Here is a 461,373-nt window from a genome sequence, read left to right as displayed (position 1 = left end):
CGCGGAGGGTGCGGCGGGAGACGTCAATCCGTGACGGACGACAACGAAACCGCGATCGTACCGAACCGGCATTCGCCCCACCGGCCCCGCACGATCGCGCGAAGAAACTCAGTCGACCTCGACCTGTTCCGTCAACCAGCGACGCCGGTCGCGCAGCGGCGGCGCGCCGAACAGCCGTCCATATTCGCGCGTGAACTGCGATGCGCTTTCGTACCCGACGAGCCGCGCGGTCAACGCGACATCCGTATCGCGCTCGAAGATGATGCGCCGCGCTTCATGCAGCCGCAGCTGCTTCTGGTACTGCAGCGGACTCATCGTCGTGACGGCCTTGAAGTGCTGATGAAACGACGACACGCTCATGTGGACATCGCGTGCGAGATCGTTCACGCGCAGCGATTGCGCGAAGTCGCGGCGCATCACCTGGATCGCGCGCGAGATGCGCTGTGTGTGCGTGTCCTGCAGCGCGATCTGACGCAGCCGTGCGCCCTGCCCGTTGGCGAGCAGACGGTAGAGGATTTCACGCTGGATCATCGGCGCGAGTACCGGAATATCCCGCGGCGTTTCAAGCAGCCGCAGCAGACGCAACACCGGATCGAGAACATTCTCCGAGAGCTGCGTCACCGACAGCGCGACCGGCGCGTCGCTGTGATCCGTCGGCCGCACCATCTCCTCGCGGATCAGTTCGCGCACCGCGTCCATATCGATGTCGAGCCGCATGCCGAGGTACGGCTCCGACTCGTTCGCGACGACCACCTGCCCCGCGACCGGCAGCTCGACCGTCGACACGAAATAGTTGAAGCGGTCGTACTCGTACACCTCGTCGCCGACGAACATCCGCTTCGCGCCCTGCGCAATCACCGCGAACAGCGGCACCTGCAGGTGATACTGCGGCGGTCCCGGATGCGCGATCCGGTGAATCCACACGCCGGGGATCGGCGTTTGCGTCGTGCCTTCGAGGTACGGACCGGTCAGACGGTCCAGCAGCTCGACCAGCTTTGCCTGCATCGCCTCGAGTTCGCCCGTGCTGTCGGCGGGCCGGGGAGGTTGCACAATGTCCGAGAGAAAATCGTCGATTCGCATGCTCGTTCCTTGGTTCAGTGCCGCCACGTCGGACCGTACGGCGGCGCAACGGGGCGTTGCACAGGATAAATCCTTCCCGGCGGGGCCGGATCCGCCGCTGTGATGTTTCGAAGAATCCTGCACGAATTCTGGAGAATCGGGCAAGTTTTGTGTGGGTGCGGCGGGGGTTGGGGGTTGTCGAGCGATGCGGACGGTGAAATACGGTAATTAGGCGCTTTCGGCCATGAATGGACATTCGACCGCGCGCCTGGAATCGGTGACAATTTTGGGAAGCAGGTAAAAGCCGCCTAATCAAACCGCGATGTTCAGGAAGCCGCTCGCTGAAGCAATACAAGGAAGGTTTTGTCGCCGGGCGGCTACGGCGCAGTGGTGCAGGCTAGAGTCGGTCCGCATCCAGCCCGCAATATTGCCGCACCCTTCACATTGCAAATTTCACCAGGGGCACTCATGACAAACAAAGTCTTGCTGATTCCCACGCCGGCGGCGGCAATTAGTGCGTCAGGATTGTCGCGCATCGATTTCGCCGACGGTTATTCCGCTCAGGCAGATCGAACCTACGTCAACGCCGAACAGGCCGCGCGCGCCGTGTTCGCCGATCCGCCGCACATGGTCCGAAGTCTGATGGCCTTGCGTAACGAAATCGTGGCACCGTTCGGACTAAAGGCAGGCGTGGACTTCAAAGATCGCGGGCTGGGGAAAATCGACGTGTTCCCGATTATCTCCAGTACAAACACTGAAGTCGTCGTCGGTGGTGACGACAGGCATCTGGATTTCCGCGTCTGGATAGGCATTCAACCGGGTGTGAGGGGATCGGAAGTGACGATTTCAACGCTGGTCAAAATCAACCATCCGCTTGGAAGAATCTATTTGTTTGCGATCATGCCGTTTCATAAGCTGCTGTCGCGCTCGCTGCTCGAGCAGGCGGTCAATCGGCACGACAACGTGTCTGCGCAAGCCGGTTAAGTGAAATACTGCAACTCCAGGAGGAGATATGTCTGAGCACAACAGCAAGCTCCATGGTTGCTGGCAGCTGGTTTCTTTTGAGACTGAGCGTCAGGATTCAGGGGAGCGCACCCAACCGTGGGGCACCCACCCCAACGGGCACCTGATTTTCCATCCCGATGGGCGAATGATGGTGCTGGTCACCGCACAGGCGCGGGAGCCAGGAAATACCGACGAGAAACTGGTCGCGCTTTTCCGTACTCTGATGACCTATACGGGACGGTATCGGATAGAGGAGGACCGATTCATCACAAAGATTGACTCATGCGGGCATGAGGCCTGGAACGGCACTGAGCAGGAACGCTTCTACACACTAGAAGGAGACACGCTCGACGTCAGGACGGCCTGGATGCCTAATCTGCTCATACCCGGTAATCCAATGGGACGAGGTATTCTCAGTTTTAGACGCGAGTAACGTATAGCAGCATCGGCCGCAGCAGAGGCAAAAGATCATGTCGAGTGAGTGGAAGCGCCGCTTCAGGCTGTTTATCCAGCGTTTCTGGCAACCAACCAGCGCATGCATGACCTGCATGCAGGGAAGCTGGGGCAATGTCATGAGCCTTGTCCACTGGTCGATTGCATTCAGGACAGGTCTGTTCACCGGGCTCCTCGCCGTGCTGCTGACTTTCACACCCGCGTCGAAACTCTACGGAAATCGATACGGCAACGCGCTGGTCGTCGGTGTCCTGACAATGTTGGGCGACGCCTACTCGCATGCGAGTCGCTACCGCATTCCTTATATCGAGCACATCGTGACGGGTATTACTTCGGGTCTTCTCGCGCTGGTTGCGTCGTATCTCTTCGAAGACCGTGCGCGTCGTGTTCGCGCGGCATGGGCGTGGGCTTTTGGGTGAAGTCATCCCTGCAATCAGTCGATCCTGCTCCAACGACCCGACTCCGGGCACACGTAAACCCGTTCGCCATTTAACCGGACGCCTTCGTCGTTCGGTTGCAATGAGGTCGAAGGCGCGATGTCGAAGGCAACCTTCAGTGCATGCGCGACATGAGGATCTTCAATGGGAAGTTCCCAGGTCAGGAAGATCTGGACGTCATCCTGGTCCATCGAGAAGTCGGCAAGATCGAAGCCGCTGCGGCCGCGTCGAATGACGCCATGAGGCTGGCCGGTATCGAAGATCAGAACCGTTCCCCGGCTTAGCGGAATGCGCTGGCCCAAAGCGGGAAAATGCACATCCAGCCCCCTGTCCTCACTCAGGAAAAGATTGCAAAAGGCCGAGCCGCCATATTGCTCGCCGTCATGGTGGTAGCGCGCACCGCGGCAGGCCATGAGGGCGACGTCGCTGGAGGCCAGTACGCCAGGCAGTCCAAGCTCACGCGTCCAGTCGGACACGGCCTGCACGCAGCACGTGTAGTCCGGCCAGCGCGCCTGCGCTCGCGCGAGAGGCATCGGCTCGACGTCACCGGGCTCCAGCACCATGCGTGTCGATATCTCTCTTTCCCAGTCCGCAAGCAGACGTGCAGACGGTGCAGGCACGTCGACCGTGCCGGATAGCACGATGTCGCTCACGCGTCGGCTGCGCATCGCGTCGCCGCTCCAGAAGCAGGAGGTCAGCATGGGTTGCGCTCGACATCGACTGTCGGCAGATCGGTCGCGCGGACACGGCGGATCGAACAAAGGTTTTGCATCGGCAAACTGAATTCATATCGACGGGAGGCGTCTGAGCATAGCATCGCCTGTCGAGTCGACACACGAAAGGTCTACCGCCGCAGCATCGCACCCGACCGCCCTTGAAAAACCCCTCCCCAGCCCCGCATCTCCGATCCCGTTTATCGGAGCTTCGCCATGGGAAGCCGTCCCCGTTTCATTGACGATTTATCGGGTGCCGAAGCGGCGGGCGCCGCGCCCGACACCCTCACCTCGAATCCGCTCGCCGATGCCGCCCTGCTCGACCAGTACTCCCGCACCGTCATCGGCGCGCTGGAGCGCGTGCGGCAGGCGGTCGCCTACATTTCTGTCGAGCGCCGCACGCCCGGCGACTCGAACGGCCGTGGCGCACGCGGCGGCACCGGTTCGGGCTTCCTGTTCACACCCGACGGCTATCTGCTGACCAATAGCCACGTCGTGCACGGCGCGACGCACATCCGCGTGACGCTCGCCGAAGGCGCGACCTACGACGCCGATCTGGTCGGCGACGATCCGGACAGTGACCTCGCGGTGCTGCGGATCGGCTCGGCGGAGCCGCTGCCGCACGTCGAGCTTGGCGAATCGGGCAAATTGCAGGTCGGTCAGATCGCGATCGCGGTCGGCAATCCGCTCGGCCTCGCGCAGACCGTGACGACCGGCGTGATCTCCGCGCTCGGCCGGTCGCTGCGCTCGACGTCGGGCCGCATGATCTACGACGTGATCCAGACCGACGCCGCGCTGAACCCCGGCAACTCGGGCGGCCCGCTGATCAATTCGGCGGGTCAGGTGATCGGCGTGAACACCGCTATCATTCCGGGCGCGCAGGCGATCTGCTTCGCCACCGCGATCGATACCGCGAAGTGGGTGATCATGCAGCTGTTCACGTATGGTCGCGTGCGGCGCGCGTACATCGGCGTCGCGGGCACGACGACGCCGATCTCGCGACGCGTGCAGCGCTACTTCGGGCTCACGGCGTCGAGCGGCGTGCATGTGATGGAAGTCGTCAAGGGCAGCCCGGCCGCGGCCGGTGGCCTGCAGACCGGCGACCGCATCGTCGCGCTCGATGAGCAGCCGATCGACGGCGTGGACAGTCTGCAACGCACACTCGACGCGTCGAGGATCGATCGTCCGGTAGCCGTGTCGGTGCTGCGTGGGGCGCAGCGGGTTGAGCTGACGGTGACGCCGAGCGCGCAGGCTTGAAGTGATGGGGGTGCTGGGTGGGGCGAGGTGCTTGCTGCTGTGAAAAAAAGTGGCGCAGCTATCAACTCACGATTTGAGTCGATTAGACAGTCAATCGACTCATCGTGAGCTATACTTATTCGACTCACAATCCGAGTCGAATAGCACCCACAATCGCCTCAGCGCTCACCCAAGACCATGTCATCGCCCCCTTCGCTCATCTGGCAAGCCCCCACGTGGCCCGGGATGCACTACGACGCGGTTCGCGTCGGCGGTGAGCTGGCCCGCGCGCATCGAGCTCAAGGCGTCGTCGAAGGCAAACTGGCGAGCCTTGGCTTCGAACAGCGCCTCGAACTCGCCGCCGAAGCCTGGAGCCAGGACGCGGTTGCGACGGCCGCCATCGAGGGCGAACGTATCGACCTCACTGCCGTGCGCTCGTCCGTGGCGCGGCGCTTAGGTGTCGGGAATCAGGATGGGCCCAACGCGCCCCGCAACGTCGAAGGCCTGCTCGACATCATGGACGACGCGGTGCGGCAAAGAGAAGCGCCGCTCACGCACGAACGTCTGTACGCGTGGCAGGCTGCACTCTTTCCGACCGGCTACTCGGGCATGACCCGCATTCTTGTCGGCGCCTACCGCCAGCATGCGGAGCCGATGCAGATCGTCAGCGGGCATCTCGGGCGCGAAAAAATCCACTACGAGGCCCCGTCGTCGGACCGCGTTCCGGCCGACATGCAGACGCTCCTCGACTGGTTCAACGCGACGACCGAACACGACAGTCTGGTCAAGGCGGCGCTCGCTCATCTCTGGTTCGAAACGATCCACCCGTTCGAGGATGGCAATGGCCGCATCGGCCGGGTCCTCATCGACCTTGTGCTGGCACGCGACAGCGGCGAAGTCAGCCGCCTGATCCGAACCTCGCAGCGCCTGCTCGACCGGCGACGGGACTACTACGAGCAGCTCGAACGCGCGCAGCACGGCGATCTGGACGTGACCGAATGGGTTCTATGGTTCGTCGAACAGGTGCGCGTGTCCTGCGAAGAGGCGTCCACGGCCGTAGATGCCGCGCTCGGCAAAGCCGTCTTCTGGATGAACCATCAGGACAAGGTACTCACGACCCGACAACGCAAAGTCGTCAACCTGCTCCTCGACGCCGGACCCAACGGGTTCGAAGGCGGCATGAGCACAAAAAAATACGAGAGTATCGGCGGCACGTCGCGAGCCACGGCCTCGCGTGAACTCATCGAACTCGAGGACATGGGGCTGTTGTCCCAGGTCGGTGCCGGGCGCTCGACCCGCTACTACCTGAACATCCCGGGATGGGGACCGGCGGACACGGCCCTCGCCGAAACGCCGTCTCGCGACGGCGTCAAATAAACCCGTCCAAAGTCATCAGATCAAGAAAAAGGCGTCCCGCAGGACGCCTTCCTCACTACAGCACCACCTCGTCAAACTAGCATCACCGAATCAACCGCGTCACCCCACGCCCACGCGGATCCGCTGCCGGCTCCGGCGTATCGCCGTTGATCTTGATCGCCTGGATGTCGCCGCTGAAATCCTGCCCCTTCAGCACGTAGCCCTTCGCTTCGATCTGCTTCGCGAGTTCGCCGTCGATCGGATGGTACGGCTCCCAGAAGATCGTGTTCGGCGGCAACAACTGGTGATGGAAGCGCATCGCGGCGACCGCATCCTTCAGCGGCATGTTGAAGTCGTAGATGTTGTTGATCACCTGGAAGATCGACGTGAAGATCCGCGAGCCGCCCGGCGTGCCGATCACGAGCGACACCTTGCCGTCCTTCGTCATGATGGTCGGGCTCATCGACGACAGCGGACGCTTCTTCGGTTCAATCGAGTTCGCGTCGCTGCCCACCACGCCGAACATGTTCGCGACGCCCGGCTTCGCGGAGAAGTCGTCCATCTCGTCGTTCAGCAGGATGCCCGTGCCTTCCGCGACGACGCCCGAACCGAACCAGCCGTTCAGCGTGTACGTGTTCGACACCGCGTTACCCCACTTGTCGACCACCGAGAAGTGCGTCGTTTCCGCCTTCTCCGGCATCGACGTGCCGAGGCCCGGCTGCACGCTCTTCGTGTCGGACGGTTTGTCCGGATTCACTTCGGCCGCGCGCTTCGCGATGTACGCGGGGTCGGTCAGCTGTGCAATCGGCACCTTATAGAAATCCGGGTCGCCGAGGTATTGCGCGCGGTCCGCGAACACGCGCTTCTCGATTTCCGCGATCAGGTGCACGTATTGCGGCGAATTCAGCGTGACGTCCTTGAAGTCCGGCGCAAGGTCGGCCTTCATCTGCAGCAGTTGCAGCAAGCCGATACCGCCCGAACTCGGAGGCGGCGCGGTGATCACGTCATAGCCGTTCCACTTGCCCTGGATCGGCTGACGCCACACGGCCTTGTACTGCTGCAAGTCCTGCTTCGTGATGAGCCCGTGACCGCGCATCGCGGCCGCGATCAGGTCGGCCGTCTTGCCGTCGTAGAACTCCTTCGCGCCATTGTTCGAGATGCGCGCGAGTACCGCGGCAAGATCGGGCTGCTTGAACGTCGCGCCCTGCTTCATCCCGCCGAAGTACGTGTCGAAGTTCGTCCTGCCGGCGATATCCTTCGACGCGTCCTCGCGTCGCTTCTCGAGCTGCTCGTCGACGACGAAACCATCGCGTGCGTACTTCAGCGCGGGCGCGAGCACCTGCTTCCACGTCAGCTTGCCGAAGCGATGCTGCGCTTCCCACATGCCGGCCACCGTGCCCGGCACGCCGACCGCGTAGTAACCGATCAGGCTCTTGTCCTTGACGACATTGCCCTGGTCGTCGAGGTACATGTTCTTGGTTGCCGCGAGCGGCGCGCGTTCGCGATAGTCGATGAAGTACGGCTTGCCGTTGACGTACAGCGTCATGAAGCCGCCGCCGCCGAGGTTGCCTGCTTCGGGATACGTGACGGCGAGCGTGAACGCAATCGCGACGGCAGCATCGACCGCGTTGCCGCCTTCCTTGAAAATCTGTTCGGCGGCATCTGCGCCGTACTTGTCCGAGACCGCGACGGCCGACGCATCGAGTACGGTCGGCTGTGCCTTCGACGGGGCTTTCGCGTACGCCGGTGCGGTTTCGATAAAGCCTGCAGAAACGGAAACGAGCGCGACAGTTGCGAGAGCGGCAGCGGACAACTTGCTTTTTTCGATTAATTTCATTGGGTGTCCCCCATGACAGTTCCTCTGTTGGCACAAAAAGTCTGTCTTGGGCTTATAACACGCCAATTGCCCGTTTGCGAAGCCGCTGCATGCCCTGATGGCATGCAGCGGCGCGGCTGTGCGCGTGTTTGCGCGTGCGTTGTTTACGCGTGTTTCGCGTTATGCGGAGGCCGGCTGCGCAAGCACCTGGCCCGCGACTTCATCGACTGCTTCGCGCGCGAGCCGCACGATCTCGTCGACGTCCGCACGCGTCGTGACGAGCGGCGGCGCAAAGCCGAGGATGTCGCCGTGCGGCATCGCGCGCGCAATCAAACCGCGTTGCAGCGCAGCAGCCGACACGCGCGGCCCGACCTTCAGCGTCGCATCGAATGGCCGGCGTTCGTCGCGATCCGCCATGAACTCGAGCGCCGCGAGCATCCCCGCGCCGCGCACTTCGCCGACGAGCGGATGCGCATCGAACGCGGCATGCAGTTGCTGCAGCAGATAGCCGCCGGTATCGGCTGCGTTCTGCGTGAGGTTCTCGCGTTCGAGAATGTCGAGATTCGCGAGCGCGGCCGCCGCGCAAATCGGGTGGCCCGAATAGGTCCAGCCGTGTCCCATCGGTCCGAGTTCGCGCGAGCCGCGATCGATCACGTCCCACACACGCTCACCGACGATCACGCCCGACAGCGGCGCATACGCACTCGTCAGCCCCTTCGCGACCGTGATGAGATCGGGCTCGATGCCGTAGTGCTGCGCGCCCATCTTCGAGCCGAGCCGGCCGAAGCCGCACACCACTTCATCGCTGATCAGCAGGATGTCGTGGCGCTTCAGCACCTGCTGGATCGCGGCCCAGTAGCCGGCCGGCGGCGGCAGGATGCCACCCGTGCCCATCACCGGTTCGGCGATGAACGCGGCGATCGTGTCGGCGCCTTCCTGAGCGATCAGCTTCTCGAGTTCTTCGACGCAGTACGCGACGAACTGCGCTTCGTTCATGCCGGCCGGTGCATGCCGATACCAATGCGGACACACCGTGTGCTTCACGCGATCGATCGGTAGATCGAAGCATTGATGAAAACTCGCGAGTCCCGTGAGGCTACCGGTGACGATGCCCGAGCCGTGATAGCCGCGTTGCCGCGAAATGATCTTCTTCTTGTTCGGACGGCCCAGCACATTGTTGTAATACCAGACGAGCTTGATCTGCGTTTCGTTCGCGTCCGAGCCGGACATGCCGTAGTAAACCTTCTTCATGCCGGCGGGCGCCCAGTCGATGATCCGCGACGACAGTTCGATGATCGTATCGGTCGAGTGGCCGACGTACGTGTGGTAGTACGCGAGCTGCTTCGCCTGTTCGTAGATCGCTTCGGCGACTTCAGTGCGGCCGTAGCCGATATTCACGCAGTACAGTCCCGCGAACGCGTCGATGTACGACTTTCCCTGATGGTCCTCGATGCGGATGCCCTTCGCGCCGGTGACGATGCGGCCCGGCAGTGCGCCGCTCGCGTGATCGTGCGCGTGCGTCGACGGATGCATGAAGTGCGCGCGGTCGGCGGCGAATAGCTGGTCGAGTTGAGTCATGATGGTCCTCTCTTTGAGACGTGACGTTGAATTGGGCTGACGTTAAAGCTTATGCAGCAAGTTCATTTGCCAGGATCATGCCGGTTCAGGCAGCTTGGCCTGGAAGGCCAAGCTGGCCGAGGCAGAAGTAACGCGTCTCGACGAACGGCTCGAAGCCTTCGGCCCCGCCTTCGCGACCGAGCCCCGACGCCTTCATCCCGCCGAACGGCACCGGCGCGCCGGTGAACTTCGCGCCGTTCACCGACACCATCGCGAACGCGAGCCGGCGGATCGTCTGGAACACAGTGTTCAGGTCGCGCGCGCACAGGTACGCGGCGAGGCCGTGCTCGGTGTCGTTCGCGCGATCGATCGCTTCGTCGAGCGTGTCGAACGGCGACACCGCCGAAATCGGCGCGAAATTTTCTTCGTCGTAGACACGCATGCCGGGCGTTGCGTCGGCGATCACGGTCGGCTCGAAGAACCAGCCGCCTCGTGGATGCGGCGCACCGCCCGTCGTGATACGCGCGCCCTTGCGACGCGCATCGTCGACACGCGCGACAGTCGCATCGAACGCGCCTTGATGCATCAGCGGGCCGACGTCGGCCGCGCTTTCGAACGCCGCGCCGACACGCAGCGCACGCACCGCATCGCTGTAGCGCTCGACGAACTGTTCGTACAGCGGCCGCGCCACGAGAATGCGATTCGCCGCGCAGCAGTCCTGCCCCGACGTCTGAAACTTCGCCGCGACCGCGACGCGCACCGCTTCGTCGAGATCGGCGTCCGCCGCGACGATGAAGGGCGCATTGCCGCCGAGTTCGAGTGCGGTCTTCTTGATGCCCGCCTGCGCGGCGGTTTGCATCACGAGTGCGCCGACGCGCGTCGAACCGGTGAAGCTCACCGTGCGCACGCGCGGATCGCGGACCAGTGTTTCCATCGCCATCTGCGGTTCGCCGAGCACGACGTTGAACACGCCCGGCGGAAAGCCCGCTTCTTCGGCGAGCTGCGCGAGTGCGAGCGCCGAGAACGGTGTTTCGTGTGCCGGCTTCACGACGACGGTGCAGCCCGCCGCGAGTGCGGCGGCCGCTTTGCGCGTGATCATCGCCGACGGAAAATTCCACGGCGTGATCAGCGCGGCGACGCCGGCCGGTTCGATCACGGTGCCGAGATGCGCGCCGTCGATATGCGTGGGAATCGTGCGGCCGTACAGACGCCGGCCTTCGTGCGCGAACCATTCGATGAAGCTCGCGCCATACGCGATCTCGCCGCGCGCTTCGGCAAGCGGCTTGCCCTGTTCGAGCGACAGGATGCCCGCGAGATCGTTCTGGTGACGCAGCACGAGCTCGTGCCAGCGCAGCAGCAATGCCGCACGCTTCGCGACCGGCACCCAGCGCCACGTATCGAACGCGCGCTGCGCGGCGGCGACCGCTTCCTCGATCTGCGGCGCTTCGAGCATCGGCACGTGGCCGATCACTTCCTGGTCGGCGGGATTCTGCACCGCGACTGTCGACGCGCTGTCGCTATGCACCCAGCGTCCGTCGACATAGCACAGCGATTTGAACAGCACCGGATGGCCCAGCAACATGACTCTCTCCTGAATTCGTCAGCACTGGTTGTGACTGTACGGGCCAGGGTCATGTGGAATTTTTGGTTCGGGCTGCTGTGGCTTTCGGTTTTTTCTGAATTGAGTGTTGGCGGGATGGGGTTTTTCGCACGTGCGTTTGCCGTGCGTTTGCCGTTAGCGCTCCGACGACGGCATCGCCGTGTGCGCGACGAAGCGCGGTTCTCTGCGCCATTGCGTCGCCTGCTCGAACGCGTAGCCCATCGCGAGCAGCCGCGCTTCGCTCCACGGCGCGCCGACAAACGACAGGCCGACCGGCAACCCGCGCACCATGCCGGCGGGCACGGTCAGATGCGGATAGCCTGCGACCGCGGCCGGCGTCGAGAATCCATCGTCGCCGCCACCGTCGCCTCGGAGCATATCCGTCAGCCACGCGGTGCCGCCCGTCGGCGCGACGATCGCATCGAGACGGTTGTCGCGCAGCACGCGTTCGAGCCCGTCATCGCGCGCGCCTTTACGGCACGCAGCGAGCGCTTTCAGATAAGCGTCGCTGTCGAGATCGCCGAGCCCCTGTGCTTCGATGAACTGCTCCTGGCCGAAGTACGGCATCTCCTGCGTGCGATGCGCGTCGTTGAACGCGATCACATCGGCGAGCGTATGTACCGGCGCGTGAGGCGCGAACGTCGCGAGCCAGAGCGGCAGGTCGTGCCTGAACTCGTACAACAGCACCGCTTGCTCGGCGGCTTCGTAGTGCACCTTCGGCAGATCGACCGGATCGACGAGTTCGGCACCGAGCACGACCAGTTGCGCGAGCGCTCGCTCGATCTGTTTGTCGACGTCGTCGCGGCCCGTGAAGAAATTGCGCGCCACGCCGATGCGTGCGCCGCGCAGTGCGTTCGGGTCGAGTGCGGCGACGTAGTCGTCGGGAGGGGGGGCATCCTGTGTTGCAGGGTCGCGCGGGTCCGAGCCTGCGATGACGCGCAGCAGTCGCGCGGCGTCAGTCACCGTACGCGCGATAGGACCGGCAGTGTCCTGCGTGTGCGAGATCGGCACGATGCCGTCGCGGCTCACGCAACCGACCGTCGGCTTCAGTCCGACCACGCCGTTGATCGACGCCGGCGATACGATCGATCCGTCGGTCTCCGTACCGATCGCCATGTCCGCGAGACCCGCAGCCACCGCAACCGCCGAGCCCGCACTCGAGCCGCTCGTGTTGCGGTCGAGCGCATACGGATTGCGCGTGAGGCCACCGCGTGCGCTCCATCCGCTCGTCGGATGCGTCGAGCGGATGTTTGCCCATTCGCTGAGGTTCGTCTTGCCCGCGATCACGACGCCCGCATCGCGCAGCTTGCCGATCAATGCTGCATCGCGCGTCGCGCGCACGCCGTCGAGTGCCAGTGAACCCGCGGTCGTCGACATGCGGTCGCCGGTCGCAATGTTGTCCTTCACGACGACGATCGCGCCGTGCAGCGGTCCGCGTGTCTGTCCTGTGCGGCGCTCCGCGTCGAGCGTATGTGCGATCGTCGCTGCGTCGGGATTCAGTTCGATGATGCTGTTCAGGCGCGGGCCGTTGCGATCGAGCGCGGCGATGCGGGTCAGGTAATGGCGTAACGCACCGGCCGCTGTGGTCGCTGTCGTCGTCGAATCGCGCACACGCTGCGCAGCGAAGGCCGGCGTATTTTTCGTGGACACAGCGGCCGCCAGCAGGCCAAGCGAAGCAAAGAAACGACGTCGTTGCATGAAGGCTCCTGGGGCGCACGGTAAGGCACGAAGGGCACGATTATCGGCTGTCAAAATCCAGCCGCGCGAGCGCTGCCCGCGTTCGAACTTCCGCTTCATGGGCGGTAGGCTAAGATATGCCGATACCGCCGGTATTCACAAGACAACAGAAGCCGGTTCGCCATCCACCTTACGATGGCTTTCATCTGCATTGCTCAAGCTCCGGGGGGAGACCTTGCGCCATTTGCCGAAGCCGACCCATGCGGCACTGTTCGCCCTGTGTTTTGTGGGCGCGCACGCGATATGCGTCGCGACGTTTCGCTCGTCGGCGAGTCGGGTCACCTACTTCTTCATGATTCTTGCGCCGATGCTGGCGCTCGCGAGCTGCGTCCGGCGCGCCCGTGCGGAAGAACCTGCAGCGCGCGCGCCGTGGGTACTGCTCAGCCTGGGCATGCTGCTGTGGACCTGCGGCATCACGATCAGCGGGTGGGAAACCCAGATCCAGCTGTTGCCCAACATCACGTGGTTCTCCGACTTCAGTTTCTTCCTCTACGGCGTGCCGATTCTCCTCGCCATTTCGTTCGCGCCGAATGAGCGACAGATTCCGTTCTTTGTGTGGATCGACGCGGCCCAGGCCGTCCTGACCGGCTACCTCGTGTACATCGCGCTGTTTTCGGTGGTGCCTTTTTCGGAGCACGCGCTCGAACCGATTCCGGTCTCCGCGCTGGCGCAGACCTACAACGCCGAGAACGCGTTGCTCGCGATCGCGGCGACGCTGCGTCTGGTGATCCAGCCGCGCGGAAAAGAGCGCAGGTTCTACGAGATCCTGTGCGGCTACCTGTGGATCTATGCGGTCGTCGCCGCCGTGTACAACTATTGGGCCGTGACTTCCAGCGGAAGCCTCCTGCTGGACACGATCGTCGACGTGCCGTTCCTTTTGCTGGCCATCGCGTGCCTGATGCAGCCGCCGCTACGCATCGACGTCGACGCGGCGGAAGACCGGCGACCGCTCGCCGTCGTCATCGAAAACGGCAGCTCGGTCTTTTATACGGTCGCATTGCTCGTGTTGAGCCTCGTGCTGATACGCGAGCATTTCGTGATCGGTACGATCGGCACGCTGACCGCGCTGCTCGTGTACATGCTGCGAACAACCGCTCTGCAGAGCCGGCTCGTCGAAACGCAGCGGGCGTTGAGCATGGCCCGGGACATCCTGGAGGAAATGGCGCTCACCGATGCATTGACGCAGACGGCGAACCGTCGCTGCTTCGATCAGACGCTGGCGATCGAATGGCGACGTGCGGTTCGCGACGGCGTGCCACTCAGCCTGCTGCTGATCGACATCGATCACTTCAAGCAGCTCAACGACCGCTACGGTCATCCCGCAGGCGACCGGTGTCTCGCAGCAGTAGCAGCCGCCTTGCAGTCGATCCTGCCACGCGGCAACCTGCTCGCGCGCTACGGCGGCGAGGAATTCGCGGCGATCATGCCGACCGCCTACGCGGACTACGCGCAGGTCGTCGCCGACAACATGCTCGAAGCGGTCGGCGCGCTGCGCATCCGCAATGAAACGTCGTTGGGCAACTACGTGTCGGTGAGCATCGGGATCGCGGTGTCGGGACCACCCGACATGGACGCGCCGCATCGGATCGTCGAAACCGCGGACCGCGCGCTTTATCACGCGAAAGAGCATGGGCGGAATCGTGTCGAGTCGATCGTGCAGCATGAATCGCTGAATTCGCTGGAGGACTGACGTTATCGCGTTGTTATGCGATGGTCAGTGTGCAGCGCTGCCGCTCCCTCGCCCACCGCGTGCGAGTTCATCGCCGCTGCCATGTGGCAAACGCGCAGTCACCGGAATCGACGCAACCGCGAACAGACCCACGACAAGGAACGCCGGCCAGAAATCCGACTGCACGACGGTCGTGTGCCCATGCAGATCGCGCGACAGTTGCAGCACGATGCCCGCGATCGTCACGCCGAGGCCGAGCGAGAGCTGCTGGATCACGCTCGACACGCTGGTCGCACGTCCCACATCCGCGCTGGGAATATCCGCATACGCGAGCGAATTCAAGCTCGTGAACTGCAGCGACGGAAAGAACCCGCCGAGCAGCACGACACACCAGATCAGCCAGTGCGGCGTGCCCGGAAAGAACAGCCCATACACCGCGATCGCCGCGCCCGCGAATACCGCATTGACCATCAACACCGAACGGAAACCATAGCGACGCAGCACGCGCTGCGCGAGCGTCTTCATGAACATCGAACCGAACGCCGACGCGCACGTAATCGACCCGGACGCGAACGCGGTCATCCCGAGCCCTTCCTGCAGCGCGAGCGGCAACAGAAACGGCACTGCACCGAGGCCGATGCGAAACAGCGAACCACCGGCGACGCTCGCATGAAAACTCGGAATGCGTAGCAGCCGCAGATCGAGCACCGGCCGTTCGACCTGCTGCGCGTACCACCAGTACAGCACGAGCAGCACGCCGCCGACCACGCACATCCCGATCGCCCACGTATTCGAAATCAGCTCGCCGCCGACCAGCGACAACCCGAGCATGAACAGCGATGCGCCACCGGCTGACAGCACGAAGCCGATCCAGTCGAGCGGGCCAGGATGCGCTTCGCGCACGTTCGCGATGTACTTGTTCGCGAGCCAGATGCCGAACAGGCCGATCGGAATGTTGATGAAAAAAATCAGGCGCCAGTGCAGATAGGTCGTGATGAAGCCGCCGAGCGGCGGCCCCACGACCGGCCCGAGCAACGCGGGCACCGTCAGGTAATTCACCGCGCGGATGAAGTCCGACTTCGGCACCGAGCGGAAGATGATGATGCGGCCCACCGGCACCATCAGCGCACCGCCGATGCCCTGCACGAAGCGCGCGAAGATGAACATGCCGAGCGACCCCGACGCCGCGCACAGCATCGAGCCGGCGACGAAGATGCCGATCGCGGTGCGGAACACGGTGCGAGAACCGAAGCGGTCGGCGACCCAGCCGCACACCGGAATGAACACGCCGAGCCCGATGACGTACGCGGTGACCGCGAGTTTCAAGGTGATCGGATCGTGGCCGAGATCGCGGGCGAGGACCGGAAGCGACGTGACGAGGACAGTGGAATCGACGTTCTCCATGAACATCGCACACGCGACGATCAGGGGAACGATGAAAGCGCCAAGGGCAAGCGGCATCGGAGCGTGGAAGATGGCCCGATCAGGCCATCAGCAGGAGAGAATCAGGCGCCGCCGCGAGGAATGCTAAGAAGCGGCGCCGGACAGTCGGAACGGATCAGAACAACCCAGACAACTTCAACTTCAACGACAGGGACATGCACACGTTCAACGCGATGCGCTGACGATCGGTTGCAGTTGCGGCAGGATTTCGCGGGTCGCGCGTTCGACGTCGTTCGGGAAGTCGATCTCGATCCACGGTGCGCCGGTCACATCGGCGGTATCGAACACCTGGGTGCGTTCGAGCAGCAGGTCGCGCACCGCTTCTTCGTGCGGCAGGTTCGCGCGGTTGCTGTCGATGTAGCCCGCGACGATCTGCGCGAAGCGGCGTGCGGTTTCCTCGCGGAAGCGGAAGAAGCCGACCGATTCGCCGATCGTGTCGTACTCGAGATTCACCGCCAGCTGCTTGCGCAGTTCGACCGGCACGTTGTCCTTCAGGCACAGCTTGACGGGTTCGTCGCCGGTTTCGAAATCGCGGTCGATCAGCAGACGGTTCGTCGTGTCACCGGCCACGAGCGCGGCGAGGATGCGCTCGTCGTACAGCACGTCGGCGTCCATCAGCAGCACGTCGCCGCCGCGCGTCAGCGCATCGGCGACGGTGTGCACGGTCAGCACGCTGCCGAGGTCGAAGCGCGGGTTCAGCACGATCTCGACCTTGTGCGGCCAGTTGATCCGTTGCAGTTCCTTCTCGACCGTTTCCGGCTGGAAACCGAGCGCGAGCACGACGTCGGTCACGCCGGCGGCTTCGAGCATCTGCAGATGGCGTTCGAGCAGCGTCATGCCGTCGAAGCGCAGCAGGCATTTCGGAAACTGATCGCCCGCCGGCTGCTGGAGACGCAGGCCGAGACCCGCTGCAAGAATGATGGCGCGCATGGGCGGTCCTTTAAAAAGTATCAGTCGACAGCCGGCACGCTTGTCGCGCGCCGCCGCTGCCAGCTTCGTTCGCTGAAATGGAGATAGAGCAGACCCGGCAAGCCGAGTATCAGTTCGCGTGCGCGCTTTGCGAGAGACAGCGCGAGCGCCGCATCCGGCGGCAGACCGACGAGCGGAGCGAGCAACAGATAGCCGCCCTCCTGCACGCCGAGCGAACCGGGAATCGCGAACGCGGCACCCCGGATCGCCTGACCGACGCTTTCGAGCAGCAACGCATCGATCCAGTCGACCGGGTGGCCGAGAAAGCGCAGCGCGAGCCACACTTCCACAGTTCCGACGATCCAGCCCGCGAGGCTCAACGCAAAACTCGCGGCCACGCGTGCGCGATTGCGGTACAGGTCGTGCACGGCTGCATCGACGGCATCGGCGCGCGTCATCAGCGACGACCAGTCGCGCTTGCCGAACACCTTCGACACGACCCGCAGCAACCGGCCGAACAGCCCGCGCCGCTGCGCGACGTAGAACATCACGATCATCCCGCCGAGCACCGCCGTCGCGACGATCGCCGCGGTGCGCAGATCCTGCAGCGCGCCGTGCGCCGCGTACGCGCCGAACAGGCCGAGGCCGAGCAGCGCGAAGAGTATTTGTGCGAGCGCTTGCGCCGTCGTGCTGACGGTGATCGCGGCTGCCGCGTCGCGCATCCGCATGCCGCGCTGCGCGAGCTGCCGCACCATCACGACCGGCCCGCCGATCTGTCCGGCCGGCAGCAGACTGTTCACCGATTCGCCGATCCAGCGCGAGACCAATGCATCGCGCTCAGTCACGCCGTCGCGACGGCGGTCGAACAGCACGGAGATCGCCGTCGCATCGAGCACCAGCGGCACCACGTGGAATGCGGCGACGAGCGCGAGGCCCCAGCCGGCTGCAAACAGCGTCGACGTGACCGAGCCGAGTCCCTGCCAGGCGAGCAGCGCAACGAACAGCGCTGCCCCGATCGACAGCAGGACCATGGCCGCGCGGGTCATGCGGAATCCCCGCCGCGCTTCATCAACTGACGGAACACCTGACGGAAGCCGAAGTACGCAATCGCGTCCTTCATGTTCGACATGAAACGGCGCCACGGCCGCATGTTCGGATTCGTGACGTATTCGAACGTCAGCGACACGCGCATTTCGTTCTCGCCGGCCGGCGAGATGCGATGGCGCAGCTTGTCGCCGTCGAAGAACACGAGACCGCCCGGCGGAATCTGCACGGAGCCCGGCACGTCGGCGACGTCCTCGTTGCGCGTGTGCAGTTCGTAATCGAGCCGGCACGACGATTCGTCGATCACACCGAGCAGCAGCGTGTAGCGGCGACCGTCGTAGTAGGACGTGTCGTAATGCCAGCCGATGTGATCGCCCGGCTTCGTGTAGTAGTACAGCGCGTACGCGTGCGGGTCGTCGACGGGCGACACCTGCAGACGATCGCCGGACAGTTGCTCGAGCCAGCCGATCAGTTCCTTCGAGCGATACAGCTGCGCGATGAACGGCGCGAGCCGGTCGATCGTATGGCGGCTGACGCTGCCGCCCTGCTTGTGACCCGGCAGGTAATTGCGGTTGACTTCGCCGAGCAGCGCGCGGGCGCTGTGCGCCAGTTGCGCGGTGACCTCGGGCGCGAGGAAGTCGTCGAGATACAGGAACGCGCCCTGATCGACGAACGCCTTGCGCAGCTTCGGGTTATCGAAGTGGCGTGTGCGGCCGGCGACTGCGCGGTCGGGATCGGGAGTGGTGGCGGAAGTGTTGGACTGCGGCGGGAGGCCGGTCGGCGTTGCGCGGGTCGTATCTGCGGACGCGACGTGTGCGTCGACGGGTGTACTCATCGGCTCACCCACATCTGGCTGGCTTCGGCCGCAGGTTGTGCAACCGGCTGTGCAACGAGCAGCGCACGACGCATCACGCGGCGATAGTCGAACACGACCCACAGCAGGAACAGCGGTGCGCCGATTGCAGCAGCGACGAGGAACGGCACGATGCCGCCGGTCAGCGTGACGATCGGCAGCAGATACAGCACGTCTTCCGTCTCGAAGCCCGCAGCGAACGCCTGCTTCGTACTGGCCTTGCCTTCCTTGTCTTCGATGCGCATCCGCAGGAAGAAAATCAGCGCGACCGCGATGCCCGAGACGGCGCCCATCAGCACCGGCGACACGATGAAGCCCCCTGCTCCGGCCGTTGCAGCAGCCGCGAAACCGAAGCCCAGGAACAGCAGCACGGTGACGATCGCGTCGCACGCGAGATCGTAAAAATGACCGATACGGCTCGACTTCCCGCTGATGCGCGCGAGCTCACCGTCGGTGTGGTCGACAAAATTGGAGAGAACGATCAGCAGCGCGCCGGCATTGGTCCACGCGAAGCCGCCGCGCGCGAGACACAGCGCGCCGGCGAGTCCGATTGCGAGGCGGACGGTCGTCAGGTGGTTGGGGGTGATCCGGGTGTCGACCAGCGGCGTAACCAGCCGCCGGGCGAGGCGTGCATCCCAGGTTCTGGGCGCGGGAACGTTCTGCGGGGATTGCGGTCGTGAAGTCATAACCCGGAAATATATACGGGATCGTAAAAGCTTGCTATTTTGCGGGCGTGTTTTTTTGTAGAAACTCTGTTGCAAAACGGGCACCGGCCTTTCGGGTGAAGCAGAAAGTCCCGAACGCAGGTACAGTGCCGTTTTTCCGCTGCACCGTTGCGGCGAACGTGTCGCCTGCCTGCCATGAAAAGCGTTCTTCTCCCGTTATTCGCCGCGCTGCTTGCCGCAGCGCCGTTCGCCGCCCATGCCGCCCCGCTGGACGACGCGCTCGCGTGCAACGAGTCCGCGCATCGCTTTATTTCCGACCTCACGACGCAGCAGTTGATCGACCCTAAACCGAGCCGGGTCGAGAGTAATTCGATCAACGCATTCAGTCCCGCGAAAGGGGTCGATCTGACCGCGTACGGATTCCGCGTCATCGCGATTGTCGGGTACGAGAAAGACGACCCGATGTTCCGCACCGGCGACGGCGAGCCGGTCGCGCAATCCGCTTACGGCGCGGTCGTCTTTGGTGGGACAGAGAAAGTGCAGACCGCCGTCACCCAGGGCGGCAGCACGGCAATCGTTCATCACGTCGCGCCGTTCGTCACGGCGATTTTCTGCAAGCGCAGTTAGGCTGCGTGCCAGCGGTTATTTCGCGGCGACTTCACGAAAACGACAAATAAAAAAAACCCCTCCGAAGAGGGGCGACGGCAGGGGCACCCGCCTAAAGTCCCACGCGATGAATCCACCCATCACACGGTTACACGCACTGCTCCATCACAGCTTGAGCGCGGAAGGGTCGGCCGTCAGATAACCGACCGACGAACCGAAGCGGTCCTTGTAGTTGGCCCGCACGAGCGGATCGAGCGTTGCCTTCACCTTGTCGTGCAGCGGGCTTTCCCAGTCGCCGACGTGCTGGAAGTTGCTCATCACGTACGTCCAGCCGTTGATTTCGTCGACCGCGTGCAGCCCCGTCGATTCCGCGCCGGCCGGGCACGACAGCACACGCGCGAGCGTCTTCGTGTCGACGTGATACGCCCACAGGAAGTTGTTCACGTGCAGGCCGCTGTCCTCGCCGATGAACAGCGTGCGCAGCTTCTCCGAATACTTGAGGTTGTCGGGGTTCGCGATCTTCTCTGCATTCGCGAGATTGCCGAGCGCATCCGCCGTGGCCAGGTCTTCGCCGACGAGTGCCGCCGGCGCGCTCATGTCCACCGGCACCCAGTCGCTCGCGATCGCCGCGCCCGCACGGTCGCGCTGGCCGCCCGTCAGGTTCAGCGCGTACACGGCGCCCGCGTTGATCGTCTTGTCGACGGCGACGTCGGTCGATGCGGCATTGCCACGCACCATCGATTTCTCGATCCGCGACATCGCCGAATACAGCACCTTGTCCTTCGCGTTGACCGTCGTGCCTTCGAGCTTCGTGAAGCCCATGCTGCCGCCCGCGAGCGCCGCGTAGCGATGCGTCTCGAGGAACGCGGCGGCCTTCGTCATGCCGGGCTTGATGCGAATCCAGTTGAATGTGCCGTTGAAGTTGATCTTCGTGTAGCTCGCATCGGCCGGGTCTTTGGTCGCGACGTCGAGGATGTCGGCGGCGGTAAGGCTGTTCGCGAGCGCTTCGATCTCGTCGCTGGTCGCGTGGCCGAGGTTGATCCACGACAGCGTCGCGGCACCCGCGCCCGCCGACGACGTCTGCGTCCACTTCGCGACGTACAGCGTGCCCGCCGACAGATCCGCCTCGCGATCCGCGATGAACATGAAGAGGCCGCCGTTGGTCGCGTCGTCGCCCATCAGCACGGTGCGCCGGTCGGGCATCACCTGCACGAGTTCATGCGAGATACGGCCGAGGCAGTAGTGCTTGCGGATCGAGCCGGTGCCATCGGGATTCACGGTCACTTCGGGCAGATGGCCGTAGTGATACGGGTTCGCCTTCGTCTCGTCGCCGTAGAGGTTGCGGCTGAAGCCCTTGAACTGGCTGTTAGTTGCGATCGTTGCCGCATCCGGCTCGTACTCCTCGCTCGACAGATGCGTGTTCCACGGCGACAGACTCGCGCCGCACGTGATCCACAACCCATGCGCACTCGACGTATCGACGTTCGAATAGCTGACGAGCGTCAGCTTGCCGGTTGTCGGATCCTGATCGAGCGTGAGCACCGCGATCGGCGACGGCAGCTGGCCGTACATCGACACGAGGCTCTGATCGCGCGTCGCGTATTCGAACTGCACGACCGCGAACACCGGGTTGCCCTTCACGCCTTTCACCGTCGGCTTGTCGAGGCGGATCAGCGAGCTGCCGTCCGGACAGTCGGAGAAGAACTGGCGCTCTTTACCCGCGACCGAGCGATCGATGATGGGTTGATTCGAGATATCGAAATAGCCGCCCGCGAGGATCGTGCCGCCCTTCGTGTCCGGCACCGTGTCGCCGGTCGTGAAGAAAGGCTGGTACGCGAGCTTCCACGTGCGGCTGCTGCCGTCGCTGAACTGCGCGGTCAGCGACGAAGCCACCGACGTCCGCGCCATCGCGGCCGGGTCGGCGAGCGTCGGCGCGGCCATCGCGGCGAACGCGGCCGTCGTGAAGTTCGCGATCGGCTTGACCGGTGTTGCAGGGTTCAGATCGTCGCTGCCGCCGCAGCCGGCCAGCAGCGCCGTGGACGCGAAGCCGAGCGGCAGCATCGGCGCGCCGGCGAGAATTTTGAGGGCCTTGCGGCGGGAAGGGTCGAGCTGCTCTGCCATGTGTCGAAGTCCGGTGTAGGTAGCGTGTGGGGTACGCGCATAGCCGGCCCGGGCCGGAGACGACATGACTCTTCGCTCGCGCCGCTATGACGCGAGGATTCTATGAAGTGAATATGAAAGTATATTGACAGGCGTTGTTAATGTTTGAGTCGGGATTTCGTTGGCAACCCGTCATCCGCCCATCATCAACCTCGGCGGCACCATCAACCTCAACGCGGCCGGCCGAAACCGCCCTCGACCCACGCCTCGGCATTGCCACGCGCCAGCCTGAAGCCCGCCGACACCTTCGCCTGCGCGAGCTGTTCGCCCAGCGCGTCGAACGCGGTCAGCATCGCGTAGGGATCGTCCTCGTCGGGCACGATGTCGAGCGTGACGAGGATCTCGCCGTCGGGGGAATCGACGGTCACGCGCTTGTGCAGCTGCGCATGCAGTTGCTGCTCGTGACGGCGCAGCACTTCCGATGCGGTCTTGACCAGCGTGTTGAACGCCGACGTATCGAGCGGCTTTGGATTCTTCTTGTCGCGGCCCATCGTCCACGGTCCAACGAGCGCGGGTTCGGCTTCGCCGTCCTTGATCATCTCGACGGCCCAGCCGTCGTCGTCTTCGTTCTTGATCACGCGCGCGGTCCAGCCGTTCGTGCGCCACAGGCGTGGGTCGAACTGTTCGTCGGGTGTGTCAGAGGCGTGGGAGGTGTCGGGGGTGTCGGTCATCCGGCTTGCTCGTGTGATGAGTGAGGCACGCAGTGCAAACCAGGCATTCTACCCGCGCGGCGACACCCGCCCGCTCCCTCCGACGATCGGCCAGGACCTCGCCACCAGCCCAGCCGTTCATTTCATTTTAAGAAAAAATCTATTGCGATCTGACCGGCGGATTTAAATTGAACTTATCGAGATAATTTAATCGCGCATAAAAAAACGCGGCCCGAAAGCCGCGTATAAAAGATGAAAAAAGACCACCCTTGGTCAAAGGGGCAAGACGAATTGTAGTGTGTCGGCGGCCCGTCTTCGACCCCGCAAACAGGAACAGTGACTTGCTTAAAATGTGCTGAATTCAGGCGCTTGATCGCGATCGGCGTTGCATTTCAACGCAATCGATCAGCATTGCCGTCGCAATGCCGCAACACCCCTTTCATTGACAGCCTCAATTCGTTCCACGAAGCATTCACGAAATCTCTTTATTCATATGGGTTTACCAATTTCAGGATGGCCATTCCCCATAACGGAATGCTTTGTTGTGCAATTCGAGATTAAAGCTTGCACTGTTAAGAATAAACTTCGCTGCGAATCGTCAGACCGCCGGTAGCACCCGCGGCGCGCGCTGAAGTGCGATTCCCCATGCACTGTTCTCGGAGTTGGAAATATGAAAAAAACCCTTATCGTTGCGGGCATTCTGGGTAGCTTCGCCGCCGCTGCGCATGCGCAGAGCAGCGTGACGCTGTACGGCACGCTCGATGCCGGCCTGATCTACTCGAACAACCAGGGCGGCCACAGCAACTGGCAGCAAGGCAGCGGCTCGGTGTCGAACACGTACTTCGGCCTGCGCGGCAGCGAAGATCTCGGTGGCGGTCTGCACGCGATCTTCACGTTGGAAAGCGGCTTCAACCTGAACAACGGCAAGTTCTCGGAAGACAACACGATCTTCAATCGTCAGGCGTTCGTCGGTCTGCAAAGCGACCGCTACGGCACGCTGACGCTCGGCCGTCAGTACGATTCGGTCGTCGATTATCTGGCACCGCTGTCGGCAGCCGGCGCGGGCTACGGCAACAACCTCGCCGCTCACCCGTTCGACAACGACAACCTCGACAACTCGTTCTCGATCAAGAACTCGGTCAAGTACACGAGCACGAACTATGCGGGTCTGCGTTTCGGCGGCCTGTATGGCTTCAGCAACGCGGCGGGTCAGTTCTCGAACAACCGTGCGTGGAGCGCGGGCGCATCGTATGACAACGGTCCGTTCAGCGTCGCGGCTGCCTACCTGCAACTGAACAACTCGGGCAGCAACAACACGGGCGGCGCAGTGTCGTCGGGCGACGGCAGCGCGCAGATCGCGGCGCAACTGCAACGTACGTACGGCGTCGGCGCGAACTACACGTACGGCCCGGCGACGGTCGGCCTCGTGTACACGCACACGCAGCTCGACAACATGCAGAGCGCGAACGTCGGTGGCACGTTCATCGGCGGCCTGTCGGGCACCAACCTGCACATGGACAACTACGAAGTGAACGGTCGTTATGCACTGACGCCGGCACTGAGCCTCGCGGCTGCGTACACGTTCACGGACGGCAAGGTGTCGGGTTCGAACGGCACGGGCGATCCGAAGTGGCACACGGTGTCGCTGCAAGGCGACTACTCGCTGAGCAAGCGTACCGACGTGTACCTCGAAGGCGTGTACCAGCACGCATCGGGCGAACTCGGCAACTTCGGTGCGAACGTGGCGGCGATCAACACGCTGTCGCCTTCGTCGACCGCGAACCAGACCGCCGTGGCTGTCGGCCTGCGTCACCGCTTCTGATCGACGTTGCGAACCGGGCCCGCATGCGGGGCCGGTTCGCAACTTGCAGGAAGCTGCGCGCGCACGACCTTGTGTCGTGCGCGCGTTTTTTTGTTGCTAAAGTTTTCCGCGCAAAACGGCTGCGGATCGCGCGGGTATACTGCCCGTCAGCCGTCCTGCCATCGCGCACGCATCGTCTGCCGTGCGCGCGCAAGCCGGCCTCTTCGCCGCGATGTGCCCCTGTGCGCATCGTTCGCCCGACAGCATTCGCGCCGCACGCGGCGTTCGGAATCCGGCGGCTTCGCGAGGTGCGCATGCGTTGATCGTTCGATCGCTTTGCGCCGCACGCATGCGCCGTCGCACCGAACGTCACGCGCGACCATCAGCCGATCTTCGACGATGAAACGACTCCTCCTGCTTGTTCCCGCTGTTGTTCTCGCCGCTTGCGGTTCTTCACCCGTTGTGCCGCCGCAGGAAGCGGTCTCGCTTCCGCCGCTGGTGTATGTGTCGTCGGCACGCCAGCCCGACGACATCGCGCGCTGTCTCGACGATCGTCTGTCGCGCGTGCAGAAGTCGAGTGAAAACGGCGTGATCACGCTGTCGGTCGGTTCGCGCTCGCACGCCGCGTATTACGTGTGGCTGACGCCGTCGCGCGGCGGCACGGTGATCAAGGTCGTGCATCCGGACGGCGCACCGGACGATCCGGCCGAAGAAGAAATGCGCTTCGACATCGCTCGCTGCACGACGTAAGCGCATCTAACTTTCACTCTCTGCGATATGGCCTCCAGCCACGCGCATCACGCGACCGGCTGGGCCGCCGGCGTGATCGCCGCCGCCCTCGTGCAGCAGGCGGGCGCGGGTGGCCCATTTCATCTGTGGACCCTGCTGACATTCGTGGCCGGCGTCGCGGGTGCGACCGCGCCCGACTGGCTCGAGGTCGCATGGTGGTCTCGCTCGCGACGCCTGTGGATCACGCATCGCACCGTCACGCACTGGGGCATCGGCTGGGTCGTGCTGCTCATCGTGTCGTGGCACTTCGCTGTGACCTCGCATCGTCCGCTCGCTGCCGCAGCGTTCGGCTTCGCGTGCGGCGGCCTGATGCACCTGCTCGCCGACTGGCCGAATCCACTCGGCGTGCCGTGGATCGCCGGACGTCATTCGTTGAACTGGTGGAATAGCGGGCGGTGCGATCTGTTGATCGTGGGGGCGTCGTGGGGTGCTGCCTGGGTGGTTGCCGCGCATGTGTGGCTGCATCGTGCGTATGCGTGGCCTTGGGCTGTGCATTGGCGGATCGGTTAGCGCGGCAACCCGCACCGCGCCAACCGACGATCGACGTGCCCGCCATGACTCAACCACCTCCGACGACTGGCCCGCGATCATGAACACCTGCCTGCAACGTCGACATCCACGCGCTAGAACCGGTAACCCATCGACAGAAAGGTAACGATCGGGTTAACCGCCAACTTCGCTTCGCTATGAACCTGCGCACCCGTCGGCAATGTCGTCGTGATATGGGCTTTCGTGCTGAACGGCAGATAGGAAACGGACGCCGAAACAGACCAGTGTTTGTCGAAGTTGTACATCAACCCGGCTTCGAATACCGGCGCCCATGTGCTGTCCACCGTCGCGTTCGATGGTGCAGCCGTCGTCGCACCGGACGTGACGAGTCCGCTGAGCGATCGCTCGAATGCGGGGTTCACGTGCACATGATTGAACCAGATATAACTCACGCCGACGCCAAGCGACGGGCGAAACTTCGAGTCCGCATCCGTGAAGTAATACTTCATCAGTAACGCGGGACTCCATTGCCGCGCGTTTGCAACCGGATTGATGCTGGGGGAAGCAAGTACCCCCGTTCCCGACACATCGACCCGTGGAGGGATGCCCACGACACCTTCCACAGCGATATGGTCTGTAAAGAGATGCGTCAATGCGATGCCCGCCGTGTCCTGATTGTTGACACTGGCACCGCTGTTCCGCAAGGTGTTGCCCTGTATTTTCAGAGGATCGCTCGAGTCTTGCGGCGCGAGGTGCATCCATCCGAACTGAACGACGTTGCTGCCTGCTGATTGTGCGAAAGCACCGCTACTGACGACGAAAGCGAGCGGCACCAAAGCAAGGTTTCTGAATTTCACGAGCGTGTGTCTCCGATACGATTTTTACTGGCGGGGTGGCCCATGGGGCCTTCGAGGGATCTACAACGGCCAGGCCGGCGGCGATACTTCAGGCGATGGCAGTTTTGCTAGTGATTGACGGCATCGCGCATGCGGGTCGGCGTTTTCTCGTCGCGCAATTCGCGGCGCAGAATCTTGCCCACGTTTGATTTGGGCAATGCCTCACGAAATTCGATGTGGCGCGGCCTCTTGTAGGCGGTCAGTTGCTGACGGCAGTGATCCATCAGTTGCTCGACGTTAAGCGAATGATTCCTTCGAACGACGAATAGCTTGACTGCCTCACCTGATTTCTCATCGGGAATGCCGACGCATGCACACTCGAGAACGTCAGGATGGGAAGACACCACGGCCTCGATTTCGCTCGGATACACGTTGAAGCCGGAGACGAGAATCATGTCCTTCTTGCGGTCCACGATCCTGACGAAGCCGCGTTCGTCCATCACGCCGATATCGCCGGACTTGAGGAAGCCGTCGTCGGTCATCACGCGCGCGGTTTCTTCGGGGCGATTCCAGTAACCCATCATGACCTGCGGCCCGCGAATCGCAATTTCGCCTTGCTCGCCGATCGGTAGAGGCTGGCCGGCGTCGTCCAGAATCGCGATGTCGGTCGATGAAACCGGCAGACCGATCGTCCCGGTGAACGCGTCGATCGTGGCCAGGTTCATGGTTGCAGTGGGAGACGTCTCAGAGAGACCGTAACCTTCGAGGATCGGGCAACCGGTGACCTGCATCCATTTTTCGCTGACGGCTCGCTGTATGGCCATGCCGCCGCCAATCGTGATCCGCAGTCCGGAAAAATCGATACGCGAAAAATTTGCGTCGCTCAACAGAGCGTTGAACAACGTGTTGACGCCGGGAAAGAAGTGAATGCGATGCTTCGACAGTTCCCGCACGAGGCTTGGGATATCGCGAGGATTCGGAATCAGGATATTCATCGCACCCCGGCGTGCACCGAACAGCATGCATGCGCCGAGCGCGAGGACGTGATACAGCGGCAGCGCGCATACGGTCACCATCGCGTCGAGCGGCGGATTCCGGTCCAGCACCGGGCGAGTCCACGCATCGTTCTGCAGGATGTTCGCTATGACATTCCGGTGGCTCAGGATCGCGCCTTTAGATACACCGGTCGTACCTCCCGTGTATTGCAGGAACGCAACATCGTGATGACCGAGCGCGACGGACTTGAGCGACAGCTCGCCACCTTCATGAAGCACGCATCGAAACTGTGTGGAACCCGGTAACCGGTAGCGCGGCACCAGCTTCTTTTGCTTTCTGATAACGAAGTTGGTCAAGGCCCCCTTCATCGAGCCCAGCAGATCGCCCATCGCGGCGACCACGACATGCTGGATTCCGGTACGTGCGACCACCTGCTGCAGCGTCGCCGCAAAGTTCTCCAGAATGACAATAGCCTCGGCGCCCGAGTCTCTGAGCTGATGCTCCAGCTCGCGCGGCGTATATAGCGGGTTGACGTTCACGACGACCAGCCCGGCCCGCAGAATGGCCGCGACGGCCACCGGGTACTGAAGCACGTTCGGCATCATCACCGCTACCCGCGCGCCTTTCACCAACCCTTTGCCTTGCAGCCATGCACCCAGACTGCGCGAGTGCGCATCGAGTTCCGCGTACGTCATGGTTTTACCCATGCAGACGTACGCGTTGCGGCTGGCGAACATCCGGAAAGACTCGCTTAGCAAATGAGCCAAAGACGGATATTGCGTCGGGTCGATTCGTTCCGGTACGTCATCCGGATAGGAATCCAGCCAGGGTTTGTTCATGGTCGTCTTGCTCAAGCAATATTCATGGAGCGCTCTTTCGGCGTGCCATGACCTCATTCGTTAAATTCAGCGTTAAGGGGAATCGGGTAGGCTGCGGCTAAGGCGCGAACTGTGACTGGTGCGTTAGCGACGCGCAGCGCTAGAGAGCAGATCGCGCAAGTGAAGCAAGCAGAATAAATTTCCACGCATGTCCCTACCTCCAATGTATTTTTCGGCTACACCTCTTTTGCCGGGGCGCCACTACATCGATCGGGTAGTGGGTCGGTCTGCCACGAAGATTCGCTTTACTAAGCGCTCCCTGTCTTGACAGCGTTTGCCAATCCATTGTGAAATCCCGCCACAAGAAACAACAGGAAGCGCGAGGATCTATGGACGTGATCGATCACAAGCGGGCCGGCACGGTGGCAGGACACTATGTCGGCCTGTTGCTGGATTACCTGCGTTCCTGTGGACATTCTCCCGAGGCGCTTTTCGGCGCGGCACGGGTTGCCGGGATCGAATCGGTGGACGTGCCGTTACGTCTGACACATGACGAGTATTTCGGCATTCTTGAACGGGCCGTGGCCGTTACCGCCGACCCCGATCTGGGCTTCAAAGCGGGCCTTCTCATCGCGCCACGCCATCTGGGCGTAGTGGGCTATGTGGTGATGTGTTGTGCCAATTTCGCAGAGGCACTTGCGCAATTCGACCGCTATGTGCGGCTGCTGCATGGCATTGGCCGGCCGTTGCTGGTCCAGCACGGCGATCGCGTTGAAATGCCGCTCGACTGGTCGGGAACATCGGTGCCCTCGCCTGTGTTCGCGCAATTGATCATGACGACCCGTGTGAGAATGTGCCGTCTGCTAACCGGTCAGGAAACCACGCCGGTGGACGTCGATTTCCAGTTCGCCACGCCGCGCGACCCCGGCCCGTATCAGCGCTTCTTCGGTGGCAAGGTCAATTTCGGTGCGGCTCAGACCCGACTGTCGTTTCCCGCAGAGTGTCTCGATGCGCCGGTTATCACGGCCAGCGCAGGAATGGCTCGCATCATCCGCGCCCAAGCCGATGCGCAGATGAGGCAACTGGCCGATGAGCCGGAATTCATCCGCGAGCTGAAGGTCATGCTGACTCAGGGCCTCACGATAGGCCGCATAGGCATGGCCGATATCGCACAACGCATGGGAATCTCCTCGCGTACGCTTCACCGGCGCCTGTCCGACTGTGCGTATGCTTTCCGCGATGTCCTGGACGACGTACGCCGTGAACGTGCCGAGTCTTATCTCGCGCTGTCGCAGCACTCGCTGGCCGATATCGCATTCATGCTCGGATACACCGAGCAAAGCGCTTTCCAGCACGCGTTCAAACGTTGGACGGGAACGACGCCGCAACAGTATCGCGTGGTTGCCGTGAAATGATTGGACACACCCCTTAAGCGGTTGACGCGGTACCTCACTGCGGGTGAAGCGCGCTCCCGCGCCTAAGCAGGCTACCCCCCCTTCTCCAGGCTAAACGTGCAAGTAGTATCAGCGTCGTGACGAATCCCCTTGACCTTCAACATAGCTTTAACCCTAGCATCTGATCGGAATCGCTCCATGTTGCTGCTTGCATAGCTTGCGCTAGCCGGCAGATCAACGGCATGGCGAGCGCAGAAAGAGATTCGATCAAGAAGATGTGAGGAAGAAAATATGTTTAAGCGTCATTTTTTTCGGAGCTGGCTTGTAGCCATCGCTGCAACTCTGTTCGCAGGGGCATACGCCCATGCAGCCGATACAGCCCAAAGCGAGGCGACACCACACCTAAGCGGAAAGATCCTTGTCGTCATGACGAACCATGCGAAGTTTCCCTCGCGGTCGGACACGACAGGTGTCTGGTTGACGGAGCTCACGCACTTCTACGACGTTGCCCAGGCAGCGGGGCTGCAAATGGATTTTGTGAGCCCGCTGGGTGGAGAGGTTCCAATTGATCAGCGCAGCCTGGGATCCTTCTATCTCGACGACGCAGCCCGGGCGCATCTGGCCGATCCTGCCTTCATGGCGAGATTGAAAACGACGCTGCCGGCCGGCGCCGTCGATCCTGCGAACTACAACGCGATTTATTTCACGGGTGGTCATGGAACGTTATGGGACTTCCGTGACGACAAGAATCTGAAGCGCGTGACCGAGCAGATCTATCGCCAGGGCGGCATCGTCGCGGCGGTGTGCCATGGCGTATCGGGATTACTGTCGCTGCAGGATGAAAACGGCAAGCCGTTGATCGACGGCAAAACCATTACGGGATTCTCCAATTTCGAAGAGACCCTGTCGAGGATGAAGTCTCAGGTGCCGTTTCTGCTGCAGGACGCGCTCACAAGTCAAGGTGCTCACTACACGAAGGCATTTTTCCCGTTCACGTCTTATGTCGTGACTGACGGTCGCATCATCACGGGACAAAATCCGCAATCCAGCAAGGAAATCGGCGAGGTCGTGGTTAAGCGGTTAGCTGCCGGAAATTGACGATCCGGTCGCATAGACAGCGTGACCGTTGCCTTTAACGTGTGTTTTCAAAAGCGCAATGAGCGGACTTCTTTGAGGAGGATTCAAGTTGAATGATCTGAGGCAAGCTGCTCTTGCCATACCCGTCTCCGCAAAAGCGGAAAGCGGCTGTGTCCGGGTAAATGGCATCGACGTAACCTACTACGACTCCGGCGAGCCCACTGCCGACGTCAATCAGCGTGCCCCAGTGGTGCTGGTGCATGGCACCGGCGGAACCGCTGCGAGTCACTACGGATTCCTGTTTCCCATTCTCGAATCGGGACAACGCGTAGTGGCGCTGGACTTCGCCCCTCCTGCCGAAGGCGTGACGCTAGCTTTGAGCGATCTTGAGGATCAGGTAAAGGCGGTCATCGAACACGTATTGCCTGGCCGCGCGGTAACGCTGGTCGGCTATTCGCTGGGTGCCGTGGTCGCGGCAAGCATCGCATCGACGCGCCCAGACCTGGTGAGCAACCTGGTTCTGATCGCAGGCTGGCTTAAGACCGATGCCCAGCAGTTGATCCGCAATAAGGTCTGGCAGGAACTCTATCAATCGGGAAGCCGGGCGATTGCCGACTTCACGGTTTTCTGTGCCTTCAGTCACGGCTTCTTCCACTTCCTTTCGCCCGAACGCCTGCATGCGATCACCGAGATGATTCGGCCGGGACCGTTCGACGCGCAGCAAATGGCGCTTAACCAGAAGGTCGATCTCTCCAGTCAGGTCTCGAGTATTCGGGCAAAGACCTTGATCGTCGGTTGCAGCCATGACCAGATGGTGCCCATCGAGCACAGCAAGCTGTTGTTCGGTGCGATCTCCGATGCTCGCTTTGCCGAAATAGCCAGCGGACACGGCGTGGTATTCGAGCGCCCAGGGCAGCTCAGTCAAGTGATCGATCAGTTTAACGAGAACCCCGAACGCTATCCGGCAGGCACGATCATTCCTGCCGATCATCCTTAAGGATTTTTCAATGACTGATTCGCTCAGGAATACGTTTGAAATAGCCATCATCGGTACGGGCTTTGCCGGGCTCGGCATGGGAGCGCGCCTGAAACGGGCGGGGAAAGACGACCTCGTCATCCTGGAGCGCGCCGACGAGATTGGCGGTACCTGGCGCGACAATACTTATCCCGGCGCGGCCTGTGACGTCCCCTCGCCGCTTTACTCGTTTTCGTTCCGGCTCAATCCAGAGTGGACACGTTTGTTCTCGCCTGGCCCCGAGATTCATGCCTACATGAAAACGGTGGCTCGCGAAGAGGGTTTGATTCCTCATGTGCGCTTCAATTCACCGGTCGCAAACGCAGCCTGGGATGTAGAGGCCAAGGTATGGAGACTCGATACGCCAGACGGTGAAGTGCAGGCGAAAATCCTCATTACCGGTACCGGTCATCTGGCCGACGAAAGCCTCCCATCCATCCCGGGTCTGGATAGATTCTCCGGTCAGGTGTTTCATTCGGCGCGCTGGCGTCATGACGCATCACTGGAAGGCAAGCGAATCGGTATCGTGGGGTCCGGTGCATCGGCGATCCAGATCGTTCCGGAAGTCGCCAGGCTGGCTGGACAAGTGGTCGTGTTTCAGCGCAGCGCCCCATACATTATTCCGCGCCCGGATCGCGCTTTTACCGAAGCCGAGAGGCAGATGTTCCGTCGGGATCCGTCGACGATGCGGAAGCTACGTGACGATATTTTCTGGATGCTTGAGAACACGTTTGCTTCCCGGCGTAGCGTGCCGCGTTATCTGGCGGAGAACAAGCGCGACGCCCTCGCGCATCTGGCGCGACAGATCTCCGACCCAGCGCTGCGTGCAAAGCTGACTCCCGATTACGAAATCGGCTGCAAGCGGGTATTGCTGTCGAACGATTACTACCCGACGTTCCTGCGCGATAACGTTACGCTGGAAAACGCGGCTTTGGAGCGCGTCGAAGGAGGGACTGCGGTTGCGGCCAGCGGTGCGCGATTCGACGTGGACGTGTTGATCTTCTGCACGGGGTTCGAGGCGGCGATACCGCCTTATGCGGGGCTCGTATGTGGCGCTGACGGACGTAGCCTGGCAGAGCACTGGCAGTCCGGTATGGAGGCCTATGCATCGACGACGGTGAACGGCTTTCCGAATCTCTTTGTGCTCAACGGACCGAATACCAGTCTGGGGCACAACTCCACCATTTATATTATCGAGAGTCAGATCGAATACGTGATGGACGCACTGGAATGGATCGATCGCACTGGGGGCGAACCTCTGGAGCCGCTGGCCACCGAGCAGGCACGCTATTCGGACCAGCTGCAAGCGAGCGCTGCCGATACGGTATGGCTCAGTCAGGGATGCAAGAGCTGGTACCTCGATCCACGCAGTCGAAAGTTGACGCTCATCTGGCCCAGCTTCGCGCATGACTATCGTCATCGCAACGGGCACTTCGACCCCACGGGCTATGTTGCCGAATCGGCGCAGGCATAGCGTTACGCTAGACATACTCCGGGGCAGAGAGGTTTCGATGGGATTGCGACAGGTTCAGGTAGCAGACCCAAAAGGAGCGGCAACATGACCAAACGCATACTGCACGTCGTCAGCAACGTCGCCAGCTATGCCGACCAGGCCGAGCCGACCGGCTTGTGGCTATCCGAGCTGACGCATGCCTGGCACGTCTTCGCCGAAAAAGGATATGACCAGCGCCTCGTCAGCCCGAAAGGCGGCGTCTCGCCGCTGGAACCACGCTCGCTCAGATGGCCGATGTCCGATGCGTCCGTGAAAGCGTGGCTGACCGACAAGGACCGCCAGGCACTTCTGGCGACGACGGCGCGCCCGGACCAGATTGATCCGGCGGACTTCGATACGATCTATTTCACGGGCGGGCACGCCGTCATGTGGGACTTCCCCGATCATGTCGGCCTGCAGCGAATTACGCGGGATATTTACGAGCGAGGCGGGATCGTCTCGTCCGTCTGTCATGGCTACTGCGGACTGCTCAATACGACACTCTCGGACGGCACCCTGCTCGTTGCAGGGCGCCGGGTCACCGGGTATTCGTGGGTGGAAGAAGTGCTGGCAGGCGTCGCGAAAAAAGTGCCCTACAACGCCGAAGAGGAGATGAAGCGGCGCGGAGCACGCTACGAAAAAGGCCTGCTCCCCTTCGTCTCGAAGGTCGTCACCGACGGTCGGCTGGTGACAGGGCAAAACCCGCAGTCCGCCAGGGCGACGGCCGAGCAGGTCGCGTCACTATTGTGACGATCGGCACGGAGGCCGCGCGGCAGGTGTTGAAGCGCCCTTAACCGCGCTTGACCTGCCGCTGCTGTTTCGCGTTGCGAAGCGGCGTGAGATTTTCGGCCGCCCGTGCCGGCGTTTTCATTTCCCCCGATTGCATCCGGGACAGCACTCTCTTCGTATTGTCCCCGCAGTCCATGTCGTCGGGTTTGGCTTCTATCTCCGCCACGAGCGCGACGAGGCGCGCCTTGCGTTGCGCCAGTTGCGTTTGCAGGGATTCGATGTCCTGCACCTTGCCGCGCAGTGCTTCGAGCAGTGAGTCGTGCTCCCATTGCGTCAGATCGGGCGGCACCAACGTACGAATCTCGTCCAGCGTGAAGCCGTCCCGCTGTGCGGCCGCAATCAGATTGAGCATCAGCACGGCTTGTGATGAATACGTCCGATAGCCGTTCGACTCACGTTCGACCTTCAGCAGCCCGATACCTTCATAAAAGCGAATACGTGAAGCGGAAAGGCCCGTGCGCTCCGCAAGTTCACCGATTTTCATGTTTCCAGCACTCCCTGGTCAGACCAAGACTCATCGCTGGCTTAATGTTGCCCGGTAACGGGAGCGTTGTCGACGAGTGCGCGATGGCGGCGCCGCGCATATGCGCCAGCTCGACCCGCACGTCGGCGAATCGGCCAGCGCTCCAACCTCTACCTGCATCAAATCCCCGCCAACCCCTGCAAACTGATCTTCGACTGCGTGTTCGCCGGCTGCTCGCCGAGCTTCGTCAACGCACCGCTGCTGGCGATCGAATAGACGACGATCTTGTCGTCGCCGGCGTAGTCCTGATACAGGAACTTGCCATCCGGGCTGATCCACGAATCGTTCGCGAAACTCGACGTCGATGCAGTCGACGTCGCCGGTTCACTCGCCGCCGTTGCATTGACGAGCGCGAGCTTGCCGCTGCCGTCGATCGAGAACAGCGACACCGCGCCGCTGCCGTTGCCGATGTACGCGAACCGGTTGTCCGGTGTCAACGAGACCCAGCACGGCGCCGCCTGCCCCGTCACCGCGAGCGGTCCGCTCAACGCCGTGAAGCTGCCGCTCGACGCGAGCGAATACGAACTCGCAGTCACGCCCGCCGCATCCGATACCACGAAGGTCGCCGCCATCGCGCCGGTCCCGAAGCGTCCGCCGAACGGCCCCGTGCCCACCGACGTCGTCGCGACCGACGTGCCGAGCGTCCCGTCCGCATTGATCGGAAACGCGAGCAGCGTGTTGGCGGGCTGGACCGGCGTCAGCGTACGCAGGAACCCGTTCACGACGACGAACTTGCCGTCCGGGCTCACGGCCACCTGGGTCGGCAGCGCGTCCTGCTGCACGACAGCGTACTGACCGATCTGCGTGAGCTTGCCATCGTCGCCGACGCGATACGCGCCGAGTTCCGTCGCGCCCTGCTGATGCGTCACGTACAGCACGCCGTTGTGAAACGCGAGCGACGTCGGACGCGTGCCGCCCGTCGGCGACACCGCGAGCAGGGTCGGGTTGCCCGACGCCTTGTCGATCGACAGCACGCTGACCGTGTTGTCACCGGCATTCGCAACGAAGAGGCGCGCGCCGTCCGGCGACACGATCACGCTGTTGTTGCTGGTCAGCGCATCGGGCGCGACTGCGTTGCCCATGAAGTAGTTGACGCCGTTAGTACCCTTGCCGCCCGTCGGCACGGTCGCCTTCGCGGTCAGCGTGCCGTCCGCGTTGCGCATGAAGTGCAGCAGTTCGTTGGTCGTGTCGTTGGTTTGCGCGAACAGTTGCGGAACGGGCGCCGACGTATCGTGGACATCGCCGCCACAGGCCGCGAGCAAAGCGGACAACAGGACGGTGGCGGACACGTACGTCGCGGTGGACGCCCGGAAGCGGAGAGGATTGGAAGGTTGCATGCTGGCTCCGGCAGAAAGAGAAAGGACAGGCCGAACCGCGACCCTCGCGTAGCGGGTCGACCGATGGGGTATCGGAGGGGTAGTTCGGCGGAGCCGGCCGGGCGGTTACAGCGGAGGAGAAATTTTTTGTGCGGCTTCGTCGGAGGGCGACGAGGATGAGGCTGGCCGCATGGGGCGCGTGCGGCCAGGCGCGAGGTTCAGCGCAGCCGCGTCATCAATCGATCAATGCACCGCCGCCGCATCGCTGGCGGCCTGCGCGGCTTCGCCGCCGGCAGCCGCGCGCTCGATTGCATCGGGCGTATAGGACGGCACAGCCGGCTGCTTCGATGTGGCAGGCGCAGCGAGTGTCGGAATCGCTACAGCCGGAGTTGCGGCAACTGCGGAGGCTGCAGCAGCTGTTGCGGGCGCGACGGCTGGCAACGACAGTTTGGGAGCAGAAGCCGCAGCGGGAGCAACAGCAGGGGTTACCGCCGGAGTCGTAGCCGGGCTCACCGTAAGAGGCACAGCCAGCCCCACACCCGGCACCGGCGCCACCGGCACATCCCCACCCGGCAACGGCCGCGCATCGACCTTCTCCGCCGACACCGGCCCTGCCCGCACGACCGTCTGCAGATAATGATCGACGAGCGCGAAGAAGCGCTCGTAGAACTTGCCCGACGGAATGGTTTCGCTCGACACCTTGACCATCGCGTCGTTGTTCGAGCGGATCGGCAGCGACAGCGACCCAAGGATGCTCAGCCCGACGCTCGCCGACGTATCGCTCTTCTTCATCGCGTAGCCGTTCTGCACCGCGTTCACGTAGACGACGCTCGAGTTGGTCTGCTCGATGCCCGGCGTACACACCACGTGGAATTCGACGACGACGTGCGAGTCGCTGGTCGGCTGGAAGTTCTTCGTGCCGTCAACGGTGTCGCTGCGCGTCATCGTCGTCATGTAGCCCTGGCTCAGCAGCGCGCGGCGCGCGCCTTCGCAGGTGTCCGCGGTGCTCGCGTTGAAGCCGCGCGCGAATGGGCTCGCGCCGGTGTCGAACAGTTCCTGCTGGAAGGTCGGCGGCTTCGTGCCGGCGCAGGCGCCGAGCAGCAGCAGCGCGGCGCAGGCAGCGACGCGACGCACGGTCGACGGAATGAAAAACGCGGGAAACGTGGAAAGCGAGACGGACATGATTCGGATACGGCTTAACAGACTATCGGGCTATCGGGCAAACGGACTGCGCGTCGAATTTCGCGACGCGCTTCGACGCGGAGTGCGAGCATTGTAGCGGTTGCGGGAGGCCGCAGACGGTTTGCCGAAAACCGCCACCGCGCCGCCGAGGTCGCGAGCAAGTTATCAACAGATTTTGTTCGTAAGCCTGTGGATATCCTGCGCGTGGCACCGCCAACTCCATGATCTTGCGAAGTTTCGTCTGCCTGACCCCGACACGCATCAACCTCGGCAGCGGCAAGCCCAACGATCACTTCGCCTTCGCGCACATCGCCCGCACCGCCGCCCACTGCTCGGGCGTCAGCGCACTGTCGCCCAGCGACGAGCCGCGGTTCTGTGCCTCCCGATCCGCCGTGCGCGGATGGTCGGACAGGAACGCGTCGCGATTTTCGCCGCCGCGCTGCTCGAGCTTCGCGAAGAACCCCGCGAGTCCGTCGCTGCGCAAGCCGCTGCCCTGCAGATACGCGACGCCGTCCGCGTCGGCCGCGCGTTCCATGTCGCGGCTGAACGACAGCCGCGCGAGATGCCCGGCCCACGACGATACATCGCCGAACCCGACGTTCACGCCGACCGCCGCGCTGACGAGCCCGATGCCCGCGCTGCGAAACAGCGCACGCAGCGGATCGCGATGCGCGATATGCGCCGTTTCATGCGCCATCACGCCGGCCAGTTGATCCGCGTTGTCCACATGATCGATCAGCCCGCGCATCACGATCATCCGCGCGCCCGGCAGCGTCAGCGCATTGACGCGCGCGTCGTCGATCACGACGAGTTGCACCGGCTGCCTGATGCCCGCCGTTCGTGCGAGACGCGCTTCGAGCGTGTCGAGTGCCTGCTGTCCCGCACTGCCCGTACAAACGCGCTTGCCATGCAGCAACGGCGCTTCGACGGCGCTGCCCAGCCGGCTCTCGAGCTTCATGGGCACCAGTGCGGCAGCGAACGCGGGCACACGTTCGATCAAAACGAACGCGACCGTCAACGCGACGAGCGCGCACGCGGTCCACGCGAGCCAGCCGAACGTACGGTTGCCGCGCGAGCGCTCCATCATGTCGGGCGGCAGCTTCGTGTAGTCCGTCAGCACGCGGCCCGCTTCGCCGTCGCACGACAACATCACCCCGCCGTCCGGGTCGCGCTCGCCGACCGCGACGCGTGCGAGCGGCCAGCGGGCGAGTTCGTGCGCATCGCCGGACTCCGCAACGACGATCAGCGTGTCGTCGTTCCATACGAGCGTCGCGGCGTGAGCCGCGGCGCTCAGGCCGTCGTAGTAGCGCGTCGGGCGCACGGGTTCAGAGCACGCCGCCGTGATCGAGCAGGTTCAGCATGCCTTCACCGGTACGCGGCGGCAGCTGGTCGCTCTGACCGAGCGACTGCGGATCGACCTGCCCTTCCACCAGCAGCGTGTTCGACACGAACTGCAGCGCGCGATGCAGCGCCAGCGGAAAACCCAGGCCGAGCGTGAACACGACGATCGCGAGATTGCTCGCCGAAATCGCGAGCAGGCGCCTGCCGGTGATGCTGGTCCCGAAGCGCAGCTGCGAACCGAGCGTCGTATTCCCCAGAATGTGCTGACTGACCTGCGCGAAGTAATAGCAGCGCAGCAGCAACGCCCCGACGATAAACAGCACGTAGAACGCGACCAGCGAAACCATCGCATGCGGCGAGGCCGGCTCGGCGTGCGGGAATCCGCCACGGTGAGCCGCCATCTGCATGATCGCCGGACGCAGGAACAGCCAGCCGGTCACGGCGAACCACGCAACCATCCCGATGAAGCTCACCACGAACACCGCGTACACGGTTCCCGCGCGGCCCTGGAAGCGGAACGTCTCGCTGCCGAAGCTGCTCGCGTTGATGCGGCGCTCCGCAAGCCGCACCGTGGTCCACGGAATCAGCTGGCCAAGCGTGACGATGCAGCCGAGACCGTACAGCAGCGCACGCACGCCGTACGCGAGCATCGAGCCGGTCATGCCGCCGCGAATCCCGCACCACGACGTGCGGCTCAGGCGATAGCGCTGCGCGCTGAAATACGCGCCGGCCGCGAACACGATGATCAGCACATAGACGGCGATCACCGGGATAAACGCCACGACGAAGCTGCCCGTAATCAAATGCAGCACGTACGCGAGAATCTCCGAGGCGATTATCAGACCGAACAGCACGCCGACCGCGATCAGGAACCCCTTGAAGAGCTCGCCACCCGTGCCGGTGTATTCGAAGCGTTCGTCCTGAAAGCGCATCCGCGACCACACGTAGCGCCGCATCGCGGTCGTCGCCCAGAAGCGATAGATGCCGACGGTGATGATCGTCAGCAACAGGTTCCTCAGGAAGATGCCGTACAGCTCGCCGACGTTGCCGTCGTAAGTGAGCAACGGTCGTTGCCCGACGTTCTGGTCCATGGTGTTTCCCCTGTTCGATTGCCGTTCTTCTGCGTGCGGAGTGCGCGCGTCTTTTCAACGTTTTCAGTTGCTGCCTGCCGCATCGCTGGCCGCGCGATGCCCTTCATCGACTACGATGCGCTGCGCTGAAGTCCGTCGCGTCGCCGCTCTCGCTCTTCTTCAAGGCAGCACGAATTTCTTCACAAGCGTTAGTTCACCCGCGGCGCGCATCGGCACGCGGATCGTTTCGCTCTTTTCGTCCGGCGTGTTCTCGTTGGTGATGATCGTGATCTGCGCGACGGTCATGTCGCTGCCGCTGTTGCCGCTGCCGTAGTAGTTCACGTAGACGAGGTACGTGCCGTGCAGCGGTGCCGGCGACGAATAGATTTCCGGACCGTAGCCCGTCGTCACGTCGACGTCGAGCGCACCGCCGTTCGGCGCGACACGGTTGCCGTAAAACGTGTGGACGCCGTCGGGCGACACGACGTGCAGGTCGAGATCGGTGCCGTCGGTGTCCCATGCGAGCACGACGCGCAGCCGCGTCTGCGTCTTGCCGGAATACGAGTCGTAAAACTGCACGCGACGGCTCGCACCGTCCTTCGTGCGCACCTCGACGCTGTTGCTGCCGCCGCCGAATGCATACGGCCGCGAGAAACTGCCGTCTTCCTCGACGCGTTGCGGCAGCGGCGTCCCGTTGACGATCATCGTCGCCACCGACGTCTTGCCCGGCTTCTTCGGCGCGTTGCGAATGTGCCCCGCGATCATCGCGTTGACCGACTGCCCTTCGGGCGTCGTCACCGCGACGGCCGGATAGTGGACGTCTTGCGTGTAGCGCGCGTTGGTGTCGCCGGCGGTGTTGCGCCAGCCGTTCACCGGCGCGCTGAATTCGATGTCGGTCGCGTGCGCGGTCTGCATGCCCGCGGTCAACGCGCACAGCACGCACGACGCGAGCGACATCGTCAACGTGGCGAGTGAAGAAGCCGCGAGCCGTCGCGTGGTGCTGAAATTCGTGCTGACGTTCATCGTCGCTGGTCCCGGTCGCGGTTCATCGCAGTTAAGCGTGGTTAAAGTCGTTCGCTCTTGACGAGCTGCAGGTCGCCGATCTTGCGCAACGGCACGACCATCGTTTCGCGTCGCTCGTTCGGCGTATTTTCGTTGAACACGAGCGTGAGGCGCGCGGTGATGACGTCGCGATCGTGCGCGGCGGCATCGAAGTTATAGCCGGTCGAATCGAAGTTGCCCCAGTAGTTCAGGAAGAACAACCACGTGCCGTGTTCCGGTGCCGCCGACGAAAAGATCCCCGGCCCCGCACCGTCGACTGAGTCGACGTCGAACCCGCTGCCATCCTCCAGCGTCGGGTTCGCGAAGAACGCATGCAGACCGTCCGGCGTGATCACATGCAGATCGACCTGCGCATGCGGATCGTCCCACGTGACGATCGCGCGCAGCTTCGCCTGCGGCTTGCTCGTATCGGCTTCGTAAAACTGCATCCGCTGATGTTTGCTGCCGTCCGCCGAGATGATCTCGATGCTGTTCGAGCCCGAGCCGAACGCCCACGGCCGCGCGAAGCGGCCATCGTCGTCGGTATAGAGCGGCGTCGGGTTGCCGTTGACGACGAGCGTCGGCGGCTTGCGCGCGTGCTTGTCGACGTGCTTCAACTGCCCTTCGATCAGCGTGCGAAACCGCTGCGACCCGCGATCGACCGGCGGACGCGGATAAGCCGCGACGAAGCGCTCGCCTTCGTTCGTGAGACCGCTGTGCCGCCAGCCGTTGAACGCGCCGGTCATGTCGGCTAGCGGGGCTTGTGCGGCGTCCTGTGCGAACACAGCGAGCGGCACGAGCAGCACACCGCTCAACGCAAGCCCGGCAGCAACACGCGACGAATAAAGAAGACGTTTCATTGAATCGAAGCCTCCGAGCGGATCAGCTCGCGCGCCGTGTGCTCGACGAACGCTTCGTCGAGTCCGCGCGGATGATGCTGAAACGCGAGGTGAATGTATTCGTGCGCGAGCGCGATCCGGTCGTCCTCGGTGCGCAGCTGATGGATGTACACGCGGTTGCGCTGCGCGTCCGCATACGGACGCCCGTCGCGCACCGCACACACCGCCGGCAAGTCGGGCGTCTCGTAGCCCGCCGCGCGATCGAGCCGGCGCGCCCAGTCAGGCGCATTTCGTTGCAGCCATTCGCGCGCGCCGGCCACCGGTTCGCAGTCGCCGGCGAGCGGGCTCTCGAATGAGGTGAGCGTCGCCTGCGGCCAAGTGCGCGCGAGAATCGCGTCGAAGCCGAGACCGCGCTGCGCGGCGGCCTTCGCATCGAGCCAGCTCATCTGGCCAGGCGCGGCCTTGTCGTGATGGTATTGAACCGGCACGCCGGTCAGCACGAGTGCATCGGTCAGATCGGCAGCGCGGCGCGCATTCGCGCCCGGCGGTCGCGCGAGCACGCGCTGCGTGCTGCTGCTGTCATCGATCCGGAAGCAGCCGCGCTCGCGGCTAGCATGCTGGACGACGTAGCTGCGCGCCGCGACGGCCAGTGCCTTCGCGGCCTCGGGCGCCTGCGCATCGCCCTCGCGCTCGACCACGCGCGCGATGTAGTCGTTCATTCCGAAGCGCCCGACGATATGCGGCGCCTTGCCTGCATCGCGCTCGAGCAGCAGTTCGCCCCGGCTCTCGATGCGCAGCCAGTTGCCGTTCGCAAACCCGACGCGAAAGATGCCGCTCAACGGCCCGTCGGCCGTCGGTTCGCTGCCCTTGTCGGGCAGCACGTCGTGGATCGGATAACGCGTGAAGAAATCGACGACGACGCACGCGCCGTCATCAGGCACGACCGTCTGCGCGAGCAGCGGCGCGATGCGCGGTGCCGCTGCGGCCAGCACACGCACGCTACCGCCGGGTCCGCCGAGCCAGACCGGCGTGCCATCCGCGAGCCAGCCCGCCGCACCGCCGATCGACGCGCCCGGCCGCGCCGGGTCCGGCATCGTCCATGTCTTCGCGCGCAGCAGACTGCCGTACAGCGCGACGGTGCCTTCGCCGCGTCCGCTCGTGAGGACAGATACCAATGTGCTCGACGCGGCCTCGCGCGGACGCGAGGGCACCGCCTTCAGCGCGGCCAGCAGATCGGCGACGGCAACGCGATGCGTGGGGGTCATCGAATGCAGATCGCGCAGCCACGCAGGAGCGCCGGCAGCAGTCCAGTACTGACGCCAGCCGTTTGCATCGAGCCGAAGACGGGCAGGATCGAAAAACAATCCACACGACTGCACGAGCGCATGCTCGCGATCGATATGACCGCCCGTCATGCAGCAGTAGACCTCTTCGCGATCGCCGCCGGTGCACGTGTAATCCGGCGTCTCGATCCCACGATCGACGACGTACGCGTACACGAACAGTTTCCATACGCTGCCGAGCGGTGTCTCCACGGTCTGCGGCAACGGTTGCGCGGCTTGCGGATCGAGCGCGCTGTCGGCTGCGGCCTGGCTGTCAGCGCGCCAGTATTGCGCGCGACCGTCGCGCAGCCACGCGAATTGCAACGGCTCGGTGGGCTCGCGGGTTGCGGAACGCGGCGCAGCGTTCGCCGTGTTGACGTGCTGCGTAACAGGTGTGTTCGCGTACGCAGCAGTCACCAGCGTTGCGCAGACGAACGCAGCGACGCGCTTCGCCCACCCCAAACAGGTGACCGAAGAAAAACGTGCGTCGCGCAGGGCCGGTTTCATCGCCGTTCCGCTCAGTTGATCCGCAGCGTGACGAGCCGATCGCTACGCCCGCCCTGGAACGCCTTCGCGTCCGGCTGATACATGCGGAAGTAGCGCGCGGGCGGCACGACGAACGTACCCGGCAAGCCGAAGCGCACCAGTTGCCGCAACGCGACGCGTCGATCGAGCAACGGCACCGGCTGGTGATAGTTCAGCTCGCCCATCTCATAGGTCACCGCGCGCTGGAACGGCTGCGGACCGCTACCGCCTTCCGTCGTGCCTGGCAATCCGTCGATGCTGATACCCCAGCTCGTCGCCTCCACTTCGCCGCCCGGCGGCAGCGGCACTTCGAGCAAACCGTACTGGTACGCGGCGTTCTCGGGCGGCGTCAGCGTCACTTCGTCTACGTAGAGCGCATTGCTGTCGATCGCGTCGCCTGGCTTCACAGCCTCGGCCTTGAACGTGAAGCGGGCTGCTGCGTCCTGCTGGTCTGCCGGCTTGCCGGTCTTCTTGTCGGCGGCAACGTCGGCTGCATCCGACGGCACCAGCTTGTACAGCTTGCGCTCGACGGTGACCGGCAGACGGCTCGTGTCCGCCGCGCGGCTGCGATACGACACGAGCGCGGTGACGTCCGGCCGCACTGCGCCGATATCGACCGATTGCGGCAGACCGGTGCCGGTCCACTTCCATACCGGTGCGCCGGTCGGCGTCGTGCCGCGCTTCCATCCCGCGCCCTGCAGTTCGGGCAACGGCCCCGTGTCGCTGTCGCCGCCGAGTGCCTTGCGCAGCCACAGCAGCGTCAATGCGCGATCGAAGGTCGGGTACGACGCGCTGCTCTTCGCGAGCAACGCGGGGACGTCGACTGGCGCGCCGCCTTCGTTGCCCGCTGTGCCTCCCGTCATCAACAGCAGACTCTGCACGAGCGGTGCAGGATCGCCTGCGAGCGCGCCGCGTGCGGTCGCGACCGCTGCATCGAAACCGTCCGGCAACGACACGCCCGTACCGCGTGCCATCGATGCGACCAGCACCAGCGCAACCTGATTGCCGCGCGTGGTATCGGCCTGTGCAAAGACGACGCTGTCCGATGCACCAAACGATTCCTTCCCTGCGTCAGCCGGCGCTTTCATCAACTGCTGCGCGACACCGGACAGCGGCGTCGTCACCGGCAGCCCCATCTGCTGCATGAACCACAGCGCGAGCGCACGATGCAGCAGCGGTTCCTTTGCGCCGGCGTCGCGATAGACGTCCATCGCGTGCTGCCAGTTGTCGGCGGGTAGCGAGATCGACAGGCTGCGGCTCGCGAGCCAGTCCGCGTAGTACGCGTACGCGGTGATCAACGCGTTGCCGCCGGTCGTGTCGCCCCACCAGCCGAACGTCCCGCCGACGCCCGCAAGCAACGCCAGCCGCTGACGCTGGTTGCGCAGCAGCGCTTCGATACCTTGTGTCGCGCTGGCGTTGGTATTGCTGCCGCGAGCGATCGCATCGTGCGCGAGCGACAGCGGAATCAGCCGGCTCGACGTCTGCTCGGCGCAGCCGTACGGGTAGTCGATCAGATCGTCGGCGACGCGCGTGAACTGGCTTGCCGCGCTCGTCATCAGACGGACGTTGATGTCCTGCGCGTCGGCGGCGAGATTCAGCGGCTTGCCGGCGGCATCGAGCGCGACCGGCGTCTGATGCAGATCGAGCCAGCCGGTTGCATCGAGCGCGATCGACGTCTGCAGACTGTCGACGTCCTTGCCGTTCTGCCGCAGCGTCGCACTGACCACGCCGGGCTTCAGCGCCGAAGCCGGCAGCTTCAGATAGTTCGCGCCGCGCTTCAACGTGACCTTCTGGTTCACCGACAGCCCGCCGCCATCGACGATCCAGTCCGCCTGCACGTCCGCATCGGTCTGGTTGAACGCGAGCATGTCGAGCGTCGGCTTGTCGTTCGCGCGGAAATGCGCGGGGCCGCTCCACTTCAGATACAGCGCCTTGTCGGAACGCACGTACGCGGTGCGCTGACCGACCATGCCGTCGGCCGACACGGCGCGCACGGTGATGCGCCAGCGCGCGAGCGCATCGGGCATCTTGAACGTCATCCGCACGTGGCCGCTTGCGTCGGTCTTCAGTTCCGGCTCCCACGCGGCCGTGTCCTGATCGTCACGACGCGGCCGTTCGAGCACCTTCACGCCGCGCTCGTTGTAGGTGCCGCGTTGCGGTCCGCCGGGCGCCCCGCGCAGCGACGACAGCGCGAGATCGTATGTGATGAACGACAGGCTCGACGACGTGCGCACGTTATTGCGGCGCGGATGATAGAAAAAGTCGACGATGCTCGGCGCGATTTCCGGTTGGAGTACGTAGACCATTTCGTCGACGACGCTGACCGTCAGATCGGCGGGCATCGGTTTTCCGTTCATCGCGCTGGTGAGGTCGAGCGTCACGGTGTCGCCTGGGCCGTACACCGGCTTGTCGCTTTTCACATCGAGATCGATGGTCGGTTGCGCGACGACGATGCCCGCGTTCTGGAACACGTACTCGCCGTTCTGCACGTACAGCACCGAGAACGTCATGTTCGGCGCGAAGTCCGGGCCGACCTTGATGCGTGCCTTCCATTGCGACGGCGCGACGCGCTGCAGTTGCAGCCAGTCGCCGCCCGCCGTCAGCAGCGCACGCCGCTCGACCTTGTCGCGCTCGAGCGTCAGCAGCGCATCGCCGACCGGCTGCGGGAACGTGATCAGCGCTTCGGCCGTATCGCCGATCTTGTAGCGGTCGCGATCGAACACGATCTCGACGCTGCCCGGAATCGCCTTCACGCCTTCGCCCGCGACCCAGTGGCTCGTCGCGCCGAGCAGATTGCCCGCGTCGTCCTTCACGGACAGCATGTACGAACCCGGCTCGTCGAACTGCACCGGCACGGTCTGCGCACCGCCGGCCTTCGCGTTCGTGATCTTGCCGTTGCCGTGCGTCTGCGATTCGAGGCGCACCCATTCCCACGTCGCCGGCGCGTGCGCGTTCTGATCCACTGCACCGAGGGCCTGCAGCGTGAAATCGACGCGCTCCTTCGGCTGCGAGAACGACTTCGCCGCGAACAACCGATACGGCGTCACGCCGCGCGCGATCAGCACTTCACGCGTGACGCGCACGCGGTACGCAGCGCCGTCGCGAGCGAACAGCGTCAGCGCGTAGCGGCTCGGCTCTTTCGCGGCGGGCAGCGTGAGGCTCGCGTTACCGTCGCTGTCGGTGGTCAGTTCCTGCTGTTCGAGCTTCACCGGGAACAGGCCTGCGTAACGCAGTTCGCCGTCGACGATCGTCACCTGCTGCGCGCGCAGCGTCACCGAAATCTTGCTGTCCTTCACCGGCTTGCCGTCCGGATAGCGCAACTGGATCTTGCCGTGCAGCGCTTCACCGGTCGCGTAGTCGGTCTTGTCCATCGACAGGTTGACATCGAAGTGCGGCTTCACGTATTCGGCGACGCGGAACGCGCTGCCGTACGTGTCGCCGTTGTAGTCGAAGCGCAACGTGTAGCCGCCGGCCTGGGCATCGGCGGGAATCGTGAACGTCGCCTGGCCGCCGGTATCGGATGCGAAATGCGTGGTCGACGTCGAGATCGGCGAGCCACTCGGATCGATCACGTCGAGCTTGATGTCGGCTGCAGCGGGCGCGGACGACTGCGTCGCGTTCTGGAACGTGCGGCCGATGAACTTCACGTACACGCGATCGCCGGGGCGATACATCGGACGGTCGGTGACCGCGTAGATCTTCGTGTTGTAGATCTCGCTGTCGTAGTAGAAATTCTCCGATACGAACACGCCGCCTGCCGGATCGCTGCCGATCACATAGCTGCGCTCAGGACTCACGTGTTCGAGCGACAGCGCGCCGTCACTACCGGTAGTGCCGCTTTGCAGGACACCGACGCCATCGGTCCAGCTGATCGCCGTATTCGGCACCGGCTTGCCGTCGGCGCGCTGTGCGGTCCACACGAGCAAGCCGCTCGACGACGCCTTCACCACGGCCACCGTGTCCGATACGAACAGCAGCGTATGCGCACGGTAGTTGCCGATGATCGCTTCGACGAGATAGAGCCCCGGCTGCAATTTGCCGACCGGAATCATCACGTTGCCCGAACTCGCCTCGATGAAGTTGCTGCTGCTGCCCGCGAGTTCGACGCCCTTCGGCGGCTGGATCGTCTTCGCGTCCCAGATCGGATAACGGAAGCGCGCGACGAGGTCGTAGCCCTTCAACGGCGCGAACTGGCTGTTCTGCGCGAAGTGCGTCGGCTGCCCGAGCTGATCGCCGAGCTTGAACTGCGGCGCCGCTTCGGTCGCCTTGCTGCGCGTCGCGAACGACAGCACCCGCTGCCACGCGCGCCGCGCTTCGGTGAACCAGCGATCCCACAGATACGCGAGCGTGTTTGCGAGTCCTTCGCCCTGATAGTTCGGCGCGATGTTCAGCCGGTGCAGGTTCTTCTGCGCCTTGAGGAAGTCGAGCGGCTTCGGCACGCGGTACACGACGATGTCCGCGCCGCCGTAGCCCGCCAGTTGGTCCTTGAACTCGCGACCCGGCGCTTCCAGCCGCACCTGCGCGATCTGGTCGCTGCCGAAGCTCGCATCGGACAGCAGGAAGAACGGCTGGCCGTCGATCTTCTGCGTCTCGAAGCCGCTCGGCGCGGCCGGTTGCAGTGTCGGGTTCTGCGCGACGTTGGTGTCGTCGCTGGATGCGGCGTCGTCGGCGAATGCTGGCGCAGTGCCGATCGTCAACGTGAGCGCGAGAACGGAAATAAGCAGTGCGCCGAATGCGCGCGTACGCGAAACGAGCGATAGACGTTGCACGCGCGGACGCTGGAGATCGACGGAAGTGTGATGACGGGTCATGGTGTCAGAAAGGCCAGGCGGAACACACCCACGAAATTCGGATTGCCGTCGAGCGGCTGCCAGCGGGAGTCTTTCCATTGCATCAGATCGGAAACGGCGACGGCGCGCAGACCGGTATCGGTCGGCGTGACGGTGCCTGTGTGATAAGCGATGTAGCGATCCAGCCAGATCATCAGATGCTGGTCGTCGCCCTGGTCGAAGAACAACAGGTCGCCGGGCAGCGCCTGGTTCACGTCTTTCGAAATAAAACGACTGTTGCGCTGGATCAGTGCGATCGCCGACGCGTACGCGCCAGTGCTGCCGTCGATCCGCGTCCAGCGATGGGCAAGCGAGCGCTGCTGCGGCGACAGTTGCAGCTCCGGCGGCAACGTACCCGCGTCGATGCTGTCGCTCATCCCGTTCGCGCGCAGCCAGCGCGCGTCGTGCGGTTTGAGCGCCTCGCCGGCCGCGAAGCGCACGAGGCCCGCGCAATCGCGCTGGGTCCAGCGCGGTGTCGGACCGCGACGCAACTGCTGATCGACGATGCGAGCGAACCAGGCGCGAAACGCGTTCGACTGCGCAGCCGATAGCGCATCGGGTTCCGGCGCGACGGTGGTGGGCATCAGCGCGAACGCGTGCGGTGTGACGCACATGGCGATCGCGGCGACGAGCCACGCACGGCGACCGTTCGTTGCGGTATCAGTGAGGCTGCGCGAAGCGCAACGCGGGCGCATCTCAGTCGCTCCCGACGCCGGGCTGATCCCATGCCGCGCGGGCGGCCGCGGTGCCGTCCGCTGCAGCAGCCGCAGCCGCGCCGCTGCGATCGAACCACCAGTCGACCGGCACCCAGCCCGGCGACGTCGGCAGTGTCTGCGGCAACGTCAGCGAGACCGGAGGATAAGCGGCAAGCGCGTGCAGCTTCGGCACGAGGTGCGTGCGCGCGGCGTTGCGGAAGATGGATTCCTGATCGGCAGGCAGCGCCGACGCGGACTCGCGTTCGATCAGCGAGGCAGCGGCGGCCGGCGTCAGCGTGACGACGGTGCGCGGCACGCGCGGCGCGGCGAGCGTATCGGAAAGTGCCGGATAACGCTTGTCGAGCACCGCGAGCGTATCGTCAACAAGCCGTGCATCCGGCGAGAAAATCACATAGCCATGTGCGAGCGCGAGCGTGACCGGGAAGTAGCGTTGCGCGGACAGTTGCGCGGCGAACGGCGCCTTCGCTGCCGATGCGGTGCCCGAGCGCGCGCTGACCGGCCGCTGCCACACGGTAACGTCGGCGGATGGTGTGCGCGTCGTGACCGGCAGACGGCGGTAAGGATCGGCATCGCCGGCAGTTTTCGCCGCGTGCGCTTCGTATGCACCGATCACGTCGCTAAACGTCTTGCCGAGCGTCGCCTTCAGCGCATCGCCGGCGCCCGCTTTCACGTGCGCGACGAACACTGGTGCGACCAGCGTCGACTTTGCGTACCAGCAGATCGCGGCCGGGCCGTCGAGTGCGGCGCCGATCTGCGTCGCGCCGTCCGTGGCGTCCTTGCCTTGCGCGACGACCTTGCCGAGCAGATCCGAAGCGCCCTTCCAGTCGGCCGGCAGGCTCGCGCATGCGGCCGGACCGGCGGGCAGCGCGTGCCACAGGTTCGTGCCGTCCCATTGCTCCGGCAGACGCGCTGGATCGACCAGCGCGGCGGTCTGCCAGGTGGCCGATGCATTGCCTGCGGCCGCGCCAGTCGCGAAGTCGAAACGCAGCGCTTCGATGCCGGAGAAAAACGTCTGATAGCCGAACGACAGATAGTTCGCCGACACGACGAGACGATGTCCCTTGGGCTGATCGGAAACATCGTCGAGGCGGAATGCGTGCGCCGCGTCGTCGTGGCCCGACGACAGCAGATCGTCGATCACGTCCGCGCGCTCGCGCACCGGCGAGCCGTCGGAGCCGAGCAGCACGCCGGGCGCCGACAGCACGACGAGCCGGTCGTCCTTCGCCGCGAACAGCAGCGTGCGCCCGACCGCGAGCTTCAGCGCGTACACCGGCACGCCGCCCGACAGCTTCGCGACCTGGCTCAACTGCGTATCGCTTGCGGCCACGTTACCGATGCCTTGCAGCAGTTTCGCGAGGCCGTTCCGGCGCATCGACATGACCCAGTAGCCGAGCCGCCCGTCCGGCGAGCGCCACAGCAGCACGTGCGCGGGCTCGTCGAAAATACGGCGGATCATTTCGTCGCGGAAATCGAGTTGGTGCTCGAACGCGAGACGGCGCAATGCGCCTTCGGCGGAAAGACGGGTATCGGTGGACTCGTAATAATCGACGAAATCCTGAGTGAGAACGTCGCGCAGCAACGGCACGCGCAACATATCGCGCGGCAGACGCGATAATGCTTCGCTGTCGATCAACGCATCGGGATGGTGAATGTCGAGAACGATCTCGCTGGCATTGACTTTTCCATGACCGCCGAATGGCCGCCATACCGCCTGAATGACGATACCGGCAACGATCAGAAGCCCCAGAAGACCCACGCCGATAACGGCGATTTTCTTTCGCGACATCTTCATCTGATTTTGGCTGTTATTTCTTTTGCGGTGTGCCGTATGGCACGGCGCCTGCGGCATGCGTGGCAATATGCCGGCCGGCGGTGAATGTCCCGATCGCAGCGATGATAACCGTAATGTTTTGTACAAACCAGCATCGCGCGTTATTCGGCCGTGGCTTCGTGGAAACACGCTTTTAGCGTAAAACGAAAAACGGTCACATAAATTCAATAACGGCAGAATTCGGGGTGTGGGTTTCGATGTGCGGGTTTGATGTGCGCACGCACAGTAAACCAGAAACCGCTATGTGGCTGGTTTAACGAAAATGTCGAATGGCCGTGTGTGAGGATTGACTGGATTGGTCGACCACGACATTAACCACTGCGCTGCGCGTCACGTGCAGTGCGCGAGTAAACGACAGAACGGGAGAATGAATAGCGCACGAGCCGGCATAGAACCGGCCGTGCGTTTGGGAATGGTTTTAGAAAACCGCTCAGCCGCGCTCGAATGCACGCAACGCGGTGCCGAGCCGTTCGACGCCGGTCTCGATGTCCGCGATGCCGGGCGCCGCGAACGACAGCCGTAGCGACGCGCGGTCCACCGCATCGTGATAGAACGCGACGCCCGGCACGAACAGCACGTTCTGCGCGATGCACGCCTGCAGCCAGGCGGATGCATCGTGACCGTTACGCAGCCGCGCCCACACGAACATGCCGCCGTCCGGCCGATGCAACGCGATGTCCTGCGCGAGTTGCGCGTCGAGCGCATCGCACAGCGCCGCGCATTTGCGCGCGTACGCGGCGGCGATGTGCGGCAGATGCCGTTCGAGCGCGCCGTCCGCGAGATATGCGGCGGCAATCGCCTGGGTCCACGGCGAGCTGCACAGATCGACGGTCTGCTTCGCGACGACGCAACGCCGCACGATCTCCGCAGGCGCGATCGTCCAGCCGACGCGCAGCCCAGGAGCCACGATCTTCGAAAGACTCGAAAAATGCACGACCCAGTCGCGCACGCCTTCGATGTCGGCGGCTAGCGCGAGCAGCGACGGTACCGGGTCGCCTGCGAAACGAAGATCGCCATAAGGATCGTCTTCTACGATCAGAAACCGGTGACGTGCCGCGAGTTTCAATAAGGAAACGCGGCGTTCGCGTGTGAGCGTTGCGCCGGTCGGGTTCGCGAATGTCGGCACGGTGTAGAGCAGCTTAGGCTGCATCGACGGGTTCGCCGCGAGCATCGCCTCGAGCGCCGCGACGTCGAGGCCGTCGCGATCCACCGGCAGCGTGACGATGTTCGCCTGCTGCAAGCGCAGCGCCTGCAACGTCGCGGGATACGCGGGCTGTTCGACCAGCACCGTATCGCCGGGCGCGACGAGCACGCGCAGCAGCAGATCGAAACCCTGTTGCGAGCCCGTCGTCACCAGCAAATCCTGCGGTGCACATGGCGTGCCGCGTCGGGTCATCAGTTGCGCGAGTTCTTCTTTCAATGCGGGCAGACCGTCGGTCGGACCGTACTGCAGACACAGCGACGGCTGCGTTGCCGCGCGCGCGGCAGCCGCTTCGAGTCCCGCCACGTCGAACAGATCGCTCGCCGGATAGCCGCCCGCGAACGAGATCATGCCGGGCTGCGACAGGTACTTGAACAATTCGCGGATCGGCGAACCGGCCGGCGCTTCGAAGGGGCGGGTGAACGCGTACATGGTGTAGGCAAGGATGGGTTCGGATGCGCGTCGATTGTCGGCCCGTGCTTTTGCTGCGGCAAACGATATCTAGTCAATACGTGGTGAGTTTTTGGAACTATTCGAATCGGCGGCACCATCGCTGCACGCTGCACGCTGCACGCTGCACGCTGCACGCTGCACGCTGCACGCTGCACGCTGCACGCTGCACGCTGCACGCTGCACGCTGCACGCTGCACGCTGCACGCTGCACGCTGCACGCTGCACGCTGCACGCTGCACGCTGCACGCTGCACGCTGCACGCTGCACGCTGCACGCTGCACGCTGCACGCTGCACGCTGCACGCTGCACGCTGCACGCTGCACGCTGCACGCTGCACGCTGCACGCTGCACGTCACCTGATGCCTGATGTCGCAAAAGAAAACGGCCGCACCGGCACGACCACGATAAGGTCGGCAAGGGCGGCCTGCTTCCAGTCTCTTCGCGGCACGCAAACGCCACCACATCACACCACGTTCTTCTCCACGAACGGCCGGTTCTCCAGCACCCGCGCGAAATTCAGCGCAGATAGATCGAGCGTCGTATAGCGCCCATGCAGGATCAGCTCGCTGACACCGCGCCCGGTCGCCGGGCCTTGTTGCAGACCATGTCCGCTGAAGCCATTCGCGAACACGCAGTTATCGACGTCGGGGTGGTAGCCGATGATCGCGTTGTGATCGAACACGTTGTACTCGTAGTAGCCCGACCAGCAGTTCTGCACGCGCAGCGCTTCGAACTGCGGCACGCGATGCGCGAGCGTCGGCCAGATCACGTCGTCGAACAGCGCGTGATCGACTTCGTCGAGCGGCAGATCGTCCGGATCGTTGTCCGCGGCCGGCGACGTGCCGCAGATAAACGACTTGCCCTCGGGACGGAAGTACACACCGGTCGGATCGATCAGCAGCGGACACTGTTCGAGCTGCGCGGGCGAACTCACGTTGAAGATGCTGCGACGGCGCGCAAATACGGGCAACTCGATGCCGATCATCTGCGCAACGCGGCGCGACCATGCACCTGCTGCATTCACGACGACATCGCACGCATGACGTTCGCCGCTCGCGGTGACGACGTGCGTGACGCGCCGGCCATCGCGCTGCAATTCGGTCACGTCCTCGGCGATATAGCGCGCGCCGAGTGCCTGCGCTTTCTTGCGCAGCGCCTGCACGAGTCCGTAGCCGTCGAACCAGCCTTCGCCGCTTTCGCCGAATGCGCCCGCCGCGAGGTCTTCAGTATTGAGCCACGGGAAGCGCGTTTCCAATCCGCTCGTATCGAGCAGGCTGATGTCCGCGCCGAGTTGCCGTTGCAACGCGTGATTTTCCTGCAGCGTCGCGACACCAGCGGGCGTCGCGAGAAACAGGTAGCCGCCTTCATGCAGATCGATCGACGGTGCGCTGCCGTCGACTGCAAGCCGCTCGCCGATCGAGCGCAGAAACTCGATACCGAATAGCGACATCTGCACCGACAGCGGCGTCGAAAACTGCTGACGGATCGACGCGGCCGACAGCGCCGACGATGAACGCGCATAGGTCGGATCGCGCTCGATCACGGTCACGCTGACCGTCGGGTCCGACGCACGCAGGAAATACGCAATCGAACTGCCGATCACGCCCCCGCCGACGATGACGACTCTGGAACTCACGTGTCACTCCACGAATGCACGAATCGATAAACGATGGGGCGCATCACGCGCCCCATCATTGAACCTTGCTCTCGATCAACCGATGTTGAAATCGATACCCTGCGCGAGCGGCAGCGCCGACGAATAGTTGACCGTGTTCGTCGCGCGGCGCATGTAAGCGCGCCACGCATCCGAGCCGGACTCGCGTCCGCCGCCGGTTTCCTTTTCGCCACCGAATGCACCGCCGATTTCCGCTCCACTCGGTCCGATGTTCACGTTCGCGATCCCGCAGTCGCTACCTGCCGCCGACAGGAAACGTTCGGCTTCGCGCAGATCGTTCGTGAACACGCACGACGACAACCCGTGATGCGCCGCGTTGTTCGCGTCGACTGCATCGGCGAAATCCGAGTAGCGCAGCACGTACAGGATCGGCGCGAAAGTTTCCTTCAGTACGACAGCGGTTTGCGACGGCATTTCCACCAGCGCCGGCCGCACGTAGAACCCGTCTTCGTGTCCCTTCACTTCGACGCGTTCGCCGCCTGTCACCTTGCCGCCCTCGGCCTGCGCCTGCTGCAGCGCTTCCTGCATCCGCGCGAACGATTGACGGTCGATCAGCGGACCCATCAGCGTGCCCTTCTCGAGCGGGTTGCCGATCGGCACCTTCGCGTACAGCTGTTTCAGACGCGCGACGGTGTCGTCGTACACGCTGTCGTGCACGAACAGACGACGCAGCGACGTGCAGCGCTGGCCTGCGGTGCCGACTGCGGAAAACAGGATGCCGCGCAGCGCGAGTTCGCGATCGGCCGTCGGTGCGACGATGCCCGCGTTGTTGCCGCCGAGTTCGAGCAGCGAGCGGCCGAAGCGCTTCGCCACTTCGACGCCGACGGTGCGGCCCATTTCCGTGCTGCCCGTCGCGCTGACGAGCGAAGCGCGCGGATCGGCAACCAGCTTCGCGCCGACGTCGCGGCCGCCGATGACCAGCGCGGTCAGGCCGGCCGGCGCGTCGCCGAACGCTTTCAGCGCGTCTTCAAGAATGCGGTTGACCGCGAGCGCGGTAAGCGGCGTCTTCTCGGACGGTTTCCAGATCACCGCATTGCCGCACACCAGCGCGAGCGCCGCGTTCCACGACCACACGGCCGCCGGGAAATTGAACGCGGAGATCACGACGCAGGTGCCGAGCGGATGCCACGATTCGGCCATCCGGTGGCCGGGGCGCTCCGATGCGATCGTCAGGCCGTACAGCTGACGCGACAAACCAACCGCGAAATCGCAGATGTCGATCATTTCCTGCACTTCGCCGAGCCCTTCCTGGAGGATCTTGCCGGTCTCGAGCGTGATCAGGCTGCCGAGCGCCTGCTTCTTCTCGCGCAGACGTTCGCCGAGCAGTCGCACCAGTTCGCCGCGGCGCGGCGCCGGGACGTTGCGCCACGTTTCGAATGCCTGCGTCGCGGCGGCGAGCGTCGCGTCGACGTCGGTGGCGCTGTGGCTCGCCACGCGGCCGACGAGTGCACTGGTGATCGGCGAATGCACGGCGATGTCGCCCGCTTCCGCCGCTTGGGTAATGCCGAGATCGGCGAGGATGGTCGAAGCGTTCATGAGCTTTTCCTTAATTTCCGATACGAAACAAAGTCGATTCGCAGACTATACACGCCGCACAATGCCCTTACAAGCAGGCTGATTTATCAGTCAAGACAATACCGATGCATCGTTTCCCATCGGAAAAATCAATCGCAAAGCGGTAAGCGGGACTGCACCGGCGCCACTTGTTCATCATAGACGTGGCACAGGCTAAATGCGTCAGATGCCCGCCTTCGTCGTGACCGCCACCCACGCGCCTCCCTTCACCTGATACAGCGTCGAACTCGGGCTCTTCAGGTCGCCGTTCGGGCGAAACGCGATGCGTCCGGTGATGCTGTTCGAGTCCGTCGATTTCAGCGCGGCGTTGAACGTCGCGGGCTGCACCGAGCCGGCCTGCTGCATCGCGTGGATCGCGACCCACGCGGCGTCGTAGGCGAACGGCGCGTACGCGAGCATGTCGGTGCCGTACTTCGCCTTGAACTTCGTCTCGAACGCGCGGCCCTGCGGCAGCGTGTCGAGCGGCTGGCCGTACTCCCACACCATCGCGCCTTCGGCGGCGTCGCCGGCAAGCTTGATGAAGGTCGCGTCCTTCACGCCGCCGCCCGCGAGAAACTGAGTCTTCATGCCGAGCTGCCGCATCCGTTTGACGAACATCGCCCCCTGCGCGTCGAGCCCGCCGAAGAACACCAGGTCCGCGTTCATCCCCTTGATCTTCGTCAGCTGCGCGCTGAAATCGACGGCCTTGTCGTTCGTGTACTCGCGCCCGACCACCGTACCGTTCGCCGCTTTCACCGCCTTCTCGAATTCGTCGGCCTCGCCCTGGCCGAACGCGGTGCGGTCGTCGATGATCGCGATGCGTTTCGCGTTCGCAACTTTCGCCGCGTATGCGCCCGCGTTGCCCGCGTTCTGCGAATCGGTGGCGATCACGCGGTACACGGTCTGCAAACCGCCCTCGGTAATCTGCGGATTCGTCGCGGACGGCGTGATCATCGGAATGCCGGCCTTCGCGTAGATCTGCGATGCGGGCAGCGTGGTGCCGGAATTGAAGTGGCCGATCACGACCGCGACGCCGCCGTCGACCAGGTTCTGTGCCGCCTGCACGCCGACGCGCGGATCCGCCTGGTCGTCCTGCGACACGACGGCGAACGTCACCGGCTTGCCGCCGATGCGCATCTGCTGCGCATTCGCCTCGTCGACCGCGAGCCGCACGCCATTGTCGATGTCCTTGCCGTACGCGGCCGCACCGCCCGTCAGCGGCACCGCGACGCCAATCTTCACGACCGTCTGCTGCGCGAGCGCCGCGACGCTAGACAACGACACGACGCCGACCACCGCGACGTGCAGGAAAAAGCCGGAACGTACTGCCATGCCAGACCTCCTTCGATAAATGCGTTGAACCGTGCGACAGAACAGAAGCCAGTCGCGCGACCGAATTTCTTATCGTCGACAAAATTTCCTATCGGAACTTGAATCGATTATATCGACGGCTCCGTGGCGAAAAACAATAAAACCGCGCTGTGCCCGATCAGGACTTACCCCGATACGGAACCGCGCCACACGGGACACGCACGACACCCTGGCCGAACGGCCAGCAGACGACCGGCAGCCGCTTCGCCAATGCTATGATCGGAAACATCGCGTGCCGGGAGGGCACGCCCGAGGTCACCCCATGGATACCCACATCACCAAACCCAACGAGCCGTCCACCGCCGATCTCGGCCGCCGCGTGCGTGCCGCGCGGCTCGCGCACGACCTCACGCTGGAAACCGCGAGCCGCCTGTGCGGCGTGTCGCGCTCCACGCTGTCGAAAGTGGAAAACGGCCTGATGTCCCCCACTTTTGATGTGCTGCAGAAAATCGTGCTCGGCCTGAAGATCGATCTCGGCGAGCTGTTCGGCTCGACGCCGAAGGTCAGTGCCGGCGGCCGCCGTGCGTTGACGCGCAAGGACGCGGGTCAACGGCACGCGTATCGCGGCTACCAGATGGAACTGCTCGCAACCGACCTCGCGCACAAGGCGATGCTGCCGTTTCGCATCCGCATCTCGGCGCACACGCTCGATGCATTCGACGACTGGGGCCGTCATGAAGGCGAAGAATTTCTCTACGTGATCAGCGGCACCGTGTGCCTGTATTCGGAGCTGTACGCGCCCACGCATCTGAACGCGGGCGACAGCATCTATTTCGACAGCCGCACCGGTCATGCCGCCGTCTCCACCAGCGACGAAGACGCCGAAGTGCTGTGGATGGCGACGAGCGCGGACCTGCCGCAACCCGGCAACGAACCGGCGAAGAAGTAGCCGCTCGCAGTCGAAACACTCATGCTTTGGCTCCTTCGAGCGCGCGCTGCGCCAGCTGCGCGATGTGCAGCGCGTGGCGTCCTGTGCCCTGCTCGATCTGCTCGCGGCAACTGAAACCGTTGGTCAGCACGACGACGTCGCGACCCGCTTCGCGCAGCGCAGGAAACAGCGCGTCCTCGCCGATCCGATCGGAAAGCTCGCGATGCCGTGCATCGAAGCCGAACGACCCGGCCATTCCGCAGCAGCCGGTATCGAGTAATCGCCACTTCACACCGAGCCGCGTGAGCAACGCGGTATCGCCCTGCATGCCGAACAGCGCCTTCTGGTGACAGTGCCCGTGCACGACCACGTCGGCGTCAAGCGTCGGCCAGTCGAACGGCTCGCGCGCGACGAAATCGGAGAACAGAAAAGTTTGCGCTGCGAGCTGCTGCGCGAGCGGATGCGTCGGCATCTGCTTCAGCAATTCGTCCTTGAAGACCGACAGGCAACCGGGTTCGAGCCCGACGAGCGGCACGCCTGCGGCGATGTCATCGGCGAGATCATCGAGGATGGTCGCGAGCAGTTCGCGCGCGCGGTCGAGCAGGCCGAAGTCGTACAGCGGTCGACCACAACACAGCCGGCGCTTCGGCAATACGACCTGCCAGCCGAGTCGCGTCAACACATCGGCGGCGGCCTCGGCGATCTCCGGCGAGAAGTGGTCGTTGAACGTGTCGACCCACAGGATCGCTTTGCGCATTTCAGCTTCGTTGCCGGTTCGCGTCGAAGTTGACGATACGTCGCGCACGCTGCGCCGGTAAGTCCGAGGTGCGAACTTCGGCAATGCACGCGTCTGCGCGACACCGGCAACCCACTTGCCGAGCGACGAAAACCCTGGTGCCGATGAGAGAAAATTCGTCGCGCGTGGAAACCGCGCTGCGACCGGCGCCCATTCGCCGATGCGCCCCATGAACCACGCCTGGCGCGGCCGACGATGCGACGTGTAGTAATGCGCGAGAAACTCCGATTTGTACGACGCCATGTCGGTATGCGTCGGGCAATCGGAACGGCAGCCCTTGCACGCGAGACACGTGTCGAGCGCGTCCTTCACTTCGCGGCTCTGCCAGCCGTCCTCGATCACATCGCCTTGCAGCATCTCCCACAGCAGATGCGCGCGGCCGCGCGTCGAATGCGCTTCTTCGCGCGTGCCGCGATAACTTGGGCACATCGTGCCGCCTTCGAGCGACCGGCACTTGCCCATCCCGATGCAACGCTCGACCGCGCGCTGAAATCCGTCGCCCTCAGGGCTCGCAAACGTGAGCTTCGTCTGCCACGTCACCGGACGGTACGCCGGCCCCATCCGCAGATTGTCGTCGACGCGATACGCGTTCACGACCTTGCCCGGATTCAGTCGATTCGAAGGGTCCCAGATCGCCTTGAACGCCTGCATCGCGCGCATCAATTCCGGCCCGTACATGATCGGCAGGAATTCGGCTTTCGCCTGGCCGTCGCCGTGTTCGCCCGACAGCGAGCCACCGAATTCGACCACCAGTTCCGCCGCTTCGCGCAGGAAGCGGCGCCACGTCGCGACGCCTTCAGTCGAGCGCAGATCGAACGTGATGCGCGCGTGCACGCAGCCGTCGCCGAAATGGCCGTACAGACAGGTCTCGTAGCCGTAGCGGTCGACCAGCGCCTGGAACGCGCGCAGATAATCACCGAGCCGCAGTGGATCGACCGCCGCATCCTCCCAGCCGACGACCGGATCGGGCCGTGCCGGATCGACCGACAACGAAACCGCCGACGCACCTGTCTCGCGGATCGACCAGACCTTCGCTTGCTGCGCGCGTTCGTCGACGAGCTTCGTCGAAACGCCCGAACCCGCTGCGCCGGACGCGAAATAAGCCGACGCGTCGCGAGCCTGACGCAGCGCATCTTCGTGCGTGTCAGCGCCGAACTCAAGCACGACCCACGCATCGCCCGCAGGCAGCAGCGCAATCTCTTCGCGCTTCAACCCACGCGCCTGCAAACCGCGAATGATCGCGCGATCGAGTCCTTCGATCGCGATCGGCGAGCAGCGCATGAAATGCGGCACGGCATCGGCCGCGGTGTAGATGTCCTTGAATCCAACGACAACGAGCACGCGCTGCGCCGGGCTATGCACGAGCCGCACCTTCGCCTGCAGCGTCACAGCACACGTGCCCTCGGTTCCGACGAGCGCACGCGCGACGTTAAAGCCGTTCTCGGGCAACAGTTGATCGAGATTGAAACCGGACACGCGACGCTTGATCTGCGGAAACTTCGCGCGAATCAGGTCGGCGTATCGATCGCGCAATGCCTTCAATGCCGCGTAGATTTCGCCCTGCCGGCCACCGGCTGCGATGATCCGTTCGAGTTCGTCGTCGGACGTGGGGCCGGTCCAGAAGCGGGCACCATCGTAGGTCAGTACTTCGAGCGCTTCGACGTTTTCGACGGTCTTGCCCGCCATCACCGAATGCGCGCCGCACGAGTTGTTGGCAATCATGCCGCCGAGCGTGCAGCGACTGTGCGTCGCGGGATCGGGGGCGAACGTGAGGCCGTGTTTTTCGGCGGCGTCGCGCAGCGTGTCGCAGACCACACCAGGCTCGACGATCGCGGTCCGCTCGACCAGGTCCACGACGACGACGCGGTTCACATACTTGCTCGCATCCGCGACGACCGCGACGTTCACGCATTGTCCGTTCTGCGACGTGCCGCCGCCGCGCGGCAAGAATGGCACGTCGTGTCGTCGGCAGGCGGCGAGCGCCGCAACCAGATCGTCGACGTCGGCGGGCACGACGACGCCGACCGGCACCTGTCGATAGTTCGATGCATCGGATGCGTACAACGCTTTCGCCGACGCATCGAAACGCACTTCGCCGCGTAACGTGCCGCGCAGATCCGCTTCAAGCGCGCGCAGCACGGCCTCGGTGCCGTTATAAGGCACCGCGCGGGCGGGTAGTTGCTCAGCCGGTGCGTCGTTCACGTCGACGATGTCCTCATCGCGCAGCGTCAGGCCGCTGCGCTTGCCGTCATTCTGAAAATACCCTGCGCGTTACCCGCGTCGAAACGCAAGTCCGTTTCCCAGCGGCGCGTGTCCTGATCGAATGTGCGCTTGCGCGTGATGAATTCGTAGAACGAGCCCGGCACGTCGCGTGTCACGCGCGAACCATCCGCCGCACGAAACTCGCGCCGCACGATGTCCGCGCGATACGCGGTCTGAAACACGCGACCCGAACGCGAACGTTCGACTTCCGGTTTCATCGGACGACCTTTCGCTTTCTCCTCATCGGCGAGCGCGAACACATCGGAAACGCGATCGGTCGCGTGGTTGAACGCGTTGCCTTCTGTCGCGATCCACGCCATTTCCGCCGATTCGGCGAGCAGCACCGCGTAGTCCGCTTCCGACGGCACGTCGTGCTGACGCGCAAATGCACCGACGATCACCGGCAGCAATGCGTGTGCCGCATCGAGCGACAACACGCCGTCACGTTCGAGTTCCCACAGTTGCGTAACGGCGGCGGACGTCAGCGGATCGCGCGACGTGCCGACCACGTTCGTCACTGCGCTCTGGAACGCATCGGAGAAGCGCTCCGGATGCAGTTCGCTGACGAAGAACTGCGCGATCTCATCGGGGGCGTCGTCATGCGCCCACGCGCGACCGGTCATGCCGAGCCGATCGAGCGGATAGCGTCCGTTGATCCGGAAGCCGAGCGGTCGAAGGATGCGTGCAAACGCCGCTTCGCCAGGCGGCAACGCGCCGCTGTGCGCCCAACGCACGGTACGTAACGCACCATGATCGAAATAGACACCGCCGCCCACCGCAATCGCGTCCTGCGTATACGCGCGGCCGTTCGGCGAGCGCGCGAGCAGGTCTTCGAACAGCGCCATGTTCATCGCCTGCGCGAGTTCCGCACGCGTCACGACGCCGTCCTCCCATTCGTTCAGCACTGACGGATGATTCAGCGTCGCAAAGAGCGTTGCCGTTTTGTCCGCGCCGATCAGCGTCGACAGCAGGCATTCGACGTTCGCATTTCGCACAGTTCGCATGAGGGGATTCCGGATGATGTGATTCGTTCGACTGCGATTATTCAAAACGCAAACGCACCCGTAAAGCGAGATAAAATCCAGACTTGATGCGGTTTAGGAATTAACCAGGAATCACGCAGGAAGCACCCGTGCGCAAATTCAAGATCCCCAACATGGGCGCGCTGCTCGCGTTCGAAGCAGCCGCGCGGCACGAGAGCTTCACGCTCGCCGCACGCGAACTGTTCCTCACCGAGAGCGCGGTGTCGCGGCAGATCAATACGCTGGAGAGCAATCTCGGCGTGCGACTCTTCGTGCGGGTCAAGCAGCGTGTTGTGCTGACGAAGGCGGGCAAGGTGTACGGCGCGCAGGTTCGGCGTGCGCTCGAAGGTCTCGACCGCGACACGCTGTCGATCATCGCGCACGGCAGCGGCGGCGGTTATCTGGAGCTCGCGGTGCTGCCGACGTTCGCGTCGCAATGGCTGATTCCACGGATCGGCGATTTCAATGCGCGTTATCCGGACGTGCGCGTGAACATGGGCGCGCGCGCCGATACGTTCCCGTTCGCGGACTCGCATTTCGAAGCGGCGATTCACTACGGCAAGCCGACGTGGCCCGGTACATCGGCGGATTTTCTGTTTCGCGAGGAAGTCGTGCCCGTGTGCGCGGCGAGCATGCTGAAGCGTCGCGTGAAGAACCCGGCCGATCTGCTCGCATGGCCGCTGCTGCATTCCACGACGCGCCCCGATGGTTGGGCCGCGTGGTTCGCGAATCTCGGCATCGAAGATAAGCGCACGATGCAGGGCGTGCGCTACGAATTGCACACGATGCTGATCAGCGCGGCAGCGGCTGGTCTCGGCATTGCGCTCGTGCCGCGCTTTTTCGTCGAGACGCAGCTGGAGCGGCTGGGGCTCGTCGTGCCGTTCGATGCGCCGGTCATTTCGGATTCGGCGTACTACCTCGTTTATCCGACCGAGTTGAGCCACGGCAAACCGCTCGCGAGTTTTCGCGAATGGTTGCTGCAGGAGGCACAGGGGTACGCCGAAGCGAATCCGCGGCTTGCGCAGACTGCTGCGGATTAAAGCAGATCAGTTCGAGCGTAGCGGCGCAGGCACGTCGAGACTCAGCAACGCAGAACCAAGCGATTTACCGTGCGCATCGAGCGCAAGCGAACGCGTCACGCCGCCACCCAGTGCGTGACGCAACACGAAATTCAGCGCACCGATCGCGGGCATCTCGAAGCGCGTCACGTCGCCGCGCACGACTTCGCGCAAATGCGCTTTCACGCGTTCAGCCGTCACGTGCTCGCAAAGATGCGCGTAGTCGCGCGGATCGCGGCAAATCACCGATACGTTCAGCGTATCGCCCTTGTCGCCGGTTCTCGAATGAGCCAGTTCGCGCAGCAGCATGTCAGCCCTCCACCAGTTCGAACGTCGGATGCACCAACTCGCGCGGCAACAGCACCGACTGCACGGCGATCACCTCGCGTGCCGATTTCGTCGCACCACCTCCACCGGCCGGTCCGTTCGTGTACAGCGTCTCGACCTCGTTGCCGATCCGCACCGCTTCGTTAAGCGTCCCGGTACGTCCCGCGACGCGCACGCGCACCTCGTACGGTTCGGCCTCGCGTGCGGCAAGCGTCGCGCCGTGCAGCGCATCGACGCCGATCAGATCGAAGCGCAGTTCGCTCGCGTGTACGCCGGTCAGACGTAGCCGCTCGCGGACGACATCAAGCGCAAGCCGTGCACGCGCGAGCGCGCCCGGTCCCGCATACGAAATCTGCCCTTCGCCGATAAAACCGTCGACATACGCGACCGACGTCTTCAACGTCGCCGTGCGCGGCGTGCCGCGTCCGCCGCTCACGCGCACACGGTCGCGTGCTTCCTGTTCGATGCGCACGCCGGTGAAATCCGCGACCACGTCTGGCTGCAGATAGCGACTGCAATCGTGGACTTCGTACAGCAGTTGCTCCTTGCAGGTCGCTTCGGTCACGCAGCCGCCCGCGTGCGGCACCTTCGTCACGATCAGTGAACCGTCGGCGCTCACTTCTCCGATCGGAAAACCCAGTCGCGCGAGATCGGGCACATCCTTGAAGCCTGGGTCCGCGAAATAGCCGCCGGTCACCTGTCCCGCGCATTCGAGCAGATGACCGACCACGGTCGCCTGACCGAGCGTGTTCCAGTCGTCCATCGACCAGCCGTATTCGTGGATCAGCGGCGCGATGAACAGCGACGGATCGGCGACGCGGCCGGTCAGCACGATATCGGCACCGGCCGCGAGCGCATCGACGATCGGCGCGGCGCCAAGGTACGCATTCGCCGACACGATCCGTCCATCGAACTCAGCGACACGTTCGCCCGACTCTTCGAATTTGTAATCGCCTTGACGTACTGCATCGAGCACATCGTCGCCGGTCACCGCCGCGATTTTCAGCGGCGGCAGGCCAAGCTCGCGCGCGAGTTCGGCGGTGCGGCGCGCAGCAGCAAGCGGATTCGCCGCGCCCATGTTCGACACGATCCGCACGCGATTGCGGACCGCTATCGGCAGCACCGCGCGCATCCGTGCGTCGAGCAGCGGATCGTAGCCGAGCGCCGGGTTGCTGCGGCGCGTCTGCTGCGCGAGCGCGATCGTGCGCTCAGCGAGGCATTCGAACACCAGGTAATCGAGCGCGCCGTGTTCGGCCAGCTCGACGGCCGGTTCGATCCGGTCGCCCGAATAGCCCGCGCCGGTGCCGATGCGCACGGGGCTTTTGCGTGTCGTCGTCGATGTCATGTGTTGCTGCCTGATTGAATCAAAGCGGAAAGATCCCCAGCACCACGCACGCGGCGGTCATCACCAGCGATGCGCCGAACAGCAGCGGGAACGTGAATTTCTGGTGATCGGCGAGTTCGATGCCGGTCAACCCGACGACGAGAAACGTCGCGGGCGTCAGCGGGCTCACCGGGAAGCCCGTCGTCATCTGGCCGAGCAGCGCAGCCTGGCCGACGTGCACGGCGGGCACGCCAAGCTGACCCGCGACTTCAGCGATGACCGGCAGCACGCCGAAATAGAACGAGTCGGGATCGAACAGCATGCTGAGCGGCATCGAGAGCACGCCGAGCACGACCGGAATGTGACCGGCCATGCCCGGCGGCACGAGACCGACTGCGGCTTGCGCCATCGCTTTCAGCATGCCGCTGCCCTGCAGCACGCCGGTGAACACACCGGCCGCGAGCAGGATGCCGGCCATCATCAGCGCGGCGCGTGCATGCGCGTCGATGCGTTGCCGCTGCATGTTCACGTCCGGGTAGTTGACCATCAGCGCGATGCAGAAGCCGACCATGAACATCACCGCCGGCGGAATTTTCTCGCCCATCACGACCATCGTGCCGAGCACGATCACGGTGAGCACGATGTTGAACCAGAAGTTACGCGGCCGGCGCAGCGCTTTCTGTTCGTCGGTGAGTTCGCGTTGCGGCAGCGGTATCGAACCCGACGCGGACGTATAGCCAAGCCTTCGTTCTTCGCGACGTCCGAGCCACCATGCGGTGCCGAACACGAACACGAGACCCACGGCCTGCACCGGAATCAGCGGATTGAACAGCGCCGACACCGGCAGCCCGAGCGATGCGGACGCGCGGATCATCGGCCCGGTCCACGGCAGAAAGTTGATACCCGCCGCCAGCGACGCCGCAGCAGCCAGCACGCGCCGGTCCATCTTCAGGCGATCGTAGAGCGGCAGCATCGCGGGGATCGTCACGAGGAAACACACGGCCCCGGAGCCATCGAGATGAATCAGCAGCGCGAGCAGCGTCGTGCCCATCACGATGCGCGTCGGCTTCGTGCCGACCGCGCGCAGGATGCGATCGATGATCGGATCGAGCGTGCCGGCGTCGGTGATCGTCCCGAAGTAGAGGATCGCGAACACGAACATGCCGACCACAGGCGCGAGACTGCGCAATCCGTCGAGGATGAATTTGCTCGTCTGCAGCCCGAAGCCGCCGATCAGCGACGCCGCGATCGGCACGACGATCAGCGCGACTAGCGGTGACATTCGTTTCGAGAGGATCGCGGCTAGCAGGACGGCTATGGTGGCTAGACCTAGTAGGGGCAATGGCACGTACGTATCTCCGTCTATTGTTTTTTGAATCGCCCAAGCGTAATTTCCACCCAGCAATAGAACAATTGAAATGATTTGATCGCAGCCATCACCATCTGTAATGGATCTAAGCCTTCGAGATATCCGCGCTTTTATCGCCGTCGCGCAGACCGGCAGCTTCACGCGCGCGGCTACGCGGCTGCATCTGTCGCAACCCGCGCTGACCGTGCAGATCCGTCGCCTGGAAGAAACCCTCGGTACGCGTCTGTTCGACCGCAATAGCCGCAACGTCGCGCTGACCCCAGTCGGACGCGACCTGCTGCCGCTGCTGCAAAAATCGCTGCACGACATGGAGCACGTGCTCGCCGACGCCCGCGCGTTGAGCGGCGGCGCCTCGGGGACCGTGCGCATCGCGTGTCTGCCGTCGTTCGCGGCAAGCGCGCTGCCCGACCTGATCCGCGATTTCCGCGCGGAATTGCCCGACGTGTCGTTCCAGATCCGCGACGTAGTCGCGAGCGTCGTCGATGCGCTGGTTCGCAACGAGGACGTCGACATCGGTCTGACCGGCGGCACGGAGGCAGCAGGCCAGACCGGTGCCGCCGATACCGCGCTCGACGTGCTGTATGAAGGTGAGGACCGGCTCGTTGCGGTCTGTCCAAAGCGTCATCCGCTCGCCAGGCGGCGTACGGTACGCCTCGCGGACCTGCTGCGTACGCCGCTCGTGCTCACGGCACGCGGCACGAGCGTGCGCGCGGTGGTCGACGCGGCGCTCGCCGATGCAGACACATCGCCGACGATCGCGTGCGAACCCACCTATATGATGACCGCCGTCGCGATGGTGCGCGGCGGTCTCGGCGTAACGATCCTGCCCGCTTCGGCGCGCGAAATGCGTGCGGAAGCGGACCTCGTCGCACGGCCCGTCGACGATCCACGCTTCGTGCGCCCGATCGCGCTCGTGAAGAAACGTGGCCGGACGCTGCCGCCGGTCACCGAAGCGTTCGTCGAGCGATTGGTGCAGCGCATGAAACAGGACCGCTAACGGTCGCGGACAAAGACAGAATGAGCGCTGCAGCATGCCGTTTATGCATTCACGTCTCATATTGCCAACGGCCTGCTACAGACCTATCGTTGACGCCAATTTCCTAAAGCCGCGGGTAAGAGGGCTGTTTTACTTAAGAAAGGCGCCTCCAGCGCCGATAACACGAGCACCCCAAACGGAGACCGACCATGAGCAGCATGACTGAACCGAACACCACCGGTTCGCCCCCTTTCTTTTCGAAGCAGGCCACTGTCGCCGGACCGGGATTTTCGCGCTGGATGGTGCCGCCCGCGGCACTGGCCGTGCACCTGTGTATCGGCCAGGCCTACGCCTTCTCGGTATTCAACGGACCGCTCACGAAAGTGATCGGTATCACGCAATCCGCACCCGACGACTGGACGCTCACGACGCTCGGCTGGATCTTCTCGCTCGCGATCGTCTTCCTCGGGTTGTCCGCCGCATTCGCCGGTAAGTGGCTCGAGAAAGTCGGCCCGCGCCGCACGATGTTCACCGCAGCGTGCTGCTTCGGCGGCGGCTTCGTCGTCTCGGCGATCGGTGTGTGGCTGCATCAGATCGCGCTGCTGTATATCGGCTACGGCGTGATCGGCGGCATCGGGCTCGGGCTCGGCTACGTGTCGCCGGTATCGACGCTGATCCGCTGGTTCCCGGACCGCCGCGGCATGGCAACGGGCCTCGCGATCATGGGCTTCGGTGGCGGCGCGATGATCGCCGCGCCGCTGTCGGTTGCGTTGATGAACCACTTCAAGAGCGCGACGAGCATCGGTGTCGCCGAGACCTTCATCGTGCTCGGCATCGCGTACTTCATCTCGATGTCGATCGGCGCACTCGCGATCCGCGTGCCGCCCGCCGACTGGAAGCCGGCCGGCTGGACGCCGCCCGCGACCACGACGAACAAGATGATCACGCGCAACCACGTGCACATCGACGAAGCGTTGAAGACGCCGCAGTTCTACCTGATCTGGCTCGTGCTGTTCCTCAACGTGACGGCCGGCATCGGCATTCTCGGCCAGGCCTCGGTGATGATTCAGGAGAGCTTCAAGAACACGGTGACTGCTGCTGCGGCCGCGGGCTTCGTCGGCCTGCTGTCGCTGTTCAACATGGGCGGTCGTTTCGTGTGGGCGTCGGCGTCCGACTGGGTCGGCCGCAAGAACACGTACTACATTTTCTTCGTGCTCGGCGCCGTGCTGTACTTCTTCGTACCGACCTTCGCATCGACCGGCAACATCGCACTGTTCGTGCTGTCGTACTGCGTGATCCTGTCGATGTACGGCGGCGGCTTCTCGACCGTGCCCGCGTATCTCGCGGACATGTTCGGTACGGCATTCGTCGGCGGCATTCACGGCCGTCTGCTGACCGCGTGGGCCGCGGCCGGCGTCGCGGGCCCGGTGCTCGTCAACTACATCCGTGCGTACCAGGTGGGCCACGGCGTCGCGAAGGCCGATGCGTACACGATGACCGTGCACATCATGGCCGTGCTGCTCGTGGTCGGGTTCATCTGCAACCTGCTCGTGCGCCGCGTGAACGAAAAGCACCATATGACCGACACGCAACTCGCGTCGGGCAACTAAGGAGACCGTCATGACCGATCAGACCGCCGTTCATCCGACCAACAAGGGCATGCTCGTCGTCTTCTGGGCGTATGTGCTGATTCCGCTTGTGTGGGGTGTTGTGAATACGTTGACGCAGGCGATGAAGTTGTTTCATTGAGTGCAGCCGCGTCGCCTTGTAGACAAGGCGGCGCGCGGATACAACAAAAGCCGGGCATGCGCTTCGTCGCATGCCCGGCTTTTTTCTACGCATGTCCATCAAGGAACATCACGCGCCGGATCATCCCCACGCCCTTCCCGCTCCTCATGCGCCAGATCCTTCGCGGCCTTGTTCGCCTGCTCCTTCGCATCGCCATAGGCCTTGCGCGCTTCGCCCGCGCCCTGCTGCAGATCGCCCTTCATCTCGCGCGACTTGTCGCCGGTCGCCTTGCCGACTGCCTCGTTGACCTTGCCCTTGAGGTTTTCCGCCGTGCCCTTTACCTGGTCCTTGTTCATGGTTCGCTCCCGTGAAGATGCCGGCACGCCGTCGTGCCGGTCACCCTGAACATCGAGCAACGCACGTGCCCGGGCACAACGGACGCAACGTGTGCGCAACAGACGCTACTTGCCGTCCGTCTCTCGCATCTTTTCAGCAACGGCCTTGTAATCGTAGGTAGGATAAAACTCAGTGCGATAACCGCCCCACGCGGTCGTTTCGATCGCCCGGTTGACTTCGCGCAGACGGCTCGCCGGTACGCGCAGCGTAACGACCTGGCCCACGCCCATCATCACGTACCACGACACGACTTCGATGCCCGGCGGCGGAAACGTCTTGAAGTAGCCCTGCGCGCGCAGCTGGTCGTTGATCTTCGGCAGCGGTTTGGACTCGTCGTGTCGCAGGAAGATGGTCAGCAGGAAGGTGTCGTCGGCGGGCTGTGCGGAAGCAGAAGACGGCTGTTGCGCGACGGCATTCGCAACGAACCCCGGGCTACAGACGATCCCCGCCGCAAACGCGACGAACGCGGCGGACATAACAACACGACGGAGGCTACGGCGAATCGGCGATGTCGACATCGATGGCTCCACGTTGAGAAAGGACGCGCTGCGCGACGTCGTCGCATCGCAGCGGCACGAGCCGCACACGGCTCTCGCGCAGCCATTCTGCCGCGGTCATGACGACCGCGTCGTGAAGCTCGCAACGTATCGATCGATGGAAATCAGGCGGTCTTGAGCGGACGAACCTGAGCAGAAGTCTGCCTGGGAAGCTGGACCGAAGAAACCGGCCCCGGCATGTCGAGAATCATCTGACCGAATGCGCGGACCGCGGGCGTCTCGCCATTGCAGATCAGCACGAATTCGGCGGCGGGCAGCGGCGGCAAACCGTACAGCCCATCGACGCGCTTCATGCCCGGCTCGAGATCGTCGAGCGTCAGCACGGTAACTGCGAGCCCCGCCAGCACCGCCGCGCGCAAACCCTGCTGACTCGGCGACGTGAACATGACGTGCCACTTCACGTCGGTACGATCGAGCGCGGCGACACCGGCCTGCCGGTTGATACACGGCGACGGAAAGAACGCGAGCGGCAGCGATTCGCCTGCACGTGCGTCGAAGTAATCGGCGGCGATCCACGCGAACTGCGCTTCGCGCAGCACCGTGCCGACCTCGCTGCCCGCCTTCACCATCACGACCGCGAGATCGAGTTCGTCCGCATCGAGCATCGCGCGCAGATCCTGATTCATGCTGACGCTCACGTCGAGCCGCACGTCGGGGTACACGCGCGCGAACTGACACAACAGCGACGGCAACCGATCGCCCATGAAATTTTCCGGCACGCCGAAACGCACGCACCCACAAACCGGAGAAGACTGAAAACGCCGGCTCAATGCATCGAGCGAATCGAGAATCTGCGTCGCGTGACGCAGAAAATCCTCACCGTCTTCGGTGAGCGTCATGCTGCGCGTGGTGCGGTATAGAAGCGGCCGCCCGACCTGCTCTTCGAGACGACGGATCTGATGACTGACAGCAGATTGCGTGAGATGCAGCCGTTCGGCGGCACGTGTGAAGCCGCCCGTTTCCTTCACGGCGACGAATGCGCGCAGAAGCGTGGGATCGAAATCCATGGCGGCCAATAGATGATGAGCGTTAATGGATTCTACAAAATTAAATCATTTCCATCATGAAGACAGCACGCAGAGAATGGTTTCCATCCTGACTCGCAGACGCCCGGCGCCGATCCTGCTGACAGTACGCCGTCAGTAGCAGCGGATCACGCTGGGCGACCGGCCACCGCTTACTACGAAAGAACGACATGACGCTCTCTCACTCCGGCAGAAACTACGTTGCGCTCGCGGCGGTCTGTCTCACCGCGATGATGTTCGGCCTCGAAATCTCCAGCGTGCCCGTCATTCTCCCGACGCTCGAACGCGTCCTGCACGGCAGCTTCAGGGACGTGCAGTGGATCATGAACGCGTACACCATCGCGTGCACGACGGTGCTGATGGCGATCGGCACGCTCGCCGACCGTTACGGCCGGCGCCGCGTGCTGGTCATCGCGCTGATCGCATTCGGCATCACGTCGTTCGTCTGCGGGATTGCGCAGAGCGCGTCGGTGCTGATCGTCAGCCGGTTTTTGCAGGGCATGGGCGGCGGCGCGATGCTGATCTGCCAGATCGCCGTGCTGTCGCATCAGTTTCAGGAAGGCCGCGAACGCAGCAATGCATTCGCGATCTGGGGCATCGTGTTCGGCATCGGTCTCGGCTTCGGGCCGATCATCGGCGGTGCGATCGTCGCGCTGTCGAACTGGCACTGGGTGTTCCTCGTTCACGTGCCGCTGTCGGTGCTGACGCTCGCGCTCGTGTTCACGGGTGTCGAAGAATCGCGCGATCCGCAGGCGAAGCGTCTGGATATCGCGGGCATCGTTACGCTGTCGCTGGCGGTGTTCGGCTTCACGTATTTCATCACGCAGGGGCCGGACCTCGGATTCACGAGCGGTACGGCACTCGCGATCGTCGGCGGCGCCGTGCTGTGCTTCATCGCGTTCCTGTTCGCAGAACGGATGAACCCGCATCCGATGTTCGACTTCTCCGTGTTCCGCATCCGCAATTTCTCGGGCGCAATCATCGGTTCGATGGGGATGAACTTCAGCTTCTGGCCGTTCATGATCTATCTGCCGATCTATTATCAGAGCGGCCTCGGTTACGACGCGGTCACGGCCGGGCTGTCGCTGCTTGCGTACACGTTGCCGACGCTCGTCATTCCGCCGCTCGGCGAGCGGCTCGCGTTGCGTTATCGCGCGGGCGCCGTGATTCCGGTGGGACTGTTCACGATCGGCCTCGGCTTCATCCTGATGCGCTATGGCAGTGCCGCTGCACACGCAAGCTGGACGACCATGCTGCCGGGCGCATTGATCGCCGGCATCGGCCTCGGTCTGACGAACACGCCGGTGACCAACACGACGACCGGCTCGGTGCCGGTCACGCGTGCCGGCATGGCATCGGGCATCGACATGAGCGCACGATTGATCACGCTCGCGATCAACATCGCGCTGATGGGCTTTATCCTCGTCGAGGGCATCCAGTCGTATCTGAAGCACGCGCTGCCCAACTCGGCCGATCCGCTGCGGCTGCGTGTGATTGCCGAGCAGATCGCCGCCGGCAATTTCGGCTCGCTGCAACACACGTTCCCCGAACTCGCGACACTCGATGCATCCGGCAGCGCCGTGCATGCCGCGCTCGTGCACGGCTTCGGTACGGTGATGCTGTATGGCGGAATCGGCGTGTGGGTGCTCGCGGCGCTCAGCTTCGCGATCTTCGGGACGGCGGATGCGGATGCAACGCGGCGTCCGGCAAAAGCGAATGTGGATGCGACGGGGAATGCGTGCTCCTGACGATGAATCGATGCGCGGGTAGCGGTATGCTTTCGGTTCAACGGCACAACGTCATCCCGCCCATCGAAACGGAACCGCTTCGACATGACCCAGAACATCTACGACGACGACACGTTCTTCGAAGGCTATAGCCGCCTCGATCGCTCGCTCGAGGGACTTGTGCGCGCGCCCGAATGGCCCGCATTGCAGGCGATGCTGCCACCCGTGACGGGCAGCAGCATCGTGGACCTCGGCTGCGGTTACGGCTGGTTCTGCCGCTGGGCGCGCGACGCAGGCGCAAGCAGTGTGCTCGGGATCGACGTATCGGAAAGGATGCTGGAAAGAGCGCAGACATTCGATAAGGATCGAATCGATCCCGCGATCCGCTATGAACGCGCGGACCTCGAAACGCTCGCGCTGCCGCATGCATCGTTCGACCTCGCTTACAGCTCACTCGCGTTTCACTATGTCGAAAACCTGGTCACGTTGCTGCGCACGATTCATCGTGCACTGGTGCCAGACGGCATGCTCGTGTTTTCGGTCGAGCATCCGGTCTACATGGCCTCGCGCCATCCCGGCTGGATCGTCGATGCACATGGCCACAAGACGTGGCCGCTCGACAGCTACCAGTTCGAGGGGCCACGCGTGACGAACTGGTTTACCGACGGCGTGATCAAGCAGCATCGAACGCTGGGCACGCTGCTGAACACGCTGATCGAAACCGGCTTCGCGATCGCGCACGTCGACGAATGGGGACCGACGGATGCGCAGATCGCGGCGCTACCCGCGCTCGCCGAAGAGCGCGAACGTCCGATGATGCTGCTGGTCGCCGCGCGGCGCGAGAGCAATACTCCATCATCTCACCGCTCGACATGCTCAAGAAGGTAGCCGCATTCGTCTCACGGCCCTTCACGCAATGGCGCAATCCCGGACGGTTCTGCCGAGCAGTCAGCTAACCTCTTCGCGCACTTCCTGGCCGCGCGCTACGGAGTCCGAGAAACCTGATGACGCGAGCATGCTGGACTGGTTTGTCGATAACCCGGCCGCGCTCTATTCATTCGAATAGCCGCGTTATGGGTTCTGTCGCAAGAACATCTAAATGCGCCGCGGTATGGCCTCTGCGAAAAAATCGGTGACTTGTCGCACACGCGCCGGTACAAACCGGCGTCTCGGCCAGACGAGACTTATGTCTCGGGCGTCGCCTATAAATTCGTCGAGAACGGTGATGACGTCCGGATGCCGGAGATCATCGGCAAGAGAGACCTTGGCAAACCGGCCGATTCCCACGCCGGCTAAAACACCAGCCCGGATCGTTTCGACGCTGTTGGACGTGAGATTTCCACGGACGGACACGCTAAATTGACCTTCTGGTCCTGCAAAAGGCCAATGCGTTGACTCCGCCAAGCCGCGATATAAAAGGCAATTGTGATCAACGAGCTCGGCGGGGGTCTTTGGCATTCCGCGTTGCTCGAAGTAGCGACGGGATCCGACGCATACAAGGGGAGTGCTGGCCACGCGCCTGACGATCGCGTCAGGATCGTTCACGGGCCCCACCCGGATCGCCAGATCAATCCCGTCCTCCACCATATCTCGCACGAAGTCAGAGAGAATGAGATCGACCTGAAGGCCAGGATTGAGTGATAACAGATCGGGAATCAGCGGCAAGACATGAAGACGGCCGAAAGTACCTGATGCAGCGATCCTGATCAGACCTGAGACATCGTGCGTGCTGCTGGTCAGTTCGCTGTCGGCGTCATCCATCTCGTCAAGCAGCGGTTTTGTCCGATCGTAGTATCTCTGCCCTTGATCCGTCAGGATCACACGGCGCGTACTTCGGTTAAATAACGCCACGCCGACGCGTCTCTCGAGCGCGCCGATAGCCTTGCTGATAGCTGACTGTGAGTCGCCGGTTCGACGCGCGGCAGCTGTAAAACCGCCTGCTTCAACCACGGCTATGAAGGCGTTTAATTCGTTGAATCGATCCATATTAATTCCCTTTTGGAATTTATATTATGGCAATTCAAGCTATTATCATCGGTTCCGGCATCACTCACAATGCAGCTCTCTCCACAGCTACAGGACTGGTGTCATGAATATCGATCTCACTGGCCGCAAGGCCGTCGTTACCGGGTCAACGGCGGGTATCGGCCGAGCCATTGCAGAAGGGTTGGGGCGCGCAGGCGCCGCGGTCGTGATCAACGGCCGCACAGAGAAGCGCGTCTCCACGGCGCTTCGAGAGCTTCGCGAACTCTTGCCAAAGACTGAGTTTACCGGCGTCATCGCAGATCTTGCGACCCCGGAGGGCACGGCGAAGTTGTTCGCTCAGGCGCCGGATGCGGACATTCTCGTCAACAATGTGGGTACCGGGCGTCCGAAGTCCTTCTTCGAAATTGAGGATAGCGAATGGATCAATCTCTTCGAACTTAACGTCATGAGCGGCATTCGCGCCTCCCGCCACTATGTGCCGAACATGACGAAGCGTGGGTGGGGGCGCGTCGTCTTCATCAGCAGCGAGTCCGCGCTTGCCATCCCTAAGGACATGATCGACTACGCCACGACCAAGACCGCTCAGCTCGCCATTGCGAGGGGCTTGGCCGAGGTGGTCGGCGGAACAGGCGTCACCGTCAATTCGGTTCTCCCGGGTCCGACGAATTCGGAGATCATGGGTGGTTGGGCGCAGGCGAACGCAGATGCGCAAGGCATCACGCGTGAGGAAGCCGAGCAGCAGTTCCTGAAAACGAATCGCCCGACCACGCTCCTCAATCGCTTCGCGACAACCGAAGAAGTCGCCAACCTGGTCGTCTATGTCTGCTCGGAGCAGGCGTCGGCGACAACAGGTACTTCCTTGCGTGTCGACGGCGGTGTCGTTCGGACAATTGCATAAGCGCCCGCTTTTTCACTCGTTCAACGCGGCTTCGGGAAGGGCCAAACCATCGGTTCCTTCTCGAGGTAGACGACAGCCCGATTCAAATTGGGAACGTGCTCTCGGGAACCTGCGATCGGCTGGAGTAGCTGAATCTCGTACCGCCGCGGCGACCGAATGCGCGCCGCCGTCGACGAGCGAACGAGAAAACCGCGCTGACCGTATTGGGCGTTATGCGCGCACCGTGCTGGACGAAGACTTGCCTGCGCGCGCACGCGTGGCTTTGGTGAGTTGCACCGCCTCATGCCGCCGAAAAGTCTCCGCAGCGATATCGCCCAGCAGATCGATCGCGCGCTTCAGATTCCCGAGGTGCAGCGCATGCACCAGCCACGCATCGAGCTTCAACGCGAAGTCGCTCACGTTCACGATATCCAGATCGCGAGCCATCGCGCTGCGCGACAGCACGCTACGCGGCACGAGCCCCAACCCGAGCCCGGCCGCGACGAGCCGCAACTGCATCTCGGTGCCGTACGTATCGACACCGACGCGCAGGCTGCGGCCCGCGTCGTCCATCGCCTGCTCGAGTGCCGCGCGGTAACCGCAGCCGTCTGGATTCAGCACCCATGTGTGCGCCGAAAGCGAACGGATCGTCGGACGCCTCTTGCCGGTGACGAGCGGTTGCGTGCGGCTCTGCACGACCAGCACGTCGAGCGTCGTGAGTCGGCGGCCCTCGATACCGTCGGCGGGCTGCGCGCGCGACGGCAGCACGAGCACAGCGGCGTCGAGCGTGCCCGACAACATCTGCTGCTGCAGCGTACTGCTGTGCTCGGTGTGCAGCCGCACGTCGAGTGCGGGAAACACTGCCTTTAGCTGCATCACCGCGTCGAACAGCACGATTTCCTCAACCACCTGCGTCATGCCGAGCCGGAACGTGCCGCTCGGCGCGGCGTTTTCGACGGGCACTTCGAGCAGACGATCCAGATCGCGCAGCAGCGGAATCGCGTACGCATAGATGCGCTGCGCGAGCGCCGTCGGCTTCGGCGGCTTGCTGTTGCGGTCGAACAGTTCGGCACCGAGCGACTCCTCGAGCCGCTGGATCCGGCGCGACACCGCGGACTGCGTCACGCACAACATATCGGCCGCGCGCGTCAGCGAAGCCTCGTCGATCACGACGACGAACGAGCGAAGGTCTTCGGTAATCATGCTCAATCCTCATGGTAATGATGAAAATCATGCGCTTGTGGTAAGTCCTCACCGAGTCTAACCTGATGCTTCAGAGGTTGCCACCACCGTGTCAGCCGACTAAACCGTTTCGCTATCGCACAGGAGTTCGACATGCCGCTCGCCCGCATCAATCTTTCGAAAGACGCTTCACCCGAAGCCGTTCGCGCCATCGGCGACGTGATCTACGACGCGATGGTCGAGTTCGCGAACGTGCCGAAAGACGACCGCTTCCAGATCGTCACCCGTCACGCCGCCGACGAGCTGATCTATCCGGCGGACGGCTATCTCGGCATCTCGTACACGCCGGGCATCGTGATGATCCAGGTCACGTGGAACGCGGGGCGCAGCACGGATGTGAAGAAAGCGTTCTATCGCGCGGTCGCGGACGGTATCCACGCGAAAACGGGTATTCGTAAGGAAGACGTCTGGATCAATCTCGTCGAGGTCGATCGCGAGAACTGGTCGTTCGGCAACGGCGAGATGCAGTACGGGCCGAAGTGACGCGCTGCGGGGCACGCGGCGGCCCTGTCACGTCGGGCCGCCGTGTCGTCGGCACTTGAATTGGGCACCGTCACACGCAATCTGCGTTTTTCGCGGAAAATAGCGGTCTTGCCCGCCCGTTTTCAGTGTCGGGCAGCCAATTTCGACATCGCAGCCCCATTCCAAGGAGAGACGCACGATGAGCACCTCACAAACGAGCTATCCGGACACCCAGCTATACATCGATGGCGCGTGGCACGCCGGTTCGCGGCAGACCGACGTAATCAATCCGGCGAACGAAATCGCGATCGGCCGTCTGTCGCTCGCGGGCGAAGCCGAACTCGAACGCGCCGCGCAGGCCGTGCAGCGCGCGTTCGGCGAATGGCGCAAGGTGTCGGCATTCGAACGCAGCAAGCTGATGCGTCGCGCCGCCGACAATCTCCGCGCGCGTGCCGAAACGGTCGCCGCGATCATGACGATGGAACAGGGCAAGCCGCTCGCCGAAGCGCGCGTCGAAACGCTGTCCGCCGCCGATACGATCGAGTGGTTCGCCGAAGAAGCGCGCCGCACGTATGGCCGCGTCGTGCCGTCGCGTAGCGGTGCCGTTCAGCAGATCGTCACGCGCGAACCGGTCGGTCCGGTCGCCGCGTTCACGCCGTGGAACTTCCCGCTCAACCAGGCCGTGCGCAAGGTCTCGGCCGCGCTCGCCGCCGGCTGCTCGATCGTGCTGAAGGGACCGGAAGAAACGCCGGCCAGCTGCGCCGCGCTCGTCGCCGCGTTCCATGACGCCGGGTTGCCCGCAGGCGTGCTTAACCTCGTGTTCGGTGTGCCGGCCGACATCTCGCGCTTCTTCATCGAACATCCGGTGATCCGCAAGATCTCGTTCACGGGGTCGACCGCGGTCGGCAAGCAGCTCGCCGCAATGGCGGGTCTGCACATGAAGCGCGCAACGATGGAACTGGGTGGTCACGCTCCCGCTATCGTGTTCGCCGACGCCGACATTCCGCGCGCCGCCAAGCTGCTCGGCATGGCGAAGATCCGCAACGCGGGCCAGGTGTGCATCTCGCCGACGCGCTTCATCGTCCAGGACGCTGCTTACGACGAGTTCGTCGAACACTTCGTCGCGACGATCAAGTCGGTGAAGGTCGGCAACGGTCTCGACGACGGCGTGCAGATGGGACCGCTCGCGAACGTGCGCCGCGTCGAAGCGATGGAACGTCTCGTCGCCGATGCACGCGAACAGGGTGCGAAGGTTCAGACCGGCGGCGAACGCATCGGTCGCGAAGGCTACTTCTTCCAGCCGACCGTTCTCACCGACGTGCCGCTGTCGGCCCGCATCATGACCGAAGAGCCGTTCGGCCCGGTCGCGCCTGTCACGCGCTTCAGCAGCTACGACGACGTGATCCGCGAAGCGAATCGCCTGCCGTACGGGCTCGCCGCCTACGCATACACGCGTTCGACATCGACGGCCGCAGCACTCGCCGACGATATCGAAAGCGGCATGATCTCGGTGAACCACCACGGCCTCGGCCTGCCGGAGACGCCGTTCGGCGGCGTGAAGGACTCGGGCTACGGCTCGGAAGGCGGCACCGAAGCGATGGAAGCGTATCTCGTCACGAAGTTCGTCAGCCAGCATCGTTAAGCCGGCCAGGCGATAGCGTGCTGCGACGATATGAGGTCTTGCGGCTTCGGCCCTGGGCCCACGCATCGTCGCAGCGCGTGCAGCAATCACGGGGAACATCGGTATGACTCGATCGAGTGCGATCGTCGTTGGTGTCGGCGCGGAAGTGGGTCTCGGCGCGGCGCTATGCAAACGCTTTGCCCGCGAGGGCTATCACGTGTACGTGTCGGGCCGCTCGGCGACGAAGCTCGCGCATGTCGTCGAATCGATCGTGGCCGCGGGCGGCAGTGCGGAAGCCGTCGTCGGCGACACGACGGTCGAAGCCGACGTGCTCGCGCTGTTCGACAAGGCGATGGCGCCGGCCACGGGCATCGCACAGCCTGACCTCGTCGTCTATAACGCGGGCAACAACAAGCGCATCCCGTTTGCGGAACTGAGTGCGGACGATTTCGAAAGCTTCTGGCGTGTCGGTCCGCTCGGCGCGTTTCTCGTCGGGCGCGAAGTAGCGCGGCGTATTGCGCCGCTCGGACGCGGCACGCTGATTTTCACCGGTGCGTCGGCCAGTCTGCGCGGCAAGGCGGGCTATGCGCAGTTCTCCGCGTCGAAAGCCGGCGTGCGCATGATTTCGCAGAGCATGGCGCGCGAGTTCGGGCCGCAGGGGCTGCATGTCGCGCATGTGATCGTCGATGGCGGCATCGACGGTGCGCGGCTGCACCGGTTGCGTCCGGGCGTCGCTGAAGAGCGCGGCGAAAACGGTCTGCTGAACATCGATGCGATCGCGGACGCGTACTGGTATCTGCATCGACAGCATCCGTCCGCATGGACGCAGGAAATCGATGTGCGTCCGTTTAAGGAACCGTTCTGATGCGCGGTGAAATGCACGCGTCGATACGTCGAATGTCCCCTGTCGTCCGCCTCTAACGGCGACGTAAACCCATCGCACGTATACACTGAAACAAGCCTGTCAAAACAGCGCGATAAGTTAACACAGCCGCGCGAAAGTTAACAGTGAATAACCATGCCGGGTGAGAAATCGCAACAAGGTCCTGGCACTTCGCCCGAGTTCCTGGCAAGCTACGCAGATCGAGCGCATACACCGCTCTTTCGGTATCAGAGGAATGGAGGTTCAGACATGTCGGTCATCGCCCGTTCACGTGAAGGTAACGCCGCGGAACGATTCGTTCGCGCATCGCGCAAGGTCGATCTCGCGTTTCGCGCAGTGCGTGGCGAAGCGACGCCCGAAAGCCTGGAAATCGAGCATGCGCTCGCTGTGCTGCAACTCGAACAGGCACTCGACGAACTCGCCGAAGCCGAAGCGCTGTTCGACATGACAGTCAGCGGCAGCGTGCCGAAACGCATCACCAACTAGGCGACATAACGTCGCATCCATGCGCGGGGCCTGTGCAACGCAGGCCCGCCGGGCACCCATCCGGCCTGTCGTTCCGCGCGATTGTTCACGTTCTGCAAGCAGTCTTTTCACTTTCCGCGTCTTTATCCGGCCGGCCGTCGCGTCTAACGTGTAGACATGCGCCGATTGTCGTTTGCATTCGTGTTTCGCCATCAAGTCCATGAGGCATCAACGCACGCACAGGCATCGGCTTAACCTGATCGAAGTCGAGAGGTTTGTATGTCACGCACGCATCGTCAATGGATGTCGGGCATCGCCGCAGCGTTGCTCGCCAGTTTCGTCGTCGCCGGTCACGCTCAGGAAGTGAATCCCGCAGCGTCGGACGGTTATTCGGATCGCGGTTCGGATCCCTCACAACATACGCAGGCCGGCGCACCGTCCGTGCGTCGTTCGATCTTCTCGCGCAGTTCCGCCGATTCGATCGCAGCCGAACAGCGTAACCGCGACATCGTGCGTTCGGTTACGGGGCTGCCTGGCGGATCGAACGGCGGCGAAGGCCGCTAATTCATCGCGCTCACCGCACTCACCGCGTACGCAAAGAGGATTGAAACCGTATGGCAGCAGTCGTCGCCCTTGTCGTGTTCGTCGCCGCATTGGTGGGCGGCCCATCGCTCGTGGGGAAACTCTCCACGCAGGCGCCGGCTGCGGAACACGTCGCTGGAACGCAAGACGGATCGCAGTAACGCAACGCCGTCACGAACAGGAACTCAACGTATGACACGCCCGTTGTCGCCGGAAAACGCCGCGCTGCTCGCCCGCGCGAGTGAATCGAGTCTCAGCCATCTGCTCGCACAGCGCGGGATGCGGGAAATCGCGCGGCTTCTGAACGACGCACTGCGTTCGCTGAACATCAGCTCCGCGCAGTTCTGTCTGCTCGCGTTACTGCATCGGGATGAACCGCCGACGGTCAGCGAACTCGCGTACGAGATGAATCTGGATACGTCGCATGTGTCCGCGCAACTGAGCATCCTCACGCGTCGCGCGCTGGTCACCGCCGCTGCGGGACCACGCGATCGCGGGCGCCGGCGTCTGATGTTGACGCCGTTCGGTCAGTCGGTGCTGGTGGATGCGTTGCCGTTGTGGATCGCGGCGTCGGCGGAGGCGTCGAATTTTCTTGGTCGCGCGGATCTCGAGAGATTATCCGCGCTAGCGAAAGCACACGATCACGTGCATGACGAAGCAGACACCGACGAAGAAACGCTCGCAGAAAACAAAAGCACGCGGTGCGCGTGTCGGCACGATCGCGAGATCTCGGTGGAAATCGAACCGGCGCATTGAACGCGTAGCGATTCGTTCAACGCGCCGTTAGCGTTATCGGTCGAACACCAGCAACGTCGACGTCGCCGATGCATACAACTTGCCCGCCTCATCGGTCAACGTCGCTTCGGAAAACCCCGCGCGTCGGCCGACGCTCAGCACGCGCCCTTCCGCCCGCAGCTTGCCCGTATTGACAGTGATCGCCTTGTGATACGCGACCTTCAATTCAAGCGTCGTATAAGCCTGGGTTGCACTGAGCCGCGAATGAACCGCGCAGCCACACGCAGAATCGAGCAGCGTCGCGATATAGCCGCCGTGTACGGTGCCGATCGGGTTGTAGAGGCGCAGCGTCGGCACGCTCTCGAACACCACACGCCCTTCCTCGACTTCCGTCAGATAGAAATCGAGCGTGTCGCCGATCGGCGGTCGCGATTCCGCGCCCAGCAAGCGTCGCAACTGTTCGAGCCCGGTCAGACCGGCCGGCATGTCGGCAACCTGATTCATACTGCGCCTCCTCGATCGAAGATGGGATGATGTTTGATTGATGGATGCCGCGAAGTCACGGGCAGTGGTTCACCGTGTTTGCGAATGGCAGCATGCAGTAAAGACGATGTATGGATGCAGCGTTTACGATTCCGCGTCGGCTACACCACGCGGCAACGCCACTTCGATCAGAAACCCGCGATCGGTCCGGCGCATCGCCACTGTGCCGCGATGCTTCTGCGCCGCGACGTTGACGAATGCGAGGCCGAGCCCCCAGCCCTCCACCTTGTTCGCGATCTGCGAATCGAGTCGCGCAAAGCGTTGCTGCGCTTTCTCGTGCTCGTGTTCGGCGATACCCTGTCCCGCATCTTCGACACCGATCAGCCACGCATCGTCGGTCGACGACAGCATGCAGCGCACTTCCGACTGCGGCGGTCCGTACTTCAATGCATTGTCGAGCAGGTTCGAGATGAGCCGCGTCAGCATCAGCCGGTCGCAGCGGCACAGCGATTCTGTCGTCGGCGTACTGACCTCGATGTTGCAGCCCTTCGCGCGCGCTTTCTCCCACAGTTGATCGGCGGCGACGATCAACAGGTCGTTGAGATTGACCGTGTCGAGATGCAGCCATTCGGACTGCGCGCGCGCGAGATGCGTGAAGCCGTCGGCAAGCGTGAGCGCCGCACTCGCATGCGTCGCGATGCGTTCGAGAATCGGCGGCAACGTACCGTGTTGCGTGCGATGGCCCTCGATCAACGCGAGAATCGACGCTTGCGGCGAACGCATGTCGTGCGACAGAAAATCGAGCGCTTCCTTGCGTTGCAGTGCGCCGACATACGAGTTCGAGTGATAGCGAATGCGCGCGATCAACTCGATCGCATCGGGCAGCTTGACGAGATAGTCGCTCGCGCCCGCGACAAACGCGGCGCTCTTCACGATCGGCTGTTCGCGCGACGACAGCACGATCACCGGAATCCCCGCCGTGGCAGGGTCCGCGCGATAGCTGCGCACCACGTCCAGACCATCGACACCCGGCATCACCAGATCCTGCAGGATCACCGTGGGCTTGAGCGCGGTAGCCGTCGCAACGGCTTCGCGACCGTCGAGGCAAACCTCAAGCGCAATGTCTTTCTCACTGGCGAGCATGCGTCGCACCAGCTCGCCGATCATCGGTTGATCGTCGACCAGCAGGACCGATGCAGCAGCCGACATCAAGGGCGAAGTGGCATCCATCTCACGTCGTGTCTCCGGTCAGATTCACGTCGAAATTGTTAAATACGGCTCTATTGGGGCAACAACCCGCAATCGATGCGCACTGCTATGTTAGCCGTAGTGTCCCCAGATGTCCCCTATTCAACGGAAGATTGTGCGTCAGGCTACCCGAATGAGGAGGCATGCACAGAGGTCGAAGCACACGCATGCACTCGCGCATGCGAACGCTGCGCCGCTCTGCAACGGTTGCGCCGCGTCGATCGACGCTGGCATGATGGCATTCGATCGCTCTCTGTCATCACGTCACATCTCATCGCAAAGGAACACGCATGAAGCCGCTGCCGCCCGACGCCGCCCTGATCGTCATCGACGTGCAACAGGCCTTCGACGATCCGAGCTGGGGCCCACGCAACAACCCTGGCGCCGAAGCCAACGTCGCGACGCTGCTCGCCGCGTGGCGCAATACACGGCGCCCGATATTTCACGTGCAGCACCGCTCACCGCGGCCGCAGAGCCTGTTTCACCCGGAGCGTCCCGGCTTCGCGGTCAAGCCCGAAGCCGTGCCGTTGGCTGACGAGCCCGTGATCTACAAGGACGTCAACAGCGCATTCATCGGCACCGATCTCGAACAACGCTTGCGGGAGGACGGCATCGAGACGCTGGTGATCGTCGGCATCACGACCGACCACTGTGTGTCGACGACAACACGCATGGCGGGCAACTTCGGCTTCGATACGTACCTCGTCTCCGATGCGACCGCGACATTCGCGCGGCGTGGCCCCGATGGCAAAACGTTTACCGCGGAGCAAATGCACGAGACTGCGCTCGCGAGTCTGCATGACGAGTTCGCGACAGTGGTCGCGACGGCTGCGGTGCTCGAAAGCGTTTAGCGGATTTGTTTAGCTGTTTAGCTTGCAGCTTGATTTTTCAGGTACCGCGCGGTCCGCAGATACGCGCGTACCACGACCGCAGCCACGTATCGACAGCAAGCGGCCCGCTGCCGCCAAACACAAGCGTCAGCAATCCCACCGCATAGAGCAGATCCGTCTCGTACCCCGGCGGCCCGAACTGCGGCACGCCGCTCACGACGTCCATCAGCTTGATCGACGTGAACCCGTACGGCAGATGGACCGTGAGCGTCGCGACCAGCAGCACGACGAGCATCGGCACCGTCGCGATGGGCACGAACGCCCCCACGAAAATCGCGAGCCCGCCAAGCAACTCGATCGCGATCGTCGCCCATGCCATGAAATGCGCAGCCGGCACGCCGAGCGCATGAAGGATCGCAGCGAAATGCTCGGGGTTTTTCGCAATCTTCGCGAGCCCGTGCGCGATGAAGCCATAGCCGATCGCAAAGCGTATCGGCAGCGGCGCGTAACGGTGGAGTTTTGAGGCGAGCCACGATGGATCGGCGAGGCGGAACAGCGAAGCAAACGGCGTCATGTGCAATATCCGTAAAGGCATAGGCACGCCGGCAGAACAATTCGACGCGGAAGAACTGCACCGGCGCGATCAGGATGTACGCGTCATACAGTCATTCGGTGCAGCGCGCCGTTCGGTTACATGAAGGCCGATTATTTTTTTAGATCACGTTGTGCTACATCATGTCGATGTTCAATCGAACAGCGCGACCACGCCCTGCAGGCCGTTCACCTCATGATCGGGTCGTTGCCCCATCTCTTCGAAAACGTTACCACTGCGGTTGATCCAGCAAACCGGGAAGCCGAACGAGCGCGCGCCCGTCGCGTCCCACGCATTCGACGAAACAAACAGAATCTCCTTTCGATCCAGTTGCAACGTCCGCACTGCGATCTCATACACACGATGATCTGGCTTGTAGACCTGTGCCTCGTCGGCGCTCAGCAGGTGATCGAATGCGTCGCGCAACCCCGCATGACTCACCACTGCACCAATCGATTTCGGCGAGCCGTTCGACAGGATCGCGAGTGTCAGTCCGCGTCGTTTGAGTTCGCGCAGTGCATCGGGCACTTCGGGAAACGGTGCGAGCTGCAGGTATGCATTGCACAGCGCGTCGTGCGTCGTTGCATCAAGTGTGAGTCCGAGTTGACGGCACGTGTAGCGCAACGCATCGGCGGTTGCCTGCTCGAAATCGACATAGCGGTTCATCAGGCTGCGCAGCCACGTGTATTCGAGCTGTTTTTGCCGCCACAGCGCGCTGATCTCGCGGCCGCGTCCGGGATACGCGTCGTCGCAACGTGCGGCCACCGAATGCACGTCGAATAGCGTGCCGTACAGATCGAAAGCAATGCCCTTGATGCCGTTCATTTCGCGTTCTCCCGATTAAACAAGCCGTAGCGCCAACGCTCAACCGCCTGCCTGTTCCTTCTGGCGTTTACGATGCGCCGCGACTTTCGCGCGATTGCCGCACATCGCCATGCTGCACCACCGGCGTCCGTGACCACGCGTGTGATCGGCGAACAGCAACGTGCACGTCGGTCCCTCGCAGGCTTTCACCAGCGAGAAATCTTCTTCGCACACGAGTTTCGCGAGCGCTTCGGCGATCGGCAGCAACAGCGATTCCGGCGAGCGCCAGCGACGCGCAGCGCGCAATTCCAGCGGCGTCGACGAGCCGCGCTCGGCGGCAACGATCTCGCCGTAACCCTCGTCGCGTTCCAGTAACCGGTTGAGCGGCTCGAGTTCGCGCAGATCTTTCGCGGCAAGTTGCCGCCCCTTGGTCTTCTTCACGAACGCCCGAAACCACTCGCGCAGATCGCGCGCCTGCAACGCGACGTTATCCAGTTCGCCGGGCGTCGCGTGCGCGCGCAGCGTGTCGATCGTGTTGCGCGACACGAAGCCCGCCTGCTCCAGCCATGACAGAAACCCTTCTCCGTCGCCGATCCAGTCGACCGGCTCGTTCGACGGCGTCGCAATCGAATTCAGGAAATCGAGGCCCGGTGCGTCAGCCACGAGGATGGCAGGAAGGTGTCGGTAGTCCATATCGAGCCCCAGCTCTCAGTTGGTCATTGGTAAGGAGTGTAACCGTCAAAAAAGCACTTGACAAGTTACATCACCGATAAGTAACCTTCATTCAACGAATTTAGAGGTTACTTCTGTGTTTCGACCAAAGGAGCGGGAAATGTCTTCAGGCAATGTGAAAGTGGTACTGGCGCACGGCGCATGGGCGGACGGTTCGAGCTGGAGCAAGGTGATCAGCGGGCTGGCCGCGCAAGGTATCGAAGCGGTCGCGGCGCCGCTGCCGCTGACCACGCTCGACGACGACGTCGCCGCACTCGATCGCACGCTGGAACGTGTCGACGGGCCGGTCGTGGTCGTCGGGCATGCGTATGCGGGCGCCGTGATCGGCGCGACCCGCAGCGACAAGGTAGCGGCACTGGTGTACATCGCGGCGCTCGCACCGGACGAAGGCGAAACGGTCGCCGACGTGTTCTATCGCGGCACCGCGCATCCGCAGGCCCCTGCGCTCGCACCGGACGCGCACGGCCTGATCTGGCTGCCGCACGACGCGTTTGCCACCGCGTTCGCGCAACACGCGACGCCGGAAGAACTCACGGTGCTCGCCGCGACTCAACGGCCGATCGCCGCGGCATGCATCGGCATCGCGCTCGGTCGTCCGCTGTGGAAAGACCTGCCGAGCTGGTACCTCGTCGCCGGCCAGGACCGGATGATCAATCCCGACACGCAGCATTTCATGGCCCAGCGGATGAACGCACACGTGCGCTCGCACGACGTCGATCACACGCCCAGCGTGACCGCACCGGATCAGGTCATCGACATCGTGCTCGAAGCAGTACGCGCCGTTTCGGCACATTAAGGTTTCAGCACGTTAAGCATTCGCCATCACCCAACGTCATCGAATCCTCCAGGAGAACTCACATGTCCACCATTCACTATCGCCAGACCGACGTCGACGGCTTCAACGTTGCTTACCGCGAAGCCGGCAACGCCGGTGCACCAAAGCTACTGCTGTTGCACGGCTTCCCGAGTTCGGGCCACATGTACCGCGATCTGATTCCGCTGCTCGCCGACCGCTTTCATATCGTCGCGCCGGATCTGCCGGGCTTCGGCCGCTCGGATATGCCGTCGCGCGACACGTTCAAGTACACGTTCGACAACCTCGCGAGCGTGATCGACCGCTTCACCGAAGTGATCGGCTTCGATCGTTACGCGGTCTACGTGTTCGACTACGGCGCACCGACGGGTTTCCGTCTCGCGGTCAAGCATCCGGAGCGGATCACCGCGATCATTTCGCAGAACGGCAACGCATACGAAGAGGGTTTGAGCGACGGCTGGAATCCGATCCAGGCGTACTGGCGCGATCCGTCGCAGGCGAACCGCGATGCGCTGCGCGGCTTCCTCGCGCCGGAAGCGGTGCAATGGCAATACACGCACGGCGTGCCCGACACGACGGCGATATCGCCCGACGGTTATTCGCTCGATAACTTCTATATGGCCCGTCCCGGTGCCGACGAAATCCAGCTCGACCTGTTCGGCGACTACAAGAGCAACGTCGCGCTGTACCCCGAGTTTCAGGACTATTTCCGCACGCACCGGCCGCCGCTGCTCGCCGTGTGGGGAAAACACGATCCGTTCTTCCTGCCGCCCGGCGCCGAAGCGTATAAGCGTGATATCCCCGATGCGGTCGTGCGTTTCCTCGACACCGGACACTTCGCGCTCGAAACGCATGCGGTTGAAATCGCCGCTGCGATCAAAGAGTTTCTGCCCCGTTAAACATATGGATGCGCGGGCTCGACAGGCCCGCACAACACCAGGAGAGTTTTCATGCGAGCCATCGTGATCGATAAGTTCGGCGGCCTCGACAGCCTCGTCTATACCGATCTGCCGGAACCGGAACCGCTGGTCGGTCACGTCGTGATCGAAATCAAGGCGTTCGGCATCAATCACGCCGAAATGCACATGCGTCGCGGCGAATGGGCCGAGGCCGCGAAAGTGAGCGGCATCGAGTGCGTGGGCATCGTGAAGTCGTGTCCCGGCGGCGAATTTCCGGTCGGCGCGAAAGTGGCTGCGTTGATGGGCGGTCTGGGCCGGACGATCAATGGCAGCTATGCGGAGTACACGCGCGCACCGGTGTCGAACGTCGCGCTGATCGAATCGGATCTGTCGTGGGCGCAACTCGCGGCACTGCCGGAAACGTACGCGACCGCGTGGACCTGCCTGTTCCGCAATCTTGAACTGACGAGCGGACAGACCATCGTGATTCGCGGCGCGACGTCGTCGCTCGGACAGGCAGCGGTTAATCTCGCAGTGAATGCCGGCGCGACTGTGATCGCGACGACGCGCAGCGAAAAACGCTTCGCGATGCTGCGCGATCTCGGCGCGGCCCGAGTCGAACTGGAAGGCCCCGACCTGTCGAAGCGTCTCGCCGAAACGAAGCAGCTCGATGCGGTGCTCGATCTCGTCGGCAACAGCACGATTCTCGATTCGCTCGCGATGCTGCGGCGTGGCGGTCGTGCATGCCTCGCGGGCTGGCTCGGCGGCCTCGCGCCGATCGCCGATTTCAATCCGCTGCTGCAAATGGCGAGCGGCGTTTATCTGACGTTCTTCGGCAGCTTCGTGTTCGGTACGCCGGGCTTTCCGGTGTCGGACATACCGCTGCAGCAGATCGCCGCCGACATCGCAGCAGGCCGCTTCAACGCGAAACCGTCGCGTGTGTTCGGCTTCGACGAGATTCGCGAAGCGCATCGCGTGATGGAAGCCAACGAAGCGGGCGGCAAGATGGTAGTCGTCCACTGAGCGCTCCATTCATTTAACTCATTCGAATTCATTCAAGGAGCAACGTCATGTCGAAGAAAGTGGCCATCGTGACCGGTGCAAGCCAGGGCATCGGACGCGCAACGGCAATCCGCCTCGCAAAAGATTTCTCCGCGATCGTCGTTGTCGCGCGCAACCGCGAAAACCTTGAGCAGACCGCTGCCGATGTGAAAAAAGCCGGCGCCGAAGTGCTCGTGCTCGATCTCGATCTGTCGCAGCCTGAAGCGGCGCAGCAGGTAGTCGACCAGACACTCGCGGCATTCGGACAGATCGACGCGCTGCTGAACATCGCCGGTGCAGTACCGCAGATCGACGTGCTCGAAATGACCGACGAACAATGGGACGCCGGCCTCGCGTTGAAGCTGCACGGCGCGCGTCGTCTGACGATCGCGGCGTGGCCCGCGTTGAAGGAAACGTCTGGATCGGTCGTGCTGATGTCGGGCAATTCCGCGCTGTTTCCGAAGGCGCCGTATGCGGCGGTCGGCACGATCAACGCGGCGATCGTCGCGCTCGCGAAAGCGTTTTCGGATCGCGGTATCGGTGACGGCGTGCAGGTCAACAGCGTGCTGCCCGGTCCGGTGATGACGGGTCGACGTCAGTCGTACCTCGAACACTGGGCGCCGCTGCACAACATGAGCGTCGAGGAAGCGACCGAGAAGTTTCCGCGTGAAGCGGGTATTTCCCGTTACGGTCAGCCGGAAGAAATCGCCGAGCTGATCGCGTTCGTCGTGTCGCCGGCTGCGAAGTGGATGACGGGTTCGACGTTGCGGATGGATGGCGGCGAGGTTAAATCGATCTGACCGCGTCGCGCTGAATGCGTGCGGGTTGTTGCTGCTGTACGTTGCGAGACTCGCGGTGCAGCAGCTTCAAACCCGGCGACAACCCGACTCAACAAAGATCGGGTTGCCCCCTTCGCCACTACTTGTTTCAATCCACGTTCGACGCAATGCCGCGCGCGTTGATTGCCGCGCCGGCCTCACGAGGCGCGCCGAGCGCATGAATGACGGCGGCGGCGATCCCCAGCGCGATACCAAAGAAGACGATCCCCATCCAGCCGAAGTGCGCCATCAGCCAGCCACTGACCACGGTCCCCGCCGCACCGCCGAAGAACGTGGCGGTCATGTAGAGGCTGTTGATACGCCCCTGCGCTTTCGGATCGACTGCGAACGCGCGCGTCTGATTTGACACCAGTCCGGCCTGCACGCCGATATCGAGCACGATGACGCCGATCACGAGGAAAGCGATCGACGCGTTCGCGCCGGCAAGCAGCACGTACGCAAGCGTGACGATGCCGATGCTCACGCCGATGACCGCGCGCGTGCCGAGCCGGTCGGATGCGCGGCCGCCCAGTGACGCGGCAAACGCACCGGCTGCGCCGATGATGCCGAAGCCGCCCGCCCACGCGCTGCCGAGATGCCACGGTCCGCTCGCGAGCAGCGCCGCCAGATTGACCCAGAACGCGTTGAAACAGGCCCACAGCAGCGCCTGAACGATCATCGACTGGCGAATCGGCGCGTTGTCCCGCGCCAGTGGCCACAGCGAAGCGAGCAGCCGGCCATACGAAAGATTCGTCGACGGCACGCCGCGCGGCAGCAGCACAGCGGCGCCGATAAACACCGGCACCATGAATGCCGCTTCAAGGCCGTAGACCGCACGCCAGCCATACGTCGCACCGACCACGCCGGCAATCGTGCGACCCAGCAGGATGCCGACCATGATGCCGCTGACGACGGTCCCGACGTTGCGCCCTCGCTCCGTCGGCCGCGACATGACGGCGGCAAACGGCACGAGTTGCTGCGGCACGCAGCTGACCGCGCCCAGCCCGAACGAAGCCGCGATCAGTGTCCAGATGCCGGGCGAGACCACCGCTGCGACGCCGAAAACGAACGCGAGTGCGATCTGGCCGAGCACGAGCTTGCGCCGGTCGAAGCGGTCGCCGAGCGGCAACAGCAACCCCAGTCCGGTAGAGAAGCCGAGCAACGCTGCAGCTGCGATCAGATCGACTGTCGCCAGATCGACGCCGAGGCCCGTCTTGATCAACGGCAGAATCGGCTGGATGCAATAGACGTTGGTGATCACCGCTCCGGCGATGATGGCCATCATGACGATCTTGCCGCGTGATGCGACGGCGGGTGCGGCGGGATTATCGGGCGGGTTAGCTGAGGTGGGTAGAGCGCTCACGGCATTCTCCTTGGGCTTGAATGTCCCCGGATCGGTAGCGACACGCTGCGATCCGGGAGTCGATGCCCAAGGTTATGCGCTTGCATTTATAAAGAGAATCCCGCACGATCAAGAATCATTCTTTCATTATCTGGTAGGCCCATGAACCTTGTCGAATCCATGTCCATCTTCGTGACGGTGGTCGATTCGGGCAGTCTGTCGGCTGCCGCGCGCCGGCTCGGTGTGCCACTGCCGACGGTCAGCCGCAAGGTCAGCGAACTGGAGTCCCATCTGAAGACCCGTCTGCTGCATCGGACGACGCGACTGCTTTCGCTGACGGAAGCCGGGACGTCCTACGTGGCCGCCTGCCGACGCATTCTTGAAGAAATCGGCGAAGCCGAGCGTGCCGCGACCGGCGAGTACACCACGCCGAAAGGCGAACTCGTCGTCACGGCACCGATCGTGTTCGGACGCCTGCACGTGGTGCCGGTGATCACGGAATTTCTCGCGCAGTATCCGGAGATCAACGTGCGCCTCGTGCTGACGGATCGCGTCGTGCATCTGATGGAAGAGCAGGCCGACGTCGCGGTCCGCATCGGCGAGTTGCCCGACAGCACGCTCGTGGCGGCGGGCGTCGGGACGGTTCGTCGTGTCGTGTGTGCGAGTCCGGACTATCTGGACGCGCATGGCGTGCCGGCCAAACCGCGTGATCTCGCCGCGCACGAGTGCATCACCTTCGAGGTCCTTGCGTCAAAGCGTGCTTGGGTTTTCGGGTCCGGCAAGGCAGAGGTGTCCGTGCCCGTGCGTTCGCGGCTCGAAGTCAATACGGCAGAGGCCGCGATTACAGCCGCGCTTCTGGGAGCGGGATTGATCCGCGTGCTGTCCTACCAGGTCGCAGACGCGGTACGCGACAACGCGCTTCGCATCGTGCTCGATGCGTTCGAATCGGCGCCGCTGCCAATCAGTCTCGTGCACAAGGGGCAAGCGCCGCTGCCGTTGAAGCTGCGTGCGTTCATCAACTTCGTGGTGCCTCTGCTGCGTGCGCGGATAGCGGCACTCACCGGTGCCACGGCGGGTTGACCGGCGGGTTGATATAGCATCACGCGGCTAATTTCGTTGACCGAGGTTGCGCAACGTCTGCATCAGTTGCGCGAACGCCTGCTGCATATCGACGCGCAGCGGCGCATCCTGCTGCCACGTCGCATGCGCGGTATCGAGTGCGCGTTGCGCGGCGGCAGTTTGCTGCGCGAGTCCGGTGTCGAGGTGCGTGAGCAACGCGTCGCCGCTGCGCTGCGCGTCGCCCACATTCCTGCCGATTGCTTCGAACGGAATCCGGTGGCTACTTCGGCGAAGAGCACGATGGCTGGGGCGAAACCGAAAGCTCAAGCGAAAGCGAAGAAGCCTTCGCGGTAATTGGCCTTTTTTTTGTCGAGGCTGCGTAGCCGCATAAACCGCGCGATGCGGCGGCAGCCATGCCGATCTGCAGCGTCGAGAAAACCCTACAACGTCCCGACCCACTTTAGCGCATCGTCTGCAAATCTGCGCAGTAGATGCGCAAGCGTGCGCACGTCGTCGGGCTCCCAATCGACGAGCATTTTTTCGATCAGCTTCTGGCGCGCAGCATCCAGCGACCGCGTCATCGTGCGTCCCTGCTCCGTGATGATTGCCGCCTTCACGCGCCCGTCTTCGGGACTCGGACAACGCGCAACCAGCCCCAGGCTTTCCAGTTTCGCGACCTGCCGACTGACCGTGCTGTAATCGCGCCCCGCCAGTTCGGCAAGTTCGACGATACCCAGCGGCCCCAGCCGCGCAATTCGGGCCAGCAGCGGAAACAGCGCGCGGTCCAGGTCGACACCTGCCGCCTCGATCAGCGCTGCGTCGGGCTGCGGCCGATTGATGACGCCGGTCAGATCCAGCATCGCTTCGCGTAACTCGCGGATCTCCTTCCTCATCGCAATTCGACTCCTGGGGCAATTTCATTATATGTGTATAATACACGCATATTCGGTGAGCCGTGCGGTACGCTTCAGCATCTTGTCCTGGCTGCATCGCCATCCCTGCCTCGCAAAGGAGAGCACGCATGAAAGCAGCACTCGTTAAGGAATCCGGTGCAACGCCGGTCTATGAAGATTTCGCCGAGCCGTCCGCGGCCGAAGGCACCACACGCATCGCCGTCGCTGCGTCCGCACTGAGCCACGTCACGAAGAGTCGCGCATCGGGCAAGCACTATAGCGCGTCAGGCAAGCTTCCTTTCGTGCCTGGTGTCGACGGCACGGGTACGCGCGAGGACGGCACGCGCGTCTATTTCGTTCTACCGGAAGCACCGTATGGCGGGATGGCCGAATACTGCGTCGTCAAGAGCACACACTGCGTTCCGTTGCCGGCGGAACTCGACGACGTGACGGCGGCAGCCATCGCGATCCCGGGTATGTCGTCATGGGCCGCGCTGGTCGAGCGAGCCAAACTGGTGAAAGGCGAGACGGTGCTGATCAACGGCGCGACGGGCGTATCGGGTCGGCTCGCAGTCCAGGTCGCGAAACACCTGGGCGCGAGCAAAGTCATTGCCACCGGCCGGAATGCGGAAGCGCTGGCCGCTCTGCGAACGATCGGCGCCGACGCGACGATCGACCTCACGCAAGACGGGAAAAGGCTCGCAAGCGAATGCGAGGCCCATTTCCATGCGGGTGTCGGCGTCGTACTCGATTACCTGTGGGGACCCAGCGCGGAGGTGTTGCTGGCGTCTGCCGCGAAAGCAGCAGCAGAGGCAGTGGCGGTCCGCTTCGTTCAGATCGGCGCCATCAGTGCACCCGCCATCACGCTGCCGAGCGCCGTACTGCGTTCATCGCCGATCGAACTCATGGGCAGCGGGATCGGCAGCATTCCGCTACCGCGCATCGTGAAAGCAATCGGGGAATTGCTCCGCGCAACGGTTCCATCCGGCTTCAGGATCGCGACGAAAGCGGTGCCGCTATCGCAGGTCGAACAGCACTGGGCCGATAACGAAAGTTCAGCGCGGACCGTGTTCACGACCGGTGTGCGGCCGTGATACACGTCATGCGAACATACAGCGCGGCACGCGCACGTCTGTCACTCCACGACAGCGGCGCGCGACGGATGTGCGGCCGCTCGTTGCCTCGCGCCGCACACACGACGTGTCTGCTTACTCGCCCGTGGAACCAGCGGCACCTTTGGCATCCTTCCGCGGCCGGCGAATCGCCCGCACCTTCCCGCTACTTCCGCCGCCGCAGTAAAACCGCTCGCCGCCATCGGACTCGAGCCCCGACACCATGGTGCCGTCCGGCATGTCCAGACTCTCCAGCACGTTGCCCGAACGCGGATCGACGTGCCGCAGATCGCTTTGATCACCCTCCCACGTGCCGTGCCACAGTTCGCCGTCGACCCACGTGACGCCGGTCACGAAGCGGTTCGATTCGATCGTGCGCAGGATCTTGCCAGTCGCGGGATCGATCTGATGAATCTTCCGCTCGCGATACTGCCCGACCCACAACGTCCCTTCGGCCCATGCGAGCCCCGAGTCGCCGCCTCCTCCAGGTGATGGAATCGTCGCGAGCACGTCGCCGGTCTGCGGATCGATTTTCTCGATGCGATTCTCGACGATCTGGAACAGGTGCTGGCCGTCGAATGCAGTGCCCGCATGTGCGGCGACGTCGAGCGAACGCTGCGTCTCGCCGCTCGCGGGATCGAGCGCGCTCAACGTGCCGCCGGTCGCGATCCACATCTGCCGGCCGTCGTAGCTGACGCCGTGCACGAAGTCGACGCCCGGAAAAGGCCCATATTCACGGATGATTTCTGCTGGCGATCGTTTCATGTCCCGGTCCTCTTCGATGGTGGATGATGAATGATTCCATCCTAATCGCCCGGCAGCGGAGCGGGGAGTAACAAGGTCGTCGCGAATCCCGGCACCGGCGGCGTAGTCCAGCGACGCGCCCGTCCGCGACCGAACGACTGCACCTTGTCCGTGGCCGCCAGCGCGTCGAGCGCACGCTGCGCGGTGCGCTGGCTCGTGCCGAGCGCCAGCGCGAGCGCCGAACTCGACCACGAACCGCCATCGGAGAGAAACGCGAGCACCGTCGCATGCGCTTCTTCTACGGGCCGCGCCAATACGGCGACTTCCTGCGCATCGGCGGGCAGCAGCACAAAGCCACGCGGCGTCGCATTCACGCGTGCGAGCGGCCGCAGCATCGCACGCAACCGGCCGATCTCGACACGCAGCCGCGCACGATGCGACTCGTCGGCATGCTTCGTCCTGAATGCACGCGCGATCAGCGTGTCGCGCGACACATCGTGAGGCCACGCTTGCGCCAGCTCGCGGGCAAGCGTGAACAACACTGGCCGCCGTGCGAGCGACACCGTATGGTGCGCATCGCGCACCGTGTAACGGCATGCGTCTACGACCAGTACCGTCGACTCGAGCAGCGCTTCGACTTCGTCGAGCAACAGCAGCCGTTCGTGACCTTGCGAGATCAGACGTGCGGCGGGCGTATTCAGAATGTGCGATACGTCGTCGACTTCCGCGCACAACGCCGCGATGCCCGCGCGGCGAGCCGCGTGTGCGGCACGTTCGAGCGCGGCGCGTGCGGACTGCGTACGCAGACGCCGCATCGCGATCCCCGCGACGACCAGTTCGTGCGCAGCGCTCAACGCATGCGGCAGAGGGCCGGCGGACGCAAGACCGTCGAGCATCAGTTCGGCGTCGTCGAGACGTCCGATCAGCAATAGACGCCTGACTTCCAGATATCGCGCATGCGCAGCATTCACGCGATCGCCGTGCGCTTCGAGCGTCGTGCGTGCAGTATCGAGCGCTTTGACAGGCCAGTTCAGATCGCGCGATACGAGCGCGACTTCGGCCTCGGCGACAACGCAGCGTGCGCGGGCCACCGCCTCTTTCGGACCGAATGCACGCGCGGCGCGGCGCAGCAATGTCTTCGCGCGATCCAGATCGCCCAGTTGCGCCATCGCGATGCCGCGCAGCGCGAGCGCCGGCGCATCGTCGCGCAACGCCACGCGATTCAGCGCGCCGAGCGGATCACCCGACGCAAGCGCATGCGCTGCAGCGTTGATCAGCGAGTCCATCGGAATCCCGCCACACTTGTCACTCCCACCGTTCGAGGTCGAGAACTAATCTAACACACGACCCCTCAACGTCCGTCGCCTTGCAAACCATGCGAATGACGACTTAACCGAACGGAGCAACACATGACGACCACGCATCCCACCACCACGCGCGAAGCATGGCTGACCGCACGGCTCGACCTGCTCGAAGCAGAAAAGGAATTCACGCGACGCAGCGACGCACTCGCTCAACAACGCCAGGCGTTGCCGTGGGTTCGCGTCGACAAGACCTATCGATTCGAGACCGGCACGGGCAACGTATCGCTGAAGGATCTGTTCGCGGGACGCTCACAGCTGCTCGTCTATCACTTCATGTTCGGCCCCGACTACAAGGCGGGATGTCCGTCGTGCTCGGCGATCGCGGACGGCTTCGACGGCATTGCCGTGCATCTCGCGAATCACGACGTAATGCTCACGGCCGTATCGCGTGCGCCGTTCGCGAAGCTGCACGAATACCGGCAGAGAATGGGCTGGACGTTTCCGTGGGCATCGTCGGTCGGCAGCGATTTCAATTTCGACTTCAACGTGTCGTTCACCGAGCAGCAGCAACGCGACGGCTCGATCGATTACAACTACCAGCGCGGCGGTCACGCGATGGATGCGACGCCGGTACCGCCGCCCGTCGTCGAGTTCGCGGCCACGTGCGGCACCGACGCATCGACGTATTCGCGCGATCGCCCGGGCTTGAGCGCGTTCGTGCTCGAAAACGGTGTCGTGTATCACACGTATTCGACTTTCGCGCGCGGACTCGATGGGTTGTGGGGGATGTATCAGTGGCTCGATCACGCGCCGAAGGGACGCAACGAGACGGGTGTGTGGTGGCGTCGGCATGACGAATACGCGAAGCGGTAAGGCGTGCGATGAACCGCGTCGGATTCGTGCGCGTAGGGTCAGGTCGTGGCTTCGTCGTCGCAATGGCGCTGCTGCTTCTTGCAGCGCTGGTCGCGACGTTCGCAGCACACACGTCGATGTCCACGATGAGCGACATGCCGATGCCTAGCGGCTGGACAATGTCGCCGATGTGGACACGCATGTGCGGGCGAACGTGGATCGACGCTGCGGTGTCGTTCGTGCGGATGTGGATCGCGATGATGACGGCGATGATGTTGCCCGTCATCGCGCCGACGTTGTGGCGATACCGAGCGACCTGCGAGACGCACGCGAACCGGAGGACCGTCTACGTCGGCATGGCGTACCTCACGGTGTGGGCCGCGTTCGGCATCGCGGTGTTTCCGCTGGGCGTCGCGTTGGCCGCGCTCGTCATGCATGCGCCGAGGCTCGCGCACGTCGTGCCGATTGGGGCCGCTGGCGTCGTGCTGATCGCTGGCGCGGGTCAGTTCACTGCGTGGAAGGCGCGGCGGCTCGCGTGTTGCCGCCATGCGTGGCGAGACGATCAGCGCACGACCACGGACGCCCGCAGCGCATGGCAATACGGTTTGCGCATGGGGCTACATTGCGTCTGTTGCTGTGCGGGACCCACGGCAGTCCTGCTTGCCGTCGGGATGATGGATCTACGCGCAATGGCTTTGGTCACCGCGGCCATCGCAGCCGAACGTCTCCTGCCGGCGGGCGAGCGTGTCGCGCACGCGACCGGTATCGTCGCGATCGGCGTAGGCTTCTTCATGATCGCGCGATTGATCGGTGTCGTATGATGCTTCTCACAGTGGTGACCGAACCGCCGCAACCTTTTCTCCAACGGCCTGCACCCATGTCTTTAGCAACGCCGACGCTGCATACCTCTCGCCTGCTACTGCGCGCCTTCACGGAAGCCGATACGGACGCCATTTTCGCGCTGCAAAGCAACGCCCGCGTATTGCGCTACTGGGACACGCCGCCCTGGAAGACGCGCGCGCAGGCAGAACGCTTCATCGCGATGTGCGGGCAGATCGAACAGGAAGGCACGGGCGCGAGGCTCGCTATCGAGCGTGTCGCGGACGGTGCTTTCATCGGCTGGTGCAGTCTGGGCCAATGGAATCCGGACTATCGCAGCGCGAAGCTCGGCTACTGTCTCGACGACGCCGCATGGGGCCATGGCTTCGCGACCGAAGCGGCACACGCCGTGCTGCAATGGGCTTTCGATACACTGGACCTGAACCGTGTCCAGTCCGAAGCCGATACGCGCAACAGCGCATCGGCCCGCGTGCTGGAGAAGCTCGGATTTGTCCACGAAGGTACGCTGCGAGAGGATTGCATCGTGGATGGCGACGTATCGGATACGTGGGTGTACGGGCTACTCAGAAAAGAGTGGCAGCGGTCGCGCATCTGACCCGGAAGGACAGACACGCATCGTCGCGCGACCTAACTCCCAAACCGCTCACGCACCGCAGCAAGCCAGCGACACACCACCTCAAGCTCACGATCGTCGAACCCATCGGTCAGCTTTGCATTGAGCGGCCCAAGTTGCTTCGTCGCCGACACCGCCGCCGCGCGACCCGCCTTCGTCAGCCACAAACGACTGTTGCGCCCATCGTCCTCGTCCGCGCGCCGTTCGATTAGCCCGCCCTTCACCATCCGGTCCGCGAGTCCCGTCATCGCCGACGGCGCGATATCCAGCGCGACCGCGACCTCGCCGCTCAACGCGCCGTCCTGGCGCTGCAGCACGAACAGCGCCGCCGCCTGCGCGACGCTCGCTCCGGACTGCTCGCTGACCTGCCGCTCCAGATAGCGCTGCAACGCCTTCTGCGCGGTGTTCAACAGAAACACATATCTACGGTCTTGCGCCATGTCGCTCACTCGGGATGTGTCGTTCAAGCCATTGCGTAATGACGGGCCACAACGTGTCCGCATGATGCCGACGGAAAAAACCGAGATGCCCAACCGTCTGACCGCGGCTATCCGCCGGCCCTAACTGCTTGCGGTCGACTGCGCAGCCCGATAGCTCGCGTGCCAGCAGATCGATTGCTTCCGGCGGCGCCCACGGATCGTCGTCGATACCCAGCGACAGCACCGGCAACCGCTGCCCGCGAAAACGTTCGAGCGCGCGCGTACGCGGATCGTCGAAGAAGTAACGCGGCAAGCTCGTCCAGCGGGACCACTCCAGCATAACCTGCCCCGGCAGATTTTCGCCGAAGCCGAGTTTGCGTCCCGGCAGGAAACCGATCGTCCGCGCGCATAGCGGTCCGATGATCTTCAGAAAAAGCGCGCCGCGCAGCCGTTCGCCGAACGGCCGGATGAACCGCAGGCACCCCGCGTGCGCACAGATCATCACGGCAGCGGACAGCAGACGGCTGCTGTCGCACAGGCCGATCGCATGGCCGCCGAAACTATGGCCGACCGCGAGACGCGGAATGTCCGGGTAGCGTTCGGCAACCCAGTGCGTCATGGCGTCGACGTCCTGATCGGCCCACGTCATAAAGCCAGCGTCGACCGACTTCGGATGCGGGCCGCCTGCGCGCATGCCGCGATAGTTGTACGTGACGACGTCGAAACCCTGCGCGGCCAGATACTCGGCGAACGGGAAGTACATCCGCTCGGTGACGGCCGTGGCCGGATTGATCTGCACGACCGCTTTCGCCGGCTGCCCAGCGGCATGGACGGTGGCTTCGAGCATGAAGCCGTCGGAACAGTGAACGGAGTGGGTTGTCGAGGTCATGATCGTTATTTCGCATGCGAAGTATATTATTTAGCATGCGAAATAACGAATCGCAATCATTCGAACCGAGGATAGATTCGAACGACTGCAGTGGAATGTGCGGGCTTAACCGCCGCGCCGGTTGCGGCGGATCTGGTCGAACAGCACCGCGAGCAGCAGGATGCCGCCGCGAATCAGGTATTGATAGAACGTCGGCACGTTGAGCAGGCTCATCGCGTCCTGCACCGAACCCATGATCAGCACGCCGACGATCACGCCGGAGATCGTCGCGACGCCGCCTGTCAGCGACACGCCGCCGAGCACGCACGCGGAAATCACGCCGAGTTCGAGACCGACCGATGTCTTCGGATCGCCGAGACTCATCCGCGATGCGAGCATCACGCCGGCAAAACCGGTGACAAGCCCCTGCAGCACGAACACGGTGATCTTGATCCGTTTCACAGGCAGCCCGGCGAGCAGCGCAGCCTCGCTGTTACCACCGACCGCGAGCACGTTCTTGCCGAATACGGTCCGGTTCAGAATGAAGCCGAACACGACGAAGCCGATGATGTTGCTCCAGATCGGATAGGACACGCCGAGAAACGACCCGCCGCCCAGACCGAAGAAGCGTTCCTCGGAGATCATCACCGCATCGCCGTTCGACGTGATGAACGCGAGCCCGCGCACCACTTCCATCATTGCGAGCGTGACGATCAGCGAATTGATCCGGTAGCCGGCGACCAGCACGCCGTTCACGAGCCCGACCAGGCCGCCCGCGAGCACGCCGCCGGCCACGCCGAGCAGCACGCTATGCGTCGCGGTGATCAGCGTCGACGCGACGACGCCGGAGAACGCGACGATCGATGCGACCGACAGGTCCACTTCGCCGAGCGCAAGCACGAACATCATCGTGACGGAGATCGAGCCGATCAGCGTGACCGACAGCAGCAGCCCCTGGATGTTGCGCGCGCTCGTGAAGTCCGGCACCGTGAACGACAGCACCGCGAACAGAATGATGAACACCATCACGATGCCCGAGCGGTTGATCAGGTTCCACGTTCGCGACGCGCGTGTGCTGCTCCCAGTCGCGACCGTAGAGGAAGTGGAGGCCGTACCGTTGCGGCCTGTCGATTGCGTTTGCATGTGTCTGTTCCTGTTGCTATTGCTCTTGCGGCCGGTCAGCGCGGCAGCGCGAGCTTGATCAATGCATCGGGGGTGGCTTGCGCGCGCGGCAGATCGCCGACGATGCGGCCTTCGCGCATCACCAGCACGCGGTCGGCGATGCCGATCACCTCGGCCATGTCGCTCGATACGACGATCACGGTGCGGCCTTCGTCGGCGAGTCCGTACAGCAGGCCGTAGATTTCGCTGCGCGCGCCGACGTCGATGCCCCGTGTCGGCTCGTCCATCAGAAACACGTCGATTTTTTCGGCGAGCCAGCGCGACAGGATCACCTTCTGCTGGTTGCCGCCCGACAGCGTGCCGATTTTCGTGTCGCCGTCGCGTGTCTTGATCGCGAGGCGGTTCACGTAGTCCGTCGTCACGCGTGCTTCGCGGCGCCGGTTCAGCACGTTGAAGCGGCTGAAGTGTCGGCGGCAACTGATGTTCAGATTGTCGGAGACCGACGCGATCGCGACGATCCCATCCTGCTTGCGATCTTCCGGACACAACGCAATGCCCGCGCGTACTGCGTCGCGCGGCGAATGAAAGCGGCGCTTCTCGCTCTTCAGTACGATCTCGCCGGCGGTCGGTTTGACCGCGCCGTAGATCAGCTTCATCAGTTCCGAACGACCCGCGCCGACGAGCCCGAAGAACCCGACGATCTCGCCCTTGCGCGCGACGAACGACGCCGGCTCCGCGAGCCCCGGTCCCATCAGTCCGGTCACTTCGAGCTGTACATCGCCGGTTTCGCGCGGCCGGTAGCCGTACACGTCGTTAATCGAGCGACCGACCATGCAGCTGATCAATCGGTCGCGATCGAGTCCGCCCTGCGCATCGAGCGTGTCGATCCGCCGGCCGTCGCGGAACACCGTCACGCGATCGCAGAGTTCGTACACTTCTTCCATACGATGCGTGACGTAGACGATCGCGTGGCCCTCCGCCTTCAGCGCACGGATGATCTTGAACAGCTGCGTGGTCTCACGCGACGACAGCGAGCTGGTCGGTTCGTCGAACGCGATCACGCGCGCGTTGCGCATCAGCGCCTTGCCGATCTCGATCATCTGCCGCTGACCGATCGGCAGTTCCTTGACCTTGCGGCCCGGATCGATCGTCTCGCCGAGCCGGTCGAGTGCATCGACTGCGCGCCGCACCAGCGCTTTTTCGTCGAGCACGCCGAGACGATGCGGCAACGCGCCGAGCAGCAGATTCTCTGCGACTGTCAGTTCCGGTACGAGATGCAGTTCCTGATAGATGATCGCGATGCCCGCATCGATCGCGTCTTTCGGCGCCGCGAATTTTCGCTCGACACCGTTCAGCACCAACGTCCCTTCGTCGGGATGATTCACACCCGACAACACCTTCAGCAGCGTCGACTTGCCCGCGCCGTTCTCGCCCATCAAGCCGTGCACTTCGCCGCCGCGCACGTCGAGCGCGACCTTGTCGAGCGCCAGCACGCCGGGGAAACGCACCGTAATGCCGTCGAGCGCGATGTGCGTCTGCTCGTTGCGCAACGTGTCGCTGCCCGTCTGTTCCTCGCTTGCCGGAACGTTCATCTTTCACCCATCGATTGCAACGACGCCGCGCATCGGCTGCGCGGCGTCGTCTGGTTCGCGGGAAAACGGACGCATGCGCCCGCCCCCATCATGCTTCAGCCCACTTAAATACCCAGTTCTTTACGCACGTCCTGCCAGTTGCTGCGGACCATCAGCTTGCCGGTGGTCTGCGTGTCGGCGGGCGGTTGCTTGCCCGTCTTGATCCAGTCGACGAGGTTCTGTGCGCTCTCCTTGCCGTGGTTCGTCGAGCTGACCGCGATCGTGCCGTAGAAGCCCGTCGGTTCCTTCTTCTGGAACTCGGCGAACGCTTCGCCCGCACCGTTGATGCCGACGCCGATCACGTCGGCCGACGGAATGTGCAGCTGTTCGGTTGCGCGCACGGCGCCCAGCACGGTTTCCTCGTTGATTGCGTAGACGACCCACAGCTTGATGTTCGGATGCTGTGCGAGCACCGGCGATGCCGCGTTGAAACCGCCTTCGTCATCGGTCGTCTTCTGCGGCGCATCGAAGATGTTCTCTTTCTTGAAGCCGTTCGCGAGCAGCGATTGCGTCGCGCCGTCGGTGCGTGCCTTCGCGGTCGGCAGTTCGTAGTCGGTGATGCGCAGCGCGCCGACCTCTTCGGGCTTCCAGCCGCGCTTCTTCATCTCGTCGGAGATCGCCTGGCCGACCTGATTGCCGATCTTGAACGCGGACATGCCGAGGTGCGGCACATCGGCAAGCGCCTTGCCCGACGAATCGACGAGCTGGTCGTCGACGGTCACGAACTTCATGTTGTAGCTCTTCGCACGCGCGCGGATGGCCGGTCCGAGACGCACGTCGGGTGCGCAGATCACGAAGCCTTTCGCGCCTTGCGCCGCGAGATTGTCGATTGCGCCGAGCACCTTCTCGCCGTCCGGCGTGCCGATGTTGATCACCGTGAAGTTGTCCTGCTTGCCGAGCGCCGTCGCGGCTTTCTGCTCGTTGATGAACCATGCCTGCTCCGGCATCTTCACGAGGAAGCCGATCTTCAGCGGCTCGTCGGCGTGCACGGACAGCGACGTGCCCAGCGGAATCGCGAGCGTCGCGGCGGCCAGCACCGACAGGGTCAGGCGGCGAAGCGCGGGGTTCATCTTTTTCTTTGACTGCATCTGAGTCTCCTTGAATCGAGGTTGTTTTAGTGCGTCCTTCGGTACGTCATCGGGCGGTGCATTTACATCGTGCTACTTGCCCCATCGCAGCACGAGCGGGTCGAGCCGCCGCGCGATATCGATCAGTTCGCGGCGCGTGTCCGGGTGCATCGCGGGCAGCGGATGACGCGGCAACTCGCACGCGATCACCCCGCCCTCCTTCATCAGCGACTTGCACGCGAGCAGGCCCGCCTGGCGGTTCTCGTGATTGATCAGCGGCAACCACTTCTGGTAGTGCGCGTACGCATCGTCGTGACGGCCTTCGCGATGCGCCACGATGATCGGGCGAATGCCGTCGGGAAAACCGCCGCCCGTCATCGAGCCGGTTGCACCGGCGTTCAGATCGGCCAGCAGCGTGATGCCTTCTTCGCCGTCCCACGGTCCTTCGGCAGCGTCGCCCGCGAGACGGATCAGCTCGCGCAGCTTGTTCGCGGCGCCCGGCGTTTCGATCTTGAAGTACGCGACGTGTTCGATCTCGCGTGCCATGCGTGCGAGGAATGCCGCCGACAGCACGGTGCCGCTCGCGGGCGCGTCCTGGATCATCACGGGAATGTCGACCGCATCCGACACGCGCGCATAGAACTCATAGATCAGCGGTTCGGGCACGCGGAACGTCGCGCCGTGATACGGCGGCATCACCATCACCATCGACGCGCCCGTCTCCTGCGCACGCTTGCTGCGCGCCGCGCAGACGCTCGTGCCGTAGTGCGTGGTGGTCACGATCACAGGTACGCGGCCCGCGACGTGTTCGAGCACGGTGCGCGTGATGGTTTCGCGCTCGTCGTCGGAGATCGAGAATTGCTCGGAAAAATTCGCGAGGATGCACAGGCCGTCGGAACCGGCGTCGATCATGAAATCGACCGCGCGCTTCTGGCTGTCCAGATCGAGCGCGCCGGATTCCGCGAAGGTCGTGGGCACGACCGGAAAGATGCCCTGATAGCGGGGAGAAGTCATAAGCGGATCAATGAGAATGACGCGGCACAGCGGCGCCCCGCATGCCGACGAGGAAGTCGAGATCGCAGCCTTCGTCGGCCTGCAGTACATGGTCGACGTATAGCTGGCGATAGCCGCCCTGTCCTTGCGGCGGCGGTGCAAGCGACTTCATCCGGCGTTCGACTTCGTCCGCATCGACGTCCAGATGCAGCACGCCGTTCTCGCAGTCCAGTTCGATCCAGTCGCCGTCCTGCACAGCCGCGAGCGGGCCACCGGCTGCCGCTTCGGGTGCGACATGCAGCACGACGGTGCCGTACGCGGTGCCGCTCATCCGCGCGTCGGAGATCCGCACCATGTCCTTCACGCCCTGACGCAGCAGCTTCGGCGGCAAGCCCATGTTGCCGACTTCGGCCATGCCGGGGTAACCCTTCGGGCCGCAGTTCTTCATCACGAGCACCGAATTCGCGTCGACGTCGAGCGACTCGTCGACGATGCGTTCCTTGTAGTGCTCGAGGTTCTCGAACACGACCGCGCGACCGCGATGCTTGAGCAGTTCGGGCGTCGCCGCCGACGGCTTCAGCACTGCACCGCGCGGCGCGAGATTGCCGCGCAGCACGCGGATGCCACCGTCGGCGATCAGCGGTTGGTCGAGTGGCCGGATCACTTCGTCGTTGAAATTGGGCGCGTCCTTCACGTTGTCCCACAGCGTCCTGCCGTTCACCGTGAGCGCGTCCGGATGCGGCAGCAGTTGCGCTTCGCCGAGCCGGCGCAGCACTGCCGGCAGACCGCCCGCGTAATAGAACTCTTCCATCAGGAAGCGGCCCGACGGCATCAGGTCGACGATCGTCGGCGTATCGCGGCCGAGGCGCGTCCAGTCTTCGAGTTCGAGCGGCACGCCGATGCGCCCCGCAATCGCCTTCAGATGGATCACCGCATTAGTCGAGCCACCGATCGCCGCATTCGTGCGAATCGCGTTCTCGAACGCTTCGCGGGTCAGCACCTTCGACAGCGTGAGCCCGTCCTTCGCCATGTCGACGATGCGTATGCCCGACATGTGCGCGAGCACGTAGCGCCGCGCATCAACCGCCGGAATCGCTGCGTTGTGCGGCAGCGTGACGCCGAGCGCTTCGGCCATGCACGCCATCGTCGATGCGGTGCCCATCGTGTTGCAGGTGCCCGCCGAGCGCGACATGCCGGCCTCAGCCGACAGGAAGCGATGCAGATCGATCTCGCCGGCCTTCAGCGACTCGTGCAGTTGCCATACGGCCGTACCCGAACCGATGTCTTTACCGTCGAGCTTGCCGTTGAGCATCGGACCGCCGCTCACGACGATCGCCGGCACGTCGCAGCTCGCCGCGCCCATCAGCAGCGCGGGCGTCGTCTTGTCGCAGCCCGCGAGCAACACGACCGCATCGATGGGATTGCCGCGAATCGCTTCCTCGACGTCCATCGACGCGAGGTTGCGCGTGAGCATCGCGGTCGGCCGCAGATTGGATTCGCCGTTGGAGAACACCGGGAATTCCACCGGAAAACCGCCGGCTTCGAAGATGCCGCGCTTCACGTGTTCGGCGAGCTTGCGGAAGTGCGCGTTGCACGGCGTCAGCTCGGACCACGTATTGCAGATTCCGATGATCGGGCGCCCGTCGAATTCGTGATCGGGGATGCCCTGATTTTTCATCCAGCTTCGATACATGAAGCCGTTTTTATCCGCGGTTCCGAACCATTGGGTGGACCGCAGTTTGGGTTTCGATTCCGGCATGGTTTCTTTTTGAAGGAAGTCTGCGGCGTCGTGACGGTGTCGGGTCGGCAGCGACGACGCACAGCTCTGGGCGGCGGGCCGTTACGCGAAGCCGCATGGGCGTCTTGTCGTGACGGCAGGGACGCAGAGAGTGTAGGAGTAGGCCCAATACCAATCCAATGAAAATTCCGGCAGTATCGATATCCATTCCAGCATTGATATAAACCCTATGAGCACCGCGCCCCCCTGGTACATCCGCACGAGGCTCAAGCCGCGTCAACTGCTGCTGCTCGTCGAGATCGCCGAGCTGGGCAACATCCATCGCGCCGCCGATGCGCTGAACATGACGCAGCCCGCCGCGTCGAAACTGCTGCGCGAACTCGAGGAAACGCTGGGCGTGGATCTGTTCGAGCGGCTGCCGCGCAATATGCGACCGACCGTCTACGGCGAGGTGATGATCCGGCACGCGCGCGCGGTGCTGGGCAGTCTCGACCAGGCGCACAAGGAAGTGCTCGCGGTACGGACCGGCGATCTGGGTCACGTTGCGGTCGGCGCGATCACGTCGCCGGCGACGCGCGTGCTGCCGTCGGCGGTCGCGCAGTTGAAGCGCAAGCATCCGGGACTGCGGATCGCGCTGGAAGTCGAGAACAGCAACGTGATGCTCGAACGGCTCTCGCAGGACAAGCTCGATCTGGTGGTGGGGAGACTGTCGGCCGAGCACGACAAGCTGCAGCTGCATTACGAACCGCTATCGAGCGAACCGGTGTGTGCGGTTGCGCGGCCGGATCATCCTTTGATCGGTGCTTCAGACCTAAGTCTGCGCGATGTGCGCGACGCTGCGTGGATCGTGCCGCAGGCCGGCACTGTGTTGCGGCACCGGTTCGAGCTGATGTTTCAGCGCGATAGTCTCGTGCCGCCGACGAACATCGTCGAGACGAGTGCGCTGCTCGTGCTTACGCGACTGCTTGCGGAAACCGACATGTTTGCGGTGCTGGCGACGGAGGTCGCGCGGTATTACGCGTCGTTCGGGATGGTCGCGATACTGCCGCTCGCGTTGCCGTGTCACATGGATGACTTTGGGATCATCACGCGTACGGATCGTGCGCTGTCGCCTGCGGGGCTGTTGATGATCGAGGCGTTGCGGACGGCGGCGGGGATGGCTTATGGGGATGGGCCGCAGAGGTGAGGGGGTGCTTGTGACGTTCGTCGTTCGCCGATCTGTTTACGTAGGGCGACGCCGTCACACGCTGCCGAACTTCTCCTCATACAACCCCCGCAACCAGTCCACAAACACACGAACGCGCGGCGACACCTGCCGTCGATACGGATAAAGTGCGGTAATCGGTAGCGCCGGGCTCGCCCATTCCGACAGCACCTCGACGAGCCGGCCGTCGCGCAACTCATCTTCGATGTGAAAACGCGGAATCTGGATCAGACCGCAACCACGCAGCGCGCACACAACGTTGTTCTCCGCATCGTTCACCGCCATCCAGCCGCCAATCTCGTACTTACGAAGCTCGCCGTCGATAACGAATTCGAACGGATAATCGACGCCGCCCGCGCTCGAAAAGAAACGCACTGCCTGGTGCGACGGCAATTCATCGGGATGACGCGGCACGCCAAAGTACGCGAGATATTCGGGGCTCGCGCACATCACCTGCGGGATCATCGCGAGCCTTCTTGCGACCAAAGTCGAGTCGCGCGGATTGCCGCCGCGAATCACGCAGTCGACGCCCTCGCGCACCAGATCGACCAACCGGTCGCCACTGCTGACCACCAGATCGATGCCCGGATACCGACTGCGGAAATCGTCGATGCGCGGCAACACGATCCGCGTCGCATGCGTGCCGTGCATGTCAACGCGCAACACGCCGCGCGGATTCGATGCGACGTGCTGCAACGATGCTTCGGCATCGTCGAGTTCGCTGAGCACGTGCACGCAGCGTTCATAGAATGCCTGGCCGTCGAGCGTCGCGCGCACCTGCCGCGTCGAGCGTTCGAGCAGCGTGGTGCCGAGTCGCGCTTCCAGTTGCTTGATCGCGTGGGTCGCGGTCGCGCGCGGAATGTCGAGCATGTCGGCAGCGCGGCTGAAGCTGCCTGTTTCGACGATGCGAGTGAAGAGTTGGAGCGCGTCGAGACGGTCCATGGCGCGGTGTCGGAAGTATGGGGTGCGGCTGACTCTATCACCATTTATCGCCGCCGTAGCACGCGAACCCCCACGTATGCGCACGTCGATTATTGAGCCCCGTTGAATTGAATTCGCAATCCTCCGGTATTTATCTACGCGGCCCGCACGACAACAATAGGTTCCTGTCAGCCACCTACTGAAGGACACAACCATGCCGTTCGCCAACTTCAAGTTTCCCGAAGGAACCATCGATGCCGCCCGCAAGGAAGAGATCATCCATCGCACGACCGCGATGTTCGTCGAGTATTTCGGCGAACGTGCGCGTCCGTATTCGATGGTGCTGGTCGAGGAAGTCGCCGACGGCGGCTGGGGACGCGCCGACGAAACACTAACGCTCGAAAAAATGGGGCTTCCGCCGAAGTCGAGGTAAGCGGAGAAACCACGCCGTGAACCCGAACGACAGTCACCGTTTCCGCATCCGTGTCGAACCGCTCGATGATCCTGAGCATGCGTCGTTGATGTTCGAAGTCCGGCATCCCGACGATCTGCTCGCGATCGTCGAGCGCATCGGTGCCGGCACCGGGTTCACGGCGGACGACGCAAACGCGCTCGCGCTCGGCATCAAGCTGTTGAGCCACGTTGCGCAGGCACACCGGAACGATCCGTTGTTCGCCGACATTCAGCCGGCAATACGCATATTGCTCGGCAACCTGAGATCGCGCGCTGCGGCTGCGGCCGCTACTTCGAAACGACAACGGACACCGCAATGAACGACGACACACGCCCCACGCTACGCCGCTTGATCGAGCGTGGCGAACCTGCGTTCTACGCGCTGCTGCGCGTCGCGTTCGGCGTGATCCTGTTCACGCACGGCTTGCCGAAGCTGCTCCGGGTATCGCATGGGTCGATGGCCGATCCGATGGCCGGGTCGATTGCGTTGATCCGCAACGGCATGGGTCTGCCGTTCGCACCGCAGGCGGCGTTCCTCGTGATGCTGCTCGAAACGGTCGGCGCATTGATGCTCGTGGTGGGCTTTCGCACGCGTGCGGTTGCGCTGCTCTTCTGCGCGGAAATGATCGGCATCAGCTACGTGCTCGGACCGACGTGGCCGTGGATCGATCGCGGCATCGAGTATCCGGTGCTGATGGGATTCGTCGCGCTGTATTTTGCGGTCAAGGGCAGCGGGCGTTACGCGCTGGACGGGCCAGCGCGGACGGCTGCGTGAATACACGCCACCGGGCTATGATCACGATTTATCTCGAAAAGCGACGACACCGCCGATGACCTCTCCCGATCGACTGATTTCTCACGAAGACCAATCCGACCGTTCGTACGAACAGGCCGCCGAGGCCGCGAAGGCGCGACTGCGCGCCGGTGGCGATCTGCCCGGCGCGACGGTCGAGCAGCAGCTTGCCGTTGTCGACCAGCTCGCATCGTTCGAACTAGGCCGTTTTCTGCTCGTCAATCGCGGGCTCGATGCGTACTGGACGCATCGTCTGGTGACCTACGTACCGGGCACGCTGAAACGCGGTGAAGTGTCGGACCTCGAATATCAGGTCTTCGAACAGATGCCTGCGGTGCTTGCGACGCGCGAGCGCTTCGGCATCTTCCGTCGCGAAGTGCAGGCGATGCTGAAGCCGGGCATCGCGCTCGCGTCGGTGCCGGGCGGATTGATGGGCGATCTGCTGCTGCTCGATCACACAGCATGTCCCGATGCCACGCTGCTGGGTGTCGATCTCGATCAGCGCGCGCTCGACGGCGCACGTTCGCTCGCGACCGAACGCGGCCTCGCGCAGCAACTGACGCTGCGTCATGCGGATGCATGGGAGATGGATCTGAACGGCGCGGCGGACGTATTGACCAGCAACGGCCTGAACATCTACGAACCCGACGACGAACGCGTGACCGCGCTGTATCGCAAGTTCTTCGATGCGCTGAAGCCGGGTGGCCGGCTCGTGACGAGCTTCCTGACGCCGCCGCCGATGTTGTCGCCGGAGTCGCCGTGGGACATGAGCGCTGTGACGCCCGCGCTGCTCGGGTTGCAGCACCTGCTGTTCGTGAAGATCATCGAGGCGAAGTGGAGCGCGTTCCGCACGCAGGCGCAAACGCGTGCGCAACTTGAAGCCGCGGGTTTCACCGAGATGACGTTCATCGACGATCGCGCGCGCATGTTCCCGACAGTCGTCGCGCGCAAACCTGCTTAAGCCGTTTGCATTGCTCGCATCGGGCGGCGGATCAGTGCGATCACGCCGCCTTTCTCACTGTTGCAGACACTGGCTTCGCATTCGACGTGCGATAGAGACGTCGCGCCATCTCCAGAAACTCCGACATCGCACTCGACACATACGCATCGCGGCGGCGGATAAACAGCGTCTGCACGCGCGCGACTTCGCGCGGCAACTTGTGGATCGATATCTTGCCCGCGTCGCGAGCAGGTTCGACGATCGGCAGCGGCAACAGCGTCACGCCGACACCCGCCGACACGCAGCTGACGATCGCATCGAGCGAGCCGAATTCGAGCGGTCGCACCGCGACGATGCCCATCCCCGACAGAAACGTTTCGAGCCGCTGACGATACGAACAGCCGGACTGGAACACGACCGTCTTCAGGTCGGGGATTTTCGTCAAGTCTTTCAGCGTGCGCACGCCGGGGTTCGCGACCAGCACCAGTTCTTCTGTGTAGATCGCTTCCTGATGCAGATCGGGATGATCAATCGGACCGGCAACGAACGCGCCCTCGAGCCGGTACTCGGCGACGTCCTGCACGAGCCTGCGCGTCGTGCCCGCACTGACCACGAGCCTGACGTCGGGCCATGCCTTCGCGAACTCGGTCAGCAGCGGCGACAGACGCAATGCGGTCGTGGTTTCGAGCGCGCCCAGCGTCAGCGAACCGGACGGTGCGCCATCGTCCTGCACGGCCGCATGCACCTCGGCAAGCAGCCGCGTGATACGTCCGACGAACGGCAGCATGCGCTGCCCCGCCGGCGTGACGATCACGCCGCGCGCGTGGCGGCGGAATAGCGGCAAGCCCAGCTCATCTTCGAGCGCGCGAATGCGCGCAGTCACGTTCGATTGAACGGTATGCAGTTCGGAAGCCGCCTTGTTCATGCTGCCATGCCGGGCGACGGCTTCGAATGTCTTCAGGTCGGCGACGTCCATATGCAATAAGTGCGCGTAAGGTGAAGGTTTTCGGGAGCTTTGTCGGAAGCCACGGTTCGATTCTAGTCGCCGTGGAAGCGATTCAGGCGCGGAATTTCAGCATAGCACCTATCTGCAAATAAGATAGCTGCTATCAAATCAATTCAGTTCTTCGGATTAGTGATAGCGCGTAGCCTTCAGTTATCGAATTGAGTGAAGTGAAGGATCGGACCATGAACACGATCGCGACATCTCGCCGCACATCCGGAAAGCCTGGAACGCATGCAACGCCCGTCAATACGCGCTGGGCGACCGTGGCCGGCTTTTGCGCCAGCCTCGTCGGCATTGGGCTTGCGCGTTTTGCGTACACGCCGTTGCTGCCCGCGATCATCGGCGCGCACTGGTTCGATGCGTCGATGGCCGCGTATCTCGGCGCGGCCAATCTGGCCGGTTATCTGGCGGGCGCATTACTCGGCCGACCGATCGCCGCCCGCACGAGCGTCGTCGCCACGCTGCGCGCGATGATGGTGCTCGCGACGCTTGCGTTCATCGCGTGTGCGTACCCGGTTTCGTTTTCGTGGTTCTTCGTGTGGCGCTTTCTGTCCGGCATGGCAGGCGGTGCGCTGATGGTGCTCGCCGCACCGGCCGTGCTGCCGCACATCGCGCCGTCGCGGCGCGGTCTCGCCGGCGGTGTGATCTTCATGGGCGTGGGCGTTGGGGTCGCGGCGTCGGGCACGCTGGTCCCGCTGCTGCTGCAGAACGGTTTGCGTGCCGCGTGGATCGGGCTCGGCGTGCTGTCGCTGATTCTGACCGCGATCGCGTGGAAGGGCTGGCCGACGCAGGCTGCTGCGCCGACGGCCTCCGCTCATGCTCACGCTGACACGCATGCCCATGCACGTCATGCGCCGCGCTCCAGTTCGCTGTACGCGCTGTACGTCGAGTACGCGTTGAATGCGGCCGGCTGGGTACCGCACATGATCTTTCTGGTCGACTTCGTCGCGCGTGGGCTCGGCAAGGGGTTGCAGGTCGGTGCCGAGTACTGGGTACTGTTCGGTATCGGCGCGACCGTCGGACCGGTTCTCGCGGGCGTGCTCGCGGATCGCGTCGGCTTCGGCCGCGCGCTGCGGATCGCGTTCACGCTGCAGATCGCCGGCGTCGCGATCCCTGCGCTCGGACTCGGCAGTGGGTGGCTGATCGTGTCGAGCGTCGTCGTCGGCGCCTTTGTGACGGGCACCGTTCCGCTCGTGCTGGGACGAGTACACGAACTGCTCGCGCATCATCCGTCACAACAGGATCCGGCGTGGCGCACGGCGACTGTCGCGTTCGCGTTGTTCCAGGCCGTGGCCGCGTACGGATTGTCCTTCGTCTTCTCGCACGGTAGCGGCGACTACCGGCTGCTGTTCTCGATCGGCGCTGCGGCGATGGTGCTCGCACTGGCGATCGATCTTGTCGTCGCTGTGAGTAACCGTAATCGCTCTCTCACCGAACAACCTTGAAAGGATCATGAACATGAAACCCGATCAGATCACCGGCAACGAAGTGCGCGCTGATGACGGCAGTCCGCTCGATGCACTCATCGGCTTCTACCACGCGTTCAATCATGGCGATCTCGATGCGCTCGCCGCGAACTGGGCCGATGGCGAACGTCCGAGCATGGACAACCCGATCGGCGGCATTCGTCGTGGCTGGCCGTCGATTCGCGACGGGTATCAGAAACTGTTCAACGGACCGGCGAGCGTTCACGTGACGTTCCATGATTTCACGAGCGACGGTGGCGACGACTGGCATATCTTCGTGGGGCGCGAGAAAGGCACCAGCACGGTGGGCGACACGACGATCGATCTGCGCATCCGCACGACGCGCTGGTTTGTGAAGATCGATGGGGTGTGGCGTCAGGTGCATCATCATGGGTCGATCGAAGAGCCTGCGTTGCTGGCGGAGTATCAGCGGATGATTTTTGGGGCGCCGGTGGATTTGTCTGCGGGTGCGGGTGCGTGAGCCGATCATGAACCGCTCATTGGATATGCCTGCCGATGCGGCCGCAGCGCCGCTTGTTCGGCCCAGTTACGTCGAGCGTAATCAGCCGTACTGGAAACGCAACCTCGCCGTGTGCGTGTTCGGATCGTTCACGACGCTGGTGAGCCTGAGCATGCTGCTGCCGTTTCTGCCGCTGTATGTCGAGCAGCTCGGCGTGACGTCGTCGGCCGCGATCGTGCAATGGTCGGGCGTCGCGTTCGGCGCGACGTTCCTGGGTACTGCGGTTACCGCGCCGCTGTGGGGACGACTCGCCGATCGCTATGGCCGCAAGCCGATGCTCATTCGCGCGGCGATCGGGATGGCGGTCGTGATGTCGTTGATCGGCGTTGCGCACAGCGTCGCGATGCTTGTTGGGCTTCGGCTGGTGGCGGGCCTGGTCGGTGGTTATGCGTCGGCGTCGATCGTGATGGTCGGCACGCAGGCGCCGCGCGAACGGGCTGGATGGGCGCTCGGTGTGCTCTCGACGGGCGCGCTGGCGGGTAATCTGATTGGTCCGCTGGTGGGGGGATTTTTGCCTGCATGGGTCGGCATTCGCGGGACGTTCTTCGTCGGCGGCGCGATGATCGCGGTCGCTGCGGTCGCGACGATTTTTCTGGTCCGCGAAGATTTCGACCCGCATGTGGACGTGCGTGCGCGCGTGGCCGCGCCGGGTAATCGCGAGACCGCGTCGCGGCGCGCGGTTCTCGTCGCACTGCTGCTGACCGCGATGATGGTGCTGCTCGCCAACATGTCGATCGAGCCGATCATCACCGTGTACATCGGACAACTCGGCGTGCCGCACGATCATCTGACGCGCGTGGCCGGCATCGTGATGGCGTCGTCCGCGTTCGGCAGCATGCTGACCGCGCCGAGGCTCGGCGCACTCGCCGACCGGGTCGGCAGCTGGAACGTGATCATCGGTTGCCTCGTCGTGACGGGACTCGTGATGCTGCCGCAGGCGTTCGTCACGCACTGGTGGCAACTCGCCGCGCTACGCGGCGTGATGGGGATGACGATTGCGGGTCTGCTGCCGTCGATCGCGAAGCTGGTGCGCCAATCGGTCGATGAAAATCATTCGGGGAAAACGCTGGGGTATCTGCAGTCGGCGCAGTTCACGGGGCAGGTTGTGGGGCCGTTGATTGGTGGGCAGATCGGGGCGCTTGTGGGGTTGCGGGAGGTGTTTTTTGTGACGGGGGGGTTGTTGGTGGTTTGTGCTGCGGTGAATTGGTGGGTGCGGGGGCGGGGACTTCGTCACAGGCTCATGCGTGATAGCGCCGTGTGACGTTTGCTCCTGGAAGCACTTGACGCGAAGAGATCGGACAGAGACTGCAAGAGGAAGGGTTTAGACGAGGGTGACGCGAACCACTGGTGGGTGGGACGGGATTCGAGCGGACTACGAGCCCATACAAGGTCACCTCTCGATGCTTTTAGATGCATTAAAGCCCAAGAACACGAGGTTCATGCGGTCCGAAACAGCAACGATGATTGCTGTGTGACCCAACACTCCACTAATAGTGAAAAGGTCGACGCCTGCGTTGATCTTTTCAGACGCAGTGGCATGTCTGAAATCGTGGAAGAGCGCCGATGAATAATGTGAGCCCGCACACGCCGGAACGCGTGATCGAACACCTTGTCTGTTTGCGTGAATTTGATTCGTCGTGCGAGGACGGCGATTTTCGGGTGGATCGGCACAATGCGCGGATGGCCAGTTAGACCATCATTTGCACCGGAAACCTCGGGGGTAGCAGTGGATGTTGAGAAGCGGCTAGATCGATGATCGTTCTAGCCTCTGACACCCTTTATCTCAGGGTGTCGATTGAACAGATCGAGAAAGTGAAGTAACCATTTTCTGACCCATTTCGACAAACCCTCTTCGAATAGTTTATTAGCTACATAGGCTACGGCGACGGCAAACAGGATTATCGACAATGAGCCCCACCATGTATGTATGAAGCCCGCGTGTCCGGCCGTCAATATCGCCATTTCCAGGCCGTCGGCCGCGATTGGATGGAACAGGTAGAGCGAATAAGACACTCCGCCAAGCCATACCAGCATTCTCGGTACTTTCAATTCGATGCGCTTGCTGGCAAGCGCCATCACGATCAGCATGAATGGCAGCGGCACTCCCCACTGGTCAAGGCCGTTGAAAGTTCCATGCCATGAAAAGTCGTACCACAGCGCAAAGGTGATCGATGCGGCAAGCAATGCGTATGTCGCGACGGATTTTGGAAGCGCTATGTCGCTGTTGTATAAAAGGCCGATTGCGGCCCCAATGGCGAACTCCCAAATAATAGGGTTTGTGACCATCACGAAATATGCCCGCGAGAATCCGTTAGTCACCTGGATATTCAATCCTGCATGGCCTGTCATATGAATCGGCAGGATGATGAGGGTAAAAATAAACCACACAGCCAACGCTACCCATCTCAGTTTGCCGAACAGGAGAGATACGGCAAAGACAAGATAGAAGTAAATCTCGAAATTGAGAGTCCATCCGACAGCGTATGGCATGTCGAAGAATGGCGGCTTCGTTGCATCGTTCGGCAGGAACATCAAGCTCTTCAGATAGAGGCGCGAAAGATCCCACGACGAAAGCACGATTCCGAAGTGCGTCGGAGAAAGCATCAGATTCGCAATGACGGCCGCGACGTATACAGGCCAGATCCTCGCCAGCCGCTTTATCAGGAATGCGGCTGTGTAGCGAATGGAGCCATCGTTATGTGCTGTCGTGTAAGTCATGATGAATCCGGAGATCATGAAGAACAGATCGACACCTAGTGCTCCGGGAGTCATTGCCCGTTCTGCAAAAGCTTCATACGGCGTACCTCGTAGCACGACGCGGGCATGGCAGATGACAACAAGCAGCGCAGCGATACCGCGCAATGCCTGAATCCAGTCAAGTTCACGTTTCATTGTGGAGTGCGCCCGTCTGGTCGGGAAGATTTTGTATCTGAAGACCAACAATATACCAGCCAGCCCCAAGCGGGCTTTTCATTTCCGGGGCTTGCATGGATAACACGGCAGTCGTTGAGATCCATTGCGCCGGTGATCGTTTGGAGGATGGACAGCGCGTTATCAAGCCTATGCACTATCATTGTGACCCCGCTGGCAAATCGAAGTTTACGATACGAAGTTTCCAGGCGCCTGTATCGCTCGTCAATAGTCTCGAACGCTTCTGGAAGGGGCAACTCGGGTATTCACATGGCCTCGCGCTGGTCGACGGTTTCTATGAGAACGTGAAACGGCACTGCATGGAAGGCAGGGAATTGGAGCCCGGCGAAGAGAAAGAGAACATCATCATCGAATTTCGGCGCGAACACAGGCGAGCCGATGCTCATTGCCTGCTTGTGGTTGCACTGAACTGGTGCCGATGAGCCAGATCTACTTTCGTTCGCCGCAATCACCGACGAGCCGCCGCCCGAGGTTGCTGCGGCCGATCACGATCGTTGCATCAACCCTATCAAGGCCGAGCATATCGATGCGTGGCTCAACCCGACCCGTCGAATCTCGATGCACTGTACTCGACCTCCACGATCGCGAGCGGCCGCACTGTGAACATCGCTTGGCTGCACAGGGTGTGATGTAAGGCGACAAGACAATTGGGATGGGCAGAAAAACCCACACCTCGAAAATCGTCGGTAACGTCTCGATTTTTTCGGGCCAATGCTGGCTTGGTGGGCCGGGTGGGATTCGAACCCACGATGTCCTTTCGGAGGCGGATTATGAGTCCGCTGCCTGCAACCAGCACGGCGTCCGGCCCGAAACGAAAAGACCCGGCGGAGTCCGGGTCTGCGTTTATAGACTGCGCGCCATGGTACACGAAAAAGGGGCCTCCGTGGACCGCCTCGCTTGCGCGAAACGACCGGGAGGCCCCTATGCCGCGACGTCAGTCGCAGCGTGCGATCAATTGCCTTCGAGGAACGATTTCAGCTTGTCCGAACGGCTCGGGTGACGCAGCTTGCGCAGCGCCTTCGCCTCGATCTGACGGATCCGTTCACGCGTCACGTCGAACTGCTTACCGACTTCTTCGAGCGTGTGATCGGTGCTCATCTCGATACCGAAACGCATCCGCAACACCTTCGCTTCGCGCGGCGTCAACGAGTCGAGCACGTCCTTCACGACGTCGCGCATGCTCGCATGCAGCGCTGCATCGGCCGGTGCGACGGTGTTCGTGTCCTCGATGAAGTCGCCGAGATGCGAATCGTCGTCGTCGCCGATCGGCGTTTCCATCGAGATCGGTTCCTTCGCGATCTTCATGATCTTGCGGATCTTGTCTTCCGGCATCTCCATCTTCTCGGCGAGCGTTGCCGGATCCGGCTCGAGACCGGTTTCCTGCAGGATCTGCCGCGAGATGCGGTTCATCTTGTTGATCGTTTCGATCATGTGAACCGGAATCCGGATCGTGCGCGCCTGGTCGGCGATCGAACGCGTGATGGCCTGGCGGATCCACCACGTCGCGTACGTCGAGAACTTGTAGCCGCGCCGGTATTCGAACTTGTCCACCGCCTTCATCAGGCCAATGTTGCCTTCCTGGATCAGATCCAGGAACTGCAGGCCGCGGTTCGTATACTTCTTCGCGATCGAGATCACGAGACGCAGGTTCGCTTCGGTCATCTCGCGCTTCGCCTGACGCGCCTTCAGTTCACCCGCCGCCATCTGACGATTGGTTTCCTTCAGGTCCTTCAGCGGCAGCACGACACGCGCCTGCAGATCCAGCAGACGTTGCTGCTGTTCGCGGATCGCCGGGATGTTACGCGTGAGAATCGCGCTGTACGCATGCCCCTCGGCAACGATCTTCTCGGACCATTCGAGATCCGTTTCGCTGCCCGGGAAACGCGCGATGAATTCCGCGCGCGGCATGCCGCACTTGTCGACGACCGTATGCAGGATCTGCCGTTCGACCTGACGCACTTCGTCCACCTGCGCACGCAGCGTGTCGCACAGACGCTCGACGGTACGCGCGGTGAAGCGGATGCTCATCAGTTCGTTCTGGATCGTTTCCTGCGCCTTCAGGTACGACTTCGACTTGTAGCCTTCCTTCTCGAACGCGCGGCGCATCTTGTCGAACCATTCGCTGATCGACGCGAATTTTTCGAGCGACGCGCGCTTGAGGGCTTCGAGCTGCGCCGCATTGGCCGTGGCCTGCGCGGTGCCGTCGTCGTCTTCCTCTTCTTCCTCGTCGGCTTCCTCTTCTTCGGTCTCGTTCTCGATCTCTTCCGCTTCCTGCGCGGAGAAGCCGTCGGCGTCAGCCGCGTCGGCATCGATCAGACCGTCGACGAGTTCGTCGATGCGGATCTCTTCGTTCGCGACGCGCTCGGCATTCGCAAGAATTTCCGCGATCGTCGTCGGGCACGCGGAGATTGCCATCACCATGTGCTTGAGGCCGTCTTCGATACGCTTCGCGATTTCGATTTCGCCTTCGCGCGTCAACAGCTCGACCGTGCCCATTTCGCGCATGTACATGCGGACGGGATCGGTCGTGCGGCCGAATTCGGAATCGACGGTGGACAGCGCGACTTCCGCTTCCTCTTCGACTTCATCGTCCGACGAAGCCGCCGGCGCGTTGTCGTTCAGCAGCAGCGTTTCGGCATCGGGCGCCTGCTCGTACACAGCCACGCCCATGTCGTTGAACGTGCTGATGATGCCTTCGATCGCTTCGGTCTCGGCAAAGTTGTCCGGCAGGTGATCGTTGATTTCGGCGTGCGTGAGGAAGCCACGCTCCTTGCCGAGCTTGATCAGCGCGCGCAGTTTCGCACGGCGCTCTTCCAGTTCTTCGACCGTGCCCGGCTGCGCGGACGCGAACGCGTCCTTCAGCAGCGCCTTTTCCTTCGCGCGACGATCACGTGCCTTGGCCTTTTCGACCTTGCCGGGAACGGCAACGGCAACGGGTTCTTCGCTCGGGGTTGCTTCGTCATCGACGGATACTTCGTTCAGCTTTTTCGTCATGGAGTTCGCCGTACTGGCTGTAGTCTCGACTCGCGGCTGCTGGACAACAGCCGGTTGAACCGTGGATACTGGAGTCTCGCGCGCTGCCGCATCGTCCTGCGCGGCAGCCGCTTCCCTTGCGCTTCTGGAACTCGGCCGCTTCGCAGCCGGTTGCACAGCTTTCGCCGAGGCCTTGGCCACGGGTTTTGCCACGCTTTCCGGTGCCGCTCGCGCGGCGGATACGGTCGAGGGTTTCTTCCTTGATGCAACAGGCGCTGTACTTTCGGCTGACGTTTTTTTCACGGAAGTAGCAGATCTGGCCTGTGTGACCGTTCTGGTCGGCTCCTCAGAGCCCTTGCCTGTCGCTTTCTTTCCGCCTGTAGTCTTTGCCATTGCAATTCGCCTTTTGCCTTGGAAAACAAACCGCTGAAAACCTTTAATTATAGCACCTCGGTTTCAGCCCCTCCCTGCTTACAGCCCGAGCTGACGTTTCATGTCAGCCCGCTTCTGATTCAAGTCCGTCAGTTCCGCGAAATCCTCGGGGGTATGCTTCGACTGCCGCGAGAGCTGTTCGAGCCGGTCGCAGCATGTGTCGTAACGCATCTTCAGGATCGCCGCCTTCAGTTCCTCGCCCGCCAGCCGTTCGTGTTCGCGGCGCTCCTCGATGACGGCGGCGTCTTCCGGATTCTTCAGTAACAAATCCCGGACGTTTTCATCATAGTCCAGAATTTCGCGAAAGATTTCCTCGAAGGTGGGGGCGTTTGCCCCGTTTCGCAACAGGTCCGACAGCAGCTGGAACTCGGCGGATTCACCGAGTGCGCGCGCATGCGTCGCGACCTCTTCGAACAATTCTCCGTGGCGCGTGATCGTCACCAGCGCCTGCTCCGCGTCGTCATCGAGCGCAATCACGATACGCGGATGCATGACAAGGTTGCGCAATGCGCGCTGCTCGATACCCGTGACGCTGCGACGATCCTTGCGCGCCGGTGCCGTACGCGCCGCAGCCGCGATCCGCGCATCGACCTCGCACAGCGCCGCGACTTCCTCGAACGGTATGTCGAGCCGGTCCGCGAACATATGCATGATCTGCGCCCGCAATGCATTGGCGGGCAACGCCTGCAGCAGCGGCTTCGCGTCGAACAACGCGCGAGCACGCCCTTCGGGCTGATCGAGTTCCTTACCGGTCAGCACTTCGTTTAGCAGGAACTGCGACAGCGGCATCGCGCGCTTGACCTGCTCTGCAAATCCTTCCGTACCGAACTCGCGCACATAGCTGTCCGGATCGTGCTCGGACGGCAAAAACAGGAAGCGGATCGTCCGGTTGTCGGCCGCGTGCGGCAGACACGCGTCGAGCGCGCGCCGCGCCGCGCGACGCCCGGCCGAATCGCCGTCGAAGCTGAAAATCACCGTATCGGTCTGACGCATCAGCTTCTGCACGTGAATCGGCGTGCACGCGGTACCGAGTGTCGCCACCGCGTTCTGGAACCCCAGTTGCGCCAGCGCGACCACATCCATGTACCCTTCGACCACCAGCACGTACTGCTGTTCGCGAATAGCCAGCCGGGCCTCGAACAGCCCGTACAGTTCGCTACCCTTGTTAAATAGCGGCGTTTCCGGCGAATTCAAATACTTGGGCTCGCCCCCATCCAGCACCCGTCCGCCGAAGCCGATCACCTGCCCCTTCACGTTGCGGATCGGGAACATGATCCGTTCGCGAAAGCGGTCGTAGCGGCGCGACTGACCTTGCGCGTCGGACTTTTCGCTGACGATCACAAGCCCCGCTTCGACCAGCGCGTCGTCCCGATAGTTGGGGAACGTAGCCTCGAGGTTCTGCCAGCCGTCCGGCGCATAGCCGAGCCCGAAGCGCGCCGCGATTTCACCGGTCAAGCCCCGCTTTTTCAGATACTCGATCGCGTTCGGCGCACCGCGCAACTGCTTGCGATAAAAGTCGCACGACGTCTGCATGAGATCCGACAACGCCGTCGTCACCGCCTTCGATGCCGCCGGCGCATAGCCTTCGCCGCCCCCACCGCCACGCATCGGCGACGGCTCGCGCGGCACCGTCAAACCTACCGACTGCGCAAGCTCGTCCACCGCTTCCGGAAACGTGAGCCCGGCATGCTCCATCAGAAAACCGATCGCGGTACCGTGCGCGCCACACCCGAAGCAGTGATAGAACTGCTTAGTCGGACTAACGGTGAACGAAGGGCTCTTCTCGTTATGAAACGGGCACAGCCCCATGAAATTCGCGCCGCCCTTTTTCAACTGCACATACCGTCCGACCACGTCGACGATATCGACGCGGGTCAGCAGGTCCTGCAGGAACGAGGGTGGAATCACGGTGTACGACGATGTCCCGAAATACACGGGCCACGCGGCTCCGACGAGCCGCGTGGCCTCAAAAAGGTTTACTTGCTGAGCGCTGCCTTGACCTTGGCGGACACGGCGGTCATGTCGGCACGGCCTGCGAGCTTCGGCTTCAGAACGCCCATGACCTTGCCCATGTCCTGCGGACCGGCGGCACCGGTCTGCGCGACGGCAGCGTCGACCTCGGCGGCGATTTCCGCGTCCGACATCTGCGCCGGCATGTACGCACTCAGCACCGCCAGTTCGCCCTGCTCCTTGCTGACCAGGTCGTCGCGACCGGCCGCTTCGAACTGGCTGATCGAGTCCTTGCGCTGCTTGATCATCTTGTCGATCACGACGGTGATCGCTGCGTCGTCGAGCGTCACGCGATCGTCGACTTCACGCTGCTTGATTGCCGCGAGCAGCAGACGGATCGTGCCGAGACGTTCGGTCTCGCGCGCCCGCATCGCGGTTTTCATATCGTCGCTGATCTGATCCTTGAGGCTCATTCGTCACCTGGTGCGTTGGAGGGTTGCAGCAATCTCGAAAAGCCAGGCGCATCAACACAAAAACCCGCTTGAGAACACCTCCAAGCGGGTCGGCGCAATTGCGCGTAGTGGATGCGGCCTTACCATGACGGCCTCACAGGCCTGGCTGTTCCGCTTGCGGTGCCGAGGGCACCGCCGGTTGCCGGTTTGTGGATACGTCGCCGGTAGCCGGAGCCGCGGCAACGCCAGAATCAGTAAAACTTCTTTGGCAGCATCTGGCTGCGCAGCCGCTTGAAATGACGCTTTACCGCCGCCGCCTTCTTGCGCTTACGTTCGGCCGTTGGCTTCTCGTAAAATTCGCGCGCCCGGAGTTCAGTCAACAAGCCGTTTTTCTCGATCGTGCGCTTGAACCGGCGCATCGCGACCTCGAAAGGCTCGTTTTCTTTTAAGCGGATCGTCGTCATTTTTCAATAACGGAGCTTGGCAAAGATTGACGATTATAGCAGACGTTCTGCACAAAGACACGGTCGAGTCAAGCCCCCAGCGTATAGTCCGCTGCCGCCTGTCCGGCAGCCACGCCGGATGCCCATGCCCATTGGAAGTTGTAGCCCCCCAGCCAGCCGGTGACGTCCACGGCCTCGCCGATAAAGTACAGCCCGGGCACGCGAGCACTCATCATCGTCGCGGACGACAGCTCCCGCGTATCGACCCCGCCCTTCGTCACCTCCGCCTTCCGGTAGCCTTCGGTGCCGTTCGGCGTCAGCGTCCAGCGCGACAACGCATCGCCGATGCCGCGCAACGTCCGGTCGGGCAGATCGGCGACCCGCGCGTCGGCGGCGATCCGGTGCGTTTCCAGCCAGACCTGCGCGAGCCGCGCGGGCACCCATTCGGCGAGCAGGTTCGCAATCTGGCGCTTCGAGCCGGCCTTCGCCTCCAGCAGCGATGCGACGGCATCCTGCTCGGGCAGCAGATTCACGTGAATCGGCTCGCCGGGCTGCCAGAAGCTCGATAGCTGCAGCACGCCTGGACCCGACAGGCCGCGGTGGGTCAGCAGCAGATCCTCAACGAACTCGCCGCCCGTCTTCTTTGCACCGGTATTGAGCCGCACCTCGAGCGATACGCCGGACAGCGCCGCAAAAGGCGCCCAGTCGGCTGCGGCGAAGGTCAACGGAACGAGCGCCGGGCGTGTGTCGATCAGCTTGTGCCCGAACTGTTTCGCCAGACGATAGGCGAAGTCGGTTGCACCGATCTTCGGAATCGACAGGCCGCCCGTTGCAACGATCAGCGCGCGGGCGCCGATCGGGCCTGAACCGGTATCGAGCGTAAAACCGCCGTCCGCGTTTTGCCGCACCTGCTCGACGGCGAGCGGCCGGCGCCACGCGATACCGCCTGCGTCGCACTCGCTCTTGAGCACGTCGATCACCGCATCGCTCGACTGGTCGCAGAACAGCTGGCCCTTGTGCTTCTCGTGCCATGTCACGCGATAGCGCTTGAGTAGCGTCATGAAATCGCGCGGCGTATAGCGGGCCAGCGCGGAACGGCAGAAGTGCGGATTAGCCGACAGATAGTTCGCAGGCCCGGCGTGCAGATTCGTGAAGTTGCAGCGGCCGCCGCCCGAGATGCGGATTTTCTCGGCAAGTCGCGGCGAATGGTCGATCAACACGACGCGCCGGCCAAGCTGGCCGGCCACCGCCGCGCACATCATGCCGGCCGCCCCCGCGCCGATCACGGCAATATCGAAAGATTCCATGGCGCGCATTGTACCTGCGGCCCCACCCCCTCACTGCTATACTTTCAGGCTTCCCTCAGACCTTGCGGCACGCGCTCCTCGCAGCCGCCCAGCCCACGAATCATGCTCGTTCTCGGTATCGAAAGCTCCTGCGACGAAACCGGTCTCGCGCTCTACGACACGGAGCGGGGCCTGCTCGCTCACGCGCTGCATTCGCAGATCGCGATGCACCGGGAGTACGGCGGCGTGGTGCCGGAACTCGCGTCGCGCGATCACATTCGCCGTGCGCTGCCGCTGCTCGAAGACGTGCTCGCGCGCTCGGGCTGCGCACGCGAAGCGATCGACGCGATCGCGTTCACGCAAGGGCCAGGACTGGCCGGCGCGCTGCTGGTCGGCGCGAGCATCGCCAACGCGCTCGCGATGGCCTGGAACAAACCGACGATCGGCATTCACCACCTCGAAGGGCATCTGCTGTCGCCGCTGCTGGTCGACGAGCCGCCGCCGTTCCCGTTCGTCGCGCTGCTGGTGTCCGGCGGCCATACGCAGCTGATGCGCGTTACCGATGTCGGCGAATACGAAACGCTCGGCGAAACGCTCGACGACGCAGCCGGTGAAGCCTTCGACAAAACAGCCAAACTGCTCGGCCTCGGTTACCCGGGCGGCCCGGAAGTCTCGCGACTCGCCGAGTTCGGCACGCCAGGCGCCGTCGCGTTGCCGCGCCCGATGCTGCATTCGGGCGACCTCGATTTCAGCTTCAGCGGTCTCAAGACCGCGGTGCTGACCCAAGTGAAGAAGCTCGGCTCCAATCTCTGCGAGCAGCCCAAGGCCGACATTGCGCGTGGTTTCGTCGATGCAGCCGTCGACGTGCTCGCGGCGAAGTCGCTGGCGGCGCTCAAGCGCACGCAGTTGAAGCGGCTGGTGGTGGCGGGTGGTGTCGGTGCGAACCGGCAACTGCGCGAGGCGCTGTCGGCGGCCGCGAAGAAACGCGGGTTCGACGTGCATTACCCGGACCTGTCGCTGTGCACGGACAACGGCGCGATGATCGCGCTGGCCGGCGCGCTGCGTCTGCAGCGCTGGCCCGCGCAGGCAAGCAACGACTACGCGTTCACGGTGAAGCCGCGCTGGGATCTGGCATCGCTCGCGCGCTAGCCGCGTCACAGCGAACGCCCTTCAAAAAAATGGCCGCTCATCGAGCGGCCATTTCTTCATCACGACAACCGTATAACCAACGCCCAGATCAACGCACGCGCTTGTCGTGTTCGATCAGCGCATACGCGCTGTGGTTGTGGATCGATTCGAAGTTCTCGGCTTCGAGCACATACGCGACGACCCGCTCATCCGCATTCAATCGCTGCGCGACATCGCGCACCAGATCTTCGACGAACTTCGGATTTTCATACGCACGCTCGGTGACGAACTTCTCGTCGGGGCGCTTCAGCAGACCCCACAGTTCGCACGATGCCTCTTCTTCCGCGATCCGGATCAACGCTTCCACCGGAACGTCGCCGGCCAGTTCGGCGTCGATCGTCACGTGCGAGCGCTGGTTGTGCGCGCCGTACTGCGAGATCTTTTTCGAGCACGGGCACAGGCTCGTCACCGGCACCAGCACCTTCAGAAACACCCGCGTCGTCCCGTTGCGGGTTTCGCCGGTCAGCGTGACTTCGTAATCGAGCAGGCTCTGCACGCCCGATACCGGCGCCACCTTGCTGACGAAATACGGAAACGACACTTCGATACGACCCGCTTCGGCTTCGAGCTTCTCGAGCATCGACGCGAGCATCGAGCGGAACGCAGCGACGTCGAGCGGCGTGCGGTTCTCTTCGAGCAGCGCGACGAAGCGCGACATGTGCGTGCCCTTCTGGTCGGCGGGCAGATGGACATCGAGGTTCCACATACCGACCGTGTGCTGCACGTCGCCGGCTTGCGTACGCACGGTCACCGGATGCCGCACCGCCTTGACGCCGACCCGCTGGATCGGAATCTGGCGTGTGTCGAGCGTGCTTTGCACGTCGGGCATCACGAAGGCGGGATTCATCTGGTTCATCTTCTTGTCCTCATTGGTCGCACGGCGATGTGAATATAACGTCGCACGCGGCAATCTATTCCATTACGCGGGCAAAGGCGAAACGGCAAACGCCGGCAGATGCCGGCGATGCATGACGGGCCGTCAGGCCCATCGACTCAAGCGGGGATTGTTATGTCAGCGAAGACCGGGCGAAGCCGGCCATCTCACTTGTGCAATCAGGCGACGCGCTTCACCGACTTGCCGGCCGCATGATCCACGAAACGCTCGCGAATCGACTTCGCGATGCCGGCACCGTCGAGGCCGCATTCCGCCAGCAGCTTCGCGGGGTCGCCGTGATCGATGAACCGGTCGGGCAGGCCCAACTGTAGCACCGGCCGCATAACCCCACTCTCCAGCAGGGCTTCGACGCAGGCCGAACCCGCGCCGCCCATCACACAGCCTTCTTCGACCGTGACGATTGCGTCGTGGGTTTCTGCGAGCTGGCGGACCAGTTCGGCGTCGAGCGGCTTAACGAAGCGCATGTTCGCGACGGTCGCGTCCAGTTGCTCCGCGGCGGCGAGCGCCGGCGCGACCATCGTGCCGAACGCGAGGATCGCGATGCGTTTGCCGGCGGCTTGCGACGTCTCGCGACGCACTTCGCCCTTGCCGAGCGGCAGCGCCACCATCTGCTTGACCGTCGCGACACCCGTGCCGGCGCCGCGCGGATAACGCACGGCCGTCGGATTCGGCTGCTGCAATGCCGTGTAGAGCATCTGACGGCATTCGTTTTCGTCGGACGCGGCCATCACCGTCATGTTCGGGATGCAGCGCAGGAACGCGAGGTCGTATGCGCCCGCGTGCGTCGCGCCATCGGCGCCGACGAGACCCGCACGATCGATCGCGAATACCACCGGCAGGTTCTGCAACGCGACGTCGTGAATCAGTTGATCGTATGCACGCTGCAGGAACGTCGAATAGATCGCGACCACCGGCTTCATGCCGTCGGCAGCGAGGCCGCCCGCGAACGTCACGGCGTGCTGCTCGGCGATGCCGACGTCGAAATAGCGATCCGGGAAGCGCTTCTCGAACTCGACCATGCCGGAGCCTTCACGCATCGCCGGCGTGATGCCGACCACGCGTGCGTCGAGCTCGGCCGCGTCGCACAGCCATTCGCCGAACACGTGCGTGTAGGTCTTCTTGCTGGGCGCGGTGGACGGCTTGATGCCTTCGGCCGGATTGAACTTGCCGGGACCGTGATACAGCACCGGATCGGCCTCGGCGAGCTTGTAGCCCTGGCCTTTCTTCGTCACGACGTGCAGGAACTGCGGACCGCGCAGTTCCTTGATGTTCTGCAGCGTCGGGATCAGCGAATCGAGATCGTGACCGTCGATCGGCCCGATGTAGTTGAAGCCGAACTCTTCGAACAGCGTAGCCGGCACGATCATGCCCTTCGCGTGTTCTTCGAGCTTGCGTGCGAGGTCGAGCATCGGCGGCGCGACGCGCAGCACGCGCTCGACGCCAGCGCGAGCCGCTGCGTAGAAACGGCCGGACATCAAACGTGCGAGATGGCGATTCAACGCGCCGACCGGCGGCGAGATCGACATGTCGTTGTCGTTGAGGATCACGAGCAGCGGGACGTCGTCGGCCACGCCCGCATTGTTCAGTGCCTCGAAGGCCATGCCCGCGGTCATCGCGCCGTCGCCGATCACGGCGATCGAATAGCGCCCTGCGTTCTGCAGCTTCGACGCGACGGCCATGCCGAACGCGGCCGAGATCGACGTGCTCGAATGCGCGGTGCCGAACGTGTCGTATTCGGACTCGCTGCGACGCGGAAAACCGGAGATGCCGTCGAGTTGACGCAGCGTGTGCATCTGTTCGCGACGGCCCGTGAGAATCTTGTGCGGATACGTTTGATGACCCACATCCCAGACGATCCGGTCGCGCGGTGTTTCGAACACGTAATGCAGCGCGATCGTCAGTTCGACCGTACCGAGATTCGACGACAGGTGGCCGCCCGTTTGCGAAACGCTGTCGAGCACGAAGGCACGCAACTCGTCTGCGAGCGGTTGCAGCTGGCGACGATCGAGGCGGCGCAAGGCCGCCGGGTCGTCAATGGTTTTCAGCAAGTCGTACATCGTCGTTCCATTGTAGGAAAACTGCGTGCCCGCACTTCGTTCACACACCGTAGCGTCGTATGTGTGGCGGCAGGCTTCCGCGTTGATACTGCGTCAGCTCACCCGGTTGACGACCAGGTCGGCCAGCTCGGCGAGGCGCTGTGCGCGCGCGCCGAACGGTACGAGCGCCGCATGCGCGTCCGCCCGCAATTGCGTGGCGAGCGCGCGCGAAGCGTCGAGCCCGATAATCGATACATAGGTCGGCTTACCGTCCTTCGCATCCTTGCCGGCCGTCTTGCCGAGCGTCGCGGAATCGGTCGTGACGTCGAGAATGTCGTCGACCACCTGAAACGCCAGACCGACCGCGGCCGCGTACGCATCGAGCGAACGCATCGCAGCCGCATCGGGCGTCTCGCCCGCGAGGGCGCCCATCCGGACCGCTGCACGCAGCAGCGCGCCCGTCTTCATCCGATGCATCGTTTCCAGCTGCGGCCGCGTGAGCGTATGACCGACGCTCGCGAGGTCGATTGCCTGACCGCCCGCCATCCCGACCGAGCCGCTGGCCAGCGCCAGTTCGCGCACCAGCGCCGCCTGCTGGGGCGCCGCGAGCACGTTGGCGGTCAGCGCGACGAAAGCCTGCGACTGCAGCGCATCGCCGACGAGCAGTGCCGTCGCTTCGTCATATTTGACGTGTACCGTCGGTTTGCCGCGACGCAGTGCATCGTCGTCCATACACGGCATATCGTCATGCACGAGCGAGTACACGTGAATCATTTCGAGCGCCGCCGAAGCCGCCTCGACACAGCCGGCCTGAGCACCGGTCAATTCGCCGGCAGCATGACACAACAGCGGGCGCACCCGCTTGCCGCCGCCCATGACCGCGTAGCGCATCGCCTCGTGCAACTGGGCGGGCTCGACCGTCGTGGCCGGCAAATAGTGATCCAGCGCCGTCTCGACACGGTCGAGCACGGAACGCATCCATTCGTCGAAAGTCATAAATCGTCTCCGCTCTCGGCGGCGGTTGGTCCTGCAGGGTTCGTGGGCAGCGGCTTCAGCGTCTCGCCATCGAGGACGCGCACTTGCTGTTCCACCTTCTCCAGCTGTTGCTGGCAAAACGCGACGAGGGCCGCGCCGCGCCGGTACGCGGCGAGCGATTCCTCGAGGCTCAGGCTGCCGCCTTCCATCCGCGCGACCAGCCCTTCCAGTTCCGCGAGCGCTGCCTCGTAACTCTCGGGCAGCGGCACACCGTCGACGCCTTGCACAGACCCGCCGGCAGCGTCCTTTGTTGCGGTCTTCGCCATGAGTCGTCGCAAAATTAAAACAAGTCGGACATTCTACGGCAAAAGCGACAATTCCGATCCGCTGGAGCGCCCGCAGCCGCGTGGCGGGGCTCTGCGAGCCGCGCCACGCCGTCGGAACAATATTCTCGCGACCCTGAAAATACCGCGAACTTCCCCGACAATTTTGACCCAAATCAGGGACTTAAGTGTCCCCCGGGAAGGGGAAACCGGTATAATCGCGGGCTCCCTAAATCGAATTTTCGATGGTTGGGTTGTTCACTGCTTTCACGTCTTCACGGGAGTGGGAATGTCCAATCTGAGCAATGCATTGCAGTTGCGGTCTGTCCACAGCCAGCTGCCAGTCACGGCTTACTTTGACGAAGCGCTTCTCAAGCGCGAAATCGACACCCTTTTCAAGAAAGGTCCTCGCTACGTCGGGCACGAACTCATGGTGCCGGACGCGGGGAGTTATTTTGCTCTGCCCAGCGAGAAAGAGGGCCGGGTGCTCGTGCGCAACCAGCAGTCGCAGGTCGAACTGCTGTCGAACGTGTGCCGCCATCGCCAGGCGATCATGCTCAACGGCCGCGGCCAGACGGAGAACATCGTCTGTCCCCTGCATCGCTGGACGTACGATCTGAACGGCCAGCTTCTCGGCGCACCGCATTTCGCGGACAACCCGTGTCTGAATCTCGGCGGCACGCCGCTGCAGAACTGGCAGGGGCTGCTGTTCGAAGCGCAGGGTCGCGATGTCGCGAAAGATCTGTCGCGCCTCGGCACGAAGCGGCATTTCGATTTCTCGAACTTCATGTTCGATCACGTCGAAGTCCACGAGTGCAACTACAACTGGAAGTCCTTCATCGAGGTCTACCTGGAGGACTACCACGTCGCGCCGTTCCATCCGGGCCTCGGTAGCTTCGTCAATTGCGACGATCTGACGTGGGAATTCGGCGACTGGTACAGCGTGCAGACAGTCGGCGTGCACAAGGATCTCGAGCAGCCGGGTAGCCCGACGTACCGCAAGTGGCACGACGAGGTGCTGCGCTTCCGCGGCGGCGAACCGCCGGAATTCGGCGCGATCTGGATGGTGTACTACCCGGGCATCATGATCGAGTGGTATCCGCACGTGCTGGTCGTGTCATGGCTGATTCCGCGCGGACCGCAGAAAACGACCAACGTCGTCGAGTTCTATTATCCCGAGGAAATCGCGCTGTTCGAGCGCGAGTTCGTCGAGGCCGAGCGCGGCGCCTATATGGAAACCGCGCGCGAGGACGACGAGATCGCCGAACGCATGGATGCGGGCCGCCGCGCGCTGATGGAGCGCGGCGAGTCGCAGGTTGGGCCGTATCAGAGCCCGATGGAAGACGGCATGCAGCACTTCCACGAATTCCTGCGGCGCGAACTCGGCACGATCTGAACGCAGGCGGCAACTCACCAGGAAAGACGGGCTTCGAGCCCGTCTTTTTTGTTTAGACTACAGACATCGTTCGGTGCAACCGAACCTGCTGTCAGGAGCCGTCATGTCCCACACCCACTACACCACACTGATCTCCGCCGCGAACCTGGCGGAACGGTTAGCCGCCGCCCCCGACAGTGTCTTCGTCGCCGATTGCCGCTTCGATCTCGCCGCCCCGACCGCCGGCGAAGCCGCGTATGCGGCGGGCCATGTGCCTCACGCGCATTACCTGCATCTCGACCGCGATCTGTCCGGCGCGAAGACCGGTTCCAACGGACGTCATCCGTTGCCGGACCGTGCACAGCTCGTCGATACGCTCGCAGCGCTTGGGCTCAAGCAGGGCCAGCAGGTCGTCGCGTACGACGCGCAAGGCGGCATGTACGCCGCACGGCTATGGTGGTTGCTGCGCTGGCTCGGTCACGATGCGGTCGCGCTGCTCGACGGCGGTCTGCCTGCCTGGCAGGCCGACGGCCAGCCGCTGACTCAGGACACACCGCCACACGCACGCGGCGATTTCCAGGCCGGCAAGCCGCTCGTCGCGACGATCGATGCGCAGGGCGTCGAGCGCAATCTCGCGACGCGCGAACGCACGCTCGTCGATGCGCGCGCTGCCGACCGCTATCGCGGCGAAAACGAAACGCTCGATCCGGTGGGCGGCCACATCCCCGGCGCGCTGAACCGCTTCTTCAAAGACAACCTCACCGCCGACGGTCGCTTCAAATCCGCCCACACGCTGCGTGAGGAAATCGGCGCGTTGCTCCCCGGCATTGCACCGGAGAAGGTCGTCCTGCAATGCGGCTCCGGCGTGACCGCATGCCACAACGCACTCGCGATGGAAGTCGCCGGGCTGCACGGCGCTGTGCTGTACCCAGGATCGTGGAGCGAGTGGAGCACGGATGCGTCGCGCCCGGTAGCGACCGGCGCGACGCCCTGAGCGCGGGCGGGCGACGCTCGCCCGTCTCTCGCCGTGTTACGCGACGCCGTGCTGCCTGAACCAGGTTAGCGTGCGTCGCCAGCCGTCTTCCGCATCCGCCTTGCGATAGCTCGGCCGATAGTCGGCGAAGAACGCGTGGCCCGCATCGTCGTACACGACGAACTGCGAGCCGCGTGCCTCGCGCGGTCCTTCAGCGATCGCCTGCTTCATCTGCGCAAGCGTGTCCTGCGGAATGCTCGGATCCTGTCGACCGTACAGGCCCAGCACCGGCACGCGCAGGCTGCTGGCGAGATCGAGCGGATTGGCCGGCGTATTCGCGGTGTGGTCGCCGGCGACGCGCCCGTACCACGCGACCGCCGCCTTCACGTGCGGATTGTGCTCCGCGTAAAGCCACGCGATCCGACCGCCCCAACAAAACCCGTTGACCCCCACGCGCTTCAGATCCCCACCGTGTTCGCCGGCCCACGCGACAGTCGCGTCGAGATCGGCGAGCACCTGACTGTCGGGCACCTTGCTGACCAGTTGTGCGCTGAGTTGCTGGATCGTCGGGTAGATCGACGGATCGCCTTCGCGCGTGTAGAGGTTCGGCGCGATCGCCAGATAACCGGCCTTCGCGAAGCGCCGGCACACGTCGGCGATGTGCTCGTGCACGCCGAAGATCTCATGGACGACGATGATCACCGGCAGATGCGTCTTACCCGACGGCTGCGCGCGATACGCCGGCACGATGGTGCCGCCCGACATGACGGCGACCTCGCCGGCTTCGAGCCCTTCGCTATCGGTGTGAATGGTTTGTGCGGAGACCGGCAGTACGGCAGCGGCGAAACCGCTGCCGAGTGCGGCCTTGATGAACGTTCGACGATCGAACGGAACGTGCGGAACCAGACTGTCGACTTCGGGTTTCAGCATGCGGCGCTCCTCGGATGGACGGCAACGAGGCAACAGCATACCTCTTGCCGGCCAGCCGCTGCATCGACGCTGCCGGTTTGACTCGCTCGCCTGATGCAGCTTCGCACGCGTCGAGAACCATCAACGCCGATGCGTCACTCACTCGCCTAACGCAGCTTCACACGCGGCAACGTGGTCCGGCGCAACCAGCGCGCGAACGCATCGAGCGCCATCACTGCGTCACCCACCCGCCTAATGCAGCTTCACCCTCGGCAGCGTAGTTCGCCGCAGCCAGTGCGCGAACGTATCGAGCACCATCCGCGCATATCCATGCAGCGCGGCGATATGCAACCGATACAACGACATGTACATGAAACGCGCAAAGAGCCCTTCGATCAGCATGTTCCCGCCGATCACGCCGCCCATCAGATTGCCGACTGCACTGAAATGCCCGAGCGACACCAGCGATCCGAAATCGCGATACGTGAAGTCCGGCAGCGGCCGGTTGTCGAGCCGTGCGGCGAGCGCTTTCAACAAAAAGCTCGCCTGCTGATGCGCAGCCTGCGCGCGCGGCGGCACGTTACGATCGGTGCCAGGCCACGGACACGCCGCACAATCGCCAAGCGCGAAGATGTTGTCGTCGATCTCGGTCTGCAACGTGTTGCGCACGAGCAGCTGGCCGAGGCGATTCACCGCGAGCCCGTCGAGTTTGCCGAGCACGGCCGGCGCCTTGATGCCTGCAGCCCACACGGTCAGATCCGCGCGCACGGTCTTGCCGCTCGCGGTGCGCACGAGGCCCGGTGCGACTTCCGCAACGGTCTCGCCGGTCATCAGCTTCACGCCGAGTTTCACGAGCAGTTCGGACGTCGCGGTCGATACACGCTCGGGCAGCGCCGGCAAAATCCGCGTACCCGATTCGATCAGCACGATGCCAACATCGTGCCGCGGATCGAGCTTGTGCAGACCATACGCGGACAGCACCTGCGCGGTATTGCGCAGTTCGGCCGACAACTCGACGCCCGTTGCACCACCGCCGACGATCGCCACCTGAACGCGCGGCTCGCCCGACTCGGTTTCGACGCGCTCATGCACCTGATGTTCGGCGCGAATGCACGCGGCGATCAGACGCTTGCGGAAACGCTCGGCCTGGCCGACGGTATCGAGTGCGATCGAATACTCGGACGCGCCCTGCACGCCGAAGAAATGCGTCGTGCTGCCGATCGCGATGACGAGCGTGTCGTATTCCAGTTCGCGTTGCGGCAGCATGTCGGCGCCGTCTTCATCCGCGACCGCCGCGAGCGTGATGCGTCGCGCCGCGCGATCGAGTCCGAGCAGATCGCCCTGCTGAAACTCGAAGCCGTGCCAGCGCGCCTGCGCTGCGTATTCGAGTTCCTGCGTGAACGGGTCCATGCTGCCCGCAGCCACTTCGTGCAGCAGCGGCTTCCAGATGTGCGTCGGATAGCGGTCGACCAGCGTGACCTGCGCGCTTGATCCGCCCTTGTTCTTGTGTGGAGCGTAGCGGTCGCCGAGACGCGTCGCCAGTTCCAGTCCCCCCGCGCCCCCGCCAACGACGATAAAACGATGCATCGCGATCCTCCGTGTGTCGATGGGTTGTGGGTCGAGCGGCACGCATACGCATGCCGTCGTTATCGATTGTCAGCGCGCATACGGCTTCTCACAAGCCACAGGGCGGCATGTGTGACATGCACACGACGATATACGAACACGGGGTTGCGCAACGGCTCATTCAGCGCATGCTTAAGCGGACCAGACAGCCGCGTACACGCGTATAAGCGCGACGCGGCCGCGCAACGATCAATGCGCCTCTTCCCAGTTATCACCGGCGCCGACTTCCGCGACGAGCGGCACCTTCAGCGAAGCGACGCCGCACATCAGCTCGGGCAAGCGCTTGCGGACATTGGCGAGTTCGCTGTCCGGCACTTCGAGAATCAGTTCATCGTGGACCTGCATGATCATCCGCGTGCCGACACCCACGCGCGAGTCGTCGAGCCACTTCTGCACGGCGATCATCGACAGCTTGATCAGATCCGCCGCGGTGCCCTGCATCGGCGCGTTGATCGCCGCGCGCTCGGCGGCCTGGCGACGCGGGCCGTTGCCGCCGTTGATCTCCGGCAGCCACAGGCGCCGGCCGAACACGGTCTCGACGTAGCCCTTCTCTTTCGCGCTCGCCCGCGTGTCGTCCATGTAGCGTGCGACGCCAGGATAACGCGCGAAGTAGCGGTCGATATAAAGCTTCGCCGCATCGCGCGTGATGCCGAGATTCGACGCGAGCCCGAACGAACTCATCCCGTAGATCAGCCCGAAGTTGATCACCTTCGCGATGCGCCGCTGATCCGAATTCACTTCGAGCGGCGTCACGCTGAACACTTCGGCAGCCGTCGCGCGGTGAATGTCTTCGCCGCCGGCAAACGCGCGCAGCAGCGCTTCATCGCCGGAGATGTGCGCCATGATGCGCAACTCGATCTGCGAATAATCAGCCGATACGAGCTTGTGTCCCGGCGACGCGATGAACGCTTCGCGAATGCGTCGGCCTTCCGCCGTGCGCACCGGAATGTTCTGCAGATTCGGATCGTTCGACGCGAGCCGCCCGGTGACCGCAACCGCCTGCGCGTAATTCGTATGCACGCGGCCGGTCTGCGCGTTGACCATGCGTGGCAGCTTGTCGGTATAAGTCGATTTCAGCTTCGACAGACCGCGATGCTCGAGCAGCAGCTTCGGCAGCGGATAGTCTTCCGCGAGCTTCTGCAGCACTTCTTCATCGGTGGACGGTGCGCCGCTCGGCGTCTTCTTCACGACCGGCAGTTGCAGCTTCTCGAAGAAGATCTGGCCGATCTGCTTCGGCGAGCCGAGATTGAATTCGCCGCCCGCCAGTTCGTACGCTTCGCCTTCGAGCTGCACGAGGCGCGTCGCGATTTCGCTGCTCTGGCGCCGCAGTTTCTCGGCGTCGATCAGCACGCCCGCGCGCTCCATCTTGCGCAGCACGCGCGCAGTGGGAAGCTCGATCTGTCGATACACATGTTCGAGACCGGCCTCGGCCGCGACCTGCGGATACAGCGCTTCGTGCAAACGCAGCGTGATGTCCGCGTCTTCCGCCGCGTACTCGGCGGCCTGCTCGAGCGCGACTTCGTCGAAGCCGATCTGCTGCGCGCCCTTGCCCGCCACCTCTTCGTACTTGATCGTCTTGATGCCGAGATGGCGCAGCGCGAGGCTGTCCATGTCGTGCGTGCGATGCGATTCGAGCACATACGATTCGAGCAGCGTATCGTGCTCGACGCCGTCCATCTCGATGCCGTAGTTGGCGAGCACCTGCTCGTCGTACTTCAGATGCTGGCCGACCTTTTTCTTCGCGGGATTCTCGAGCCACGGCTTCAGCTTCGCGAGCACTTCGTCGCGCGGCAGTTGCTCCGGCGCGTCCGGTCCGCGATGCGCGACCGGAACGTACGCGGCATGGCCCACTTCGACCGAGAACGACAGGCCGACCAGCTGCGCGGTCATCGGATCGAGCGACGTGGTCTCGGTATCGAATGCGGTGAGCGGCGCGGCGTCGATCTTCGCGAGCCACGCGTCGAACTGCTCCCACGTCTGCACGGTGTCGTAATGCCGCTCGACGTCGACGGTCTGCGCGGGAGCCACGTCGGTCTGCGGACCTTCGACCACCTCGGCGATCTCGACTTCGCGCAGCCACGTCTTGAAGCCGTGCCGCGCGAAGATGTCGCGCAACTCGGTACGCGCCTCAGGCCGGCTCGCGAGCGACGCTTCGATCGACACGATGTGTTCCGTCAGATCGCATGCGGTATCGACCGTGACGAGCTTCCTCGCCATCGGCAGGAAGTCGAGCGCGCGGCGCAGGTTGTCGCCGACTGCGCCCTTGATCTCGTCCGCATGCGCGACGATGCCGTCGAGCGAGTTGTACTGCGCGAGCCACTTGAGCGCGGTTTTCGGGCCGCACTTGTCGACGCCCGGCACGTTGTCGACGGTATCGCCGATCAGCGACAGGTAATCGACGATCCGCTCCGGCGGCACGCCGAACTTCGCGAGCACGCCGGCGCGGTCGAGCGTCTCGTTCGTCATCGTGTTGATCAGCGTGACGTGATCGGTGACGAGCTGTGCGAGATCCTTGTCGCCGGTCGACACGATCACCTTCATCCCGCGCTTTTCGGCCTGCACGGCGAGCGTGCCGATCACGTCGTCGGCTTCGACGCCGTCGATCATCAGCAGCGGCCAGCCGAGCGAACGCACGGCCACGTGAATCGGTTCGATCTGCCGCACGAGATCTTCGGGCATCGACGGACGGTTCGCCTTGTACTCGGGGTACCAGTCGTCGCGAAACGTCTTGCCCTTCGCATCGAACACGCACGCGCTATACTCTGCCGTGACTTCCTTGCGCATGCGCCGCAGCATGTTGACGATGCCATACAGCGCGCCGGTCGGTCCGCCATCGGGACTGCGCAGATCGGGCAGCGCATGGTAGGCCCGGTACAGGTAACTCGAACCGTCGACCAATAGCAGGGTCTTCCCTTCCAGCTTAGCTTCCAGGTACTGTTCTTCAGGCATTATGACTAAGAGAAAAGTGATTCCGAGTCTGCGATCACTCGCAGATCAAGAGCGCGCGACGGCCAAGAAAGCCCGCGCATCGTGGCAGATGTTCACGATTATGGCAGAGTTTATTGAGGCGACCGAGTACCTCTCGGAGATCCGCCCGGCTGTCAGCATCTACGGTTCGGCGCGTCTCAAACCGAACTCGCCGTACTACAAACTCGCCACGCAGATCGCACGCAAACTGTCCGATGCGGGCTTCGCCGTGATCTCCGGCGGTGGTCCCGGCATCATGGAAGCGGCGAACAAGGGCGCGCACGCGGGCAAGGCGCCGTCGGTCGGTCTGAACATCGAACTGCCGCACGAGCAATCGGGCAACCAGTGGCAGGACATCTCGCTGCGCTTCCGGCATTTCTTCACGCGCAAGGTCACGTTCGTGAAGAATTCGGATGCGGTGATCGTGATGCCCGGCGGCTTCGGCACGCTCGACGAACTCGCCGAAGTGCTCACGCTGATCCAGACCAAGAAGTCGCGTCACGTGCCGATCATTCTGGTGGGTGCGGAATTCTGGAAGGGTCTGCTCGGCTGGTTCAAGGACCAGCTGATTCCGATGGGCCTCATCAATCCGAACGACATCGATCTGATGCAGGTCATCGACGATCCCGACCAGGTGCTCGAAGCCGTGCTCGCGTTCTACGAGGATCGCGAAGAAGGTGAAGCGCATCCGGCGAAGTCGGACGAAGACCGGATGTTCTATCTGTAACGTTCTTGTCTAACGCGCAAGCCGGTGCTCAAGTGGCATCGGCCTGCGCTTCCAGCCAGCGGCAAAACTGCACGACGAGCGGCGCATCGGCCACCTCGCGTCGTGCGACCCACCAGTAGCCGCGCGCATCCAGATGCGGACCGGGCAGCGGCGTCACCAGACGCCCGGACGCGAGTTCGTCCGCAATCATCGGCAACGGCCCGAGCGCCACGCCCAGACCATCCACCGCCGCCTGCAACGCCAGATAGAAGTGATCGAACGACTGCTTCTTGCGGCACTTCGCTTTCACGCCTGCTGCCGTGAGCCAGTTGCGCCACGCGTCGGGTCGCGTGTCCGAATACAGCAGCGTGTGCCGTGCGAGATCGTCGGCGACGACGATCGGTGCGCGCTGCAATAGCGCGGGGCTGCAGACCGGGATCTCGTGCTCGTCGAGAAAATGGCCGCTCACGCAATGCGGCCAGTGCGCGGGACCGCGCCGCACGGCGACGTCGAAGCCATCGAGCGTTTCGACCGGTGCGTTCGACGTCGACAACCGCAGTTCGACGTTCGGCGCCATCCGCTGAAACTGCGAGAGTCGCGGCAGCAGCCACTTCATTGCAAACGTCGAGAGCGCATTCACGCGCAGCACGTGCACGACCGAGGTGTCACGCAACTGGTCGGTCGCGACCGCAATGCTGTCGAACGCGACCTGCACCGTCGCGAGATAGCGGCGGCCGTCATCGGTGAGGCGCACGCGCTTGCCGATCCGATGAAATACCTGCACGCCGACCCACGCTTCGAACGCAGCGACCTGACGGCTGATTGCACCGTGAGTCACATGCAGTTCGTCGGCGGCAGCGGTGAAACTGTCGCATCGGGCCGCAGCTTCGAACGCGCGGAGTGCCGGAAAGGGAGGGAGATTTCGAGCCATGCTTGTGATTCTAAGTCACAAGGCCGCGTCCGAAAAATCGTTTTGCCGGGCTGCGCATCGGCGTTAACCTCGGCGGTACATACCGGACGTTCGACAACATGATCACAACGACACCTTCCCCTGCCGCTTCTTCTCCCGCAGAGACCCCCACCGCGCCACCCACCTTGCGCGCGCTGTTCAGCGGCTTTCTCGGCCTCGGTCTGATCTCGTTCGGCGGCGCGCTGCCGCTCGCGCGACGCGCGATCGTCGAACGGCGCGGCTGGCTCACGTCCGCCGAGTTCACCGATCTGCTCGGCCTGTGCCAGTTCCTGCCGGGCGGCAACGTGATCAATCTGTCGGTGGCGATCGGCATGCGCTTTCGTGGCCTGGCCGGTGCGCTCGCGTGTCTGCTTGGGTTGATCGCGGGGCCGTCGCTGGTTGTGATCGGTCTCGGCGTGCTGTATGAGCACACGCAGAACGACCCACACGTCCGGCATCTGTTCGCCGGCCTCGCGGCGTCGGCGGCTGGTCTGCTGGTCGCGATGGCGATCAAGATTCTCGCGCCGCTGCGGCGCGACCCGGGCGGTGCGACGATCGCCGCGCTCGGCTTCGTCGCGATCGCGATCCTGCGTGTCCCGCTGCTGCCGACGATGCTCGTGCTGACGCCGCTCAGCATGCTCGTCGCCGCACGCGCCCACAAACTCGCCGCAGCAGAAAAGGCCGCACGATGAACGACACACTGGTTTCACTCGCGATCATTTTCAGTCAGCTGTCGCTGCTCGCATTCGGCGGCGGCAATACGATCCTGCCGGAGATGCAGCGGCAGGTGGTCGACGTGCATCACTGGATGCCGGCCAGCGAATTCAGCGCGCTGTTCGCGCTTGCTCAAGCCGCGCCCGGTCCGAACCTGATGATCGTCACGCTGGTTGGCTGGCACGTGGCCGGCTGGTCAGGGATGCTGGTGACGTCGATCGCGAAGTTCGGACCGTCGTCGATCGTGACGATCCTCGCGCTGCATGCGTGGGATCGCTTCAAGGACCGTCCGTGGCGAGGCATCGCGCAGAAGGGACTGGTGCCGGTCACGGCCGGGCTGGTCGCGGCGAGCGCCGCGTTGATCGCAGATGCGTCGGACACGACGGCGATCGCGTGGGCGATCACCGCCGTGTGCGCGACGCTTGCGTGGAAGACGCGCATTCATCCGCTGTGGTTGCTGGCCGCCGGCAGCCTGGTCGGGCTGACGGGGCTGGGGCAGTTCTGATCCTTACTGAAACGCCACTTCCGCAAAGCTGCGCAGCTTCCGGCTATGCAGCCGGTGCAGCCCGTTCGTCCGCAGAATTTCCATCGCCTTCACGCCGATCTGCAGATGCTGATCGACCTGCGCGCGATAAAACTGATCGGCCATGCCCGGCAGCTTCAGCTCGCCATGCAGCGGTTTGTCGGACACGCACAGCAACGTGCCGTACGGCACGCGGAAGCGGAAACCGTTCGCGGCGATCGTCGCGCTCTCCATGTCGAGCGCGACCGCGCGGCTTTGCGATAAACGCTGCACCGGCTCGCGATGATCGCGCAGCTCCCAGTTGCGGTTGTCGACGCTCGCCACCGTTCCCGTACGCATCACGCGTTTCAGTTCGGCGCCGTCCAGTTGCGTGACCTGTGCGACCGCTCGCTCGAGCGCGACCTGTACTTCGGCGAGCGCCGGGATCGGCACCCACAGCGGCAGATCGTCGTCGAGCACGTGATCCTCGCGCACATAGCCGTGCGCCAGCACGTAGTCGCCGAGACGCTGCGTGTTGCGCAGCCCCGCGCAGTGACCGAGCATGATCCACGCATGCGGACGCAGCACCGCGATGTGATCGGTGATCGTCTTCGCGTTCGATGGCCCGACGCCGATGTTGACCATCGTGATGCCGCTGCCGTCCGCGCGCTTCAGGTGATACGCGGGCATTTGCGGTAGACGCGGCGGCTGCGTGCCCTCGTCGGCCTGCTCGCCGAGGTTCGCGTTGTACGTGATCACGTCGCCCGGCTCGACGAACGACGTGTACTCGCTGCGGTACGCGCGTAGTTCTTCGTCGTCGGTGGAGGCCATCATCGTGCGGCCGAGCTTGACGAATTCGTCGATGTAGAACTGGTAGTTCGTGTACAGCACGTAGTTCTGAAAATGCGTCGGCGACGTAGCGGTGTAGTGCCGCAGCCGATGCAGCGAAAAATCGACCCGCGCCGCCGTAAAAAGCGCCAGCGGATGCGGCTCGCCCGGCGGCGGTTCGTACGTGCCGTTGACGATGCGATCGTCGAGCAACGCGAGATCCGGCGTATCGAAGATATCGCGCATCGCAAACAGACGTTCGCGATCGAGATCGCCTTCCAGGTGAATGCCCTCGGCGAACGCGAAGTGGATCGGCACCGGTTGCTCCGACACGCCGACTTCGATCGACACATGATGGTTCTTCGCGAGCAACCGCAACTGCTCGCGATAGTAATTGCCGAACAGGTCCGGCCGCGTCACGGTGGTTTCGAATACGCCCGGGCCGGCGACGAAGCCGTACGAGCGGCGCGAATCGATATGTGTGTTGACCTCGGTGCGCACGCGCACGAACGGATAGCACGCCCGCACGCGGCGTTCGAACGGCTCGTTGCGCCGGTAGCGCGCGAACGCATCGCGCAGGTAGGACGTGTTCGCTTCGTAGATCGCGGAGAGTCGCGTGACGGCATCGGCGGCGTCGGCGAACGCCTCGGTCGGAAAGTTGCTGGCGGGTGTCTGCACCGCGCGTCGGTTGAGTTCGCTGTTCATTTTTTTTGCCTCGGTTGATGCGACGACATTACCATGAACCGGTGTCCGCGACGCCTGCCGGGAGCGTCGAACGGTCGCGTGGCGCGGGGTTCGCGGCCGCCTCCGTGCGTGACCTTGCACGAACCGCAACGATGCTGTGACAAACGGTATTCAAGCGGTATTCAAACCATATTCAAACGACCGGCGAACGACGTGCCAGCTGCGCGCAGACCGCGCGAAAGCGGCGCAAAATAAGGGGCATCGACCGTGCCGGACGCACGGATTTGCTAGAATCTGGGCACCCAATCGGAGAATCACCATGAAGCCGCTCCTTACCGTCGCCGTTGCGGTGACGCTCGCCTTCGGCGGCGTCGCACTGGCCGCCCAGCCCGCCGACGACGCCCAGGCCACTGCCGAAGCGCAGTCCGCCAACGAGCGCGCCGGTCTGCCGGACCTGAAGGCGATCAATCGCCCGGCTGCCGAAGTCAGTTCGAAAGTCGAGATCGACGTGCCGCGCACGCCGAGCTTCTACGAACGCAGCGGCAGCGGCACTGAAATCACCGAGTACCGCGACAAGGGCAAGCCCGTCGAAATCGACGTGCACTCGAACTTCGGCACGCGCTACCAGATGAGCGCGCCGCTCGACACGTCGCCGACCGTGCGCGACAACGGCCGGGCCAGCACGCGCCTGCCGTCGATCAACCTGCACTACTGATCTGCTGCAATACCGAAGGTTCGCGCGGCACGACGCTTGCCGCCGCGCGCGATGCACCCTGCCCGCGTGCACCTTCGGTTCAGTACCGGGCGACGTTTGCCCCGCTTGACCCGCTCCACCCGCCGGCCGCCGTGAGGCGCCCCGACCAACCCGACCCGACGTTTCCCGCATGGCTGTCTTCACTGCTGTCACCGACTCCCAACTCGCGCAATGGATGCGCCACTACGACCTCGGCGATGTCGTCGGGTTTCGCGGCATTCCGTCCGGTATCGAGAACAGCAACTTCTTTCTGACGACGACGCGCGGCGAATACGTGCTGACGATCTTCGAGAAACTGACCGCAGAGCAACTGCCGTTCTATCTGGATCTGATGCGGCATCTCGCTGCGCACGGCGTGCCGGTGCCCGACCCGGTGCCGCTCGAGGACGGCAAGCTGTTCGGTCTGCTGCACGGCAAGCCGGCGGCGATCGTCAGCAAGCTCGAAGGCGCGCCGGAACTTGCACCGGGAGAAGAGCACTGCATCGAAGTCGGTCAGATGCTCGCGCGCATGCACCTGGCCGGCCGCGGCTTCGCGTCGCAGCAGCCGAACCTGCGCAGTCTCGCGTGGTGGGAAGAGTCGGTGCCGGCAATCCTGCCGTTCATCGACGGTGCGCAGCGCGATCTGCTGACCGCCGAACTCGCGCATCAGCAGGCGTTCTTCGCATCGGACGACTACGCGGCAATGCCCGCAGGCCCGTGCCATTGCGACCTGTTCCGCGATAACGTGCTGTTCGCACACGCGGCGCCGGAAACCGGTCATACGGTGCGGCTCGGCGGCTTCTTCGATTTCTATTTCGCCGGCTGCGACAAGTGGCTGTTCGATGTCGCGGTGACCGTCAACGACTGGTGTACCGACCTCGCCACCGGCGTGCTCGACACGAACCGCGCGGACGCATTGCTGCGCGCGTATCAGACTGTGCGACCATTCACGCCGGAAGAAATCCGCCACTGGCCAGACATGCTGCGCGCAGGCGCGTATCGTTTCTGGGTATCGCGTCTGTACGATTTTCATTTGCCGCGCGCGGCCGAGCTGTTGAAGCCGCACGATCCCGGTCATTTCGAACGCATTCTGCGCGAGCGCCAGCCCGGCGTCGCGCTTCCAGGCATCCCTCACTCATGCAATTGATCGAAGTCCCCGCGAAGACCGGCTATGTGTGGTTCCGCCAGGGCATCTGGCTGTTTCGCAAGAACCCGCTCGCGTTCCTGACGCTGTTCTTCGCGTATCTGCTCGTGATGACGCTGATCGCACAGATCCCGCTGATCGGCGCCGCGCTGCCGCTCGTGTTCGTGCCGGGCGTCGCGGTCGGCTTCATGGCCGCGTGCCGCGACACGATCGCCGGCAAGCCGGTGTTCCCGACCATTCTCATCGACGGCTTCCGTTCGTACGGGAACATCGCCGCGCGGCGACTGTTCCTGCTCGGGGCGCTGTATATCGTCGCGATGACGCTCGTGCTGCTCGCGTCGACGTTCGCCGACGGTGGCGTGCTGCTGCATCTGATGCTCGGCACCGGCGATCTCGACGAGAAAACGATCATGAACAGCAACCTGTCGCTTGCTGCACTGACCGCGTTCGCGATCTACGTGCCGGTCGCGATGCTGTTCTGGTTCTCGCCGATTCTGTGTGCGTGGCACGACGTGCCGCCGATGAAAGCGATGTTCTTCAGCGTCGTCAGCTGCTGGCGCAATCGCACCGCGTTCATCGTGTATGGCGCGCTGTGGTTCGCGGTGACCATCACCGTATCGCTTGGACTGTCTTTCCTGATGCAGGCGCTCGGCATGCTCGGATTCGCACCCGCCGTGCTGTTGCCCGCGTCGATCGTCGTGATGACGATGATCTACTGCTCGTTCTATGCGACGTATCGCGGCTGCTTCGGCGTGCCGCCGCCTGCCGCCGATGCGCCCGACCTGCCCACCACGCCGCCGGCGTAAGCGTTGTATCGCGCGTCATCCTCGATAAAAACCCGACCAACGATGACGCGTACTCCCCACGTCGCTAACGATTTCGACACCGGCCTCGTGTGGTTTCGCCGCGACCTGCGCGGCAGCGATCACGCCGCGCTGTACTACGCGCTCAAGCATTGCCGCAAGGTGTGGTGCGCATTCGTGTTCGACACGACGATCCTGCAACCGCTCGTCGACGAATGGCAACGCACGACGCCCGAACGGCCTGCAGAAGACCGGCGCGTCGAATTCATTCTGGCATCGCTCGCCGAACTCGACGACTGGCTGCGGCAACACGGCGGCGGTCTGATCGTGTTGCACGACGACCCGCGCGAAGCCATTCCCGCGCTGGCGGAGAAGCTCAGCGTCGATGCGGTGTTCGCGAACCACGACTATGAGCCTGCGGCCATCGCACGCGATGAGCACGTGCGCGAATCGCTCGCCGAGGCCGACCGCGCACTGCTGACGTTCAAGGATCAGGTGGTCTTCGAGCGGGATGAGATTCTCACAGGTCAGCAGAAGCCGTTCAGCGTGTTCACGCCGTACCGGAACGCGTGGCTGAAAGCGGTCACCGCATTCGACCTGAAGCCCTACCCGGTCGACGCTTATGTTGGCTCACTCGCCGCACCGCCTCGCGGGGTCGCTCGTAGACTACCGACGCTCGCATCGCTGGGCTTTTCTCCGAGCAATTTCGCCGACCTGAAACTACCGGCCGGCATGAGCGGCGCGCAGCAACTCTTCGAGGATTTTCAGTCGCGGATCGACAGCTACGACGAGCGCCGCGATTTTCCCGCAGCGAAGGGACCGAGTTATCTGTCCGTGCATCTGCGCTTCGGCACGGTGTCGATCCGCACGCTCGCGCGTGCCGCCTACGAACAGTCGTTGCAGCCCGACGGGCGCGGCGCCGCGACGTGGCTGTCGGAACTCATCTGGCGGGACTTTTACTTCATGGTGCTCGCGCATCATCCGCGACTCGCGGAGGGCGCGTCGTTCAAGACGGAATACGATGACTTGCGATGGGAGACGGGCGCGGCAGCCGATGCCGCGTTCGCGGCGTGGTGCGAGGGACGCACCGGCTATCCGCTCATCGATGCAGCGATGCTGCAGATCAACCAGACCGGCTACATGCATAACCGTCTACGGATGGTGACGGCGAGCTTTCTCGTGAAGGATCTGGGTATCGACTGGCGGCGCGGGGAACGTTACTTCGCCGCGCGACTGAACGACTTCGACTTCGCGGCGAACAACGGCGGCTGGCAATGGGCGGCATCGACGGGATGCGATGCGCAGCCGTGGTTCCGGATTTTCAACCCGGTCACGCAGTCGGAAAAGTTCGACCCGCAAGGGCGCTTCATCAAGCGCTATCTGCCGCAGCTCGAGAACGTGCCACCGAAGTGGGTGCACGCGCCGTGGCAGGCAGACGCGGAACAGCTTGCTGAATGGGGCGTGGTGCTCGGCGAGCACTACCCGCAGCCTGTCATCGACCATGCCGACGCGCGGCAGCGAACACTCGCGCGCTTCGGCAAATAAATTTAGAACTGGTTCATCCAGGACGGATGACGCGTCACCGCTTCGCGATCCAGCTTGCGCATGCGGAACTCGAGGTCGTAGAGATCGGTGGCTTCGGCCAGATATGCGTCGTTACGCTCTTTGGCCATCACATCGGACGACTTCGTCAGGAACAGGAACAGGCGGCTCAGCAGGTACATGATTGGCTCTCAGGGAGTTAGGTGTTTACACCTAGGCAATAACCCGTATTATAGGGAAAACCCTAGTTTATTGCCAGCCCCTTCTTTCGAGTGCCTCTTCTACCGATTCCGGGCGCCCTCACGCGCCGGACGGCAAAGCCCCGGCGCCCGCGAATTCCGCTGCGGCACCCACCCGACGCTGATGCTTGAAGAACTCCCAGATCAGTCCGGTCGCATCCGGCCCCTTCGACGAGTGGAACGGCACCGCATCGTCGCCGCCGCTCCACGCATGCGACAAACCCGTCACCCGGCACAACCGGACGATACGCCGGCCGCCCTTCAGATAATCCCGTGTCAGGACGCCGGCCTTGCGGTCCTCGCGCACTTCGCCGGCTTTCGGCTGACCTTGCGCATCGATGAGGCCGTTCAGCCGCGCGAACTGCATCGCGAGCTGGTCCGCGTTGACCGGCGCGACGACGCGGTCGGTGTCGCCCTGAAAGATGATGGCCGGCATGCCGGGGTACGCGGCGACGTCGACGGCCTGGTCGATCAGTTCGACCGGATCCTGGCGCGTCCCGCGCCGCATCACGTCCATGCCGGCGATACCGGAATGCGCTTCGCCGAACGCGGTCCCGGAATGCAGCGCGACCGCCGCGAAGCGCTGCGGAAAATGCACCGCGAGCAGTGCCGCCAGCCCCGCGCCCGCCGACAGCCCCGCGACATAGACCCGTTCGCCGTCGAACTCATGCTCGGCGACGAGTGCGTCGACCAGCGACACGACCGCGCGCATCTCCGCACCGCCCGCGTGATCGCTTGCGTCGTACCAGTGCCAGCAGCGATGGGCGTGCGCGTGTTTCGATTGCTCGGGATAGACGACCGCGAAGCCGAACCGGTCGGCGAGCAGGTTCATCCGCGTGCCTTCGGCGAATTCGTCGATGGATTGTTTGCAGCCGTGCAGCATCACGACCAGCGGCATGTGCGCGAGCGGATGGCCCGCAGGAATGTAGAGCCCGTACTGCAGATGATTGACCAGCCGCCCGGCTGCAACCGGCGCCGAATGGAACGATCGGGTCCACGTGCCGCTCGCCCAGGCCGCCGCGCGCGGGCGAACCCGCGATTCACGCGCAGCCGGCGGCGCCTTCGCGCGTGCGGACGGTGTCCGCACCTTCGCCGACGGCTTCGCGACCGGTTTCGGCCGGGCCGGGCGCCTCGGTTTGCGCTTTTTCGTGGCCGCCTCGGCGTACTCGGTCTGCACCGCCAGCAGGCGCTTGAGCCCGCCCAGCCAGAGCTTCGTCAGACTTTTTGCCATCGTGTACCTCGCAAAAAGGGACCGAGACCCAATGGGTTCGCTCCGGAACATCGATGTGTTTGTGCAATGCACAATAGCATCATTTTCCGTGCGATGGTGGTCGCTTGCCACACCGGTTTATGTCCGGTTCGGCACGTCGGCGCATAGTCGGGTGCGTTGCGCCGTTTATACTTGCGATAGATATTTGACGTGTTGTCTGCCCGACTGCCGGCTCGCGCGTTGATCCTGTTACCCGGTTGATTTTACGCGGCCCCTGTCGCATCGCATCCATGCCTGATTTGCCCACCCATCTTTGGTACTCAATCACGAGCTTCGGCGGCGCCGGTCTCACGTTGCCGCTCGCCGTCGCAATCGCCCTGTGGCTCGCGTTCGGCTACTCGTGGCGGATGGCGGCCGCCTGGCTGCTGCTGCTCGGCGTCGCGGTCGCGCTCGTCACGGTGACCAAGCTGGCGTTTCTCGGCTGGGGCGTCGGCGTGCGGGTATGGGACTTCACGGGTTTGAGCGGCCACGCGATGCTGTCGACCGCCGTCTACCCGGTCGCGTTCTTCCTCGTGCTGCTGCCTGCGCGGCCGGCCATCCGGATGGCCGGTGTGCTGTGCGGTCTCGGCGTAGGCGTCGCGGTCGCGTTCTCGCGGGTCGTGCTCGACGCGCATTCACCGTCCGAAGCGATCACCGGTTGTCTGGTGGGTGCGTTGACCGCGCTCGTGTTCATCCGCGGATCGTGGCATGCGGCGCCGGGCCGGCTGTCCGCGGCAGCAGTCACGATCAGTCTCGCGATCCTCGCGTTCGCACTGCATAACGTGCAGGTGCCGACGCATCGCTGGGTCACGCATCTCGCGCTGAAGGTGTCCGGACATGACCGTCCGTTCGTCCGCGCACGCTGGAAGGCGGGCCATGACGCGCGGCCCACCGGCGCGCCCGTCTCGCAGACGCTCAACATGCTGTCGCCGCCGGTCTCGTCGAAAGCTTAACCATCGAGTTTGGGCTTGCCCAGCTGACGCAGCAGCCGTTCACCTTCCCGCGCGGTATAGCGCTTCGCCGCTTCGCACCAGCCGCGCGCAAAACCCAGTTGATACGCGTCCACGTGGAGCTGCTCGAGAAAGCCCAGCGCGACCGCCGCATCGTTGCCGTCGCCGAGCACGCCCTGCATCCGCGACAACGTCTTCGCCACTTCGACACGCGTTTTCTTCGTCGCGAGCGGCGCGAGAAATTCGAGCGTGTAGCGCAGCCGTTTCGCGCGAATCCGTTCGCGATGTCGCGATGCATCGTCGAGCGTCGTGAGCTTCGGTGCCGCCGCGAGTTTTTCGTATGCCTTGCGCACGCTTTTCTTCGCGTGTTTGCGTAGTGTCTGTCCGGCCGACTCGGGCAGCACGCGCGCGTTGTCTTTCATCAACGCGCCCTGCCACTCGAGCCATTCAAGCACGAGCCATGCATAGCGCGGCGACGCGAGCGCCTGCTGCACGCCGGCGCGTAACGCGAGCCGGCGCGCATTCGCCACTTCGCGTGTCGCGGACCAGCGGGCCGCATCGCCATCGGCGGCGCTCAGATCGGGCAGCGTCGAATCGACGAACACATCCCAGTCGCGCGCATCGCCGAGCAGATCGCCGAGCCACTTGAGCCCCGGCGCGATCCGCGTCGTCCACGCGTCGTCCTGCCAGTCGCGGAACAACCGCATCGCGGTCTTCAGGCGACGCTGCGCGACGCGCATCTGATGCACGAAGTCGACGCTCGCCGCATCGCGCACACCGGCTTCGTTGCCGAGCCAGTGGTGCGCGAGATTCCAGCCGATCGCGAGCAACGCGGCGCGCTGCGTCGCGTTGCCGTCCAGATCGACAGGCAATGCATACACCGGCACATGTTTGCTCACGACTTCGCCGCGGCTCGCACGTTCGACGGCGCCGTCGAGCACCGCGAACGCAGGCAATGCGGCGGCGATATCGCGTGCGAGTTCGAAGAGCACGCGTTGCGCGTCGGTGTCGTGACCTGCCGGTGGATCGACGGGGATCGGTGTAGTCAGATGAATTTCGCGGACCGACGCCGGGTCGTCACCCAGTGCATCGATTCGTACGAATACGACGTCGACGGGAACCGCGTATTGCGTCGGCAGCGACCAGCGTGTGCGCGTGCATCCGAACGATACGGTGCGTTCGAGCGCGCCCGCTTCGTCGAGTATCGATGCGAGTGCGGAAGGAGCGGAATCGAAGAGCGCAACAGGCAATGCGTTGAGCGCATCGCCGGCATCGACGTCGACATCGAGCGCCGCCTGAAACGCCGCATCGCGAATCGTGATCGCAGGCGCGTGCAGTTTGCCGTGCACGGCAACGGCGCGTCGCCCCACGTCAGATGTTTCGATCGCGAGCCGCCAGCCCGCTACGCCGAGCACGCCCTTCGCATCGAAGCCATGCACCGCGAGCCGCGCTTCGCTGCGGCGCCGGCGCTTCATTGCAGGCAATGCGGCGAGCGCCGCGACGATCGACGCATCGGGTTGCGCCGCCGTTTCGTCGCGGCGACGATGGACGCGCGCGGCGGCCCAGTCATGTGCAGCAGCAGCTGGGATATCGAGCACGAGTTCAAAAACGCGGGTCATGAACGCTCCGTGTGCGGTGGACGGCCCGGCGCAAGCGCCGCGAGCCGGCCATCCGCGAGACACGTTTTATCGTACACGAACCACGCCTAACGGCGCCTTTCAGACCCGACAGTCTAGGTCGCGTACTGCGCGATGCCGTTGCCGAACGACCAGTTCTCCTTCACTACCTCGACAAGGTTGATGAAGACATCCTCCTGACGCACGCCGGGACTTTCCGCGAGTTCGTCGGCGATGCGCCGGAACAGCGCCTTCTTCTGCTCGAGCGTGCGCGTGTTGCTCACGGTGATCTGGATCAGCACGAAGTCGTCGCTGCGCGCGATGCCCGGATAGTTGCGGTCGAACGAGAGGCCGGCTTCGTCGTGCTCGGACACGATCATGAAGCGGTCGTCTTCCGGCACGTTGAAGGTGGCGACCAGTGCGCGCTGAATGCCGTCCATCAGCGCCTGACGATAAGGGGCCGGCTTGCCGGCACGTAATGCGATACGGGAAAAGGGCACGGCATTCTCCGAGGCATCGAAACGGTTTCGGGCCGCCCGGTCGGGCGGGTCCTCCATAATAGAGGGTCGCTCATGAAGCGTTCAACGCAAGGCATTCAGTGGACCTCGATCCCCGTCAGACTGCGGCGGTTCGCGCCGTCATCGAAACCGGCAGCTTCGAGCAGGCCGGTGCGCGTCTCAATGTCACGTCGTCGGCGATTTCGCAGCGCGTGCGTGCGCTCGAAACGCGGCTCGGCACGCCGCTCGTCGTGCGCACGCGGCCATGCCGCGCGACGCCGATGGGCCAGCGGCTGCTGCAGTATCTGCGGCGCACTGCATTGCTGGAAGACGATTTCGCGAGCGATCTAGCCGGCGCGAACGACGCACTGCTGAACGTCGCAGCGGCAGTCAACGCGGACACGCTGTCGACGTGGTTCTTCCCCGCGCTCGCCGACGTGCTGCTGAAAGAGAACGTGCTGCTCGACCTCACCGTCGACGATCAGGACCACACGCATGCGTTGCTCGCATCGGGACTCGCGATCGGCTGCATCACGACCGAACCCGCGCCGATGCGCGGCTGCGTCGCCGAGCGGCTCGGCGCGATGCGTTACCGGCTCGTCGCGTCGGCAGCGTTTGTCGAGCACTGGTTCTCGGGTGGCTTCACACGCGACGCGGCACGACACGCGCCGGTGATCCTGTCGTCACGCAAGGACGCGTTGCAGGCGCGTTTTCTGGAGACCCGCTTCGGCCTGCCGCCGGATGCGTATCCCTGCCATTACGTGCCCGCACCGGGGCCGCGCTACATGGCGATCCAGCGTGGCCTCGCATATGGGATGGTGCCGGAGCTGGAGTTCGGCGCGGCGGTGGAGCGCGGCGAACTCGTCGATCTCGCGCCGCGTCAGCCGACCGACGTCGAGTTGTACTGGCATGCGTGGAAGGTGCAGTCGCCGAGGCTGGAGAAGTTGTCGGCAAGGATTGTCGAACTGGGGCGGGCTGCGCTCGGAACACAGACGGGGGCGACGGGCGCTCGCAGGCACAAGCGTACGAGGTAGCACGCTGTGTGTCTGCGTTATGCGTCTGCGTTGCGCGGCGAATCGTTCGATGCCGGGCGGTGACGCAACGCGCTACGAGATCGGCGGCTCGGCCTTTGCATGTGCGGGGAGTGCCTTCGCGAGTGTCTGCGTTGTGCGGCGAATGGTCTGATGCTGGGCGCGGTCCCGCAACGCGCTACAGGATCGGCGGTTCGGCCCCCGCACGATGCGGAGCATTCTTCGCGAGCGTCGGCTGAGGGCGCGGCGCGGATGGGGTTTGCTTCGCGATGCGCGTCGTCGTCACATGCGACGCGTGCGTCGAGGTCGACACCGGATGCTTCTTGCTGCCGGCTCTATTCGCGACCACGGTTTTCGTTTTCGACGGCGCCCGGGTAACGCTCGCGGTATGTATAGCGTGCTTGACGTGCGCGGCGTGCTTGATCTGCGAAGGATGCGCGGCCGATGCCACAACATGCCCCTCCGTGGCCCTGGCAGTTTTCGTCACCTTCACCGCCCGCTTCGACGCCCGCGGAGCCGCATGCTTCGCCGCACTCGCCTCCGGTGGATTCCATACTTCGATGTACTGCCGTTGCACCGCCATCGCTCCGCATGACACACACGTCGCGACGATCGCCGCCACTGCTGCTGCTCGTGCTCCCATCTGCTGCCACTCCTCGTGTCGATCGTTTAGCGGGCCGCGATTATAACCGGGCGGTCCCCGCAAAAACGTCAACCATGGTGAGCTTTGCAGCAGACGTCCACTACGCCTTGCTCGGCCATCGCTCGCCGCGCACCATCGAGTTGAACACCACCGCGATCAGCAGCAGCGACAGCACGCCGACCAGAACCGGAAACAGCAGGAACCCGAACGAAGCGCCGCCGCTTAGCATGATGACCAGCGGATCGGCGCCGGCGGGCGGATGCACGGTGCGCGTGAGCTGCATCAACGCGATCGCCGCGCCGACTCCGAGCGCCATCTGCCACAACCCGCTACCGGCCAGCGCGAAGATCGCGAGACCGACCGTCGATGCGATCAGATGCCCCCACACGAGATTGCGCGGCTGTGCGAACGCGCTGTCGGGCGCGCCGAACAACAACACGCTCGACGCACCGAATGGCGCGATCAACAGCGGCGCATCGAGCAGCTTGCCGAGCAGACCGGTCAAGGCAATCGCCAGCGCGCCGCCAGCGAATCCGCACACCGTCTGCATGACGAACGCACGCGACACGGAGCGCGCCGGGCGCTCCGCGAGTCCGGAAGATGGCTTCATAAAATGGAAGAGGAAAGAAAGAGAGAGGAGCAGGCATGTGCCCGCTCCGTGTGTGTCACTCAAGCGCGATTCACACTCGAATCACACTCGAATCACACCCATCACGCCGTCTTGAATCGCGCCGCTTCTTCGGTACCCTCGGTCGCGTTGCCGGCCGAGTACGAATGCGCACCGACGCCCGCGAGCTGCCCGCCATCGACGACCAGATACTGCTCGCGGATCGTCTTCTTGCCGAACCAGCATTCGAGGATCTCGCGCGTGCCCGCCGCGTAGCGCGCCTGCGCGGACAGCGTCGTGCCCGACGTGTGCGGCGTCATGCCTTGATGCGGCATCGTGCGCCACGGATGGTCGCGCGGCGCGGGCTGCGGGAACCACACGTCGCCTGCATAACCGGCGAGCTGTCCGCTTTCGAGCGCGCGCGCAATCGCTTCGCGATCGCAGATCTTGCCGCGCGCCGTGTTCACGATATACGCGCCGCGCTTCATCTTCGAGATCATCCGCTCGTCGAACAGATGCTCGGTTTCCGGATGCAGCGGGCAGTTGATCGTCACAACGTCGCACACCTTCGCCATCGATTCGACATCCGGATGCCACGTCGCGCCGAGTTCGCGTTCGACGCTTTCCGGCAAGCGATGACGATCCGTGTAATGCAGCTTCACGTCGAACGGTTTCAGACGACGCAGCACGGCGGCACCGATGCGTCCGGCAGCCACCGTACCCACGTGCATGCCTTCGAGGTCGTACGCGCGCTCGACGCAGTCCGCGATGTTCCAGCCGCCCTTGCGCACCCATTCGTGCGACGGCAGATAGTTACGCACGAGCGACAGGATCATCATCATCACGTGCTCGGCGACGCTGATGCTGTTGGAGTACGTGACTTCCGCGACGGTGATCTTGCGTTCGATCGCGGCCTGCAGATCGACGTGATCGGAACCGATGCCCGCGGTCAGCGCGAGCTTCAGCTTCGGCGCCTTCGCGATGCGCTCGGCGGTCAGATACGCCGGCCAGAACGGCTGAGAAATCACGACCTCGGCATCGGCGAGTTCGCGCTCGAACACGGAATTCGGACCATCCTTGTCGGACGTGACGACCAGCGTATGGCCTTGCGATTCGAGGAACGCGCGCAGTCCGAGTTCACCCGACACGCTGCCGAGCATTTCGCCCGGCTTGAAATCGATTGCCTGCGGCGTCGGGGCCGTCTGGCCGTCGTGATAACGGTCGATGGTCGGGATATCGTCGCGCGCATATTTTTTCGGCATGCCGTTGACGGGATCGTCGTACAGAACACAAAGAACCTTGGCCACTTGTCTCACTCCGCTCTGACGCAGTCGCATGCCGGCAGACCCCGCCGACCGGTCGCGCGACTGCGAAGACGACCGGCACGCAAAGTGTCGGCGAGCGTGATGTGGACGGTCCAATCGTTTGAACGGATGCGGTGATAAGCGGTTGTTATCAACGTGGCGATATGGCACGCAGCGAAGAGCGATTACGCGACTGGCAACAGCGCATCGAACTCACGCTGCAGATCAAGCAGCCCAGCCGCACGCCACATCGCCGACGCAAGCGCCGACATCGACGGCTGGTTACGCGCGATCAAACCGATCTCGCGCGTGAGTTCAGGCAGCAACAGCGTCGCGGTCACGCCGTCCTTCGCTTCGAGCGCACTCAGCAGACTATGCGGCAGCACGCTATGCAACCCCGCGTGCTGCACATGCGAGTACAGCACCAGCAGCGAATCCGCTTCGAGCACGACGTCGGGCTGCACGCCGCCGCGCCGGAACGCCGCGTTGATCACCTGACGGTTCTGCATCGTGTTGCCGAGCAGGCAGAACGGCAGCGCACCGACCTCGTCCCAGCGATTCACGCCTGCACACGCACCATCGCGCGACGACGACGGCGACAACAGCACATAGCGCTCGCGATACAGCGGCAGCACTTCGAAGCCGGCCTGCACGCGCTCGTCGAGATAGGTGAAGCCGATGTCGAGTTCGTAGTCGTCGAGTTCGCGCAGGATCGCGTCGGAACTCAACGAACGCAGCGAATAGCGGATCGCCGGATGCGCCGCGCGACACGCGGCGAGCAGCAGACTCACGACCGGCATCGTCGTCGGAATCGCGCCGATCCGCAGCGTCCCGGAGAGACGCACCTGCGCCGCCGACGCATCCTGTCGCATCCGCCCAAGCGCATCGAGCGTCTGCCGCGCCCAGCCGAGCACGCGCTCGCCCTCCTCGGTGAAGCCAAGAAAACGCCGGCCCCGGCGGACGATCACAAGCCCCAGCTCCTCCTCGAGATTGCGGATTGCCGACGACAGCGCCGGCTGCGACACATGACACAGCTCGGCGGCGCGCGCGAAATGCTGCTCGCGCGCAAGCGTCACCAGATAGTCGAGCTGGCGGATGAACATTGACGGGTGCTCCGAAGATGGGCGGGTTCGGCCGGCATGCGAACGTGTGGACGTGCGGATCGCACGGCGGTTTGCCGGTACGCATAGGCACGCGTTATATTCGAACGTATACTACGCTACGCTCGATGCGGCGAACCGCCGGTTGCCGTCGTGCTGGGCGCTGGGGAAAAGAAAGCATGTTCATCGACAAGGGCCGCCGTCAGGCCGGACTGGCGGGCAAGATCACACCGCTGCGGCCGCCCGCCGATCGCCGCCGCGCCGAATCGATCCGCGATGTGGTCGACGCGTTCATGCGTCTGCACGGCAGCGTGTCGCGTTTCGTGGAAACGCTCGCGCGCAGCCGCGGCCTGCCGTTGTCGGTCAGCGCGGCCGCGCCGCAGCCGTTTGCGATGCTGCTGTCCGCGCTGCAAAGCCACGCGGAGCAGGCGGGCTTTCCGCGTCTGCCGGAACTGAATGCGTTCATCGAGCGCGCCGCGCTCGCCGAATCGCTGCGCGACGTGATTTTCCAGTCGCCCGCCGCCGACCAGACCGTCCTCCGCGACGCCGCCGCCGCGCTCGACCGACTGGACGCTGCGCTGATCTCGCTGTGCGTCGGGCAGGTACTCGAACGCCAGGCGCGTGTCGACGCGCTGGCCGCCCACGCCGTCTAACGCTCCCTCCCACGCCGTTTCCCATGCCGTTGCGCCATTGTTCGTGCGCAACCGGTATACTTCGCTTGCATTAATCCACAAATGGACTAATATCAGTTAAGAGTTCAATTCAGGACTAAATCATGTCATCTGCCGCTCGAGCTTCCGCCTCCCGGGAGCCGCATCGCCGGCCAGCCGGGGAACCCACCGTCGCGGAAATGTCGGCGGCGGGCCTACGCGCGTTCTTCAACATTGCCCGCGACTGGGATCTGAGCGCCGACGACCAGATCGTGCTGCTAGGCTCGCCCGGCCGTTCGACGTTCTTCAAATGGAAAGCCACGCCGCAAGCCGCGCGACTCGGCCGCGACACGCTCGAACGGCTGTCGCTGGTACTCGGCATCTATAAGGCGCTGCAGATTCTGCTGCCGCAACCCACCGCCGCCGATTCCTGGGTCAAGCAGCCCAACAGCGCGGCACCGTTCGGCGGCCGCCGCGCGCTCGACCGCATGCTGGCCGGCAACATCAGCGATCTGATCGCGGTGCGCCAGTACCTCGACGCAATGAGAGGCGGCTGGGCGTGACTGAACCGCACTGGCAGGACCGCTGGCGCTCGGCGCCGCTCGCCTGGTCGCCCGCGTATCGCGTGATTCCGACGCGTTTTCCCGCGGTCAACCTGTTCGATCGCGTCGCGTCGCCCGAAGACTTCGATGCGCTCTACGCGCTCGAAGCACTCACCAACGACCACATCCGCACCGAGGTCGGCGATCTCAATCTAGTGCCGCCGGACGAGCGCCGCTTCGGCGAGGGCTCGGGGCCGATCATGGCCGCGCTGACGCATCTGAATCCTGGCGGTAGCCGTTTTTCGGACGGCACGTATGGCGTGTTCTATTGCGCGCGCTCGCGTAACACCGCGATCGCCGAGACGCGCTTTCACACCGGTCAGTTTCTCGCCGCGACTCAACAACCGCCGTTGCGGCAGCAGATGCGTCTCTATACGGTGATCGCGCAGGGCAACGTCGTCGATCTGCGCGACGACCCGTCGCTTGACCCGGGCGTGCTGTCGCCGGTCGACTATCTGCCGGGCCAGACGCTCGGTCGTGCTGCGCGCGAAGCGGGAGCGCCGGGTATCGCGTATCCATCGGTGCGCGATCCTGGCGGCGAATGTCTCGCCGCGTTCCGCACGATGCTGCTACGCGACTGCTATCACGCTGCGTATCTCGAATACAACTGGAACGGCAACGCGGTCGATGTGGTGTTCGAACTGAATCAGGTGGGGTAAGCGCACAGCGCTCAAAACAGCATCAAGGCAACACCAACGCCGCCGCCCCTTCCGCTTGCGCAGCCGCGACGCTCACCGACCACCGATGCGGCTTGCGCGCCTCCACGATGGTCAGCTTGCCGCCCGGCCCGAACGCGCCGGTATCGATGAACACCTGCGCGCCGATCTGCTGCAGTTCGCGCATCGGTGTGTGGCCGCAGTACGTGAGCGAGAGCCCCGCCTGCCGGTACGGATCGCCGTTGCCCATTGCGAGCTGACGGCCCCACAGCAGTTGCTGCCGTTCGTCGTCGGAGAAGCGGGCGGTATCGAGTTCCTCGTCGGAACCGAAGTACTCCGCATGCAGCACGTTGTAGCGCGTGCTGCCGTGGCCGATCACGCGCACCAGCGGCAGCGTGCGCAACTTGCGCGCGTAGTGCTGCAACCGTTCGTCGGGCAGCGCCGCCGCCCACGCGCCGCCGATCCCATACCACCACTGCCGCTTCAGGCGTCCTTCGGCGACCGCGCACAACGCGTCCTCGTGATTGCCGAGCACCGCGTAGAACCATGGCTTGTCGAGCAGCGCGAGCGCGTCTTCCGACTGCGTGCCACGATCGACCAGATCACCGACCGAGAACAACCGGTCGCGTGCAGGATCGAATGCGATTTCGCGCAGCAGATAACGCAGCGCATCGACGCAGCCATGCAGATCGCCGACGACGAAATCGCGACCGGCGGTGTTGGCGTCATGATGCTGGACGACGGGATGGGCAGAGCTGAAGTGCATGGCACCCATGATAGTCCGCTACGCGTTGCGCGTATGCGCGCTGCCTCGCTTTTGTGTGGCCTGCGAGACACACGAACCACACGCGTTCGCGAACCTCAAGCACAACGGCCGATGAAACGACCACGCGCCCGGCAATCGCTACCGGACGCGCGCCGTCCGCACGGTCATTGTTGCTGCGCGCGCAGCTTCGCGATCTGATCGACCGTCACGACCGACTGCGGATTGCCGAACTGCTTCGTCACGTAGTTGGTGATCGCCGCAATCTGATCGTCGGTGAGCTGGTCGCCGAACGACGGCATCAGCACGTCGGCCTGCTTCGTCGTGCGGCTCACGCCGTGCAGGATCACCATCGCGAGATTGTTCGCGTCACTGGCACCGACCACGCTGTTATGAATCAGCGATGGATACGCGCCCGGCGCGCTCGCGCCGACACCTTGCCCGGTCCAGTTATGGCAGGTCGCGCAGTTCGCGACGAACAGTTGCGCGCCGTTCACCGAGTTGATCGTCTGGCCGCGCAGCGCGGTGACGTCGTCGGCGGGCTTGCCCCAGTCGTCGCGCGACCGCGTGACGCCGCCGCTGACCGGCGGCACGGTCCGCAGATAGATCGAGATCGAGCGCAGGTCTTCGTTGCTCAGATACTGCGTGCTGTCGGCGACCACTTCGGCCATCGGTCCCGCTGCGTTCGCGCGGCCCGGTGCCACGCCGGTCGACAGATAGCTGACCAGTTCGTCGTCGCTCCAGTTGCCGATGCCGCCGTTCTTGTCGGGCGTGATGTTGAACGCGTGCCAGCCGGCCTGCGTCGCGCCGGAGAATCGATCGCTCGATTTGAGCCCCTGCATGAAGTTACGCGGCGTATGGCACTCCTCGCAGTGCGCGAGCCCTTCGACCAGATACGCGCCGCGATTCCACTCGGCGCTCTGCTTCGGGTCGGGTACGAAGCGCCCTTCGGTGAAGTTGAACAGATTCCAGAACATCATCGCCCAGCGTTGATTGAACGGGAACTTGAGACTGTTGCGCGGCGGCGTGTAGTGCACCGGCGTGACCGTGTTCAGATACGCGCGGATCGCGAGCACGTCCTGATCGGTGACGCGCGTGTACTCCGCATACGGGAACGCCGGATAAAGCCGCTCGCCGCTCTTGCCGATCCCTTCGTGCATCGCGCGCAAAAATTCCGCGTCGCTCCACTGACCGATGCCGGTGTCCGGATCCGGCGTGATGTTCGGCGTATAGATCGTGCCGAACGGCGTGTTGATCGGCAGGCCGCCGGCGAACGGACGGCTCTTCTCGACGGTATGACACGCGATGCAATCGCCCGCGCGTGCGAGATACTCGCCGCGCTTCACGAGGTCGGGACTGGCCGCGACGGCAACCGGCTGATCCGACGACGCATCCTGCGCGAGCGCCTGGCCGATCGGCGATTCGTCCGGATGCAGCGCCTGCGGATCGTGCCACGCATGCCACGCGAGGTACAACGCGAACAGCGAGAAGATTGCCGCGAACGTCGCGACGCGCATGCGGCGCTTGCCCTGATCTTCCGACCGGGCGCGAGACGTAAATTTCGTCATGATGTCTCTCCGTCGGTCGGGTCAGATTTCGCGCTTCAGTTTGTCGGCCAGCTTCAACGCCAGCGCGGCAATCGTCAGCGTGCAGTTCACCGAAGCGGCGGTCGGCATCACACTGCTGCTCGCGATAAACAGGTTCGAGTGATCGTGCGTGCGGCAATCCGTATCGACGACCGAATCGGCCGCGTCGGCACCCATGATCGTCGTGCCCATGATGTGATTGTTCGGCGCGAACGTATCGTCGAACGTTACTTCTGTGCCGCCGAACAGCCCCGCGATCTGCGCATACAGTTCGTGCGTGTTCGCGGCGCTCTTCTTCACATAGTCGTTGATCGAGTAGTAGATCTCGGGCTGCGGAATGCCGAGCGCGTCCTTGTGATCCGCCGACGGAATGATACGGTTCTGCGGCTCCGCCAGATGCTCGTGGAAGCTGTTGATGTTCAGCGTGCGCGCAGCGCGATCGCGGATCTGCCGGTCGAGTTCGGCGCCTGTCACGCCGTTCTTCAGCAGTGCGGCGGTGACGCTCATCGTGGGCACGCCGTTCGACAGATGCAGCTTCTTCGCCGCGTAGTCGGAGCGGAACGCGCCGTCGCGGAAATTGACGATCGACGTCATCTCCATCGGCCCGCGTCCCGGCCACAGCGGTTCGTTCGCGAGGAAGGTCACGCCGGTGCCCGGATGATCCATCAGATTGCGGCCGACCTGATCGGAACTGTTGCCGATGCCGTGCGGGAATTTATCGGAAGTCGACATCAGCATCAGCTTCGGCGTCTCGATACCGTTCGCGGCGAGCACGAACAGCTTGCCGGTCACGCGTGTGCTGTTGCCGTTCGGATCCTTGTAGTGGACCGCGGTAATGAGCCCTTTGTTGTCGGCCTCGACCTTGTACACGACCGCCTGCGGAATCAATTTCGCGCCGGCCTGCTCCGCTTTCTCCGCGTGCACGACGCCGTTGTACATCGCGGCGATCGGACAGATCGGCATGCAGTTGTTGTTGCCGCAGCAGGTGGGCCGCGCATCGTACGGCCGGCTGTTGCGCGCGACCGGTTCGGGCACGACCTTGAAGCCCTGCGGGTTCAGCGTGTCCATGAAGCGCTGGTCCATGTACGACAGCGGCAACCCGCTCATCGGATACGGCTTCGAGCGCGGCGAGCCGAGATCCACCGATGCATCGGGACCGGACACGCCCAGTTGCACTTCAGCGGCGTAGTACCACGGCTCGAGCGTTTCATACGGATACGGCCAGTCGCGACCCACGCCGTACAGCTTCTTCAGCTGGAAGTCGGACGGCAGCAGGCGCCACGTCGCCGCAGCCCAATGCCACGTCGTCCCGCCGACGAGCCGCACATACTGCGAGTTGTACGGATACTCGCCTTTCTGGATCAGGTAGTTGTTCTCGGGCGAATACTCGGGATGCGGCGCATACGGCGTCGATGGATACGGCGTCGCGAAATCGTTTTTAGCAGGCGAGTTGCGGAAGTTCTCGACGATCTGCCAGCGCGGAATGCGCGGCCCTGCTTCGAGCAGGATCACCGATGCGCCGGCGAGCGCCATCTGATGCGCGACGAGACCGCCTGCCACGCCCGAACCGACTACGACGACGTCGGCGGAATTCGAATTTGCCATTGTTGCCCTCTCTTGCTGGCTTGTTTCTGCTTGCTTTCTGTTTGCTCGATGGATTGCCGTGCTGTCTGGACGACGCGTGCGCTCACACGCTCGCGGGCTTCTGCGTCCAGTAGAACGGCACGTCGCGGCAATACGACGGAATCGTCAGCACGTCTTTCACGGGCTCGAACATCAGCGCGCGCTCGTACGCGACGACCTGCACGTGCGGCATGTCGCCGACGAGGCCGAGGTACCACGCGCGCATGATCGCGCCGACGGTTTTCGCGAGCGCCGGTTGATCGGCTTGCAGTGCCTGCGTGACGGTATCGGAGGGCACGCCGCCGTGGCCCTGCAGCCAGGTGTTGAGGGCGGCGACGTTTTGCGTGAACTGGCTGTCGGCTTTCGACAGCGCTTCGTAGATGCGCTTGCCGAGCACCGGGTCGAAGGCCGGATGGCTGGTGAGACGCTGCGACAGCGCGACGAAGGCGTCGAGGCCGCCGCCTGCGGATGCGTCGGCGGGAGTGGCACCAAACGCGGGAGAAATTCCGAACAACCCGGCCGGCATGCCGAACCGCCCAGCCGCTGCAAAAGCAAGTGCGGCAGCCGACGCGCACGCACCCAGCATCCACGCCCTGCGCCCTGCGGAATGCGTCACCGCAGAGGGGTGCGCATCGTTCTCAGTTACATCTGTCATGGGGGCTCCAGATGATATGTATTGTGTCGGCCGGTGTAGCAGTCGCGGTTCTATCCCGCGAACCCTATTGCCGGCAGTCCGCCCCAAAACCTGGTCTAACGTGCCGCTTCGAGCGGTCTCTTGTGCTTCGGTGTTTCGGATGCTGCTGTATTGCGTCCACCACGCGCGCTACCTATGCCGTATAACCCGTCGATCGCAAGCGTTCGACATCCCAACGAAAGCTGCGCGCAAGGCGGCGTGCGAAAACTATAGCCTCCGCGCGACGATTCGACAAATCACACCGGACCGGCGGGTAGAATCGCCGCAGCGGATTCAATCACGGTTGATCTACTTTCAAGCGCGTCTTTTCACACTCACGCCCATGACTCTCTACCCGCAAGTCCTCCGCAACCGGCCGCGCATGATGATCGGGTTCGCGATCGGTGTCGCCGCGATGCTGCTCCTTCCGTGGTCGCTGCGACCGACCATGCGTGTGCTGATCGCGTGGGACGTCGCAGTATGGACGTATCTCGTCCTCATCTGGTTCCACATGGCCGGCGCGCATCACGACGAGGTGCGCGAGTTCGCGGTCCGCGAGGACGAGAACGCGGGTGTCGTGCTCGTCGTGATCTGCGTCGCGACGGTCGCGAGCCTCGCGGCGATCGTGCTCGAACTTGCGTCGGCGAAAGGCGGCGGCGCGTCGAGCGTGCTGCATTCGCTGCTCACCGGCGTCACGCTGATCGGCGCGTGGTTCCTGATTCCGACGATCTTCACGCTGCACTACGCACGGCTGTATTACAGCTCCGGCGAAGAAACGGCATTGCAGTTTCCGGACAGCAAGCTCGATCCGAACTACTGGGACTTCCTGTACTACTCGTTCACGATCGCGGTCGCATCGCAGACATCGGACGTCGTGCTGCGTTCGCGCTCGATCCGCCGCGCGACGCTCGCGCAGTCGGTGCTGTCGTTTTACTTCAACGTGGCGGTGCTCGGGCTGTGTGTGAATATCGCGGCGGGGTTGCTGGGGTCGTAGGGCAGCCCGGCACCGGCGGCGTCAGCGGTTCGTCTCAGAAATCTCGCGGTTGCCTCTTACCTTGCAGCCACGACACACACGCACAAGCAGAACCACAACCCGACCTCGATGACGCTCCGATGACCGCCGTGTGACCACGCTCCGACACGGCTCGCATCCATCGCTCGCATACCTGCTCACACCTCCGGTAAAACACGCGCCGCGTTAGCGCGTTTTACCTGCAACCCGCATCGCCCGATGCGGAACGCACCGGCCACCCAACCCGTCGAACACCATGACAGGCATCGCCGCACGCGATCGCGACCGCCTCGCTGGCACAACGCTTGCTGCACTGCATTCACGGCCCGGTCGCGACGGCACAAGCGCAGAATGAGGTCGACACCTCGCTCGTCCACGCGATGGTCACGATAAAACGCTGCGACAGAACGCACACGCGCACCGCAGCGTCACGATCTTTGCACTACATTGACCATAGGCGCCCGCGTTTCGACGCACGCCGCGTGTCATCCGGCTCTGGAAGCCCAATGGGCGGCTGTGATCGCACCTAGCGTGCATCCACACCGCAGCAGGACGAACTGGAAACGACCGATGGAAGCTCCACACGCGTATGCGCCGCGGATCTACTTTGTCCACGCTCCTCTCATCGGGCCGCTCGATGCATGGCCCACGCAGTTCGCCCATGCGGCGGCACTCGGCTTCGATCATCTGCTGATCGGCGGGTTGTTCCAGCCGGGACGGGCCGACCATGCGCTCGTCGTCGGCGATCACGCGCGGTTGCATCCGGCGCTCGGCGCGTCCGATGCGCACGCCGCAGACACGCTACGCAAACTCGTCGCACAGGCCAGCGAACACGGCCTGACGCTGCTCGCCGATCTCGCGGTCGATCGCGTCGCCGCCGACGGCGCATTGTTTAACGCGCATCCCGACTGGTTCCATCCATTCGAATCCGAAACCGCGCGGCTCGACCCACGTCATGCGCATCGCGACGACCACGTCGCGTATCTCAATTTTGCGAGCGACGTTGCACCGCTGATCGACTGGTGGTCGCAGACCTTGCTCTCGCTCGCCGACGCGGGCCTCGGCGGCTTTCGTGTCGACTCGCCGCATCGCGTGCCGGCTGCGGCGTGGCGCTCGCTGTGCGCGGCGGTGCGTGCGCGGCATCCGTCGATACGTTTTCTCGCGGCGACGCCGGGACTCGCGCGCGCGGATCTCACCGCGCTTGAAAGCGCAGGCTTCGATGCGGTGTTCTCGTCGGTGCGCTGGTGGGACTATCGCGCGTCATGGATGACCGAAGAGCACGAAGTACTCTCGCGCATCGGTTCGCCGGTTGCGTTCCCCGAAGCGCCGTACGGCGTGCGCCTCGCCGCCGAGTTCGCGAGCGCGCATGACGTGGCGCTCGTCGAGCGCGCGTATCGCCGCGCGCTGGCCATCGCGACATCGACCGGCACCGGCTGGCTGATGCCGATGGGCTTCGAATACGGCGCAACCGAACCGGTTTCGCTAACCGCTTCTACCCATCGCGTTGAATCAGCCCAAGACGCGCGCTTCGATCTATCCGACGCGATCGCCACAGCCAACGCCGTGCAACGCGATACGTGGACGCTCAACACGATCGGCGAACTGCGCACGCTGAGCGGCCCGGGCGCACCGGTCGCGGCGCTGCTGCGCGGCGCGACACGCGACCTGCGCAATGCAGACGAAGCGGTGCTGATCGTCGTCAATCCCGATCTGCACGCGGCAGCACAAGTCGACCCCGCGCGTTTCCTCGACGGCGTACCGGGCAACTTCACGCGCTTTAGCGAACTCGATGCGTCGTCGGGCGATGTGCCGCGCGCGCTGCCCGCGTTCACGCTCGCACCCGGCGCGTGCCGTCTGTTCGCCGCAGTGGCGCAACCGCCCGTGCAACTCGCGCCGCCTGTCGATAAAGGACGCGGCAAGGAGAGCGGCCGCAAGACCGTCGTCGAGGCACTCGACGCGCCGCGTATCGCCATCGAAGACGTCTCGCCCGCCGTCGACGGGGGACGCTTCCCGGTCAAGCGGATCGTCGGCGAGCGTGTCGAGGTTCGCGCGGCGATCTTCGCCGAAGGCCATGACAAGATCGCGGCCGCGGTGATCTGGCGCGCGGCCGGCGAAACCGCGTGGTACGAAGCGCGAATGCTCCCGATGCAACCCGCGGGCACCGACCTGTGGCACGCGCACATTCCGCTCGAACGGCTCGGCCGCCACGAGTTCACGCTGTGCGTATGGCGCGACGATTTCGCGTCGCTCACCGATCACATCCAGAAGAAGCTCAACGCGGGTCAAACGGTAGAACTCGAACTCGACGAAGCCGAGCAGCTGTTCGCACGGGTACTCGCGCATCTCGACACGCTACGCACGGCCAGCTTCAAAGGCCCGCATGCCCGCCCGTTCGCCGAGTTCATCGAGCGCTTCGCAAAAAGCGATACGGCGACGCGGATCGAAATGGTCCAGTCTCCCGAAACCGCACGCGCGATTGCGCAGTCGGGCTACCGCCCGTTCCTCTCCTACGACTCGACCGTCTACAAGATCGACGCCGAACGCGCGGCCGCGCGCTTCGCGAGCTGGTACGAGATCTTTCCGCGCTCGATGAGCGACGACGAGAACCGTCACGGCACGTTCGGCGATGTGATCGCGAAGATGCCGCGCATCCGCGACATGGGTTTCGACGTGCTGTACTTCCCGCCGATCCATCCGATCGGCGTCGCGAACCGCAAAGGCCGCAACAACACGCTGACAGCGCAGCCGGGCGACGTCGGCAGCCCGTATGCGATCGGCGGCGCCGAGGGCGGCCATACCGCCGTGCATCCGCAGCTCGGCACGCTCGACGATTTCCGCGCGATGCTCGCCGCCGCGCACGAACATGGCCTCGAAATCGCGCTCGATTTCGCGATCCAGTGCGCGCCCGATCATCCGTGGCTGAAGGAACATCCGACGTGGTTCGCGTGGCGCCCCGACGGCACGCTGCGCTACGCAGAAAATCCGCCGAAGAAGTATCAGGACATCGTCAATCCCGACTTCTATGCGCACGACGCGAAACCCGCGCTGTGGCTCGCGCTGCGCGACGTGATCCTGTTCTGGATCGACGCGGGCGTGCACATCTTCCGCGTCGACAATCCGCACACCAAGCCGCTGCCGTTCTGGGAATGGATGATCGCCGACATCCGCTCGCGTCATCCCGACACGATCTTTCTGTCCGAAGCGTTCACGCGGCCGCGCTTGATGTATCGGCTCGCGAAGGTCGGTTACTCGCAGTCGTACACGTACTTCACGTGGCGCGAATCGAAGCGCGATTTCACCGAGTACCTGACCGAACTCACGCAGACACCAGTGCGCGAATTCTTCCGGCCGAACTTCTTCGTCAATACGCCGGACATCAACCCGCGTCATCTGCAGTCGTCGGGGCGCGCGGGCTTTCTCATTCGTGCCGCGCTGGCCGCGACGCTGTCGGGACTGTGGGGCGTGTATAGCGGTTTCGAGCTGTGCGAAGCGAGCGCGCTGCCGAACAGCGAGGAATATCTCGACTCCGAGAAGTATCAGTTGCGTGCATGGGACTGGCATCGGCCGGGCAACATCGTCGCGGAGATCGCGGCGCTGAACCGCATCCGTCGCGCGAACCCCGCGCTGCATTCGCATCTCGGCATCACGTTCCTGCCGGCGCACAACGACCACATCCTGTTCTTCGAGAAAGCTACCGACGCACGCGACAACGTGATCGTCGTCGCGATCAATCTCGATCCGTTCAACGAACAGGGCGCGGACGTCGAGCTGTCGCGGGCCACGTTCGACCGCTGGCATCTGCACGATCACGCGGCACTCGAAGTGACCGACGAAATGAGCGGCGCACGCTTCGAGTGGCACGGCCGCTGGCAGCACGTGCGGCTCGATCCGGGCGCGCGGCCGTTCGCGATCTGGCGCATTGCGCCGGTCGGCGGCCTGCCGCCCGGCGAACCAGTCGACGAAGACACCGACGCGCGCGCCGATGCGGCGCCCTTCGACCATCCGAACGAGGGTGAATAAATGGCAAACGAGTCACACGAAACACCCGAAACGCACGACGAGGACGTCCGCGCTCACGACGATGAACACGCATCGACGTCGTCGCATCGCGCGCATCCGGACGACGCGTCCGCGCACGGCGCAAAACCGCGCACCGGCCGTCGCAGCAAACCGTCGCTGCTCGGCGACGATCCGCTCTGGTACAAGGACGCGATCATCTATCAGGTTCACATCAAGTCTTTCTTCGATGCGAACAACGACGGTATCGGCGATTTCCCCGGCCTGCTCGCGAAGCTCGATTACATCGCCGAACTCGGCGTCAACGTAATCTGGCTGCTGCCGTTCTATCCGTCGCCGCGCCGCGACGACGGCTACGACATCGCCGACTATCGCGGCGTGCATCCGGACTACGGCCAGCTCTCCGACGTGCGCCATTTCATCCAGGAAGCGCACGCGCGCGGCATCCGCGTGATCACCGAACTCGTCATCAATCACACGTCGGATCAGCACCCGTGGTTCCAGCGCGCGCGTCGCGCGAAGCCCGGCTCGAATCATCGCAACTACTACGTGTGGTCCGACACGGACAAGAAGTATCAGGACACGCGCATCATCTTCATCGACAGCGAGCCGTCGAACTGGACGCACGACCCGGTCGCGGGCGCGTACTACTGGCATCGCTTCTATTCGCACCAGCCGGATCTGAACTTCGACAACCCGTCGGTGCTGCGCGAAGTGCTGCAGGTGATGCGCTTCTGGCTCGACATGGGTATCGACGGGCTGCGGCTCGACGCGGTGCCGTACCTCGTCGAACGCGAAGGCACGAACAACGAGAATCTGCCGGAAACGCACGCGATCCTGAAGAAAATCCGCGCGACGATCGACGCCGAGTACCCGAACCGGATGCTGCTCGCCGAAGCGAACCAGTGGCCGGAAGACGTGCAGGAATACTTCGGCAACGAAGACGAATGCCACATGGCGTTCCACTTCCCGCTGATGCCGCGCATCTACATGGCGATCGCGAGCGAGGACCGCTTCCCGATCATCGACATCATGAAGCAGACGCCGGACTTGCTGCCGAGTTGTCAGTGGGCGATCTTCCTGCGCAATCACGACGAACTGACGCTGGAGATGGTCACCGATTCCGAGCGCGACTATCTGTGGAACACCTATGCGAGCGACCGTCGCGCGCGGCTGAATCTCGGCATTCGTCGCCGTCTCGCGCCGTTGATGGAACGCGACCGCCGCCGCATCGAGTTGATCAATTCGCTGCTGCTGTCGATGCCCGGCACGCCGGTGATCTACTACGGCGACGAACTCGGCATGGGCGACAACATCCATCTCGGCGATCGCGACGGCGTGCGCACGCCGATGCAATGGTCGTCGGATCGGAACGGCGGTTTCTCGCGCGCCGATCCCGAGCAACTCGTGCTGCCGCCGGTGATGGGTTCGCTGTACGGCTTCGACGCGGTGAACGTCGAAGCGCAGAGCCGCGATCCGCATTCGCTGCTGAACTGGACGCGCCGCATGCTCGCGACGCGTCGCGCGAAGCATTCGTTCGGACGCGGCAGCATCCGCTTCCTGCGGCCGGACAATCGCAAGATTCTCGCGTACCTGCGCGAAATGCCCGGCGAGCCGCCGATTCTGTGCGTCGCGAATCTGTCGCGCGCGCCGCAGGCAGTCGAACTCGATCTGTCGGAATTCGCGGGCTCGGTGCCGATCGAGATGACCGCCGATTCCGTGTTTCCGCCGATCGGCCAGCTCACCTATCTGCTGACGTTCCCGCCGTACGGCTTCCTGTGGTTCCTGCTGTGCGAAGGCGGCGCGCGACCGACGTGGAGCCAGCCGGCGTCCGAACCGCTGCCCGAGTTCGTCACGATCGTGATCCGCGAAGGCCAGGCCGGACCGACGCCGGAAAATGTCCGGTTGCTCGAATCCGAAGTGCTGCCGTCGTGGCTGAAACGGCGTCGCTGGTTCGCATCGAAGGATCAGAAACTGAACGCGGTGCGCCTCGCCGCGCTGACGACGATCCCGAACGGCGGCTTCGCGTTCACCGAGATCGAAGCCGATGTCGGCGATCACACCGAGCGCTACGTGGTGCCGATCGCGATCTCGTGGGGCGCCGACACGACCACACCGCTCTTCATGCAGCTCGCGCTGGCACGCGTGCGCCGCAACCGCAACATCGGTCACCTGACGGATGCGTTCTCGCTGCCGCTGTTCGCGCACGGCGTGCTGCGCAAGCTGCGCGAACGCGCGGTCGTGCCGACCGTGCAGAAGAGCGAGATCCGCTTCGTACCGACCGGCCGTTTCGACGAACTCGAACTCGGCGAGCAGCCGGAAATCCGCTGGCTCGCGGCGGAGCAAAGCAACAGCTCGCTCGTGATCGAGGATGCTGTCGTGCTGAAGCTGGTGCGGCGTCTGCTCGACGGCGTGCATCCGGAAGCCGAAATGAGCCGCTATCTGACGCAGTTGGGCTACGCGAACACCGCGCCGCTGTATGGCGAAGTGGTGCGTGTCGATCCGGCCGGCGTGCCGCACACGCTCGCGATCCTGCAAGGCTTCATCGACAACCAGGGCGACGCGTGGAACTGGGCGCTCGATACGCTGCGCCGCTCGATCGACGAACTCGCGCTCGCAGTCGAATCGACCAACGGCGACATCGAACGTGCTCGCGCGAACGAGGAAGAAGCGATCGAAGGCTATGCGGCGCTCGCCGGTACGATCGGCAAGCGCCTGGGCGAACTGCACGTCGCGCTCGCATCGCCGTCCGACGATCCCGCGTTCGCCCCCGAACCCGCCGACGCGAAGCAGATCCGCGCATGGATCGACGGCACGCAGACGATGCTCGCCGCGTCGCTCGACGTGCTCGCGCGACAACTCGACCAGTTGAGCGGCGACACACTCGATCTCGCGCGCAGCGTGCTAGGCCGGCGCGCGCTGTTGACCGAAGCCGTCGAGCATCTGGTCACGCCCGATGCGGTTGCGCTGCGCACGCGGATTCATGGCGACTTCCATTTAGGTCAGGTGCTCGTTGCGCAAGGCGACGCGTTCCTGATCGACTTCGAAGGCGAGCCTGCGCGTTCGCTCGAAGAACGTCGTCTCAAGTCGAGTCCGCTGCGCGACGTCGCGGGGCTGTTGCGCTCGCTGTCGTATGCAAGCGCCGCCGCGCAATCGACCACCGAGAACGCTCCGCAGCAGACCGCCGATCGCAAGCGCGCGCTGTTCGAGCGCTTCCGTGTCGGCGCGGCCGAACGTTTTCTCGACGAGTATCGAAGTGCGGCCGCAGCCGCGTCGCAACCGCTCGTCGCCGAGAACAGCGAACAGGCGCTGCTCGATCTGTTCCTGATCGAGAAGGCCGCGTATGAAATCCGCTATGAAGCGGCTAACCGGCCGACGTGGCTCGGCCTGCCGGTGCGCGGCCTTGCAGCGCTCGCAAGCAGACTGCTAGGCGACACGGGCGCACCGCCCTCCGACACAACCGGCACAGAAGACGACCATGACTGAGTACGCTGCCGACAACAACGCAGGCCTGCATCCGCTCGAAATCGACGCGCTCGTCGAAGCGCGTCATCCCGATCCGTTCTCGCTGCTCGGGCCGCATCGCACGGACGCGGGTGTCGTCGTGCGCGTGCTGCTGCCGAACGCGTCGCATGTCGCGGTCGTCGCGCGCGCGGACGGCAAGCTGCTCGGCAACCTGTCACAGATTCATCCGGCCGGTCTGTTCGCCGGCCCGATCACTGACGACGTACCGTATCGCCTGAAAATCGACTGGCATGGCACGTCGCAGGAAATCGAGGACACGTACGCGTTTCCGCCGGCACTGCCCGACGAGCCGCTGATCCGTGTCGCACACGGCGACCCATACGCGGTACTCGAATGCCTCGGCTCGCGGCCGACGATCGTCGACGGCGTGCCCGGCGTGCGCTTCGCTGTGTGGGCACCGAACGCGCGGCGCGTGTCGGTGGTCGGCGACTTCAATGCATGGGACGGCCGGCGCCATCCGATGCGTATCCGTCACGAAGCCGGCGTGTGGGAGCTGTTCGTCCCGCGTCTCGAAGCGGGTGCGCGCTACAAGTACGAGATCGTCGCGCGCGACGGTCACACGCTGCCGTTGAAAGCGGACCCCTGCGCGATGCAGACCGAGCGGCCGCCCGCGACCGCCTCGGTCGTCGCGGATGTCGAAGCGGTCGAACGCTTCGCGTGGAGCGACGCCGAGTGGATGCATTCGCGCGGCGACCGTCACACCGAACGCCAGCCGCTGTCGATCTACGAAGTCCACCCCGAATCGTGGCTGCGCATCGACGAAGAAGGCCGCCGCAATCTGAGCTGGGACGAACTCGCCGACCGGCTGATTCCGTACGTGAAGGAAATGGGCTTCACGCACGTCGAATTCCTGCCGATCGCCGAGCATCCGTTCGGCGGCTCGTGGGGTTATCAGCCGTTGGGGCAGTTCGCGCCGTCCGCGCGTTTCGGCACGCCGCAGCAGTTCGCCGCGTTCGTCGACCGTGCGCATGCGGCGGGGCTCGGCGTGATTCTCGACTGGGTGCCCGCGCATTTTCCGAACGACGCGCATGGGTTGATCGAATTCGACGGCACGCCGCTGTACGAGCATGCGGATCCGCGCGAAGGCTATCACCAGGACTGGAACACGATGATCTACAACCTCGGCCGCAACGAGGTCAGCGCGTTCCTGATCGCGTCGGCGCTCGCGTGGCTGATGCGCTATCACGTCGACGGGCTGCGCGTCGATGCGGTCGCGTCGATGCTGTACCGCGACTATTCGCGCGCGGCCGGCGAGTGGGTGCCGAACATCTATGGCGGCCGCGAAAATCTCGAATCGATTGCGTTCCTGAAGCGCCTGAATCACGAAGTCGCGTACGTGCCGGATGCGCGCGGCGCCGTGATGATCGCGGAGGAATCGACTGCATGGCCTGGCGTTACTGCGCGCGTCGAGGACGGCGGGCTCGGCTTCCACTTCAAGTGGAACATGGGCTGGATGCACGACACGCTGCACTACATGCACGAAGACGCGATCCATCGCCGCTACCACCATCACAACATGACGTTCGGGATGGTTTACGCGTACTCCGAGCGCTTCGTGCTGCCGCTGTCGCACGACGAGGTCGTCCACGGCAAAGGCTCGCTACTCGGCAAGATGCCCGGCGACCGTTGGCAACGCTTCGCGAACCTGCGCGCGTACTTCGGTTTCATGTGGACGCATCCCGGCAAGAAGCTGCTGTTCATGGGCGGCGAATTCGGCCAGATGGCGGAGTTCGATCACGACGGTTCGCCGCACTGGCATCTGCTCGACGATCCGCTGCATCACGGCGCGCAGCGTCTCGTGCGCGACCTGAACCGGCTGTACGCGGAAGAGCCTGCGCTGCATGCGCTCGACAGCGAGCCCGGCGGGTTCGAATGGCTGATCGGCGACGACAGCGACAACAGCGTGTTCGCGTTCCGTCGTGTGGACGGCAATGGACGCGAAGTCGTCGTGATCTGCAATTTCACGCCGGTGCCACGCCACGGCTACCGGCTCGGGATGCCGCGCGCGGGTCGCTGGGTCGAGGTGCTGAATACGGATGCGGGGCTGTATGGCGGATCGAATGTCGGCAACGGCGGCCTGATCCATACCGAGGACATCGCGAGTCATGGCAAGCCGCAATCCGCGGCGCTGATTTTGCCGCCGCTCGCGACGATCGTGCTGCGCGCGGATTGACCGGCGCCTGTTCGATAGCAAACGCGGCAGATCCAGCCGCGTGATGGAGCAACACCGCGTGCCACGAGGCGCGTGCAATACCTAAGGTACCAAAGGGCGGACATCACATCCATGAGAAAAACAGGAACGGGATTCATGTCGCACGTACTGCCCGACCGACTGGCGCCGGGCCTGCCCTACCCGCTCGGCGCGAGCTGGGACGGGCTCGGTGTGAACTTCGCGGTGTTCTCGGCGAACGCGCAGAAAATCGAACTATGTCTGTTCGATCCAACCGGCCGCAAGGAACTCGCGCGTCTGCCGCTGCCCGAATGCACCGACGAAATCTGGCACGGCTATCTGCCGTACGCGCATCCGGGCACTGTGTACGGTTTTCGCGCACATGGGCCGTATCAGCCGCAGCACGGGCATCGCTTCAATCCGCACAAACTGCTGATCGATCCGTACGCGCGCAAGCTGGTCGGACAGTTCCGCTGGTCCGATGCGCTGTTCGGGTATCGCGTGCATTCGAACCGCGTCGATCTGTCGATCGACCGGCGCGATTCCGCGCCCGCGATGCCGAAGTGCGTGGTCGTCGACGAAGCATTCGACTGGTCGCATGACACGCGACCGAACGTGCCGTGGGGCGAAACGGTGATCTACGAAACCCACGTGCGCGGCGCGTCGATGCTGCGGCGCGATCTGCGCGCGCACGAACGCGGCACGTTCTCGGCGCTCGCGTCGCCGGAATTCATCGATCATTTATGCACGCTTGGCGTCACCGCCGTCGAGTTGCTGCCGGTGCATGCGTTTCTGAACGACCGCTTTCTCGTCGAGCGCGATCTGCGCAACTACTGGGGGTACAACACCGCTGCGTTCTTCGCGCCGGACCCGATGTACCTGTCGACGCACCGTCTCGACGAAATGCGCATCGCGGTGCGCCAGCTTCACGCGGCGGGCATCGAGGTGATTCTCGACGTCGTCTACAACCACACCTGCGAAGGCAACGAGATGGGGCCGACGGTATCGTGGCGCGGTCTCGACAACGCCAGCTACTACCGCCTGATTCCCGGCGACGAGCGTCATCACATCAACGACACCGGCTGCGGCAACACGCTGAACCTCACGCATCCGCGCGTGCTGCAGATGGTCACCGATTCGCTGCGCTACTGGTCGACCGCGTTCAACATCGACGGCTTCCGGTTCGATCTCGGTGTGACGCTCGGACGCGAGCAAGGCGGCTTCGATCCGGGTTCAGGCTTCTTCGATGCGTTGCGTCAGGACCCCGTGCTGTCGCAGCGCAAGCTGATCTCCGAACCGTGGGACATCGGGCCGGGCGGCTATCAGCTCGGCAATCATCCGCCGGGCTTCGGCGAATGGAACGACCGCTTCCGCGACACGGTGCGCCGTTTCTGGCGCGGCGACGCGGGACTGCGGCCGGACCTCGCCGCGCGCCTGACCGGCTCGGCGGATCTGTTCAATCGACGGCATCGGCGGCCGTGGGCGTCGGTGAACTACGTCGCGTCGCATGACGGCTTCACGCTCGCCGATCTCGTCGCGTACGAGCAGAAGCACAACGAGGTCAACGGCGAAGGCAACAACGACGGCCACAACGAAAACTGCAGTTCGAACTGGGGCGCGGAAGGACCGACCGACGACGCCGCCATTCTCGCGACACGCGAACGCGTCGCGCGCTCCCTGCTCGCGACGCTGTTCGTCGCGCTCGGCACGCCGATGCTGCTCGCCGGCGACGAAGGCGGCCGCACGCAGCGCGGCAACAACAACGCGTACTGCCAGGACAACGAGATTTCGTGGATCGACTGGATGCACACGTCGAGCGAAGACGGCCGGAAGATGACCGCGTTCGTCGCGCAGTTGATCGCGCTGCGCAAACAGCATCCGCTGCTGCGCGAAACGCGCTTCCTGTTCGGCGATCGCGAAGCGATGGAGGGCGTACCCGACGTCGGCTGGTTCGACGAACGCGGCGAGCCGCTGTCGACCGAGGCCTGGGGCAACCCCGAAGGCCGCGCGTTGACGTTACGGCGCGCGGGGCCCGGACCGGATGGCGAAACCGAAGTATTGTTGATGATGCTGAACGCGTCCGGCGACGCGTTGCCGTTCACGCCGCCGCCGCAACCGCAGCAGCTGGAATGGCACGTGCTGCTCGATACGGCGCAGCCCGATGCGGCACCGCATGCACTCGAGGCCGCGCAGATCGACGTCGCCGCGCATGGCTTCGTACTGCTGGCCGCGCAGCCGACCGGTAACGCCGACTGGCATGCGGGCTGGCGCGCACACGAACGGGTGCTGTCATCGCCCCCGCCGCTCGCCGCCGACGATATGGGTCCGCCGGAAGCCATACCCGAGCCGGTGCCCGAACCCGTCGATGCCGGCCCCGACGACGATCAGGACGACGGTGCAGCACAGGAATGACGTGCGATGCACCCAACCGAAGGGTAACGAATCATGTCCGACCATCCGATCGATCCACACGCGCATCACTACGCGCATTGCCTGCCGTTCGGCGCGCAGCTGATCGGCGCGTCGTGCGCGAAGCCGCGCACACGCTTCCGCTTCTGGGCGCCGTCGTGCGACGCGGTGCAGGTGCTGCTCGAAGGCCCCGGGCAACCGGAAGCGATCGACATGACGCCGACCGGCAACGGCTGGTTCGAAGCCGAGGCGCCGTGCACGGCCGGCACGCTGTACCGGTTCCGGCTCGACAGCGGACTCACCGTGCCCGATCCTGCGTCGCGCTTTCAGCCGCACGACGTGCACGGTCCGAGCGAAGTGATCGATCCGCGCGCGTACACGTGGCAGCACACGCGCTGGCATGGCCGGCCGTGGGAAGAAGCGGTGCTGTACGAAGTGCACGTGGGCGCGCTCGGCGGGTATGAAGGTGTTGCGAAGCGGCTGCCCGCGCTGGCCGCGCTCGGCGTCACCGCGATCGAGTTGATGCCGCTCAACGATTTCCCCGGCACGCGCAACTGGGGCTACGACGGCGTGCTGCCGTACGCACCCGATTCTAGCTACGGCCGCCCCGACGCTCTTAAAGCGCTGATCGACACCGCGCATGGCCTCGGGCTCGCGGTGCTGCTCGACGTCGTGTACAACCACTTCGGACCGGACGGCAACTATCTGCATCAGTACGCGAAGACGTTCTTCCGCGAAGGTACGCATACGCCGTGGGGACCCGCGATCGATTTCGAACGCACCGAAGTGCGCGAATTCTTCACCGACAACGCGATCTACTGGCTCAACGAATATCGCTTCGACGGGCTGCGTCTCGACGCCGTGCATGCGATCGCGAACGATCGCTGGCTGCGCGATCTGTCCGACACGATCCGCGCGAAGATGCAGCACGGCCGCTACGTGTATCTCGTCCTCGAGAACGAGCACAACACCGCGAGTCTGCTCGACGAGCATTTCGACGCGCAATGGAACGACGACGCGCACAACACGCTGCACGTGCTGCTGACCGGCGAAACCGAAGGCTACTATCGCGCGTTTTCCGAGCAGCCGATTCGCAAGCTCGCGCGCGTGCTCGGCGAAGGGTTTGCGTATCAGGGCGAAGCGTCGCCGAATCATGATGGCGAGCCGCGTGGCGAAGCGAGCACGCAATTGCCGCCGACGTCGTTCGTGATGTTCCTGCAGAACCACGATCAGATCGGCAATCGTGCGCTCGGCGAGCGGTTGCGCTCGCTGTGTTCGCCCGATGCGTTGCGCGCAGCGACCGCGTTGCTGCTGCTGTCGCCGCAGATTCCACTGCTTTTCATGGATGAAGAGTATGGCTCGCAGCAGCCGTTCCTGTTCTTCACCGACTACACCGGCGATCTCGCGGATGCGGTCCGTGAAGGACGGCGTCGCGAGTTCGCGCGTTTTTCTGCGTTCAGCGATGAGCAGCGGCGCGCACTCATTCCTGATCCGAACGATCCGCGGACGTTTGCGGCTTCATCTCTCACGGTCGGCGCACCTGATGACATCGATCGCCGCGAATGGATGCACTTCTATCAGTCCGCGCTGGCCGTCCGCGCAAAGCTGATCGCGCCACGGCTCGCGCATTCGAAGGCACTCGGCGCTGACGTACTCGCGAAGGCTACGGGCGGCGATGCGGATGCGCTCGTCGCCTGCTGGGGTCTCGGCGATGGGCAGACGCTGTCGATTGCGTTGAATCTATCGAGCGACGCAGTGCCGTTGCCCACGCTACCCTCGGGCAAGGTCATATTCGAAACGCCGCCACGTGCACGCGAACGCGCGGATGCGCACGAGTTGCCTGCATACGCGTGCATCGCGTGGCTTACGGGTGATGTGTCGGAGTACGCGTTGCATCACGATGCGCGTGTCGCCGTGAATCCGAGGCAACACACATGACCACAACGCGACGCTCCGGCAACACGATCGACCACCTCGCTTCGCGCGCGGGCTTCGAAGTCGACTGGTCCGACGCGCACGGCTCGACGCAGCGCGTGCCCGACGCGACGCTCGCGGTGCTGCTCGAACGGATGGGTCTGCCGTGCGGCAACGCGACGCAGATCCGTCAAAGCGCAGCGGCGATCGACAGTGAAACATCGGGACGTCGTTTGCCGCCGTTGATGACTGCCGCATGCGAACGCGCGATCGCACTGCCCGCGTCGTCGATCCGCTCGGGCAGTCGTTACCGGATCGAACTGGAAAGCGGAGCGCTGATCGATGGTCGTTTCACTGCGCCGAAGGGCGAGCCGGCACTGCTGTCACCGATCGGCGAAGCGGGTTATCACACGCTGGTGATCAACGAGCAGCGCGTGACGCTCGCGGTCGCACCGCCGCGTTGCTACACCGTCGCGGATGCGTGGCGAACGCTGCACAACGCAGACTCGAAGCCGCCGCCGCTCTGGGGCATCGGCGCGCAGCTGTATGGCCTGCGGCGCACAGGCGACGGTGGCATCGGCGACTACTCGGCGCTTGCGGCGCTCGCGGTGGATAGCGCGAAGCACGGCGCGCATGCACTCGCCGTCAGTCCGACGCACGCGATGTTCAGCGCGGCGCCGAACACGTTCAGTCCGTACTCGCCGTCGTCGCGGTTGTGGCTGAACGTTGCGCATATCGATCCGGCCGCCGTGTTCGGTCACGATGCAGCGCGTGCTGCCATCGACGCAGCCGGTCTCGCCGATACGTGGCAACAACTGGAACAACTACCGCTGATCGACTGGCCGCATGCGGTGCGCGCGAAGCTCGCGGTGCTGCGCGTGCTGTTCGACCGGTTCCGCGCACACGACATCGCACAGCAGTCGCCGCGCGCACTCGAATTTCACGGCTTCTGCGAACGCGGCGGCCGCGCGCTCGAAGACCACGCGCGCTTCGAAGCGCTGCACGCGCAGCACGGCGACGGCTACTGGCGCAACTGGCCCGACGCGTTGCGCGATCCGCGCAGCCCGGAAGTCGACGCGTTCGCCGACGCGCATCGCGACGAAATCGCGTTCCATCTGTTCCTGCAATGGCTCGCCGCGAAGGGGCTGTCGCACGCACAGCACGTCGCGCGCGACGCCGGCATGGCGATCGGCCTGATCGCCGATCTCGCGGTGGGTTGCGACAGCGGCGGCAGTCACGCGTGGTCGTATCGCGACGACATGCTGCAAGGCGTGTCGGTGGGCGCGCCGCCGGACCTGTTCAATCAGGCCGGCCAGGCGTGGGGGCTCACGACGTTCTCGCCGCGCGCGATGCGCAACCAGGGCTTCACCGCGTTCATCGACATGCTGCGCGCCGCGTTCGCGCACGCGGGCGGCATCCGCATCGATCACATCCTCGGGCTGCGGCGTCTGTGGCTCGTGCCCGAAGGCGCGCAGGCGAAGGACGGCGCGTATCTGCGCTATCCGCTCGACGATCTGCTGCGGCTGATCGCGCTCGAATCGTGGCGGCATCGTGCGATCGTGATCGGCGAAGATCTCGGCACCGTGCCGCCGGGTTTTCGGGAACGGCTCGACGAGCATGGGCTCGCCGGCATCCGCGTGCTGTGGTTCGAGCAAATGAAACAAAGTAAAGGCTTCAAGGCGCCGCGCGCCTGGGACGCGAACGTGCTCGCGACGACGACCACGCACGATCTGCCGACCGTCACCGGATGGTGGCGCGGCGAAGACATCGCGTGGCGCAACCGGATCGGTCAGACGCTGCCGCGCGCCGATGGACGCGATCCGGTGCAGCTCGCGCTGGCCGAGCGCGCAACGCAACGCGATGCGCTGTGGAGTGCGTTCCAGCAAGCCGGCGTCGCTGCGCGCGACGTGCCCGCGCCGCCGCAAAGCGAAGCGCCGGTCGACGAAGCGCTCGCGTTCGTCGCCGCGACGCCCGCGCCGCTCGTCGCGTATCCGCTCGAAGATCTGCTGGCGCTCGTCGATCAGCCGAACCTGCCGGGCTCGATCGACGAGCATCCGAACTGGCGCCGCCGTCTCGCACTACCGGTCGATGCGCTGTTCGACGACACCGCGTTCGTTGACCGGTTGCTGGCTGTCGATCGTGCGCGTAGCGCTTCTTCCACCGCGCCGTTGCCGTCGGATACGCCATGAACGGCCCCCGCTCGACGTACCGGTTGCAGTTCCACAAGGACTTCACGTTCGACGACGCGCTCGCGCAACTCGACTACTTCGCGGCGCTCGACGTGAGCCATCTGTACGCGTCGCCGGTGACGACCGCGCGACCCGGTTCGACGCACGGCTACGACACCGTCGATTACTCGACGGTCAGCGTCGAATGCGGCGGCGAAGCGGCGCTCAAGCGGCTCGCGGACGCGCTGCATGCGCGCGGGATGGGACTGATCGTCGACGTGGTGCCGAATCATATGGGCGTCGGCGGTGCGCACAACGCGTGGTGGCTCGACATCCTCGAATGGGGACGGCATAGCGCGTACGCGCGTCATTTCGACGTCGACTGGCATTCGCCGGACCCGGCATTGCGCGGCAAGGTGCTGGTGCCGTTTCTCGGCGCGCCGTACGGCGACGAGCTGAACGCCGGGCGCATTACGCTGCGCTTCGCGACCGACACAGGGCGCTTCGAGATCGCGTACGGCGAGCACGTGTGCCCCGTGTGCCCGGTCGATTACGCGAGCATCCTGCAGGCCGCCGATCGCACCGATCTCAATGCACTCGCCGATCTGTTCGCGAGCCTGACGACGCAGCCCGCCGATCATCCGCGCGCCGCCGCCGCGCGCGACGCACTGCGCGAATTCGCCGCGCAGAATGGCGCGGCCGCATTCGACGTCGCGCTCGCCGCGTATTCCGCCGACACGCCTGTTGCGCGCGACCGTCTGCATCGGCTACTCGAACGTCAGCACTTTCGGCTCGCGTGGTGGCGCGCCGCCGCGGACGAGGTGAACTGGCGGCGCTTCTTCGATATCAGCGCGCTTGCAGGTGTGCGCGTCGAGCGGCCTGATGTGTTCGATGCGGTGCACGCGCTGGTGTTCCGGCTGTACGCGGAAGGCACGATCGATGGTCTGCGTATCGATCACGTCGACGGGCTCGCGGAGCCGCGTGAATATTGCCAGCGTGTGCGTCAACGGTTGAGCGAGTTGCGTGAGTCGGGTGAGGACACGCCGTATCTGGTGGTCGAAAAAATTCTCGCGCGTGGTGAGGCGCTGCGCGACGACTGGCCCATCGACGGTACGACCGGTTACGACTTCATGAACGACGTCGGCGCGTTGCTGCACGATGCGGCAGGCGCGGAACCGCTCGCTGAGACGTGGGCAGAGATCAGCGGCCGCAGCGCAGTGTTCGCCGATGAAGCACTCGCGGCGCGTCGTCAGATGCTCGCGGAAAATCTTGCGGCGGAACTGGATCGCTGTGCGCGTGCGTTGCACCGGATCGCGCGCGAAACGGTCGCGACACGCGACTTCACGTACACCGCGATTCGTCGCGTGCTCGCGGAACTGGTCGTTCATTTTCCGGTATATCGCGTGTACCCGCTGAACGGCCTGCGCAGCGACGACGACAACGTGTACTTCGACGCAGCGCTCGATGCGGCGAAACGCACGTTGCCGTTGTCGGATCATGCGGTGCTCGAACAGGTCGATGCGTGGCTCGGGCGCAATGGGCCCGATGAAGTCGCGGAGAGCACACCACCCGCGCAGCCCAACCCGCACGCAGGCGTTTCGCGTCGCACCGCGCAGACTGTGTTCTCGCAACTCACGGCGCCGGTCGCCGCGAAGTCGATCGAAGACACCGCGTTCTATCGCTATGGACGACTGCTGTCGCGCAACGAGGTGGGCGCCGATCCCGGTGAATTCGCGTTGAGTGTCGAGCAGTTCCACGCGACGAATCTCGAACGCGCGCGCCGTTTCCCGAATGCGATGCTCGCGACCGCGACGCACGATCACAAGCGCGGCGAAGACGTGCGTGCGCGGCTCGCGGTGCTGAGCGAAATCGCCGATGACTGGAGCGCGACACTGCGCGGCTGGTCGACGTTGAACACGCCGCATCGACGTTCGGCCGGCGATGACTGGGCACCCGGTGCTGCTGCGGAGGCAATGCTTTATCAGACGCTCGTCGGTTGCTGGCCGCTCGATCTTTCGCCCGACGACGAAGCCGGCGTGAAAGCGCTCGCCGAACGCGTCGCGCAATGGCAACTGAAAGCGCTGCGCGAAGCGAAGTTGCGCACGTCGTGGCTCGCACCCGACGAAACGTACGAACAGGCTTGCCACGATTTCCTGTTCGACATCGTCGCGCCGCAACGGCGCGACGGCTTTCTGCACGAACTGTCGGCGTTCGTCGCGCGGATCGCGTGCGCAGGCGCGATCAACGGCTTGCAGCAGACGGTGCTGCGGCTCGCGTCGCCTGGTGTGCCCGATCTGTATCAGGGCACGGAGCTGTGGGACTTCAGTCTCGTCGATCCGGACAATCGACGGCCAGTCGATTTCGCGCAGCGGCATGCGTGGCTGGTTGAAGCTGCCGGCGCTCAGCCACCTGGTGCGCCACCGTCGACGCAACTCGACCACTGGCGCGATGGACGCGTGAAACTCGCAGTCGTGCAGCGTGGTCTTGCACTGCGCGCGCATCTGCCGGCGCTGCTCGGTGCGGGTGCGTATCTGCCGCTGGAAATCGAAGGCGAACACGCGGCGCATGCGATTGCGTTCGCGCGGCGGCATGGCAATGCGTGGGCAGTGATCATTGCGACTCGGCTTGCGATGCCGTTGCTTGATCTTCACAGCGACGTGCCGTGCGTCGAAGCGGAAACATGGGGCGACACCGCCGTCGTCGTGCCGAACGATCTCGCGTCGCGTGCGCTGTTCGACTGGTTCAGTCCGGCGGCACCGAAGGTCGACGAGAACGGCCGGCTTTATCTGCGCGATGCGCTCGCCGCGCTGCCGGTTGCGTTGCTCGTCGAGGATGGCGTGCCCCGCGCTTGACGGGCGTTTTGCGCATGCACTGACGACAGCGGTATGCTTGCGCGTGTCGTCGCGCATGCGGTCGATTCCGCACCACTTGTTGCGCCGCAAGCTTCGAAAGGTACGCGCTACGCGATCGCTATGTGGCCGCCGTCTCTCCGTCCGGAATCCGACATGAAGAACGAACCGAAACGCGTCGCGTGGCCGACCTTCCACAGCGGCGCGGCCGATGCGCTCGACGGCGAGACCGTCGAGCTATCCGGCTGGATGATGGCGTTCGACGTGCAGCGCGCTACCGTCGACTACTGCCTGCTGCTTCCCGATGCGCCGTGCTGCGGCACGCACGTCCCCGCCGATCCGTTCGCGTGCGTCGAAGTTTTCGCTGCAAAGCCGATGCCGTTCGTCGCCACCGATGCCGTCGTGCTGCGCGGCCGTCTGCGTCGTCTGATCGATGATCCGACCGGCTGGCGCTATCAACTCGTCGATGCGGAGCCGGTCGCGACGCCACGCGGCGGTATCAGTCGACGTGCGTTTCTCGCGTCGGGTGCGGCGCTCGGTCTTGCGGCGTGCGCACCGGGGCGCTTCGCGAACTACACCGGCGATGCGCCCGAAGAAACTCACTACACTGCATGGCGCACGCCGTCGACGATCACGATCGACATGCACAGCCACGGCGGCCGCATCATCGTGTCGCACGATCCGAAGATCGGCGCGAACCGCCCGTTCGTTCCGCTCGCCGCGCCGATGCGCGAGGGCGGCATGAACATCATCTGCCTCGCGATCGTCACCGATACCGTCGTCACGCACGTCAACGCGGACCGTCATCGCATCGAAGCGTGGCGCACGCCCGAGCCGGGCGAACTGTATGCGCTCGGCCAGGCGGAATTCAGACGCGTCGACGAACTGGTCGAGCGAGAGCAGTTGCACGTGATCACCGATCGGGCGTCGCTTGCCGCACTCGGCAATGCGGGACCGAGTGTGATCGTCGCGTCCGAAGGTTCGGATTTTCTCGAGGGTCGTCTGGAGCGAGTCGACGAGGCTTATAGCGCGCATCGGCTGCGTCATCTGCAGCTGACGCACTATCGCGTCAACGAACTCGGCGACATCCAGACCGAGCCGCCGGTGCATGGCGGCCTCACGGATTTCGGCGCGGACGTCGTGCGACGTTGCAACACGCTCGGCATCGTGGTCGACGTCGCGCACGGCACCTACGATCTGGTCAAGCGCGCGGCCGCGACGACGACGAAACCGCTGGTGCTGTCGCACACCGCGCTCGCGACGCATCCGTCGCCGCGCAGCCGGCTGATCACGCCCGATCACGCGCGCGCGGTCGCGGACACCGGCGGCGTGATCGGCGTGTGGCCGAACGCGGGCAACTTCCGCGATCTGCAGGCGATGGCCGAAGGGATGAAACGGATGGTGGACGTGGTCGGCATCGAGCACGTGGGGCTCGGCACCGATATGTACGGCTTCGTCACGCCGCCGGTGTTCAAGCGGTATCAGCAGTTGCCGGCGCTTGCGGGTGCGCTGCTTGCGACGGGGTTTGATGCTGACGAAACCCGGATGATTCTGGGGGGGAATTATCGAAGGGTGTTTGAGGCTAGTGTGGGGTAGCCGACGCGCACGTTAGATCGCGTCAACCCCCCTCATCATCCAGCTCCTTCGGATACACCCTAACCAACACAATCCGCGGCCCGCGCATCTTCTTCACCACCACATCAAATCGATCGAACGCCACACGCTGCCCTTCCTCCGGCAGATCGCTGAGCGCCTGAATCACCAGACCGCCAACCGATTCCGCACGCCCTTCATCGATATCGATGCCGAGCGCGCGCTCCAGCGACACGACCGGCAAACTGCCCTTGCCCATCAGTGTGCCGTCGTCCATTCGCGTCCAGTCGGCGTCGCCCTGGCGAAACTCGTCGTGAATCTGACCGACCAGCGCGCCGAGCAGGTTATCGAGCGTGAGGAAGCCGATCGGCTGCGCGTTCTTCTCGCCGACCAGCGCGAGATGTGGCGCGCCTTTGCGAAAGCGGCGGAACAGTTCGAGCGCGGGCATCGTCGGCTTCACGTACTGCACGGGCCGCGCGTATTTCGCGAGATCTTCGAGCGTGCTACCCGCATGACGCGCGAGCAGCAGATCCTTCAAATGGATCATCCCGTCGACCCGTTCGCCCGACGCATCGTCGAACAACGGATAGCGGCTAAAGCGATGCCGCGCAACCACCTGCATGTTTTCGCGCAACGGCAGATCGCGCCGCAGCCCGACCATCTCGTGCGCGGGGCGCATCAAGTCGGAGACGGTCATCCGCGAAAAATCGAGCGAATGCGCGATCGTGTTCCATTCGTCCTGGTTGTACGCGTCGTCGCCGAGCGTGACCGGTTGCGGCGACGTATCGCGTGACTGCTTCGCCCTGTCCTGCGCATCAGCGCGATGCTGGACGCCCGCGCGACGGCCGCGCAGGATCAGCTTCAGTTCGTCGGTGGAGTAATGCGAATCGGAGCTGTGTTCCGACGACAACCCTGCGATCCGCAGCACCGCGTTCGCGCTGCTGTTCAACACCCAGATCGCCGGATACATCGCCCAGTAGAACGCGTACAGCGGCATCGCGGTCCACAGCGAAATGCGTTCGGCCTGGCGGATCGCAAGCGACTTCGGCGCGAGTTCGCCGACGACGATGTGCAGGAACGAAATACAGGTGAACGCGAAGAACAGCGAGATCGCATGCGCGATCGGCAGCGAGTGGATGCCGAACAGTTCGAACAGCGGCGACAGCAGTTCGGCAAAGGCAGGCTCGCCAATCCAGCCGAGTCCCAGCGAAGCCAGCGTGATGCCCAGTTGACACGCGGACAGATACGCATCGAGCTGACTATGAACCTTCGCGAGCAACCGGCCGCGCATGCCGAATTTTTTCGCGAGCGCCTGAACGCGGGTCTGCCGCAGTTTGACGAGGCCGAACTCGGCCGCCACGAAGAAGCCGTTAAGCACGACCAGCAACAGCGCACCGATGAGGGCGACAACCTGGATCAAGAGAGAAAACTCCGGAAGCAAAAGTTGTCAGTATAGAGGTGCAAGCCCGATGAAAGCCTTTTGCGCGCAAAACGGCGCGTGGCGCGAGCGAACCGCGCCGTTCGCCCCAATACGTTAAGCCGACGCGAGCGGCACGCGCAACACGAGCGATGCCGTGTCGTTACCCTCGGCGGCGTCGTGCTGTTCGAACGCACCGCCATGCGCTTCCGCGACCCGCTTGCACAGCGCGAGCACCCACGCGATACGTCCGGCTTCGCGCGGCGCCTGGGCCTGCTGTAGCGCGAACGCTTCGAGCAGATGCAGCACGTCGGGATCTTCGCGCGACGCAGGCGTCACGACGAAACGCACGGCGACGTGCCATGCGTTCGTATCGACGGACGTCGCGAGCGTGACCGGCGAACCCGCCGCGCTCGACTCGACCGCGAACGCGAGCATCAGCCACACCGTCGCCGCGAGACGCTCGCGATCGCCGGCGAGTTGCTCGGTCGCGAGCGCGGTGTCGACGTCGATCTGCACGTCGCGCGACATCGCGAGCGCGCTGCGCACTTCGCCGATCGTTTCATCGACGAGCGGCCACAACGGGAACGACGTGCGCTCGAGCGCGAGCGTGCGGGTTTCGGCACGCGTCGCATCGACGATCTCTTCGAGCAGCTTCACCTGCTGCTCGACACCCGTGCGAATGCCGCCAAGCGCGCGTTGTGCGGCCGCATCGGCTGCATCGAACTTGCGTTCGAGCACGTAGGCCCAGCTATGGATAGCGTTCAACGGGCCGCGCAGATCGTGCGACACAAGCGACAGCACATGGTCGCGCATGAACAGCGCCACTTCGGCGCGGCGACGCGCGGTGCGCTCATAGGCGACGGAATCGGGACGGCCGGGCTGGGCGACGCCGGCGCCCGCAGGAGACGTACTCACTTCGATGCCCTCTCGTACCAGGGATGTTCGTCGAGTCGACAGGAGTCGACATTATAGGCAGGCCGGTTCGTCACCCTGTGCGACGAACGGTCCGTCGGATGGTGTAGCACGTAGCGGGCCCGGTCTGCTACCGCGCGTACGAAAACGTGTTGGGCGTGGCGAACGCGCCGTGGGACGGGCTGCCGTTGCTGCGATGACCGGATCGACCTCGGCATCGCGTGTCGGCGGTGTCATCGGGCGACCGGTCAAACGCGCCTACAATACCGGTTTTAATCGATTTGTCCGAAGGAGTTTCGTATGTCCATCGTCACCACCGACTCGGGTCTCAAGTATGAAGATCTGACCGAAGGCAGCGGCGCAGAAGCGGTTGCAGGCAAGAGCGTCAGCGTGCATTACACGGGCTGGCTGACCGACGGTCAGAAGTTCGATTCGAGCAAGGACCGCAACGATCCGTTCGCGTTCGTGCTCGGCGGCGGCATGGTCATCAAGGGCTGGGACGAAGGCGTGCAGGGGATGAAAGTGGGCGGCGTGCGTCGTCTGACGATTCCGCCGCAACTCGGCTACGGCCCGCGCGGCGCAGGCGGCGTGATTCCGCCGAATGCGACGCTCGTGTTCGAAGTCGAACTGCTCGACGTCTGAGCGGATTTTTCTTCAGTTCTGTCTGAATCACCGTGCACGCCGCCGTCCTCTCCCCCAGCGTATCGCTGCGCCGCTTCGGCGCAATTGAGGCGTCGGACGTGCACGCGTTCCATCAGGTCGTGCTCGGTCTCGACGGCTCGATGACGATGGCGGTGGACGGCATCGGCCAGCGGATCGAGAGCGGCTTTGCGTGGCTCGTGCCGGCGGGCGCGCGGCACGACTACGCAGGACTCGGCGAGAACCGTCAGCTGGTGCTGGATCTGCCGGCGGCATCGCTCGCGGTGCCGCAGCGGCTGTTCGACCGGGCGCGTGCCGTTACCGTCGATGCATCGACGACCCAGCTCGTGCGCCGGCTCGCCGCGGGCGCGACACCCGGCGATCCCGCCGATCTGCCGACGCTCACGCCGCACGCGCGACGCTTCAACTGGAATGCGTCCGCACAACTGTGCGCGGCGATTCTCGCGCACACGGGCACCGTGGTGCGCGGCAGCGACGAGCCAGCCGGTGCGGGGCTGGACTTCGTGAGAATCGATCGATGGCTGCGGGCGCGGCTCGCGGAGCCGCTGCGTGTCGCTGACCTCGCCGTGCATTGCGGCTTCGGCATGCGACGCTTTCATCAGCTGTTTATCGAGGCGTTCGGCGAGACGCCGAATCGCTACGTGCAGCGATTGCGGCTCGATACGTCGGTGACGCTGCTCGCCGATCCGCGCCGCTCGCTGACCGACATCGCACTCGATGTCGGCTTCGGCGATCAGAGCGCTTTCACGCATGCGTTCACGCGACGCTTCGGCATCGCGCCCGGGCAATGGCGCGCGGTGCCGCAGTAGTTTCTCAATCGCGCGGGCCGAGAAGCGCCACGCGACACTCCATCAAGCCTGTCCCAACCCGTGCGCGAGATCGTTACGGATATCGCCGGCATTCTCCAGACCGACCGCCAGTCGCAGCAGCCCTTCGGTAATACCCGCCGCCACGCGCGCTTCGGGCGTGATGCGGCTGTGCGTCGTCGTCGCCGGATGGGTGATCGTCGTGCGCGTGTCGCCGAGATTCGCGGTGATCGAGCAGACCTTCACGCCGTCGACCACGCGCCACGCGTTCTCGCGCTGCGCTTCCGGCGTGTCGCCCTTCACCTCGAACGACACGACAGCGCCGCCCGACTTCTGCTGACGCTTCGCGATCTCGTACTGCGGATGCGACGGGAGCCCCGGATAGAACACGCGCTTCACGGCCGGATGCGTGTCGAGCCAGCTGGCAATTTCGAGCGCATTCGCCGACTGCTTGTCGACGCGCAGCGACAGTGTCTCCATGCCCTTCAGCAGCACCCACGCGTTGAACGCGGACAGCGTCGGACCGGCGCTGCGCACGAACGGGAACACCTTCTCCATGATGAACTGGCGCGACCCGACGAGCGCGCCGCCGAGCACGCGGCCCTGGCCGTCGAGGAATTTCGTCGCCGAATGCATCACGACGTCGGCGCCGAGTTTCAGCGGCTGCTGCAACGCCGGGCTACAGAAACAGTTATCGACGACGAACAGCGCGTTCGCGGCCTTCGCGATCTTGCCGATCGCTTCGATGTCGGCGATTTCGGTCAGCGGATTCGACGGCGTTTCGAGGAAGAACATTTTCGTCTCGGGACGCACGGCGTTCTTCCATGCGTCGAGATCGGTGGGATCGACGAACGTGGTCGTGATGCCGAAGCGGCTGAAAATCTGCGAGAACATGCCGAGCGTCGAACCGAACAGACTGCGCGAGCTAAGCAGATGATCGCCTGCCTGCAACGCCGACATCACCACCGACATGATCGCGCTCATCCCCGACGCGGTCGCCATGCACGCTTCGCCGCCTTCGAGTGCCGCGAGGCGGTCCTGGAACATCGTGACCGTGGGATTGGTGAAGCGCGAGTACGTGTAATAGTCCTCGGAGTGCTTGAAGCGGTCGGCGGCTTCGGCCGCGCTCGAGAAGCAGAAGCTCGACGTGAGGTAGATCGCTTCCGAGTGCTCGTTGAACTCGCTGCGCACCGTACCGGCGCGTACCGACAGGGTGTCGAAGTTGAGAGAGTCGTCCATGTTCGTTCGGTTCCGTTATACGACCATACGACCGGCGCACGCGGTTCGCGTTTCGCGCCGGCAACAAAAAGCCCGCTTTGCGTCGGCATAAGCGGGCTTGTGTGCGGGGAAGCTGGAGCGTGGCGGCAATGACACTGCCCACCATTCGCTTTAGCTGTTTTGGGTTGCCCCGCGTCCGCAAGCTGAGTTCAAATCGACGCAAGCCCTGATCGTAGCACAGGCAGATGCACGGCGGCGACACGCATCGTACGTGCCGCTACCGTGCTGTGTGTCACTCCACCGAGAGTTGCAAGTGCAGCTGCGAACGTGCCGCGCCACCGCCGTCGATCGCGTCGCTTGCAGCGTCACGGTCCGACAGCGCGTCCGGTGCGAGACGGGCAAGCTCGACACGGTCGAGGTACTCGGTCGTGATGTCGCCGGTGATGTAGTTGCCGTCGAAGCACGACGCGTCGAACTCCTTCAGCGCCGGGTTGATGTCGCGTATCGCCTGCTTCAGCGCGTCGACGTCCTGGTACACGAGATGATCAGCACCGATCATCCGTGCAACTTCTTCGTCCGTGTGACCGTGTGCGACGAGTTCGCCGCGCGTCGGCATGTCGATGCCGTACACGTTCGGGAATTTCACCGGCGGCGCCGCCGAAGCGAAGATCACCTTGTTCGCGCCGGCGCTGCGCGCCATCTGCACGATCTCGTGCGACGTCGTGCCGCGCACGATCGAATCGTCGACGATCAGCACATTCTTGCCCTTGAACTCGATGCCCATCGCGTTCAGCTTCTGCCGCACCGACTTCTTGCGTACCGCCTGGCCCGGCATGATGAAGGTCCGGCCGACATAGCGGTTCTTGAAGAAGCCTTCGCGATACTCGACGCCGAGCTTCGCCGCGACCTGCATCGCGGCGGGCCGCGACGAATCGGGAATCGGCATCACGACGTCGATCTTCACGTCCTTCGGCAGCACGCGCATAATTTTTTCGGCGAGGTAATCGCCCATCCGCAGACGCGCGTTGTAGACCGGCACGCCATCAAGCACCGAGTCGGGCCGCGCGAGATACACGAGTTCGAAGATGCACGGGTTCAGGCTCGGATTCGTCGCGCACTGCTGCGAGTACAGGTTGCCTTCGAGATCGATGAAGATCGCTTCGCCCGGCGCCACGTCGCGCACGAACTCGAAGCCGATCCCTTCGATCGCCACCGACTCCGACGCCACGATCCACTCGACGCCTTCTGCCGTCTCGAGCTTGCCGAGGCACAGCGGCCGGATCCCGAACGGATCGCGGAATGCGAGCAGCCCGTAGCCCGCGATCAGCGACACGATCGCGTACGACCCCTTCACGCGCTTGTGCACACCGCTCACGGCCTTGAAGACCGCATCCGGATCGAGCTGCAGACCCGAGCTGGACAGCTGCAGTTCGTGCGCGAGCACGTTGAGCAGCACCTCGGTGTCGGAATTGGTGTTGATGTGCCGCCGGTCGACGCGGAACATCTCTTCCTTCAGCTGCGGCCAGTTGGTCAGGTTGCCGTTGTGCGCGAGGATGATGCCGAACGGCGCGTTCACGTAGAACGGCTGGGCCTCTTCTTCGCTCGACGCGGAACCTGCGGTCGGGTAGCGCACCTGGCCGATGCCGGTGGTACCCGGCAGGCTGCGCATGTTGCGCGTGCGGAACACGTCGCGCACCATGCCGTTGGCCTTGTGCATGTGGAAATTGCTGCCGTTCGCCGTCGCGATGCCGGCTGCGTCCTGGCCGCGATGCTGCAGAAGCAGCAGGCTGTCATAGATCAGCTGGTTGACGGGGGAGCGGGAAACTACGCCTACGATGCCGCACATGGCATGTCCTTCAAAGGTACGAAATCCGTAACGGCGGCCGGTGCCTGGCGGCACCCGGATCGCGCCGGGGTTCTGCGTGTCTGCCCGGCGGGCCGCACCGGTTTCATTCGCGTGACCGACGGGTCAAACGCGGACGTAGGCGGCTAGCGGCGCCGGAAGCAGTGGTCTCAGTTCGCGCACGCCCTGCTCGGCGTAGGGCCGCAGCAGCGCATTGCGCCAGAATTCCTGCTGGGGCAGCTCGGTCAAGCCCGAGAGGGCGACCAGCAGCAGCACCAGCACGACCCCGCGTACGAGGCCGAACAACAGGCCGAGCGAGCGGTCCACGCCGCTCAGGCCGCTTGCCTGCACGATACGGCTCAGCAGCGCATTCAACACCCCGGCCACCAGCACAACCCCGACGACGATCGCGGCAAACGCGATCAGCCACTGGGTCAGCGCACCGCCCGGCCACGTGGCCGGAATCCACGGCACGACATAACCGACGAAACGGCACGCGATAAAAAACGCCGCCACCCAGCCGATCAGTCCGAAAATCTCGGACAGGAAGCCGCGCCACGTGCCCCGCAGCGCCGACAACCCGATCACCGCCATTACAGCGTAGTCGAATGCGGTGAACATCGCCGGATTACTGTGCGCCGCCGTTGGCGCCCGACGTCAGCCCCGCGCCGCGCACCTTCGCGATCGCCGCCGACGCCGCCGCGCGATCCGGGAACGGACCCGCGAGCAGCATGGTCCGGCTCGTGCCGTCTGCCAGCTTGCGACGTTCGGTATATGCGGACACTCCCGCCGCTTTCAATTTGGTGGCCCAACTCTTTGCGCTCGCTTCGTCCCGGAACGAGCCGAGCTGCACCTGGAAGCGGCCGCCGGGCGGCGACGCGGGCGTGCCCGAATCGGCGTCGGCGCCTGCGGCCGGTGTGTTGTCGGCGGTCTGCTGTGCGGGCTTCGGTTTCGTGCTGGTTTGAGCGTTGTTCGTAGCGCTGTGCGTGGTGTTCGCTGTCGCGGCCGGCGTGTCCGGCTTTGCGCTCGCGTGCACTTGTGATCGTGTGGTCGTGGCCGGCGCAGTGGGCGTCGTATCGGCCGTGCTTTGCGATGCGCCGCCTGCCGATGCGAGGCCGGATGCGGCGAGGCCTGCATCGGTGGTTGCCGGATTGTCGGGGGCGACACCTGCCTGGGTATCGTCAGGCGCGGTGCTGGCCTTCGGGACCGGGCGATTCGGGATGTCGATTGAGATGTCGTCGGTGACGGGCTTCGGGTGCGAGTCGAGCACCATCGGCAGGATCACGACCGCCGCGACGACCAGCGCGATTGCACCGACGAGGCGCCGACGGGCGCGCTGCTTTTCGGGCAAGGTCGGGTCGAGCAACATCGCGTCGGCGTCGCCGGACCGCTCCGTGCGGCGGGTGCGCCGTTCGGTTCCCCGCGGAGATTCGCTGCGGGTGCTCCGGCCGGAACCGGATGGTGCGCTGCGCCGGGTGGGCGCATCGTCTTTCTTGCCGAACGAGAAAATTCCCATGAATGGCTTGGTCTAGGCTTCCGCGCGTTCAGTGGTGCTGCGATTTACGATAGGCCATCACACCCGCTACCGTATAGAAACTTCCGAAAACCACGATTCTATCATTGTCGGACGCGCGTTTTAGTGCGTCCTGGAACGCTTCCGCAGGCGATAGATGACGCGTCACGCCGCCATCCGGCCCATCGACCACACCGGCATCGCGCAGCGCGGCTTCGAGATCGTCTGCGGAGGCCGCACGGGGCGTCGGCAGATCGGTCACGCACCAGTGATCGATTTCGCCCTTCACGTGCTCCAGCACACCGGCGATGTCCTTGTCGCGCATCGAACCGAACACTGCATACGTGTACGGAAAAAAGCCCATGTTGCCGAGATTCTGCGCGAGCACGGCCGCTGCGTGCGGATTGTGGCCGACGTCGAGCACGATCGCCGGCTTGCCCGGCAACACCTGGAAACGGCCGGCCAGTTCGACGTTCGCGAGCCCGAGGCGAATGTCCTGCGCGGACACCGGCAGACGGTCGCGCAGCGCCTCCAGGCCGGCCAGCGCCGCCGACGTATTGATCAGCTGATTCGCGCCGCGCAGCGCCGGGTACGCGAGCGCGGAGCGCCGCATCGTCGGTCCGACATAGCTCCATTGCTGGCGCTCGCTGCCGGCCTGCCCTTCGTAGCGGAAATCGCGGCCGAACAGCCACAGTTCGGCGCCGATCTGCTCCGCGTGATCGATCAGCGTTTGCGGCGGCAGCGGGTCCGCGCAGATCGCGGGCTTGCCGGCGCGGAAGATGCCCGCTTTCTCGAACGCGATTTTCTCGCGCGTATCGCCGAGATACTCGGTGTGATCGATGTCGATGCTGGTGATGATCGCGCAATCGGTATCGAGGATATTGACTGCATCGAGCCGGCCGCCGAGGCCCACTTCGAAGATCACCGCGTCGAGTCCGCGCGCGGCGAACAGATGCATGATCGCGAGCGTCGTGAACTCGAAGTAGGTCAGGGAAACCGGCTCGGCGAAGCTGCTGCGCGCGGCTTCGACGGCTTCGAAATGCGGCAGTAGTTCGGCATCGGTCGCATCCACGCCGTTGATGCGCGCGCGCTCGTTGAACTCGAGCAGATGCGGCGACGTATGGCAGCCGACGGTATAGCCCGCGCGCAGCAGGATCGATTCGAGGATCGCGCAGGTCGAGCCTTTACCGTTCGTGCCGCCCACCGTGAAGATCGGACACGCGAACTGGAGTTGCAGCGCGTCGCGCACCTTGCTGATGCGCTCGAGGCCCATGTCGATACCGACCGGATGCGCGGATTCGAGATGCGTGAGCCACGCGTCGAGACTGGGATAGGAAGTGCTCATCGGACGGATCGCTTGAAACGGGGTGAAGCGGAACAACGGCAGCGCATTATCGTGGAAACGCGTTGAAACCGCATTCGTGACAGCATGAAAGCGGCACCGCAACGCCCTCGCGAAAAACACACGAGGCGACCCGTGGGCCGCCTCGCTGGTTACTACGCCGACATCAACGCAGAACAGCCGCTCAGGCGACCGCGTCGGCGGGCTGACGCGTCAGCAGCGCCATCAATTGTGCGATTTCTTCGCGCAGCTTGCGCCGGTCGACGATCATGTCGACCGCGCCCTTCTGCAGCAGGAATTCGGCGCGCTGGAAGCCTTCCGGCAATTTCTCGCGGACCGTCTGTTCGATCACGCGCGGGCCGGCAAAGCCGATCAGCGCCTTCGGTTCGGCGATCACGACGTCGCCGAGGAACGCGAAGCTCGCCGACACGCCGCCCATCGTCGGATCGGTCAGCACGGAGATAAACGGCAGCTTCGCTTCCGACAGCTTCGTGAGCATCGCGGTGGTCTTCGCCATCTGCATCAGCGACAGCAGGCTCTCCTGCATCCGCGCGCCGCCCGACGCCGTGAAGCAGATGAACGGCACCTGCTGTTCGAGCGCGTTCTGTGCACCGCGCGCAAAGCGCTCGCCGACGACCGACCCCATCGAGCCGCCCATGAACGAAAACTCGAAGCACGCGACGACGACCGGCAGCGTATGGATCGCGCCGCCCATGATGACCATCGCGTCGGTTTCGTCGGTTTCGTCCATCGCCTCTTTCAGGCGGTCCGGGTACTTGCGGCTGTCCTTGAACTTGAGCGCATCGACCGGCAGGATTTCCTGGCCGATTTCATAACGGCCTTCCGGATCGAGCAACCCGTCGAGCCGTTCGCGCGCGCCGATCCGCATGTGGTGATCGCATTTCGGGCACACGTGCAGATTGGCCTCGACGTCGTTGCGATACAGCACCGCCTCGCACGACGGGCATTTGATCCACAGCCCTTCCGGAATGCCCTTGCGGTTCTTCGGGTCGGTTTGCTTGATTTTCGGCGGCAGCAGTTTGTCGAGCCAGCTCATGATGATTCCTTCTTCGGTCGTTCGGGCCGGCAGCGGGATCTGCGCTGCTGCCGGCCTGAACTACGATGTAAAACGACGATGATGGTTACCGGGTTATCGAGGCGTCGCGCCGACGCTGTCGATCGCTGCGCGCACTTCGGCGATGAAGCGCGTCAGCGTGTCGGCGGCGGTCTCGGGCGGTGCCGTTTCCAGCAACTGCACGATACGGCTACCGATCACGACGGCATCCGACACCTCGGCCACCGCACGCGCGGTCTGCGCATCGCGGATACCGAAACCGACACCCACCGGCAGCGGCACACGCGACTTGATGGCCGGGATTTTACCCGCGATGCTGGAAACGTCCAGATTTGCGGAGCCGGTCACCCCTTTTAGCGACACATAGTAGACGTACCCGCTCGCCACCCGGCCGACTGCGGCGATGCGTTCGTCGGTCGACGTCGGCGCGAGCAGAAAGATCGGATCGATCTCGGCGGCACGCATCCTTTGCGCGAATTCGATCGATTCTTCCGGCGGATAGTCGACCACCAGCACGCCGTCGACGCCCGCATCCTGCGCGGCCGCCGCGAACGCATCGGCGCCCATCCGTTCGATCGGATTCGCGTAGCCCATCAGCACGACGGGCGTCGTCGTGTTGTGTTCGCGGAAGCGTTTCACGTCGGCGAGCACGTGACGCAGCGAGACGCCGTGCGCCAGTGCGCGCTCCGACGATTGCTGGATCACCGGGCCGTCGGCCATCGGGTCCGAGAACGGCACGCCGAGTTCGATCACGTCGGCGCCGCCGGCGGCGAGCGCATGCATGAATTCGACGGTACGTTTCGGATCGGGATCGCCCGCCGTCATGAACGGGATCAACCCTTTTTTGCGTTGTGCGGCCAGTGCCGCGAAAGTTTTTTCGATACGGGACATGGATTTTCTCTTGAAGAAGACTGCGCGCCGACCGCTCAGGTCGTGGCAGCGACCGGACCGGCAGCAACGCCGGTCGCGGCCGGCCCAGCCGAGGCTTGCGCTGCGACCGCGATCACGCGTTCGCGCGCTATCGCGCAGTAACTCTCGTTGATTTCATAGCCGACGAATTCGCGTCGCTGGCGGGCACAGGCCACGGCCGTGGTGCCGCTCCCCATGAACGGGTCGAGCACACGGCCGCCCGGCGGACAACTCGCGAGCACCATCCGCTCGACGATTTCCAGAGGCTTCTGGGTCGGGTGATCGACCCGCTCCGCGTGCTGCCGGTGCAGGCGCGATACCGACCAGACGTCCTTGGGGTTGTAGCCGATTTCCAGCCATTTGCTGCCAGCGAACAACTTGCGCGAACGCGCCTTCTTCGTAACGGCATCGTACGGGATGCGGACGGGATCGAGATCGAAGTAATACTCCTTCGATACCGCGAAAAAGCCGATGTTGTCGTGCACGGACGTAAAGCGGCGGGTCGTGCCGCCCATGCTGGGGACGCGCCGGTCCCAGATGATCTCGTTGACCATCGTGAGCCGGGTCTTCAGAAAGCAGAAGATCTCCGGCGCGTATTGCCAGGTGCAGAACACGTACAGCGAACCGGTCGGCTTGAGTTTCGGAATCGCCAGAGCGAGCCACTCTCGCGTCCACGCGAGAAAGTCTTCGCCCGAGCGCATATCCGAATCGTTGCCGTAGTCCTTGCCGAGCCCGTACGGCGGATCGGCGAGGATCAGGTCGATCGACCCGTCCGGAAGGCTGGCCACATCGGTCAGAAAATCGCGGTTGTGCAGTTCGATGCCGGGCGGCAGCGGCGGCAGTTCCGCGGGACGTACGCCAACCGGCGCGTCCGCCCGCTCCTGGGTCGCTGCAGCCGGACCGGCAAGCGCCGTTTCGGCGGCGTCTGCCGGCTGCGGCTCGTCGAACTCGTCGCGCATCGTCGCGGCGCTCAGAACTGGATGCCCGATCGCTCAGCGACCGTATGCATGTCCTTGTCGCCGCGGCCCGACAGGTTGACCAGCAGGAGCTTGTCCTTTGGCAACGTCGGCGCGAGCCTCGCGGCGTACGCGAGCGCATGACTCGATTCGAGCGCGGGAATGATGCCCTCGATCCGGCAGCAGTCGTGGAACGCTTTCAGCGCTTCGTCGTCCGTCGCGCAGACGTACTGCGCGCGTCCGCTGTCCTTCAGCCATGCGTGCTCGGGTCCGACGCCCGGATAGTCGAGTCCGGCCGACACCGAATGCGCCTCGATGATCTGGCCGTTTTCGTCCTGCAGCAGATAGGTGCGGTTGCCGTGCAGTACGCCCGGCGTACCGCACGTCAGCGACGCAGCATGGCGGCCGGTTTCAAGGCCGTCGCCGGCAGGTTCGACGCCGATCAGTTGCACGGACTTGTCTTCGATGTACGGGTAAAAAATCCCCATCGCATTCGATCCGCCGCCCACGCACGCGATCACCGCATCGGGCTGACGACCGGTCAGCTCAGGCATCTGCACCTTGCATTCGTCGCCGATCACGCGCTGGAAGTCGCGCACCATCATCGGGTACGGATGCGGGCCGGCCACGGTGCCGATGATGTAGAACGTGTTCTCGACATTGGTGACCCAGTCGCGCATCGCTTCGTTGAGCGAGTCCTTCAACGTCCGCGAACCCGATTCGACCGGCACGACCGTCGCGCCGAGCAGCTTCATCCGGTAGACGTTGGCCGCTTGCCGGCGCACGTCCTCGGAGCCCATGTAGACCACGCACTCCAGCCCGAAGCGCGCGGCGATCGTCGCGGTCGCGACGCCGTGCTGGCCGGCGCCCGTTTCGGCGATCACGCGCGGCTTGCCCATGCGCTTCGCGAGCAGCGCCTGGCCGATCACGTTGTTTATCTTGTGCGCGCCGGTGTGGTTCAGATCCTCGCGTTTGAGGAACACCTGCGCGCCGCCGAGCATTTCGCTCCAGCGTTTTGCGTGATAGATAGGGGACGGACGACCGACGAAGTACTTCAGTTCGTGCTCGTATTCGGCGACGAACTCGGGGTCGTGTTGATATCGGGCGTAGGCCGCACGCAGCTCGTCGAGCGCATGGACCAGCGTTTCGGCGACGAACACGCCGCCATACTGGCCAAAGTGGCCTCTTTCGTCAGGCAAGTTGTACATTGCGTCACTCTTCTCAGTGGGCGGAGCCGGGTGCATGACACACCGGCGCCACCGGAATCATCCGGCGTCCGCGTCGCGCACTGCGCGTACGAACGCCGCCATCCGGGCGTGATCCTTCACGCCCTTTGCGCCCGCTACCTCGATGCCGCTGGAGACATCGACCGCGTACGGACGCACGCGATGGATCGCGTCACTGACGTTTTGCGCGTTCAACCCACCACTCAAAACGGCCCGACGCGCGAGCTCTGCTGGAATAAGTGACCAATCGAAGACCTTCCCGCCGCCGCCATAGCCCTCGACATGCGTGTCGAGCAGAAGGCCACTGGCAGCCGAATAGTTAAGTGCCGATTCTACCAAATCGGCTCGCTGAGTATCCGCCGCGACGCGTAACGCGCGCAACCAAGGCAAACCCGCAATGGCGGCGAGCGAGTTGCATTGCGCGGGCGTTTCGTCGCCGTGAAACTGCAGCAGGGTCAGCGGCACGTTGCACGTGACTTCCTGGATCCATTCCGGCGACGCGTTGACGAACAGTCCCACCACCGACACGAACGGCGGAATGTCGCGCGCCATCTCGAGCGCCTGCACGATGCCGACCGAACGCGGGCTCGGCGGATAGAACACGAAGCCAATCGCGTCGGCGCCGAGGTCGATCGCGTGCTCGACGTCGGCGGGGGTTGAAAGACCGCACAGCTTGATTCGCGTCCGGTGCGGTACGGTAGCGGCGGCGCGGGTCTGCTGTGTGGTGTCTGCGTCTGCGGCGGGCGCGGTCTGGTCTCGGTTCATGGCGGAAATCAGTCGGTCCATAAAGTGCTCCACGGTACGCTGCCGGATTGCGGCGGCGGTACCGTGAATATGTCAGGATAGCCGACCTTTGCGAGGTATAACCCGTCTGGCATGAAGGTCGGCGCGGCGCGCGAACGGTCGCGGCCCGCCAGCACGTCGGCCAGCCATTCGACCGGATAGCGGCCACGGCCGACCGCGACGAGGCAGCCCATCAGGTTGCGCACCATGTGATGCAGGAACGCATTCGCACGGAAGCGGAAGTGGATGAAGTCGCCCTGCTGGCGCACGTCGATCTGGTGCAGATGCTTGACCGGCGTCTTCGACTGACATTCCGACGAGCGGAACGCCGAAAAATCATGCTCGCCGATCAGACACGCGGCGGCCGCACGCATCGCGTCGACGTCGAGGGGCGTATGCACCCAGCCCGCACGACCCACGAGCATCGGCGAACGCACCGGATGCACGTAGAGCGCGTAGTAATAAGTCCGCTCGAACGCGGCAAAGCGTGCATGAAACGCGTCCGGCATCGGCTTCGCCCACTGCACGGCGACGCTCTGCGGCAGGAACGCGTTCGTGCCGCGTACCCACGAAAAATCGTCGCGTTGCAGATCAGTGTCGAAATGCGCGACCTGGCCGAGACCGTGCACGCCCGTATCGGTCCGTCCCGCGACGACCGTCTGCAGCGGCGTCTGCGCGAATTCGCGCAGCGCGCGTTCGAGCGCATCCTGGACGGTCTTGCCATGCGACTGCGACTGCCAGCCGTTGAACGCAGCGCCGTCGTACTGGATGCCGAGCGCGATCCGCATCACGACAACGGCGCGAGCGTCGACAGCAACGCGCGCGCTTCGTCGCGCGTGCCGGTGTCGTTCGCGGCGATCACTTCGTTGATCAATGTGCGTGCGCCGTTCAGGTCGCCGAGCGCGATGTATTCCGACGCGAGATCGAGCTTGTTGCGCGCGATCCGGGCGAGTTCTTCCGCCGTGAACGCGGGAATCGGTTGCGCGGGGCTTGGCGGGAGTTCGAGATCGAAGTCGAGGTTTAGGGCGCCGAAGCGGGCTGCGCCGAGGCCGGCGATGGCTGCGGTGGTGGTTGTGGCTGCGGCTGTCTCGGCGGCGGCGTGGGTGGGCTCGGGCGTAGGCGTGAGCTGCTCGGGTGCAGGCGACTCAGTTGAAGCTGTCAGTGGGGGCTGTTCACCTACGTGCGATTCGGTCGAAGCTGTCGGCGCGGGCTGCTCAGTTGCGTGCAACTCGGTCGAAGCTGTCGGCGCGGACTGCTCGTCAATGTGCGATTCGCTTGAGGCTGCCGGCGTCAGCTGCTCAGCTGTATGCGATTCGGTCGACGCCCCAAACACCGGGTGTTCGGCTGCGTGCGGCTCGACCGGGGGAGGCGTCGTCGGAGTGTCTACCAGCGGAGCGGGTTCATCCGGCGTCGGCTCGGGTTCTGCGTGCGTTGTTGCAGGCAGCGGAGGCACATCGACTGCGGGGCCACTGCGCGGCGGCAAAGACAGGTCGAGACTGCCGAACGCGACCATTGCGTCGCGCGGGAACGGTACGGGTACATGGGCCGGTGTCGGCTCGACGGCAGGCGACGGCGTGTCGCGTTCCTCGTCCGCTTCGAGCGAAGCAGGCGGCAACGCGTCGGCGCCAAGTTCGGTCGCCGCGCCAAGACTCGCCGTGGTCGTTGCGTCGTTCAGCGACGGAGCTGCGTCTTCCTTCGCACCATCGACAGGCTGTGGCTCATCAACATGCGGCTGGTTTGCATCGACGGGCTGGATGGTCTGCGTCGGCAATGCCTCGGCACCCAGTGCAGCGGCGGCTGCAAGACTCGCGGCGGTCGTTGCGCCATCGAGCGTCGGATGTTCGGCGACGGCAGTGAGCGTTTCGGCGGGTTTCCCATGCTCGCCATCGTCGTGAACCGTCGAGGCGGGCTCGTCGGCCTCAGGCTCTTGCTCCTTGAGTCGCGCGGCGTAGGCAGCCGCGTCCTTCTCGAGCAGCGTCGCCGGACGCGCAGGAGCGTCGGTCTGCTTCGCGGCATCCGCTGCCGGCTTCGCCGGGCGACGCTTGCGCATCGACAGACCCGTCAGCAACACGACGAGCGCAGCGCCGATCACTGCGCCGATACCCAGTTGAGTCTGCGTGAAGCCGAACTGACCGTCAGTCAACGATGACCCGCTACCAGCCTGCGTCGCCGGAACGGTCGACGCACCAGTCGCAGCGCCCCCACTCGCGGATGTCGAAGCCGCGGATGCGACCGCAGCCGTCGACGCGCCATTGGCACCCGCCTTCGATTGCCCTGTCGATCCGATCCCGTGCTTCTGCAGTTCCATCAGCACGCGGTTCTTCAACGCGAGCAACTGCTGGAGACTCGACACCTGCGCGCGCGGCTGCGACGCCGCCGGAACCGAAGCCGCCCCGGCCGACGCCGCTTCGGGCGCACTCGCGGACTGCTGGATGGTGCCGCTCCACACATGTGCGCCGCTCGCGTGCGCATCCTGCGGCGCGACGGACGGCTGGGACCCGGCTTGCGTCGTATCGGCAGCGGAAGAGGAAGAGGAAGAAGGCGTCGACGAGGCTTGAGCAACCGAAGCGGACGCCGACTGAGCAGCAGTCGCGCCCGCAGCAGAGGAAGCCGCCACCGAAGCCGCGCTCGCCGACGCATTCCCCGTCGGCGCACTTGCTGCCGCACTCTGGCTCGCAGACGTCGACGATGCCCCAGCCGCCGATGCCCCCGCAGCACCCGACGCCCCCACAACCGCCCCCGACGCATCGAGCGTCGGCACATTCATCACCGCACCGATTTTCATCCGGCTCGGGTCGTGCCCCATGAACGCGGCGGGATTCGCGTCGAACAGCGCGCGTGCCGCGCGAGCCAGCGTCGCGCGATCGTGCGACTGCGTCACAGCGATAGCGACGTCGTTCAGCGACTCTCCCGCGCGCACGGTGTACTGCGCAGCCGGCAGACCGATCGCAGAAACAGGCTCGGACGCACCGACAGCGCTGGTCGCACTTACAGCGCTCGAAACGCTCGCCGCACTCGCAGCCGAAGCCGGCGCCCCCTGCGCAACGCAGGTGCCGGTAACAATCAGAAAAGCCGCCGTCGCGGCCGCCGGCCAGCGATACAGGCGACTACGCAACGCAGGTCGCAAAAGACCGGGTTGTCGAACGATCATCGGGACTCCTGGCGCGTCGTCGCGCGGCCTTGTTTGCGATGGATTGAGAACAGGATTCGGAGCACACAATGAAAAAAGCGCCGCGGAATACGCGACGCTTGCAGACTGTCTACGCGTCGTGAGCGCGTAGTTTACTTTACTTGTCGAGCAGAATGCGCAGCATGCGGCGCAGCGGTTCCGCGGCGCCCCACAGCAGCTGGTCACCGACCGTGAATGCGGACAGATATTCGCCGCCCATCGCGAGCTTGCGCAGCCGGCCAACCGGCACCGTCAGCGTGCCCGTCACCACGGCAGGCGACAGATCACGCATCGACGCTTCGCGCTCGTTCGGCACGACCTTCACCCAGTCGTTCGCCGACGCGAGAATGCTGTTCACTTCGTCGAGCGGCACGTCTTTCTTCAGCTTGATCGTCAGCGCCTGCGAGTGGCAGCGCATTGCGCCGATCCGCACGCACAGGCCGTCGACCGGAATCGAACCCGGCGTGCCCATCGCAGGCTTGCCGAGAATCTTGTTGGTTTCGGCGCCGCCCTTCCATTCTTCCTTCGACATGCCGTTGCCGAGATCCTTGTCGATCCACGGAATCAGCGAGCCCGCGAGCGGCACGCCAAAATGGTCGGTCGGCATGCTGTCGCCGTTCATCGCGGCGAGCACGCGGCGGTCGATATCGAGAATCGCCGACGAAGGATCAGCGAGTTCGTTTTGTACCGCGCCGTGCAGCGTGCCCATCTGCGACAGCAGCTCGCGCATGTTCTGCGCGCCCGCGCCCGATGCGGCCTGGTACGTCATCGCCGTCATCCAGTCGATCAGGTTTTCACGGAACAGGCCGCCCAGCGCCATCAGCATCAGGCTGACCGTGCAGTTGCCGCCGATGAAATTCTTCTGGCCCTTCACAAGCGCGTTCTTGATCACGTCGAGGTTGACCGGATCGAGGATGATGACGGCATCGTCCTTCATCCGCAGCGACGATGCCGCGTCGATCCAGTAGCCGTTCCAGCCCGCCGCGCGCAGCTTCGGGAAAATTTCGTTGGTGTAGTCGCCGCCCTGGCACGTGATGACGATGTCGCACTTCTTCAGGTCGTCGATGCTCGACGCGTCCTTGAGCTTTGTCTCGTTTTTGGCGAACGACGGCGCGTTGCCGCCCGCATTGCTGGTGCTGAAAAACACCGGTTCGATAAGGTCGAAATCGCCTTCCTGCTGCATACGTTGCATCAGGACGCTGCCGACCATGCCGCGCCAACCTACGAGACCTACGTTCATGACTTACCCTTCGAGTGGAAACTTCCCCGCTACCTTGCCCGGCGTGACCGCGCGGGGAAGACGGGCGGGCACGACGGACGATCAGCGCTTCGTGATCGTTTTCGGGGTAATCGTTTTGATCGACGTCTTGACGACGATGGCGAACTCAACCGCACGGGCCGTTTTGCCGTGGAGGTTAGAAATCGAGGAGATTTGAGTCATCTTCGCCATGCGGAGAGTCTACACGAAAACCCGAAAACAGCGGTACAGGCCGCCCAAACATGCCATTTTTAGCGCAACGGACCGCGAAAGCGGTCCATTGCGAACTTCACAACCTGAACCCTGCAACAACAACAGACTGCCCAGGATCAGAGCGCTGCCAGCACCGCGTCGCCCATCGCGACCGTACCGATCTGTTTGCAACCCGGCGTCCGGATATCGCCGGTGCGATAGCCCTGCTCCAGCACCGTCTTCACCGCGCGCTCGATGCGATCGGCCTGCTCCACCTTGTTCAACGAGTAGCGCAGCATCATCGCGGCCGACAGGATCGTGGCGAGCGGATTGGCGATGCCCTTGCCCGCGATGTCCGGTGCCGAACCGTGCGACGGTTCGTAGAGACCCTTGTTGTTCTTGTCGAGCGAAGCCGAAGGCAGCATGCCGATCGAGCCCGTCAGCATCGCGGCCTCGTCCGACAGGATGTCGCCGAACATGTTGCCGGTCACGATCACGTCGAATGATTTCGGCGCCTTCACAAGCTGCATCGCCGCGTTGTCGACGTACATGTGCGACAGCTCGACGTCCGCGTATTCCTTCGCGACGTCGATCATCACGTCCCGCCAGAACTGCGACGTTTCAAGCACGTTCGCCTTGTCGACGGAGGTCAGCTGCTTGCCGCGCTTCTGCGCTGCCTGGAACGCGACGTGCGCGATGCGGCGCACTTCGGGCTCCGAATAACGCATCGTGTCGAAGCCTTCCTTCGCGCCGGCGAACGGACCGTCCGGTGCGTCACGCAAACCGCGCGGTGCACCGAAATAAATATCGCCGTTCAGTTCGCGCACGATCAGGATGTCGAGGCCCGAAACGATTTCTTCCTTCAGCGACGACGCACCCGTCAACTGCGGATAGCAGATCGCCGGACGGAAATTCGCGAACAGCTGCAGATGCTTGCGCAGCCCGAGGATGGCCTGCTCCGGACGCAGCGCGCGTTCGAGGTTGTCGTACTTCCAGTCGCCGACCGCGCCGAACAGGATTGCGTCGGCTTCCTTCGCGAGCGCGAGCGTCGAGTCGGGCAGCGGATGGCCCTTCGCCTCGTAACCCGCGCCGCCCACCGGCGCTTCTTCGAGCTCGAACTTTTCGCCGAGTGCATTCAGAACCTTCACGGCCTCGGTGACAATCTCGGGGCCAATGCCGTCGCCCGGCAATACTGCGATTTTCATGCGGAATTCCTTGCTGGTTGCTCTTGGAAGAAACGCTTCAATGAAACGGCCGTGTCAGCCGACGATGCGGTGATTCAGCCACGGCTGCTTCGCGAGACGCTCGGTTTCGAACTGACGAATCAGATCCGAGTGACGTAGCGTAAGGCCGATGTCGTCGAAGCCGTTCAGCAGACAGTACTTGCGGAAACCCGCGACGTCGAACGGATATTCGGCGCCGCCGTCGGTCGTGCGCACGACTTGCGCTTCGAGATCGATCGTCAGCTGGAAGCCGTTGAACGCGTAGGTTTCGTTGAACAGATGATCGACCTGCTGTTCGGTCAGCACGATCGGCAGCACGCCGTTCTTGAAGCAGTTGTTGTAGAAAATATCGGCGAAGCTCGGCGCGATCAGCGCGCGAAAACCGTACTGCTCGAGCGCCCACGGCGCATGTTCGCGCGAGCTGCCGCAGCCGAAGTTCTTGCGCGCGATCAGCACGGACGCGCCTTGATAGCGCGGCTGGTTCAGCACGAAATCGGGATTCAGCGGACGCTTCGAATTGTCCTGCCCAGGTTCGCCGTGATCGAGGTAACGCCATTCGTCGAACGCATTCGGCCCGAAGCCGGTGCGCTTGATCGACTTCAGGAACTGCTTCGGAATGATCGCGTCGGTATCGACGTTCTCGCGATCGAGCGGCGCCACGACGCCCGTGTGTACGATGAATTTATCCATGGCCCATCACCCACCAGAGTTGAGACCGGCACGCGCAACGTGCGATTGAATGCACGATGGCGCGGCCGGTGAAATCGAAAAGCACCGTGCGGCAGCGGATACGCCCCGCACGGCATGGCGACGTATCAATCCGCCGCCTTCTTGATCGCGTGTCCGGCATCGCTCATGTCCTGACCGAAGCCCGAGACTGTGTTGCAACCGGCTAGCCCGACCAGCATGCCGGTCAGCATCAGCAGCGCGGCACGGCGCCAGAACGTGGAGGTCTTCATGGCATTCACCCCAGCTTGCGAATATCGACGAAATGCCCTTCGATGGCCGCAGCCGCCGCCATCGCCGGACTGACCAGATGGGTGCGCCCGCCCGCGCCCTGACGTCCTTCGAAGTTGCGGTTCGACGTCGACGCGCAACGCTCGCCCGGATCGAGCCGGTCGGCATTCATCGCGAGGCACATCGAGCAGCCCGGCGCACGCCATTCGAAACCGGCGTCGGTGAACACCTTGTCGAGCCCTTCGCGTTCGGCCTGCGCCTTCACGAGACCGGAGCCCGGCACCACCATTGCGAGCCGGATGGTCGGCGCAACGCGCCGACCGAGCTTCTTCACGACGTACGCGGCCGCGCGCAGATCTTCGATACGTGCGTTCGTGCACGAGCCGATGAACACCTTGTCCGGCTTGATCGATTCGATCGGCAGGTTCGGTTCGAGCGCCATGTATTGCAGCGCGCGTTCGATCGCACCGCGCTTCACCGGATCTTTTTCACGCTCGGGATCGGGCACGCGACCGTCGATCGACGTGACCATTTCCGGCGATGTGCCCCACGTGACCTGCGGCACGATTTCAGCCGCGTTCAGTTCGACCACGCGATCGAAATGCGCACCCGCATCCGAATTGAACTGCTTCCAGTATTCGACGGCCTGATTCCATTCGACGCCCTGCGGCGAGAACGGACGGCCCTTCAGGTATTCGATGGTTGTATCGTCGACGGCGACCATGCCGGCGCGCGCGCCCGCTTCGATCGCCATGTTGCAGACGGTCATGCGGCCTTCCATCGTCAGCGAACGGATGGTCGAGCCGCCGAATTCGATTGCGTAGCCGGTGCCGCCCGCGGTGCCGATCTTGCCGATGATCGCGAGCACGATGTCCTTCGCGGTGCAGCCGCGCGGCAGCGCGCCTTCCACCTTGACGAGCATGTTCTTGCTCTTCTTTTGCAGCAGCGTCTGCGTGGCCAGCACGTGCTCGACTTCCGACGTGCCGATGCCGTGCGCGAGCGCACCGAACGCGCCGTGCGTGGACGTGTGTGAATCGCCGCACACGATCGTCATGCCCGGCAGCGTCGCGCCCTGCTCCGGCCCGATGATGTGCACGATGCCCTGACGCATGTCGTTCATCTTGAACTGCGTGATGCCGTACGCGTCGCAGTTCGAATCGAGCGTATCGACCTGCAGCTTCGAGACGGGATCGGTGATGCCGTGCGAACGGTCGGTGGTCGGCACGTTGTGATCGGACACGGCCAGGTTTGCGCTGATGCGCCACACCGGGCGCTCGTTCAGCTTCAGACCTTCGAACGCCTGCGGGCTCGTGACTTCGTGCAGCAGGTGCCGGTCGATATAGAGAATCGTGGTGCCGTCTTCTTCCGTGTGGACCACATGCGTGTTCCACAATTTGTCGTAGAGAGTCTGTGCCATGGTATGCGGGTAGTAATGACGGAAGCGCGGACTACAAGCGGTCCGTGTGCGGTCGATTATGCCACGCAGCTCACGCGTTTTGCTGGCAGCCCGAGCAGAAAACCGATAAAAAACATGGGGTTGGCTGGTAGTGGCGATACCTGTATCGGAGGCACCCGGCATATCCTCCGTGTACCTCGCCCATGCACGCGTTCGCCGCTTAAGCTCGGGCAGCGAACCCCAGTTGCGCGCGACCCGACTCCGTCAGATCGCTCTCTCCAGCACGCCCGACAAAATCCGTCTCGAAGTGATCGCCCGGAAAATCCGGCGGACTCTCGCCGCTCAGAAAAGCCGGCAACTGACGCTTCAGATACGCGTCGTTCTTCGCGCACGATGGCGCCGCCGCGATGTACATCACGTTGCTGTCGCCGGCGCCACGATGCACGTCTTCGACCGAATGCACGACGTCCGCGTGCCAGAACACCGCGTCGCCGGGTTGCATCTGAGGAATCGGCACAACTGCATCGAGTAGCGGTGCGTGCCACTCGGGCTTGATCGACAGCGCGCGCGCCGGTTGCGCGCCGCACAGTGCGTCGTCGGGCACGTCGTCCTGCAGCGCGCGCAGGATCACCCAGGCCATCGCATTCGCAACGGGGATCAATTGCAGCGTGCCGTCGCCGGGGCCTTGCGGTGTCAGCGCGGTCCAGCCCTGGAACGTGCGGAACATCGAGCACACTGCCGGCGACGCAATCTCCTGCACGTCAGGTCGCCATGCGGCATCGAACGGATCGTACGCACGCCAGTTGCCCGACAACACGTGCCGATAGACGCGCTGAAAATTCGGATCGAGCCAGCGTTCGACCGAGCCGCCATCGACATGCGGCGACAGGCCCAGCGATTCCGAACCCGGCGGACGCCGGCGAATCCGGTCGGCGTAGGCCGGCACGTGGTCCGGATCGAAATGCTGCCGCCCTTCGCTATGCGCGCGCCACAGACGATTCAGGAACACACGTGTGCGCGTGAGTGCCACCGACTGCCGCGCGGCGACCTGCGGCTTCGACCAGTACACGCCATAGATTTGCGGCTTGCTCGACGACAACGTGCCGAAGTATTTATCCTCGGCGCGATGCGCGAGACGCTCGTCGAGCCGGTTGCTTGCGACGTATTCGCCGATCTCGTCGTTCCAGTCGCTCGCCTGGCGCGCGTCGAACACGCCGCGCACGACGCACGCGCCGCGCGTGCGCAGTTGCGCGACCGTCGCTGGATCGACATCGTCCGCAGCGATCGACGCGTAGTTGAAGACCGGAATCGTATCCACGCCACGCGCGTGGTCGCGGCGAATCGCATCGACCTGCCGCACGATCTCACCTTCGAGTTCGCGAAACACGCGGGCGTAGTCGGGCAGCGCGGCGCGTAGCGCGCGTTTCGTCGAGCGGATCGCGTCGGGCAGGTTGTCGATGACGAGCGGCATGGGAGGTCTCCTCGTGAGTCGGTTGTAGGTGCGCGGTTGCGTCGAAACGTGCAGCCAAGATTAGGCGCGTTCGACAACCGGAAGCCATGCTTTCCTGCCAACTATCGATACAATCCAGACATTCGCCGCTTTCCAGTTTTCATCCTAACGACTGGACGATTCTCATGAAGCCCCAGTACGAACGCGTGACGATCCCCGACGGCTGTTCGGTGCGCGTCTATCACCGGCAGCTCGCGCAGATTCCGTTCGAGTGGCATCACCATCCCGAATACGAACTCACGCTGACGATGAACAGCCGGGGTCGTCGTTTCGTCGGCGATCACGTCGGCGACTATGCGGGCGACGATCTCGTGCTCGTGCCGCCGGACATGCCGCACACGTGGGCGTCGAGCGCGCCGCTGAAAGCGCGCGAGCCGCAGGTGGCGATCGTCGTGTGGTTCAGCGGGGATTGGGTGCGGCGCATCGCCGACTGCTGTCCCGAGTTCGCCGCGCTACGCTCGCTGTTGCGTCGCGCTGCGCCGGGGCTCCAGTTCACAGCGGAGACGGCCGCCGCGATGCGGGCACGCGTGCCCGACCTGCTGGATGCTGAGCCCCGTCGTCGACTCGCGGCGGTGCTCGACGTGCTCGCGCTCGTCGCGGAAGACGACGCGCAGCCGCTCGCAGCACCTGGCGCGCATGCAAGCACGAGAGCAGGCAGCGCGCCCGAGGCCGAGCGGTTGAACCGCGTACTCGATCTACTCGACCGGCGTTTCGCGGAGCCGCTGCGAATGGCCGACCTGTGCGCCGTCGCGAATCTGTCGGAACGCTCGCTGCATCGTCATTTCGTCCGGCATGTCGGCGAGAGTGTCGGGCGTTATCTGAGCCGTGTGCGCATCGCGTATGCGACGCGGCAACTCACCGATACGACCTGGCCGATCGCAGTCATCGCGGCGAAGGCGGGCTTCCCGAATCTCGCCAATTTCAACCGGCAGTTTCTCGCGGCGCGTGGAATGACGCCGGGCACGTGGCGGCGTTTTTTCGAAACCCATGGGCACACGCCGCCGGCTGCTTCGGACACGCCGGCGCTCGATGCACGACCGCCTTCGCTTGAACACGCGCCCGCTGCACGGCAACGGTTGAAAACGGCTCAGCATTCGCGTTGATTGCGCCGCGTACTAAACTGGCCAGCAAAAACAAGGAGGCGATCGTGACCGACCTTTCCTCAGATCAACTCGACGAGCACGCGGCAACCTTCGAACGCGACGGCATGGTCGTCCTGAAGCACCATTTCCCGAAGGCGACCTTGATCGCGTGGCGCGCAGCGTTCGAGCCGCTACTGCGTGAGCGCATCGCATCGGGCACGACGGCCGTTCGCGGCGATCACCGGCACTACATCACGTTGCCGTTCGCGGGCGTGTTCGCCGACGAAAGCATCTTCTGCGACCCGACGATTCTCGGCATCGTCGAGCGCGTCGCGGGCGACGATCCGGTGATGTGCCAGCTCGCAACCGACACGCCGCTGAACGGGTCGACCTATCAGGACGTTCATCGCGACACGCCGCCGCTCTTCGACGTGCTTCCGGAAACGCCGTCGTTCCAGCTTGCGGTCAACTTTCCGCTCTGCGACGTCACGCTCGAAAACGGCCCGTTCGAAACAACGCTCGGCACGCATCGGATGCGTCCGGACGAAGCACAGCGAGCATGGCAAGAAAAGCGCGTCGACTTGCACGCGATCGAAATGGAACTCGGCGACGTGATGATCCGCGACGTCCGCGCGTTGCATCGAGGCACGCCGAATCGAACCGACGAGCCGCGGCCGATGGTCGTGATCGGCTACAGCCGAAGCTGGTACTTCCGGCCCGAGGTTCATATCGATGTGCCGGTCGACATCGACCGGCGCCTCAGCCCACGCGCGAAACGGCTGCTGCGCCACATGCCGCGCGTCGGCTCACTCGATGCGCCGGGTACGCCAGAGGCCTATCAAAAGTTCGCGTACTAAAACCGGCTTCGACAAAGCCGCCAACACACACAAAACAAAACGCCCCGACGGATAACCCGCCGGGGCGTTTTTACGAAGCGATGCGATGCGTCGCGCGCAACTGCCGCGCGACAGCGACAGCTTTTAACGCTTGTCGACAGCCTTAGCTTCGCGCGGCGTTTCGCCGACGAACAGCTGACGCGGACGACCGATCTTCTGTTCCGGATCAGCGATCATTTCGTTCCACTGCGCAATCCAGCCGACCGTGCGAGCCATCGCGAAGATGCACGTGAACATCGACGTCGGGATACCCAGCGCGCGCTGCACGATGCCCGAGTAGAAGTCGACGTTCGGGTACAGCTTGCGCGACACGAAGTATTCGTCTTCCAGCGCGATCTTTTCGAGTTCCATCGCGAGCTTGAACAGCGGATCGTCGTGCAGGCCCAGTTCTTCGAGCACTTCGTAGCACGTCTCGCGCATCAGCTTCGCACGCGGATCGTAATTCTTGTACACGCGGTGACCGAAGCCCATCAGCTTCACGCCGGAGTTCTTGTCCTTCACCTGCTTGATGAATTCGGGGATGTTGTCGACCGAGCCGATTTCTTCCAGCATGTTCAGCGCGGCTTCGTTCGCGCCGCCGTGCGCCGGGCCCCACAGACACGCGATACCCGCAGCGATACACGCGAACGGATTCGCACCCGACGAACCGGCAAGACGCACCGTCGACGTCGACGCATTCTGTTCGTGATCCGCATGCAGGATCAAGATGCGGTCGAGCGCGCGCACCAGCACGTCGTTGACCTTGTATTCCTCACACGGATTCGAGAACATCATCCGCATGAAATTCGCGCTGTACGACAGCTCGTTGCGCGGATAAACGAACGGCTGGCCGATGCTGTACTTGTACGCCATCGCGACCAGCGTCGGCAGCTTCGCGATCATGCGGATCGCCGACACTTCACGGTGACGCGGGTTATTGATGTCGAGCGAGTCGTGATAGAACGCCGACAGCGCGCCCACTGCCGCGACCAGAATCGCCATCGGGTGCGCATCGCGACGGAAGCCGCGGAAGAAGAACTGCATCTGCTCGTGCACCATCGTGTGCTTCGTGACGGTGTCTTCGAACTCGGCTTTCTGCTCGGCGTTCGGCAGTTCGCCCTTCAGCAGCAGGTAGCAGGTTTCGAGGAAGTCGGCGTTCTGCGCGAGGTTGTCGATCGGATAACCGCGATACAGCAGTTCGCCCTTGTCGCCGTCGATGTACGTGATGGCCGAGTTACACGCCGCCGTCGACATGAAGCCCGGGTCGTACGTGAACTTGCCGGTCTGGCCGTACAGTTTGCGGATGTCGATCACGTCCGGGCCCATCGTGCCCTTGTAGATCGGCATTTCAACGCTAGGCGAGTTGTCGCTGAACGATAGCGTGGCTTTTACATCAGACGGGGTCATGGCACATCCTCAATCGAAGAATAGAAACAGGGTTTCGATAATCTGCACGCCCGGCGGCACCGGTGGCGGTGCCCGCGTGCACTACTTGCGCTGCCTGCCTGTACTCGCGACGCTCACGCGGTACGCAACAGCTGCAGCACCCGTATGACATCCGGGGCGGCAAGGTCGCCTTCAGGTTCCTTGCGCACGAGCAGCAAGTCCATCAGGTCGTTATCGCTCAGCTCGAGCAGGCGCGTGAGTGCGCCGACGTCGGCATCGCTGAGGTCATGCTCGTATTTGCCGAAAAAACGCTCGAAAATCAGATCGTTTTCCAGCAGACCACGCCGCGCGCGCCAGCGAAGGCGCGCGCGGCGCAGCGGGTCGGACTGGTGCGCGGTTACGTCCATGTCAGACATCAGACCGTGCGGCGAACCATCAATTCCTTGATCTTGCCGATCGCCTTCGTCGGGTTCAGGCCCTTCGGGCACACGTCGACGCAGTTCATGATCGTATGGCAGCGGAACAGACGGTACGGATCTTCCAGATTGTCCAGACGCTCGCCGGTCGCTTCGTCGCGGCTATCCGCGATGAAACGGTAGGCTTGCAGCAGGCCGGCCGGGCCGACGAACTTGTCCGGATTCCACCAGAAGCTCGGGCACGACGTCGAGCAGCTCGCGCACAGAATGCACTCGTACAGGCCGTCGAGCTCGTCGCGTTCTTCCGGCGACTGCAGACGTTCCTTTTCCGGCGGCGGCGTATCGTTGATCAGGTACGGCTTGATCGAGTGATACTGGTTGAAGAACTGCGTGAAGTCGCAGATCAGGTCGCGCACGACGGGCAGGCCCGGCAGCGGACGCAGCACGATCTTCTGCGGCAGGTCGTTCATGTTCTGCAGACACGCCAGACCATTCTTGCCGTTGATGTTCATCGCGTCCGAGCCGCACACGCCTTCGCGGCACGAACGACGGAACGACAGCGTTTCGTCGACGGCCTTCAGCTTGATGAGCGCGTCGAGCAGCATGCGTTCGTGCGAGTCGATCTCGATCTCGTAGGTTTGCATGCGCGGCGCTGCGTCCTTGTCCGGATCGTAGCGGTAGATTTCAAATGTACGCTTGGCCATGTCAGGTTCCTTTGATTCGGCTCGGGCTTAGAACGTCCGCGCTTTCGGCGGTACCGATTCGACTGTCAGCGGCTTCATGTGCACCGGCTTGTAATCGAGGCGATCGCCTTCGCTGAACCACAGCGTGTGACGCAGCCAGTTTTCGTCGTCGCGATGATCGAAGTCGCTTTGCGCGTGCGCGCCGCGGCTTTCCTTCCGCGCTTCGGCGGAGACCATCGTCGCGCGTGCCACTTCGATCAGGTTCGCCAGTTCGAGCGCTTCGACGCGCGCGGTGTTGAACACCTTCGACTTGTCCTTCAGATGCACGTTGTGCACACGCTCGGACAGTTCCTTCACCTTCTCGACGCCTTCGGCCAGCAGCTTCGACGTGCGGAATACGCCGGCATGCGCCTGCATCGACGAGCGGATGTCGTTCGCGATGGCCTGCGTGTATTCGCCCGACGAGGATTTGTCGAGCTTGTCGAGACGGGCAAGCGCGAAGTCGGCGGCATCGGCCGGCAGCGGCTTGTGCTCCTTCTGCTCCTTCACGTGCTTGACGATGTGGTTGCCGGCTGCGCGGCCGAACACCACGAGGTCGAGCAGCGAGTTCGTGCCGAGACGGTTCGCACCGTGCACCGACACGCACGAGCATTCGCCGACCGCGTAGAAACCGTTGACCGGCTCTTCGTGATCACGCGACGTACCGACGACCTGGCCGTGCATGTTCGTCGGGATACCGCCCATCTGATAGTGGATGGTCGGCACGACCGGGATCGGTTCCTTGATGCAGTCGACGTTCGCGAACTTCAGCGCGATTTCGCGGATCGACGGCAGACGCTTCAGGATCGTCTCCGCGCCGATGTGCGACAGATCGAGCAGCACGTGATCCTTGTTCGGACCGACGCCGCGACCTTCCTTGATTTCCTGGTCCATCGAACGCGAGACGAAGTCGCGCGGCGCCAGATCCTTCAGCGTCGGCGCGTAGCGCTCCATGAAGCGCTCGCCGTCCGAGTTACGCAGAATGCCGCCTTCGCCACGCACGCCTTCGGTAATCAGCACGCCTGCGCCGGCCACGCCAGTGGGGTGGAACTGCCAGAACTCCATGTCCTGCAGCGCGATGCCCGAGCGGGCCGCCATGCCGAGGCCGTCGCCGGTGTTGATGAACGCGTTGGTCGACGCCGCGAAGATCCGCCCTGCACCGCCGGTGGCGAACAGCGTGGTCTTGCCTTCGAGGATGTAGACGTCACCCGTTTCCATTTCGAGCGCGGTGACGCCGAGCACGTCGCCGTCGGCGTCGCGGATCAGATCGAGCGCCATCCATTCGACGAAGAACTGCGTCTTCGCCGCAACGTTCTGCTGATACAGCGTGTGCAGCAGTGCGTGACCAGTACGGTCGGCTGCCGCGCACGCGCGCTGCACCGGCTTCTCGCCATAGTTCGCGGTGTGGCCGCCGAACGGACGTTGATAGATCGTGCCGTCGGCGTTGCGGTCGAACGGCATGCCCATGTGTTCGAGCTCGTACACGGCGTTCGGCGCTTCACGGCACATGAACTCGATCGCGTCCTGGTCGCCGAGCCAGTCGGAACCCTTGATCGTGTCGTAGAAGTGGTAGTGCCAGTTGTCTTCGCTCATGTTGCCGAGCGATGCACCGATGCCGCCCTGCGCCGCGACGGTGTGCGAACGCGTCGGGAACACTTTCGACAGCACGCAGACCGACAGGCCCGCACGCGCGAGTTGCAGCGACGCGCGCATACCCGAGCCGCCCGCGCCGACGATGACCACGTCGAAACGGCGACGCGGCAGACCATTCTTGATTGCAGCCATTCTTTACACTCTCCAGAGAATCTGCGCAGCGTAGCCCGCGCATGCGAGCAGCCAGACGATCGTCAGCGCTTGAAGCACCAGCCGCGTGCCGACGGGCTTCACGTAGTCCATCCAGATGTCGCGGATACCGACCCACGCGTGATAGAACAGCGAGAGCAGCGCGACGAACGTGGCGAGCTTCATCCATTGCATCGCGAAGATCGACGCCCAGCCTTCATAGGAGAAGTCCTGTGCACCGAAGAACAGCGCCAGCAGGATCACGGTGTAGACCGCCATCACGACGGCGGTGATGCGTTGCGCGAGCCAGTCGCGCAGACCGTAATGCGCGCCGACGACGAGACGCTTCGGGCCGATTCGATTGTGGGCTGACATTTTTTTAGAAGGCTCCGAAGAGTTTCGCCGCGAAAGCGAGCGTGAGAAGCGACGACACGACGAAAACGATGATCGACGTCCGCTTGCCGTTTTCCTTCGACACCGCGTGGTGGTTCGTATCCATCACGAGGTGACGGATGCCGGCGCAGAAGTGGAACAGGAACGCCCACGCGAGAACCAGCGTGATGAGCTTGACGATGATGTTGGAGAGGACGGCCTTGAAGACTTCGAAGCTGAGTTCGGAAGTGAGGCTCTGCGAGAAGAGGTAAAGCAGGAACGGAAGGAAGAGGAAGAGCAGCGCACCACTCACGCGATGCAGGATCGACAGTCGCCCCGCTAGCGGGAGACGGTATGCCGTCAAGATCTGCCCGATACCGATGTTCCGGAACTCCGGCCTCGGCTTTTTTACGGCTTCAGTCATGCTAGACCCCTACTATGTAGTCACACTAATCCGCAATTTTAGCGCCTTTTTATATCGCGCTGCAGCGAAAAGCCATGCCGGACCCGCGTTAAACCTCTACGCGGCACGCGGCGAGAGCGCGCTCCGACAGCCTCGCGCGCGGTTCGCGCAGGCCGTCGCACCGTGCTTCAACTCAAGTCGTTCTGATAGTAATACCCGGTTGTGACATACCATCCACGACGCACTTCGACCGGTCGATCGCCGTAGGTGTACGACACGCGTTCCACCGACAATAGCGGGAAACCGGCAGGGACGTGCAGCAACTCGGCAACCGCAGGATCGGCGGCCACCGCGCGGATTTTCTCCGACGCGCGGATCATCCGTGTGCCGAACTCGGTCTCGAACATCGCGTAGAGCGGGCCTTTGTACTCCGACAGCCGCTCGAGCGTGAGGCCGCGGAACACGCCGCCCGGCAGCCAGATTTCGTCGAGCACCGTGGTCTCGCCGTCGAACTGCAGCAGACGTCTGATCAGCACGACGGGATCGGCGGGTTTCAGTTCGAGTTGCCGCGCGATCTCGGCCGGCGCGCGCAAACGCCGACATTCGAGCAGATGGCTGACGTGCGGATGTTCGACGCCGTCGTCGGCGAGCAAACGCAGAAAGCGGAACTGCGCGCGGTCTTCATTGTGCGTTGCAACGAACGTGCCCTTGCCCTGACGGCGCACCAACAGGTTATCGGCGGCGAGTTCGTCGATTGCCTTGCGCACCGTGCCCTGACTCACCTTGTAGCGCGCGGCCAGCTCGACTTCGCTCGGAATGATTTCACCCGGCTTCCATTCGCCCGATTCGAGGCCCTGCGTAATGAGCCCTTTGATCTGCTGATACAGCGGGCTGAACGTGGGCGAAGCGGGTACGATGCCGGTGGGAACAGAGGAAGCAGCAGGCGTGGAAGCGTTTGAAGAAGCGTTTGAAGAAACCGCGGACGATCCGCCCTGCGCGGCACCAGGCAAACCATCGCCCGAGCCTGCCTGGCCGGTGGAATTCGCAGCGCTCGCCTGGTTCGAAGTCATCTTTCCATTTCATCATAAAGGCCTGTCCGGCGTCCAGCCTTTTCCCGCCAACACTTATGTCTTATATAAGACATAAGATAATGTTGACTTTGCGTCGGTCGACTCCTACACTCCTTGGCGAGCAAGGGTTTGCGGGAAGTTGGCGGTCGTTGTCCACATGGCCGCCGCACACCGAAAAAGCCGCCCTGCACATGCTGTTACCCTCACGCAGTCCAGCTTTCGCCTGGCTCGCCGGTCCGTCCGACGCTCGCCGAAACGCGCTGTAGCAGGAGCCGGCACGCAGCGGCCAACGCGATGTCCGTGACGCTCCGCAATCCGCTCGGTTGCACAGGTTATCCGGCACGGCGATAACGCCGCAGCGTCCTCGAGCTTCCGTTTATTCCCACAGAAGTTCACGCGCAGCGAATTCCGCCGTGTTTCACCGACGCTTCTGGTGGCGCGCATATAAAATGGCGTTTTCCCCTAGCGTCTAACGCATCGTCCTGGAGATTTCTCAATGGCTAAGCCCGCAAAGCGTGTTGCCGTCACCGGCGCCGCAGGTCAAATCGGTTACTCGCTGCTGTTCCGCATCGCGAACGGCGACATGCTCGGCAAGGACCAGCCGGTGATCCTGCAACTGCTCGACCTGCCGCAGGCGCAGGCAGCCGTCAAAGGCGTCGTGATGGAGCTCGAAGACTGCGCGTTCCCGCTGCTCGCGGGCGTCGTGGTCACCGACGATCCGAAGGTCGCGTTCAAGGACGCCGACGTCGCGCTGCTGGTTGGTGCCCGCCCGCGTTCGAAGGGCATGGAGCGCAAGGACCTGCTGTCGGCCAACGCCGAAATCTTCACGGTGCAAGGCAAGGCGCTGAACGAAGTCGCGAGCCGCGACATCAAGGTGCTGGTGGTCGGCAACCCGGCGAACACGAACGCGTACATCGCGATGAAGTCCGCACCGGATCTGCCGAAGAAGAACTTCACGGCCATGCTGCGTCTCGACCACAACCGCGCGCTGTCGCAACTCGCGGCGAAGTCGGGCAAGCCGGTCGCATCGATCGAAAAGCTCGCCGTGTGGGGCAACCACTCGCCGACGATGTACCCGGACTTCCGCGTCGCCACGGCTGACGGCCAGGACCTCACGAAGCTGATCAACGACGACGAATGGAACCGCAACACGTTCATCCCGACCGTCGGCAAGCGCGGCGCGGCGATCATCGAAGCGCGCGGCCTGTCGTCGGCGGCATCGGCAGCCAACGCGGCGATCGATCACGTGCGTGACTGGGTGCTCGGTACGAACGGCAAGTGGGTGACGATGGGCATCCCGTCGGACGGCTCGTACGGCATCCCCGAAGACATCGTCTACGGCGTGCCGGTCACCTGCGAAAACGGCGAGTACAAGCGCGTGGAAGGCCTGGCCATCGACGCGTTCTCGCGCGAGAAGATGGATCACACGCTGAACGAACTGCTCGAGGAACGCGACGGCGTCCAGCATCTGCTGGGCTGAACCACGCGATGAAACCGGGCCTGCCATACTGAGCAACTAAGTGCGGCGGGTGCCGGTTCGGGTTCTGGTTTTCGCACGCCCGGTCCTGACATGCGAACCTGTGCGCGGCGCGTGCTTCAAGCGCCGCATGCGAGATTCGCGTCCGATCCGGATGCGTTTTGTCCGCCGCGTTGCTGCACGTTAGTGCTACGCCGCCCAGAACGCGCCCGAATCGGTTTCCCCCACGACACAAGCCACGCCCCTCACGTCGAAGATGCGCGCACTCACACCCGCCGAAGTGCTGTTTGACGGCGAAGCGCCCCCTGCCGTTCTGCCTGCCTGCGATCACTACGCCGGCAGCGAAAAGCTGATGCTGAAGTCGCTCGCGCTTCAGCAGGAGCTGGGTCCGGTATTCGACATCACACTCGACTGCGAAGACGGCGCCCAGGTGGGCCATGAAGCGGAACACGCGGAACTCGTCGCGTCGCTCATCGGCGGCGAGCACGACCGCTTCGGCCGCGTCGGTGTCCGCATCCACGACTACGCGCATCCGCACTGGCGCGACGACGTACGCGTCATTCTGCGTGCGGCGCAACGTGCACCCGCCTACATCGCGCTGCCGAAAATCCGCAACGTCCCCGATGCCGCCGAGATGTGTGCGTTCATCGAAGCGACGCGCCGCGAACTCGGCATCGCACAACCGGTGCCGGTTCAACTGCTCGTCGAAACGCACGGCGCGCTCGCGCGCGTGTTCGATCTCGCCGCGTTGCCCAGTGTCGAAGCGCTGAGCTTCGGCCTGATGGATTTCGTTTCCGCGCACGACGGCGCGATCCCCGACAGCGCGATGCGCTCGCCCGGTCAGTTCGATCATCCGCTGGTGCGTCGCGCGAAGCTCGAGATCGCGGCCGCGTGCCACGCGCACGGCAAGGTGCCATCGCACAACGTATCGACCGAAGTGCGCGACATGACGGTCGTTGCGAACGACGCCGCACGCGCGCGCAACGAGTTCGGCTATACGCGGATGTGGAGCATCCATCCGGCGCAGGTGCCCGTCATCGTCGCGGCCTTCGCGCCACGCGACGACGAAATCGCCACCGCTGCCGAGATCCTGCTCGCCGCGCAACACGCGCAGTGGGGCCCGACGCGTCACGGCGACACGCTGCACGATCGCGCGAGCTATCGCTACTACTGGTCGGTGCTGCGACGTGCGCGCTCGACGGGCCGCAACGTACCCGCCGAAGCAGCCCCGCTGTTCGCCTCTTCTTCTGCTGATAAAGGAGTTCGCGCATGACGACCCGCACGAATCCGTCTGCCGGCGCGGCATTCCGCGCAGCAGTGGCCGCCGAAAAGCCGTTGCAGATCGTCGGCGCCATCAACGCGAACCACGCACTGCTCGCGCAGCGCGCGGGCTTCAAGGCCATCTACGTGTCAGGCGGCGGCGTCGCGGCCGGCTCGCTCGGCTTGCCCGACCTCGGCATCTCGACGCTCGACGACGTGCTCACCGATGTGCGCCGCATCACCGACGTCTGCGATCTGCCGCTGCTCGTCGATGTCGATACCGGCTTCGGTCCGTCGGCGTTCAACATCGCGCGGACCGTGAAGGCGTTGACCAAGGCCGGCGCGGGCGCGATGCACATTGAAGACCAGGTCGGCGCAAAGCGTTGCGGTCACCGGCCGGGCAAGGCGATCGTGTCGCAGGACGAGATGGTCGACCGGATCAAGGCCGCCGTCGACGCGCGCACCGACCCAGACTTCGTCGTGATGGCACGCACCGATGCGCTCGCGGTCGAAGGCCTGCAGGCCGCGATCGATCGCGCAGCCGCATGCGTCGAAGCCGGCGCCGACATGATCTTCCCGGAAGCGATGACCGAACTCGGCATGTACCGGCAGTTCGTGCAGGCCGTGAAGGTGCCGGTGCTCGCGAACATCACCGAGTTCGGCTCGACGCCGCTCTTCACGGTTGACGAACTGCGTAGCGCCGACGTGTCGCTGGTGCTCTATCCGCTGTCCGCATTCCGCGCGATGAACCGCGCCGCTGAAAACGTTTACCACGCGATCCGCCGCGACGGCACGCAGCAGGCTGTTGTCGATACGATGCAGACGCGCGCCGAGCTATACGAAAGCATCGGCTATCACGCGTACGAGCAGAAACTCGACGCGCTGTTCAACCAGAAGAAGTGAGCAGGCCCACAGGAGATTGCAGCAGATGAGCGAGACGAAAGACAACGCCGCGCAACCCGCCGCTCAACCGGGTGCAGCAGCCTTCAAACCGAAAAAATCCGTCGCACTGTCAGGCGTGACGGCGGGCAACACCGCGCTGTGCACGGTCGGCCGGACCGGCAACGATCTGCACTATCGTGGCTACGACATTCTCGACCTCGCCGGTGCGTGCGAATTCGAAGAGATCGCGTACCTGCTCGTCCACGACAAGCTGCCCAACGCCGCCGAACTCGCTGCGTACAAGACGAAGCTGCATGCACTGCGTGGTCTGCCCGCGAACCTGAAGGCCGCGCTCGAATGGCTGCCCGCATCCGCGCATCCAATGGACGTGATGCGCACCGGCGTCTCGGTGCTCGGCACCGTGCTGCCCGAGAAGGACGACCACAATCTGCCCGGCTCGCGTGACATCGCCGATCGCCTGATGGCGTCGCTCGGTTCGATGCTGCTGTACTGGTATCACTACTCGCACAACGGCCGGCGCATCGAGGTCGAGACCGACGACGAATCGATCGGTGGCCACTTTCTGCATCTGCTGCATGGACGTGCACCGTCGAAGTCGTGGGTCGATGCGATGCACGTGTCGCTGAACCTGTACGCAGAGCATGAATTCAATGCATCGACGTTCACCGGTCGTGTGATCGCCGGTACGGGCTCGGACATTTACTCGGCGATCACCGGTGCGATCGGCGCGTTGCGCGGACCGAAGCACGGCGGCGCAAACGAAGTCGCGTTCGAGATCCAGTCGCGCTACGCGAGCCCCGATGAAGCCGAAGCCGACATCCGCCGCCGCGTGGAAAACAAGGAAGTCGTGATCGGCTTCGGGCATCCGGTGTACACGATCTCCGATCCGCGCAACAAGGTGATCAAGGAAGTCGCGAAGAAGCTGTCGAAGGAAGCATCGGACACGAAGCTGTTCGACATCGCCGAGCGACTCGAGAAGGTGATGTGGGATGCGAAGAAGATGTTCCCGAATCTCGACTGGTTCAGCGCCGTGTCGTATCACCAGATGGGCGTGCCGACCGCGATGTTCACACCGCTGTTCGTGATCGCGCGCACGGCTGGCTGGAGCGCACACATCATCGAGCAACGCATCGACAACAAGATCATCCGGCCGAGCGCGAATTACACCGGCCCCGAGAATTTGAAGTTCGTGCCGCTAAATAGGAGAAAATAGCGTCCGCTGTTCGCTTCGCGGCGCGGGGAACCCGACCCGAGGGGGTCGCATCCCGAGCTATTCAAACATTTCAACATATCGACATAAAGGCTTCTTCCCATGAATAAACTGCTGATCGCTGCCGCCGCTGGCGTGCTGTCCACGGCGTTGCTCGCCGCCGCGCCCGAAGCATTCGCTCAAGCCGCGTCCACCACGACGGCCACGACCAAAGCCAAGCCCAAGGCGAAGCCGCGCGCACCGGCGCCGAAGAACCGCCTGATCAAGCGCAAGCCGAACGCCGCGAAGGCAGCGAAGGTCGATCCGGTACCGGACGGTTCGGAAAAGTGGTCGTGCGACGAAGGTCTGTCGTTCGATCTGAAGGGCGACATGAAGCGTGACCAGATCGTCACCGTGCACTGGGGCAGCAAGAACTACAACCTGCCGCGCGAAGCCACGACGACGGGCGCCGACCGCTTCCACGACGCCGCTTCGGGCATGGACCTCGTCGTGATCCCGACGAAGGCCATGTTGTTCTCGGACAAGGACAGCTCGCGTCTCGCCGATGAGTGCAAGACCGCCGCGATGCAGCAAGGCGCGCCGGCTCCGACGCAGTCGAACGAGCTGATCAAGAACCCGAACAACTAATCGTTCACACCAGGAACCTCCGATGTCCGCACCGATTTCAAACGTCCGGCCCGAGCCGGATCAAGTACTCGTCGATATCGTCGACTACGTGCTCGGCTACGCAATCGACAGCACGCTTGCGCTCGAAACCGCGCGCAACTGCCTGATCGACACGCTCGGCTGCGGACTCGAAGCGCTCTCCTACCCCGCCTGCACCAAGCTGATGGGCCCGATCGTGCCCGGCACGATCGTCCCCCATGGCGCCAAGGTCCCCGGCACGCAGTTCCAGCTCGACCCGGTGCAGGCCGCATTCAATATCGGCGCGATGATCCGCTGGCTCGACTTCAACGACACGTGGCTTGCCGCCGAGTGGGGTCATCCGTCGGACAATCTGGGCGGCATCCTCGCGACCGCCGACTGGCTTTCGCGTAACGCCGTCGCCGTGGGTAAAAAGCCGCTCGCGATGAAGGACGTGCTGGTCGCGATGGTCAAGGCTCATGAGATTCAAGGCTGCATCGCGCTCGAGAATTCGTTCAACAAGGTCGGGCTCGATCACGTGCTGCTGGTGAAGCTCGCGTCGACGGCGGTGGTCGGTCAGCTGCTCGGCCTCACGCGCGACGAGCTGATCAATGCGGTGTCGCTGGCGCTGGTCGATGGCCAGTCGCTGCGTACGTACCGTCATGCTCCGAACACTGGCTCGCGCAAGTCGTGGGCCGCAGGCGATGCGACGTCGCGCGCCGTGCGCCTCGCGCTGATCGCGAAGACCGGCGAGATGGGTTACCCGTCGGTGCTGACCGCAAAGACCTGGGGCTTCTATGACGTGCTGTTCAAGGGCAATGCGTTCAAGTTCCAGCGCCCGTACGGCAGCTACGTGATGGAAAACGTGCTGTTCAAGATTTCGTTCCCGGCCGAGTTCCATTCGCAGACCGCGGTCGAAGCGGCGATGACGCTGCACGGCCAGCTGAAGGCGAGGGGCAAGACCGTCGAAGACATCGCGAAGATCACGATCCGCACGCACGAAGCAGCGATCCGCATCATCGACAAGCAGGGTCCGCTCGCGAATCCGGCCGATCGCGATCACTGCATCCAGTACATGATTGCCGTGCCGCTGATCCACGGCCGCCTGACCGCCGCCGATTATGAAGACTCGATCGCGCAGGACGCGCGCATCGACGTGCTGCGCGCGAAGATGACCTGCGTCGAAGACACGCAGTTCACGAAGGATTATCACGATCCGGAGAAGCGTTCGATCGCCAACGCGCTGACCGTCGAGTTCACCGACGGCACGACGCTCGACGAGGTCGCGGTCGAATACCCGATCGGCCACCGTCGTCGTCGCACCGACGGCATTCCGCTGCTGGTCGAGAAATTCCGCACGAACCTCGCGCGACGCTTTCCGGTCAAGCAGCAGCAAGCCATTCTCGACGTCTCGCTCGATCAGGCACGGCTCGAAGCCATGCCTGTTCACGAGTATGTCGATCTGTATGTGATCTAGTTCGAAAACGTAGCACCGTCATCTCCACGACCCGCGATTCAACCAGGGAAAAACACCATGGCCCACAATCTCCACAAAACCCTCAAGGAATTCGACAGCGGTTCCGGCAAAGGCAAGTTCTACTCGCTGCCGCAACTTGGCAAGGCATTGAACGTCAAGATCGACCGGCTGCCGGTTTCGATCCGAATCGTGCTGGAATCGGTGCTGCGTAACTACGACGGCAAGAGGATCGCCGAAGAGCACATCGAACAGCTCGCGAACTGGAAGCCGACGGCGTCGCGCGTCGACGAAATTCCGTTCGTCGTGTCGCGTGTCGTGCTGCAGGATTTCACCGGCGTGCCGCTGCTCGCCGACATCGCCGCAATGCGCGGTGTCGCGCAGCGCGCCGGCAAGAACCCGAAGGCGATCGAACCGCTGGTGCCGGTCGACCTCGTCGTCGACCACTCGGTGCAGATCGATTACTTCCGTCAGAAGGACGCACTCGACCTGAACATGAAACTGGAATTCCAGCGCAACAACGAGCGCTACCAGTTCATGAAGTGGGGCATGCAGGCATTCGACACGTTCAAGGTCGTGCCGCCGGGCGTCGGCATCGTTCACCAGGTGAACCTCGAATACCTCGCACGCGGCGTGCACAAGAAGGCTGACGGCGGCGATACCGTGTACTACCCGGACACGCTCGTCGGCACCGACAGCCACACGACGATGATCAACGGCATCGGCGTGGTCGGCTGGGGCGTGGGCGGCATCGAAGCGGAAGCGGGCATGCTCGGCCAGCCGGTGTACTTCCTGACGCCGGACGTCGTCGGTGTGCATCTGAAGGGCAAGCTGCGCGAAGGCGTCACCGCGACCGACCTCGTGCTGACCGTCACCGAACTGCTGCGCAAGGAGAAGGTTGTCGGCAAGTTCGTCGAGTTCTTCGGTGAAGGCACGAAGTCGCTGTCGCTGCCGGACCGCGCGACGATCGGCAACATGGCGCCGGAATACGGCGCGACGATGGGCTTCTTCCCGGTCGACGAAAAGACGATCGACTACTTCAAGGGCACGGGCCGCACCGAAGCCGAAATCTCCGCGTTCGAAAAGTACTTCAAGGCGCAGGGTCTGTTCGGCATTCCGAAGGACGGCCAGATCGATTACACGAAGGTCGTCACGCTCGATCTCGGTACCGTCGCGCCGTCGCTGGCAGGTCCGAAGCGTCCGCAGGACCGGATCGAAATCGGTCACGTGAAGTCGACGTTCACCGATCTCTTCTCGAAGCCGGTCGGCGAAAACGGTTTTGCGAAGAAGGCTGCCGACATCGACACGCAATACACGACGACTAACGGCGTCAACGTGAAGAACGGCGACATCCTGATCGCCGCGATCACGTCGTGCACGAACACGTCGAACCCGAGCGTGCTGCTCGCCGCCGGCCTGCTCGCGAAGAAGGCCGTCGAAGCCGGCCTGACGATCGCACCGCACATCAAGACTTCCCTGGCTCCGGGCTCGCGTATCGTCACCGAGTACCTGACGAAGACCGGCCTGCTGCCGTATCTGTCGAAGCTCGGTTTCGAACTCGCCGCGTACGGCTGCACGACCTGCATCGGCAACGCGGGCGACCTGACGCCGGAACTCAACGAAGCGATCACGAAGAACGACATCGTCGCGGCCGCCGTGCTGTCCGGCAACCGTAACTTCGAAGCGCGTATCCACCCGAACATCCGCGCGAACTTCCTCGCGTCGCCGCCGCTGGTCGTCGCATACGCGATCGCCGGCAACATCACGCGCGACCTGATGACCGAACCGGTCGGCAAGGGCAAGGGCGGCAAGGACATCTACCTCGGCAACATCTGGCCGTCGAGCGACGAAGTCAACGCGCTGCTCAAGTTCGCGATGGACGCCGATGCGTTCCAGAAGAACTACTCGCAGCTCACGAAGAAGGGCGATCTGTGGAGCAAGATCGAGGGCGAGGAAGGTCAGGTCTACGACTGGCCGAAGTCGACCTACATCGCCGAACCGCCGTTCTTCGGCGACGACTTCTCGATGCAGCCGGCTGCCAGCATCGCCGCCGTGAAGGGCGCGCGCGCGCTCGGCGTGTTCGGCGACTCGGTGACGACCGACCACATCAGCCCGGCAGGCTCGATCAAGGAAGACTCGCCGGCCGGCAAGTGGCTGAAGGCGAACGGCGTGCAGAAGGCCGACTTCAACAGCTACGGCTCGCGCCGCGGCAACCATGACGTGATGATGCGCGGTACGTTCGCGAACGTCCGGATCAAGAACCTGATGATCCCGTTGAAGGCAGATGGCACGCGCGTCGAAGGCGGCCTGACGATCCATCAACCGGACGGCGAACAGCTGTCGATCTACGACGCCGCGATGAAGTACATCGACGCAGGCACGCCGACCGTGGTGTTCGCCGGCGAAGAGTACGGCACGGGTTCGTCGCGCGACTGGGCGGCGAAGGGCACGCAACTGCTGGGCGTGAAGGCCGTGGTCGCACGCAGCTTCGAACGGATCCACCGTTCGAACCTGGTCGGCATGGGCGTGCTGCCGCTGCAGTTCAAGGGCTCGGACAGCGTGCAGTCGCTCGGCATCACCGGCGAGGAAACGTATGACGTCGAAGGCCTCGGCGACGACTTCAAGCCGCAGCAGGAAGTCACGCTGGTGATCCACGGCAAGGACGGCAGCACGAAGCGCGTGCCGGTTCTGCTGCGTATCGATACGCCGATCGAAGTCGACTACTACAAGCACGGCGGGATTCTGCCGTTCGTGCTGCGGTCGTTGCTCGCGGCTTAAGTGTTGTTTGGCGTGTAGTGCCGCTTGCGGCGCTACACGCTGCTGTTCACGGCCCGAACGTTAATGCGTTCGGGCCGTTTTCTTTTGGGGGGCGGTTGATCGATGGGATGCGCCGCTTGACCTCTTCTCAACTGTGATCGCGTCGTACTGCCGGACGCGGTCCTGCCTGACTTCCTCGTGGCCTGGGCGATCCGTTCTTCCGGATGCCACGGACCGATCACGTCGCCCGGTTTAGTCGCGACACTGCCTACATCGTCTTGATCACCATTGACTGAGTGTTCGCGTCTCCAGACGCGCGCGCCGACGGATGACGCATGTCTCGATTGTTGACATATGGACGACGGCGTTCATCAACAATGGTCGACATCGCTCTTCAATGTATTGGCCTGTTCCTTCCTTCGAGAAGCCGTTCATGCGCTATCCACGCCAGTCCCGCACGCTAGCCATATCCGGCGACGCGCTTCCTGTGTGGGGCGGCCGCCCGGTGCTCGAGCCGGTACGGCTGTCAGGCACAGAGAAGCTCGGCGCGTTGTACGAGTACGTGCTGGAGTCGGCGACGACCGAAGACGAGACCCTTCGCGTCTGGCAGGCGCAGGAACTCGTTCTCCCGGAGAAACTCGTCGGCAGGGAAATGCGAGTGTCCGTCGAATACGAGGGCAAGGGCACGTTCCGACCCGGTCTGCCCGGCAATACCGGGCTTGGCAACGTCGGGGCCGGCCGCAGGGAGATCGTTGGCCTCCTCTCCGAAGTGCGCAGCATGGGCGCCGACGACCGGCACGCGTATTACACGTTCGTCGTACGGCCATGGCTGTGGCTCGCGACGCTGAACCGCGAGAACCGCATCTTCCAGGGAATGAGCGTCGTCGAGATCACGCAGTCGATTCTCAACGGGAAACGCTATCCGTTTCCGTACGAGCTACGTCTGGGGGCGATCGGTTTTAAAGCGGGCTATCCGAAGCGCGACTATGTCCGTCAGCACTGGGAATCGGATTTCCAGTTCCTGAGCAGGCTCTGGCGCGAGTGGGGCATCTACTTCTTCATGGATCGATCGACGCTCGTGCTGTGCGATTCCCCGGGCTCGCACAAACGCCACGGGCCTGCGTACGAAACGCTCGCGTACCACGCACCGGAAGGCAAGCGTATCGACGAAGAGCACATCCACAAGCTGTCGCTCTCCCGCGAACTGACAGCCGGCATCGTCACGCTGACCGACTACGACGCCACCCGCTCGCGCGCGGCACTCGGCGTCAGCGTGGGCGACGCCAGCAGCATCGCGTTTGACAACGCCGAACGCTACGGATGGGGTGATTACTCGCAGCCGAAAGCGGGCTTCATGGGCCTGTCGGAGACGCCAAACGACTATCAGCGGGAAGGAGAATATCTCGCGCGCGTTCGCCTCGATGCCGAGCGCTGCCGCAGCCTGCGCGCACGCGGTAAAGGCAACCTGCTCGGCCTCGTGACCGGCTGCACGTTCCATCTTGAGCATCATCCGGTCAAGCAGGCCAATGCCGAGTACCTGGTCATCTCGACCACGATCGATATCCGCAACGTCGACGAAACGAGTCAGTCGGACAATATCGCGCAATACCAGTGCGAGACCGCGTTCGTGCTGCAGCCGGCCAACACGTTCTTCAAAAACCGGCTGAAGAAGAAGCCTCGCTGCGCGGACGAAACGGCGATCGTCGTAGGGCCGCAGAACCAGCCGATGTGGGTCGACCGCTATGCACGCGTGAAAGTGCAGTTCCTGTGGGACCGCCTTGGCAAGAGCGACCAGAACTCGAGTGTCTGGCTGCGCGTGTCGTCGCCCTGGCAAGGCGACCGGTTCGGCACGATCTATCTGCCGAGAATCGGGCAGGAGGTGACGGTCAGCTATCACGAGGGAGATCCCGACAAGCCGTACGTGTCAGACCGCATGGTGAACGAGCTCAACCAGCCGCCGTGGGCGCTGCCGGATAACCACGCGCTGTCGGGCACGCGTACGCAGGAAATCAACGGCGGGATGTCGAACAGCGTCGTCGCGGATGATACGACCGGCAAGCTCCAGGTTCAGGTCGCGAGCGACTACGCGCAATCGCGGCTCGTGCTGGGGTACAACACGCGGATCGCGGGCAATGCGGGGCGCAAGGAGGCGCGGGGCGAAGGGGTTGAGCTGGCGACGGATGCGTGGGCGGTTGTGCGGGCGGGAAGAGGGATGCTGCTCTCGACCGAAGCACGTCCAGGTGCAACGGCGCAGGTCAAGGACATGGGTGAGACGGTGCAACGCTTGACGCAGGCGCGAGACCAGCATGAAACACTCGCGAACGCAGCGGTGCAGGCACAGGCTCACGACCCGCAGGACAAAACCGATATCGCCGACGCACTCAAAACCCAGAACGACGATATCCGTGGAGAAGGAACCGGCAATGGCAACAGTTTCCCTGGACTTGCGAAGCCCCACCTGGTGCTGGCGTCACCCGCAGGTATTGAAGCAACGACGGCAGGCAGCACCCATCTGGCGAGCGGCGAACACACGGCGCTGACCAGTAGCGGACACATCAGCATGAGCAGCGGCAGCAACCTGCTGATGTCGGCACGAAACGCGGTGCGGATCTTCGCATACAGACTCGGTATCCGGATCGCTTCGTACGCCGGGGACATCGATATCACGGCGCTGAAAAAGAACATCAACCTGCTGGCCAGGCTGGAGATCACGCAGAGCGCGGACAGCATCGTCATCAAGGCCACGAAGCAGATCGTGCTCAACGGTGGCGACAGTTATATCCGGCTTGAGAACGGGAAGGTCACGGTGGGTGCGATGCGGTATCTCGTCAATGCGCAGATGAGCAATCTGCCGCCGAAGCCGATGGGTGTGAATCCCGCTGGACTACCTGACGTGCAGGCGAATGACCAGATTTTCCGTGTCCTCTCACCGGTGGGCCTGCCTCTCGCACGCGTCGCCTACAGGATGCAGGCGTCTTCGGGCGCGCACGTCGCCAGCACAAGGGTTGAAGGCCACGCACCAGCGGTTAATACCGAACAACCCGACAACGTGAAGTTCGATCTGCACCTGGACGAATTTGCGGCTGCGTCGGGACGGCCCTTCATCCCGGCATCATCCCAAACGTAAAGCCAGAGCCGACTTGTGCCTACCCATCTCGAAGTAACCGGCCCAACCAATCCGACGCCCGATACCCGCGTCGATTTGCGATGCGATTGCCACGCTATCTGGACTCTTGCACAACAATTCGTGATGCGTCAGATCGTGACGCACGCGCCTGTTTGTGAAGCGATGCCTGATTATCGGGAAGGTGATCCTCGTATCGTCAACAAACAACTCGACAAGTCGCCTCCAGAATTTGTGAGCAACTTTGCCGTCAGGGCAAGACGCATTGCAGCCGCCTATGCAGCTGTTTATCTGGAGGACTTTCACCTTGGAAAGAAAGACCAGATTGGTCGCTTCTACTGGCTCGGACTTGGCGCGTTCGCAGCCAAGCAGGTGGCGGTCACGCTCGAATGGCCACTTCTTCAAAGCACGAAATTCACGACGACGTACAAGCTTCTTGGTCAAGGAAACCTGTGGCTCTTCAATGACGTCCTGCCATGGTTCTATGGCTATGCCGCCGGCGCGGACACATTCGCGACGTGCGCTAAAGAACGTCACAGCGACAAATTCATGGAGCCCACGAAGAAGAGCTTTCGCCGCCAGTTGGACTACGAAACGGTGATCGCACATACGCCAATGGAACGTGATGGCAAAACGGGAGCGGTGATAGACGATCACCTTGGATACCTTCAATGCACGCCTTTGGTTGCGCAGGGATTTGCGAAGGTTACTGATTGGGAAAAGGCGGACTCGCGTGGCCGTCCAAAAGCCGCATTTCAACATCTTCTTTTAATCGCGCAACATGAACAGGGGGAAGTTCTCCAGGGCTTGATTTACGACAACGCAATTTTCCAGGCAGGTCTTGACCTCCAGAGTGCTCTACTCAGCAAGAAGCCAACCGATAACCCGGTAATGGCAGTCGCAATGGGACCGGTCGGAATCACCGCTTTCGAACTCTCGATTCTGGCCCACGCCACGATACCAGGTCTCCAGCTCGTCCTGCGCGCCGAGGACAACACATCCAACATGGATTACAGGTCGGACGCACCTGACGGCATCGTGCTGCAGAACTATCTGGAACGCATGCGCTGGATCACAAACGCAGCGGGAAAATATGACAAGTTAATGCGAAACCGTACCGCCGAGATGCACGCGCACCTCACCACTATCGCAAGTTTCGGTGACCTCGCGGATACACCATGAAGACTATTCGACGTCTGGCGTTACTCGCGGCAGCTGCATTATTTGCGGGTCTGGCTACCTGGCTTCAAACCGCGCATTCATTTTCATCCATATCAACTCATATGATCGATTCAACTGCCATCCTTCGCCTCGGCAATCCTTCACTTTCTCACCTCGGCGGAGTTGGGGCGTCCGTAGACAGGCACCCTGCCGGAATGAATTTCTATCAAAAGGAGTTCCCGTCGGACAGCCACGGGACTGTTGAGTTTGCGCATGGAGCGCACAGCTTTAAGGTCGACAACGCGCTCTCGGCTATCGGTACCGAGGATGTGGATGTATCGGGGGGGATCTTCGAATGGGACATTACTTTCAGTCCAACCGGACAGCAGGCCGACACTCCTGAGACCGCGAGGAATCGGATCATGCAGTTTCTCAGCACGCTACGTGCAGCGGGTTGGAAGCGCTACATAGATGTCGACCGGCCCCGGCTTGACGGCAGACAGGCATGGCAGTACGGCACAACCGGCAGCGCCGCTGGCGACTATTCACTCGACTCGACCTATACCCCGACTATCGACGAATGGGAAACGTCGGCTTCCGGTTTTCCGGAGTGGATCTTCTATGCCGATGGCGTATACGTCGAAATATTCGTCCAGGAAAGCAACATGGGCGGCTTTGTCGGGAAGAGAACCTATCTGGTCAGCGTCGACATCAAGAATGAGTATGCCTTCTATTGCGTCGGCTTTTTCGGCGGTCACGAGGATCAGATGCGAAACTGGAAAGCACTGCTTCCAGCCGAGTTGAAAAGGTATCACGTCACGAGAATGAAGGCCGAAGCCGAACTGAAAACCCAGGGCTATTCGATCGACACGACGTACCAGGACCCATCGATCAGAGCGTTGGCATCCTCGCCCAGTACATCCGGCAATTGATCTGGAATCCGTGATAATGGAACGCGCAGACATACACGGCAGGAAACAGATCGTGGTCGGTGACGCTACGAGCCACGGCGGCAAGGTGACTTCCGGCAGCCCTTCATCCACCTGGAGCGCCGCGAAAATTCCCATTGCCCGCAAGGGCGATCGGGTCACGTGCCCACTATGCGCACCGCACATCTTTGAAATCGCTGAAGGCCTGGCGGGCTGTGAGGATTTCGATCAGCTCATGGCGGTCGAGGGGAATAAAACCACATGTGGTGCAACGCTAATCGCGCGCCATGCACCGGACAACAAATGACCCAACGATAGTCAGGTCCGAAAGAATCATCCCTCCCCCTCAATCCCTAACCGCATGCGGATCCGCATTCACCACCACCCGATTCTTCCCATCCCGCTTCGCCTGATAAAGCGCAACATCAGCAGCTTCAATCAAGGAAGTCATCGCCGAATCGATCTCCGGCACCACCGTCGCCCCACCGATACTGATCGTCACATACGCCCCACTCGCCGCATGACGATGCGGCAGCTGCAGCCCTTCGATCCCCGCGCGGATCTTTTCCGCGAGCAGCCGCACGCCGCCCATCGACGTCCCCGGCAGCACCACCGCAAATTCTTCGCCGCCAAAGCGCGCAGCCAGATCGCCGGCACGCCCGAGGCACCCTTCCACCGTCGACGCAATCCGCTTGAGCACTTCATCACCGGCAACATGGCCGTACGTATCGTTGTACAGCTTGAAGTTATCGACATCGATCATCAGCAGCGACAGTTCGGCCTGGTCGCGCGTCGCGCGGCGCCACTCGGCGCTCAGGTATTCGTCGAGATAACGGCGGTTCGACAACCCCGTCAGACCATCCGAATGCGTGAGGCGCCGCAGCTCCAGGTTCGCCTCGAGCAGTTGCTGCTGCGACTGCCGCAGCGCGCGATACGCCTCGTCGCGTTGCAGCAGGTTCACGTACGAGCGCGAGTGATAGCGGATCCGCGCGACCAGCTCGATGCGGTCCGGCAGCTTCACGAGGTAGTCGTTCGCGCCGGTCGCGAACGCGGCGCTCTTGATCACCGGCTCCTCTTTCGTCGACAGCACGATGATCGGCACATCGCGCAGCGCCGGATTCGAGCGGTACGCCTTGACGAGCGTGAGCCCATCGGTGCCCGGCATCACGAGGTCCTGCAGGATCACGGTCGGCCGTGTCTGCACTGCTACGTGCATCGCTTCGTCCGAGCGCGCGCAGTAGTGGAAGTCGATGCCGTCTTCATCGGCGAGCGCGCGCCGCACCGCCTCGGCGACGATTGCCTGATCGTCGACGAGCAAAACCATCACCGGCACGTCGGTGGCCGGCAGTGTGTGCAGGGCAACGTGCGCGGCGTCGAGCGCCGGATAGGCGCCCTCCGCTGCGGCGCCCTTTTGGGCACCCTCCGGCACGATGCGCGCGCCCCTGTCGGGCGCTCCGCTGCGTTCATTGTCCATGTTCAAACCCTCACGACTCTCTCTGATTCAATTTTCGTTATGTTTTTTTGACTCGCGACAGCAGTTCGTCCGCAATCTGCGGCAACGGCAGGATCGACTTCGCGGCGCCGACCGCGGCCGCCGCTTTCGGCATGCCGAACACGGCGCTCGTCGCTTCGTCSTGCGCGATCGTGTGATAGCCCTTCGCGCGCATCGCCTTCMGTCCGATCGCGCCGTCGCGGCCCATGCCGGTCAGCAGCACGCCGATCGCATCGGTCCGCCAGTGCTGCACGACGCTATGAAAGAACACGTCCACCGACGGCCGGTACGGCGTATCGGCCGGCTCGCGCGTGTACTCGAGCGTGCCGCCCGCCGTCAGCCGTAGATGATCGTTGGTCGCGGCAAGCAGCACTTCGCCGCGCCGTGGCCGGTCGCCGCTTAGCGCAACGCGAACTTTCAGCGGCGTCTGGCCGTCGAGCCATTGCGCCATGCCGTCGGCGAACGCCTTGTCGACATGCTGCACGATCACGATGCCGCCGCCGAAAGTCGCCGGCAGGCGGCCGAGGACCGCAGTCAGCGCGGTCGGCCCGCCCGCCGATGCGCCGATCGCCACCAGCGTCGATGCATTGGCCGCGTCCGCTGTATGGCCGTGCCGCGTGGTCGTGCGGCGGGCGCTCGGGCGTTCCAGCAACTGGCCGATCTGGTCGATTTTCGCGAGCAGCGGTTGCGACGCATCGGCGAGCGTATCGTCGGCAAGCGTCGGGGTATCCACCGCGTCGAGCGCGCCGGCCCCCATCGCCTCGTACACCCGCCACGCGTTCGCGCCGACGCTGCTCGTCACGATCAGGATCGCGCACGGCGTGTTCGACGCCATGATGCGGCGGGTCGCCTCGACGCCGTCGAACATCGGCATCACGAGATCCATCAGCACGACGTCGGGCGGCTGCGCGGCGCAGAAATCGACCGCGCGCGCGCCGTCGGTCGCCACCCACAGCACGCGATGCTCGGGCCGCAGCGCGATCGCGCGACGCATCGCCTCGACCGCGAGCGGCATATCGTTGACGATCCCGATGTTCATGAACGGGCCTCCCCGATCAGATCGCGCACCGCGTCGAGCAGCGCCTCGTCGTGAAAACTCCCCTTCGCGAGATAGTAGTCCGCGCCGGCGTCGAGCCCGCGGCGACGATCTTCCTCACGGTCCTTATACGAAACGATCATCACGGGTATCGATTTCAGTACGGCGTCGCGCCGGATCAACGTGACGAGTTCGATGCCGTCGACGCGCGGCATGTCGATGTCAGTCACGACCAGATCGAACGATCCGTTGCGCAGCGCGTTCCAGCCGTCCATGCCGTCCACGGCGACGGTCACCGCGTAGCCGCGTTTTTCCAGCAGCTTGCGTTCGAGTTCGCGCACGGTCAGCGAATCGTCGACCACCAGCACGTGCCGGCGCGCCTCGACGGTCACGCCCTGCGCGCGCCGCACCTTGTCGAGCTGGCCGCCGCGCACGAGCTTGTCCACCGAGCGCAGCAGATCGTCGACGTCGACGATCAGCACCGCCTCGCCGTTCTCCATCAGCGCGCCGGCAGCGATGTCCTTGACCTTGCCGAGCCGGCTGTCGAGCGGCTGCACGACCAGCATCCGCTCGCCGAGAAACCGGTCGACCGCGATCCCGCACAGGTCGCGCTCGTCGCCGATCACGACCACCGCGACACCGCTGCGGCTGTCTTCCGGCACCGGCGTGCCGAGCAGCTGATGCGCGGTGACGAGCCCGATCGGCCGTCCTTCGAAACCGAAATGCTGCTGCCCTTCGAGCATGTCGATCTGGTCGCGCGCGAGTTCGAGCGTGCGCCGCACGTGCGCGAGCGGGAACGCATACGCTTCGCCGCCCACTTCAACGAGCAGGCTGCGGATCACCGACAGCGTCAGCGGCAGTTGCAGCACGAAGCGCACGCCCTGCCCCGGCTCATTGTGGATGCGCACCGTGCCGCGCACCGCCTTGACCATCTCGTGCACGGCATCGAGCCCGACGCCGCGACCCGACACGTCGGTCACGCGATCGCGCATCGAGAAGCCCGGCAGCAAAAGGAATTCGAGCAGCTCGTGATCGGTGAGGCGCGCGGCCGTCTCTTCGTCGGCGAGGCGGCGGCGCACGACCGCCGCGCGCACGCCGTCGAGATCGATGCCCGCGCCGTCGTCGCTGACGGAGATCAGCAGCTTGCCCGCGCTGTGCCGGGCCTCGAGCGTCACGGTCGCTTCGGCGGATTTGCCGCGCGCAACGCGCTGCTCCGGCGACTCGACGCCGTGATCGAGCGCATTGCGCAGCAGATGACCGAGCGGTGCATCGAGCATGTCGAGAATGTCGCGGTCCACCTGCGTCGATTCGCCGACCACCGAAAAATGCACGCGCTTGTCGAGCGAGCGCGCGAGATCGCGCACGATCCGCGGATAGGCACGCGCCGCGTCGCCGAACGGCCGCATCCGGCACAGCAGCGCTTCGTCGTACAGCTGCTGCGCGAGGTGCGCGCTGCGCCGGTCGAAGCGGTCCAGCTCGTCGATCCGCGCGCCGAGCAACTGCTGCATGTTGCCGAGCGTTTCGCGCACGCCGTTCAATGCGGCGAGCGCATCGGCGTCGAGCGTGTCGGCGAGATTTTCGTAGAACGTGTCGAGCGCGCGCGACGCGTCGCGTTGCGTGCGCTTCACGCGCAGCATCGATTCGGCGAACGGTTTCAACCAGCGCGCCTCGACCAGCGATTCGCCCGACAGACTCAGCAGCCGGTCGAGATTGTCGGCGCGCACGCGCAGCATCCGGTCGGGATCGCGCGGCGCGTCGACGCGAAACGGCGCCGGGCGTTCGGTTCGTTCAATCGGTGCGATGTCCTGCGCGGCAAGCGTGGTTTGCGGGAGCAATGCGGGTTCAGCGGCGGGCAACGATTCGCTGTGCGTCTCTGCGGGCAGCGCGTCGGCCTGGGCGTTCAGCAATGCGATCGCGGTGCGCAGCGTCGCGTCGTCGTCGGCATCGGACGCTTCCGCGAACAGATTGCCGGCGCCGGCTGCGGGCAGAACCCGCGCGCCCGTGAGCGTGGAAAGTCCGCCGGTCCACGCGTCGACCTCGTCGCGCGCGACAGGCGCCGCCGGATTCGCCTCGCCGATGCGCAGCAGCAGGTCGGCGCCGCGCAACAGCTCGTCGATATGCTGCGCGGTGAGCAGCAGTTCGCCGTGCTGCGCGGCGACGAAACACTCCTCCATCGCGTGTGCGACGTCGACGCCGTCAGGCACGTCGACGATGCGCGCCGCGCCCTTCAACGAATGCGCGGCACGCATGCAGGCTTCGAGCGCGGCCGCATCGGCGGGCGTGTGTTCGAGCAGCAGCAGACCATCGGACAACACGCGCGTCTGCGCGCGCGCTTCCTCGCGAAACAGTTCGAGCAGCGACAGGCGGGCCGGATCGTCGGCGAGGCTCATCGGAGGCTCCGGGCAAGCGAGTCGAACACACGCGCGGTGTCGAGCAGACCGATCGTCGTGCCGCGCCACGCGAGTACGCCGCGCGCGTGCAGCGCGGTGGTCTGCGCGAGCGTCGGCGGCACCGGCATCAGCGCGGACGCAGCGAACCGCACCACGCCTTCCACTTCATCGACCGGGAATACGGCGGGCTCGTTGCGGTGCGCGGCGACCAGCATCCGCGCATATGCGTTGCGGCCCGCGTGACGCGTCGCGCTGTGATCGAGATTCAGCAATTCGCCGAGCGACGCGGCGACCGTCAGCGTGCCGCGAATGTTCACCAGACCGAGCACCACGCGATTGCGCCGATGCGGCAGCGAATGGACCGGCCGCGGCTCCTCGACCTGCCGCAGCGCTGCCGACGGCAGCGCGAGCCATTCGTCGGCGATACGGAACACGAGCGCGGACTGGATGGTCGCGCGGTCTTCATCGGAGAGCGGGCTATCGGTCGACGCACGCGCGCGTTCGCGCGCCGCCGCATACGCGGCACCTGCGGCGGTGCGCGCGAGGTCGGGCATGCCCGGCTCGTCGAGCAGCGCGCCGTCGTCGCTGACCGGCCGGTCGAGCAGCAGCGATGCGTTGCGCTCGAACACCGGGCAGTTCAGACAACGCGCGTGCTGCGGCAGGCGCGGGCACGAGTTGTCTCCCCGCGAGCCGATGCGGTTCCAGCAATCGTCGACGAGTACGGTCGCACTCGTGTGGTCAGCAGCGACGGACGTCATGCGCTCCTCATGAAGACTTCACGCGGCCGGCACCGGCCGTGGACTGACGCGCGATCGCGCGCTGCGCACGCAGCGTCATCTGCTGCGCGCCGGCAACGTCGCCGCTCACGTCGAGCAGCGCCGCCAGATGCATCAAGGTCTCGTAATGGGCCGGCGCGAGATACAGCGCCTTGCGATAGAAATCGGCGGCTTCGTCGGCGCGGCCGCGTGCGTCGGCAATCAGGCCGAGCAGATAGAACGCTTCCGCATCCGGCTCGTGGCCACGCGCGAAATCGCTGACGATACGCAGCGCGTCGTCGAAACGTCCGGCATCGGCGAGACGCTGCGCGTCCGCGAGTCCGGCGGATTGATTTGCACCCGCAGGACCAGCCGGTTCCGACGCGAGCACTTCAACTGCGGACGACACCACCGGCGCCGGATGCGCAGCCGCGAACGGCAGCGCGGGCCGTCCCGCCGAGGATACCGCAGCGGCAACCGGCGCGACGGACAGCGCCGGCGCCACCGACAGCGCTGCCGGTTTGCCCGCCAGCACAGCCGCTGCCGATGCGGCAGACGCATACGCGTCGCGCAGCGCGGACGACATCGTGGGATCGGTTGAATCGGTGAATGCTGCGGCTGATTCGGCAGTGGGCCTGCGCACCGCCTGCGTCTGCACCGAAGCTTGAGCCTGAACCGCAACGTTCCAGCGTGCAATACCGCCGACGCCGTCCGCTTCATCAGCCGAAGTGCGATGAAACGCAAACGCAAGCGGAATACGCGCCGACGTCATCGCGTGCCGCATCATCAGTCCGGTCTCGGCCGGACCGACGAAAATCGTGCCGCCGTCCGCGAGCTGCGCGTCGAGCAGATGAATCGCGCGATCCTGCGCATCGCGATGAAAATAGATCAGCACGTTGCGACAGAAAATGAAGTCGTAGCGCGTGTCGGTCCGTTGCAGCGGCTCGAACAGATTGCCGCGCGAGAATCGCACGGCCTGCTGCACGCGCTCGTGCAACTGCCAGCCGTCGGCGGTTTCGGTGAAGTGACGCGCGCGAAATTCGAGTGCGTGGCCGCGAAACGAATTGCGCCCATACGACGCCTGCTGCGCCCGTTCGATGGCCTGACCGCTGATGTCGATCGCGTCGATGACGAAGCGCGACGGATCGAAGCCCGCATCGAGCAGCGCCATCGCGGCCGAATACGGCTCCTCGCCGCTCGAACACGGCACGCTGAGCACGCGCAGCACACGCGCGGGCGCATCGGCAACGCGCGCCGCCGCGAGCTTCGTCAATGCAGCGAACGCGTCGCGGTCACGGAAGAACCAGGTTTCCGGCACGACGAGTGCCTCGACGAGCGCCTGGCGCTCGTCCACCGAGCCGTGCAGCAGATGCCAGTAAACGTCGAGCGCGCCGCCCTGCAGTGCGTCGCCCTGGGTCGCGCGCATCCGCTCGTTCACCACGCGCGCAAGCGTGTTGATGCCAAGCGACGACGCGTCGATACCCGTCTCTGTCGACAGCCACGTTTCGAAGCGGGCATCGACGGGAAGCATCGGTGGGAGGGTGGGCGAGCGGCGCATCACGGAGGGTCCGAGAGTGCGGAGGGTGTGGCCGACGTGGCCGGAAACAGCAGCGCCTTCATATCGTCGTCGAGCATCTGCGCGACATCGACCCACTGCACGAGCCCTTCGGCATCGCTTGCCACCGGACCGAGCCACCGTGCGTGCGGCGTCGCGACGCCGCTATCGGCGAACGCATCGCGGTCGATCCGATAGGTGCGCGTCGCGTGTTCGACGATCAGGCCGAGCAGACGCGTGACTTCTTCGCCAGCCTGATCGTCCCCGACGCGATAGCGCACCAGCACGAGCCGCGTCGAGCGCAGCGCACGCGCAGGCCGGCCGAGCGCGAGCTGCGCGACGTCGACAACCGGCACCGGCTCGCCGTCGTGCTCGATCACGCCGGCGATCCATGCGGGCGTGCCGGGAATCGGCCGGGCCAGCGCGTACGCGCGCACCTGCGCGATGCGGGTGGCGTCGAGCGCGTAACGGTCGCCGTCGAGTTCGAACTGGAGAAAAAGCATCGTTGTTGCCTGCGCTATCGGGCCCGACGGTCAGGCCTCGATCTTGAAACGCGAGACGCCGGTGCGCAGCTGGTTCGCGACCAGCGTCAGATCGTCGATTGCCTGCGACGACTGGCGCAGCGATTCCGCGGTCTGCTGCGCAGCCTCCGACAGCTGCGACAGCGCCTGCGTGATCTGCTCGGCGCCGCTCGCCTGGGTCTGCATCCCTTCGTTGACCATCTGGAAACGCGGCGCGAGCGTCTGAACTTCGTTGATGATCTGCGACAGCTGGCCGCCCACCTGATGCACGTCGCGCATGCCGCGCCGCACTTCCTCCGAGAATTTGTCCATGCCCATCACGCCGGCCGATACCGCCGACTGGATGTCCTTCACCGTCTGCTCGATGTCATACGTCGCGACCGCGGTCTGATCCGCGAGCCGGCGGATTTCGGTGGCAACGACCGCGAAACCGCGGCCGTACTCGCCGGCCTTCTCGGCTTCGATCGCCGCGTTCAGCGACAGCAGGTTGGTCTGGTCCGCGACCTTGGTGATCGTCGCGACCACCTGGTTGATGTTGATCGCCTTCTCGTTGAGGATCGCGAGCTTCGCGTTGACCGAGCCCGCTGCTTCCATCACGCTGCGCATCGTCTCTTCCATCCGCGACAGACCGGTGTGGCCTTCGCCTGCGAGCGTCGCGGACTGCTCGGCGACGCTCGACACTTCGTTCATCGTGCGCACCAGGTCACGCGACGTCGCGAAGATCTCGCGCGACGTCGCGCCGATCTCGGTCGTCGTCGCGGCGGTTTCGCTCGCGGTCGCCTGCTGTTCCTTCGACGTCGCCGCGATTTCCGCCACCGACGTCGTCACCTGCAGCGACGACTTCTGCGCCTGCGACACGAGACTCGCGAGTTCGTCGGACATCCGGTTGAAACCGTCCTCGAGCCGCCCGAATTCGTCGTTGCGACGCAGATCGAGCCGCTGCGTCAGATTGCCGGTGCGCATCGTGTCATGCACCTTGACGAGCTGCGCCATCGGTACGGTAATCGCCTTGTACAGCGTATAGCCGGTGCCGAGCGCGACCAGCAGCACGATGCCGAGCGCGGTGGCGAGCGTGATCTCGGCGCCGGTCACCGAGCCGCGGATCACGTCGGTCGATTCCTTCGCCCTTGCACGGTTCTCGGTCACCAGCACGTTGGCGAGGCGAATCACTTCGTTCCATGCGGGCGTCAGCTGGAAGAACGCGGTCTGCGCGGCGTCCTTCGACGTCTGCATCTGCTGGGCCGCGTCGTTCAGCATCGGCACGTAGCGATCGTACGCGGTGCGAAACGCGCGGAAGCGGTCGCGATCCTTGTCGTCGAAGATGGTCGCCTGATAGTCGGCCGCCAGCTGGTCGAACTTGCGCAGCGATTCGGGAATCGCGTCCAGATCCGCCTTGATCTTCGCCGGGTCGCGCTCGACGAACGCGGCGTGTTCGAGCAGCGTGTAGCTCTCGTTCGACGCCGCACGCAGCGTCGTCGCGAGAAACAGTCCGGGCACCGAGTCGCGACTGATGCTGTTGGCCTCGTCATCGATCTGGTGCAGACGGTCGTATGAGACCGCCGCCATCACGAGCATCAGCAGGAACAGCATGCCGAAGCCCAACATGATGCGGTTACCGATCGACAGCCGGCCGCCTGACATGACGGGCTGATTCTTGTTGTTTCCAGTTGACGACGTGCTGGCCATGTTTCGAAGAACTCTCAAATCAGGACGAAGGGAAAACGCGAAGCGCCCGCCACCCGCTAACCGGATGTTTCGGAAAACCCGCTAAACAGGGCGCCAGTGCGGAGGATACACCGCGCGGGCGGTGCCCCATACGGGGAAAAACCTCTGAAACGGGTTCGATCGGAGTTCGTTGCAAAAGCGCGCAATCGGCCGCATGCCAGGAGGGTGAATGCGGGCCGGCTACCGGCCGATTACTGCCGGGCTACGGCGAAGCCGCCGTGAAGTCGCTGTCAAGCCACTGTCAAACCACGACAGGGCCGCCGAGCCCGTCCTATCCGTCGATCGACCGCCGTTCAACCCACCCGGCGACGCCGGTAGAACCATCCGCCGATGCCCGCCAGGCCGATGAACAGCACGGCCACCGGCACATACAGATGGCGATGCACCCAGTAGCGCGTGATCCGCCATGCATGCACATAAGGGAAGCGCGCGGCGGCACTGAAATCCGGCGCCGGACAGTCGCGGCCGAAATGCGCGGCGAACGGCACGGCCGCGCCCTGCTTCACGTAGCGCTGGTACAACGCGGCTGCGCGGTCGGCGTCGTCGGATGCGAAGTTCGCGCCGTGGCATAGCACGGCCGCGAAGGCCTGTGAGCGAGGCGGCAGCAGGTCGGCGGCGGAACCCGCTTCGTCGGCGGCGATGGCGCGGTAGTGGAAGCGCTCGTTGGGCTTCGCCTCGCTCGATGCGTAGCGGTGCCGTTCGCCGTCGGTGACGAACGGTCCGGGCAGATCGGCGGCGGCGCGCTGCGCGGGTGTATCGCGTGGCGGTTGCGGCGCCGACGCACTCGTCAGGTAGGCAGCCACCATCGGGCCCCGGCGTCCGACTCCATGCGGGAACATGCCATCGAAGGTCGCGAAATCCGGGTCCTGTTCGTAGCCCATGATTTCCATGCCGTGCTCGCGCGCGAGCGTCGCCGCGTCGAACCAGCCGCGCGCCCGCGCGTTGCGGCTCCATGCGTGCTGTGCGTCGTGCAACGCCGCGCCGTACGCGGCGGCCCAGTCGCGGACCTTCCATGCGGTGACCTTGTAGCCGTTGCCGCTGCCGGTATAGTCGACGTCGACGAAACGCGCGTCGTCGTCGGCGGGGAAGTACGGCAGCGCGTCGTCCACCCGACCGTCGCGCACGAGCCGTCGCGCAAGCAGCAGGCGCAGGCTGTCCGCGAGCGTGCGCGTGTGCTGGGCTCGCCACGCGTAGAACTGCTCCGGCGTGAACGCCGCGAAGCCGGCCGGTAGCGGCACGGTCGCGGTGGCCGGCGCGTGCGCGTCGACCCAGGTTTTCAGTTCGTCGGTGGTCAGCACGCGCTCGGCGATGTACGCCATGTCCTGCTGATAGCCGACGCTGCCGCCATCCGTGCCGGCATAGGGATCGTCAGTGACCACGCCGGCACGCGCGCGCTGCGTCGCCGCGTACAGCTGGTCGAGCGCTACCAGGTACTGGCCGCGCGACAGCGCGAGCACGCCCTGCTCGCCCTTCACAAGCGCAACGCTGCCGGCGTCGAGACTTCCGTCGATCACCGGAAATGCCTTCGATGCCTCCGCATACGCACGCGCCGCGCTGGCCACGTCGCCGTCGCGCAACGCGAGCTTCGCGCGCACCCAGCTGGAAAGCGCACTGTTGTCGTGTGCGATCAGCGTGCGCGCGAGATCGTAGCGTCCGGTCCGATACGCGAGCGCAGCCAGCCGGTCCGCGCCGGCCGGCTGCGCGATGCCCTGCTGACGGATCGCATCGACGAGCGTTTCCAGCACCGGATTCGGCTTCACATGCGGCGTGCCACGCGCGACGTCCGCATAGCCCAGATGACCGGTGACGTCGAGCATCGCGTAGTAGTCGGTCGTGCTTGAGGGATCGTCGTTGACCACGTCGCCGACACGCGCGAGCCCGTACGCGACGAGCAGGCGCTGCGTCAAAGGATTGCCGATCAGACGCGTCGCACGCGCGGGACTGCTCAGCGCCCACGATGCGATCAGCACCAGCGACTGGAACCCGATGGCCGAGCCGCGCGCCGCCTGCTCCGCATACAGCCCGACCGCGCGATTCATGTCGGCCGGATCGATCGCGTCGACGCACGCGGTGCGGCCGGTCAGGTCGGTGTCGTCGCACTGCCCTTTGGAGGATGACCGGAGGAACAGCAGCGCCTCTTCGCCGTAGCTGAAGACGGCCAGTCCCGACGGGTCCGCTGCGCCCGCGCGAGCCCGTTCGCGTGCGACCGCGAACGCGCGTTGCGCCGCGCGGGTCTCGTCGGCGAAGTCGTAGCCGGCTTCGGACGACGCGCGCTTATGCATCTCGCCGAGCGCGTACGCGACCCACACTGCGCCCGGGCCGGCGGTCGCGGCGGGTACATCGAGCGCGGCCTGGAAGCGCCGCTGGGCGTTTTGTTTGTCTACGGCGGCGATGGCCTGCGCGTGTTTGCGGTCCGCGCGGCAGGCGGCTTTTGTGGTGGCGGTGGGTTTGGCGAGGGGACTGGCCGCGTTGGCGGTAGTCGTTGCTGCGTTGGTTGCGTGAGTCGCGCTGGCATTGCTGGATGTATCGGCTGCGCGGGTTGCTGTTGCCGGGGTTGTCGTGCTGTTTGGCGTGCTTGCCGTGCTGGTCGAGCTTGCTGTGCTTGCGACATTGGCGACACCTGTCGCAACGCTGGCACTTGCGACGCTGGCCTCGCTCGCTGCATCGGTTGAGCTCGCCGCATTCGCTGCACTCGCTGCGTTCACCGCGCCAGCGACTTTAGCCCCGCTCGCTGCTCCCGCCGCTTTCGCATCGCAATCCGGCAACGGCGCTTCCGCGTGCACCTCATCGACGACGCCAGCGAAGTACAACCGCACCGACTCCGGCAAACCCTCGCCGCGCGCGTACGCCGCGTCGCCGTCGCCGAGATCACGCATCGCGCTGACCGTCGCGAGCTGGGCCGCGTTCAGCGTCCCGTTGCCTGGCAGATCCGACGAGTGATCGGGGACTGCAGAAGTCAGCGCGGCCGGCGTCGCCTCGTACGCCTTCAAACTGTCGGCGGGCTTCACGAGATGCGCCGCTTCGTAGGCGAACGTGTTCGACGGCGTGCTCTTCAACGTGCCCGCGCGATCGTCGAGCAGTTGCAGCGGGAATTCCGGACCGCACGCCATCACGACAATCGCCACAGTAGCGATGGCGGCCGCAATCGCGAGAGCGACGGGTTTCTTATGGTTCGACATGAAGAGCAGGCGTTCCCTGGTTGCAGCGAATCCAGCCGACCGTGCGCTGGCGACCCGCGCGCAGCAGCCCATCCTGCGCGCGTCGGAGAAACAGACTTCGGCTATCGCGATCGATCACGTAGCCGTTGATACCGTCGGCGGCAGCGCAGCCTGCATCGACGCGGATGCGTGCCGGCAGCGGCGCATCCGCGTTGCCCGCGTTCACGAGCACGAGATCGCGGGCCGCCGAACCGGCTGCTTCATTCGCGCGGACCGTCAACTCGGGTTGCAGCGGCGCGTGCGCGAGCACCGCGCGCCACGTCGCGAGGCTCCATGCGCGCGTGTCATCGTCGGTGGGCAGGCGGAACCACACGATGCCCGCGAGCCCGTCGGGCCGCTCCTTCGCGATGCGCGCGGCAAACGCGGAAATCTCTCCGGGCTGCGCGACGAGTTCGTGCGCGAGATCGCCGGACGCTAAAGTCGGCCGCTCGCTTTCGATACCGGTCACGCGACCGTCGCGGCTCCACGTTACGCGCGTGCCGTACGTCGGCAACGCGACACGCCACGGATGACGACTGTGCCCCGCGAACGCGTGCATCCACGCGAGCGCACGCGTGTCGTCGAACAGACCCTGCACCGGATTCATCACCGCATGCACCTGTAGCACCGCTTCGTCTGTTTGCGCGAGCACGCCGTCGAGCGCAGCGGGACTGTCGAGCCAGGTCGGCAGCGCGGTGATCGACAGCTTGATGGACGGATCGAGCCGCGTGCGCAGCGTCGCGAGAAAGCGTTGATAACCGGCGAGCCGGGCGGTCGCGCAGTCGTGATCGATCTCGACGCCCGCGACATTCACGCCGCGACGCTTCCACGCATCGAGTACCACCGCGATATGAGTGATCGAAGCTGCGTCGTCAAGACGATCGAGCGTGCCGTCGATCCGCACCACTGCCACCACCTGCGTATGCGCAGACACGAGCGCGTTCCAGTCGGGCGTCACGTCGTTCCAATGGGCGCGTGCATCGAGTTCCGCGGCCAGCACATGCCACGTACCGACAAGCCCGCTGCTTTCGCGCATCGCCGCGACGACGCCGTCGGTCCACACGCGCTGCCACACGTATGCGTCATTCGGCAGCGGCTGCACCGGTTTGCCGCAACCGGTGAGCGCCAGCAACGCACATGCGACGACAAACCAGAAGCCCCGACGCCGCATACCCCGCACGACGAAAGCGGTACGGGCTACGACGTCGTGCACGGCGATGGCCGACATTCCACGCCCTCCCGCTGAACGGAAACGATGCTGGCTACGACGTCGCGCATGGCGCTGGCGAACATTCCGCTCCCTCTCGTTGAACGGAAACGATGCGGGCCAAGACGTCGCACATGGCAATCGCCGGCATCCCACGCCTTCCTGGTGAACGGAAGCGGCACGAACTGCAACGTCGGACATAGCGCGCTGGCCGGCATACCGCTCTCCCGTTGTCTGCCGTCCCACCGCGAACGAAGCTTCACGCGTGAACCGCCGTCACTTCAACCCAAAGTCCACCCGCGTCGCCGCGCCCTTGTCCTTGATGCCGTCCGCAGTCAACTTCGGCGCGACGATGAAGATCCGGCTGCTGTCGATCTTGCCGTCGAAGTACTGCTGCACGCTTTGCGCGCGCCGTTGCGCGAGGTCGCGCAGCGACGCGTCGTTGACCGGTGCATGCTCGGCGATCGCGGCCTTCATCTCGTCGGCGGGCAGCGTTTTCGTCAGGCCGACGAAGTTGCGCGGCTTCTTGAAGTCCGCCGACTTGTACGCCTTCGCGAGGTACTTGTCGTACTCGCCCGGATCGACCGTCACCGACGACGTATCGACGCTTTCGCCATTGCCCACCGTGTCCTTGATCTTCTGCTGCTTGACGAGGCGTTCGACGTACGCGGTGCGCAGCGCGGGTTCGTCGGCGGCCGGATCGACGCGGCCGATCAGGTCGATCTTCACCGACGGTTTGTCCGCGAGCGCCTTCGCGATCGTGTCGAGCTTCTTCGTCGCCGCATCGGACAGCTTCGCCGAGCCCGGATCGAACTCGACGTAGCCGAGTTCTTCGCCACCGCCGCCGAACGCGTTCGCGAGTAGCGAGAACGGTGCGGTCACCGCCTTCTGCAGCAGGTTCAGCACCGCATGCCAGATCAGCCCGCCGATGCTGAACTCGGGGTTCGACAGCGAGCCGGACACCGGAATGTTCACGTCGATTTCGCCGCGTGAGTTTTTCAGCAGCGAAATGGCGAGGCGCACCGGCAGCTTCGTCGCGGTGTCGTTGTCGATGTGATCGCCGAACGTCAGCTGGTCGATGAAGATGTGGTTGTTCGCGGTCAGCTGGTCGTTGTCGAGCTTGTAGTGCAGATCGACGTTGAGCTTGCCCTTCGTGATCGGATAACCCGCGTACTTCGCCGCATACGGCGTGAGGTTGGTCAGCTCGATGTCGTGTGCGCTTGCGGTCAGATCGAGCGCGGGCTTCGCGATCAGCGGGTTGACCGTGCCACGAATCGACAGCGGTCCGTTCGCCGCGAGCTTCGCGGCGACGTCGACGGGTGCAGCCACCGTCGACTGCGTACCGAACGCGCCGATCTTGCCGGTGATGCTCACGAGGTTCGCCGTGTAGTTCGGCTTGATGAAGTTGTCGGTGTACGTGACGCGGCCATCCTGCAGCAGCAGCTGGCCGAAATGCAGCTTCACCGGACTTTGCGGCGGCGTCGCGGCGGTCACCGTCGGCGCCGGGCCCGATGCGGGACGGGGCGCCGAGACGGCCGCTTCCGATGCGGCCTGCGGTGTCAGCGGAATCGGCTCGCCCTTCGCGTTCTTGTCGCGCGTCAGCGACTGCGCCTCGCCGGTTTCGTGTGCGACGACATCGCTCAGGTTCAGCTTGCCCTGCGCGTCGAGCAACACGCGTCCGTAGAAATTCGAGAACGTGACGCGGCCCGCGTCGACGTCGGTGCCGTGTTCGTCGTAGCGCGCCTTGAGGTTCGTCAGCGCGAGCGAACGCCAGCCGGCGAACGGATCGGAGGTCGCCTTGTCGAGCATCCGCACGTCGACGAGCGCGACGTCGCCGCGATACGTCACGTCCAGCGCCTTCGCCTGCGAAAGCGCGACGTCACCGCTCGCGTTCAGCAACGCGCTCGCGATGGTCGCGTTCAGCTTGCCGCCGAAGTACGGTTCGAACGCCGCCGCGTCGAGCCGGTTCGCGTCGATTTTCAGCGCGAGTTTCAGCGGGCTCGCGGTGACGTTGCCGGTCACGCCGAGCGTGCCCTTGCGATTCAATGTGGCGTGCAGATCGATCGGCAGCGGGTGGCTCATATCGTCGCTGATCTGCTGCACTTTCAGCTGGATCGGCGTGACGGCGAGTTTCACCGGACGCGGCGTCGTTTCGTCGGTGAAGTTCGCGGTGCCGTCTTTCAGGTTCAGCTCGCCGATCGTGTAATGCCATGCGGCGTCTTTCGACGATGACGATGCCTTTGCTGCGGGCCGCGCTTCACGCTGCGCCGCCACTCCGTGCGGCGGGTTCGCCAGTTCCGCGAGATCGATGCGGCCGTCTTTCATCCGGCGCGCGTTCACGACGAGCCCCGTCACATCGACGCTCGACACCGTTGCCTTCTGCGCAGCCACATCGACCTGGCCGATCTTCGCGTCGGCCTGCGCGAGCGCGAGCGCCGGCTCTTTCGAATCGGCCGCGTTCACTTTCAGCGACTGCAACGTCACGGTGCTGTCGCTGACCTTCAAGTCGAGGGGCGACTTGCCCCAGTTCGTGTTCAGGTTCACGGCGGCGGACACCGTGCCGTCCGCGATCCGCGCGGACGTCGCCGACGCGAGGTACGGTTGCGCGAGCGGCAGCGGCAACGACTTCACGTCGAGCTTCGCGTCGGCGGTTTGCGTCGCGAGCGTGAACGAGCCCGACGCCGCGACCGAACCGCCTTGCTTCAACGACGCGGCGAACGCGTAGTGCGCGGGCGTTTTCGCGAGCATCGCGAAGTCGGCGAGCGTTGCCGACATCTGCGTGACGTTGAGCGCGACCGGCTGCGCAGCCGAGTCGTCGCGGAAGTTCACGGTGCCGTCGGTGAGTTCAAAGCGCTTGATCGACAGGTCGAGCGGGGCGGGGGTTTTGTCTGCGTCGTTAGCTTCTGCGGGTGTGGACGCGGCGCCGGATGCTGCCGCTGCTTTCGCCGGAGCTGACGCTGCGGCGGGTGTCGATGCTGCAGCCGTTGCCGGCGCCGGTGCAAACATCTTCTGCACGCTCAACACCCCGGCCTTATCGCGAGCAAGCGCGACGGTCGGCGCATCGATACGGATATCGTCGAAACGATAGACGTTCTTCAACGGCTCGAGCATCCCCGCTGCGACGTGCAGCTGATGCACCGACACGAACGGCGCGTTCTGCGCATCGCGTGCATCGACGTCAGCGAGATCGACGGTGCCGGTGACGCTCAGCGTCGGCGCATCGCCGGACATCACGAAGTTCAGCTTCAGATCGCTCGACAATTTGCCGGTGCGCACCGTGACCGGCAGCTTCGTCGGTACGTACGACAGCAGTTGCGGCACGTCGAGGCCGTCGAAGCGCAGCGCCACTTCCGATTCGCGCGATGCCGCGAACGGCTTGGTCTTGCCGTCGATTGCGAGCGGGCTGCCGTCGATACGCGCGCGCAGCAGCGGCTGCACGAAGATGTCGGTCTTCGACGGCAGCGTCGCGATGAACGGAATGCCGAGCTTCCATTGATCGATAACGTGCTTCATGCCGAGCAGGCGGTCGTCAAAATCGATCCGGCCGTTTTCGACGCGAATGTTCGACACCGAGAACAGCGTCGGCTTGCTCGACGGCGTGGACGGCTGTTTCGAGAACTTCTCGATCAGGTCGGTGAAATTGAAGCGCTGCGCGTCGTAGCGAATGATGTGGAAACGCGGCGAATCGACCTGCACTTCATCGACGATCGGCGCCGCACGGAACAGCGACGACCACGACGGCCGCACGATCAGCCGCGCAATGTCGACGAAATCGCCGGCACCGCCCCGCTCGCCGATATGCACGCTATCGGCTTCGAAATTGAGCGTGTACGGATTGAGCGCGATGCGGCCGATGGTGGCCGGCCGGTCGAGTTGCTTGCTCAGTTGCTGCTCGGCGATATGACGGATCAGCGGCGGTGCCGCCAAGAAACCGAAGAGCCCGAACAGGACCAGGAAGATCAACAGGCCGATCAGGATGCGCCGCGTGCGGCGAGCGTGCGCGACGTTGCGCACAGCCTGAAGGGAAGAAGCGAGCTTTGCTTTATCGAGGCTTGCCATGCGTGTTCGTTCACCGGTGATGCGGCGGCCACGCCGCCGCGATACTACGAAAGTCCAGACTGGACGAAGTATACGTCCTGGAAATTTCGAGACAGGCAAACCGAAAGAAATCTCACTGCGACAGTTTCACTGCGACAGCCATCGCACCATGTGGTGCGCATCGGCGTGCCCGTGCTCCGGACAGGCTGCATCCGCCGGAGACGGCATGCCCGGCCGCTTGCGTGGCCGGGCGAACTGCACGATTAAAAGCGTACTACTCGATACCCTTCGAGATGCCCTACTGACGCACCACTGCCGGCGGCGACCACGAACCGTCGGTGGCCTGCGGCTTCGGCGCGTACAGACGCATCATCAACTGGAAGTCGGCGCGCGGTGCCGGCAGCCAGTTGCCGGCTTTCGTGCGCACCGCCGATACCGTCACGTCGACCGAACCGTCGCGATTGCGCCGCACGCCGTTGCGATCGCCGACCGCGATATGCGCCGGCGCGCTCTCGCCGAGCGCACCGTCCTTCGTGTACGCGGTCACCGACCAGAAGCCGCGCACCGGCGGCAGCTGGTTCGGCGCGAAGTGGATCAGATAACGGTTCGCGCCGTTCAGCGGATGGCCGTCGCTGTCGAGCGATACGGTCGCGCGCACTTCGTCGTCCTTCGTGCCGATACCCGGCTGCGCGAACGCCGCATACGCGCGCAGGCCGTAGTCGGGACCATAGTTGCCGACACCGTCGCCGAACCAGCTCCAGCCGTTCGCGTTCAGCAGGTTCGTCGGCGGCGTCGCGACGCGGTCGTGACCGTCGGCGAGACCGGCGGCGATCGCATCGCTTGCGCCGGTCGGCAGTGCGGCCGGTGCGCCGGGCGTCACGCCGAGATCGGACAGCGTCTTCAATGCGTGCGGATCGGCGGGCGACGGCGGGTTGTCCGGCAGCGCATCGGCGAGCCGGTTGAAGAAGGTGCTCGCGTCGAACGCAGCGACCTGCGCGGACGGTGTCGCGGGCGGCGCGGCATCGGCAGGATTGCCGCCGCGCGGCGCGGATGCTGCACCAGTCGATGCAGCCGACGACGTGCGTGCGTCGCTCGCGACATACGCGCTCAAAGGCGCGAGACGGATCGCGCGCTGCAGCTTGCGCACGGCCGCGAGATCGCGTGTGCCGGCGGACTGGATGCGCACAGTCAGCCACAGGTTGCGGGTCGGCACGTCGAAGCGCTTCACGCCCTTCGGCAGATCGCCTTGCCAGCCCGGACCGACGAACGCAATCGTTTGCGCCTTCAGACCCGCAGGTCGAACCACGGTCTGCGCGCCGGTCGACCACACGACGTTAGTCCACATATCGAGCGCGCGGGCGTCGACGTAACGGCCGTGCGAGTCGGGCAGCGACAGCAGCACCGGCTCGTTGCCGACGTCGAGCCAGCCGGTGGAGTCGAGCGTGTCGAGACTCGGCGTGGTCGGGTTCGACGCGCCGACAGGCGGCAACGCCTGTGCGTGACGCAGCGTGTTGACCGGCGCCTGACCGATGTCGTCGCCGACTGCAGCGTCGCGCGCGACGCTCATCAGCACGAGCGGATAACCGAAGACGTACGAGTCGGCGACCTCATCCTTGATCCAGCCAGTGGACTTCGGACTGGTTCCGGGTGTGGCGGCACAGCCGGCGAGGAACGCAAGGCCTGCGAGCGACACGCAGGTCCGGTGAAGCGAAAATGAAGCTCGGCGATTTTTTATCATTCGATGGGTGACACGGCGTTCGGTGAAATGATGCGGACCGGGCCGGCCATGCCCGCTGAGCCCCCGCTCATTGGCGAACCGCCGTGCCACCGACTCCGACAACGGGTTTTATCGTATCCGTGGCGGCGAAGCAAGTACGATCGTGGGGACACGCCGCTGTCATCTTGTTGCCGCGAGTTTTTGCTGTACGTTCGGGCTTTTGCGCGGTACTTTCAGGTGAACCTGTCGCGCATCGCCTGTCTGCTTTCATTGGCTTTCATTGTTATTGCCGCGATTTTTTCGGCTGTTTTTTTCGGCCGTTTTTTGTTAGCGCATTTCACCCTGATTTTTTCGCCATCATCCGTCCGTCCCCGGAGCGCCTCATGTATGTCCCCGCCCACTTCGAAGAGAACCGTCCCGAAGTCCTGCAGGCACTGATCGCCGATCAGCCGCTCGGCGCGCTGGTCACGGTTAGCCCGCAGGGGCTCGACGCGAACCACGTGCCGTTCGAATTCGACACGGCGCGCGGACCGCACGGCACACTGCGCGCACACGTCGCGCGTGCGAATCCGGTGTGGCAGGAAGCGGCGGCCGCACCGGATGCGCTGGTGATCTTCCAGGGCCCCGCCGCGTACGTGTCGCCGACGTGGTATCCGAGCAAGCACGCCACGCATCGCCAGGTGCCGACTTATAACTACATGGTCGTCCATGCGCATGGGCGGATCGTCGTGCACGACGACGAGACGTTCCTGCGCGGACTCGTCGCGCGGCTCACGCGGAAGATGGAAGCCGGCGAAGCGCAACCGTGGAAGATGGGCGACGCGCCGCCCGATTACATCCAGCAGATGCTCGGCGCGATCGTCGGGATCGAGATCGAGGTGACGCGGATCGTCGGCAAATGGAAGCTGAGCCAGAACAAGGAAGCCGCCGACCGCCGCGGCGCGTCCGATACCCTCATTGCCCGCGACAGCGACGCGCAACAGGCCGTCGGTCAGGCAATGCGCGACGCGCCGCCGGCGTTCTAGCGCGGCTGGACGCGTTGCCCGCATGAATTTAGCGCGTGTCCTTGACCTTCCCATCATGGGAAGGTCGATACTGGGTTCATCGTACGGCGAGATGCCGCCAGCCGACTGAACCATGCAATGACCACCGACCTTGCCCCCTCCGAACGCCCCGCCGACGCCTCTGACCGGCAGGCGGAATTCGATATCAGCGGAATGACCTGCGCGGCGTGCGCGACGCGCGTCGAGAAAGCGCTCGCGAAAGTGCCGGGCGTTGCGCGCGCGTCCGTCAATCTCGCGACTGAACGCGCTACCGTCGATGCGACTGCGTCCGTTGCTGCCGACGCACTTGTGAACGCGATCCGCAAAGCGGGCTACGACGCGACGCCGGTCGCGCGTGAAGCGAGCGCGGCGGACACCGCTGCGCACTCGGCCGAACTCGCGATCGGTGGGATGACGTGTGCGTCGTGCGCGATGCGCGTCGAGAAGGCGCTCGCGAAAGTGCCGGGCGTCGCGCACGCGTCGGTGAATCTCGCGACCGAAAAAGCGACCGTCGATCTGAACGACACCGTATCGCTCGATGCGCTCGTCGCTGCGGTGACGAAGGCCGGTTACGAAGCGACGCCGCTCGTCGACACACCAGCCCTGGAGACAGCACCCGACCGCGCGGCCATCGCCGCTGTCGCCGCCCGGCGCGAACTCGTTGCGGTCATCGTGTCGGCGCTGCTGACGCTGCCGCTGGTTGCACCGATGTTTTCCGGGCCCGGCTTCGAAGTCACACTGCCCGGCTGGCTCCAGCTCGCGCTCGCGACCGTCGTCCAGTTCGGCTTCGGCGCGCGCTTCTATCGCGCCGCGTGGCGCGCGGTCCGCGCGGGCGCGGGCAATATGGATCTGCTGGTCGCGCTCGGCACGTCGGCGGCTTATGGCGTCAGCGTGTACGGGCTGCTCGCGCATCCGGGCGACACGATGCATCTGTACTTCGAGGCGTCGGCGGTCGTGATCACGCTCGTGCGTTTCGGCAAGTGGCTCGAAGCGCGCGCGAAACGCCGCACGACCGACGCGATCCGCGCGCTCAACGCGCTGCGTCCGGAGCGGGCGCGCATCGTCGTCGGCGAACGCGAACACGACGTGCCGCTCGCGCAGGTGCGTGTCGGCATGATCGTCGCGGTGCGGCCGGGCGAGCGCGTGCCGGTCGACGGCAAGGTGCTGAACGGGCGCACGCACATCGACGAATCGCTGATCACCGGCGAAAGTCTGCCGGTGCCGAAGCAACCCGACGACCCGGTGACCGCCGGCTCGATCAACGGCGAAGGCGCTATCTCGATCACGACGACCGCGACCGGCGCCGAAACGACACTCGCGCGTATCATCCGGCTCGTCGAAACCGCGCAGGCGGAGAAGGCGCCGATCCAACGGCTCGTCGATCGCGTGAGCGCGATCTTCGTGCCGGCGATTCTAGCGATCGCGGCGATCACGCTGGTTGGCTGGCTGCTGGCCGGTGCATCGGTGGAAACCGCGATCCTCGATGCGGTCGCGGTGCTGGTGATTGCGTGCCCATGCGCGCTCGGTCTCGCGACGCCCGCCGCGATAATGGCCGGCACCGGCGCGGCTGCGCGGCGCGGCGTGCTGATCAAGGATGCGGAAGCGCTCGAGATCGCGCATCAGGTGAACATCGTCGCGTTCGACAAGACCGGCACGCTGACCGTTGGGCGGCCTTCGGTCACGGCATTCGAGACATCGGCAGGCATCGCGCGTGACGAAGCGCTCGCGCTGGCGGCTGCGGTGCAGCGGCATAGCGATCATCCGTTGGCGAAAGCGGTCGTCGATGCACATAAGGATGCAGGTGAAGCGCTACGTCATACGGCGGCGCAGGCTCGCGCAGTGCCGGGACGCGGCGTCGAGGCGCAGATCAATGAGCGCCGTATCGGCATCGGCAGCAGCGGCTGGCTCGCCGAGTTGAACGTCACGCCGCCGTCCGAACTCGCGACGCGCGCGCAGGCGCTCGAACAGGCGGGCAACACGGTGTCGTGGCTGATCGATTTCGGTGCGGACGGTGTCGATAGCGCATCGGTACTCGCCTTGATCGCGTTCGGCGACACGCTGAAACCCGGCGCGCGCGAAGCGGTCGAGCGGCTCGCGCGGATGGGTGTGAAGAGTGTCCTCGTGACCGGCGATAACAAAGGCAGCGCGGCAAACGTCGCGGCGGCGCTCGGCATCGACGAGTACCACGCGCAGGTGTTGCCCGACGACAAGGCGCGCGTGATACGCGATCTGAAGATCCGTTCGGCGGGTATCGTCGCGATGGCCGGCGACGGCATCAACGACGCGCCCGCGCTCGCCGCCGCCGACCTCGGCATCGCGATGGCGACCGGCACCGACGTCGCGATGCAGGCAGCCGGCATCACGCTGATGCGCGGCGACCCGACGCTCGTCGCGGACGCGATCGATATCTCGCGGCGCACGTGGCGCAAGATCCGGCAGAACCTGTTCTGGGCGTTCGTCTACAACCTGATCGGTATTCCGCTCGCGGCGTTCGGGTTGTTGGATCCGATGCTCGCCGGTGCGGCGATGGCGTTTTCGAGCGTGAGTGTTGTGGCGAATGCGTTGCTGCTGCGTGGGTGGCGGGGGGTGAAGTAAGTTGCGCGCGCCGCTCTGTTCGTGACAAAGCGGCGCGTAGTCGAACGATCAAGCAGTCGGCCGGAACATCTGAAACATCGCGCCGATCTCCGCATAGTCCGCGCGATAACCCGCCCGCATCACCGGCTGCGCGGCGTGCGTGTCGAACAGGCCATCCTTCAGATACGCGTTGTCGATGTGAACGCCGACCACCTGACCGAGCGCGAGGAAGTTGTCCATCGGCGTGCCGTCGAGCGTGTTCAGACGGATCACCTGCAACAACCGGCATTCGAGCGCGGCCGGCGTCTCGCCGACGTGCGGCACGTTCACGTTGCGGCCGGGCACGGCAGTCAAACCCGCGAGCGCGAATTCGTCGACGCCGGGCGCGACCGGCGCCGACGTGCGGTTCATCTGTTCGGCGAGCGGCTTCGTCACGAGATTCCACACGAACTCGCCGGTCGCCTCGATGTTGCGGATGCTGTCCTTGTAGCCTTCGCTGGAGAAACCGATGATCGGCGGAAACGTCGCGAACGCGCCGAAGAAACTGTACGGCGCGAGGTTCGGACGACCGTCGGTATCGCACGTCGAAATCCAGCCGATCGTGCGCGGCGCGACGATCGCCTTGAACGGATCGTGCGGCAGCCCATGCCCTTGCATCGGGTCGTAGAAATGATGCGACATCGTCATCGTATTAACCCCCGCCGATTACGCGCTTGCGCAGCGCCTTCACACGCGCGATGCGCGCGTCGTCCCATTCGTAAAAACCTTGACCGCTGCGCACGCCGACGTTCCCTGCATCGACCCGTTCGCGTAGCAGTTCGAGCACATCTTCATCCTTCGCGAGTTCGGGCAGCAGATGCGTGCCGACATTGAACAGCGTATCGAGTCCGCCGAGATCCGCGCTTTCGAGCGGCCCGACGATACCCCAGCGGCGTCCAAGCGACGCCTTCATCACGCGATCGACGACCTCCGGCGTCGCGACGCCCGCGCGCACGATGTTCAGCGCCTCGCGCAACACCGCGAACTGCAGCCGGTTGCCGATGAAACCGGGAATCGCTTTCGCAAGCACGACCGCTTCCATGCCGATCGCCTCCATCAGCGCGACGGTGCGCTGCGTGACATCCGCCGACGTGGCCGTGCCGGGCACGACTTCGACGAGCGGGATCATGTGCGGCGGATTCCAGAAATGCGCGATCAGAAAACGCTCGGGCGCGCTCAACGCGGCCGCGAGACGGTCGGGCGGAAAGCCGCTGGTGTTGCTCGCGAAAATCGCGTCGTCGGCGAGCAGGCCGTCGAGCGACGCGTAGAGACGCTGCTTCAGTTCGAATACTTCGGGGACGGCTTCGATCACGAAGTCTGCATCGGACATCACATCGAGCTGCACATGCGTTTCGATGCGCGACAGCGCGGCTGTTTTCGCGGCGCTGTCGATGCGGCCCGCGTCGATCAGTTCGTCGAGCACCGCAGCCGCTTTCGCTTCGACGCCCGCGAGACGTTCGGCGTCGACGTCATGCACCAACGTGCGATAGCCGTGCAACGCGCCTTGCGTCGCGATCCCGACACCCATCAACCCGCTGCCCACCACACCGATGACGGTGGTCGGCGCAAGGGCGCCGGCATTGTTCTGATTGTTCAAGCTACGCTCCCGGCGCTTCGATAAAGACCTGAAAGCATAGCGTAACGCGTCTTTTCCGGACGCCAGATGCAGCAAGGGCCGGCGATCCTCGCGGACGCCAGCCCTGCTGGTCCTGCTACCCGACACCGCCCCACGCCGCGTCGGGTTCACTACTCATGGCCTGCCGCTCAATAGCGCGGCGGCGGACGATGATCGTGGCGCGGACCCTGATCGTGCGGATGACGGTGCATCCACTCGTCGTGTGCCCAATAGCGATGGCCGTCCCAGTAGCGGTCGCCATGCCAGCCGATGTTGACCTGCACACCCACCGGAATCATGCGCGCCTGGTCGTACATCGCCGGCGGCGGACCGGCCTGCGCGAATGCACTACCGGCTGCCAGCAGCGCACTGCCTGCGACGGCGGCCGCGATGATCGTCTGCGAAATCCTGTTGCGTGTCTTCATGGAACACCTCCCGTTTTTTCAGGTTTGTCGCGAGGGGGTCGGTTGCGTTGACCCCGCGCTTGAAATCCACTTTAACGACGCATTCATCGTGAATACGTGAGGACTTGTAAGAGCAGATTTCACGATAAACGGGAAGCGAAAACACCGTGCGACAGGGTAAGGCCGTATTTTTGCGGGCTTCGGATGCGATTGCCGAACGACCATCGACGGCGCGCCGGTCAGCGGCCGTTACATCCATTTCGCGCTCGAAATATCGGGTAAGACGAAACGCGGCGCGCAAAAACGGAAACGCGGCACATCCTTGAGGGGATGTGCCGCGTTTCAACGTCAGGCTTTGTGTCCGGCAACGTGCGCGGCGTGGGCCGCAGCGCGTCTGCCGTATAGCCGACGCTTAGTCGATCAGGCGAATGCCGAACAGCGTGGACTGCGACTGGCGCATACGCAGGTTTTCGCGTGCGCGCGCTTCGTACGAGTAATCCGAGTCCAGCGGCAGATGCGGCGACGCGAAGAGGCCGCTGACCTTTTGAAACAGTGCGAGGATAAAGCTCATGGCGACTCCCGGTTAATGAATGCTAGGGTTTTCCCTTAAGACGCATCATAGGGTTTTCCCTATAGAATGTCTAGTGCGACGCAGCATTTCTTTGCGTGACGGGTTGTCGCACGGCTGCACAGGGGTTGGTGCGTTGCGCCAATGCAACGGGTTTATCTGGAGCTGTTTTTCGACGCGACCGTCAGGACAGACGCGGCGAGGTGCCGGGCTGGCCTGTCTGAACGCGCCGGAAATGGCTGTCACACGGGGCGCGCCGGCATCTCCGAGGGTTGTGCGTGTTCCGGCCGTAAGGTCCGTGGCGGGTCGATGAGATACGTTGGGAATATGCCCGGTCGCACGACGGCGTCGGCGCCCGCGCAGGAAGCGGCGCGAGGCCTCGCGCCACTTCTGCTACTTCGATAACGATCGGAAAGTACGTGCGCGGTACGGTACGCCATGTGCGCAGCGACGCACGCGAGTCAGTGTGCGTTCGTCGGCTTCGGCTTGTGCGAATGCGCGGTCTTCTTCGCCGGGTGCCGGGTGGCAGTGGCCGGATGCGACGGCGCAGGAGCCGCTGCTGCAGGCGCAGGCGGCGTGACCGCCGGTGCCGACACGGTTGCCGAATCGGTATCGAGCAGCGTCGCGAGCGTGGCCTGCTGGTTCAGCATCATCTGTTCGATGCGCTGTTGCTGGAACGCCGTGTTGCGCGCGAGGCGCATCAGCAGCATCGTCTGCGCGATACCGACGACCACGGTGACGAGCAACGCCGCCACCACGATCGACAGCATCCACTTCATCCGGCGCGAGTGATCGAGTGCGCCGCGTCGTTGATCGGCGATCACGCCGTACAACGCATCGACGGTATCGGCGAATGCGGTAGCGCGGGCGCGATCGAGTTCCGGCGTGTCGCGCGTGGTCTCGTGCGAGACCGTGGGCGCGGGCGGGCGAAACGTCGTTTGGATGGGAGGCGTCTCTGATGCTGCAGGCGTGCCGTCGCGCGAACCGGCCGACGCTTCCTCTGCTTCACGCGACGCGGATGCAGCCTTCGCGAACGTCGCGGCAAAACGCTGCGGCGGTGGCGGTGTGGTTCGGCTGGCTGAAACCGGCGCAGGTGCGGGCGCCTCGGACTCCGCACTACTGCCCTCACCCAGCTGCCGCAGCGCAGCCACACTGCGCACGACGCTCGCCGCCGCCATCGACGACGGCGTTGCGCCGTCAGCCTCTCCTTCGGCAGTCTTCTCACGAGCCGCATCATCGACGGAAGCCGTCTCTACACCCGCTTCAGCCGATGCCGTCTGCGCCGCCGGCTCGTGATTCCACATATCGTGAACTGCACCCGACACGGACGACGACACCTCGTCTTCCGTTCTGGCCGGACGCGTCGCACGACGTGCAGTCTTCGTGTCTACGCCAGGCGTCGCGTGATCGGACACGCCGACCGCGACCCGCACGACATCGGGCAATTCGAAGCCCGACAGCGTGCCCTGACGAACATCGATGTTCATCGCCTGCAGCGTCGCGCGCGTGGGATCGTCGGGGAACAGGTCGAGCGTGCTGTCGTCGGCGGGGACGTCGCTCAGTTGTGCGAGACGCTGCGCGGAACGGGCCGCGCGCGCGAGCTTGTTTTCGGTATCGGTCGAGACAGGCGACGGTTGTGCCTGCGTTGCGCCGGCGCGGCGCGAACGGGTCGTCGGGGATGCTGCGGGATCTGCGGAATCTGTCATGCGGGTACGTACAGGTGCGATGAAGTGACGGTTGCGCGAGCGGTCGTCGCCAGGACTCAGGCGCCGGTCGCCGCCGCGAGGCCGCCGGTTTTTTCAAGACCGCATTGTCGCACGGCCGCACGCGCGCGCCTCAGGGAGTCGGGCCTTCCTCGCGAAATTCCTTCACGCACGGCAGTTGCCGCAGCTGCTGCGAGATCGCCGCGTACTCGGTCGCCGACACGCGATGCAGCGTGATCATCACCTCGTCGAGATCGGGTGCATCGTCGCTCTGCTGCATCACGAACTGCTTGACGCGCGGACTCGCCGCACCGAGCGCGTCATGCACCGAGTGAAACGTCATCGAGCCGCGCTCGACCAGCAAGGTGAGCTGACGCCGCTGCCTCACCGTGATGAAACGCCGCTCGATCGGCTTGATGCCCGCAAGAATGATCAGGATGATCACAGTCGCCGCAATCGACGCGGTGTACAGTCCGCCACCCACCGCGAGACCGATCGCCGCGACCGACCACAGACTCGCGGCCGTCGTCAGTCCGCGCACGATCTCGCCACGCAGCAGGATCGACCCCGCGCCGAGAAAGCCGATGCCCGACACGACCTGCGCAGCCATCCGCGACGGATCGAGCACGACGTGATCGCCGTTCAGCACGTCCGCGAAACCGAACGCCGACACCATCATGATCAGCGCGGAGCCGACGGACACGAGCATGTGCGTGCGCAATCCCGCAGCCCACGAGAGCCGTTCGCGCTCGAAGCCGATCACGCTGCCGAGCGCGGCCGCAAGCATCAGTCGGGAAATGAGTTCGACGTTTCCCAGCATGGTTTTTCTCCTTATCGATATCGATGAAACCGCTTCAACCCTTCCGGCAGGATGCTCGCGACGGTTGGCCGTTTGCTTTATCCTTGGGCTCGACGTGCGAAGCCGGCCGGCTGACGCACGTCGCCACTCCGTGCACCTCCGAATCCCGTCGACACCCGAACCGCCGCATGAACCCATCCGCCGCCTCGTCCGCTTCCGCCGCCGCGCCGCTGCGCGAACATTTCGCACGCGTCGTGCTGCCGCTCTGGCGCGGCCCCGGCTTCAACGCCGCGCTCGGCCTGCCGTTCGAAGCGATGCAGGGCGACGGCCGCGCACCGATGCCTGTCGTACGCTACCGCGCGATGGCCTGTGCGCGCCAGCTATTCGTATTTTCGCAGGCAGGCGACGCCGCGCACGCCGATGCGTTGTTCGATGCACTGCGCCGCTACTTTCATGACAGCGCACGTGGCGGATGGTTTTACAGCGTCGACGAAAAAGGCGCGCCACTCGACACGACTAAAGACCTGTACACGCATGCGTTCGTCGTGTTCGCGTGTGCGGAATACGGTGCGCGCAGCGGCAATCGCGATGCGCTCGACATCGTGCAGCGCACGTCCGCGCTGATCGGCGAACGCTTCGCCGCGCGCGAGGGGCTGCTCAACGCGGCACTCGATGCATCGTTCAAGACAGTCACCGGCACGCCGCTACAAAACCCGTTGATGCACCTCACCGAAGCGTGGCTCGCCGCGCGCGATGCAACCGGCGACGCGGCATTCGACGATGCGCTTGCGCAACTCGGCGCGTCGATCGAACGGACCTTCGTGCATGCGCCGACGGGTTGCATTGCCGAGCTACCGCTAGGGCAACCGGATAACCGGCTCGAGCCTGGTCATCAGTTCGAATGGTTCTGGCTCGTGCGCCGTGCGGGCGCGCTCTTTAATCGAACGGGTCTCGATGCTGCATTGACGCGTGCGTTCGCGTTCGCCCAGCAACACGGGATCGATACGACGACGGGCGCCGTGCACGCGGCACTCGATGAAGACGGCAACGTGAAGGACGCGACACAGCGCATCTGGGCACAGAGCGAATACCTGCGCGCGCTCGCGACGCACGACGACGTCACCGTGCAAGCTGCACTACCGCAGCAGATCGCGCGCTTTCGCGAGCGTTTCCTGCAGCCGCAGGGCTGGTTCGAATGCAAGACGCCGGATGGTGCGATCGCGCGTGCGGATCTGCCGTCTACTACGCCGTACCATCTCGCTACTGCGTACGCGGCGTTGCCGATGTGATGACGGTACGTGTGCTGCATGCACGTACCCGGTGACGCATTCCTCGTTGAATACGCGGCGCGTCTAGCGTGTGTTTAGCGCAGCGATTGCCGTTCGCATCGAGCAGCAGCGTCACTGCAGACAGTCCCTCAAAAACTCGACGCTAACGCACGATCGAACGATCGCGGACGCAGAGAAATTTGCGAGCCACCCAAATCGCAGAACCGCGTCGCTTCAATCCCAGCAATTCCGGAACGCGACCGCCACGATCACCGGCACGCACATCACGAGTGGAATCGCGAAGTAAGGCACTTCGAGATCGACGAACCAGCTATACACGAGCCAGCCGATACCGGCGGCGAGCGTCACGATGCCGACGAGCGCGGTCAGCACGTTCAGCATGACAGGCGACGGACGACGGCGAGTCCGTTCTTTGACAGGGGGCGTTTTCATCGCGGCACCGGTGGAGGATGACGGATGCGCGTCGCGGAGTGCAACGCGTACCCAGACAAGTCATTTTACCCCGCCCATCCGGCCCATTACAAAAGCACTTCACACGCGCTTTTACGATGAATTTCGTAGCACGGTGCGCTACGATGGCGTGCGCTTTCCCTCGTCGTTCTCCCTTCCACAGGACCACGCCATGAACGAGCCGAACCCGTCTCCCACCGAAGCCCATGAGCATCACCGGCACGTCCGTCATCTGCGGTTTCATCTGCCTTACGCACATCTGTCATCTCCGTTCGGCGACGACTGGTTCGCACTGAAAGCCGAAGCGTTCGCACGATTCTTCGGTACACCGACGTTTCTGATCGCGCAGACGGTGATCGTGTTTATCTGGATCGTCGCGAACGTGACCGGCATGACGAAATTCGACATCTATCCGTTCATTCTGCTGAACCTCGCATTCAGCCTGCAAGCGGCCTACGCCGCGCCGCTGATCCTGCTCGCGCAAACACGTCAGGCCGATCGTGACAAGGCGCACACCGACGCGGATGCGCAGCATCGCGAAGAACTCGCGCAGGCCTCGGAACAGCGCGAAGTGCAGATGGCCGCACAGACCGCACAACTCGCCGCGTTGCTCGAACAGAACACGAAGCTCACGGAACTCACGCGACAGCTGAGCGAACGCATCGAAGTGTTGACGAGCGACATGCATCGCAAGTTCATCGCCGCGAACTCGTAGCCACTTGTAGCCACTCGTGGCAGCTCGCCGCACAATCTTTCCAGCGTAACGGTTCGAAAGAACGCTGTAGCCAAACGGTCGCGTAGCGTCGCTAGCATGTCGGTATTGCCTGCGCTGTCACGAGGTTTCGCATGCTGAGTCATCACGAACTTGCCACCCTGCTGCTGTTGCGCGACACGAACCTGCGCTTCGAGGAATTCGATTCCGACATGCTCGCGCTGTGCCGTTACGAACTCGTCGAGGTGCGCGGACGCGATCCGCGCGGCTCGACGCTCGAATTGACGACGCGTGGCCGCGATCTGCTGCGGCGTTTGCGTCTCGATGGAGCGGCGGATCCGCGTGAATTGCAGTGATGCAGCAGACACGTCATCGATCTGCCACGCGTCATGCGTGCGCTAAACGCAGGGCTATCGCTCACTCCGCACTGACATGAAACACCGTCGCGTGCACATCCTTCAACAACGCGCGATGCCCGAGGCCGCCGCTATCGATCGGTCCATACGCGCCGCCTGCAAACAGACGCAGCACCGTATCGGCGCGACCGATCCGCGACGTCGTCTCGTTGTATAGCTCCGCGCGTCGCTGCAACCGTTCGCCGAGCCGTCGATAGTAATCCGCGGCCACCGCAGCGCGTTGCCGGATCGAAGAAGGCGCATCGGCCGACACGTTGCGCAGTTTCTCCGCACGCGCGAGCGCCGACGTCGCCATCCTGCGATAGTGCGTCTCGCCAGCGGTGCGTGCCATCTTCACCTTGTCGCCGAGATCGCGATCGGGTGCCACGCCGCAGCTGTTGTCGCCATGCTGTCGATACAGCACGAGCGGATCGTCGATCGCCGCGATCTTGCCCAGCGACGTCGCGACGAACCACGCCCACGTATCGTGCGACATCGGATAGCCGGGATCGACCGGATGCTCGGGACGTTCGCGCCAGTCGATGTATTCGTAGATCGAGCGTCGCACCACCGTCGACATGCCGAACAGCACGTACCACGGGTTCGTCGTCAGCGGATCGTGGACGCCGCGATACGACCAGTGATCCGCTGTGTGATCGGCGCGCACGTTCAGCCCGGCATCGACCACGTTCACGCCGTGCACGACCAGCATCACGTCGGGATCCTCGAATTCCTTCGCGACACGCTCGAGCTTGTTGTCGGCCCACACGTCGTCCTGATCGCAGAACGCGATGAAATCGCCGCTGCACAGCGAGATCGCCTTGAAGAAATTTTCGTGAAACCCAAGACGCTGTTCGTTCCGGACGATGCGCACCGGAAACGCGACGCTGCGAGCGAAGTCGGTCACGATGTCGTACGTGCCGCTGTCGGGACTGTCGTCGGTAATGACGAGTTCAAACGGTGGAAGCGTTTGCCGGCCAATGCTGTCCAGCTGTTCGCGGATAAAGCGTTCACCTTTGTAGGCGGCCATCGCAATCGATATTTTCATGGCAGTCCTTATGCAGGGGTCCGATCGAAAATAACGCGTGGGGCGCGAGTTCATCGTAGCATCGGTACGCAGGCCCTCATACGTTCGTGCTTCGTAGTCGGAGTTGCGATCGATGCGTTTGTGCCTTGTTTTGCAGGCCTTTTGTAACGTTCAGCTGTAAGCAGCGTTAACGATTGTTATAGACATAGCTACGCGTTTTCGTTCGTGAGAGGATGCCCGCTCACGTTCTCAACCTCGATGGAGATGACCATGGGCATCCTGAACACGGTAGGTGAAATTGCAGGCGCGGTGGCGGCTGTCGAAGCTGCAGAAAAAGTCGATCCGGATGCGGGTCTGCTGACGAAAGGTCTCGCGGCAGTAGCGGGCTTCAAGGGCGCCGAAGCAGTCGAAGGCCTCGTCGAGAAGAAGGAAGACCAGGCAGACAACAACACGGCTGCACCGGACGCGGACGCGTCGACGACGTAATCCGTAGCGGGTCGGAGCCAATCGCGACATCAATCGCGAAACGATTCCCGAAATACCCCGCAGCAGCACCCAGAACCGACACACCGCCATGCAGGGCCTGCATGGCGGTTTTTCTTTGTCCAGCCGCCCCCGCCACCCGCCATTCCCCGTACCAATCCTCAGACGATTTTTTCGAATCACCTTGACGCAGCGCGCCGCGACTTCCTAGAGTGGGTACAACCAGTGCGGGCACAGCCCGAAGGAGCCGGCGATGACAGATCTCCTCGATCGGGCGCGCGCCGCGCTGCATGCACAGCCGTTCAGCGTGCTGCTCGGCGCGGAACTGATGCACGTCGGCACCGAAGAACTCACGCTCTGCCTGCCGATCCGCGACGAGCTGAAGCAGCAGCACGGATTCGTCCACGGCGGCGTCCTCAGCTATCTCGCGGATAACGCGCTGACCTTCGCGGGAGCGCTCGCGCTCGGCCCGCGGGTCGTCACCGGCGAATACAAGATCAACTATCTGCGGCCGGCCGTGCGCGGCATGCTGCTTGCGCGAGCCCGCGTGATCTACGCGGGCCGCCATCACGCGACCTGCCAGTGCAACCTGTTCGTGCTGGATGATCGGGAGGAACGGCTCATCGCGGTCGCGCAGGGAACGATCAACCGGATCGGCGACGGCACCGAAACGAGCGCGCCGGGCTGGGCACCGACGAAGGGCGACGGCGAAGGGGAGTCGTAGCGGCGGGTCGTAGTGAATAAGCGCACAACGAAAAACGGGCCGCTCACACGAGCGGCCCGTTCCACATACACGTCTATCAACTACGCAAACGCTTATTCCGCCGCGTACGTCGTCTGCTGCTGCTCGCCCAGGCCTTCGATGCCGAGACGGATCGTCTGACCCGGCTTCAGGTACACGGGCGCGGGCTTCACGCCCATGCCGACGCCCGGGGGCGTGCCGGTCGAGATCACGTCGCCGGGTTGCAGGCTCATACATTGCGACAGATACGACACGAGCTTCGCAACGCCGAACACCATCGTCTTCGTGCTGCCGTTCTGGTAGCGGTGGCCGTCCACTTCAAGCCACAGGCCGAGGTTCTGCGGATCGGGTACTTCGTCGCGCGTAACGACCCACGGACCGATCGGGCCGAACGTATCGAAACCCTTGCCCTTGTCCCACTGACCCGCGCGCTCGATCTGCCATTCGCGTTCGGACACGTCGTTGATCACGCAGTAGCCCGCGACGTAATCGAGTGCGTTCGCTTCGTCGACGTACTTCGCCGGCTTGCCGATCACCACGCCCAGTTCGACTTCCCAGTCGGTCTTCTTCGAACCGCGCGGAATTTCGACGTTGTCGTTCGGACCGGTGATCGCGCTCGTCCACTTGTTGAACACGACGGGTTCGCTCGGCACTGGCAGATTCGATTCGGCCGCGTGGTCCGCGTAGTTCAGACCGATACAGACGAACTTGCCGATCTTGCCGACACACGGCCCGAGACGCGGATTACCTTCGACGACCGGCAGCGATGCCGGGTCGAGCGCGCGCAGCTTCGCGAGACTCGCATCGGTCAGCGCGTCGCCGTCGATATCGCCCACCACCTTCGACAGATCCCGGATCTTGCCCTGCGCATCGAGCAGGCCCGGCTTTTCCTGACCTTTCGGTCCATAACGAAGCAGCTTCATCGTGACACTTCCTCTTTATCCAATGACCTTCGAACAAGAAAACAAATGCGTGGCGGGCTAGTTCGACCAGCCGCCGTCGATCACATGCGCATGGCCCGTCGTGAACCCCGATTCGTCGGAGGCGAGATACAGCGCGAGCGCTGCGATCTCTTCCGGCTTGCCGACGCGACCCATCGGCTGGCGCGCGACGAACGCGGCCTGCACGGTGTCGACCGACGCGTTCTGCGCGGCCGCCTGCTCGGCGATCCGCTGTTCGAGCGACGGCGACGACACGGTGCCCGGGCAAATCGCGTTACAGCGTACACCACGCGCAACGAAGTCCGCAGCAACGGCCTTCGTCAATCCGATCACGGCCGCCTTCGACGCGCCGTACACGAAGCGGTTCGGCACACCCTTCACGCTCGATGCCGCCGACGACATGTTGATGATCGAACCACCGCCCTTCTCGAGCATGCCCGGCAAAAACGCGCGGATGGTGCGGTACATCGCCTTCGCGTTCAGATCGAACGCGAAGTCCCAGTCTTCTTCGCTCGCCTCGAGAATCGAGCCTGCGTGCACGTAGCCCGCGCAGTTGAACAGCACGTCGATCGGGCCCAGCTCGGCGGCGAGCGCGGTAATTGCCGCGCCGTCGCGCACGTCGAGCTTGCGCGCTTCGACCGGCTTGCCGGCGAGCGCATCGATGCGGATGTCGGTGGCGATCACGCGCGCGCCTTCCCGCGCGAACAGTTCCGCCGTCGCGAGACCGATGCCTTGTCCTGCGGCGGTGATCAGGGCCGTCTTCCCGGCCAGTCTTTGTATCATCTACGGCTCCAGTTGAAATGGCATTTGCGTCATACCCGGTATTGCAGCGCGCGCGTCATACGTGTGCCGTTACCGGTTCGAAAGGAAGGCGTTGCTGTCCGCTGTTGCAGCAGGCGGACAGGCATCGCGCAAAGCTTCGCACAAGTGCGCGGTGCGTGACACGCGACGCACAGGGGAAACAGAAAAAGAAACACACGTCTGCATTACAGACGATAGAACGCAGCCGCGTTCGCGCCGAAAATCGCGTCGCGTTGCGAGGCCGGCAGCGCGCGCAGCAACCGGTCGGTTGCCGCGTGCCACTGTGCGTAGTCGCCGTTCAGGTTCAGCACCGGCCAGTCGCTGCCCCACATCAAGCGCTCGGCGCCGAAGCACGCGAGCAGATGATCGACATACGGCTGCAACGTATCGACGGTCCAGTCCGCCGACGCTTCGGTCGCGAGCCCCGACAGCTTGCAGTGCAGGTTCGGCAGACGCGCGAGCCGCGCGATGCCGTCGGCCCACGGTTGCCAGCCGGCACGGCCGTCGCGGATCGGCGGCTTCGCGCCGTGATCGACGACGATGCGCAGCGTCGGAAAGCGCGTCGCGAACGTTTCGAACGGCACGACGTGGCGCGCGAAAATCAATGCGTCGAATGCGAGGTCGTGCGCGAGCAGCGCGTCGATGGCCGGCGCGAGCTCCGGGTTCGCGATCCAGTCGTCGTCGGGGATGTCCTGCAGCATCGGCCGCACGCCCTTGAACTTCGGCTGCGCGGCGAGTTCGCCGATCAGCGCGGGCGTGTCGGGCAGCAGCATCGGCACCCAGCCGACCACACCCGCCACCGACGCTTCGTCGCGTGCGAGTTCGAGCAGATAACGCGTTTCATCGACGGTCGGCGCCGCCTGCACAACAACCGATTTCGCAATGCCCGCGCGTTCGCGCAACGGCGCGAGATCGGCAGGACCGAACGTGCGGTAGAGCGGCGCAAGCGACGGCGTGAGCCAGCCGTAATCGCCGCGTGCGGGGTCCCAGAAATGCTGGTGCGCATCGATCTGCATCGCCACGTTCAGGCCTCCGGCAACGGTGCGCGCGAATCGATCAGCCCTTCATCGCGCAGTGCGCGCCACAGCGCGGCAGGAATCGCGCGTTCGAACGACGCGACGTTCTCGTTCAGTTCGTCAGCATTGCGCGCGCCAGTCAGCACCGTGACGACCGCCGGATGCGCGTACGGAAACTGCAACGCAGCGGCCGCGAGCGGCACATCGTGCGCGCGACACACGGCTTCGAGCCGCCCAACGCGCTCGATGATCTCGGGCGGCGCCTCACCATAGTTGAACTTCAGATCGCCCTGCACGCCACGCGCGAGGATCCCCGAATTGAACGCACCGCCGAGCAGGATGCCGACGTTGCGCGCGGTGCAGGCAGGCAGCAGATCGTCGAGCGTCGCCTGTTCGAGCAGCGTATAGCGGCCCGCGAGCAACGCGCAGTCGATGTCGAATTCAGCAAGCGCGTCGAGAATCACCGCGCCTTCGTTGACGCCGAGACCCACTGCCTTTACCGCGCCCGCCGAGCGCAGTTCGTCGAGCGCGCGAAAGCCGCCGCCCGTGGTCAGCTGATTCCAGTAGTGCGGATTGCGATCGCCGTGCGTGACGTGGCCGATGTCGTGAATCAGCAGGATGTCGATATCGACGATGCCGAGCCGCTGCTGACTGTCTTCGAACGAGCGCAGGATGCCGTCGTGCGTGTAGTCGTAGTGCGCTTCGAACGGCAGCGGGTTCTGCCAGCCTTCGCTGCCGTCGTACGGTGTGGTGCGCGGCACGAAGCGTCGTCCGGCTTTCGTCGACAGCACGTAGTCGCTGCGCGGATAGCGGCGCAGCGCATGACCCAGCCGATGCTCGGCCTTCGTGTGACCGTAGTGCGGCGCGGTGTCGAAGTAACGCACGCCGACGTCCCACGCGGCGTCGACGGCGGCTTGCGCTTCATCGTCGGACAGGTCGCGATACAGCCCGCCGAGCGGCGCGGTGCCAAGACTGAGTCCCGTCACCTGCAACCCGCGTGTGCCGATGCTGCGTCGTTGCGCGACGCGCGACGAGCCCGCCGGTCGAACTCCTTCTGTCATGCCGTTGTCTCCATCATGAAACGGTAACGGCCAGCCTCGTGGCCGGCCGTGGCGTACGTTGCGCTCGGTTCCGTGTGCTTATTGTCGCGTGTTCGGCGCGACGGCTCAATGCAAGCCGCTCAATGCGGTGCAATCTCCACGACGCGATGTCCACCGCGCGGCGCCGCGCTCGACGGCAAGCACGCAGGACCAACGGGCTCGAACGTCTTGTACGTGAGAATAAATTCCTGGTGCCCAAGCGATTCGGATTTCGACGCCGCACCCTGCGCGACCGCGACGGTCTGATCGAACACCTCGCGACCCACTTCGTCGAGCGTGCCGCGCCCTTCGAGAATCCGCCCCGCGTCGACGTCCATGTCACCGGACAGGTTGCGGTACGTCGCCGGATTCGCGCACACCTTGATCACCGGCGAGATCGCCGAGCCGACCACCGAGCCGCGCCCGGTCGTGAACAGAATCACATGCGCGCCGCACGCGATCAGCTCGCCGATCTCCGCGTTGTCGCTGATGTTCGGAAAGCCGAAGCGTGGTTCGCCGTCGGGCACGACATCGAGCAGATAGAGGCCGCCGGTCGGCGGAACGTCGCCGGGCTTCACGATGCCGACGATCGGCGATGCGCCGCTCTTCGCATACGCGCCGAGCGATTTCTCTTCCTGCGTCGTGAGCCCGCCATCCGCGTTGCCGACCGCGAAGCTGCCGTGTCCGAGAATCGAGTAATAACGCGCCGCCTTCGCAACAGACGCGACGATCTCGTCGCCGAGTTCGGGCCGCGCTGCACGCGTCTTCATGTGAAATTCGCAGCCGACCAGTTCGCCGGTTTCCTCGAAGATGCAGGTCGCGCCCTCGTCGATGAACTGATCGAATGCGCGGCCGACGGCCGGATTCGCAGTAATCCCGCTGGTGCTGTCCGAGCCGCCGCAGATCGTACCGATCACCAGTTCGCCGAGCGCCATCGGCACGCGCGGCTGTGCCGCGAGTTGCCGCCGCGCATCGCGCACCCAGTCGACACCGTACTGGATCGTGCTGCGCGTGCCGCCTTTCTCCTGAATGGTCAGCACCTCGACGGGCCGGCCGCTCGCGCGCACGGCATCGACGAGGAAGTGTTTGTTCATGCTCTCGCAGCCGAGCGACACGAACAGCACCGCGCCGACGTTCGGATGCGTCGCGAGCTGCTGCATCATCTTTTCCGCGTAGCTGTTCGGATAGCAGCCGGGAAAACCGATCAGATGCACAGGCGGCTCGCGGTCGGCGGCGGGTGCATCGAATGCGTCGAGCGGTTCGCGGAACTCCGCGACGATCTCGCGCGCGACGTGATGCGCGCATTCGACAAGATAAGCCACCGCGACGACGTTGCGGATGCCCTTGCGCCCGTCGCTGCGCAGCCAGCCCTGCAGCACGGGTTCGGCAGCAGGCGTTGCTACGGATGTTTCGGTCATGATCGTTCCAGCACGGCGCGTGGCCGCTTCAGTAATGCACGTTCAGTGATGCACGAACTCGTGGCCCGCATCGTGCGTATAGGTGGGCAGATAGTCGCTCTCGAGGTTGTGCGTGTGCAGATGCTCGCCGCGCGCGACCGGTCCCGTCACGTGGCCGATCACCGCGCCGTAGCGCAGCACTTTGTCGTCTTTCGACAGCGCGTGGCGCGCGACCTTGTGACCGAGATCGATGGTCTTCGCGAGCGTCACGCGTTCGCCTTCGATGTCGAGCGCCGTGCCCGCTTCGAGCCGCGCCCCTGCGATCAGGCAGTTGTCCTGCGGGCTCAGCAGGATCAGGCGCGGGTCGGTGTTCGATGAACTGCTCAAAGGATTCTCCGGGTATTCGTTGCTGTCTTCAGTTCTGACCTTCGCCGCTCGCGAGCCGGGCCACCATCAGCGAGCCGAGAATGATCGCGCCGTAGATCGCCTGAATCCAGAACGACGGCACCTGCGCGAGCGTCAGCAGGTTCTGCACGACGCCGAGCAGCAGCACGCCGGTCAGCGCGCCGAGCATCGTGCCCTTGCCGCCGTCGAGTGAAATCCCGCCGATCACCGCCGCCGCGAACACCGTGAAGATCATCCCGTTGCCCTGGTTCGCGTTGATCGCGCCGACGTAGCCGGTCACGACCAGTCCGCCGAGCGACGCGAGCATGCTGCCGAGTACGAACACGCCCCACGTGATGCGCTCCACGCGAATCCCCGCTGCGCGTGCCGCTTCCGGATTGCCGCCGATCGCGTACAGCGCTCGGCCGAGCCGGTGATAGCGCAGCATGAACGCCGCGATCGCGAACGCAACAGCCGCGAGCCACACCGACAACGGCAGGCCGAACACGATCGTGGTCGCGAGTTCGAAGAACGACGGCGGCATGTCGAACAGCGTGCCGCCCTTCGTCGCGCCGACCAGCATCCCGCGCAGCACGATCAGCATCGCGAGCGTCACGATGAACGCGTTGAGCCGCAGCCGCACGACGAGAAAGCCGTTGATGAAACCGATCACCGCGCCGACCACGACGATCGCGAGCAGGCCCGCGGCCGCCGGCCATTGCAACCCGAAGCCGGCGGACGCCGCCGGCATCACGAGCATCGCGCCGATCGCCGGTGCAATGCCGACCGTCGATTCGAGCGACAGGTCGAACTTGCCGGTCAGCACGATCAGCGATTCGGCGAGCACGACGAGCGCAAGCGCCGCCGACGCGCCGAGCACGCTGATCAGATTCGCCTTCGTCAGGAAATTCGGATTCACGAACGCGCCGATCACGATCAGCAGGATCAGCGCGGGCACTAGCGCGAGATCGCGCAAGCGGGCGAATTCGATACGCGGACGCGCACGCCCCGCCGCCTGGGCAGCTTGCCCTTGCCCGGCCGCGAACGCGGGACTAGGCACACTATTCTTCATGGAGACTGACTCCTTCAACGGATGCAATCAGGTCGTGGTCTTGCCAGCCTGCAGGAAATTCGGCCGCGACGCGGCCACGGAACATCACGAGCACGCGATCGCAGGTACGCAGATCGTCGAGTTCGCCCGATACGACGAGCACCGCCTTGCCCTCTTCGCGCACGCGATGCACGACGGCAAGCAACGCCTCTTTCGACTTCACGTCGACACCGGCGGTTGGGTCGATCAGCACGAGCACGTCGGGATCGGTGGCGAGTGCACGAGCCATCACGACCTTCTGCTGATTGCCGCCCGACAACCCCGACACGACGTGGTCAGGCCCAGGTGCAACGATGCCGAGCGCGTCGATCATCTTGCGGCCGAACGCGTTCTTCTTCGCGGGCGGCGCGATGCCGAAGCGGCCGAGCATCCGCGCAATCGTCATCGAGGCGTTTTCCGCGACCGACTGCGTGAGCACGAGCCCTTCGTGATGGCGATCCTTCGGCACGCAACCGATGCCGTGCGCGAGCGCGGCGGGCACATCGCCCGGCGGCAGCGTCTTGCCGCCGACGCGGATCGCACCGCGCTGCGATTTGCGCAACCCGGCGATCGCTTCGGCGACGCTGGTGCGGCCGCTGCTCGTCGCGCCCGTGAGCCCGACGACTTCGCCGCGCTTCAATGTGAACGACACGTCTTCGTAATCGGAGCCGCACAGTGCGTCGAGCTGAAGCGCGACCGGCGTATCGGCGGGCAGCGCATCGCGATCGGCCGCATCGGCAACCGCGAGGCCGCCGCGTTCGCCGGTCATCGCTTCGATCAGCTGCTCGCGCGGCAACGCCGACACGGGCGCGCTGACGATATGCCGCGCGTCGCGCAGCACGGTCACCGCCTGGCAGATCTCGTAGACCTCCTGCAGATGGTGCGAAATGAACAGGAACGTGACGCCTTCGCGCTGCAGCTCGGTGATACGGCGAAACAGCCGCTTGATTTCGTCGCCATCGAGCTGCGCGGTCGGTTCGTCGAGGATGATGAAGCGCGCGCCGTACGACAGCGCCCGCGCGATCTCGACCAGCTGACGCGCTTCGACAGTCAGGTCACCGGCGCGCGCATCTTCGCGCACGTCGATCTTCCAGTGATCGAGCAGCGTGCGCGCATCGCGGCGCATCGTGTGCCAGTCGATCATCCCGTGCCGGCGCGGCTGGCGGTTGATGAACAGATTCTCCGCGACCGTGAGGTCGCGGATGATCGTCGAATGCTGATAGACGCATGCCACGCGCTCGCGCCATGCGTCGCGGTCCGCGATCGCGGGCGCCGGCGTGCCGGCGAAACGCACCTCGCCGTCGTCGGGCTTGCGTAGGCCCGTGAGAATCGACACCAGCGTCGACTTGCCCGCGCCGTTACGCCCGACGAGCGCATGCGACTCGCCGGGCATCACGCGGATGCTCACGTCCTTCAGCGCGGCCGTCGAGCCGAAGCGCTTCGTCACACCCAGCGCTTCGACCACCGCGACCGGTTCGCGGACTGACTCGTTCATTTGACGGTATTGCCCCAGAGGTTCTTGTCGTCGACGTTCGCCTTGGTGACGAGCGGCGCCGGCAACTGGTCTTCGAGCACGCCCGGCGACAGTTGAACAATCGTGCTGTCGTGATCGGTCGGACCCGGCTTGAACGTCTTCCCTTCGAGCGCGGCCTTGATGTAATAGAGGCCATACTTCGCGTACAGATCGGCGGGCTGCGAAATGGTCGCGTCGATGTCGCCACGGCGGATCGCGTCGTATTCCTGCGGGATGCCGTCGTTACTGACGATCACGATGTGCTTCGCGTTGCCGACCGGAAACAGCATCTGCTTGCGACGCAGCGTTTGCAACGTCGGCGACAGGTACACGCCGCCCGCCTGCATGTAGATCGCCTTCACGTCCGGGTTCGCGGTGAGCAGGCTGTCGAGCGCGGTCGCGGCGACGTCGCCTTTCCATGCGGCCGGAATTTCGAGCAGCGACAGGTTCGGGTAATTCTTCAGACATGCGCGGAACGCTTCCGAGCGGTCGCGGCCATTCACCGATGCGAGGTCGCCCATGATCTGCACGACCTTGCCCGACTTCACATGCTCGCCGATGTACTTGCACGCGTTCGAGCCGTACGCACGGTTGTCGGCACGCACCACCATTGCCACCTTGCCCTGCGTCGGCGCAACGTCCACCGCGACGACCTTCACGCCCTTCGCGGCGGCGCTATCGAGCGCGCGGCTGATCGCGGCCGAATCGATCGGTCCGACGACGATGCCCTTCGCGCCGAGATTCACCATGTTGTTCATGTCGGTGATCTGCTGCGCCGGATCGTTGTTCGAGTTCACCGGTGCGAGGATGTCGATGCCCATCTGCTTCGCGTACTTCGGCAGATAGTTGTTGTACGACTCCCAGAACGGCGACGTGAGTAGCGGCAGGCCGAGGCCGACCTTGCCGACGTCGGCGGCGTGCGCGACGCTGCTCATCGCGAGGCTCGCGACGCAGGCAGCAGCGAACGCGGCCGGAACGGCAGCGCGGAGTATCGAGCGACGGGCCGCGCGCGGCCCTTTGGGGAACGTCATGTCTTGTCTCCTTTGTAGATCGTAGTCAGCCTTGGGCTTTGACTGCGATCCCATCCCAGATGGTTGTGGGACCTGCGTTGTTGAACTGCCTGGACCGGTCGCGAAGAGTGCCCCGGCACATCGTCCTGCGCTTTCTTGTATATTGGTGAGCGACGATTCACCAATGAACGTATTATTCATATGCGGACTTTTTGAAGTCAAGCAAAGTGCGCGGCAGGACCGTCGGTATTTTCCCTGGCCGCCAGTCGACAGGGGTATCGACCCTCTGCGGCGTGCGACGCTCTACACTCTCGCGCCATGTCCATGAAAAAAACTGCACAAGACCTACGGCCCAGGATGGAAGCGGAAGAAAAAGACGATGCCGACCGTTACCGCGCGCCCGCGCTCGATAAAGGTCTGGATATTCTCGAACTGCTCGCCGAGCAGAAGGATGGACTGACGCGCGCGGAAATCACGAAGCTGCTGAACCGCAATGCGAGCGAGATGTACCGGATGCTCGAACGGCTGGTCGCGCGGCAGTATGTCGTGCGGTCGGCGGGGGGCGACCGCTATTCGCTGAGTCTGAAGCTGTATGCGCTCGCGCATCGTCATCCGCCGACGCACCGGCTGATCTCCGAAGCGCTGCCGCACATGCATCGCTTCGCCGATGCGGCCGAGCAGTCGTGTCACCTGGTGGTCTACGATCGCGGCAATCTGCTGGTGATCGCGCAGGTCGACGGACCGGGTACGTGGGGGATGTCGGTGCGGCTCGGCTCGCGTGTCGGGTTGATCGATACGGGCTCGGGTCGCGTGATGCTCGCGTTTCAGAGCGAAGAGCAGCGCCAGCACATGCTCGCCGAACATACGAAGGTGAAGGGCGAGGTAACCGTCGATCACGGTGCGCTCGAAACCGCGTGCGCGAAGATCCGTGCGGCCGGTTTTCTGCAGAAGGACAGCCAGCAGATTTTCGGTGTGACCGATCTGACGTTTCCGATTCTCGGTCCGTCGGGTCAGGCGATCGCGGTGCTGACCTGTCCGTATCTGCGACGGATCGACGAATACGCGGCGCCGACGCTTGAAGCGGCGACGGTGTTGCTGCGCGAGATGATCGAGGGGTTGTCGATGTTTCGTGAGCAGGACGCGTAGCGTTTTACGTTCTCACGCTACGCGCGCCGCTCAATGCGGCGGCAATTCCCGCACGTCCGCGGTCGGCACGCTGCCGAACGCATCGCTCAACGCATAGTCGATCAACTGACGCGCTGCATCGTCCGGCGTCGCGAGCTTGCCGCTGCGCTTCATTTCGTCGAACCGCTCGCGCAGCGGGAAATGCTCAGTGTCCGTGCTGCGAATCGCAGCCTGCATATCCGTATCGACGACGCCCGGTGCGACGCTACAAATGCGCAGAGCGCGATTCGCGTCGAGCGCTGCGGCGCGCGCGTGATGATCGAGCGCGGCCTTCGTCGCGCAGTAGACGCTCCAGCCGGGATACGCGTTGCGCGCGGCACCGCTCGAGATGTGCACGATGCGCCGGTCGGTCGCATCGGCACTCGCGGCCATGAGCGCGCTCGCGAGCATCAGCGGCGCGGCAACATTCAGACTCACCGCGCGCGCGATGGCCGCGACGTCCTGAGTCTCGATCGGCCCGACCGGCTCGACGACGCCCGCGTTGTTGAACAGCACGACCCGCTGCGCGCCGCCGACAAAACGCTTCAATGCATCGCTCGCGAGCCATTGCGCGGTCGCGACCAGATCGGCGAGATCGAGCGTCACTTCTTCGTACAGGCCCGCGTGGCCGGCGGCAAGCGCCGCGTTACCGCGACGGGCAACACCCAGCACCGCGATGCCGCGTTCGAGCAGTTGCGCAGCGAGCGCAGCACCGACGCCGCGTGTGTGTCCGGTGACGATTGCGCGTGTTGAAGAAGGAGAAGAGTTCGAAGAGGTCATGGCGATTCCGCGAGAAAGGGGTGTGAGGCGAGCGCGTGCAATAGGTGCTCAACGCAGCCGCTCGAAAGAGAACGGTGTCATTGTCGTCGATGCGCGGCGGGCGTGCATGGGTTCGCTCAAACGCAGCCGAACGACGAATTTGTGCAGCACGCCGCTGCATGATTGGAATGTGCGCGTCATGACGTTAGAATAGCGGCCCTTCCGAAACGCACACACGCCGCACGTGCGCGTTTCTTCCCGTTCCCTCTCGACACCGTCATGGCGAAACTTCTGACCGATACCGAATTCCAGCGCTTTTCCGATCTTCAGCAGAAGCAGGCAAGCTTCACGATCAGTGCCGAAGAAGCCGATGAACTACGCGACATCGTCGCGCGTGCGCAGCAGAAGCGCGACGACCGCGCCACCGCGATGCAGGCGATCGAAACGCACATCGCGCAATTCGACATCACGCCCGACGAGCTGTTCTCGCCGGAACAGATCGGCGACGCCGCGCGCACCTACGGCCTGATCCCCGCGACGAAGAAAGAGCGCGTGCTGCCGCCGTCGATCACGTTCAACGGCAAGCCGTATCAGTGGACCCGCAATCTGCCCGACGAAGTCCGCGATCCGCTGTTCGACGCGTTCAAGGCGGGACAGTCGGTGAAGGGCTTCATCGCGACGCCGAAGGACGCTGCGCGCTGCGCCGCGACGATCGCGCGACTCGAGCGCGAAACGGGTGCCGTGTATGCGGACGCGTGGCTCGAAGAACTCGCGGTGTCGCGCGGCCAGATCGACGAGGCTGCCGCAAAACTCGCGGCCTGACCGCTATGTAAACCGCTTCAGCGTGGCGCGGATGATTCGAGCGCCATTCTGAAGCCGACGACGCCCGGATCTTCGGTCGTCGTCATCGTGAAGCCGCAGCGCTTCGCGAGCGCGATCATCGCGGTGTTCTCGCGCAGCACCTCGCCGACCAGCCAGCGCGTGCCGCGCGAGCGCACGTACGCGATGATCCGCTCCATCAACAGTCGCCCGAGTCCGTTGCCCTTCAGGTCGGAACGGATCGCGAGCGCGAACTCGGCGGTATCGTTGTCCGGATCGGCAATTGCGCGTACGACGCCGAGCGTGCGCGGCGCGCCGTTCTCGCCGGCGACGGTCGCGATGAAAGCCATCTCCCGGTCGTAATCGATCTGCGTCATCCGCGCGAGCTGCGAATGATCGAACGTGCCGACCGCGCCGAAGAAGCGCAGCCGCAGATCGTCTTGCGTCATCGCGCCGACGAAGTCGCGATGCGCAGTCTCGTCTTCCGGCCTGATCGGCCGCACGGTCACGCGCAGGTCGTGCCAGTCCAGCGTTTCTTCGAAGCGTCGCGGGTACGGCATGATCGCGAGCCGGCTGCGCGTCGTGGCGAGACGCACTAGCGGCTCGACGAGTTGCACGCGATCCTTCAACACGCGCAGCGTCAACGTCAGGCCAACGATCTCGCGAATGTCGCAGACCGCCTGCGACAGCGCGGTCAATGCCGCGAGCGTCGGTTCCGGCGCGACCTGGCGCGCGTACGGCGAAGTCGCGGCGATGTCGCGTGCGAGTGTGGGGTTCAGCGGTGGCAATCCGTAGACACGCATCGGCGCCGCGACGTCATCCGGCGACGGGGTCGTGAAGTGGAACACGGGGCCGAAATTCTCGTCGTCGTGGAGTTCGATCGCGATGTCGACGACGGCTTTGTTGTTCGTCTCAGACGATGCCGCCGCGACCGTCAGTCCGAAATGCGCGAAGAGCCGCGCGGCCGCCTCGCCGCGTAATTCGTTCACGCCTCGTGCGAGCGCATCGCGCGCTTCGGCCTGAGCGGCATCGATCGACGCGGGAACTTCGGCTGGCGCGCTTTCGGGTGTCTGCATCAACAGTTCGCGGCCGAGCCGATAATCGACGAGCCGTGCGAACGCGCGCGCGAGGCGCTGCGGTGTCGTGTGCACCGGAATGCCCTGCGCGTGCAGCGCATCGCGTGTCGCTGCATCGACGCCGCCGAAGAAACACGCGAGCAACCCACGGTACGCGTAACGCTGATGTTCGATCAGCACGCGCGCGACGTCGGCTGCGGGCGCGCTGTGCGTCGATGCATGCACGACGAACGCGGTGCCGCTCGCGCGATGATCGGCGAGCGCGCGCAGCGCCGCACCGAAATGCTCGGGCCGCGCGATGTCGCCGAGCACCAGCGGATTGCCGGATGCGACATGAGGCAGCGTTTGCGCGAGTGCATCGGCGGTGGACAGTGGCCAGTGCGCGAGCGTGTCACCTGCGGCGGCGAACGCATCGCACGCAAGCGTCGCGACACCGCGATCGCTGGCGATCAGCGTCGCGCTGTCGCTCGCGGCGACACGGCCCACGCCGAGCGTTTCGATTTCGTCGAGCAGATCGTCGAGCGCGTCGACGCGCACCATGCCGGCACGCCGGAACGCTGCGGTGTACAACGCGTCGTCGGGATCGGCGCGGCCCGAGCGCAGCGCGAGCACCGGCTTGTTGCGCGCAGCCGCGCGTGCCGCCGACATGAACTTGCGCGCCGAGCGCACCGCGTCGAGTTCGAGCAGGATCGCGCGGGTGCCGGGATCGCTCGCGAGATAGTCGAGCACGTCGCCCGCATCGACGTCGGCCTCGCCGCCGAGTGCAACCGCATGCGAGAAACCGAGCCCACGCGCATGCGCCCAGCCGAGCACCGCATTGGTCAGCGCATTCGATTGCGACACCCACGCGACGCCGCCCGCCGCGACCGTGCACGACGGCGCGCCGAGATGCGCGCGCAGCGCGGGCGTGATCACACCGAGGCTGCCCGGCCCGACGATCCGCAGCAGATGCGGCCGCGCGGCCGCGAGCGCGTCCTGCACGGCCTGACGGTCCGCGTCGCTACGCGCCTCGCCGACGATGATCGCCGCGCGCGTACCGATCCGGCCCAGCCCGTGCACGATGCCGGGCCACGTCGCGGGTGGCGTGCAGAGGAGCGCGACGGTCGGCGCTTCGGGCAGGTCGGCGGTATTGGCCGCGACCGGATGGCCGTCGAGTGTGTCGAGCTTTGGATTGACGGGCCACAGCGGTCCGGGAAAACCGCCTTGCAGCAGCCGCGACCAGACCATCGCGCCGACGCTGCCGGGCCGCTGCGAAGCGCCGATCACAGCGACGGAGTGCGGACGGAAGAGTGCGTCGAGGTTGCGGACAGTCACGGGGGGGCCTGGTGTCGGAGGGCGTGCGGTGGGGCGGGTGCTAGTCGCCGGGCGCGTATGTCGACAGGATAGGCGAAGTCGGAGAGCGAAGGGAGGGACGTGTAGCGCGGAGCCGATGGACGGCCTTGTGGTCGTATCGTCGCCCGAAATCTGGGAAGCCTGATCGACGTCTTAACGATGAACGTGCGGATGTTCCGTAGCGACGACAGCGAAATCCGATGTGCGCGACTCACCTGCCTTTCTGTAGTCGCAACACCGCTTCAATCATGCAGCCGACGCTCAATCGCCGGCCCTATCGTCAGATCCCGAAACAACACCTCGAAACCCTCCCGCTGCGGCGAGCAACACATCACGCCTACATCGACGCTGGCCGTCGGCGGCAAATACGCGAGGCGCACCATCTGCCACTGGCTGTCCGATTCACGCAGGTATTGCACGCGCACCGCTTCGGCGTGTCTCGTCACGCGCAAACGCAGTTCACCGGACGCAGCCGTCAGACGTTGCATCGACCAGTCGGAGTGGTCGTTCGTGACGACGACCGACATACACACCTCGCCATCGGAAAACTCGGTCCCGGCTTTTATCCAGTCAGCCTCGCTCACGCGGATCATCAAGCCGGCCTGGTCGTATAGCGCTTCATAGCGACCGATGACGGTGACCTCCGCAGAAAAATCTCCGGACACCGTGACGTAACCGAAATGACCGTTGTCGCGCCAGAAGTCGTAGAACGTCCCGCGCCAGAAGTCGGTTCGATCGCCGGTCTTGACCCACAGGTCTCCCGATCGAAGTTCGGACGATGCCGGGGCGTTAAGCCATTTGAGTTCTTTGAACGTCGTCATGTCGCACCTTGTCCTGCTTGAGCCGGTATCCGGTCAGTGTAAATGACGGACGTACTCGTAACGAGAGACGCCGATGCGCACGTAGGGTGCCGCGGCTATCGCGACGGCGCAGATCACAAATCACGGACTTACGTGTAGCCGCGCCACGATTGCCAGGGCGGATGCATCAAAGTTCTTGCGACCGACCGAGGTCTGCGCCGAAGCGGTAGGATTTTTTCTGATGCGATTGTCCGTAGACGACCCTTCTTGGCCGGTCAGCCGGTTGCGGGCCGAGCGTCGAGTTCCAAAGTTCCACGGTCACTCGCGAGTGATATCGTTGCCGACGGGCTTTCGGCCTTCGAACGCGGTGGAGGCCCTCGCTTAGTAAGAAATATCGCACATTGTCGTCGGTCGCCTAATTGTCATTCATGGGCGAGTCAAAAAATGGCTGAGAGATCAATCATGCAGGATGACTGGGGGGCAGATGCTTAGACACATGTTTTCGATAACTTCAGACTGCCAATTACCAGGTCGTCCAATCCGTCGGCGTCGAGGTGCTGTCTAGAACGACCAGTTGAATCTTCCGAGAACCAGCGTAACCACGGGCGAAAGTTACGGCACTAGGATAGTCCGGCAAGATACGGAGCGATCGTTTCAGCGTGGGCGCGGGCGGCGGCAGTTGCTCTTTTCGCACGATGAAGCGATCTGCTGATCCGGGCTTCGGGGCCACGAACACCAATTGGACGTCCGTGTGCTTCATTGCGGGGCGATTGTCTTTGTTGGGTCCGAGCTTATCGTTGAAAAGCCGCTGCGCATGGGAGAGCAATAGGTCAAATCCTATGCAAATCGCCAACGCTGAACGCAACGAGCCTTCCAAATCCGGATGCAAGACGCTCGCCGTAAGAGCATGCGCAGAATCGTGTCTGCGCTCCTTGATGGTAACAAATTCGCTTTCGCAATCCAGAGTTCCGACGCCCAACCTCCTACTAAGTTCGGTAATTTGCGCCCACGGACTGTACACACCAAATGCTCTCAAAATGTCGGCAACGTCGTCCTCGACAAGATTCGAAGCGGCTTGGCCAAAGGAATACGTTGATAGCTGAGCAAGATTGCTCGTCGCGGACGCAACGGGGGCCAGTGCCCCGACGAGCCAATTTATTTTGTCCGGTGTTGGCTGTAGCTTGAGACGGAAACGAATACCGTCTAACGCCCCGATGGTAGTGGCCTTTTGTAAAGAAGGAAGTAGGTCGGAAAACGCCAGATGAGGATTGGAGAAGGATCGAAGCAATTCTCCAGTTCGCTCTCTGATGAATGACTCCATTGTCGCAAAGACTAACACCGCCAAGCCTTGTCGAAGCATGCTTGCGCGTAGATTGTGCTCGACCGTCAAAGCCGTGTCGATCAGCGCGGCGTCCTTTAAGCAGTCCCCGAGAACGGTCAATGTTGCAAGCAACGAGTTTTTCGCGCTCATGCTAGGCAATATTCTTCAACGCTTCTTTCATTGTGTCGATACGATACAGCACCTTACTGGGTGTGTTCGTAGATACTCGGATCGCGTCAACGAAACGATCATCCTTGAAAAGCTTCAAGGTCTCTTTTCGAACCGTCGTTGTTTTGGTGCAAAGCGCGTTGTACCGCGCTTCGCTTAATTCGGATGCAGTTATCATCTGCGCATCGAACATCGCTGACATGAACTGGTCACGATACGCAGCTCCCTGATGTCGTTTGAATGCATCGTCTCCCCATAGATGTTCGCAACGCGCAAGAGCAGTCTCAAATTTCTTCTTAGCTGCCGAGATCTTTTGCTTACTGATGTCACGGTTCGCCGCCGCGAACGCATCCAACGAGTAACGCATGTTTCCGCTAAAGTCCGACCAGTTCAAACTCAAACTTAGAAAACGCAAAACCGCTTCTACATCTTGCATTTCCTTATATGGTGTCTCTTTCATCGACACAATCTTCAACTGCCGATGAAGGAACGGTGCATCCGCCAATTCAAAAAGCAGGTCGTTCAACGATCCTCGGTAAAGCGCGTTACGAATTTCTTGGGGCAAAAGAGGTTCGCCACCAGTGTTCAGTCGAGTGAACACTTCGTATTTGAGTTCGGGATCCGTTTGTTTTAAGAGCGTAACGACTCGCACGTATGGCCGAATCGTCAGAGCGTTGTAAAGTTCCGGCGGCAGGTTTGAGAACTTGAGCCCGTTGACCTCCGGGAATTTATGAAGACCCTCTAGGGCAAACTGGTCGAAAAGAAATCGATGAATTGTCGTGATGCGTTGCTTACCGTCAATGACCGAATAAGTGCCAAAGTCATCTTCCGCTAGGTAGACAGGTGGAATGGGAACATTGATCAAGAATGACTCGATCAGTTCTGCTTGTGCAAGCGGTTTCCATCGCTCGCGCCGCTGGTATTTCGGCGAAACATCAATCGCTTTGCTCTGCACCATTTGCGCGATCGTTTGCAGAGAAAGGTCGGAAGCCTGAAGAACCAGTGCGTTTTGCGCTGCCTCGAACTTCTGGACAATTTTTGTTAGGTTGCTCATGGGCCTCCAGTGGAGAAAGTGCCAGATCTTTGCGGATTTTAGCATTGCAGATCGCTAGACACTTCAGCCGCCGGCCAGCTTGTTCGCCTGCTTTTGGCGAAGTCTCCGGAGGTGGCATCAGGCCTCGCACGCGACGTGAGCCAGTGACACGACGCCGGCTCTCGGTGATCGAATGACCGCTTGCGAACAGGAACTGCCTCCCGAATGTCATGGCGTCGCCGCCAACAAACGTCGCTTGTTGGCCGGGAACCGCCGCACGACAGCGGGCGTAGGGCCGTCGCACATACTTCGGCGCCCTACTACCCCCATCAAGTCCTAAACACCGCAATCGCCGCCCGCAACGTATGCGCCTGATCTTCTAACGAAGCCGCCGCAGCCGTAGCCTGCTCGACAAGCGCAGCATTCTGCTGCGTAACCTGATCCATCTGCGCGACCGCAAGATTGACCTGATCGATGCCGCTGCTCTGCTCAGCCGCCGCCGACGCAATCTCGCCCATGATCGAACTCACCCGCGTAATCGCGCCGACGATTTCCTGCATCGTCGAGCCCGAACGCTCGACGAGGTTCGCACCGGTTTCGACACGCGTCGTTGACGTGTCGATCAGTTCCTTGATCTCCTTCGCCGCCGTCGCGCTACGCTGCGCGAGCGTACGAACTTCGCTCGCGACCACAGCAAAGCCGCGACCCTGCTCGCCAGCGCGCGCGGCTTCGACCGCCGCGTTCAACGCGAGGATGTTAGTCTGAAACGCGATGCCCTCGATCACGCCGACGATATCGGCAATCTGCTTCGAGTCGTCGACGATGTGCTGCATCGTCCCGACCACTTCGCGCGTGAGTTCGCCACCGCGCGCGGCGAGGCCCGACGCATCGTGTGCAAGCGAGCTGGCCTGCAACGCGTTTTCTGCGGTCTGCTTGACGGTCGAGGTCAGCTGTTCGATGCTCGCGGCGGTTTCCTCGAGCGACGCGGCCTGCTCCTCGGTACGCTGCGACAGATCGGCGTTGCCCGATGCAATCTCGCTCACGCCGGTATCGATCGACTCGGTGCCGTCGCGCACCGCGCTGACCGTCGTGATCAACGACGCCTGCATCTTCTGCAGCGCCGCCGACAGCTTGCCCATCTCGTTGTTGCTTCTGACCACGACGCGTTCGGTCAGATCGCCGCCCGCAATACGCTGAAACTGCAGGATCGCCGCATCGACCGGATGCACGATCGCGCGCATCAGCCCCGCGCGCGCGAGCCATCCGCCGAGCAGCGCGAGCACCATCCCGACGACCACCGCGATACTCACCGCGACGAAGCGGTCCTGCGCGGCCTGGTACTGCTGCGCGCCGTGATCGATCTGCCGCTTCTCCAGCGCGAGCATCGCCTTCTCATAGCCGTTGTAGAGCGACGGCAGCTTGTGCGCCTGGATTTCCTCGAAGCCGTTCCGGTCGCCCGATTTCAGCGCGGCCAGCGCAAGATCGACGCCGTCGTGCAGAAACGTATTGCGCTTGTCCTGCATGTCCTTGATGAGGCGCCGGCCCTCGTCGTCCCAACCGGCAATCGACACATAGTGATCAAGTCGATCGTTCGAAATCTTCAGATACTGGTCGAAGCGGCCGAGCACGGCCTTCGCGCCGTCGTTGTCGTTCAGATCGATCAGCGACGCATAGGTCGCAAGCGCGAGCCGCAGACGCAGCAACTGGCCCGCACTCCCTTCGAGATCGGCGACGGCCGGCGTGTTGACGGTGTACATCTGTTGCAGCGATGCATTGCCGGCGCGAATCGACAGCAGCCCGACAGCGGCGCCGATCACCAGCACGACGCCGAAGAACGCGACGATCAGGCTCAGGCTCGCGCGAATTGACAGCTTGCTCAGCATTTTTAATGTCCCTCCAGTTGGCAAGCACGACGCCGGCGCGTGTACTCCCCGCGGTTTTACGCAACGGTCGGGCATGCGAAGGAATACATCTGCCGGTGGAATCGTTCTTTTTCCGCGCCCGTTTAATATCTACGGCAGCGATGGGCAGAACTTTATGGCGATGGGGTGTTTTGTCGGACGAAATGCCCGCGGATGTGCAGTACAACTGGATTTAAGGCGTGCAGGCTTCCGCCGCAGGGGCCGGTTCCAGGCAGCCGGAGCCAGCCTGCTTACGCTGCCTGCTGCCGAAGATTCAATGTCTTCGGCGATGGCGTGACAGGCTTCCCGGTGCGGCACGACCGTCGGCCCTGTTTCGCGGTCATCGCTTCGCAGACGCGATCATCAGGGGTACGTCGCATGGAATTTACCCGGCGTGTCGCTTCAGGTTCTCCACCAGGCGTCGACATGCCGACGAGATCATCGGCAACACGCGATATTCGCCGGCTTTCTTCGTGTCCCAATGCGTGAATGCCAGCGCCCGAAGCCGGGAAATCTCCTTCTGCAGGACATCTCCCGGAACATCCGACGTGGCCGGCATGTCGGACCTTCCCGCGGCTAGAGCCGACATGACCTCCGATCGGGCATAACCGCACTCGCAGAACACCTGCGCGACTTCGTCCTCGATACTTTCGTAAAAGCGCGCCTCTGCTTTCGGGAACACTGAACCTGCCAGCCTGGCATCGCAGAACGCCAACCCGTCGATGCCCTCGAGCGACAACGCATGCACGACTTGAGCACGGTAATCCTCGCTGTTGAGCTTGTTGATGCAGATGGTTTCAGACGTGTGTCGCTCGCACTCGATGAATGAGTAAAGCCACATACCGAAGAACGCAAGGTAGCTCTCTCGCGAACCTATTGGATGACTGCGGTAAAAGCCAACCTCCCGGTTGACGGACCGTCCCCGGAAGCAGTGGATGTTCGCGAGCGTCCGGATTTTCATCAGCACTTCCGGCAACCGGAACGCGTTATAGGTTGCCTGGGTAGCGGCATCGAAGTAGTCGGACACTTTGTATGACCACCACTGACCGCGCGGCTCTCGCCAGAGATGAATATGAACGCCGCCGAATTCCCGCTTGAGTGCTTCGATGCGTCCTGCGCTTCGGCAGAACTGCAGCAACGGTCGTTTAGGCGCTGCGTCGATCAAGGTAGCGAAATAGTCCCTTTGATCATCCGGAAGCGTGGGACCCGTGAAATAGTCTTCGTAGCTAAAGGCTTTTCTGAACAGCCCTTTTAGACGATCGCGAATACAGTAACTCTCGTAAAAGTAAGGGGCGGTAAGTGTGGGATGTCTTAGTAGACGGCTGTCGTAGCCGGGAGATTTCATGAACCCGTCTGGATTTCTGTCCAGATCGATGAGGGCTTCGTTGCATGGTTCCTGATAACAATAAAAGTTATCCGTGGACCGAAATTTGTGGAACAGGTAAGTGCTGCCCGATCTGAATAACGAGTGTATGAATATCGGGGATATCGTTGGCGCTGTCTCTTGCATAAATCATCCCAAGCCGTGCAATGGCATACGTTTCGCCCATGCCGGCGAGGACCGGCATGACGTGACGCCAATGGCCGAAATGCTAATGGATGAAGCGCCGCCACGGTCTTCAAGAGCCCCGTTCTTGCAAGGCGCCGTAATACTTCAACAGCACCGGCGAGGATCAAATGGCGAAGAGCCGTTTATTCAGTGGGGTCATGCGCGTAAGCAACGGTAATACGATGTCGACGTTTTACACTCTGATTGATCGTCCGACTGCCTCCGGTAAAGTGGCGTAAATATTTCGACTCCGGCTGTAACACACCGGCAGGCGTAGCCCACTAAACTATCTGCCGGCCGCGGAGGTTAAATGAATCTGCCAATCGACAGCACGCAACACATTTACCCTCATGCTTCTGCAGTGAGTGCGACGGACCGCGCCGGGTCGCTGCGACAAACGCCCGGCATCGTCTGGTTCACGGGTCTATCCGGAGCCGGAAAGTCCACCATCGCGAGCGCCGTGGAACTGCAGCTCCACAGAAATGGCAAGCACACTTTCCTGCTGGATGGCGACACGCTGCGCGGCGGATTATGTCGGGATCTCGGCTTTTCCGATGAGCACCGACACGAAAACATCCGGCGCGCAAGCGAAGTCAGTCGACTGATGGCGGATGCCGGTCTGCTGGTGCTGGTCTGTGCGATCGCCCCCTTCGCTGCCGACCGGCAACTGGCACGAGCGATTGCCGGACCTCATCGATTCATCGAAGTACACGTGCACGTACCCGTCGCCATTGCAGAGCGACGCGATCCCAAAGGGCTTTACAAGCTGGCTAGACTGGGAGCGATCAAGAATTTCACGGGTATCGATTCCCCTTATGAGGAACCGGCCACGCCCGACATACGCATCGATACCACTCAATGTTCGGTAGCCAACGCAGCCGCGCTGGTCATGCGCCAGCTTGGTCAGCCTTGAGTGGATCTTTCACAGGACACCGGCCGCGACTCCATCGGAGGCGGCCCGGCGGTGATAAAAAGACAAGCCGCGTTACAGCGCCTTCTTGAACGGCGCGCCCGAGTGCTCGCGCAGTTCGTTGAACACGATCTTCGGCCATGCCTTCTGCGCGACTTCGATTTCCGATACGTGCGACGCGAGATACGTCGGCGCATTCGATGCATCGAGCGCGATCCGCGCCGCGTACGAATCGGTGAAGCGGCGCAGTTCGGCGGCATCGTCGCAGGTGACCCAGCGCGACATCCGATAACGCGCGGGCATGATCCGCACGTCGACCTTGTACTCGGCCGACAAGCGGTGCGACACGACTTCGAACTGCAGCTGACCGACCGCGCCGAGAATCATCGCGCCGCCGACCACCGGCCGGAACACCTGGATCGCGCCTTCTTCGCCGAGCTGCTTCAGCGCTTCGCCGAGCTGCTTCGCGCGCATCGGATCGACGACTTCGATAGTCTGAAAAATTTCCGGCGCGAAGAACGGCAGGCCGACGAACTGCAGGTCTTCGCCTTCGGTCAGCGTATCGCCGAGACTCAGCGTGCCGTGATTCGGAATACCGATGATGTCGCCGGGGTACGCCTCGGCTACCGTCTCGCGACGCTGCGACAGGAAGCTCACCACGTTGTTCGCGCGGAACATCTTGCCCGAGCGCGTGACCTTCAATGCCATCCCGCGCTCGAAGTGCCCCGAGCACACGCGAATGAACGCGACGCGGTCGCGGTGCGCGAGGTCCATGTTGGCCTGCACCTTGAACACGACGCCGGTGAATTTGGGCTCGTTCGGTTCGACCGCGCGCTGCACGGTCATCCGCGCGGACGGCGGCGGTGCGAGGTCGACGAGTGCGTCGAGAATTTCCTTCACGCCGAAGTTGTTGATCGCCGAGCCGAACAGCACCGGCGACTGCTGGCCCGCGAGAAACGCGTCGCGGTCGAACGTCGGCGTCGCGCCGGTGATCAGGTCGATTTCTTCCTTGGCCTTGATCCACGGATGACCAAAACGCGCTTCGCCCGCTTCGTCGCTCAAGCCCTGCAGCGTTTCGACCGCACCGCCTGCGGTGTCCTGCCCCGCGCGGAACACACGCACCTGGTCGCGCTGGATGTCGTACACGCCCTGGAACTGTTTGCCCATCCCGATCGGCCACGTGAACGGCACGGCGGCGACGCCCAGATGCTGTTCGATTTCGTCGAGCAGATCGAGCGGTTCGCGCACTTCGCGGTCGAGCTTGTTGATGAACGTGACGATCGGCGTCTTGCGGCTGCGGCACACCTCGAGCAGCTTCAGCGTCTGCGCTTCGACGCCGTTCGCGCCGTCGATCACCATGACCGCCGCATCGACGGCGGTCAGCACGCGGTACGTGTCTTCGGAGAAGTCTTCGTGGCCCGGCGTGTCGAGCAGGTTGATCACGGCGTCGCCGTACTCGAACTGCATCACCGAGCTCGCCACCGAAATGCCGCGCTGCTTTTCGATCTCCATCCAGTCCGACGTCGCGTAGCGGCTGCTCTTTCTGCCCTTCACGGTACCCGCGATCTGGATCGCGCCCGAGAACAGCAGCAGCTTTTCCGTGAGCGTGGTTTTACCCGCATCCGGGTGGGAAATGACCGCGAATGTGCGGCGACGGTTGAGTTCAGAGACTGGCATGGAACGGACTTAACTAGGGATCGGCTGGCGAATCGGATCTGGCCGGACGCACGCGCAGCGGCGGACGCGGCGGCGATGGCTGCGGAAGGGTCCGGGCCGGCCCGCATCGTGCGCGACTCCGTGGTGTGAAACAAGCGCGACGGAAATAGCACGAGCGGCAGGGAATGCTGGAAACGCCAGCACAGAACAGCGCCGGGACGAATGATACACGTCGCGGACGGCAGCGTCGCCAAACGGTCGGGTTGCCGGGTCGGCACGTCGCTCGCGCCTGGCTGTCGATCCGCCTCATCGCGCCTTACGCGTAGCTGTCCGGATGCCCGCTTCGCTGCACTGAAATACACGGTAAGCGCAGAATGATTTCGCGAGCGGGAACATTGCGCGCGCGCACGGTTCGTAGCGGAACGGGCCTGCGGCGATACGCGCACGGCATCCTCTTCTCCCATCAGCTGTCAGCCAGCGAGAATCCAATGGAATCACGCCAGGGACGTTCGATCGAAGTCGATTTCTTTCGCGGTGTCGTGCTGATCGTCATCGTGCTCGATCACATGCCGGGCAGCCTGCTCTCGCATCTGATGCTGCATGCGTACGCGCTGTGCGACTCGGCGGAGGTGTTCGTGTTTCTCGGCGGCTATGCGTCGGCGGCCGCGTATATGGCGGTGCTCGCGCGCAGCGGCGTGGTCGCGGCGCGCTCGCGCTTCGTCCGGCGCTGCGGGGAAATTTACCGTGCGTATCTGTTGACCGCGCTGCTCACGCTGGTGTCGGGCGCGGTGCTGGCGCTGCTGCATCTCAATCATCCGATGGTCGATCTGACGGGCTGGCAGCCGTTCGCAAATCACCCGATGCGCACGACGTTCGACATCCTCCTGCTGCGGCAACAGCCGTATCTGTCGAGCGTGCTGCCGATGTATGTCATATTTGCGCTGTTCGTGCCGCTCGCGGTGCCGCTGGTGCGTCGTTCGCCGGTTGCGGCGCTCGCGTGCAGCCTGGGCGTCTGGTGGTTCGCGCCGCTGATCGCCACGGTTTTCAGCCTCGACGACGTCGCCGGCTGGGCGTTCAATCCGTTCGCGTGGCAGTTGATGTTCGTGCTCGGCATGATCGGCCGGTTGCATCCACCGACCTCCGCGCATCTCGCGTCGCCGGCCGGACGCTGGCTGTCGCGCATCGCGCTCGCCGCGGTGATCGGCTTCGCCGTCGTCAGGCTGTTTATTCTCGTTCAACCGTTGCCCGGTGCCATGAAGCAGCATCTAGCGTTCGTCAGAGTCGTCAACTTCGTCGCCATCGCGTGGGTCGTCTCGCTGTTCGTTGCGCGCGGCGCGGTCGCGCGGCTCGCGCAGCGTCTGCCGGCCGTCGTGACGGTGGGGCGCACGGGGCTCGTGTGCTTCGTCGGCGGCACACTGATTTCGCTCGTCGTCGATACGGCGACGCCGCACGGATGGCACGGTCTCGCCGGCTTCGTCGCCGCGCTCGCGGGCGACTTCGCAGCGATCGCCGCCGTGCTCGCGCTCGCCCGATACTGGCGTCACTGGCGTGGCCCGCATACTCGCGCGGCCGTGCAAGGCGCACGCGCCGGATGACGGCGCGGATCGCGCGTGTCGCGTCGCCTCGTGCATCGCATGCGTATGTCTGTGCATATGTCCATGCGGCGACGCAGTCACGCGCATGCAGTCGCGATCTCGCACGCGTCCTCGCGACGCTTCTCTGTATAGGACTCGCGACCACCGCGCGTCCCGCCCACGCGTATCACGCCCCCCTCGTCCCGCCACGTTGCACGGAATTCGCCGGGCTCGTGCTGCCGCCTGCCGCGATCGGTCTGCCGACACGCGGTGCGCAGATCGACGACGCCACCGTGATTCCCGCCAACGCGCCGGCCAACGTCGACGGCGAGTATTGCCGGATCACCGGCAGCATCAAGTCGATCAAGATCGGCGCGCCCGATATCCGCTTCGAACTGAATCTGCCGCGTCGCTGGAATGGTCGCGCGTTGCAGTTCGGCGGTGGGGGCTATAGCGGAGTGGTCGTGAGCGGAACGGGCACCGTGCCGTTCTCGCCCGACAAGCCGCCGCTCGCGCGCGGCTACGCGACGTTCGGCGACGACTCGGGCCACGTCGGCAATCCGGGTGTCGCGGCATTCGGACTCGTCGACGAGGCGGTGATCAACTTCGGCTACGCGCATCTGAAGAAGACGCACGACGTCGCGTTGACGCTGATCGCGCGCGGCTACGGCAGGCTGCCGGAGCGCATGTATTTCGCGGGCGGCTCAACCGGCGGACGCGAAGGCTACACGGCGATCCAGCGCTTCCCCGACGACTACGACGGCGTGATCGCCAACTCGCCCGCGCTGAATTTTTCCGGCGTGCGTCTGCTCGGCGTCAAGGTCGGGCAAGCCGAATATCACACCGTCGGCGGCTTCATTCCACCGGCGCTGCTCGATCGCGTCTATCGCCGCACGATCGATACCTGCGACATGCTCGACGGCGCACCCGACGGCATCGTCGGCAACATCGAAGCGTGCCGCGCGCTCGAACCGCAACTGATCCGCTCGATGCGTTGCGGCCCGCACGCCGACAGCGACGACGAAAGCTGCCTGAGCCCCGCGCAGGTCAAGACGTTGTCCGTGCTGCGCGACGGGCTCACGCTGCCCTATACGCTCGCATGGCAGGTCAACCGCTATCGCGGCTACAACGTCTTCCAGGGGACGCGCTTCACCGGCATGCTCGGCCTCGCGCATACGGCCGAGCGTCTGCCCGATCCGGCGTTCTTTCCGAACGGTTATCTGTTCGCGCAGGGCGACGCGTACATCCGCTACTTCGTGACGCGCGACAACAGCGTCGACTCGCTGCAGTTCGATGTCCAGCATCCGGGCGCGTATCTGCCGAGGCTCGTCGATCTGTCGGGAACGATCGGCGCGATGAACCCGGACATGTCGCGCTTCATCGCGCGCGGCGGCAAGCTGATCACGCTGCAAGGACTCGCCGACGAAGTGATCAGCCCGAACCAGACCATCGCCTACTATCGCGCGCTCGTCGCGCGCTACGGCGCTGCGCAGGTCGATGGATTCATGCGGCTCTACATGGTCCCAGGATTCCAGCACGGCAATGGCGCGTTCATTCCGTCGGTCGACATGCTCGGCGCGCTCGATAACTGGGTCACGCATGGCGTCGCGCCGCAAACGCTCGTCGCAACCGATCTCGCATCGGCGACATACGGACGCTCGCGACCGTTGTGCCGCTTCCCTGGTTTTCCGCGCTACGTCGGGTATGGCAGTCTCGATCGTGCGGAAAATTTCCGCTGCGCCGAGTCGATGAGCGATAGGTGAGAGTTTTCGGGACCGGTGAGTAAAGGCTCGTGAAGTGCGATCGATGCGTGATTGTGTTGCGTGCTTCGATGTGAGCGAAGACGCGTATCGCAACGTGCTGCATCCTGGTTCAACGTATGCATCCGCATCATCTCACCGCTTGCCGACGAAACCCGCAGAGGCTTATAGATAAAGGCTTTTCGGGCGGTATCGCCATCATTGCACGACGCTCGAATCACACACACGCAGCGACGATATTCAACACTTCACTCGCGCAAACGCTCGCGCTCGCATCGACACACAGGTGCATCGAGAAACATCGCACCGCTCACCGGTTCAATCTAAAGGTGAGCGTTTTCGGGACTTGCGTAACGGTGCGCATCCGTTCGGTTTCGTCGTCACCTTGAACGCCAACGGCCGATGCATCGCGTGAATGCATCGGCCGTCGAAGGGTGTCGTGCGTGTGGCCAGCGTCCGTCAGTCTTCGATCAAAAAGCGCTCGCGGTTCTTGCCGATCAGCCAGCCCGGCGTGCGGCCACGGCCGCTCCAGGTTTCGCCGCTCTTCGGATTGCGGTAGCGCGGCGGCAGCGGCGGCTTGCGCGCAGTAGTCGGACGCTTCGTCGAGAAGCCAAGCTCCTCGGCAGTGATGCCGTACTCGGCAATCTGCTGCTTGATGTCGGCAATCGCCTGCGCCACCTCTTTCTCGCGCGCGACGGCCACGTCCCTGTGAAGCTTCTCGAGCTGTGCTGTCAGTTGCTTATAGGTGGCCATGACACGTGTCTCCGATCGGTTTGGTAACGGACTGTGACCCTATCAGATAGAAAAAGTGCCGGATAGACGTATTTCGCCTCAGGCTTGCCAGATATGCCTCGCAAGCCGGTGAAACGTTTAATCGTCTAATGCTTCGTAGAGCCGTCTTTCGTAGTCGAGCACCATCGGAAATGGCTCGACCGTGCGCAACTGGATCAGCATGATGCCGATCATCTCTTCGACCGGATCGGCGAACCAGCTCGTGCCGAATGCACCCGGCCAGCTGAACGAACCGACCGAACGGTAACCGAGCAGCAGTTGCTGTGCCGGATCGTCGATCACCGACAGTCCAAGCCCGAATCCCTGGCCCGCCCAGCTCACGTGTCCGATCGCCGGCATGCGCCGCTGATCGCGCGTGAGGAAGTTGCTGCGCATCAGATCGACCGAGCGATGCGACAGCAGCCGCGTACCATCGACGCGTCCTCGCCCGAGCAGTAGCCGCGCGAACTGCAGATAGTCGTGCGCAGTCGATACGAGCCCGCCGCCGCCGCTCTGGAAGCGCGCCGGATTCGTCCAGCGGCTGCCCTCCGCCCGCTCCTCGACGACGCGTCGCCGGCTGTCTGCGTCGACACGCCACGAGGTCGACAGCCGTCCGATCTGCGACGACTCGATGCAGAACGTCGTGTCGCGCATGCCGAGCGGCTCGAAGATCCGGCTGCGAAAAAACTCGCCGAGCGACATGCCGCTCGCGCGCTGGATCAGCACGCCGAGCACGTCGGTTGCGATGCCGTAGTGCCAGCGCGTGCCTGGCTGGAACATCAGCGGCAACGTCGCGACACGCGCGAGCCAGCGATCCGCATTCGCATGTCCGTCGATGCCGTTGAACACTGACATGTACGCGTCGGAGAGCGGTCCCATCGACGTGAAGCCATACGCGAAGCCCGCGCGATGCGTGAGCAGATCGAGAACGGTTAGCGGCGTGCGCGCGGCGTCGGTCGCGTCGAGCGGCCCGGCCGGATCGCGCAGCACGCGCCGGTCCGCGAGTTCGGGCAACCAGCGCTCGACCGGCGCGTCGAGCGACAACCGGTCTTCTTCCATGAGTAACAACGCGGCCACGCTCGTGATGGGTTTCGTCATCGAGGCGATCCGGAACAATGTGTCGCGCTCCATCGGCAACGCGTCGATCTCGTCGCGCAAACCCAGCGCGTCGAACTGCGCGATCTCGCCGCGCCGCCACGCGAGCGTCACCACGCCCGCGACGTCGCCGCGCTCGACATAGGCCTTCATCGTGTCGGTCACCCGCACGAGCCGCGCCGGTGAAAACCCTGCTGTCGCCATCGTCGATCCTGCCACCTTGTTCTTCGAAACTCGTGTTCCCGTTCCGCCATGTCGTGGCGAACAATCTTCAACCTTGCGGGTACGCCTGCGTACCGCGCACGTCGTTCACGCGCGCTTCGAGCGCGCGCAGCGCTTCGTTGAGACGTCTGACGCGATGCGCCTGCGACGGCACGATCACCGCCACCGACACCGATTCGATCCGGTTGCGCCAGTATGACAAAGGTATGCGGTCCGATGACGAGATGCGAGCCATCACGTGTTCCAGATGTTCAATATCTTTTTCGAGCTGGAGGTGGTTCATTGTGTTTCCCCGGAATTCTCATTCAATTTTTAATGCCAAGCATTAATCATGCCTCGTGCGATTACCTGAAAAGCGGAAGCAAATGCCATCCGACTGCCTTCTTTGGGCTGTCTGGAAAAATTTACAGAAAGTGTTAGAAACCGCGTGAATCAAATGTAAAACCGCGGTCTGCGGAGTTCCGTTAGGCGCCGCACCGAACGCAGCGCTTCGTCTGAAGATAATCTGACGTAAGAAACGGAAGACTAACGTTGGCCAATCGGACTGTATATTCCTCATTTGCGGAACGGCCCGCATTGACGGCCAATCGGGTAGCCGACATTCCGACATCACCGAGGCCGCAGTGAATCCCCACGAAGAGCAATATGAGCGTCTTATCCATCGTATTTATGACACGGTCGGCAATCCCGCCGGATGGCAGACGATCTATGCCGACATTGCCGAGGCCATTGGCGCAAAAACCATTCACGTCCTCGCGTTCGACAAGGGCCACGACACGCTGTCATTCAGCGACGGTTTCAATCTGCCGATAGCGGGCGAGCTCGGCTATATCCAGCGGCATTATCGGAACGACCCACGGCTCGCGCTGATGTGGGCGCAGCCCGTGCAGCAGTGGCTGCACTGCCACACGCATTTCGACGATGCGTTCGTGCGCGGCAACCGCTTCTTCCAGCGGTTCCTGCTACCGCTCGGGCGGCGCTATGTGTCGGTGTGCAAGCTGATCGACGACGAGCGCGTCGCGGTGATGTTCGCGTGTCTGCGCGGCGCCGAGCAGGGACCGCTCGCAACGGATGCGGTCGCGTTGCTCGAGCGCCTGACGCCGCATCTCGCACGCGCGGTCGCGCAGCAGGCTACGCGCTACGTGTTCTCGACCGACGATCTGGTCGGCCACACGTTCGTGAGTCGCTGGGGGCAGCCGGTGATCCTCACGACGACAGGCGGCGAAGTGCTGCGCGTGAACGGCGCGGCTGAGCGGTTGCTGCAATCTACGTCGCTCGTACGTGTTGCGGGCCGCGCGCTGATCCTGCCCGCACCGTTTCTCGCCGGCTTTCTCGACGACTGCGCGCGGACCGAAGCCCGTTTGCGCATCCCCGACGCATGGGCGCGAACCTCGGCCGCGCGCTACCGGGCGTTACGCATTGCAGACGAAATGGACGAAAGCAGCGAAAGCGGCAAAACCGCGCTTTACGCGTTCTACAACCTGATCGTGCCGGGAGACGTATCGGAGGCATTCGGTCTGCGGCCGATCGCGATGCTGATCTTCTTCCACCCGGCCTCGGCGCCGGTGGTCGACGACGAACTGCTCGCCGCCGCATTCGATCTGACGCCGGCCGAATGCCGCGTCGCGCACTGGCTCGCGGAGGGTCAGTCGCTCAAGGAAATCGCGGAGCGCGTCGGCGTCCAGCACGACACCGTGCGCAAGCAGTTGCAATCGATCTATCAGAAGACGTCGACGAATCGTCAGCCGGATTTGATCCGGCTGCTGCTGCATCTGCCTGGGGCGCTGACTTGATTCGTACCCGGGCTTAGGTAGGTCACTTCGGCTTGCACGCGTACAGCAGTGAGCGCTGACCGTTGTCGGTGGACTGGCGCACGGTATCGAACGCGCCGCCGCACGCCGCGCGCGCCTGCTGCTCGCACGAATCCTGGCCGTCCGGACATTGCACCTGCGTGGTCGGCCGGCCGTCCGACAGAAACAGCGGCGCGCTGCTGCCGCAGCCCGCAAGAGCGACGCAGCCGGCAACGGCGAGCATCGCGCCCACCCGGAATAAACGACGATTGTGTTCCATGAAGAACCCCGATCGGCTTCTTGTTTTTCGACGACGAGATTGTGCCATGCGCGGGTTGCAAATCGACACTTGCGTGACAGTTATTCAGTCTGATGCGGCAAGCGTCTTGTAGGGGGCGATGCGTCATGTTCGTGCCAGCGTGTGTTGCAGCTCATCGACCCTACAGATTTAGCCCGACCTCGTGGTTACGTAAAAATGCAAAGCGTGTGTCACATTAATGCCCCGTCTTTTGGGTGGTTCATTTCGTGCGGCTCATTAAGGCTCGTCTCTCAATACGATTGAGTGCCGTGTCGCGTACAGCATTCACGCAGACAACGTTATGATGACCGGCGCCGACGGCTATTGCAGATGCAATGCCCGCCTGTTCTTCGCATGACACTTTCGAAAAATAACGGAAACAACTGCGCGATATAAACGGCGTGTCAGGTGAAACGATCGAACGCCTGCTTGCCGAATGCACTTTGTCTGGAGACTCCATGTCCTTCGTGATCGTCCTTGCCGCTTTGCTGTTCCTGATGTTCGCTGCGTATCGCGGCTATAGCGTGATTCTCGTCGCGCCGATCGCGGCGCTCGGCGCCGTATTGCTAACCGATCCGTCAGCAGTCGCACCGGTGTTCTCCGGCATCTTCATGGACAAGATGGTCGGTTTCGTGAAGCTCTATTTCCCGGTGTTCCTGCTCGGTGCGGTATTCGGCAAGGTCATCGAGCTGTCGGGCTTTTCCGAGTCGATCGTCGCGGCCGCGATCCGCTATATCGGACGTTCGCGCGCTAACGCAGTGATCGTCGCCGTCTGCGCGCTGCTGACTTACGGCGGCGTGTCGCTGTTCGTCGTCGTGTTCGCGGTCTATCCGTTCGCGGCCGAACTCTACCGGCAAAGCAACATTCCGAAGCGTCTGATGCCCGGTGCAATCGCGCTCGGCGCGTTCTCGTTCACGATGGATTCGCTGCCGGGCACCCCGCAGATCCAGAACATCATCCCCACGACGTTCTTCAAGACCACCGCCTGGGCTGCCCCGGTGCTCGGCGTGGCGGGGTCGATCTTCATCATCGTCGTCGGTCTGACGTTTCTCGAATGGCGTCGCCGCGCCGCGATGAAGAAAGGCGAAGGCTACGGTACATCGCTCGTCAACGAGCCGGAACGCGTCGAAGCATCGCATCTGCCGCATCCGCTGCTGGCTCTCGCGCCGCTCGTGCTGGTCGGCGTCGCGAACTTCATGCTCACGCGCATGATCCCCGACTGGTACGGCGCGTCATACACCGTGACGCCCGACGTGCTGCCCGGCATCCATGCGCCGGTCACGACGTCGATCAAAAGCGTCGTCGCGATCTGGTCGGTGGAAGGTGCGCTGCTGCTGGGAATCGTGCTGGTCGTGATCACCGCGTTTGGACGTGTGCGCGAACGCTTTGCGACGGGCACCAAGGCCGCGGTCGCCGGCGCGCTGCTGGCGTCGCTGAACACGGCTTCCGAATATGGTTTCGGCGGCGTGATCGCCGCGCTGCCCGGCTTTCTGGTGGTCAGCGATGCGCTGAAGAGCATTCCGAATCCGCTCGTCAACGCGGCCGTGTCGGTGAGTTCGCTGGCGGGGATTACCGGTTCGGCATCCGGCGGCATGAGCATTGCGCTCGCGGCGATGTCCGACACGTTCATCAAGGGCGCGCAAGCCGCGCATATTCCGCTGGACGTCCTGCATCGCGTCGTCGCGATGGCAAGCGGCGGGATGGACACGTTGCCGCACAACGGTGCCGTCATCACGTTGCTGGCGGTGACCGGCCTGACGCATCGCGAATCGTATCGCGACATCTTCGCGGTTACGGTGATCAAGACGCTGGCGGTGTTCTTCGTCATCGCGCTGTACTACGCGACCGGGCTTGTTTAACGGACCCTGGATCGAGCGGCGATGTGTGGTCTTCTGGAAAAATGACTGCACGTCCCGCTATCTGAACCCGTTACGCTGCCCGCAGCCCGCGTAGATCGACTTCAAGAATCACGGCAACGCGCTCTCCGGCGAGCGGACCGCGCCAAAGAAAGCACTTGAATTTGGGAATCTGGGGAATACGACGCCCGCTGCAGAAAGAGCGGGCTCGTTACAACGAAAGGGCGCGCGATGCGCCCTTTTTCATGACGTCACGCTTGCGCTGCTGCGGCGGCCGGTGCGGCTGCAACAGCCGCTTTCTTTGCGGCAGCTTTCTTTGCGGGTGCTTTTTTAGCTGCGGTCTTTTTGGCCCCGGCTTTCTTCGCGGGCGCCTTGGCACCAGCGGTTTTCTTCGCGGTTTTCTTTGCGCCGACCGCCTTTTTTGCCGCAGCCTTCTTGCCGGCTACTTTCTTCGTCGCTGCTTTAGCCGTGCTTGCGGCACCGTCGGCAGCACCGGCAATCAGGAATTTCGAGCGATCCTTGACGTCCTTGATCCATGCCGGCGGACGCGCATGGCCGCTCCACGTTTCGCCGGTCTTCGGATTCAGATACTTCGGCGGCAGCTTGCCCTTGGCCACCTTAGGCGCTTTCGTTCCCTTAGCCGGCCTGCCCACGCCTCGTGCACCTTCCCGGCGTGCCTTTGCACGCGCTTCGATATCTTCGCTGGTCAAACCATGTTTGATCATCAGCGCGCGGATCTGATCGAGTGCAGCTTGCGCACGGGTGGCGATGATCTTTTCCGCTTGCGCCTGGAGCTTTTTCATACGTGTCTGAATCTGTTCGAGCGTGGCCATTCGAGCCTCCCGTTAAGTAACGTGGGGGCACTATGCCACGAATATCAAAGGCGACGCTACTCTTTAGAGAATCGGTTACAGCAAATTTCAGTAAGGACGCTTCTCAAAGCGATGCCTTTGAATAGCTTCAGCACATGATTTACGCTGGGACGGCTACGGGATCTGTTCGCGTGCCCCGACTGCTTTCGCATTGAATTAATTCAAGCGGAATGCGATTGCAAGGTCGCTATATAGATGCAGTGACCAGGGCCCATTTCGTGCTGCCGCATCGCATATCGGCGTATTCGATCGTTTATCCGGACATCTATGCATCGCGTAGTCTGACCCGCGCATTGCATTTCAGGCTTCACGACAATGAGACGCCGGGCATATCCGGCTAGCCGCTTGCTCAAGCCTCAACGCGGCTTCGCTAACCCCTCTTTGCGCCTAAACGTTCCATGCACGACGCACGCGTTCGCGGATATCGGCGAGCCGTTCGAGCGGCTCATTCGCGAACACGAAGCGCAAATAGCGCTCGGCCTGCGGGCCCCAACCGGTCATCGGCGTTGCCGCGACGTCGCCCTTTTCGAACAGCAGACGCGATGCGTCGGTCGAAGCAAGACCCAGTTGCACGGTGTCGATCAATAACGACCATCCGCCGTCGGGACGCACGACCGGCAAATCGCGTAGCTCGCGCAACAGCAGATCGCGACGTGCCTGCCATTGCGCGACCGCTTCCGCGACGCCATCGTGCTTCGAGGTCAACGCGGCCGCCGCACCCGGCATGCCGATACCGACCTGGCACACCACGTTAGACAGACTGGTCAATCGCACGTCTCCCATGATCGCTTCCGGTCCGACGATCCAGCCGACCCGCCAGCCGATCATCCGGTATTCCTTCGATACCGAGCCGACCGTGATGGTCCGCGCGCGCATCTCGGGCAACGACGCGGGATGCACGATCTCGCGACCGTCGAACACGATGCGCTCCATCGCGGCGTCGTAGACGAGCCACGCATCGGCACGTCGGCAGTGCTCAGCGATCGCCTCCCATTCGGCCCGCGTCGCGACGAAACCGCTCGGCATCGATGGCGACATCACGAGTAGCGCACGCGTGCGTGGCCCGATCGCCGCTGCGAGGCTGTCGAGGTCAAGCCGCCAGCCGTCCGCCGATGGAACGAGCCGCGCGAACCTCGGCTCGCCGCCCGCGAGCCTCACGCGATTGATCAGCCCCGCGTAAGTCGGATCGGTCAGCACAACTTCGTCGCCGGGTTCGAGGATCGACAGCAGCACGTTGAGAATGCCGGCAAGACCACCGGCCGAAATCACGCATTCGCTTGCGGCATCGTATGAGGTGCCCGCACTCAACCCGACCCGCGCAACCGCCGCCTCGCGCAACGCAAGCTGACCCGTGAACGGCAGGTAGCTGTTCGCATCGTCGTCGTCGATCGCTTCGTGTGTGCGGCGGATCGCGTCGACCGGCGGCCGCAGATCGGTATCCAGATTCTCGAGCCGTAGAATGTCGCGATCGCTCGATGCGTCGGCCGCGTCGCCCATCTTGTCGACGCCGATGCCGGGAATATTTCGCAAACGTGATACCGTCATATCTACCTCCTCATCGTTTTTAATATATTAAAATGAAGAAGTCCGCCGGTGCAAAGGTTTTTTCCGAGTCGTTATGCGAGCGTCTGTGCGAGCGCATCCTGCGCGGCGAACTGACGCCGGGCACGCAGTTACGGCAGGACCGTATCGCGGAGGAATTCGGCACGAGCCATATCCCCGTGCGCGAGGCGTTCATTCAGCTCGAAGCGCGCGGCTTCGTCACGATCTTGCCGAATCGCGGCGCATTCGTGTCCGCGATGACGCGCGACGAAGCAGAGGAATTGCAGGCGATGCGCGTCGCGCTCGAACTGCTCGCGCTCGATACGGCGATCGATGCATTCAGTCCCGCCGATGCCGTGACCGCCCGCAGCGTGCTCGAACAGGATGCACGTGCAAGCGACGTCGATCAGTGGTCGAAGGACAACTGGGCGTTCCATCGCGCGATCTATTCGGCAGGTGGCAAGCGACATCTGATGGATGCGCTCGAATCGCTATGGCAGAAAGCGGACCGCTATCTGCGACTGGTCTGGCAACTGGCCGCGTATCAGGACACGTCGTTTGCCGAGCACACGCAGATTCTCGCGGCCGTCGAAGCGAAAGACCGGCGACTCGCCAAACGCCTGACCAAAGAACACATCACCGAGGCCGGCATTGTGATGCTCGAAGCGTTGCACGCGCATCGGTCAGCATGACGATGCAAACACGTGTTTGCTTAAGGAAGTCCGCTAAAGAAACCAGCGGATTGGTCTGATAGATCGGCGTTAGCCCCACCTCGACAAGCGGATATCGACGGCTCACGATAATGCCGTCAGCAGAAGTGCGATCGTGCGATCAGGCTGACTCGAGTAACAACGGCGTTTAGGCGGCCCGTCCCTGTCGGACGGGCTTTTTTTTATCGTACGTTCGTGCGTGGTCAACGATCAGAGCAACGCGATCTGCTGTTGCTGCACACTCTCGGGACGTTCGAGCGACAGCAGCGCCTGCTTCCTGTGCAGGCCACCCGCGTAGCCGGTGAGATCACCCGCACTCGATATCACGCGATGACACGGCACGACGATCGACACAGGATTGCGCCCGTTCGCGGCGCCCACCGCACGCGCGCTACCGGCCGCGAGACCGAGACGTCGCGCGATGCGTCCATAGCTCTCGATCTCGCCGTACGGAATCCTCACGAGCTGATCCCAGACGCTGCGTTGAAACGAGGTGCCGCGCGGCCGCAACGGCAGCGTGAACGCGTGCCGTTCGCCCGCGAAGTATTCGACGAGCTGCATCTGCGCGTCGCGCAGCACGCGTGGCAACGCTCGCGGAAATTCGTCCGGCGACGTGCAGCGCGGTGCAACCGAAGCGGCATCCATCGCAGGAAAATACTTCTGTCCGACGAAGAAGAGACCGGTCAGCGCATCGTCTTCCGCGCGCAGCAGGATGTCGCCGAGCGGGCTCGGCACGAACATGCAGGTCGTACTCATGCGGCACTCGCCTGTTGTGCGGCTGCGTAGGCGATGTGCTGGACCGCGTAGGCACGCCACGGTGCCCAGCGTTCGCTATCGTCCACGCTCTCATTCACCGGGTATGCATTCGGCCAGCCGAGCGCATGCATCGCGATGTATTGCACCGACCACTCGTCGAGACCCACGACATCGCGCAGATGCGCAAGCGTTTCATCGAGCGGCGTGAACGGTTCGAGAAACACGCGCTGCTGTGCGACTTCGGCGGCAAGCGTCAGCACGCATGCGGCGGCACGGGCAGGCAAACCGGTCGCGCACAACGCATCCGCAGACACATCGACGAGCGCATCCGCACGCGGAAACGCGCGACGCAACCCTTCGGGTGCATGTGCGACCGGCGAGCCGAACGTGTCCGCGATGCGCTGCAGCCAGCCGTGCGCCTCGACCGGCGACCACTCGCGCAACGCGATCGCACGCAATGCGATTTCGAAACCGTCGAACGCACCCGGTACGCGCAGGCCCGGCGTCGACGTGGCGAGCGCACCGAGTTGCGCATCGATCAGATCGGGCCGGCAGTCGAGATCGAAAAAGCGTCGCACCTGCGCGAGCAGCGACGGCACTGCCGGCGTTAGCGAAGACGACACCGCAATCCGCAGCGCCTGACGCTGTGGCAGATGCGTCGCGCGCAGCCAGCCGGTCAAAAACGCACCGTCGTGCGGCACTTCAAGGGCGCGCAGATAGCTGTCGTGCGTCACGCGCTCCACGCCACTTATCGCCTGACCGGTGAGGATATACAGGAGCGCATCCCACGCGAACGGTGGCCGGTACGGCAACTCGAGCGACAACATATCGGCGTCGGACACCGCAGTCACCGCGCGTTTGCGCACGCGCGCCGGACTGAATCCGTAGCGACGGCTGAACAGATCGTTGAAGCGTCGCACGCTGCCGAAGCCGGACGTCAGCGCGACCTGCGCAGCCGGCAACGCGGTTTCGGCAAGCAGGCGTTTCGCGAGCAGCAGACGCTGCGTCTGCGCGTACTCGATCGGCGACACACCGAACTCCGCTTCGAAGATCCGCCGCAGATGACGTGTGCTGACGCCAACCCGTCCCGCCAGCGCGGTCAGGTTGCCGTCGTTCAGAAAGCCCGCGCCGATCAGCGCGGCCGCCGCCTGCGCGAGCCGCCGCGACACGTCGAGCAAACCATGCCCCGGCGCAAGCTCGGGACGGCAGCGCAGGCACGGCCGGAAGCCGGCCCGTTCCGCAGCAGCCGCGTTCGGATAGAAACGGCAGTTTTCGAGCTTCGGCGGGCGCACCGGGCAGACCGTGCGGCAGTAAATGCCGGTCGACGTCACGGCAACAAAAAACCAGCCGTCGAAGCGCCGGTCGCGGGCCAGCACGGCCGTGTAGCAGGTATTGCGATCGAGTTCCATGGGGGTACTGTAGCCTGGGCGGCGCACGAACTCTGGCCGGAATCGGACATGAGTGTGACGCGGCGGCGGGCGGTTTCGACGGCCCTTCGGGGCAGCGCTCGCGAGGGTGCTACGCTGACGGGCACCGGACACGCACCCGTCGACGGAGAACCGATATGACCACGTCCATCAAGTCTGCCTCATCGGCCGCCGCTTCGCTCACCGCCCATTACTCGGCGATGGCGCGCAACAACGCGTGGTCGAACGCACGCCTGTTCGGCGCGTGCCTCGCGCTCGACGACGCAGCCTTCGCCGCCCCGCGCACGAGTTTCTTCCCGTCGCTACGGCAAACGCTGAATCACGTGCTGCTGGTGGATCGCTACTATCTTGATGCGATGGTCGACGGCGGCATGGGGCTCGCGATCTTCGACGACGAGGAGCCATGGCCGCATGCCGCCGACCTATGGGCCGCGCAGTCGGACACCGACCGTGCGGTCATCGCATTTTGCGATGCGCTGGACGAAACCGCGCTGGGGCGCGAAGTCCGCATCGACCGGGGGCCGCGTATCGGCATTCATCGCGAGACGGTCGGCACCGTTCTGCCGCATCTATTCATTCATCAGATTCATCATCGCGGCCAGGCACACGCGATGTTGTCCGGCACTGCGATCGCGCCGCCGCAACTCGACGAATACTTCCTGATTGCCGATACACCGGTGCGCGACCGCGAACTGGCCGCGCTGAAGATCGAACCGCCCCCACCCCGTTGAACAAACAGGTCGCCCGCGAGGTCACCCGCGAGCCAACCCGCGCCGCCACTGCGTCGCAGCGTAATACGCAGGTGCTACACAGGCATGACATCGGCGCACGACGTCAAGCGCATTCGCTGCGCCGCACCGGGACATGTAAAAAGGCAAACGGCGAAATCGCGAGTCGCGTTAAACTGGGTCCGATTACTCTGCGGCAGGTCAGGCGCGCCGCAGCGCCCACGCCCGGCAAAGCACGCCCTGTGAGCGCTGTACGACAGACGGCACGCGCACCCGCCCATACAATGATGGTTCGATTCAACAATGAAACGAGGACAGTCGATGCGTACTACCGGGTCTTCCGGGTCCATGGCCCTGCTCACCGAATACGACGACGCGACGGCGCGCGAACTGCGTTCGCTGCGCCTCGAATCGACAGAAGACGGTAAAGGCATCCTTCTGGTCGAAGTCGACGAGCGCAAGCCCGGCATTCATCGTGAAGTGCGCTACGAAATCACGCCCGCCGAACTGATCGCCGCGATCCGTGCGCACGGCGCCGAACTGCCCGGCGAACAGCACAATCACCGTCAATAACGTTCAATAAAATCCGGCGCGGCGGCCAGCGCAGTGGCGAGTTTTGCGGGCGCCGCCGCTTTGTCCCGCTGCCGCGATTCCCCTTGCTCGTAATGCCCATCGGTCGCCACGGTCCGGCGCCATGACCGACTACGTTCGGGAACCCTTGCACGTCTCGAAAATGCGTCCATAATCGTTGGGTTCCCGTCACATCGCGGCTCTCAAGGCCGCCAGGTAAGTCGATGCTACATGACCTCGTCGAACAGTACGGGCCTGTACTGGTTTTTGGTAATGTTCTCGCCGCTTCGCTCGGGCTGCCCGTGCCCGCGATGCCGACACTCGTCCTGTTCGGCGCCATGGCGGCCCTTCATCCCGCTTCAGTCGGTACGCAGTTGCTGCCGGTGCTGGTTCTCGCCGTCTTCGCGACGTTGATCGGCGACAGCGTGTGGTTCCTCGCCGGCCGGCTGTACGGCGGCAACACGCTGAAAACGCTGTGCAAGCTGTCGCTGTCGCGCGATACCTGCGTGAAAAAGACCGAACGCTTTTTCGGCCGCTGGGGCGTGCGCGTGCTCGCGGTGGCGAAGTTCGTCCCGGGCCTGTCGATCGTCTCGATCCCGATGGCCGGCGCGATGGGCACGACCTACCGTGCGTTTCTGAGCTACGACGCGATCGGCGCGGCACTGTGGGCCGGCGTCGGGCTGGTGCTCGGCGTGATGTTCGCGCCGCAGATCGACATGCTGTTCGCCGGCGCGAGCCGCCTCGGCAAACTGACGGCCGGCGTCGTGGTCGTGCTGTTGCTGCTTTATGCCGCGTACCGCTGGTACCGGCGTCGGCAGCTGATCAAGAAGCTCGCCTCCGCGCGGATCGGCGTCGACGAGCTGTACAAGATCATGCTCGCCAAGGCGCCGCCGGTCGTGCTGTTCGACATCCGCTCGCGCGAGAAGCGCACGCTCGACCCGTTCGTGATTCCAGGCTCGATCTTCGCGGACGAACGCGAACTCGACCAGATCGTCGCGAAGTACCCGCACGATCACAAGATCGTGATCTATTGTTCGTGCCCGAACGAAATTTCGGCGGCATGGATGGCGAAAAAGATGACCGACGCCGGTTTCGCCGACGTCGTGCCGCTGCTCGGCGGCCTCGACGCATGGCGCGATGCGGGCTGCGAAGTCGAGGCGCTGATCGAAGAGTCCGACCATCCAGCCGACGTGCACATCACGCCGAACCCCGCATAACCGTATAAGCGCGCCCGCCGCGCAATCGCAGCGCCCAACCCCATCGCGGCGCGCGTCAAGTGAAGGAGTGAATCGATGGGAGCAATTCACGATGTAGTGATTCAGCCGGACGTCGTCGCCGACGCGCCGTTCTCGAATCTGTCCACCCGGGGTCATCAGATGTTCCCGAAGCTCTCGACCGAAGAGATCGAGCGCATGCGCCGCTTCGGCGAAGTCCATCGCTGGCAGCCGGGCGAGATGCTGTTCGAGACCGGCCAGCCCGGTCCGGGCATGTTCGTCGTGCTCGAAGGCGTCGTGAAAATTTACCAGCGCGACGGTCTCGGTCGCGAGCACGTGGTAACCGAACATCGGTACGGTGATTTCATGGCCGAAGTCGGTCAGCTGTCCGGCCGTCCCGCACTCGTGAACGGCGTTGCACTCGAACCGACCGAATGTCTGCTGCTCGTGCCGGAACGGCTGCGCGCGTTGATCGTCGCGGAAGCCGATCTCGGCGAACGCATCATGCGTGCGCTGATCCTGCGTCGCGTGGCGCTGATCGAGAAAGGCGCGGGCGGTCCGATTCTCGTCGGTAAACGCAATGATTCGAGACTCGTCTCACTGCAAGGCTTTCTTTCGCGCAATGGTCATCCGCATTCGGTGATCGACGAACGCGACGAGGACGCACTCGGCCTGATCGAACAGTTCGCCGAGCGCCCGGAAGATCTGCCGCTCGTGATCTGTCCGGACGGTTCGGTGCTGCGTCATCCGAGCGATCCCGAACTCGCGACCTGCCTCGGCCTGCTGCCCGATCTCGACAACTCGCGCGTGTACGACGTCGCGATCGTCGGTGCCGGTCCGGCCGGACTGGCGACTGCGGTGTACGCGGCATCGGAGGGTTTGTCGGTGATCGTGCTCGACTCGCGCGCGCCTGGCGGCCAGGCGGGCGCCAGCTCGCGGATCGAAAACTATCTCGGCTTCCCGACCGGCATCACCGGGCAGGCGCTCGCAGGCCGGGCGTTCGTGCAGGCGCAGAAGTTCGGCGCGCACGTCGCGATTCCGGTCAAGGTGAAGGCGCTGCATTGCGACGAGCAGCCGCATCGTCTCGAGCTGAAGTGCGGCGGCAGCGTGACCGCGCAGGCGATCGTGATCGCGAGCGGCGCGGTGTACCGCCGGCCGGCGATCGAAGGACTCGAGCGTTTCGACGGTCGCGGCGTGTACTACTGGGCGTCGCCGGTCGAGGCGAAGCTGTGCAAGCACGAAGAGATCGTGCTGGTCGGCGGCGGCAATTCGGCGGGCCAGGCCATCGTTTATCTCGCGACGCACGCGAAGCGCGTGCACGTACTGATCCGCCGCAGCGATTTCGCCGCGACGATGTCGCGTTATCTGATCGACCGCATCGCGTCGCTGCCGAACGTGATCGTTCATCCGCACACGGAAATCGGCGGGATCGACGGCGACGAAAGCGGGCTTACGTCAGTCGGACTGAAAAAGCCGCTGCCTGACGGCACGCAGCAGTTCAATACGCGCCATCTGTTCCTCTTCACCGGCGCCGATCCGAATACCGACTGGCTGCGCACCTGCGGCGTGCAACTTGATCCGAAGGGCTTCGTGCTGACCGGCGTCGACGGCGACAACTCGTGCTCGCTGACCACCAGCGTCGACGGCGTGTTCGCGATCGGCGACGCGCGCGCCGGCTCGACGAAGCGCGTCGCGGCGGCGGTCGGTGAAGGCGCGGCAGTTGTGTCGCAGATTCACCAGATGCTCGCGGTCAATGCGGGCGAAGCGATCGCGCTCGGGGCGTAAGTTGTAGGGCTTGCCCTCGTGGGCAAGCAAGAAAAGGCAGCACGGCACACAAGCCGCGCTGCCTTTTTTATCGCCCGCACTTACCGACCGTTACACATCACAGACTCTGCTTGCACCCGACCTGCTTTCTGCATCGTAATATTCAGTCAGCATTTTGATAGCACCTGACGGCGCGACGAACAGCAAAAGAGGACGGACATGATTCAACGCACCCTGCTACTCGCAGCACTCGGCATCGCAACCGTGTTCGCTTCGGCGAGCGCATCCGCTCACGTCAACGTCGGCGTCTATCTGGGCGCGCCCGGACCGGTCTACGCCGCGCCGCCGCCGGTCATCTATCAGCCGCCCCCCGTCGTCTACGCACCTGCACCGTACTATGGCGGCGGGTATGGTTACGGCGGCGGCTGGCGCGAACGCCGCTGGCACGATCGCGGCGAACACCGTGGATGGGATCATGGTGGCGGACGCGGCTGGGACCATCATCGCGGCCGTTACTGATCTTCACGCAGCACGATCCGCGCGGCCGTCGCGCCGGGCGCCAGGCCAGGCTCGAACCGCGCCGCTCGCGAATCGCCGCTTCACGCTACAGTAGCGATTCCGTGCGGCGCCCGGCGTGTGCCGAAGCCGCCTTCCATCGCCGATCGACTGCGTGAACACACTTCCTCTCTCCGCAGCCCGCACGCTGCACCTGGCCGCACAAGGCCTGCTGACTCCGCCGCGCCGCAAGGCCACTAAAGCCGACGTCCTCGACGCGATCCGGCGGATGGCGCAACTGCAGATCGACACGATCCACGTCGTCGCGCGCAGCCCCTACCTCGTTCTGTTCAGCCGCATCGGCGCGTACCCGCAACAGTGGCTCGACGAGCATCTCGCGGAAGGTCGTCTGTTCGAATACTGGTCGCACGAGGCGTGTTTCGTGCCGATCGAGGACTACGGTCTGCTGCGTCACCGGATGCTCGATCCGTCGGACATGGGCTGGAAATACGCGGCCGAGTGGCATGCGCAGTATCGCGACGACATCGCGGCGCTGCTCGAACACATCCGCGCGACCGGTCCCGTGCGCTCCGCCGATTTCGCGCGCGAAGCCGGCACGGGCAGCGGCTGGTGGGACTGGAAACCGGAGAAGCGGCACCTGGAAGTGCTGTTCGCGATCGGCGAGTTGATGGTCGCGGAGCGGCGCAATTTCCAGCGCGTCTACGATCTGACCGAGCGCGTGCTGCCGAGCTGGAACGACGCACGCGATCTACCGCCCGCCGGCACCGTCACCCGCGCGTTGCTCGAACGCAGTTGCCGCGCGCTCGGCATTGTGCGCGCCGACTGGGTCGCCGATTACTACCGTCTGCCGCGCCGCCCGTACACCGATGCGCTGCATGCGCTCGCCGATGCGGGCGAATTGCTGCCGGTCCAGGTAGAAGGATGGAAGCACGATGCGTTCGTGCATCGCGAGTTTGCGCCGCTCGTCGACGATGCCGCGAACGGGCGCATCGCGTCGAGCGTGACGACCGTGCTGTCGCCGTTCGATCCGGTCGTGTGGGACCGCAAGCGCGCAGCGGCGCTGTTCGATTTCGATTATGTGATCGAGTGCTATACGCCCGCCGCGAAACGTCGCTATGGCTACTTCGTGCTGCCGTTGCTGAGTCGCGGAAAACTGGTGGGCCGCGTCGATGCAAAGGCGCATCGCACGAGCGGCGTGTTCGAACTGAAGGCGGTGCATCTTGAAGATGGCGTGCGCATCAGCGGTCGACTGATCGCGGATCTGCGGCGCGCGCTGCAACGCTGTGCGCAATGGCATGGCACGCCGCAACTGGAGATTACGTCGGCGCCGTCGCCGTTGAAGAAGGCGCTGCTTGCGGAAATGGAAAGCGACTGAGGTAGCTGGCGTTCAGCCAGAGCAACGCAAGTCAGACATCGACGGAAACATGTCATGCCCGATGCGGTCACTCACGCTAACGCCAGTCGTTCACTGACTTGCTAGAAATCGCGCGGCACATCGCGCAGGAACACCGGCAGATCGGTCGCAACCGGCCTGACGCCTGCCTGATACAGCATGTCGCCGACAAACCCGCGGTGATACGTGCCGTGATTCACGATATGAAGAATGATCTCGTTGCACGTCATCGCACCGTCGCCGCCGCCGATAAACTCGAAGCGGATCATCCGGTCGAGATCTTCGGCCGACATCTTGTCGGCGAAGTCGATGTACCACGCGTCCATCGCGCGAACTGATTCCCGTAATTCTTCAAGCGGCGGAGTATCGGTCGTATTGCGCGCCGTGTAGCCGTGCGAGCGTCCTTGCAGATGCGCCTGAAACACCGCGTCGATCACGTACGCGTGGTTCAGCGTGTGAACCATGTTCTTGAAGCCCGTCTTGCGTTGCATCAGCGCTTCTTCCGGCGGCAGCGCTGTCACCATCGAAAACACGATTTCATTGGCCCACGCCTTGTAGCGGGTCAACATCCGGACATTGTTTGTAGCGGTCATAAGTTTCTTCCACGGAGTCCTGTCATCAGCGATCGAGCTTCACGCGCAGTTCGCGCGCGGATTCGAGCAGCCCTTCATAACCGGAGCGCGCATGCTCCGGCAGATCGGGATCGCCGAGCAGTGTACCGAGCGTTTCGATCAGGCTGTACACAAGGCCTCTCGCGGCGCTCGTCGCGATGCTGCCGGATGACACCAGTTCGTTAACGTGGCTGACGGCCGCGTCGAGATGTTCGAGATCGGCGGCATTGTCGGTACGGGGTTTGTCTGGGGCTTCGCGGGTCATGAGAGGCGGCTCTCCTTCCAGGTCATAGTGAACAAATCGTTCATCCAGTTATATACCGATCGCGCGTAGCCGTCCATCCGGCGCGACGTCGCGCGGGGTCACGCGGCGTCACGCGCGGTCACGGTTCATCGAGTGCGATCTTCGTTTCGAATTTCGAGCAGTTCATCGCGAAGTTGCTCTTGAAGTTGCGCACATTGTTGTTCGATGAAAACACGCGTCGCGTGAACGCGTGATACGCATCCATCGAAGTCGAATTGACGATCAGCATGAAATCGAATTCACCGGACACTTCGTAGCACGCCATCACGTCGGGCTCGACTGCCATCTTCTTTTCGAATGCGCGCAGCAACGCATCGTTCTGCCGGTCGAGTTCGACCGACACGAACGCGGTCAGTGCACGGCCCACTTTCAGCCGGTCGACGATCGCCACCTGGCGCAGCAGTACGCCGTCGGTCTTCAGTTGCTCGATGCGTCGCTGGCACGTCGCGACCGAGCTATGCACGCGCGCCGCGAGCGTGCGCAGCGGCAGCGCCGCATCTTCCTGTAGCAGGTTCAGTATCTGCACATCGAGGCGATCAAGCGCCATCGCGAGTCTCCGGATCAGGCGAATGAGGAACGAACGGATTTTCCATCGTCGTACGGCGGCGTGCAAAGTTTTCCCGTGGGGTGGTCATGCTCCGGGAAAACGTCTCACCGCGCGATCCTATACTCATTGCACCGCGCCGCATTTACCCAGGACTCATTTACCAGGAGACCCGCCGATGAGCACCGTCCTCCCGTTCGAACGACAGCTGACGCAGTGGCGTCGCCAGTTGCACCGTCATCCGGAAACCGGTTTCGAGGAAGTGCACACGTCGGACTTCGTCGCACAGGTGCTCGCGGATCTCGGCATGGAGGTGGTGCGCGGTATCGGTGGCACAGGGTTGGTCGCGAGTCTCAAGCTCGGCAGCGGACGCGGCGTGATCGGTCTGCGCGCGGAGATGGACGCGCTGAACATTGCCGAAGACGCAGCGGATCGCCCATACGTCTCGCAGATCGCGGGCAAATCGCACGCATGCGGCCACGACGGCCACATGACGATGATTCTCGGCGCCGCGCAGTTGCTGTGCGAACGACGCGATTTCGACGGCACCGTGCGGATCATTTTCCAGCCGGCCGAAGAGCACGGACGCGGCGCGAAAGCGATGATCGACGATGGCCTGTTCGAGCGTTTTCCCATCGACGAAATCTACGGCGCGCACAACATGCCCGGCATGCCGGCGGGACACATCGCAACGCGCGTCGGCGGCATCATGGCCAGCGAAGACAACTTCACGATCCACGTGAAAGGACGCGGCACGCATGCTGCACGTCCGCACATGGGCGTCGATCCGATCGTGATCGCCGCGCAGATCGTGCTTGCATTGCAGACCGTCGTGTCGCGCACGCTCGACCCGAGCGTGCCCGCCGTCATCTCGTGCACTGAGCTCTTCACCGACGGCATCCGCAACGCGATTCCCAGCAATGTGATCATCAAGGGCGACACGCGCAGCTATACGCCCGACGTGCAAGCGCTGCTCGAACGCCGGATGCGCGAGATCGCTGAAGGGTTGTGCGCGCTGCACGGCGCGCAGTGCGAATTCAGCTACACGCACGAGTTCGCGCCGACCGTGAACTGGGAAAGCTGCGTGCCGACCGCCGTCGAAGCGGCGACGCGCGTCGTCGGTGCACAGAACGTCGACGCGAACGTGCAGCCGATGATGATTTCCGAAGACTTCGGCGCTTTCCTGCGCGTCGTGCCCGGTGCGTTCGTTTTCATCGGTAACGGCGATGGCGACAGCCCGGGCAGCACGCCATTGCACAACGCGCGGTACGACTTCAACGACGACGTGCTCGTCACGGGCGCACGCTACTTCGCGGAGATCGTGCGGCTACGTTTGCCGCGCGCTTCTGCGTGACTGGATTGATGCCCCGCTATTACACGCCCCAGGTAAATCATGACCACGACGTTCATCCCCAACCCACAGGCCACCCGCGCGCCCTATAGCGACGCACTGCAGCTCATCATGAGCGTCGCGCGCGCCGACGAAAGCCGGCGCTGGCTCGCGCACTGGTCCGTGCTGTCGCGTGAACCGACGCCGCTGTGGCATCTGCCCGATCTCGCCGCGAAGATCGGCATCGCGCAGCTTGCGATCAAGGACGAGTCGAAGCGCGCATCGCTCGGCAGCTTCAAGGCGCTCGGCGCACCGATCGCGCTCGCGAGGCTGATCCTTCGGCAGCCGGCCGCGCGCGGGTGGCACGCCGCCGATCTGTTCACCGGTCGACATGCGAAGTCGCTCGACCGCTTCACGGTCGTCAGCGCGACCGACGGCAATCACGGTCGCGCACTCGCGGCCGCCGCGCAATCGATCGGCTGCCGCTGCGCGATCGTGATTCACCGGCATGTGAGCGAGGAACGCGAAGCATCGATTGCGGCATTCGGCGCGCAGATCGTGCGTATCGAAGGCAATTACGATGCGTCGGTCGAAGAGGCCGCGCGGCTTGCGGCTGAAAACGACTGGCACGTCGTATCAGACACCTCGTGGGACGGCTACGAAGACATTCCACGTGACGTGATGCAGGGCTACGGTACGATCGTCGCGGAAGCGCTGGAACAGGCCAGCGCACAACCGGACGACGCGTGCCCGTTCACGCACGTGCTGCTGCAAGGCGGAGTCGGCGGTCTCGCGGCTGGGATCGTCAGCTACTTCACGGAGGGTTGGGGCGCGCGGCGGCCGACCTTCGTCGTCGTCGAGCCGCAGCAGGCCGACTGTCTGCTGCAAAGTGCGCTCGCGCAGCGCGCGGCGCACGCGACGGGTTCGGTCGATTCGGTGATGGCCGGGCTCGCGTGCGGTGCGGCGTCGCCGCTCGCGTGGCGTTTTCTCGAGCACTCTGTGGATGCGTTCATGACCGTCACCGACGACGCCGCCGTGCGCGCGATGCGCATCGTCGCGGAGGGGAGCGCTCGGGACGTGCCGATCGTCGGCGGCGAATCGGGTGTTGCGGGTGTCGCGGGTCTGCTTGCGCTGGCGCGCGATGCCGCGTCGCGTGAACGCATCTCGCTCGATGCACACGCTCGCGTGCTGCTGATCAACACCGAAGGTGCGACGGCACCGTCGGTGTATCGCGAACTCGTGGGACGTAGTGCGGATGACGTGCTTGCCGCGCAGGAGCGGTTTATCACGCGGCAGGTGCAGCAACAGCAGGCGCAGCAGTAAGCGCTGCACGCGCAATGCAAGCCGTGCACGCGAGACGTGTCGCGCGCATCGTCTGCGCGACGGCCACGTCAACAATACGCTGAAAGACGCACCCGTCACGTGGCCGACAAACTAACCGCATCGGCCACGCACAGGTTCTGGTTCATCGAACCACGCGCACATCAAAACCCGAACAACCCATCAATGCCACGGCCACGAATGGCCGGGACCGTCGTGTCCATCTTTCACGAAGCTGCATTCATTCGAGTGGCCGAAAAATCCCTGACCACCGCCGAACGGGAAGCCAGAGAACTGCTGCGGCACATAATCCGGCAGATCGCTCTTATCCATCGCGAAGACGAAGAACTGGTTCGGATTGTCGATCCCCGCCGGATGATTCGAATCGGTGACCGTGCCGATAAAGTCGTTGTCGTTCGCGATCAGGAACGTGTGCTTGCGCACGCCGTTCATCGTGATATCCGGACCGAACGTCAGGCTTTCGAGTTTCGCGGGGATGTCCTTCGCGCTGAAGCCGTGCGACGTCAGCACGGCGACCACATCGAGGAACAACGACTTCTGCACCGCATACGGCGCGAGGCCCGCCTGACCGCTCGCCTGGCTGACGTCCTGCGCACCGTTCAGGTCGACGCGAAACACCTGCTTGAATTTAGCGGTCGAATCGTCGCCGAGCCCCTTGCCGTCGCGCTCGTCCATCAGCAGCACGTGGTCGTTGACGGCGACCACGTCGCTGATCGTCGGATAGTTCGGCTTCGCCGACGTGCCGATATTCGTGAGCGGATACGCAAACTGCTGGCTTCTGCCCGTGCGCAGATCGACGCGCAGAATCCGCGTGAAGCCGCCATTGGTGCCGCCGTCCTGCAGCAGCGGACTTTGCATCGCGCCGAACAGCGTTCTGCCGTCGGGCGAAATCGCGAGCCCTTCCATGCCCTTGTTCGCGACGCGACCGGAGGTGTTCGCGCTGATCTCGGTGTTGCCCACGGAACTGAGCGTCGACACGGCGAACGAATCGGGCACCTTGATCACATCGATCCGGCGTCCCGTGCGGCGATCGAATCGATAGATGTACGGACCGTACTCGTCGGAGATGAACACGCTCTGTCCGTCGTTGCTCACGCGGATGCTTTCGGGATCGAGACGCGCGTCGAGCGGATTCGTCGACAGATGCGTCGGGTCGAAGTTGTCCGAGCGTCCGGTGAAGTAGTTCGTGTGGTTCTGCCGGTTCAGCTTCGGTGCGCCGTTCGGCACACCGGCTGCTGCGCCGTTGCCATACACGAGCCGGTCGGAGGTGTGCAGCAGTGTTGTGTCGACCAGTTTCGGCGTGAGCGCGTACGGCAGATCCGAACCCGCCGGCGTAGCGGACAGCGACAGACGGAACGTCTCGAAGCGGTTGATGTACGACACCGTGTCGTCGATTGCCGCGTTGTACGAGATCGCGTTGGGACCACGGTCAGGCAACGCGACGAACGTATTGCAGCCCGCGTAGCTCATGCCCGAGCCGAGACCGCCCAGCAGATTTCCCGGCGCGCCGTTTTCGAGCGGCGCCGCCGTTTCGCGCGACAGGTCGGAGATCGTGCCGCTGATCTGGCCTTTCGCGATCAGATCGACGGTGGCGTTAGCGTTCGACATCACGGACATCGCCGACATCGCAAGAAGCGATGCGATCGCGGTCAGCGCAAGCTGTCTGGGTTTCAGCACGGATATCTCCTTCGGATTATTTTCGACGGAACATCGTTAGGTGGACGTACAGGCCGGCGTTGACGCATGCGCGGAAAGACCCGGAAAGTTTCGGTAACTTTCGTGTCATGCGGGTGAAACTGAACGCGAGACTGTCGCGATGTCCGTGCGTCGAGGTGCCGCAACGCGTCAGAAGATTGCCTCCCGACGAACCGCGCCCAGTGCCGCACTCAATGCGCCCCCGCCGCAAACTCCTCCGTAATCGCCGCGATCAACACCTGCATCCGCGCGGTCTTGTACAGATCCGCGTGCGCGACGAGCCACGCGTCGAAACGCTCGACCCGCTGCGGCATCACCCGCACCAGCTCCGGCTCGTAATCCGCGCGAAAGCACGGCAGCTCGGTCACGCCGATGCCCGCGATCGCGGCTTCGAACAGCATCATCGTCGACGCGGTCTGGAACACGACGCGCCCGCGCGTCGTCGGCTCGCCGCACAGCGAGTCCCACATCGACGGCACCACCGGCTGCTGGTACATCACGAGATCGTGGCCTTCGAACGCTTCGCCTTCGCGCGGTTCGCCGCGCGCCGCCACGTACGCACGCGACGCGTAAATGCCCGCATCCAGCTGCGCAAGCCGGCGCACGATCAGATCGGGCGAATCGGGCCGCAGCGTGCGGATCGCAATATCGGCTTCGCGCCGTGTCAGGTTCGCGATCTGCGGCGACGTCACGCAGACGATGTCGATGCCCGGATGCGCCAGCCGCACGCGCGCGATGGCCGGGATGATGAAGCGCTTCGCGAGCGAATCGGTGGTCGCGAGGCGGATCGTGCCGCTCAGCTGGTCGTCGAGACCCGCGACACGACGCTCGATCTGCAGCGCCGCCTGTTCCATCGCTTCTGCAGGCGCCTGCAACGCTTCGCCTGCCGGCGTCAGCACATACAGCGCCGGCGTACGCAGAAAGAGCCGCGAGCCGAGCGCCGTTTCAAGCGCAGCGATGCGCCGCCCGACGGTGGCCTGATCGACCTGCAGACGCGCGGCGGCGCCGCGTAGTGTGCCCGCGCGCGCGACCGCGAGAAAGTAGCGGGCGTTGTCCCAGTTGAGCGTCGAACTCACCGGCGATTTCATCTGGCGATCCTCCGTGCTGCCATCTGCCTGCGGCGCGCTTTAAAAGCGCAGGCGCCGTGATGCAGATCTGCATCAGCATGATGCGAAATCGCTGCTTTATTGCAGCATCTCCAGTTTATAGACTATCGGTCATGCAAAAGGAATCCATCATGTCCGACACCACGAGCTGCGCGACCTGCGCGATCGACCCGCTCGACACCTCACTCACCACCTCACTCACCGCGGAATCCAACGAACGCCGTCTCGCCGCGCGCCGCCGGCTCACGCTCGGCCTGGTCGCGAGCGGCATGTTCATGGCCGTGCTCGACACGACCATCGTCAACGTCGCGCTGCCCGCATTACGCGCGAGTCTGCACGCGACGGTCGCGGGGCTTGCATGGATCGTCGATGCGTACACGCTGAGCTTCGCCGCGCTGATCCTCGCGGGCGGTGTCGTGTCGGATCGCTTCGGCGCGAAGGCCGTGTACCTGAGCGGGCTTGCGCTGTTCGTCGGCGCGTCGGCGGCGTGCGGACTCGCGCCTTCGGTCGGCATGCTGGTCGTCGCGCGTCTCATGCAGGGGATGGGCGCGGCGCTGTTTCTGCCGGCTTCGCTCGCGATCGTCCGCAGCACGTTCGACGATCCCGCCGAACGTGCCCGCGCGATCTCCGTGTGGGCGGGAATCGCGTCGGTTGCGGCAGCGATCGGGCCGGTATTCGGCGGCGTGCTGGTGGACAGCTTCGGCTGGCGCAGCGCGTTTCTCGTCAACGTGCCGACCGGCATCGCGGCACTCGTGGGTGCATGGATCGTCGTGCGCCACAGCACGCGTAGCCGCACGCGACGCTTCGACTGGGGCGGTCAGATAACCAGCGCAGTCGCACTCGGCGCGCTGTGCTACGCGGCGATCGAACTGCCGACTCGCGGCCTCGCCGCACCGGAAGTGTGGATGGCCGCGCTGATCGCCGCACTCGCGACGCTCGCGCTCGTCGCCGTCGAACGACGCGCACACGATCCGATGGTGCCGGTCCACTGGTTCCGCAACCGCGTGTTCGTCGCGATGAATATGACCGGCACGCTCGTCTACGTCGGTTACTTCGGGCTGCTGTTCGTGTTGAGCCTGTATCTGCACGGCGACATGGGGCTCAGCGCGCGGCAGACCGGTCTCGCGCTGCTGCCGCTGGCGGGCAGCCTGTCGATCGGCAACGTGCTGTCGGGCAAACTGCACGGCCGCTTCACGCCGACGCAGCTGATCACGACCGGCCTCGGTCTCGCGACGCTAGCGGTCCCCGCAATCGCCGCGCTGCTCGAACTACGCACACCGTGGGTCTTCGTCTATCTGGCGATGGCTGCATTCGGCGGCGGCACGTCGCTGTCCATTGCGCCGATGATCTCGACCGTGCTCGAGCAGGTGCCCGGCGAACTCGCGGGCGTCGCGTCGGGGCTACTGAATGCGCTGCGCCAGGCGGGCAGCCTGTTCGGCGTCGCGATCGCGGGCGCGGCGACGATCCTCGCACCGCATCTGTCGAAGGCGTTATGGGTGGTGGCGGCGGTGGGGTTTGCGACTTATGCGGTCGCGACGGTGGTGGCTGCGTATGCGGTGGCGAAACGGAGTGAAGCGGCTCAGTGATCGCTACCTGACATTGCGTGGTGCGGCGCGAAGCGGTCGCACCACACAGCACGTTTGCTCGTGCTTTTAGCCATAAAGGTGCTTGTGCCGTGCGCCGACGCGATCGGCAACGCGCACGTGGCACGTGGCTTTTCAATGCATGCGGGGCACGCTTGAACCGTCCGCGTGCGGGTCCCGAAAACTCTCACCTATGTCGGAGTTGGCGCTTTAGCCATCGGCCAGAGTCCGTTCTTCAGAGAGTGCGCGCTCCACGCCGTTAACCGCCCCTCCAACGTTCAACGCGACACCGCAGTCCGCACAAACAACCGCCGCGTCAAATCGAACGCGACCAGATTGCCGGCCACGACAAGCACGAGTCCGATGACCGCAAGCGCAGACCATCGATAGCCTTCGAACACCGTCGATACCGCCAGCGCGACGATCGGAAACAGCACTGTGCAATACGCGGCGCGCTCCGGGCCGATCCGTCCGACGAGCGTCAGATAAGCAGTGAAACCGATCACCGAGCCCGGCACCGCGAGGTACGCAAGCGCGCCGAGGTAGCGCACGGTCGGCTCGAACGTGAACGACAGACCGGCGAGCGCGCTGCCGACCGTCAGCACCGTCGCGCCGATCAGCATCGCCCAGCTGTTGGTGACGATCGGGTGCAGGCCCATCGACTGCATCCGGCTCGACAGCAGATTACCCGCCGAAAAGCACAGCGTGCCGAGAAACGCGATGCCGAGACCGAGCCACGTCGCCTGATCGCCGAGGTGGCCGGACATCTGCTGCATGAACAAGCAGACGATGCCGACGAGCCCCAGCAGCGCCCCGACGATCGCGGTCGGTTGCAGCGGACGTCCCATGAACAGCCGGCCGTTGATCGAGTTCAGCAGCGGCGCGGTGGAAAACACCACGGCGACGAGACCGCTCGGCACGACCTGTTCCGCGTAGTAAAAGCACAGAAAATTCAGGCAGAAGAGCGCGAGCCCCTGCGCGGCGAGAAAACGCCATGCTTCGCGCGGCGGCCAGATCGGACGGCGCATCAGGCGCAGCAGCGCGAACAGCACGGCGGCGGCGATCCAGAAACGCCACGCGATCGACACCGGCGGCGCGACGACGCCGAGCTGCCACTTGATGGCAATCCAGGTGGTGCCCCAGATCAGGACGGTGAGTGCGTAGAGCGACAGATTCATGATGGAGCGTGTGCAAAAGCGGGGTAACCAAGGAAACCGACTATGCGCGCCGGACAGAACGGCGCGTTGTCCAGGATTGCGCAGATTTTCTCGGCGGCGTACGGCCCCGGTATTCACGCCGTATACTGCGAAACATCATGTCCCGCCGCCCAGCCGACCTCGCGAATCCCCCGGATTCCGCGCCGATCCCGCAACCCGATGCCGCCGACACGCCGTTCGGACTGCAGTCGGTTTGCCATACGCTGAGCGACGCGAACGCGACGCTCGAACGCTTCGCATGGCTCGGCGACCATCTCGCGATTGCCGAATGGAGCCGCTTCACCGAAGAAGCCGAAACGGTCTACGAGCAACCCGGCCATCACACGCTGTCGTGCTATCTGGACGGCGGCTACCGCACCGAGCGTCAGAAGCTGCCCGGACGTTTCGGCGCACCGAGCCGGCTATGCGCGCTGCCCGGCGATCACGAGTCGCGCTGGTGGGTCCGCGGTGAAATGCACTTCATGCATCTGTATTTTCTGCCCGAGCATTTCACGCAGCGCGCGGTGCGCGAGCTGGATCGCGAGCCGCGCGAACTGACGCTCGCCGACCGGACGTACTTCGAAAACGAGCGGATCGCGAACCTGTGCCAGTCGCTGATGTTCGAGCGCTGGGACGATCCGGACGGACGTCTGCGCACGAACGAGACCGCGCACGAAGTGTTGAGTCTGCTGTTGCAGTCGCAGAGCGTGAATCGCACGGGTGCGGCGCTGAAGGGCGGTCTGTCGCCGGTGACGCGCCGCCGGCTGCGCGATTACATCGATAGCCATTTAACGCAGTCGATCACGCTCGGCGATCTTGCCGACGTTGCGTGTCTGTCGGAATACCATCTTGCGCGGATGTTCCGCGTGTCGTTCGGCGCACCACCGCATGCGTGGATCGCACAGCAACGGCTCGATCGTGCGCGTGCTTTGCTGCGCACCACCGCGCTGCCGCTCGCGCAGGTCGCCACGCAATGCGGCTACGCGGATGCCAGCCATTTCAGTCACCGGTTTCGCGAGGCGTTTGGTGCGGCGCCGGCGGCGTTTCGGCAGGCTGTGCAGGTGATTGAGGCGGCTTGAGACCCCTACGTCTCTACTCCCGTTCCAAACCATTTAGCCAACGCATCCGCAAGCCCCTCCCGCTTCGCATCACCCACCCACGCGACGTATCCGTCCGGTCGAACCAACACAGCCTCAGGAGCCGGAACCGCCCCAAGCGCAGGAAGCTCCCATGTCCCGGCGTATGTTGCATCGACGAGCCGGACGTCATCGGCCCACGGCTCGATATCGAAACTGCCCCGCCCGCCAAAATTAATCAGCACCGCACGCGCATCGTGCAGCAGTGTGAACACGCGCAGCGGCCCATCGGCTGTAACGAGATCGAGATCCGGCATCCGACGCCCGAGCAGCGGATGTCCACCGCCGAAATCGTAGCGAACATCCAACCCTGACAGCGTCGCGGCGAACCGTTTGCGCGGCTCGTCCATCGCGAGAAATTCGGCGAGGACGTCGCGTAACGCGCTCGTGCGATCGTCTTCGCGACGCAGCACGATCGACGCCATCGTGTTGCGCAACACACGCGCAGCGACCGGATGACGCTCGGCGTGATAGGAATCGAGAAGACTGTCCGGCGACGTGCCGTTGACCACACGCGCGAGCTTCCACCCCAGATTCACCGCGTCCTGAATGCCGGTCTGCAGACCCTGCCCTCCGTCCGGCGGATGCACATGTGCAGCGTCGCCGGCGACGAGCATCCGTCCCGCGCGATACGCGGCTGCCTGTCGCGTAGCGTCGGTGAATCGCGAGAGCCATGTGGGGTTGTTCACGCCGTAGTCGGTCCCGTACACGGCGATGAGCGCGTCGCGCAGATCGTCCAGCGTGGGTTCTCCGGTATGGGTCGCATGCAGCTCGGTGACGAGGACACGCACACGATCACTATCGTCGATCCGGCTGAACGAATGCGTGCCGATCGCGTCGCGGTGGATGCCCCACTCGGGCTCACCAGTCAGCTCGACTTCCGCGATCAGGTTGCTGATCGTCGGATCCGATCCGGGAAACGCAATGCCGGCTGCCTTGCGAACGACGCTGCGTCCTCCGTCGCATCCGACGAGATAGTCCGCGTGCAGCAGCCGTCCATCGGATAGCGCGACGTCGACGCCAGTGTCGTCCTGCACGGCGCCCGTCACGGTGCAGCCGCGATAGATCGGCACCTGCTTTTCGGCGACCCATTCGGCGAGGATGCGCTCGATGTGGCTCTGCCAGAGCGCGAGCCCGTAGTTGTGACGAGTGGGGAAATCGCCGATGTCCAGCTTGACGCCGGCAAAGCGCGCAACCTGCGCCGTTTGCCCATGTGCGAGAAACCGCTCGGCGATGCCGCGTTGATCGAACACCTCGATGGTGCGCGCGTGCAGACCGCCCGCCCGCATGCCCATCAGGTCCTGACTCTCGCGCCGCTCGACGATCGCGACGTCCACCTGCGCCAACGCCAGTTCGCCCGCGAGCATCAAACCCGTCGGACCCGCTCCGGCAATCACGACTGCGTGCCGGTTCATCGCGGGCTCGAGCCCGGCAACGGGCGATCCATCGGTCGATATCGAAGCGTCCATTTCGTGACTCCGCGTTCCGCCGGTTCCGGCAACAGTCAGCGATGCTACTGCACGCCCCGGGTCTTGCCGCAAGCCTTGGGGGGCACGGTATACTGAAGTTATCGGCGCGCGGTACGCGGTCCATTCGACTCGCCCGATACACGACGTCAAGCATGTGCTGCCGCCCGACATCGCACTAACGTTGCTGATGGAATCCGCGATCTATTGCAGCAAACTCGATCAGTCGGCGATCGAGACAGGCTAAACCAGTCGCCGCAATCGGCACAATCGGCACAATCCTACTTCCGGCTCAAGCCCGCCCGATACTGCTGCGGCGTCGTCCCAGTCCAACGTTTGAACGCGTGCTGAAAAGTGCTTTGCTCCGTGTACCCGAGCATGAACGCGATCTCCGCAAGCGAGTGCTGCGACAACGCGAGATAAGACTCCGCACGTTCACGACGCACGTCGTCCAGGATATCGCGGAACACATACGCACACGCGGACAGACGCCGGTGAAGCGTGCGCGACGAAATTCCCATCCGCTGTGCGACGTCGGCCGCGCCGACGCGGCCCATCGTCAGACCCTGGGTCAGCATGATCTTGAGCGCGTGCATGAACTCCGGCTCATCGGCCAGTTGCCTCATCTGCGCTTCCGCCTGCGCGCCGATGACACGAGCCATCTCCGCACTCGCCATAATCACGGGCGACTCGAGATACTCCGCGGCAAACGTCAGCCTGGTCTGTGCCGCACCGAAGTTCACCTTGCCGCCGAAGAAGCGCTGATACGCACCGGCCTCGCGCGGTGTCGCGAACTGGAAATCGACGTCCATCGGCGCAGTCTCCCGACCGATCAATAGGCGGCCCATGCGCGCCCGCGTCGTCATGATCAACTGCGCGAACGCAGGCGGTGGCGTCGACTCACCCGACCAGTCGAGCGGCATTTCAACACGATCGCCATGCCGCACCATCAACGGCCGGCCAATGCCATGCACCAGCCGCACATAGCGGTCGTATTGCGCGAGCGCTTCCATCAAGCTGGCGCAGGACATCACCACATACCCCACGACACCGAGATGTCGCGGCGCGATGAGAGCACCCGCGTGGAAGCCCAGGTCGGGATCGCCGGTAGCGGCCACGGCCCGTTCCAGAATGCCGAAGTACTCCCCCGCCGTCAGCCGTGACGACACCTCCACGGATTCGACTCCGGCGACCCATGCCGAGCCGAAAAGCGCCTCCGGAGAATGGCCGCGGGAGCGCAGGTAATCCAGCAGCAGGCCGACGTAGTGTCCTGCCACTGTGCCGGCCTGTTTCTGATCGATCACGTCCATAACGCTCCCTGCCTTCCATCGCTTCTTGTGGCGCGATTTCACAATGGCGCGGCAAACGCTGTCAAGACACGCGACGCCTGCTAGAGGGAATCTTCGTAGCGGATCGACCCGCTGACCGACGCTCCTTCAGCCACGCAGCGGTGTTCGACACATGAGACTTAAACGAAAAATATAGGAGATGGGACATGCGTCAATATTCGTTCTGCTTACCCCGCCTGCGCAATCTGCTGTCGATCGCCGCTCTCGCTAACGCACTGGTTGCCGTTCCCGCCTTCGCCGGAACCTATCCGGTGGCGCCCAATATCGTCGCCGGCGTGGTCGACGCGCTTCCCGATCCGGCAGCCGCGCCCGCCGGTGCCAACCTGGAGTCGTGCAGCCTCAAGCAGCATCCCTATCCGGTGATCCTGGTGAACGGCACGTTCTCCGTGATGAAAGACGATTTCGGCGCCCTGGCACCGTCGCTGGCCAACGCCGGCTACTGCGTGTACACCTTCAATTACGGCGGCGCTCCCAACGCGCTGATTCAGGCGACGGGTTCAGCGGTCTCGTCCGCGTCGCAGCTCGCCGGCTACGTGCAGCAGGTGCTGGGGAAGACCGGCGCGACCAGGGTCGATCTGGTCGGGCACTCGCAGGGCGGGATGCTGACCGAATACTATGCGAAGGTACTTGGCGGTGCGTCGTACATCCATAGCCTCGTCGCGCTGTCGCCGACCACCCACGGCACGACGCTCGACGGCCTGGCCCTGCTGGCTTCCGTCTTCCCCGGTGCCAATCTGCTGGTCGGCACGGCCTGCCCGGCCTGTCGCGACCAGGAAAGCGGCTCGCCGATGATCCAGCAGCTCGTAAGCGGCCCGATCGCCCAGCCGGGTGTTGCCTACACGATCATCGAGACCAAAAACGAATTCGTCGTTACGCCGGTGGGCTCGTCGTTCATCAACGAACCGGGCGTGACCAACCAGTACGTGCAATCCTACTGCCCGCTCGACGCGGTCGACCACGCGGACCTCTCCTACGACAACGTCGCAATCCAGCTGGTCAAGAATGCGCTCAGTCCGACGACCGCAAAGGCACCGAATTGCACTATCGCGTTCCCTTGGCCTGCGCAGTAAAAAAATTCGAACCGTTTGACCAGGGCGTGGATTTCGCAAGCGAGGGGGCGTAGAGCGGGCATCGCCGCATCGTAGACCGCTCGCCTCTGACATCGAATGCAACGCATGAAATCGCGGCGCGCCGCCATGGCGCGCCGAAGTATTTTTAATCAGGCTTACTATGAATAAACCATGGCTGGATTCCTATCCGGACGGCGTGCCGGAACGAATCGATCCAGCGCAATATCCGTCTTTGTCGCATTTGCTCAGCGAGTCTTTCCGGATGTTCGCGAACCGCAACGCGTACGTCTGCATGGGTAAAACCATGACGTACGCGGAACTCGATGCGCATTCGCGCGGCATGGGTGCGTGGCTGCAGAGCAAGGGATTGCTGAAAGGCGCGCGCGTCGCGGTGATGATGCCGAACGTGCTTCAGTACCCGGTGACCGTCGCAGCCATTCTGCGGGCGGGGTTTGTCGTCGTGAACGTCAACCCGTTGTACACGCCGCGCGAGCTGGAGCATCAGCTCAAGGATTCGGGCGCGGAAGCCATCGTCATTCTGGAAAACTTTGCGACGACGCTGCAGCAGGTAATCGGGCGTACGCGGATCCGGCACGTCGTGGTCGCGGCGATCGGCGATCTGCTGGGAACGGTGAAGGGGGCGCTGACCAACTTCGTCGTCAGAAAGCGCAAGAAGCTGGTGCCGCCTTATCGCTTGCCGGGTTCCGTGCAGTTCCGGCAGGTGCTGCGTGAAGGGGCTCGACTACCGTTCAAGTCGGTCGTGCTTGGCCATCGCGATCTCGCGTTCCTGCAGTACACGGGAGGCACGACGGGTGTGTCCAAAGGCGCAATGCTGAGTCACCGCAATATCATCGCGAACATTCTGCAGAACGATGCGTGGAGTCGTCCGGCGCTGGATCGGGAGCCGAAGATCGAATCGCTGGTGACCGTATGTGCGCTGCCGCTGTATCACATCCTCGCGCTCAGTGCGTGCATGCTGATGGGCGCGCGCTGGGGTGCGATGAACATCCTGATTCCGAATCCTCGCGATATTCCGGGTTTCGTGCGGGAACTGTCGAAGCATCGCATCCACTTCTTTCCCGGCGTCAACACGTTGTTCAATGCGCTGTTGAACGACGAGAATTTTTCGCGCGTCGATTTCTCCGGACTGCGGATCGCGCTAGGCGGCGGTATGGCCGTGCAGCGAGCCGTCAGCGAAAAATGGATGGAGGCCACCGGCTGCCCGATCCTCGAAGGTTACGGCCTCTCCGAAACGTCTCCCACTGCAACCCTGAACCCGGCCACGCTCGACGCGTTCACCGGGACGATCGGTCTGCCGGTTTCATCGACCGACATCGCGATTCTGGACGACGCCGGCCAGCCTCTACCGATTGGCGAGCGCGGCGAGATCGCCATTCGCGGGCCGCAGGTGATGGTGGGCTACTGGAATCGCGCCGAAGAAACCTCGCGCGTGATGACCGATGACGGCTTCTTCAAATCCGGCGATATCGGCGTGATGGACGAACGCGGCTTCGTCAGGATCGTGGACCGGAAGAAGGACATGATCCTGGTCTCCGGCTTCAACGTGTACCCGAGCGAAATCGAAGCTGTGGTGTCTTCCCATCCGGACGTTCTGGAATGCGCATGCATCGGCATTCCCGATGAACACTCCGGGGAGGCAGTCAAGCTCTTCGTCGTCCGAAGAAACCATTCGCTCGGCGTCGAGCAACTGATGGAGTACTGCCGTCAGCAACTGACCGCATACAAGAGACCGCGCCACATCGAATTTCGTGAGGCATTACCCAAGTCGAACGTGGGCAAGATCCTGCGCCGCGAATTGCGCGACGAGAAAACGCCAACCCGTATTCGGGATGCGCTCAATCACTAAACAGCGCAAGGCAAAGGGGTAGAGAGCGATCGCTGTCGCCCCTTCAATTGATTCTGCATCACTGAGCCACGCTCAATCCAGAAGACAAGTTCTACTGGGTCCGTCCACGTCGAATTACCGACGCCACCATCGTAAAACCGTCACGATTGTCGCCATAGAATCAGTCGGGATGCACAGCATCTTTTCAAGATAGCTAGAAGGTCGCGCTGTGGCAGAAAGATGGCGGGTTTGAGTCGTACGACATTGACACGGCAGATCTAAAACTTAGGTGTCGCACAACACCCAGATGTTTGAGCGATCGCTTCTCACGCTTGAATCTCCGCTTGATCCGCATTTCAGCTTTCGCGAAATTGGCCGCGACACGATGCATGCATTTCCAAGATAACAAACAGAGTCCTTGATTGGCGATGACAGGGAGGAGTATGGCAATAAAAAACTCATCACGAACGGGAACGTCCGCGCATCGCAGACGACATCCGCGACTTCTACGCGCGCACGTTGCGTGCATGCTCGCCGCGCTACTGTGCGGCTCGCTCAGCGCGTGTGGCGGCGACTCGCAAACCGCAGCGGTCGGCAGCTCGTCTTCTGCCGCGGCATCGCAGGCGAACGGCAATGCCGCATCCCCCGCATCGAGCGGCACAACGGCCAACGCTTCAACGTCGACCACGCCGGTCTACCACTGCGCGTCGGCTTGTTCGTAACGCCAACGAAGTCTCACTGTCCGACGTGCCGTATGTGCGCGCAACGCACACACGCACGCGCGCGTCGACGACATCGTGAGCCCGGATTGCGATTCGCGCTAAAGAGAAATCATGCTAAAAAAAACCTCGTCCCGACGTCAGTTCATGCTCGATGCCCTGAAGCTCGCAGGCGCATCGGCCACCGCAACCCTGTTGCCCGAGAGCATTCTCAGGGCCCAGTCGATCCCCGCCGCCGGTCCCACCGGCACGCTCCAGGATGTGCAGCACATCGTGATCCTGATGCAGGAGAACCGCTCGTTCGATCACTACCTCGGTAACGTACCCGGCGTGCGCGGTTTCGGCGATCCGCGTCCCGTCGTTTTGCCGAGCGGCTATCCCGCGTGGTATCAGTCGAACGTGTTGCCGTTCAGGCCGACGTCGTCGGCGCCGACGAACGCCGATGTCTACTACGCAGACCTCGCACACGACTGGACGTCGACACACAGCGCATGGAACAAAGGCTGGTACGACAGCTGGGTGAGCGCGAAAGGCTCATCGACGATGGCGTATTTCACGAGCCAGGACATCCCGTACTACTACGCGCTCGCGCAGACCTTCACGGTCTGCGACAACTACCACTGCTCGATGCTCGGGCCGACGGACCCGAACCGCATCTATCTGTGGACCGGTAGCTGCGGCAACGTCGCGGGCTCGTCGCCTCACGTCGACAACAGCACGTCGGGCTATAACTGGAAGACGCTGCCGGAGCGGCTGAACAAAGCCGGTATTACGTGGAAGGTCTATCAGGACAAGGGCCAGGGGCTCGACGCGAAGAGCGGTGTCGGCGAGTATCCGACCGGAGGGTCGACCGATCTGTGGTGGAACGGCAATTACGGCGACAACCCGTTGCTGAATTTCACGCAGTATCAGAATCTCGGCGCAAACGATCCGCTGTCCCCTGCGTTCAACGGCACGCAGATCGATCCCACGGGACAAGGCAAGGAGTACGACGTCGGCCTCTTCACGCAACTGCAGAACGACGTGACCAACAACACGCTGCCGCAGGTCTCGTGGATCGTCGCGCCGTACGCGTATTGCGAGCACCCGTCATGGGCGCCGAGCGGCGGCGAGTGGTACGTCAATAACGTGCTGAACGCGCTGACGTCGAATCCCGCCGTCTGGGCACGCACCGTGTTCCTCATCACCTACGACGAGAACGACGGCCTGTTCGATCACATGCCACCGCCGGTGCCGCCTACGTCGACGAACGGTAAATCCAACGTCAGCACAGCCTCGGAGTTTTACAGCAGCAGCGGTGCGGCATCGGATGGTTCGCTGTCGGGCGATGCGCCGTACGGGCTCGGGCCGCGGGTTCCGATGATCGTCGTGTCGCCGTGGTCGAAGGGCGGCAAGGTCAATTCGGAAGTGTTCGATCACACGTCGGTGATCCGTTTCATCGAATCGCGCTTCAGCACGACAGCGGCGCCGCTGCTGGAGACGAACATCACCGCATGGCGTCGCGCGGTTTGCGGCGACATGACGTCGGCGTTCGATTTCACCGCATCGGATTCGTCCGCACCGTCGATCGCGGCAGCAGCCAGCAACATGAATCCGAGTGGGCCCGTGGTCGGTGCGTTCCCGCCCAGCACGCAGACGATGCCGACACAGCCGGTCAACCAGCGTGTCGCGTGCAGGCTGCCGTATGAGTTCTTTGTCGCCGGTCAGGCCAACCGGAGCACGCAAAAATTATCGCTGACGTTCACCAACACCGGACAGGCCGGCGTGAGCCTGCAGGTCAGATCGGGCAATTCGGCGAATACGCCGTCGCACTACACGATCGCAGCGTCGGCAAACCGGTGTGCGAGCCTGCAGGACACGTTCGCGATGAATTCCGACGGCAGCTACGATTTCTCCGTCTCCGGACCGAACGGCTTCCTGCAGGAATTTCGCGGCAGTATCGGCTCGGCGGGAACGACGGGCGCTCATGCGGAGATCAACGCGTGCTACGACGTGCAGAACGGCAACGTTCGTCTCACGCTCGATAACACCACGGGCACTCAACCGGCCACGTTCCAGCTGACCGACAACGCGTACGGAAAAAATCCGTTCACGGCGGTCACGGTCGCGGCGGGCACGTCTACCAACGTAACGTGGCTTGGCAACGCGGGCTGGTACGACGCGAGCATCCGCGTGGCGGACGACGTGAATTTCTTCCGGCGCATCGCAGGCTGCGTGCAACAGCAAACCGGCACGCTCTATACGGACCCGGCGATCGGCAACACGACCCAGTTCGTTCCGTTGCTCGCAATCCAGGGCTCGACCTACGCGACGCTGCGTTTCGATTACGTCGCGCCGCCGTGGCTGCATAGCCCGAAGAACTGGGTCGGCGTCTACAAGAAGGGCGTCAAGCCGAGCGGCTCGCCTGCGTCGCTCGCCTGGGCCTATGCACCAGAGAGCGCCGGATCGGTGACGCTGACGAGCCGAAGCGGCAACACCGCGTTGCCGTCCGGTCAGTACGACGTGTGGTATCTGTTTGATGACGGCTACAAGGGACTCGTCGGTCCGATCTCGTTGAGCCTCTAGCGCGCAACGACATGCGTTAACGCAAGCGGCCCTCTCGACGAGGGCCGCTTCGCATCAACGCATCAACACATCAACGCGCGAACGTATCGCCGAGCACGACACCCTCGCGACGCGGATCGGTCCCGCCCTGCAGCACCACCGACTGCCCCAGCTGCACCCGCATCACCGTGTTGACGCCGCTCGACTGCGCCGACGTCGACACCGTATGACCGAGCGCGGTCAGTCCGACGATCAACGGATCGTGCGTGCCGTTGTCCGTGATGTTGACGTTCGGATGCTCGCCGCCGATCGTCGTCGTCGGGCTGTTGCTCGCGCCGAAGTCGACCAGCCCCGCCGATTGCTGCGCGTCGAGCCCCCAGTCCAGCGAACCGACCAGCGTCTTCACGACGTACTGCGGAATCGTGCCGCCGCCCGGCGAGCCGGTCGCCATCACGAAGTCGCCCTTGGAGCCGTCGGCGGCCTGCGCGAACACGAGCGTCGGCGCCATCGAACTACGCGGACGCTTGCCCGGTGCGAGTCGATTGGCGACAGGATTGCCGTCGCTGCCGATCGGGTTCGCGGAGAAGTCCGTCAGCTGATTGTTCAGCAGGAAGCCGTTGGTCATGTGGAACGAACCCATGCTCGACTCGACGGTCGTCGTCGCGCTCAGCACGTTGCCCTCGCCATCGACGATCGTGAACTGGTTCGTCCCGTGCTCGATCAGCGTGTGGTCGACACCGAGCGGGACCGCGCCGAGGTTGCCGGGCTGCGCGGTGCCCATGCTCTTCGCGGGATCGATCAGCGCGGCGCGCGTCTTCATGTACGGCTTGTTGAGCATCGTGTCCCACGTGCCGCCAGGCAGCGGCACGAAGTCGGTATCCGCGACGTACTTGTCGCGGTCCGCGTACGCGAGCCGTTCGGCTTCGGTGATCAGATGCACGCCCGCGACGGTCGGCTTGCCGCCTTCGAGATCGATCGCCGTCGGCTTCAACGACTTCAGATCGAAGTTCTCGAGGATGCCCAACGCGGACGCGACCGCAATCCCACCCGACGACGGCGGCGGCATCCCGCACACCCAGTACGTCCGATACGTCGTGCAGACCGGATCGCGTCGCTTCGCCTGATACGCAGCGAGATCCGCAACGGTGGTCTTGCCCGGCGTGATCGGCGAACCGTCGGCACCTTGCGTGACCGCGATCTTCGCGACGATGTCCTGCGCAATCTGTCCGGTGTACAGCGCGTTCGCGCCGTTCTGCGCCATCAACGTCAGCGTGTGCGCGTACGCGGGATTCTTCAGCACCGTGCCGAGCGCCTTCGGCGAGCCGTCCGCGTTGAAGAAGTACGCGACCGCTTCGGGATCGCGCTTCAGGCTCGTCGCGTTCGACGAAATCGCGGCTGCCAGACGCCCGCCGATCGGGAAGCCGTTCGTCGCGAGATTGATCGCGTCGCCGAACAGGTCTTTCCATTGCAGCTTGCCGTGGTCCTGCTGCAGCTTCTCGATCAGCCGCGGCACGCCGATCGTGCCGATCGAGCGGCCGCTCGCGCGCGCGCTGGGCACCGGCGTCGAGTGATCGGTCGTGTCGTCGACATAGCGCAGATAGTTTTCGGTCGATGCCGCGGGAGCCGTTTCGCGTCCGTCGTAGGCGTCGACGGTCTTCTTGCTTGCGTCGTAGTAGAGCAGCACGCCGCCGGAGCCGAGGCCCGTCGCCTCGGGCACGGTCAGCCCGAGCACGGCCTGCACGGCGACGGCCGCGTCGGCGGCGGTGCCGCCTTTTTTCAGCACCGCGCAACCGGCCGCGCTCGCGTACGCATTCGACGTCGCGACCATGTAGGTTTTCGCGTAGACGGGCTTGAGGCCGGTGCGGTAGCCGGATGCCGCTTCGGGCAGCGACGGGTCGCCCGGCTGGCTCGAACCGACCACGACGGTCGAGCCGCTGCTGTCGATCGCCTGGCAGCTGACGTCGGGCGTGGTCACGGGGCCGGCGTCGTTCTTGATGTCGTCGCCGCTGCAGGCAGCCATCAGTGTCGCCGCGAGCAGAGCGGACACGTACGGCGTTATCGTTGGTTTGTTCATCGGTTGAGAGTGGTTGTCGGGTTGGCGTGAGGAAAGACGCGTCGGGCTATGGTTTCCCGAATTATTGCAATTGGCAATCGGAAAATTTTCGTATTGCCTACATGACGCGGGCGTGATGGCCACGACCCAAGTCCCGCTTATCGCGATTGACGCACCCTTCAGGTTCTCTCAACCCCTATCCCCATGCCGGGAAACTACGCTCTGGATCCCCGGCGGGATGACGTCGATCTGGCTCTGCGCGTGGGCTTCTGAAGCGCGGCCAGCGCCGCATTCAGCGTATCAAGCCAGCCGCTTTCGTAGCCGATCCCTGCCCTCAACACGACAAGCTGCAGCGCCGCTTCGCGGTCGTCCGGCTCGACGGGGAAGTCACGCTTTTCAATCTCCCGGTACTGCGCGAGCTTTTCGGTATGCGCCGCGATGCGACGCCGAATTTCCTTGTCCAGCCCGGTGGGCCCGACAACAGCTTCTGCTCGCAGCCGAACCATAAACTCATGGCGAAACGGCGTGTGCTCCTCTTCCATGCGAATCCATCGCTTCAGTTCGTCGCGCCCCGCCTGCAGGATTCTGTACGCGCGCTTCCTGCCGCGCGTCGACTCCTCAGGTAACGACTCGATCAACGCCGACTCTTCCAGTCGAGCCAGCTCGCGATAAATCTGCTGGTGTGTAGCGTTCCAGAAATAACCAATCGACTTGTCGAAGCGAGCCGCGAGTTCCGAGCCGGAACAGGACCGTTCGACGAGTGTCGTAAGCAACGCATGAGGGAGCGACATCTGACGGGAATGGAGAATTGGGCTGACGGTAAAGGATGTCCTCTAAAACTATACATTTCATTTGATCGTTTGTGAAACTGGTTGCATTATCGGATCCCATCTATGCAACCAGTTTCATAAAGATCATGGAATGCTTCCCCAACCTGCTGCGCCCGCTTGACCTGGGTTTCACCACCTTGCGTAATCGTGTCCTGATGGGCTCCATGCACGTCGGCCTGGAAGAGGCACCGAACGGCTTCGAGCGTATGGCGGCTTTTTACGCCGAACGGGCACGCGGAGAAGTCGGCTTGATCGTGACGGGCGGCATCGCGCCGAACGAACGCGCACGTCCGATGCACGGCGGCGCGATGCTGACAACGGAAGACGAAGCCGCGAAGCACCGGCTGGTCACCGGGGCGGTCCACGCGGAGGGCGGAAAGATCGCCATGCAGATCCTGCACTTCGGCCGCTACTCCTATCAACCGCAACTGGTGGCCCCTAGCGCGCTGCAGGCGCCCATCAATCCGTTCAGGCCTCACGCACTGGACGACGACGAGGTAGAGGAAACGATCGGGGACTTCGTTCGCTGCGCCGCACTGGCGCAGCACGCGGGCTATGACGGCGTGGAAATCATGGGTTCGGAGGGCTATCTCATCAACGAATTCATCGCCGCGCGAACCAACCATCGCGCGGATCGATGGGGCGGCAGCTACGAGAACCGCATCCGTTTTCCGCTGGAGATCGTACGCAGGGTACGCGAACGCGTCGGCACCAACTTCATCATCATTTACCGCCTCTCGATGCTCGATCTGGTCGAGGGCGGCTCGACGCTGGAGGAAGTGATCCAGCTTGCCCAGGCCATCGAACACGCCGGGGCCACCATCATCAATACGGGAATCGGCTGGCATGAGGCGCGCATTCCCACGATTGCCACCAAAGTGCCGCGCGGCGCCTATACGTGGGTCACGCAACAGCTGATGGGGAAGGTCTCCGTTCCGCTGGTTGCCACGAACCGCATCAACACACCCGAACTCGCCGAGCAGTTGCTGGCCGACGGTGCCTGCGACATGGTGTCGATGGCGCGTCCCTTCCTGGCCGACGCCGCATTCGTGCGCAAGGCACGCGAGGGCCGCGCCGACGAGATCAACACCTGCATCGGCTGCAATCAGGCTTGCCTCGACCACACGTTCGCCGGCAAGGTGACGTCGTGTCTCGTCAATCCACGAGCGTGTCACGAAACCGAGATCGTCATTCGACCTGCCAGCCAACGAAAGCGCATCGCCGTCGTGGGTGCAGGGCCGGCCGGACTCTCATGCGCGGTAACGGCTGCCGGGCGTGGCCACGCCGTCACGCTGTTCGAGGCAGCGACCGAAATCGGCGGACAGTTCAACATTGCCAAAAAGGTGCCGGGGAAGGAGGAGTTCCACGAAACGCTGCGTTACTTTCGTCGCCAGATCGAACTGACCGGTGTCGAGCTACGCCTCAATACGCGCGCGACAGCAGATCTCCTGACGCAACGGGACTTCGATGAGGTGGTGATTGCAACAGGAGTGGAACCGCGCCGTCCGTCGATCGACGGTGCGGATCATCCCAAAGTGCTGGGCTATCTCGACGTGTTGCGCGACGGCAGTCATGTGGGACGTACCGTCGCGATTGTCGGTGCGGGAGGGATCGGCTTCGACGTGGCCGAATATCTGGTGCACAACGGAGAAAGCGCCAGCCTCGACACCGGGAAGTTCTTCGCCGAGTGGGGCGTGGATACGACCTACGCCGCGCGCGGCGGACTCACCCGGCCCTGTGCGGAACCGCCTGCGCGCTCGGTACATCTGCTGCAACGCAAGACCTCGAAGGTCGGTGACGGTCTTGGCAAGACCACCGGCTGGATTCACCGAACGGCCCTGAAGGCGCGGGGCGTGAACATGGTTTCGTCGGTGGACTATCGGCGCATCGACGATGACGGACTGCATGTGACCGTCGATGGAGAATCCCGAACGCTCGCCGTGGATAACGTGGTGATCTGCGCGGGGCAGGAACCGCTGCGAGAACTTGCCGATCAGTTGCAGGCTGCCGGCCATAGCGTGCATCTGATCGGCGGCGCCGCCGAGGCGACCGAGCTGGATGCCAAACGAGCCATTCGTCAGGGCACCACGCTCGCTGCCGTACTTTAACCACCCCTTTGCACTGAGAACGGAGTTCCCATGAATCCAGTAGACCTCGGCCTTCAGCCGGCAGTCGCTCTTTCGCTTGAGACGTGGCACCGATTGATCAAGTCCAGGGATCTCAGCACATTGAGTTCCATCGTGCACCCGGATGCCGTCTTCCGTTCACCGATGGCGTTCAAGCCTTACGCGCCCGCACCTGCGCTGCTCATGGCGTTACAGACCGTCGTGACTATCCTGGAGGACTTCACTTATCACCGCCAGTTCGGCAGCAGCGACGGGCTCAATGTCGTGCTCGAGTTCAGCGCCAGGGTGCAGGACAAACACCTCAAGGGCATCGATATGATTCGCTTCGACGAAGACGGCCTGATCGTCGAATTCGAGGTCATGATCCGGCCGTTCAATGCGCTTCAGTTGCTGGGTGCCGAGATGGGTGCGCGCCTCGCGCAGTTCCTGCCCGCCTATAAGGCTACGTCCTGACGGCTACGACACTGTGAGTACCGCATGCGTCTCGGGACCTCTGGGCCGGACGCATGTTTCCGCTACCGGAGATCTGGCAGGTCCGCCGAAAATCCATCGCCCCGCCCCGTCACTCTGCTACGGACGAATTTATTCCGATTCGTCTATTTGAGACATTTCGTCTATACTCATCCGGACACGCACCGTGTGGTGCGCGTGTTCAACCGGAGAGGCAGAGGTCATGAAGATCAGGGAATTCGGTGTCGAGCGCTGGATGGACCAGTACGAAAACCATTGCGAGCTGAATCTCGCCGAGACGTGCGTCGAGTCGCTGACGGTGGAAGAACTGCTCGATCTCGCCGGCAAGAAGGACGCGATCCTCGCCGACATCCTGCCGATGAAGCTGACCTACGGCGCGATCGACGGTACCGAACGGCTGCGCTCGAACGTCGCGTCGCTGTACGAGAAGCAGGCGGTGCCGAACGTGCTGATCACGCACGGCGCGATCAGCGCGAACGCGCTGGTCTATGAAACGCTCGTCGAACCCGGCGATCACGTGATCTCCGTGCTGCCCACCTACCAGCAGCATTACTCGATTCCCGAGAGCTACGGCGCGCAGGTCGAGATCCTGAAGCTGCGCCCCGAAGACGGCTTCCTGCCCGACCTCGACGCGCTGCGCAAGATGATCAAGCCGCACACGCGGATGATCTCGATCAACAACCCGAACAACCCCACCGGCTCGCTGATGGACCGGGCGTTCCTCGAAGCGCTCGTCGAGATCGCGCGCAGCTGCGGCGCGTGGGTGCTGTGCGACGAGGTCTATCGCGGCACCGACCAGCACGGCAACGGCTTCACCGCGTCGATCGCGGATCTCTACGAAAAAGGCATCGGCACCGGCAGCATGTCGAAGACGTGGTCGCTCGCGGGGCTGCGGGTCGGCTGGATCGTCGCTCCCGTCGAGTTGATCCATCGCGTGCAGATTCATCGCGACTACAACACGATCAGCGTCGGCATGCTCAACGATCTGTTCGCGTCGATCGCGCTGGAAAACCGTGGCGTGCTGCTGGAACGCAATCACGACATCCTGCGGACCAACCTCGCGCTGCTCGACGCGTGGATCGCGAAAGAGCCGGTGCTGTCGTACGTGAAGCCGAAGTCCGGCACGACCGCGCTGGTGCGCGTCGATCTGCCGGTTTCGTCGCGTGACTTCTGCGTGGCGCTGCTCGAAAAGACCGGCGTGATGTTCACGCCGGGCAGCGCGCTCGATATGGAAGGCTACGTGCGCATCGGCTATACGAATAGCCGCGACGTGCTTGAAGCTGGGCTCGCGCGCACGTCGGAATTTCTCGCTGCTTATCCCGCTGCCCGGTGACGCGCGATGAGCATCGTTACCGAATCGATCGATCTGCCGGGTCTCGCACCCGGTGCGGCGTTTCAGCTGACCACGCATACGTTCGACTGCGCTGACAGCAACGGACGTAGCGCGTACATCCAGGCTGGCCTGCACGCGGACGAACATCCTGGCCTGCTCGCGATCTCGCACCTGCTGCGTCATCTCGCCGAACTCGAACGCGATGGGCGACTGCGCGGGCGCATCGTCGTGCGGCCGTTTGCGAATCCGGTCGGGATGGCGCAGCGGCTGTTCGGGATGCCGGTCGGGCGCTTCAATCTCGACAACGGCGAGAATTTCAACCGCCGCTTCCCGTCGATCACCGATGATGTGTGCGACGCGATCCGCAACGGCACCACGCTTGCACGCAACGATACGCGCGCGTTCAAGGCGTTGTTCGCTGCGTTGCTCGAACAACGCGGCGCGCACGATCCGGTCGCTGCAACCAAACTGCATCTCCTGCGCGAAGCGTTGAAGCACGACGTCGTGCTCGATCTGCATTGCGACACGCGCGCGATCCTGCATCTGTACAGCAACCGCGCACAGCAGGCGCGCGCGACGACGCTCGCCGCCGCGCTCGGCATCGAGACAGTTTTTCTCGAAGACATCGCGGGCGGCGGTCCAATCGACGAGGCGTATACGCAGCCATGGCGTGCGCTGCGCGACGCGGACCTGGTCGACGATGCGCATCTCGGTTTTTGTGCGTCGATTGAGCTGCGCGGTCAGGCGGATGTGGACGATACGCTGGCCGAACAAGACGCGCGCGGCATTCTGCGTTTTCTTGCGGCTGACGGGTTGATCGAGTGGAACGATCACGAGGATCATGCGTTGAAAGTAACGCCGCGCATTTACCCACTCGAAGGCGCGTCGCATGTCCCCGCCCCCGCCGCCGGTTTAGTCACCTACCGGCAACGTCCCGGCGATGCGGTCCGCAAAGGCGAACTGATCGCCGAGATCGTGCCGCTCGACGGTGCGTTCGATGCGCCACGTCATCCGGTGTATAGCGACGTCGACGGCATTGTCGTCGTCCAGCAGCAGTTCGCGCTCGTGCGCGCAGGGCAGCGCGTCGCGTTGCTCGCCGGCATGGAGCCGCTCGCGCATCGCAAGACGGGTCAACTGCTGCAAGACTTCTGATCGAAAGGAACCCTCATGGACAGTCTGTACGAGCGCATCGTCGACGCGCATCGCGCGATCCGGCCGCAGGTCGCCGTGACACCGCTCACCCATAGCCCGCTGCTGTCGGCGGAAACCGGCTGCGATGTGTTTCTCAAATGCGAGCATCTGCAGCACACCGGCTCGTTCAAGTTTCGCGGCGCGACGAACAAGCTGCGCCTGCTCGATCCGGAACAGCGACGCAACGGCGTCGCGACGGTGTCGACCGGCAATCACGGCCAGGGCGTCGCGCTCGCGGGCAAGCTGGCCGGCGTGCCGGTCACCGTGTACGCAGCCGTGACGGCCGCGCCGGTGAAGCTCGATGCGATCCGCGCGCTAGGCGCGACGGTCGTCACCATCGACGCGTCGACGCTCGAAGTCGAACTCGAAGCTGCGCGCCGCGCGGCACGCGATGGTCTGCCGTTCATCTCGCCGTACAACGACGGCGACGTGATCGCCGGACAAGGGACGGTCGGCCTCGAACTCGCCGAGCAGCATCCGGGACTTGCAGCGGTATTCGCATCGGTCGGCGGCGGCGGGTTGATCTCGGGCATCGGCACGGCGCTCGAACAGGCGAGCCCAACGACCGATGTGATCGGCTGCTGGCCGGCGAACGCGACGACGCTCTATCGCTGCATTCAGGCGGGCAAGGTGATCGAGGTCGAAGAAAGCGATACGATTTCCGACGGCACCGCAGGCGGCGTCGAGCCCGACGCGATCACGCTGCCGATCGCGCAACGCGTAATCGATCGCTCGGTGCTCGTCTCCGAGGAAGAGATCAAGTCGGCGATGAAGCGCCTCGCGCAGACCGACCGATGGATGGTCGAAGGCGCGGCCGGCGTCGCGCTCGCGAGCCTGCTTCAGATTGCACCGACGTATCGCGGCAAAGCGGTCGCGGTCGTGCTGTGCGGCCGCAACATCATGCTCGACAAGTTCGTCGCGGCGGTTCAATGAAGGTACTGACGAAAGACGAAATCGTTGCGCGTTTCGACGCGGCGCGCGCGGTGCGAATGATCGAAGCGGGCTTCGTCGCGTATTCGCGCGGCGAGACGCAGGTGCCGCCGGTGCAGAACTTCCAGTTCGCGGACGCGGACGGCGACTGCTGCATCAAGTCCGCGTACGTGACGGGCGCGGACACGTTCGTCGTGAAGGTATCGACCGGGTTCTATCGCAATCCGTCGCGCGGGTTGCCGAGCAATAACGGTTTGATGCTCGCGCTGTCGGCACGCACCGGCGAACCGCTCGCGCTGCTGCAGGACGAGGGCTGGCTGACCTGCGTGCGCACCGCGCTCGCGGGGCAAATCGTTGCGCGGCTGCTCGCGCCGACGCATGTCGACGCGATCGGGATTGTCGGTACGGGTGAGCAGGCACGTCTGCAACTCGAATATTTGCGCGCAGTCACCGAATGCCGCGAGGTCCACGTATGGGGCCGCAGCGACGCGACGCTCGATGCGTACGCGGCATTCGCCGAAACGCTCGGCTTTCGCGTGCATCCGCAGCGCGACGCGAACGACGTCGCGCGACACGCGAACCTGATCGTTACCACGACGCCGTCGCGGCAAGCGTTGCTGTCGCGCGATGCGATCCGTCCGGGTACGCATATCACCGCCGTCGGTGCGGATGGTTTAGGCAAGCAGGAACTCGACCCGCGGATCGTCGGTGCGGCCGATATCGTTGTCGCCGATTCGATCGCGCAATGCAGCGCGTACGGCGAGATTTCGCACGCGGTGTCGGCGGGACTGGTCGAGAAAGAAACGCTGGTGGAACTCGGCGTCGCGCTCGCGCGCGGCAGCCGGGTCCGGCAAAACGACACACAGATCACAGTAGCGGATCTGACCGGCGTCGCGGTGCAGGACTCGGCGGTTGCGGCGAGCGTGTTGAACGCAGACTGATCAGGCCGAAGGCGGGAGATACGCGGGCGTCGCCGACGACAGCGACTGCTTCACATGACGGCCCACGTCGTCGACGAGAATTTCGTCGAGATTATGTTCGATGCCTTCGAGCACGATCCGCGCGACGTCTTCGGGCCGGCTCTTCTGCCCGTCGATACCCTTCGTCATGTCGGTATCGATGTAGGCCGGATGCACAGCGAACACACGCGTCTGCTGCTCTTGCAGTTCCAGGCGCAGGCCGTTCGTCAGCGACCAGCCCAGCGACTTCGACGCGCTGTACGTCGCGAGACTCGGCAGCGCCACCCAGCTCAGCACCGACAGAACGTTCACGACCGCACCGCCGCCGTTGCGCTTGAGCACCGGCGCGAATGCCTGCGTGACGGTCAGCAGGCTGATGCCGTTCGTCTCGATATGACCGCGCAGTTGCTCGACCGCACCCGCAGCGAGCAGCGGGCCGGGGTTCGCGATACCGGCGTTGTTGATCAGCAGATCCACGTCCGATGCGCGTTCCGCAGCCGCCGCGATGCTGGCGGGGTCGGTCACGTCGAGCTGGATCGGCACGACGCCGGGGATATCGACGCTTGCCGGATTGCGGGCGGCTGCGTACACCTTCGTCGCGCCGGCTGCGAGCAGTGCTTTCGCGAGATGCAGGCCGAGCCCGCGATTGGCGCCCGTGACGAGCGCGGTTCTACCTTTGATCTGCATGCTGTTTCTCCAGAATAATGGGCCGTGCGCGTGTCGTAGCGATGCGCGCGCGGCGTGTTCGATGGGCTTGGTCGAAGCCGGATCGGCGGTATCGATCACCTTTTAGTGTGTATATTCACTCTGAAGGGCGATCGGCACACCGCCAACGCTGGATCGAACGATAACTGTGCATAAGCACTCAGTCAAGCAACGCGCCATTGATTTTTCTCATTGGCGCGTTCGGTCGACGACTATCGGAGTGCCCGCTCCAGTACGCGAGCGACGTGCAGCGCGGCGACATCCGCGCCGTCGTGGATCTGATGACGACAACTCGTGCCGTCCGCGACGGTCAGCGTGCCGGCCTCGGCGTTGCGAACCGCCGGCAGCAGCGACAGTTCCGCCATCGCCTGCGACGCCGCGTAATGCTCCGCTTCGTAGCCGAAGCTGCCCGCCATCCCGCAGCACGACGATTCGACCGTCGACACCTTCAACTGCGGAATCCAGCCGAGCACCGTCTGCACCGGCGTGAACGCAGCAAACGCCTTCTGATGGCAATGGCCATGCACGAGCGCCTGCGTCGTGTCCGCGAGCGGTTGCAGATCGAGATTCAGACGTCCCGCGTCATGCTCGCGCACGAGGAATTCTTCGAACAGGAACGCGTGTTTCGACAGACGCGCCGCGCGTTCGCCGAAACCGTAGTGCAGGAATTCGTCGCGCAGCGACAGCAGACACGACGGTTCAAGTCCGACCACCGGCACGCCAAGTGCGATAAACGGTTCGAGCATGTCGAGCATGCGACGCGCTTCGTGCTTCGCTTCATCGACGAGACCTGCCGCTAGAAACGTGCGTCCGCAGCACAGTGGTCGGTCATTTGGCTTTGTGTTGAAGTGGACCGTGTAGCCGGCCGCTTCGAGAACGCGTTGAGCAGCACGCGCGTTGTCCGGTTCGAAGTGGTCGTTGAAGGTGTCGACGAACAGCAGGACTTCTTTTTGTGCATCCTGCGTGTTCTGCCGCGCCGCCGCCGTCGCAAGAAACGATGACGTGAAGCGCGGCAACGTCCGCTGCGGCGCGAACCCCAGCGCACGTCTCGCCCACGCGGACACGACCGGCACGTTGTTCGCGAACGCGACGAGCCCGGACATCCGGCTCGCGAGCGGCGCATAGCGCGGCAGGTACGCGACCAGCTTCTCGCGCAACCCGATGCCGTGACGCGACGCCCACGCCGCGCGCGCCTCGATCTTGATCTTCGCCATATCGACGCCGGTCGGACAGTCGCGTTTGCAGCCCTTGCACGACACGCACAGATCGAGCGCGTTCTTCACGTCGACACTCGCAAGCCCCGCCTCGCCCAGTTGCCCCGACAACGCGAGCCGCAACGTATTCGCGCGACCGCGCGTCACGTGCTGCTCGTCCTTCGTCACGCGATAGCTCGGGCACATCGTGCCCGCGTCGAACTTGCGGCAGTGGCCGTTGTTGTTGCACATCTCGACGGCCTTCGCGAGACCACCCGCCAGATCGCCGCCGGTGCCGGGCGCAGTTTCCGCACCGGTCAGCGGATCGCGTTCGACATTCCACGCGGACCAGTCGAGTGCAGGTTTCAGCGCCCGCTCGCGATAGCCGGGAGCGAAGCGAAAATTGCGCGTATCGTCCATCGCAGGCGGCCGCACCATCTTGTCCGGATTGAAGCGATTCTCCGGATCGAACAGTTGCTTGATCTCGCCGAATGCGCGATTCAACTTCGGCCCGTACTGCCACGCAATCCATTCGCCGCGACACAGCCCGTCGCCGTGCTCGCCCGAATACGCGCCCTTGTACTCGCGCACGAGCGCGGCGGCTTCGTCGGCGATCGCGCGCATTTTCTGCGCGCCGTCGCGGCGCATGTCGAGAATCGGCCGCACGTGCAGCGTGCCGACGCTCGCGTGCGCATACCAGGTGCCTTCGGTGCCGTGACGATGGAACACTTCCGTCAGGCGGCTCGTGTAGTCGGCGAGATGTTCGAGCGGCACCGCGCAGTCTTCGATGAACGACACCGGCTTGCCGTCGCCCTTCATGCTCATCATGATGTTGAGCCCGGCCTTGCGCACTTCCCACAGCGCTTTCTGCGCGTTCGCGTCGGGCATCTGCACGACCGAATCCGGCAAGCCGAGATCGCCCATCAGTTCCGCGAGACGATCGAGCGCGGCGAGTTGCGGATCGAGCGTATCGCCGGCGAATTCGACGAGCAGGATCGCTTCGGGTTCGCCGACCAGCGCCTTCTCGATCACCGGACGAAACGCCGGGTTGCTCATCGCGAGATCGATCATCGTGCGATCGACCAGTTCGACCGCCACCGGACGCAGCGTGACGATGTGCTGCGTGAGTTCCATCGCCTGCCGGAAGGTCGGAAAATTCACGACGCCGAGCGCCTTGTGCGCGGGCAGCGGCGCGAGCTTCAGCGTCAACTGGCGGCTGAACGCAAGCGTGCCTTCCGAGCCGACCAGCAGATGCGCGAGGTTCGCCACGCCGTCGTCGCTATAGGCGCGCGGATTCTGGCAGTCGAACAGATCGATGTTGTAGCCGCCTACGCGACGCAGCACTTTCGGAATGCGCTCGACGATCTCGTCGCGTTCGCGCAGCGCGATGCGCTTCAAGCCATCGACGATCTGCCGCATCCGCGCGTAATCGGGTCTCGTGTGCAGCGAGCCGAAGCGGGCTTCGGTGCCGTCGGCGAGCACCGCGTCGATCGCGTGGACGTTGTGCACCATGTTGCCGTATTCGATCGAGCGCGAGCCGCACGAGTTGTTGCCCGCCATCCCGCCGATCGTGCATTGCGCGGCCGTCGATACATCGACCGGAAACCACAACCCGTGCGGCTTGAGCCACGCGTTCAGATGATCGAGCACGACACCCGGCTCGACGGTCACGGTGCGCGCTTCCGCATCGAAGTCGACGATGTTGTTCAGCCACTTGCTCGTATCGATCACGAGCGCTTCGCCAACGGTCTGCCCGCACTGGCTCGTCCCCGCACCGCGTGCGAGCACCGGCGCTTTCTCGCTGCGCGCGACATCGAGCGCGAGGCGCAGATCGGCCTGATCGCGCGGCACGACGACGCCGATCGGCGTGATCTGATAGATCGACGCGTCGGTCGCGTAACGGCCGCGACTCGCCGCGTCGAACAGCACGTCGCCGCGCAGCGCGCTGCGTAGACGGCTCGCGAGCGGCGTCGTCGGCGCGCGCGACGCGCTCGGCACGAGATGGATCGGCTTGACCAGCAGCGAAGCAGTGGAATGCGTCATGGCGTGTGCATCTAGAGAAGGAGCGCGGCGCGGCCGCTTATTCGAGCGTCAACTGAAGCGGTGCGAGTCCGTCGATCTGCGCGGTCAGCACGCCGCCGCCAGGCGGGAAAAACATGCCGGTGTACGAACCGGTCGTGACGATCCAGTCCGGTGTCACCGCGAGTCCGCGTTGCTGCGTGCAATGATTCACGAGCCACGCGAGCAGCCGGCGCGGATCGCCGGCGGGATTCGCGGGCGCACCGTCGAACACGCCACGGCCATCGAAGCGCACCTGCACCGACGGCGTAACGAACGAAAAATCCGCGCGATACGCCACCGACTCGCCGACGATCAACGCGCCGTGATTCTGCAGATCCGCAAGCTGCGCCAGACGATCGACGTCGGGCCAGCCCGCAAACCGGCTCGCGACGATCTCGACTGTCGCCGCCATCGCACCGATGCCGGCCAGCACGTCGGCGTCGTCATAGGGTTCGGCGCGCGGCTCGAACGTGCGTCCGAAGCGGAACGCGACTTCCAGTTCGATGCCGCACGGCAGCGTCGCGTTGCGGGCGACGCGCGCACCGCTCGCGAGCAAACCGCCTGCCGGCAGCGGCGCGCCCTGCACTGGTCCGGTGTCGGACTTCGCGCCGATCTTCCAGCCGCCGATCTGCGCGTCCATGTGTTGCAGCAGTTCGTGCTGGATCGCGTAGGCGGTCTGCGCATCCGCAGGGACTTCGTGCGGCGCGAGCGCGGCGATGCGGGTCTGCGTGCGACGCGCGTCGGCGAGCGCCAGGGTCAATGGATGGGACATTGCGTTCATGCTCCCGCCGGATGAGCGCCCGGCGCCGCGTCCGTTTCGAAACGACTGTCGGGCTGCATGCGGAACGCGAGCACCACGCCGATCGCCATCAGTAGCATGCTGCCGGCGAACGGCAATTCCCAGCTGCCGAAGCGGTCGATCAGGAAGCCCGAGAACACTGGCGAGATGATCGCGGCCAGTGCGGAGCCCGTGTTCATCATGCCGCTTGCGGTGCCCGAATACTCGGGTGCGATGTCCATCGGAATCGCCCACATCGGGCCGATCGTCATCTCGGCGAAGAAGAAGCCCGCCGACAGGCACACCATCGATACATACAGGTTGTGCGCGAACATCAACGGCACGAGCACCACGAGCGTCAGCAGCATGCAGATCGACACCATCCAGCTGCGTGCACGCCGCAGGTTGCGTGTGCGTTCGAAGATGCGATCGGTAACGATGCCGCCGAGCGTATCGCCGAGCACGCCCGCGAAAAACACCGCCGACGCGAATACCGCCGATTTCTTCAGATCAAGGTGATAGCTGTGCAGGAAGTACTGCGGAATCCAGCTGAGAAAGAGCCACAGCGTCCAGCCGTAGCAGAAGTAGACGATCGTCACCGGCGCCATCCGGCGGAACAGGCGACGCCACGGCACATTGGCGGTTTTCGTTTTCGGCGCGGGCAGCACGTCGAGTTCGGCAGTCGTGATGCGCGGATGGTCCTTCGGATGTTCGGTGAACGTGACCGCCCAAACGATCACCCACAGCAGACTCACCGCACCGCAGATATAGAACGATTCGCGCCAGCCCCATGTCGCCATCACGAGCACGATCGCGCCCGGCGCGATCGCGTTGCCGATCCGCGCGGCCGCATGCGTGATGCCCTGCGCGAAGCCGCGCCGTTCTTTCGCGACCCAGCGCGACATTGCAGCGGTCGCCGCCGGGAACGTCGCGCCTTCGCCGAAACCGAGCAGCACGCGCGCGGCGAGCAGCGACGCGAGACCGCCGGCGAAGCCGGTCAGCAGCGTTGCGAGCGCCCAGATCGCACCGCACGCGATCAGCGTGCGCTTCGCGCCAAAGCGATCGCTCACCCACCCGCCGATGATCTGAAACACGAGATACGGATACGCGAACGCGGAGAACACGAGTCCGACTTCGGTATGCGAAAGACTGAATTCCTTGCCGAACCCCGCCGCCGCCGTACTCACGTTCACGCGGTCGAGGTAGGTGATGAAGTACATGATGCAGAGCATCACTAGAACGATACTGGTCGCACTGTTCAAACGAAACCGCTTCATCGTCTGTCTCCGTTGCTGGTCGGCGGCACGCCGGAATGGCGCGCTTCGCCGCTGCCCGCCGCGCACTGGGGGGCGGTCGGTCGGCCTGCATGTGGTGAATCGCCGCGCTCTGCGGCGCGTTCGCGAGAGGTGATGCGCGTGGTTCATCGCGCGCATCACCCCGCTCCCTTTTTCTATTTGCTTTTCAATGAACGGATGGTTTATCGAAGCCGGCGGATGCTGCCGGCTTGTGCATCTCGCTTGTACGTCGTTAAGCGGCTGCCTTCAGCTTCGTTGCATGCGACTGCTCGGTCAGCCACGCCATTGCAGCAGGCAAACCGCTCGCGGCGAGCGGCACGCCCGCGAGTCGCAGACCCATCTCGCAACCGGCGAGCGTCGCGAGCAGCGTGAGGTCGTTGCAGTCGCCGAGATGGCCGATGCGGAACATGCGGCCCTTCATCTTGCCAAGGCCCGTGCCGAGCGACATGTCGAAGCGCTCGTAGATCAGCTTGCGCACCGCGTCCGCGTCGATGCCGTCGGGCATCATCACGCCGGTCAGCACCGGGCTGTACACGTCCGGGTCCGCGCACTGGATCTCGAGTCCCCACGCGCGCACCGCGCGGCGGCACGCTTCGGCGAGCCGCGCATGACGCGCGAACACGTTGTCGAGCCCTTCGTCGAGGATCATGTCGAGCGCTTCCGACAGGCCGTACAGCAGGTTCGTGTTCGGCGTGTACGGCCAGTAGCCGCTCTTGTTCATCTCGACGATTTCGGTCCAGTCCCAGAAGCTGCGCGGCAGCTTCGCGTCGCGGCTCGCCGCGAGTGCCTTCGGCGAGATCGCGTTGAAGCTGATGCCGGGCGGCAGCATCAACCCCTTCTGCGAACCCGATACCGTGACGTCGACGCCCCATTCGTCATGCCGGTAATCGGCACACGCGAGACCCGAGATCGTGTCGACCAGCAGCAGCGCCGGATGACCCGCCGCATCGATCGCGCGACGCACGGCCGCGATGTCCGACGTGACGCCCGTCGACGTTTCGTTATGGACGACGCAGACGGCCTTGATCGTGTGGCCGGTGTCTTCGCGCAACCGCGCTTCGATCATCTGCGGCTGCACGCCGCGCCGCCAGCCTTCGATGCCGGGCAAGCCGAGGAATTCAGGCTTCAGGCCAAGGCTCTCGGCCATCTTCTTCCACAGCGTCGCGAAGTGGCCGGTCTCGAACATGATCACGGTGTCGCCGGGGCTCAGCGTATTCGACAGCGCCGCCTCCCATGCGCCGGTGCCGGACGCCGGGTAGATCACGACCGGCTGCTTCGTCTTGAAGATCTGCTTGATGCCGTCGAGCACCTTCAGCCCGAGCGCACCGAATTCGGGGCCGCGGTGATCGATGGTCGGATAGCTCATCGCCCGCAGGATGCGGTCGGGCACCGGGCTCGGCCCCGGAATCTGCAGGAAGTGACGGCCGGCGGGATGAAAGTCCAGTTTTAGCATGCGATCTCCGTGAATTGAATTTTGCATGCAAAAAACTATATCAACGAATCGCCGTCAACCCAAGTGCAAAATCGCCAGGGTTTACGCCCACCCTTACGTATTCGTCATCCTTTGGATAAAATAGGCATAAACCAGCTTCAGGATTTTTGTATGCAAAATTCGGATATCGATGCGGATTTCCCGGCCCCCCCGCTGCTGCCCAAGGTGGAGCGCCAGCGGCTGCACGATACGGTCGTCGAGCACATCCGCCGTTTTATCGTCGAGGGTGCGCTGGTGCCGGGCAAGAAACTGAACGAGCGCGAGCTGTGCGAAACGCTCGGCATTTCGCGCACGCCGCTGCGCGAGGCGCTGAAGGTATTGGCCGCCGAAGGGCTGATCGACATCGAGCCGAATCGCGGCGCGTCGGTATCGAAGATGTCGGAAGCGGAGTTGCGCGAGACCTTCGAATTGATGAGCGGCCTCGAAGCGTTTTCTGGCGAACTCGCGTGCGAGCGGATCACCGCCGCCGAACTTGCGGAGATCAAGGCGCTGCACTATGCGATGCTCGCGTGCCGCGCGCAGAACGATCTGCCCGGCTACTACAGCCGCAACCAGGCGATCCACGAGAAGATCAACGAAGCGGCCCGCAACGGCGCGCTACGGCAGACCTACATCGCGGTGAACCGGCGGCTGCAGGCGCTGCGGTTTCGTTCGAATTTTCAGGTGCCGAAGTGGGATCGCGCGATCCACGATCACGACGAGATGCTGAAGGCGCTCGAAGCGCGCGACGGTAAACGGCTCGCGACGATTTTGCGCAAGCATCTGCTGGATAAGCGCGATGCGGTGCTGCAGTTGCAGTCGAGTGAGGATGCGGCGGGGGCGACGTTGAAGGCTTGATGCAACGCTCGCGGACGGGCGGCCGCGATATCTACGAACCCACGAAACCTGGGATCGCCTCGAAGTTCTGCGCGACGGCGTCCGGAAGCACGCCGAGCCGTTCGGCCGGCGATGCCATACGGTTGACCCAGATCGTCGGATAGCCGAACGACTTCGCGCCCACTGCATCCCAACCGGCAAAGGCAACGAACGCAATCTCATCGCGCTGCAGTCCGAACGCGTCGACCGCCATTTGATAGGCGCGCGGATCGGGCTTGTAGGCCTTCACGAGATCGGTGGACAGCAAGTGGTCGAACACGCCGGTCAAACCGGAATTCGCGATCGCGGCTTCCAGCATCGGCACGGTGAAGTCGTTCAGCGGCGCGAGACCCAGGCCCCGCTGCTTGAGCGCCTTGAGAACCGGCGGCACGTCCGGCCACGCTTTCAGGTTCATGAAAGCGGCAACCAACTGGTGACGTTGCGCATCGGTGATGGCGATCTTTTCCGCGTCTACGGCGAACATCAGTGCATCGTCGGCGACCTGCAAAAAATCCGCGTAGGTTCCCGTGAGCGTGCGCAGCCACGTGTAGTCGAAGAGACGGCCACGCCACGTTGCGACCAGCGATCGACCGTTGCCTGGGAACAGCGTTTCCGCCGATGCGAACACCGGACGTGGATCGAATAGCGCCAGGCCATCGAATGCGACGGCCTTGATGCGGTTCGTCGCAGCCAACGCCGGGATTGCACCGACGGCTGCGCCTGCGATTGTCGCGGCCATGAAGTGACGTCTGTTCAAGGTGATGTCCTCTTTATCGGTGTTGCGGGCTCGTACGACGCAAGCTCATTGAAGATGTGCCTTCTACACGATCGGAACCTCTCGACGCTCACACGCCAGGCGTCAATCGTCGTCGCCGGTCCGGCTGCGCACGTAATCGATGTGCGTCTGCATCGCGGTGCGCGCTTCTTCCGGCTGCCGCGCGCGAATCGCGTCGTACAGCATCCGGTGTTGAACCAGCAGCAGCGCGGATGCATCGCTGTCGCGCTCGCGTATCCCCGTGCCCGTGGTCCCGATGTGTTCGCGCAGCATGCCGATCACGCTCGTATGCAAATGCAGGAACATCGTGTTGTGCGATGCCTGTGCGATCGCTTCGTGCAGACGTGCATCGGCGGCGGCTTCGGCGGCCTTGTCGTCGCGACGGCGGGCTCGTTCCAGTTCGCGCATCTCGATGCCGATCCGTCGTAAGTCCGCTGCATCCGCGCGCTGCGCCGCGAAGTAAGCGGTCGCCCCTTCCAGCACGCGACGAAATTCCAGAATGTCTTCACGCAGCGCCGGATGATCCGCGACCAGTTGCCCCCACGGCGATGCGATGCCGGTACGTAGCTGATCGGTGACGAACACGCCCGACCCACGCCGGCTTTGTAGCAGACCACGCGCCGCAAGTCGCTGGATTGCTTCGCGTACCGTGTTGCGCGCGACGCCGTACTCCACTGCGAGCATGCGCTCGGCAGGCAGGCGTTCGCCTGCGCGCCACGTGCCGTCGAGCAGCGCGGTTTCGAGCCGGCGCATCACTGCTTCGACCCGGCCGCGCGTGGACGTGCCGTCGTCTTTCATCGCTGCCCCTCTGTCTTCTGTCCCAGGTTCTGCACTCGCCACTGGTCCAACCAATTTGAACCCCGCGCGGGAAGCGGGAATTATGCGCTATTGCCCCACACGCCGGACGTCCCTATGCCGACCGGCCAGCCACGGAGACACCTCATGCACGAGCGGTCCTATCCCGAGACGCGGCCGCGTCACGTCTATCTGTTCGCGACCTGTCTCGTCGACATGTTCGTACCGCAGGCCGGTCTCGATGCGGTGAAGCTTTTAGAACGCGAAGGGATGACAGTCCATTTTCCGCGCGCACAGAGTTGCTGCGGACAGCCTGCGTATAGCAGCGGTAATCCTGAGCAGGCACGCGCAGTCGCACGCGCGCAGTTCGATCTGTTTAGCGAGCCCTGGCCGATCGTCGTGCCGTCCGGTTCGTGCGCAGGAATGATGCGGCATCACTGGCCGACGCTGTTCGAAGACGACCCCGACGCGCGCTCCAAAGCCGATTCACTCGCTTCACGCGTGTACGAACTCAGCGAATTCCTGCTGCGTGTGCTGAAGCTGCGTTTCGATACGCCCACCGACACCACGCTCGCACCTGAAACCGTCGTACTGCACACGTCGTGCGCCGCGCGACGCGAGATGGGTACACGCGTGCACGGCGTCGAGATCGTCGATGCGCTGCCGGGCGTTACGCGCGTCGAGCATGTACGCGAGTCCGAGTGCTGCGGCTTCGGCGGCACGTTCTCGTTGAAGCATCCGGATATTTCCGGCGCGATGGTGCAGGACAAGATCGCGTCTGCGTGCGCGACCGGCTGCGACCGGCTCGTGTCCGCCGATTGCGGCTGTCTGCTGAACATCGGACACGCGGCCGAGCATGCGCATGCGCCGCTGCCGGTCGAGCATCTTGCGTCGTTTTTGTGGCGGCGTACCGGCGGCTCAAGTACGCAGGCGGCTAAAGCGAAGCAGTCAGGAGAAGCAGCATGAACGCACGCGAACGGATGCTCGGACGACTGCGTTCCGCCGCGCCATCGACAGCCGACGTATCGATCGATGAACTCGACGCACGCATTGATGCGCACTACACAGGCCGCCGCGCGTCGCAACCACAGTCGATACAAGAGCGGATCGCAGCGATGCAAACCATGCTCACCGCCGCGCATGCGGACGTGTGGTGTGCCGACATCGCAACGTGGCCCGCGCAACTGGCCGCGCGTCTCGCGGCGGAGGGCGTACGCAATCTGCTGCTCGATACGACGACACCCGAAGGCGCGGCGCTCGCTGCCGCGCTGCCGCCCGACGTGAACGCGCGCACCTACGCGCAGCCGATCGAACACTGGAAAACCGAACTCTTCGACACGATCGACGCAGGCTTCACCGTCGCGCGCTCGGGCATCGCATCGACGGGCACGCTGATCGTCGCACCCGATGCGGGCACACCACGCACCGTCTCGCTCGCGCCGCCGCTGCACATCGCGCTCGTGCACGCGCACACGCTGCATGCGGACCTGCACGCGGCCGCGCACGCCGAGCGCTGGCGCGACGGCATGCCGACGAATCTCGTGCTGATCTCGGGACCATCGAAGACTTCCGACATCCAGCAGACGCTCGCATACGGCGCGCACGGCCCACGCAAGGTGTGGGTCGTGATCGTCACCGATACTGCAAACGCGCACGAAGGAGCCACGCAATGAGCGCCCAACCGCTGCACTTCGTCCCGCAGACGGATTTCAAGGCCCGCGCCCGCGCCGCACTCGACGACCCGAAATTGCGCAGCAGCTTTCGCGGCGCGATGGACTTCCTGCAACAGAAACGCGCCGTCCAGTTCCCCGACGATGCCGAACTCGACGCACTACGCGATCTCGGCGAAGCGATCCGCCAGCATGCGCTCGCACGGCTACCCGATCTGCTGGTGCAACTGGAGGCGAAGCTGACCGCAGCCGGCGCGCACGTCCACTGGGCCGAAACCGCCGACGAAGCGAACGCGATCATCCATCGAATCGCACAGGAACGCGGCGCGCGGCGCGTGATCAAGGGCAAGTCGATGGCGAGCGAAGAGATCGAGCTGAATCACTATCTCGGCGAACGCGGCATCGAGTGCATCGAGTCGGACATGGGCGAGTACATCGTGCAGCTGGCCGGCGAGAAGCCGTCGCACATCGTGATGCCCGCGATCCACAAAACGCGCGGCGACATCGCCACGCTGTTCGAAGAACACATCCCCGACACGCCGTACACCGAAGATGTCGACGAGCTGATCCAGACCGGCCGGCGCGCACTGCGTCACGCGTTCGTCGATGCGGACATCGGCTTGTCCGGCGTGAACTTCGCCGCCGCCGACACGGGCACGCTGTGGCTCGTCGAAAACGAAGGCAATGGCCGCCTGTCGACCACCGTGCCCGACGTGCACATCGCGATCATGGGGATGGAGAAGGTCGTCGCGAAGCTCGAACACATCGTGCCGCTGTCGAGCCTGCTCACACGCTCCGCGACCGGCCAGGCGATCACCACGTACTTCAACCTGATCTCGGGACCGCGCCGCGCAGGCGAACTCGACGGTCCGCGCGAGATGCACATCGTGCTGCTCGACAACGGTCGCACGCAGGCCTACGCGGACACGCAATTGCGCGCGACGCTGCAATGCATCCGCTGCGGCGCGTGCATGAATCACTGTCCGGTCTATACGCGGATCGGCGGTCACGCGTACGGCACGACGTATCCCGGCCCGATCGGCAAGATCATTTCGCCACATCTGCTCGGCCTCGATGCGACCGCCGATCTGCCGACCGCATCGAGTTTGTGCGGCGCATGCGGCGAGGTGTGTCCGGTGCGCATTCCGATTCCGAAGCTGCTGATCCGGCTGCGCACCGAAGCGAACCGCTCACCCGACGAAACGGTCGCGCATCCGCTGCGCGGCCAGGGCGCGAACTTCAGTCGACGCGAGCATATCGTGTGGCGTTTCTGGAGCGGCGCGTTCGCGCATCCGCGCGTGTACCGGCTGTTCCGCTGGGCCGCGACACGGCTGCGTGCGCTCACGCCGTCGCGGCAGATGGGTTGGACTCGCCACCGCGCGCCACTGGTGCCGGCGCCGCGCAGTCTCGCGGATCTGCTGCGCGAGCGGGGGCAGCCGGAATAGCGCAATCACGGCGGAGTCCCGGGGTTATTACAAAAGCCTTTCTGACGTGATATGCTCGCGTCTGTCCTTGGGGAGTAGCCGGCTTCTACCCAGAAGCGCCTGCATCAACATTCTCGGTCGCCCAGACCGTGGTGCAGGTAGCCGTCAGGTTGGCAAGACCATCGACATACCACGCGACCGGTCGGGCGCGATGGTGTGTCGCGGTTTTCCGCCCGACCTTGAGCGCTCCTCTCATGAATCCCGTTGCCACTCTGTTCCTCGCGTTTGCCATGTCGACCGATGCCTTTGCCGCGGCAATCGGCAAGGGCACGACGCTTCATCGTCCCCGCTGGAGCGAAGCCCTCAAAACAGGCTTGATCTTCGGCGTCATCGAAGCACTGACTCCGCTGGCCGGATGGTTTCTCGGCAGGGCCGCCGCGCAATACGTGTCCGCGTGGGATCACTGGATCGCGTTCACGTTGCTGCTTATCCTGGGCGGCCGCATGGTGTTCAACAGCTTTGCCGCGAAAGAGATCGAAGAGGAGAAGCCAGCGACGCACTCGTTCTGGCTACTCGCGTTAACCGGCTTCGCCACCAGCATCGATGCAATGGCGGTCGGCGCGGGCCTCGCGTTCGTCGACGTCAACATCTATTCGACTGCTGCGGCGATCGGTCTCGCCACTGCGTTGATGGTCACGATTGGCGTGCTGTTGGGCCGTGTGCTCGGTCATGTCGCCGGGAGGCGCGCGGAACTGGCCGGCGGTGTCGTGCTGATCGGCATCGGCGGCACTATTCTTGCCGAGCATCTGAAGATTTTCGCGTAGGCGTCGTAGGTTCGCGATACGCGTGCGTCGTACAGCCTTCGCTTGCTGTGTCATTGCGCGCTACGCGATGCGGTCATGCTCGCGCGCGCCGCATTCGCTACACTTGTCCGGCGTAGCGCACATCGAGCGCATCGACGGACACGGAGGCGGCATTCATGGCAACGAAAAAGGCCCGGATCCTGACGGGCATCGGCGGCTGGACGTTCGAGCCGTGGCGCGGCGGCACGTTTTATCCCGAAGGTCTCACACAGAAACGCGAACTCGAATACGCGAGCCGCAAGCTCACGTCGATCGAGATCAACGGAACGTTCTACGGTTCGCAAAAGCCGGAGACGTTCGCGAAGTGGCGCGACGAAACGCCGGACGGTTTCGTGTTCTCGCTGAAGGCGCCGCGCTTCGCGACGCATCGACGGGTGCTCGCCGAATCGGGCGAATCGGTCGAGCGGTTCTTTTCGAGCGGCGTGCTCGAACTACGCGACCGGCTCGGCGCAGTGAACTGGCAGTTCGCGCCGACCAAGCAGTTCGATGAAGAAGACTTCTGCGCTTTTCTGGACCTGCTGCCGAAGCGCGCCGACGGACTCACGCTGCGTCACGCGGTAGAAGTGCGGCACGAGAGCTTCCAGTGCGATGCGTTCGTCGCGCTCGCGCGCAAGTACGGCGTCGCGATCGTGATGGCCGGCGATTCGAAGTATCCGCAGATCGCCGACGCCACCGCGCCGTTCGTCTACGCGCGGATCATGGGCACCGACGAAGCGCACCCGCACGGCTACGACAAGGGCGCGCTCGATCAATGGGCCGCCCGTGCCCGCACGTGGGCAGCAGGCGGCACGCCGGAAGGGCTCGAAACCTTCGGCAAGTCGCCCGCGAAGGAAACCGCACGCGACGTGTACCTGTACGTGATCAGCGGCTACAAAGCGAGCAATCCGTCTGCGGCGATGGCGTTGATCGAAAGGTTGTCGAGCTAGCGGTAGGTCGACGTCACGCCTTTCCGGCCTTCGGATGAGCGAACGCGCCGGAGCGGCGGTTCGCATCCGGCAACTGCCGCGTCTCACGCAGCGAACGCGGATGCCACAGCTTCGCGCCGCCCTCGATACCCGCATCGTTCGACACGACCGCAACGTTCGGCGGCAGCTTGAACGTGATCCGCGTCGCATTGCCGCCGCCGATCCACAGCTTGTCGTAATTCACGAGCGACGAAAGAATCGCGATGACCTTCTCGACGCGGTGATTCCAGCGCTTGACGCCGGCCTTCTTGCGCGCCGCATCGCCGATGTACTGATCGTACGCACGCCCCTTGCTGACCGGATGATGCGCAAGCTCCAGGTGCGGCATCAGTTCGCCGTCGCGAAAAATCGCCGTGCCGACACCGGTGCCGAGCGTCAGCACGAACTCGATCCCGTCGCCTTCGATCGCGGCGAAGCCCTGCATCTCCGCATCGTTGATCATCCGCACCGGCAGATCGCCCAGGCGCGCGGCAAACGCGGACGCAAGCGGAATGTCGTGCCAGCCGTCGACGCCGATGTTCGGCGCCGTCAGCACGCGGTTGTTGCGCACGAAGCCGGGGAAGCCGATCGAAATCTGCGTCGGCGGGAACGCGGCGATGATCGGTTGCACGAGCGCGACCAGCGCATCGACGAGTTGCCCCGGCGTGCACGGATGCGGCGTCGCGACGCGCACGCGCTCAGTCAGCATCTTGCCCTGCGAATCGATGATCGCGGCCTTCAACCCCGTGCCGCCGACGTCGACGGCGAGGATGTGTTCCGCCTTGCGGCCGCGTGCGGGCGAGGCTTTCTTTGCGGCAGCGCGAGTGGTCTTCGCGGTCTTCGACGCGTGAACGGTTTTAGTCGCCGTTGTGCGCCCCTTCGCACCGGAAGTGGAAGCGGTCTTGCGCACGGTTTTTCGAGTGGTCGTTGTCTTGCGAGTCGTCACGCCAGGTCCCCTTTAAGGTCGTTCGTGTGAAGTCGGTCGTCTAACCGGTTTATCACTTCGAATCCTGCTTCTTCGCAGCAGGCTCCTGCACCAGCGGCCGCCATGCCCGCCCATCGCGCGCAAGCAGCGCGTCGCTTTCCTTCGGTCCTTCGCTGCCCGCCGGATAGCCGTGCACCTGCACCGCGCCGCCCTTCGGATGCAGCACGTCCTCGACGGCGGCCCACGTCGCCTCAATGCTATCCGCGCGCTGGAACAGCGTCTCGTCGCCGAGCATGCAGTCGTACAGCAGCGTCTCGTAACCGACGTTCGCGCGTTCCGCGAAGAAGTTCGAATAATCGAAAGTCGATTGCACCGCGCCGATCTGCATCACCGGGCCGGGCACCTTCACGTTGAAATCGAACGTCGTGCCGTGCGCGGGATCGATCCGCAGCGTCATCACGTTCGGCGTCAGCGCATCGACGGGCGTGTCGCGGAACAGACGGAACGGTACGGGCTTCAACTGCACGGCGATTTCCGTGCGGCGTGTGGCCAGCCGCTTGCCGGTGCGCAGATAGAACGGCACGCCGGCCCAGCGCCAGTTGTCGATGAATACACGCGCAGCCGCGTAGGTCTCCGTCGAGCTGTCTTTCGCGACGTCCGGTTCCTCGCGATATCCCGCGCCCGCCGGTCCTTTTTCGTACTGGCCGAAGACGACGTCGTCCGGATGCAGCGGCTTCATCGCATCGAAAATCTCGGCCTTCTTGTCGCGCACGTTCTCGGCGTCGAACGAATTCGGCGGCTCCATCGCGACCATGCCGAGCAGCTGGAACAGATGGTTCGGCACCATGTCGCGGAACGCGCCGGTCTGCTCGTAGAACTTGCCGCGCGACTCGACGCCGATCGTTTCGGCCGCCGTGATCTGCACGTGATCGATGTACTCACGCCGCCACACCGGTTCGAGCAGCGCATTCGCGAAACGCACCGCGAGAATGCTCTGCACGGTGTCCTTGCCGAGAAAGTGATCGATCCGGTAGATCTGCGATTCCTGCGCGTACTTGAGGAGCTGCGCGTTCAGTTCGCGCGCCGACGCGAGATCGGTGCCGAACGGCTTTTCGATCACGATACGTCGGAACGCGTTGTCGCTTTCCTTCAACAGCCCAACCTTGCCGAGCCGTTGCACGATCGGCTCGAAGAAGCGCGCGCCCACCGCGAGATAGAAGATAACGTTGCCGCCGCCCGCGCTGTCGAGCTGCTGCTTGACCTTCGTGAACGTATCGTCGGTTTCGAACTCGCCGGCCATATATTGCATTCGCTTCGCGATGCGGTTCCATGCGTCGTCGTCGAGTTTGCCGGCGTGGAACGTGCTGGCCTTGTCGGCGGCGAACTGGTCGAGCGAGCGTTTCAGATCGTCGCGCCACGCGGAGGTTTCCTGCTCGCCGTGATTCACGCCGATGATCGTCATGCCCGGATCGAGCAGCCCATCCACCGACAGGTTGTACAGCGCGGGCATCAGCAGACGTTTGGTCAGATCGCCGGCTGCACCGAAGATCACGAGCGTGCACGGCGGGGCGGGATGTTTTCCAGCGGGCGCCGGCGTGGTGGCAGCGGCGGAGTCAGTTGCGTTCGGAGTAGTCGTCATGGGTTTCGCCTGAAGAAGAGTCGAACGAAGCGGTACAGGAAAGACAGCGCCCGAACCCGGACAGTTCAAAACAATCCGCATGGAACGGCGCGACGTTCCGTCGCTCTCCGTTGCATGGCGCGTGCCTGCACGTGCCTGCGTGTGCCTCGCGGTTACTTCATCGCCGCCATATCCGCGCCGGCCGTGTTCGGCACGCTGCCGGACACGCCCGCCATCCGCGGTTGCAGCAGCAGCGCGACGAGCCCGCTCCAGCCGGTCTGGTGCGACGCGCCGACGCCGCGGCCGTTATCGCCGTGAAAGTATTCGTGGAACAGCACGAGGTCCTGCGAACGCGGGTCCGCTTCGAGCAGCGGGTATGCGGCCATCACCGGCCGCAAGCCGTCCCGGTTGCGCAGGAACAGGGTCGTCACGCGGCGCGCGAGTTCGTCGGCGATTTCGCTTAACGAGAACTTCTGTCCCGAGCCAGTCGGGTACTCGACGCGAAAATCGTCGCCGTAATAGCGATGGAATTCGTACAGCGATTCGATCAGCAGGTAGTTGACCGGCATCCACACCGGGCCGCGCCAGTTCGAATTGCCGCCGAACACGCGCGAATCCGATTCGGCCGGCAGGTACTTCACGCAGAAGCTCTGGCCGTCGTGACGAAACTCGAACGGCTGGTCGCGATGCACGCGCGACAGCGCGCGCACGCCGTGATCGGACAGGAATTCGCTTTCGTCGAGCGTGCGGCGCAGCAGCGCTTTCATCCGGTGGCCGCGCAGCAGCGACAGCAACAGCGCGTTGCCCTTGCCCGGTTCGTTCCAGCGCGAGACGAGCCGCGCCAGATCCGGACGATGCTCGAGGAACCACACCAACCGGTCGCGCAGGCCGGGCAGGTCGCCGTGCAGGCGCTGTTCGAGCACGTGTACCGCGAACATCGGAATCAGCCCGACGATCGAACGGACGCGCATCGGAATGCTCGTGCCGTCGGGTAGCCGTAGCTTGTCGTAGAAGAATTCGTCGGCGCTGTCCCACAGGCCGGTTTCGCAGTCGTCGTCGCTGCTCACTGCCTCGGCGATGTACAGGAAGTGCTCGAAGAACTTCACGCCGATGTCGACGAACACGTGGTTCGCGACCGCGAGTTCGAGCGCGATGCGCATCAGGTCGAGCGCGTACGCGGCCATCCATGCGGTGCCGTCGGCCTGATCGATGTGACCGCCGGTAGGCAGCGGCGACGAACGGTCGAAGATACCGACGTTGTCGAGCCCGAGAAAACCACCCTGGAAAATATTGCGGCCGTCGGCGTCCTTGCGGTTCACCCACCACGAGAAATTCAGCAGCAGCTTGTGGAACACGAGCTCCAGAAAATCGCGGTCGGCCTTGCCGGTCAGCGCGCGATCGATCTCGTACACGCGCCACGCGGCCCACGCGTGCACCGGCGGATTCGCGTCGCCGAACGCCCATTCGTATGCGGGCAGTTGTCCGTTCGGATGCTGGTAACGATCCTTCACGAGCAGCAGCAACTGACGCTTCGCAAACGCCGGATCGATCAGCGCGAACGCGGCCGCATGGAACGCAAGATCCCACGACGCGTACCACGGGTACTCCCACTTGTCCGGCATCGACACGATGTCGCCGTTGCACAGATGCCGCCAGTCCGCGTTGCGGCCGCGCTTGCGGGCGGCCGGCGGCGCCGGTTGCGCAGGGTCGCCGTCGAGCCAGCGCTGCACATCGAACTGGTAGTACTGCTTCGACCACAGCATCCCCGCGAGCGCCTGACGCTGCACGAGCCGCGCATCGGCATTCGGGATTTCGTGCTGCAACGCTGCGTAAAACCCGTCGGCCTCGGCGATACGCTGTTTGAACAATGCATCGGCGTCGAGCGGTTGATCGTCTTCGGTCGAGTCATGCCGCCAGCGCAGATAGATCACCGCGCGACCGTGCGGCCCGAGTTCGAGTGGCACGTGCGCCGCCGCGCGCGTGCCCATGTCGCTACGCACCGCATTCGCATCGCCACCGACGATCCAGTCGTTGAAGCCATCCTTGAACGGACCCTCGCCTTGTGCGCCGAACAGACGCCGCACGTTGGTCTCGTTCTCGCAGAAACGCCAGTCGGGTTCGGGGGCGTTGCCGGTGCCGGTCCCGGTACCGGTCCACGCGGTGACGATGATCGTCCCGTGGTCCGGGTCGTCGCCGATCAGTTCGGTTGCGCCGTGCTTCGAGTGGCTTTTCGTCAGCGACGGTTTGTTCTTCAGCCCTTTCCACGACCACTTGTTGCGGGCCCAGATCTGCGGCAGCACGTCGATCGATGCGGCTTCGTCCGCGCGGTTCTCCACCGTCACGCGCATCACGATGTCTTCGGGCGTGTGCTTCGCGTATTCGACCTGCACGTCGAAATAGCGGTCGTCGTCGAACACGCCGGTGTCCAGGATCTCGTACTCGGGCATGTCCGCGCCGCGCCGCGCGTTTTCCTGGATCAGGTCGTCGTAGGGGAAGGCGGCGTGCGGGTACTTGTAGAGCATCCGCATGTACGAGTGAGTCGGCGTGCCGTCGACGTAGAAGTACAGCTCCTTCACGTCCTCGCCGTGATTGCCCTGCGAGTTCGTCAGGCCAAAGAGGCGTTCCTTCAGGATCGGATCGCGCCGGTTCCACAGCGCAAGCGACACACACCAGCTGAGCGTATCGTCGCCGAATCCCGCGATGCCGTCCTCGCCCCAGCGATACGCGCGGCTGCGCGCGTGATCGTGCGGGAAGTAGTCCCACGCGGTGCCGTTCTCGCTGTAGTCCTCGCGGACCGTGCCCCACTGACGTTCGCTCAGGTACGGTCCCCAGCGCTGCCAGCGCGCGCATTCGTGCGAATGCAGGCGGGAGCCTTCGATGGTGTCGAGCAGATTGGCGGCGCGCAGCGGTGGCATGAAGATCCTTTTTTCTGGGTTGCCTCTGGCTTGCCCCTGGCATCGGGACACACATCGTAGCGCGGTTTGCGCGTGGGTGCGTCTTTGTGCAGTGCGTTAAACGCGGGTGCGAATTGCTTGCTGGTTGCTTTGCGTGAGCGGCCCGGCCCGCGCCTCAGGGCTTGGCGAGCATCCGCTCGATGCGCAGCAGTTCGCCGAGCGACCACGCCTGGAACGGTGCGCCGCCCGGCGTATGCGGTGCATCGCCGTCCGCGACTTCGGACACGTGATCGAGCCCGGCCTCGTCGAGATGCGCGATCAGCGGCGCGAGAAAGCCCTCGCGCACTTCCGCACGGCTCACGTCGCTCGTGCCGTGCACACGCAGCCACGCTTCGACGAACGGACCGAGCAGCCACGGCCACACGGTGCCCTGGTGATACGCGCCATCGCGCTCGCGACGATCGCCCGCATAGCGGCCGCGATACGCGGGATCGGATGGCGCGAGCGTGCGCAGACCGAGCGGCGTAAGCAGATGCGCATGGACCTGGTCGACCACCGCGCGCGCCACCGCACCTTCGAGCAACGCGAACGGCAATCCGCCAACCGCGAAGATCTGGTTGGGACGCAACGCACGATCGACGGTGCCCGCCACATGATCGACATCGACGACATCGAACAGGCCGCCGCCCGCCGGATCGACGAAGCGCTGCAGGAACGCATCCGTCGCGCGCGCGGCCGGTGCCTGCCACGCAGGGTTCCATGCGGACGCGATACGCAGCGCGTTGATCCACAACGCCTGCACTTCGACCGGCTTGCCGATGCGCGGCGTGACGACCCAGTCGTCGACTTTCGCGTCCATCCAGGTCAGTTGCACGCCGGGCACGCCCGCGCGCAGCAGGCCGTCGTCGTCGGCTGCAATGCCGAAGCGCGTGCCGGCTGTGTAGCCTGCGAGGATTGCATCGACGGTGTGCTGCAGGCGATCGCGTGTTGCATCGGATGCGCTGCCCGTCGCCAGATAGTCGTGGACCGCGACCGCGAACCACAGCGATGCATCGACCGAGTTGTATTCGGGCGCGCTGCCGCCGTCCGGAAAGCGGTTCGGCAGCATGCCTTCCGATAGCGTGCCGACCCATTCGAGCAGGATCGACTCGGCTTCCTGGTAGCGGCCTGTTGCGAGCAGCAAGCCGCGCATCGAGATGAACGTGTCGCGGCCCCAGTCGGTGAACCACGGATAGCCCGCGACGATCGTGCGGCCTTCGCCGCGTGCGATCACGTAGGCGTCGGCTGAGCGTTGCATCCGTGATGCGGTGGCTACGCGGCGTGTGTGTTCGGTGGTAGCGAGTGCGTCGGCGCGTTGGGTTGTCTCGTGGGTCTCTGTCTGCGTGTTTGTCTGCGTGCCTCCGGGCTCCGCGCGCAGGATCATCGTTGCGGGTCCGGCGGCGAGATCGAACGAGAACACGCCGGGCGTTGCGAGGTCTTCGATGCAGTCGAGGCCGCGTTCGCGCTCGCGCAGGTAGCAGAAGTTGCGATACCAGTCCGGCGCGTGCGCGTACGTGCCGTTGGTCGACGCGACGATCGCGGGCAGGCCGCCGTACGGTTGCCACGCGATCCGTTCGCCGTCCGCGTGCGCGGTGAAATCGAATGCGGGATTCTCGTGATGCAGCGTGTGATAGTCGCGGCCGGATAGCAGCGGGCGTACTTCGAGTCGAAGCGTTCGTGCGGTGTTCTGCGTTGAATCAGTCGATGCGTCGATGCTCCAGCGCAGCACGGTCTCGCCGCTCGACTTCGCGACGAAAATCTCGGCGACGACTGTCGTGTCCGCATCGACACGAATGCGCCACGTCGGCCACGGTTCGGTATCGAAGCCGAGAAAATTGCCGGTGAGGTCCGGATAGACGACGTCGGGCGCGTAGCGCTGCATCGTCAGCGGGACACGCTGACCGTCCGCGTCGAGCCACGCTTCGACGCCGTTCGCGAGCACGATGCGGCCCGCCGGGGTCTGCACGCAAAGCAACGCGTGATAGCGACGCGTGCGCGCGATGCCGACGGTGCCCGACGCGAAACCGCCGAGGCCGTCGGCTTCGAGCCATTCATCCTGCAGGTGTGGTGCGGCGATGGGGGCTTCGATGCGTGTCATCGGTTGACCTCGGCGATGAAGCGGACGGAATCGGCGGCGGGCTCGCGTTCGCTCAGCTCGCCAGTTGCGCGTCGATCGCTTCGAGCAGACGCGGATCGTCGGCGGTGACGTCCGGCGCGAAACGTCCGACCACGCGACCATCCCGGCTCACGAGGAATTTCTCGAAGTTCCACAGCACGTCGGGTGCCGGGTTCGGCGCAATGCCGTAACCCTTCAGACGTTCGCGGAACGGACCCTCGCCGGACGTGGCCGGCTGCGCGGCGGTCAGCGCGCGATACAACGGATGCTGCTGTTCACCGACCACCGAAATCTTCGAGAACATCGGGAATGTCACGTCGTAGGTCGTGCTGCAGAAGTCCTTGATCTCTTCGTCGCTGCCGGGCTCCTGGCCTTTGAAATCGTTTGCCGGAAACGCGAGCACTTCGAGACCCGCCGCGCGCTTCTGTTCGTACAGCGCTTCGAGCCCCTCGTATTGCGGCGTGAGCCCACACTTCGACGCGACATTGACGACCAGCAGCGCCTTGCCCTTGAACTGGCCGAGCGTCAGATCCGCGCCGTCGATCGAACGTACCGGGATGTCGTAGATTGCGTCACTCATGTTTTGTCCTCTTGGGGTGAAGGAGCGCGGTGCTGGAGGAGTCCGGCGTGCGCGCTGGGGATCGTGGCTGCGCGCGCAGGTCGCGCGGCACGATCAGGAACGTCGATGATGCCACGCTGCGCGGAATCGTTCAGAAGCGGTGTCCACCGCTTCGAGACGTTTTACCAACGCTGATGGACTTCAGGTGCGATGTGGCGTTCATAGACGTCACGGACGCGTTGCATCACCTCGTCGGACAGTGGCGCAAGATTCGCAGCCGAAACGTTCGACGCCGCCTGGGCCGCATTTTTACTGCCCGGGATGATGACGGAGACGGCGTCTTCCATGAGAATCCAGCGAAGCGCCAGCTGCGCCATGGAGGCGTCCACCGGTACAAGGCCGCGCAGTTCGTCGACTGCTTTCAACGCGATGTCATAGGGCACGCCGGAGAACGTCTCGCCGACGTCGAACGCCTCGCCATGGCGATTGAACGCACGATGATCGTCCGAAGCGAACGTCGAATCCGTGGACATCTTGCCCGTGAGCATGCCGCTCGCCAGAGGCACGCGCGCAATGACGGCGACGTTTCTCCGTTGCGCCTCGCGGAAGAACAAGCTGGCAGGCCGTTGACGGAACATGTTGTAGATAATCTGCACCGAAACCACATTGGGATACTCGATCGCCTTCAGCGCTTCCTCGACCTTTTCGACCGACACACCGTAGAACCGGATCTTGCCGGCAGCGACAAAATCGTCCATCGCACCGAATACCTCGGGATGGTAATAAACCTCCGTCGGCGGGCAATGCAACTGCACCAGATCGAGCGTATCGACGCCCAGGTTCAAAAGGCTTCGGTCGATGAAAGCTTCAAGCTCACGCTTGTTCGTATAGCCACTCGTCACATGAGGATCGAGCCGGCGCCCAAGCTTGGTGGCGACCATGGGACGCTCGCCGCCTCGTTGCCGCAACACGTCCCGGATGATCCGTTCTGAACGGCCGTCGCCATAGACGTCAGCCGTGTCGATGAAGGTGACGCCGATATCGAGCGCGGCGTTTAGCGCGGCCCTGGCGTCGTCTTCAGCGACATCGCCCCAGGAGCCGCCGATCGCCCATGCTCCAAAACCGATTTCCGATACATCCCAGCCGGTACGACCGAATTTTCGCTTCGAAAGCGTCATGTGATTGCCTTTCCTTTGGTTTGCGATGTTACGTCGCCGGCGCTTCGATGAGTGCTCTGCATCGGTGCCGGCGGCGTTGTTCATGATCAGGAACGTCGATGATGCCACGCGGTGCGGAATCGTTCAGAAGCGGTGTTTGCGCGTACACCGCCGCGCGATATTGCTGTCGACCCAGGGTTGCCGTTGGAGTTGCTCCGCAACAGACCTTTGCAAGCACACGCTCAGCGCGCAACCTGACGAACAAGGGAGGGCCATCGAACCCACAACGTCACTGGCCGTCTACTCCCATCGCTTTCAATGCGGGAGCTAAAGCCCGGCCCAATTGTTTGCCAAATTGCCGTTGCCTTTCTTGCTCCGCACGACTGGCCCACATATTCGGGAGCAATTCCCGCTCCGAGTCGCTTGCATATTCGGCACCCTGGTCCAGATATTTCTTTGCGAGCTCTGGATTGCCGAGTGGATCTTTTTCCCCGGTGAGATGGGCAAGGGACGACTGCATCCCAAGAGACATCATTGCCGTCGGGTCTCCCTGTTCAGCGGCCTTGCGCATCCAGATCAGGCTTTGCTCTTCGTCCTGTTTAACACCATCCCCATGCTTGTAATCGTAGCTGAGCCTGAACTCCGCATCGCGCTGTCCCTGTTCAGCCGCCTTCCGATGCCAGAAAGCAGCCTGGACAGCATCCTTCGGGACACCTCGCCCCGTCGTGTAGAAGGTGCTGAGAACGAGTTGCGCGTCCACGTTCCCGTGGTTAGCTGCGTTCAGGCAGAGATCGGCGGCTTGCTTCATTTCCGCAGGAATGGCCCAGTCATCATCTGAGGCCGAGATTGCGGCGGCAAGGCACCGCGCTTCGATCTGGCCTTGTTCAGCAGCTTGCTGAAATAAGTACGTTGCCTGCGTCCGATCCTTCGCCACGCCCATGCCGGTCAGGTAATCGATGCCCAGTTCCAGTTCAGCATCTGCGTCTCGTTGAGCGGCGGCAAAATAGGCTCGCGAGAATGACAGCGACTCGCTCTCCGATTGCTGCACGAGCCCTCGCCACCACGGTCCGCTTTGGTTGTCGTCAACAGGTTTGAGCTGGCCATTAGCGACCATCTGCCTGATGCGCGCTCGGGCAAGAACAAATCCCTGTTCTGCTGCTTTCCGATACCAAAGCACGGCTTCCGTCTCATCCTTTTTTACTCCGTGGCCCAGCTCGTAGCATTGCCCCAGGTTGTATTCGCCGCCCGCATTTCCCTGGCCGGCCGCCTGACGGAACAGGGCGAGTGCCTTGCCGTAATCCTTCGATGGGCCCATCGTGTACAGAAGCCCGCGTAGTACTTCCGTGTCGGGGCCAGCGTCGAGATGCTCAGTTTTCACCTGGGTGGAGGAGTTACCTGCACCGTTGTTCTGAACGTGTGCACATCCGCTAATAGCAGTCACTGCGACTAGCAGCCAATTTGCCAATCTCTTCCGCAAGATCATATTAGTCCCCCGGTTGGCGCACTTTTGCTGTTCGCTCACCCCAGCCCGACGATTGTCGACGAACCTGGCCTGTCTGTCGAACGTCGGCTATTGGCTGAACTGAGCCCACCCGGTTTCGCGGCCTCTTCACTCTCCCTGCGTCGTCCTGCCCCATGTCGCCGACTGCTGGCCTGGCCGAAAATATCTGCACTCGTTTGCTTCGCTCGACCGACTGCGCAGCGCAGCGCAGCGCAGCGCTCAAGGTTAAGCGAACGAAGTTCAAAGGCAGGTGAATCTCGACGATTGAGCGTCTGTTTCCCGCGCGTGTCTGCTGTATGTCCAGCGCAAGATAACCCCACGAAAAAGCATTGCATCCTTCCTGTCAAAGAGGAGATACGAAGCGAATCTTGAAGGCACGACTATCTAAGATATTTTTCGATATCCGACTTCTCTTGCCGGATATCCTCAAGGTCACGCGCACGGTCCTCCGACGAGGGTGAATCCGCGTTTAGACATCGCGATCAAGAGGAGCGTCCCTTGATAATCCATCAATCTATCAAGTAGCCTCGCGTCACCGAAACTCTGGTCCTTTTGATTCTGAGCACCTGGATAGCGGTCAATTTCTTTCTCGATCGCGTTCAGCCCTGGATCAGACGAGCCTTTAATCCTCCCGGAAAGAACGTCGGGTTCCACGGCCCGTAGCTCGCTGTAGATATGCAATCCAACATGACGGGCGGCATCCGTTCGAGTTGTGTTTGTTCGATCTGAACCTGTTCCGCTCCATTGCTGGTGCCAGTGTCAGCCTGTGCTCACGATGACAATCGCAATGGCGATCATGAGTCTCGCCCACCAGCTACTGGGGCTATGGATATGCAGTGGTTCCCGATCTTCCGGTACGTTGCTTTCCTGCTTTCGGATAATCAACGCGCGATAATCGATTGCCTCATGAGTACCTGAATTTCGTCTGATCGCGTCAACCAGCCGCCCGAGCCAGCGGGCCACAATTGCGGCTAGCCAGCCACCGCCATAAATCAACGCGGTCAATTCCACGCCATGGTTCCGGGCCAGATCCATCAAGACAAAGAAGGACTCGTTCGTGAATATCGAAATCCAGTCCCAGATACCGTTCATTATGTGAGTTCCTCGGCGCGGAGCGAGGTCTTATGTGTGTATGTGTCGAACGTCTCAACCTGGCCGACCGCTACGGGGGTGTTGGGCTCAGTTCGACCCGGCGCGGACCTCTCGCTGCGCCAGGAAGGTTCCGTTGGGCTGGCGGAAGATGATCTTCGTTACAGCCTCACCCTCGTCGCGAACAAACTCCACGCGGTAGCCTTTCAGCTCGCGAACTGCGAAGACACGCTCACCATAAGGATCGAGACGATATGTCGGCTGGCCGGTCGGTGAGATCGTGAGTTCGCCGTCAGCGTTGATCGCGACCACGTGCACAGTCGCGCCTCCTCGGTAGGTGCCGACACAGGCTTGGCGAAACGCTGCGTCGAGCGCTTCACCTGAGGCACCGCGGTCAAACACAATATCCGCGACATTGGGCTCGAGTGGTGTCAGGAGGCGATCGATCCGCCCCTCGCGGTCATAGGCGAATGTCACGGCAACGCCGTCTGGCCACAGCGTTTCCGGCTGCTCGTCGAGTTCGAACGCGTCGTAGTGACGATGGATTAACGCGCCCGACATGCCACGATAGCGAAACATGAGCGCGTCACCCGCCGCTTCGATCGCTACGCGGCCGTAGGCGGGATGGACATAATCCCCGACGTATTCGCCCAGAGGCCGGCTCGGCGCATCGGTCCGCCGCGACGCGCGCTTTGCTGCGACATCGAGCGGCCGTTGCGCCACATGGGCGCGCCGCGACTCGCGGTGACGATCAAACCAGGGAATCTCATCCTTACCCGTAAGATGATCGACGATCGCATTCGTGACGATTTCGGTGACGGGACTGCCGCCTCGGTTGATAAGCACCGTGACGCCGAAGCGCCGCTCGGGCACAAGCGACATCAGCGTGCTCCAGCCGATCCAGCCGCCGGAATGACTGATGACCCGTTCGCCGCGGTAGTGATGGGTAGAGAGGCCAAGCCCGTAATGGCTCTCGCCGATTTCGGCGAAGTGCGACTTTCCGGTATAGACGCGCGGCTGGTAGAGCGCCTTCAGCCGCGCAGAGGAGACGAGCGGTGTGCCATCGATCTTGCCGTCGGCAAGATACAAGCGCATGTATCGCGCCATGTCAGACGCAGCAACATTGATCCCACCCGCTGGCGTATCGGCGATCGGCCAGAGCCGCGCGCGCATGCGCACGAATTCGCCTGCTTTCTCCTGATCATGCAGGATATAAGGACGCGCGCTGTCGGAGGCGCGCTCCAGCTCCGTGTCTGAAAAACCGATATTGACCATGCCGAGCGGCGTCATGATCCGCTCCCGCGTGAAATCCTCCCAAGTCTGGCCAGAGATCCGTTCGGCGACCGCCCCAGCCGCAACATAACCAAGGTTGCAATATTGATAGGCCGTTCGAATGTCTTTGCTCGGCTCGAGATAGCGCAGCGCTGCGAGCATCTCGGCGCGCGAAGTGTCGGCAGGCATCCAGATCCAGTCGTGACGCGGCAATCCGGTGTGATGAGAAAGCAGATCGATGATGGTGACGCGCTCCGTCGCGATCGCGTCATGTAGGCGAAACTCCGGCAGATAGTCGCGTACCGGCCTGTGCCAATCTAGACGTCCCTCGTCGACCAGCATCGCCAGACCGAGCGCCGTGAAGGACTTGGTGACCGAGCAAAGGATGAACTGAGTATCTCCCGTGACGGGCAAGCCAGCCTCCACATCGCGCAGTCCATAGGCTCTGACCTGATCCTCCTCGCCGTCCTGTGTGATCGCCAGTGCCAAGCCGGGGACCTGCCATTCCTCCATCACTTCGCGGACGAGGGTGTCGAGATGTTCGGGCACGGTGTTTGTCATTCGAATGGCTCCCTTGTTCCTCCGCAAGCTGACGATTGAGGAGGGGCGTCGATTCCGACGCAAACAGCCTGTGATCTGGCGACAGTGGAAAGATGACCCGATAGCCCCGCATCTTACGGAGCACCAGGAGAGACTCAGGCGAGTATGTGGATAGGTGAATATTCTAGCGATATAGATGCTCTGGATATTGATCCGCTGAAGTGGTCGGGGATTTATGCGTTGATGTCGAAAGGCAGTTGCTGGCCGAACCGAGCCAACCCAGTTTCATGGCCTCGTCGCGCTCCCTCCTTCGTCCTATTCCGTTTCGCCGGATGCTAGCCTCCCCGAAAGTAATTGCGCTCCTTTACTTTGCCCGGCCGGCAGTGCCGAGTCCAAGGTTAAGCGAACGAAGTTCAAAATCAGGTGAATCTCGACGGTTGTGCGCACGTTTCTCAAGCGTGTCGCCCGCATGTCCAGCACGCGACAACCTCACGAAAACGCATCCCATTCTTCCCATTAACTTTCTATTTTCTTTCGACTAACAAACGAAAAATCCCAATCTCCACCCGCACGCAAACGTTTCACAATTTCTTCTTCAACGACGTGGAGACTTCATGCGCACACCCCGACTGCTTCGGTAACACACGATATCAAACGGATGCCCCCGATGAACGGAGACGCTCTTTCGCGCGTGGCCGCTGCCGCGCTTGCGACGCTGACCGCTTTTGCATTGACTGCCTGCGGACCCGACGAAGCACCATCCGCCAACGCAGGCACTAGCGCTTCAAACGCCACCGCCCCCAAACACGACGCAGCGAACAGCTTCGCCCAGGCCGCCGCCGTAATCCAGCCCGGCCCGGGCGCGGCAATCACACCTCACCAGGAAGTGTCCGCGGGTGCCGCCGCGAACATCGGCATGACCGCTTCAACACAAGCCGCAAGCGCAACCTCGGCATTACCTGACTCCATCGCGGACAATCCTGTTGCGAGCGTCGTGGCGAGCCTTGCCGCCGACAGCCAGCAGGTCACGCCGGTGATCCACGCCGCGCCCGGAGACGACAGCTACTGATAACTACCGTGCGCGTCCGCCGCGCGCTCTTTCCCCCCGAGAAGAAGGTGATAAGCAATGACCTCGAATAGCCGTCGTCGTTTCCTTCAAACCGTAGCATCGTCGGCGGGTGCCGCTGCCGCGATGACCGCGTTGCCGGAGTCGATCCGCAACGCGCTGGCCGTGCCTGCGAACCATCGCACCGGCACGATCCGCGATGTCGAGCACATCGTCGTGTTCATGCAGGAGAACCGTTCGTTCGACCACTACTTCGGCCATATGCGCGGAGTCCGTGGTTACAACGATCGCTTCCCGATCCCGCTGCCGGGCGGCAATCCGGTGTGGTATCAGCCGTCGAAGGAAGATCCGACGAAGCCCGTGCTGCCGTTCCATCTGAACACGCAGACCACGAGCGCGCAGTGCGTCGGCGATCTCGACCACAACTGGTACCCGACGCACTACGCGATCAACAACGGCGCGCACAACCAGTGGCCGCAGTACAAGACGGACATGACGATGGGCTACCACCTGCGTAGCGACATCCCGTTCCACTACGCGCTCGCCGATGCGTTCACCGTCTGCGACAACTACTTCTGTTCGATGCCCGGTCCGACGCACCCGAACCGTTCATATCTGATGACCGGCATGGTCGATCCGACGGGCACGCTCGGTGGTCCGCTCCTCGACAACAACGACTACGTCGATAACGACGGTCCGCCGAAGTACCAGCTGCTGTCGTGGACGACGTATCCGGAACGTCTGCAGGCCGCCGGCATTTCGTGGCAGGTGTATCAGCAGGGTCTGACGGGCTCCGATCCGCTGAACGGCAACTACGGCACGAACATCCTGCAGAACTTCACGAACTTCATCAACGCGCAGCCGGGCTCCGCGCTGTACGAACGCGCGCAGACGGTTCGCACGATCGCCGATCTGAAGAACGACGTGCTCGCGAACAATCTGCCGCAGGTGTCGTGGCTGTGCCCGCCGGCCGCGTACTCGGAGCACCCGAGCTACACGCCCGCGTACGGCGCCGAATACACGTCGCAGATTCTCGAGGCGCTGACGTCGAACCCCGAGGTGTGGAGCAAGACCGTCCTGCTCATCATGTACGACGAGAACGACGGCTTCTTCGATCACCTCGTGCCGCCGCAAGCGCCCGCGAACAGCACGCAGGGCAAGTCGACGGTGAGCGTCGAAGGCGAAATCCACAACGTGATCAACCCGGCCGGTCGCGGGGGTACGTACACCGTCGACAACTTGCCGTACGGTCTCGGACCGCGCGTGCCGATGACGGTCGTGTCGCCGTGGAGCAAGGGTGGTTTCGTGTGCTCGCAGGTGTTCGACCATACGTCCGTGATCCGCTTCATCGAAGCGCGTTTCGGCGTGCATGAGCCGAACATCACGCAATGGCGTCGCGCGGTTTCCGGCGATCTGATGTCCGCATTCGACTTCCGCACGCCGGACGCGAAGATCCCGCCGCTGCCGGACACGAGCAACTACATGAGCATGGCCGACCAGCAGTGCAAGGCGAATCCGAAGCCGACCGTGCCGACCTCGCCGACGCCCAGCCAGATCGACGCGCAGGAGCCCGGCATCCGTTTCGCACGTGCGCTGCCGTACGAGCTGCACGTGAACGGCCATGTCGATGCGAAGCAGAACACGCTGACGATCGACTTCGGCAACACCGGCGATCAGGGCGCGCACTTCTACGTGTACGGGACGAACCGCACCGACGGTCCGTGGCGCTATACGGTCGAAGCGGGCAAGTCGCTGAACGACACGTACGACCTGTCGACGACCAACGGCGTGTACGCGTTCGAGGTGTTCGGCCCGAACGGCTTCGTGCGCAAGTTCGCCGGCAATGCGGCGCATGCGGCCTCGCACGGCGGCGGCATCCTCGGTCTGCTGGGCGGTGCGCCGGTGCCGGAGATCAAGGTGCAGTACGACGTCGCGAACGGCAACGTGTTCCTGAAGCTCAGCAACAAGGGCGGCGGCATCGCGCGTCTGACGGTCTCCGACAACGCATACGGCGCACGTCCGCGGACGGTGCTGGTGCCGGCAGGCCTGACGATCGAGGAACCGTGGGTGCTGGCGGCAAGCCATCACTGGTACGACCTGACGGTGACGAGCCACGACGACGCGACGTTCTCGCGCCGCATCGCGGGGCACGTTGAGAATGGTCGGCCGAGCATCAGCGATCCGGCTGCGGTTGCGCCGGTGACGACGCTGTCGTGATGTGATGTGATGTGGTAGATCGGCGGCGCCTGGCGCTGCTGTGGCTGTCGATGAACCCCCGGATGGGTGATGCGTCCGGGGGGTTTTCTTTTGTGGCTTTCCGTTGCTGCGTGCGAAATACGCTCTCAAGCGAGAGCCCAACGAGACCGCGTAGCTATTGCGGCCGTCCTGCTTCGATCCATTGACGGGTCTGTCCCAACGTCAACCTGTAGCGCGCGCAATTGTGCAGACCCAGCGTGCGCAGATCGGCATCGAGCAACGACTGGAACACGTCGACTTGCTCCTCGGGCAGGGACAAGGCCGCGACAGCTTCGCCCAAAGTCTTGCGATCGCGAACGATGCTGCCGATCGCCTCATTCAAGGCTTCGCGAAATTGCAGTCGCACCGGATCCGGAACACCCATCGCTTCGAGTGTGACCGCATATTTTCTGATCGAACGCCGATACGCCCACTCGAACAGATCGACGGCCAGAGCCACGTTCCGATATTCGTAAACACCCATCATCGCGAATGCGTAGTCCCCGGCATCGACATCGAGAAACGACAGCGGCGCGCAGTTGTACAGCATCAGCGGGATGTTGGCCGATAGCCGGCTCGTCCGCTTGTTGCCGTCCTCGAATGGCTGCAGATACGCCAGGTTCACCCACAGAAAAAACGCCGATTCCACGGGGTTCTTGATCTGCCGTGCTTTCTCGACAATGTGCTCGAACATTTCCTCGAGCAGCGAAGACACCTGCGTCGGAATGTATGCCGTGTCGCTGATGTTAACGACCTTCCGGCGAATGCTGCCTAGCCCATCGGCATCGGCGAGAAGATCGCGCATCAGGACAGCATGCAGATTGCGGACAAGAGCGGTGATCAGGCCGTATTCGGGCGCCGCATCCACAAGGAACTCGATGGCCGCCTTGTGGTTGAGCAACATGACCGCATCCATATCGCCGCCGGCGACACCGCTTCTGAACAGCTCTTCCGTGGCCAGCAGCGTGTAGCGATTCCCCTCCAGGCGCGAAGACGACCAGGACAGGTCAATGAGCAGAGGTTCCAGCACCTTGCGTGCGTACGTGGCCGCAGGCTGCTGACCTTTCATGCGCCCCTCTTCAGCCAGCGTCGCCGCGAGTGTTTCTGGCAGCAACGAACTCTGGTTGGGTACGTAGTCGTCCACGAAGCGACGCTGGTAGGTCACGACGTCACGCGCAGCAAGCGGGCGGGATAGCAGGTTTCGTAGCGTCTGACTTTCCGCTGACCACACAGGCCCCGTGCCCGACATTGAGGAGATGAGCGTTGGAGCAGCAGCAGGCGGAGCCGCGGCAATCCGGTAGCGCGTAGCGCGCGCCTTACCTTCCCGCAGAACCTCACCGCTTTGCACCAAAAGATCGAGATGACGCTTAACGGTGGACCAACTGGCCGAAAGCTTGCCGGCAAGTTCCGAGGAACTGGTCCAAAGGTTTCCCTGCACAATTTCCCGGCTCAGCACGGCAAGGATGTCGTCTTTCATGGGCATCGCGTGCTCCGCATCGAATCAGTATCGGCTCATATTAGCTCAAATCAGCTCAAATCAGCTCAATCGGCCTGGAATCAGCTCATTCGAGGTACTGGCGTGAGCTGATTCACGGGACGCGGTCACTTTCGCGAGCTGCCAACGTACTTCGTCTCGGCTAATCAGTTCCAAGAGGTTTGAAAGTACAAAACCTCGGCCGCGCCTGGTTTTCAGGCGCGGCCGAGGTCTCTGTCCCAGCGAGGGCTACGTCATAGCGGCGTCATGATTCACTGCACCGCCGTCGCCTCCCCCACCCGTATCCGCTCACCCGCTCCACCCTGCTCCCCAATCCCCGGCGAAATCGCCTCCAGCGTCAACTGACTCGTCTCGATCCGTAGCGCAAGAATCGCGACACTGAGCAACGCGAGCACCGCGCTCACCATCGTCACCACACCGGTCACACCGAAATGCGTATACAGCACGATCGCGACGTACGGCGTCGACATCGACGCAGCACGTCCGCAGGTGCCCGCGAGACCCGTGCCGCGCAGCCGGTGCGTCGTCGGGAACAGTTCGGGGATGTAGATGAACAGCCCGAGCGTGCAGACCGTATAGATCGTGGTGACGAGCGCGAAACCGGTGATCGAGATCGCCGCCGGCGCACGCATCTGCACGTACGCGTAGCCGAGCGCGATCGTGATGATCGAGAACAGCACGAGGCCATTGCGCCGGCCGATCCGGTCTGCCGCGAAGTAGCCGAGCACTGCCCCCGCCGGCGCGCCGAACGACATCAGCAACACGAAGCCGAGCGACTGCACGATCGTGAGCCCTTCCTTCACGAAGAACGTCGGCAGCCACGCGACAAAGCCGTACAGCGACATGTTGATCGCCATGCAGGTCAGCGCGGCGACGAGTGTGCGGCTCAGCATGCCGCGCGCGAACAGCGCCGAGAACGGCGCGTTCGGCGCCTCGTGGCTAACCACATGCGCAACCGGCGGCAACGTGCCGACGCGCGCGGCCACCTCGCGTTCGATCGCGGACACGGTAGCCTCCGCCTCTTCGAGACGGCCGACGGTTTCGAGCCAGCGCGGCGATTCGGGCATCCGGTGCCGCAGCACCCACACGACGATCGCGCCAACACCCGCAATCGCGAACATGTAGCGCCAGCCGAGATGCGGAATCACCCAGTAGCCGATCGCGGTCGCGCCGAGCAGTCCCGAGTTGACGATCAGCGCGAGCAGCGACGTCCAGCGTCCGCGCGATGCAGGCGGCACGAATTCGCACAGCGTGCCCGCCGCGACCACCAGTTCCGCACCGAGCCCGACGCCCATCGCGAAACGCAGCAGAATCAGCCAGTAGATGTTCGGCGCGAAGCACGCGGCCAGCGACGCGAGACCGAAGATCGCGAGATTCGCCTGATACGAGTAGCGTCGGCCGAACCGGTCGCCGAGATAGCCGGACAACCCGGCGCCGATCATCATCCCGAGGAACGTCGCCGAGATGAAGAACGAGCCGAGCCGCAGATCGGTGAAGCCGCTCTTCACCATCGCGGCGAGCGAGCCGTTGGCGAGGTAGATGTCGAACGCGTCGAGGAACGCGCCCGCGCCGATCAGTCCGAGAATTTTCCAGTGAAAACGGCTGATGGGCAGCCGGTCCAGGCGAGCGCCCGAGTTGACGATAGCCAAATGTGTCTCCGGTTAGTTCTATCGACGGCACCGTCCGGCGCGCATGTCCTCTTGCGGGGCACTGGGGAGCGGACTGGATGGTGTCGAGGAACGGTTTGTTACCGGAGCTTGCGCCCGTCAAAAGCCGAGCGGAATTTGCTTTTTTGGAAGGGCTTGTTCGAAGGGTGCGAATGAGGGAGATGCGGGTGTGGTTGCCTGTGCATTCGTACATTTGCGCGTTTGCGTTCGCTTATGTGTTCGTACACCGCAGCGGATTTCGCGAACAACGGCGCGTGTAGCGTCCGTCAGCTCGCGTCGCTCACCAGCATATCGATCAGCGTGCGGGAAAACTGCGGCAGATCGGCGAGGCTGCGCACGCAGATTTTCAGCTTGCGTTCGGACCACGCGTCGTTGAGCCGGACGAGCGCGATACGCATCGTCTGCGTATGCCGTTGCGCGACGGATTCCGGCACGATGCCGATCCCGACACCCGCCGCAATCATCCGGCACGCGGCCTCGAAATTGCCGACCTGGATGCGCAGCTTGATGCGTCGTCCGAGCGCGTTCGCGGCGATCGTGATGAACGAGTGAATCGCGCTCGATGTGGGCAGGCCGATGAAATCGTCGTCGAGCGTTTCCGCGAAATCGACCGACGCACGCTGCGCCAACGGATGATCCGGCGACGCGACAAGCACGAGCCGGTCGTCGCGATACGGCAGCATTTCGAGGTGGCCCGCGTCGACGTTGCCGGCGACGATACCGATATCGGTCGCGCCGTCCGCGACGCCCTTGACGATCTCGCCGCTCAGCACTTCGCGCAGCTCGACGTTGACGTCCTGATGGTCGCGCAGGAACTGGCTCAGCACGGTCGGCAGGAATTCGCTGATCGCGGTCGTGTTGGCCCAGATCCGCACGTGGCCCTTGATGCCTTCGCCGAAGTCCTGCATGTCGGCGGCGAGGTGTTCGACGCGCTCGAGCACCGAGCGCGCGTGACGCACGAACGATTCGCCCGCAGGCGTGAGCGTCATCCCCTGGCTCGTGCGATACAGCAGACGAAAGCCCAGGTCCTCCTCGAGATTCTTCACGCGCGTGCTCGCGGCCGGCGGCGACAGGTGACATCGCTCGGCGGCGCGCGCGAGGTTCTTCGTGTCGGCGAGGGTGACGATGAGCGTCAGGTCGACGAAATCGACGTGCATGGCGGTCCAGATTGCAGCGGTCACGATGCCGCGAGATGCCGCTATCAAGCGGCGGTCATCGATATTAACCGGTTGCGAACTGGAGGGTCGGGAACGTCGCATGGGTTGCGGTTGTGCCTGACCGGAGCGAGGGGAAGCGTCAGCGGTCCAGAATCCGCCTCGCCTTGAGAATCACCGGCATGTCGACCATCTTGCCGTCCACCGCGATAGCCGAACCGCCGCTCGTCTGCACGGCTGCGAGCACGCGCGTGGCCCATGCTTTTTCGTCGTCGGTCCATGCAAACGCGCGATGTACCGCGTCGATCTGCTTCGGGTGGATGCACAGCTTTCCGCCGAACCCGAGACGCCGCGCGCGGCGCGTTTCGGCTTCGATCGCGGATGGATCGTCGAGTACAGTGGACACGCCGTCGACCGGCGCATCGATGCCCGCGAGCCGCGACGCGAGCACGATCTGCGAGCGGAAGAACAGCAGCTCGTCGCCGTCGCCTTCGAGGTTCAGATCGATCTGGAAATCGAGCGTGCCGAACAGCACGCGCGGCACGTTCGGCGCTTCGCACAGCGCTGCGATGCGCGCGATCCCGACCGCGGTTTCGACGATCGGCAGCACGACGAGCTGCGCATGCGCGTGCGCCACGACCGCGCCGATCTGTTCGCGCGATTCCGCTTTCGGCAACACGATACCCGCGACGCCCGGATGGCCGGCGAGCGCGGCGACGTCGGCGGCGAACCATAGCGTGTCGGCTGCGTTGATACGTACGAACACGGGCCGCGCGGCGCCGACGTGCGCGAGCACGGTCGCGCGCGCGGCGGGTTTTGCATCGGGCGGCACCGCGTCCTCAAGATCGAGGATCACCGCGTCGGCACCGGCTGCGCGCGCTTTCTCGAAGCGCTCCGGCCGGTTGCCCGGCACGAACAGGTACGAGCGCGCGGTCATGCGGTAGCGCTCGCGGTTTCCGCTGCAACACGTTGACGCGTGCCGTCGAACAGCGGTCCGAGATGCGAAGCAGCCGCGACATTCCACGCCGCATCGAGCAACAGCGACACTTCCACTTCCGTCGCCGCTCCCGAGAACGCCGCAAGCTGCCGGAACTTCGCATCGATCTCACCGCGCGACAGCGTGTTGCCCGGATCGCCCTTCGGCTCGTCGACGCGTCCGTGCAATTCACGGCCATCGCGCGTCAGCACGCTCACCTTGCCGATCCAGCGCACCGGATACTCGCGATCGACTTCATCGTCGAGCGTCATCTGCACCTTGTCGCGGAACGCGACGATGTCGGCGGCCGAGAAATCGCGCTCGAAATCGTTCACGCCCGCGCGGCCGCGATACGCGACCAAACCAAGCACGGTGCCCATGTTGAACTTCGCCTGATGCACGGTCGTCGGCGTGTGCACGGGGCCGAGCACGTCGAGCGCGCCCTGATGCACGCGCGCCGTCACGCGGACGATGTCGTCCGCATCGAGCCCGTGTTCGTTGAGCACCGCGAGCAATGCATCGGCGGCCGGGTGCGTGTGCCGGCATGCAGCGTGATACTTGAACGACGTCTCGACGGTCGCCCAGCGTTCGCCGAGCTGGTCGACGAGCCGCGCCGGATCCGCATCTGTCGACATCCCCGCCGCCATGCCCTGCGCGCCTTCGAGAATGTGCGTCGCGCCCTTGAAGCCGTCGGCGGCGAGCGTCGCCGCCATCAGGCCGTTCGCTGCCGCCATCGCGGTGTGGAGTTGCTTCGAATCGGCCGCGTCGCGCAGGAATTCCCACAGGCCGCTCGCCTGCGTACCCGCCGAGCCGAACGCGTCGAGCATCCTCTCCGGTGCGAGGCCGAGCAGCCTGCCCGCAGTCGCCGCCGCCGCGACCGTACCGACTGTGCCCGTCGTATGAAACACCTTGTAGTGCGAGCGCCCGAGAAACTCGCCGATGCGGATGCCGACTTCGTAGCCCGCGACCGCCGCAGCGATGAACTCGCGACCCGATGCGCGCGTGGCCTGCGCAAGCGCGAGCGCGACCGGGAACACAACCGCCGCTGGATGAAACACCGAGCCGTTGTGCACGTCGTCCTGTTCGACAAAATGCGATGCGGCTGCGTTGACCATCGCTGCGAAATACGGCGTCGCGTGTGTGCGGTCAGTGAGTATTTCGGCAGGACCCGTTCCTGCTCCCGCTGCGCGCGCAAACCGCGCGATGCTCTCGACCGGCCGCGCACCCTTACCCGCAAGCGTTGAGCCGAGCCAGTCCACATACAGGTTCACCGTGCGCTCGACGACGTGCGGCGGAATCGCATCGAAGCGCAGTTCGGCTGCGAAGGTCGCGAGCGTGCGGCTCGGATGATCGGTCATCGCTGGATCTCCAGATAGTTCTTTAGATGGCGCCGGCCGCGCGCAGCGCATCGATCTGCGCGCGCGCGTAGCCGAGTTCGCCGAGAATCGCGTCGGTGTGTTCGCCGAGCGCGGGCACCGCGTCCATCCGCGGCTCGACTGTATCGGGCACGCCGACCGGCAGCGGCGCGAGCACCGGGCCTGCCGATGTGTCGACGGTGCGCCAGCGCTCGCGCGCCTGCAACTGCGGATGCGCCCATACGTCGTGCAACGTGTTGACCTGCGCGTTCGCGATGCCCGCGCGGTCGAGACGCGCGATCACGTCCGCTGCGCTCAACGTCGAGAACGCTTCGACGATGATGTCGCGCAGCGCATCGCGCGCTTCGGAGCGCTTCGGATTTGCATCGAAGCGCGGATCGACGGCGAGCGCGGGATTGTCGAGTACCTGTTCGCAGAAGAGCTTCCATTCGCGCTCGTTCTGCAGACCGAGCATCACGGTCTTGCCGTCGCCGGCGGGAAACGGGCCGTACGGATAGATCGTCGCGTGCGCAGCACCCGACTGCGCAGGCGGACTCTGCCCATCGATCGCGTAGTACAGCGGATAACCCATCCACTCGACCATGCTCTCGAGCATCGACACGTCGATCCGGCATCCTTCGCCGGTGCGTCCGCGCAGCAGCAGCGCGTTGAGGATGCTCGAATACGCGTGCATGCCCGCTGCGATGTCGGCGATCGAACAGCCGGCTTTCGCGGGCGCGCCTGGCGAACCGGTGATCGACAGGAAGCCGGACTCGCTCTGGATCAGCAGGTCGTACGCTTTCTTGTCACGGTACGGACCGTCGGCGCCGTAGCCGGAGATGTCGCAGACAATCAATCGCGGATTGCGCTCGCGCAACGCGTCGTAGCCAAGGCCCAGTCGTTCCGCCGCGCCAGGTGCGAGGTTCTGCACGAGCACGTCGGCATCGGCGACGAGCGCATCGAGAATGCGCGCCGCCTCTTCGTGCTTGACGTCGAGCGTGAGGCTTTCCTTCGAGCGGTTCACCCACACGAAATGCGACGCTAGGCCATGCACGCGCGCATCGTAGCCGCGCGCGAAATCGCCTGAGCCGGGTCGCTCCACCTTGATCACGCGCGCGCCCATGTCGGCCAGTTGTCGCGTGCAGAAAGGCGCGGCGATCGCGTGTTCGAGCGTGATGACCTTGATGCCGTCCAACGGTCTCATGATGTGCCCTCAGAACGAACGCGGCAGACCGAGGATGTGCTCGGCCACGTACGCGAGGATCAGGTTCGTCGAGATCGGCGCGACCTGATAGAGCCGCGTCTCGCGGAATTTGCGCTCGACGTCGTATTCGTTCGCGAAGCCGAAGCCGCCGTGAAACTGCAGACACGCGTTCGCTGCTTCCCACGATGCATCCGCCGCAAGCAGCTTCGCCATGTTCGCCTGCGCGCCGCACGGTTCATGCGCGTCGAAACGGCGCGCGGCGTCGAAGCGCATCAGGCTCGCGGCCTCGACGTTGACGAACGCGCGCGCGATCGGAAACTGCACGCCCTGGTTCTGCCCGATCGGCCGGCCGAATACGATGCGTTCCTTCGCGTATGCGCTCACCTTGTCGATGAACCAGTAGCCGTCGCCGATGCATTCGGCGGCGATCAGCGTACGTTCCGCGTTCAGGCCGTCGAGGATGTACTTGAAGCCTTGTCCTTCCTCGCCGATCAGGTTTTCTGCGGGAATCTCGAGGTTGTCGAAGAACAGCTCGTTGGTCTCGTGATTGACCATGTTCGGGATCGGCTGCACGGTCATCCCGTGGCCGACCGCTTCGCGCAGATCGACGAGAAAGATCGACATGCCTTCGGATTTGCGCTTCACGTCGGCGAGCGGCGTGGTGCGCGCGAGCAGGATCATCAGGTCCGAATGCTGGACGCGCGAGATCCACACTTTCTGTCCGTTGATCACGTAGCGGTCGCCGCGACGCTCGGCGGTGGTCTTGATCTTCGTCGTGTCGGTGCCAGTGGTGGGCTCGGTCACGCCCATCGACTGCAGACGCAGTTCGCCGCTCGCGATCTTCGGCAAGTAATGCTCTTTCTGCGCAGCGGAGCCGTGGCGCAGCAGCGTGCCCATGTTGTACATCTGGCCATGGCACGCGCCTGAGTTGCCTCCCGCGCGATTGATCTCCTCCATGATCACCGATGCCTCGATCAACCCAAGGCCCGAGCCGCCGTACTCCTGCGGAATCAGGGCGGCGAGCCAGCCGGCCTTCGTGAGTGCGTCGACGAATGCTTCGGGATAGCCGCGCGCTTCGTCGATCTTGCGGAAATATTCGCCGGAGAATTGCTGGCAGAGATCGCGAACCGCTTCGCGAATGTCCTGATACTGGTCCGAATGACTGGTTTGCATGGCGGGGATAAAAGGTCAGGCGAGCGTCGCCGATGCGCGCATCGTCAGATAGCCGTCGTGGTCTTTGGCCCACAGCTCGATGCTCTTGCCGTCCGCCGACGGCTTGCCGCAGACGGTAAACGGGTTCGGCACGAAGGTCGGCCGCAGTGCGCGGAACGAGAAGGTCGTGAGCGTTGCGCTGGGCAGTTCGCGCCGCACGAGATCGACGAGCAGCGTCGCGATCAGCGGGCCGTGCACGACGAGGCCCGGATACCCTTCCTGCTGCGTGACGTACGGATGGTCGTAATGGATGCGGTGACTGTTGAAGGTCAGCGCCGAATAGCGGAACAGCAGCACCGGATCGGTTTCGATCGTGCGCGAGAACGCGTGGTCGAGCGGCGCTCGGGCGGGTTCCTTGCGCGGCTCACTCGCGTTGTCTGACGAAGCCTCGCGATACACGAGGTCCTGCTCCTCGTCGATACGCAGTTCGCCGTCCACGTCGATCTCATGACGCACGGTGACGAACACGAGCCGGCCCGTGCGACCCGTCTTGTCCTCGATATTGACGATCGTCGACACGCGACGCGCTTCGTCGCCGGCCTTCAGCGGCGCATGGAACGTGAAGCGGCCGCCCGCCCACATCCGGCGCGGCAGCGGCACCGGCGGCATAAAGCTGCCACGCTTCGAGTGACCGTCCGGGCCGGCTTCGGCCAGCGGCGAAACCGGCAGGAAATAGAGCCAATGCCATAGCGGCGGCACTTCTTTGTTTTCCGGCGGCTGGCCGAGCGTCGCGCTCAATGCGGCGAGTGGAAACGCTGTCACGGTATCGCGCTGGGTCTCGGACCGGTCGAGCCATGCATCGAGGTTCGCAGAGGTGTCGGACACGTTGGGGTCTCCGGATAGATGAATTCGTGGGCTCCACTATGAACCCGAACGCCGCTCGTTGCGAAGTCGCGATTTCCGAAGCGAGGCTTCGGGATTCGTTAATGCGGTGCGCGTGGGGTTGTGGGCCGGACCGGGGCCGGGGTCATGCCGGCGAATCCATGGGGTAGGAATGCACTCGGGCATAATGCGCCGGTATCGATGACCGGACGACACTTGCATGCTTTACGACCAATCGTGGATGGGTTACGGCATCGTCGGCGGCTTGCAAGCGGGTGCGATTGCGGCGGTGATCGGATTCCTCATGCTGCTGCTGGTGCACTGGCTGACCCGCAAACAATCGTGGAACCATGCCCGCGAACTCGGCGTGGCTTACATGCTGGCCTTGCTGCCGAGTTCGAGCGGCGATCTGTGGAACCTGTTCTATTTCAATTACGCGGACCTGCAGTCGCCGGTTCTGCTGCGCGTGGCCCTCACCGGGATACATGACCCGGACGCCATCGGCCTGCGCGTGCTCTGCGAACTTATCGGGATCGCGGTGGGATTGTTGGCCGCATGGCTATTGGTGTATCGACGCGGTCGTGCGCGTTCCGATGACGCGTGACGTTGCGTGATTTCTTGCGGGTCGTTTTGTCGATGAAGCGAAGCGGTCCTGGTCGGGCAGCGTGATCTGAAAGATCGAGGCGTTTGCTCGCGGCTTGCTGCTGAGTCGCTTCTGCTTGACTCACGCGATGCCTGACGGAGATGCGCGCACACGCTCGCGCAACGCTAAACACCCTAGCGTGAAAATTCCCGCTTACGCTTTATTCCGCTGTCCTTTAGAAGTTCACGCGATCCCCTCGCGCCCCCACCCTTCATTTGTCAATGATTGACATTTTCTCTGCGACATTCGCGGTAGCCTAGAGCGGCCCGCCACCGTGTGCACCCAGCCCCGTCGCACCAGCGCTTCCTGCCCGAAGCGCACCTCATGTGTGCGTTCTTCTGTGTGCTTTTTTCCGCTAGCGAATGTCGTCGAAACCATTGTTACCGAATCCTGTCCGCCCTGAGCCCCCATTCCGCGACCTCACGGAAGATGAATGGATGCGCGTTGCGCGCCTGCTTCCGGAAATGAAATCGACCGGGCCACGCCGCGGCCGTCCGCATGCGGACATCCGTCAGGTCGTCAACGGCATCCTCTGGGTGCTGCATCATCGCAAGCCGTGGAGCGCGATGCCGAACACGTATCCGGTGCATCAGACCTGTCATCGGCATTTCCTGCGCTGGCAGGAAAATGGCGTACTGGCCACGGTCGCCACCGAACTGTTCGGCACCGATACGCTCTGCACCGACTACGGTGTGCGCAGCCGGAAGATCACGAGCCAGCCTCGTCCGGTCCAGGCGTTGATGGTCGACTGGCCGTCGCGGCCCTGAGTTCGAATCGACGTTCGCGTTGAGTTCTTTAGCGCGGCGTCCGTCGATATTCTGTTTAGCGCGGCCGCGCTCGTCGTTTATCTCTTCTTTCAGACGCTGCTTTGTCGGCGCCTGTTGTCGTTCAATCTTTAAATCAATCGCTGTTGCGCGACGGCCGGAATGCTGTCACATCGATTCCACGCGTCCGTAGCAGTCGCGACAGCGTTACGCGCGAAATGCGCAGATCCCCCGCCGCTTTGCTCAGGCTGCCGTGATTTCTCAACAGCGCCCGCTGGATGATCTCGCGGTCCGCATCTTCGCGGGCCTCGGCGAGCGACACCGTACGGCTCTGCGTGTATTCGCCCAGATCGAGATCGTCGGCGGTAATGAACGGATGATCCGACATCACGATCGCGCGCCGCACACGGTTGATCAACTCACGCACATTGCCCGGCCAAGCGTAGCTATAGAGCGCGGCGATCGCATCGGGCGCAAAGCCGCGCACCCTGCGTTGCGAATCCGATCGATGACGATCGAGCGCGCGCCGCGCAAGCAGTTCGATGTCCATTCCGCGCACGCGCAGCGGCGGTTCGTCGAGATGAAGCACGCACAGCCGATGAAACAGATCCTCGCGGAACCGGCCACTCGCGATCGCCTCGGGCATATCGACGTGCGTCGCCGCGACGATCCGCACGTCGACGTCGATCGGCTGATGACCGCCGATCCGTTCGATCGTCTTTTCTTGCAGGAAGCGCAACAGGCTCGCCTGGCTTTCGAGCGGCAGATCGCCGATCTCGTCGAGGAACAGCGTGCCGCCCATCGCCTGCTCGACGCGGCCGATCTTGCGCTGGTTCGCGCCGGTGAACGCACCGCGCTCGTATCCGAACAGTTCCGACTGCAGTAGATGTGGCGGAATCGCGCCGCAATTGATCGCAACGAAAGGCCGACCGCGACGCTCCGAGCGTTCGTGAATCGCCTGCGCGGTCAGTTCCTTACCGGTACCCGATTCTCCGGAAATGAACACGGGCGCATCCGTTCGCGCGACTTTGCGTATCGAGCGAAAGAGCGAAATCATTGCTTCACACGAACCGACCATACTGCCTTCGACGTGCACCTGATGTCCGCCCTTCAAGCCGGCACGCAGCAGTTCGTTACCGTCAGGGTCGAGCTCGCGCATCCGTGACTTCAGCATGTCGAATGCGGAGGCCAGCGATAGCGTCAGTTGTACCGGCGCGAACGGCACGGATAGCACATCGAAGCAATGATCGACCGCGAGATCGCGCACGACCGGATCGGCCAGTTGATCGGGGCCCAGCAGACCGACTGCGCCGACGTGCGGCAACGCGAGCAATCGTTCGAGCGCCATGCGCGCGCTAACGTCGAACTCGTGCGAGAAGTCGATCACGACGCATACGAGATCGCTCGCACGCAGCGTTCTGCGAAGTTCATGTGTGGGAAGCGAGGACGTGACGGACCAGAATTGAGATTCGAGGTCAGGCATCCATTCGGGCTGCGGTCCAGCCGTGAGAACCAGGACGTGTCTCGTCGTTTTCATTGCGTTGTGTGTGCCTGCTGCAACCGCTTGCGATCTGCTGCACGGCTACAGATCCCGGAGAAATCCGGGCAAGACGTAGTTGACGCCCGTGTGTATTGTGGTCAGGTTCGTGATCGATCTGACATTTCGCCCATGACCTTATTTAATTTTGAGATTTGACACAACTCAAATTGCATGGCTTTTACAATAGTTAAAAGTCTAAGGCCAACAGCCTAAGTTAGACTCGGTTTATGTATTGCGCAGCCAACGCGATTACGCATAAGAGCGGCCAGACTGACTGACGGGGTGCCTATGAAAAAGCATGCACGTTTGGGGAAATCGCCTCGGCGCACTACGCCGCATCCGGCAATCGACGTGCATGTCGAAAGACGCGCCGCCGCACCACCACTCCCATCACAAACCCAAACCACCAACGACGAAGTCGAGCGAATGTCAGCCGCGCAGGCGCCGCGAAATGGGCGAGTTCAGCTTTGGGATGAATGAAGGAAGAAAGCAGTCGGGCTAACCGAGTCGCGAGAGACTCACGCCCGCTATCTCGAAATTACCTGGTACTTATCTGGCGTTTATTCAGCACTTATTCGTCAATAACACCGGATTCGCCGATCGATTCGAGACGGTAGCCATAACCGTAGATGGTCGTGATCTTGAAGCCTGTCTCAGGCTGCAATTGCATCTTCTTTCTCAAGACAGAAATATGTGTATCGACCGTTCGCGATTCGAAACGCACGTCCGCTTTCCATACCACCTCGAGCAGATGATCGCGTGAGACAGGCTGGTTCAAATGCTGGAACAGCATCAACGCGAGATCGCGTTCCTTGCGCGTCAACGGCAAGCGGTTGCCGTTCATCGTTACCGCGCCGCCGGTATGAAACGTATACGGCCCAAACGTGATCGTCCCAGGCACCGTGGCCCGCATCTGCTTGCGACGCAACAGCGATTCGACGCGCGCGGCAAACACATTGGGAGAGACCGGCTTGACGACGCAGTCGTCGGCGCCACCGTCGAATATCGAGACAATATCGGTATCGCGGCGACGGGATGTGAGAAACAGCACAAGCACGCTCGGCGGCAGGTGCTTGCGAACCCATTGCAGCACTTCTTCACCCGACATGTCGGGCAGCACCCATTCGAGTATCAGCAGATCAACCGACTGCCGCTGCAAATGCCTGACGAGAGTTCGTCCTTCGGTAAAGCGGTGGCACACGTGGCCCGCGTTGCCTAATACTTCGCTGATCGTGTCGAGGATCTGTACATCGTTATCAAGGATACAAATTCTCATTTTGGTACGTTCCCGACGACTCACTCGTTCTATCTATGCTGGTCTATTGCGCGACACTGCGGACGCGGCCATGCAAGCCGCGTTCCGCCAGACTCCCCGTAAGACATGTCGATCGATATTTTTTTACGCCTGACAATTTGAGGCAGGCGATCGGATGATCATGTCGAGCCAATGCACGCAACACTTTCTACTAATGCATTCTCCTGGAAGCCTCGCTCTAAGACTGTTAAATAGTGAAAAAGCATGCGCCCTGCATGCATCTATCGATATCCGCTGGCGACCCTCCGCGCAGAACGTGGCAAGGACCTGAGCACACATTTATTCACTGTCGCAATTTCGCGCGCCTCTACACTCGCATGGCTTCAACGATTCATCCGTTCTCGTCGTTGAAGCACACTTCCTCGTTGACATGCGCACCTCCAACCCCCCACTTGCGGCGGTGCGCTTTTTTTCTTTGCGTGTCGTAACGAGATTCGACTGCGGTTCGTCCGCCGTTCTCGACGCCGCTCCTGATTTGCGCACACATTCAGTGCCGATCTCGCCTAACATTCCTTGGCAATCCCGAACGAAGCGCTAAGCTATATTGGCCGGATATTCCTGTCGCATGGACCGCGTTGCCGCGACACGGTGTAGTTCGCCGCACCAGCCGGTCGGCCGACCCTTCCATAAATCGCCCATTGCCGGGTCGACTCACACACATCCTGGATGTCGATATGAAAAAGATCGCCCTCTGCTGGCTCGCTCTCTCCGCTGCCCTGGCAGGCTGCTCCTCCATGTCCGGCCCGACGTTCAACGCTTACTCCGTCGATGTTCCAGGGCACGAGAAAGCGTATCGGGTCGAATGCGGCGGTATTTTCGAAAGCTCGAACGCATGTATGAAGGCCGCGCAGCGCATCTGCGGCGATCAGCCTGTGCGGGTGATTGAATCGGTCGATGCCGTTCGACCCGAAGGGGCTGCCAGCGATCCCCGCAACTTCACGTTCCAGTGCGGCGCGGCGCAAACGGCAGCGGAACCCGCTGCGGCATCGGAACCGGCCGCAAGCGCGGCTCCGACCCGTCTCGAACTCAATGGCGAAGCGAACTTCATGACCGACCGCGCGAACCTCGCGCCGGCCGGTATCGAGAAACTCGATGCGCTGATCGCCGCGAACAAGGACACGACCTTCACGGAAGTCACGGTGAACGGGTACACGGATTCGCGCGGCACGCGGGCGCACAACATGAATCTGTCGCAGCGCCGCGCCGACACGGTGGTCGCCTATCTGAAGGAACACGGGATGAAGTCGGCGTCGTTTGCCGCACACGGGCTCGGCCCGGATGATCCGGCCGCGTCGAACGCGACGAAGGAAGGACGCGCGAAAAACCGCCGCGTCACGATCGTCGTTCACTGAACGATCGATGAAGCTCTCGCCGCCGATGCGCGGCGAGAGTATCGACGCGCCAGGAACAGCCCGCCGCTAGTCCAGCAACGCGTCGTCGTGCGCCATCATCAGCGCACGCATTTCCGTCCACATGCCGTAGTAGTGGACGATGAAGCTGTCGGGCCGCCGCAGCATCCACGGCGTATTGAACGCCGTCGAATCCAGCACGGGCGCATCGTCCAGCAACCCCGCACGATTCATCGCTTCGATGAAATACATCTGGTCGCCGTTGCTCGCATACACGGACGACCGGTCGACGACAGCCGAGATATCGGTCATCAGATCGAGCAGCATCGCCTCGTTGCGCGCGGTGCGCCGAAACCCCATCACGCCCGAATTGAATGCCCATTGCCCGACGTCGCGGGCAAGCAGCCAGTCGCGGTCGCCCAGCAGGCTTTCCAGCGGCCGGTCCAGATCGGCGATCAGCACGTCGGCATCGATCCAGAAGACCCAATCGTGATGCTGCAGATACGCGTGCAGCAGCCATGGCTTGAACCAGTTGCCGCTCGCGGCCAGGCCGACCTCTTTCGGGATGTCGCGATGAACGTGCAGCGTGTAGCCATGCGCGTCGCAGTAGCGCCGGAAATTGCGCTCCGCGATCCGCCCATATGAACCGATGTTGGACGTGTACAGCGTGGTCAGCGCGATCCGCGAGCCTGGCCCGTACGTGCTGCGTTCCGCGGTGTCGGCTGCCGGGTAGATCGGGAAGTTGAACAGCGGCAGGCCCGACGCGAGATGCCGGTTCACATGCGCAACGAGAATGTCGCGGAACCTCGGCGTCACGCCTTTACCCGATGGGATTTCCGGCGAATCGTCGATGCTGATCGCGAAGGTCGGTACGCGACTCCACGCCGGATCGTAGTTGTAGCCCGCGCCCATCACCGGGCAAATGCCGTCGATCAGATTCTGGTAGTGAACCGTCTCCAACCCTTCGAACAGTTTGGCCTCGGCTTCGATCGGCTCGCCACCCAGACGGCAACGCAGCACGATCGCCTCGACGGCCGCGCGCCCCGCCGGCGTGTTACGCCAGATCTGCACGTCGACTTGCGGCAGCGCGTGACCGGACGTACGCGCAAGCAGCCAGTCGCGATTGCCGAGCACCCGTTCCAGCGGCATCACGCGAACGATCGCCGCGTCCTCGCTCAGCAGCAATACGCATTCGCCTTCCGCCGCGCGCCGCAGCGTATGCAGCAGCCACTCGTACTTGTAGAGCAGACACAGCGGCCGGCGATCGGTCATCCCGGTCGCGTCGTTGTAGTCGTGCCGGTAGCCGAGCTTGCCCGCGTAATGTCGATGATTGTCGAGGCTCGCTGGCGCGGGCCGTCGGAAATGACTCAGGACGATCATTGCGCGTGGCCCGCCTGTGCATCGCGTTGCCGCAGCCGTTCACGGATGGTGTCGATTTCCCACAGTCCGAGACAGCGGTCGAACTGCGGCACGGTCACGTTATCGGGCCCGTAGATGATGCCCTCCTGACTGCCTTCGATCAGCAGCGCGCGCGGCGGCGGCAGATCGTACGGCGCCATCTCGAGATTGATCGGCGTCCACTGCCCGGTCACGATGTCGCCGTTGCGCGGGTAGGTGCGGCACGTGAAGGTGGTCGTGAGCACGTAGCGCGCGCGGCTGTTCGCGAAGGTCTGGAACGCGCGGAACACATCCGCATGCGAGAAGTGGAACAGGCAGTCGCGGCAGAAGATCAGATCGCAATCGGGCAGCGGATCGGTCAGCAGATCGAGATGCAGAAAGCGCCGGTTCGCCGAACCGTAGGTCGCCTGGTTCGCGGCGATCAGATCGGGCACGATGTCGGCGCCGGTGTAGTCGATGCCGGTGAGATCGACGTGCTGCATCCAGTTGAAATCGCCGCACGGCACGTCGACTATCGATCGCACGAAGAAGCGGCGCAGGAACCCCGGCAGCTCGCGAATGATCTGCGCGGTATTGGGCAACTCCGATCCCCAGCCGGACACGCTCCCGGCGGAAGGCCAGCTCTGCTCGCGATAGATCTTGAGGAAGACGTCGGAGGTGTCGTCAGTAGACATGGATCGGCTCTTTGTCGTGATGAATCTCGCGCCCCGCATCCTGGTATCGTCGATGCCGGGGCAGCTGTGTTGTTCGTGCCATCGCCGCAAGCCCGCACGGCGCACGTGGCGGACAAGAGCGGCTCGTCATTTCGATCCGCCCGGCCACACGCAGCGCCCTGCAGCAATGGTATGTCAGCGGCATCGCCTCGCACAATGGCGACGCCATCCGGGCAACCGCCTCGCGATTGCGTTAAACATTTTCTTCAAACGCCAGTACGCTCGAATGCCAACCGTCTCACTTCGCCCCGCAGTTCGCCCATCACCGGCGACCAGTCGCGATAATCGCGCTGGCGGAACAGCTTCAGGCTGCTGTACCACGGGCTGTCGCGGCGCTCAAGCATCCACACCCAGTGCGGATTGACGTCGAGCAGCAGCCACGTCGGCACGCCCAGCGCACCGCCCAGATGCGCGACCGACGTGCACACCGTGATCACCAGATCGAGGTTGCGCATCAGTGCGGCCGTTTCGTCGAATGAGACGAGGTCGGGCGTCGGATCGGCGACCGTCAGCCCTTGCTCCCGCATCCGCATGACGTCGCCGCCATGACCCACCTGCAGACTATAGAACTCGACGCCTTCGATGCCGCCGAACGCCTGCGCGTACTGCTCGGGCTCGACCGAGCGCAGCGGATTGCGCTGATGCCCAACGCTGCCGCTCCACACCAGACCCACACGCAACGCACGAGAGGCCCCAAGCTTCACACGCCACCGCTCGACCCGCGCCGGATCGGCCTGCAGATAACCCCCGGCGGCCGGCAACGTATCGGGCGTCGTGCCGAACATCAACGGCAGGCTGCCGACTGGAATATGGAAATCGAATGAAGCCGGATCGACATTCAGCCCGACGATGGGCTGCACGCCAATGTGCGCGAGACTGTGCCTGAACAGCGACTGCAGGCCGTCGAACGTGTGATAGACGAGCGTGCCGCCCGCGCTTTTCACGCGCTCTGCGATCAGCGGGACGAAGCGCACGAACTGGAGCGCATCGCCGAGCCCCTGCTCGCCCCACACGAACAGTCGCTTGCCCACAAGGTCCTCGCCGCGCCAGCGACGCTCGGGATAGAACGTCGGCGTTCTCCCCAGCTCGATCGATCCCTGCCAGCGCGCTTCATGATTCACGAGGCCGTTCACGTAATCGCCGCGCACCAGTTGCAGCATCGCCACCGACCACTGCACACGCGGCGAATGCGGCGTGAGTTCGACGCAACGGATCGCCGCTGCGAGCGCATCGTCCCAGCACTGCAGTTCCTTCAACGCACTCACGCGCGCGCCGTGTGCCTCGGCATACGACGGTGCCAGCACGCATGCGCGCTCGGCAGCCAGTAGCGCGTTGTCCGGCTCGCGCAGCGACAGACATGCGCTCGACAGATTGACCCACGCGAGCGCGTTCTCCGGATCGCGATTGAGCACATCCAGCACGAGCCGGCGCCCCGTCGCATGATCGTTCAGCTGGTTGTGCAGCGCGCCCAGGTTGTTGCGCAGCATCGGCAGATCGGGGTCGATCTGCATCGCGCGGCTGTACGCGTCGAACGCGGCGTTCAGTTCGCCGATGCGCTGCTGCGACAGTCCCAGCACGAACCACGGCTGCGCGCGTTCGCTGTCGGCGGCACACCATGCCTGAGCGATGGCGATCGCGTCCTGATGCCGCTCCTGCTGCACGAGCAGTTCGACCCATTCCGACGGCCAGCCGCGCCAGGCGTCGGTCGTGTCGTCGGCATCGCTGCCGCTGCGCGCCGCCCACGCGCGCTCGAACCATTGCAACGCGACTGCATGCTGGCCGAGCGCCCGCGTCGAACGCGCGATCTCGACGAGTGCGGGCGCAAATCCGCCGACCACCGCAAGCGCCGGTTCGAGCGTTGCCACCGCCTGCGCATAGCGTCCGCGCAGGCGCAGCAGGCGGGCCGCGAGCGTCAATGCGCCAACGTCGTCGGGCTGCGCGTCGCGCCATTGCGCGATGTCCCGCGCGGCGCCGAGCAGATCGCCCTGCTCAAGGAGTCCGGCAATGCGGCCAAACAGCATGGTTGAACTCGCTCATCAAGATGCGACGCGGACGTCGCCTTCGCTATGCAGATTGCCGGCTAACGGAGCGGCCGGCGCAACAGGTCTTCGAGCAGCGCGTCGTAGGTCGCGACCAGCTGCGGATGATCCGGCAGATAACGCGCGATCATCGTGCGCTGGTTCTCGCGATACCACGATGCATGCGCGTCGTGCTGATCGAGCGCGGCCAACACCTGCTGCGCACCCTTCGTCGCGTCGTTGTCCGGATAGTAGTAACCGAGGTCCGGACACAGCGACGCGTTGTGCACGAGCGCATACCCTTGCCAACATGCCTCGAGATAGATGTAGTTCAGCGGATTTTCCAGCTGGTGCGAAATCAGGATGTCCGTATTGCTCGACAGAAACTCGGGCGTGTCGTGCCGTCCGAGGAACACTGCCTTGTGTGCGCGCACGATGTCGAGCTGGTTCATCAGCGAGATGAATTCGAGGCTTTCGCGCGCGATCTGCTCGGCGTTGGTGACCTGCAGGATCTCGATGTCGTCGGGCCGCGCACGGTACGCGAGATCGGCGATCAGCGTCGGGTACAGGCAGAACTTCACGATGTTGATGTTCGGCTCGATCACCGACAGCCGCTTTGGACCGCCGTGCGGACGATAGCGCCCTTGCTCCGGCAGATCCTTGCTGCGCGTATCGATGAACATCGGGCTCCAGATGAACGGCGCGACGCGCGCAGGCAACCGGCGCAGCACCTCGAAATACGAGCGGCTGATGCGATCGACCTGCGGAATCATCCAGATGTCGTCGTAGTGCTGGTTGATGAACAGGTTCTCGCCCCACAGCGGCTTGCGGAACAGCACCGATTCCATCGCGTGCACGTATTCGAACCCGCAGCAGTACGACACGAGCCGCACGCCGCGCTGCTTCAGATATGCGGTCTGCGCGCCGTCGATCTGGCCGCCCAGTTCGATCAGCACGTCGAGCGAATCTTTTGCGTCGTCGAAGGTGCGCGTGGGCCAGCGCGTCAGATCCCACGGGAGTTTGTCGGTGACCGGAATCTGCGTCGTGTTGACGAGCACCGTCGAGCCGACGCTCGGACAATGCCGCAGCGCCTCGGCGAGGAACACCGCGTTCTGCTTGATGCCGTTGTTCCACAGCGTTTCCGCTTCGTGGTGCAACCCGATCGTGATGCCGACGCGCAGTCCGTTCATGGCTTGACTACGCCTTGCTGGACAGCAGGATTATTCGACTGGGTCAGGCGCACGTTGTAGCCGGTCATATGCCACTGGTTATCGGACTCCAGCCGGAAGCTGACCAGCTCGAACACGCTCTTGCCATCAGCCGTGTGCGACGCATAGTCGACGTTCGCGTATAGACCGTCTGGAATGTCATGGTCGTTCGCATACTGCAGCCGCGTGACAGACGCCCACCCACGTGTGGTCACGACGCCAAACGACTGACGCGTCTGCTGCAACTGCGCGACAAACTGAGGCTCAGGGAACTTCGCTTTGATGAAAGGCGCTGCGTTGTCCCAAAGCACGCTCCCATGCGCTGCGTCGATCTGCTGCAGCACCGCATCGGCATCCCGCAGCAGTTCGTCGGCGGACGTGCCGGGCGCGGCCTTCGCGGTCGTTGCAATCGTCGCGAACGAAATCATCAGCACGACGGCCATGCGCTTCACGATCTCACGTTTCATTTCTTCCCTCCCGTCCGGAATCCGCCGCGTGCAAGATGAGCAACGCGCAGTATCAACGCGCCGCCGCTTTCGAAAACGCCACGTAGCGCCGGATGACGAGGCAGCCCGACGGCGAATCGATCAGCGACACCGACGAGCCCGCGTCCTTGCCGTCCGTGTAGACCGTCATGTGACCGAGCAGCGGCGTCGCGCGATAGCCCTGCAGTTCCTGCCCCGCGACTGTCTTGCACGCGACCGGCGCAACCGAAATGCGCTCCGCCGACATCGAACACGAACCGTCCGCTTCCGGCACCGCCGTCACCGACATCGCCGCCGCATTCGACCCATACTCGAGGCCGATCAGCGAAAAGATCGGGCTCGTGTTCACGCGCTTGTGATCCCAGTCGAGCAAAAGATCGTTGGTGGTCGTCCCCTGGACGCCGAGCGTCGACAGCGCGGTCAATTGCGACCGGCATTGCTTGACGCCGATGTTGTTGATCGCCGCGGCCATCGAGTTCAACGGACCGGCCTGGGTCGGCGCCGAAAGAATGCTTTGCGCGAACGCGCCGTCCGGTGCCGCAGCCAGCAACGCGACGAACGCGGCAGTTATCGCGCACGTGCGAGATAAAAAACGAAAAGACGAGTTCATGGCTCGCGACTCACGTTGATTGCACATAGAGCGCGTCGATTGCATCCGCATACGCGCGCACGTTGTCTTCGTTCTCGGGATCGAGTCGGCGCAGATACGCGTTCGCCGTCTGACGGTATGCATCGAGCCCGGCATCGTGTTCCGCGAACGCGCGCAGCAGCGCTGCACCGCCCTCTTCGCAGTCGAAGTCGTGGAAACGATAACCGCAATCGCCGAGCAGATGCGAGTTGTGGATCAGCGGATAGCCGCCGTACAGCGCCTCGTAATACACATAGTTCTGCGCGTTCTCCCAATGATGCGACACGACCGCGTCGACATCGCTCGACACGACACGCACGAACGGAAAGCGTCCTTCGAACGATGTCAAACCATGCTGCACGATATTCAGACTGCGCGCGAAACCGTTGAACGTCACATGCTCTTTCAGGTGGAACGTGTTGTACGCCCACACGCGTTCGAGCATGTCGGGATTCGCGCGATGCGCGACTTCGCAGCACAGCATCGGGATGAAGCCCGTCTTCACCATGCAGATGTTCGGCTCGAAGATGCCCGCGCGCCAGCGCCGACGTCCCGGCCGATAACCGAAGCTCATGCCTTCAGGCAACGCAGCGGCCTCGCGCTCGAGCATCGCGGGACTCCACAGATGCGGCACGATCCGCACACTCGCGCGCATCGCGCTGCGGTAATACTGCGCGGCGGTTTTCTCGTACTGCGGCAGCGTCCAGATCTCGTCGTACGGTGCGCCCGAAATGAGCAGCCCGTGCGGCTTGTCGAACACCATCCGCTCGATGTCGATCACGTAGTCGTTGCCGACGCGCATCGTCACGACCTTGCCGCCGCGCTCGCGGAACGCAACGATCCATTCGCGGCCCAGCTGCGCGCTCATCTCGATCATCAGGTCGAGACTGTCGAGCGCGGTGTTCATGTCGATCACCGGCGCCGGCGCATCGCCGAGAAAATTCTTTGCGTCCTCGGTGCTGCCGTCGCCGCCCGCGACGAGAAACACATTGCCTACGCGCGGCATCAGCTTGAGCAGCATCACGAGATAGATGCAGTTCTGGAAGATGCCGTTTTCCCACAGCGACTGCGTGCCCTTGCGCACGTAGATCGATACGCCGACGTTCAGACGGTTCGTGTTCATGATGCTTGCCGCCCGTCGATAAAAGACGTATCGCGGCACAGATCCCGCAACCGGTCCGCGTAGCCCTGCAGATTGGGTTCGGCGAACGGGTCGAGCGCATCGAACACGCGCTGCGAGCGGCTGCGATAGTCCGCGAGATTCGCATCGTGGGTGGCTGCCGCATGCCGCAACTGCGCGCCGCCCTGCACCGCGTCGAACTCGGGGTAGTAGTAGCCCGCGCCGAAATCGCGCAGCCATTCGGAGTTATGCACGAGCGGATAGTCGCCGGCCAGCGCATCCATGTAGCTGTAGTTCTGATCGTTGGTCCATTGATGGGACACCACCGCGTCCGCATGCTGCACCATGAACCCGACGATATCGTGGCGCCCATGGAACGTCGCCTTGTGTTCGCGCACGAGATCGAGTGAATTCGCGAGATGCAGCATCGTCGGATGGTTTGCCATGTGCAGCGTGTTGAGCACGTGCATCGCGTCGATGCTCGCGCGGTCTACGCGATACGCTTCGTCGCACGCGAGCATCGAGATCATCGATGTCTTCGCTACCGAGATGTTCGGCTCGAAGATCGCGACACGTAAGCCGGTGCGTGCGTCTTTGACGCGTTGTTCATGCGCAGCTTCCCAGCCGAAGCGAAAACCTTGCCCTTCGACTTCGGCGATGCGTTGCTGAACGAACTGCGGATGCCACAGATAAGGCACCGCGTGCACCGCGCAGCGATGCAGCGTGCGCTGGAAACTCGCGAACATCTGGTACTCGGGCAGCACCCAGATTTCGTCGCAGCGATCCGCACGCGAGAAGTGGCTCGGTTTGTCGAATACCGGCGGTTCCGCGAGGCCCGCGAACGGATGACCGCAACAGTAGTAGACGACCTTCTTGCCGCGGGCGCGCATCAGATCGAGCCATTGCACATCGAGCGCGCCAGACATTTCGATAATGACGTCGACCTCGTCGGTCGCTTCGCGCTGCGACATCAGCTTTAGACCGAGCGTCGTCGTGTCGACCTGTTCGGGCATTGCGCCCTGGTCGCCGACGTCGATCAGCGAGACCGCGCGCACGAACGGCAGCCGCTGGAACAGCCGGGCCAGGAACACCACGTTCTGACCGAGGCCGTTCTGCCAGATATTCTGGCCCTGATGACTGATGACGGAGATTCCGATGCGCATGGCCATGGAGCAGAAGTAGCGCGGACCGCTGTACGACAGCGGTCCGCGAGGGGTACGGCAATCATAGCGTCAGAGGCGCTCCGACGCTACCGCCCGGGGCTTACCACGAGTAACCGACCCCGGCGTTGAACATCACCTTTTCGCCGCTCGAGGTACTCACGCCGAACTTGACGATCGTGTTCTGCGTGACCCGCGCACTGCCGCCGACTGCCACAGCCGAGTAGCCGCCGTAGTTGCCGACGCCGGCGCCGAGCATGAACGTCTTGCCCGGCTCGACCTGCGGCATGCCTGCCAGCGCACCGGCCATCGCCACACCCGAGTACGCGTACTTCGCGACCGTGTTGACGTTGCTCTGCACGCTCTGCAACTGCTGCATGTTCACTGCGTCGGTCGGGTTCACACCCGGCGCGACGTTCGTGATGCGCCGCTCGCTGCCGGCCGCCCCCACCGACACCGTGTTCGCCTCGTTCGCCACCGAGCCCGCACCGATCGCTACCGAGTTCGCGCCGCTGGCGATCGAGTTCGAGCCGAGCGCTGTCGACTGCGAGCCCGTTGCCTGCGACTGGAAGCCCATCGCCGTCGAACCCTGACCCTGCGCGGTTGCCCGGAAGCCGATCGCCGTCGTGTTGTTGTCCTGGGCGAGCGACTGCGAACCGATTGCCGTTGCACCGGTTGCGGCGACTGTCGCGGTTGCCCCGTTCACGCCGGCGATCGTGCCGGTCTGCGCGCAGGTACCCGACGTCGTCGTATCGGTGCCGGCAGCCGAACCACAGCTCGACGAGTTGACCGTGGTCACCGTCGTGTTGCCGAACGTGCGGCCCTGCGTCGACGCGTTGCCGCCGTTCTGGTTGTGGTTCGGGTTACCCGGGTCGAGCGTCGAGGCCGTCGTGCTGAGGCCCGTCGACAGACTGCTGATACCCGTCGAGACCGACGTCGACAGACTGCCGACACCTGTAGAGGTCGAAGTGGACAGGCTGTTCAGGTTGCTGTTGGTTGTGCTCAGGCCCGTCGACAGTGACGAGATCTGGCCCAGTGACGTGCTCAGTTGGCTGGCCACATTGAACAGCTGGCTGCCGTTGATTGCGTCGGTGCTGGTCGCCGTGATCTGGCCTGCAGCGACATTGGTAATTTGCCGCGTTATACCAGGCGCACCGTTCAACCCCATCAAACCGACGCTCACTACGCCATCCGGCGCGCCGCCCGCGAACGAACCTAACGACATCGAGCCGATCGACGCAGTCGGTGTTGGTACAGCTTGCGCCGTAACCGAACCCGAGCCGAGCGCAACCGAGTTGGCGATCGACGCTACGGCACCGTTGCCGATCGCTATCGAGTTGCTGGCCGAGGCGTTGGCGCTATTACCGACTGCCACGCTGCTGACACCCGCCGCAGATGCGTTGGTGCCCGCAGCGAGTGCGTTGACGCCGGTCGCGCCGTCGTTGTTGTAGTTGGCCTGCTGCGTGCCGTTATCGTTCACGCTGTAGTAGTGCGTGCGTGTGGCTGACACGACCGTCGACAGGCTCGATACGTTGCTGCCGGTCGTGCTCAGACCGGTCGACAGACTCGACACGTTGCTGTTCGTCGTGCTCAGTCCGGTGGACAGCGAGGTCAGGCCGGTCGAGGTCGACGTCGACAGGCTGGTGACGTTGCTGTTGGTCGAGCTCAAGCCGGTGGACAGTGAAGTCAGGCCAGTCGAGGTCGAGGTGGACAGGCTCGTCAGGCTGCTGCCGGTTGTGCTCAGGCCGGTCGACAGACTCGTGATGCCGGTCGAGGTGGACGTCGACAGGCTTACGAGGCTCGTGTTCGTCGTGCTCAGGCCAGTCGACAAGCTGTTGATGCCGGTCGAAGTGGACGTCGACAGCGAGAACACGCCGGTGGACAGGCTGTTGATGCCTGTGGACGTGGAACTCGACAGGCTCGTGACGTTGCTGTTCGTTGTGCTCAGGCCGGTCGACAGGCTGGTGATGCCGGTCGAGGTCGACGTGGACAGGCTTGTGACGTTGCTGTCGGTTGTGCTCAGGCCAGTCGACAGGCTGCTGATGCCGGTCGAGGTCGAGGTGGACAGCGAAGCCACGCCCGTCGACAGCGAGTTGATGCCCGTTGAGGTGGAGCTCGACAGGCTCGTGACGTTGCTGTTCGTTGTGCTCAGGCCGGTCGACAGGCTGGTGATGCCGGTTGAGGTTGACGTGGACAGTGAATTCACGCCGGTCGACAACGAGCTGATGCCGGTCGAGGTGGAGCTCGACAGGCTCGTCACGTTGCTGTTGGTCGTGCTCAAGCCGGTCGACAGGCTGGTGATGCCGGTTGAGGTGGACGTCGACAGCGAGCTGATACCCGTCGACGTGGAACTCGACAGACTCGTCACGTTGCTGTTCGTCGTGCTCAAACCAGTCGACAGGCTGTTGATGCCGGTCGAGGTTGACGTGGACAGTGAGCTGATGCCAGTCGACGTGGAGCTCGACAGGCTCGTCACATTGCTGTTCGTCGTGCTCAGGCCGGTCGACAGGCTGGTGATACCGGTCGAGGTTGACGTGGACAGTGAGCTGATGCCAGTCGACGTAGAGCTCGACAGGCTCGTCACGTTGCTGTTCGTCGTGCTCAGGCCAGTCGACAGACTGTTGATACCGGTCGACGTCGACGTGGACAGCGAGCTGATACCCGTCGACGTGGAGCTCGACAGGCTCGTCACGTTGCTGTTCGTTGTGCTCAGGCCAGTCGACAGACTGTTGATGCCAGTCGAGGTCGACGTGGACAGCGAGCTGATACCCGTCGACGTGGAGCTCGACAGGCTCGTCACGTTGCTGTTCGTCGTGCTCAGACCGGTGGACAGGCTGTTGATACCAGTCGAGGTCGACGTGGACAGCGAGCTGATACCCGTCGAGGTGGAGCTCGACAGACTCGTGACGTTGCTGTTCGTCGTGCTCAGACCGGTGGACAGGCTGTTGATACCAGTCGAGGTCGACGTGGACAGCGAGCTGATACCCGTCGAGGTGGAGCTCGACAGACTCGTGACGTTGCTGTTCGTCGTGCTCAGACCGGTGGACAGGCTAGTGATGCCAGTCGACGTCGACGTGGACAACGAGCTGATGCCGGTCGAGGTGGAGCTCGACAGGCTCGTGACGTTGCTGTTCGTTGTGCTCAAGCCGGTCGACAGGCTACTGATACCCGTCGACGTCGAGGTGGACAACGAAGTCACACCCGTCGACAACGAGCTGATGCCAGTCGACGTAGAGCTCGACAGGCTCGTGACGTTACTGTTCGTCGTGCTCAGGCCGGTCGAGAGGCTGTTGATGCCAGTCGAGGTCGACGTCGACAGCGAGCTGATTCCGGTGGACGTGGAGCTCGACAAGCTCGTCACGTTGCTGTTGGTTGTGCTCAAGCCAGTCGACAGGCTGCTGATACCAGTCGAGGTCGACGTGGACAGCGAAGTCACGCCCGTCGACAACGAGCTGATACCCGTGGAGGTCGAGCTGGAGAGACTCGTGACGTTGCTGTTAGTCGTGCTGAGGCCAGTCGACAGGCTGTTGATGCCAGTCGAGGTCGACGTCGACAGCGAGCTGATGCCGGTCGATGTGGAGCTCGACAGACTCGTCACATTGCTGTTGGTAGTGCTCAGACCGGTCGACAGGCTGCTGATACCAGTCGAGGTCGACGTGGACAGCGAAGTCACGCCCGTCGACAACGAGCTGATACCCGTTGACGTGGAACTCGACAGACTCGTCACGTTGCTGTTGGTCGTGCTCAGTCCGGTCGACAGACTCGTGACGTTGCTGTTCGTCGTACTCAAGCCCGTCGAAAGGCTACTGATACCAGTGGAAGTCGACGTCGACAGCGAAGTCACACCAGTCGACAACGAGCTGATGCCGGTCGATGTGGAGCTCGACAGACTCGTCACATTGCTGTTGGTCGTGCTCAGACCAGTCGACAGACTGCTGATGCCAGTGGAAGTCGACGTGGACAGCGAAGTCACACCAGTCGACAACGAGCTGATGCCGGTCGACGTGGAGCTCGACAGGCTCGTCACATTGCTGTTGGTCGTGCTCAGTCCGGTCGACAGACTGCTGATGCCGGTCGAGGTCGATGTGGACAGCGAAGTCACGCCAGTCGACAGCGAGCTGATGCCGGTCGACGTGGAGCTCGACAGACTCGTCACATTGCTGTTGGTCGTGCTCAGTCCGGTCGACAGACTGCTGATACCCGTCGAGGTCGATGTGGACAGTGAGCTCACACCCGTCGACAGCGAGCTGACGCCCGTCGACGTGGAACTCGAAAGGCTAGCCACATTGCTGTTCGTCGTGCTCAGGCCAGTCGACAAGCTGCTGATACCCGTCGAAGTCGATGTGGACAACGAAGTCACACCTGTCGACAGCGAGCTGATACCCGTGGAAGTGGAGCTCGACAGGCTCGTGACGTTGCTATTCGTCGTGCTCAAGCCAGTCGACAGGCTGCTGATGCCGGTCGAGGTAGACGTCGACAGCGAAGTCACCCCCGTCGACAACGAGCTGATGCCGGTCGACGTCGAACTCGACAGACTCGTCACGTTGCTGTTCGTCGTGCTCAGCCCAGTCGACAGCGAGCTGATCCCCGTCGACGTCGAACTCGACAGACTCGTCACGTTGCTGTTCGTCGTGCTCAACCCAGTCGACAGCGAGCTGATGCCCGTCGAAGTGGAGCTCGACAGACTCGTGACGTTGCTGTTCGTCGTGCTCAACCCAGTCGACAGTGAGTTAATACCCGTCGACGTCGAACTCGACAGACTCGTCACGTTGCTGTTCGTCGTGCTCAACCCAGTCGACAGTGAGCTGATGCCGGTCGACAGATCACCAACCCCCGTCGACAGCGAATTGACCGCCGTATTCGTCGCGAACAGCTGCGAGCCGTTGACCGCATCAGTGCTCGTGCTCGTGACGCGGCCTGCGGCCACGTTCGTCACCTGCCGTTCGGCGCCCACATCGCCCACCGATACAACGCCCGTCGGGCTCGAGCCTGCGTAGTTGTACGTCTGGCCACCGATCGTGCCCGTCGCCGTCGGGTTCGACGGTGCGGTCTTCGAGTTGCTGCCCAGTGCCACGCTGTTGGCATCGCCAGCGGCCGCGCCGTTGCCGATCGCGACCGCATTCTGCGCGCTCGCATTCGCTGCGTTGCCCGCAGCCACGCTGCTGGCACCCGCCGCGCTCGCGTTCGTGCCCATCGCGAGGGCGTTCACGCCGGTCGCACCGTCGTTGTTGTAGTTGCCTTGCTGCGTGCCGTTATCGTTCACGCTGTAGTAGTGCGTGCGTGTGGCCGATACCACCGTCGACAGACTCGATACGTTGCTGCCGGTCGTGCTCAGGCCGGTCGACAGCGAGGTGATCCCCGTCGATGCGGAACTCGACAGGCTCGTCACGTTGCTATTTGTGGTGCTCAGTCCGGTCGACAAACTGCCGACGTTGCTGTTGGTCGTACTCAGGCCAGTGGACAGGCCGCTGATACCCGTCGAAGTCGACGTCGACAGCGAGCTGATGCCGGTCGACGTGGAGCTCGACAGGCTCGTCACATTACTGTTGGTCGTGCTGAGTCCGGTCGAGAGGCTTCCGACGTTGCTGTTCGTCGTGCTCAGGCCAGTCGACAGGCTGCTGATGCCCGTCGATGTAGAGCTCGACAGGCTCGTCACATTACTGTTGGTCGTGCTGAGTCCAGTCGAGAGGCTACCGACGTTGCTGTTCGTCGTGCTCAACCCCGTCGACAGACTGCTAACGCCAGTCGAGGTCGACGTAGACAGCGAGCTGATGCCCGTCGATGTGGAGCTCGACAGGCTCGTCACGTTGCTGTTGGTCGTGCTCAAACCGGTCGACAGACTGCCGACATTGCTGTTCGTCGTGCTCAACCCCGTCGACAAACTGCTGACTCCAGTCGAGGTCGACGTAGACAGTGAGCTGATCCCCGTCGATGTGGAACTCGACAAGCTCGTCACGTTGCTGTTGGTCGTGCTGAGTCCGGTCGACAGACTGCCGACATTGCTGTTCGTCGTGCTCAACCCCGTCGACAGACTGCTGACTCCAGTCGAGGTCGACGTGGACAACGAACTGATCCCCGTCGACGTGGAACTCGACAGGCTCGTCACGTTGCTGTTGGTTGTGCTGAGTCCGGTCGAGAGGCTGCCGACGTTGCTGTTCGTCGTGCTCAACCCCGTCGACAGACTGCTGACTCCAGTCGAGGTCGACGTGGACAACGAGCTGATACCTGTCGAAGCCGAACTCGACAGGCTGGTCACATTGCTATTGGTCGTGCTCAGGCCGGTCGACAGACTCGTCTCCCGGCTAACCGCGGTGCTGAGCCCCGTCGACGTGGAGGTCGACAGGCTCGTCACGCTGCTGCCCGTCGTGCTCAATCCCGTCGACAGACTGCTGATACCCGTCGAGGTCGAGGTCGACAGCGAGCTGATGCCAGTCGACAGGCTCGACACACTGCTACCCGCCGTGCTCAATCCTGTCGACAGCGAACTAATACCCGTCGACGCAGAACTCGACAAGCTCGTCACATTACTATTGGTCGTACTCAGCCCGGTCGACAGGCTGGTCACGCTGCTACCCGTCGTACTCAAACCCGTCGACAGCGAACTGATGCCCGTCGATGTCGAGCTCGAAAGACTCGTCACATTGCTGTTCGTCGTGCTCAGCCCGGTGGACAGGCTCGCTTCCCGGCTAACCGCGGTACTAAGCCCCGTCGACGTAGAGGTCGACAGGCTCGTCACATTGTTATTCGTCGTGCTCAGGCCCGTCGAAAGACTACTCACGTTGCTGTTAGTCGTGCTCAGTCCGGTCGACAACGACGTAACGGCCGTGGAGGTCGACGTCGACAGCGAAGTAATACCGGTGGAAAGGCTGACGTTGCTCGTGCTCAGCTGCGCAACGGTCACTGCGTCGGTTTGAGCGGAGCCGTCCGCCACGTTCGTGAGGCGACGGTTCGTCGCCGCCGTGCCGCCGCCGATCGAAACCTCCGACGTCGGTGCAGCCTGGTTCGTGATGTAGCCGGTGCCGGTCGGCGCGGCTGCGCCCGTCACGCTACCCATGCCGATCGCCACCGAGTTGGCGTACTGCGCGGTCGACTGGTAGCCGATCGCCACGCCGCGGGAGCCACTGGCCACGGCAAGCGTACCCAGCGCAATACTCCGGTCTCCCGACGCGACCGCGCCTGTGCCGATCGCCAGAGCCTGCGTGTTCGTAGCAGTAGCCCTGTCGCCGAGCGCCACGGACGACTGGCCGGTGGCCTGGGCCACGTTACCGATGGCGACGGCCTGCTGACCCGCAAAGGCGCTGACACCCATTGCAACGGACGCAACGACCGAAGCGGTCGCGCCCTGGCCGATCGCCGTCGAGCCCTGCGCAGCGTTCGCGGCATTGCCCAGCGCGACGGCGCCCTGAGCCGACGCGGTGGCACTGTTGCCCAGCGCAATGGCGCTGGTGCCAGGAGTGACGACGCCAGCGTTAGTAGTGGTGATAGAACCCGACGCGGAGGAATTGTTGCCCAGCGCGATCGAACCATCGCCGAATGCACTGTCCGCATTGCCGATAGTCACCGCGCCGTCGCCCGTGGCCGACTGGCCACGCCCGAGCGCCACGGCTCCGCCAGCCGCCGTGCCGCTGTTGGCCGTCGTGCCGCCCGAGCCGATCGCGACGTTCTGGCCGGTCGCACCGCTCGTCACGCCGGAGCCCTGCGCAATACCGAATGCACCGTTGACCACCGCGCCGCTGCCGAGCGCAATACCCGACGTCGCAGCCGCCACGACGCTGGCCGCATTGCCGACGGCAATCGCGTTCGGAGCCGCGCTCGTCGACGAAACGCCGAGCGCCACAGCGCCCGCACCCGACGACGTCGCCGTCGTACCGAGCGCGACAGCGCTGCTGCCGCTCGCCGTCGACGCCGAGCCGATTGCGAGCGCATTGGTGCTGCTCGCGACGGTCGCGGCCGTCGCGCCGCCGATCGCGATCGAGAAGTTGCCGGAGGTGCTCGTGCTAAGTGTGGCGGCGCTACCGAGGCGCATCGCGCCCGTGCCGACAGTGCTGCCGCCGCCGAGGCCGAGATTGCCGCTGTTAACGTACAACTCGCCGCCGAGCGTCAGCGAATTCGAGCCGACGCCGCTCGACGGACCGTAGAACAGCGCCCGGTTGGTCTGTGTGGACTTGTCGGTCGTCACGCACTGCGTGGCGGCAGTTCCACCCAGCTGCGCGTTGGTCGGAGTCGGCGTGAGCCCACCCAAACCGCCGAGCGGTGCGGAGTTGCTGCTGGTCGGAGCCCCGGTATTGTTGTAGTTGCCGATTGCTGAAACGCCGGTGGTGTCGTACGTCCAGGTACAGCCGTTGTCGGTACCGTCGTTGATGAAGATGCCGTAGCCAGCATGCGCGGGCTTCGCCGCAAACAGCATCGCCAGCAAAACGCCCATCGCAATCAGCGGCCGGCTCAGCGCGAAGCGCGCGTCCGTATCGATCGCGATCGCCTGGGTGCGTGCACCCGTCGCGCCGGTCACTGCCGACCGGTTCGGCTTGCCCCGTGCGGAGTCGATTTCCGAAGCGGCGACCCATGCGCCCAATGCTTCGTTCCAGATTGTTCTGTATGTCTTGTTCATTTGAATCGCCCCTCCGACAGGACTTTCGCGTGACGGCCATTTTTTAAACGTCCGCTAGAAACGTTCTTTTCAAAAAAAGCAAAAAGCCATGCACTTCGATTAAAGTTCGCGAATTGTAACGAGTCACATTTTTTCAAATTGTCAAACAGTGAAAGATAAACCTATGCGGAATGCAAAGAACTGTTAAACGAGACAGCACACCGCCCTCTGACGCCCTTCCAGAGGGGCGGAGTGCCAATATCACTCTACAGGATTCGTCTACACAATAAGGCTTTAAAAAATCTGCAGACCATATAAGTAAATCTATGTCAGCAAACGTCTCACGTTTATTCTGCGCGATTAAAAATATAAAAACTGGATATTTAAAATGAATTGTCTCGACGGACGTACCATTTAGTTCATGAAAATCCAGGGAGAAACCCGAAGAAATTTCCGTGTGTCGGCATGGCGCCACGCAAACAATCCCGAGCTATGGGAAAAGATGTCGCCGTTTGACCTTCCTTAAACATCGGCACCAAAAAACGGCGTTATGGTGTTAGCTGGTAAGTAGCGCGCGCGACGCGCTCCGGTCACGCAGCGCAGTCGTCCGGCAGCGGCGAAAGGCTCAAAGGAACGCAACGTGAAGAACATCGGTAGTGCGTTGAGCATCGTCGGCCGGGGGGCCGCGATGAACGTCGGGGAACCCCGTCGGCAAAACGATCGGGCGCTGGCCGCACGCGTTCGTCGAGGCCTGCAGGACGGCGAGTTCCGCGTCGCATTCCAGCCCGTCATTCACGCGCAGACTTCACGGCTGTCCGGCGTCGAGTGCCTCCTTCGCTGGCAACATCCCGACTATGGCCTGCTGCTGCCGGGCAGCTTCATTCAGGCACTCGACGATCCGCGTACCGCACGCGCCGCCAGCCGCTTCGTCCTCGAATCGGCATGCCAGCAGTTGCGCACGATTCAGGACGCGGGTCATCCGCTGCCGCGCGTGTCGGTCAACATTCACCCGTCACAGCTTCTCGACGAAGACCTGTGTCCCACCATCCAGTCGCTCACTGAACACTACGGCATCGATCCGTCGTTGATCGAACTCGAACTGGTCGAGACCGCGGATGCGTCGAAGCTGCTCTGCATCGGAGAGATCACGCGCTCGCTGCGCGAGCTCGGCGTGCGCATCGCAATCGACGGTTTCGGTTCGGGCTATGCATCGCTTGCGGTTCTGAGCTCCGCGCAGATCGACACGATCAAGCTCGCGCGCGAATTTCTCGCGAAGGTTCCGACGTCCCATCGCGCGTGCACCGTGATGTCGTGCGTGCTCGACATGCTCGACAAGCTCGAGATCAAGGTCGTCATCGAAGGCGTCGAGACCGAAGCGCAATTGCGCTGGCTGAGCCGGCGCGCCGAAGTCCACGCGCAGGGCTATCACATCGCGCGGCCGCAAACGAAATTCGCCGCCGCGATCGCGCTGAACTGAGCGCGTTTCATCGTCCTTCTGGCAGCGCCCCTCGATCGAATGGGGTAGACAGCCGCCGGAAATACCATAGACTTCCCGTCAAAGACCACGTACCGGGCGCACGAATGAGAATCGCAATACTTGACGACGACGCGGAACTGGCAGCCCTCACGCGAGACACGCTGACCGCTGCGGGCCACACGTGTCACACCTTCGAACAAGGACAGGCGCTGCTGCGTCAGCTCAGGCGCGAGAGTTTCGATCTGCTGGTGCTGGACTGGAACGTTCCCGATCTGTCGGGCGAAGCGGTGCTGCAGTGGGTCCGCCAGAATCTGTCCGAACGGTTGCCGGTGCTGTTCGTCAGCAGCCGCGCGCGCGAGTCGGACATCGTCACGATGCTCAACGCCGGCGCCGACGACTACGTCGTGAAGCCGGTCTCCGCCAACGTGTTGAGCGCACGTGTCGCGTCGCTGCTGCGGCGTTCGTATCAACTGAATCCCGCGGCGACGAAAGAAACCTTCGGTAACATCGAATTCGATCTCAAGCAGAAGCAGGTCACGGTGGATGGCCAGCCGGTCAACGTCACGCAAAAGGAATTCGACCTCGCGCTGCTGCTGTTCCAGCATTTGAGCCGGCCGCTGTCGCGCGCGCACATCCTCGACGCCGTGTGGAAGCAGACCGCCGACATCCCGTCGCGCACGCTCGACACGCACATCGCAATGGTTCGTACGAAGCTTGGGCTGCGCCCTGAAAGCGGCTATCGCCTGACGCCGATTTACGGCTACGGGTATCGCCTCGAGCCGGTCGGTCAGGACGATCCGGGCACGGCCGCCGCATAAACGCACGGCTCTACGAACGCACGAAGAGCTTCCGCTTCGTGCGTTCGTTCACATGGTTACGGGTGCCGAGTCTTCGCGCCGAAACACGACGTAGCAACGCATGAAAGCACGCAGAAAACACGTGTGCGCGCAGCTCCCGAATATCCTCACCTTTAAGCAAAATACCAGCGACGGCCCGCCAACGGACCGTGCCGCGCATCGCGCTTGAATGACCCTACCAGTCCATCTCCGGATTCCAGTCCGCTTTCTTCTGCTCCACCGGCTGCTCGACAGGATGCAGACGTTCCACCAGCGCATCGTAATCGCTCGTCGGCAGCGGCAGACGGTGCACCACCGTCCTGTAGCGCTTCCTGGGCGCGCCCTTGCTGTCCCGACGATTCTCGACCGCATCGATGCTGATCGCGCGGAAGGGATCGTCGGCAAAACCCGCGATCAGTTCGAGCGTGAGGTTCTCCCACGTCTGATGTCCGCGCGGTGTTTTCGGATCGACGCGCACGAGCGTGTGCAATATCGAAAAATCGCCGCTTTGGAGAACGGCAGACAATGCTTCAGGTGTCGCATCGACTGTCGCGACGTCGACCCAGAGGCTCGTCCCCGCCGCCTTGCGGGCGCGCTCGGCTTCAGCGCTCATGCCGCTCGACACCCACGCCATCGCCAGCGACATCGCGACAATCAAAAACGCCTCGCCCGACCAGATCCACAGCATGGTCTGCGTCGATGCCTCGGCAGCGTGACTGCCCGGCCGCCGGCTCACCGACACGTGATCGTTTTCCGCGAGCCGCCAAATGAAGTCGAGCCATCCCGACGGTCCTTCCAGCGCGAGCTTTCCCGCAACCGTTCCACCGTGATCGACGGCGAGCATGATCCAGATCAGCCACGAGCACCACAAGCCAAACAACGCGAGCACCAGCGCCGCAAACAGATTGAACAGCCGCGAGCGCGATTGCCCTGCCTCTGCCGTCTGCACCGCGACGAAGCCGGTCAATACGCCGAACAACAACGTCCCGATGAACGAGAAATACACCAGCGGGTTATAGCGGATCACCACCGCGTAAAGCGCCGCGAACAGCGCGGTAATGAGGGCGCCCGGCACGATCACATAGAGCGGCGCACGCACGCCGATGCTGCCCAACCGAACGTCGTCGCCGCCTGTTTGAGTCATCGCTGGCACTTCCCTTTCATGATTGAAATCCGGCCTGAAACAAGACCCGTCGAAGCGGGCGAAAACCACGCGTCGGCAGCCTAAAGACAGGTACACTCGTGCGGTCGCGTCGGTGCCTGTCCAGTGTGTGTCCGCCGACCGATTCTCGCAAAAAAAATCGCAAGCCTTTTCGGGCGCCCCACTCTCGATGGCCCATTCATCCGACTGCCGCTCCCGTCGCCACGCGCGATCGCTTCGCATGCCGATCGCCACGGCACGCAACGTGATGTGCGCTGTTGCCTGCACGACGATCTTCGCAGGCGTCTCCATCGCGCACGCACAGACCCGGCCGCCATCACCCGATGCGAACACCGCCGCGATCATACCGACCGATGCCGCGCGTGCGCTGCTGGCGAAATCACAACCCGACCCGGTCGCGGCGCTCGCGGTGCTGTCGCTCGATTGCCCGATGGGCTCGGGGACAACCGAATCTCACTGCACCGACAGCTATCTGCTGAGCCTGCAGGCCAACGCGGAGATCGACGGACGTCGCGACGCGAATCATCTGCCGCCCGAGTGGTACGGAGAAGCGGCGCCCGGCCGCATCGCGATGCGCAACGCGCAATGGCTGACGTGGCTCGGACCGCTCGCGGCCGCCGCCCCCTTCGACGCGTACCGGCTCGCCGCGTTGCGCTTCTTCGAGGAGACCGGCGATCTCGTCGCGGCGCAGAACACACTGAAGCCGCTTCAGCAGCGCCGCGAGACGCTACCCGCCGCCGATCAATCGAAGCTACGCTATCTCGACGTACAGTTGTGGCTCGCAATGAGCCGCGACCGCGACGCATCGAATGGTCTGCGCGCAATCGAGGAGATCGACGGCGCCGTCGATCCGGCGGTACTCGAATACGCCGCGCGTCTGTGGTTCGTGCGCGCGCCGGCCGAACTCGAAGCGTGGCGCGCGCAGTTGCCGGCGCCGTGGCCGCCGCTGCTCGACTGGCGCATCGCCCAGGTCACTGCCGGTGCTTCCGCGCAAACCGTGCTCGCCGCACTACCGACCGGCCACGCCGCTTCGCCCTACGTGTCCGACAGCGATTTCGCGGCGGCTACCGGCAAGCTGCGGCTCTTCGTCGGCGAGCGCATGTCGGACTGGCCGTTCGCCACCGACGCCGCGTCGCAACTGCTGACCGCGCGACCGCACGCGGCGCTCGACGCCGCGCAATGGTGGGACGTGCAGAATCTCGTGTGGCGCGCGATCCGCGCCGCGCTGCCCGCATTGCCCGACGACACGGCCGCGCTCGCCACCCTCGCAGGCGATACGCACGCGCAGGAAGCGCTGCTGGTTACGAAAGCCACCGACCATCGCGCGCTCGCGTTCACGCCGATCTCCGACGCGCTCGGCGACGGCCTGCTCGAACGACAGATCCAGCTGCAGCTCGCGGAGCGCGCGCCGACCGGCGCCGCTCGTGCGGCCGCGTTACTCGCTGCCGAACAGCGCAACGGCGACGCGACCCGCATCTACCGGCTGGTCGATCACGATCCCGCGATGCTCGAAGGCGTCGGCACGGGTACGTGGCCGCTGCAACTGCTGCTCGTCGCCGTGGACTCGTACGAGGCCGGCGGCGACGATGCACAGCGCGCGCATCACCGGATGCTCGGGCGCCGCTATTCGGATGCGATTCCCGATCTGTCGATCGACGGGACGACGTCGGGTTTTCCGCACAGCGAGGTCGATACGCAGCACAACCGCATCGACGCGCTGCTGCAACTCGACGAGCCGCGCGAAGCGAGTCGCATCGCGTTGCACGACCTGCAGCAGATCCACACACGCACTGACCTCAACGAAAACTGGACGTCCGGTGCGCTCGCCGACGTGGTCCACGTGATCCATTATTTCGACCGCTATGGCCGCGACGACGATGCGCGCGTGCTCGCGTGCGCGGCGCGGCCGCTTCTTGGTGCGGGTAGTGCGAGCGGTACGAACGGCGCCAGCAGGAACGAATGGGATCGCACGATACTCGATCGAGCGCGAGGCTGCGCGGCGCAGTAGCGATGCGCTGGATGCTTCACGTCGTGTGTTCAGTGCGACTGCCGGAGCATCCCCGCTCATGCATGCGAGGCCGTACTCCCCACCACGCCGGCGAATCACCCGAAAGCCCGCAGACTTCAAACGCGCGCGGCCTGCCCTGTCAGCGCAGCGACTACAACAACCACCCCGACGCACCGCATTCCCAAAAACCCTCTCCCGCTGTAACCCAATCCGCTTCCCCAACGAATACCTGACGGGGGCCGTCGCCATCCAGGCCCGGCTCTACCCCAATCGTCGGCGAACGTCCGGCACGGAGAAGTGAAATGAAAACGCAGGACCTCGTCGCGCGCCTCGTCGACGATCTCGCGCCGGTCGAACGCGATGTCGTCGAGAAGCGCTTCAGCCACGCGCTCGTCATCGGGATGACGGCGAGCGCCGGGTTGCTCGCGCTGCTCTACGGCGTGCGCGGCGACATGCCCAACCCGCTCGCGACGCCGCTCTTCTGGGCGAAGCTCGCGTTCCCGCTCGCGGTGGTCGCGGGTGCGTTGAAGCTCGTGGGGCGGCTTGCGCGGCCCGGTGCGCGCGCCGCGTTCGCATGGACTGCGGTTGCCGCGCCGGTCCTGGCGGTGTGGATCGCGAGCGCGCTGATCCTCTGGGCGACGCCGCATGGTTATCGTCTGCAATTGATGCTCGGCAGCACGTGGCGCAGCTGCACGTTGAGCATCCTGCTGCTGTCGCTGCCGACGTTCGCCACCGTGATGCACGCGATGAAAAGCCTCGCGCCGACACGCCTCGTGCTCGCCGGCGCGAGCGTCGGCATGCTCGCAGGCGCGCAGGCTTCGCTCGTGTACGCGTTTTATTGCATGGAAATGGCGGTGCCGTTCTGGGGCATCTGGTATGTCCTCGCGATGCTCGTCACGACTGCGGTTGGCGCGCTGCTCGGTCCGAAGCTGCTGCGCTGGTAGCGCAATTGCGTGCGGTGCGCAGCACGCGCCGCGCAACGCGCATCGCAAACAAAAAAAGCCCGCTGGCTTGACGTCGACTGCAACGACAAACCAGCGGGCAACTCACGCCGCAACTTCGCTGAGAAAGGGTTACTTGATCCCCAACCGCTGATCAAGCGACACGACGCCACCGCCGCGCGCAATCAGATACAGCATCAAACCGGCCCACGACAGATGCGTCGGCCATGCATCCGGGTACACGAAGATTTCGATCACGAGCGTCATCCCGAACAGGGCGAGTGCTGCGCCGCGCGTGAACAGGCCGAGCACCAGCAACAGCGGGAAGAAGTGCTCTGAGTACGCGGCAACGTGCGCCGCAATCTCCGGCGGCACGAACGGCAGCTTGTAGTCGGTGCGAAACAGAGAGTAGGTGCTGTCGGTCAGCGTTAGAAAGCCGGTGACCTTCGTGCGCCCCGACATGAAGAAGATCGCAGCGATCGCGAACCGTGACACCAGCGCGAGAAACGAATGGCCGATCAACGCAGACGCACGGTCGGCAGCGGCATTCCAGCACGCGCGCAAGCGGGCGAACGGACCCGGCATCGTCATCGGAGTGGTTTCCATTGGAAGAGTCCCTTATAAGTTGAAGTTCGTGCGACATGGCGTCGCTTCAGAGATCGCACCGACCGCGAGCAGCACCGACAGCAGCACGCCGAAGTCGACATCCGGCTCCGCGACAAGCGCTTGTTGTGCCGCGGGTTCGAGCGGCAAACCGGCCGCGCAGGCATCGAGAAACGCGCAGCCGCCCGCCGACAATGACCGCCAGATCACCTGGCCGGCGGGACGCAACAGCAGCGCGCCTTCGCCTTGCCATGCGAGGTCTTCGGGTACATCGGCTGCTTCGCGGTTCGCACGCCAGATCGTGTATGCGGGTTGTCCGTCGCACCACAGCCAGCGGGCGGCTGCATGTGGACGCAGCACCGCACGCTCGAGTTGAATCGGCGCCCATCCGCCGATTGCGGCGGCGTCGACGAGCGTGTCGTCGGCTGCAACGTGCGCCTCGGTCCACAAACGATCGAGCCGCGCAACGTCAGGCAGATACGGCAACTCGCGCGCCGGTTCGAAGCGTTCGAGAAACGCGGCAAAACCAGCACCGTAGTGCAGCAGACGCGCATCGTCCGGCGCCGAAGCCTGCACGTAAATCGCGGCGGCCGCGCGAAACCATTCGTCGCCGACGAGTCGTACAACGGTCGGAAGATTCGCGTGCAGCGCATCGATGCAACCCTTGAACACCGTGTTGCGATACACGGTGAAACCAGGCTGATCGATGAGCGCACTCACGCGTGCGTCGTGCGGCGTGACGCCGTACAACGCGCCGACGAAATCGTCCTGAAACACGGATAGCGGTGCGCTCATGCGTGCACCTCGACAACGTGCAGCGGATGGTTCGCATCGAGCATCGACTGCGCACGTGCGCGTTCGTCGAGCAGCACGTCGAACGCGGGGATGTTGTCGTCGCGCTCGATCAGCGTCGGACGCGCGCCGATCCGTTCGATCACATGCCGATACAGCGCCCACACGTCATCGTCGATCGCGGCATCGTGAGAATCGATCAACAGCGGGCGGCTCGTGCCCGCATCGACGCTATGACCCGCCAGATGAATTTCCATCACTGCGGCCGCCGGCACGGCGTCGAGATACGACTCGGCATCGAAGCCGACGTTGTGCGCGCTGATGTGCACGTTGTTCACATCGAGCAGTAAACCGCAACCGGTACGCCGCACGAGTTCGGTCAGAAAATCGATCTCGCTCCAGTCGTGACCATTGATGGTCAGATAGTGCGTCGGATTTTCGATCGCGATGCGGCGGCCGAGTGCGTCCTGCGTCTGCGCGATGTTGTCCGCGATGCGTGCAAGCGCGGCGTTCGTGCGCGGAAACGGCAGCAGGTCCGGATGGTATTGATCGCGCCATGCAGACCACGCGAGATGTTCGGAAACGAGCGCGGGTTCGACATGCTTAATCAGTGCAGCGAGACGGTGCAGATGATCGGCGTCGGGCGCACGATCTGCGGCAAGCGACAGCGACACGCCATGCAGCGACAGCGGATGCCGCGCGCGAATCGTCTCGAGCCACGCGAGCCGTGGACCGCCCGCGACCATGTAGTTCTCCGGATGAACCTCGAACCACAACCCGCGTTGCGTTGCGCGATGCGCTTCGTCGTAATGATGCGGCTTCAGGCCGACGCCTGCGCCGAGGTTCGTGAAGGTATCCATGATCGTGGGCGCGATGCAGTGCTTACGATTCCATCGCCGACAGCGAGCCCATGCCCTTCGGCGTCTTGATCGAGGTGCAGGTGCCGGCCGGAACGTTCTTCCACGAGTTGCCTTGATAGTCCATCTTTGCAGTGCCCGCGCAGGTCGTGCCCGCGCCTGCCTTGCAGTCGTTGTGACCGGCGAGCGACACGCCGTAGCACTTTTCGACAGCGCCGCCGGCGGCCTGGGTCTGAGCGAATGCGCCCGATGCGAGCGAGGCGAGAACGAGTGCAGCAGCGGACAGTTTGATCGTGTTCATGTGAAGCTCCTGGTGTGTTGACGGGTAAGAAGGTGGGCAGATCGTCGTCGTTGCGTTGTCGTGAGCGATCTGCTGGTTAGTTCGTCGCTGTCGATCGTGCGGTTACAGCGACGCGAAAATTTTTGCGAGCGATCCGGAACGCAGGATCAGCCGTTCACGAAATGCGGGATCTCATTCGCAGCGCGGGCGCGGGCCAGTTCGGCCTTCACGTCCGCACGCGACACGTTCGACATGTCGTGCATCGACGGTTGCAGCACCGGGTATTCGTTATGCGAGAACGCGAGTTCGCCGGCCGCGCGGGCACGGGCCAGTTCGGCGCGAACCTCGGCGCGGGAAACCGTGGAAGCAGCGACAGTCGCGGACGACATGCCGACGTCGTAGCGTGCGTCGGCGAAAGCGGGACTAGCGACAGCAGTGATGGCGGTTGCAGCAGCGGCGATGAAGAGGGTGGTAAAAGTCGGTTTCATGATCGGCTCCAGTCAGAACGTGCAGAGGTAGAAGGAAAGTGGCACGCTGCGATGCATGGCGTGTCTGACGGTGAATTCGCCGCGGTGGCCGTGCCGGTTACAGCGAAAAGCCGTAAATAAATTTCGCTTGCGGTGTAACCGGCAGCGCCTTCGCGACGAACTCCTATGAACCCATCCACCGATGGCGGCAACGCCGTCTCGCTCGCAGGAGTCATCCGATGAAACCGTTCTCTTCCGGCAAGATCCTCACCGGCGCGCTGTTGTCGTGCGCCGTGCTTTCCGGCCCCGCGTTCGCCGACGAAGTGCTGTTCACGCAAGCCCGCTTCGAGCACACGATCGCGGCCGGCGAACCCGCCGTCGTCTATCTGCACGCGACGTGGTGCCCGACCTGCCGCGTGCAGAAACCCATCGTCGACAGGCTCGCCGCCGAACCGTCGCTGAAACCGGTGACGATCTTCGTCGCCGACTACGACACCGAAACCGCGCTCAAGCGCGCGCTGAAAATCACGCAGCAGTCGACCTTCGTCGTGTTCAAACAGGGACATGAAGTCGCGCGCTCGACCGGGCAAACGCAGGAGCAGGCGATTCGCGCGACGTTCGACAAGGCGCTGTGATGGATTTCGGTCTCGCGACTTACGCGCTCGGGTTCGGCGCTGGCGTGGTGTCGGTGCTGTCGCCGTGCGTGCTGCCGCTGCTGCCGATCCTCGCGGCGTCTGCGCTGTCGAAGCATCGGCTCGGCGCCGCCGCGCTCGCGCTTGGCCTCGGGTTGTCGTTCGCGGCGGTCGGGCTGTTTCTCGCGACGCTCGGTGCGTCGATCGGCCTCGATGCGGACATGCTGCGGCGTCTCGCTGCCGCGTTGATGGTCGCGTTCGGTCTCGTGATGTTGTCCGGCCGGTTGCAGGAACGGTTCGCGCGGGTGAGCGCACAGGTCGGCGCGACCGGTCAACAAGCGCTCGATCGCGTGAGCGGCGACGGCCTCGCCGGTCAGTTGCTGATCGGTCTGCTGCTGGGGTTCGTGTGGAGTCCGTGTGTCGGACCGACGCTCGGCGCCGCGACAACGCTCGCCGCGCAGGGCCAGCACCTCGGCCAGATCGCGTTGCTGATGATCGTGTTCGGGTTCGGCGCGGGGCTGCCGCTGCTGCTGGTGGGCGTCGTGTCGCGTGCGTCGATGCTGCGGTTGCGCGGCACGCTCGCGACGTTCGGTCAGCGCTCGCGCTGGGTGCTCGGCGCGCTGTTCGTCGTGCTGGGCGGTGTCGTGCTGACGGGTTTCGACCGGCAGATCGAGGCAGCGGCGCTGGCAGTGAGTCCTGCGTGGCTGACTACGTTCACGACGTCGATCTGATTGGCGGACGCGCGATCTTCTCACTCGAATCGCGGCTCGGGCTTCGTGCATCGAAAAAATCGTTCGCTCGGGCTGTAAGAACCGGCCCGGTTCGCCGACTAACGGTCACTTCCGCAACCTCACGGCGTCCGAACGCCGTCTCCGCGATGACCCACAGTACCGATCCCGGCCTTGCGCGGCCTGTCGAAGAACGCCTCAGGGCGCTGCTCGTCCGGTCGCTGGACGGCGACCAGGCGGCCTATCATGCGTTCCTCGCCGACCTGACCGGCCATCTGCGCGCGTTCCTGCGCAAGCGGCTCTTTCACCTGCACGACGAGATCGAGGATATCGTTCAGGAGATCCTGCTTGCCGTGCACAATGGCCGGCACACGTATCGTCCGGAAGAACCGCTGACCGCATGGGTCCACGCGATCGCGCGCTACAAGCTGACCGATTTTCTGCGCGCGCGGTCGCGCCGCGAAGCGCTGCACGATCCGCTCGACGACGAGTCCGAGCTGTTCGCCGCCTCCGACACCGAGCCCGCCGACGCAAAACGCGACCTCGAAAAACTGCTCGACCATCTACCCGACCGGCAGCGGCTGCCGATCGTGCACGTGAAGCTGCAAGGATTGTCGGTCGCCGAAACCGCGCAGCTCACCGGCCTCACCGAATCGGCGATCAAGGTCGGCGTGCATCGGGGGCTGAAAGCCCTGGCGTTGAAGATTAAAGGAGCCACCGTATGAAAACCGACGCGCTTATTTCGCTGCTCGCGACGGATGTTGTCCCCGTCAAGCGCCATGCCGTGACCCGGCGTCTCGCGCCGGCACTGCTCGTCGGCGCACTCGGCGCCACGCTGATCGCGGTGTTCGGCTACGGCGTTCGCCCCGATATCGGCACGATGCTCGTGACGCCGCTGTTCTGGGTCAAGCTCGCATTGCCGCTGTGTCTCGCGATTGCGGCGCTCGTGCTGACCGCGCGGTTGTCGCGGCCGGGCGTTGCCGTCGGACGTGCATGGGGAGGCGTGGCGACGCCGGTCGTGGTGGTCTGGCTCGCCGCACTCGTCGTGTTATGGCTGGCGTCGCCCGACTCGCGCGCCACGTTGATATTCGGTCATACGTGGCATTCGTGCCCGTTCAACATCGCGCTGCTGTCGGTGCCGGGCTGCATCGCGACGTTCATCGCGATGCGCGGCCTCGCGCCGACGCGGCTGCGGCTCGCGGGCGCGGCGGCAGGACTGCTGTCGGGATCGGTTGCGACCATCGCGTACTGCCTGCACTGTCCGGAGATGACCGTGCCGTTCTGGGCAGTCTGGTATGTGCTGGGCATCGCGCTGCCAACAGCGGTGGGTGCTCTGGCGGGACCGCGATTGCTGCGCTGGTGATGACTGTGGGTTGAAATCAACGCGCGATGCGACCGGCACATAACCGGTCGTATCACGCGAAAGCCTGCGCTTACTTCGTTGCAGCAACCTGGCCGCGAATCTCGCCGCCGGGGTTCTTCGCCGTGTGCACGTTGAAGTACCAGTTGCCGGCCAGCAGATCCTTTTCCTGCGCGTCGGTCAGCGTCGCGTGACCCTTGATCGGGCTCGGCAGATCGGCGGCGGCGATCGGAATCACCACGCTCGCATTCTTGCCGACCGGTGCCGGGCCGTGGAAGTGCGCCATCGTCGCCGGGCCGGTCAGGCCCGAGTACTCGACCGTCCACTGCAAATCCTTCGACGACGTGTCGTACATGCCGGTCAGCTGGCCGTGACCGTCGCTGGTCTTCGGCGGCACTTCGGCGGCGGCGGTCAGATCCGCGTGCACGTTCAGCATGTCGGCCATCGCGATGAGCGGCGAAGCCAGGCCGATGGTCAGGGCGAGTGCGGAGAGAGTCAGGTTCAGTTTCACGATGTTTTCCGTTTTTGAGTGGCTGGGAGCAGGTCGCAAATCGGCAGCGTGGTGGCTGCTTGCTTTCAGAACGTACACCCTTGGGGAATTATTCCATCGGTTTTTCGTTGTGTGATTTCCGGTTCCGGGTGCGGCTCCCGTTCGTGCAGTGCGGCAATGCTCATGCGTCATCCCGCGTAACGGCTTACCGCACGGCCGATTCGCCGGAAGCTGCATTGCCGCGCAATGCCCGGCCGACAAACTGGGCACCCAGCGTTCGTCTCGCACGCGATAGGTGACTCATCGCCATTGCGACGGGAACGTTCAGCACGCTGGCCGTTTCGTCGTAGCTCAGGCCTTCGACTTCGATCAGCAGTAGCGCAACGCGCTGCACGTCGGGCAGGCAATCGACAGCGTCGACGATCGATGGGTCATGTCGCTGTGTGGACGTATCGTGACGACGGTCGCCATACATCGGGGGCTCATGCCGCTCGCTGTGCCAGGTCGCGTACAGCTCGCACAACAGCGCGACCCATGGCGAGACGTCGTCGGAGCGCGAATGGTACGGCTGCTCGAGCGTCCGTGCACACGCGCATTGCACGAGATGCTCGGCTGCGCACCCGTCTCCGCAGAGTCGCAACGCGAATGCCCACAGCTGCGGCAGCATCGTGATGAGCTGCGCAGACAAGGTGTCTCCGTCCGATGTAACTGCGCGTGTTCGGGCGCGCGATGTCCTGGTATCGAATCGTGCAGTCATGCACGGCTCCGTCGAATGGAATAGGTCGCTGCGGCACGGTTGCCGCGTTCGCGTACTGGCCGGTAGGGTAGCCGTTCAACATGTCAGCTGCGTTTGATAATTCCGATCCGCTCGATAGCGATAAGTCATCGCGTGGCGCCCTGCTCGTCGACACATCAATACACGCAATAATTCATGCACATCTTTTCGCAAATTCCTTTCGGAAATGCCATGTAGATGCATAGCGTTATTGCTCATCGCGTTTACGGCTGACAATTAAAACGAGCTATCTGTTTAATTTCAAAATTCGATTGGTCGCTCAATACCGCATTCAATACCATTCGCTGCGTATTGAGCCACAAGCGCGCCACAAGCGACCCGCCCCCCACAATCAGCTGGAGACGATCATGGCGAAATACGCCAGACATGCCCTCAAGTTTCTTCCCGCAGCGCTCGCTGTCGCGCTTGCGTCGACATCATTCGCTGCCGATCTCACGCGCGACGCCGGCGCTCCGATCGGCGACAACCAGAACTCGCAGACAGCTGGTCCGAGCGGCCCAACGCTGCTGCAGGATTCAGATCTCACCGAGAAACTTCAACGCTTCGATCGCGAACGCATCCCCGAGCGTGTCGTGCATGCACGTGGCACCGGTGCGTTCGGCGAGTTCGTCGCGGACGCCGACATTTCGGATCTATCGAAGGCGCAGGTTTTCACGCCGGGTGCGCATACGCCTGTATTCGTGCGGTTTTCTACGGTGATGGGCTATCGAGGATCACCCGAGCAGGCTCGCGATCCGCGTGGCTTCGCGACGAAGTTCTACACGCAGCAAGGTAACTGGGATCTGGTCGGCATCAACTTGCCGATCTTCTTCATTCGCGACGCAATCAAGTTCCCCGACTTCGTTCACGCGAACAAACCGAGCGCGGTGACCGGTGTGCAGGATGCCAATCTCGCGTTCGACTTCTTCGCGCACGCGCCCGAAGCGACGAACATGCTGACCCGCCTGTACACCGACGGTGGAATGCCGAATTCGTACCGGCATATGGATGGCTTCGGCGTGCATGCGTTCAAGCTCGTGAATGCAAAAGGCGAAGTGCATTACGTGAAATTCCATTGGAAAAGCGAGCAAGGCATTCATGGCATCCGGCCGCAGGACATTCCGGCATCGATCGGAAAAGACTGGAATCTGATGTCGAACGATCTGTATGGCGCATTGAAAAATGGCGACTATCCGAAATGGGATCTGTATATCCAGGTATTGAATCCGGATGATCTCGGCAAGTTCGACTACGACGCGCTCGACGACACGAAGGTCTGGTCGTCGGTGCCCGAGCGCAAGATCGGCACGATGACGCTGAACCGCGTGCCGGACAACTACTTCCAGAGCACCGAGGAATCCGCGTTCGCACCTTCGCGAATGGTGCCGGGCATCGAGCCGTCGGAAGACCGGATGCTGCAGGGTCGCCTGTTCTCGTATGCCGATACGCAGATGTACCGGCTCGGACCGAATTACCTCGACCTGCCGATCAACCGGCCGCGCGTGCCCGTCACGAACAACAATCAGGACGGCCTGATGAATTTCGGCGATCGCAAGGGCGACGTGAACTACGAGCCGTCGAGTATCGCGGAGCTCGCACAGGACCCGCAGTACAAACCTGTGCAGACGCCGCTGACGGGCACGACACAGCAGCAGGCGATCCACAAGACGCTCAACTTCCGCCAGGCCGGCGAGTACTACCGGTCGCTGTCTGCGCAGGACAAGGGCGATCTCGTCACCGCGCTCGCTGCGGATCTGAACCACGTCACGAACGACGGCAACAAGTACACGATGCTGTCGTACTTCTACAAGGCCGACGAGGACTACGGCAAGCGTCTCGCGAGCGCCACGCATGCGGATGCTTCGCGTGTCGCGCAACAGGCTGCGAAGCTCGCTGACTGATGCGGTGACTGTGCGTTGCGCGACGGCTGGTGTCATGCCGTCGCGTGACGAATGTCTGATCCTTCGTCTTCCGGTAGACCCAACATGCGATCCGTTTCCCGACTGAAGTGCGCAGCGGCATGCGCAGTCGCATGCATTGCGTTCGCCGCCGGTTGCAGCACGACGCCCGAACTCGTCGTGCCGACACGCGACGCGGTGAGCGCGAATCTTCATCGATACGATGACGAATGGTTCGCCGCCGCGCGTCTCGGCCGTATCGACATCCTGAAGGCGCTGCTCGATGCCGGCTATCCGGTCGACAGTCAAACGGACGCCGGCTATACCGCGCTGATCCTGTCCGCATACGACGACCAGCCGGCCGCGCTCGATTTCCTGATCGGAGCGGGCGCGAACGCGTGCGTCGGCGACAGCCATGGCAACACGGCGTTGATGGGCGCGCTTTTCAAGGGCGAAGCGGCGATCGCGCGACGTCTGATGCAGACGTCGTGCAACATCGATCAAACGAACAATGCGGGAGAAACGGCGCTGTCGTTCGCAGCGTTGTTCGGACGCCTCACGTTACTGCCCGAACTGGTCGCGCACGGCGCGAATCCCGACCACACCGATGCGCATGGCGGCACTGCGCTGCAGATGGCCGACGCGCAGGGCAATCGCGCGGCGGCGAATGCGCTGCGCAAGGTGGGCGCGACGCGCTAGAAGCGCACCTTCACCTGGAAGCCGATCGTGAACGGCAGATCGTCGGAGGGGATCGGCGGAATGACGATGAAGTTTGCACCGACATTCTTGTATTCGACCATCACGATCGGCGCGGCGACCGGGCCGATCGTGTGATTGCGACCGAGGCCCCAGTTGCCGTAGTTGTAGCCGGAGATGATGCCGCCCATCGCCGCGAGTCGAATGAAGCCCCAATGCAGGAATTCCGGTGCCCAGACGCCACCGCCATACCACGACGGCCGGCGCAGCGAATTGCGGAATCCGCCTGCGGTCACCGCCCATTCGCTACCGAGCCAGCACTCGACGCCGAGGCCGGGATTGAACTGCTCGAAGTGCTTATCGCGGTCGGGATTGATGTGATACGAGCCGAGCATCGCATCGACCCACACACCGCCTGAACACCAATCGGCCGCGCGCGTGGCCGGCGCTGCGGTCAAACCGGCGACGAGCGCCGCTAATGCGAATACGCGCGTCGTTCTCTTTGTCGTCTGCCAAAAACGCATGTCTTCTCCGTCACCGGTCGCGCGCCGGTGTCACGATTGTTGTTCCGCCGAGGTTATCGGGCTGCGCCCGTCGCACTGTACCTCAACCTGTTGCGGGGCAGTGGAGGCGCTGCTCAGAATCACGGGCACGGGAACTGCGGCACGCGGAACGCGTTGCCGTCAGGGGAAAGGACAATAGCGAAAGCGGGTGACAGAGGGGTGAAGAAGTTGCAACGCGGGCCGTCGGTCTGTACCGCAGCCCGCGTTGCAGGGATATATCAATAGCAGCTCAGAGACCGAGATCCGACAGGCCAGGATGATCGTCGGGACGGCGGCCGAGCGGCCAGTGATACAGACGGTCGGCTTCGCGGATCGGCAAGTCGTTGATGCTCGCGTGACGACGCGCCATCAGGCCATGCTCGTCGAACTCCCAGTTCTCGTTGCCGTACGAGCGAAACCAGTTGTTTGAATCGTCGTGCCACTCATACGCGAAACGCACCGCGATGCGATTGTCGCCGAACGCCCACAGCTCCTTGATCAGCCGGTAGTCGAGTTCCTTCGCCCATTTGCGCTGCAACAGGCCGACGATTTCCGCGCGCCCGGTGACGAACTCCGAGCGGTTGCGCCACACGCTTTGCGGCGTGTACGCGAGCGACACGCGCTGCGGGTCGCGGGTGTTCCAGCCGTCTTCGGCGCCTCGCACTTTCTGGATCGCCGTTTCGCGTGTGAACGGCGGAACGGGCGGACGGGTTTCGATCGAATCGCTCATCATGTTTCCTCAGGGTGAGATCGCTTGCGCGACCGGTAGTCGGGTGTGGTGTGTTTAGTGGTCAGGCCGACGGTTTGCGCGATGGGGTGGTGTTGCTGTCGAGCACTCGCTCGGCCGCGGCGCGCGCATCGAGCGCGGCATCGGCGTCGCCGCTCACGAGCGCGACGCCGATCGCACCGTCGATCAGAATCAGCCATTGACGGGACAGGCGCGCAGCAAGCCGTGCGCTCTCGCCGCTCGATGCGATGTATTCGTCGCAGACGGTTCGCACGAATCGCAGCAGGCGTTCCTTGTGCTCGCGCGCGACGATCCGGATCGGGTCGTCGGCCGTAGCGATTTCGCCCGCTGCGTTCAAAAATGCGCAGCCGTGAAAGTCGTCGGACACGAACCATTCACGCAGCACGTCAAACATACCGAGAAGCTGCGTGCGCGGCGTTCTGCCGTGGCGCTTCGTGCCCGCGATGAACCAGTTCATCCAGCGTTCGTCGCGTCGCTCCAGTGCGGCTGCGACGAGCGCATCCTTCGATTCGAAGTGCGTGTAGAAGCTTTTGCGCGCGGTGCCTGACTGCTTGACGATCGCATCGACGCCGGTCGCGTGGATGCCGCCTGCGTAAATCAGCGCTTCGGCGGCCTCGAGCAGGCGTTCGCGTGCGCTGGGTGTCGTCGGGGAATCGGGAGAGGTCGTCATGTCGTTTAAGGTAGAACGATCGTTCTCCCCTGTCAAGATTTTCGTCTTGATGTGCGCTGCTGCGCGCGGGATCGCGTGACTTCGGTTATCGTGATGTCGATCGCGTCACGGACTCTTCGCCATGAAAAGAATCGCAGGCCGCGCGGCTTTCGCGCGTATGTTGTCGACTGTCTTCGCTGCCTCCGTGCTCACGCTCGTGGCTGCGTGTACGCCGCTGCAGGTGGTCACGCACACTGTCAGCCCGACCGAAGCGCGCGTGCCCGCTGGGCAATACGCGCTCGATCCGCACCACTGGAGCGTGATTTTCGATGTCGACCATCTGAAGTATTCGCGCTTCACGATGCGGTTCGATCGTGTGAAGGCGCAGCTGGACTGGAATCCGGGCGGACTCGACAAAAGCCAGGTGGACGTGACGATCGACGCAGACAGCGTCGATACGAACGTGCCGATTCTCGACAAGCTCGTCAAAAGCGACAGCATGTTCGACGTTGCGCGCTATCCGCAGATGCATTTCGTCAGCACGCGCTTCGAGCGCACCGGCGATGGACGCGGCACGTTGACCGGCGATCTGACGATTCGCGGCGTGACGCAACCGGTCACGCTCGATGTCACGTTCAATGGCTTCGCGCCGGATCCGCTGACGAAGCAGGACACGCTCGGCTTTTCAGCGGAAGGCCGCTTCAGTCGAGCGAAGTTCGGGTTGGGAACGTGGTATCCGGCCGTCGGCGACGACGTGCATGTGCGCATTCAGGCCGAGTTCGTGCGGCCGGCAGCCGGTTGATTCCGAGGCTCGTTACGCGGTCCAGTCGAGAATGACCTTGCCGCTTTCGCCGGACAGCATCGTGGCGAAAGCCTTTTCGTAATCGGCGACCGCAAAGCGGTGCGTGAGGATCGGCGAGAGGTCGAGTCCGCTTTGCAGCATCGCGACCATCTTGTACCAGGTCTCGAACATCTCGCGTCCATAAATGCCCTTGATTTCGAGGCCCTTGAAGATCACCTGGGTCCAGTCGATCGCGGTCTGCGCGGGCGGAATGCCGAGCAACGCGATCTTGCCGCCGTGATTCATCGCTTCGAGCATCCCGGTGAACGCGCTCGGTACACCCGACATCTCGAGCCCGACGTCGAAACCTTCGGTCATGTGCAGATCGGCCATCACGTCGTGTAGCGTTTCGCGCGACACGTTCACCGCGCGCGTGGCGCCCATCTTGCGCGCAAGCTCGAGACGGTAATCGTTGACGTCGGTGATCACCACGTTGCGCGCACCGACGTGCTTCGCAATCGCGACAGCCATGATGCCGATCGGTCCCGCGCCGGTAATCAATACGTCTTCGCCGACGAGGTTGAACGACAGCGCGGTATGCGTCGCGTTGCCGAACGGATCGAAGATGGCGGCGAGATCGTCGGAGATGTCCGACGGAATCTTGAATGCGTTGAACGCGGGAATCACCAGGTATTCGGCGAACGCCCCTTCGCGATTCACGCCGACGCCCGTCGTATTGCGGCACAGATGACGACGCCCCGCACGACAGTTACGACAGAAGCCGCACGTGATGTGCCCTTCGCCGGACACACGATCGCCGATCGCGAAACCGCGCACTTCCTGACCCATCTCGACAATTTCGCCGACGTATTCATGACCGACGTGCATCGGCACCGGAATCGTCTTTTGTGCCCAGTCGTCCCACTTCCAGATGTGGATGTCGGTGCCGCAGATTGCCGTCCGCTTGATACGGATCATCACGTCGTTGTGGCCGACCTCGGGTTTCTTCACGTCGGTCAGCGTCAACCCGGGGCCGCGTTCCAGTTTCGCAAGTGCTTTCATGGGGATTCCTGATCTTCTTCAGATAACGCCGAGCGAACGGCCGACGCTTGCAAATGCGTCGATGGCGCGATCGATCTGTTCTGTCGTGTGTGCGGCGCTCATCTGCGTGCGGATGCGTGCGCGGCCCTTAGGCACGACGGGGTACGAAAAGCCGATCACGTAAACACCTTCTTTTAGAAGCGCGTCGGCCATGCGCGACGCGAGCGTCGCGTCGCCGAGCATCACGGGGATGATCGGATGTTCGCCGGGTACGAGTGTGAATCCCAGCGCGCTCATCGCCTGACGGAAATGCGCGCCGTTCGCGCGGACGCGTTCGCGCAGCTGCGCGCCTTCGTCGCTGGCGAGCAGTTCCAGTACCTTCAGCGAGGCCGCGGCGATGCTCGGTGCGAGCGTGTTCGAAAACAGATACGGCCGCGAACGTTGACGCAGCAGCTCGATGATCTCGCTTCGAGCGGCAACGTAACCACCCGATGCGCCGCCTAGCGCCTTGCCGAGCGTGCCCGTGATGATGTCGACGCGCGAGAGCACGCCGCAATGTTCGGGCGTCCCGCGACCGTGTTCGCCGATGAAGCCGACTGCGTGCGAATCGTCGACCATCACGAGCGCGCCGTAGCGGTCCGCGAGATCGCAGATGCCGGCGAGGTCCGCGATGATGCCGTCCATCGAGAACACGCCATCGGTTGCAATCAGCTTGAAGCGCGCGCCGGCTGCATCGGCTTCACGTAGCTTCGCTTCGAGGTCGGCGAGATCGTTGTTGCGATAGCGAAAGCGCTTCGCTTTCGACAGACGCACGCCGTCGATGATGCTCGCGTGATTCAGTTCGTCGCTGATGATCGCGTCGGATTCATCGAGCAACGTTTCGAAGAGCCCGCCGTTTGCGTCGAAGCAGCTCGAGTACAGGATGCAGTCGTCGGTCTGCAGAAAACCGGCGATCGAGCGCTCCAGTTCTTTATGGACCGTCTGCGTGCCGCAAATGAAACGCACGGATGCCATGCCGAAACCGTCGTGATCGAGACCGGCTTTGGCCGCTTCGATCAGGCGTGCGTCGTTTGCGAGGCCGAGGTAATTGTTCGCGCAGAAATTCAGCACGCCAGCGCCTTCATTAGCTGCGGCCAGACGGATCTCCGCCGACTGCGGGCTGGCGATTACGCGCTCCGTCTTGTGGAAACCGTCTGCACGGATCTGGTCGAGTGTCCCGCGCAGATGGGCGAGGTAGGTGTCACGCATGAATCGGGCTCCTGATGGGTCGTCCGGACGATGTGCGGTCGGGCCGCGTGCTGTTATAGTCGGTGTTCGGTTTTGCCGAATATTTTCGATTTTCCGAACTCATGTTCGGGATATCGAACAACTCTAAATCATAGGTCCTTAAATGGCAAGTTCGGCGACCCGTCGTCAGGCCGCGCCCGCTCCGTCCATTCCGCCGGCCTCCGCGCCTGCTGCCCCGCCTCGTGTCGGCGAGCAGATCCAGCGCCTGCGCAGCGAGCGGCGCATGACGCTCGACGAGTTGTCGCGCACAGCGGGCGTGTCGAAGTCGATGCTGTCGGAGATCGAACGCGACAAGGCCAACCCGACGATCGCGGTCGCGTGGCGGCTGACCAACGCGCTCGGCGTGAGCCTCGATTCGCTGTTTGCCGCGCAGAAGGCGCCCGAAGCCATCGAGGTTTCCGGTCCGCACGACATCCCCACGTTGAACGGTCACGATGCGCGATATCAGTTGCGCGTGTGGGGGCCGATCGAACTGGCGGGCCGTTTCGAATGGTATGAGCTGACGTTGCAGCCGGGGGGCGCGCTGGTGTCGAACGCACACGAGCCCGGCACCCGCGAGCACCTGACCGTGCTGCACGGTTCGATCGAAGTGGAGGCCGCCGGCGAAACCCGGCGATTGAAGACCGCCGACACCGCGCGCTATGTCGCAGACGAACCGCACGCGATTCGCAATGCCGGCAAAGGAGAAGCGAAAGCGCTGCTGATCGTGATTCATGGCTGAAATCCATGATGAGCGGTGGCGGTCGAACGCGGCGGCTGCGGTGAACGGGACCCGTTAGCCGATCGGCCGAGGTTGCGGCAATCACTGTATATTTGTACAGTATACGCCCGACGACCGGAGCCCGATATGAACGACATCACCGATCACGACCTGGCCGCCCGACGCTTCCAGACCGCGGCGCGGGACCTCGAGCATATTGTCCGGCACATCGCCGGGCGTTACATCGTGCGTGGCGTACCGCTCACGTGGCGGCTGTTGCACGCGATCGAGGCGGAAGCGCTCGCCGACCTCGGGCTCGCGAGCCGGCACGATGAAATCATGCTCAGCCTGTTTCAACGGCCGGGCAACTTGCCTTATCCCGAAACTGACGATCCGGTGAACTTCGGTTCATCGAATGCGCTGCCGGCGGTGTTCGCATTCGCGGTTTCGGCCTATGAGGAGGCGGAGCGTCGCGCGATGTCTCAGAGCGCGACGGTGCAAAAAGCGACGTCATCACGCGCAAGGCGCGGGCGAGCCTGGGGCGGCTGACGTGCGTTGAGGGGGTGCCTCGGTACGTCCGTTATCTCCTGGAAAACCTCACCACGAGCCAGTTCTGCACCTACAATGGCGCAACTAACTGGAATAGAACCGTGTCTCCTCCCCATCCATCGAGCGACGATCTCTTTATCCAGGAACGCGAAATCTGGCGTCGCGATCCACACGCCGCGTTCGATGGCTGGCTTGTCACACAGCGCTTGCGGCAATCGTCGGCTGACGTTTATCGCGCGCAATGGGGAGCCTTCCTCGAGTGGATCACGCTTCGCCGCAAGGATCTGATCTCGGTCGATACGCCGACCATCGCGGAGTTCGCCGCAACGCTGCCAGTTCGCAAGCCTCAACGTGTCAGATATCTGCGGCTGATCGAACGGGTGCTCGATCACGTTCGGGCGATCGAACTCGCATCGACCAATCCAGCGCGCTTCATTGCACAAGACGGTGAAGCGTCGTGGCGCGATGTGGCCGATAACGAACCCACCAGTTTCCTCAGTACAGCCGAGCGGGCAGCACTCGTCGCTCATCTGTTCTCGCCTCTGACGATACTGTCCTCCACTCAACGGTGGAGGGAACGTCGGGATCGGGCGCTGACAGCGCTCTTCCTGGGGGGAGGCGTAAAGACAGGCGAAGCAGCAAAATTGGCGGTTAGTTGCGTAGCTCCCGGGTCGCCATGGGTGACGATCGAGTCCCCGGATCCACAACTCACTCGACGAACGCGACTGTCGGCGTTCGCTGTCCCGATTCTCGACGCCTGGTTGGCGGAGCGGCGATTGTCCGAACTCGCTGGGACATTGGTCTTTCCAGCGTCGGCAGCCGGCCGCCCGATGCACAAGGCCACGATGCTGCGCGCAGTCGATGCGCAGATCGAGGCGTGCGGAATCGCCGATGCCCGTGCCGCGAGGGCGAGTCCGCATACGTTGCGCAATTCATTCGCCGCGGATCTTTTCGAGAGCGGCATTGCGCCGGAACTGGTCGGCCAATGGCTGGGGTTCGTGCAATCGATTTCGGCAAACAGGTTGCATCGCGCGTGGAAACTATGGGCGGACAAGCAGCAACCGGCAGATCAGGCCGGTGAAGAATCGAAAGCGACGTAGTGCACTTGCCCCGGCGGATGTGCATTTGCGAAGAGTGCGCTCCCGAAAATGCTCCCTTTTTCGATCCCGTATTTCCTCACCTTTTGAGCAGGCGTGTACGAAATCACTATGACGGGGCGTTGGTGAGCGACAACGAGACGAATCGACTCACCGCCTCGAGGCGAGAGGCGCCAGGTCCAGACGTGTGTTCACACTCGGGGCAAGACAGTTCATACCGGTGATCGATCTGCGAAAGCTCCGGCTCACCTTCAGAACATTTGGGACAGTGGGTGGGGAGCGCGACGTAGCCGTCGGCCGTGGTTCCGATCGTTGCAAGCTCTTCTGCGTTGAGACGTCCAGCAGACGCGAGGGTGCACAGCAGATTCGCCAGAGCGGGATCGGTGCCCTGCTGCGCTCGCAGCTGCGACAGTTCCTTCGTCAAACCATCGAGCTCATCAGATTGTTCGCGTAACTGCGCGTCGAGACGATCCCCGCGAGCTTTTGCCGCGGCCAGCTGCTGAATGAAGTCGAATTCCTTTCGACTCGCGTCCCTGATCCCGGACTGGTAGGTCGTCGACATGGCGCGCAGCGAGTCCAGCTCGACCAGCATCGGCTTGACGCGTCGCTCGGCTTCGGCGATCGCATCCTTGATCTGCTGGGCGTAGTGCTCGGTACTTTGGCGCATTTCGATGTGGAGCGCGTCTATCCGGTCACGCAGCGTCGCATTACCTGCCTGTTCGGTTTCCAGTTTTTTGCCAAGAGCCTCGTTTTCCGCTTCCAGTCGACGAACCGTGTTCTGCAGTCCGTCGTGATAGGTCGCGCCTTGCGTGTTGGTCGCCGCAAGCTCGCTTTCAAGGATGCGAACGCGGTCCCAGGCAGCGTCCGCGCGGGTTTCGGCCCGTTTGATGGCCTCCTCCGACGCGTCCTTTCGAATTTCTGCCTCGCGGATAGACTGTTCCGCAGTGGCAAGATGAGCGTGAATTTCCTCGCGCTCGTTATTCAGCGCGATGCGGGCGTGTGCCAGGGCCTCGTCGAACAACGCGGCCAGAAATTCACCGGCTCGAGTTTCCAGTCCTTCCGGAATCGCGCCGGCGCCGATACGGGTTTGCGCTGTCGTTCGTAGGCGCTCCCAGAAGGTATCGATGTCCTTCGGGATATCGCTCGCGCTTCCGGTTTGGGTCAGGTCGCGGACCGCAGCCATAGACGGGCGAACGCCCATATCGAAGAACAGTCGTTTGCAGGCATGCAGCGACAGGTCCTGCCGTCGTGCGCCACTTTCCCGCATGCGGTTGAGCTCTTCACGGATCGATTGGCGTTCCTGATCGGGTGTCATTTGGTCTTCCGAGCCAACAAAGTGGAGCAATAATAACAAATTACGTATTTTTTGCTACGAATCTTGAGGGTGTTGCTGCTGGTGGGGAGGCTAACCGACCTAGGAGGTTGCAAACCTTTGCTGGAAGTCCGTTGACACGGTGATTTCGTGAAACAAAATGAAGAGTTGTGGCTATCTTATTGGTTTGAATATCTTTTTTGTAGTTGCCTTCGTTTTGGCACTGTTTCACGGAATGGCGGGGATTCTTTTCTTCTCTGCACGCAGGTTTTGTCCTTGAGAGTAGTAAAAGTAAACACCCTTGAACCAAGTTAAAAACGTTAACGCCATGGCAAACCCTTGTCAGATAAGGCTCTGCGGGCTCAAAGGTGAAGCTTTACGGGACTGATGGTGAGTCTGTCCGGGGACCTGGAGTGACGGGATTCGGGGAGACACGTGAGAGTCTTCGGGTATCGAGGTGAGCGGGTTCGGGGGAGGCTCGCAACTACAGGTTTGGAATAGGTGAGTGGTTTCGGGATCAGGTGGTGGTCTCAGCCTTTAACCGCCGCATCGCGCGATGGCTCGTATTTGGCCATAAGGTGAGGTTTTTCGGGAGGGTGCTGCCGGCGGTTTGGGACCCTCTACCAATGGCGTTTCAGGGCCTGGGTGAGACTCCACAGGAAAGATTGGCGTTCGAAGGTGAGCATATTCGGGTAAAACCCTACCCGAAAGCCAGATACCAGCGCTTTCCGGAGCATTAGGTGAGCTTTTTCGGGAGCATTCGGCCGGTGGATTTCATCCGATGGGTCAAGTGGTTTCTCTTTTCCCCTGGGTTCCCTTTGTATGGGTGAGGAAATCCGGGATCGCTTGGCGGCGTCGATATAGCTCACCGAGCCCCTCACCTGCGTCTCCAAGGTGAGAGTTTTCGGGATGCTTTTTAGGGAATGTGAGCCGTTTAGGTGAGTAAATACGGGATCAAGTTTGCGATTACTTACCGCAGAAGCCCATACATTAGCCATTGGTGATGGTCGTGGCGTAGTACCTTCGAATTTTGAGGTGAGGATTTGCGGGAGTTGCGCCCGAGCACGGTTCTGGAGTCAGACAAGGGCTTTGGGTGAGAGTTTACGGGACTACTCAAGCTCAACTGGAGCATTGGCTTCCCAACATAAGTCCCGGAAATGGCTGGGTATTTTTTTCGTCAACCTGGAAGGTGAGGGTTTTCGGGAGCAATACGATGTAGGAGTGCCTAGAGGCTCAAGGTGAGGCTTTTCGGGACCTTTGCGAAGCTAATAACCGTCAATCGGCGGCTCGACCCTTGTTTCAAGGGGCGTCTAGCGTTGTTAAGGTGAGGGTTTTCGGGATGTACATTGAGGAGATTTGATCGAGCGGACTGCCCTGTCTCTGTGGTGATCGAGCCATTTCTGACCAGGAAGCAAGCGATGTGATTGCATTTCGCTGTGTTTTACTGGAAAACTCGGCAAATTCCCCATCTAGAGGTCCCCTATCGCCAGCAGGGTGGCGAGTGCAGTTTCTTGTACCGGCTAATTTCCGCTCATGCTGCCGTCGCAGACATCGCAAATGGAGGCACGGTTCACGATTGCTCGTCGCAGAATTACGACAAATCTTGAGGTGAGCCGTTACGGGATAAACTGGATCCCCTGGCAATAGCGGCCAAAAACATGCGTTCCGCCAGACTCTCGATCTACCAAGGAAGGCAGCCTGGCCGTGAGTTTCTTGACGGTGAGAGCTTTCGGGAGCACGACGAGGTGAGTGCGGGTTTGCAACGGCGCTTCACCGGAAATGGTGAGATCGGCCCTATAGACGGCCATCACCCCACCCGGTATTCTTCTCAAAACCCTTCCTCGACCCCGACGCATGGCCACGAAGCGCGCGAAGAAAACCGATGTGGTAAGCCCGAGTTCGGCGGAGCTGCGTAAAGCCGTTGAAGCGATCGCCATCCAGCCGAAGAGCGGCAAAATTACACTACTGACGCGCAAGCTCTTCAACGTGCTGCTCGCGGTGGCCCAACAGGCGGACGATTCAGGCGATACGTACCGGGCGCTCCTCTCCGATATCGTGGCGAACTCTGCATTTGATTCGAACGATACCGCCCTCGTGAAGGAGCATTTGCGCCGGATGGTCTCGGTGCAGGTCGAATGGAGCACAGGGACGTCGAGCCAGAAGCCGGGCCGTAAATGGGGTATCTCCACGCTCATCGCCGATGCCGAAATCCTCGAAGATCCGACAACGCGCCGGGTTTGGGTCGAATTTTCGTTCGCACCGAAGATCAAGAAAAAGCTGCTCGATCCGGTTCAATACGCGCGGCTGAGCCTCCAGTTTCAGAGCCAGTTGCGTAGCAGTGCCGGCCTTGCGCTCTATGAGATTTGCGTTCGGTATCTGACCAACCCCAGCCATCTGACGATGCGCGAGTCATGGGAGTGGTGGCGCCCGATCCTCTCCGGCACGCCGGATACCGAAGCTGGCGATGAAGCCAAGCGGGAGTACAAGTATTTCAAGCGGGATTATCTGCGGCCGGCTATCGCCGAAGTGAACGCAGTGACGAATATCTTCGTCGAATTGATCGAGCATCGTGAGGGGCGACGGGTAGCGGAGATTCAGTTCCGCGTCACCGAGCGCAAACAGCCGATGCTCGCGCTCGACGAACATCCGAACGTCTTCGACAGCACGCTCGTCGACCGGATGGTCAAGATCGGCATTCCGCTCAAGGAAGCACAGACGCTGTACGCCGACAGTGAAGAGAACCGGATTCGCGCCGCGCTGCAGATGACCGAGCAACGCATGCGCAGTACGACGCTGCCGCCGGTGCGTAGTGCGCCGGCGCTGTTCAAGGATGCATTGAAGAAGGGTTATGCGCCGCCGGTCGAAGAGCTGCAGGCGACCACGGCGCCCGCAGCCAAGGCTTTGGCGGGCGTGCCTGCGAGCGATCTGAAGGCGCGCCTGCTCGGCGAGTACTCCGCCTATCGTCGGAAAGAGGCGCGAGCGCTCTATGACGAACAAGGCGAAACGGAGCGGGAACTGGCGAGGCAGTCGTTCGAAGAGGACGAACTGCCCACGCTGGGTGGTCACATGCGCGACGACTGGCGTCGGCGGGGTCTCGAGTCGAAGCTTGCCGAGACGGCTTTTTTTGACTGGCTGGCGCGTCGCACGTGGGGCGAGCCGACTGATGGCGATCTTCTCTCTTTCACGTTGAGCCAGTCGCGCGCGGCGTGAGGCAATCCGGGCCGCGCGTCGCACGCGCGGCCGGTGTTCGTGACTCAGGCTTTCTTCGATTGAAGAATCTGTTCGATCTGTCTGAGGATATCGTCGCGCTTGTCCTTTGACAGTCCGCGCAGCTTGAGCTCGAGGCGGTCATCGCCGTACGATTTCAGATCCCCTACCGCAATACCTTCCATCTTGATCTCGAGCCGCTGGGCGTAGCGCTGTCGTCCCGCCGGCTTCGTGGCCTCGTGCGTGCTGGCCCTGCCCTTCACGATATCCGCGACCTGCCGCGTGCTCAAATCGTCAGACAGGATTTTGTTGATCAGTCGTAGCGTCGAGTCGACGCCGCGTGCTGAATGGTAGCGACCCACCTGGTAAGCCATGTTGGAGCCAAAACGGTCGGTTCTCGCGACCATTTCGTGCATGACGGCTTCCGGCAGTTTGGCAATCGAGAGTGCCACAGCCACCGTCGATTCATCTAACCCCAGATGTTCAGCCAGTTCCTTTTGGCTCTGGAAATGGCGATCGTCCAGAAACCGCTTCCAGACAACCGCGTTATCGAAGACTGTCTGTGAGTCGCGCTGGACGTTGAGGTCGTAGCCGAGTTTGTAGCTTTCGATACCGATAGGTAAATCGACGACGATTGCCTTGACCGTTTCCTTGTTTGCTTCCTTGAGGGCTCGCACCCGACGTCCGCCGTCGCTGACGAAGTAGCTGTCGGGGTTGTCGTAGTCAGGGATGACGTGAATCGCCTGCTGTTGCCCCTGTTTCGCGAGATTGACCGCAAGCTCTGCGATCGACGATTTCAGGTAGAAGTGCCGCGGGTTGAACGGGCTCGGTTTGATCGCCTTCAACGACAGATCGATAACCTGTCCGGGCCGATAACCATGCTCGATACGCCAGGCACGATAGGCCGGCGATTCATTCGCCGTTTCGGCCGACTCCGCTTCATTCGATGCGACCGAGGCAATCGGGCTCACAGCAGGTTGACTCGATCGACCAACAACTTCCCTGGTTTTCCCCGGGTCCTGCACGAGGCCGTCGATGGCATTGAGCCGGTCGAGAGCTGTGCGCTTTTCGCTGCTCGTCGAATCCGGACGCGCCTGGAAGCCTTTAGCCAATTGAGAGGGTTTCATTCAGGGTCCTTTATGCGCATAAATGTCAGGGGAGCAACGCAGCGAGTTCGTCTGCGCACGCGCGAATTTCAAGGGCGGCAAGCTTCGCGCCGCGGTCGTTCATCTGCAGGACGGTTTGACCGAGCGCCATCGCCTGTTTGTAGGCCTCGCGGGTCGGGATTTGTGTCTTGAGTAAAGGAAAGCCGAGTTGTTCCAGCGCAAGCTTCAGTTCGCGCGTCAGCATCCGCTTCTCTTCAGTCTTGTTCAGCAGAAAGACGGCGCGGAGATCCTCATTCATCACCTGCGCTTGCTGGATCAGTTTGACGAGGCCAACACTCGACCAATAATCCGCTGGCGATGAGGAAGTTGGGATAACCGCGATCGTGGCGGCTAAAAGCACGACACCCGACACCTTCTCCGTGATGGACGGAGGGCAGTCGACCACGATCAGGTCGTAGTCCCCGATGAATTTCTTGATTTCCCGATGGATCTGTCCACCGGCTTCGGACAGGTTGACGACAGGGAACGGGATACCAGAGTCGCCTTCGGACGACGCGCTTGCCCAATGCACCAGAGTATTTTGTCCGTCAGCATCGACGACCAGCACGCGCTTGCCCTTTTCGTGGAACGCCGCTCCAAGGTGCATCGCGATCGTGCTTTTGCCAACCCCGCCTTTTTGTTGAGTTACCGCAATGATTTCGGCTGCCAAGCGCCACCCCTCTTCTAGAAGTTGATGAATTCTACCTTGTGAGTTTTTGATTTCAATGATTTTCGTCGTATCCGCACGACGAATTGATCGATGACGCGTGTTTTATGCGCATAAAGCTGCTGGAGCGGTGCTGAGAAGATCGAGCTTCGATGCGCTTGTCCTGCGTCATGGACTATCACCTTGCTTCTGGTCGTCCACGTGACAGGCGTCCTTATGCGCATAAACCGGAGGCGCGATCGAGGCCGATGAAGCGTCTACCAAGGGACAGTGCGAAAACCTCCCGCCTCGGCAGAACAAGCTTCCATTAACCCCAACCGACCAAAGCAACCCCTTAAAATCACCAAAGCGAGCCCTTCATTTCCACCCTCAACCGAACCGCGTCCGAATGATCACCATCTACCACAACCCCCGTTGCTCGAAATCAAGAAGCACCTGCGAACTGATCGCGAGCACGCTCAATACAGCCGACGAACCCATTGAGATAGTCGAGTACCTGAAGCATCCACTAACCGCGAGTCGCCTCAAGGAGCTCGCCGCGATGGTGGGTTGCGGGCCGCGTGGTTTGCTTCGGGAGACTGAAGCGGAATACAAGGATCTGCGTCTCGCCGATCTCGCATTGACCGACGATCAGATCTATCAGGCGATAGCTGAGCATCCGATCCTGATGCAGCGTCCAGTCGTCGTGCGCGATGGACGCGCGGCAATCGGCCGACCTCCGGAAAACGTCAAAGCGTTATTCGATTAATCGAAAATATTGCGCAGAGAGCGGCGACATCAGTTTGAACAAAACGTGAAGTAACGGGGCACCGCGTATGCAGAATCGCTACGCTGCCCCGCGAGGCCGCTACAATCTGCGGCGACCGCATTCAGCGGCTCTACCCAGGCGGTCCGCGTTCGCCACACGTCAACAACAAAGCAACAAAGCAACAAAGGGACACCGTGCATCTAACGACATCTCTCACTCCGTGGGCGCCCCACGACACCCGTCTGATTCTCTCGTGCGTGCTCGGCCTCGCGTTGATCATCGTCTTTATCAGCGCGTTGAAGCTCGCGCCGTTCCTGTCGATTCTGGTCGGAACGTTCGCCGCGGGTTTCGCGGCCGGGCTACCGCTCGAGGCGGTAGCGGGCGCGTTCAGCAAAGGGGCGGGCGCGCTGCTCGGAGACGTGGGCATCATCATTGCGCTGGGTGCGATGCTCGGCGCGCTGATGGCCGAGTCGGGAGCGGCCGACAGGCTCGTCTCCACCATCCTCGATCATTCGACGCCACGCCTGCTGCCGTGGATGATGGCGCTCGTCGCGATCATCGTCGGTTTGCCGCTGTTTTTCGAAGTGGGTCTCGTGATGATGGTGCCGATCATCTTCGTGATGGCGCGTCGCTCACAGCAGCCGATCCTCCGGATCGCCATTCCCGCGCTCGCCGGCATGACGACGTTGCACGCACTGTTGCCGCCGCATCCGGGTCCGCTGATCGCGGTGAGCGCGTTGCATGCCGACCTCGGCATCACCCTCGGGCTGGGTCTGATCGTCGCCGTGCCGGCCGTCGTGCTTGCGGGACCGGTGTATGGAATGTGGTTGTCGAAGCGGATGCACGTCGTCGAGCCGGAAGAGATGGGCAAGCTCTTCACGGCCAAAGTGACGGACGGCGCCCAGCCGGGATTCCTGATCTCGCTGGTCACGATCCTGTTGCCGGTCGTGCTGATGCTCGGCCGCACCATCGCGAAGCTGCTGCTTTCGCCTGAAACGCTGCTGTTCGACGCGCTCAACTTCCTCGGTGAACCGTTGATCGCACTCGGTCTCACGGTGCTGTTCGCCATCGTTGCGCTCGGCTGGTCGCGAGGAATGCCGCGCGATCGCGTCGGCGGGATTCTGCGCAAGAGCCTGCCGCCGATCGCCGCGCTGCTGCTAACGATCGGTGCCGGCGGCGGCCTGAAACAGGCGCTCGTCGTGGCAGGCATCAGCACGACGGTCGGCAAGATCGCCGTGGGCGCGCACATGCCGCTCATCCTGCTCGCGTGGTTGATCGCTGTCGCACTGCGACAGGCGACCGGCTCGGCGACCGTCGCAACGACAACGACCGCTGGCATCGTCGCGCCGGTCGTCGTCGGATTGAGCGCCACGCACAATTCGCTGATGGCGCTCGCGATCGGCGCGGGCTCGGTGTTCTTCTGTCACGTGAACGACGCCGGCTTCTGGATGGTGCGCGAGTATTTCGGCTTGCAGCTGAAGCAGACAGTCTTCGTGTGGTCGATCCTGCAAACCATCGTCTCGGTCGTCGGGCTCGCGTTGACGCTGGTGCTGTGGGGCGTGCTGACCTGATGCAGCTCTGATGCAACCAAACAGCAGCAATTGAACGCGAGATGGCAGGTACCGCGGCGGGCGCGGCCTACACTAGGTCGCGCCACGAACCTGAAAGAGCCCCGACTAGCGTCGACAAGAGAAGAGGGAGCCCGCGATATGCTGGAACTGAGACCATCCTGCGAAGGCTGCGGCAAGACGCTGCTGCCGGACGCATCCGACGCGATGATCTGCAGCTACGAATGCACGTTCTGCGAAGTGTGCGTATCGGATGTTCTGCGCAACGTGTGCCCGAATTGCGGCGGTAACTTCCGGCATCGACCGATCCGTCCGCGCGCAATGCTCGCGAAAAATCCGGCGTCGACAGAACGTCATCCGGTCGATGTGAACGCCGACGCGCACGCAGCGTTTCTCGCACGCTACCGCGACGTTCCACCCGGCGAGCGCTGACTTACTTCCGGACAACCTCGAACAACGTCAGTCGTTCGACCCCGTCGCACCTGAACCGGCGATTCCGCTCGCTTCGTGCGCGGCCGCGCGCAACAACGCGATGTGCTTCCGGTAGTTGCGGCAACCGCTGCACGTCGGCAGATGGACGCGCACAGCGAGCCATTCGCCGGCGTTTAGCGGTCGATCGAGCGCGTCGGACAGAAGCCGCGTGATGTTCTTACATTTCCCCATGGACGTCCTCGCTGGAGAGGCCTTTTTCGGTCAGGCAGGTCCGCAACCGCAGACGCGCCCGATAGATCAGCACGCTGCAGTGATTCGCGGTCATCTCGAGTTCCTTGCAGATCTCGGCCGTATCGAGATCGAGGAATTCACGCATCATGAACACGCGCCCGATGTGCTCGGGCAGATGATCGAGGCACATCTCGAACAGCGCCCAGAACTGCTGTTGACGTAACGCGGTTTCGGGTGTCGGCCACGGACGCGGTTTCGTTTCGCGCGACCAGTGCCCGTTCTCCTTGAACAGCTCGCGGTCGAGCAATGCTTCGCCGTCGAGTTCCGATTCGAGCGCCGACAGATTGATCGTCCGGCGCCGCGCGCGCAGCGTATCGACCAGCTTGTGCCTCAGGATGCCGAACACCCATGTCTTGTGCTCCGATTGCGCGGCGAACCGGTCCGCCTGTACCCATGCTGCCGCGAGCGCTTCCTGAACCGCGTCTTCGGCGGCGGCTGCATCGCGCAACTGCAGCCGCGCGAAGCGGAACAGATCGCGTCGCAACTGGCCCAGATAGACCGGGTCGTCGAAGCCCGCCTGCGTGGCGGCCGTCACGCGGACCTCGGCAACAAACGACAACCTGCCGACAGCGTCGAGCCGTCGCAGGTATCCCAACGTGGGCGTCCTGCAAATTCAATCGTGTTCATGTCTGGGTGAGATGAGGCCCGTCCTGGGTCCGTCACCCATTTTCCCGCACGTTGACGCTGCCGCCTACCGCAATCGAACGGGATCGGCGCGACGCGTTCGCGTGCATGCTGGAGAGTTAGTCGCGCGATACGCGTTTTGATGACAGCGCCATCGCAAATTTCTTACCAAAGCCAAACGACCGGCGCTGGGAACACCAGGATCAGGACGATTTCCCGCCGCCATCGATGCCGCTGCCGGTCCGCCACACCTGCTTGCCTTTCTCCGACAACTCGCCGGCACTGTGCGTCGCATCGGCCTGAGTGTTGTCCACGGCCATGTCGCCGCCGGGTTGCTCCTGGGCTTTCTGCTTCTGCTGCTTGCGTGCGGCGACGGCTTCGTCGTGCGATTTACCCGCGTGGTCGAGTGTCATGGTGATCCTCCATAGTCCGAAATCCGCTGATGCGGACCCGTGGAGGCCGGAGCCTGGCTTGATGGACAAGGACCGGCCGTAACTTATCCACAAGGTTATTCAACAAAACTGTGGATATCTTTTGCGACGCCGGGGTTATCCACCGGCGCGCTCGAAGCGGCTTTCTGCATACCTCCGGTTATGATTGAGAGCCCATTTCCGCGCCTCGTGCGCCTCACTGAGGAAAACGATCATGACCCGCCACATTGCGGTTATCGTCGGCAGCCTGCGCCGCGATTCGACCAACCGGCAACTCGCGAATGCGCTGACGTCGCTGGCCCCCGAAGGCTTCTCGTTCGATTTCGTCGATATCGGCTCCCTCCCGCTCTACAGCCAGGACTACGACGCGGATTTCCCCGAAGCCGCGAAGCAGTTCAAGGCGCGCATCGAAGCCGCCGATGGCCTGCTGTTCGTCACGCCCGAATACAACCGCTCGATGCCCGGCGTGCTGAAGAACGCACTCGACTGGGGCTCGCGGCCGTGGGGCAAGAGCGTATGGGGCGGCAAGCCCGGCGCAGTGATCGGCACGTCGCCGAGCGCTGTCGGCACCGCGCTGTCACAGCAGCATCTGCGCAACGTGCTCGCCTACCTCGATGTTCCCGTGCTCGGGCAGCCGGAGATGTTCATCAAGTACGACCCGTCGCGTATTGACGAAACCGGCAAGATCGTCAGCGACGACACCCGCAAATTCCTGCAGACGTTCGTGGACCGCTTCGTCGGATGGGTGGAGCGGCACGGACAGTAAGCGGTCACTACTATGCGAGGCGGCTGCCCGCCGCCTTGCCTCATACGTGATGATGTCCAGTGACGCGTTCCCAACCGTGACGTACCGCGACCTTGAAGCGCTCCCAGCTGTTTTCGTCGTCGGTTGTGCCGGCGCGGAATGCGTCGCCAGATTCCCAGTCGAGCCGGGCCTCCGGTTCGAACTCATCCCATGCGCGGTCGCGAAAGCGCATGTCGCGTGCAAGCGTTGCACCGTAGCGGTACGCCGGCACGTAATCTTCGTAGCGCGCGTCATCGCTCGCGTACTGCTCGTCGTAGTGGCTGCGAAAATCCTCTTCGAACTCCATGAATTCGTCGGGCGTGCTTGCGAGCGGCGGCACCGGATTGTGTATCGCAGCGGGTCGCGATACACCGCCAGTTTCGGTGTCGGCCAGGTCGGGTCGCAGCACCGCCCCGGAACCGGGCGCAGCGCCCGCGGCGATCACACTCGCGGCGGCATCGTCGACGGACGGGATACGCGGCGTCGGCTCGTCGACGGCCGGCGTCAGCGGATCGACGGATGCACGGCCCGGCTGCTGGCCGGGTGGCACGGCGCCTGATGCGCTCATTCCGCCCATTCCACCAATCCCCAGTTCATCGAGCACCGAGTGCTCGCGTCCCGCATCCGGATCGTCTAGCGTGGCTTCCCAGCCCGGTGCCCGCTCGCCGACGTCGACGGCGCCCAGCTTCGTCAGCGTCTTGCTCGCGAGTTCCGCATGCGATTCGCTCGCCGCGTTCACGCACACGAGCACCGCGCCGCGCCGCACCGCATCCGTATAGCGCTGTGCGTCGCCGGTACGCGGGCCCGACGCGAACAGGCTCGACAGGAAGCGCTCGATGTTCGCCAGTACGCTCGCCCCGCCCGACGCCAGGTGCTCGCTTGTCGCGGGTTGAGGGTTCGCCTGAAGCTCGACGTCGGTGTGGGCGAAGCCCGTCCGCACGAGCGTGTCGCGCGCATTTTCGGCTTCGGCGTAGTTGTCGAACAGGCCGATCACTGTGTGTCTCATGGCTGTCTCCCGACTGTGAAAGGGGGATGCGCGACAGACGGCGCTTCCTTTCTCCTTCGGCCGCAAGCATCGTGCCGGTCGGGCGGATTCCGGCACGGCGCGCCGTGGGGCGGGCGCGGCGAGCCGGTTCGACGGCCTTGATGGAGGTGAAGCGGTGTACGCGAGGCGCAGTTTTTACAACCAGTAAGTGCGTACGGCCTCAGGCCTCAGGTTTCGGGATGCGCATGCGCGAGATCGCGCTGGATCGTCTGCAGGATCTGGTCGAGCAGCGCGATATCGAACGGCTTCGACAGCACGCGCACGTCGACGTGGCGCGCGCGGTCGAGCTCTTCCGCGTAGCCGGTCACGAGGATCACCGGCAGCTTCGTTTCGAACGCCTGGACCGCTTCGGCGAGGTCGATGCCGTTCGTGGCGCCGGGCATGTGAATGTCGGAGATCACGAGATCGAACGGCAGCGGTTCGCCGGTGCGCGCCTGTTTCGCGTGCGCATCGTCGAACAGGCGCAGCGCGGTGTCGGCGTTGAACACCCATGTGACCTGATGACCCATCATCTGCAGTAGCGCTTCGGTGCCGGCTGCCACTTCGTCATTGTCCTCGACGAGCAGGATACGCAGACCATGCGGCGTGCCCGGCGCCTCGGCCGGCATGTCGCCTGGACCTTCGAGCACCGGCGCAGCGGCCGCACGCGGCAGATAGAGCCGCACCGACGTCCCCGCGCCGATCGCGCTGTCGATCGCCGCGAGACCGCCCGACCGTTCGCAGAACGCGAACACCTGCGGCAAGCCGAGGCCCGTGCCCATGCCTTTCGGTTTGGTCGTGTAGAGCGGCTCGAACGCGCGCGCGAGCACGTCGGGCGGCATGCCGACGCCGGTATCTTCGAGCGACAGCTGGACGAAGTCGCCGATCAGCGGAAAGCCGTCTTCGTGGCGAAAGCTGATGTTCGCGGCCCGCACCGTGAAGCGGCCGCCGCTCGGCATCGCGTCGCGCGCGTTCACCGCGATATTGATCAACGCGAGTTCGAGCTCTGCGACGTCGACGCGCATCGGCCACACGTCGACACCGATGTCCATCACGAGCGACACCTTCGCACCGAGCGACGCGCGCAGCAGGTCGCGGCACGACGGCAGCCAGCGTTCGATCGCGAGCGTTTCGTTGTGCAGCGGCTGCTTGCGCGCGACGCCGAGCAGTTGCCGCGTCAGCGACTGGCCGCTGCGCAGCGCGCGCTCGACCGCCGACAGTTCGCGCTCGAGTCCCTGCACGCCGCGTCTGCGGACGATCTGCACGTTCGTCGAGACGATCATCAGCAGGTTGTTGAAGTCGTGCGCGACGCTGCCGACGAGATTACCCAGCGCCTCCATCTTGCGCGACTGCCGGTACGCGGATTCGATCGACCGCCGCATCGACGCTTCCGCCTGCCAGCGCTCCCACGCTTCCTCCTCCGCGCCGAGGCGTTTCAGCGACAGCCAGATCACGCACCACAGCACGATCGACGGCGTGAACATCGACAGGATCAGCACGCTCAGATGCCGGTACCACGCGGCCCAGATCGCGGACGTGTGATAGCCGCACGACACGTACACCGGGTACGAGCCGACCCGGCGGAACGCGAGAATCAGGTTGTCGTCCTCGGTGACGGAATGCGCGCGCACGACACCCGCACGACGACCCTCGGCAAGTGCTTCGGCGAACGGCGAGTGGGCTTGTACCTCGGTCGGCTGGCGCAGTTGCGACGGATAGTGGGCGAGGATGGCGCCGTCGCTGCGCAGCAGGGACATCGTCATCGGCGCGTCGTTGCCGCCGAGCAGCTCGCGATAGAACGCGCTGAAGTAGCTGGGCCGCAGCGCAACCGAGACGACGCCCGCGAACGCGCCGTTGTCGTCGCGTCGCACGACGCCCGTATTGAACACCTGCTCGCCCGCGACGTGACCGACCATCACCTTCGACACGTGATCGATCACGCGGCCATCGCGGATGCCGGTGAAATCCTCTCGATCGACGATCGAAACCGGCGGCGCCGGATAGAACCGGCTGCTCGCAAGCAGCGTACCGTCGCCGCCGAAGATCGACACCGCCGCGACCTGCGGATAACCGCCGCCCATCACGCGCAGCTTTTCGTGGATCGCGGATTCGGCAGAGCGGATGCCGTTGTCGTCGAGGTCCTGCACGAGGTCGACGACGCGTGCGTCGAGCGCCTCGTTCATGTCGAACACTTTCAGCGCGTGCTCTTCGGCGACGCGTACCGTGCGCAGCGTGATGTCGGTCGCGTCGGCCTCGCGTGCATGCAGGTCACCGATCGCCATCGCCACGACATACACGCACGGCAGCACGACGGCCGCGACGAGCAGCGCGATCAGCGTCATGCGACGGACGGCGAAGTTATGTTCGGGCACCGCGGGAAACGGCGCGTCGTCCTGCGGCGCAGGAGAAAGACGGCTCGCGGGAGGCGGTTCGGGCCGGTCAGGTGTCATCGTAGGTACCGCTGAAATTCGACAGAAGTATGGCTGGATTTCATGTTAAGGCAACAGCGGCGATATTCCAGTCGAAGCGCACAGCCCTTTGCGAATCGATAATTGTCGGCCGGGCCGGAGAGAGACGCAGGACAGACACGGCAAAATCAGCGACGAATCCGGAAGCGCAAACGTACACAAAAGTATAAACGGCGGCATTTACTCAATCGTCTAATTTAAATATTCCCAGGATAGACAGTAATAAGGTCATTTTTGTTCATAGAAAGTTATTGGCGAGTTGCCTTTCTATCCATTTGCTTTGAAAATCGCCGCCACTCATAAAACAAAGCGTCCGCTACGTTCGGACGACTTTTGCCGCGAGGGCGCCGGACATCGCACGCAAGAGCGTGACGCAGGGGCATTCGCGGAACCGCGCGCGGCGACGAGGACATGCATCGACCGTATTGCTGCGCAGAACCACCTACGGGGTAGGCTTCGAACATGCCGGTCATTGCCGTCGTCCATCGCACGCGCGTTTCACGCGCCGTGCGCCTGCAGCGCCATCGATGCGCGCGTTCGCTCGCGCCGCAGTCGCTTTCCATCCGCTGCAAAAAACACCATTCGCGTGCAGACATACCGGTTTTCCGTGTCCCGTTTCTCTAACGGCGATTAAAGAAACGCCCGTCGCCGCCGTTAACGAACGCGCACGAACCCAATCCGCATTTTCGATCTGTCGCCCCAAGCCCATGCCTTTGCCCATCGTGATCGCCGACGATTCACTGCTTGCCCGCAAGGTGCTCACGAGAGCGCTGCCGCCGGAGTGGGACGTCGACATCAGCTACGCGACCAATGGCCGCGAAGCGCTCGCGCTGTATCGCGAGGGCAAGGCATCGGTGATGTTTCTCGATCTGACGATGCCCGACATGACCGGCTATCAGGTGCTCGAGGCGCTGCGGCACGAGGACCTGAACACGTTCGTCATAGTCGTGTCGGCCGACATCCAGCCGATGGCGCAGGCGCGTGTGCGCTCGCTCGGCGCGGTCGCGTTCATCGCGAAGCCGGTGACCCCCGAGGCGGTCCTGCCCATCCTCAAGGAGTACGGGTTGTATGTCTGAACCAGTCCTCACCGAAGATCAGCGCGACGCGCTGCAGGAGGTTGCCAATCTGGCGATGGGTCAGGCCGCGACACGTCTCGCGCTGCTGCTGGATGCGTTCATCGAACTGTCCGTGCCGCGCGTGCGGGTGGTCGCCGTAAGCGAAGCCGCCGACACGTTGCGCGAAATGACCGGTATCGAAGAGCCGGTCTCGGCGGTGCGGCAGGGCTTTCGTTCCGATATCAAGGGCGAGGCGCTGGTGCTGTGCCGCAGCGGCAGCGTCGAGCAGCTGTGCGATCTCGTCAACGATCCGTACGCGCGCTCCGCCTACGAAACGACGACGCAGCAGGAACTGATTTTCGACGTCGCGAACGCGCTGACCGGCGCGTGCGTGTCGTGCATCCTCGACCAGCTCGGCCGCACGCCGGTGTTTTCCGCGCCCGGCATGCTGGGCGAGTCGTTGATGCTCGACGAAGTGTTCCAGCCAGGCGTGCTCGCGTGGGAAGTCGCGCTGCTGGTCGAAGTGAATTTCGCGCTCGAAGACCAAAGTTTTCGCGCGCATCTGGTCATGCTGATGGCCGAGGATTCGATCCGTCATATGAATCGTGCGCTCGATGCGCTGTTGTCCAGCCTATGAATGTTTCTGCTGCTTCGTTGAGTGACCTCGTCGTCGAGCGTGTCGGCTTCGGTATTTTCGTCGTCGACCGCGACGCGAAAGTGCTGATGTGGAACCGCTTCATGCAGGATCACAGCGGCCTGCTTGCCGAGCAGGTGGTCGGTCATTCGATCTTCGACAGTTTTCCCGAGCTGCCGCGCGTGTGGCTCACGCGCAAGCTCGACAGCGTGTTCCAGCTTGGCAGCTTCGCGTTCAGCTCGTGGGAGCAGCGGCCCTACCTGTTCAAGTTCGATCACGACCGGCCGATCACCGGCGGCGTCGACTACATGCAGCAGGACTGCACGTTCATGCCGCTGATGCGCGACCGCGAAGTGGTGGCCGTCTGCGTGACCGTGTCGGACGTCACGCACGTGAGCATCGTGCAGCGCGAACGCGAGGAAGCGGTCGCGAAGCTGCAGGAATACGCGGACCGCGACGGGCTGACCGGCATCGCCAACCGGCGCTTCTTCGAAGCGCGGCTGCGCGACGAGTACACGCGCTGGCAGCGCTACGGCGGCGAACTGTCGGTGCTGCTGTTCGATCTCGACCACTTCAAGAAGATCAACGACCAGTTCGGTCACACGGTCGGCGACGGCGTGTTGCGCGAGATGGCGCAACGGGTCGCCGAGGTGGTGCGCGGGCAGGACACGTTCGGCCGGTTCGGCGGCGAGGAATTCGCGCTGCTGCTGCCGTGCACGCCGCTCGACGACGCGATGCGGGTCGCCGAGAAAATCCGCCACACGATCGGCGACACGCCGGTCGACGTGCAGGGCGTCAGCGTGCCGGTCACCGCGAGCGTCGGCGGCGCATCGGCGCGTACAGGCGTGCCCGCCTACGAGGTGCTGATCAACGAAGCCGACGCGGCGCTGTACAGCGCGAAACGGCAGGGTCGCAACCGGTCGATCGCGTTCAGCTGAATCCAGCGAAACAGACGACCCCCGCCGCCTGTCCGTACGGAAACGCTCGAATCGGCCCGCAAACTGCGTCGGCTAACAAACATTGGTATACTTTTCGCCGCTTCCGGCATCCTGGCCGGATTTGGCTTTTCATTGTTTGTTTGCGCGTGTCCGCGCGCGCGGACGGCTTGCCCTCCCGGGTAGGCGTGACTTCCTCATCGCCCTTGGGCGCCTCAGCGGAGATCGTCTTGGCCGTTTCCAATCTCGTCGTGGACGATACACAAACCGATGCGGCTGCCGCTACCTCGGGCAGCTCGTTCTATCTCGCGATGCGCATCCTGCCGGCCGCGCAACGTGACGCGATGTACCACGTGTACGCGTTCTGCCGCGCCGTCGACGACATCGCCGACGGCGACCTGCCGCGCGCCGAACGCGCGGCGGCGCTCGAGCGCTGGCGCGTCGACATCGACGACTGCTATGCAGGCGCGCCGCGCCCGTCGCTGGCCGCGCTGACGCGGCACATTCACACGTTCCATCTGCAGCGCGAAGACTTCCACGCGATGATCGACGGCATGGCGATGGACGCCGCCGAAGACATCTGCGCACCCGACGAAGCCACGCTCGACCTGTACTGCGATCGCGTCGCGAGTGCGGCCGGACGGCTATCGGTGAGGATATTCGGGATGCAGGAACAACCCGGCCGCGACCTCGCTCACCACCTCGGCCGCGCGCTGCAACTGACGAACATCCTGCGCGACATCGACGAGGACGCCGGCCTCAACCGCTGCTATCTGCCGCGCGAACTGCTCGCGCGCGAAGGCATCGCGATATCGAGCCCCAGCGCGATCGCCGACGATCCCGCGCTGCCGCGCGTCTGCGCACCCATCGCCGAACGCGCGAAGGAACACTTCGCTGCTGCCGACGCGATCATGGACGCATCGCCGCGCGTGCACGTCCGCGCGCCGCGCATCATGTCCGGCGTGTATCGCTGCCTGCTCGACCGCACGCTGGATCGCGGCTTTGACATTCCGCGCACGAAGGTCAGCAAGCCGCGTGCGCGCTTGCTGTGGATCGTGGCCCGCTACGCGTTCTTCTGATGGCGCGGCTCGTCCACGTGATCGGCGCCGGGCTCGCCGGTCTTGCCGCTTCCGTGCAACTGCAGCGACGCGGCACCCGCGTCGTGCTGCACGAGGCCACCGCGCAGGCCGGCGGCCGTTGCCGTTCGTACTACGACCGCACGCTCGGCGCGACGATCGACAACGGCAATCACCTCGTGCTGTCGGGCAATCACGCGACGCTGGGCTACGCCCGTGCGATCGGCGCCGCCGACGAACTCGCCGGCCCCGCGCAGCCCGAATTCACCTTCATGGATCTCGCGACGAAGGCACGCTGGACCGTGCGGCTTTCGCCGGGTCGCACGCCGTTGTGGATCTTCGATACCGCCGCGCGCGTGCCCGGCACCCGCGCAGCCGACTACCTGTCGCTCGTCCCGCTGCTGTTCGCGAAACCCGGTCGCACGATGGCGCAGACGATGCGTTGCCACGGCGTGCTGTGGGACCGGCTGCTGCGGCCGCTGTTTCTCGCGGTGCTCAATGTCGAGCCGCGTGACGGCACGGCGGCGCTCGCCGGCGCGGTCGTGCGCGAGACGTTTGCCGCGGGTGGCCAGGCGTGCCGGCCGCTCGTCGCGCGCAACGGGCTCGCGAGCGCGTTCGTCGATCCCGCGCTGCGCCTGCTGCAGCATGGCGGCGCGGAGATCCGCCTCGGCTCTCGGCTGAAGTCGATGGTCTTCGGCGACACGGGCCGCGTCGCTGCGCTCGATTTCGGCGACACCGCCATCGATCTGGCGAACGGCGACGGCGTCGTGCTCGCGGTGCCGTCCGACATCGCGCAGACGCTTGTGCCGGGCGTACAGACGCCGCGACGTTTCACCGCGATCGTCAACGTGCATTTCGCCGTCGAACCACCGCTTGGACACCCGCCGATCCTCGGGCTGCTGAACGCCACCGCTGAATGGCTGTTCGCGTTCGACGGCCGGCTGTCGGTGACGATAAGCGGTGCCGGTCGCCTGCTGGATACGCCGCGCGAGGAACTCGCGAAGACGATCTGGGCCGAAGTCGCGCAGGCCGCCAACCTGCCGGTCGAGCCGATGCCCGCGTGGCAGATCGTGATCGAGAAACACGCGACCTTCGCGGCGTTGCCCGAAGAAGAGATGCGCCGCCCCGGCACGCGCACCCGCTGGAACAACCTTGTGCTCGCAGGCGACTGGACGGCCACCGGCCTGCCAGCGACGATCGAGGGCGCTATCCGCTCCGGCCAGAAGGCCGCGGACACCCTGCTGAACGAACCGATGGAACGCCGATGAACGATCTTTCTCTCGCCCCGACCGCTGACACCGCTGCGCTCGACGCAGCCGTCGAACGCGCCACGGATGCGATCCTCGACGACCAACGTCCCGATGGCCACTGGGTCTACGAACTCGAAGCCGACGCGACGATTCCGGCCGAGTACGTGCTGCTTGTGCATTACCTCGGCGAAACGCCGAACGTCGAACTTGAACAGAAAATTGCGCGCTACCTGCGCCGCATCCAGTTGCCGAACGGCGGTTGGCCGCTCTTCACCGACGGCGCGCTCGACGTTAGCGCAAGCGTGAAAGCGTACTTCGCGCTGAAGATGATCGGCGACCCCGAGGACGCCGATCACATGCGGCGTGCACGTGAAGCGATCCTGTCGCACGGCGGCGCCGAGGCATCGAACGTGTTCACGCGGATCCTGCTCGCGCTGTTCGGCGTGGTGTCGTGGTACGCGGTGCCGATGATGCCGGTCGAGATCATGCTGCTGCCGAAGTGGTTTCCGTTCCACCTGTCGAAGGTGTCGTACTGGGCGCGCACGGTGATCGTGCCGCTGCTCGTGCTGAACGCCAAGCGGCCGGTCGCGCGCAATCCGCTCGGTGTGCGCATCGACGAACTGTTCCGCTCGGCGCCGGTGACGACCGGCCTGTCGCCGAAGGCCCCGCATCAGAGCACCGGCTGGTTCATGTTCTTCCGCGCGGTCGACGGCGTGCTGCGTCTCGTCGACGGGCTGTTTCCGAAGTACACGCGTCAGCGTGCGGTCGATGCGGCTGTCGCCTTCGTCGACGAGCGGCTGAACGGCGAAGACGGTCTCGGCGCGATCTACCCGGCGATGGCCAACGCCGTGATGATGTACGACGTGCTCGGCTATCCGGCCGATCATCCGAGCCGCGCGATCGCCCGCCGTTCGCTCGACAGGCTGCTCGTGATCGGCGACGAAGAAGCGTATTGCCAGCCGTGCCTGTCGCCGGTATGGGACACGTCGCTTGCCGCGCACGCGCTACTCGAAACCGGCGATGCCCGCGCACAGGAAGCCGTGCTGCGCGGACTGGAGTGGCTGCGTCCGCTGCAGATTCTCGACGTGCGCGGCGACTGGATCTCGCGTCGCCCCGACGTGCGTCCTGGCGGCTGGGCATTCCAGTACGCGAACCCGCACTACCCGGACGTCGACGACACCGCTGTTGTCGCGATGGCGATGCAGCGGGCGGCGGAGCTGACGGGATCGAACGTCGATCGCGAGGCGATTGCGCGGGCGCGCGAATGGGTCGTCGGCATGCAGAGCAGTGACGGCGGCTGGGGTGCATTCGAACCCGAGAACACGCAGTACTACCTGAACAACATCCCGTTCTCCGATCACGGCGCGTTGCTCGATCCGCCGACCGCCGACGTCTCCGGCCGCTGTCTGTCGATGCTCGCGCAGCTCGGCGAAATGCCCGCTGCGAGCGAACCGGCGCAGCGTGCGCTCGACTACGTGCTGAAAGAACAGGAGGCCGACGGCAGCTGGTACGGCCGCTGGGGGATGAACTACATCTACGGCACGTGGAGCGCGCTGTGTTCGCTGAACGCGGCCGGCATCGCTCACGACGATCCGCGGATGCGCCGCGCGTCGCAATGGCTCGTGTCGATCCAGAACGACGACGGCGGCTGGGGCGAAGACGGCACCAGCTACAAGCTCGACTATCGCGGCTACGAACGCGCGCCGAGCGTCGCGTCGCAGACCGCATGGGCGCTGATGGGCCTGATGGCGACCGGCGACGTCGGGCATCCGGCAGTGGCGCGCGGCATCGACTACTTGATGCGCGAGCAGCGCGAGCACGGGCTGTGGGATGAAACGCGTTTCACCGCGACGGGCTTCCCGCGCGTGTTCTATCTGCGCTACCACGGCTATCGCAAGTTCTTCCCGCTGTGGGCGCTCGCGCGCTATCGCCAGATGAAACGCGACGGCGCGACGCGCGTCGTCGTCGGGGTGTGACGGCGGACGCGCGGCGTACCGGCGCCGACGGCGGCATGCTGCCCGTCATCGCGGTGACCGGCATGGCGTTCGAGGCGCGCATCGCGCGCGGCGCCGGTGTCGACGCGGTGTACGCGGCACGCGCCGATCTGCTCGAGCGTGCGCTGAGCGAGGCAGTGGCGCGCGGCTGCGCGGGCATCGTCAGCTTCGGTACGGCGGGCGGTCTCGATCCGTCGCTCGTGCCGGGCACGCTGATCGTCGCCGATGCCGTCGAGGGGCCGTTCGGCCGCCTCGTGACCGATCCACTGTGGAGCGAACAGATCGCCGCGTCGCTGGCCGCGACGCCGCTGGGCGCGCGTCTGCGGCGTGGCCTGCAGGCGGCGGTGACGGCGCCGCTCGTCAGTGCCGCCGACAAGGCTGTGCTGCATCGTTCGTCGGGCGCGCTCGCCGTCGATATGGAATCGCACCTCGCCGGCGCGATCGCAGCCGCGCATGGGCTGCCGTTCGCAGTGTGCCGCGCGGTCGTCGATCCGGCAGCGACGACGCTGCCGTCTGCCGCAACGGCCGGTCTGCGCGACGACGGCACCACCGCGCTCGCGCCGATCCTGCGCGAACTGATCCGCCAGCCGTCGCAGCTCGGCGCGCTGATCCGCCTCGCGGGCGATGCGCGCGCCGCGAAGACATCGCTGATCCAGGCGCGTCATGCGCTCGAACGGGACGACGCGTTCCGGCCGCTGCGGTGATCTTTAATCAAGCCCACATCTTGATAGTCTAGGGAAAACCCTTATCTCCGTTATAATGCTGGCGTTAACCTTGGATCGGTCGCCGCACGCCGATCGCCTCACCGCACGGACGGAGCCATGAATTTCCACACCCGCAAATGGGTCAAGCCCGAAGACCTGAACCCGAACGGCACGTTGTTTGGCGGCAGCCTGCTGCGCTGGATCGACGAGGAAGCGGCGATCTACGCGATCTGCCAGCTGGACAATCAGCGCGTGGTCACCAAGTTCATGTCGGAGATCAACTTCGTCAGCTCGGCGCGTCAGGGCGACATCATCGAACTCGGGATGACCGCCACGCACTTCGGCCGCACGTCGCTGACGCTGCGCTGCGAAGTGCGTAACAAGATCACGCGCAAGAGCATCCTGACCGTCGAGAAGATGGTGTTCGTGAATCTCGACGAACAGGGCAATCCTGCGCCGCACGGCCAGACGCGTATTCGCTATGCGGACGAGGCGTTTGCGCAGCGCCACGACTCGGCAGCCGTCGATCTGGTGGAAGAAACGTCGCCCGTCGAAGCCGACACCGTCCATTGACCGCTGCACATCGCGACCGGCGATGCGCGAAACAGAACGCGAAAAAGTAAGGCCCGGCAAGCTCATCGAGCTTGCCGGGCCTTTTGCATTCTCCGACAGACAGTACGTTACTGCACAGCCGGTGTCGACGCAGGTGTCGGGCTGCTCGCCGCATCGCCCGGATCGGCGTAGTTCGGCACGTTGGCCGGCGGTTGCGCACTGCCGTTGCTACTGTTGCTGCTCGCAGGCGAACTCGCCCCTGCTGCCGGTTTCGCAGCCGGCTCGCTCGCACCTTCACCCGGATCCGCGTAATCGGGCACACCCGCCGCACCCGCAGGCGCCACACCCGAAGCCGGCGCGGCCGCGCCCGGCGCATCCGGATCGCCATAATCCGGCAGCGGCGCCGCCGTCGCACCACCTTGCTCCACACGCGCGCGACGCTGCTGCGTGAACGCGTCGCGAACGAACGAATACTTGTCGAGCGCGGCCGCCTGCAGCAGATCCGACGCGCCGAGCAGATCGGAGCGCTTGCTCACGAACTGCGCGACATACAGCGGATTGCGCAACGCCGGCTCCATGTAGTTCAGCGGATTGAACCGCACGTCGACCGCGAGGCCGATGCCGTCGCGAACCGAACTCGGCCCGAACAGCGGCAGCACGAGGTACGGGCCGGCCGGCACGCCCCAGTGACCCAGCGTCAGGCCGAAGTCCTGGTTGTGCTTCGGCAGGCCGGCGGGCGTCGCCCAGTCGAGCAGGCCGCCGATCCCGAACGTCGAGTTGAACGCGAAGCGCATGATGTCTTCGGTCGCGTCGGTGATCTTCAGCTGCAGCAGGTTGTTTGCCGCATTGCTGAGGTCGCCGAGGTTCGAGAAGAAGTTGCTGATCGCCGTGCGGATCGGTTGCGGCGTCACTTTCTCGTAGCCCTTCGCGACCGGGACGGCGATGTTCTGGTCGATCGTATCGTTGACCTTGAAGATCGCGCGGTTCACCGGTTCGAACGGGTCGCCCGGCTTGCGGTTGGGGCCCGTCGCACAGCCGGTGACGAGGCTCGCGGCGAGCAGCGCCACAGCGGCGTTTTGCATCTTCATCCGTCAATCCCTTGCAATTGTTTGGTGACGCGCTTCGCGCGCGGTTTGCCCATCAGCACCGGCTGGAACACGACCGCACCGATCAGCGTGCAGAGCAGCGACAGCGCCAGCAATCGTCCCATGCTCGACGTACCGGGGTGGTGCGACAGCCACAGGCTGCCGAACGCGGTCGCCGTGGTCGCGGCACTGAACATCACGGCGTGCGTGAGGCTCGACTGCAGCAGGCCAGTCTGGCCGCTGCGCCATGCCATCACGAAGTAGATCTTGAACGCGACGCCGACGCCGAGCATCAGTGGAAGCGCGATGATATTCGCGAAGTTGAGCGGCATGCCGAAAACCACGCAAAGCTCAAGGGTCACGATCGCCGATACCAGCAGCGGAATCAGCGTGCGCAGCACGTCGCCGAAACGTCGCAGCGTGAGCCATAGCAGGATCGTGATCGACAGCACCGACCAGCAGGCGGCCTGCAGGAACGCCTTGATGATCGTGTCGGCCGAATGCAGGATGGAGATAGGCCCGCCGATCGCGCCGGGTTCCGCCGCCTTCACCGCATGCGCAAAGCGGCGCAGCACGGTGTCGTCGCCGGGGTCTGCTCCCGGTGCGATCTTCGGCGAGATGTCGATGAGCGCCTGGCCGTTGGGCGCGATCCAGTCGCGGGCGAGCGTCGGCGGCAGCGTCTCGCGCGTGATCGCCGTGGGCTGCAGCAGCGTGGCCAGTTGCGCGAGCGCGAGCTTCAACGGCTCGGACATCGCCTTTTCGGCGCGGTCGCGGGTCGCGACGTCGGCGGCGGCGAGTTTCGCGAGCGTCGCCGACAGATGCTGCGCTTCGGCCGCGCCCGGGCCGGGATGGTCGTCCGCGGCGAGCGACAGCTGGTTCGCCGCGCGCTTGAGCGCCGCGACGCGTATCGCGTCGGTGGCGGGCGGCGCGGGTGTCTGCGTGAGCGCGGGCAGCAGCAGTTGCGCGGCGTTGCCGATCAGTGCGATTTTTTGCGGCTGGTCGGGCGGGATGAAAGTGGCCAGCGTCGTGATGCGACCCACTTCAGGCAATGTGGACAGATGCGCGACGATCCGGTCCGCGTCCGCGAGCGACGGCGCGAGCACGTGCACGTCGTTGACGGCGGCTTCCGGCGAATCCTTCAGCGACAGCAGCGTCGCCATCGATTCGGTATGCGGGTCTTTCAGATGCAGCGGGTTGAAGTCGAAGCGCAGATGCGTGAGCAGCGGCAACGCGCCGATCACGACGATCAGCGTGCCGATCAGCACGGGCTTGCGATGCTTGTCGAGAAAATCGTCGACTGGCGCGAGTTGCCGGAAGCCGGGCGAAGCCGCCTCGCCGCGCGGATTGAGCACCTTGATCAGCGCGGGCAGCAGCGTCATGTTGGTCAGATACGCGACGAACATCCCGACGCCCGCGATCTTGCCGAGCTCCGACACGCCGCGATACGCGGTCGGCAGAAACGAAAAGAAGCTTTCCGCGACGGCGATCGCCGCGAGCGTCAACGGCACGCCGATGCTGTACGCGGTGTTGACCAGCGCGGCCGGCAGCCGGTCGTCGCGATGGCGCTCCTCGCGATACTTCACGCCGAACTGCACGCCGAAGTCGACCCCGAGCCCGACGAACAGCACCATGAACGCGACCGAGATCATGTTCAGCGCGTCGACCATCATTAGCCCGAGCGCGGCGGTGATCGCGAGCCCGACGAACAGCGTGATGAAGACCGCGACGATCAGCTTGCCCGAGCGCAGCGCGAGCCACAGGATCACCAGCACGACGAACGCGGTCACGATGCCGTTCAGCGCGGCGCCGTCCTCGACTGACGCGAACTCTTCGTCGGCGAGCGGCTGTGCGCCGGTCAGGCGAACCTGCGCACCGTAGCGCGCGGTCAGATCGAGCGACGCGGCGGTCGCGCGGATCGCCGCCGATGCACGCGCGCCCGGTTCGAGCGCACCGTAATCGACGACCGGCTGCACCGTGACGAACGCGCGCGCGGGATTCGTCGCGACGCCCTTGTCGACCAGCGCGCGCCACGAGAACGCCGCCGGCTGACCGGCCAGCACGCGATCGAGCGTGGTCGCGCTTTGCGACAGCAGACGGCTCATGTCGGGCAGCTTCACCTGGCCGATCTGCAGCGGCAGCAGCAGCGTCGTGTTGAGCGTGCCGGCGAGACCGGTCAGGCTCGGATCGTGGGCAAGGGTATTGATCAGCGGACGCGCCTGAACCAGCTGCGAAGTCGTCGAGTCGACGTCTTTCAACGACTGAAACAGCATCCCGTTGTGTTCGAAGAACGCACCGCCTGCCGGTTGCGACACGGCGGCGAATTCACGCGTGTCCTTGCGCAGGGCGGCGGTCAGCGCGTTGGCGGCGGCATCCGCGAATTCCGGCGCCTGCGCCTCGACCACGACGAGCACGGTGTCGCCGCGTTGCGGAAAGGCCGTGTCCATCGCATCGCTGAGCGCGGACCAGTTCTTGTCCGTATCGATCAGCCGGCTGATGTCGGTGTTGATCTTGAAGTGATGGGCGACGTAGTAGCCGCTTGCGACGGCGAGAGCCAGCGAGAGCGCGATGACCTGCAGCGGATGGCGTACCGATGCGGCGACGAGACGGACGATCGAGGACTTGAGCATTAGGCGAAAGAGGCCTGGTCGCGGACTGCGTGGTTGGGAGGGCACAAGTATACCGATGCGGCACCGGTAGCCGTCGTTGGCGGCTGCGAGGCCCCGCGGGCAAAGCCGGTATACTGGTTTGCGCCGGTGGCCCTCGGTCGACCGGCGCCTTTTTTCCTGTTCTGGCGAGCGTATGAAACGTTATTTCCCTGCATTCCTGATTGCGGCGCTGATTTCCACCAGCGCCTTCGCGCAAAGCGCTCCCGACGCCATCGTGAAGGGCGCCGTCGAAGGCACGGTCAACGCGATGAAGGCGGACCCGCAGGCGCGCGGCGGCGACATGGCGAAGATCACTCAGGTGGTCGAAACGCATTTCGTCCCGGCCACCGACTTCCAGCGCACCACACGGATCGCCATCGGCAAGGCCTGGACCACGGCCACGCCCGATCAACAAAAGCAGCTGTACGAGCAGTTCCAGTTGCTGCTGGTGCGCACGTATGCCGCGTCGCTGTCCCAGCTGCGCGACCAGGACGTCAAGTTTCGCTTCCTGCCGGTCAACGTGCCGGCCACCGCGAAAGATGCGGTCGTCCAGTCGCATGTGATCAGCAACGGCGGCGACGATTCGATCGACTACCGCCTGACGAAAACGGCGACCGGCTGGAAGGTCTACGACATCAACATGATGGGCGCGTGGCTGATTCAGGTGTACCAGACGCAATTCGCAGACCAGCTCGCGAAAGGCGGCGTCGATGGCCTGATCAAGTTCTTGATCGCGCACAACGCGCGCAGCGCGGGCTGACGTCAGGCCCAGCGCAACACGCTCGCATCAAACAAAAAGAGCGCGACGGCCAGAGCCGTCGCGCTCTTTTTTATCGGCTGCGCGAAAAACTTACGCTTGCTCCGCGCGCGCGGCGATCGGCTGCATCAACTTCGACGGCAGCTTGAATTCGACCTTCTCTTCGCGGCCGGCCATCGTCGTCACATCGACGGGACCGAGCGCGCGCAGCGCATCGATCACATGCTTGACCATTTCTTCCGGTGCCGACGCGCCCGCCGTGATGCCGACCGTCTGCGCGTTCGCAAACCACTCCGGCTTCACTTCCGAGCCGTCCGCGACGAGGTAGCTCGGCACGCCGGTTTCGCTGCCGATCTCGCGCAGCCGGTTCGAGTTCGAGCTGTTCGTCGCGCCGACCACCAGCAGCACGTCGACCTGCGTGCTCAGCTCGCGCACCGCCGCCTGGCGGTTCTGCGTCGCGTAGCAGATGTCGCGGGTATCCGGGCCGACGATGTCGGAGAAACGCGTGAGCAGCGCATCGATGATGCCGCGCGTGTCGTCGACCGACAGCGTGGTCTGCGTGACATAGGCGAGCGGCGTATCGAGCGGCAGATCGAGCGTCGCGACCTCGGCCTCGCTCTGCACGAGGATGACCTTGCCGGGAATCTGGCCGACCGTCCCTTCGACTTCCGGGTGGCCCGCGTGGCCGATCAGGATCAGCGTGCGGCCGGCGGAAACGTACTGACGACCCTGCACGTGGACCTTCGTGACGAGCGGGCAGGTTGCGTCGAGCACGTCGAGGCCGCGTTGTTCGGCGGCGCGTTCGACAGTCTGTGCGACACCGTGTGCGCTGAAGATCGCGACGGCGCCTTCGGGCACCTCGTCGAGTTCTTCGACGAAGCGCGCGCCTTTCTGACGCAGGTTGTCGACGACGTGACGGTTGTGAACGATTTCGTGGCGCACGTACACGGGCGCGCCGTGTTGCAGCAGCGCGCGATCGACAATTTCGATTGCGCGGACCACGCCCGCACAAAAGCCGCGGGGCTGGGCAAGGATGACTCGCATAGGCTGGCGAACTCCGACTGACGCGGGTTTCGAAGGAGCCGGCAAGCCAGCTTTCTCGCCGCGATCATCTATTGATTGATGTTCTGACGCCGGTGTAGCAGCCGGCTGCCGAAAACTAAACGCGCATTCTAACGCTATCGGGAAGGCTTTGCTCTGGTGGCCCCGGTGCCCGCGACGACGGTCGAACGTCATCCGCGACGCATGCGCCAGGCCTCTGGAACCCTTAAACTAGACGGCCCTGCGGTTTTCTCTTACAGCCGCATTACCGATTGACTGATTGGATTTGAGGCTCGCTGGATGGAAGTCGATCACCACGATCACCACGAAAACTTTCCCGCCGCCGGCGTGTTGTTGCCGAAGGCGTTGCGGGCACCGGTCGGTGTGATCTATCGCGTCGCGCGCACCGCCGACGATATCGCCGACGAAGGCGACTGGAGCCCGGCCGAGCGCCACACGCGGCTCGCGGACTTTCGCGCCGGGCTCGACGCAGTAGCGGCCGGCCACACCGCGCCGGTTCATCCGCTGCTGTTCGACAAGCTGGCCGGCGTCGTCGCGCAATACAAGCTGCCGCTGCAGCCGTTCTACGATCTGGTGTCCGCGTTCGATCAGGACATAGACACTCCGCGTTACGCCGAATGGCCCGCGCTGCTCGACTATTGCCGGCGTTCGGCGAATCCGGTCGGGCATCTGATGCTGCATCTGTCCGACGCGGCCACGCCGCAAAATCTCGCCGACTCCGATGCGATCTGCACCGCGCTGCAACTGATCACGTTCTGGCAGGACGTCGCCGGCGACTGGAAGAAGGGCCGCGTGTACCTGCCGCAAGCCGATCTCGTGCGCTTCAACGTGACCGAGGCGCAGATTGCGCAGGGCATCGTCGACGATGCGTGGCGCGCGCTGATGGCCCACGAGGTCGCCCACGCACGCGCGATGATCGTGCGCGGCGCACCGCTCGCGCTGCGGTTGCCGGGGCGTTTCGGCCTCGGGCTGAGTACTGTCGTGCACGGCGCGTTGCGCATTCTCGAGCGCATCGAAAAAGCCGGCTACGACGTGTTTCGCCGTCGTCCGACGCTCGGCGCGTTCGACTGGTGCGTCGTCGCGACGCGCACGCTTGCGATGCGGCTGTCGCGTCGCGTCTGCGTGCGTGCGCCTTCGATCGAGGGCAGCGTATGACTCTGATTCTCTTCGCGCTGTCGTGTCTGTCGCTGTTGATCTGGTGCGTGCTGCTGGTCGCACGCGGCGGTTTCTGGCGCGCTCGCCCGGCGCCCACGCTCGTCGTGCCGCCGCGCGACGCGTGGCCCGCGGTCGCCGCAGTCGTGCCCGCGCGTAACGAGGTGGACGTGATCGCGCAGGCGGTCGCTTCGCTGCTGTCGCAGGACTATGCCGGCGCGTTTCACGTCGTCGTCGTCGACGATCACAGCACCGACGGCACCGCCGACGCGGCCCGCGCGGTCGCGTTGCAGATGCAGTGTCCCGACCGCCTGACGGTCCTCACCGCGAAGCCGTTGCCGCCGGGCTGGTCGGGCAAGGTGTGGGCGCAGTCGCAGGGTATCGAAGCGGTGCGCACGCACAACCTTCCCGCCGACTTCCTGCTGCTCACCGACGCCGACATCGGCCACCCCGTCGACGCCGTCACGCAACTCGTCGCGCGCGCCGACGCGGAGCAGCGCGACCTCGTGTCGCTGATGGTCCGGCTGCGCTGCGATTCGTTCTGGGAAAAGGCGCTGATTCCGGCGTTCGTGTTTTTCTTCGCGAAGCTGTATCCGTTCAAGTGGGTGAACAACCCGCGCAACCGGACGGCGGCGGCGGCCGGCGGCTGCATGCTCGTGCGCCGCACGGCACTCGAGGAAGCGGGCGGCATCGAATCGATTCGCGCCGAACTCATCGACGATTGCAGTCTCGCCGCGCGCATCAAGCATCGCGGCAGCGGGCGGCATCCGATCCGGCTCGACGTCGCCGCGCGCAGCGTGTCGCTGCGTCCGTACGACAGCTGGCGCGACATCTGGAACATGATCGCGCGCACCGCATTCACGCAGCTGCGCTATTCGCCGCTGCTGCTCGCGGGCACGCTGGCCGGCATGACGATCATCTATCTCGTGCCGCCGGTTGCCGCGCTGACGCTGGGGCCGACCGGTCTTCCCGCATGGCTCGCGTGGGCCGCGATGTGCTGCGCGTACGCGCCGATGCTGCGCTACTACGGACGCTCGCCGCTGTGGGCGCCGTTCCTGCCGCTGATCGCGCTGTTCTATGTGGGCGCGACGTTCGCTTCGGCCGTGCGTTACTGGCGCGGCAAGGGCGGTCAGTGGAAGGCGCGCGTGCAGGCGCCGGTGCAGGAACGGTGACGGAGTTCCGCCGATGAACCGCCTGTCCCGCACCTTCGTCTTCGCTCTCCTGCTCGGTCTCGTGCATGTCGCGCAGGCGGACGACAAGACAAAGGAAGCGGCACAGGAAACCGAACGGCAGCGCGTGTCCAGCTATCTGACGCAGAAGTTCGGCGTCGCGAAGGATAAAGCGGAGCAGATCGCGAAAGCGGTGAGCACCGCGTCGGAGAAATACGCGCTGCCGCCGGCCTTGCTGCTCGCGATCATCTCGATCGAATCGCGTTTCAAGGAAAAGGCGAAGGGGACGAACGGCGCGACCGGTCTGATGCAGGTCGTGCCCTCTGCGCACCGCAATCTGCTGAAGAACGTGAAGGATCTGACGCAGCCCGACACCAACATTGAAGTGGGTTCGGCGATTCTGTACGGCTACCGGCGCTCGGCCGGCGGCGATCTGAATGCGGCGCTGAAATCGTACGGCGGCTCGCAGGCGTATGCCGAGAAAGTGAGCAAGCGCGTGCAGGCGTTCGCGGGCGTCGTCGGCGACGTGCCGCCTGCCGATGCGACACAGCCGCTGATGCCGGCCGTCATGTCCGATGCGGTGCGACCCGGTGCGTGCGACGCGCGCTGGACCGACTTCTGCGTCGGGCCGGTGATCTGGCAAGGCAATGCTTCCGGCGCGCAAGGGCTGCCCGTTGCGCTCGGCGCGATGAATCCGTCCGGCGGTTCCGCGTCGCGTTGAGCGCGTTGACCGTGTCGAATGCTCAGCGTTGCGTGAGCAGTGCGTACAGCTGAAGCACCATGTCGGGCGAGAACGTGAACGGCACCCAGCCGTGACCCGTATGACGCATCACCAGCAGACGGTCGCCGTTCGACTGCTTCTGCACCGCCATCACCGGATTCTTCGTCGATACGAAACGCCAGCCCGACGGCAGGTTTGCCGGCGGCTCAGGTTGCATCGACGCGCGCGCGTTCGCCAGTTCTTCGATCAACTGACCGATCTGCGTGGGATGCAGCGATACGGTTTGTCCGCCGATGGTCAGCGTGATTTCGTCGCGCGTAGGGCGGCCGACTGCGAGCGTGGGTTTTTCGTCGGCAGCGGGTTCGGCGGCGGATGCGTCGGACGCATCGTTAGCCGCGGGCGCGGATTCGGGCTCGGGCGTGGTGTGCTCAGGTTGAGCAAGCGGTACAGCAGCGGCCTCGACAAGCTGGTTGAGCTGATCGACGCCTGCTGAGAGCGCGCCGATCTGTTCTTCAAGATTCATGCGATTGGTTCTCGGGTAGGACCCGCGATTTTACCCGCTGCGATCTCGCCGACGCTGTAACAAAATGCTTACCGCTTTTAGCACGCGCTTTTATCCCGCATTTGCGCGTGCCCCGCGCGTATCGAGATACCCCGCCTGCCTGAACCACTCGAGCGCATCGCTCAAGCCCTCGCGATACGGCCGCGCGCGATAACCCAGCTCGCGCTCCGCCTTCGCCGACGAGAAGTACATCTTGTTCTTCGACATCCGCAGCGCGTCGACGGTGATGAACGGTTCGCGCTTCGTGATTTTCGCGACCGCTTCCGCGCCGACTGCAAGCGGATATAGCGGCCAGCGCGGCAGCGCGAGCGTTGGTGCTTTCCGATTGGTGAGCGCGGCGATATCGGCGAGCATGGTTTGCAGCGGCAGATTTTCGCCGCCGAGAATATAGCGCTCACCGATCTTGCCGCGTTCGAGCGCGAGGAAATGACCCGCCGCGACATCGTCGACGTGCACGAGATTCAAACCCGTATCGACGAATGCGGGCATCTTGCCGAGCGCCGCCTCGACGATGATGCGGCCGGTCGGCGTCGGCTTCACGTCGCGCGGACCGATCGGCGTCGACGGGTTGACGATCACTGCGGGCAAACCGTCTTCGGCGATCATCCGTTCGACTGCGCGTTCGGCGCGCACCTTGCTGCGCTTGTAGACGCCGATCGCGCGTTCGGGCGTGAGCGGCGACGTTTCGTCGGCGGAGGCGCCCGAATTCGTCACCTTCAACGTCGCGACGCTGCTCGTGTACACGATGCGCTCGACGCCTTCCTTCAGCGCCGCGCGCATCGTCGCTTCGGCGCCTTCGAGATTCGCACGCTCGATTTCGAGCGGATCGGGTGCCCACAGACGATAGTCGGCGGCGACGTGCAGCAGATAACGCACGCCGCGCAGCGCGACACGCATCGATGCTTCGTCGCGCATGTCGCCGACGACGACTTCCGCGTCGAGCGCTTCGACGTTGCGACGCGGACTCGTCGCGCGCACGAGCACGCGCACGGCGAAGCCTTTTTGCAGCGCGATGCGCGCAACCGCCGAGCCGACGAAGCCCGAGGCGCCGGTGATAAGCACGAGATCGCGAGTCTGATCGGTCATTCTGTTTTCGAGGGTGGCGTGGAAATCGTCGGATTGTACGTGGCTTGGCGCGGCCGCGCGGTGACGTGCGCGGATCTCCGTGAAGACATACGCGAGCACATCGGTGCGCACACCTGCCGCGACGCGACTAGAATGCCGGCTTGAAATTCCGACGACAGGAGGCGGTCATGAGTGGCCCGGATCTGGATTCACGGATCGAAACGTATTACGTGCGAGTGCACGGGCTCGTGCAGGGCGTCGGCTTTCGCCACGCAACCGTGCGTCAGGCGCACGCGCTCGGCATTCGCGGCTGGGTCGCCAATCTCGAGGACGGCTCGGTCGAGGCGATGCTGCAGGGCACGGCCAATCAGGTCGACCGGATGCTGTCGTGGTTGCGCCACGGACCGCCGGCTGCGCGCGTCAGCGACGTGGCTAGCGAGGAACGCCTCACCGAAAGACGCTTCGAGCGCTTTCAGCAGCAGTGAATGCGGCAAGGCCTGCGACTTGCACGTCGCGGGCCTTGCGGTTCGATCACTTCATTTCACGTTACGCCGCGTCGAACTTCAGCTTCAGCGCGCGACCAGCAGACTTTCAGCAAATCCCCAATCCTCTTCCAGCCACTGGCTACGGCACGCGAACCCCGCGTCGTGCGCCATCGCATCGACTTCTTCGACGCGGTACTTGTGGCTGCTCTCGGTCCAGATCGTTTCGCCGGCTTCGAGCGTCACCGTGAGTTGCGCGGCACGCACCTGTGCGGTCACATGACGCGTTGCACGCAGATGCATTTCGATGCTGCGCGCGTCGCGATTGAAGCGCGCGACGTGCTCGAACGCATCGAGCGGAAAATCGCCGCCCAGTTCGCGGTTGATGCGCGCGAGCAGATTCAGGTCGAACGCGGCGGTGACGCCGATCGGATCGTCGTAGGCCGCGAGCAGCACCGGCACCGGCTTGTCGAGATCGGTGCCGAGTAGCAGCGCGTCGCCGGGCGCGAGCATCGTGCGGATATCGCGCAGGAAGCGCGTCGCGGCGAGGCGGCTGAAATTGCCGATCGTGCTGCCGAGAAACAGCACCAGCAATTGTTCACCCGGCGTGCGCTTCTTGCTCACTTCGGCGAGACCCGCGAGATAGTCGCGCTCGTAACCGACGATCGAAATGCGCTCGATGTCGCCGAGTTCGCGGCGGCACAACTGCAGCGCGGTGCGCGAAATTTCAATCGGATGGTAGGAAGTGGGGCGCTTTTTACACAGCGCCTCCAGAATGCGCCGCGTCTTGCGGCCGCTGCCGCTGCCGAGTTCGGCGACGGTGACGTCGTGCGGCAACTGCTCGACGATATCGGCGGCGTGCTCCGCCATCAGACGCTCTTCGGCGCGCGTCACGCCGTACTCCGGCAGCGCGGTGATGACTTCGAACAACGCGGAGCCCACTTCGTCGTACAGATACTTCGACGGCAACTCCTTCTGCGGCGAGTGCGTGAGACCGGCGCGAACCTCGGCGGCAAACGCGGCGGTGCTGGCGG

Annotated in this window: 396 protein-coding genes, 1 tRNA gene, 1 pseudogene and 1 riboswitch (1 of these 399 only partly in view); of the genes and pseudogenes, 165 read left to right on the top strand and 233 right to left on the bottom strand. The window is 63.7% G+C overall.

The genetic code is table 11. The features are described 5' to 3' along the window. Window positions 1-108: 108 nt before the first annotated feature. Window positions 109-1,080 carry an AraC family transcriptional regulator gene (locus E1748_RS09440; RefSeq protein WP_133646820.1) on the bottom strand — a complete coding sequence of 324 codons (972 nt, stop codon included), beginning with the start codon at window positions 1,078-1,080 and terminating at the stop codon, window positions 109-111. A gap of 447 nt (window positions 1,081-1,527) precedes the next feature. On the opposite strand from E1748_RS09440, the gene E1748_RS09435 reads away from it, so the two are divergent. From E1748_RS09435 to E1748_RS09425, 3 genes are read left to right on the top strand one after another with little or no spacing between them, the layout of a single operon-like run. Continuing rightward, window positions 1,528-2,043, top strand: coding sequence for a DUF2867 domain-containing protein (locus E1748_RS09435; protein WP_133646819.1), 516 nt, complete (start codon window positions 1,528-1,530; stop codon window positions 2,041-2,043). A gap of 28 nt (window positions 2,044-2,071) precedes the next feature. After that, complete coding sequence (locus tag E1748_RS09430) at window positions 2,072-2,497, top strand: lipocalin-like domain-containing protein (RefSeq protein ID WP_133646818.1); 426 nt, start codon at window positions 2,072-2,074, stop codon at window positions 2,495-2,497. A gap of 37 nt (window positions 2,498-2,534) precedes the next feature. Continuing rightward, on the top strand, window positions 2,535-2,936 hold the full coding sequence (locus E1748_RS09425) for a hypothetical protein (protein ID WP_133646817.1): 402 nt from the start codon (window positions 2,535-2,537) through the stop codon (window positions 2,934-2,936). A gap of 14 nt (window positions 2,937-2,950) precedes the next feature. Here the strand turns inward: E1748_RS09425 and E1748_RS09420 are convergent, their stop codons facing one another. Beyond that, complete coding sequence (locus E1748_RS09420; RefSeq protein ID WP_133646816.1) at window positions 2,951-3,655, bottom strand: hypothetical protein; 705 nt, start codon at window positions 3,653-3,655, stop codon at window positions 2,951-2,953. Between the two features lie 228 nt (window positions 3,656-3,883). Here E1748_RS09420 and E1748_RS09415 point away from each other — a divergent pair, with 228 nt between their 5' ends. Together E1748_RS09415 and E1748_RS09410 are read left to right on the top strand one after the other, a co-directional pair. Further along, complete coding sequence (locus tag E1748_RS09415) at window positions 3,884-4,924, top strand: S1C family serine protease (protein ID WP_133646815.1); 1,041 nt, start codon at window positions 3,884-3,886, stop codon at window positions 4,922-4,924. A gap of 177 nt (window positions 4,925-5,101) precedes the next feature. Beyond that, window positions 5,102-6,280 (top strand): Fic family protein, encoded by a 1,179-nt coding sequence (locus E1748_RS09410; protein ID WP_133646814.1) that lies wholly within the window; start codon window positions 5,102-5,104, stop codon window positions 6,278-6,280. An 82-nt stretch (window positions 6,281-6,362) separates the two neighbouring features. On the opposite strand, the gene ggt is transcribed toward E1748_RS09410, so the two are convergent. The 4 genes from ggt to E1748_RS09390 form a co-directional block, all read right to left on the bottom strand. Continuing rightward, window positions 6,363-8,096: a gamma-glutamyltransferase gene (gene ggt, locus E1748_RS09405; RefSeq protein WP_133646813.1), complete on the bottom strand. Its 1,734-nt coding sequence runs from the start codon at window positions 8,094-8,096 to the stop codon at window positions 6,363-6,365. A 159-nt stretch (window positions 8,097-8,255) separates the two neighbouring features. After that, window positions 8,256-9,653, bottom strand: coding sequence for an aspartate aminotransferase family protein (locus tag E1748_RS09400; protein WP_133646812.1), 1,398 nt, complete (start codon window positions 9,651-9,653; stop codon window positions 8,256-8,258). An 85-nt stretch (window positions 9,654-9,738) separates the two neighbouring features. Continuing rightward, the gene (locus E1748_RS09395; protein ID WP_133646811.1) at window positions 9,739-11,214 is read right to left on the bottom strand and encodes an NAD-dependent succinate-semialdehyde dehydrogenase; all 1,476 of its coding nucleotides are present in this window, start codon (window positions 11,212-11,214) and stop codon (window positions 9,739-9,741) included. Window positions 11,215-11,367: 153 nt separating this feature from the next. Then, window positions 11,368-12,930: an amidase gene (locus E1748_RS09390; protein ID WP_133646810.1), complete on the bottom strand. Its 1,563-nt coding sequence runs from the start codon at window positions 12,928-12,930 to the stop codon at window positions 11,368-11,370. Window positions 12,931-13,153: 223 nt separating this feature from the next. Here E1748_RS09390 and E1748_RS09385 point away from each other — a divergent pair, with 223 nt between their 5' ends. Beyond that, the gene (locus tag E1748_RS09385; protein WP_166653523.1) at window positions 13,154-14,659 is read left to right on the top strand and encodes a GGDEF domain-containing protein; all 1,506 of its coding nucleotides are present in this window, start codon (window positions 13,154-13,156) and stop codon (window positions 14,657-14,659) included. 24 nt (window positions 14,660-14,683) lie between these two features. On the opposite strand, the gene E1748_RS09380 is transcribed toward E1748_RS09385, so the two are convergent. The 5 genes from E1748_RS09380 to E1748_RS09360 form a co-directional block, all read right to left on the bottom strand. Beyond that, window positions 14,684-16,099, bottom strand: a complete 1,416-nt coding sequence (locus E1748_RS09380) for an MFS transporter (protein WP_133646808.1) — start codon at window positions 16,097-16,099, stop codon at window positions 14,684-14,686. A 147-nt stretch (window positions 16,100-16,246) separates the two neighbouring features. After that, on the bottom strand, window positions 16,247-17,011 hold the full coding sequence (locus tag E1748_RS09375; RefSeq protein WP_133646807.1) for a phosphocholine cytidylyltransferase family protein: 765 nt from the start codon (window positions 17,009-17,011) through the stop codon (window positions 16,247-16,249). A 20-nt stretch (window positions 17,012-17,031) separates the two neighbouring features. Then, window positions 17,032-18,036, bottom strand: a complete 1,005-nt coding sequence (locus E1748_RS09370; RefSeq protein WP_133646806.1) for a flippase-like domain-containing protein — start codon at window positions 18,034-18,036, stop codon at window positions 17,032-17,034. Beyond that, window positions 18,033-18,869, bottom strand: a complete 837-nt coding sequence (locus E1748_RS09365) for a HalD/BesD family halogenase (RefSeq protein WP_133646805.1) — start codon at window positions 18,867-18,869, stop codon at window positions 18,033-18,035. Before E1748_RS09365 ends, E1748_RS09370 begins: the two co-directional genes overlap by 4 nt. Continuing rightward, entirely contained in the window at window positions 18,866-19,573 is a 708-nt protein-coding gene (locus E1748_RS09360) for a CDP-alcohol phosphatidyltransferase family protein (RefSeq protein ID WP_133646804.1), read from the bottom strand. The genes E1748_RS09365 and E1748_RS09360 overlap by 4 nt, the downstream gene beginning before the upstream one ends. A 174-nt stretch (window positions 19,574-19,747) precedes the next feature. Between E1748_RS09360 and E1748_RS09355 the strand changes: the two genes are divergently transcribed. Beyond that, complete coding sequence (locus E1748_RS09355; RefSeq protein ID WP_133646803.1) at window positions 19,748-20,179, top strand: hypothetical protein; 432 nt, start codon at window positions 19,748-19,750, stop codon at window positions 20,177-20,179. Window positions 20,180-20,323: 144 nt separating this feature from the next. On the opposite strand, the gene E1748_RS09350 is transcribed toward E1748_RS09355, so the two are convergent. Both E1748_RS09350 and E1748_RS09345 read right to left on the bottom strand, forming a co-directional pair. After that, entirely contained in the window at window positions 20,324-22,279 is a 1,956-nt protein-coding gene (locus tag E1748_RS09350; protein ID WP_133646802.1) for a PhoX family protein, read from the bottom strand. A gap of 209 nt (window positions 22,280-22,488) precedes the next feature. Then, window positions 22,489-22,989 carry a hypothetical protein gene (locus tag E1748_RS09345; protein ID WP_133646801.1) on the bottom strand — a complete coding sequence of 167 codons (501 nt, stop codon included), beginning with the start codon at window positions 22,987-22,989 and terminating at the stop codon, window positions 22,489-22,491. Window positions 22,990-23,638: 649 nt separating this feature from the next. Between E1748_RS09345 and E1748_RS09340 the strand changes: the two genes are divergently transcribed. The 3 genes from E1748_RS09340 (at window position 23,639) to E1748_RS09330 (ending at window position 26,068) form a co-directional block, all read left to right on the top strand. Next, a complete protein-coding gene (locus E1748_RS09340) occupies window positions 23,639-24,790 on the top strand; it encodes a porin (protein WP_133646800.1) in 1,152 nt (383 codons plus the stop codon). 378 nt (window positions 24,791-25,168) lie between these two features. Then, window positions 25,169-25,519, top strand: a complete 351-nt coding sequence (locus E1748_RS09335; protein WP_133646799.1) for a sugar ABC transporter ATPase — start codon at window positions 25,169-25,171, stop codon at window positions 25,517-25,519. 27 nt (window positions 25,520-25,546) lie between these two features. Then, window positions 25,547-26,068, top strand: coding sequence for a metal-dependent hydrolase (locus E1748_RS09330; protein WP_133646798.1), 522 nt, complete (start codon window positions 25,547-25,549; stop codon window positions 26,066-26,068). A 113-nt stretch (window positions 26,069-26,181) separates the two neighbouring features. Here E1748_RS09330 and E1748_RS09325 read toward each other — a convergent pair whose 3' ends face one another. Beyond that, window positions 26,182-26,880 (bottom strand): OmpW/AlkL family protein, encoded by a 699-nt coding sequence (locus E1748_RS09325; protein WP_276324049.1) that lies wholly within the window; start codon window positions 26,878-26,880, stop codon window positions 26,182-26,184. A gap of 131 nt (window positions 26,881-27,011) precedes the next feature. Next, the gene (locus tag E1748_RS09320; RefSeq protein WP_133646797.1) at window positions 27,012-28,718 is read right to left on the bottom strand and encodes a long-chain-fatty-acid--CoA ligase; all 1,707 of its coding nucleotides are present in this window, start codon (window positions 28,716-28,718) and stop codon (window positions 27,012-27,014) included. A gap of 368 nt (window positions 28,719-29,086) precedes the next feature. Between E1748_RS09320 and E1748_RS09315 the strand changes: the two genes are divergently transcribed. The 5 genes from E1748_RS09315 to E1748_RS09295 all read left to right on the top strand — a co-directional run bounded on the left by E1748_RS09315 (window position 29,087) and on the right by E1748_RS09295 (window position 34,425). Next, entirely contained in the window at window positions 29,087-30,112 is a 1,026-nt protein-coding gene (locus tag E1748_RS09315) for an AraC family transcriptional regulator (protein ID WP_133646796.1), read from the top strand. A 270-nt stretch (window positions 30,113-30,382) separates the two neighbouring features. Continuing rightward, window positions 30,383-31,189 (top strand): type 1 glutamine amidotransferase domain-containing protein, encoded by an 807-nt coding sequence (locus E1748_RS09310; RefSeq protein WP_133646795.1) that lies wholly within the window; start codon window positions 30,383-30,385, stop codon window positions 31,187-31,189. 88 nt (window positions 31,190-31,277) lie between these two features. Continuing rightward, complete coding sequence (locus E1748_RS09305) at window positions 31,278-32,165, top strand: alpha/beta fold hydrolase (protein ID WP_205965215.1); 888 nt, start codon at window positions 31,278-31,280, stop codon at window positions 32,163-32,165. Window positions 32,166-32,175: 10 nt separating this feature from the next. Further along, window positions 32,176-33,657, top strand: a complete 1,482-nt coding sequence (locus E1748_RS09300) for a flavin-containing monooxygenase (RefSeq protein WP_133646794.1) — start codon at window positions 32,176-32,178, stop codon at window positions 33,655-33,657. 84 nt (window positions 33,658-33,741) lie between these two features. Then, window positions 33,742-34,425, top strand: coding sequence for a type 1 glutamine amidotransferase domain-containing protein (locus E1748_RS09295; protein WP_133646793.1), 684 nt, complete (start codon window positions 33,742-33,744; stop codon window positions 34,423-34,425). 40 nt (window positions 34,426-34,465) lie between these two features. Here E1748_RS09295 and E1748_RS09290 read toward each other — a convergent pair whose 3' ends face one another. From E1748_RS09290 to E1748_RS09235, 12 genes are all read right to left on the bottom strand, one after another. Next, window positions 34,466-34,948: a MerR family transcriptional regulator gene (locus E1748_RS09290; RefSeq protein ID WP_133646792.1), complete on the bottom strand. Its 483-nt coding sequence runs from the start codon at window positions 34,946-34,948 to the stop codon at window positions 34,466-34,468. Between the two features lie 158 nt (window positions 34,949-35,106). Next, window positions 35,107-36,324 (bottom strand): lactonase family protein, encoded by a 1,218-nt coding sequence (locus tag E1748_RS09285; protein ID WP_133646791.1) that lies wholly within the window; start codon window positions 36,322-36,324, stop codon window positions 35,107-35,109. Between the two features lie 222 nt (window positions 36,325-36,546). Continuing rightward, on the bottom strand, window positions 36,547-37,485 hold the full coding sequence (locus E1748_RS09280) for a DUF2242 domain-containing protein (protein WP_133646790.1): 939 nt from the start codon (window positions 37,483-37,485) through the stop codon (window positions 36,547-36,549). A 289-nt stretch (window positions 37,486-37,774) separates the two neighbouring features. Beyond that, entirely contained in the window at window positions 37,775-38,806 is a 1,032-nt protein-coding gene (locus tag E1748_RS09275; protein WP_133646789.1) for a M48 family metallopeptidase, read from the bottom strand. Window positions 38,807-38,810: 4 nt separating this feature from the next. Continuing rightward, entirely contained in the window at window positions 38,811-39,917 is a 1,107-nt protein-coding gene (locus E1748_RS09270; protein WP_133646788.1) for a YjgN family protein, read from the bottom strand. A 159-nt stretch (window positions 39,918-40,076) separates the two neighbouring features. Next, window positions 40,077-40,853 (bottom strand): YfaP family protein, encoded by a 777-nt coding sequence (locus tag E1748_RS09265; protein ID WP_133647316.1) that lies wholly within the window; start codon window positions 40,851-40,853, stop codon window positions 40,077-40,079. A 107-nt stretch (window positions 40,854-40,960) separates the two neighbouring features. Further along, window positions 40,961-41,797: a YfaP family protein gene (locus tag E1748_RS09260; protein WP_420819296.1), complete on the bottom strand. Its 837-nt coding sequence runs from the start codon at window positions 41,795-41,797 to the stop codon at window positions 40,961-40,963. Then, window positions 41,794-43,605, bottom strand: coding sequence for a DUF2300 domain-containing protein (locus E1748_RS09255; RefSeq protein ID WP_133646787.1), 1,812 nt, complete (start codon window positions 43,603-43,605; stop codon window positions 41,794-41,796). The genes E1748_RS09260 and E1748_RS09255 overlap by 4 nt, the downstream gene beginning before the upstream one ends. 11 nt (window positions 43,606-43,616) lie before the next feature. After that, a complete protein-coding gene (locus tag E1748_RS09250) occupies window positions 43,617-48,434 on the bottom strand; it encodes an alpha-2-macroglobulin family protein (RefSeq protein WP_240766426.1) in 4,818 nt (1,605 codons plus the stop codon). Continuing rightward, window positions 48,431-49,147 (bottom strand): DUF1175 domain-containing protein, encoded by a 717-nt coding sequence (locus E1748_RS09245; RefSeq protein ID WP_133646785.1) that lies wholly within the window; start codon window positions 49,145-49,147, stop codon window positions 48,431-48,433. Before E1748_RS09245 ends, E1748_RS09250 begins: the two co-directional genes overlap by 4 nt. A 1-nt stretch (window position 49,148) precedes the next feature. Continuing rightward, entirely contained in the window at window positions 49,149-50,960 is a 1,812-nt protein-coding gene (locus E1748_RS09240; protein ID WP_133646784.1) for a DUF2138 domain-containing protein, read from the bottom strand. A 469-nt stretch (window positions 50,961-51,429) separates the two neighbouring features. After that, complete coding sequence (locus E1748_RS09235) at window positions 51,430-52,632, bottom strand: aminotransferase-like domain-containing protein (RefSeq protein ID WP_133646783.1); 1,203 nt, start codon at window positions 52,630-52,632, stop codon at window positions 51,430-51,432. Window positions 52,633-52,723: 91 nt separating this feature from the next. Here E1748_RS09235 and E1748_RS31440 point away from each other — a divergent pair, with 91 nt between their 5' ends. After that, a complete protein-coding gene (locus E1748_RS31440) occupies window positions 52,724-53,020 on the top strand; it encodes a hypothetical protein (protein ID WP_166653522.1) in 297 nt (98 codons plus the stop codon). Window positions 53,021-53,116: 96 nt separating this feature from the next. Here E1748_RS31440 and E1748_RS09220 read toward each other — a convergent pair whose 3' ends face one another. From E1748_RS09220 to E1748_RS09210, 3 genes are all read right to left on the bottom strand, one after another. After that, window positions 53,117-54,289, bottom strand: a complete 1,173-nt coding sequence (locus tag E1748_RS09220) for an NAD(P)/FAD-dependent oxidoreductase (RefSeq protein WP_133646781.1) — start codon at window positions 54,287-54,289, stop codon at window positions 53,117-53,119. Window positions 54,290-54,364: 75 nt separating this feature from the next. Next, a complete protein-coding gene (gene amaB, locus E1748_RS09215) occupies window positions 54,365-55,864 on the bottom strand; it encodes an L-piperidine-6-carboxylate dehydrogenase (protein WP_133646780.1) in 1,500 nt (499 codons plus the stop codon). Between the two features lie 201 nt (window positions 55,865-56,065). After that, a complete protein-coding gene (locus E1748_RS09210; RefSeq protein ID WP_133646779.1) occupies window positions 56,066-57,214 on the bottom strand; it encodes a branched-chain amino acid ABC transporter substrate-binding protein in 1,149 nt (382 codons plus the stop codon). A gap of 301 nt (window positions 57,215-57,515) precedes the next feature. Here E1748_RS09210 and E1748_RS09205 point away from each other — a divergent pair, with 301 nt between their 5' ends. After that, a complete protein-coding gene (locus tag E1748_RS09205; protein ID WP_133646778.1) occupies window positions 57,516-58,142 on the top strand; it encodes a helix-turn-helix domain-containing protein in 627 nt (208 codons plus the stop codon). Between the two features lie 19 nt (window positions 58,143-58,161). On the opposite strand, the gene E1748_RS09200 is transcribed toward E1748_RS09205, so the two are convergent. Beyond that, window positions 58,162-61,080, bottom strand: a complete 2,919-nt coding sequence (locus E1748_RS09200) for an FAD-binding and (Fe-S)-binding domain-containing protein (RefSeq protein WP_240766526.1) — start codon at window positions 61,078-61,080, stop codon at window positions 58,162-58,164. Window positions 61,081-61,145: 65 nt separating this feature from the next. Then, on the bottom strand, window positions 61,146-62,183 hold the full coding sequence (locus E1748_RS09195) for a DUF1338 domain-containing protein (protein ID WP_133646776.1): 1,038 nt from the start codon (window positions 62,181-62,183) through the stop codon (window positions 61,146-61,148). A gap of 128 nt (window positions 62,184-62,311) precedes the next feature. On the opposite strand from E1748_RS09195, the gene E1748_RS09190 reads away from it, so the two are divergent. Then, entirely contained in the window at window positions 62,312-63,241 is a 930-nt protein-coding gene (locus tag E1748_RS09190; protein ID WP_133646775.1) for a LysR substrate-binding domain-containing protein, read from the top strand. A gap of 6 nt (window positions 63,242-63,247) precedes the next feature. On the opposite strand, the gene E1748_RS09185 is transcribed toward E1748_RS09190, so the two are convergent. The 3 genes from E1748_RS09185 to E1748_RS09175 are packed head-to-tail and all read right to left on the bottom strand — an operon-like array spanning window position 63,248 to window position 66,258. Then, window positions 63,248-63,568 carry an AtuA-related protein gene (locus E1748_RS09185; RefSeq protein ID WP_133646774.1) on the bottom strand — a complete coding sequence of 107 codons (321 nt, stop codon included), beginning with the start codon at window positions 63,566-63,568 and terminating at the stop codon, window positions 63,248-63,250. Window position 63,569: 1 nt separating this feature from the next. Then, on the bottom strand, window positions 63,570-64,931 hold the full coding sequence (locus E1748_RS09180; RefSeq protein WP_133646773.1) for an acyclic terpene utilization AtuA family protein: 1,362 nt from the start codon (window positions 64,929-64,931) through the stop codon (window positions 63,570-63,572). A 19-nt stretch (window positions 64,932-64,950) separates the two neighbouring features. Next, the gene (locus E1748_RS09175) at window positions 64,951-66,258 is read right to left on the bottom strand and encodes a CitMHS family transporter (RefSeq protein WP_205965214.1); all 1,308 of its coding nucleotides are present in this window, start codon (window positions 66,256-66,258) and stop codon (window positions 64,951-64,953) included. Window positions 66,259-66,358: 100 nt separating this feature from the next. Between E1748_RS09175 and E1748_RS09170 the strand changes: the two genes are divergently transcribed. From E1748_RS09170 to E1748_RS09160, 3 genes are all read left to right on the top strand, one after another. Beyond that, on the top strand, window positions 66,359-67,276 hold the full coding sequence (locus tag E1748_RS09170; protein WP_133646772.1) for a LysR family transcriptional regulator: 918 nt from the start codon (window positions 66,359-66,361) through the stop codon (window positions 67,274-67,276). Between the two features lie 188 nt (window positions 67,277-67,464). Further along, window positions 67,465-68,865, top strand: a complete 1,401-nt coding sequence (locus E1748_RS09165; RefSeq protein ID WP_133646771.1) for an L-lactate MFS transporter — start codon at window positions 67,465-67,467, stop codon at window positions 68,863-68,865. Between the two features lie 10 nt (window positions 68,866-68,875). Next, window positions 68,876-69,004 (top strand): MFS transporter small subunit, encoded by a 129-nt coding sequence (locus E1748_RS09160; protein ID WP_133646770.1) that lies wholly within the window; start codon window positions 68,876-68,878, stop codon window positions 69,002-69,004. A gap of 98 nt (window positions 69,005-69,102) precedes the next feature. Here E1748_RS09160 and E1748_RS09155 read toward each other — a convergent pair whose 3' ends face one another. The 4 genes from E1748_RS09155 to E1748_RS09145 all read right to left on the bottom strand — a co-directional run bounded on the left by E1748_RS09155 (window position 69,103) and on the right by E1748_RS09145 (window position 70,943). Then, window positions 69,103-69,339, bottom strand: a complete 237-nt coding sequence (locus tag E1748_RS09155; protein WP_133646769.1) for a CsbD family protein — start codon at window positions 69,337-69,339, stop codon at window positions 69,103-69,105. A 105-nt stretch (window positions 69,340-69,444) separates the two neighbouring features. Beyond that, a complete protein-coding gene (locus E1748_RS09150; protein WP_420819316.1) occupies window positions 69,445-69,855 on the bottom strand; it encodes a hypothetical protein in 411 nt (136 codons plus the stop codon). Window positions 69,856-69,871: 16 nt separating this feature from the next. Continuing rightward, window positions 69,872-69,997, bottom strand: a complete 126-nt coding sequence (locus E1748_RS31910) for a hypothetical protein (RefSeq protein ID WP_276324033.1) — start codon at window positions 69,995-69,997, stop codon at window positions 69,872-69,874. A 43-nt stretch (window positions 69,998-70,040) separates the two neighbouring features. Further along, window positions 70,041-70,943 (bottom strand): LysR family transcriptional regulator, encoded by a 903-nt coding sequence (locus tag E1748_RS09145; protein WP_133646767.1) that lies wholly within the window; start codon window positions 70,941-70,943, stop codon window positions 70,041-70,043. Between the two features lie 188 nt (window positions 70,944-71,131). Between E1748_RS09145 and E1748_RS09140 the strand changes: the two genes are divergently transcribed. After that, the gene (locus E1748_RS09140) at window positions 71,132-72,709 is read left to right on the top strand and encodes an MFS transporter (protein ID WP_133646766.1); all 1,578 of its coding nucleotides are present in this window, start codon (window positions 71,132-71,134) and stop codon (window positions 72,707-72,709) included. Between the two features lie 84 nt (window positions 72,710-72,793). Beyond that, window positions 72,794-73,576, top strand: a complete 783-nt coding sequence (locus E1748_RS09135) for a class I SAM-dependent methyltransferase (protein ID WP_133646765.1) — start codon at window positions 72,794-72,796, stop codon at window positions 73,574-73,576. A gap of 207 nt (window positions 73,577-73,783) precedes the next feature. On the opposite strand, the gene E1748_RS09130 is transcribed toward E1748_RS09135, so the two are convergent. Continuing rightward, window positions 73,784-74,674, bottom strand: a complete 891-nt coding sequence (locus tag E1748_RS09130) for a LysR family transcriptional regulator (RefSeq protein WP_133646764.1) — start codon at window positions 74,672-74,674, stop codon at window positions 73,784-73,786. Window positions 74,675-74,777: 103 nt separating this feature from the next. Here E1748_RS09130 and E1748_RS09125 point away from each other — a divergent pair, with 103 nt between their 5' ends. Further along, window positions 74,778-75,572 (top strand): SDR family NAD(P)-dependent oxidoreductase, encoded by a 795-nt coding sequence (locus E1748_RS09125; protein ID WP_133646763.1) that lies wholly within the window; start codon window positions 74,778-74,780, stop codon window positions 75,570-75,572. A gap of 210 nt (window positions 75,573-75,782) precedes the next feature. Here E1748_RS09125 and E1748_RS09120 read toward each other — a convergent pair whose 3' ends face one another. After that, window positions 75,783-76,754, bottom strand: coding sequence for a LysR family transcriptional regulator (locus E1748_RS09120; protein WP_205965213.1), 972 nt, complete (start codon window positions 76,752-76,754; stop codon window positions 75,783-75,785). 132 nt (window positions 76,755-76,886) lie between these two features. Here E1748_RS09120 and E1748_RS09115 point away from each other — a divergent pair, with 132 nt between their 5' ends. From E1748_RS09115 to E1748_RS09090, 6 genes are all read left to right on the top strand, one after another. Beyond that, a complete protein-coding gene (locus E1748_RS09115; protein ID WP_133646761.1) occupies window positions 76,887-77,276 on the top strand; it encodes a tautomerase family protein in 390 nt (129 codons plus the stop codon). Between the two features lie 178 nt (window positions 77,277-77,454). Continuing rightward, window positions 77,455-78,897 (top strand): NAD-dependent succinate-semialdehyde dehydrogenase, encoded by a 1,443-nt coding sequence (locus tag E1748_RS09110; RefSeq protein ID WP_133646760.1) that lies wholly within the window; start codon window positions 77,455-77,457, stop codon window positions 78,895-78,897. 103 nt (window positions 78,898-79,000) lie between these two features. Further along, entirely contained in the window at window positions 79,001-79,741 is a 741-nt protein-coding gene (locus E1748_RS09105) for an SDR family NAD(P)-dependent oxidoreductase (RefSeq protein WP_133646759.1), read from the top strand. A gap of 267 nt (window positions 79,742-80,008) precedes the next feature. Then, complete coding sequence (locus E1748_RS09100) at window positions 80,009-80,245, top strand: hypothetical protein (protein ID WP_133646758.1); 237 nt, start codon at window positions 80,009-80,011, stop codon at window positions 80,243-80,245. Between the two features lie 258 nt (window positions 80,246-80,503). Then, a complete protein-coding gene (locus E1748_RS09095; RefSeq protein ID WP_133646757.1) occupies window positions 80,504-80,788 on the top strand; it encodes a hypothetical protein in 285 nt (94 codons plus the stop codon). Between the two features lie 210 nt (window positions 80,789-80,998). After that, window positions 80,999-81,562 carry a MarR family winged helix-turn-helix transcriptional regulator gene (locus tag E1748_RS09090; RefSeq protein ID WP_133646756.1) on the top strand — a complete coding sequence of 188 codons (564 nt, stop codon included), beginning with the start codon at window positions 80,999-81,001 and terminating at the stop codon, window positions 81,560-81,562. Between the two features lie 33 nt (window positions 81,563-81,595). Here the strand turns inward: E1748_RS09090 and E1748_RS09085 are convergent, their stop codons facing one another. Both E1748_RS09085 and E1748_RS09080 read right to left on the bottom strand, forming a co-directional pair. Next, window positions 81,596-82,045, bottom strand: a complete 450-nt coding sequence (locus E1748_RS09085) for a PaaI family thioesterase (protein ID WP_133646755.1) — start codon at window positions 82,043-82,045, stop codon at window positions 81,596-81,598. A 123-nt stretch (window positions 82,046-82,168) separates the two neighbouring features. After that, window positions 82,169-83,254 carry a hybrid sensor histidine kinase/response regulator gene (locus E1748_RS09080; protein ID WP_133646754.1) on the bottom strand — a complete coding sequence of 362 codons (1,086 nt, stop codon included), beginning with the start codon at window positions 83,252-83,254 and terminating at the stop codon, window positions 82,169-82,171. A gap of 308 nt (window positions 83,255-83,562) precedes the next feature. Here E1748_RS09080 and E1748_RS09075 point away from each other — a divergent pair, with 308 nt between their 5' ends. Then, window positions 83,563-84,123 (top strand): cysteine hydrolase family protein, encoded by a 561-nt coding sequence (locus tag E1748_RS09075; RefSeq protein ID WP_133646753.1) that lies wholly within the window; start codon window positions 83,563-83,565, stop codon window positions 84,121-84,123. A 37-nt stretch (window positions 84,124-84,160) separates the two neighbouring features. Here the strand turns inward: E1748_RS09075 and E1748_RS09070 are convergent, their stop codons facing one another. The 3 genes from E1748_RS09070 to E1748_RS09060 form a co-directional block, all read right to left on the bottom strand. Further along, a complete protein-coding gene (locus E1748_RS09070) occupies window positions 84,161-84,676 on the bottom strand; it encodes a DoxX family protein (protein ID WP_133646752.1) in 516 nt (171 codons plus the stop codon). A 171-nt stretch (window positions 84,677-84,847) separates the two neighbouring features. After that, on the bottom strand, window positions 84,848-85,519 hold the full coding sequence (locus E1748_RS09065) for a haloacid dehalogenase type II (protein WP_133646751.1): 672 nt from the start codon (window positions 85,517-85,519) through the stop codon (window positions 84,848-84,850). Between the two features lie 39 nt (window positions 85,520-85,558). Next, a complete protein-coding gene (locus E1748_RS09060) occupies window positions 85,559-86,191 on the bottom strand; it encodes a CGNR zinc finger domain-containing protein (RefSeq protein ID WP_133646750.1) in 633 nt (210 codons plus the stop codon). A gap of 139 nt (window positions 86,192-86,330) precedes the next feature. Here E1748_RS09060 and E1748_RS09055 point away from each other — a divergent pair, with 139 nt between their 5' ends. From E1748_RS09055 to E1748_RS09040, 4 genes are all read left to right on the top strand, one after another. Beyond that, window positions 86,331-87,026 carry an alpha/beta fold hydrolase gene (locus tag E1748_RS09055; protein WP_133646749.1) on the top strand — a complete coding sequence of 232 codons (696 nt, stop codon included), beginning with the start codon at window positions 86,331-86,333 and terminating at the stop codon, window positions 87,024-87,026. Between the two features lie 62 nt (window positions 87,027-87,088). Further along, window positions 87,089-87,943 (top strand): alpha/beta fold hydrolase, encoded by an 855-nt coding sequence (locus E1748_RS09050; protein WP_133646748.1) that lies wholly within the window; start codon window positions 87,089-87,091, stop codon window positions 87,941-87,943. Between the two features lie 51 nt (window positions 87,944-87,994). After that, entirely contained in the window at window positions 87,995-88,966 is a 972-nt protein-coding gene (locus E1748_RS09045) for a zinc-binding alcohol dehydrogenase family protein (RefSeq protein ID WP_133646747.1), read from the top strand. A gap of 47 nt (window positions 88,967-89,013) precedes the next feature. After that, window positions 89,014-89,784 (top strand): SDR family oxidoreductase, encoded by a 771-nt coding sequence (locus E1748_RS09040; protein ID WP_133646746.1) that lies wholly within the window; start codon window positions 89,014-89,016, stop codon window positions 89,782-89,784. Window positions 89,785-89,911: 127 nt separating this feature from the next. On the opposite strand, the gene E1748_RS09035 is transcribed toward E1748_RS09040, so the two are convergent. Continuing rightward, window positions 89,912-91,165, bottom strand: coding sequence for an MFS transporter (locus tag E1748_RS09035; protein ID WP_133646745.1), 1,254 nt, complete (start codon window positions 91,163-91,165; stop codon window positions 89,912-89,914). Window positions 91,166-91,306: 141 nt separating this feature from the next. On the opposite strand from E1748_RS09035, the gene E1748_RS09030 reads away from it, so the two are divergent. After that, window positions 91,307-92,224 (top strand): LysR family transcriptional regulator, encoded by a 918-nt coding sequence (locus E1748_RS09030; protein ID WP_133646744.1) that lies wholly within the window; start codon window positions 91,307-91,309, stop codon window positions 92,222-92,224. A gap of 27 nt (window positions 92,225-92,251) precedes the next feature. Here E1748_RS09030 and E1748_RS09025 read toward each other — a convergent pair whose 3' ends face one another. Beyond that, window positions 92,252-92,449 carry a hypothetical protein gene (locus E1748_RS09025; protein WP_133646743.1) on the bottom strand — a complete coding sequence of 66 codons (198 nt, stop codon included), beginning with the start codon at window positions 92,447-92,449 and terminating at the stop codon, window positions 92,252-92,254. Window positions 92,450-92,643: 194 nt separating this feature from the next. Then, entirely contained in the window at window positions 92,644-93,096 is a 453-nt protein-coding gene (locus E1748_RS09020; protein ID WP_205965212.1) for a MarR family winged helix-turn-helix transcriptional regulator, read from the bottom strand. Window positions 93,097-93,224: 128 nt separating this feature from the next. Between E1748_RS09020 and E1748_RS09015 the strand changes: the two genes are divergently transcribed. After that, a complete protein-coding gene (locus E1748_RS09015; protein WP_133646742.1) occupies window positions 93,225-94,190 on the top strand; it encodes a quinone oxidoreductase family protein in 966 nt (321 codons plus the stop codon). A 114-nt stretch (window positions 94,191-94,304) separates the two neighbouring features. Here the strand turns inward: E1748_RS09015 and E1748_RS09010 are convergent, their stop codons facing one another. Further along, the gene (locus E1748_RS09010; RefSeq protein WP_133646741.1) at window positions 94,305-94,973 is read right to left on the bottom strand and encodes an NHL repeat-containing protein; all 669 of its coding nucleotides are present in this window, start codon (window positions 94,971-94,973) and stop codon (window positions 94,305-94,307) included. A gap of 41 nt (window positions 94,974-95,014) precedes the next feature. Continuing rightward, window positions 95,015-96,238, bottom strand: coding sequence for a helix-turn-helix domain-containing protein (locus E1748_RS09005; RefSeq protein WP_133646740.1), 1,224 nt, complete (start codon window positions 96,236-96,238; stop codon window positions 95,015-95,017). A 123-nt stretch (window positions 96,239-96,361) separates the two neighbouring features. On the opposite strand from E1748_RS09005, the gene E1748_RS09000 reads away from it, so the two are divergent. Genes E1748_RS09000 through E1748_RS08990 form a run of 3 tightly spaced genes read left to right on the top strand, consistent with a single transcriptional unit; the run spans window position 96,362 to window position 98,543 of the window. Next, window positions 96,362-97,129: a DUF899 domain-containing protein gene (locus E1748_RS09000; protein WP_133646739.1), complete on the top strand. Its 768-nt coding sequence runs from the start codon at window positions 96,362-96,364 to the stop codon at window positions 97,127-97,129. 8 nt (window positions 97,130-97,137) lie between these two features. Then, window positions 97,138-97,929 (top strand): DUF2182 domain-containing protein, encoded by a 792-nt coding sequence (locus E1748_RS08995; RefSeq protein WP_240766424.1) that lies wholly within the window; start codon window positions 97,138-97,140, stop codon window positions 97,927-97,929. Between the two features lie 11 nt (window positions 97,930-97,940). Beyond that, the gene (locus tag E1748_RS08990) at window positions 97,941-98,543 is read left to right on the top strand and encodes a GNAT family N-acetyltransferase (protein ID WP_205965211.1); all 603 of its coding nucleotides are present in this window, start codon (window positions 97,941-97,943) and stop codon (window positions 98,541-98,543) included. Between the two features lie 32 nt (window positions 98,544-98,575). On the opposite strand, the gene E1748_RS08985 is transcribed toward E1748_RS08990, so the two are convergent. The 7 genes from E1748_RS08985 to E1748_RS08955 all read right to left on the bottom strand — a co-directional run bounded on the left by E1748_RS08985 (window position 98,576) and on the right by E1748_RS08955 (window position 106,420). Beyond that, window positions 98,576-99,001 carry a MarR family winged helix-turn-helix transcriptional regulator gene (locus E1748_RS08985; RefSeq protein WP_133646738.1) on the bottom strand — a complete coding sequence of 142 codons (426 nt, stop codon included), beginning with the start codon at window positions 98,999-99,001 and terminating at the stop codon, window positions 98,576-98,578. Next, entirely contained in the window at window positions 98,985-99,869 is an 885-nt protein-coding gene (locus tag E1748_RS08980) for an alpha/beta hydrolase family protein (protein WP_133646737.1), read from the bottom strand. The genes E1748_RS08985 and E1748_RS08980 overlap by 17 nt, the downstream gene beginning before the upstream one ends. 105 nt (window positions 99,870-99,974) lie before the next feature. Next, on the bottom strand, window positions 99,975-100,991 hold the full coding sequence (gene araH, locus E1748_RS08975) for an L-arabinose ABC transporter permease AraH (RefSeq protein WP_133646736.1): 1,017 nt from the start codon (window positions 100,989-100,991) through the stop codon (window positions 99,975-99,977). A 35-nt stretch (window positions 100,992-101,026) separates the two neighbouring features. Further along, window positions 101,027-102,562, bottom strand: a complete 1,536-nt coding sequence (araG, locus tag E1748_RS08970; RefSeq protein WP_133646735.1) for an L-arabinose ABC transporter ATP-binding protein AraG — start codon at window positions 102,560-102,562, stop codon at window positions 101,027-101,029. 104 nt (window positions 102,563-102,666) lie between these two features. Beyond that, window positions 102,667-103,671 (bottom strand): arabinose ABC transporter substrate-binding protein, encoded by a 1,005-nt coding sequence (locus E1748_RS08965; RefSeq protein ID WP_133647310.1) that lies wholly within the window; start codon window positions 103,669-103,671, stop codon window positions 102,667-102,669. Window positions 103,672-103,761: 90 nt separating this feature from the next. Further along, window positions 103,762-104,682: a dihydrodipicolinate synthase family protein gene (locus E1748_RS08960; protein ID WP_133646734.1), complete on the bottom strand. Its 921-nt coding sequence runs from the start codon at window positions 104,680-104,682 to the stop codon at window positions 103,762-103,764. Window positions 104,683-104,689: 7 nt separating this feature from the next. Then, window positions 104,690-106,420 carry an IlvD/Edd family dehydratase gene (locus tag E1748_RS08955; protein ID WP_133646733.1) on the bottom strand — a complete coding sequence of 577 codons (1,731 nt, stop codon included), beginning with the start codon at window positions 106,418-106,420 and terminating at the stop codon, window positions 104,690-104,692. A 208-nt stretch (window positions 106,421-106,628) separates the two neighbouring features. On the opposite strand from E1748_RS08955, the gene E1748_RS08950 reads away from it, so the two are divergent. Beyond that, on the top strand, window positions 106,629-107,585 hold the full coding sequence (locus tag E1748_RS08950; RefSeq protein ID WP_133646732.1) for a LysR family transcriptional regulator: 957 nt from the start codon (window positions 106,629-106,631) through the stop codon (window positions 107,583-107,585). A gap of 54 nt (window positions 107,586-107,639) precedes the next feature. Here E1748_RS08950 and E1748_RS08945 read toward each other — a convergent pair whose 3' ends face one another. Then, window positions 107,640-108,545, bottom strand: coding sequence for a LysR family transcriptional regulator (locus E1748_RS08945; RefSeq protein ID WP_133646731.1), 906 nt, complete (start codon window positions 108,543-108,545; stop codon window positions 107,640-107,642). 193 nt (window positions 108,546-108,738) lie between these two features. Here E1748_RS08945 and E1748_RS08940 point away from each other — a divergent pair, with 193 nt between their 5' ends. Genes E1748_RS08940 through E1748_RS08925 form a run of 4 tightly spaced genes read left to right on the top strand, consistent with a single transcriptional unit; the run spans window position 108,739 to window position 110,731 of the window. Further along, complete coding sequence (locus tag E1748_RS08940; protein ID WP_133646730.1) at window positions 108,739-108,957, top strand: tautomerase family protein; 219 nt, start codon at window positions 108,739-108,741, stop codon at window positions 108,955-108,957. Between the two features lie 16 nt (window positions 108,958-108,973). Continuing rightward, window positions 108,974-109,297 (top strand): DUF3861 domain-containing protein, encoded by a 324-nt coding sequence (locus E1748_RS08935; protein ID WP_133646729.1) that lies wholly within the window; start codon window positions 108,974-108,976, stop codon window positions 109,295-109,297. Next, on the top strand, window positions 109,294-109,752 hold the full coding sequence (locus E1748_RS08930; protein ID WP_133646728.1) for a DoxX family protein: 459 nt from the start codon (window positions 109,294-109,296) through the stop codon (window positions 109,750-109,752). Before E1748_RS08935 ends, E1748_RS08930 begins: the two co-directional genes overlap by 4 nt. A 55-nt stretch (window positions 109,753-109,807) precedes the next feature. Then, window positions 109,808-110,731: an SAM-dependent methyltransferase gene (locus E1748_RS08925; protein ID WP_133646727.1), complete on the top strand. Its 924-nt coding sequence runs from the start codon at window positions 109,808-109,810 to the stop codon at window positions 110,729-110,731. A gap of 40 nt (window positions 110,732-110,771) precedes the next feature. Here the strand turns inward: E1748_RS08925 and E1748_RS08920 are convergent, their stop codons facing one another. Further along, window positions 110,772-111,686, bottom strand: coding sequence for a LysR family transcriptional regulator (locus tag E1748_RS08920; RefSeq protein WP_133646726.1), 915 nt, complete (start codon window positions 111,684-111,686; stop codon window positions 110,772-110,774). A gap of 212 nt (window positions 111,687-111,898) precedes the next feature. On the opposite strand from E1748_RS08920, the gene E1748_RS08915 reads away from it, so the two are divergent. From E1748_RS08915 to E1748_RS08905, 3 genes are read left to right on the top strand one after another with little or no spacing between them, the layout of a single operon-like run. Then, the gene (locus E1748_RS08915; protein ID WP_133646725.1) at window positions 111,899-113,161 is read left to right on the top strand and encodes a YbfB/YjiJ family MFS transporter; all 1,263 of its coding nucleotides are present in this window, start codon (window positions 111,899-111,901) and stop codon (window positions 113,159-113,161) included. Window positions 113,162-113,174: 13 nt separating this feature from the next. Then, entirely contained in the window at window positions 113,175-113,663 is a 489-nt protein-coding gene (locus tag E1748_RS08910; protein WP_205965210.1) for a YybH family protein, read from the top strand. A gap of 7 nt (window positions 113,664-113,670) precedes the next feature. Next, window positions 113,671-114,963 (top strand): MFS transporter, encoded by a 1,293-nt coding sequence (locus E1748_RS08905; RefSeq protein ID WP_133646723.1) that lies wholly within the window; start codon window positions 113,671-113,673, stop codon window positions 114,961-114,963. Window positions 114,964-115,463: 500 nt separating this feature from the next. Here the strand turns inward: E1748_RS08905 and E1748_RS08900 are convergent, their stop codons facing one another. Continuing rightward, complete coding sequence (locus tag E1748_RS08900; protein ID WP_133646722.1) at window positions 115,464-116,594, bottom strand: acyltransferase family protein; 1,131 nt, start codon at window positions 116,592-116,594, stop codon at window positions 115,464-115,466. A gap of 95 nt (window positions 116,595-116,689) precedes the next feature. Here E1748_RS08900 and E1748_RS08895 point away from each other — a divergent pair, with 95 nt between their 5' ends. Beyond that, complete coding sequence (locus E1748_RS08895) at window positions 116,690-117,055, top strand: hypothetical protein (RefSeq protein WP_133646721.1); 366 nt, start codon at window positions 116,690-116,692, stop codon at window positions 117,053-117,055. A 298-nt stretch (window positions 117,056-117,353) separates the two neighbouring features. Here E1748_RS08895 and E1748_RS08890 read toward each other — a convergent pair. The 6 genes from E1748_RS08890 to E1748_RS08865 all read right to left on the bottom strand — a co-directional run bounded on the left by E1748_RS08890 (window position 117,354) and on the right by E1748_RS08865 (window position 124,190). Continuing rightward, window positions 117,354-117,441, bottom strand: a tRNA-Ile gene (locus tag E1748_RS08890). 143 nt (window positions 117,442-117,584) lie between these two features. Then, window positions 117,585-119,999, bottom strand: a complete 2,415-nt coding sequence (rpoD, locus tag E1748_RS08885; RefSeq protein ID WP_133646720.1) for an RNA polymerase sigma factor RpoD — start codon at window positions 119,997-119,999, stop codon at window positions 117,585-117,587. Between the two features lie 78 nt (window positions 120,000-120,077). Then, window positions 120,078-121,946: a DNA primase gene (dnaG, locus tag E1748_RS08880; RefSeq protein WP_133646719.1), complete on the bottom strand. Its 1,869-nt coding sequence runs from the start codon at window positions 121,944-121,946 to the stop codon at window positions 120,078-120,080. Between the two features lie 68 nt (window positions 121,947-122,014). Further along, a complete protein-coding gene (locus E1748_RS08875; protein WP_133646718.1) occupies window positions 122,015-122,461 on the bottom strand; it encodes a GatB/YqeY domain-containing protein in 447 nt (148 codons plus the stop codon). Window positions 122,462-122,691: 230 nt separating this feature from the next. Further along, the gene (gene rpsU / locus E1748_RS08870) at window positions 122,692-122,904 is read right to left on the bottom strand and encodes a 30S ribosomal protein S21 (protein WP_133646717.1); all 213 of its coding nucleotides are present in this window, start codon (window positions 122,902-122,904) and stop codon (window positions 122,692-122,694) included. 68 nt (window positions 122,905-122,972) lie between these two features. Then, complete coding sequence (locus E1748_RS08865; protein ID WP_240766418.1) at window positions 122,973-124,190, bottom strand: BaiN/RdsA family NAD(P)/FAD-dependent oxidoreductase; 1,218 nt, start codon at window positions 124,188-124,190, stop codon at window positions 122,973-122,975. A gap of 102 nt (window positions 124,191-124,292) precedes the next feature. Here E1748_RS08865 and tsaD point away from each other — a divergent pair, with 102 nt between their 5' ends. Beyond that, window positions 124,293-125,318, top strand: a complete 1,026-nt coding sequence (gene tsaD / locus E1748_RS08860; RefSeq protein WP_133646715.1) for a tRNA (adenosine(37)-N6)-threonylcarbamoyltransferase complex transferase subunit TsaD — start codon at window positions 124,293-124,295, stop codon at window positions 125,316-125,318. Between the two features lie 88 nt (window positions 125,319-125,406). On the opposite strand, the gene folE2 is transcribed toward tsaD, so the two are convergent. The 4 genes from folE2 to E1748_RS08840 form a co-directional block, all read right to left on the bottom strand. After that, window positions 125,407-126,213, bottom strand: a complete 807-nt coding sequence (gene folE2, locus E1748_RS08855) for a GTP cyclohydrolase FolE2 (protein ID WP_133646714.1) — start codon at window positions 126,211-126,213, stop codon at window positions 125,407-125,409. Between the two features lie 197 nt (window positions 126,214-126,410). Next, complete coding sequence (gene dxs, locus E1748_RS08850) at window positions 126,411-128,309, bottom strand: 1-deoxy-D-xylulose-5-phosphate synthase (RefSeq protein WP_133646713.1); 1,899 nt, start codon at window positions 128,307-128,309, stop codon at window positions 126,411-126,413. 93 nt (window positions 128,310-128,402) lie between these two features. Next, a complete protein-coding gene (locus E1748_RS08845; RefSeq protein WP_133646712.1) occupies window positions 128,403-129,284 on the bottom strand; it encodes a polyprenyl synthetase family protein in 882 nt (293 codons plus the stop codon). After that, the gene (locus E1748_RS08840; RefSeq protein WP_133646711.1) at window positions 129,281-129,589 is read right to left on the bottom strand and encodes an exodeoxyribonuclease VII small subunit; all 309 of its coding nucleotides are present in this window, start codon (window positions 129,587-129,589) and stop codon (window positions 129,281-129,283) included. Before E1748_RS08840 ends, E1748_RS08845 begins: the two co-directional genes overlap by 4 nt. Before the next feature lie 286 nt (window positions 129,590-129,875). Between E1748_RS08840 and E1748_RS08835 the strand changes: the two genes are divergently transcribed. Next, window positions 129,876-130,982, top strand: coding sequence for an aromatic ring-hydroxylating oxygenase subunit alpha (locus E1748_RS08835; protein WP_133646710.1), 1,107 nt, complete (start codon window positions 129,876-129,878; stop codon window positions 130,980-130,982). A 103-nt stretch (window positions 130,983-131,085) separates the two neighbouring features. Beyond that, on the top strand, window positions 131,086-131,955 hold the full coding sequence (locus E1748_RS08830; RefSeq protein ID WP_133646709.1) for a sulfurtransferase: 870 nt from the start codon (window positions 131,086-131,088) through the stop codon (window positions 131,953-131,955). 36 nt (window positions 131,956-131,991) lie between these two features. Here E1748_RS08830 and E1748_RS08825 read toward each other — a convergent pair whose 3' ends face one another. From E1748_RS08825 to polA, 3 genes are all read right to left on the bottom strand, one after another. Further along, window positions 131,992-132,864, bottom strand: a complete 873-nt coding sequence (locus E1748_RS08825) for a dienelactone hydrolase family protein (protein WP_133646708.1) — start codon at window positions 132,862-132,864, stop codon at window positions 131,992-131,994. Window positions 132,865-133,095: 231 nt separating this feature from the next. Next, a complete protein-coding gene (locus E1748_RS08820; RefSeq protein ID WP_133646707.1) occupies window positions 133,096-134,430 on the bottom strand; it encodes an NAD(P)/FAD-dependent oxidoreductase in 1,335 nt (444 codons plus the stop codon). 228 nt (window positions 134,431-134,658) lie between these two features. Beyond that, window positions 134,659-137,418 carry a DNA polymerase I gene (polA, locus tag E1748_RS08815; protein ID WP_133646706.1) on the bottom strand — a complete coding sequence of 920 codons (2,760 nt, stop codon included), beginning with the start codon at window positions 137,416-137,418 and terminating at the stop codon, window positions 134,659-134,661. Between the two features lies 1 nt (window position 137,419). Between polA and E1748_RS08810 the strand changes: the two genes are divergently transcribed. Beyond that, window positions 137,420-138,163, top strand: a complete 744-nt coding sequence (locus tag E1748_RS08810; RefSeq protein ID WP_133646705.1) for an LOG family protein — start codon at window positions 137,420-137,422, stop codon at window positions 138,161-138,163. Window positions 138,164-138,191: 28 nt separating this feature from the next. Here E1748_RS08810 and E1748_RS08805 read toward each other — a convergent pair whose 3' ends face one another. After that, window positions 138,192-139,073, bottom strand: a complete 882-nt coding sequence (locus E1748_RS08805) for a transcriptional regulator GcvA (RefSeq protein WP_133646704.1) — start codon at window positions 139,071-139,073, stop codon at window positions 138,192-138,194. Between the two features lie 98 nt (window positions 139,074-139,171). Here E1748_RS08805 and E1748_RS08800 point away from each other — a divergent pair, with 98 nt between their 5' ends. Both E1748_RS08800 and E1748_RS08795 read left to right on the top strand, forming a co-directional pair. Continuing rightward, window positions 139,172-139,783 carry a chromate transporter gene (locus E1748_RS08800; RefSeq protein WP_133646703.1) on the top strand — a complete coding sequence of 204 codons (612 nt, stop codon included), beginning with the start codon at window positions 139,172-139,174 and terminating at the stop codon, window positions 139,781-139,783. Further along, window positions 139,780-140,310, top strand: coding sequence for a chromate transporter (locus E1748_RS08795; protein WP_133646702.1), 531 nt, complete (start codon window positions 139,780-139,782; stop codon window positions 140,308-140,310). Before E1748_RS08800 ends, E1748_RS08795 begins: the two co-directional genes overlap by 4 nt. A 3-nt stretch (window positions 140,311-140,313) precedes the next feature. On the opposite strand, the gene E1748_RS08790 is transcribed toward E1748_RS08795, so the two are convergent. Next, a complete protein-coding gene (locus tag E1748_RS08790) occupies window positions 140,314-141,840 on the bottom strand; it encodes an AMP nucleosidase (protein ID WP_133646701.1) in 1,527 nt (508 codons plus the stop codon). Window positions 141,841-142,138: 298 nt separating this feature from the next. On the opposite strand from E1748_RS08790, the gene E1748_RS08785 reads away from it, so the two are divergent. The 4 genes from E1748_RS08785 (at window position 142,139) to E1748_RS08770 (ending at window position 146,044) form a co-directional block, all read left to right on the top strand. Next, the gene (locus tag E1748_RS08785) at window positions 142,139-142,534 is read left to right on the top strand and encodes a hypothetical protein (RefSeq protein ID WP_133646700.1); all 396 of its coding nucleotides are present in this window, start codon (window positions 142,139-142,141) and stop codon (window positions 142,532-142,534) included. Window positions 142,535-142,703: 169 nt separating this feature from the next. After that, window positions 142,704-143,699: a homoserine kinase gene (locus E1748_RS08780; RefSeq protein ID WP_133646699.1), complete on the top strand. Its 996-nt coding sequence runs from the start codon at window positions 142,704-142,706 to the stop codon at window positions 143,697-143,699. Continuing rightward, window positions 143,690-144,502, top strand: coding sequence for a BPSS1780 family membrane protein (locus E1748_RS08775; protein WP_133646698.1), 813 nt, complete (start codon window positions 143,690-143,692; stop codon window positions 144,500-144,502). The genes E1748_RS08780 and E1748_RS08775 overlap by 10 nt, the downstream gene beginning before the upstream one ends. 42 nt (window positions 144,503-144,544) lie before the next feature. Next, complete coding sequence (locus tag E1748_RS08770; RefSeq protein WP_133646697.1) at window positions 144,545-146,044, top strand: cryptochrome/photolyase family protein; 1,500 nt, start codon at window positions 144,545-144,547, stop codon at window positions 146,042-146,044. A gap of 2 nt (window positions 146,045-146,046) precedes the next feature. Here the strand turns inward: E1748_RS08770 and E1748_RS08765 are convergent, their stop codons facing one another. After that, window positions 146,047-146,223 (bottom strand): DUF3563 family protein, encoded by a 177-nt coding sequence (locus E1748_RS08765; RefSeq protein WP_133646696.1) that lies wholly within the window; start codon window positions 146,221-146,223, stop codon window positions 146,047-146,049. 118 nt (window positions 146,224-146,341) lie between these two features. Then, window positions 146,342-147,511, bottom strand: a complete 1,170-nt coding sequence (locus E1748_RS08760) for an extracellular catalytic domain type 1 short-chain-length polyhydroxyalkanoate depolymerase (protein ID WP_133646695.1) — start codon at window positions 147,509-147,511, stop codon at window positions 146,342-146,344. Between the two features lie 269 nt (window positions 147,512-147,780). Between E1748_RS08760 and E1748_RS08755 the strand changes: the two genes are divergently transcribed. Continuing rightward, entirely contained in the window at window positions 147,781-148,482 is a 702-nt protein-coding gene (locus tag E1748_RS08755) for a phosphatase PAP2 family protein (protein ID WP_133646694.1), read from the top strand. On the opposite strand, the gene E1748_RS08750 is transcribed toward E1748_RS08755, so the two are convergent. Then, complete coding sequence (locus E1748_RS08750; protein WP_133646693.1) at window positions 148,479-150,098, bottom strand: CHAD domain-containing protein; 1,620 nt, start codon at window positions 150,096-150,098, stop codon at window positions 148,479-148,481. The genes E1748_RS08755 and E1748_RS08750 overlap by 4 nt on opposite strands. Before the next feature lie 113 nt (window positions 150,099-150,211). Then, window positions 150,212-150,595 (bottom strand): tautomerase family protein, encoded by a 384-nt coding sequence (locus tag E1748_RS08745; protein WP_133646692.1) that lies wholly within the window; start codon window positions 150,593-150,595, stop codon window positions 150,212-150,214. A 98-nt stretch (window positions 150,596-150,693) separates the two neighbouring features. Between E1748_RS08745 and E1748_RS08740 the strand changes: the two genes are divergently transcribed. Then, window positions 150,694-151,626, top strand: a complete 933-nt coding sequence (locus E1748_RS08740) for an HTH-type transcriptional regulator ArgP (RefSeq protein ID WP_133646691.1) — start codon at window positions 150,694-150,696, stop codon at window positions 151,624-151,626. Between the two features lie 175 nt (window positions 151,627-151,801). Here the strand turns inward: E1748_RS08740 and E1748_RS08735 are convergent, their stop codons facing one another. The 4 genes from E1748_RS08735 to E1748_RS08720 all read right to left on the bottom strand — a co-directional run bounded on the left by E1748_RS08735 (window position 151,802) and on the right by E1748_RS08720 (window position 155,280). Then, window positions 151,802-152,266: a hypothetical protein gene (locus E1748_RS08735; protein ID WP_133646690.1), complete on the bottom strand. Its 465-nt coding sequence runs from the start codon at window positions 152,264-152,266 to the stop codon at window positions 151,802-151,804. 100 nt (window positions 152,267-152,366) lie between these two features. Then, window positions 152,367-152,876, bottom strand: coding sequence for an HPP family protein (locus E1748_RS08730; protein ID WP_133646689.1), 510 nt, complete (start codon window positions 152,874-152,876; stop codon window positions 152,367-152,369). A 101-nt stretch (window positions 152,877-152,977) separates the two neighbouring features. Next, window positions 152,978-154,180: an NAD-dependent formate dehydrogenase gene (locus E1748_RS08725; RefSeq protein WP_166653521.1), complete on the bottom strand. Its 1,203-nt coding sequence runs from the start codon at window positions 154,178-154,180 to the stop codon at window positions 152,978-152,980. A 182-nt stretch (window positions 154,181-154,362) separates the two neighbouring features. Beyond that, entirely contained in the window at window positions 154,363-155,280 is a 918-nt protein-coding gene (locus E1748_RS08720) for a LysR family transcriptional regulator (RefSeq protein ID WP_133646687.1), read from the bottom strand. Window positions 155,281-155,456: 176 nt separating this feature from the next. Here E1748_RS08720 and E1748_RS08715 point away from each other — a divergent pair, with 176 nt between their 5' ends. The 3 genes from E1748_RS08715 (at window position 155,457) to E1748_RS08705 (ending at window position 157,188) form a co-directional block, all read left to right on the top strand. After that, complete coding sequence (locus E1748_RS08715; RefSeq protein ID WP_133646686.1) at window positions 155,457-155,930, top strand: hypothetical protein; 474 nt, start codon at window positions 155,457-155,459, stop codon at window positions 155,928-155,930. A gap of 122 nt (window positions 155,931-156,052) precedes the next feature. After that, window positions 156,053-156,490 carry an MbcA/ParS/Xre antitoxin family protein gene (locus E1748_RS08710; RefSeq protein ID WP_240766416.1) on the top strand — a complete coding sequence of 146 codons (438 nt, stop codon included), beginning with the start codon at window positions 156,053-156,055 and terminating at the stop codon, window positions 156,488-156,490. Next, on the top strand, window positions 156,487-157,188 hold the full coding sequence (locus E1748_RS08705; RefSeq protein ID WP_133646685.1) for an RES family NAD+ phosphorylase: 702 nt from the start codon (window positions 156,487-156,489) through the stop codon (window positions 157,186-157,188). The genes E1748_RS08710 and E1748_RS08705 overlap by 4 nt, the downstream gene beginning before the upstream one ends. Window positions 157,189-157,210: 22 nt before the next feature. Here the strand turns inward: E1748_RS08705 and E1748_RS08700 are convergent, their stop codons facing one another. The 4 genes from E1748_RS08700 to E1748_RS08685 all read right to left on the bottom strand — a co-directional run bounded on the left by E1748_RS08700 (window position 157,211) and on the right by E1748_RS08685 (window position 161,812). Continuing rightward, entirely contained in the window at window positions 157,211-157,951 is a 741-nt protein-coding gene (locus tag E1748_RS08700; RefSeq protein ID WP_133647308.1) for a metallophosphoesterase, read from the bottom strand. Window positions 157,952-158,115: 164 nt separating this feature from the next. Continuing rightward, a complete protein-coding gene (locus E1748_RS08695; RefSeq protein WP_133646684.1) occupies window positions 158,116-159,516 on the bottom strand; it encodes a cytochrome c in 1,401 nt (466 codons plus the stop codon). A 21-nt stretch (window positions 159,517-159,537) separates the two neighbouring features. Continuing rightward, the gene (locus E1748_RS08690; protein ID WP_133646683.1) at window positions 159,538-161,139 is read right to left on the bottom strand and encodes a GMC family oxidoreductase; all 1,602 of its coding nucleotides are present in this window, start codon (window positions 161,137-161,139) and stop codon (window positions 159,538-159,540) included. Window positions 161,140-161,221: 82 nt separating this feature from the next. Then, window positions 161,222-161,812: a sugar dehydrogenase complex small subunit gene (locus E1748_RS08685; RefSeq protein WP_133646682.1), complete on the bottom strand. Its 591-nt coding sequence runs from the start codon at window positions 161,810-161,812 to the stop codon at window positions 161,222-161,224. Window positions 161,813-162,173: 361 nt separating this feature from the next. Here E1748_RS08685 and E1748_RS08680 point away from each other — a divergent pair, with 361 nt between their 5' ends. From E1748_RS08680 to E1748_RS08640, 9 genes are all read left to right on the top strand, one after another. After that, on the top strand, window positions 162,174-162,824 hold the full coding sequence (locus E1748_RS08680; RefSeq protein ID WP_133646681.1) for a DUF1345 domain-containing protein: 651 nt from the start codon (window positions 162,174-162,176) through the stop codon (window positions 162,822-162,824). A 588-nt stretch (window positions 162,825-163,412) separates the two neighbouring features. Then, a complete protein-coding gene (locus E1748_RS08675; RefSeq protein WP_133646680.1) occupies window positions 163,413-166,862 on the top strand; it encodes a maltotransferase domain-containing protein in 3,450 nt (1,149 codons plus the stop codon). Continuing rightward, window positions 166,863-170,345 carry a maltose alpha-D-glucosyltransferase gene (treS, locus tag E1748_RS08670; protein ID WP_133646679.1) on the top strand — a complete coding sequence of 1,161 codons (3,483 nt, stop codon included), beginning with the start codon at window positions 166,863-166,865 and terminating at the stop codon, window positions 170,343-170,345. Beyond that, window positions 170,338-172,557 carry a 1,4-alpha-glucan branching protein GlgB gene (gene glgB / locus E1748_RS08665; protein WP_133646678.1) on the top strand — a complete coding sequence of 740 codons (2,220 nt, stop codon included), beginning with the start codon at window positions 170,338-170,340 and terminating at the stop codon, window positions 172,555-172,557. Before treS ends, glgB begins: the two co-directional genes overlap by 8 nt. Before the next feature lie 135 nt (window positions 172,558-172,692). Further along, entirely contained in the window at window positions 172,693-174,966 is a 2,274-nt protein-coding gene (glgX, locus tag E1748_RS08660) for a glycogen debranching protein GlgX (protein WP_133646677.1), read from the top strand. Between the two features lie 33 nt (window positions 174,967-174,999). Continuing rightward, window positions 175,000-176,901, top strand: coding sequence for a malto-oligosyltrehalose trehalohydrolase (treZ, locus tag E1748_RS08655; protein WP_133646676.1), 1,902 nt, complete (start codon window positions 175,000-175,002; stop codon window positions 176,899-176,901). Beyond that, the gene (malQ, locus tag E1748_RS08650) at window positions 176,898-179,066 is read left to right on the top strand and encodes a 4-alpha-glucanotransferase (protein ID WP_133646675.1); all 2,169 of its coding nucleotides are present in this window, start codon (window positions 176,898-176,900) and stop codon (window positions 179,064-179,066) included. The genes treZ and malQ overlap by 4 nt, the downstream gene beginning before the upstream one ends. Continuing rightward, window positions 179,063-181,897: a malto-oligosyltrehalose synthase gene (gene treY, locus E1748_RS08645; protein WP_133646674.1), complete on the top strand. Its 2,835-nt coding sequence runs from the start codon at window positions 179,063-179,065 to the stop codon at window positions 181,895-181,897. The genes malQ and treY overlap by 4 nt, the downstream gene beginning before the upstream one ends. A 153-nt stretch (window positions 181,898-182,050) precedes the next feature. Next, window positions 182,051-183,490 (top strand): dipeptidase, encoded by a 1,440-nt coding sequence (locus E1748_RS08640; protein WP_133646673.1) that lies wholly within the window; start codon window positions 182,051-182,053, stop codon window positions 183,488-183,490. Window positions 183,491-183,512: 22 nt separating this feature from the next. Here the strand turns inward: E1748_RS08640 and E1748_RS08635 are convergent, their stop codons facing one another. Both E1748_RS08635 and E1748_RS08630 read right to left on the bottom strand, forming a co-directional pair. After that, complete coding sequence (locus E1748_RS08635) at window positions 183,513-184,907, bottom strand: hemolysin family protein (protein WP_133646672.1); 1,395 nt, start codon at window positions 184,905-184,907, stop codon at window positions 183,513-183,515. A gap of 114 nt (window positions 184,908-185,021) precedes the next feature. Further along, window positions 185,022-185,822, bottom strand: a complete 801-nt coding sequence (locus tag E1748_RS08630) for a sensor histidine kinase (protein ID WP_420819295.1) — start codon at window positions 185,820-185,822, stop codon at window positions 185,022-185,024. A 297-nt stretch (window positions 185,823-186,119) separates the two neighbouring features. Here E1748_RS08630 and E1748_RS08625 point away from each other — a divergent pair, with 297 nt between their 5' ends. Together E1748_RS08625 and E1748_RS08620 are read left to right on the top strand one after the other, a co-directional pair. Further along, entirely contained in the window at window positions 186,120-186,461 is a 342-nt protein-coding gene (locus E1748_RS08625; RefSeq protein WP_133646671.1) for an FKBP-type peptidyl-prolyl cis-trans isomerase, read from the top strand. A 32-nt stretch (window positions 186,462-186,493) separates the two neighbouring features. Further along, window positions 186,494-187,288, top strand: coding sequence for an AraC family transcriptional regulator (locus E1748_RS08620; protein ID WP_133646670.1), 795 nt, complete (start codon window positions 186,494-186,496; stop codon window positions 187,286-187,288). A gap of 42 nt (window positions 187,289-187,330) precedes the next feature. Here the strand turns inward: E1748_RS08620 and E1748_RS08615 are convergent, their stop codons facing one another. The 19 genes from E1748_RS08615 to E1748_RS08530 all read right to left on the bottom strand — a co-directional run bounded on the left by E1748_RS08615 (window position 187,331) and on the right by E1748_RS08530 (window position 207,816). Further along, a complete protein-coding gene (locus E1748_RS08615; protein ID WP_133646669.1) occupies window positions 187,331-188,524 on the bottom strand; it encodes an O-succinylhomoserine sulfhydrylase in 1,194 nt (397 codons plus the stop codon). A 271-nt stretch (window positions 188,525-188,795) separates the two neighbouring features. Next, complete coding sequence (purF, locus tag E1748_RS08610) at window positions 188,796-190,349, bottom strand: amidophosphoribosyltransferase (RefSeq protein WP_133646668.1); 1,554 nt, start codon at window positions 190,347-190,349, stop codon at window positions 188,796-188,798. Window positions 190,350-190,472: 123 nt separating this feature from the next. Further along, window positions 190,473-190,967: a CvpA family protein gene (locus E1748_RS08605; RefSeq protein ID WP_133646667.1), complete on the bottom strand. Its 495-nt coding sequence runs from the start codon at window positions 190,965-190,967 to the stop codon at window positions 190,473-190,475. Between the two features lie 7 nt (window positions 190,968-190,974). Then, the gene (locus tag E1748_RS08600; protein ID WP_133646666.1) at window positions 190,975-191,862 is read right to left on the bottom strand and encodes an SPOR domain-containing protein; all 888 of its coding nucleotides are present in this window, start codon (window positions 191,860-191,862) and stop codon (window positions 190,975-190,977) included. A 28-nt stretch (window positions 191,863-191,890) separates the two neighbouring features. Beyond that, the gene (gene folC / locus E1748_RS08595; RefSeq protein ID WP_133646665.1) at window positions 191,891-193,204 is read right to left on the bottom strand and encodes a bifunctional tetrahydrofolate synthase/dihydrofolate synthase; all 1,314 of its coding nucleotides are present in this window, start codon (window positions 193,202-193,204) and stop codon (window positions 191,891-191,893) included. 181 nt (window positions 193,205-193,385) lie between these two features. Next, window positions 193,386-194,258, bottom strand: coding sequence for an acetyl-CoA carboxylase, carboxyltransferase subunit beta (accD, locus tag E1748_RS08590; protein WP_133646664.1), 873 nt, complete (start codon window positions 194,256-194,258; stop codon window positions 193,386-193,388). 93 nt (window positions 194,259-194,351) lie between these two features. Next, the gene (trpA, locus tag E1748_RS08585) at window positions 194,352-195,167 is read right to left on the bottom strand and encodes a tryptophan synthase subunit alpha (RefSeq protein WP_133646663.1); all 816 of its coding nucleotides are present in this window, start codon (window positions 195,165-195,167) and stop codon (window positions 194,352-194,354) included. 35 nt (window positions 195,168-195,202) lie between these two features. Then, the gene (locus E1748_RS08580; RefSeq protein WP_133646662.1) at window positions 195,203-196,144 is read right to left on the bottom strand and encodes a DNA-methyltransferase; all 942 of its coding nucleotides are present in this window, start codon (window positions 196,142-196,144) and stop codon (window positions 195,203-195,205) included. Window positions 196,145-196,155: 11 nt separating this feature from the next. Continuing rightward, complete coding sequence (trpB, locus tag E1748_RS08575) at window positions 196,156-197,349, bottom strand: tryptophan synthase subunit beta (RefSeq protein ID WP_133646661.1); 1,194 nt, start codon at window positions 197,347-197,349, stop codon at window positions 196,156-196,158. Window positions 197,350-197,406: 57 nt separating this feature from the next. Then, window positions 197,407-198,132, bottom strand: a complete 726-nt coding sequence (locus E1748_RS08570; protein ID WP_133647306.1) for a phosphoribosylanthranilate isomerase — start codon at window positions 198,130-198,132, stop codon at window positions 197,407-197,409. Between the two features lie 8 nt (window positions 198,133-198,140). Continuing rightward, entirely contained in the window at window positions 198,141-198,938 is a 798-nt protein-coding gene (gene truA / locus E1748_RS08565) for a tRNA pseudouridine(38-40) synthase TruA (protein WP_166653552.1), read from the bottom strand. Then, on the bottom strand, window positions 198,938-201,301 hold the full coding sequence (locus E1748_RS08560) for a FimV/HubP family polar landmark protein (RefSeq protein WP_133646659.1): 2,364 nt from the start codon (window positions 201,299-201,301) through the stop codon (window positions 198,938-198,940). The genes truA and E1748_RS08560 overlap by 1 nt, the downstream gene beginning before the upstream one ends. A gap of 136 nt (window positions 201,302-201,437) precedes the next feature. Beyond that, complete coding sequence (gene asd / locus E1748_RS08555; RefSeq protein ID WP_133646658.1) at window positions 201,438-202,559, bottom strand: aspartate-semialdehyde dehydrogenase; 1,122 nt, start codon at window positions 202,557-202,559, stop codon at window positions 201,438-201,440. A gap of 81 nt (window positions 202,560-202,640) precedes the next feature. Continuing rightward, window positions 202,641-202,769 carry a hypothetical protein gene (locus tag E1748_RS31905; RefSeq protein ID WP_276324031.1) on the bottom strand — a complete coding sequence of 43 codons (129 nt, stop codon included), beginning with the start codon at window positions 202,767-202,769 and terminating at the stop codon, window positions 202,641-202,643. Window positions 202,770-202,906: 137 nt separating this feature from the next. After that, complete coding sequence (leuB, locus tag E1748_RS08550) at window positions 202,907-203,974, bottom strand: 3-isopropylmalate dehydrogenase (protein ID WP_133646657.1); 1,068 nt, start codon at window positions 203,972-203,974, stop codon at window positions 202,907-202,909. A 54-nt stretch (window positions 203,975-204,028) separates the two neighbouring features. Next, the gene (leuD, locus tag E1748_RS08545) at window positions 204,029-204,682 is read right to left on the bottom strand and encodes a 3-isopropylmalate dehydratase small subunit (protein ID WP_133646656.1); all 654 of its coding nucleotides are present in this window, start codon (window positions 204,680-204,682) and stop codon (window positions 204,029-204,031) included. A gap of 125 nt (window positions 204,683-204,807) precedes the next feature. Next, a complete protein-coding gene (locus E1748_RS08540; RefSeq protein WP_133646655.1) occupies window positions 204,808-204,951 on the bottom strand; it encodes an entericidin A/B family lipoprotein in 144 nt (47 codons plus the stop codon). A 5-nt stretch (window positions 204,952-204,956) separates the two neighbouring features. After that, complete coding sequence (gene leuC, locus E1748_RS08535; protein ID WP_133646654.1) at window positions 204,957-206,366, bottom strand: 3-isopropylmalate dehydratase large subunit; 1,410 nt, start codon at window positions 206,364-206,366, stop codon at window positions 204,957-204,959. A gap of 199 nt (window positions 206,367-206,565) precedes the next feature. Beyond that, window positions 206,566-207,816 (bottom strand): DUF1479 domain-containing protein, encoded by a 1,251-nt coding sequence (locus tag E1748_RS08530; RefSeq protein WP_133646653.1) that lies wholly within the window; start codon window positions 207,814-207,816, stop codon window positions 206,566-206,568. A gap of 164 nt (window positions 207,817-207,980) precedes the next feature. Between E1748_RS08530 and E1748_RS08525 the strand changes: the two genes are divergently transcribed. Then, entirely contained in the window at window positions 207,981-208,958 is a 978-nt protein-coding gene (locus tag E1748_RS08525) for a helix-turn-helix domain-containing protein (protein WP_133646652.1), read from the top strand. A gap of 44 nt (window positions 208,959-209,002) precedes the next feature. Beyond that, entirely contained in the window at window positions 209,003-209,794 is a 792-nt protein-coding gene (locus E1748_RS08520) for a phytanoyl-CoA dioxygenase family protein (protein ID WP_240766412.1), read from the top strand. 123 nt (window positions 209,795-209,917) lie between these two features. Here E1748_RS08520 and gltA read toward each other — a convergent pair whose 3' ends face one another. From gltA to E1748_RS08485, 7 genes are all read right to left on the bottom strand, one after another. Next, on the bottom strand, window positions 209,918-211,219 hold the full coding sequence (gene gltA, locus E1748_RS08515) for a citrate synthase (protein ID WP_133646651.1): 1,302 nt from the start codon (window positions 211,217-211,219) through the stop codon (window positions 209,918-209,920). A 113-nt stretch (window positions 211,220-211,332) separates the two neighbouring features. After that, the gene (locus E1748_RS08510; protein WP_133647304.1) at window positions 211,333-211,605 is read right to left on the bottom strand and encodes an FAD assembly factor SdhE; all 273 of its coding nucleotides are present in this window, start codon (window positions 211,603-211,605) and stop codon (window positions 211,333-211,335) included. Window positions 211,606-211,613: 8 nt separating this feature from the next. Further along, window positions 211,614-212,318 carry a succinate dehydrogenase iron-sulfur subunit gene (locus E1748_RS08505; RefSeq protein ID WP_133646650.1) on the bottom strand — a complete coding sequence of 235 codons (705 nt, stop codon included), beginning with the start codon at window positions 212,316-212,318 and terminating at the stop codon, window positions 211,614-211,616. A gap of 27 nt (window positions 212,319-212,345) precedes the next feature. Beyond that, a complete protein-coding gene (gene sdhA, locus E1748_RS08500; protein ID WP_133646649.1) occupies window positions 212,346-214,121 on the bottom strand; it encodes a succinate dehydrogenase flavoprotein subunit in 1,776 nt (591 codons plus the stop codon). Between the two features lie 3 nt (window positions 214,122-214,124). Further along, window positions 214,125-214,493, bottom strand: a complete 369-nt coding sequence (gene sdhD, locus E1748_RS08495; RefSeq protein ID WP_133646648.1) for a succinate dehydrogenase, hydrophobic membrane anchor protein — start codon at window positions 214,491-214,493, stop codon at window positions 214,125-214,127. Window positions 214,494-214,497: 4 nt separating this feature from the next. After that, on the bottom strand, window positions 214,498-214,914 hold the full coding sequence (gene sdhC / locus E1748_RS08490; protein ID WP_133646647.1) for a succinate dehydrogenase, cytochrome b556 subunit: 417 nt from the start codon (window positions 214,912-214,914) through the stop codon (window positions 214,498-214,500). A gap of 167 nt (window positions 214,915-215,081) precedes the next feature. Further along, on the bottom strand, window positions 215,082-215,963 hold the full coding sequence (locus E1748_RS08485; protein WP_133646646.1) for a GntR family transcriptional regulator: 882 nt from the start codon (window positions 215,961-215,963) through the stop codon (window positions 215,082-215,084). Between the two features lie 496 nt (window positions 215,964-216,459). Between E1748_RS08485 and E1748_RS08480 the strand changes: the two genes are divergently transcribed. The 11 genes from E1748_RS08480 to E1748_RS08430 all read left to right on the top strand — a co-directional run bounded on the left by E1748_RS08480 (window position 216,460) and on the right by E1748_RS08430 (window position 231,189). Next, complete coding sequence (locus tag E1748_RS08480) at window positions 216,460-217,443, top strand: malate dehydrogenase (RefSeq protein ID WP_133646645.1); 984 nt, start codon at window positions 216,460-216,462, stop codon at window positions 217,441-217,443. A 253-nt stretch (window positions 217,444-217,696) separates the two neighbouring features. Further along, window positions 217,697-218,713, top strand: coding sequence for an HpcH/HpaI aldolase/citrate lyase family protein (locus E1748_RS08475; RefSeq protein WP_133646644.1), 1,017 nt, complete (start codon window positions 217,697-217,699; stop codon window positions 218,711-218,713). Further along, window positions 218,710-219,603, top strand: coding sequence for a methylisocitrate lyase (gene prpB / locus E1748_RS08470; RefSeq protein ID WP_133646643.1), 894 nt, complete (start codon window positions 218,710-218,712; stop codon window positions 219,601-219,603). Before E1748_RS08475 ends, prpB begins: the two co-directional genes overlap by 4 nt. Window positions 219,604-219,628: 25 nt before the next feature. Further along, complete coding sequence (gene prpC, locus E1748_RS08465; RefSeq protein ID WP_133646642.1) at window positions 219,629-220,816, top strand: bifunctional 2-methylcitrate synthase/citrate synthase; 1,188 nt, start codon at window positions 219,629-219,631, stop codon at window positions 220,814-220,816. A gap of 99 nt (window positions 220,817-220,915) precedes the next feature. Beyond that, complete coding sequence (locus E1748_RS08460; RefSeq protein WP_133646641.1) at window positions 220,916-221,440, top strand: hypothetical protein; 525 nt, start codon at window positions 220,916-220,918, stop codon at window positions 221,438-221,440. A 22-nt stretch (window positions 221,441-221,462) separates the two neighbouring features. Further along, entirely contained in the window at window positions 221,463-222,914 is a 1,452-nt protein-coding gene (locus tag E1748_RS08455) for a bifunctional 2-methylcitrate dehydratase/aconitate hydratase (protein WP_133646640.1), read from the top strand. A gap of 57 nt (window positions 222,915-222,971) precedes the next feature. After that, the gene (gene acnA, locus E1748_RS08450; protein WP_133646639.1) at window positions 222,972-225,689 is read left to right on the top strand and encodes an aconitate hydratase AcnA; all 2,718 of its coding nucleotides are present in this window, start codon (window positions 222,972-222,974) and stop codon (window positions 225,687-225,689) included. Between the two features lie 412 nt (window positions 225,690-226,101). Further along, entirely contained in the window at window positions 226,102-228,795 is a 2,694-nt protein-coding gene (locus E1748_RS08445; RefSeq protein ID WP_166653520.1) for a type VI secretion system Vgr family protein, read from the top strand. A 15-nt stretch (window positions 228,796-228,810) separates the two neighbouring features. Then, a complete protein-coding gene (locus tag E1748_RS08440; protein ID WP_133646637.1) occupies window positions 228,811-229,974 on the top strand; it encodes a DUF2515 family protein in 1,164 nt (387 codons plus the stop codon). Then, the gene (locus E1748_RS08435) at window positions 229,971-230,885 is read left to right on the top strand and encodes a hypothetical protein (protein WP_133646636.1); all 915 of its coding nucleotides are present in this window, start codon (window positions 229,971-229,973) and stop codon (window positions 230,883-230,885) included. The genes E1748_RS08440 and E1748_RS08435 overlap by 4 nt, the downstream gene beginning before the upstream one ends. Window positions 230,886-230,901: 16 nt before the next feature. Continuing rightward, on the top strand, window positions 230,902-231,189 hold the full coding sequence (locus E1748_RS08430) for a PAAR domain-containing protein (RefSeq protein WP_133646635.1): 288 nt from the start codon (window positions 230,902-230,904) through the stop codon (window positions 231,187-231,189). 39 nt (window positions 231,190-231,228) lie between these two features. Here E1748_RS08430 and E1748_RS08425 read toward each other — a convergent pair whose 3' ends face one another. The 11 genes from E1748_RS08425 to E1748_RS08375 all read right to left on the bottom strand — a co-directional run bounded on the left by E1748_RS08425 (window position 231,229) and on the right by E1748_RS08375 (window position 250,536). Then, window positions 231,229-232,356 carry a diguanylate cyclase gene (locus E1748_RS08425; RefSeq protein ID WP_133646634.1) on the bottom strand — a complete coding sequence of 376 codons (1,128 nt, stop codon included), beginning with the start codon at window positions 232,354-232,356 and terminating at the stop codon, window positions 231,229-231,231. A 37-nt stretch (window positions 232,357-232,393) separates the two neighbouring features. Then, on the bottom strand, window positions 232,394-233,413 hold the full coding sequence (gene cheB / locus E1748_RS08420; protein WP_133646633.1) for a chemotaxis response regulator protein-glutamate methylesterase: 1,020 nt from the start codon (window positions 233,411-233,413) through the stop codon (window positions 232,394-232,396). Continuing rightward, on the bottom strand, window positions 233,410-235,800 hold the full coding sequence (locus E1748_RS08415; protein WP_133646632.1) for a hybrid sensor histidine kinase/response regulator: 2,391 nt from the start codon (window positions 235,798-235,800) through the stop codon (window positions 233,410-233,412). Before E1748_RS08415 ends, cheB begins: the two co-directional genes overlap by 4 nt. Further along, complete coding sequence (locus E1748_RS08410; RefSeq protein WP_133646631.1) at window positions 235,797-236,558, bottom strand: chemotaxis protein CheW; 762 nt, start codon at window positions 236,556-236,558, stop codon at window positions 235,797-235,799. Before E1748_RS08410 ends, E1748_RS08415 begins: the two co-directional genes overlap by 4 nt. Before the next feature lie 7 nt (window positions 236,559-236,565). Next, on the bottom strand, window positions 236,566-238,113 hold the full coding sequence (locus E1748_RS08405; RefSeq protein ID WP_420819294.1) for a CheR family methyltransferase: 1,548 nt from the start codon (window positions 238,111-238,113) through the stop codon (window positions 236,566-236,568). Further along, on the bottom strand, window positions 238,113-238,613 hold the full coding sequence (locus E1748_RS08400; protein WP_133646629.1) for a chemotaxis protein CheW: 501 nt from the start codon (window positions 238,611-238,613) through the stop codon (window positions 238,113-238,115). Before E1748_RS08400 ends, E1748_RS08405 begins: the two co-directional genes overlap by 1 nt. A 30-nt stretch (window positions 238,614-238,643) precedes the next feature. Next, window positions 238,644-240,272, bottom strand: a complete 1,629-nt coding sequence (locus E1748_RS08395; protein WP_420819293.1) for a methyl-accepting chemotaxis protein — start codon at window positions 240,270-240,272, stop codon at window positions 238,644-238,646. A 377-nt stretch (window positions 240,273-240,649) separates the two neighbouring features. Beyond that, entirely contained in the window at window positions 240,650-243,535 is a 2,886-nt protein-coding gene (locus E1748_RS08390; RefSeq protein WP_133646627.1) for a hypothetical protein, read from the bottom strand. Further along, window positions 243,522-244,781 carry a DUF3142 domain-containing protein gene (locus E1748_RS08385; protein ID WP_240766410.1) on the bottom strand — a complete coding sequence of 420 codons (1,260 nt, stop codon included), beginning with the start codon at window positions 244,779-244,781 and terminating at the stop codon, window positions 243,522-243,524. The genes E1748_RS08390 and E1748_RS08385 overlap by 14 nt, the downstream gene beginning before the upstream one ends. Window positions 244,782-245,036: 255 nt before the next feature. After that, window positions 245,037-248,819 carry a DUF748 domain-containing protein gene (locus E1748_RS08380; RefSeq protein ID WP_133646626.1) on the bottom strand — a complete coding sequence of 1,261 codons (3,783 nt, stop codon included), beginning with the start codon at window positions 248,817-248,819 and terminating at the stop codon, window positions 245,037-245,039. Between the two features lie 277 nt (window positions 248,820-249,096). Continuing rightward, complete coding sequence (locus E1748_RS08375) at window positions 249,097-250,536, bottom strand: DUF1254 domain-containing protein (protein ID WP_133646625.1); 1,440 nt, start codon at window positions 250,534-250,536, stop codon at window positions 249,097-249,099. 362 nt (window positions 250,537-250,898) lie between these two features. On the opposite strand from E1748_RS08375, the gene E1748_RS08370 reads away from it, so the two are divergent. Together E1748_RS08370 and E1748_RS08365 are read left to right on the top strand one after the other, a co-directional pair. After that, window positions 250,899-251,540, top strand: coding sequence for an FMN-binding negative transcriptional regulator (locus E1748_RS08370; RefSeq protein ID WP_133646624.1), 642 nt, complete (start codon window positions 250,899-250,901; stop codon window positions 251,538-251,540). Window positions 251,541-251,657: 117 nt separating this feature from the next. Continuing rightward, window positions 251,658-254,153 carry a heavy metal translocating P-type ATPase gene (locus tag E1748_RS08365; protein ID WP_133646623.1) on the top strand — a complete coding sequence of 832 codons (2,496 nt, stop codon included), beginning with the start codon at window positions 251,658-251,660 and terminating at the stop codon, window positions 254,151-254,153. 48 nt (window positions 254,154-254,201) lie between these two features. On the opposite strand, the gene E1748_RS08360 is transcribed toward E1748_RS08365, so the two are convergent. From E1748_RS08360 to E1748_RS08340, 6 genes are all read right to left on the bottom strand, one after another. Next, a complete protein-coding gene (locus E1748_RS08360; RefSeq protein ID WP_133647302.1) occupies window positions 254,202-254,813 on the bottom strand; it encodes a flavin reductase family protein in 612 nt (203 codons plus the stop codon). A 10-nt stretch (window positions 254,814-254,823) separates the two neighbouring features. Continuing rightward, window positions 254,824-255,768, bottom strand: a complete 945-nt coding sequence (locus tag E1748_RS08355; RefSeq protein ID WP_276324030.1) for a 3-hydroxyacyl-CoA dehydrogenase family protein — start codon at window positions 255,766-255,768, stop codon at window positions 254,824-254,826. Between the two features lie 167 nt (window positions 255,769-255,935). Then, window positions 255,936-256,211, bottom strand: a complete 276-nt coding sequence (locus tag E1748_RS08350) for a hypothetical protein (protein WP_133646622.1) — start codon at window positions 256,209-256,211, stop codon at window positions 255,936-255,938. Between the two features lie 391 nt (window positions 256,212-256,602). Beyond that, the gene (locus tag E1748_RS31435) at window positions 256,603-256,761 is read right to left on the bottom strand and encodes a hypothetical protein (RefSeq protein WP_166653519.1); all 159 of its coding nucleotides are present in this window, start codon (window positions 256,759-256,761) and stop codon (window positions 256,603-256,605) included. A 458-nt stretch (window positions 256,762-257,219) separates the two neighbouring features. Next, window positions 257,220-258,464 carry a hypothetical protein gene (locus tag E1748_RS08345; RefSeq protein ID WP_133646621.1) on the bottom strand — a complete coding sequence of 415 codons (1,245 nt, stop codon included), beginning with the start codon at window positions 258,462-258,464 and terminating at the stop codon, window positions 257,220-257,222. A 130-nt stretch (window positions 258,465-258,594) separates the two neighbouring features. After that, window positions 258,595-259,281, bottom strand: coding sequence for an MgtC/SapB family protein (locus tag E1748_RS08340; RefSeq protein WP_133646620.1), 687 nt, complete (start codon window positions 259,279-259,281; stop codon window positions 258,595-258,597). A 167-nt stretch (window positions 259,282-259,448) separates the two neighbouring features. Here E1748_RS08340 and E1748_RS08335 point away from each other — a divergent pair, with 167 nt between their 5' ends. Then, the gene (locus E1748_RS08335) at window positions 259,449-260,549 is read left to right on the top strand and encodes an AGE family epimerase/isomerase (RefSeq protein WP_133646619.1); all 1,101 of its coding nucleotides are present in this window, start codon (window positions 259,449-259,451) and stop codon (window positions 260,547-260,549) included. A 213-nt stretch (window positions 260,550-260,762) separates the two neighbouring features. On the opposite strand, the gene E1748_RS08330 is transcribed toward E1748_RS08335, so the two are convergent. Further along, the gene (locus tag E1748_RS08330; RefSeq protein WP_133646618.1) at window positions 260,763-260,981 is read right to left on the bottom strand and encodes a hypothetical protein; all 219 of its coding nucleotides are present in this window, start codon (window positions 260,979-260,981) and stop codon (window positions 260,763-260,765) included. 190 nt (window positions 260,982-261,171) lie between these two features. On the opposite strand from E1748_RS08330, the gene E1748_RS08325 reads away from it, so the two are divergent. Together E1748_RS08325 and E1748_RS08320 are read left to right on the top strand one after the other, a co-directional pair. Further along, a complete protein-coding gene (locus E1748_RS08325) occupies window positions 261,172-261,714 on the top strand; it encodes a DUF1003 domain-containing protein (RefSeq protein ID WP_133646617.1) in 543 nt (180 codons plus the stop codon). Between the two features lie 131 nt (window positions 261,715-261,845). Continuing rightward, entirely contained in the window at window positions 261,846-262,067 is a 222-nt protein-coding gene (locus tag E1748_RS08320; RefSeq protein WP_133646616.1) for a hypothetical protein, read from the top strand. A gap of 61 nt (window positions 262,068-262,128) precedes the next feature. On the opposite strand, the gene E1748_RS08315 is transcribed toward E1748_RS08320, so the two are convergent. Next, window positions 262,129-263,154, bottom strand: coding sequence for a glycosyltransferase family 2 protein (locus E1748_RS08315; RefSeq protein ID WP_166653518.1), 1,026 nt, complete (start codon window positions 263,152-263,154; stop codon window positions 262,129-262,131). A gap of 249 nt (window positions 263,155-263,403) precedes the next feature. Between E1748_RS08315 and E1748_RS08310 the strand changes: the two genes are divergently transcribed. Then, window positions 263,404-263,619, top strand: a complete 216-nt coding sequence (locus tag E1748_RS08310; protein WP_133646614.1) for a hypothetical protein — start codon at window positions 263,404-263,406, stop codon at window positions 263,617-263,619. Between the two features lie 250 nt (window positions 263,620-263,869). Then, window positions 263,870-264,340 carry a PaaI family thioesterase gene (locus E1748_RS08305; protein ID WP_133646613.1) on the top strand — a complete coding sequence of 157 codons (471 nt, stop codon included), beginning with the start codon at window positions 263,870-263,872 and terminating at the stop codon, window positions 264,338-264,340. 92 nt (window positions 264,341-264,432) lie between these two features. Here E1748_RS08305 and E1748_RS08300 read toward each other — a convergent pair whose 3' ends face one another. The 9 genes from E1748_RS08300 to E1748_RS08260 all read right to left on the bottom strand — a co-directional run bounded on the left by E1748_RS08300 (window position 264,433) and on the right by E1748_RS08260 (window position 273,514). Then, window positions 264,433-265,281 (bottom strand): ureidoglycolate lyase, encoded by an 849-nt coding sequence (locus tag E1748_RS08300; protein WP_133646612.1) that lies wholly within the window; start codon window positions 265,279-265,281, stop codon window positions 264,433-264,435. Between the two features lie 57 nt (window positions 265,282-265,338). Further along, window positions 265,339-266,082 carry an SDR family oxidoreductase gene (locus E1748_RS08295; RefSeq protein WP_133646611.1) on the bottom strand — a complete coding sequence of 248 codons (744 nt, stop codon included), beginning with the start codon at window positions 266,080-266,082 and terminating at the stop codon, window positions 265,339-265,341. Between the two features lie 203 nt (window positions 266,083-266,285). Continuing rightward, a complete protein-coding gene (locus tag E1748_RS08290; RefSeq protein WP_133647300.1) occupies window positions 266,286-267,116 on the bottom strand; it encodes an amidohydrolase family protein in 831 nt (276 codons plus the stop codon). An 8-nt stretch (window positions 267,117-267,124) separates the two neighbouring features. Continuing rightward, the gene (locus E1748_RS08285; RefSeq protein ID WP_133646610.1) at window positions 267,125-268,177 is read right to left on the bottom strand and encodes an aldo/keto reductase; all 1,053 of its coding nucleotides are present in this window, start codon (window positions 268,175-268,177) and stop codon (window positions 267,125-267,127) included. A 119-nt stretch (window positions 268,178-268,296) separates the two neighbouring features. After that, window positions 268,297-269,613: a UxaA family hydrolase gene (locus E1748_RS08280; protein ID WP_133646609.1), complete on the bottom strand. Its 1,317-nt coding sequence runs from the start codon at window positions 269,611-269,613 to the stop codon at window positions 268,297-268,299. Window positions 269,614-269,655: 42 nt separating this feature from the next. Further along, window positions 269,656-269,979 (bottom strand): UxaA family hydrolase, encoded by a 324-nt coding sequence (locus E1748_RS08275; RefSeq protein ID WP_133646608.1) that lies wholly within the window; start codon window positions 269,977-269,979, stop codon window positions 269,656-269,658. Window positions 269,980-270,007: 28 nt separating this feature from the next. Beyond that, window positions 270,008-271,048 carry an ABC transporter permease gene (locus E1748_RS08270; protein WP_133646607.1) on the bottom strand — a complete coding sequence of 347 codons (1,041 nt, stop codon included), beginning with the start codon at window positions 271,046-271,048 and terminating at the stop codon, window positions 270,008-270,010. Continuing rightward, entirely contained in the window at window positions 271,038-272,561 is a 1,524-nt protein-coding gene (locus E1748_RS08265) for a sugar ABC transporter ATP-binding protein (RefSeq protein WP_133646606.1), read from the bottom strand. Before E1748_RS08265 ends, E1748_RS08270 begins: the two co-directional genes overlap by 11 nt. Then, complete coding sequence (locus E1748_RS08260) at window positions 272,558-273,514, bottom strand: sugar ABC transporter substrate-binding protein (RefSeq protein WP_240766516.1); 957 nt, start codon at window positions 273,512-273,514, stop codon at window positions 272,558-272,560. Before E1748_RS08260 ends, E1748_RS08265 begins: the two co-directional genes overlap by 4 nt. 432 nt (window positions 273,515-273,946) lie before the next feature. On the opposite strand from E1748_RS08260, the gene E1748_RS08255 reads away from it, so the two are divergent. Beyond that, window positions 273,947-274,735: an IclR family transcriptional regulator gene (locus E1748_RS08255; protein WP_133647299.1), complete on the top strand. Its 789-nt coding sequence runs from the start codon at window positions 273,947-273,949 to the stop codon at window positions 274,733-274,735. A 30-nt stretch (window positions 274,736-274,765) separates the two neighbouring features. Here E1748_RS08255 and E1748_RS08250 read toward each other — a convergent pair whose 3' ends face one another. Next, window positions 274,766-275,533, bottom strand: a complete 768-nt coding sequence (locus E1748_RS08250; protein WP_133646604.1) for an SDR family oxidoreductase — start codon at window positions 275,531-275,533, stop codon at window positions 274,766-274,768. A 258-nt stretch (window positions 275,534-275,791) separates the two neighbouring features. On the opposite strand from E1748_RS08250, the gene E1748_RS08245 reads away from it, so the two are divergent. Next, window positions 275,792-276,334 (top strand): hypothetical protein, encoded by a 543-nt coding sequence (locus E1748_RS08245; protein ID WP_133646603.1) that lies wholly within the window; start codon window positions 275,792-275,794, stop codon window positions 276,332-276,334. A 17-nt stretch (window positions 276,335-276,351) separates the two neighbouring features. On the opposite strand, the gene E1748_RS08240 is transcribed toward E1748_RS08245, so the two are convergent. The 6 genes from E1748_RS08240 to E1748_RS08215 all read right to left on the bottom strand — a co-directional run bounded on the left by E1748_RS08240 (window position 276,352) and on the right by E1748_RS08215 (window position 285,307). Beyond that, entirely contained in the window at window positions 276,352-278,721 is a 2,370-nt protein-coding gene (locus tag E1748_RS08240) for a bifunctional acetate--CoA ligase family protein/GNAT family N-acetyltransferase (RefSeq protein WP_133646602.1), read from the bottom strand. Between the two features lie 260 nt (window positions 278,722-278,981). After that, entirely contained in the window at window positions 278,982-279,560 is a 579-nt protein-coding gene (locus E1748_RS08235) for a DUF1349 domain-containing protein (RefSeq protein WP_133646601.1), read from the bottom strand. Between the two features lie 502 nt (window positions 279,561-280,062). After that, complete coding sequence (locus tag E1748_RS08230; protein WP_133646600.1) at window positions 280,063-281,010, bottom strand: hypothetical protein; 948 nt, start codon at window positions 281,008-281,010, stop codon at window positions 280,063-280,065. Between the two features lies 1 nt (window position 281,011). Continuing rightward, window positions 281,012-282,082 carry a DUF262 domain-containing protein gene (locus E1748_RS08225; RefSeq protein WP_205965209.1) on the bottom strand — a complete coding sequence of 357 codons (1,071 nt, stop codon included), beginning with the start codon at window positions 282,080-282,082 and terminating at the stop codon, window positions 281,012-281,014. A gap of 308 nt (window positions 282,083-282,390) precedes the next feature. Continuing rightward, window positions 282,391-283,944, bottom strand: a complete 1,554-nt coding sequence (locus E1748_RS08220; protein ID WP_133646599.1) for a methyl-accepting chemotaxis protein — start codon at window positions 283,942-283,944, stop codon at window positions 282,391-282,393. A 403-nt stretch (window positions 283,945-284,347) separates the two neighbouring features. Further along, window positions 284,348-285,307, bottom strand: a complete 960-nt coding sequence (locus E1748_RS08215) for a hypothetical protein (protein ID WP_133646598.1) — start codon at window positions 285,305-285,307, stop codon at window positions 284,348-284,350. A 514-nt stretch (window positions 285,308-285,821) separates the two neighbouring features. Between E1748_RS08215 and cysC the strand changes: the two genes are divergently transcribed. After that, window positions 285,822-286,424: an adenylyl-sulfate kinase gene (cysC, locus tag E1748_RS08210; RefSeq protein WP_133646597.1), complete on the top strand. Its 603-nt coding sequence runs from the start codon at window positions 285,822-285,824 to the stop codon at window positions 286,422-286,424. Window positions 286,425-286,496: 72 nt separating this feature from the next. Here the strand turns inward: cysC and E1748_RS08205 are convergent, their stop codons facing one another. Further along, window positions 286,497-288,098 carry a peptide chain release factor 3 gene (locus tag E1748_RS08205; protein ID WP_133646596.1) on the bottom strand — a complete coding sequence of 534 codons (1,602 nt, stop codon included), beginning with the start codon at window positions 288,096-288,098 and terminating at the stop codon, window positions 286,497-286,499. Window positions 288,099-288,565: 467 nt separating this feature from the next. Between E1748_RS08205 and E1748_RS08200 the strand changes: the two genes are divergently transcribed. Together E1748_RS08200 and E1748_RS08195 are read left to right on the top strand one after the other, a co-directional pair. Next, the gene (locus tag E1748_RS08200; RefSeq protein WP_133646595.1) at window positions 288,566-289,672 is read left to right on the top strand and encodes an OpgC domain-containing protein; all 1,107 of its coding nucleotides are present in this window, start codon (window positions 288,566-288,568) and stop codon (window positions 289,670-289,672) included. Then, window positions 289,669-291,414 (top strand): tannase/feruloyl esterase family alpha/beta hydrolase, encoded by a 1,746-nt coding sequence (locus E1748_RS08195; protein ID WP_133646594.1) that lies wholly within the window; start codon window positions 289,669-289,671, stop codon window positions 291,412-291,414. Before E1748_RS08200 ends, E1748_RS08195 begins: the two co-directional genes overlap by 4 nt. 456 nt (window positions 291,415-291,870) lie before the next feature. Here the strand turns inward: E1748_RS08195 and E1748_RS08190 are convergent, their stop codons facing one another. The 3 genes from E1748_RS08190 to E1748_RS08180 all read right to left on the bottom strand — a co-directional run bounded on the left by E1748_RS08190 (window position 291,871) and on the right by E1748_RS08180 (window position 293,782). Then, window positions 291,871-292,164: an H-NS histone family protein gene (locus E1748_RS08190; RefSeq protein WP_133646593.1), complete on the bottom strand. Its 294-nt coding sequence runs from the start codon at window positions 292,162-292,164 to the stop codon at window positions 291,871-291,873. 117 nt (window positions 292,165-292,281) lie between these two features. Beyond that, window positions 292,282-293,481: a serine hydrolase domain-containing protein gene (locus E1748_RS08185; protein WP_133646592.1), complete on the bottom strand. Its 1,200-nt coding sequence runs from the start codon at window positions 293,479-293,481 to the stop codon at window positions 292,282-292,284. 67 nt (window positions 293,482-293,548) lie between these two features. Continuing rightward, window positions 293,549-293,782, bottom strand: a complete 234-nt coding sequence (locus E1748_RS08180; RefSeq protein ID WP_133646591.1) for a hypothetical protein — start codon at window positions 293,780-293,782, stop codon at window positions 293,549-293,551. Window positions 293,783-294,122: 340 nt separating this feature from the next. On the opposite strand from E1748_RS08180, the gene E1748_RS08175 reads away from it, so the two are divergent. Beyond that, window positions 294,123-295,292: a helix-turn-helix transcriptional regulator gene (locus E1748_RS08175; protein ID WP_133646590.1), complete on the top strand. Its 1,170-nt coding sequence runs from the start codon at window positions 294,123-294,125 to the stop codon at window positions 295,290-295,292. A gap of 22 nt (window positions 295,293-295,314) precedes the next feature. On the opposite strand, the gene E1748_RS08170 is transcribed toward E1748_RS08175, so the two are convergent. Continuing rightward, window positions 295,315-295,569 carry a hypothetical protein gene (locus tag E1748_RS08170; protein WP_133646589.1) on the bottom strand — a complete coding sequence of 85 codons (255 nt, stop codon included), beginning with the start codon at window positions 295,567-295,569 and terminating at the stop codon, window positions 295,315-295,317. Window positions 295,570-296,045: 476 nt separating this feature from the next. On the opposite strand from E1748_RS08170, the gene E1748_RS08165 reads away from it, so the two are divergent. Then, entirely contained in the window at window positions 296,046-297,446 is a 1,401-nt protein-coding gene (locus tag E1748_RS08165; RefSeq protein ID WP_133646588.1) for a GntP family permease, read from the top strand. A gap of 248 nt (window positions 297,447-297,694) precedes the next feature. Here the strand turns inward: E1748_RS08165 and E1748_RS08160 are convergent, their stop codons facing one another. Both E1748_RS08160 and E1748_RS08155 read right to left on the bottom strand, forming a co-directional pair. Continuing rightward, the gene (locus E1748_RS08160) at window positions 297,695-298,276 is read right to left on the bottom strand and encodes an H-NS histone family protein (protein WP_133646587.1); all 582 of its coding nucleotides are present in this window, start codon (window positions 298,274-298,276) and stop codon (window positions 297,695-297,697) included. A gap of 426 nt (window positions 298,277-298,702) precedes the next feature. After that, complete coding sequence (locus E1748_RS08155) at window positions 298,703-299,860, bottom strand: pyridoxal phosphate-dependent aminotransferase (protein ID WP_133646586.1); 1,158 nt, start codon at window positions 299,858-299,860, stop codon at window positions 298,703-298,705. A 32-nt stretch (window positions 299,861-299,892) separates the two neighbouring features. Between E1748_RS08155 and E1748_RS08150 the strand changes: the two genes are divergently transcribed. Then, window positions 299,893-300,549 (top strand): GntR family transcriptional regulator, encoded by a 657-nt coding sequence (locus tag E1748_RS08150; protein WP_133646585.1) that lies wholly within the window; start codon window positions 299,893-299,895, stop codon window positions 300,547-300,549. A gap of 228 nt (window positions 300,550-300,777) precedes the next feature. Here the strand turns inward: E1748_RS08150 and E1748_RS08145 are convergent, their stop codons facing one another. Both E1748_RS08145 and E1748_RS08140 read right to left on the bottom strand, forming a co-directional pair. After that, entirely contained in the window at window positions 300,778-301,323 is a 546-nt protein-coding gene (locus E1748_RS08145; protein WP_133646584.1) for a methylated-DNA--[protein]-cysteine S-methyltransferase, read from the bottom strand. Then, a complete protein-coding gene (locus tag E1748_RS08140; RefSeq protein ID WP_133646583.1) occupies window positions 301,320-302,732 on the bottom strand; it encodes a DNA-3-methyladenine glycosylase 2 family protein in 1,413 nt (470 codons plus the stop codon). Before E1748_RS08140 ends, E1748_RS08145 begins: the two co-directional genes overlap by 4 nt. A 155-nt stretch (window positions 302,733-302,887) precedes the next feature. On the opposite strand from E1748_RS08140, the gene E1748_RS08135 reads away from it, so the two are divergent. The 6 genes from E1748_RS08135 to E1748_RS08110 all read left to right on the top strand — a co-directional run bounded on the left by E1748_RS08135 (window position 302,888) and on the right by E1748_RS08110 (window position 308,917). Continuing rightward, on the top strand, window positions 302,888-303,481 hold the full coding sequence (locus E1748_RS08135; RefSeq protein WP_133646582.1) for a DinB family protein: 594 nt from the start codon (window positions 302,888-302,890) through the stop codon (window positions 303,479-303,481). A 318-nt stretch (window positions 303,482-303,799) separates the two neighbouring features. Continuing rightward, entirely contained in the window at window positions 303,800-304,051 is a 252-nt protein-coding gene (locus tag E1748_RS08130) for a hypothetical protein (RefSeq protein ID WP_035560791.1), read from the top strand. 221 nt (window positions 304,052-304,272) lie between these two features. Beyond that, window positions 304,273-305,265: a DedA family protein/thiosulfate sulfurtransferase GlpE gene (locus E1748_RS08125; RefSeq protein ID WP_133646581.1), complete on the top strand. Its 993-nt coding sequence runs from the start codon at window positions 304,273-304,275 to the stop codon at window positions 305,263-305,265. A 75-nt stretch (window positions 305,266-305,340) separates the two neighbouring features. Then, window positions 305,341-307,047 (top strand): FAD-dependent oxidoreductase, encoded by a 1,707-nt coding sequence (locus E1748_RS08120; RefSeq protein WP_133646580.1) that lies wholly within the window; start codon window positions 305,341-305,343, stop codon window positions 307,045-307,047. 198 nt (window positions 307,048-307,245) lie between these two features. Then, window positions 307,246-307,545: a hypothetical protein gene (locus E1748_RS08115; protein WP_133646579.1), complete on the top strand. Its 300-nt coding sequence runs from the start codon at window positions 307,246-307,248 to the stop codon at window positions 307,543-307,545. Window positions 307,546-307,696: 151 nt separating this feature from the next. After that, window positions 307,697-308,917: a winged helix-turn-helix domain-containing protein gene (locus E1748_RS08110; RefSeq protein WP_133646578.1), complete on the top strand. Its 1,221-nt coding sequence runs from the start codon at window positions 307,697-307,699 to the stop codon at window positions 308,915-308,917. Window positions 308,918-309,018: 101 nt separating this feature from the next. Here the strand turns inward: E1748_RS08110 and E1748_RS08105 are convergent, their stop codons facing one another. From E1748_RS08105 to E1748_RS08095, 3 genes are all read right to left on the bottom strand, one after another. Beyond that, on the bottom strand, window positions 309,019-309,528 hold the full coding sequence (locus E1748_RS08105) for a DinB family protein (RefSeq protein ID WP_133646577.1): 510 nt from the start codon (window positions 309,526-309,528) through the stop codon (window positions 309,019-309,021). Between the two features lie 25 nt (window positions 309,529-309,553). Beyond that, window positions 309,554-309,811, bottom strand: coding sequence for a hypothetical protein (locus E1748_RS08100; protein WP_133646576.1), 258 nt, complete (start codon window positions 309,809-309,811; stop codon window positions 309,554-309,556). Between the two features lie 118 nt (window positions 309,812-309,929). Beyond that, window positions 309,930-310,397, bottom strand: coding sequence for an Lrp/AsnC family transcriptional regulator (locus E1748_RS08095; protein WP_133646575.1), 468 nt, complete (start codon window positions 310,395-310,397; stop codon window positions 309,930-309,932). 175 nt (window positions 310,398-310,572) lie between these two features. Between E1748_RS08095 and E1748_RS08090 the strand changes: the two genes are divergently transcribed. Both E1748_RS08090 and E1748_RS08085 read left to right on the top strand, forming a co-directional pair. Continuing rightward, window positions 310,573-311,748: a M20 aminoacylase family protein gene (locus E1748_RS08090; RefSeq protein WP_133646574.1), complete on the top strand. Its 1,176-nt coding sequence runs from the start codon at window positions 310,573-310,575 to the stop codon at window positions 311,746-311,748. Between the two features lie 39 nt (window positions 311,749-311,787). Beyond that, on the top strand, window positions 311,788-313,047 hold the full coding sequence (locus E1748_RS08085) for a diaminopropionate ammonia-lyase (RefSeq protein WP_133646573.1): 1,260 nt from the start codon (window positions 311,788-311,790) through the stop codon (window positions 313,045-313,047). 180 nt (window positions 313,048-313,227) lie between these two features. Here E1748_RS08085 and E1748_RS08080 read toward each other — a convergent pair whose 3' ends face one another. Further along, complete coding sequence (locus tag E1748_RS08080) at window positions 313,228-314,691, bottom strand: esterase-like activity of phytase family protein (protein ID WP_133647297.1); 1,464 nt, start codon at window positions 314,689-314,691, stop codon at window positions 313,228-313,230. Between the two features lie 260 nt (window positions 314,692-314,951). Continuing rightward, window positions 314,952-315,848: a LysR family transcriptional regulator gene (locus E1748_RS08075; protein WP_133646572.1), complete on the bottom strand. Its 897-nt coding sequence runs from the start codon at window positions 315,846-315,848 to the stop codon at window positions 314,952-314,954. 149 nt (window positions 315,849-315,997) lie between these two features. Here E1748_RS08075 and E1748_RS08070 point away from each other — a divergent pair, with 149 nt between their 5' ends. Next, the gene (locus E1748_RS08070; protein ID WP_133646571.1) at window positions 315,998-317,452 is read left to right on the top strand and encodes an MFS transporter; all 1,455 of its coding nucleotides are present in this window, start codon (window positions 315,998-316,000) and stop codon (window positions 317,450-317,452) included. A gap of 275 nt (window positions 317,453-317,727) precedes the next feature. On the opposite strand, the gene E1748_RS08060 is transcribed toward E1748_RS08070, so the two are convergent. Continuing rightward, a complete protein-coding gene (locus tag E1748_RS08060; protein ID WP_133646569.1) occupies window positions 317,728-318,627 on the bottom strand; it encodes a DMT family transporter in 900 nt (299 codons plus the stop codon). 137 nt (window positions 318,628-318,764) lie between these two features. Here E1748_RS08060 and E1748_RS08055 point away from each other — a divergent pair, with 137 nt between their 5' ends. Next, entirely contained in the window at window positions 318,765-319,724 is a 960-nt protein-coding gene (locus tag E1748_RS08055) for a helix-turn-helix domain-containing protein (RefSeq protein WP_133646568.1), read from the top strand. Window positions 319,725-319,729: 5 nt separating this feature from the next. On the opposite strand, the gene E1748_RS08050 is transcribed toward E1748_RS08055, so the two are convergent. Together E1748_RS08050 and E1748_RS08045 are read right to left on the bottom strand one after the other, a co-directional pair. Further along, a complete protein-coding gene (locus E1748_RS08050; protein ID WP_240766408.1) occupies window positions 319,730-321,250 on the bottom strand; it encodes an FAD-dependent monooxygenase in 1,521 nt (506 codons plus the stop codon). 278 nt (window positions 321,251-321,528) lie between these two features. Then, the gene (locus E1748_RS08045; protein WP_133646567.1) at window positions 321,529-322,557 is read right to left on the bottom strand and encodes an AraC family transcriptional regulator; all 1,029 of its coding nucleotides are present in this window, start codon (window positions 322,555-322,557) and stop codon (window positions 321,529-321,531) included. Window positions 322,558-322,742: 185 nt separating this feature from the next. Here E1748_RS08045 and E1748_RS08040 point away from each other — a divergent pair, with 185 nt between their 5' ends. From E1748_RS08040 to E1748_RS08030, 3 genes are all read left to right on the top strand, one after another. Then, complete coding sequence (locus tag E1748_RS08040; RefSeq protein ID WP_133646566.1) at window positions 322,743-323,666, top strand: esterase/lipase family protein; 924 nt, start codon at window positions 322,743-322,745, stop codon at window positions 323,664-323,666. A 160-nt stretch (window positions 323,667-323,826) separates the two neighbouring features. Then, window positions 323,827-325,533: a long-chain-fatty-acid--CoA ligase gene (locus E1748_RS08035; RefSeq protein ID WP_133646565.1), complete on the top strand. Its 1,707-nt coding sequence runs from the start codon at window positions 323,827-323,829 to the stop codon at window positions 325,531-325,533. An 812-nt stretch (window positions 325,534-326,345) separates the two neighbouring features. Further along, window positions 326,346-328,796, top strand: a complete 2,451-nt coding sequence (locus E1748_RS08030; RefSeq protein ID WP_133646564.1) for a phosphocholine-specific phospholipase C — start codon at window positions 326,346-326,348, stop codon at window positions 328,794-328,796. 70 nt (window positions 328,797-328,866) lie between these two features. Here the strand turns inward: E1748_RS08030 and E1748_RS08025 are convergent, their stop codons facing one another. Next, window positions 328,867-330,849, bottom strand: a complete 1,983-nt coding sequence (locus E1748_RS08025) for a gamma-glutamyltransferase family protein (protein WP_133646563.1) — start codon at window positions 330,847-330,849, stop codon at window positions 328,867-328,869. A 194-nt stretch (window positions 330,850-331,043) separates the two neighbouring features. Further along, on the bottom strand, window positions 331,044-331,619 hold the full coding sequence (locus tag E1748_RS08020) for a PadR family transcriptional regulator (RefSeq protein ID WP_133646562.1): 576 nt from the start codon (window positions 331,617-331,619) through the stop codon (window positions 331,044-331,046). A 125-nt stretch (window positions 331,620-331,744) separates the two neighbouring features. On the opposite strand from E1748_RS08020, the gene E1748_RS08015 reads away from it, so the two are divergent. From E1748_RS08015 to E1748_RS07990, 6 genes are all read left to right on the top strand, one after another. Next, a complete protein-coding gene (locus E1748_RS08015) occupies window positions 331,745-333,766 on the top strand; it encodes an NADPH-dependent 2,4-dienoyl-CoA reductase (RefSeq protein ID WP_133647295.1) in 2,022 nt (673 codons plus the stop codon). 30 nt (window positions 333,767-333,796) lie between these two features. Next, the gene (locus E1748_RS08010; protein ID WP_133646561.1) at window positions 333,797-334,237 is read left to right on the top strand and encodes a nuclear transport factor 2 family protein; all 441 of its coding nucleotides are present in this window, start codon (window positions 333,797-333,799) and stop codon (window positions 334,235-334,237) included. Between the two features lie 220 nt (window positions 334,238-334,457). Further along, the gene (locus E1748_RS08005; RefSeq protein ID WP_133646560.1) at window positions 334,458-335,588 is read left to right on the top strand and encodes an aminotransferase; all 1,131 of its coding nucleotides are present in this window, start codon (window positions 334,458-334,460) and stop codon (window positions 335,586-335,588) included. A gap of 6 nt (window positions 335,589-335,594) precedes the next feature. Beyond that, window positions 335,595-336,740 carry a succinylglutamate desuccinylase/aspartoacylase domain-containing protein gene (locus E1748_RS08000; RefSeq protein WP_133646559.1) on the top strand — a complete coding sequence of 382 codons (1,146 nt, stop codon included), beginning with the start codon at window positions 335,595-335,597 and terminating at the stop codon, window positions 336,738-336,740. A gap of 15 nt (window positions 336,741-336,755) precedes the next feature. Next, window positions 336,756-337,712, top strand: a complete 957-nt coding sequence (locus E1748_RS07995) for a threonine/serine dehydratase (RefSeq protein WP_133646558.1) — start codon at window positions 336,756-336,758, stop codon at window positions 337,710-337,712. Next, a complete protein-coding gene (locus tag E1748_RS07990; protein WP_133646557.1) occupies window positions 337,709-338,650 on the top strand; it encodes an ornithine cyclodeaminase family protein in 942 nt (313 codons plus the stop codon). The genes E1748_RS07995 and E1748_RS07990 overlap by 4 nt, the downstream gene beginning before the upstream one ends. Here the strand turns inward: E1748_RS07990 and E1748_RS07985 are convergent, their stop codons facing one another. The 5 genes from E1748_RS07985 to E1748_RS07965 form a co-directional block, all read right to left on the bottom strand. Beyond that, on the bottom strand, window positions 338,651-339,355 hold the full coding sequence (locus E1748_RS07985; RefSeq protein ID WP_133646556.1) for an SDR family oxidoreductase: 705 nt from the start codon (window positions 339,353-339,355) through the stop codon (window positions 338,651-338,653). Window positions 339,356-339,585: 230 nt separating this feature from the next. Further along, entirely contained in the window at window positions 339,586-342,609 is a 3,024-nt protein-coding gene (locus tag E1748_RS07980) for an FAD-binding and (Fe-S)-binding domain-containing protein (protein ID WP_133646555.1), read from the bottom strand. Between the two features lie 37 nt (window positions 342,610-342,646). Further along, window positions 342,647-343,399, bottom strand: a complete 753-nt coding sequence (locus E1748_RS07975; protein WP_133647294.1) for a 2-keto-4-pentenoate hydratase — start codon at window positions 343,397-343,399, stop codon at window positions 342,647-342,649. A gap of 5 nt (window positions 343,400-343,404) precedes the next feature. Next, window positions 343,405-344,682, bottom strand: a complete 1,278-nt coding sequence (locus E1748_RS07970; RefSeq protein WP_133646554.1) for an MFS transporter — start codon at window positions 344,680-344,682, stop codon at window positions 343,405-343,407. A gap of 250 nt (window positions 344,683-344,932) precedes the next feature. Then, window positions 344,933-346,153, bottom strand: coding sequence for a pyridoxal-phosphate-dependent aminotransferase family protein (locus tag E1748_RS07965; RefSeq protein WP_133646553.1), 1,221 nt, complete (start codon window positions 346,151-346,153; stop codon window positions 344,933-344,935). A 150-nt stretch (window positions 346,154-346,303) separates the two neighbouring features. Here E1748_RS07965 and E1748_RS07960 point away from each other — a divergent pair, with 150 nt between their 5' ends. Beyond that, window positions 346,304-347,029, top strand: coding sequence for a GntR family transcriptional regulator (locus tag E1748_RS07960; protein ID WP_133646552.1), 726 nt, complete (start codon window positions 346,304-346,306; stop codon window positions 347,027-347,029). Window positions 347,030-347,060: 31 nt separating this feature from the next. Here E1748_RS07960 and E1748_RS07955 read toward each other — a convergent pair whose 3' ends face one another. Both E1748_RS07955 and E1748_RS07950 read right to left on the bottom strand, forming a co-directional pair. After that, window positions 347,061-347,804: a haloacid dehalogenase type II gene (locus E1748_RS07955; RefSeq protein WP_205965208.1), complete on the bottom strand. Its 744-nt coding sequence runs from the start codon at window positions 347,802-347,804 to the stop codon at window positions 347,061-347,063. A 102-nt stretch (window positions 347,805-347,906) separates the two neighbouring features. Next, window positions 347,907-348,620, bottom strand: a complete 714-nt coding sequence (locus E1748_RS07950) for a FadR/GntR family transcriptional regulator (RefSeq protein ID WP_240766406.1) — start codon at window positions 348,618-348,620, stop codon at window positions 347,907-347,909. Between the two features lie 144 nt (window positions 348,621-348,764). On the opposite strand from E1748_RS07950, the gene E1748_RS07945 reads away from it, so the two are divergent. From E1748_RS07945 to E1748_RS07925, 5 genes are all read left to right on the top strand, one after another. Then, window positions 348,765-349,583: a (Fe-S)-binding protein gene (locus tag E1748_RS07945; protein ID WP_133646550.1), complete on the top strand. Its 819-nt coding sequence runs from the start codon at window positions 348,765-348,767 to the stop codon at window positions 349,581-349,583. Further along, a complete protein-coding gene (locus E1748_RS07940; RefSeq protein WP_133646549.1) occupies window positions 349,580-350,290 on the top strand; it encodes a LutC/YkgG family protein in 711 nt (236 codons plus the stop codon). Before E1748_RS07945 ends, E1748_RS07940 begins: the two co-directional genes overlap by 4 nt. After that, window positions 350,287-351,732 (top strand): LutB/LldF family L-lactate oxidation iron-sulfur protein, encoded by a 1,446-nt coding sequence (locus tag E1748_RS07935; RefSeq protein WP_133646548.1) that lies wholly within the window; start codon window positions 350,287-350,289, stop codon window positions 351,730-351,732. Before E1748_RS07940 ends, E1748_RS07935 begins: the two co-directional genes overlap by 4 nt. Before the next feature lie 57 nt (window positions 351,733-351,789). Then, window positions 351,790-351,960, top strand: a riboswitch (yybP-ykoY riboswitch). 5 nt (window positions 351,961-351,965) lie between these two features. Continuing rightward, the gene (mntP, locus tag E1748_RS07930) at window positions 351,966-352,535 is read left to right on the top strand and encodes a manganese efflux pump MntP (protein ID WP_133646547.1); all 570 of its coding nucleotides are present in this window, start codon (window positions 351,966-351,968) and stop codon (window positions 352,533-352,535) included. A 155-nt stretch (window positions 352,536-352,690) separates the two neighbouring features. Then, window positions 352,691-353,500 (top strand): DUF72 domain-containing protein, encoded by an 810-nt coding sequence (locus E1748_RS07925; RefSeq protein ID WP_133646546.1) that lies wholly within the window; start codon window positions 352,691-352,693, stop codon window positions 353,498-353,500. Window positions 353,501-353,513: 13 nt separating this feature from the next. Here the strand turns inward: E1748_RS07925 and E1748_RS07920 are convergent, their stop codons facing one another. The 9 genes from E1748_RS07920 to E1748_RS07880 form a co-directional block, all read right to left on the bottom strand. After that, a complete protein-coding gene (locus E1748_RS07920; RefSeq protein ID WP_133647292.1) occupies window positions 353,514-354,290 on the bottom strand; it encodes an ROK family protein in 777 nt (258 codons plus the stop codon). 226 nt (window positions 354,291-354,516) lie between these two features. Next, window positions 354,517-356,082 (bottom strand): glucose-6-phosphate dehydrogenase, encoded by a 1,566-nt coding sequence (zwf, locus tag E1748_RS07915; protein ID WP_133646545.1) that lies wholly within the window; start codon window positions 356,080-356,082, stop codon window positions 354,517-354,519. Window positions 356,083-356,234: 152 nt separating this feature from the next. Further along, the gene (locus E1748_RS07910) at window positions 356,235-358,976 is read right to left on the bottom strand and encodes an MGH1-like glycoside hydrolase domain-containing protein (RefSeq protein ID WP_240766404.1); all 2,742 of its coding nucleotides are present in this window, start codon (window positions 358,974-358,976) and stop codon (window positions 356,235-356,237) included. Window positions 358,977-359,130: 154 nt separating this feature from the next. Continuing rightward, window positions 359,131-361,092 carry an amylo-alpha-1,6-glucosidase gene (locus E1748_RS07905; protein ID WP_133646544.1) on the bottom strand — a complete coding sequence of 654 codons (1,962 nt, stop codon included), beginning with the start codon at window positions 361,090-361,092 and terminating at the stop codon, window positions 359,131-359,133. Between the two features lie 52 nt (window positions 361,093-361,144). Further along, a complete protein-coding gene (locus E1748_RS07900; protein WP_133646543.1) occupies window positions 361,145-361,690 on the bottom strand; it encodes a glutathione peroxidase in 546 nt (181 codons plus the stop codon). A gap of 161 nt (window positions 361,691-361,851) precedes the next feature. Further along, window positions 361,852-362,847: an aldo/keto reductase gene (locus tag E1748_RS07895; RefSeq protein WP_133647291.1), complete on the bottom strand. Its 996-nt coding sequence runs from the start codon at window positions 362,845-362,847 to the stop codon at window positions 361,852-361,854. 268 nt (window positions 362,848-363,115) lie between these two features. After that, complete coding sequence (locus E1748_RS07890) at window positions 363,116-364,141, bottom strand: tetratricopeptide repeat protein (protein ID WP_166653517.1); 1,026 nt, start codon at window positions 364,139-364,141, stop codon at window positions 363,116-363,118. Between the two features lie 945 nt (window positions 364,142-365,086). Then, window positions 365,087-365,419: a hypothetical protein gene (locus E1748_RS07885; protein WP_133646541.1), complete on the bottom strand. Its 333-nt coding sequence runs from the start codon at window positions 365,417-365,419 to the stop codon at window positions 365,087-365,089. A gap of 87 nt (window positions 365,420-365,506) precedes the next feature. After that, window positions 365,507-367,249 (bottom strand): serine hydrolase, encoded by a 1,743-nt coding sequence (locus tag E1748_RS07880; RefSeq protein WP_133646540.1) that lies wholly within the window; start codon window positions 367,247-367,249, stop codon window positions 365,507-365,509. Between the two features lie 646 nt (window positions 367,250-367,895). On the opposite strand from E1748_RS07880, the gene E1748_RS07875 reads away from it, so the two are divergent. Next, the gene (locus E1748_RS07875; RefSeq protein ID WP_133646539.1) at window positions 367,896-368,297 is read left to right on the top strand and encodes a hypothetical protein; all 402 of its coding nucleotides are present in this window, start codon (window positions 367,896-367,898) and stop codon (window positions 368,295-368,297) included. A 57-nt stretch (window positions 368,298-368,354) separates the two neighbouring features. Further along, a complete protein-coding gene (locus tag E1748_RS07870) occupies window positions 368,355-370,511 on the top strand; it encodes a phosphocholine-specific phospholipase C (protein ID WP_133646538.1) in 2,157 nt (718 codons plus the stop codon). A gap of 154 nt (window positions 370,512-370,665) precedes the next feature. Here E1748_RS07870 and E1748_RS07865 read toward each other — a convergent pair whose 3' ends face one another. The 8 genes from E1748_RS07865 to E1748_RS07830 form a co-directional block, all read right to left on the bottom strand. After that, the gene (locus E1748_RS07865; RefSeq protein ID WP_240766396.1) at window positions 370,666-372,006 is read right to left on the bottom strand and encodes a Fic family protein; all 1,341 of its coding nucleotides are present in this window, start codon (window positions 372,004-372,006) and stop codon (window positions 370,666-370,668) included. 269 nt (window positions 372,007-372,275) lie between these two features. Further along, on the bottom strand, window positions 372,276-373,673 hold the full coding sequence (locus E1748_RS07860) for an MFS transporter (protein ID WP_133646536.1): 1,398 nt from the start codon (window positions 373,671-373,673) through the stop codon (window positions 372,276-372,278). A gap of 284 nt (window positions 373,674-373,957) precedes the next feature. Then, window positions 373,958-374,848 (bottom strand): LysR family transcriptional regulator, encoded by an 891-nt coding sequence (locus E1748_RS07855; protein WP_133647290.1) that lies wholly within the window; start codon window positions 374,846-374,848, stop codon window positions 373,958-373,960. A gap of 139 nt (window positions 374,849-374,987) precedes the next feature. Next, window positions 374,988-375,782, bottom strand: coding sequence for an HpcH/HpaI aldolase/citrate lyase family protein (locus tag E1748_RS07850; RefSeq protein ID WP_133646535.1), 795 nt, complete (start codon window positions 375,780-375,782; stop codon window positions 374,988-374,990). Further along, a complete protein-coding gene (locus tag E1748_RS07845) occupies window positions 375,779-377,179 on the bottom strand; it encodes an MmgE/PrpD family protein (RefSeq protein WP_133646534.1) in 1,401 nt (466 codons plus the stop codon). Before E1748_RS07845 ends, E1748_RS07850 begins: the two co-directional genes overlap by 4 nt. A 22-nt stretch (window positions 377,180-377,201) precedes the next feature. Further along, window positions 377,202-378,380 carry a CaiB/BaiF CoA transferase family protein gene (locus tag E1748_RS07840; protein WP_133646533.1) on the bottom strand — a complete coding sequence of 393 codons (1,179 nt, stop codon included), beginning with the start codon at window positions 378,378-378,380 and terminating at the stop codon, window positions 377,202-377,204. Window positions 378,381-378,389: 9 nt separating this feature from the next. Further along, a complete protein-coding gene (locus tag E1748_RS07835; protein WP_133646532.1) occupies window positions 378,390-379,553 on the bottom strand; it encodes an acyl-CoA dehydrogenase family protein in 1,164 nt (387 codons plus the stop codon). A gap of 15 nt (window positions 379,554-379,568) precedes the next feature. Further along, on the bottom strand, window positions 379,569-380,417 hold the full coding sequence (locus tag E1748_RS07830; protein ID WP_133646531.1) for an HTD2 family dehydratase: 849 nt from the start codon (window positions 380,415-380,417) through the stop codon (window positions 379,569-379,571). Between the two features lie 217 nt (window positions 380,418-380,634). Here E1748_RS07830 and E1748_RS07825 point away from each other — a divergent pair, with 217 nt between their 5' ends. Continuing rightward, window positions 380,635-381,018, top strand: a complete 384-nt coding sequence (locus E1748_RS07825; protein WP_133646530.1) for a hypothetical protein — start codon at window positions 380,635-380,637, stop codon at window positions 381,016-381,018. Between the two features lie 401 nt (window positions 381,019-381,419). Then, entirely contained in the window at window positions 381,420-381,824 is a 405-nt protein-coding gene (locus E1748_RS07820) for a transposase (RefSeq protein ID WP_133646529.1), read from the top strand. 133 nt (window positions 381,825-381,957) lie between these two features. Here E1748_RS07820 and E1748_RS07815 read toward each other — a convergent pair whose 3' ends face one another. After that, entirely contained in the window at window positions 381,958-383,358 is a 1,401-nt protein-coding gene (locus tag E1748_RS07815; protein WP_133646528.1) for a sigma-54 dependent transcriptional regulator, read from the bottom strand. A gap of 574 nt (window positions 383,359-383,932) precedes the next feature. Next, window positions 383,933-384,637, bottom strand: coding sequence for a response regulator transcription factor (locus E1748_RS07810; protein ID WP_133646527.1), 705 nt, complete (start codon window positions 384,635-384,637; stop codon window positions 383,933-383,935). A gap of 773 nt (window positions 384,638-385,410) precedes the next feature. On the opposite strand from E1748_RS07810, the gene E1748_RS07805 reads away from it, so the two are divergent. Further along, window positions 385,411-386,028 (top strand): OmpA family protein, encoded by a 618-nt coding sequence (locus E1748_RS07805; protein WP_338119580.1) that lies wholly within the window; start codon window positions 385,411-385,413, stop codon window positions 386,026-386,028. A gap of 66 nt (window positions 386,029-386,094) precedes the next feature. Here the strand turns inward: E1748_RS07805 and E1748_RS07800 are convergent, their stop codons facing one another. From E1748_RS07800 to E1748_RS31980, 10 genes and pseudogenes are all read right to left on the bottom strand, one after another. After that, on the bottom strand, window positions 386,095-387,405 hold the full coding sequence (locus E1748_RS07800; protein WP_133646525.1) for a galactosyl transferase GMA12/MNN10 domain protein: 1,311 nt from the start codon (window positions 387,403-387,405) through the stop codon (window positions 386,095-386,097). Next, complete coding sequence (locus E1748_RS07795) at window positions 387,402-388,097, bottom strand: class I SAM-dependent methyltransferase (RefSeq protein WP_166653515.1); 696 nt, start codon at window positions 388,095-388,097, stop codon at window positions 387,402-387,404. Before E1748_RS07795 ends, E1748_RS07800 begins: the two co-directional genes overlap by 4 nt. A 245-nt stretch (window positions 388,098-388,342) precedes the next feature. Beyond that, window positions 388,343-390,157, bottom strand: coding sequence for a tetratricopeptide repeat protein (locus E1748_RS07790; RefSeq protein ID WP_133646523.1), 1,815 nt, complete (start codon window positions 390,155-390,157; stop codon window positions 388,343-388,345). A 59-nt stretch (window positions 390,158-390,216) separates the two neighbouring features. After that, window positions 390,217-391,344 (bottom strand): DUF2827 domain-containing protein, encoded by a 1,128-nt coding sequence (locus E1748_RS07785; protein ID WP_133646522.1) that lies wholly within the window; start codon window positions 391,342-391,344, stop codon window positions 390,217-390,219. Next, a complete protein-coding gene (locus E1748_RS07780; protein WP_133646521.1) occupies window positions 391,341-391,829 on the bottom strand; it encodes a DUF4019 domain-containing protein in 489 nt (162 codons plus the stop codon). The genes E1748_RS07785 and E1748_RS07780 overlap by 4 nt, the downstream gene beginning before the upstream one ends. A gap of 52 nt (window positions 391,830-391,881) precedes the next feature. Beyond that, the gene (locus E1748_RS07775) at window positions 391,882-392,457 is read right to left on the bottom strand and encodes a hypothetical protein (RefSeq protein ID WP_133646520.1); all 576 of its coding nucleotides are present in this window, start codon (window positions 392,455-392,457) and stop codon (window positions 391,882-391,884) included. A gap of 10 nt (window positions 392,458-392,467) precedes the next feature. Then, window positions 392,468-393,598: a DUF2827 domain-containing protein gene (locus E1748_RS07770; protein ID WP_133646519.1), complete on the bottom strand. Its 1,131-nt coding sequence runs from the start codon at window positions 393,596-393,598 to the stop codon at window positions 392,468-392,470. Next, complete coding sequence (locus tag E1748_RS07765) at window positions 393,595-394,758, bottom strand: DUF2827 domain-containing protein (protein ID WP_133646518.1); 1,164 nt, start codon at window positions 394,756-394,758, stop codon at window positions 393,595-393,597. The genes E1748_RS07770 and E1748_RS07765 overlap by 4 nt, the downstream gene beginning before the upstream one ends. Window positions 394,759-394,858: 100 nt before the next feature. Beyond that, window positions 394,859-402,781, bottom strand: a complete 7,923-nt coding sequence (locus E1748_RS32135) for a YadA-like family protein (RefSeq protein WP_476703862.1) — start codon at window positions 402,779-402,781, stop codon at window positions 394,859-394,861. A gap of 516 nt (window positions 402,782-403,297) precedes the next feature. Next, a pseudogene (locus tag E1748_RS31980) lies at window positions 403,298-403,363 on the bottom strand (ESPR domain-containing protein); the annotation flags it as partial. Window positions 403,364-403,982: 619 nt separating this feature from the next. On the opposite strand from E1748_RS31980, the gene E1748_RS07755 reads away from it, so the two are divergent. Both E1748_RS07755 and E1748_RS07750 read left to right on the top strand, forming a co-directional pair. After that, window positions 403,983-404,819, top strand: a complete 837-nt coding sequence (locus E1748_RS07755) for an EAL domain-containing protein (RefSeq protein WP_133646516.1) — start codon at window positions 403,983-403,985, stop codon at window positions 404,817-404,819. A gap of 104 nt (window positions 404,820-404,923) precedes the next feature. After that, entirely contained in the window at window positions 404,924-405,637 is a 714-nt protein-coding gene (locus E1748_RS07750; RefSeq protein WP_133646515.1) for a response regulator transcription factor, read from the top strand. 214 nt (window positions 405,638-405,851) lie between these two features. On the opposite strand, the gene E1748_RS07745 is transcribed toward E1748_RS07750, so the two are convergent. After that, a complete protein-coding gene (locus E1748_RS07745; protein ID WP_133646514.1) occupies window positions 405,852-406,799 on the bottom strand; it encodes a hypothetical protein in 948 nt (315 codons plus the stop codon). Between the two features lie 238 nt (window positions 406,800-407,037). On the opposite strand from E1748_RS07745, the gene E1748_RS07740 reads away from it, so the two are divergent. Beyond that, entirely contained in the window at window positions 407,038-408,825 is a 1,788-nt protein-coding gene (locus E1748_RS07740) for a hypothetical protein (RefSeq protein ID WP_133646513.1), read from the top strand. A 302-nt stretch (window positions 408,826-409,127) separates the two neighbouring features. Then, window positions 409,128-409,769, top strand: coding sequence for a DUF1109 domain-containing protein (locus E1748_RS07735; RefSeq protein ID WP_133646512.1), 642 nt, complete (start codon window positions 409,128-409,130; stop codon window positions 409,767-409,769). A 129-nt stretch (window positions 409,770-409,898) separates the two neighbouring features. Here E1748_RS07735 and E1748_RS07730 read toward each other — a convergent pair whose 3' ends face one another. From E1748_RS07730 to E1748_RS07710, 5 genes are all read right to left on the bottom strand, one after another. Beyond that, window positions 409,899-410,372: a DoxX family protein gene (locus E1748_RS07730; RefSeq protein ID WP_133646511.1), complete on the bottom strand. Its 474-nt coding sequence runs from the start codon at window positions 410,370-410,372 to the stop codon at window positions 409,899-409,901. A 12-nt stretch (window positions 410,373-410,384) separates the two neighbouring features. Next, window positions 410,385-411,164 (bottom strand): HvfC/BufC N-terminal domain-containing protein, encoded by a 780-nt coding sequence (locus E1748_RS07725; RefSeq protein ID WP_133646510.1) that lies wholly within the window; start codon window positions 411,162-411,164, stop codon window positions 410,385-410,387. Continuing rightward, entirely contained in the window at window positions 411,161-412,021 is an 861-nt protein-coding gene (gene bufB / locus E1748_RS07720) for an MNIO family bufferin maturase (RefSeq protein WP_133646509.1), read from the bottom strand. Before bufB ends, E1748_RS07725 begins: the two co-directional genes overlap by 4 nt. Window positions 412,022-412,043: 22 nt before the next feature. Further along, complete coding sequence (locus tag E1748_RS07715) at window positions 412,044-412,319, bottom strand: BufA1 family periplasmic bufferin-type metallophore (protein ID WP_133646508.1); 276 nt, start codon at window positions 412,317-412,319, stop codon at window positions 412,044-412,046. A 146-nt stretch (window positions 412,320-412,465) separates the two neighbouring features. Continuing rightward, complete coding sequence (locus tag E1748_RS07710; RefSeq protein WP_133646507.1) at window positions 412,466-412,786, bottom strand: DUF4148 domain-containing protein; 321 nt, start codon at window positions 412,784-412,786, stop codon at window positions 412,466-412,468. Between the two features lie 218 nt (window positions 412,787-413,004). Here E1748_RS07710 and E1748_RS07705 point away from each other — a divergent pair, with 218 nt between their 5' ends. The 4 genes from E1748_RS07705 (at window position 413,005) to E1748_RS07690 (ending at window position 415,488) form a co-directional block, all read left to right on the top strand. After that, on the top strand, window positions 413,005-413,400 hold the full coding sequence (locus E1748_RS07705) for a thioredoxin family protein (RefSeq protein WP_133646506.1): 396 nt from the start codon (window positions 413,005-413,007) through the stop codon (window positions 413,398-413,400). Further along, window positions 413,400-414,128 (top strand): cytochrome c biogenesis CcdA family protein, encoded by a 729-nt coding sequence (locus E1748_RS07700; RefSeq protein ID WP_133646505.1) that lies wholly within the window; start codon window positions 413,400-413,402, stop codon window positions 414,126-414,128. Before E1748_RS07705 ends, E1748_RS07700 begins: the two co-directional genes overlap by 1 nt. Before the next feature lie 146 nt (window positions 414,129-414,274). Beyond that, window positions 414,275-414,850: a sigma-70 family RNA polymerase sigma factor gene (locus E1748_RS07695; RefSeq protein WP_133646504.1), complete on the top strand. Its 576-nt coding sequence runs from the start codon at window positions 414,275-414,277 to the stop codon at window positions 414,848-414,850. Next, window positions 414,847-415,488 (top strand): DUF1109 domain-containing protein, encoded by a 642-nt coding sequence (locus E1748_RS07690; RefSeq protein WP_133646503.1) that lies wholly within the window; start codon window positions 414,847-414,849, stop codon window positions 415,486-415,488. The genes E1748_RS07695 and E1748_RS07690 overlap by 4 nt, the downstream gene beginning before the upstream one ends. Before the next feature lie 70 nt (window positions 415,489-415,558). On the opposite strand, the gene E1748_RS07685 is transcribed toward E1748_RS07690, so the two are convergent. Then, a complete protein-coding gene (locus tag E1748_RS07685) occupies window positions 415,559-415,996 on the bottom strand; it encodes a CHRD domain-containing protein (protein WP_420819292.1) in 438 nt (145 codons plus the stop codon). Window positions 415,997-416,180: 184 nt separating this feature from the next. After that, window positions 416,181-416,663 carry an RNA polymerase sigma factor gene (locus tag E1748_RS07680; RefSeq protein ID WP_166653514.1) on the bottom strand — a complete coding sequence of 161 codons (483 nt, stop codon included), beginning with the start codon at window positions 416,661-416,663 and terminating at the stop codon, window positions 416,181-416,183. 455 nt (window positions 416,664-417,118) lie between these two features. Between E1748_RS07680 and E1748_RS07675 the strand changes: the two genes are divergently transcribed. After that, on the top strand, window positions 417,119-418,651 hold the full coding sequence (locus E1748_RS07675; protein WP_133646501.1) for a catalase: 1,533 nt from the start codon (window positions 417,119-417,121) through the stop codon (window positions 418,649-418,651). Between the two features lie 84 nt (window positions 418,652-418,735). Beyond that, entirely contained in the window at window positions 418,736-419,347 is a 612-nt protein-coding gene (locus E1748_RS07670; RefSeq protein ID WP_133646500.1) for an ankyrin repeat domain-containing protein, read from the top strand. On the opposite strand, the gene E1748_RS07665 is transcribed toward E1748_RS07670, so the two are convergent. The 3 genes from E1748_RS07665 to E1748_RS07655 all read right to left on the bottom strand — a co-directional run bounded on the left by E1748_RS07665 (window position 419,344) and on the right by E1748_RS07655 (window position 421,304). Further along, window positions 419,344-419,868, bottom strand: a complete 525-nt coding sequence (locus E1748_RS07665; protein ID WP_133646499.1) for a hypothetical protein — start codon at window positions 419,866-419,868, stop codon at window positions 419,344-419,346. The two genes, E1748_RS07670 and E1748_RS07665, sit on opposite strands and share 4 nt — an antisense overlap. Window positions 419,869-420,136: 268 nt before the next feature. Beyond that, window positions 420,137-420,616 carry a nuclear transport factor 2 family protein gene (locus E1748_RS07660; RefSeq protein ID WP_133646498.1) on the bottom strand — a complete coding sequence of 160 codons (480 nt, stop codon included), beginning with the start codon at window positions 420,614-420,616 and terminating at the stop codon, window positions 420,137-420,139. 61 nt (window positions 420,617-420,677) lie between these two features. Continuing rightward, window positions 420,678-421,304 carry a TetR/AcrR family transcriptional regulator gene (locus E1748_RS07655; RefSeq protein WP_133646497.1) on the bottom strand — a complete coding sequence of 209 codons (627 nt, stop codon included), beginning with the start codon at window positions 421,302-421,304 and terminating at the stop codon, window positions 420,678-420,680. 121 nt (window positions 421,305-421,425) lie between these two features. Here E1748_RS07655 and E1748_RS07650 point away from each other — a divergent pair, with 121 nt between their 5' ends. Then, entirely contained in the window at window positions 421,426-422,085 is a 660-nt protein-coding gene (locus E1748_RS07650) for a YceI family protein (RefSeq protein ID WP_133646496.1), read from the top strand. Window positions 422,086-422,097: 12 nt separating this feature from the next. On the opposite strand, the gene tdh is transcribed toward E1748_RS07650, so the two are convergent. Then, window positions 422,098-423,126, bottom strand: coding sequence for an L-threonine 3-dehydrogenase (gene tdh / locus E1748_RS07645; protein WP_133646495.1), 1,029 nt, complete (start codon window positions 423,124-423,126; stop codon window positions 422,098-422,100). Window positions 423,127-423,144: 18 nt separating this feature from the next. After that, window positions 423,145-424,353, bottom strand: a complete 1,209-nt coding sequence (locus tag E1748_RS07640; RefSeq protein ID WP_133646494.1) for a glycine C-acetyltransferase — start codon at window positions 424,351-424,353, stop codon at window positions 423,145-423,147. Window positions 424,354-424,495: 142 nt separating this feature from the next. Here E1748_RS07640 and E1748_RS07635 point away from each other — a divergent pair, with 142 nt between their 5' ends. From E1748_RS07635 to E1748_RS07625, 3 genes are all read left to right on the top strand, one after another. Beyond that, window positions 424,496-425,113 carry a helix-turn-helix domain-containing protein gene (locus tag E1748_RS07635; RefSeq protein WP_133646493.1) on the top strand — a complete coding sequence of 206 codons (618 nt, stop codon included), beginning with the start codon at window positions 424,496-424,498 and terminating at the stop codon, window positions 425,111-425,113. 126 nt (window positions 425,114-425,239) lie between these two features. Beyond that, window positions 425,240-425,641, top strand: coding sequence for a DUF2471 family protein (locus tag E1748_RS07630; RefSeq protein WP_133646492.1), 402 nt, complete (start codon window positions 425,240-425,242; stop codon window positions 425,639-425,641). Between the two features lie 101 nt (window positions 425,642-425,742). After that, window positions 425,743-426,741: a tyrosine-type recombinase/integrase gene (locus E1748_RS07625; RefSeq protein WP_133646491.1), complete on the top strand. Its 999-nt coding sequence runs from the start codon at window positions 425,743-425,745 to the stop codon at window positions 426,739-426,741. A gap of 106 nt (window positions 426,742-426,847) precedes the next feature. Here E1748_RS07625 and E1748_RS07620 read toward each other — a convergent pair whose 3' ends face one another. Continuing rightward, window positions 426,848-428,053 carry a DNA-binding protein gene (locus tag E1748_RS07620; RefSeq protein ID WP_133646490.1) on the bottom strand — a complete coding sequence of 402 codons (1,206 nt, stop codon included), beginning with the start codon at window positions 428,051-428,053 and terminating at the stop codon, window positions 426,848-426,850. A 1,851-nt stretch (window positions 428,054-429,904) separates the two neighbouring features. On the opposite strand from E1748_RS07620, the gene E1748_RS07615 reads away from it, so the two are divergent. Beyond that, window positions 429,905-431,260, top strand: a complete 1,356-nt coding sequence (locus E1748_RS07615; protein WP_133646489.1) for a replication initiation protein — start codon at window positions 429,905-429,907, stop codon at window positions 431,258-431,260. Between the two features lie 44 nt (window positions 431,261-431,304). Here the strand turns inward: E1748_RS07615 and E1748_RS07610 are convergent, their stop codons facing one another. Continuing rightward, entirely contained in the window at window positions 431,305-432,384 is a 1,080-nt protein-coding gene (locus tag E1748_RS07610; RefSeq protein WP_133646488.1) for a ParB/RepB/Spo0J family partition protein, read from the bottom strand. A gap of 25 nt (window positions 432,385-432,409) precedes the next feature. Further along, window positions 432,410-433,072 (bottom strand): ParA family partition ATPase, encoded by a 663-nt coding sequence (gene parA, locus E1748_RS07605; protein ID WP_133646487.1) that lies wholly within the window; start codon window positions 433,070-433,072, stop codon window positions 432,410-432,412. A 385-nt stretch (window positions 433,073-433,457) separates the two neighbouring features. Here parA and arsC point away from each other — a divergent pair, with 385 nt between their 5' ends. From arsC to E1748_RS07590, 3 genes are all read left to right on the top strand, one after another. Continuing rightward, window positions 433,458-433,817, top strand: coding sequence for an arsenate reductase (glutaredoxin) (arsC, locus tag E1748_RS07600; protein WP_133646486.1), 360 nt, complete (start codon window positions 433,458-433,460; stop codon window positions 433,815-433,817). A gap of 194 nt (window positions 433,818-434,011) precedes the next feature. Next, window positions 434,012-435,388, top strand: coding sequence for a GntT/GntP/DsdX family permease (locus E1748_RS07595; RefSeq protein ID WP_133646485.1), 1,377 nt, complete (start codon window positions 434,012-434,014; stop codon window positions 435,386-435,388). Window positions 435,389-435,526: 138 nt separating this feature from the next. After that, window positions 435,527-435,817 (top strand): DUF1272 domain-containing protein, encoded by a 291-nt coding sequence (locus tag E1748_RS07590; RefSeq protein ID WP_133646484.1) that lies wholly within the window; start codon window positions 435,527-435,529, stop codon window positions 435,815-435,817. 27 nt (window positions 435,818-435,844) lie between these two features. On the opposite strand, the gene E1748_RS07585 is transcribed toward E1748_RS07590, so the two are convergent. The 3 genes from E1748_RS07585 to E1748_RS07575 all read right to left on the bottom strand — a co-directional run bounded on the left by E1748_RS07585 (window position 435,845) and on the right by E1748_RS07575 (window position 437,145). Further along, window positions 435,845-436,048 (bottom strand): zf-HC2 domain-containing protein, encoded by a 204-nt coding sequence (locus tag E1748_RS07585; protein ID WP_133646483.1) that lies wholly within the window; start codon window positions 436,046-436,048, stop codon window positions 435,845-435,847. Continuing rightward, on the bottom strand, window positions 436,035-436,643 hold the full coding sequence (locus tag E1748_RS07580) for an RNA polymerase factor sigma-70 (protein ID WP_133647288.1): 609 nt from the start codon (window positions 436,641-436,643) through the stop codon (window positions 436,035-436,037). Before E1748_RS07580 ends, E1748_RS07585 begins: the two co-directional genes overlap by 14 nt. Window positions 436,644-436,935: 292 nt before the next feature. Further along, window positions 436,936-437,145, bottom strand: a complete 210-nt coding sequence (locus E1748_RS07575) for a hypothetical protein (protein WP_133646482.1) — start codon at window positions 437,143-437,145, stop codon at window positions 436,936-436,938. A gap of 232 nt (window positions 437,146-437,377) precedes the next feature. Here E1748_RS07575 and E1748_RS07570 point away from each other — a divergent pair, with 232 nt between their 5' ends. Further along, complete coding sequence (locus E1748_RS07570; protein WP_133646481.1) at window positions 437,378-437,929, top strand: NADPH-dependent FMN reductase; 552 nt, start codon at window positions 437,378-437,380, stop codon at window positions 437,927-437,929. A gap of 40 nt (window positions 437,930-437,969) precedes the next feature. Here E1748_RS07570 and E1748_RS07565 read toward each other — a convergent pair whose 3' ends face one another. Both E1748_RS07565 and E1748_RS07560 read right to left on the bottom strand, forming a co-directional pair. Next, the gene (locus tag E1748_RS07565; protein WP_133646480.1) at window positions 437,970-438,953 is read right to left on the bottom strand and encodes a hypothetical protein; all 984 of its coding nucleotides are present in this window, start codon (window positions 438,951-438,953) and stop codon (window positions 437,970-437,972) included. 206 nt (window positions 438,954-439,159) lie between these two features. Next, the gene (locus E1748_RS07560; RefSeq protein ID WP_133646479.1) at window positions 439,160-441,421 is read right to left on the bottom strand and encodes a hybrid sensor histidine kinase/response regulator; all 2,262 of its coding nucleotides are present in this window, start codon (window positions 441,419-441,421) and stop codon (window positions 439,160-439,162) included. A 725-nt stretch (window positions 441,422-442,146) separates the two neighbouring features. On the opposite strand from E1748_RS07560, the gene E1748_RS07555 reads away from it, so the two are divergent. From E1748_RS07555 to E1748_RS07520, 8 genes are all read left to right on the top strand, one after another. Beyond that, window positions 442,147-442,515 (top strand): response regulator, encoded by a 369-nt coding sequence (locus E1748_RS07555; protein ID WP_133646478.1) that lies wholly within the window; start codon window positions 442,147-442,149, stop codon window positions 442,513-442,515. Continuing rightward, on the top strand, window positions 442,508-443,131 hold the full coding sequence (locus E1748_RS07550; protein WP_133646477.1) for a chemotaxis protein CheC: 624 nt from the start codon (window positions 442,508-442,510) through the stop codon (window positions 443,129-443,131). The genes E1748_RS07555 and E1748_RS07550 overlap by 8 nt, the downstream gene beginning before the upstream one ends. After that, window positions 443,128-444,066 carry a sensor domain-containing diguanylate cyclase gene (locus E1748_RS07545; RefSeq protein WP_133646476.1) on the top strand — a complete coding sequence of 313 codons (939 nt, stop codon included), beginning with the start codon at window positions 443,128-443,130 and terminating at the stop codon, window positions 444,064-444,066. Before E1748_RS07550 ends, E1748_RS07545 begins: the two co-directional genes overlap by 4 nt. Before the next feature lie 227 nt (window positions 444,067-444,293). Beyond that, window positions 444,294-445,142: a presqualene diphosphate synthase HpnD gene (hpnD, locus tag E1748_RS07540; protein WP_133646475.1), complete on the top strand. Its 849-nt coding sequence runs from the start codon at window positions 444,294-444,296 to the stop codon at window positions 445,140-445,142. Next, complete coding sequence (gene hpnE, locus E1748_RS07535) at window positions 445,142-446,407, top strand: hydroxysqualene dehydroxylase HpnE (RefSeq protein ID WP_133646474.1); 1,266 nt, start codon at window positions 445,142-445,144, stop codon at window positions 446,405-446,407. Before hpnD ends, hpnE begins: the two co-directional genes overlap by 1 nt. Next, window positions 446,404-448,365: a squalene--hopene cyclase gene (shc, locus tag E1748_RS07530; RefSeq protein ID WP_133646473.1), complete on the top strand. Its 1,962-nt coding sequence runs from the start codon at window positions 446,404-446,406 to the stop codon at window positions 448,363-448,365. The genes hpnE and shc overlap by 4 nt, the downstream gene beginning before the upstream one ends. 35 nt (window positions 448,366-448,400) lie before the next feature. Then, window positions 448,401-449,087, top strand: a complete 687-nt coding sequence (locus E1748_RS07525) for a phosphorylase (RefSeq protein WP_133646472.1) — start codon at window positions 448,401-448,403, stop codon at window positions 449,085-449,087. A 117-nt stretch (window positions 449,088-449,204) separates the two neighbouring features. Continuing rightward, window positions 449,205-449,660, top strand: coding sequence for an acyl-CoA thioesterase (locus E1748_RS07520; RefSeq protein WP_133646471.1), 456 nt, complete (start codon window positions 449,205-449,207; stop codon window positions 449,658-449,660). A 107-nt stretch (window positions 449,661-449,767) separates the two neighbouring features. Here E1748_RS07520 and E1748_RS07515 read toward each other — a convergent pair whose 3' ends face one another. Further along, window positions 449,768-450,727 (bottom strand): MlaA family lipoprotein, encoded by a 960-nt coding sequence (locus E1748_RS07515; RefSeq protein WP_133646470.1) that lies wholly within the window; start codon window positions 450,725-450,727, stop codon window positions 449,768-449,770. After that, complete coding sequence (gene hpnN, locus E1748_RS07510) at window positions 450,724-453,351, bottom strand: hopanoid transporter HpnN (RefSeq protein ID WP_133646469.1); 2,628 nt, start codon at window positions 453,349-453,351, stop codon at window positions 450,724-450,726. Before hpnN ends, E1748_RS07515 begins: the two co-directional genes overlap by 4 nt. 172 nt (window positions 453,352-453,523) lie before the next feature. Between hpnN and E1748_RS07505 the strand changes: the two genes are divergently transcribed. Continuing rightward, window positions 453,524-454,129, top strand: coding sequence for an MlaC/ttg2D family ABC transporter substrate-binding protein (locus tag E1748_RS07505; RefSeq protein WP_133646468.1), 606 nt, complete (start codon window positions 453,524-453,526; stop codon window positions 454,127-454,129). A gap of 90 nt (window positions 454,130-454,219) precedes the next feature. Here the strand turns inward: E1748_RS07505 and ispH are convergent, their stop codons facing one another. Beyond that, entirely contained in the window at window positions 454,220-455,170 is a 951-nt protein-coding gene (gene ispH / locus E1748_RS07500) for a 4-hydroxy-3-methylbut-2-enyl diphosphate reductase (protein WP_133646467.1), read from the bottom strand. Between the two features lie 297 nt (window positions 455,171-455,467). Here ispH and hpnC point away from each other — a divergent pair, with 297 nt between their 5' ends. From hpnC to E1748_RS07485, 3 genes are read left to right on the top strand one after another with little or no spacing between them, the layout of a single operon-like run. After that, complete coding sequence (hpnC, locus tag E1748_RS07495) at window positions 455,468-456,343, top strand: squalene synthase HpnC (protein ID WP_133646466.1); 876 nt, start codon at window positions 455,468-455,470, stop codon at window positions 456,341-456,343. After that, window positions 456,340-457,512, top strand: a complete 1,173-nt coding sequence (locus E1748_RS07490; protein ID WP_133646465.1) for a glycosyltransferase — start codon at window positions 456,340-456,342, stop codon at window positions 457,510-457,512. Before hpnC ends, E1748_RS07490 begins: the two co-directional genes overlap by 4 nt. Window positions 457,513-457,525: 13 nt before the next feature. Then, the gene (locus tag E1748_RS07485) at window positions 457,526-458,230 is read left to right on the top strand and encodes a lytic transglycosylase domain-containing protein (protein WP_133646464.1); all 705 of its coding nucleotides are present in this window, start codon (window positions 457,526-457,528) and stop codon (window positions 458,228-458,230) included. Between the two features lie 22 nt (window positions 458,231-458,252). Here E1748_RS07485 and E1748_RS07480 read toward each other — a convergent pair whose 3' ends face one another. Both E1748_RS07480 and hpnA read right to left on the bottom strand, forming a co-directional pair. Next, window positions 458,253-458,753: a hypothetical protein gene (locus E1748_RS07480; RefSeq protein ID WP_133646463.1), complete on the bottom strand. Its 501-nt coding sequence runs from the start codon at window positions 458,751-458,753 to the stop codon at window positions 458,253-458,255. 90 nt (window positions 458,754-458,843) lie between these two features. Continuing rightward, window positions 458,844-459,878: a hopanoid-associated sugar epimerase gene (gene hpnA / locus E1748_RS07475; RefSeq protein WP_133646462.1), complete on the bottom strand. Its 1,035-nt coding sequence runs from the start codon at window positions 459,876-459,878 to the stop codon at window positions 458,844-458,846. Window positions 459,879-460,045: 167 nt separating this feature from the next. On the opposite strand from hpnA, the gene E1748_RS07470 reads away from it, so the two are divergent. Then, window positions 460,046-460,342 (top strand): acylphosphatase, encoded by a 297-nt coding sequence (locus E1748_RS07470; RefSeq protein ID WP_133646461.1) that lies wholly within the window; start codon window positions 460,046-460,048, stop codon window positions 460,340-460,342. 84 nt (window positions 460,343-460,426) lie between these two features. Here E1748_RS07470 and egtD read toward each other — a convergent pair whose 3' ends face one another. Then, on the bottom strand, window positions 460,427-461,373 hold the 3' portion of the coding sequence (egtD, locus tag E1748_RS07465; protein ID WP_133646460.1) for an L-histidine N(alpha)-methyltransferase. The gene runs 31 nt beyond the window's last position; the window shows 947 of its 978 coding nt (coding positions 32-978); the start codon falls outside the window, past its right edge — the gene reads right to left on this strand; its stop codon occupies window positions 460,427-460,429.

The sequence above is a fragment of the Paraburkholderia flava genome (assembly GCF_004359985.1).
GTDB lineage: Bacteria > Pseudomonadota > Gammaproteobacteria > Burkholderiales > Burkholderiaceae > Paraburkholderia > Paraburkholderia flava.
This window is presented reverse-complemented; position numbering and strand designations above follow the sequence as displayed.

Coding starts and splice junctions, on each gene's coding strand:
- E1748_RS07975 (WP_133647294.1), bottom strand. CDS start 343,399: ATGTCCCATCCATTGACCCTGGCGCTCGCCGACGCGCGTCGCACGCAG.
- E1748_RS07690 (WP_133646503.1), top strand. CDS start 414,847: ATGAAAACCGACGCGCTTATTTCGCTGCTCGCGACGGATGTTGTCCCC.
- leuC (WP_133646654.1), bottom strand. CDS start 206,366: ATGGCACAGACTCTCTACGACAAATTGTGGAACACGCATGTGGTCCAC.
- E1748_RS07900 (WP_133646543.1), bottom strand. CDS start 361,690: ATGAGTGACGCAATCTACGACATCCCGGTACGTTCGATCGACGGCGCG.
- E1748_RS09210 (WP_133646779.1), bottom strand. CDS start 57,214: ATGGCAGTACGTTCCGGCTTTTTCCTGCACGTCGCGGTGGTCGGCGTC.
- E1748_RS08735 (WP_133646690.1), bottom strand. CDS start 152,266: ATGGGAGCACGAGCAGCAGCAGTGGCGGCGATCGTCGCGACGTGTGTG.
- E1748_RS08770 (WP_133646697.1), top strand. CDS start 144,545: ATGACGCGTACTCCCCACGTCGCTAACGATTTCGACACCGGCCTCGTG.
- E1748_RS09160 (WP_133646770.1), top strand. CDS start 68,876: ATGACCGATCAGACCGCCGTTCATCCGACCAACAAGGGCATGCTCGTC.
- E1748_RS07765 (WP_133646518.1), bottom strand. CDS start 394,758: ATGCGCATCGGAATCTCCGTCATCAGTCATCAGGGCCAGAATATCTGG.
- E1748_RS07990 (WP_133646557.1), top strand. CDS start 337,709: ATGAAGGTACTGACGAAAGACGAAATCGTTGCGCGTTTCGACGCGGCG.
- tdh (WP_133646495.1), bottom strand. CDS start 423,126: ATGAAAGCACTTGCGAAACTGGAACGCGGCCCCGGGTTGACGCTGACC.
- E1748_RS07550 (WP_133646477.1), top strand. CDS start 442,508: ATGTCTGAACCAGTCCTCACCGAAGATCAGCGCGACGCGCTGCAGGAG.
- E1748_RS07810 (WP_133646527.1), bottom strand. CDS start 384,637: ATGAGAATTTGTATCCTTGATAACGATGTACAGATCCTCGACACGATC.
- E1748_RS31435 (WP_166653519.1), bottom strand. CDS start 256,761: ATGAGCTTTATCCTCGCACTGTTTCAAAAGGTCAGCGGCCTCTTCGCG.
- E1748_RS08030 (WP_133646564.1), top strand. CDS start 326,346: ATGCTAAAAAAAACCTCGTCCCGACGTCAGTTCATGCTCGATGCCCTG.
- E1748_RS07815 (WP_133646528.1), bottom strand. CDS start 383,358: ATGAAAACGACGAGACACGTCCTGGTTCTCACGGCTGGACCGCAGCCC.
- E1748_RS09245 (WP_133646785.1), bottom strand. CDS start 49,147: ATGCGCCCGCGTTGCGCTTCGCGCAGCCTCACTGATACCGCAACGAAC.
- E1748_RS07960 (WP_133646552.1), top strand. CDS start 346,304: ATGCAAAATTCGGATATCGATGCGGATTTCCCGGCCCCCCCGCTGCTG.
- E1748_RS09420 (WP_133646816.1), bottom strand. CDS start 3,655: ATGCTGACCTCCTGCTTCTGGAGCGGCGACGCGATGCGCAGCCGACGC.
- E1748_RS07635 (WP_133646493.1), top strand. CDS start 424,496: ATGGCAAGTTCGGCGACCCGTCGTCAGGCCGCGCCCGCTCCGTCCATT.
- E1748_RS07865 (WP_240766396.1), bottom strand. CDS start 372,006: ATGAAAGACGACATCCTTGCCGTGCTGAGCCGGGAAATTGTGCAGGGA.
- amaB (WP_133646780.1), bottom strand. CDS start 55,864: ATGAACGCTTCGACCATCCTCGCCGATCTCGGCATTACCCAAGCGGCG.
- E1748_RS08180 (WP_133646591.1), bottom strand. CDS start 293,782: ATGAACCACCTCCAGCTCGAAAAAGATATTGAACATCTGGAACACGTG.
- E1748_RS09075 (WP_133646753.1), top strand. CDS start 83,563: ATGAAGCCGCTGCCGCCCGACGCCGCCCTGATCGTCATCGACGTGCAA.
- E1748_RS08685 (WP_133646682.1), bottom strand. CDS start 161,812: ATGACAGATGTAACTGAGAACGATGCGCACCCCTCTGCGGTGACGCAT.
- E1748_RS08005 (WP_133646560.1), top strand. CDS start 334,458: ATGAAGATCAGGGAATTCGGTGTCGAGCGCTGGATGGACCAGTACGAA.
- sdhA (WP_133646649.1), bottom strand. CDS start 214,121: ATGGCTGCAATCAAGAATGGTCTGCCGCGTCGCCGTTTCGACGTGGTC.
- E1748_RS08185 (WP_133646592.1), bottom strand. CDS start 293,481: ATGGCGACAGCAGGGTTTTCACCGGCGCGGCTCGTGCGGGTGACCGAC.
- E1748_RS09430 (WP_133646818.1), top strand. CDS start 2,072: ATGTCTGAGCACAACAGCAAGCTCCATGGTTGCTGGCAGCTGGTTTCT.
- E1748_RS09335 (WP_133646799.1), top strand. CDS start 25,169: ATGAAACGACTCCTCCTGCTTGTTCCCGCTGTTGTTCTCGCCGCTTGC.
- E1748_RS07470 (WP_133646461.1), top strand. CDS start 460,046: ATGAGTGGCCCGGATCTGGATTCACGGATCGAAACGTATTACGTGCGA.
- E1748_RS08325 (WP_133646617.1), top strand. CDS start 261,172: ATGAACGAGCCGAACCCGTCTCCCACCGAAGCCCATGAGCATCACCGG.
- E1748_RS07910 (WP_240766404.1), bottom strand. CDS start 358,976: ATGCCACCGCTGCGCGCCGCCAATCTGCTCGACACCATCGAAGGCTCC.
- E1748_RS08360 (WP_133647302.1), bottom strand. CDS start 254,813: ATGTCGCATCATTTCTACGACCCGATGCAAGGGCATGGGCTGCCGCAC.
- E1748_RS07480 (WP_133646463.1), bottom strand. CDS start 458,753: ATGAATCTTGAAGAACAGATCGGCGCGCTCTCAGCAGGCGTCGATCAG.
- E1748_RS09425 (WP_133646817.1), top strand. CDS start 2,535: ATGTCGAGTGAGTGGAAGCGCCGCTTCAGGCTGTTTATCCAGCGTTTC.
- E1748_RS07780 (WP_133646521.1), bottom strand. CDS start 391,829: ATGAAACGTGAGATCGTGAAGCGCATGGCCGTCGTGCTGATGATTTCG.
- E1748_RS09295 (WP_133646793.1), top strand. CDS start 33,742: ATGACCAAACGCATACTGCACGTCGTCAGCAACGTCGCCAGCTATGCC.
- E1748_RS07700 (WP_133646505.1), top strand. CDS start 413,400: ATGGATTTCGGTCTCGCGACTTACGCGCTCGGGTTCGGCGCTGGCGTG.
- E1748_RS08000 (WP_133646559.1), top strand. CDS start 335,595: ATGAGCATCGTTACCGAATCGATCGATCTGCCGGGTCTCGCACCCGGT.
- E1748_RS09015 (WP_133646742.1), top strand. CDS start 93,225: ATGAAAGCAGCACTCGTTAAGGAATCCGGTGCAACGCCGGTCTATGAA.
- rpsU (WP_133646717.1), bottom strand. CDS start 122,904: ATGACGACGATCCGCTTAAAAGAAAACGAGCCTTTCGAGGTCGCGATG.
- E1748_RS07695 (WP_133646504.1), top strand. CDS start 414,275: ATGACCCACAGTACCGATCCCGGCCTTGCGCGGCCTGTCGAAGAACGC.
- E1748_RS09145 (WP_133646767.1), bottom strand. CDS start 70,943: ATGGATTTCGATCCCACGCTTCTGCGCGCATTCGTCGCCGTGAAGGAA.
- E1748_RS08230 (WP_133646600.1), bottom strand. CDS start 281,010: ATGAGCGCGAAAAACTCGTTGCTTGCAACATTGACCGTTCTCGGGGAC.
- E1748_RS09080 (WP_133646754.1), bottom strand. CDS start 83,254: ATGGATGCCACTTCGCCCTTGATGTCGGCTGCTGCATCGGTCCTGCTG.
- E1748_RS07555 (WP_133646478.1), top strand. CDS start 442,147: ATGCCTTTGCCCATCGTGATCGCCGACGATTCACTGCTTGCCCGCAAG.
- E1748_RS08845 (WP_133646712.1), bottom strand. CDS start 129,284: ATGACTTTCGACGAATGGATGCGTTCCGTGCTCGACCGTGTCGAGACG.
- E1748_RS08050 (WP_240766408.1), bottom strand. CDS start 321,250: ATGGACGCTTCGATATCGACCGATGGATCGCCCGTTGCCGGGCTCGAG.
- E1748_RS07790 (WP_133646523.1), bottom strand. CDS start 390,157: ATGCTGTTTGGCCGCATTGCCGGACTCCTTGAGCAGGGCGATCTGCTC.
- E1748_RS08035 (WP_133646565.1), top strand. CDS start 323,827: ATGAATAAACCATGGCTGGATTCCTATCCGGACGGCGTGCCGGAACGA.
- E1748_RS08405 (WP_420819294.1), bottom strand. CDS start 238,113: ATGCGCCGCTCGCCCACCCTCCCACCGATGCTTCCCGTCGATGCCCGC.
- E1748_RS09070 (WP_133646752.1), bottom strand. CDS start 84,676: ATGACGCCGTTTGCTTCGCTGTTCCGCCTCGCCGATCCATCGTGGCTC.
- E1748_RS09135 (WP_133646765.1), top strand. CDS start 72,794: ATGACCCAGAACATCTACGACGACGACACGTTCTTCGAAGGCTATAGC.
- E1748_RS09285 (WP_133646791.1), bottom strand. CDS start 36,324: ATGCAACCTTCCAATCCTCTCCGCTTCCGGGCGTCCACCGCGACGTAC.
- E1748_RS07730 (WP_133646511.1), bottom strand. CDS start 410,372: ATGGAAACCACTCCGATGACGATGCCGGGTCCGTTCGCCCGCTTGCGC.
- E1748_RS07820 (WP_133646529.1), top strand. CDS start 381,420: ATGTCGTCGAAACCATTGTTACCGAATCCTGTCCGCCCTGAGCCCCCA.
- E1748_RS31910 (WP_276324033.1), bottom strand. CDS start 69,997: ATGACCGCGGCAGAATGGCTGCGCGAGAGCCGTGTGCGGCTCGTGCCG.
- E1748_RS07525 (WP_133646472.1), top strand. CDS start 448,401: ATGCTGCCCGTCATCGCGGTGACCGGCATGGCGTTCGAGGCGCGCATC.
- sdhD (WP_133646648.1), bottom strand. CDS start 214,493: ATGTCAGCCCACAATCGAATCGGCCCGAAGCGTCTCGTCGTCGGCGCG.
- E1748_RS07875 (WP_133646539.1), top strand. CDS start 367,896: ATGAACGGAGACGCTCTTTCGCGCGTGGCCGCTGCCGCGCTTGCGACG.
- arsC (WP_133646486.1), top strand. CDS start 433,458: ATGATCACCATCTACCACAACCCCCGTTGCTCGAAATCAAGAAGCACC.
- E1748_RS08140 (WP_133646583.1), bottom strand. CDS start 302,732: ATGGAACTCGATCGCAATACCTGCTACACGGCCGTGCTGGCCCGCGAC.
- E1748_RS08365 (WP_133646623.1), top strand. CDS start 251,658: ATGACCACCGACCTTGCCCCCTCCGAACGCCCCGCCGACGCCTCTGAC.
- E1748_RS08710 (WP_240766416.1), top strand. CDS start 156,053: ATGTCATCTGCCGCTCGAGCTTCCGCCTCCCGGGAGCCGCATCGCCGG.
- trpA (WP_133646663.1), bottom strand. CDS start 195,167: ATGTCCCGTATCGAAAAAACTTTCGCGGCACTGGCCGCACAACGCAAA.
- trpB (WP_133646661.1), bottom strand. CDS start 197,349: ATGTACAACTTGCCTGACGAAAGAGGCCACTTTGGCCAGTATGGCGGC.
- E1748_RS08480 (WP_133646645.1), top strand. CDS start 216,460: ATGGCTAAGCCCGCAAAGCGTGTTGCCGTCACCGGCGCCGCAGGTCAA.
- E1748_RS08715 (WP_133646686.1), top strand. CDS start 155,457: ATGTTCATCGACAAGGGCCGCCGTCAGGCCGGACTGGCGGGCAAGATC.
- E1748_RS08700 (WP_133647308.1), bottom strand. CDS start 157,951: ATGCACTTCAGCTCTGCCCATCCCGTCGTCCAGCATCATGACGCCAAC.
- E1748_RS08680 (WP_133646681.1), top strand. CDS start 162,174: ATGACTCTCTACCCGCAAGTCCTCCGCAACCGGCCGCGCATGATGATC.
- E1748_RS08950 (WP_133646732.1), top strand. CDS start 106,629: ATGAGCACCGCGCCCCCCTGGTACATCCGCACGAGGCTCAAGCCGCGT.
- E1748_RS09370 (WP_133646806.1), bottom strand. CDS start 18,036: ATGACCCGCGCGGCCATGGTCCTGCTGTCGATCGGGGCAGCGCTGTTC.
- E1748_RS09180 (WP_133646773.1), bottom strand. CDS start 64,931: ATGACATCGACGACGACACGCAAAAGCCCCGTGCGCATCGGCACCGGC.
- E1748_RS09265 (WP_133647316.1), bottom strand. CDS start 40,853: ATGTCGCTCGCGTCGTGCGTGCTGTGCGCGTTGACCGCGGGCATGCAG.
- E1748_RS08780 (WP_133646699.1), top strand. CDS start 142,704: ATGGCTGTCTTCACTGCTGTCACCGACTCCCAACTCGCGCAATGGATG.
- E1748_RS08280 (WP_133646609.1), bottom strand. CDS start 269,613: ATGACCGAAACATCCGTAGCAACGCCTGCTGCCGAACCCGTGCTGCAG.
- E1748_RS08330 (WP_133646618.1), bottom strand. CDS start 260,981: ATGAAAACGCCCCCTGTCAAAGAACGGACTCGCCGTCGTCCGTCGCCT.
- leuB (WP_133646657.1), bottom strand. CDS start 203,974: ATGAAAATCGCAGTATTGCCGGGCGACGGCATTGGCCCCGAGATTGTC.
- E1748_RS07985 (WP_133646556.1), bottom strand. CDS start 339,355: ATGCAGATCAAAGGTAGAACCGCGCTCGTCACGGGCGCCAATCGCGGG.
- E1748_RS09130 (WP_133646764.1), bottom strand. CDS start 74,674: ATGGATCGATTCAACGAATTAAACGCCTTCATAGCCGTGGTTGAAGCA.
- E1748_RS08025 (WP_133646563.1), bottom strand. CDS start 330,849: ATGAACAAACCAACGATAACGCCGTACGTGTCCGCTCTGCTCGCGGCG.
- E1748_RS09375 (WP_133646807.1), bottom strand. CDS start 17,011: ATGCGCGCCATCATTCTTGCAGCGGGTCTCGGCCTGCGTCTCCAGCAG.
- E1748_RS08170 (WP_133646589.1), bottom strand. CDS start 295,569: ATGGAACACAATCGTCGTTTATTCCGGGTGGGCGCGATGCTCGCCGTT.
- E1748_RS08410 (WP_133646631.1), bottom strand. CDS start 236,558: ATGACGTCCGTCGCTGCTGACCACACGAGTGCGACCGTACTCGTCGAC.
- E1748_RS08460 (WP_133646641.1), top strand. CDS start 220,916: ATGAATAAACTGCTGATCGCTGCCGCCGCTGGCGTGCTGTCCACGGCG.
- accD (WP_133646664.1), bottom strand. CDS start 194,258: ATGAGCTGGCTCGACAAACTGCTGCCGCCGAAAATCAAGCAAACCGAC.
- E1748_RS08390 (WP_133646627.1), bottom strand. CDS start 243,535: ATGTCGAACCATAAGAAACCCGTCGCTCTCGCGATTGCGGCCGCCATC.
- E1748_RS08830 (WP_133646709.1), top strand. CDS start 131,086: ATGTCCCACACCCACTACACCACACTGATCTCCGCCGCGAACCTGGCG.
- E1748_RS07970 (WP_133646554.1), bottom strand. CDS start 344,682: ATGAAGCGGTTTCGTTTGAACAGTGCGACCAGTATCGTTCTAGTGATG.
- E1748_RS08085 (WP_133646573.1), top strand. CDS start 311,788: ATGACCACGACGTTCATCCCCAACCCACAGGCCACCCGCGCGCCCTAT.
- E1748_RS07855 (WP_133647290.1), bottom strand. CDS start 374,848: ATGCACGTCGATTTCGTCGACCTGACGCTCATCGTCACCCTCGCCGAC.
- E1748_RS09255 (WP_133646787.1), bottom strand. CDS start 43,605: ATGAAACCGGCCCTGCGCGACGCACGTTTTTCTTCGGTCACCTGTTTG.
- E1748_RS08350 (WP_133646622.1), bottom strand. CDS start 256,211: ATGAAGACACGCAACAGGATTTCGCAGACGATCATCGCGGCCGCCGTC.
- E1748_RS07795 (WP_166653515.1), bottom strand. CDS start 388,097: ATGTCTACTGACGACACCTCCGACGTCTTCCTCAAGATCTATCGCGAG.
- E1748_RS07775 (WP_133646520.1), bottom strand. CDS start 392,457: ATGAACTCGTCTTTTCGTTTTTTATCTCGCACGTGCGCGATAACTGCC.
- E1748_RS08795 (WP_133646702.1), top strand. CDS start 139,780: ATGAACGACACACTGGTTTCACTCGCGATCATTTTCAGTCAGCTGTCG.
- E1748_RS08120 (WP_133646580.1), top strand. CDS start 305,341: ATGGGAGCAATTCACGATGTAGTGATTCAGCCGGACGTCGTCGCCGAC.
- E1748_RS08945 (WP_133646731.1), bottom strand. CDS start 108,545: ATGGACCGTCTCGACGCGCTCCAACTCTTCACTCGCATCGTCGAAACA.
- E1748_RS09270 (WP_133646788.1), bottom strand. CDS start 39,917: ATGGACCAGAACGTCGGGCAACGACCGTTGCTCACTTACGACGGCAAC.
- hpnC (WP_133646466.1), top strand. CDS start 455,468: ATGGAAGTCGATCACCACGATCACCACGAAAACTTTCCCGCCGCCGGC.
- E1748_RS09105 (WP_133646759.1), top strand. CDS start 79,001: ATGACTCGATCGAGTGCGATCGTCGTTGGTGTCGGCGCGGAAGTGGGT.
- E1748_RS09140 (WP_133646766.1), top strand. CDS start 71,132: ATGACGCTCTCTCACTCCGGCAGAAACTACGTTGCGCTCGCGGCGGTC.
- E1748_RS08245 (WP_133646603.1), top strand. CDS start 275,792: ATGGCGAAACTTCTGACCGATACCGAATTCCAGCGCTTTTCCGATCTT.
- E1748_RS08315 (WP_166653518.1), bottom strand. CDS start 263,154: ATGAAAATATCGATTGCGATGGCCGCCTACAAAGGTGAACGCTTTATC.
- dxs (WP_133646713.1), bottom strand. CDS start 128,309: ATGTACGACTTGCTGAAAACCATTGACGACCCGGCGGCCTTGCGCCGC.
- E1748_RS08560 (WP_133646659.1), bottom strand. CDS start 201,301: ATGATCGTTCGACAACCCGGTCTTTTGCGACCTGCGTTGCGTAGTCGC.
- E1748_RS07650 (WP_133646496.1), top strand. CDS start 421,426: ATGAAAAGAATCGCAGGCCGCGCGGCTTTCGCGCGTATGTTGTCGACT.
- shc (WP_133646473.1), top strand. CDS start 446,404: ATGAACGATCTTTCTCTCGCCCCGACCGCTGACACCGCTGCGCTCGAC.
- E1748_RS09350 (WP_133646802.1), bottom strand. CDS start 22,279: ATGGCAGAGCAGCTCGACCCTTCCCGCCGCAAGGCCCTCAAAATTCTC.
- E1748_RS08340 (WP_133646620.1), bottom strand. CDS start 259,281: ATGCTGGGAAACGTCGAACTCATTTCCCGACTGATGCTTGCGGCCGCG.
- E1748_RS08310 (WP_133646614.1), top strand. CDS start 263,404: ATGGGCATCCTGAACACGGTAGGTGAAATTGCAGGCGCGGTGGCGGCT.
- E1748_RS07665 (WP_133646499.1), bottom strand. CDS start 419,868: ATGCGTTTTTGGCAGACGACAAAGAGAACGACGCGCGTATTCGCATTA.
- E1748_RS08570 (WP_133647306.1), bottom strand. CDS start 198,132: ATGAACCGAGACCAGACCGCGCCCGCCGCAGACGCAGACACCACACAG.
- E1748_RS08995 (WP_240766424.1), top strand. CDS start 97,138: ATGAACCGCGTCGGATTCGTGCGCGTAGGGTCAGGTCGTGGCTTCGTC.
- E1748_RS09280 (WP_133646790.1), bottom strand. CDS start 37,485: ATGTCCGTCTCGCTTTCCACGTTTCCCGCGTTTTTCATTCCGTCGACC.
- E1748_RS07925 (WP_133646546.1), top strand. CDS start 352,691: ATGGCAACGAAAAAGGCCCGGATCCTGACGGGCATCGGCGGCTGGACG.
- E1748_RS08690 (WP_133646683.1), bottom strand. CDS start 161,139: ATGGCAAATTCGAATTCCGCCGACGTCGTCGTAGTCGGTTCGGGCGTG.
- E1748_RS07575 (WP_133646482.1), bottom strand. CDS start 437,145: ATGACACTCGACCACGCGGGTAAATCGCACGACGAAGCCGTCGCCGCA.
- E1748_RS09055 (WP_133646749.1), top strand. CDS start 86,331: ATGTCTTCAGGCAATGTGAAAGTGGTACTGGCGCACGGCGCATGGGCG.
- E1748_RS08785 (WP_133646700.1), top strand. CDS start 142,139: ATGAAGCCGCTCCTTACCGTCGCCGTTGCGGTGACGCTCGCCTTCGGC.
- rpoD (WP_133646720.1), bottom strand. CDS start 119,999: ATGGCAAAGACTACAGGCGGAAAGAAAGCGACAGGCAAGGGCTCTGAG.
- glgB (WP_133646678.1), top strand. CDS start 170,338: ATGACTGAGTACGCTGCCGACAACAACGCAGGCCTGCATCCGCTCGAA.
- E1748_RS08810 (WP_133646705.1), top strand. CDS start 137,420: ATGACTAAGAGAAAAGTGATTCCGAGTCTGCGATCACTCGCAGATCAA.
- E1748_RS07505 (WP_133646468.1), top strand. CDS start 453,524: ATGAAACGTTATTTCCCTGCATTCCTGATTGCGGCGCTGATTTCCACC.
- E1748_RS09320 (WP_133646797.1), bottom strand. CDS start 28,718: ATGAACAAACCCTGGCTGGATTCCTATCCGGATGACGTACCGGAACGA.
- E1748_RS08790 (WP_133646701.1), bottom strand. CDS start 141,840: ATGAACAGCGAACTCAACCGACGCGCGGTGCAGACACCCGCCAGCAAC.
- asd (WP_133646658.1), bottom strand. CDS start 202,559: ATGAACGTAGGTCTCGTAGGTTGGCGCGGCATGGTCGGCAGCGTCCTG.
- E1748_RS08940 (WP_133646730.1), top strand. CDS start 108,739: ATGCCGTTCGCCAACTTCAAGTTTCCCGAAGGAACCATCGATGCCGCC.
- E1748_RS07935 (WP_133646548.1), top strand. CDS start 350,287: ATGAGCGCCCAACCGCTGCACTTCGTCCCGCAGACGGATTTCAAGGCC.
- E1748_RS08605 (WP_133646667.1), bottom strand. CDS start 190,967: ATGTTCACCGCATTCGACTACGCTGTAATGGCGGTGATCGGGTTGTCG.
- E1748_RS09045 (WP_133646747.1), top strand. CDS start 87,995: ATGCGAGCCATCGTGATCGATAAGTTCGGCGGCCTCGACAGCCTCGTC.
- E1748_RS07895 (WP_133647291.1), bottom strand. CDS start 362,847: ATGACGCTTTCGAAGCGAAAATTCGGTCGTACCGGCTGGGATGTATCG.
- E1748_RS09300 (WP_133646794.1), top strand. CDS start 32,176: ATGACTGATTCGCTCAGGAATACGTTTGAAATAGCCATCATCGGTACG.
- E1748_RS09205 (WP_133646778.1), top strand. CDS start 57,516: ATGGATACCCACATCACCAAACCCAACGAGCCGTCCACCGCCGATCTC.
- E1748_RS08205 (WP_133646596.1), bottom strand. CDS start 288,098: ATGCCAGTCTCTGAACTCAACCGTCGCCGCACATTCGCGGTCATTTCC.
- E1748_RS09195 (WP_133646776.1), bottom strand. CDS start 62,183: ATGCGAACTGTGCGAAATGCGAACGTCGAATGCCTGCTGTCGACGCTG.
- E1748_RS07615 (WP_133646489.1), top strand. CDS start 429,905: ATGGCCACGAAGCGCGCGAAGAAAACCGATGTGGTAAGCCCGAGTTCG.
- E1748_RS07785 (WP_133646522.1), bottom strand. CDS start 391,344: ATGAACGGACTGCGCGTCGGCATCACGATCGGGTTGCACCACGAAGCG.
- E1748_RS07725 (WP_133646510.1), bottom strand. CDS start 411,164: ATGAGCGCACCGCTATCCGTGTTTCAGGACGATTTCGTCGGCGCGTTG.
- E1748_RS08015 (WP_133647295.1), top strand. CDS start 331,745: ATGGAATGCTTCCCCAACCTGCTGCGCCCGCTTGACCTGGGTTTCACC.
- folC (WP_133646665.1), bottom strand. CDS start 193,204: ATGAGCACTTCCTATCCCAGTCTCGACGCGTGGCTCACGCATCTCGAA.
- bufB (WP_133646509.1), bottom strand. CDS start 412,021: ATGGATACCTTCACGAACCTCGGCGCAGGCGTCGGCCTGAAGCCGCAT.
- E1748_RS09155 (WP_133646769.1), bottom strand. CDS start 69,339: ATGAACAAGGACCAGGTAAAGGGCACGGCGGAAAACCTCAAGGGCAAG.
- E1748_RS07705 (WP_133646506.1), top strand. CDS start 413,005: ATGAAACCGTTCTCTTCCGGCAAGATCCTCACCGGCGCGCTGTTGTCG.
- E1748_RS07825 (WP_133646530.1), top strand. CDS start 380,635: ATGCTTTACGACCAATCGTGGATGGGTTACGGCATCGTCGGCGGCTTG.
- E1748_RS09000 (WP_133646739.1), top strand. CDS start 96,362: ATGACGACCACGCATCCCACCACCACGCGCGAAGCATGGCTGACCGCA.
- E1748_RS08775 (WP_133646698.1), top strand. CDS start 143,690: ATGCAATTGATCGAAGTCCCCGCGAAGACCGGCTATGTGTGGTTCCGC.
- glgX (WP_133646677.1), top strand. CDS start 172,693: ATGTCGCACGTACTGCCCGACCGACTGGCGCCGGGCCTGCCCTACCCG.
- E1748_RS08800 (WP_133646703.1), top strand. CDS start 139,172: ATGATCACAACGACACCTTCCCCTGCCGCTTCTTCTCCCGCAGAGACC.
- E1748_RS07565 (WP_133646480.1), bottom strand. CDS start 438,953: ATGAGACACACAGTGATCGGCCTGTTCGACAACTACGCCGAAGCCGAA.
- E1748_RS09150 (WP_420819316.1), bottom strand. CDS start 69,855: ATGTCCGCCGCGTTCGTCGCGTTTGCGGCGGGGATCGTCTGTAGCCCG.
- E1748_RS08090 (WP_133646574.1), top strand. CDS start 310,573: ATGAGCACCGTCCTCCCGTTCGAACGACAGCTGACGCAGTGGCGTCGC.
- E1748_RS08335 (WP_133646619.1), top strand. CDS start 259,449: ATGAACCCATCCGCCGCCTCGTCCGCTTCCGCCGCCGCGCCGCTGCGC.
- E1748_RS09340 (WP_133646800.1), top strand. CDS start 23,639: ATGAAAAAAACCCTTATCGTTGCGGGCATTCTGGGTAGCTTCGCCGCC.
- E1748_RS08750 (WP_133646693.1), bottom strand. CDS start 150,098: ATGACCCGCGTTTTTGAACTCGTGCTCGATATCCCAGCTGCTGCTGCA.
- truA (WP_166653552.1), bottom strand. CDS start 198,938: ATGCGGATCGCGCTCGGCATCCAGTACGACGGCGCTGCGTTCAACGGC.
- E1748_RS08060 (WP_133646569.1), bottom strand. CDS start 318,627: ATGAATCTGTCGCTCTACGCACTCACCGTCCTGATCTGGGGCACCACC.
- E1748_RS08435 (WP_133646636.1), top strand. CDS start 229,971: ATGAAGACTATTCGACGTCTGGCGTTACTCGCGGCAGCTGCATTATTT.
- E1748_RS07890 (WP_166653517.1), bottom strand. CDS start 364,141: ATGGGCCCATCGAAGGATTACGGCAAGGCACTCGCCCTGTTCCGTCAG.
- E1748_RS07630 (WP_133646492.1), top strand. CDS start 425,240: ATGAACGACATCACCGATCACGACCTGGCCGCCCGACGCTTCCAGACC.
- E1748_RS07490 (WP_133646465.1), top strand. CDS start 456,340: ATGACTCTGATTCTCTTCGCGCTGTCGTGTCTGTCGCTGTTGATCTGG.
- E1748_RS09085 (WP_133646755.1), bottom strand. CDS start 82,045: ATGAATCAGGTTGCCGACATGCCGGCCGGTCTGACCGGGCTCGAACAG.
- E1748_RS08920 (WP_133646726.1), bottom strand. CDS start 111,686: ATGGACGTCGCCGACCTGAAGACATTCGAAGCCGTCGCCCGGCATGGC.
- acnA (WP_133646639.1), top strand. CDS start 222,972: ATGGCCCACAATCTCCACAAAACCCTCAAGGAATTCGACAGCGGTTCC.
- E1748_RS09050 (WP_133646748.1), top strand. CDS start 87,089: ATGTCCACCATTCACTATCGCCAGACCGACGTCGACGGCTTCAACGTT.
- E1748_RS07850 (WP_133646535.1), bottom strand. CDS start 375,782: ATGACCGCGCGCTCGTACCTGTTCGTGCCGGGCAACCGGCCGGAGCGC.
- E1748_RS08905 (WP_133646723.1), top strand. CDS start 113,671: ATGAACCGCTCATTGGATATGCCTGCCGATGCGGCCGCAGCGCCGCTT.
- E1748_RS08155 (WP_133646586.1), bottom strand. CDS start 299,860: ATGACGGTATCACGTTTGCGAAATATTCCCGGCATCGGCGTCGACAAG.
- E1748_RS07885 (WP_133646541.1), bottom strand. CDS start 365,419: ATGAACGGTATCTGGGACTGGATTTCGATATTCACGAACGAGTCCTTC.
- E1748_RS07750 (WP_133646515.1), top strand. CDS start 404,924: ATGAGAATCGCAATACTTGACGACGACGCGGAACTGGCAGCCCTCACG.
- E1748_RS08505 (WP_133646650.1), bottom strand. CDS start 212,318: ATGGCCAAGCGTACATTTGAAATCTACCGCTACGATCCGGACAAGGAC.
- E1748_RS08985 (WP_133646738.1), bottom strand. CDS start 99,001: ATGGCGCAAGACCGTAGATATGTGTTTCTGTTGAACACCGCGCAGAAG.
- E1748_RS08910 (WP_205965210.1), top strand. CDS start 113,175: ATGAAACCCGATCAGATCACCGGCAACGAAGTGCGCGCTGATGACGGC.
- E1748_RS09400 (WP_133646812.1), bottom strand. CDS start 9,653: ATGACTCAACTCGACCAGCTATTCGCCGCCGACCGCGCGCACTTCATG.
- E1748_RS08675 (WP_133646680.1), top strand. CDS start 163,413: ATGGAAGCTCCACACGCGTATGCGCCGCGGATCTACTTTGTCCACGCT.
- E1748_RS07585 (WP_133646483.1), bottom strand. CDS start 436,048: ATGGGGAAATGTAAGAACATCACGCGGCTTCTGTCCGACGCGCTCGAT.
- E1748_RS08200 (WP_133646595.1), top strand. CDS start 288,566: ATGGAATCACGCCAGGGACGTTCGATCGAAGTCGATTTCTTTCGCGGT.
- E1748_RS08765 (WP_133646696.1), bottom strand. CDS start 146,223: ATGTACCTGCTGAGCCGCCTGTTCCTGTTCCTGACGAAGTCGTCCGAT.
- sdhC (WP_133646647.1), bottom strand. CDS start 214,914: ATGACTGAAGCCGTAAAAAAGCCGAGGCCGGAGTTCCGGAACATCGGT.
- E1748_RS07880 (WP_133646540.1), bottom strand. CDS start 367,249: ATGACAAACACCGTGCCCGAACATCTCGACACCCTCGTCCGCGAAGTG.
- E1748_RS08270 (WP_133646607.1), bottom strand. CDS start 271,048: ATGAAGAATAGTGTGCCTAGTCCCGCGTTCGCGGCCGGGCAAGGGCAA.
- E1748_RS08755 (WP_133646694.1), top strand. CDS start 147,781: ATGCCTGATTTGCCCACCCATCTTTGGTACTCAATCACGAGCTTCGGC.
- E1748_RS08930 (WP_133646728.1), top strand. CDS start 109,294: ATGAACGACGACACACGCCCCACGCTACGCCGCTTGATCGAGCGTGGC.
- E1748_RS09345 (WP_133646801.1), bottom strand. CDS start 22,989: ATGACCGACACCCCCGACACCTCCCACGCCTCTGACACACCCGACGAA.
- E1748_RS08380 (WP_133646626.1), bottom strand. CDS start 248,819: ATGGCAAGCCTCGATAAAGCAAAGCTCGCTTCTTCCCTTCAGGCTGTG.
- E1748_RS08980 (WP_133646737.1), bottom strand. CDS start 99,869: ATGACCTCGACAACCCACTCCGTTCACTGTTCCGACGGCTTCATGCTC.
- E1748_RS09440 (WP_133646820.1), bottom strand. CDS start 1,080: ATGCGAATCGACGATTTTCTCTCGGACATTGTGCAACCTCCCCGGCCC.
- E1748_RS08150 (WP_133646585.1), top strand. CDS start 299,893: ATGAAGAAGTCCGCCGGTGCAAAGGTTTTTTCCGAGTCGTTATGCGAG.
- E1748_RS09065 (WP_133646751.1), bottom strand. CDS start 85,519: ATGAACGGCATCAAGGGCATTGCTTTCGATCTGTACGGCACGCTATTC.
- E1748_RS08730 (WP_133646689.1), bottom strand. CDS start 152,876: ATGAAGCCATCTTCCGGACTCGCGGAGCGCCCGGCGCGCTCCGTGTCG.
- E1748_RS08070 (WP_133646571.1), top strand. CDS start 315,998: ATGTCCGACACCACGAGCTGCGCGACCTGCGCGATCGACCCGCTCGAC.
- E1748_RS08285 (WP_133646610.1), bottom strand. CDS start 268,177: ATGACAGAAGGAGTTCGACCGGCGGGCTCGTCGCGCGTCGCGCAACGA.
- E1748_RS09100 (WP_133646758.1), top strand. CDS start 80,009: ATGTCGGTCATCGCCCGTTCACGTGAAGGTAACGCCGCGGAACGATTC.
- E1748_RS08805 (WP_133646704.1), bottom strand. CDS start 139,073: ATGGCTCGAAATCTCCCTCCCTTTCCGGCACTCCGCGCGTTCGAAGCT.
- E1748_RS08720 (WP_133646687.1), bottom strand. CDS start 155,280: ATGTTCATCCGCCAGCTCGACTATCTGGTGACGCTTGCGCGCGAGCAG.
- E1748_RS09380 (WP_133646808.1), bottom strand. CDS start 16,099: ATGCCGCTTGCCCTTGGCGCTTTCATCGTTCCCCTGATCGTCGCGTGT.
- E1748_RS07770 (WP_133646519.1), bottom strand. CDS start 393,598: ATGAACACGAACCGTCTGAACGTCGGCGTATCGATCTACGTGCGCAAG.
- E1748_RS08400 (WP_133646629.1), bottom strand. CDS start 238,613: ATGCTTTTTCTCCAGTTCGAACTCGACGGCGACCGTTACGCGCTCGAC.
- E1748_RS07590 (WP_133646484.1), top strand. CDS start 435,527: ATGCTGGAACTGAGACCATCCTGCGAAGGCTGCGGCAAGACGCTGCTG.
- E1748_RS07965 (WP_133646553.1), bottom strand. CDS start 346,153: ATGCTAAAACTGGACTTTCATCCCGCCGGCCGTCACTTCCTGCAGATT.
- E1748_RS07660 (WP_133646498.1), bottom strand. CDS start 420,616: ATGAGCGATTCGATCGAAACCCGTCCGCCCGTTCCGCCGTTCACACGC.
- gltA (WP_133646651.1), bottom strand. CDS start 211,219: ATGACCCCGTCTGATGTAAAAGCCACGCTATCGTTCAGCGACAACTCG.
- E1748_RS07735 (WP_133646512.1), top strand. CDS start 409,128: ATGAAAACGCAGGACCTCGTCGCGCGCCTCGTCGACGATCTCGCGCCG.
- E1748_RS08135 (WP_133646582.1), top strand. CDS start 302,888: ATGACCACGTCCATCAAGTCTGCCTCATCGGCCGCCGCTTCGCTCACC.
- E1748_RS08095 (WP_133646575.1), bottom strand. CDS start 310,397: ATGGCGCTTGATCGCCTCGATGTGCAGATACTGAACCTGCTACAGGAA.
- E1748_RS09330 (WP_133646798.1), top strand. CDS start 25,547: ATGGCCTCCAGCCACGCGCATCACGCGACCGGCTGGGCCGCCGGCGTG.
- E1748_RS08695 (WP_133646684.1), bottom strand. CDS start 159,516: ATGACGAAATTTACGTCTCGCGCCCGGTCGGAAGATCAGGGCAAGCGC.
- E1748_RS08865 (WP_240766418.1), bottom strand. CDS start 124,190: ATGGAATCTTTCGATATTGCCGTGATCGGCGCGGGGGCGGCCGGCATG.
- E1748_RS09120 (WP_205965213.1), bottom strand. CDS start 76,754: ATGATTACCGAAGACCTTCGCTCGTTCGTCGTCGTGATCGACGAGGCT.
- E1748_RS08900 (WP_133646722.1), bottom strand. CDS start 116,594: ATGAAACGTGAACTTGACTGGATTCAGGCATTGCGCGGTATCGCTGCG.
- E1748_RS07945 (WP_133646550.1), top strand. CDS start 348,765: ATGCACGAGCGGTCCTATCCCGAGACGCGGCCGCGTCACGTCTATCTG.
- E1748_RS08145 (WP_133646584.1), bottom strand. CDS start 301,323: ATGAGTACGACCTGCATGTTCGTGCCGAGCCCGCTCGGCGACATCCTG.
- E1748_RS08895 (WP_133646721.1), top strand. CDS start 116,690: ATGGATAACACGGCAGTCGTTGAGATCCATTGCGCCGGTGATCGTTTG.
- E1748_RS08195 (WP_133646594.1), top strand. CDS start 289,669: ATGACGGCGCGGATCGCGCGTGTCGCGTCGCCTCGTGCATCGCATGCG.
- E1748_RS08530 (WP_133646653.1), bottom strand. CDS start 207,816: ATGCCGCTCGTCATCGACAACCTGCCCGACGCGATCCGCTCGACGAAA.
- E1748_RS09005 (WP_133646740.1), bottom strand. CDS start 96,238: ATGGACTCGCTGATCAACGCTGCAGCGCATGCGCTTGCGTCGGGTGAT.
- E1748_RS09110 (WP_133646760.1), top strand. CDS start 77,455: ATGAGCACCTCACAAACGAGCTATCCGGACACCCAGCTATACATCGAT.
- E1748_RS08395 (WP_420819293.1), bottom strand. CDS start 240,272: ATGTCAGGCGGCCGGCTGTCGATCGGTAACCGCATCATGTTGGGCTTC.
- E1748_RS08020 (WP_133646562.1), bottom strand. CDS start 331,619: ATGTCGCTCCCTCATGCGTTGCTTACGACACTCGTCGAACGGTCCTGT.
- E1748_RS07710 (WP_133646507.1), bottom strand. CDS start 412,786: ATGAAACCGACTTTTACCACCCTCTTCATCGCCGCTGCTGCAACCGCC.
- E1748_RS07640 (WP_133646494.1), bottom strand. CDS start 424,353: ATGCGTGACACCTACCTCGCCCATCTGCGCGGGACACTCGACCAGATC.
- E1748_RS08320 (WP_133646616.1), top strand. CDS start 261,846: ATGCTGAGTCATCACGAACTTGCCACCCTGCTGCTGTTGCGCGACACG.
- hpnE (WP_133646474.1), top strand. CDS start 445,142: ATGGCGCGGCTCGTCCACGTGATCGGCGCCGGGCTCGCCGGTCTTGCC.
- E1748_RS09125 (WP_133646763.1), top strand. CDS start 74,778: ATGAATATCGATCTCACTGGCCGCAAGGCCGTCGTTACCGGGTCAACG.
- E1748_RS08165 (WP_133646588.1), top strand. CDS start 296,046: ATGTCCTTCGTGATCGTCCTTGCCGCTTTGCTGTTCCTGATGTTCGCT.
- E1748_RS07835 (WP_133646532.1), bottom strand. CDS start 379,553: ATGCAAACCAGTCATTCGGACCAGTATCAGGACATTCGCGAAGCGGTT.
- E1748_RS09415 (WP_133646815.1), top strand. CDS start 3,884: ATGGGAAGCCGTCCCCGTTTCATTGACGATTTATCGGGTGCCGAAGCG.
- E1748_RS08105 (WP_133646577.1), bottom strand. CDS start 309,528: ATGACCGCTACAAACAATGTCCGGATGTTGACCCGCTACAAGGCGTGG.
- E1748_RS08615 (WP_133646669.1), bottom strand. CDS start 188,524: ATGGACGACTCTCTCAACTTCGACACCCTGTCGGTACGCGCCGGTACG.
- E1748_RS09355 (WP_133646803.1), top strand. CDS start 19,748: ATGAAAAGCGTTCTTCTCCCGTTATTCGCCGCGCTGCTTGCCGCAGCG.
- E1748_RS07800 (WP_133646525.1), bottom strand. CDS start 387,405: ATGATCGTCCTGAGTCATTTCCGACGGCCCGCGCCAGCGAGCCTCGAC.
- E1748_RS08385 (WP_240766410.1), bottom strand. CDS start 244,781: ATGTCGGCCATCGCCGTGCACGACGTCGTAGCCCGTACCGCTTTCGTC.
- E1748_RS08235 (WP_133646601.1), bottom strand. CDS start 279,560: ATGACGACGTTCAAAGAACTCAAATGGCTTAACGCCCCGGCATCGTCC.
- E1748_RS09040 (WP_133646746.1), top strand. CDS start 89,014: ATGTCGAAGAAAGTGGCCATCGTGACCGGTGCAAGCCAGGGCATCGGA.
- treY (WP_133646674.1), top strand. CDS start 179,063: ATGAACGGCCCCCGCTCGACGTACCGGTTGCAGTTCCACAAGGACTTC.
- E1748_RS08580 (WP_133646662.1), bottom strand. CDS start 196,144: ATGCGCGACGAGTTCGACGAGCCGCAGCCGGCAGACGCCGCCGAAACG.
- ggt (WP_133646813.1), bottom strand. CDS start 8,096: ATGAAATTAATCGAAAAAAGCAAGTTGTCCGCTGCCGCTCTCGCAACT.
- E1748_RS09390 (WP_133646810.1), bottom strand. CDS start 12,930: ATGCAACGACGTCGTTTCTTTGCTTCGCTTGGCCTGCTGGCGGCCGCT.
- E1748_RS08625 (WP_133646671.1), top strand. CDS start 186,120: ATGTCCATCGTCACCACCGACTCGGGTCTCAAGTATGAAGATCTGACC.
- E1748_RS07610 (WP_133646488.1), bottom strand. CDS start 432,384: ATGAAACCCTCTCAATTGGCTAAAGGCTTCCAGGCGCGTCCGGATTCG.
- E1748_RS09010 (WP_133646741.1), bottom strand. CDS start 94,973: ATGAAACGATCGCCAGCAGAAATCATCCGTGAATATGGGCCTTTTCCG.
- E1748_RS07905 (WP_133646544.1), bottom strand. CDS start 361,092: ATGACACGCATCGAAGCCCCCATCGCCGCACCACACCTGCAGGATGAA.
- E1748_RS09030 (WP_133646744.1), top strand. CDS start 91,307: ATGAACCTTGTCGAATCCATGTCCATCTTCGTGACGGTGGTCGATTCG.
- E1748_RS07545 (WP_133646476.1), top strand. CDS start 443,128: ATGAATGTTTCTGCTGCTTCGTTGAGTGACCTCGTCGTCGAGCGTGTC.
- E1748_RS09165 (WP_133646771.1), top strand. CDS start 67,465: ATGAGCAGCATGACTGAACCGAACACCACCGGTTCGCCCCCTTTCTTT.
- E1748_RS08160 (WP_133646587.1), bottom strand. CDS start 298,276: ATGGCCACGCTCGAACAGATTCAGACACGTATGAAAAAGCTCCAGGCG.
- E1748_RS07715 (WP_133646508.1), bottom strand. CDS start 412,319: ATGAACACGATCAAACTGTCCGCTGCTGCACTCGTTCTCGCCTCGCTC.
- E1748_RS09185 (WP_133646774.1), bottom strand. CDS start 63,568: ATGCTGCTGCGCGAACTGGCTCATTCGAGAACCGGCGACAAGGGCGAT.
- E1748_RS08835 (WP_133646710.1), top strand. CDS start 129,876: ATGTCCAATCTGAGCAATGCATTGCAGTTGCGGTCTGTCCACAGCCAG.
- E1748_RS09090 (WP_133646756.1), top strand. CDS start 80,999: ATGACACGCCCGTTGTCGCCGGAAAACGCCGCGCTGCTCGCCCGCGCG.
- E1748_RS07560 (WP_133646479.1), bottom strand. CDS start 441,421: ATGACACCTGACCGGCCCGAACCGCCTCCCGCGAGCCGTCTTTCTCCT.
- E1748_RS09360 (WP_133646804.1), bottom strand. CDS start 19,573: ATGACTTCACGACCGCAATCCCCGCAGAACGTTCCCGCGCCCAGAACC.
- E1748_RS08955 (WP_133646733.1), bottom strand. CDS start 106,420: ATGCCGGAATCGAAACCCAAACTGCGGTCCACCCAATGGTTCGGAACC.
- E1748_RS08260 (WP_240766516.1), bottom strand. CDS start 273,514: ATGAGCAGCGTCGCGCACGCCGCCGACGTCGGCAAGGTCGGCCTCGGC.
- E1748_RS08445 (WP_166653520.1), top strand. CDS start 226,102: ATGCGCTATCCACGCCAGTCCCGCACGCTAGCCATATCCGGCGACGCG.
- araG (WP_133646735.1), bottom strand. CDS start 102,562: ATGAACGTTCCGGCAAGCGAGGAACAGACGGGCAGCGACACGTTGCGC.
- prpB (WP_133646643.1), top strand. CDS start 218,710: ATGACGACCCGCACGAATCCGTCTGCCGGCGCGGCATTCCGCGCAGCA.
- E1748_RS08840 (WP_133646711.1), bottom strand. CDS start 129,589: ATGGCGAAGACCGCAACAAAGGACGCTGCCGGCGGGTCTGTGCAAGGC.
- E1748_RS08115 (WP_133646579.1), top strand. CDS start 307,246: ATGATTCAACGCACCCTGCTACTCGCAGCACTCGGCATCGCAACCGTG.
- E1748_RS08525 (WP_133646652.1), top strand. CDS start 207,981: ATGAAGCCCCAGTACGAACGCGTGACGATCCCCGACGGCTGTTCGGTG.
- E1748_RS09020 (WP_205965212.1), bottom strand. CDS start 93,096: ATGAGGAAGGAGATCCGCGAGTTACGCGAAGCGATGCTGGATCTGACC.
- E1748_RS07950 (WP_240766406.1), bottom strand. CDS start 348,620: ATGAAAGACGACGGCACGTCCACGCGCGGCCGGGTCGAAGCAGTGATG.
- E1748_RS09410 (WP_133646814.1), top strand. CDS start 5,102: ATGTCATCGCCCCCTTCGCTCATCTGGCAAGCCCCCACGTGGCCCGGG.
- tsaD (WP_133646715.1), top strand. CDS start 124,293: ATGCTCGTTCTCGGTATCGAAAGCTCCTGCGACGAAACCGGTCTCGCG.
- E1748_RS08075 (WP_133646572.1), bottom strand. CDS start 315,848: ATGAAATCGCCGGTGAGTTCGACGCTCAACTGGGACAACGCCCGCTAC.
- E1748_RS08915 (WP_133646725.1), top strand. CDS start 111,899: ATGAACACGATCGCGACATCTCGCCGCACATCCGGAAAGCCTGGAACG.
- E1748_RS08080 (WP_133647297.1), bottom strand. CDS start 314,691: ATGTCGGCGATGTCCGTGATGTCGAACGCTAACGCCACCGTCGATCTG.
- E1748_RS09095 (WP_133646757.1), top strand. CDS start 80,504: ATGTCACGCACGCATCGTCAATGGATGTCGGGCATCGCCGCAGCGTTG.
- E1748_RS09235 (WP_133646783.1), bottom strand. CDS start 52,632: ATGTACGCGTTCACCCGCCCCTTCGAAGCGCCGGCCGGTTCGCCGATC.
- ispH (WP_133646467.1), bottom strand. CDS start 455,170: ATGCGAGTCATCCTTGCCCAGCCCCGCGGCTTTTGTGCGGGCGTGGTC.
- E1748_RS08010 (WP_133646561.1), top strand. CDS start 333,797: ATGAATCCAGTAGACCTCGGCCTTCAGCCGGCAGTCGCTCTTTCGCTT.
- prpC (WP_133646642.1), top strand. CDS start 219,629: ATGAGCGAGACGAAAGACAACGCCGCGCAACCCGCCGCTCAACCGGGT.
- hpnA (WP_133646462.1), bottom strand. CDS start 459,878: ATGACCGATCAGACTCGCGATCTCGTGCTTATCACCGGCGCCTCGGGC.
- E1748_RS09315 (WP_133646796.1), top strand. CDS start 29,087: ATGGACGTGATCGATCACAAGCGGGCCGGCACGGTGGCAGGACACTAT.
- E1748_RS08300 (WP_133646612.1), bottom strand. CDS start 265,281: ATGAAGCTGCTTCGTTATGGACCGAAAGGTCAGGAAAAGCCGGGCCTG.
- E1748_RS31905 (WP_276324031.1), bottom strand. CDS start 202,769: ATGGCGAAGATGACTCAAATCTCCTCGATTTCTAACCTCCACGGCAAA.
- E1748_RS07940 (WP_133646549.1), top strand. CDS start 349,580: ATGAACGCACGCGAACGGATGCTCGGACGACTGCGTTCCGCCGCGCCA.
- E1748_RS09395 (WP_133646811.1), bottom strand. CDS start 11,214: ATGTTGCTGGGCCATCCGGTGCTGTTCAAATCGCTGTGCTATGTCGAC.
- E1748_RS08825 (WP_133646708.1), bottom strand. CDS start 132,864: ATGCTGAAACCCGAAGTCGACAGTCTGGTTCCGCACGTTCCGTTCGAT.
- E1748_RS07675 (WP_133646501.1), top strand. CDS start 417,119: ATGGCGAAATACGCCAGACATGCCCTCAAGTTTCTTCCCGCAGCGCTC.
- E1748_RS08760 (WP_133646695.1), bottom strand. CDS start 147,511: ATGGCAAAAAGTCTGACGAAGCTCTGGCTGGGCGGGCTCAAGCGCCTG.
- malQ (WP_133646675.1), top strand. CDS start 176,898: ATGACCACAACGCGACGCTCCGGCAACACGATCGACCACCTCGCTTCG.
- E1748_RS08475 (WP_133646644.1), top strand. CDS start 217,697: ATGCGCGCACTCACACCCGCCGAAGTGCTGTTTGACGGCGAAGCGCCC.
- E1748_RS32135 (WP_476703862.1), bottom strand. CDS start 402,781: ATGCGCCTCGGTAGCGCCGCCACACTTAGCACGAGCACCTCCGGCAAC.
- polA (WP_133646706.1), bottom strand. CDS start 137,418: ATGCCTGAAGAACAGTACCTGGAAGCTAAGCTGGAAGGGAAGACCCTG.
- zwf (WP_133646545.1), bottom strand. CDS start 356,082: ATGACGACTACTCCGAACGCAACTGACTCCGCCGCTGCCACCACGCCG.
- treZ (WP_133646676.1), top strand. CDS start 175,000: ATGTCCGACCATCCGATCGATCCACACGCGCATCACTACGCGCATTGC.
- E1748_RS07805 (WP_338119580.1), top strand. CDS start 385,411: ATGTCCGGCCCGACGTTCAACGCTTACTCCGTCGATGTTCCAGGGCAC.
- E1748_RS07570 (WP_133646481.1), top strand. CDS start 437,378: ATGACCCGCCACATTGCGGTTATCGTCGGCAGCCTGCGCCGCGATTCG.
- E1748_RS08305 (WP_133646613.1), top strand. CDS start 263,870: ATGACAGATCTCCTCGATCGGGCGCGCGCCGCGCTGCATGCACAGCCG.
- E1748_RS09435 (WP_133646819.1), top strand. CDS start 1,528: ATGACAAACAAAGTCTTGCTGATTCCCACGCCGGCGGCGGCAATTAGT.
- E1748_RS08485 (WP_133646646.1), bottom strand. CDS start 215,963: ATGACTTCGAACCAGGCGAGCGCTGCGAATTCCACCGGCCAGGCAGGC.
- cysC (WP_133646597.1), top strand. CDS start 285,822: ATGAATCTGCCAATCGACAGCACGCAACACATTTACCCTCATGCTTCT.
- E1748_RS08220 (WP_133646599.1), bottom strand. CDS start 283,944: ATGCTGAGCAAGCTGTCAATTCGCGCGAGCCTGAGCCTGATCGTCGCG.
- E1748_RS08640 (WP_133646673.1), top strand. CDS start 182,051: ATGAAGAACGAACCGAAACGCGTCGCGTGGCCGACCTTCCACAGCGGC.
- E1748_RS09115 (WP_133646761.1), top strand. CDS start 76,887: ATGCCGCTCGCCCGCATCAATCTTTCGAAAGACGCTTCACCCGAAGCC.
- E1748_RS08255 (WP_133647299.1), top strand. CDS start 273,947: ATGGAAGCGGAAGAAAAAGACGATGCCGACCGTTACCGCGCGCCCGCG.
- treS (WP_133646679.1), top strand. CDS start 166,863: ATGGCAAACGAGTCACACGAAACACCCGAAACGCACGACGAGGACGTC.
- E1748_RS08345 (WP_133646621.1), bottom strand. CDS start 258,464: ATGACAGATTCCGCAGATCCCGCAGCATCCCCGACGACCCGTTCGCGC.
- E1748_RS08055 (WP_133646568.1), top strand. CDS start 318,765: ATGTCCCGCCGCCCAGCCGACCTCGCGAATCCCCCGGATTCCGCGCCG.
- E1748_RS08040 (WP_133646566.1), top strand. CDS start 322,743: ATGCGTCAATATTCGTTCTGCTTACCCCGCCTGCGCAATCTGCTGTCG.
- leuD (WP_133646656.1), bottom strand. CDS start 204,682: ATGGATAAATTCATCGTACACACGGGCGTCGTGGCGCCGCTCGATCGC.
- E1748_RS08600 (WP_133646666.1), bottom strand. CDS start 191,862: ATGGGAATTTTCTCGTTCGGCAAGAAAGACGATGCGCCCACCCGGCGC.
- E1748_RS07995 (WP_133646558.1), top strand. CDS start 336,756: ATGGACAGTCTGTACGAGCGCATCGTCGACGCGCATCGCGCGATCCGG.
- E1748_RS09060 (WP_133646750.1), bottom strand. CDS start 86,191: ATGGACTACCGACACCTTCCTGCCATCCTCGTGGCTGACGCACCGGGC.
- E1748_RS08375 (WP_133646625.1), bottom strand. CDS start 250,536: ATGATAAAAAATCGCCGAGCTTCATTTTCGCTTCACCGGACCTGCGTG.
- E1748_RS09170 (WP_133646772.1), top strand. CDS start 66,359: ATGGATCTAAGCCTTCGAGATATCCGCGCTTTTATCGCCGTCGCGCAG.
- E1748_RS08425 (WP_133646634.1), bottom strand. CDS start 232,356: ATGGACAATGAACGCAGCGGAGCGCCCGACAGGGGCGCGCGCATCGTG.
- E1748_RS08430 (WP_133646635.1), top strand. CDS start 230,902: ATGGAACGCGCAGACATACACGGCAGGAAACAGATCGTGGTCGGTGAC.
- E1748_RS07870 (WP_133646538.1), top strand. CDS start 368,355: ATGACCTCGAATAGCCGTCGTCGTTTCCTTCAAACCGTAGCATCGTCG.
- E1748_RS07845 (WP_133646534.1), bottom strand. CDS start 377,179: ATGACCGATCATCCGAGCCGCACGCTCGCGACCTTCGCAGCCGAACTG.
- E1748_RS09290 (WP_133646792.1), bottom strand. CDS start 34,948: ATGAAAATCGGTGAACTTGCGGAGCGCACGGGCCTTTCCGCTTCACGT.
- E1748_RS08190 (WP_133646593.1), bottom strand. CDS start 292,164: ATGGCCACCTATAAGCAACTGACAGCACAGCTCGAGAAGCTTCACAGG.
- mntP (WP_133646547.1), top strand. CDS start 351,966: ATGAATCCCGTTGCCACTCTGTTCCTCGCGTTTGCCATGTCGACCGAT.
- E1748_RS08875 (WP_133646718.1), bottom strand. CDS start 122,461: ATGAGCCTCAAGGATCAGATCAGCGACGATATGAAAACCGCGATGCGG.
- E1748_RS07740 (WP_133646513.1), top strand. CDS start 407,038: ATGCCGATCGCCACGGCACGCAACGTGATGTGCGCTGTTGCCTGCACG.
- E1748_RS07620 (WP_133646490.1), bottom strand. CDS start 428,053: ATGACACCCGATCAGGAACGCCAATCGATCCGTGAAGAGCTCAACCGC.
- E1748_RS07745 (WP_133646514.1), bottom strand. CDS start 406,799: ATGACTCAAACAGGCGGCGACGACGTTCGGTTGGGCAGCATCGGCGTG.
- purF (WP_133646668.1), bottom strand. CDS start 190,349: ATGTGCGGCATCGTAGGCGTAGTTTCCCGCTCCCCCGTCAACCAGCTG.
- E1748_RS08820 (WP_133646707.1), bottom strand. CDS start 134,430: ATGCATCGTTTTATCGTCGTTGGCGGGGGCGCGGGGGGACTGGAACTG.
- E1748_RS08100 (WP_133646576.1), bottom strand. CDS start 309,811: ATGACCCGCGAAGCCCCAGACAAACCCCGTACCGACAATGCCGCCGAT.
- E1748_RS08455 (WP_133646640.1), top strand. CDS start 221,463: ATGTCCGCACCGATTTCAAACGTCCGGCCCGAGCCGGATCAAGTACTC.
- E1748_RS08215 (WP_133646598.1), bottom strand. CDS start 285,307: ATGAAATCTCCCGGCTACGACAGCCGTCTACTAAGACATCCCACACTT.
- E1748_RS08225 (WP_205965209.1), bottom strand. CDS start 282,082: ATGAGCAACCTAACAAAAATTGTCCAGAAGTTCGAGGCAGCGCAAAAC.
- E1748_RS08960 (WP_133646734.1), bottom strand. CDS start 104,682: ATGACTTCTCCCCGCTATCAGGGCATCTTTCCGGTCGTGCCCACGACC.
- E1748_RS07520 (WP_133646471.1), top strand. CDS start 449,205: ATGAATTTCCACACCCGCAAATGGGTCAAGCCCGAAGACCTGAACCCG.
- E1748_RS09310 (WP_133646795.1), top strand. CDS start 30,383: ATGTTTAAGCGTCATTTTTTTCGGAGCTGGCTTGTAGCCATCGCTGCA.
- folE2 (WP_133646714.1), bottom strand. CDS start 126,213: ATGAACCAGATGAATCCCGCCTTCGTGATGCCCGACGTGCAAAGCACG.
- E1748_RS08130 (WP_035560791.1), top strand. CDS start 303,800: ATGCGTACTACCGGGTCTTCCGGGTCCATGGCCCTGCTCACCGAATAC.
- E1748_RS09365 (WP_133646805.1), bottom strand. CDS start 18,869: ATGAGTACACCCGTCGACGCACACGTCGCGTCCGCAGATACGACCCGC.
- E1748_RS08370 (WP_133646624.1), top strand. CDS start 250,899: ATGTATGTCCCCGCCCACTTCGAAGAGAACCGTCCCGAAGTCCTGCAG.
- E1748_RS08540 (WP_133646655.1), bottom strand. CDS start 204,951: ATGAAGACCTCCACGTTCTGGCGCCGTGCCGCGCTGCTGATGCTGACC.
- E1748_RS08045 (WP_133646567.1), bottom strand. CDS start 322,557: ATGGACGTGATCGATCAGAAACAGGCCGGCACAGTGGCAGGACACTAC.
- hpnN (WP_133646469.1), bottom strand. CDS start 453,351: ATGCTCAAGTCCTCGATCGTCCGTCTCGTCGCCGCATCGGTACGCCAT.
- E1748_RS08925 (WP_133646727.1), top strand. CDS start 109,808: ATGACCTCTCCCGATCGACTGATTTCTCACGAAGACCAATCCGACCGT.
- E1748_RS07485 (WP_133646464.1), top strand. CDS start 457,526: ATGAACCGCCTGTCCCGCACCTTCGTCTTCGCTCTCCTGCTCGGTCTC.
- E1748_RS09260 (WP_420819296.1), bottom strand. CDS start 41,797: ATGAAACGTCTTCTTTATTCGTCGCGTGTTGCTGCCGGGCTTGCGTTG.
- E1748_RS07980 (WP_133646555.1), bottom strand. CDS start 342,609: ATGACGCATTCCACTGCTTCGCTGCTGGTCAAGCCGATCCATCTCGTG.
- E1748_RS08290 (WP_133647300.1), bottom strand. CDS start 267,116: ATGCAGATCGATGCGCACCAGCATTTCTGGGACCCCGCACGCGGCGAT.
- E1748_RS08415 (WP_133646632.1), bottom strand. CDS start 235,800: ATGAGCCTCGCCGACGATCCGGCCCGCCTGTCGCTGCTCGAACTGTTT.
- E1748_RS07655 (WP_133646497.1), bottom strand. CDS start 421,304: ATGACGACCTCTCCCGATTCCCCGACGACACCCAGCGCACGCGAACGC.
- E1748_RS08250 (WP_133646604.1), bottom strand. CDS start 275,533: ATGACCTCTTCGAACTCTTCTCCTTCTTCAACACGCGCAATCGTCACC.
- E1748_RS08510 (WP_133647304.1), bottom strand. CDS start 211,605: ATGGACGTAACCGCGCACCAGTCCGACCCGCTGCGCCGCGCGCGCCTT.
- E1748_RS08265 (WP_133646606.1), bottom strand. CDS start 272,561: ATGAACGAGTCAGTCCGCGAACCGGTCGCGGTGGTCGAAGCGCTGGGT.
- E1748_RS07670 (WP_133646500.1), top strand. CDS start 418,736: ATGCGATCCGTTTCCCGACTGAAGTGCGCAGCGGCATGCGCAGTCGCA.
- E1748_RS07515 (WP_133646470.1), bottom strand. CDS start 450,727: ATGAAGATGCAAAACGCCGCTGTGGCGCTGCTCGCCGCGAGCCTCGTC.
- E1748_RS09240 (WP_133646784.1), bottom strand. CDS start 50,960: ATGAAGATGTCGCGAAAGAAAATCGCCGTTATCGGCGTGGGTCTTCTG.
- E1748_RS09250 (WP_240766426.1), bottom strand. CDS start 48,434: ATGACCCGTCATCACACTTCCGTCGATCTCCAGCGTCCGCGCGTGCAA.
- E1748_RS08125 (WP_133646581.1), top strand. CDS start 304,273: ATGCTACATGACCTCGTCGAACAGTACGGGCCTGTACTGGTTTTTGGT.
- E1748_RS07840 (WP_133646533.1), bottom strand. CDS start 378,380: ATGAGACCGTTGGACGGCATCAAGGTCATCACGCTCGAACACGCGATC.
- araH (WP_133646736.1), bottom strand. CDS start 100,991: ATGCAAACGCAATCGACAGGCCGCAACGGTACGGCCTCCACTTCCTCT.
- E1748_RS08295 (WP_133646611.1), bottom strand. CDS start 266,082: ATGATACAAAGACTGGCCGGGAAGACGGCCCTGATCACCGCCGCAGGA.
- E1748_RS08965 (WP_133647310.1), bottom strand. CDS start 103,671: ATGAACCCCGCGCTTCGCCGCCTGACCCTGTCGGTGCTGGCCGCCGCG.